377 protein-coding genes, 5 tRNA genes, 3 pseudogenes and 1 riboswitch are annotated in these 461,373 nt (G+C 57.5%); of the genes and pseudogenes, 185 read left to right on the top strand and 200 right to left on the bottom strand.

The annotated features are described in order from the left end of the window. Window positions 1-203: 203 nt before the first annotated feature. The 5 genes from E9954_RS33125 to E9954_RS22945 all read right to left on the bottom strand — a co-directional run bounded on the left by E9954_RS33125 (window position 204) and on the right by E9954_RS22945 (window position 6,449). Entirely contained in the window at window positions 204-770 is a 567-nt protein-coding gene (locus tag E9954_RS33125; protein ID WP_222847015.1) for an IS630 family transposase, read from the bottom strand. After that, window positions 751-1,140 carry an IS630 transposase-related protein gene (locus E9954_RS33120; RefSeq protein ID WP_222847016.1) on the bottom strand — a complete coding sequence of 130 codons (390 nt, stop codon included), beginning with the start codon at window positions 1,138-1,140 and terminating at the stop codon, window positions 751-753. Before E9954_RS33120 ends, E9954_RS33125 begins: the two co-directional genes overlap by 20 nt. 546 nt (window positions 1,141-1,686) lie before the next feature. Beyond that, window positions 1,687-2,862, bottom strand: coding sequence for a MalY/PatB family protein (locus E9954_RS22955; protein ID WP_136081622.1), 1,176 nt, complete (start codon window positions 2,860-2,862; stop codon window positions 1,687-1,689). Next, window positions 2,847-4,949, bottom strand: coding sequence for a 5-histidylcysteine sulfoxide synthase (gene ovoA / locus E9954_RS22950; protein ID WP_136081621.1), 2,103 nt, complete (start codon window positions 4,947-4,949; stop codon window positions 2,847-2,849). Before ovoA ends, E9954_RS22955 begins: the two co-directional genes overlap by 16 nt. Window positions 4,950-5,054: 105 nt before the next feature. After that, the gene (locus E9954_RS22945) at window positions 5,055-6,449 is read right to left on the bottom strand and encodes a nitronate monooxygenase (protein ID WP_136082145.1); all 1,395 of its coding nucleotides are present in this window, start codon (window positions 6,447-6,449) and stop codon (window positions 5,055-5,057) included. A 312-nt stretch (window positions 6,450-6,761) separates the two neighbouring features. Between E9954_RS22945 and E9954_RS22940 the strand changes: the two genes are divergently transcribed. Then, window positions 6,762-7,052 (top strand): hypothetical protein, encoded by a 291-nt coding sequence (locus E9954_RS22940; RefSeq protein ID WP_136081620.1) that lies wholly within the window; start codon window positions 6,762-6,764, stop codon window positions 7,050-7,052. A gap of 75 nt (window positions 7,053-7,127) precedes the next feature. Beyond that, on the top strand, window positions 7,128-8,216 hold the full coding sequence (locus E9954_RS22935; RefSeq protein WP_136081619.1) for an alpha/beta hydrolase fold domain-containing protein: 1,089 nt from the start codon (window positions 7,128-7,130) through the stop codon (window positions 8,214-8,216). 54 nt (window positions 8,217-8,270) lie between these two features. Here the strand turns inward: E9954_RS22935 and xth are convergent, their stop codons facing one another. Next, on the bottom strand, window positions 8,271-9,044 hold the full coding sequence (gene xth, locus E9954_RS22930) for an exodeoxyribonuclease III (RefSeq protein ID WP_136081618.1): 774 nt from the start codon (window positions 9,042-9,044) through the stop codon (window positions 8,271-8,273). 77 nt (window positions 9,045-9,121) lie between these two features. On the opposite strand from xth, the gene E9954_RS22925 reads away from it, so the two are divergent. The 5 genes from E9954_RS22925 (at window position 9,122) to E9954_RS22905 (ending at window position 13,375) form a co-directional block, all read left to right on the top strand. Then, window positions 9,122-9,619: a TlpA family protein disulfide reductase gene (locus E9954_RS22925; RefSeq protein ID WP_136081617.1), complete on the top strand. Its 498-nt coding sequence runs from the start codon at window positions 9,122-9,124 to the stop codon at window positions 9,617-9,619. 10 nt (window positions 9,620-9,629) lie between these two features. Next, window positions 9,630-10,214, top strand: coding sequence for a thioredoxin family protein (locus E9954_RS22920; RefSeq protein ID WP_136081616.1), 585 nt, complete (start codon window positions 9,630-9,632; stop codon window positions 10,212-10,214). A 237-nt stretch (window positions 10,215-10,451) separates the two neighbouring features. Further along, window positions 10,452-11,039 (top strand): nucleotidyltransferase family protein, encoded by a 588-nt coding sequence (locus E9954_RS22915; protein WP_136081615.1) that lies wholly within the window; start codon window positions 10,452-10,454, stop codon window positions 11,037-11,039. Between the two features lie 147 nt (window positions 11,040-11,186). Beyond that, window positions 11,187-12,842, top strand: coding sequence for a glutamine--tRNA ligase/YqeY domain fusion protein (locus E9954_RS22910; RefSeq protein WP_136081614.1), 1,656 nt, complete (start codon window positions 11,187-11,189; stop codon window positions 12,840-12,842). A 71-nt stretch (window positions 12,843-12,913) separates the two neighbouring features. Then, window positions 12,914-13,375: a phosphatase domain-containing protein gene (locus E9954_RS22905; RefSeq protein ID WP_136081613.1), complete on the top strand. Its 462-nt coding sequence runs from the start codon at window positions 12,914-12,916 to the stop codon at window positions 13,373-13,375. Between the two features lie 369 nt (window positions 13,376-13,744). On the opposite strand, the gene E9954_RS22900 is transcribed toward E9954_RS22905, so the two are convergent. Further along, a complete protein-coding gene (locus E9954_RS22900; protein WP_222847286.1) occupies window positions 13,745-14,161 on the bottom strand; it encodes a hypothetical protein in 417 nt (138 codons plus the stop codon). A 79-nt stretch (window positions 14,162-14,240) separates the two neighbouring features. Beyond that, on the bottom strand, window positions 14,241-15,452 hold the full coding sequence (locus E9954_RS22895; RefSeq protein WP_136081612.1) for a uracil-xanthine permease family protein: 1,212 nt from the start codon (window positions 15,450-15,452) through the stop codon (window positions 14,241-14,243). Window positions 15,453-15,634: 182 nt separating this feature from the next. On the opposite strand from E9954_RS22895, the gene E9954_RS22890 reads away from it, so the two are divergent. The 3 genes from E9954_RS22890 (at window position 15,635) to E9954_RS22880 (ending at window position 18,811) form a co-directional block, all read left to right on the top strand. Then, a complete protein-coding gene (locus E9954_RS22890; RefSeq protein WP_136081611.1) occupies window positions 15,635-15,871 on the top strand; it encodes a UPF0175 family protein in 237 nt (78 codons plus the stop codon). Next, a complete protein-coding gene (locus E9954_RS22885) occupies window positions 15,871-16,332 on the top strand; it encodes a DUF3368 domain-containing protein (RefSeq protein ID WP_136081610.1) in 462 nt (153 codons plus the stop codon). Before E9954_RS22890 ends, E9954_RS22885 begins: the two co-directional genes overlap by 1 nt. A 196-nt stretch (window positions 16,333-16,528) precedes the next feature. After that, entirely contained in the window at window positions 16,529-18,811 is a 2,283-nt protein-coding gene (locus tag E9954_RS22880; RefSeq protein ID WP_136081609.1) for a Tex family protein, read from the top strand. Between the two features lie 92 nt (window positions 18,812-18,903). On the opposite strand, the gene E9954_RS22875 is transcribed toward E9954_RS22880, so the two are convergent. Genes E9954_RS22875 through E9954_RS22850 form a run of 6 tightly spaced genes read right to left on the bottom strand, consistent with a single transcriptional unit; the run spans window position 18,904 to window position 48,411 of the window. Continuing rightward, the gene (locus E9954_RS22875; RefSeq protein ID WP_136081608.1) at window positions 18,904-21,081 is read right to left on the bottom strand and encodes a formylglycine-generating enzyme family protein; all 2,178 of its coding nucleotides are present in this window, start codon (window positions 21,079-21,081) and stop codon (window positions 18,904-18,906) included. An 11-nt stretch (window positions 21,082-21,092) separates the two neighbouring features. Next, window positions 21,093-22,499 carry a S8 family peptidase gene (locus tag E9954_RS22870; RefSeq protein WP_136081607.1) on the bottom strand — a complete coding sequence of 469 codons (1,407 nt, stop codon included), beginning with the start codon at window positions 22,497-22,499 and terminating at the stop codon, window positions 21,093-21,095. Further along, window positions 22,499-24,229: an InlB B-repeat-containing protein gene (locus E9954_RS22865; protein WP_136081606.1), complete on the bottom strand. Its 1,731-nt coding sequence runs from the start codon at window positions 24,227-24,229 to the stop codon at window positions 22,499-22,501. The genes E9954_RS22870 and E9954_RS22865 overlap by 1 nt, the downstream gene beginning before the upstream one ends. After that, window positions 24,222-25,058, bottom strand: a complete 837-nt coding sequence (locus tag E9954_RS22860; RefSeq protein WP_136081605.1) for a rhodanese-like domain-containing protein — start codon at window positions 25,056-25,058, stop codon at window positions 24,222-24,224. The genes E9954_RS22865 and E9954_RS22860 overlap by 8 nt, the downstream gene beginning before the upstream one ends. Then, the gene (locus E9954_RS22855; RefSeq protein ID WP_136081604.1) at window positions 25,055-29,044 is read right to left on the bottom strand and encodes a TolB-like translocation protein; all 3,990 of its coding nucleotides are present in this window, start codon (window positions 29,042-29,044) and stop codon (window positions 25,055-25,057) included. The genes E9954_RS22860 and E9954_RS22855 overlap by 4 nt, the downstream gene beginning before the upstream one ends. Then, window positions 29,041-48,411 carry an FG-GAP-like repeat-containing protein gene (locus tag E9954_RS22850; protein ID WP_136081603.1) on the bottom strand — a complete coding sequence of 6,457 codons (19,371 nt, stop codon included), beginning with the start codon at window positions 48,409-48,411 and terminating at the stop codon, window positions 29,041-29,043. The genes E9954_RS22855 and E9954_RS22850 overlap by 4 nt, the downstream gene beginning before the upstream one ends. Window positions 48,412-48,635: 224 nt before the next feature. Here E9954_RS22850 and E9954_RS22845 point away from each other — a divergent pair, with 224 nt between their 5' ends. Next, window positions 48,636-49,565 carry a DUF1573 domain-containing protein gene (locus tag E9954_RS22845; protein ID WP_168442514.1) on the top strand — a complete coding sequence of 310 codons (930 nt, stop codon included), beginning with the start codon at window positions 48,636-48,638 and terminating at the stop codon, window positions 49,563-49,565. Here E9954_RS22845 and E9954_RS22840 read toward each other — a convergent pair. Next, complete coding sequence (locus tag E9954_RS22840; RefSeq protein ID WP_136081601.1) at window positions 49,562-50,104, bottom strand: DJ-1 family glyoxalase III; 543 nt, start codon at window positions 50,102-50,104, stop codon at window positions 49,562-49,564. The genes E9954_RS22845 and E9954_RS22840 overlap by 4 nt on opposite strands. Window positions 50,105-50,171: 67 nt before the next feature. After that, a complete protein-coding gene (locus E9954_RS22835) occupies window positions 50,172-50,906 on the bottom strand; it encodes a nuclease-related domain-containing protein (protein ID WP_136081600.1) in 735 nt (244 codons plus the stop codon). Between the two features lie 198 nt (window positions 50,907-51,104). Between E9954_RS22835 and E9954_RS22830 the strand changes: the two genes are divergently transcribed. After that, window positions 51,105-52,082, top strand: coding sequence for a formylglycine-generating enzyme family protein (locus E9954_RS22830; protein ID WP_136081599.1), 978 nt, complete (start codon window positions 51,105-51,107; stop codon window positions 52,080-52,082). Between the two features lie 65 nt (window positions 52,083-52,147). On the opposite strand, the gene dapB is transcribed toward E9954_RS22830, so the two are convergent. The 9 genes from dapB to E9954_RS22785 all read right to left on the bottom strand — a co-directional run bounded on the left by dapB (window position 52,148) and on the right by E9954_RS22785 (window position 64,627). After that, window positions 52,148-52,972, bottom strand: coding sequence for a 4-hydroxy-tetrahydrodipicolinate reductase (gene dapB / locus E9954_RS22825; protein ID WP_136081598.1), 825 nt, complete (start codon window positions 52,970-52,972; stop codon window positions 52,148-52,150). Beyond that, complete coding sequence (dapA, locus tag E9954_RS22820) at window positions 52,972-53,841, bottom strand: 4-hydroxy-tetrahydrodipicolinate synthase (protein WP_136081597.1); 870 nt, start codon at window positions 53,839-53,841, stop codon at window positions 52,972-52,974. The genes dapB and dapA overlap by 1 nt, the downstream gene beginning before the upstream one ends. 97 nt (window positions 53,842-53,938) lie before the next feature. Continuing rightward, window positions 53,939-55,204: a diaminopimelate decarboxylase gene (locus tag E9954_RS22815; protein WP_136081596.1), complete on the bottom strand. Its 1,266-nt coding sequence runs from the start codon at window positions 55,202-55,204 to the stop codon at window positions 53,939-53,941. 436 nt (window positions 55,205-55,640) lie between these two features. Further along, window positions 55,641-58,151 carry a VWA domain-containing protein gene (locus E9954_RS22810; protein ID WP_136081595.1) on the bottom strand — a complete coding sequence of 837 codons (2,511 nt, stop codon included), beginning with the start codon at window positions 58,149-58,151 and terminating at the stop codon, window positions 55,641-55,643. Window positions 58,152-58,313: 162 nt separating this feature from the next. Next, window positions 58,314-60,119 (bottom strand): vWA domain-containing protein, encoded by a 1,806-nt coding sequence (locus tag E9954_RS22805; RefSeq protein WP_136081594.1) that lies wholly within the window; start codon window positions 60,117-60,119, stop codon window positions 58,314-58,316. Continuing rightward, window positions 60,116-60,979, bottom strand: coding sequence for a DUF58 domain-containing protein (locus tag E9954_RS22800; protein ID WP_136081593.1), 864 nt, complete (start codon window positions 60,977-60,979; stop codon window positions 60,116-60,118). The genes E9954_RS22805 and E9954_RS22800 overlap by 4 nt, the downstream gene beginning before the upstream one ends. After that, entirely contained in the window at window positions 60,973-62,136 is a 1,164-nt protein-coding gene (locus E9954_RS22795) for a hypothetical protein (RefSeq protein WP_136081592.1), read from the bottom strand. The genes E9954_RS22800 and E9954_RS22795 overlap by 7 nt, the downstream gene beginning before the upstream one ends. A gap of 11 nt (window positions 62,137-62,147) precedes the next feature. Next, a complete protein-coding gene (locus tag E9954_RS22790) occupies window positions 62,148-63,125 on the bottom strand; it encodes an AAA family ATPase (protein ID WP_222847285.1) in 978 nt (325 codons plus the stop codon). Next, complete coding sequence (locus E9954_RS22785) at window positions 63,125-64,627, bottom strand: hypothetical protein (protein WP_136081591.1); 1,503 nt, start codon at window positions 64,625-64,627, stop codon at window positions 63,125-63,127. The genes E9954_RS22790 and E9954_RS22785 overlap by 1 nt, the downstream gene beginning before the upstream one ends. Window positions 64,628-65,032: 405 nt before the next feature. Between E9954_RS22785 and nifE the strand changes: the two genes are divergently transcribed. The 10 genes from nifE to modC all read left to right on the top strand — a co-directional run bounded on the left by nifE (window position 65,033) and on the right by modC (window position 73,931). Next, the gene (nifE, locus tag E9954_RS22780) at window positions 65,033-66,382 is read left to right on the top strand and encodes a nitrogenase iron-molybdenum cofactor biosynthesis protein NifE (RefSeq protein WP_136081590.1); all 1,350 of its coding nucleotides are present in this window, start codon (window positions 65,033-65,035) and stop codon (window positions 66,380-66,382) included. 133 nt (window positions 66,383-66,515) lie between these two features. Then, window positions 66,516-67,979 carry a nitrogenase component 1 gene (locus E9954_RS22775; RefSeq protein ID WP_136081589.1) on the top strand — a complete coding sequence of 488 codons (1,464 nt, stop codon included), beginning with the start codon at window positions 66,516-66,518 and terminating at the stop codon, window positions 67,977-67,979. A 69-nt stretch (window positions 67,980-68,048) separates the two neighbouring features. Next, window positions 68,049-69,308, top strand: coding sequence for a radical SAM protein (locus tag E9954_RS22770; protein ID WP_136081588.1), 1,260 nt, complete (start codon window positions 68,049-68,051; stop codon window positions 69,306-69,308). Window positions 69,309-69,422: 114 nt separating this feature from the next. Continuing rightward, on the top strand, window positions 69,423-69,731 hold the full coding sequence (locus tag E9954_RS22765; RefSeq protein ID WP_222847284.1) for a (2Fe-2S) ferredoxin domain-containing protein: 309 nt from the start codon (window positions 69,423-69,425) through the stop codon (window positions 69,729-69,731). Beyond that, window positions 69,712-69,897, top strand: a complete 186-nt coding sequence (locus tag E9954_RS22760; RefSeq protein ID WP_222847283.1) for a YezD family protein — start codon at window positions 69,712-69,714, stop codon at window positions 69,895-69,897. The genes E9954_RS22765 and E9954_RS22760 overlap by 20 nt, the downstream gene beginning before the upstream one ends. 2 nt (window positions 69,898-69,899) lie before the next feature. Continuing rightward, window positions 69,900-70,394, top strand: a complete 495-nt coding sequence (gene tsaA, locus E9954_RS22755) for a tRNA (N6-threonylcarbamoyladenosine(37)-N6)-methyltransferase TrmO (protein WP_136081587.1) — start codon at window positions 69,900-69,902, stop codon at window positions 70,392-70,394. Between the two features lie 106 nt (window positions 70,395-70,500). Beyond that, on the top strand, window positions 70,501-71,163 hold the full coding sequence (locus E9954_RS22750) for a DUF2490 domain-containing protein (RefSeq protein ID WP_168442513.1): 663 nt from the start codon (window positions 70,501-70,503) through the stop codon (window positions 71,161-71,163). A 118-nt stretch (window positions 71,164-71,281) separates the two neighbouring features. After that, window positions 71,282-72,082, top strand: a complete 801-nt coding sequence (gene modA / locus E9954_RS22745; protein ID WP_136081585.1) for a molybdate ABC transporter substrate-binding protein — start codon at window positions 71,282-71,284, stop codon at window positions 72,080-72,082. Then, window positions 72,079-72,783, top strand: a complete 705-nt coding sequence (modB, locus tag E9954_RS22740; protein WP_136081584.1) for a molybdate ABC transporter permease subunit — start codon at window positions 72,079-72,081, stop codon at window positions 72,781-72,783. Before modA ends, modB begins: the two co-directional genes overlap by 4 nt. 59 nt (window positions 72,784-72,842) lie before the next feature. Further along, window positions 72,843-73,931 carry a molybdenum ABC transporter ATP-binding protein gene (modC, locus tag E9954_RS22735; RefSeq protein WP_136081583.1) on the top strand — a complete coding sequence of 363 codons (1,089 nt, stop codon included), beginning with the start codon at window positions 72,843-72,845 and terminating at the stop codon, window positions 73,929-73,931. 7 nt (window positions 73,932-73,938) lie between these two features. On the opposite strand, the gene purB is transcribed toward modC, so the two are convergent. Continuing rightward, window positions 73,939-75,297 carry an adenylosuccinate lyase gene (gene purB, locus E9954_RS22730; RefSeq protein ID WP_136081582.1) on the bottom strand — a complete coding sequence of 453 codons (1,359 nt, stop codon included), beginning with the start codon at window positions 75,295-75,297 and terminating at the stop codon, window positions 73,939-73,941. A 135-nt stretch (window positions 75,298-75,432) separates the two neighbouring features. Further along, window positions 75,433-75,576, bottom strand: a complete 144-nt coding sequence (locus tag E9954_RS32710) for a hypothetical protein (protein WP_168442512.1) — start codon at window positions 75,574-75,576, stop codon at window positions 75,433-75,435. A gap of 60 nt (window positions 75,577-75,636) precedes the next feature. Between E9954_RS32710 and E9954_RS22725 the strand changes: the two genes are divergently transcribed. Together E9954_RS22725 and E9954_RS22720 are read left to right on the top strand one after the other, a co-directional pair. Then, window positions 75,637-76,116, top strand: coding sequence for a SixA phosphatase family protein (locus E9954_RS22725; protein WP_136081581.1), 480 nt, complete (start codon window positions 75,637-75,639; stop codon window positions 76,114-76,116). 20 nt (window positions 76,117-76,136) lie between these two features. Continuing rightward, the gene (locus tag E9954_RS22720) at window positions 76,137-76,784 is read left to right on the top strand and encodes an START domain-containing protein (protein ID WP_168442511.1); all 648 of its coding nucleotides are present in this window, start codon (window positions 76,137-76,139) and stop codon (window positions 76,782-76,784) included. A 398-nt stretch (window positions 76,785-77,182) separates the two neighbouring features. On the opposite strand, the gene E9954_RS22715 is transcribed toward E9954_RS22720, so the two are convergent. The 3 genes from E9954_RS22715 to E9954_RS22705 all read right to left on the bottom strand — a co-directional run bounded on the left by E9954_RS22715 (window position 77,183) and on the right by E9954_RS22705 (window position 81,129). Then, window positions 77,183-79,156, bottom strand: a complete 1,974-nt coding sequence (locus E9954_RS22715; protein WP_136081579.1) for a hypothetical protein — start codon at window positions 79,154-79,156, stop codon at window positions 77,183-77,185. Between the two features lie 116 nt (window positions 79,157-79,272). Further along, entirely contained in the window at window positions 79,273-80,907 is a 1,635-nt protein-coding gene (locus E9954_RS22710; RefSeq protein ID WP_136081578.1) for a tetratricopeptide repeat protein, read from the bottom strand. Window positions 80,908-80,970: 63 nt separating this feature from the next. Then, window positions 80,971-81,129, bottom strand: a complete 159-nt coding sequence (locus E9954_RS22705) for a hypothetical protein (protein ID WP_168442510.1) — start codon at window positions 81,127-81,129, stop codon at window positions 80,971-80,973. A 409-nt stretch (window positions 81,130-81,538) separates the two neighbouring features. Here E9954_RS22705 and E9954_RS22700 point away from each other — a divergent pair, with 409 nt between their 5' ends. The 3 genes from E9954_RS22700 (at window position 81,539) to E9954_RS22690 (ending at window position 83,451) form a co-directional block, all read left to right on the top strand. Further along, on the top strand, window positions 81,539-81,721 hold the full coding sequence (locus tag E9954_RS22700; protein ID WP_136081576.1) for a hypothetical protein: 183 nt from the start codon (window positions 81,539-81,541) through the stop codon (window positions 81,719-81,721). 167 nt (window positions 81,722-81,888) lie between these two features. Beyond that, window positions 81,889-82,401 carry a shikimate kinase gene (locus tag E9954_RS22695; RefSeq protein ID WP_136081575.1) on the top strand — a complete coding sequence of 171 codons (513 nt, stop codon included), beginning with the start codon at window positions 81,889-81,891 and terminating at the stop codon, window positions 82,399-82,401. A gap of 60 nt (window positions 82,402-82,461) precedes the next feature. After that, the gene (locus E9954_RS22690; protein WP_136081574.1) at window positions 82,462-83,451 is read left to right on the top strand and encodes a tetratricopeptide repeat protein; all 990 of its coding nucleotides are present in this window, start codon (window positions 82,462-82,464) and stop codon (window positions 83,449-83,451) included. Window positions 83,452-83,511: 60 nt separating this feature from the next. On the opposite strand, the gene E9954_RS22685 is transcribed toward E9954_RS22690, so the two are convergent. The 4 genes from E9954_RS22685 to E9954_RS22670 form a co-directional block, all read right to left on the bottom strand. Next, window positions 83,512-84,198, bottom strand: coding sequence for a CpXC domain-containing protein (locus E9954_RS22685; RefSeq protein WP_168442509.1), 687 nt, complete (start codon window positions 84,196-84,198; stop codon window positions 83,512-83,514). 66 nt (window positions 84,199-84,264) lie between these two features. Continuing rightward, window positions 84,265-85,257 (bottom strand): serine/threonine protein kinase, encoded by a 993-nt coding sequence (locus E9954_RS22680; RefSeq protein ID WP_136081572.1) that lies wholly within the window; start codon window positions 85,255-85,257, stop codon window positions 84,265-84,267. After that, entirely contained in the window at window positions 85,254-85,919 is a 666-nt protein-coding gene (locus E9954_RS22675) for an HAD family hydrolase (RefSeq protein WP_246046746.1), read from the bottom strand. The genes E9954_RS22680 and E9954_RS22675 overlap by 4 nt, the downstream gene beginning before the upstream one ends. 73 nt (window positions 85,920-85,992) lie before the next feature. Further along, window positions 85,993-86,598: a hypothetical protein gene (locus E9954_RS22670; RefSeq protein WP_136081570.1), complete on the bottom strand. Its 606-nt coding sequence runs from the start codon at window positions 86,596-86,598 to the stop codon at window positions 85,993-85,995. A 258-nt stretch (window positions 86,599-86,856) separates the two neighbouring features. On the opposite strand from E9954_RS22670, the gene E9954_RS22665 reads away from it, so the two are divergent. Beyond that, a complete protein-coding gene (locus tag E9954_RS22665; protein WP_136081569.1) occupies window positions 86,857-87,663 on the top strand; it encodes a glycerophosphodiester phosphodiesterase in 807 nt (268 codons plus the stop codon). A 38-nt stretch (window positions 87,664-87,701) separates the two neighbouring features. Here E9954_RS22665 and E9954_RS22660 read toward each other — a convergent pair whose 3' ends face one another. The 3 genes from E9954_RS22660 to E9954_RS22650 all read right to left on the bottom strand — a co-directional run bounded on the left by E9954_RS22660 (window position 87,702) and on the right by E9954_RS22650 (window position 90,938). Continuing rightward, window positions 87,702-88,622: a formylglycine-generating enzyme family protein gene (locus E9954_RS22660; protein ID WP_168442508.1), complete on the bottom strand. Its 921-nt coding sequence runs from the start codon at window positions 88,620-88,622 to the stop codon at window positions 87,702-87,704. Between the two features lie 151 nt (window positions 88,623-88,773). Next, window positions 88,774-89,559, bottom strand: a complete 786-nt coding sequence (gene aat, locus E9954_RS22655; protein WP_136081567.1) for a leucyl/phenylalanyl-tRNA--protein transferase — start codon at window positions 89,557-89,559, stop codon at window positions 88,774-88,776. A gap of 140 nt (window positions 89,560-89,699) precedes the next feature. Next, window positions 89,700-90,938 carry a glucose-1-phosphate adenylyltransferase gene (locus tag E9954_RS22650; RefSeq protein WP_136081566.1) on the bottom strand — a complete coding sequence of 413 codons (1,239 nt, stop codon included), beginning with the start codon at window positions 90,936-90,938 and terminating at the stop codon, window positions 89,700-89,702. Between the two features lie 177 nt (window positions 90,939-91,115). Here E9954_RS22650 and E9954_RS22645 point away from each other — a divergent pair. Continuing rightward, window positions 91,116-91,191: transfer RNA gene (locus E9954_RS22645), tRNA-Lys, on the top strand. Window positions 91,192-91,380: 189 nt separating this feature from the next. Further along, window positions 91,381-92,100 carry a hypothetical protein gene (locus E9954_RS22640; protein ID WP_136081565.1) on the top strand — a complete coding sequence of 240 codons (720 nt, stop codon included), beginning with the start codon at window positions 91,381-91,383 and terminating at the stop codon, window positions 92,098-92,100. Between the two features lie 9 nt (window positions 92,101-92,109). Here E9954_RS22640 and E9954_RS33930 read toward each other — a convergent pair whose 3' ends face one another. From E9954_RS33930 to E9954_RS22625, 3 genes are all read right to left on the bottom strand, one after another. Further along, window positions 92,110-92,280 carry a DUF2905 family protein gene (locus tag E9954_RS33930; protein WP_407947776.1) on the bottom strand — a complete coding sequence of 57 codons (171 nt, stop codon included), beginning with the start codon at window positions 92,278-92,280 and terminating at the stop codon, window positions 92,110-92,112. A gap of 261 nt (window positions 92,281-92,541) precedes the next feature. Continuing rightward, the gene (locus tag E9954_RS22630; RefSeq protein ID WP_136081563.1) at window positions 92,542-93,267 is read right to left on the bottom strand and encodes a vWA domain-containing protein; all 726 of its coding nucleotides are present in this window, start codon (window positions 93,265-93,267) and stop codon (window positions 92,542-92,544) included. Between the two features lie 65 nt (window positions 93,268-93,332). After that, a complete protein-coding gene (locus tag E9954_RS22625; RefSeq protein ID WP_168442507.1) occupies window positions 93,333-93,770 on the bottom strand; it encodes an Hsp70 family protein in 438 nt (145 codons plus the stop codon). 17 nt (window positions 93,771-93,787) lie between these two features. On the opposite strand from E9954_RS22625, the gene E9954_RS22620 reads away from it, so the two are divergent. Together E9954_RS22620 and istB (E9954_RS22615) are read left to right on the top strand one after the other, a co-directional pair. Further along, a complete protein-coding gene (locus E9954_RS22620; protein WP_136081561.1) occupies window positions 93,788-94,318 on the top strand; it encodes a Mu transposase domain-containing protein in 531 nt (176 codons plus the stop codon). After that, entirely contained in the window at window positions 94,315-95,097 is a 783-nt protein-coding gene (gene istB / locus E9954_RS22615; RefSeq protein WP_136081560.1) for an IS21-like element helper ATPase IstB, read from the top strand. Before E9954_RS22620 ends, istB (E9954_RS22615) begins: the two co-directional genes overlap by 4 nt. Window positions 95,098-95,257: 160 nt before the next feature. Here istB (E9954_RS22615) and E9954_RS22610 read toward each other — a convergent pair whose 3' ends face one another. Further along, the gene (locus E9954_RS22610) at window positions 95,258-96,844 is read right to left on the bottom strand and encodes a site-specific integrase (RefSeq protein WP_136081559.1); all 1,587 of its coding nucleotides are present in this window, start codon (window positions 96,842-96,844) and stop codon (window positions 95,258-95,260) included. Between the two features lie 547 nt (window positions 96,845-97,391). On the opposite strand from E9954_RS22610, the gene E9954_RS22605 reads away from it, so the two are divergent. Then, window positions 97,392-98,771 (top strand): C39 family peptidase, encoded by a 1,380-nt coding sequence (locus tag E9954_RS22605; protein WP_136081558.1) that lies wholly within the window; start codon window positions 97,392-97,394, stop codon window positions 98,769-98,771. A gap of 2 nt (window positions 98,772-98,773) precedes the next feature. Here the strand turns inward: E9954_RS22605 and E9954_RS22600 are convergent, their stop codons facing one another. Genes E9954_RS22600 through E9954_RS22590 form a run of 3 tightly spaced genes read right to left on the bottom strand, consistent with a single transcriptional unit; the run spans window position 98,774 to window position 101,165 of the window. Next, window positions 98,774-99,403, bottom strand: coding sequence for a histidine phosphatase family protein (locus E9954_RS22600; RefSeq protein ID WP_136081557.1), 630 nt, complete (start codon window positions 99,401-99,403; stop codon window positions 98,774-98,776). 60 nt (window positions 99,404-99,463) lie between these two features. Beyond that, window positions 99,464-100,459, bottom strand: coding sequence for a GGGtGRT protein (locus E9954_RS22595; RefSeq protein ID WP_136081556.1), 996 nt, complete (start codon window positions 100,457-100,459; stop codon window positions 99,464-99,466). 13 nt (window positions 100,460-100,472) lie between these two features. Beyond that, on the bottom strand, window positions 100,473-101,165 hold the full coding sequence (locus E9954_RS22590; protein ID WP_136081555.1) for an iron-sulfur cluster assembly scaffold protein: 693 nt from the start codon (window positions 101,163-101,165) through the stop codon (window positions 100,473-100,475). A 223-nt stretch (window positions 101,166-101,388) separates the two neighbouring features. On the opposite strand from E9954_RS22590, the gene eno reads away from it, so the two are divergent. The 15 genes from eno (at window position 101,389) to E9954_RS22520 (ending at window position 112,053) form a co-directional block, all read left to right on the top strand. Next, on the top strand, window positions 101,389-102,666 hold the full coding sequence (gene eno / locus E9954_RS22585) for a phosphopyruvate hydratase (protein WP_136081554.1): 1,278 nt from the start codon (window positions 101,389-101,391) through the stop codon (window positions 102,664-102,666). A gap of 181 nt (window positions 102,667-102,847) precedes the next feature. After that, window positions 102,848-103,156 (top strand): FtsB family cell division protein, encoded by a 309-nt coding sequence (locus tag E9954_RS22580; RefSeq protein ID WP_136081553.1) that lies wholly within the window; start codon window positions 102,848-102,850, stop codon window positions 103,154-103,156. Between the two features lie 40 nt (window positions 103,157-103,196). After that, complete coding sequence (gene thiD / locus E9954_RS22575; RefSeq protein WP_168442506.1) at window positions 103,197-104,021, top strand: bifunctional hydroxymethylpyrimidine kinase/phosphomethylpyrimidine kinase; 825 nt, start codon at window positions 103,197-103,199, stop codon at window positions 104,019-104,021. A 42-nt stretch (window positions 104,022-104,063) separates the two neighbouring features. Next, window positions 104,064-104,534, top strand: coding sequence for an NfeD family protein (locus E9954_RS22570; RefSeq protein WP_136081551.1), 471 nt, complete (start codon window positions 104,064-104,066; stop codon window positions 104,532-104,534). A gap of 4 nt (window positions 104,535-104,538) precedes the next feature. Then, window positions 104,539-105,726: a bactofilin family protein gene (locus tag E9954_RS22565; protein ID WP_136081550.1), complete on the top strand. Its 1,188-nt coding sequence runs from the start codon at window positions 104,539-104,541 to the stop codon at window positions 105,724-105,726. Further along, entirely contained in the window at window positions 105,723-106,733 is a 1,011-nt protein-coding gene (floA, locus tag E9954_RS22560; RefSeq protein WP_136081549.1) for a flotillin-like protein FloA, read from the top strand. Before E9954_RS22565 ends, floA begins: the two co-directional genes overlap by 4 nt. Window positions 106,734-106,804: 71 nt before the next feature. Then, window positions 106,805-107,404: a hypothetical protein gene (locus tag E9954_RS22555; RefSeq protein ID WP_136081548.1), complete on the top strand. Its 600-nt coding sequence runs from the start codon at window positions 106,805-106,807 to the stop codon at window positions 107,402-107,404. A 56-nt stretch (window positions 107,405-107,460) separates the two neighbouring features. Then, window positions 107,461-108,249, top strand: coding sequence for an inositol monophosphatase family protein (locus E9954_RS22550; RefSeq protein ID WP_136081547.1), 789 nt, complete (start codon window positions 107,461-107,463; stop codon window positions 108,247-108,249). A gap of 2 nt (window positions 108,250-108,251) precedes the next feature. After that, window positions 108,252-109,085, top strand: coding sequence for a class I SAM-dependent methyltransferase (locus E9954_RS22545; RefSeq protein ID WP_136081546.1), 834 nt, complete (start codon window positions 108,252-108,254; stop codon window positions 109,083-109,085). Between the two features lies 1 nt (window position 109,086). Beyond that, window positions 109,087-109,602: a GNAT family N-acetyltransferase gene (locus E9954_RS22540; RefSeq protein WP_136081545.1), complete on the top strand. Its 516-nt coding sequence runs from the start codon at window positions 109,087-109,089 to the stop codon at window positions 109,600-109,602. Beyond that, entirely contained in the window at window positions 109,599-110,255 is a 657-nt protein-coding gene (nth, locus tag E9954_RS22535) for an endonuclease III (protein WP_136081544.1), read from the top strand. Before E9954_RS22540 ends, nth begins: the two co-directional genes overlap by 4 nt. A 91-nt stretch (window positions 110,256-110,346) precedes the next feature. After that, window positions 110,347-110,547 (top strand): type II toxin-antitoxin system VapB family antitoxin, encoded by a 201-nt coding sequence (locus tag E9954_RS22530; protein WP_136081543.1) that lies wholly within the window; start codon window positions 110,347-110,349, stop codon window positions 110,545-110,547. Then, window positions 110,544-110,672 (top strand): PIN domain-containing protein, encoded by a 129-nt coding sequence (locus E9954_RS33535; protein ID WP_281281262.1) that lies wholly within the window; start codon window positions 110,544-110,546, stop codon window positions 110,670-110,672. The genes E9954_RS22530 and E9954_RS33535 overlap by 4 nt, the downstream gene beginning before the upstream one ends. A gap of 131 nt (window positions 110,673-110,803) precedes the next feature. Next, window positions 110,804-111,610 (top strand): ATP-binding protein, encoded by an 807-nt coding sequence (locus E9954_RS22525; protein ID WP_136081542.1) that lies wholly within the window; start codon window positions 110,804-110,806, stop codon window positions 111,608-111,610. A gap of 113 nt (window positions 111,611-111,723) precedes the next feature. Further along, window positions 111,724-112,053 (top strand): cupin domain-containing protein, encoded by a 330-nt coding sequence (locus tag E9954_RS22520; RefSeq protein WP_136081541.1) that lies wholly within the window; start codon window positions 111,724-111,726, stop codon window positions 112,051-112,053. Between the two features lie 73 nt (window positions 112,054-112,126). Here the strand turns inward: E9954_RS22520 and E9954_RS22515 are convergent, their stop codons facing one another. Further along, window positions 112,127-112,777: a Crp/Fnr family transcriptional regulator gene (locus tag E9954_RS22515; RefSeq protein WP_136081540.1), complete on the bottom strand. Its 651-nt coding sequence runs from the start codon at window positions 112,775-112,777 to the stop codon at window positions 112,127-112,129. A 96-nt stretch (window positions 112,778-112,873) separates the two neighbouring features. On the opposite strand from E9954_RS22515, the gene E9954_RS22510 reads away from it, so the two are divergent. The 9 genes from E9954_RS22510 (at window position 112,874) to nfi (ending at window position 123,671) form a co-directional block, all read left to right on the top strand. After that, entirely contained in the window at window positions 112,874-113,257 is a 384-nt protein-coding gene (locus E9954_RS22510) for a DUF302 domain-containing protein (RefSeq protein ID WP_136081539.1), read from the top strand. A 65-nt stretch (window positions 113,258-113,322) separates the two neighbouring features. Further along, window positions 113,323-113,856: a protein-tyrosine phosphatase family protein gene (locus E9954_RS22505; RefSeq protein WP_136081538.1), complete on the top strand. Its 534-nt coding sequence runs from the start codon at window positions 113,323-113,325 to the stop codon at window positions 113,854-113,856. Then, window positions 113,853-114,743, top strand: a complete 891-nt coding sequence (gene zupT, locus E9954_RS22500) for a zinc transporter ZupT (protein WP_136081537.1) — start codon at window positions 113,853-113,855, stop codon at window positions 114,741-114,743. Before E9954_RS22505 ends, zupT begins: the two co-directional genes overlap by 4 nt. A gap of 172 nt (window positions 114,744-114,915) precedes the next feature. After that, window positions 114,916-115,896: a porphobilinogen synthase gene (gene hemB / locus E9954_RS22495; RefSeq protein ID WP_136081536.1), complete on the top strand. Its 981-nt coding sequence runs from the start codon at window positions 114,916-114,918 to the stop codon at window positions 115,894-115,896. Continuing rightward, window positions 115,896-117,125 (top strand): exonuclease SbcCD subunit D C-terminal domain-containing protein, encoded by a 1,230-nt coding sequence (locus E9954_RS22490; RefSeq protein WP_136081535.1) that lies wholly within the window; start codon window positions 115,896-115,898, stop codon window positions 117,123-117,125. Before hemB ends, E9954_RS22490 begins: the two co-directional genes overlap by 1 nt. A gap of 12 nt (window positions 117,126-117,137) precedes the next feature. Next, window positions 117,138-118,172, top strand: coding sequence for a virulence RhuM family protein (locus E9954_RS22485; RefSeq protein WP_136081534.1), 1,035 nt, complete (start codon window positions 117,138-117,140; stop codon window positions 118,170-118,172). Next, entirely contained in the window at window positions 118,169-121,678 is a 3,510-nt protein-coding gene (locus E9954_RS22480) for an AAA family ATPase (protein WP_136081533.1), read from the top strand. The genes E9954_RS22485 and E9954_RS22480 overlap by 4 nt, the downstream gene beginning before the upstream one ends. Window positions 121,679-121,695: 17 nt before the next feature. Then, the gene (gene hemL / locus E9954_RS22475; RefSeq protein WP_136081532.1) at window positions 121,696-122,958 is read left to right on the top strand and encodes a glutamate-1-semialdehyde 2,1-aminomutase; all 1,263 of its coding nucleotides are present in this window, start codon (window positions 121,696-121,698) and stop codon (window positions 122,956-122,958) included. 65 nt (window positions 122,959-123,023) lie between these two features. Next, the gene (nfi, locus tag E9954_RS22470; protein ID WP_136081531.1) at window positions 123,024-123,671 is read left to right on the top strand and encodes a deoxyribonuclease V; all 648 of its coding nucleotides are present in this window, start codon (window positions 123,024-123,026) and stop codon (window positions 123,669-123,671) included. 91 nt (window positions 123,672-123,762) lie between these two features. Here nfi and E9954_RS22465 read toward each other — a convergent pair whose 3' ends face one another. Then, window positions 123,763-125,226, bottom strand: coding sequence for a WecB/TagA/CpsF family glycosyltransferase (locus tag E9954_RS22465; protein ID WP_136081530.1), 1,464 nt, complete (start codon window positions 125,224-125,226; stop codon window positions 123,763-123,765). 166 nt (window positions 125,227-125,392) lie between these two features. Here E9954_RS22465 and secA point away from each other — a divergent pair, with 166 nt between their 5' ends. The 4 genes from secA (at window position 125,393) to bamE (ending at window position 132,157) form a co-directional block, all read left to right on the top strand. Beyond that, window positions 125,393-128,461 carry a preprotein translocase subunit SecA gene (gene secA, locus E9954_RS22460; protein WP_136081529.1) on the top strand — a complete coding sequence of 1,023 codons (3,069 nt, stop codon included), beginning with the start codon at window positions 125,393-125,395 and terminating at the stop codon, window positions 128,459-128,461. 3 nt (window positions 128,462-128,464) lie between these two features. Continuing rightward, window positions 128,465-129,736, top strand: coding sequence for a tRNA lysidine(34) synthetase TilS (tilS, locus tag E9954_RS22455; RefSeq protein WP_136081528.1), 1,272 nt, complete (start codon window positions 128,465-128,467; stop codon window positions 129,734-129,736). Window positions 129,737-129,818: 82 nt separating this feature from the next. Next, window positions 129,819-131,789 (top strand): ATP-dependent zinc metalloprotease FtsH, encoded by a 1,971-nt coding sequence (gene ftsH / locus E9954_RS22450; protein WP_136081527.1) that lies wholly within the window; start codon window positions 129,819-129,821, stop codon window positions 131,787-131,789. A gap of 32 nt (window positions 131,790-131,821) precedes the next feature. Beyond that, entirely contained in the window at window positions 131,822-132,157 is a 336-nt protein-coding gene (bamE, locus tag E9954_RS22445; protein ID WP_136081526.1) for an outer membrane protein assembly factor BamE domain-containing protein, read from the top strand. Window positions 132,158-132,778: 621 nt separating this feature from the next. Here the strand turns inward: bamE and E9954_RS22440 are convergent. Then, a complete protein-coding gene (locus tag E9954_RS22440; RefSeq protein ID WP_136081525.1) occupies window positions 132,779-133,735 on the bottom strand; it encodes a hypothetical protein in 957 nt (318 codons plus the stop codon). Window positions 133,736-133,825: 90 nt separating this feature from the next. On the opposite strand from E9954_RS22440, the gene E9954_RS22435 reads away from it, so the two are divergent. Continuing rightward, window positions 133,826-134,638 (top strand): PTS sugar transporter subunit IIA, encoded by an 813-nt coding sequence (locus tag E9954_RS22435; protein WP_136081524.1) that lies wholly within the window; start codon window positions 133,826-133,828, stop codon window positions 134,636-134,638. A gap of 9 nt (window positions 134,639-134,647) precedes the next feature. Next, entirely contained in the window at window positions 134,648-135,946 is a 1,299-nt protein-coding gene (locus E9954_RS22430) for a cation:proton antiporter (RefSeq protein WP_136081523.1), read from the top strand. A 71-nt stretch (window positions 135,947-136,017) separates the two neighbouring features. Here the strand turns inward: E9954_RS22430 and E9954_RS22425 are convergent, their stop codons facing one another. From E9954_RS22425 to E9954_RS22400, 6 genes are all read right to left on the bottom strand, one after another. After that, the gene (locus E9954_RS22425) at window positions 136,018-136,419 is read right to left on the bottom strand and encodes a hypothetical protein (RefSeq protein WP_136081522.1); all 402 of its coding nucleotides are present in this window, start codon (window positions 136,417-136,419) and stop codon (window positions 136,018-136,020) included. 130 nt (window positions 136,420-136,549) lie between these two features. Then, the gene (locus tag E9954_RS22420; RefSeq protein ID WP_136081521.1) at window positions 136,550-136,969 is read right to left on the bottom strand and encodes a hypothetical protein; all 420 of its coding nucleotides are present in this window, start codon (window positions 136,967-136,969) and stop codon (window positions 136,550-136,552) included. A 65-nt stretch (window positions 136,970-137,034) separates the two neighbouring features. Then, window positions 137,035-137,436: a hypothetical protein gene (locus tag E9954_RS22415; RefSeq protein ID WP_136081520.1), complete on the bottom strand. Its 402-nt coding sequence runs from the start codon at window positions 137,434-137,436 to the stop codon at window positions 137,035-137,037. 42 nt (window positions 137,437-137,478) lie between these two features. Beyond that, window positions 137,479-137,904 (bottom strand): hypothetical protein, encoded by a 426-nt coding sequence (locus tag E9954_RS22410; RefSeq protein WP_136081519.1) that lies wholly within the window; start codon window positions 137,902-137,904, stop codon window positions 137,479-137,481. A 58-nt stretch (window positions 137,905-137,962) separates the two neighbouring features. Then, window positions 137,963-138,343: a hypothetical protein gene (locus tag E9954_RS22405; protein WP_136081518.1), complete on the bottom strand. Its 381-nt coding sequence runs from the start codon at window positions 138,341-138,343 to the stop codon at window positions 137,963-137,965. Between the two features lie 272 nt (window positions 138,344-138,615). Further along, entirely contained in the window at window positions 138,616-139,449 is an 834-nt protein-coding gene (locus tag E9954_RS22400) for a tetratricopeptide repeat protein (RefSeq protein WP_136081517.1), read from the bottom strand. 285 nt (window positions 139,450-139,734) lie between these two features. Between E9954_RS22400 and E9954_RS22395 the strand changes: the two genes are divergently transcribed. The 8 genes and pseudogenes from E9954_RS22395 to E9954_RS22360 all read left to right on the top strand — a co-directional run bounded on the left by E9954_RS22395 (window position 139,735) and on the right by E9954_RS22360 (window position 149,298). Continuing rightward, window positions 139,735-141,444 carry a GspE/PulE family protein gene (locus E9954_RS22395; RefSeq protein WP_136081516.1) on the top strand — a complete coding sequence of 570 codons (1,710 nt, stop codon included), beginning with the start codon at window positions 139,735-139,737 and terminating at the stop codon, window positions 141,442-141,444. Between the two features lie 9 nt (window positions 141,445-141,453). After that, window positions 141,454-142,548 (top strand): type II secretion system F family protein, encoded by a 1,095-nt coding sequence (locus E9954_RS22390; protein ID WP_136081515.1) that lies wholly within the window; start codon window positions 141,454-141,456, stop codon window positions 142,546-142,548. A gap of 17 nt (window positions 142,549-142,565) precedes the next feature. Then, the gene (locus tag E9954_RS22385; RefSeq protein WP_136081514.1) at window positions 142,566-143,867 is read left to right on the top strand and encodes a histidine kinase dimerization/phospho-acceptor domain-containing protein; all 1,302 of its coding nucleotides are present in this window, start codon (window positions 142,566-142,568) and stop codon (window positions 143,865-143,867) included. Next, window positions 143,842-145,227, top strand: a complete 1,386-nt coding sequence (locus E9954_RS22380) for a sigma-54-dependent transcriptional regulator (protein WP_136081513.1) — start codon at window positions 143,842-143,844, stop codon at window positions 145,225-145,227. The genes E9954_RS22385 and E9954_RS22380 overlap by 26 nt, the downstream gene beginning before the upstream one ends. 572 nt (window positions 145,228-145,799) lie before the next feature. Next, window positions 145,800-145,899: pseudogene (locus E9954_RS33925) on the top strand (pilin); the annotation flags it as partial. Window positions 145,900-146,385: 486 nt separating this feature from the next. Further along, window positions 146,386-147,126, top strand: coding sequence for an ABC transporter ATP-binding protein (locus tag E9954_RS22370; protein WP_136081511.1), 741 nt, complete (start codon window positions 146,386-146,388; stop codon window positions 147,124-147,126). Window positions 147,127-147,610: 484 nt separating this feature from the next. Continuing rightward, window positions 147,611-148,399 (top strand): ABC transporter permease subunit, encoded by a 789-nt coding sequence (locus tag E9954_RS22365; protein WP_136081510.1) that lies wholly within the window; start codon window positions 147,611-147,613, stop codon window positions 148,397-148,399. Beyond that, on the top strand, window positions 148,396-149,298 hold the full coding sequence (locus E9954_RS22360) for a tetratricopeptide repeat protein (RefSeq protein ID WP_136081509.1): 903 nt from the start codon (window positions 148,396-148,398) through the stop codon (window positions 149,296-149,298). The genes E9954_RS22365 and E9954_RS22360 overlap by 4 nt, the downstream gene beginning before the upstream one ends. A 97-nt stretch (window positions 149,299-149,395) precedes the next feature. On the opposite strand, the gene E9954_RS22355 is transcribed toward E9954_RS22360, so the two are convergent. The 5 genes from E9954_RS22355 to aroB all read right to left on the bottom strand — a co-directional run bounded on the left by E9954_RS22355 (window position 149,396) and on the right by aroB (window position 155,748). Beyond that, a complete protein-coding gene (locus E9954_RS22355; protein WP_136081508.1) occupies window positions 149,396-150,352 on the bottom strand; it encodes a tyrosine recombinase in 957 nt (318 codons plus the stop codon). A 99-nt stretch (window positions 150,353-150,451) separates the two neighbouring features. Then, on the bottom strand, window positions 150,452-153,004 hold the full coding sequence (gene topA / locus E9954_RS22350) for a type I DNA topoisomerase (RefSeq protein ID WP_136081507.1): 2,553 nt from the start codon (window positions 153,002-153,004) through the stop codon (window positions 150,452-150,454). A gap of 47 nt (window positions 153,005-153,051) precedes the next feature. Beyond that, the gene (locus E9954_RS22345) at window positions 153,052-153,447 is read right to left on the bottom strand and encodes a GxxExxY protein (protein WP_136081506.1); all 396 of its coding nucleotides are present in this window, start codon (window positions 153,445-153,447) and stop codon (window positions 153,052-153,054) included. Window positions 153,448-153,474: 27 nt separating this feature from the next. Beyond that, on the bottom strand, window positions 153,475-154,599 hold the full coding sequence (gene dprA / locus E9954_RS22340) for a DNA-processing protein DprA (protein ID WP_136081505.1): 1,125 nt from the start codon (window positions 154,597-154,599) through the stop codon (window positions 153,475-153,477). A gap of 81 nt (window positions 154,600-154,680) precedes the next feature. Further along, entirely contained in the window at window positions 154,681-155,748 is a 1,068-nt protein-coding gene (gene aroB, locus E9954_RS22335; protein WP_222847282.1) for a 3-dehydroquinate synthase, read from the bottom strand. Between the two features lie 311 nt (window positions 155,749-156,059). On the opposite strand from aroB, the gene E9954_RS32705 reads away from it, so the two are divergent. From E9954_RS32705 to E9954_RS22305, 7 genes are all read left to right on the top strand, one after another. Continuing rightward, window positions 156,060-156,224 carry a hypothetical protein gene (locus E9954_RS32705; RefSeq protein ID WP_168442505.1) on the top strand — a complete coding sequence of 55 codons (165 nt, stop codon included), beginning with the start codon at window positions 156,060-156,062 and terminating at the stop codon, window positions 156,222-156,224. A 182-nt stretch (window positions 156,225-156,406) separates the two neighbouring features. After that, window positions 156,407-157,831, top strand: coding sequence for a right-handed parallel beta-helix repeat-containing protein (locus tag E9954_RS22330; RefSeq protein WP_136081503.1), 1,425 nt, complete (start codon window positions 156,407-156,409; stop codon window positions 157,829-157,831). Beyond that, window positions 157,828-158,547: a carbohydrate binding domain-containing protein gene (locus E9954_RS22325; protein ID WP_136081502.1), complete on the top strand. Its 720-nt coding sequence runs from the start codon at window positions 157,828-157,830 to the stop codon at window positions 158,545-158,547. Before E9954_RS22330 ends, E9954_RS22325 begins: the two co-directional genes overlap by 4 nt. 21 nt (window positions 158,548-158,568) lie before the next feature. Further along, a complete protein-coding gene (locus E9954_RS22320; RefSeq protein ID WP_136081501.1) occupies window positions 158,569-159,399 on the top strand; it encodes a M13 family metallopeptidase in 831 nt (276 codons plus the stop codon). Beyond that, on the top strand, window positions 159,396-160,082 hold the full coding sequence (locus tag E9954_RS22315) for a hypothetical protein (RefSeq protein ID WP_136081500.1): 687 nt from the start codon (window positions 159,396-159,398) through the stop codon (window positions 160,080-160,082). Before E9954_RS22320 ends, E9954_RS22315 begins: the two co-directional genes overlap by 4 nt. Window positions 160,083-160,088: 6 nt before the next feature. Further along, a complete protein-coding gene (locus tag E9954_RS22310) occupies window positions 160,089-161,717 on the top strand; it encodes a sensor histidine kinase (RefSeq protein ID WP_136081499.1) in 1,629 nt (542 codons plus the stop codon). 76 nt (window positions 161,718-161,793) lie between these two features. Beyond that, the gene (locus tag E9954_RS22305) at window positions 161,794-162,474 is read left to right on the top strand and encodes a response regulator transcription factor (RefSeq protein ID WP_136081498.1); all 681 of its coding nucleotides are present in this window, start codon (window positions 161,794-161,796) and stop codon (window positions 162,472-162,474) included. 45 nt (window positions 162,475-162,519) lie between these two features. Here the strand turns inward: E9954_RS22305 and E9954_RS22300 are convergent, their stop codons facing one another. The 5 genes from E9954_RS22300 to E9954_RS22280 all read right to left on the bottom strand — a co-directional run bounded on the left by E9954_RS22300 (window position 162,520) and on the right by E9954_RS22280 (window position 167,162). Then, window positions 162,520-163,773: a bifunctional folylpolyglutamate synthase/dihydrofolate synthase gene (locus E9954_RS22300; RefSeq protein WP_136081497.1), complete on the bottom strand. Its 1,254-nt coding sequence runs from the start codon at window positions 163,771-163,773 to the stop codon at window positions 162,520-162,522. A gap of 93 nt (window positions 163,774-163,866) precedes the next feature. Next, window positions 163,867-164,715 (bottom strand): acetyl-CoA carboxylase, carboxyltransferase subunit beta, encoded by an 849-nt coding sequence (accD, locus tag E9954_RS22295; RefSeq protein WP_136081496.1) that lies wholly within the window; start codon window positions 164,713-164,715, stop codon window positions 163,867-163,869. A 15-nt stretch (window positions 164,716-164,730) separates the two neighbouring features. Beyond that, window positions 164,731-165,435: a ComF family protein gene (locus E9954_RS22290; RefSeq protein ID WP_136081495.1), complete on the bottom strand. Its 705-nt coding sequence runs from the start codon at window positions 165,433-165,435 to the stop codon at window positions 164,731-164,733. Window positions 165,436-165,547: 112 nt separating this feature from the next. Beyond that, window positions 165,548-166,366 (bottom strand): SH3 domain-containing protein, encoded by an 819-nt coding sequence (locus tag E9954_RS22285; RefSeq protein WP_168442504.1) that lies wholly within the window; start codon window positions 166,364-166,366, stop codon window positions 165,548-165,550. A 19-nt stretch (window positions 166,367-166,385) separates the two neighbouring features. Further along, a complete protein-coding gene (locus tag E9954_RS22280) occupies window positions 166,386-167,162 on the bottom strand; it encodes a TatD family hydrolase (protein WP_168442503.1) in 777 nt (258 codons plus the stop codon). A gap of 220 nt (window positions 167,163-167,382) precedes the next feature. Between E9954_RS22280 and fusA (E9954_RS22275) the strand changes: the two genes are divergently transcribed. After that, entirely contained in the window at window positions 167,383-169,467 is a 2,085-nt protein-coding gene (fusA, locus tag E9954_RS22275) for an elongation factor G (RefSeq protein WP_136081492.1), read from the top strand. Between the two features lie 536 nt (window positions 169,468-170,003). Next, window positions 170,004-171,668, top strand: a complete 1,665-nt coding sequence (locus E9954_RS22270) for a hypothetical protein (protein WP_136081491.1) — start codon at window positions 170,004-170,006, stop codon at window positions 171,666-171,668. A 60-nt stretch (window positions 171,669-171,728) separates the two neighbouring features. On the opposite strand, the gene ilvN is transcribed toward E9954_RS22270, so the two are convergent. The 3 genes from ilvN to E9954_RS22255 form a co-directional block, all read right to left on the bottom strand. Then, a complete protein-coding gene (gene ilvN, locus E9954_RS22265) occupies window positions 171,729-172,232 on the bottom strand; it encodes an acetolactate synthase small subunit (protein WP_187357965.1) in 504 nt (167 codons plus the stop codon). Window positions 172,233-172,349: 117 nt separating this feature from the next. Beyond that, on the bottom strand, window positions 172,350-174,071 hold the full coding sequence (gene ilvB, locus E9954_RS22260; RefSeq protein WP_136081490.1) for a biosynthetic-type acetolactate synthase large subunit: 1,722 nt from the start codon (window positions 174,069-174,071) through the stop codon (window positions 172,350-172,352). 137 nt (window positions 174,072-174,208) lie between these two features. Then, window positions 174,209-175,105 (bottom strand): autotransporter outer membrane beta-barrel domain-containing protein, encoded by an 897-nt coding sequence (locus E9954_RS22255; protein WP_136081489.1) that lies wholly within the window; start codon window positions 175,103-175,105, stop codon window positions 174,209-174,211. A gap of 456 nt (window positions 175,106-175,561) precedes the next feature. Here E9954_RS22255 and E9954_RS22250 point away from each other — a divergent pair, with 456 nt between their 5' ends. Continuing rightward, window positions 175,562-175,825, top strand: coding sequence for a hypothetical protein (locus tag E9954_RS22250; protein ID WP_136081488.1), 264 nt, complete (start codon window positions 175,562-175,564; stop codon window positions 175,823-175,825). Window positions 175,826-176,939: 1,114 nt separating this feature from the next. Here E9954_RS22250 and E9954_RS22245 read toward each other — a convergent pair. Then, on the bottom strand, window positions 176,940-177,986 hold the full coding sequence (locus E9954_RS22245; protein ID WP_222847281.1) for an RHS repeat domain-containing protein: 1,047 nt from the start codon (window positions 177,984-177,986) through the stop codon (window positions 176,940-176,942). 313 nt (window positions 177,987-178,299) lie between these two features. Between E9954_RS22245 and E9954_RS22240 the strand changes: the two genes are divergently transcribed. The 5 genes from E9954_RS22240 (at window position 178,300) to E9954_RS22220 (ending at window position 182,106) form a co-directional block, all read left to right on the top strand. Then, on the top strand, window positions 178,300-178,536 hold the full coding sequence (locus tag E9954_RS22240) for a hypothetical protein (RefSeq protein WP_136081487.1): 237 nt from the start codon (window positions 178,300-178,302) through the stop codon (window positions 178,534-178,536). A 52-nt stretch (window positions 178,537-178,588) separates the two neighbouring features. After that, a complete protein-coding gene (locus E9954_RS22235) occupies window positions 178,589-179,368 on the top strand; it encodes a dihydroorotate dehydrogenase electron transfer subunit (RefSeq protein WP_136081486.1) in 780 nt (259 codons plus the stop codon). Between the two features lie 221 nt (window positions 179,369-179,589). Beyond that, entirely contained in the window at window positions 179,590-180,504 is a 915-nt protein-coding gene (locus E9954_RS22230) for a dihydroorotate dehydrogenase (protein WP_136081485.1), read from the top strand. 16 nt (window positions 180,505-180,520) lie between these two features. After that, window positions 180,521-181,105, top strand: a complete 585-nt coding sequence (locus E9954_RS22225) for a hypothetical protein (RefSeq protein WP_168442502.1) — start codon at window positions 180,521-180,523, stop codon at window positions 181,103-181,105. Next, entirely contained in the window at window positions 181,102-182,106 is a 1,005-nt protein-coding gene (locus E9954_RS22220; protein WP_136081483.1) for a hypothetical protein, read from the top strand. The genes E9954_RS22225 and E9954_RS22220 overlap by 4 nt, the downstream gene beginning before the upstream one ends. A gap of 65 nt (window positions 182,107-182,171) precedes the next feature. Here the strand turns inward: E9954_RS22220 and E9954_RS22215 are convergent, their stop codons facing one another. After that, window positions 182,172-182,486: a nitrous oxide-stimulated promoter family protein gene (locus E9954_RS22215; protein WP_136081482.1), complete on the bottom strand. Its 315-nt coding sequence runs from the start codon at window positions 182,484-182,486 to the stop codon at window positions 182,172-182,174. 528 nt (window positions 182,487-183,014) lie between these two features. Between E9954_RS22215 and E9954_RS22205 the strand changes: the two genes are divergently transcribed. The 4 genes from E9954_RS22205 (at window position 183,015) to E9954_RS22190 (ending at window position 190,471) form a co-directional block, all read left to right on the top strand. Beyond that, on the top strand, window positions 183,015-185,234 hold the full coding sequence (locus tag E9954_RS22205; protein ID WP_168442501.1) for a serine/threonine-protein kinase: 2,220 nt from the start codon (window positions 183,015-183,017) through the stop codon (window positions 185,232-185,234). Window positions 185,235-185,236: 2 nt separating this feature from the next. Further along, window positions 185,237-185,845, top strand: coding sequence for an RNA polymerase sigma factor (locus E9954_RS22200; protein WP_136081479.1), 609 nt, complete (start codon window positions 185,237-185,239; stop codon window positions 185,843-185,845). A gap of 390 nt (window positions 185,846-186,235) precedes the next feature. Then, on the top strand, window positions 186,236-189,406 hold the full coding sequence (locus E9954_RS22195) for a DEAD/DEAH box helicase (RefSeq protein WP_136081478.1): 3,171 nt from the start codon (window positions 186,236-186,238) through the stop codon (window positions 189,404-189,406). Between the two features lie 363 nt (window positions 189,407-189,769). Beyond that, window positions 189,770-190,471 (top strand): spermine/spermidine synthase domain-containing protein, encoded by a 702-nt coding sequence (locus tag E9954_RS22190; protein WP_136081477.1) that lies wholly within the window; start codon window positions 189,770-189,772, stop codon window positions 190,469-190,471. On the opposite strand, the gene E9954_RS22185 is transcribed toward E9954_RS22190, so the two are convergent. Continuing rightward, a complete protein-coding gene (locus tag E9954_RS22185; protein WP_136081476.1) occupies window positions 190,468-191,940 on the bottom strand; it encodes a fibronectin type III domain-containing protein in 1,473 nt (490 codons plus the stop codon). The genes E9954_RS22190 and E9954_RS22185 overlap by 4 nt on opposite strands. After that, on the bottom strand, window positions 191,919-193,004 hold the full coding sequence (locus E9954_RS22180) for a hypothetical protein (RefSeq protein WP_136081475.1): 1,086 nt from the start codon (window positions 193,002-193,004) through the stop codon (window positions 191,919-191,921). Before E9954_RS22180 ends, E9954_RS22185 begins: the two co-directional genes overlap by 22 nt. 249 nt (window positions 193,005-193,253) lie before the next feature. On the opposite strand from E9954_RS22180, the gene E9954_RS22175 reads away from it, so the two are divergent. The 5 genes from E9954_RS22175 (at window position 193,254) to E9954_RS22155 (ending at window position 196,358) form a co-directional block, all read left to right on the top strand. Then, window positions 193,254-193,330 (top strand) — tRNA-Pro (locus E9954_RS22175). Window positions 193,331-193,713: 383 nt separating this feature from the next. Further along, window positions 193,714-193,983, top strand: coding sequence for a hypothetical protein (locus E9954_RS22170; RefSeq protein ID WP_136081474.1), 270 nt, complete (start codon window positions 193,714-193,716; stop codon window positions 193,981-193,983). A 174-nt stretch (window positions 193,984-194,157) separates the two neighbouring features. Then, the gene (locus E9954_RS22165) at window positions 194,158-194,589 is read left to right on the top strand and encodes a hypothetical protein (RefSeq protein ID WP_136081473.1); all 432 of its coding nucleotides are present in this window, start codon (window positions 194,158-194,160) and stop codon (window positions 194,587-194,589) included. A 102-nt stretch (window positions 194,590-194,691) separates the two neighbouring features. Continuing rightward, window positions 194,692-195,054 carry a lipocalin family protein gene (locus E9954_RS22160; RefSeq protein ID WP_136081472.1) on the top strand — a complete coding sequence of 121 codons (363 nt, stop codon included), beginning with the start codon at window positions 194,692-194,694 and terminating at the stop codon, window positions 195,052-195,054. A gap of 374 nt (window positions 195,055-195,428) precedes the next feature. After that, a complete protein-coding gene (locus E9954_RS22155; RefSeq protein ID WP_168442500.1) occupies window positions 195,429-196,358 on the top strand; it encodes a uridine kinase family protein in 930 nt (309 codons plus the stop codon). On the opposite strand, the gene E9954_RS22150 is transcribed toward E9954_RS22155, so the two are convergent. The 6 genes from E9954_RS22150 to E9954_RS22125 all read right to left on the bottom strand — a co-directional run bounded on the left by E9954_RS22150 (window position 196,355) and on the right by E9954_RS22125 (window position 200,612). Continuing rightward, complete coding sequence (locus E9954_RS22150; protein WP_136081470.1) at window positions 196,355-197,776, bottom strand: DegQ family serine endoprotease; 1,422 nt, start codon at window positions 197,774-197,776, stop codon at window positions 196,355-196,357. The two genes, E9954_RS22155 and E9954_RS22150, sit on opposite strands and share 4 nt — an antisense overlap. 132 nt (window positions 197,777-197,908) lie before the next feature. After that, window positions 197,909-198,430, bottom strand: a complete 522-nt coding sequence (locus E9954_RS22145; RefSeq protein ID WP_136081469.1) for a type II secretion system protein — start codon at window positions 198,428-198,430, stop codon at window positions 197,909-197,911. A 33-nt stretch (window positions 198,431-198,463) separates the two neighbouring features. Then, on the bottom strand, window positions 198,464-198,976 hold the full coding sequence (locus E9954_RS22140; RefSeq protein WP_136081468.1) for a type II secretion system protein GspG: 513 nt from the start codon (window positions 198,974-198,976) through the stop codon (window positions 198,464-198,466). Between the two features lie 17 nt (window positions 198,977-198,993). Beyond that, on the bottom strand, window positions 198,994-199,767 hold the full coding sequence (lpxA, locus tag E9954_RS22135; protein WP_168442499.1) for an acyl-ACP--UDP-N-acetylglucosamine O-acyltransferase: 774 nt from the start codon (window positions 199,765-199,767) through the stop codon (window positions 198,994-198,996). Between the two features lie 4 nt (window positions 199,768-199,771). Further along, entirely contained in the window at window positions 199,772-200,206 is a 435-nt protein-coding gene (fabZ, locus tag E9954_RS22130; RefSeq protein ID WP_136081466.1) for a 3-hydroxyacyl-ACP dehydratase FabZ, read from the bottom strand. A gap of 40 nt (window positions 200,207-200,246) precedes the next feature. Beyond that, window positions 200,247-200,612, bottom strand: a complete 366-nt coding sequence (locus tag E9954_RS22125) for a YkgJ family cysteine cluster protein (protein ID WP_136081465.1) — start codon at window positions 200,610-200,612, stop codon at window positions 200,247-200,249. A 130-nt stretch (window positions 200,613-200,742) separates the two neighbouring features. Here E9954_RS22125 and E9954_RS22120 point away from each other — a divergent pair, with 130 nt between their 5' ends. Continuing rightward, window positions 200,743-201,819, top strand: coding sequence for a peptidylprolyl isomerase (locus E9954_RS22120; protein WP_136081464.1), 1,077 nt, complete (start codon window positions 200,743-200,745; stop codon window positions 201,817-201,819). 54 nt (window positions 201,820-201,873) lie between these two features. Here the strand turns inward: E9954_RS22120 and E9954_RS22115 are convergent, their stop codons facing one another. Then, window positions 201,874-202,725, bottom strand: coding sequence for an AraC family transcriptional regulator (locus E9954_RS22115; RefSeq protein WP_136081463.1), 852 nt, complete (start codon window positions 202,723-202,725; stop codon window positions 201,874-201,876). Between the two features lie 196 nt (window positions 202,726-202,921). Here E9954_RS22115 and E9954_RS22110 point away from each other — a divergent pair, with 196 nt between their 5' ends. From E9954_RS22110 to E9954_RS22095, 4 genes are all read left to right on the top strand, one after another. Next, on the top strand, window positions 202,922-203,377 hold the full coding sequence (locus E9954_RS22110) for a hypothetical protein (RefSeq protein ID WP_136081462.1): 456 nt from the start codon (window positions 202,922-202,924) through the stop codon (window positions 203,375-203,377). Beyond that, on the top strand, window positions 203,374-203,781 hold the full coding sequence (locus tag E9954_RS22105; protein WP_136081461.1) for a uroporphyrinogen decarboxylase family protein: 408 nt from the start codon (window positions 203,374-203,376) through the stop codon (window positions 203,779-203,781). Before E9954_RS22110 ends, E9954_RS22105 begins: the two co-directional genes overlap by 4 nt. 94 nt (window positions 203,782-203,875) lie before the next feature. Then, window positions 203,876-204,466 (top strand): hypothetical protein, encoded by a 591-nt coding sequence (locus tag E9954_RS22100; RefSeq protein WP_136081460.1) that lies wholly within the window; start codon window positions 203,876-203,878, stop codon window positions 204,464-204,466. Window positions 204,467-204,572: 106 nt separating this feature from the next. Beyond that, window positions 204,573-205,814, top strand: a complete 1,242-nt coding sequence (locus E9954_RS22095) for an IS4 family transposase (protein ID WP_136077916.1) — start codon at window positions 204,573-204,575, stop codon at window positions 205,812-205,814. Window positions 205,815-205,925: 111 nt separating this feature from the next. Here E9954_RS22095 and E9954_RS22090 read toward each other — a convergent pair whose 3' ends face one another. Continuing rightward, on the bottom strand, window positions 205,926-206,873 hold the full coding sequence (locus E9954_RS22090) for a transposase (protein ID WP_136081459.1): 948 nt from the start codon (window positions 206,871-206,873) through the stop codon (window positions 205,926-205,928). Window positions 206,874-206,911: 38 nt separating this feature from the next. Further along, the gene (locus E9954_RS22085; RefSeq protein ID WP_136081458.1) at window positions 206,912-207,733 is read right to left on the bottom strand and encodes a PocR ligand-binding domain-containing protein; all 822 of its coding nucleotides are present in this window, start codon (window positions 207,731-207,733) and stop codon (window positions 206,912-206,914) included. A gap of 226 nt (window positions 207,734-207,959) precedes the next feature. On the opposite strand from E9954_RS22085, the gene E9954_RS22080 reads away from it, so the two are divergent. Together E9954_RS22080 and E9954_RS22075 are read left to right on the top strand one after the other, a co-directional pair. Beyond that, on the top strand, window positions 207,960-209,015 hold the full coding sequence (locus E9954_RS22080; protein ID WP_222847280.1) for a uroporphyrinogen decarboxylase family protein: 1,056 nt from the start codon (window positions 207,960-207,962) through the stop codon (window positions 209,013-209,015). 119 nt (window positions 209,016-209,134) lie between these two features. Next, window positions 209,135-210,541, top strand: coding sequence for a fatty acid desaturase (locus E9954_RS22075; RefSeq protein WP_136081456.1), 1,407 nt, complete (start codon window positions 209,135-209,137; stop codon window positions 210,539-210,541). Window positions 210,542-210,890: 349 nt separating this feature from the next. Here the strand turns inward: E9954_RS22075 and hflC are convergent, their stop codons facing one another. Then, window positions 210,891-211,853 (bottom strand): protease modulator HflC, encoded by a 963-nt coding sequence (gene hflC / locus E9954_RS22070; protein WP_136081455.1) that lies wholly within the window; start codon window positions 211,851-211,853, stop codon window positions 210,891-210,893. Next, complete coding sequence (gene hflK, locus E9954_RS22065) at window positions 211,854-212,834, bottom strand: FtsH protease activity modulator HflK (protein ID WP_187357964.1); 981 nt, start codon at window positions 212,832-212,834, stop codon at window positions 211,854-211,856. It abuts the gene before it with no gap. Window positions 212,835-213,043: 209 nt separating this feature from the next. Here hflK and E9954_RS22060 point away from each other — a divergent pair, with 209 nt between their 5' ends. Next, complete coding sequence (locus E9954_RS22060; protein WP_136077388.1) at window positions 213,044-214,267, top strand: DDE-type integrase/transposase/recombinase; 1,224 nt, start codon at window positions 213,044-213,046, stop codon at window positions 214,265-214,267. Between the two features lie 295 nt (window positions 214,268-214,562). Here E9954_RS22060 and E9954_RS22055 read toward each other — a convergent pair whose 3' ends face one another. Next, window positions 214,563-214,838: a hypothetical protein gene (locus E9954_RS22055; protein WP_136081454.1), complete on the bottom strand. Its 276-nt coding sequence runs from the start codon at window positions 214,836-214,838 to the stop codon at window positions 214,563-214,565. A 454-nt stretch (window positions 214,839-215,292) separates the two neighbouring features. Then, on the bottom strand, window positions 215,293-218,178 hold the full coding sequence (locus tag E9954_RS22050; RefSeq protein WP_136081453.1) for an HzsA-related protein: 2,886 nt from the start codon (window positions 218,176-218,178) through the stop codon (window positions 215,293-215,295). A gap of 116 nt (window positions 218,179-218,294) precedes the next feature. Between E9954_RS22050 and E9954_RS22045 the strand changes: the two genes are divergently transcribed. Continuing rightward, complete coding sequence (locus E9954_RS22045; protein WP_136081452.1) at window positions 218,295-219,398, top strand: Gfo/Idh/MocA family protein; 1,104 nt, start codon at window positions 218,295-218,297, stop codon at window positions 219,396-219,398. Between the two features lie 110 nt (window positions 219,399-219,508). Continuing rightward, the gene (locus E9954_RS22040) at window positions 219,509-220,168 is read left to right on the top strand and encodes a ThuA domain-containing protein (protein ID WP_136081451.1); all 660 of its coding nucleotides are present in this window, start codon (window positions 219,509-219,511) and stop codon (window positions 220,166-220,168) included. A 22-nt stretch (window positions 220,169-220,190) separates the two neighbouring features. Here the strand turns inward: E9954_RS22040 and E9954_RS22035 are convergent, their stop codons facing one another. The 3 genes from E9954_RS22035 to E9954_RS22025 form a co-directional block, all read right to left on the bottom strand. Next, complete coding sequence (locus E9954_RS22035; protein ID WP_222847279.1) at window positions 220,191-221,360, bottom strand: ATP-binding protein; 1,170 nt, start codon at window positions 221,358-221,360, stop codon at window positions 220,191-220,193. Between the two features lie 137 nt (window positions 221,361-221,497). Beyond that, window positions 221,498-223,315 carry an SLC5 family protein gene (locus E9954_RS22030; RefSeq protein WP_136081450.1) on the bottom strand — a complete coding sequence of 606 codons (1,818 nt, stop codon included), beginning with the start codon at window positions 223,313-223,315 and terminating at the stop codon, window positions 221,498-221,500. Between the two features lie 153 nt (window positions 223,316-223,468). Further along, window positions 223,469-223,912, bottom strand: coding sequence for a hypothetical protein (locus E9954_RS22025; RefSeq protein WP_136081449.1), 444 nt, complete (start codon window positions 223,910-223,912; stop codon window positions 223,469-223,471). Between the two features lie 27 nt (window positions 223,913-223,939). Here E9954_RS22025 and nifH point away from each other — a divergent pair, with 27 nt between their 5' ends. The 7 genes from nifH (at window position 223,940) to E9954_RS21990 (ending at window position 229,887) form a co-directional block, all read left to right on the top strand. Beyond that, entirely contained in the window at window positions 223,940-224,764 is an 825-nt protein-coding gene (gene nifH, locus E9954_RS22020) for a nitrogenase iron protein (protein ID WP_136081448.1), read from the top strand. A gap of 109 nt (window positions 224,765-224,873) precedes the next feature. Beyond that, on the top strand, window positions 224,874-225,206 hold the full coding sequence (locus E9954_RS22015) for a P-II family nitrogen regulator (RefSeq protein WP_136081447.1): 333 nt from the start codon (window positions 224,874-224,876) through the stop codon (window positions 225,204-225,206). An 11-nt stretch (window positions 225,207-225,217) separates the two neighbouring features. Continuing rightward, a complete protein-coding gene (locus tag E9954_RS22010; RefSeq protein WP_136081446.1) occupies window positions 225,218-225,628 on the top strand; it encodes a P-II family nitrogen regulator in 411 nt (136 codons plus the stop codon). Then, complete coding sequence (gene nifD / locus E9954_RS22005) at window positions 225,625-227,265, top strand: nitrogenase molybdenum-iron protein alpha chain (protein ID WP_136081445.1); 1,641 nt, start codon at window positions 225,625-225,627, stop codon at window positions 227,263-227,265. Before E9954_RS22010 ends, nifD begins: the two co-directional genes overlap by 4 nt. A 113-nt stretch (window positions 227,266-227,378) precedes the next feature. Further along, entirely contained in the window at window positions 227,379-228,761 is a 1,383-nt protein-coding gene (gene nifK, locus E9954_RS22000; RefSeq protein WP_136081444.1) for a nitrogenase molybdenum-iron protein subunit beta, read from the top strand. A gap of 316 nt (window positions 228,762-229,077) precedes the next feature. Next, window positions 229,078-229,479, top strand: a complete 402-nt coding sequence (locus E9954_RS21995; protein ID WP_136081443.1) for a hypothetical protein — start codon at window positions 229,078-229,080, stop codon at window positions 229,477-229,479. A 96-nt stretch (window positions 229,480-229,575) separates the two neighbouring features. Next, on the top strand, window positions 229,576-229,887 hold the full coding sequence (locus tag E9954_RS21990; RefSeq protein ID WP_136081442.1) for a hypothetical protein: 312 nt from the start codon (window positions 229,576-229,578) through the stop codon (window positions 229,885-229,887). Between the two features lie 104 nt (window positions 229,888-229,991). On the opposite strand, the gene E9954_RS21985 is transcribed toward E9954_RS21990, so the two are convergent. Beyond that, a complete protein-coding gene (locus tag E9954_RS21985) occupies window positions 229,992-241,385 on the bottom strand; it encodes a tetratricopeptide repeat protein (RefSeq protein WP_136081441.1) in 11,394 nt (3,797 codons plus the stop codon). Between E9954_RS21985 and E9954_RS21980 the strand changes: the two genes are divergently transcribed. Both E9954_RS21980 and E9954_RS21975 read left to right on the top strand, forming a co-directional pair. Then, entirely contained in the window at window positions 241,384-241,710 is a 327-nt protein-coding gene (locus E9954_RS21980) for a hypothetical protein (protein ID WP_136081440.1), read from the top strand. The genes E9954_RS21985 and E9954_RS21980 overlap by 2 nt on opposite strands. A 631-nt stretch (window positions 241,711-242,341) precedes the next feature. Then, window positions 242,342-242,429 (top strand) — tRNA-Ser (locus E9954_RS21975). Between the two features lie 306 nt (window positions 242,430-242,735). Here the strand turns inward: E9954_RS21975 and E9954_RS21970 are convergent. The 5 genes from E9954_RS21970 to E9954_RS21950 form a co-directional block, all read right to left on the bottom strand. Then, window positions 242,736-243,353 carry a hypothetical protein gene (locus tag E9954_RS21970; protein WP_136081439.1) on the bottom strand — a complete coding sequence of 206 codons (618 nt, stop codon included), beginning with the start codon at window positions 243,351-243,353 and terminating at the stop codon, window positions 242,736-242,738. Window positions 243,354-243,368: 15 nt separating this feature from the next. After that, window positions 243,369-246,479 (bottom strand): efflux RND transporter permease subunit, encoded by a 3,111-nt coding sequence (locus E9954_RS21965; RefSeq protein ID WP_136081438.1) that lies wholly within the window; start codon window positions 246,477-246,479, stop codon window positions 243,369-243,371. Window positions 246,480-246,496: 17 nt separating this feature from the next. After that, the gene (locus E9954_RS21960; protein ID WP_136081437.1) at window positions 246,497-247,693 is read right to left on the bottom strand and encodes an efflux RND transporter periplasmic adaptor subunit; all 1,197 of its coding nucleotides are present in this window, start codon (window positions 247,691-247,693) and stop codon (window positions 246,497-246,499) included. After that, window positions 247,690-249,063, bottom strand: coding sequence for a TolC family protein (locus tag E9954_RS21955; RefSeq protein WP_136081436.1), 1,374 nt, complete (start codon window positions 249,061-249,063; stop codon window positions 247,690-247,692). Before E9954_RS21955 ends, E9954_RS21960 begins: the two co-directional genes overlap by 4 nt. 82 nt (window positions 249,064-249,145) lie before the next feature. Further along, window positions 249,146-249,577: a hypothetical protein gene (locus E9954_RS21950; protein WP_136081435.1), complete on the bottom strand. Its 432-nt coding sequence runs from the start codon at window positions 249,575-249,577 to the stop codon at window positions 249,146-249,148. 328 nt (window positions 249,578-249,905) lie between these two features. Here E9954_RS21950 and E9954_RS32700 point away from each other — a divergent pair, with 328 nt between their 5' ends. Both E9954_RS32700 and E9954_RS21945 read left to right on the top strand, forming a co-directional pair. Beyond that, entirely contained in the window at window positions 249,906-250,061 is a 156-nt protein-coding gene (locus E9954_RS32700) for a hypothetical protein (RefSeq protein ID WP_168442498.1), read from the top strand. A 288-nt stretch (window positions 250,062-250,349) separates the two neighbouring features. Further along, entirely contained in the window at window positions 250,350-250,871 is a 522-nt protein-coding gene (locus E9954_RS21945; RefSeq protein ID WP_136081434.1) for a hypothetical protein, read from the top strand. Between the two features lie 414 nt (window positions 250,872-251,285). Here E9954_RS21945 and E9954_RS21940 read toward each other — a convergent pair whose 3' ends face one another. The 5 genes from E9954_RS21940 to E9954_RS21920 all read right to left on the bottom strand — a co-directional run bounded on the left by E9954_RS21940 (window position 251,286) and on the right by E9954_RS21920 (window position 261,019). Then, entirely contained in the window at window positions 251,286-254,426 is a 3,141-nt protein-coding gene (locus E9954_RS21940) for a glycoside hydrolase family 2 TIM barrel-domain containing protein (protein ID WP_136081433.1), read from the bottom strand. Window position 254,427: 1 nt separating this feature from the next. Next, a complete protein-coding gene (locus E9954_RS21935) occupies window positions 254,428-255,843 on the bottom strand; it encodes an arylsulfatase (RefSeq protein WP_136081432.1) in 1,416 nt (471 codons plus the stop codon). Between the two features lie 24 nt (window positions 255,844-255,867). Beyond that, complete coding sequence (locus tag E9954_RS21930; RefSeq protein ID WP_136081431.1) at window positions 255,868-257,283, bottom strand: sulfatase; 1,416 nt, start codon at window positions 257,281-257,283, stop codon at window positions 255,868-255,870. Window positions 257,284-257,440: 157 nt separating this feature from the next. After that, window positions 257,441-259,168 (bottom strand): sodium:solute symporter, encoded by a 1,728-nt coding sequence (locus E9954_RS21925; RefSeq protein ID WP_136081430.1) that lies wholly within the window; start codon window positions 259,166-259,168, stop codon window positions 257,441-257,443. A gap of 129 nt (window positions 259,169-259,297) precedes the next feature. Continuing rightward, entirely contained in the window at window positions 259,298-261,019 is a 1,722-nt protein-coding gene (locus tag E9954_RS21920; protein ID WP_222847278.1) for an FAD-dependent oxidoreductase, read from the bottom strand. A gap of 230 nt (window positions 261,020-261,249) precedes the next feature. Between E9954_RS21920 and E9954_RS21915 the strand changes: the two genes are divergently transcribed. The 14 genes from E9954_RS21915 (at window position 261,250) to E9954_RS21845 (ending at window position 281,148) form a co-directional block, all read left to right on the top strand. Beyond that, the gene (locus E9954_RS21915; RefSeq protein WP_136081429.1) at window positions 261,250-262,365 is read left to right on the top strand and encodes a RidA family protein; all 1,116 of its coding nucleotides are present in this window, start codon (window positions 261,250-261,252) and stop codon (window positions 262,363-262,365) included. A gap of 400 nt (window positions 262,366-262,765) precedes the next feature. Further along, the gene (locus tag E9954_RS21910; protein WP_168442497.1) at window positions 262,766-268,579 is read left to right on the top strand and encodes a right-handed parallel beta-helix repeat-containing protein; all 5,814 of its coding nucleotides are present in this window, start codon (window positions 262,766-262,768) and stop codon (window positions 268,577-268,579) included. 256 nt (window positions 268,580-268,835) lie between these two features. After that, on the top strand, window positions 268,836-269,669 hold the full coding sequence (locus E9954_RS21905; protein ID WP_136081427.1) for a hypothetical protein: 834 nt from the start codon (window positions 268,836-268,838) through the stop codon (window positions 269,667-269,669). 44 nt (window positions 269,670-269,713) lie between these two features. Continuing rightward, window positions 269,714-270,079, top strand: coding sequence for a hypothetical protein (locus E9954_RS21900; RefSeq protein WP_136081426.1), 366 nt, complete (start codon window positions 269,714-269,716; stop codon window positions 270,077-270,079). Between the two features lie 739 nt (window positions 270,080-270,818). Further along, on the top strand, window positions 270,819-271,862 hold the full coding sequence (gene hemE / locus E9954_RS21895) for a uroporphyrinogen decarboxylase (protein WP_168442496.1): 1,044 nt from the start codon (window positions 270,819-270,821) through the stop codon (window positions 271,860-271,862). Then, a complete protein-coding gene (gene hemN, locus E9954_RS21890) occupies window positions 271,859-273,214 on the top strand; it encodes an oxygen-independent coproporphyrinogen III oxidase (protein ID WP_222847277.1) in 1,356 nt (451 codons plus the stop codon). Before hemE ends, hemN begins: the two co-directional genes overlap by 4 nt. Window positions 273,215-273,344: 130 nt before the next feature. After that, window positions 273,345-274,490, top strand: coding sequence for a PDDEXK nuclease domain-containing protein (locus E9954_RS21885; protein WP_136081424.1), 1,146 nt, complete (start codon window positions 273,345-273,347; stop codon window positions 274,488-274,490). Between the two features lie 31 nt (window positions 274,491-274,521). Next, window positions 274,522-275,385, top strand: a complete 864-nt coding sequence (locus E9954_RS21880) for a nuclease-related domain-containing protein (RefSeq protein WP_136081423.1) — start codon at window positions 274,522-274,524, stop codon at window positions 275,383-275,385. 14 nt (window positions 275,386-275,399) lie between these two features. After that, entirely contained in the window at window positions 275,400-276,035 is a 636-nt protein-coding gene (locus tag E9954_RS21875) for a hypothetical protein (RefSeq protein WP_136081422.1), read from the top strand. Between the two features lie 664 nt (window positions 276,036-276,699). Then, a complete protein-coding gene (locus E9954_RS21865; protein ID WP_136081420.1) occupies window positions 276,700-278,001 on the top strand; it encodes a right-handed parallel beta-helix repeat-containing protein in 1,302 nt (433 codons plus the stop codon). Window positions 278,002-278,064: 63 nt separating this feature from the next. Next, window positions 278,065-278,364: a nucleotidyltransferase family protein gene (locus tag E9954_RS21860; protein ID WP_136081419.1), complete on the top strand. Its 300-nt coding sequence runs from the start codon at window positions 278,065-278,067 to the stop codon at window positions 278,362-278,364. A gap of 63 nt (window positions 278,365-278,427) precedes the next feature. Further along, window positions 278,428-278,685, top strand: a complete 258-nt coding sequence (locus E9954_RS21855; RefSeq protein WP_136081418.1) for a HepT-like ribonuclease domain-containing protein — start codon at window positions 278,428-278,430, stop codon at window positions 278,683-278,685. An 82-nt stretch (window positions 278,686-278,767) separates the two neighbouring features. Continuing rightward, the gene (gene hemG / locus E9954_RS21850; protein WP_136081417.1) at window positions 278,768-280,132 is read left to right on the top strand and encodes a protoporphyrinogen oxidase; all 1,365 of its coding nucleotides are present in this window, start codon (window positions 278,768-278,770) and stop codon (window positions 280,130-280,132) included. A gap of 29 nt (window positions 280,133-280,161) precedes the next feature. Next, a complete protein-coding gene (locus tag E9954_RS21845; protein ID WP_136081416.1) occupies window positions 280,162-281,148 on the top strand; it encodes a ferrochelatase in 987 nt (328 codons plus the stop codon). Between the two features lie 17 nt (window positions 281,149-281,165). Here E9954_RS21845 and E9954_RS21840 read toward each other — a convergent pair whose 3' ends face one another. Next, entirely contained in the window at window positions 281,166-281,765 is a 600-nt protein-coding gene (locus tag E9954_RS21840; RefSeq protein ID WP_136081415.1) for an outer membrane protein, read from the bottom strand. A gap of 408 nt (window positions 281,766-282,173) precedes the next feature. Between E9954_RS21840 and E9954_RS21835 the strand changes: the two genes are divergently transcribed. The 12 genes from E9954_RS21835 to E9954_RS21780 all read left to right on the top strand — a co-directional run bounded on the left by E9954_RS21835 (window position 282,174) and on the right by E9954_RS21780 (window position 294,371). Further along, window positions 282,174-282,884 (top strand): EF-hand domain-containing protein, encoded by a 711-nt coding sequence (locus E9954_RS21835; RefSeq protein ID WP_168442495.1) that lies wholly within the window; start codon window positions 282,174-282,176, stop codon window positions 282,882-282,884. A 141-nt stretch (window positions 282,885-283,025) separates the two neighbouring features. Then, window positions 283,026-283,481, top strand: coding sequence for a ferritin family protein (locus E9954_RS21830; protein ID WP_136081413.1), 456 nt, complete (start codon window positions 283,026-283,028; stop codon window positions 283,479-283,481). 5 nt (window positions 283,482-283,486) lie between these two features. Then, window positions 283,487-284,167, top strand: coding sequence for a hypothetical protein (locus E9954_RS21825; RefSeq protein WP_136081412.1), 681 nt, complete (start codon window positions 283,487-283,489; stop codon window positions 284,165-284,167). Between the two features lie 2 nt (window positions 284,168-284,169). Beyond that, on the top strand, window positions 284,170-284,556 hold the full coding sequence (locus E9954_RS21820) for a hypothetical protein (RefSeq protein WP_136081411.1): 387 nt from the start codon (window positions 284,170-284,172) through the stop codon (window positions 284,554-284,556). A gap of 22 nt (window positions 284,557-284,578) precedes the next feature. Continuing rightward, window positions 284,579-285,091 (top strand): hypothetical protein, encoded by a 513-nt coding sequence (locus E9954_RS21815; protein WP_136081410.1) that lies wholly within the window; start codon window positions 284,579-284,581, stop codon window positions 285,089-285,091. 391 nt (window positions 285,092-285,482) lie between these two features. Further along, window positions 285,483-286,349, top strand: a complete 867-nt coding sequence (locus tag E9954_RS21810) for a thioredoxin family protein (RefSeq protein WP_168442494.1) — start codon at window positions 285,483-285,485, stop codon at window positions 286,347-286,349. 95 nt (window positions 286,350-286,444) lie between these two features. Continuing rightward, window positions 286,445-286,636 (top strand): hypothetical protein, encoded by a 192-nt coding sequence (locus E9954_RS21805; RefSeq protein WP_136081408.1) that lies wholly within the window; start codon window positions 286,445-286,447, stop codon window positions 286,634-286,636. 15 nt (window positions 286,637-286,651) lie between these two features. Further along, window positions 286,652-287,839 carry a lysophospholipid acyltransferase family protein gene (locus tag E9954_RS21800; RefSeq protein WP_136081407.1) on the top strand — a complete coding sequence of 396 codons (1,188 nt, stop codon included), beginning with the start codon at window positions 286,652-286,654 and terminating at the stop codon, window positions 287,837-287,839. Window positions 287,840-287,845: 6 nt separating this feature from the next. Further along, window positions 287,846-291,253, top strand: coding sequence for an acyl-[ACP]--phospholipid O-acyltransferase (locus E9954_RS21795; RefSeq protein WP_222847275.1), 3,408 nt, complete (start codon window positions 287,846-287,848; stop codon window positions 291,251-291,253). Continuing rightward, the gene (locus E9954_RS21790; RefSeq protein ID WP_136081406.1) at window positions 291,250-292,845 is read left to right on the top strand and encodes an AMP-binding protein; all 1,596 of its coding nucleotides are present in this window, start codon (window positions 291,250-291,252) and stop codon (window positions 292,843-292,845) included. Before E9954_RS21795 ends, E9954_RS21790 begins: the two co-directional genes overlap by 4 nt. A gap of 169 nt (window positions 292,846-293,014) precedes the next feature. Next, the gene (locus E9954_RS21785; protein WP_136081405.1) at window positions 293,015-293,458 is read left to right on the top strand and encodes a hypothetical protein; all 444 of its coding nucleotides are present in this window, start codon (window positions 293,015-293,017) and stop codon (window positions 293,456-293,458) included. A gap of 19 nt (window positions 293,459-293,477) precedes the next feature. After that, window positions 293,478-294,371, top strand: a complete 894-nt coding sequence (locus E9954_RS21780) for a diacylglycerol/lipid kinase family protein (RefSeq protein WP_136081404.1) — start codon at window positions 293,478-293,480, stop codon at window positions 294,369-294,371. Between the two features lie 6 nt (window positions 294,372-294,377). Here the strand turns inward: E9954_RS21780 and E9954_RS21775 are convergent, their stop codons facing one another. Next, window positions 294,378-299,960 carry an Ig-like domain-containing protein gene (locus E9954_RS21775; protein WP_136081403.1) on the bottom strand — a complete coding sequence of 1,861 codons (5,583 nt, stop codon included), beginning with the start codon at window positions 299,958-299,960 and terminating at the stop codon, window positions 294,378-294,380. 262 nt (window positions 299,961-300,222) lie between these two features. On the opposite strand from E9954_RS21775, the gene E9954_RS32695 reads away from it, so the two are divergent. The 4 genes from E9954_RS32695 to E9954_RS21760 all read left to right on the top strand — a co-directional run bounded on the left by E9954_RS32695 (window position 300,223) and on the right by E9954_RS21760 (window position 302,537). Then, entirely contained in the window at window positions 300,223-300,582 is a 360-nt protein-coding gene (locus tag E9954_RS32695; protein ID WP_168442493.1) for a hypothetical protein, read from the top strand. Next, window positions 300,579-301,406, top strand: coding sequence for an alpha/beta hydrolase (locus tag E9954_RS21770; protein WP_168442492.1), 828 nt, complete (start codon window positions 300,579-300,581; stop codon window positions 301,404-301,406). Before E9954_RS32695 ends, E9954_RS21770 begins: the two co-directional genes overlap by 4 nt. Window positions 301,407-301,433: 27 nt before the next feature. Further along, window positions 301,434-302,027 carry a hypothetical protein gene (locus tag E9954_RS21765; protein WP_136081401.1) on the top strand — a complete coding sequence of 198 codons (594 nt, stop codon included), beginning with the start codon at window positions 301,434-301,436 and terminating at the stop codon, window positions 302,025-302,027. Window positions 302,028-302,111: 84 nt separating this feature from the next. Further along, entirely contained in the window at window positions 302,112-302,537 is a 426-nt protein-coding gene (locus tag E9954_RS21760) for a hypothetical protein (protein ID WP_136081400.1), read from the top strand. A gap of 20 nt (window positions 302,538-302,557) precedes the next feature. Here E9954_RS21760 and E9954_RS21755 read toward each other — a convergent pair whose 3' ends face one another. The 4 genes from E9954_RS21755 to E9954_RS21740 form a co-directional block, all read right to left on the bottom strand. Then, complete coding sequence (locus E9954_RS21755; RefSeq protein WP_136081399.1) at window positions 302,558-304,516, bottom strand: ABC transporter permease; 1,959 nt, start codon at window positions 304,514-304,516, stop codon at window positions 302,558-302,560. Further along, window positions 304,516-305,751 (bottom strand): efflux RND transporter periplasmic adaptor subunit, encoded by a 1,236-nt coding sequence (locus E9954_RS21750; RefSeq protein WP_168442491.1) that lies wholly within the window; start codon window positions 305,749-305,751, stop codon window positions 304,516-304,518. The genes E9954_RS21755 and E9954_RS21750 overlap by 1 nt, the downstream gene beginning before the upstream one ends. A gap of 1 nt (window position 305,752) precedes the next feature. After that, complete coding sequence (locus E9954_RS21745; RefSeq protein ID WP_136081397.1) at window positions 305,753-307,021, bottom strand: TolC family protein; 1,269 nt, start codon at window positions 307,019-307,021, stop codon at window positions 305,753-305,755. A gap of 92 nt (window positions 307,022-307,113) precedes the next feature. Continuing rightward, window positions 307,114-308,241 carry a trypsin-like serine protease gene (locus E9954_RS21740; protein WP_168442490.1) on the bottom strand — a complete coding sequence of 376 codons (1,128 nt, stop codon included), beginning with the start codon at window positions 308,239-308,241 and terminating at the stop codon, window positions 307,114-307,116. A gap of 95 nt (window positions 308,242-308,336) precedes the next feature. Here E9954_RS21740 and cmoA point away from each other — a divergent pair, with 95 nt between their 5' ends. The 10 genes from cmoA (at window position 308,337) to E9954_RS21690 (ending at window position 321,808) form a co-directional block, all read left to right on the top strand. Next, a complete protein-coding gene (cmoA, locus tag E9954_RS21735) occupies window positions 308,337-309,062 on the top strand; it encodes a carboxy-S-adenosyl-L-methionine synthase CmoA (protein WP_136081395.1) in 726 nt (241 codons plus the stop codon). A 99-nt stretch (window positions 309,063-309,161) separates the two neighbouring features. Further along, window positions 309,162-310,163, top strand: coding sequence for a tRNA 5-methoxyuridine(34)/uridine 5-oxyacetic acid(34) synthase CmoB (gene cmoB / locus E9954_RS21730; protein WP_136081394.1), 1,002 nt, complete (start codon window positions 309,162-309,164; stop codon window positions 310,161-310,163). A gap of 95 nt (window positions 310,164-310,258) precedes the next feature. Next, window positions 310,259-311,509 (top strand): valine--pyruvate transaminase, encoded by a 1,251-nt coding sequence (locus tag E9954_RS21725; protein WP_136081393.1) that lies wholly within the window; start codon window positions 310,259-310,261, stop codon window positions 311,507-311,509. A gap of 102 nt (window positions 311,510-311,611) precedes the next feature. Then, entirely contained in the window at window positions 311,612-312,538 is a 927-nt protein-coding gene (locus E9954_RS21720) for a S1C family serine protease (protein ID WP_136081392.1), read from the top strand. A 127-nt stretch (window positions 312,539-312,665) separates the two neighbouring features. Then, on the top strand, window positions 312,666-314,291 hold the full coding sequence (locus E9954_RS21715) for a hypothetical protein (protein WP_136081391.1): 1,626 nt from the start codon (window positions 312,666-312,668) through the stop codon (window positions 314,289-314,291). After that, a complete protein-coding gene (locus E9954_RS21710; protein WP_136081390.1) occupies window positions 314,291-315,937 on the top strand; it encodes a hypothetical protein in 1,647 nt (548 codons plus the stop codon). The genes E9954_RS21715 and E9954_RS21710 overlap by 1 nt, the downstream gene beginning before the upstream one ends. 31 nt (window positions 315,938-315,968) lie before the next feature. Then, window positions 315,969-318,128: an FG-GAP repeat domain-containing protein gene (locus tag E9954_RS21705; protein ID WP_168442489.1), complete on the top strand. Its 2,160-nt coding sequence runs from the start codon at window positions 315,969-315,971 to the stop codon at window positions 318,126-318,128. Window positions 318,129-318,223: 95 nt separating this feature from the next. After that, window positions 318,224-318,841 carry a hypothetical protein gene (locus E9954_RS21700; protein WP_136081388.1) on the top strand — a complete coding sequence of 206 codons (618 nt, stop codon included), beginning with the start codon at window positions 318,224-318,226 and terminating at the stop codon, window positions 318,839-318,841. An 8-nt stretch (window positions 318,842-318,849) separates the two neighbouring features. Next, window positions 318,850-319,950: an exonuclease/endonuclease/phosphatase family protein gene (locus E9954_RS21695; protein WP_136081387.1), complete on the top strand. Its 1,101-nt coding sequence runs from the start codon at window positions 318,850-318,852 to the stop codon at window positions 319,948-319,950. 13 nt (window positions 319,951-319,963) lie between these two features. Then, complete coding sequence (locus E9954_RS21690; protein WP_136081386.1) at window positions 319,964-321,808, top strand: hypothetical protein; 1,845 nt, start codon at window positions 319,964-319,966, stop codon at window positions 321,806-321,808. A gap of 279 nt (window positions 321,809-322,087) precedes the next feature. On the opposite strand, the gene E9954_RS21685 is transcribed toward E9954_RS21690, so the two are convergent. Both E9954_RS21685 and E9954_RS21680 read right to left on the bottom strand, forming a co-directional pair. Further along, window positions 322,088-322,477 (bottom strand): nucleotidyltransferase domain-containing protein, encoded by a 390-nt coding sequence (locus E9954_RS21685; RefSeq protein ID WP_222847274.1) that lies wholly within the window; start codon window positions 322,475-322,477, stop codon window positions 322,088-322,090. Next, window positions 322,470-322,883, bottom strand: a complete 414-nt coding sequence (locus tag E9954_RS21680) for a nucleotidyltransferase substrate binding protein (protein WP_222847273.1) — start codon at window positions 322,881-322,883, stop codon at window positions 322,470-322,472. Before E9954_RS21680 ends, E9954_RS21685 begins: the two co-directional genes overlap by 8 nt. A gap of 190 nt (window positions 322,884-323,073) precedes the next feature. Here E9954_RS21680 and pheS point away from each other — a divergent pair, with 190 nt between their 5' ends. Then, window positions 323,074-324,087 carry a phenylalanine--tRNA ligase subunit alpha gene (pheS, locus tag E9954_RS21675; protein ID WP_136081385.1) on the top strand — a complete coding sequence of 338 codons (1,014 nt, stop codon included), beginning with the start codon at window positions 323,074-323,076 and terminating at the stop codon, window positions 324,085-324,087. Between the two features lie 10 nt (window positions 324,088-324,097). Beyond that, a complete protein-coding gene (locus tag E9954_RS21670) occupies window positions 324,098-325,396 on the top strand; it encodes an ATP-dependent 6-phosphofructokinase (protein WP_136081384.1) in 1,299 nt (432 codons plus the stop codon). Window positions 325,397-325,439: 43 nt separating this feature from the next. Here E9954_RS21670 and E9954_RS21665 read toward each other — a convergent pair whose 3' ends face one another. The 8 genes from E9954_RS21665 to E9954_RS21630 all read right to left on the bottom strand — a co-directional run bounded on the left by E9954_RS21665 (window position 325,440) and on the right by E9954_RS21630 (window position 332,815). After that, window positions 325,440-326,927 (bottom strand): NAD(P)H-hydrate dehydratase, encoded by a 1,488-nt coding sequence (locus tag E9954_RS21665; protein ID WP_136081383.1) that lies wholly within the window; start codon window positions 326,925-326,927, stop codon window positions 325,440-325,442. 63 nt (window positions 326,928-326,990) lie between these two features. Then, complete coding sequence (locus E9954_RS21660; RefSeq protein ID WP_136081382.1) at window positions 326,991-327,710, bottom strand: pyridoxine 5'-phosphate synthase; 720 nt, start codon at window positions 327,708-327,710, stop codon at window positions 326,991-326,993. A 139-nt stretch (window positions 327,711-327,849) separates the two neighbouring features. After that, on the bottom strand, window positions 327,850-329,202 hold the full coding sequence (locus E9954_RS21655; protein WP_168442488.1) for a sensor domain-containing diguanylate cyclase: 1,353 nt from the start codon (window positions 329,200-329,202) through the stop codon (window positions 327,850-327,852). Next, complete coding sequence (locus E9954_RS21650; protein WP_222847272.1) at window positions 329,159-329,671, bottom strand: OmpA family protein; 513 nt, start codon at window positions 329,669-329,671, stop codon at window positions 329,159-329,161. Before E9954_RS21650 ends, E9954_RS21655 begins: the two co-directional genes overlap by 44 nt. A gap of 21 nt (window positions 329,672-329,692) precedes the next feature. Beyond that, complete coding sequence (locus E9954_RS21645; protein WP_136081380.1) at window positions 329,693-330,877, bottom strand: PD40 domain-containing protein; 1,185 nt, start codon at window positions 330,875-330,877, stop codon at window positions 329,693-329,695. A 16-nt stretch (window positions 330,878-330,893) separates the two neighbouring features. Further along, window positions 330,894-331,652, bottom strand: coding sequence for a TonB family protein (locus E9954_RS21640; protein WP_136081379.1), 759 nt, complete (start codon window positions 331,650-331,652; stop codon window positions 330,894-330,896). A gap of 2 nt (window positions 331,653-331,654) precedes the next feature. Beyond that, a complete protein-coding gene (locus E9954_RS21635; RefSeq protein WP_136081378.1) occupies window positions 331,655-332,059 on the bottom strand; it encodes an ExbD/TolR family protein in 405 nt (134 codons plus the stop codon). 3 nt (window positions 332,060-332,062) lie between these two features. After that, a complete protein-coding gene (locus E9954_RS21630) occupies window positions 332,063-332,815 on the bottom strand; it encodes a MotA/TolQ/ExbB proton channel family protein (protein WP_136081377.1) in 753 nt (250 codons plus the stop codon). A gap of 299 nt (window positions 332,816-333,114) precedes the next feature. Between E9954_RS21630 and ilvC the strand changes: the two genes are divergently transcribed. Continuing rightward, on the top strand, window positions 333,115-334,215 hold the full coding sequence (gene ilvC / locus E9954_RS21625) for a ketol-acid reductoisomerase (RefSeq protein WP_136081376.1): 1,101 nt from the start codon (window positions 333,115-333,117) through the stop codon (window positions 334,213-334,215). A 275-nt stretch (window positions 334,216-334,490) separates the two neighbouring features. Here the strand turns inward: ilvC and E9954_RS21620 are convergent, their stop codons facing one another. Next, window positions 334,491-336,884, bottom strand: a complete 2,394-nt coding sequence (locus E9954_RS21620; RefSeq protein WP_136081375.1) for a tetratricopeptide repeat protein — start codon at window positions 336,882-336,884, stop codon at window positions 334,491-334,493. A gap of 10 nt (window positions 336,885-336,894) precedes the next feature. Here E9954_RS21620 and E9954_RS21615 point away from each other — a divergent pair. Further along, a pseudogene (locus tag E9954_RS21615) lies at window positions 336,895-337,635 on the top strand (ketol-acid reductoisomerase); the annotation flags it as partial. An 88-nt stretch (window positions 337,636-337,723) separates the two neighbouring features. Here the strand turns inward: E9954_RS21615 and E9954_RS21610 are convergent. After that, window positions 337,724-337,799: transfer RNA gene (locus E9954_RS21610), tRNA-Glu, on the bottom strand. 34 nt (window positions 337,800-337,833) lie between these two features. Then, window positions 337,834-337,909 (bottom strand) — tRNA-Glu (locus E9954_RS21605). 182 nt (window positions 337,910-338,091) lie between these two features. On the opposite strand from E9954_RS21605, the gene E9954_RS21600 reads away from it, so the two are divergent. The 5 genes from E9954_RS21600 (at window position 338,092) to E9954_RS21580 (ending at window position 344,236) form a co-directional block, all read left to right on the top strand. Further along, window positions 338,092-339,315 (top strand): DDE-type integrase/transposase/recombinase, encoded by a 1,224-nt coding sequence (locus E9954_RS21600; RefSeq protein WP_136077388.1) that lies wholly within the window; start codon window positions 338,092-338,094, stop codon window positions 339,313-339,315. Window positions 339,316-339,433: 118 nt separating this feature from the next. Continuing rightward, window positions 339,434-339,537: riboswitch (TPP riboswitch) on the top strand. Window positions 339,538-339,607: 70 nt separating this feature from the next. Then, window positions 339,608-339,808: a sulfur carrier protein ThiS gene (gene thiS, locus E9954_RS21595; RefSeq protein WP_136081373.1), complete on the top strand. Its 201-nt coding sequence runs from the start codon at window positions 339,608-339,610 to the stop codon at window positions 339,806-339,808. A gap of 78 nt (window positions 339,809-339,886) precedes the next feature. Continuing rightward, window positions 339,887-340,672, top strand: coding sequence for a thiazole synthase (locus E9954_RS21590; RefSeq protein ID WP_281281259.1), 786 nt, complete (start codon window positions 339,887-339,889; stop codon window positions 340,670-340,672). A 52-nt stretch (window positions 340,673-340,724) separates the two neighbouring features. Then, window positions 340,725-341,858 carry a 2-iminoacetate synthase ThiH gene (gene thiH, locus E9954_RS21585; RefSeq protein ID WP_136081372.1) on the top strand — a complete coding sequence of 378 codons (1,134 nt, stop codon included), beginning with the start codon at window positions 340,725-340,727 and terminating at the stop codon, window positions 341,856-341,858. Between the two features lie 104 nt (window positions 341,859-341,962). After that, complete coding sequence (locus E9954_RS21580) at window positions 341,963-344,236, top strand: U32 family peptidase (protein ID WP_136081371.1); 2,274 nt, start codon at window positions 341,963-341,965, stop codon at window positions 344,234-344,236. Here the strand turns inward: E9954_RS21580 and E9954_RS21575 are convergent. The 38 genes from E9954_RS21575 to rpsL all read right to left on the bottom strand — a co-directional run bounded on the left by E9954_RS21575 (window position 344,218) and on the right by rpsL (window position 368,327). Continuing rightward, the gene (locus E9954_RS21575; RefSeq protein ID WP_168442487.1) at window positions 344,218-344,436 is read right to left on the bottom strand and encodes a FeoC-like transcriptional regulator; all 219 of its coding nucleotides are present in this window, start codon (window positions 344,434-344,436) and stop codon (window positions 344,218-344,220) included. The two genes, E9954_RS21580 and E9954_RS21575, sit on opposite strands and share 19 nt — an antisense overlap. Then, the gene (feoB, locus tag E9954_RS21570; protein WP_136081369.1) at window positions 344,418-346,727 is read right to left on the bottom strand and encodes a Fe(2+) transporter permease subunit FeoB; all 2,310 of its coding nucleotides are present in this window, start codon (window positions 346,725-346,727) and stop codon (window positions 344,418-344,420) included. Before feoB ends, E9954_RS21575 begins: the two co-directional genes overlap by 19 nt. Continuing rightward, entirely contained in the window at window positions 346,724-346,951 is a 228-nt protein-coding gene (locus E9954_RS21565; protein ID WP_136081368.1) for a FeoA family protein, read from the bottom strand. Before E9954_RS21565 ends, feoB begins: the two co-directional genes overlap by 4 nt. Before the next feature lie 19 nt (window positions 346,952-346,970). Beyond that, window positions 346,971-348,047 carry an LbtU family siderophore porin gene (locus tag E9954_RS21560; RefSeq protein ID WP_136081367.1) on the bottom strand — a complete coding sequence of 359 codons (1,077 nt, stop codon included), beginning with the start codon at window positions 348,045-348,047 and terminating at the stop codon, window positions 346,971-346,973. Between the two features lie 95 nt (window positions 348,048-348,142). Continuing rightward, entirely contained in the window at window positions 348,143-348,328 is a 186-nt protein-coding gene (locus tag E9954_RS21555) for a hypothetical protein (RefSeq protein WP_136081366.1), read from the bottom strand. A 205-nt stretch (window positions 348,329-348,533) separates the two neighbouring features. Beyond that, window positions 348,534-349,730, bottom strand: a complete 1,197-nt coding sequence (locus tag E9954_RS21550) for an acetate/propionate family kinase (RefSeq protein WP_136081365.1) — start codon at window positions 349,728-349,730, stop codon at window positions 348,534-348,536. A gap of 18 nt (window positions 349,731-349,748) precedes the next feature. Next, on the bottom strand, window positions 349,749-350,753 hold the full coding sequence (gene pta, locus E9954_RS21545) for a phosphate acetyltransferase (protein ID WP_136081364.1): 1,005 nt from the start codon (window positions 350,751-350,753) through the stop codon (window positions 349,749-349,751). Window positions 350,754-351,086: 333 nt separating this feature from the next. After that, complete coding sequence (rplQ, locus tag E9954_RS21540; RefSeq protein WP_136081363.1) at window positions 351,087-351,506, bottom strand: 50S ribosomal protein L17; 420 nt, start codon at window positions 351,504-351,506, stop codon at window positions 351,087-351,089. Window positions 351,507-351,533: 27 nt separating this feature from the next. After that, window positions 351,534-352,538, bottom strand: a complete 1,005-nt coding sequence (locus E9954_RS21535) for a DNA-directed RNA polymerase subunit alpha (protein ID WP_136081362.1) — start codon at window positions 352,536-352,538, stop codon at window positions 351,534-351,536. A gap of 72 nt (window positions 352,539-352,610) precedes the next feature. Further along, entirely contained in the window at window positions 352,611-353,165 is a 555-nt protein-coding gene (rpsK, locus tag E9954_RS21530) for a 30S ribosomal protein S11 (RefSeq protein ID WP_136081361.1), read from the bottom strand. Window positions 353,166-353,176: 11 nt separating this feature from the next. Then, complete coding sequence (rpsM, locus tag E9954_RS21525) at window positions 353,177-353,578, bottom strand: 30S ribosomal protein S13 (protein WP_136081360.1); 402 nt, start codon at window positions 353,576-353,578, stop codon at window positions 353,177-353,179. A gap of 16 nt (window positions 353,579-353,594) precedes the next feature. Next, entirely contained in the window at window positions 353,595-353,708 is a 114-nt protein-coding gene (rpmJ, locus tag E9954_RS21520; RefSeq protein ID WP_136081359.1) for a 50S ribosomal protein L36, read from the bottom strand. Between the two features lies 1 nt (window position 353,709). After that, on the bottom strand, window positions 353,710-353,928 hold the full coding sequence (locus E9954_RS21515) for a S1 domain-containing protein (RefSeq protein WP_136081358.1): 219 nt from the start codon (window positions 353,926-353,928) through the stop codon (window positions 353,710-353,712). Further along, entirely contained in the window at window positions 353,928-354,686 is a 759-nt protein-coding gene (map, locus tag E9954_RS21510) for a type I methionyl aminopeptidase (RefSeq protein ID WP_136081357.1), read from the bottom strand. The genes E9954_RS21515 and map overlap by 1 nt, the downstream gene beginning before the upstream one ends. 9 nt (window positions 354,687-354,695) lie before the next feature. Continuing rightward, window positions 354,696-355,337 (bottom strand): adenylate kinase, encoded by a 642-nt coding sequence (locus E9954_RS21505; RefSeq protein WP_136081356.1) that lies wholly within the window; start codon window positions 355,335-355,337, stop codon window positions 354,696-354,698. Continuing rightward, window positions 355,337-356,677, bottom strand: coding sequence for a preprotein translocase subunit SecY (gene secY / locus E9954_RS21500; protein WP_136081355.1), 1,341 nt, complete (start codon window positions 356,675-356,677; stop codon window positions 355,337-355,339). Before secY ends, E9954_RS21505 begins: the two co-directional genes overlap by 1 nt. 21 nt (window positions 356,678-356,698) lie before the next feature. After that, window positions 356,699-357,139, bottom strand: a complete 441-nt coding sequence (gene rplO, locus E9954_RS21495) for a 50S ribosomal protein L15 (protein WP_136081354.1) — start codon at window positions 357,137-357,139, stop codon at window positions 356,699-356,701. Between the two features lie 19 nt (window positions 357,140-357,158). Beyond that, window positions 357,159-357,713, bottom strand: coding sequence for a 30S ribosomal protein S5 (gene rpsE, locus E9954_RS21490; protein ID WP_136081353.1), 555 nt, complete (start codon window positions 357,711-357,713; stop codon window positions 357,159-357,161). 10 nt (window positions 357,714-357,723) lie between these two features. Continuing rightward, window positions 357,724-358,062, bottom strand: a complete 339-nt coding sequence (gene rplR / locus E9954_RS21485; protein WP_342793860.1) for a 50S ribosomal protein L18 — start codon at window positions 358,060-358,062, stop codon at window positions 357,724-357,726. After that, complete coding sequence (gene rplF / locus E9954_RS21480; protein WP_136081351.1) at window positions 358,059-358,595, bottom strand: 50S ribosomal protein L6; 537 nt, start codon at window positions 358,593-358,595, stop codon at window positions 358,059-358,061. The genes rplR and rplF overlap by 4 nt, the downstream gene beginning before the upstream one ends. A gap of 18 nt (window positions 358,596-358,613) precedes the next feature. Further along, entirely contained in the window at window positions 358,614-359,012 is a 399-nt protein-coding gene (gene rpsH / locus E9954_RS21475) for a 30S ribosomal protein S8 (RefSeq protein WP_136081350.1), read from the bottom strand. A 10-nt stretch (window positions 359,013-359,022) separates the two neighbouring features. Continuing rightward, window positions 359,023-359,571 carry a 50S ribosomal protein L5 gene (gene rplE / locus E9954_RS21470; RefSeq protein ID WP_136081349.1) on the bottom strand — a complete coding sequence of 183 codons (549 nt, stop codon included), beginning with the start codon at window positions 359,569-359,571 and terminating at the stop codon, window positions 359,023-359,025. 42 nt (window positions 359,572-359,613) lie between these two features. Next, window positions 359,614-359,841 (bottom strand): 50S ribosomal protein L24, encoded by a 228-nt coding sequence (gene rplX / locus E9954_RS21465; protein WP_136081348.1) that lies wholly within the window; start codon window positions 359,839-359,841, stop codon window positions 359,614-359,616. Between the two features lie 21 nt (window positions 359,842-359,862). Then, window positions 359,863-360,228: a 50S ribosomal protein L14 gene (gene rplN / locus E9954_RS21460; protein ID WP_136081347.1), complete on the bottom strand. Its 366-nt coding sequence runs from the start codon at window positions 360,226-360,228 to the stop codon at window positions 359,863-359,865. A 14-nt stretch (window positions 360,229-360,242) separates the two neighbouring features. Next, window positions 360,243-360,506, bottom strand: coding sequence for a 30S ribosomal protein S17 (gene rpsQ / locus E9954_RS21455; RefSeq protein WP_136081346.1), 264 nt, complete (start codon window positions 360,504-360,506; stop codon window positions 360,243-360,245). A 5-nt stretch (window positions 360,507-360,511) separates the two neighbouring features. After that, window positions 360,512-360,706, bottom strand: a complete 195-nt coding sequence (gene rpmC, locus E9954_RS21450; RefSeq protein WP_136081345.1) for a 50S ribosomal protein L29 — start codon at window positions 360,704-360,706, stop codon at window positions 360,512-360,514. Between the two features lie 13 nt (window positions 360,707-360,719). Continuing rightward, entirely contained in the window at window positions 360,720-361,139 is a 420-nt protein-coding gene (rplP, locus tag E9954_RS21445) for a 50S ribosomal protein L16 (RefSeq protein WP_136081344.1), read from the bottom strand. 10 nt (window positions 361,140-361,149) lie between these two features. Then, window positions 361,150-361,782 carry a 30S ribosomal protein S3 gene (rpsC, locus tag E9954_RS21440; RefSeq protein WP_136081343.1) on the bottom strand — a complete coding sequence of 211 codons (633 nt, stop codon included), beginning with the start codon at window positions 361,780-361,782 and terminating at the stop codon, window positions 361,150-361,152. A gap of 10 nt (window positions 361,783-361,792) precedes the next feature. Beyond that, window positions 361,793-362,128, bottom strand: a complete 336-nt coding sequence (gene rplV, locus E9954_RS21435; RefSeq protein ID WP_136081342.1) for a 50S ribosomal protein L22 — start codon at window positions 362,126-362,128, stop codon at window positions 361,793-361,795. 97 nt (window positions 362,129-362,225) lie between these two features. Then, window positions 362,226-362,495, bottom strand: a complete 270-nt coding sequence (gene rpsS / locus E9954_RS21430) for a 30S ribosomal protein S19 (RefSeq protein WP_136081341.1) — start codon at window positions 362,493-362,495, stop codon at window positions 362,226-362,228. After that, on the bottom strand, window positions 362,495-363,322 hold the full coding sequence (gene rplB, locus E9954_RS21425; RefSeq protein ID WP_136081340.1) for a 50S ribosomal protein L2: 828 nt from the start codon (window positions 363,320-363,322) through the stop codon (window positions 362,495-362,497). Before rplB ends, rpsS begins: the two co-directional genes overlap by 1 nt. 13 nt (window positions 363,323-363,335) lie before the next feature. Beyond that, the gene (rplW, locus tag E9954_RS21420) at window positions 363,336-363,620 is read right to left on the bottom strand and encodes a 50S ribosomal protein L23 (RefSeq protein WP_136081339.1); all 285 of its coding nucleotides are present in this window, start codon (window positions 363,618-363,620) and stop codon (window positions 363,336-363,338) included. Window positions 363,621-363,632: 12 nt separating this feature from the next. Next, on the bottom strand, window positions 363,633-364,256 hold the full coding sequence (gene rplD / locus E9954_RS21415; RefSeq protein WP_136081338.1) for a 50S ribosomal protein L4: 624 nt from the start codon (window positions 364,254-364,256) through the stop codon (window positions 363,633-363,635). A 12-nt stretch (window positions 364,257-364,268) separates the two neighbouring features. Beyond that, a complete protein-coding gene (gene rplC / locus E9954_RS21410) occupies window positions 364,269-364,895 on the bottom strand; it encodes a 50S ribosomal protein L3 (RefSeq protein WP_136081337.1) in 627 nt (208 codons plus the stop codon). Between the two features lie 14 nt (window positions 364,896-364,909). Then, complete coding sequence (gene rpsJ / locus E9954_RS21405) at window positions 364,910-365,218, bottom strand: 30S ribosomal protein S10 (protein WP_136081336.1); 309 nt, start codon at window positions 365,216-365,218, stop codon at window positions 364,910-364,912. 12 nt (window positions 365,219-365,230) lie between these two features. Further along, window positions 365,231-367,366 carry an elongation factor G gene (gene fusA, locus E9954_RS21400; protein ID WP_136081335.1) on the bottom strand — a complete coding sequence of 712 codons (2,136 nt, stop codon included), beginning with the start codon at window positions 367,364-367,366 and terminating at the stop codon, window positions 365,231-365,233. 101 nt (window positions 367,367-367,467) lie between these two features. Next, window positions 367,468-367,941 (bottom strand): 30S ribosomal protein S7, encoded by a 474-nt coding sequence (rpsG, locus tag E9954_RS21395; protein WP_136081334.1) that lies wholly within the window; start codon window positions 367,939-367,941, stop codon window positions 367,468-367,470. Window positions 367,942-367,952: 11 nt separating this feature from the next. Then, window positions 367,953-368,327, bottom strand: a complete 375-nt coding sequence (rpsL, locus tag E9954_RS21390; RefSeq protein WP_136081333.1) for a 30S ribosomal protein S12 — start codon at window positions 368,325-368,327, stop codon at window positions 367,953-367,955. A gap of 642 nt (window positions 368,328-368,969) precedes the next feature. Between rpsL and E9954_RS21385 the strand changes: the two genes are divergently transcribed. From E9954_RS21385 to E9954_RS21365, 5 genes are all read left to right on the top strand, one after another. Continuing rightward, a complete protein-coding gene (locus E9954_RS21385; RefSeq protein ID WP_222847271.1) occupies window positions 368,970-370,463 on the top strand; it encodes a sulfatase family protein in 1,494 nt (497 codons plus the stop codon). A gap of 52 nt (window positions 370,464-370,515) precedes the next feature. Further along, entirely contained in the window at window positions 370,516-372,024 is a 1,509-nt protein-coding gene (locus E9954_RS21380) for a sulfatase family protein (RefSeq protein ID WP_136081331.1), read from the top strand. A 195-nt stretch (window positions 372,025-372,219) separates the two neighbouring features. Beyond that, on the top strand, window positions 372,220-373,602 hold the full coding sequence (locus E9954_RS21375) for a sulfatase (protein WP_136081330.1): 1,383 nt from the start codon (window positions 372,220-372,222) through the stop codon (window positions 373,600-373,602). Between the two features lie 12 nt (window positions 373,603-373,614). Beyond that, the gene (locus E9954_RS21370) at window positions 373,615-375,039 is read left to right on the top strand and encodes a sulfatase family protein (RefSeq protein WP_136081329.1); all 1,425 of its coding nucleotides are present in this window, start codon (window positions 373,615-373,617) and stop codon (window positions 375,037-375,039) included. 164 nt (window positions 375,040-375,203) lie between these two features. Further along, a complete protein-coding gene (locus tag E9954_RS21365) occupies window positions 375,204-377,330 on the top strand; it encodes a hypothetical protein (RefSeq protein WP_136081328.1) in 2,127 nt (708 codons plus the stop codon). A 110-nt stretch (window positions 377,331-377,440) separates the two neighbouring features. Here E9954_RS21365 and E9954_RS21360 read toward each other — a convergent pair whose 3' ends face one another. The 8 genes from E9954_RS21360 to E9954_RS21325 form a co-directional block, all read right to left on the bottom strand. Beyond that, window positions 377,441-378,559 (bottom strand): phosphotransferase enzyme family protein, encoded by a 1,119-nt coding sequence (locus E9954_RS21360; protein WP_136081327.1) that lies wholly within the window; start codon window positions 378,557-378,559, stop codon window positions 377,441-377,443. A gap of 9 nt (window positions 378,560-378,568) precedes the next feature. Continuing rightward, the gene (locus tag E9954_RS21355) at window positions 378,569-379,483 is read right to left on the bottom strand and encodes an SDR family oxidoreductase (protein ID WP_136081326.1); all 915 of its coding nucleotides are present in this window, start codon (window positions 379,481-379,483) and stop codon (window positions 378,569-378,571) included. Beyond that, window positions 379,480-380,580 (bottom strand): phosphotransferase enzyme family protein, encoded by a 1,101-nt coding sequence (locus E9954_RS21350; protein ID WP_222847270.1) that lies wholly within the window; start codon window positions 380,578-380,580, stop codon window positions 379,480-379,482. The genes E9954_RS21355 and E9954_RS21350 overlap by 4 nt, the downstream gene beginning before the upstream one ends. A gap of 95 nt (window positions 380,581-380,675) precedes the next feature. Beyond that, window positions 380,676-381,995 carry a Gfo/Idh/MocA family protein gene (locus tag E9954_RS21345; protein WP_222847269.1) on the bottom strand — a complete coding sequence of 440 codons (1,320 nt, stop codon included), beginning with the start codon at window positions 381,993-381,995 and terminating at the stop codon, window positions 380,676-380,678. A 95-nt stretch (window positions 381,996-382,090) separates the two neighbouring features. Next, window positions 382,091-383,884 (bottom strand): sodium:solute symporter family protein, encoded by a 1,794-nt coding sequence (locus E9954_RS21340; protein ID WP_136081325.1) that lies wholly within the window; start codon window positions 383,882-383,884, stop codon window positions 382,091-382,093. 13 nt (window positions 383,885-383,897) lie between these two features. Then, the gene (gene nagB, locus E9954_RS21335) at window positions 383,898-384,686 is read right to left on the bottom strand and encodes a glucosamine-6-phosphate deaminase (RefSeq protein WP_136081324.1); all 789 of its coding nucleotides are present in this window, start codon (window positions 384,684-384,686) and stop codon (window positions 383,898-383,900) included. Next, the gene (locus E9954_RS21330) at window positions 384,686-385,483 is read right to left on the bottom strand and encodes a PIG-L deacetylase family protein (protein WP_136081323.1); all 798 of its coding nucleotides are present in this window, start codon (window positions 385,481-385,483) and stop codon (window positions 384,686-384,688) included. The genes nagB and E9954_RS21330 overlap by 1 nt, the downstream gene beginning before the upstream one ends. Window positions 385,484-385,487: 4 nt before the next feature. Beyond that, window positions 385,488-386,876, bottom strand: a complete 1,389-nt coding sequence (locus E9954_RS21325; RefSeq protein ID WP_136081322.1) for an ROK family protein — start codon at window positions 386,874-386,876, stop codon at window positions 385,488-385,490. A 369-nt stretch (window positions 386,877-387,245) separates the two neighbouring features. On the opposite strand from E9954_RS21325, the gene E9954_RS21320 reads away from it, so the two are divergent. Both E9954_RS21320 and E9954_RS21315 read left to right on the top strand, forming a co-directional pair. Further along, window positions 387,246-387,515, top strand: coding sequence for a DUF6088 family protein (locus tag E9954_RS21320; RefSeq protein ID WP_136081321.1), 270 nt, complete (start codon window positions 387,246-387,248; stop codon window positions 387,513-387,515). 10 nt (window positions 387,516-387,525) lie between these two features. Then, window positions 387,526-387,738: a hypothetical protein gene (locus tag E9954_RS21315; RefSeq protein WP_136081320.1), complete on the top strand. Its 213-nt coding sequence runs from the start codon at window positions 387,526-387,528 to the stop codon at window positions 387,736-387,738. Window positions 387,739-388,149: 411 nt separating this feature from the next. On the opposite strand, the gene E9954_RS21310 is transcribed toward E9954_RS21315, so the two are convergent. Together E9954_RS21310 and E9954_RS32690 are read right to left on the bottom strand one after the other, a co-directional pair. Next, window positions 388,150-388,455 (bottom strand): helix-turn-helix domain-containing protein, encoded by a 306-nt coding sequence (locus tag E9954_RS21310; RefSeq protein ID WP_136081319.1) that lies wholly within the window; start codon window positions 388,453-388,455, stop codon window positions 388,150-388,152. Further along, window positions 388,452-388,730: a type II toxin-antitoxin system RelE/ParE family toxin gene (locus tag E9954_RS32690; RefSeq protein WP_168442486.1), complete on the bottom strand. Its 279-nt coding sequence runs from the start codon at window positions 388,728-388,730 to the stop codon at window positions 388,452-388,454. Before E9954_RS32690 ends, E9954_RS21310 begins: the two co-directional genes overlap by 4 nt. A gap of 429 nt (window positions 388,731-389,159) precedes the next feature. On the opposite strand from E9954_RS32690, the gene E9954_RS21300 reads away from it, so the two are divergent. Next, on the top strand, window positions 389,160-390,293 hold the full coding sequence (locus tag E9954_RS21300; RefSeq protein ID WP_136081317.1) for a Fic family protein: 1,134 nt from the start codon (window positions 389,160-389,162) through the stop codon (window positions 390,291-390,293). A 267-nt stretch (window positions 390,294-390,560) separates the two neighbouring features. On the opposite strand, the gene E9954_RS21295 is transcribed toward E9954_RS21300, so the two are convergent. The 17 genes and pseudogenes from E9954_RS21295 to E9954_RS21215 all read right to left on the bottom strand — a co-directional run bounded on the left by E9954_RS21295 (window position 390,561) and on the right by E9954_RS21215 (window position 419,164). Then, window positions 390,561-392,198 carry a sulfatase family protein gene (locus tag E9954_RS21295; RefSeq protein ID WP_222847268.1) on the bottom strand — a complete coding sequence of 546 codons (1,638 nt, stop codon included), beginning with the start codon at window positions 392,196-392,198 and terminating at the stop codon, window positions 390,561-390,563. 1 nt (window position 392,199) lies between these two features. Then, the gene (locus E9954_RS21290; RefSeq protein WP_136081316.1) at window positions 392,200-393,795 is read right to left on the bottom strand and encodes a sulfatase; all 1,596 of its coding nucleotides are present in this window, start codon (window positions 393,793-393,795) and stop codon (window positions 392,200-392,202) included. Window positions 393,796-393,984: 189 nt separating this feature from the next. Next, a complete protein-coding gene (locus E9954_RS21285; RefSeq protein ID WP_136081315.1) occupies window positions 393,985-395,457 on the bottom strand; it encodes a sulfatase family protein in 1,473 nt (490 codons plus the stop codon). A gap of 3 nt (window positions 395,458-395,460) precedes the next feature. Continuing rightward, entirely contained in the window at window positions 395,461-396,927 is a 1,467-nt protein-coding gene (locus E9954_RS21280) for a sulfatase family protein (RefSeq protein WP_136081314.1), read from the bottom strand. 534 nt (window positions 396,928-397,461) lie between these two features. Continuing rightward, window positions 397,462-398,352, bottom strand: coding sequence for a PEP-CTERM sorting domain-containing protein (locus E9954_RS21275; RefSeq protein WP_136081313.1), 891 nt, complete (start codon window positions 398,350-398,352; stop codon window positions 397,462-397,464). 243 nt (window positions 398,353-398,595) lie between these two features. After that, a pseudogene (locus tag E9954_RS21270) lies at window positions 398,596-398,937 on the bottom strand (family 43 glycosylhydrolase); the annotation flags it as partial. Between the two features lie 84 nt (window positions 398,938-399,021). Next, window positions 399,022-400,551 carry a sulfatase-like hydrolase/transferase gene (locus E9954_RS21265; protein WP_136081311.1) on the bottom strand — a complete coding sequence of 510 codons (1,530 nt, stop codon included), beginning with the start codon at window positions 400,549-400,551 and terminating at the stop codon, window positions 399,022-399,024. Window positions 400,552-400,581: 30 nt separating this feature from the next. Beyond that, on the bottom strand, window positions 400,582-402,222 hold the full coding sequence (locus tag E9954_RS21260) for a sulfatase family protein (RefSeq protein ID WP_136081310.1): 1,641 nt from the start codon (window positions 402,220-402,222) through the stop codon (window positions 400,582-400,584). Window positions 402,223-402,329: 107 nt separating this feature from the next. Further along, on the bottom strand, window positions 402,330-403,736 hold the full coding sequence (locus E9954_RS21255) for a sulfatase (RefSeq protein ID WP_136081309.1): 1,407 nt from the start codon (window positions 403,734-403,736) through the stop codon (window positions 402,330-402,332). 21 nt (window positions 403,737-403,757) lie between these two features. Beyond that, complete coding sequence (locus E9954_RS21250; protein ID WP_136081308.1) at window positions 403,758-403,994, bottom strand: hypothetical protein; 237 nt, start codon at window positions 403,992-403,994, stop codon at window positions 403,758-403,760. 196 nt (window positions 403,995-404,190) lie between these two features. Then, window positions 404,191-407,037 carry a sulfatase-like hydrolase/transferase gene (locus E9954_RS21245; RefSeq protein ID WP_136081307.1) on the bottom strand — a complete coding sequence of 949 codons (2,847 nt, stop codon included), beginning with the start codon at window positions 407,035-407,037 and terminating at the stop codon, window positions 404,191-404,193. A gap of 207 nt (window positions 407,038-407,244) precedes the next feature. Next, window positions 407,245-410,565, bottom strand: a complete 3,321-nt coding sequence (locus E9954_RS33115; protein WP_222847267.1) for a sulfatase-like hydrolase/transferase — start codon at window positions 410,563-410,565, stop codon at window positions 407,245-407,247. A gap of 98 nt (window positions 410,566-410,663) precedes the next feature. Further along, window positions 410,664-412,814, bottom strand: coding sequence for a fibronectin type III domain-containing protein (locus tag E9954_RS21235; RefSeq protein ID WP_136081306.1), 2,151 nt, complete (start codon window positions 412,812-412,814; stop codon window positions 410,664-410,666). A 207-nt stretch (window positions 412,815-413,021) separates the two neighbouring features. Further along, window positions 413,022-413,858 (bottom strand): response regulator transcription factor, encoded by an 837-nt coding sequence (locus tag E9954_RS21230; protein ID WP_136081305.1) that lies wholly within the window; start codon window positions 413,856-413,858, stop codon window positions 413,022-413,024. Window positions 413,859-414,080: 222 nt separating this feature from the next. Next, a complete protein-coding gene (locus E9954_RS21225; RefSeq protein WP_168442485.1) occupies window positions 414,081-414,914 on the bottom strand; it encodes a response regulator transcription factor in 834 nt (277 codons plus the stop codon). Continuing rightward, window positions 414,907-417,915, bottom strand: a complete 3,009-nt coding sequence (locus E9954_RS21220) for a sensor histidine kinase (RefSeq protein ID WP_168442484.1) — start codon at window positions 417,913-417,915, stop codon at window positions 414,907-414,909. Before E9954_RS21220 ends, E9954_RS21225 begins: the two co-directional genes overlap by 8 nt. Window positions 417,916-418,144: 229 nt before the next feature. Further along, entirely contained in the window at window positions 418,145-419,164 is a 1,020-nt protein-coding gene (locus E9954_RS21215) for an IS1595 family transposase (RefSeq protein ID WP_136081302.1), read from the bottom strand. Window positions 419,165-419,921: 757 nt separating this feature from the next. Between E9954_RS21215 and E9954_RS21210 the strand changes: the two genes are divergently transcribed. After that, window positions 419,922-421,229, top strand: a complete 1,308-nt coding sequence (locus E9954_RS21210) for a tyrosine-type recombinase/integrase (protein ID WP_136081301.1) — start codon at window positions 419,922-419,924, stop codon at window positions 421,227-421,229. A 3-nt stretch (window positions 421,230-421,232) separates the two neighbouring features. On the opposite strand, the gene E9954_RS21205 is transcribed toward E9954_RS21210, so the two are convergent. Further along, window positions 421,233-422,336, bottom strand: a complete 1,104-nt coding sequence (locus E9954_RS21205) for a Fic family protein (protein ID WP_136081300.1) — start codon at window positions 422,334-422,336, stop codon at window positions 421,233-421,235. 122 nt (window positions 422,337-422,458) lie between these two features. Beyond that, a complete protein-coding gene (locus E9954_RS21200) occupies window positions 422,459-422,830 on the bottom strand; it encodes a type IV toxin-antitoxin system AbiEi family antitoxin domain-containing protein (protein WP_136081299.1) in 372 nt (123 codons plus the stop codon). A gap of 222 nt (window positions 422,831-423,052) precedes the next feature. On the opposite strand from E9954_RS21200, the gene E9954_RS21195 reads away from it, so the two are divergent. Continuing rightward, window positions 423,053-424,173, top strand: a protein-coding gene (locus E9954_RS21195) for an IS3 family transposase (protein WP_407947718.1) whose coding sequence is annotated in 2 segments (ribosomal slippage) — window positions 423,053-423,316 and window positions 423,319-424,173 — 1,119 coding nt in all. Because the reading frame shifts where the segments join, the coding sequence is not laid out codon by codon here. A 288-nt stretch (window positions 424,174-424,461) separates the two neighbouring features. On the opposite strand, the gene E9954_RS21190 is transcribed toward E9954_RS21195, so the two are convergent. Continuing rightward, window positions 424,462-425,046, bottom strand: coding sequence for a helix-turn-helix domain-containing protein (locus E9954_RS21190; protein WP_136081298.1), 585 nt, complete (start codon window positions 425,044-425,046; stop codon window positions 424,462-424,464). Between the two features lie 255 nt (window positions 425,047-425,301). Between E9954_RS21190 and E9954_RS21185 the strand changes: the two genes are divergently transcribed. Continuing rightward, entirely contained in the window at window positions 425,302-425,619 is a 318-nt protein-coding gene (locus tag E9954_RS21185) for a hypothetical protein (protein ID WP_136081297.1), read from the top strand. Between the two features lie 302 nt (window positions 425,620-425,921). Here E9954_RS21185 and E9954_RS21180 read toward each other — a convergent pair whose 3' ends face one another. From E9954_RS21180 to E9954_RS21160, 5 genes are all read right to left on the bottom strand, one after another. Further along, window positions 425,922-427,517, bottom strand: coding sequence for a glycoside hydrolase family 71/99 protein (locus E9954_RS21180; protein ID WP_136081296.1), 1,596 nt, complete (start codon window positions 427,515-427,517; stop codon window positions 425,922-425,924). A gap of 18 nt (window positions 427,518-427,535) precedes the next feature. Beyond that, complete coding sequence (locus E9954_RS21175) at window positions 427,536-429,407, bottom strand: sulfatase (protein ID WP_136081295.1); 1,872 nt, start codon at window positions 429,405-429,407, stop codon at window positions 427,536-427,538. A gap of 100 nt (window positions 429,408-429,507) precedes the next feature. After that, entirely contained in the window at window positions 429,508-431,547 is a 2,040-nt protein-coding gene (locus tag E9954_RS21170) for a sialate O-acetylesterase (RefSeq protein WP_168442483.1), read from the bottom strand. Between the two features lie 112 nt (window positions 431,548-431,659). Beyond that, window positions 431,660-434,443 carry a beta-glucosidase gene (locus tag E9954_RS21165; RefSeq protein WP_168442482.1) on the bottom strand — a complete coding sequence of 928 codons (2,784 nt, stop codon included), beginning with the start codon at window positions 434,441-434,443 and terminating at the stop codon, window positions 431,660-431,662. 317 nt (window positions 434,444-434,760) lie between these two features. Beyond that, the gene (locus tag E9954_RS21160) at window positions 434,761-435,507 is read right to left on the bottom strand and encodes a PEP-CTERM sorting domain-containing protein (RefSeq protein ID WP_168442481.1); all 747 of its coding nucleotides are present in this window, start codon (window positions 435,505-435,507) and stop codon (window positions 434,761-434,763) included. Window positions 435,508-435,689: 182 nt separating this feature from the next. Between E9954_RS21160 and E9954_RS21155 the strand changes: the two genes are divergently transcribed. Together E9954_RS21155 and E9954_RS21150 are read left to right on the top strand one after the other, a co-directional pair. Beyond that, the gene (locus E9954_RS21155; protein ID WP_136081292.1) at window positions 435,690-436,688 is read left to right on the top strand and encodes a transposase; all 999 of its coding nucleotides are present in this window, start codon (window positions 435,690-435,692) and stop codon (window positions 436,686-436,688) included. 51 nt (window positions 436,689-436,739) lie between these two features. After that, window positions 436,740-437,162, top strand: a complete 423-nt coding sequence (locus E9954_RS21150; protein ID WP_222847266.1) for an integrase core domain-containing protein — start codon at window positions 436,740-436,742, stop codon at window positions 437,160-437,162. Window positions 437,163-437,911: 749 nt separating this feature from the next. On the opposite strand, the gene E9954_RS21140 is transcribed toward E9954_RS21150, so the two are convergent. The 3 genes from E9954_RS21140 to E9954_RS33920 form a co-directional block, all read right to left on the bottom strand. Continuing rightward, window positions 437,912-440,869, bottom strand: coding sequence for a sulfatase-like hydrolase/transferase (locus E9954_RS21140; protein WP_136081289.1), 2,958 nt, complete (start codon window positions 440,867-440,869; stop codon window positions 437,912-437,914). Between the two features lie 157 nt (window positions 440,870-441,026). Then, entirely contained in the window at window positions 441,027-443,726 is a 2,700-nt protein-coding gene (locus E9954_RS21135; protein ID WP_136081288.1) for a hypothetical protein, read from the bottom strand. Between the two features lie 144 nt (window positions 443,727-443,870). Next, window positions 443,871-444,035: a LacI family DNA-binding transcriptional regulator gene (locus tag E9954_RS33920; RefSeq protein ID WP_407947775.1), complete on the bottom strand. Its 165-nt coding sequence runs from the start codon at window positions 444,033-444,035 to the stop codon at window positions 443,871-443,873. Between the two features lie 175 nt (window positions 444,036-444,210). Between E9954_RS33920 and E9954_RS21125 the strand changes: the two genes are divergently transcribed. Then, window positions 444,211-445,299, top strand: a complete 1,089-nt coding sequence (locus tag E9954_RS21125; protein ID WP_136081286.1) for a LacI family DNA-binding transcriptional regulator — start codon at window positions 444,211-444,213, stop codon at window positions 445,297-445,299. 62 nt (window positions 445,300-445,361) lie between these two features. Here the strand turns inward: E9954_RS21125 and E9954_RS21120 are convergent, their stop codons facing one another. After that, entirely contained in the window at window positions 445,362-448,208 is a 2,847-nt protein-coding gene (locus tag E9954_RS21120; RefSeq protein WP_136081285.1) for an alpha-L-rhamnosidase, read from the bottom strand. 173 nt (window positions 448,209-448,381) lie between these two features. After that, window positions 448,382-449,866: a glycoside hydrolase family 55 protein gene (locus tag E9954_RS21115; RefSeq protein WP_222847265.1), complete on the bottom strand. Its 1,485-nt coding sequence runs from the start codon at window positions 449,864-449,866 to the stop codon at window positions 448,382-448,384. 504 nt (window positions 449,867-450,370) lie between these two features. Between E9954_RS21115 and E9954_RS21110 the strand changes: the two genes are divergently transcribed. The 4 genes from E9954_RS21110 to istB (E9954_RS21095) all read left to right on the top strand — a co-directional run bounded on the left by E9954_RS21110 (window position 450,371) and on the right by istB (E9954_RS21095) (window position 454,763). Next, window positions 450,371-451,687, top strand: coding sequence for a Gfo/Idh/MocA family protein (locus tag E9954_RS21110; protein WP_136081283.1), 1,317 nt, complete (start codon window positions 450,371-450,373; stop codon window positions 451,685-451,687). A 17-nt stretch (window positions 451,688-451,704) separates the two neighbouring features. Continuing rightward, complete coding sequence (locus E9954_RS32685) at window positions 451,705-452,352, top strand: HEAT repeat domain-containing protein (protein WP_168442480.1); 648 nt, start codon at window positions 451,705-451,707, stop codon at window positions 452,350-452,352. Between the two features lie 141 nt (window positions 452,353-452,493). Next, window positions 452,494-453,984 carry an IS21 family transposase gene (gene istA, locus E9954_RS21100; RefSeq protein WP_136078865.1) on the top strand — a complete coding sequence of 497 codons (1,491 nt, stop codon included), beginning with the start codon at window positions 452,494-452,496 and terminating at the stop codon, window positions 453,982-453,984. Continuing rightward, a complete protein-coding gene (gene istB, locus E9954_RS21095; RefSeq protein WP_136078866.1) occupies window positions 453,981-454,763 on the top strand; it encodes an IS21-like element helper ATPase IstB in 783 nt (260 codons plus the stop codon). Before istA ends, istB (E9954_RS21095) begins: the two co-directional genes overlap by 4 nt. A 78-nt stretch (window positions 454,764-454,841) precedes the next feature. Here the strand turns inward: istB (E9954_RS21095) and E9954_RS21090 are convergent, their stop codons facing one another. Beyond that, window positions 454,842-455,321, bottom strand: a complete 480-nt coding sequence (locus E9954_RS21090; protein WP_136081282.1) for a PD-(D/E)XK nuclease family protein — start codon at window positions 455,319-455,321, stop codon at window positions 454,842-454,844. An 87-nt stretch (window positions 455,322-455,408) separates the two neighbouring features. After that, window positions 455,409-455,846: a hypothetical protein gene (locus tag E9954_RS21085; protein WP_136079610.1), complete on the bottom strand. Its 438-nt coding sequence runs from the start codon at window positions 455,844-455,846 to the stop codon at window positions 455,409-455,411. Between the two features lie 210 nt (window positions 455,847-456,056). On the opposite strand from E9954_RS21085, the gene E9954_RS21080 reads away from it, so the two are divergent. Together E9954_RS21080 and E9954_RS21075 are read left to right on the top strand one after the other, a co-directional pair. Continuing rightward, a complete protein-coding gene (locus E9954_RS21080; RefSeq protein ID WP_136079611.1) occupies window positions 456,057-456,299 on the top strand; it encodes a hypothetical protein in 243 nt (80 codons plus the stop codon). Window positions 456,300-456,313: 14 nt separating this feature from the next. Beyond that, on the top strand, window positions 456,314-457,387 hold the full coding sequence (locus tag E9954_RS21075; RefSeq protein WP_136079612.1) for a hypothetical protein: 1,074 nt from the start codon (window positions 456,314-456,316) through the stop codon (window positions 457,385-457,387). Here the strand turns inward: E9954_RS21075 and E9954_RS21070 are convergent. From E9954_RS21070 to E9954_RS21055, 4 genes are all read right to left on the bottom strand, one after another. Further along, window positions 457,384-458,346: a hypothetical protein gene (locus E9954_RS21070; protein ID WP_136079613.1), complete on the bottom strand. Its 963-nt coding sequence runs from the start codon at window positions 458,344-458,346 to the stop codon at window positions 457,384-457,386. The genes E9954_RS21075 and E9954_RS21070 overlap by 4 nt on opposite strands. Continuing rightward, window positions 458,346-459,392, bottom strand: coding sequence for a hypothetical protein (locus E9954_RS21065; RefSeq protein WP_136081281.1), 1,047 nt, complete (start codon window positions 459,390-459,392; stop codon window positions 458,346-458,348). Before E9954_RS21065 ends, E9954_RS21070 begins: the two co-directional genes overlap by 1 nt. An 11-nt stretch (window positions 459,393-459,403) precedes the next feature. Continuing rightward, on the bottom strand, window positions 459,404-459,979 hold the full coding sequence (locus E9954_RS21060; RefSeq protein WP_136081280.1) for a hypothetical protein: 576 nt from the start codon (window positions 459,977-459,979) through the stop codon (window positions 459,404-459,406). Between the two features lie 195 nt (window positions 459,980-460,174). Beyond that, a protein-coding gene (locus tag E9954_RS21055; protein ID WP_407947718.1) for an IS3 family transposase occupies window positions 460,175-461,295 on the bottom strand; the annotation gives its coding sequence in 2 pieces (ribosomal slippage) (window positions 460,175-461,029 and window positions 461,032-461,295; 1,119 coding nt in all). Between the last annotated feature and the right edge of the window lie 78 nt (window positions 461,296-461,373).

Below are 461,373 nucleotides of genomic sequence, written 5' to 3'. Positions count from 1 at the left end.
CTGCTGAGAATTCACAATATTTAATCGCCCCAGCAATAGTTCGGGAATGGAACCACGGATGAACACGGATGGACGCTGATATTCAAGAAGATACGATATTGGCCCCACCTTCCCTGTGGGTTGGATATCGGTTATGCATATCCTGTTTCGATACCTGTGTTTATCCCCGTTCATCTGTGGTTCATTTACGTTTCTAGAGCAATTTAATTTAAACTGTAGCCGCATGAGGCAAACCAACCTTGAGCATCCGCCGCACTAACGCACCCTAAGGCAGCGCCGATCGCATCAAACAGAGATTCCAGGGAGCGCGCTTTTTCCCCGCGAAGCAATTGCTTTACTTTGCTCCACATCTTTTCGATGGGATTGAGATCAGGACTGTAGGGCGGAAGGAACCAAACCTCTGCCCCAGCTTCTTCGATCAACTGTAACGAAGCCTTGTCCTTATGAGCCGAGAGGTTATCAAGCACAACGATATCGCCCACTCGAAGAGTCGGAGCTAGAACCTGTTCGACATAGGCACGGAATACATCGCCGCTTGTGGCGGCATCAATCGCCATGCAGGCTGTTTCTCCGTTGAAACGAATGGAGGAGATCATGGTGGTGGTACACCAATGGCCATGCGGGGCGTGATCGTAAGCCCGCTCATTTTTCGGCGAGCGTCCGTACAGCCGAGTCATATTGGTCTTGGCTCCAGCCTCATCAATAAAGACCAACCGAGCAATGTCAAGTTGCCCTTGCATGGCCATCCACTCAGCCCGTGCGAGTTTCACGTCTTCGCGCCCTTGCTCGCTGGCGTGAAGCGTTTTTTTTAAAGCTCATCCCCATGTCCTTGAGTACATAGTGAATGGCAGGCAGCGTGCAATCGAGCTCCAGTTGCTCTCGGATCTCCCACAACGTGATATCAGGTTGCCGATCAATCAGCGTTTTCATCTGCTTCCGGTGCTCTTGGGTGAAGTAGGGTTTTCTTCCTGAATGGCTGTGAAGCGGGGCGATATCGCCGGTTCGCTTCCGTTGCGAGAGGAGCTTCTTTACCATACCAAGCGATACCTTGTATCGGTCAGCAATGTCCTGCCGGGTTCCTTCTCCGGCATCGTAGGTGGCCAGAATTCTCTGGCGTAGATCCAGTGATAGAGTGCTCATGCAAAGAACTCTACACAATGACTCATCTAATGGCTATAGAATTATTTAAAATGCTCTAGGTTTATACCTGGCGTCCTTGCGGCCCGTTTTGCTTGATCCCAGTCGCACGAACAAAACTTCCGTCCCTCCCAAAACATCATACTTGCATAAGTATGATATTTGTCCCGATCAGGGAAATCCCGCGCGTTCGTTTCCGAAAACAAGGCATCCCTCGTTCAAGCGGGGGATGCCAGCACCGAACACCACGCGTCACCGGGCTCATGCGCGACATCGATCACGCTACCGGTCTCCCGTTTTGGCATGTGCAGACCGATTCGCCTAAAAAAGCAGTTGCCAAGTTTACCGTAGATGAAAGATTTGAGTCCCGACGGCGTAGACGCCTACTCCGAGGGGCTCAAACCGAAGCAGGTGCGGTGAAATCGGCAACCCGAAGGGGAGAAATGAAGAAAACAAAAATAACCCGTTGGTTGAAGCGGGAATCAAACGATAGCAGTGTGTTTATTGGCTATATCTCCGTTTTCTTCATTTCTACTGCGTTTTATAGGATTAGCCGAAGGCATCGACGATGCGGTCAACGGCGGGCAACAGGAGCGAGCGCGGGTGCGCGCAATTGACACGGAACCAGCCCTCGCCCGCCGCACCGAAAAAGGTACCGCCAGAGAGCGCCACGTTGGCCTCGTTGACTAATCGTGCAAAGACCTCCTGCCATGCCCCGAATTTCCGGAAGTCGCACCAGACGAGAAAAGTGGCCTCCGGCTCCATCACCTCGGCACCCTCCAGCAACCGCAACCGGTCGCAGACCTGCCGCGTGTTTTCGTGGAGATAGGCCACCAGCTGGCGTTTGTATTCGGCCCCTTCCGGCGAAAGCGCGCGGGCCAAGGCCACCTTGCCGAGCAAATTGACGTCGCCGGCATGGGAGCGGTCGAGCCCGGCCCGGAACCGCGAACGCAGCCGGGCATCGGGAATGATGGTGAAAGAGGCCTGGAGTCCGCTGGCATTGAAGGTTTTCCCGATCGAATGGGCGACGATCAGGTTTTCCCGTGCGGCATCGATGCCGAGCATGGAAACATGATGCTGCGGGGGATAGACAATATCGCAATGAATTTCGTCGCTCAAGACCACGGTATCGTTGTCCGCGCAGAGGCGGGCCAGCCTTTCAAGCTCGTCCCTGCTCCAGATCCGCCCCCCGGGATTGTGGGGATTGCAGAGGATGAGCATTTTGGTTTCCGGCTGGCTCACGTGTTTCTCCAGCGCATCGAAATCGATTTCAAAGCGCCCCTGCCCCACGGTCAAACGGCAATCGGCAACCGAGCGCCCGTTGATGGTGGTGCAGGAAAAGAAGGGGCCATAGACGGGCGAAAGCACCACCACCGATTCGCCGGGTTCGGCCATGGTTTGCACGGCAACCGAGATGCTCGCGACCACCGAGGGCGAAAGCGAAATCCAATTGCGATCCACCTCAACACCATGCTGGTCGTTCATCCACCAGCCGATGGCGTCGAACACCTGGCCATATTGCTCGGTGTAGCCAAACATGGGATGCCCGAGCCGTTCGCGCAGGGCATCCACCAAAAAACCGGGCGAGGGCAAATCCATATCCGCCACCCAGAAGGGTTCGACGTCGGCCTTCCCGAAAAAGCGTTCGCGCGCTTCATATTTTTCGGCAAAGGTGCCGGCACGGGAAACAGGCGTGTCGAAATCGTAGACTACTTCCTTATCCATACCGTTACTTCCGAAAGGGTGTGCTGGTGCTTGTTTTTGGTTTCACGGATGACGAACGGAACCCTTAGCGGCGAGCCTTGCAGCGCGAAACCTGCATCGAGCTCGGCGTGCAGGCCGTCGAGCGTCGTCACGGGTTCGCCATCGCGCTTGAAGCCGCCCAGCCACTTTTCCTTTTTCGTGAACTCCTCCAGCCAGGTGTAGGGCGAGGCGATCAGCAAGACGCCGCCGGGATTCATGCGCGTCCGAATATCGCGAAGGAAGCGGGCGGGATCGTTAAGGCGGTCGATCAAGTTGGCCGCCACGACGAGGTCATAACCTGAAAACTCGGATTTCATGTTGGTGGCATCCTGCTGCATGAAGTTAATGTTGGAATATTCACCGTGCAGGCCGAGTTCCTTCAGGGAGTGTTCATGCAACGAAACCAAGTCCCCCTCCTCGATCCGCTCATAGCGGATTCTCCCGCTGCGTTGCAGCCGGGCGCCGACCTGCACAAAGCGCGCCGAGAAATCGAGTGCATCGACCGCATCAAACGCATCGGCCAGCTCGAAGGCGCACCGCCCCACGGAACAGCCGATATCCAGCGCCCGGCCCTTTTTCCGCCCATCCATGGCATCGAGGGCCAGCAGCGCCATGGTCTGCGGAAAGTTGGGCACGCCGAAACAGGGTTCGCCATAGTGGAACTCGCAATACTGCGAGATCAGCGCATCGGTTTCATAAACATCGAACTCCTTCTTCACCATCCGCTCGGAAGCGACATAGCGGAACCCGGCATGCTGATAGAAATGGCGACGGAATGCATAGCGGCTATGCAGGGCAATCTCGTTACCGGTGGAGATCCACGAGCCCCCTTTGATCAGGTTGTGCCGGTTGTCGAACGTCGGCACCGAAAAATCGTCGTAGAGCGGATGAACCTCGAAACCGTCGAAGCCATAGATCGGGGTTTCGTTCCATTGCCAAACATTGCCGACGAGATCGAAGAAGTCGCCGTGCGCAAAGGTATCGACCGGGACGGAGGAGGCATAGTGCTCCAGGTTCCAGTTGGCGGCAACCGGCGACTCGTGGTGCTCGGCCTCCAGCCCGGCCACCTGGAGCATCCGGCGGTATTCCGCCTCATCCGGCATGCGGATGGCCTGCCCCGTTTGTTCGCCCTTCCAATTGCAGAAGGCCTTGGCCTCCAGATAGCAAACCTCCGCCGGCCAGTTGGGCGGCAGCGGGATCTCTTCCGTCATCAGGCGCAGGCGGAAGGCGCCCGGCTCGCCACGCCAAAACTCGGGCATGGCCGCCTGGTGATAGTTCCGCCAGGCCCGCCCCTCCGCATCCCACCAGCGGTCGTCCGCATATCCGCCATCCTCCATGAAGGAAAGGAATTCCCGGTTGCTGACTAAATATTTCGATGCCTGGAAATCCGTTACACCAAACGATGCCTTTCCATATTCATTGTCCCAGCCATAGAGGTGGTGCCCCTTGCCCTTGCCAAGCTCCACCGCTCCGCCCGGCACATCGAGCAGGCGGTTTTCAGGTGCATCGCCAACGTCGGGGCAGACTGGAAAAAGCGGACTCGGCTTAACGGAGGCGAGGTCGAGCTGCCGGATCAACACGGAGCTGGTTTCCAGGTGGATGCGCTCGTGCTCGATCCCCATCACCACGGGCCACAACGGGCTCTCCCAGTCGATCGGCATGGAAAAATCCACGGTGTCAATCAACTCGTTCACCACGACCTGGACTTGATTGCGATACGCGCGGGTTTCGGCGACCGACGGCCAATCATAGTGGTCTTCGTTCAGGTCGTCCCAGCTCATTTCATCCACACCGATCGCAAAGACCGATTCCATACGCGCATCGACACGGCGGTCGATCAGCTTCGCGAGCATGAGCTTATTGACGAAAAAGACGGCCGTGTGGCCGAAATAGAAAATCAGCGGGTGCCGCAACGGCTGCGGGCGGTTGTAGAAGACTTCATCGGAAGCGAGGGTATCGAACAATCGTTCGTAGAGCTTCCAGGTTGCATTGAAGTACCCTTTGATCCCGGCGCGCTTGGCCTCGGCATCGCCGGAAGCAAGATCGATGTTCTGCGTGATGAACTCCATTAACCTCTCTCCGTAATCGCATTCGTGAAAACCATGGATCCTGAGTCCATCGATTTTTAGCCGAAGAGTAAAGGGAAAACAAGGCCCTGCTCGGATGCCTTGTCCTTATCCGAGCAGGGTATTGATCACATCGGCGGCGGAATAGTCCGGACTGCCGGAGGGGCAGAAGCGGCTGATGTCCACGAGATCGTCGCCCATGGTAATGAGGCATTTTTCAAGGGTTCCATCGGCCAGGCGCTGTGGATAGCCAATATTGGCGGCCAGTGCGTTGCAGAGGCATTTCCGGCCAACCGTATCCGCTTCGACCCCGCCTTTGGCGACATAGCTGGCAATCGGTTCGGCGGCGCAGCGGTAGCCGATTTTCCCGTCGGCCCGGCGAAAGGGCTGGCGCAGGAAACCAATATCGCAAATGCGCTTGCGGTGCCGGTAGACAGCTTCCTCGGAAAGGCTTCCTTCAAGATCGGCAACCTTGAACGGGAAACCGGTTGGCGAGGCCTGCGCATCGGTGTAGACACGCGCCTTGCCGGCGAGCGCCTCGCGAACGAGCTCCTGGCGAATTTCGGGAATGAGGCCGGATTCTTCGCACAGCGCGAAGGCGGTTCCGGCCTGTACGCCGGCGGCCCCCTCTTCAAGCGCCTTAGCCAATCCCTCGGGGGAGCCGAAGGATCCGGCGAGCCAGAACGGAAGCCCGAATTCGCGAAACTTTTCCAGCTTGGCGTCGTCGCGCGCGCCATAAACGGGTTCGCCCGCTTCGTTGAAGACGGCCGCGCCGCGCGGCGGTGCGTTATGGCCGCCGGCCACGTTGCCTTCGACAATGAAGCCTTCGATGCTGCCCGTTGCCCGCTTCAACAAAATGGATGCGAGCGCCTCGGTGGAAACGATCGGGAGGAAATCCGGGCGAAGCAAGGCTTCCGGCACGGCGGCATCCTCCATGAATGCGCGCGGGTCGAAGGGCATGTTGACGATTTCAATCTTTCCATCCTCCCCGGTAACGGAGATCGGATATTCAACGGCGTCGTGGTTGGCAAGCGCATCGAGGATGCCCGGAACCGTTAGCGGAATACCCGCCCCCATGATGACCACGGAGACGCCGGCCAGCATGGCGCCATAGATGGACGGAAGGTGGGGCAGCTGGATTTTTTCAAGATAGTTGATGCCGATAGGTTCGCTGAGCCCTTCCTTGGCCAGGAAAACCTCCACGAAGTTGCCGACGATGCAGAGTTCCTGCGGAGCTTGCAGGCCCTCGAGACTATGCATGGGAATATGCCGATAGGGCTTGTTCTCCGGCAATCCCTTGGGCACATAGAAGGCGTCCAGGACGCGCTTGGCCATCTTGGGAAACGGAAAATGGTCGAGCGCGCGCCGGACGTGCCCCTCGAGGTCGCCGTCTTGCAGCTTTCGCGCAACCACGGCATCGAGTGCGGTTCCGGAAACAACGCCCAGCTGGCCGTTTTTCGATACGGAATGGGCCAAACGCCAGTCTGAGACGCCGAAACCCATACCGCCCTGTATGATCTTAGGAGGTTTAATGTTCACAATGCGGGGAACTATGGGCACCTTCGGGAGGAATTGCGACGCGAAATCGTGATTAAGTACACGGCGTTACATGCTTTTGCCCCGGCCTCCGCCCCAGCATGCCCCTAGTATTAAATACTAGACAAACCAAGGACTGCTATTAGTATTCCACCAATAAAGTAAAATAATGCACACAGCAAGAACGGCAGGGAAACCGCTGGACTGAACGAGTCTTCAGGATGGCCCTATGGGTTGGGACATCCTAGGTTTCCGACAGCACGGGGAGTTATTGGGTTCATGAAAGATAAAACGTCGCCAGAGGGCAACCCTAAGGACGAGGATTCCGGAGGGTGTCGGGCTTTCCGCAAACTGACGGATTGGCAGATTGACCAATACCGCATGGCGGTCGATGAAAACAAGTGGTACATGGGGGAGCGACTCCAGCGCCATGTCGACTGGGAAGAAGCCGAAAAAGACTTCCTGGTCAACGGCTACTACGGATGTGCCCCCAAATGGCGCAAGCAGTTCTGCGCCGTCCGTTGCTCCCATTTCATCTCCTGCGACCTGGGAAAAGGCTTCTGCTCCTAGGTCAGGAACACCGCGTCCAACGGCGCAATAATATGCATTCATCTTTCCTTGATTGGATTGACCCAAGGAGTTCCGATGAAAACAAGATACCTGATTGCCGCATGGATGTTTTGCCTCAGCGCCTACCCGCAACAGCGTGGAAACTTCACCTACGACCGCATTGCGGAACGCCACGACAAAAACGGCGACGGGATCGTGGCCAAGGATGAGTTCGGTGGCAATCCCCTGATGTTCGACCGTATCGACGCCAACCAGGACAGGAAGATCGACCGGAAGGAATTCGATGCCGCGATCCGGGCACGGAGCAACCAGCAGCGGCCGGCCATCGCTGGAATCGACGGCAACACCGCCCCCCTGCCCCGGAAACAAGTCCGGAGCCGCCAGCCTCCGGAGGGCGTCACCCTCCACCGCGATCTGGAATATGCCGTGGAAGAGGGCCAATCCCTCAAGCTCGATCTCTATCTGCCGGAAAAAACGGATACCCCGCCCCCGCTCATGGTTTGGATCCATGGCGGTGGCTGGAAAAACGGCGACAAGGCCAACGTGAACGGGGCAATCCTCAAACTCAGCAGCGAAGGCTATGCCGTCGCCAGCATCAACTATCGCCTGAAAGACCTATCGATCCACCCCAAGAACATCCACGACTGCAAAGGCGCCGTCCGCTGGCTACGCGCGCATGCCAAGGAATTCGGCTTTGATCCCGAACAGGTTGCCGTTGGCGGCGGTTCCGCAGGCGGGCATCTTTCCTTGCTGCTTGGCCTCAGCCACGGTTTTGCCGAGTTGGAGGGCACGGTCGGCGGCAACCTCGACCACTGCTCGGCCGTCAAAGCCATCATCGACCTATACGGCCCCAGCGACTTTTCGTCGTTCTCCAAAAACAGCGAGCGCTTCAACAAAGCCCACGAATTCCGCATGGAGCAACTCAAACACGCCTCGCCCACCACCTACCTCACCAAGAACGATCCGCCGGTGCTGATCCTGCATGGCGACCAAGACAAGACCGTACCGGTCGAACAGAGCATCCTGCTCGACAAACGCTACAAGGAACTGGGGCTCGAATCCGAACTGCACATTCTCGAAGGCGCCGGCCATGGCGGCGTGGTTTTCAGCGATGACGAGCGTTTCAAACTCATCAAAGCGTTCCTTGATCGCCACCTAAAGTGACGAGTGAAACGTGAGACGTGAGGCGTGAAAAGATCACGTCTCAACCGTCACTCGTCACGCCCCAAATTCCGCCACCATGAAGGTGTGGTCGGAGGGCTTTTCCTTCTTGCGCGGCTCGAGATCGATTTCGCACGAGATGCTTTTCGCGGTTAGCGGGTCGGTGGTTAGCACATAGTCGATGCGCCAGCCCAGGTTTTTCGCAATGGCGTCCTTGGCGCGGTAGTCGAAAAAGGAATAGATCTCCTCGTCCGGGTGGTGCTTGCGGAACACATCGGTGAAACCGAACGAACAGACGTCCAGAAACGCGTTGTGCGCATCGATGTGGTAGCACGGATCGTCCTTGCGCGTCTCCGGTCGGTTCACATCGATAGGCTCGACCGCAATGTTGATGTCGCCGATCCACGCCAGCGGCTGATCCGGCGCATACTCGGCTTCGAACAGTTTCTTGAGCCGGGCATACCAGCCCAGCTTGTATTTATACATCACATGGTCGATCGCCCGGCCCTGCGGGACATAGGTATTGACCACGGCCACCCCGTCCACCATCGCCCGCACCAGGCGGGTTTCATCGGCCGGCCCGCCATCGTCGAAACCAAACTTCACATCCGTTGGCTCGCTCTTGCAAATCAGCGCCACGCCGTTGTACGACTTTTCCCCCCTGAAGACCACGTGGTAGCCCGCCGCCTCGATCGCCTCTTTGGGAAAATCCACGTCCTGCGCCTTCGTTTCCTGGATCCCGAGCACGTCCGGTTTGTGGTCTTCAAGCCACTGGAGAAGGATCGGCAGGCGCGAGCGGATGGAATTGGCATTGAACGTTGCAATTTTCATGATCATCTTTCGTTATTTAGATGTTGTCTAAAGAGTAAAGTCGAATAGAGTCCGGCATGTCAAGCGGGAGCCACTGAATGATGATGAAACACTGCATATTTAACACGATCGGAATCGCCGCGGCGCTGTTCCTGGGTTCCTGCAAACCGGCGCCCCCCACTGCGGCCCCGGCAACGCCGGTCGAAATCGGGCAACGCATTGCCAACGCGAAAGCGCCCCTCACCCTCGTCCATGTCTGGGCCACCTGGTGCGATCCCTGCCGGGAGGAATTCCCGGAATTGGTCAACATCCACCACACCTATGCCGGAAAGGGGCTGGAGCTGATCCTCGTTTCGGCAGACGACCCCGCCGCAACAGCGGAGGTGGAGGCCTTTGTTGCCGAACACGGAAGCCCGGTCGGAAGCTTGGTGGCAACCGAACTGAACCAGGCATTCATTGAAACCCTCTCGCCCGACTGGGGAGGGGCGCTTCCGGCATCCTTTTTCTTCAAGGGAGGAAAAATCGTAAGCGAATGGGAAGGCAAACGAACCTACGAGGAATACGCACAAACGATCGAAACACTGTTGAAACCATAAGGAGACAGAAATGAAGCTACACCGAATGATAGCAATCGTATTGGCGGCAAGCGCCGTCGCCGCATCTGCCGGACTCGGCATCGGGGACAAGATGGTTGATGCCGATGTGAAAATGAAAAGTACGGACGATTCCATGCTGACCTTGAAGGACGTGGCGGGCGAAAAAGGCACGCTGGTCATCTTCACCTGTAACAAGTGTCCTTTTGTGGATGCGTGGCAGGAAACCATGGTGAAGCTGGGCAACACCTACTCGGAAAAAGGAGTCGGGGTTGTATTCGTCAATTCCAACGACCCGTCGGTTAAAGGCGATACGCTCGAAAACATGAAGGAAATGGCCAAGAAGGAAGGCTATCAATTCCCCTATGTCCAGGATTCCACCTCCAATGTCGCACGCAACTTTGGCGCCGCGAAAACGCCGGATGTCTTCCTGTTCGATGCCGCCGACAAACTCGTCTACCAAGGCGCTGTCGGAGAGGGTGGTCGCACCGTGGGCGACGAGATCTGGCTCAAGGATGCCCTCGAGGCGCTCGTGGCCGGAAAGAAGATCGAAAAAAGCCAAACCAAGGCCGTCGGCTGCGGCATCAAATTCCGCTAGTTGATAAATCGTGGACGCGACGCCCTCGTCGCGTTCCTGCCGTGCGGACTGCGGAGCATGTGCAAAGCGACGAGGCGTGAGGCATGCTCACGAAGGCTTCCACGTTAAACAAAAAACCGGCTCGCAAGCGAACCGGATTCTCCTCTGTTGGAAGGGCAGACGCCGTCTGCCCGGGCGCACGGCGTGCGACCCTCCAGCATCGGTTTACACCGTTGGAAAACAGCGGCGGATCAACGCATGAAGAGCAGGCTCGGGTGGAACCGTGCCCTCCAACGACCAAATCCTTCATCCAAAGTATTGCACCGCTCCCGCGAATACGGGATAAATGCGCCTGTTTTTCCTTTGGTTGGAAAGTTCAACATGAATGTTTTTTTTGAATTCCACAAACTGGTTAAAGAACTGCAGCAGCAGAAGGTGCAATATGCCGTGATCGGCGGCGTTGCTATGGCCTTCCATGCCTATGCCCGCTTTACTAAAGATATTGATCTTCTCACTAAACCGGCGGAGTTGGATAAAATTAAAACCATTCTGGAGATTGAAGGCTACAAAAGCTCCGGAGAGCCTTGGACATTTAAAAATCAGATTGAGCTACATCGCTTTTGGAAAATTATCGACGCAGAAGAGATGGTCATTGACGTACTGGTTGCCCGAACAGAAAGACACAATCAAATCGTTGATGAGGCGCTGGAGGCCTACTCCAAACATACCGGCGTAGTTCGTGTTGCAAAAAAGGAGGATTTGATCTGGTTGAAGGGCCAGCGGAATTCCCCTATAGATCAGGCAGACATTGAGACACTTAGAAATGAAAGCGACAAAAAACTTTGATACCATCCTGAAAGAACTTGGAGATCTCTATGAATTCAACAGGGAGATTCAACGGTTTTCTTTCCGTTATCCAAAGCAACAGGACACCGAAAACGCAGGCATAATCTCAGAAAAAATTTCAGAATACGAAGTACGGAATACGCAACCATGAGCGAAGAAATCAAGACCACCAATTTCATACACGACATCATCGACGCCGACCTGGCCTCGGGCAAGCGCTCCGAAGTGGTGACCCGCTTCCCGCCGGAACCCAACGGCTACCTGCATATCGGCCACGCCAAGGCCATCACGCTCGATTTCGGTACGGCCGAAAAATACAACGGCCGCTGCCACCTGCGCTTCGACGACACCAACCCCGAGGCCGAGGACATCGAATATGTCAATGCCATCCAGGCCGACATCAAATGGCTCGGTTTCGACTGGGGCGAACACCTCTACTGGGCGTCCAACTATTTCGACACGATGTATGAATATGCCGTCCGCCTCATCAAGAAGGGCAAGGCCTACGTCTGCGAACTCTCCTCCGAAGCGTTCAAGGACTACCGCGGCGTTCCGACCCGACCGGGCAAGGAACCGCCCGGCCGCGAGCGCTCGGTCGAGGAAAACCTCGAGCTGTTCGAAAAGATGAAGAACGGTGAATTCAACGACGGGGCCTGCGTGTTGCGCGCCCGGATCGACATGACTTCCCCCAACCTGCACCTGCGCGACCCGGCCATCTATCGCATCAAACGCGCCCACCACCACAATACCGGCGACAAATGGTGCATCTATCCGATGTACGACTTCGCCCACTGCATCGAGGATTCCATCGAAGGCGTCACCCACTCCATGTGCACCATGGAATTCGAAGTGCACCGCCCGCTCTACGACTGGATCCTCGAGGAGCTCGAGGTCTTCCAGTCCCGCCAGTACGAGTTCTCCAAGCTCAACCTGACCTACATCGTGCTCAGCAAGCGCCGGCTGCTGCAGCTCGTCAACGAAGGCCGCGTTTCCGGATGGGACGACCCGCGCATGCCCACGCTCTGCGGCATGCGCCGCCGCGGCTTCACCGCCGAAGCCATCAAAAAACTCTGCGCCATCGTCGGCTGCACCAAGTTCGAGGGCATCACCGAAATCGAGCAGTTCGAAAGCATCATCCGCGACGACCTCAACGAAAACTCGCTGCGCGCCATGGGCGTCGTCGATCCGATCAAGGTCGTCATCGAAAACTATCCCGACGACCTCGAAGAAGAATTCGAAGTGCCCAACCATCCGCAGAAAGAAGAATGCGGCGTCCGCAAGGTGCCCTTCTCCAAAGAGCTGTGGGTCGAGCGCACCGACTATATGGACGACGCCCCCAACAAGTTCAAGGGATTCACCGTCGGCCGCGAAGTGCGCCTGCGCAGCGCCTACCTCGTCACCTGCAACGAAGTCGTCAAGGACGACGAAGGCAACGTTGTTGAACTGCGCTGCACCTACGATCCGGAAACCAAAGGCGGCTCCGCCCCCGACGGGCGCAAGGTGCGCTCCACCATCCACTGGCTTTCCGCCAAGCACGCCATCGACGCCGAGGTGCGCCTCTACGACCGCCTCTACACCGTCGAGAATCCGCTGGCCGACAAGGAAAAGGACTTCAAGGATTTCATCAATCCCAAGTCACTCGAAGTCATTACCGCCAAGCTCGAACCGATGCTCGCGAACGTCGAACCCGGCGTGCGCTACCAGTTCGAGCGCGTCGGCTACTTCTGCGCCGACCTCGACCACACGCCGGAGAAGCCCGTCTTCAACCGCACCCTCACCCTCCGCGCCCCGCGGAAAGTATAAAATTTCACCACAGAGCACACGGAGCAACAGAGCAATCAGGGCCAGCCTCTCTGTGGTAAAAAAGAATAGCTATGATCCCATTCCGCAAAGTCGAACTCGAAACCTCCGGCTCGCTCTACCTGCACAGCATGCCGGGAAAAGAAGAACCATTGGCCGAATGTTTCCAGGCCCTGGAAGAAACCTCGGTCGACCGCATCATCTGCCTCAACCGTCAGGATGAACTCGATGAAAAGTCGCCGGACTATGCCAAAGCCATCGCGGATGGCACCCTGCCCTGCGAACATATTCATTTTCCCATCGGCAACTTTGGCGTGCCGGAGGACCGGGAAGCCTTTCTGACCTTGGCCAAAGAATTCGCCGAACAGCTGAAAGCCGGCAAAAATATCCTCGTCCACTGCGCGGGCGGCGTTGGCCGAACCGGCACGCTCGCCAGCTGCATTACCACCGCGCTGAACAAACCGCTCTCGCTCGTCACCGCTGCCGGAGGAAAAGCCGAAACCGACCAACAGCGCGAACTGATCGCATCCCTCTAATACCAAATTAAACTGATTCGTTTTTTTACCACAGAGGGCAGTGAGGCACAGAGGAGCGGGATTGCTATATTTCTCTGTGCCTCCGTGTCCTCTGTGGTGAGACCATTCAAGCTAAGTTCCTCTAACCGTTGGCGCACCGCTCTCCCTCTGCGCGCGGAAAGCGGCATCGCCGATGCCGCACTCCAAGGCGTTTCGCTCCGCTCAACGCACAAATCAACCGGATACCTTGCGGCGCAGCCGCCCTGGACTGCGGAGACCGAGTCTCCGCTCTCCCATTACGAACGAAAAGAAAACAACGTAGAAGCGACGCCCTCGTCGCATCACCGTCGAACGGCGCCCTTTGCGCATGCAACGCGAAGACATCCATATTCAGTCGCTCAGCTCGATGCCCTCGTCGGCGCACCATTCGCGCAGCGCTTCCGCTTCGGCGGCATTGGAATAGTCGTACCACTTTTCAAGCAGGTTGTGGTTGATCAACCAATCCTTGTAGCGGGCATAGGCCCCGCGGCGACTGAAAATTCCGCGCACCTCGTCGTAGCCATCGGGAAACGTATCGCTCACGAAGCGAAAGACCAGCCGCGACCCCAGATCCAGCTCCTTTTTAGGGGGCATTCGAACCACATCATCGGAATCCCAGGCTTCTTCCGGAATTTCATCAATTCCGGCAAAGTCGGATTGATAATAGATCTCTCCCGAAGCCTTATCGAGCAACACGGTGGTACCACATCCCCCGTCCATGCTGGCATACTCAAGAGCCGCCTCGACATCCATGAATCTAAACTTCATACATTTCCTCCAACGCAAGCGCCCATATGCGACCGAATCTTTCAGGCCGCCTAAAGGCGGGACTACATACTTTTCTTCTTTAATCGTTATCCGGATCATCCGGCAGCAGGATGTGCAGGATGAGGTTGGCGACCATGCCAACCAGGGCCGAGAGGCCAATGCCTTCGATGGCGATGTTGCCGACCGCCACTTTTACGCCTCCCAGGCCGCAAACGAGGATCAGCGCCACGATGATCAGGTTGCGGCTACGGTTAAAGTTGAGCTGTGCGTTGGAGATGGTGCGAATGCCGACCGAGGCAATCATGCCGAACAAAATAAAACTGACCCCACCCATCACGGCCACGGGAATCGTGCGCAGGAAGGCGCCGATCGGACTGAAGATGCCGAGGATAATGGCAAAGCCCGCAGCAATGCGGATGACGGATGGATTATAATTCTTGGTCACCGCCAGCACGCCCGTGTTTTCTGAATAGGTCGTATTCGGCGGCCCGCCAAACAAGCCGGAGCACATGGTGGCCAGGCCATCGCCGAGCAACGTACGGTGCAGGCCGGGCTTCTCGAAGAAATCCTTGCCGACCACCGCGCCGTTGGTGGTGATGTCGCCAATGTGCTCCATCACCGAAACAATCGCGATCGGCATGATGGCCAGGATCGCGGCGAGTTCGAATTTCGGGAACGTAAAGTTGTCCGCGCCAATGAACAGGCCGCCGGTGTTCTGCATCGCCGAATAGTCCACGCGCCCCAACGCCGCCGCCACGGCATAGCCCACCACGATTCCGATCAGGATCGGCACCAGTTTAAAGAAGCCTTTCATGAAGCACGAAACCGCAATGATCGTCAGGATGGCCGTCATGGACAGCAGCCAGTCGGCCGACGCCATGCCCACGCCGATCGGTGCCAGCGATAGGCCGATCACCATAATCACCGGCCCCGTCACCACCGCCGGGAACAACCGTTTCATAATGTTCGTGCCGCCCAGCTTCACGATCAGCGACATCAGGAGATAGACCACCCCGGCGCAGATCACTCCGCCAAGCGCCTGCGGCAAACCACTGCCATCCTCGCCCGCGACCGCCTTGATCGCGCCGATAAAGGCAAAGCTCGACCCCAGAAACACGGGCACCGATCCCCCCGTCACACCGTGGAAGATGAACGTCCCGATCCCGGCGGCCAGCAACGCCACGCTTGGGTCCATCCCGGTCAGCGTCGGCATCAGCACCGTCGCGCCAAACATGGCAAACACATGCTGGATCCCCAACACCAGCTTTTTCGGCACACCTATCTCTTCCATCTCACTACCTCCGGCTAATTTCGAATAGTTTTTGCACATTACCCGGCATAAAAGAAGCTCTCTCAGCCTTAAACCGTTCCGCAGGTTTCCAGCTTGCGGCCCTGCCACCTGAAGGCAGATGACTCGCCACCAACCAACTTTCAGGACTTGCGCTTCCCCCTGGCTGAGGGTAGAAAAAGGATATGCAAATCGCCCTACCAGATGAAATGGTTGAAGGCTTGGATCTAACGCCGGAGCGTGCCTGCCTAGATCTTGCCATCGGTCTCTATGCCGAACAAAAGGTCACGCTTGGGCGTGCTGCAAAACTTGCAGGCATGGCCCAGTCCGCATTCCTGAAGAAACTCGGAGAACTTCGTATTCCCATGCACTACGATCTCCCGGAGTTAGAAGAAGATTTGTTGATGGTGAGGGACGCGTAGTGATTGTCGTTAGCGACACCTCTCCTATCACCGCTTTGATTTCCACAAACAAAATCGACCTTTTACAACGACTCTACGGGAAAGTCGTTATCCCTCTGGCAGTTGCGAATGAGCTTATGGATTATCACGAAACCATTCCGGAGTTCATTTGTCCCATATCTATCGAAGCATCGCCATTGCTTGAGCAACTCAAACATCAGCTCGATCCCGGTGAAGCGGAGGGCATTGTCCTTGCCAAACAGCTCAAGGCAAACCTACTCCTGATCGACGAGACCCTTGGCCGCGAGGCAGCCCGTCAGGAACATCTACCAGTCATCGGCCTGATGGGCGTTCTCCTTGTTGCAAAGAAGAAGGATTTTATCGCGTCTATCAGCGACCTAATCGAACAATTGGAATCCAAAGCGGGCTTCTATCTCTCCCTTCAAGTTAAAGCCAGAGTCCTCGAAGCCGCAGGGGAATAATAACGATCCCAACTCTTGACTCTCCCACCTCGTTTTAAGACCCTATATAACTAATTTAATCAAGAGGATACACCCGCAACATGCCAGTTGATTTATCACCGCGAAGAACGCCGATGCACAACAGAAAAGCTTTGTGCCTCCGTGCCCTCTAGCGCAGCGGGTGATAAGAAACCATTTCATCAGCAAGGAATCTCCCATGTCAGAAACCCCCTCGTTCGATCCCGTACCGTTTGCCTCGAAAGACCTCAACATTTCCGCGCGGCAGGTGGCCGCCGTGGCGAAGCTGTTCGCCGAAGGCAACACCGTCCCATTCATTGCCCGCTACCGCAAGGAGGCGCACGGCAACCTCGACGAAGTCCAGATTACCGACATCCAGGAAAAGCTGGCCTACTACAACACGCTCGAATCGCGCCGGGCAACCATCCTTAAATCCATCGAGGAACAGGGCAAACTGACCGACGACCTCCGGCTGAAGATCGAGGAGTGCCAGTCGAAAACCACCCTAGAAGACCTCTATCTGCCCTACAAGCCAAAGCGCCGCACCCGCGCCATGATCGCCAAGGAAAAGGGACTCGAACCGCTGGCCGAGCTGATTCTCACCCAAGCTGACTCCGGCGACATCGATGCCGAGGCCGCCAAGTTCATCAACGCCGAAAAGGAAGTCGCGTCCATTGAAGACGCACTGAACGGCGCGCGCGACATCATTGCCGAGCAGATTGCCGAAAAGGCCGAAGTGCGCGCCCTGATCCGCGATGCCTATTTCAAGACCGGCGCCATCACCTCCGCGCCGGTGCTTTCGTCCGAAACGGATGAAAACTCCAAATACAAAGACTACTTCGATTTCTCGCAACCGATCGACGCCATCCCGTCGCACCGCTACCTTGCGATCCGCCGCGGCGAAACCGAGGGCGTGTTGCGCCGCAAGCTGACGATCGATGCCGATCCACAGATCGAGCGCATGAAAGCCATCGTCGGGGCCAACCCCGCATCCCCGTTCTTCCCCGAACTCGAAAAAGCGATCCTCGATGCCTACAAGCGCCTGCTCACCACCAGTGTCGAAATCGACGTCTCGGTGGAAATGAAAATGAAGGCCGACCGCTCCGCCGTCGAGGTTTTCGCCAAGAACCTGCGTAGCCTGCTGCTCGCCGCACCCTATGGCGAAAAGGCCGTCATCGGCATCGACCCCGGCCTGCGCACCGGATGCAAATGCGTGGCGCTCGATGCCACCGGAAAATATCTCGACACCATCACGATCTATCTCGGTCAAAGCGCCGAGAAGGAAAAGCAGGCCAAGATCAAGCTTTCCGAATTCATCGAAAAGCACCAGCCCCAATCCATCGCCGTCGGCAACGGAACCGCCGGGCGCGAAACCGAGGCGTTCACCAAGGCTCTGCTCAAGGAGATGCAAAACAAGATCAGCGTGGTATCCGTCAGCGAAGCCGGCGCTTCCGTCTATAGCGCGTCGCCCATTGCCCGCGAGGAATTCCCCGACCTCGACCTAACCATACGCGGCGCCATCTCCATTGCCCGCCGCCTGCAGGATCCGCTGGCCGAACTGGTGAAGGTCGATCCCAAGTCCATCGGCGTCGGCCAATACCAGCACGATGTCTACCAGCAGCTGCTCAAGGACAAGCTCGACGAAGTGGTCGTCAGCTGCGTGAACCATGTCGGCGTGGAACTCAACACCGCCAGCGCCCCCCTGCTCTCCCGCGTGGCCGGCATCGGCGATAGCCTCGCCAAAAAGATCGTCGAATACCGCAACGAACACGGCGCGTTCAAATCGCGCAAAGAACTGATGGAGGTTTCCGGCCTCGGCCCGCGCGCGTTCGAGCAGGCCGCCGGCTTCCTGCGCATCCATGGCGGCGTCCAGCCCCTCGATGCCTCCGCCGTCCATCCAGAACGCTACAAGCTGGTCGAGCAAATCGCCGCCGATCTCGGCGAGCAGCTCGAAAAACTCGTTGGCAACGTCGAGGTCGTGAAAAAGATCAAACTGTCAACCTATGTCTCCGACGACGTCGGCGAGCTGACCCTCAAGGACATCGTCGACGAGCTGAACAAACCCGGCCGCGACCCGCGCGAACAGTTCGAGGAAGTCGGCTTCCGCGAGGATGTCATGACCATGAACGACCTCAAGGAAGGCATGGAGCTCAAAGGCGTCGTCACCAACGTCACCGCCTTCGGCGCCTTCGTCGATATCGGTGTGCACCAGGATGGCCTCGTCCACATTTCGCAGCTTTCCGATCAGTTTGTGAAGGATCCGGCCGACGTCGTCCAGGCCGGCGACCGCATCGATGTCCGCGTGCTGGAAGTCGACCTCATCCGTAAACGCATATCGCTTTCCGCAAAAAAGAAAGAGGCGAACAAACCGGCCAACAAAAAACCGCATGGCCAGCGCCGCCCGAACAACAACCGGCCGCAGAAGCAACAGCGCGACAACAAACCGCGCGGCTTCGTCAACAACCCCTTCACGGGTTTGTAGGTTCGTAGACGAAGCTTCCAGCTTCGTTCCGGGTGAATACGGAACATGCCTGTCCATTGGACACAAAGCAGGATGCTCCGTCTACGGGTTTGCTACAACTCGACGCCTTCCGGAATGACCACCCGCATGCGGTAGTAGCGATTGGGCATGGACGAGGTGTCCTCGAATTGCACCGGAACACCGGTGCCTGCATAGCCGCCGAGCAGGCGCCAGTCGGGCGCGACGAGCGAATCGGTGTATTCTATGACATAGATCCGCCCGTATGCCGTTGAACTGGAAATGAGGGCCGTGCCACTGCCGGAACCGGACACCGCAAGGTTGAGGTGCGAGGCGGCGTTGGTTGGATCGGAACCCAGCCGGAATTCATCGAGGTTCGTATAGCCATCACCGTCCGCATCGGCCGATGCCACCATACCGATTTCCGACCCAAAGAATTCCAGCTCCCAATCATTCGGCATCTCGTCGCCGTCCGCATCGGTTCTCAACCGCCACGCAAAGGTGGTGGTGCCAACGGCGGACTGCACCTGGATCCGATAGTAGCGGGTCGGGATTCCGGCCGTGTCTTCATAGGCCTCGATATCGCCCGTGCCGCCCAACACCGTGAGGGGTTTCCAGCTCGGAGTAATCAGGGAATCGCTATACTCGATGGTGTATGTGCGCCGCAGCTTCGTTGAACAGGAAACCACGACCGTTCCGGCCTCCGTCGGCTCGATGGTCAGGTTGAGATGCGAGAGGCCGTCGGACGGATCGGTTCCGAGCATGAATTCCTGGGCGGCGGTATAGCCATCGCCGTCCGTGTCGGCCGAGGCCACCACGCCGGTTTCGGAACCATAGTATTCCAGTTCCCAATCGTTCGGCAGGTCGTCCTGGTCGTTGTCGGCGACCCAGTTCCAGACGATGGTGGAGACGGGATCGGTCAAGGGGATCAAACCGGTGGTCGCGGCCGTACCCTCTGCCGGGATGGATCCGCTGCCCGTCCAGCCCTTCAGGACATAGACCGTGTTGGAAACCACCACGACCGGATCCACCGAGCAGGTGGCCGAAGAGCCCCACGCGTGGACATGGAAGCCGGCCGATGGCGTCGGTGCCCCGGCAAGCGAGACCACCGCCAGGGTGTAGTCGCGCGCATCCACCTGCGTGACCGCCGTGCCGGAAACGGAAACCCCTGCATCGCGCACCGTGCGGAAACCACTGTAGATGTCGCCTTGCGACGGGAATTGTGAAAATCCGCTACCGCAACGAGCGTACTCCGCACCATCGATCCAGCTGCCGCCGCGCTGGTGGCGGCTGCCGTCGGCAATCTCCTCATCCCAGCACCACTCGGCCACGTTGCCGGCAACCGCATATAGCCCAAAGGCGTTGGGGGCAAACTTGCCCGGGGCAAAAGTGAGCGGCCAGGCCGATCCATGGTCGGGGTGGAATCCGCGAGTGGAGCTCGTGTCGTAGGAATTTCCGGCAGCACTAACATAGTTGGCTTCATCGTGCGTAATCTGATTGCCCCAAGGGAACCGGTTTGCGGAACCGGCACGCGCGGCATATTCCCATTCCTCAATCGTCGGCAACCGATAACCGGTTGCCCCTTCATCCAGGCCGGGAACCTCGTTGCCGCTTTTGTAGATGCCGCCGCCATTGGTATAGCAAGGCTGCAACCCTTCCAGCTCGCTGCGGGCGTTGCACCACTTGACGCAGTCGTACCAGTTCACCGTGGTGACCGGATGACTGTTCGTGATGCCCGATCCCGGATTGTCGAATTCATAGTCGTTGGTTACGGCCCAGTCATAGACGAGATCCCAAACCGCCTTGGTGGTTTCGGTTTCATCCACATAAAGACTGATGGGCATCGTTAGGTTGATTGGCCCGAAATCCGGATCCGTACCGGTCGTTGTGCCGGCAGGAACAACCACCGTTCCGGCCACCGGTATGGGAGTGGTGTTTTGCCCATCGTCGGCCAGTACCAAAAACTTGAGCCCTGCGGAATGCCGGTCGTACCAATCGGCCCCGGCATCCCAAACGATGGTTTTGCCGGCCCCCGTGGCCACCCCGGCCCCGACATCCCCGGAAAGGGAGGCGAGTGCAACTTCGTCCTCGCCGTTGAACGCCTTAAGCGAAATGGTCACCGTGCTTGAAAAGTCGCTCGAAACATCATAGCCAATGGTTACCGCCTTTGTCCCGGGCGCCTGCGCGGCAACCGTGTTCCCCACGGTAACGACCGCATGCGCCGTTGTTCCGACAACCAACATTAAACCCGCCAGCATCCATTTTGTTTTCATCGCTCTTCCTCTCAGAAATCCAGTACTCCAACCATCCGATAAAACGACGAGCCCGCATCCGTTCCTACTGAAAATTCCACCATCGCCCCGTTGGTCTGCGGCGCAACCGGAACCACCGACCAAACCTCTTGATCCAGATTTGTTGCGCCCATCAATGAATAACCCATCCCCGGTTGATATGCTCCGGAAACCTTGAGCCCCGACAGGGTGCCTTCAACCTGCTGCATTCCTAAATCGGGGATGCTTCCCGCAGTCGCCGCCGCCAGCCACGCCGCCGCACCAAAATCCACGCGCCCCCAACCAAACGACTGATCCCACCCCGTCGGCCCAAGATCCTTTGCCGATGCCTTGAGGATGGCGAGCGCATCGTCGGCAGAGAGCGAAGGACTGATTGAAAAGAGTGTCGCCAGGATGCCGCTCACCAACGGAGCGGCATAGCTCGTACCACTGCCGGAGGCATAACCATGGGCGGTCGTTGCATAGACTTGGTAGCCCGGTGCGCAAAAATCAATGTGCGGGCCATAGTGCGATTGGAGTTCATCGTCGCTGTCGGTCATCGACACGGCAACGATGCAGGGCTGGTTCGTATAGTCGAGATAGCCGGATCCATTCACCCCCGCCATCACCACAACGCCGTCGGTGGTTGCGCGGTGGTATTCCGCCGCGAGGTTCAACACCGGGCTGTCGGCGCCCGTCCAGCTTAGGTTCACCACGCGGATGCCGTTGTCGGCCGCCCAACGGATCGCCGCATCCATGTATACGATGTCGGAATCCGAACCAATGGCGCAATTGACCGGCACCAGCGTACAGTTGCCCGCACCGGCAATGCCGGTTGCGTTGTCCAGCACGCCTGCCGCCAGACCAGCCGCCATCGATGCATGGTCGGCATTGCCGGAATAGACCGGAGCATCGTTCACCACATCCCATCCGTTCATGGTATTGGCCGCCAAATCCGGATGCGAAAGATTGAAGGGCACATCCACAATGGCCACCTTCACGCCGGCCGAACCCGTCCCCCAATTCCAGGCATCGGCGCTGCCGATCGTGTCGTGATGCCACTGGTTGCCCAGCAACGGATCGGAGGGAACAAATTGCCGGTGCAGTTTCCGGTTGGGCTCGGCAAATGCCACGTCGCCACGCGATGAAGCAAGGGCAACCACCTGCCCCACCTCCCCCGCATCAACGATGAAGGCCAGCACCTGCTCCCGCCCATGGAATTTCACCAGCACCTCGCCCGTGCGGCTTGGGCCGTCCAGCGAACGGACGTTCATGCGTTTCGCGCGGCGAAGCTCCGGCAAGCCCACACCAAGATCGGCCAGGTCGGAGCGACCGAGATCGGAGAGATGCAATGCCCCGGCATCGGCCCATGCCAACAGGCCAACCAGTGCAAACACACCACTGTAGATCCATCGTCTCATTATCGTTCCACGGATATCCTATAGAAGGTGGGCAGTCCCACCGGTGCGGTACGTTCCCGATAGGTATTGGCCGGCGGTGTTGCCGGTATGCTGCCGGAAACCTGCCAGAACCCTTCCTGCAGGTTGACCGAACGCCACACCTTGTACGTCCGGTTCGAGACACTCGGCCACACCAGGGTGGTCGAGGTGCCAATGTCGGTTTCGAAATCCACGGTCAGTACATCGGCAAGGTTGGTCGGTGATGTTCCGGCCACCCACTCCTCCCACGTCAGCATGCCGTCGCCGTCGTGATCGAGCAGCCCGGCGGTCTCCCATGCATTGGTGAAACCATGGTCGTAGAGCCAGCGCTGCGGCACACCGTTGCCCGTCGTGTTCTCGGCGAACAGCGCAAAGATCGAACGGGGTTGGGTCATCGGAACTTCGAGTTCGTCATCGGTCGCCGTGGTGCCCCCCACATCGCCCGTCCACGCGTCGATGTGGTAGAACAAATCCGGCAACGCCGTGAGCGTGATGACGGTTCCGGCATCCACCCACTGGTCGGGCTCGGCTACCTGGCCATAGTCGCCCGCACCGACCTCCAGCCAATACTTCGTGTTCCACTCCCAGGTCAGCACCATGCTGTTGGTCAGCTCAACCTCAACCATCGGCGTTGCTCCGGTCGAAGATTCAAGCCCGGCCAACGACCAACCGGCCAACGTCCATTGCGATCCGCCCTCGGTATGGAAGCCGTTGGTGACCGAACAGCTGACCACCGTTCCGAAGGCATTGGTGTAGAGTCCCGGAGGAGGAACCGACTGCCCGGCAATCGAACGGATGTCCAGGATGATCAGGCTACCCAGAAAGCCCGTATTGGCCATCGCCACCTCGGTCATGTTGGAAAAGGATATGTTGAACGAAGCCATCAACTCCGCCTGGTCTGCCGGGCCGTAGAGGGTGACATCAAAGCCCGTGATTCCGCTCTGCTCCATGTTCACATGCGTGTTCGAGGCAAACAGGCTGCTCAGGTCAAAATAGATCTCGTTGCCCGACGCGCCGTCGCCCACGAACGAAGCAATCGGCGCGCTGGCCCCCGTGGCCGTCAGCACGCCCACCGCCCCGTCGGCCGTCGGTGCAAACACCGTGGAATCGAGCTGCAGCAGCAACTGACGCGACTCCAGCACAAAACCGTTTTCCAGCTCCGTGGTCACCGCCAGCATACCGTTGGTTGGCCACACCGCAGATCCGTTTTCGTTGGTCGCGTGCACGCGGCAATAGTAGGTGGTCGTCGGATCGCAACCGGAGATGCGGTGCAACGCCAACCCCTTGTCCGCGGCTCCGCCCTGAATGGCGCGCATGTCCGCGCGGCGGTAATAGTTCGTGGACTGCGCCGGATCACCCGTGAACACCGGCGACTCCTCGGAGCCAACCACACCGGCCAGATCCATGGTTCCGCCGGCATCGGAGAACACCTCCACCCAACTGCCCGCCGGTTCCGTTGTCCGCACAAACAGGTCGAACTGCGAAGGTGTAACGTTCACCGCCGTGCACCGGTCGATCTCCGGCGCGGCAAATGCGTTGGCAACGAGCAGCAACACCACAAAATGAAGAATTAAGATTTCGGAATGTAGAATGGAGGAACTCAGGCGGCGTTGGCCTTTCCCTAGAAAAAGCTGCCGCAGACCCATCATTCTGAATTCTGAATTCTTCATTCTTAATTCAATGCGGCGAAGCCGCTTTAGCATCCTATTCATTGTTCATCTCCAGCTCTTGCGAACCCATGCCCAACCGTTGCAGGCCGGCTGCGCCATCCCGCTCAAGGATTTTTTCACCACCGGCCAGGATCACAACCCGGTGGACACCGTTGGCTTTCAGGATGCGCGCCATTTTCTGCGCCTCGCCATCGCCATTGTCGATCAGCACCATCAAGGGGGCTTCCCTCCCCACGGCATCCGCTTGGCGGCCCTGGTGACCGGAACCGGCAACGCCGGCCACCTCGAACGGGGACTTCACCACCGTCTTTCCCGGAAACTTTTCCGCAAGCGGGGTTAAGGTCGGCGCAGGAAGCGCATCGGCTTGCCGGGCCTGGATCCCCGAGGTCGCTTCCGGCTCCGGCTCTTTCCGCAGATCCACCAACACCACTTCGTCGGTCGTATCGAGATCCTGCAGGTTTTGGTAGGTAATGACGTTCAGCGCTTCCTTCTGAAACCCCGTGGCCTGCGTCGTTCTGCCCTTGCGCGTCTGCCAGGCCGCATAGCCTCCATCGAGCGCCTCGGCCTTGATGCCCGGCTTTTCGTTCAGAATGTCCACCGCCCCGGAAAGGTCTTCTCCAAACCCCTGCCCGTAGACCACAACAAAGCCCAGCGGCGGTAGCTTCTTGAGTGCCAGCACCCGCTCGGGAACATTGATGGCGTTCGGAATATGCCCATGCCGAAACATCGACTCGTCGCGCACATCGATCAGCGTCACCTTCGTGCTGCTTTGCAGCAACGCATCAAGCTCCGCCGGACTCACGGCTTCGGCGCCCAGGGCCAACAGACCGGCCAATCCCAACCATCGAACCATTTTCATTTTCGGTTTCATTCCGGCCTCCAATCATTGACGGCCTGCTGCATATCCACCAGCAATACGGCCGAAGCGGGAATTGCAAAATCATAACCCAGCAGCTTGCCCTGCCGCACCTCCGCGGCAAACCAGCGGCCGGATGCGGGATCGAGCATGCGCAGTGCCCGCACGTTGCCGAGCCCCAGCCCGCGCATCAACCGGTGCGCCGTGCAGGGTTGCGGGAAATCGGTTAAGCTAACCACGTTCACACCCACCTGAAGATCAACGGATGCCTGCGTCGCCGCGCCCATGTCCGCCACGTAGGCATCGCCGAACCGGATCCAGAGGAAATCGCCTTCCACCAAAGCAAAGTTGTCGCCGGTGGCACCGCTGCTCCACATTGCCGTTTCCTGCACCAGGGTCGGCACGATCGAGGTGAAGCGACTGATTTCCGTTACGCCGACCGCGCTGTTCCACCGTTCAAGCAAGGTGTACGCATCGGCGGCCTGATCGGCGACCGACTGCGTGACCGGCACGGCGTTCATGTTGCGGAAGACCGCCTGGATGGCCGGGAGTTCCGCGCTCTGCACCGCGCCGCCCTCCAACCACGTCAACTTGCGTCCGTTGACCGAGTGGAAACGCTTCGCCCCTTCCGAACGCGTCAGCGGAATCGCCGCCAGATTCGAAAGGTGGATCAGGCGGAGGTTGACTTGCCCCACCCCGAGCGAATCCTCCTGGCAGCAAACCCACCCGCCGTCAAGGAACGGGAAGGCTTCGTTTTCCGCCGTGTCGGTAAGGCGGATCTCGGCCTGCCGCAACAGGTCGTAGCCATAGAGTTCAACCTGCGAGTGGCGGTTGTCCTGCCAGACGATCCACTGGTTCATCAGCACGGGATTGTATTGGCCATAGATGTTGTCGGTCACGCGGAACCAGTCGCCCCGCTCCAGATCCATGTAATAGATCTCGCCCGGCCCGGAGTCGCGCCAGTCGGCCCAGACCACGCGCCCGTCGTCGATGTCCGGATAGAGCTGGTCTTCGATGCCCGGCAGCAACACCACATTCGTTCCGCCCTCGGCCAGGTTGATCGCATGCAGTTGCCAGGGATCGTCCGGACTGCTGGTCGATTTCGATTGGAAGACGATCCACGGCCATTCGATGTCGGGATTGATTTCATCCCTTCCGAGCGAGGAGGTCACCTGCACCACCGCGCCGGTGTTATCGAGGTCGGCCATGTAGAGATCCCAGCTGCTGTCGCTGCGGCGGCCCTGCCAGACGGCGTAGTGGCCATCCGTCTTCGGGTTCTTCTGCGTGAAGTCGCCGACCGTCAGCTGGCGCGGAACGCCGTTGGTGGCCAGCAGGTCGCGCGCAAAGATTTCCGGCGAGCCATCGCTCTGATCCTGCCAGACCATCCAGCGTCCGCGGGCATAGGGCGTGGCCGGCCCGCGGTCGGCGGCGGCGAGCACCTCGCCCTCGGCATAGAGGTCTTCCACCTGAACCAGCATGGTGGCAAAATTGGTCTGCGAGAGTTCGTTCACCAGCGTCAACCGAACCGTGTACCAGCCCGGCAGCACGTCCGAACCGCTTCCGTTCTTGCCGTCCCAGATCCAATCCGTGACGCTCGACCCCACATTGCTGAAGGTAACCGACCGCACCAGGTCGGCGGCATCGTAGCCATGGCCCAGCAACGGATCGACCAGCCAGCTTACCGAATGGAACACATTGGTCTCCTCCAGCACGCCGCCAATCTGGCCGCGCACATCCACGGCATGCAACCCGGGCACCAGTTTTTCCACCGAGAACGGAGTGGCGACCGGCTCGATGGCATGGAAATAGTCCTCGTCGATGCGCCAGCGATAGTCGGTCACGCCGGTGCCTCCGGCCATCAGGGTTGCATGGTCGAGCCGCGTCGGGGTGGCCGGCGCACCGAACACCTGCACCGGATTGGCCGAGGAGTCCACCTCCCACGACACACCGACGGCCTCGGATTCCGGAGGATAGCTTCCGTATCTTGGTCGGCCAAGCACATCGACCGTATGAACGCCATCGCCCAGCCCGGACAGACTAATCGGTTCCGCAACCATTCGCTGCGAAGACCAGCCACCGCCATCGAGCCGATACTTGTAGTAATCGACATATTCGCCGCCCACGTAAAGCGTGGCCGAATCCAGCGCATTGGGCGAACACGGCACATTGCTGACCGTGGTCCAGGCGATGATGCCGCGGAAAACATCGACCTGGGCATCGGTTACGAGTGGGCTGTCGGAGGCTGCGAAGGAGATGCGGGTGGAGCCCGGGCGGATCGAAAGCGCATCGCCGGTGAGCAGCACGCTCTCCTCATCCTTGTCGAACTGCTGCACGTCGGCCGGGGCGCCGTTCACGATCAGGCGCACTTCGTTGGTATCCTCCACATTGTTGGCCGAATCGGTCGCGAAGAAGCGCACGTTGTATTCGCCCGCCTCGCGGATCCAGAACGGATAGGCCGGTTGGAACGGCGCGTTGGTGATGGAGTATTCAATGCTCACCGGACTGTCGTCCGTCGAAAGGAAGAACATCTGGGTTTCGTCGGTAATGTAGTAGTTCGTCCCCGAGTTGACCATTTCGCCGGCAAACTCGATGGTCGTGACCGGCGGGTTGGTGTCGGCCGGAACCGCGCCATAGGTCACGGTATAGGTGTTCGACCCCAAGTTGCACAGGTCGAAAATATTGAGGTAGGCCAGCCGCGCGTTGTCGGTCTTGCGGTAGCGCACGTTCGTCCAATAGTTGTTTGTGTTGACCACCTTGCCGTCGCCGCGCACCACCGAGTCGATCGGCAGCTTGGCCTGCCGCGGATCGTCGAGGCGCATGTAGCACCAGTCGGTGCGGTCGGAATCGACCTCCACCAAGGCCTGCCCCGGCCCCGGGGGGGAGCCGAGCGCCGCGTTGACAATGTGGTTGACCGGCAGGATCTGCCCCTCGCTCTCATAGAGCGCGTCGGGAATCATATTGTCGTCGCGGTCGGTGTCGGCCAGGAAGTCGAGCACGTCGTCGCGACCGGCGGCATCGTTGAGCACCTCCTTGGCAATAAAGTGCGCCACCAGGTTGGTGATCAGCGAGGTCTCCTCGCCACCGAACTCCGGCGCGTGCGTGTAGGTGGCCTTGAACTCGACAAACTCGCCGGAGAGCGTCGTAATCATATCCCACGCCGCCTTGCGCGCGGTGCCCGGCGCGAGGTTGCCAATGTTCACCGTCAGGCTCGTGCGGTCGAGCGGCGAGTCCATCACGCGCACCCCCAGCAGGCGCGGCACCAGCAGCAGGCTCTGCTCGTTTTCCACGATCCGCGGCTGCTCCGAACGGATCATCACGTTTTTCGCCTGGCCGTAGCCGACGTTGCGCACCAGTACGCCAAGGATGAACGGAATGGGCGCCTCGACGGTTTCGGTGAAGGGATCGTCGCCCTGCACGTCGCGCGGCTGGAAATAGGCGATGTCCAGCAGCGGTTGCGGCTGCACCGTAATCATGTCCGGCACGGCGAAGAGCACGTCGTCCGGGAAATATTCCCCCTGGAACTTGGCCGAGAGCGAGCAACCCACGCGGTAGCGCTTGCCCGCCGGATCCTCGCCGCCCGCGCCGGGCTTCGGAACGATGAACCAGCGCACCACCGCCTTCTGCGTCGGGGCAATGATGCCCTGCCCCGTGATGTTGTTGATGTTTTCCATCTCCGGGGCGCGCACGAAGAACCAGTCCGAGGCGTTGTTTTCCACATCCCCGTCCGGATCGGACGGATCGGTGAAGGTGAGCTGCGCCGAAAAATCGGTGATCGAATCAACGCCGTCGTTGTTCGTCACCTCGAGCGTGGCCAAAAAGCCGATGCGCTCCAACGAAAGCTCCTGGAGAATCTCGATCTTCACCCGCGAGCACACGCCCTGGAACTGCTGTTGCGCCAGCGCCGTGTTCAACAAGGCAAGAACACCGAGCACGACCAGACTCCTGGTTGCATATGACCTCATTGAACCGGCCATCCTCTTGACTGTTGAATACCTTTTCATGGCGCCACCTCCTTACCCTGGGCCTCGTCTTTTGGCGGCGTCCACCACCCGCACTGGTCGTGCACCATAATTCCCTCGGCATACATCGCCACATCGCCGCGCAACCGCACGGAGACAAACGGCCGCTCTTCGGCGATCCGTTCAACGCCAACCACCTCGACCCGCGTTCCGGCGGAGGTGGAGACCCAGTCGCCCGGAACCACGTTGCGCGCCGCCGTCCAGCCCTTGGTCGCGGCGTCCACCCAAACGAGGTGCTCGTCGGTAACACTCAAGGTCTGCTCCGGATCATCGGCAAAGCTCAGGACGACCCAGTTGTGGGCAACGCCGCGCAGGACTTCGGCCACCTCGGCGACGGCTTCTTCGGCCACGCCGCTCTTCACGCGGTCGCCCTCGGCGAGTTTCGCTGCGGCGATTGTCTCGCCGTTCGCCAGCAGCACCGCAGCATCCGGGGCAAGACACGGCGGGCCGCCGCCGCTGAAGGCCGTACCACCGCTGTTTCCGCCGGGGAGACTGCCGCCACCAGGGCCGCTATCGCCTCCAGCAAAGGCGCAGCCAATCAGCGCGGCCGCCTTCATGACCCAGGTCGGCGTCATGTGTTCGGAGATCTCGTCCCAGATCCTTTCAGCGATCTCCCGCTCGAGCGAGTTCATGTTGTTGGCCCTGGAGATCAAGGGCGACAGCGAGTTAGGGCAGATGGAGTCGCCATTCAGCCGGTTGATCAGATTCATCAGGTTCTGGCCAAAGTTATCGATCGCACCGAACATGAATCCGACACAATCCCAATAGGCGTTCTGCTGCACCGGCCCGTCGGTACCGTCGCCATAGTAGTTGACCACAACCGGAATCTGCACTTCCTGGAACGGGGTGAGCCGCGGCAGGTATTCGATCAGCGGCGTAACCGCGCCCCAGTCGAACGACTGCCCTGTAATTTCAACATCGTTCAACTGGATCAGGCCATGGTTCTTGGCCGTCATCGTATAGCGCGCGGTGAAGCCCGGCTCGACATCCTTGAACCGCATGAGCGACGGCGTCAAAATCAGCACCGGCTGCGGCACGTGGGTCTCGAACGTCTGTTCGATCACAATCTCGTAGCGATCGGTGAACGGTACCGGAACCACCGAGAAGTTGACCGTCACGACATTCTTCGTGAGGCGGGTCGAAGCCTCCACCGTCTGGTCGGGAACCACCTCGACGGAACCGGCCTGCGTGGTGTGCCCGGGTGCGGAAACCTGCCAGAACCACAGGCCCTCCTGCAGATCCTCCACGATCACGATGCCGTTGGTGCCGGTCTTCACCGGATCCAGCTCCGTGCCGAGCAGGCTATTGCGCAGGCGCATCGTGGCGCCCGGCACCGGAATGCTCAGCGTGTTCTGCACGAACATCTGCACGTCGCCCTTGTCGGCCGAGCTGACCGTCGCATACAACGGTACGTTGAACTCGGCAGTGTGGTTGGTTCCGCTCACCACCATCACGTCGCTGTAGCGCTGCATGACGATGCCTTCCGGCGGCGCAAAGACCACATCGAACGTATTCGAGGCACCCACCGGCATATCCGGCAGATGGTATGTGCCGTCGTCATCGAGCACCAGCGAGGGATACATCCAATCAATCGTTGCGGGCGGCGCCATCTTCACGCCGGTGTAGTCGCGCACGCCGCGGTTGACCAGCGTCACGGTACGCGTAACCAGGTTGTTGCGGTCGACGGTCACATCCACATAGCCGGATGCCGGTTCAACCACATCCACGATCGGCACGGCTTCGAGCAACGTCAGATAACCCGTAAAGGTGTCCGCCGCGCCCTGCACCGCCGAGGCGAAGCGGATTTCCACCACGGCTTCGTCCGGTGCATCGAGGGCCGTCTGCAGTTCGACCGGCACCACCAGGCGCGAATTGGCGTCAACCGTTGTTTTAGTCATGTTCGGCGTGGCCGTCACGGTGGCGATCGGAATCTGGTTGGTGCCGTCCATGCGGTAGGCGTCCACCGTCGCGTCCATGCCTTCGAGCGGCACCGCGCCCGGATTGAGCAGGGTCAGGCTGAACTGGTAGGTATCGTTCTTCGACATGCGGATATCGCCGTAGCGCGGCAGCACATACATGCGGAAGATTCCGATGGTGGTCTGGTCGAGGCGGTCGACCACGTCCGGGTGGGCCGCCCAAATGGCCAGCTCGCCGCTAATGCCATCGGGCACGTCGTATGTGAAACCATAGTCCCCCGCCCCGTCGGTCGTCACATCCTCGAACCAACGGTAGTCGCCGATCGCGAAGCCAAGGTGCAGGTCGGTGTCCGGCAGCGGCGCGTCGTCGGAACGGCGCAGCGCCTGGCCGGTGATGAAGATCTGGTCGTCGTTGGCATAGTTGGCCTTGTCGGTCATCGACGTGCCGTAGTATTCGGAAAGGGTTAGGCTAAACGTATCCGTGCCGCTGATCGGCCCGGAGGTTTGCTCGTCCGCCGTCGCAATCCGGTGGAAGATGGTCTCCACGCCGCCCTCGACCGTCAGCGTGCCGCCATCCGCAAGCCCGACCGGAACCAGCACGTCCTCGATCCAGGCATCCACATGCGCACCCGGGGCAACGGTCACATAGCCGCGCCCGTCGGGGGCCAGCACCATGCCCGGGGCCGAACCGCGGTATTCGCCGCGCGAAACCTCCACGCCCAGATCGTTCTGGAGCGAGATATACACATCGCCCGGCTGAGCGCCGTTGGCCTTCATCAGCACCACATCCATGTCGGCGAAGCCGAGGTTGAATATGCGGACCTTGAAGTTTTGAAGCGCGCCGGCAATCGGCGTGTTGGTGACCGTGACGCTGACTTCGGGGCCATCGGCCAACGCATCGTCGAAGGAGAACAGCCGCTGATAAAGCACTTCCGCACCGGAAGCATCCGGCGTCTGCACCAGGCGCACGCGGACGCTCTGCGCCGCCGCGTCGTCCATCGCGGCCATTGTAACCTGTGCCGCCAGCGAGCTGCCCGCCGGCACGGAGCTGGTTACGGTGGCGGAAATCGTCGTGGCCGGCGCGGCGCCATAGGTGCGGCGCAGCTCGACGGTTTCGAGCGGGAAGGCCTCGGCCAGCGTTTGGTTGTCCACCGACACTTCGTAGGCATCGAAATAGTGCAGCAGCGGAAGGTCGGCGCCGGCCTCGTTCACGGCCAAGTCCATATCAAGGCGGTAGACATCCGCCAAGCGGCCCGGCCCCTCCTGCCCGACGCTATCGACGCTACGGACTTCGTAGCTCACCAGCGAACTGCCCGAATAGCTACTGTCCACATAGCTCGTTGCCGCCAGGACATTGGTGTTGAGCTTCACGCCGTTGCGGTAGAGGTTGACGCCCACGATGGAGGCATCGCCGGTCGTCCAGCCGAGCGCCGGCGGCTGGTCTTCGTACATCAGCACTTCGAAGCTGGCTACCGCGGGCACGAGCATCACGAACTCATGGCTATCGCCGAAAGCTTCATTGCCGAGCCAGTCGGCCGAGGCCACAACATAGTCGGAGGTGCCGCGCGGCGGATAGTCGTTGATCGGTGTCGGCACGTAGGGGCTTCCGATGAGCGTGCCGTTGCGGTAGGCGTTGTAGCGCACCGGCGACTCGCCCTCGGCCGGGGCATCCCAGGTCAGCTGCACGCCCGAGGCCTGCAATTGCACCACGGTGTTGCTCGGCGCGTTCGGCGGGGTGCGGTCGGAAACTTCCGTGTAGACCTGGCTAAAGGAGCTTTCCGCGCCGCGGCGGCTGGCCGTGACCGCATAGCGGTACTGCCCGTCGGCCGGCGGAAGATCCGCAATGCCGTTGCTGACGATGCCGGAGGCCACCTCGACCGTCGGAACACCGGTGTCGCCCGGAATGCGGTAGAGGCTGTAGGTTTCGGCGTTGGAGACCGGATACCAAACCAGGTTCACATAGCCACCCTTCACCGGAACCGGGTTGAGCAGGTTCGGCGCGGCCGGCGGGGTCGGGTATGCCGTGTCGTAGATTTCCAGTTTTTCGCCGGAGGTGATCGCCATGCCGACATTGTCGAGCGCGTCGGAAACGAGGAGATTGAAGTCGCAGAAGACCGTCCCGCTCACATTCCCAGGCGAGAGCGTTGCAATACCGCTCCAGTTGGTTCCGCTCCCGGTCATGGCCACGTTAATGGTTGCCCCGGCGGGCGGATCAAGCTCGACCTGCGGAACCGTACCGGGTTTCGGCGGTTCGGAGAGTTCCAGGTTCACCACCACAGTGGTGTTGCTTAGCAGCTGCACCGGCGCAACCGGTAGCGTTTCGATGGAACCCGAGGGCGGGGTGGTGTCGATCACCAGATCTACGCCGATGGGAGCCGCGCTGAATTCGTTGCCATGGATATCGGAGGCCGAAACGCGCACCTGCGCCAGGCCGGAGGGCGTCAGCGCGGTTATGTTGAAGTCGCCCTCGAACGTGTTCGCTGCGGTGTTCGAGACCACCAGCATCGTCGGGCCGCTGGCACCGTAGGGAAGGATCAGCAGGTCGGGCGCGCCCGAGAGCGGCTCGTCGGACGAGAGCACGATGCCCAACGCGCCAGGGCCGACCGGCGACGACTGGTCGTAGCCAATGGTGAACGACGGGGGCGTCGTATCGTACTCGACCGAAACCACGTTGGAGAGATCGCCGGCATTGCCCGCTCCGTCGTAGCCAACGACGCCGAAATAGTAGGTGCCATCCGCCAGGCCATCCACCGGATAGTTCATGCCATAGACGACCGTACCGGTGGCCGAGGCCTCCGCAACACTTGCGAACGGCGCGTCGTGCCAGAACACCTGGAAGCTCGTGGCCTTTTCGCCCGTTGCTGGATAGTTCCACTCCAGGCTAATGCCATCGGTCACGCTAAAGGAGGCCGGCTGCATTTCGAGTGTTGCCGGCGAGCCGGTATCGCGCACCACCCGACGCGCTGCCGAAATCGCAGAACCCAGGGCATCGAATGCATCGGCAACCAGGTTGTTGTTGCCCTCGAGCAGATCGACAGTCAGCGCAAAGTCGCCGTTGATGTCGGCGGTCGTTTCGCCGGCAAACGCGGCGTTGCGCATGAGGCGGACGCCGATGAAGGGCTCGGCCGTGCCGCTGACCGCCACGGTCGGGTCAGCCGTCACGAAGCCCGGTGCGGGCGAGGTGAGCGAAGGAACCGGCGGCGGTTCGTGCGCGATCGTCACATTGGCTTCGCTCACGGTGAACGCGCCGTGTGTGTCGCGCGCCAGGAACTTGACGCGATGGATGCCGACCGCGTCTTCGCGGATATCCCACAGCACGTTCATCGCGGCCGCGTTGCTGGAGGCCACGAGGATACCGTCGACATAGAACTCGACCGATGCAACGCCCAGCGCCGAGCTGGCCGCGCAATGGACGATCATCGGGCGCCCGACCACCTGGCCTTCGGCGAGGTTGAACTGCGCGATCGACGGGCCATCGGTCACATAGGTAAGCGGTAGTACGATCGGCGCATTGGTTTCGCCGTTGACGTTGCGGTATTGGACATAAAGCGTCTTGCTGCCGCCGCCTTCGGAGAGCATCACGGTGTTGCTCGAAACAAAGTCCTCGAAGAAGACGCCACTGAAGGTGGAATCCTCGCTGACGCGCATCGACTCGGCAACGCGGCAGGCATATTTCATCGACACCTCGCGCGAGCCGACATCGGGATTACCGTCGTAGGTATCGGCGGCGGGTGTCAGCAGCGGCTCGGTGGTCAGGAACGGGGCATAGTCCACACTGCCGGCAATCCCGGCAAGCACTTCGGCATTGTTGGTGGAGCCCCACCAGATGCCGGGTGCGGACATGGTGTTCACGCCGTTGGCAAATGCGTTGGTGTCGTTGTTGACCACGATGGAGTTGCCGAGCGCCAATTCGCTGTTGCCGGACATTTGCAGACCAACCGCATTGAACTGCGCCAACAGGTTCGAGGTGGCCAGAAGCGCAGCGCCATCGAGCGACAAACCGGTGGGTGCATTGAACAGCACGGAGAGGGCGTCGGCCGCCGGCTCGCAGCCATCGATCTGCAATCCTTCGCCATACATCGTCCAGACATGCGTCAGTTCGGAAGCGCCCGCATCCGGGCCCAGGTAGAGGCCCGACCAGTCGCCCGGAGCCGGCGATGCTTCCGCGGAAGTCAGGACTATCGGATCGAAGACGGTGCCAAGGGCGCTCAACGTCCCCTCTTCCACCCGCAGGCCGGTGCCGGCCTGGAAGCGCAGCGTTACGCCGGGCTCGATGGTGAGCGTGGCGTTGCTGACCACGACCATGTCGCGATAGATATCGTAGGCGGCGGCCTGTGCCCCGCCGGTGCCGATTACGAGCGGCGCCGCAATAAAGCCGCCGAACGGGTCTTTCCAGAGCACGGTCGAGACGGCGGGATTGTATTGGCCCAAACGGTTATAGCCGACGACCGCGAAATAGTGGTCGACACTGCGATCGAGACCTTCGATGCGGATCGACTTTTGGTCGGGCCCCAGCGAGGTGTGGGCCATCAGCGCCGAAACGTCGGAGAAGTCGGTCTGCTGCCAGAAGACATCGTAGCCTTCGAGGCCGAACAGGCCGGTGGTGTCGTAGCCCGTCCATGAAAGGTCAACACTGTCCGCACCCACCGGTGTGGCCACGACCGCCACCGGCGGCGGCAGCACGCTGTCCACCCGTGCATAGAGGCCGGTCACCGCCGGGTCGCGGTTACCTGCCACATCAACCGCCGCAACGCCGAGGTAGTAGTCGGTGTCGAGCTGGATGCCGCCGATGAGGCCGCTGCTGGCGCCGGCGCCGACATAGTTGACCGGCGGTAGGCCGACCACACTATTGAAGGTGCTCGTCGAGCGGTAGAGGCGGAAGCCAGCCAAATCGGATGGCGGTGCGTAGCCAGCCCACGAAAGGGTAAAGGAGGTGGCATTGGAAGATGCTACGATGAAGTCCGGGTTATCCGGCGGCGTGGCATTGACCTCGACCATCGCGGCATTGGTTTCAACAATCACCGCGCCGTAGAGGTCGGTCGCCAGCGAGACCAGCACGCCATAGTCGCCGTCGTCGCCGGCACTGAACGAGATCGGCTCCAGGCTGAAGGTATCGTTTTCGGTGTAGGTGGTTTGCCATACGCCATTGCTCGAAGCGATGAAGGTTAGGCCGGGCGCGGCTTCGTTGGTGAAGACCACCAGCGGATCAACACCGGGTTCCATCGAGCGGTCGAACACGACGTCTACCAGGAAGTTGGTGGTGGCCGGAACCGGATCGGCCTTGCTGCGGCTGACCGACTTCACCTGCGGATCCAGCGGCTGGCCGGTATATTCGGCCACCACGTGCATGTTCGAATGCTGCAAGGTGCTGAAGGTGTTTTCGTATTCGTTCGTCCACGCGAGGAACGAACCGTTGAGTTCGAATCGCTGGAAGATGTAGCGGTTCGGCCCGTTGGTCGTCATCTGCGGTGCGGCGAAGGTGGCGGTGGTGCCGTTGGTGTAGAAGCCCGCGCCGGAGACGGAAGCCACGCCGGCAGGATCGGAGGCGGTGGTGACCGTGTGGTACGGATTCAGTTCGTAGAAGTAGGCACTCATTTCGCGGTCGCCGTAGAGCACGTTGGTGACGGTGAGCGACGTGCCGCGGTGCACCGCCCCCTCCTGCCAGTGGTCGAACCCATAGCCCGGATTCGGGTAGGCCCGCAGGATGTTGGTGGTGGCATAATCATACGAACCCGCGCCCGTGACCGCCCCCCCGGCCTGGGGTATGCGCAGCGCAGTGATGGTAAACTGCGGCAAGCCGAAGTTGGCCACGAGGTTGAAGTTGCGCGAGAGCAGGAACGAATAGTTCGTTGAAACGCTACGGAACGCGCCGTATTCCGTCCAGTTGAAGAAGGCGTATGGCAGCACGTTGGTGTTGACGGCGGCGGTGACGGTGACAATGGTGCCGGAGCGGAAATGGCCGGCACCGGAAGCCGAACCGCCCGCCACCGGACTGGCCGCCACGGAAACGTCGTAGTAGTTGTAGACCGGCGCGAGAACCGATTCGCTGTTTTGTTCGGCCGAGGCGTGGCTGGTGGCATCGAACTCGTAGTAGACGTCGCCATGGTCGGTTTCAACCACCACGTTGTGGGCGACCGCAACCGATGTGGTGTACATGACCGAATGCGGCACGACGGCATCGATGGCCAGCGGCCCGGAAACCATGTAGGTCTGGCTGTAAAGTTCGGCGCTGTTGTCCGCCCGCAGGATGCGCAGGCGTTCGGAGACGGAACCGGGCACCGCGATGGAGCCGCGGTTGGCGGTGTTCCATTCAATGGTCAGTACCTGCCCCACTTCGTTGCTGCCGCTCACGGAGAGCCCTTCGACCGTCAGGTCGGGATAGTCGGCCAAGGCCACCGGGAAGGTGGAATCCGAGGCCACGATGTTGTCGCCCTCGAACAGGCGTTCGTCGACCAAGTCGCCGAAGTCGGTGTAGACCACAATGTAGAAGTTGCCGCTGATGCCGTCGGGCAGCGCGACCATCTGCTGGTTGGTGTAGGCCTCGCCCACGTCCAGGTTACCGATATGGCCGAAGGTGCCGAGCGGATAGTCGTCGGAGTCGCCCATCACCTTGTTGCCGGAGAGCACGACGCGGTCGAACCAGTTGCCTTCCACGGTCGATGCGGAACCGATGTTCTCGACGCTGTAGCCGATCAGGACGGAGTCGCCGCTCTCGATGCTGCCGGAAGGCGGGCTGACAGCCGTGATGCTGAGATTGGGGATCACCACGGATGCCGTTGGCAGGACTTCGACATCCAGGATGTAGTCCTTGCCCAGGCCGCCGGTGTTTTCGCCGGAGCGCACCACCACGAAGTAGGTATCGTTCGCCGTCACGCGTACTTCGGCCGAGCCGTCGCCGGTTGCGCCTTCCTCGGCCTGGTAGGCACCAGCCGAATTGTAGACGCTGACGACCGGTACGAGCCCCGAATCGTTCGGGACGCGGACGCCAACGAGGATGGTCTGGTCGTTGGTAACGGTGCCGATGCCGAAGTAGTCGTTGTCGGCCACGTTGCTGACATAGCCGCCGATGCTGCCAACGGTGTTGCTCGGACTGGTGTCCAACGGTATCGCATTCGCCGTTCCGACCGTTCCGTTGTTCTCGGTTTCGAGCAGCAGCGGGTCGCGGGCGGCCAGCACATGGATGCGGTATTCGCCGTAATAGTTGTCGTATGTGCTGACGCGCACATAGTAGGTGCCGTCCGCCGGAATGGTATACGGCGCGGTCTGGCCGCGGTTGTCGTAGTGCGGGCTGATGAATTCGGCCAGCACCGTGTTGTTGGTGTCAACCAAACGGAAGCGCAGGCGGGTATAGGTGCCGCCGAGCATCAGGTCGGCTCCGACGACGACGGTATCGTTGGAAGATGCAAAGAACCCAAAGAGATCTACATCGGAGGAACTCTGCAGGGCACCCCGTGCGCCGCCCCCGCGCAGGTTGACAAGCTCGTTCGTCATCGCGATGGGCGTCGCCGTTGCGGTGGTTCCGTTGTCGCGGTCTTCCAGGCCATAGCCATCGACGGGCTCGACAGTGAAGGAGCGCACATGCGCGGCCGCAAGATTGTTGGCCAGGATGTCCGAAAGCGCGGTGCTGATCGTGAGCCGGATGTCGCCGGGTTGCAGCGGCGCGCCGGAGATGCCCATGGCAATGCTTGAGCCGCCGGAATAGGAACCGGGCACAAGCGTGTAGAATTCATCGTCGCCGTTGCCAAGCACACCGTCGGTACCCGCACCGCGCAGCTCGTAGTGAGCCGGGTTGGTTACCGAGAAAACATCCATCGCCTCGGAGAATCCGATGGTGAACGACGAGATGATCTCGGTGGTTTCCGAGCCATCGTCCGGCAGCGAAACGCTGGTGATTTCCGGCGGGGTGGCATCCGACAGCGTGAGGTCGAGCAGGTATTGCGCATCGAGGCCACGCGTGGAGGCGGCATCGGAGACGCGGGCGTAGAAGTTGCCGTTGGTCGTCGTTGCATGCACCAGGTTGGTGGCGGGCGAAAGCTGCGCCACAAGCCCTTGCGGCCCGTAAATTTCGAGCGAAGCCGAAAGCGTGCTGCTCACGGGCCAATCCAGCCCCAGGTTGATGGTGGTGCCAACGCCGAGGTTGCCGAGCTGGAAGTAGTCGCCGGAAGTGTCGTCGGCGTGGACGAAGCCGGCCATATGCGCGGAGCGGCTGCCCAGCTGGAGCACATAGCTGGGCGCGTCGGCTTCGCCGGTGTTGTTGTTGCTTTCCGATTCAAGCAGGCGCGGCGGTGCCACGGTGGTGATGCGGAAACGGTATTCGCCGTAAAAGTTGTCGTAGGTTTCGACACGCACCAGGTAGCGCCCGCCCATCGGCAGCGTAACCGGCGCGGTCTGGCCGCGGCCATAGTGCGGGGAGACATAGGACAGCAGCTCTTCGTTGTCCGGACGATACACGCGCCAGCGCAGGCGCTGGTAGCTCCCGTACGGAGGAATGTCGGTTGCAATGCACAACTGGTGGCCGGCCTCTCCCTCGAACGTCCAGTAGTCGTAGTCGGAAGAATCGTGCATGTTGCCGCGCGCGCGCTGGGTGCGTACGGCACCGTCGGGCGTGTCGGCGGCCAGCCGATCGGTGAAGTCCGGCGAAAGGATCTGCAGCGAGTCGCCATCATAGTTGATGACCGCCAGCTCGAGGCCGGGTTGCGAATCGAACTGCCCGGCGAGCACCTTGACGGGGCGGTCGCCGCAGGCCGAGACCTGCGGGGCGGCGAATCCGCCGAAGCCGTCGCCGAAGAGGATGCCGACCGAGTCGGAGTTTTCGTAGGCCACCAGCAGGTCGAGCACGGTGTCGCCATCGACATCCTGGCCGCTGAGCCACGGGGCATCGCCCACCCAGCTGTTTTGCGCAGGTTCGAACACCCCGCCGCCTGCCCCCATCAGCACGCTGACGGTGTCGGCATTCCAGTTGCCGACCGCCAGATCGATCTTGCCGTCGAGGTTGAAATCCTCGGCCAGCACCCGGCGCGGCTCGTCGCCTGCGGGAAGGTTGGTGATTGCCCCCAGGACTCCCCCGCCCTGGCCCCAAAGGATCGCAACCACATCGGTGTAGCGGATCGCCGCGGCAACATCGTTGGTGCCGTCCTGGTTCAAGTCGGCAATGGCCACTCCATAGACTTGGTTTCCGGCATAGGTTGTCGTTACGGCGCCGAAGGTGCCGTCGCCGTTGTCGAGCATGACGCCCACGGTGTCGCCATCGTGGTTGGCCACCACGAGATCGTTGGTGAAGCCGTCGCCGTCGAGGTCGCCGAGCGCCAGGTGGGTCGCCCCGTTGCCGCAGTAGAAGGAGGCGGAATTGGAGAAGTTTCCGGAACCGTCGCCCAGCAGGACGGAAACGGTGTCGGCCAGCTGATTGCCCACGACGAGATCGGGATTACCGTCCGCATCCAGATCGGCGGACAGGATGGCGTGCGGGCCGTCGCCGACGGCGAGGGTGGTGGCGGTGGCGAAGGAGGCGTCGCCGTTGCCGAGGAAGACGGAAACGGAGTCGGATGCATAGTTGGCCACGGCGAGATCGAGATTTGCATCCGCATCGAAGAATCCGGAGACCATGTCGAGCGGCTCGGTGCCGGTGGCATAGGTCTGCGCAACGGAGAAGGTGCCGTCGAGCAGGTTGGTGGCGAAAAGGTTCAGGCTGTCGGCCTCGGCGCCAGAGTCGTTGCTGCGCGATTCGTAGAGATAGCCTTCGACCCCGACGATGCGGAAGATATTGGTGTAGGCCTGCAAGGCGGTTCCGCTGCGGTCGGTCACACTGGTGCCTGCCACGAAGCGGATCCAGCCGGGTTGCAGCGGGCCGTCGGCGACCGTGAACGAGGCGGTCAGCCCGGCGGTGTAGGCAATGGAGAGCGCATAGGGTTCATCGTCGCCGGTACCGAACAGTTCGTCCGCACCGGCCGAGAGCAGCTCAAAGTTGGCGGCTTCCGTAACGGTCGAGGCTTCCATCTCTTCGGAGAAGGTGACGGTGAAATCGTCGATGATCGTTTCGTTGGGGCTGCCGGCATCCGGCAGGGATTCATCGGTGACGACCGGCATGGTGGAATCGAACGTGGAGAGATGGACGATGTACTGGGTTTTGACATCCTTCGGCCCGTAGGCGGCGCGGACGCGGATATAGTAGGTTCCGCTGCCTTCGGTCACGTAGTAGAGGTTGGTCTGCACATCGTGCGGACTGGGGGCATCCGCCACTAGCGAGGCATCGCCGAAGAGTTCGCCGTGGTTGCCGCTCGAAGAGGCGTCGAGCACGTCGCCGTTGAAGTCCCAATAGCCGACCAGACCGGACTCGTTGCCGACGAGCGGATTGTCGCGTACGGATTCGATTTCGGCCTGCGGAAGCGCGCGGTTCCAAACGCTCATGTCTTCGAGCCAGCCATTGAGCCAGCGTCCGTGGCCGATGCCCATGCGGGCGAACGGATCCATGACGTCCTGCAACGTGGCATTGCTGCGGGAGACGCGCAGCGTGCCGTTGAGATAAAGCTTCATCGAGGTGCCTTCCCAAGTGGCCGCGATGTGCGTCCACTGGTAGGGCGGAATGTTGGCGGAAGAGCTGAAGGTGAGATCCTGGGCGGTTCCCGACGATCCATTGCCCATGCGGTAGTAGAAGGAATCGCTCGTCCATGAAAACAGGGCGATCCAGTCCACCCAGTTTTCGCTGGCGGAGTCGTGGGTTTGCCAGAAACCCCAGTCGTAGGATTCGCGCGGGTAGACCCATCCTTCAACCGTTCCGCTGCGCGGATTGAAGTTGGTGGTGGCATGGCGGACATAGTCGGACGCGCCGTCGAGGTTGAGCACCTGGGTGGTGCCGGTGGTCGTGAGCGGGATGAGGGTGCCGCCTGAATTGACGATCTCCAATTCGGGTTCCATGTTGTGGAACGAAGGGAACTCCAACACGGCCTGGACAACGGTGCCGGAGGCGAGGTTGCCGAGGTTGTAGTAGTCGTAGCCGGTGCTGCGCAAACCGAAGCCCGCAAGACTGGCCTCCTGCCGCCCGGCGCTGAGCGCGAACACGGGCACATTGGCGGAACCTGTGCCGTCGTTGGCTTCCGATTCCGCCTGCAGCGGCGGCTTGGCGATCTGCACGGCAATGTGGTATTCGCCGCGGTAGGAATGGTATTCCCACACCTTGACGGTGTAGCGCCCGGAAACCGGCAGCGTGAGCGGCAAGGACTGCCCCGTACCACCGTCTTCGAGTCCATACCAGGTTCCGAGCTCAATGCCGTCGGGGCGGTAAAGCGTGAACCGCAGGCGGCTGGAATCCGGGTGGTCGGGCAGGCTCAGGGCAACGGTGGCCATGTCGCCGGCCTCGGCGCTGAAGCTCCAGAAGTCCACGTCGGCATCGTCGCGGATGTTGCCTTGGCCAAAGCTGCCGTAGAGGCCGGAGCCCGGCGGGTTTTCGGGAATCGTTTCGCGTTCGTTGCCCAACAGGATGCTGACATTGTGGCTGCCGTAGTTTACGACCGCAAAGTCGGGCATGCCGTCTTCGTTGATATCGCCCATGGCAGCATCGATCGGATTGCTTCCAGCCCCGTATCGGGCAGAGACGAACGAGCCATCGTCCAGCTGCTCCATGACGGCCAGCTGGTTTCCATAATACAGGGCAATGGCAAAATCGAGGAGGCCGTCGCCGGTGAGGTCGGCCGCAGGCATATCGCCCCACGGGGCATCGCCGGTATACCAACCGCCCATGTTGGTGAAGGTTCCGCCGCCAAGTCCGCGGAAGAAGACGGTGTTGTCGCTGCTCAGGTTGGCCATCAGGATGTCCTTGACGGCATCGCCATCCACATCGGCAATCAACGGGCTGCGCGGGGCGTCGCCGGAATATTGGCTGACCGCCGCCTGCAAGGTGCCGTCGCCGTTGCCGAGGAGTATGGCCATCGTGTCGGAGTTGTTGTTGGCCACCACCACATCGTTGGTGCCGTCGCCATCGAGGTCGTCCACGGCCACACCGAACGGGGCGTCGCCGCAGGGTTGCAGGACGATGGGAGCAAAACTGCCGTCGCCGTTGCCGAGCAGGATGCCGACGTTGTCGGAATATTCGTTGCAGACGACCAGGTCGAGGGTGCCGTCGTTGTCCATGTCCGCAATCGAGAGATCGCGGGGATAGGTGCCGGTATTATGGTTGGTAAAGACGGCAAAACCACCTGCGCCATCACCCAGCAGGATGGAGGCATTGCCAGAATAGTAATTGAGCACGACCAAATCCATGTGGGCGTCGCCATTGAGCAGGCCGGCTTCGATGCCCACCGGGCCGCTTCCGGTTGCCATATTGGTGGAAAAGTTGAAGGTGCCGTCGCCGTTGCCCAGCAGCACGCTGATGCCGCCTGCGGAATGGTCGGCGGTGGCGATGTCGAGATGGGCGTCGGAGTTGAGGTTGGTCAACACAAGCGCATAGGGATAGGCGCCCACAGCCACCGTACCGGCGCCGACGAACGAGCCGTCGTGGTCGCCGGAAACCGTGGTTCCAAGCGAGGTTGCAGCGGCGATCGAACCGTTATCGCGGCTTTCCAGATGGAAGCCAACCGGCTCGGCTACAGAGAAGGTGCGTACGTGGTCGGCGGCCATCGGCGCGCCGGCGCGGTCGAGCAGCCCGGTGGTGGCAGTGAAGCGCACGGCGCCGGATTGCAACGGGCCGTCGGAAATAATGAAGAAGGCCTCCAGACCGGTGGAATAGGTGGGCACGAGCGTGTAGATTTCGTCGTCGCCCGTATCGAGCGTGCCATCGGGGCCGGCGGAGCGTAGTTCATAGTTGGCCGTGTTGTTGACGGAATCCGCATCCATCTCCTCGGAGAAGGTGAGGGTGAAGCGGTCGGTTACGGCGGGAGAGTCGGCGCCCTCGCCCGGGAGGGAGTTCATGGCAATGAACGGCGCAACGTCGTCCAGCAGGGAAATATCGAGGATGTACTGGTGGCTCAGGTCGCCCTGCGCAAGCGCATCGCGCACGCGGATGTGGTAGACGCCGCTGGTGGTGGTGGTGTATTGGAAGTTGGTGGGCCATGCCGTGGATTCGGTGCGGTCGGATTCGACGATATCGACGTTGCCGAAAAGCGCGAGGTCGTTTGCGTTGGCCGTCAGGTCGTCGGCGGTGTTCCCCTCGAAATTCCAATAGCTGACCAGGCCGGATTCGTTGCCGGCCAAGACCGAATCCATGGTGGCCTGGATTTCGGCCTGGCTGCGGACGATGTTCCACATCCTTAGCTCATCGAGTTCGCCGAGGAACGACTGGCTGGTCGCAAAACCGCCGCCCAAGTTATCTTGATCCTGCCCCACAACGAAGGCACCGTTCTGAATCATATTGTAGGCCAGACGATGGTTTCCGTTGGAGAAGACCATTTCGCCGTTTTTATAAAGCAGGCTGGTTCCTGTGACGCTATCCCACGTCCAGGCAATATGATTCCAACGGTCGTTGTTGGAGCCGATGCCGGAGGTGGTCTCCGTGCCACCAACCGCCAGGCGGAAGTTGCGGTAGTTGATCATCAGGATTTCGTTGTATTGCCCGCTGCGGGCGTAGGAAACGGGAGTTCCATCCTTTGAAGTATCGGAGGTCTTCATCCAGAATTCGGTGGTGAAGGCGGAGGTCGGGAAGTTGGTGGCGGGATTGACGATGCCATAGTCGGCCGCTGTTCCGCCAAGGTGCAGTACGAGGTTGGAGGTGAAGGCCACGAGATCGCTGTCGGCATCAAACATGCCGAGCTCCGGTTGCAACGGACTGTGGGACGGCTGGGAGAGCGATACGTTGACGACGGTGCCGGAGGTGAGGTTGCCGAGGCTGTAGTAGTCGCCGGCGGTATCCACGGTGTCGATGCAGCCGGCCACGGTCGCGTCGAGCTGGCCGCCGCCCACCGGATCGAAGGTCAGGAGGTCGGCCGCGCCGATGCTGTTGTTGCCTTCGCTTTCCATCTGCATCGATGCGGGCACCATGGCCACGCGGATGCGGTATTCGCTCCAATAGTTGTACCAATGCCGCACGAGCATGGTGTAGCGCCCGGACGACGGGAGCGTAATGGGAGGCGATTGCCCGTAGCCGCTGCTGGCGGTATAGTATCCAGCGAGCACCGTGCCTTCGGGCGACACCAGCTCGTAGTAGTGCCCGCTGCTGCCCGGGTTGCCGGGGACCTCGACCGCCATGCGCACCTTGTCGCCGGCCTCGCCGCTGAAGGCCCAATAGTCGTAGTCGGCGGAGTTGTAGCGGTTGCCGCGCCCGAAGCCGGTGCGCAGCCCGCCGCCGGCGGGATCCTCGGGCAGGAGGATGAGCGGGTTGGCAACATAGCTGTAGACCTGGTCATAGTAGGGGTTGAGCACGGCCAAATCGTCCAGCCCGTCGCCGTTGAGATCGTTGACCGCGATCGAGTGCGGATAGTAGTTGATGGTGTGCTGGTAGCTGGAGAACGCGAATGTGCCGTCGCCCTGGTTGATGAAGAAGTTGAGTCGATATCCGTCGTACGAGGCCGTGGCGATATCCTTGAAGCCATCGGAATCGAGATCGATCAGTTCGATGTCCACCGGGCCGTTGCAACCGGGATAGTTCGTGGCGGCGGCGAAGGTGCCGTCGCCGTTGCCCTTCAGTACGCTCACGTTGTCGGAATAATAGTTGCCCACAACCAGATCCAGCTTGCTATCGTTGTCGGTGTCGCCCACCACAAGGCAGCGCGGGCCGTCGCCGACCGGATAGGTGGCGGCGGCGGCGAGGGTGCCATCGCCGTTATTGAGGAAGACCGAAAGGTTGTCGACGGGGAAGTTGGCGACAACCACATCGAGGTCGGTGTCGCCATTGAGGTGGGCGAGCGAAAGCTCATGCGGATTGGTGCCGGTGGCAAGGTTGGTGGACGTTGCAAATGCGCCGGTTCCGTCGCCAAAATGAATGGTAAGCTGGTGGGTATCGTGGCTGACCACCGCCAAATCGACATGGGTGTCTCCATTGATGTCGCCGGCCTTGACGTCGAAGGGGCGGTTGGGCGTTGGAATGGTCACGGGCGCCGCAAAGGTGCCGCCGGGCTGGCCGAGGTATACCCCAATATTGTGGGAATATTCGTTGGCCACGGCGAGGTCCAAGAAGGCGTCGGCGTTGAAGTGGCCGAGCACGGCCTGGCGCGGATTGCTGCCGGAGGCCATGTTGGTGGCCGCGCCGAAGGTTCCGTCACCGTTGCCGCCGAGAATGGTGACGGTGTGGGAATTGTAGTTGCAGGTGATCAAATCGGGGTTCAGGTCGCCGTCGAGGTCGGCCGAGATGACGTCGACCGGGTTGTCGCCAACGGCTATGGTTTGCACGTGCGCAACCGAACCATCGGCCAGATTAGTGGCCGCCGCCAGCGGCGTGGCCGTGGCGATCGAGCCGTTGTTGCGGTTTTCGTGGATGTAGAGGTCGATGTTTTCAAGGCGGAACTCGTGGACATAGGGTGCTGCCATGGGATTGCCGACGCGGTCGGTCAGGTTGGTGGTGGCGGTGAGGCGGATGTTCCGGTCGGGCTGCAGCGGCCCGTCGGTGATGTAGAGGGAGGCGGAGAGGGTGCTGGCGGAATAGGTCGGCGAAACCGTGTAGACCTCGTCGTTGCCATTGCCGAAGATATCGTCGCCGCCGTCGGAGACTAAAATCCACGAAGCGGAATCGGTGACGGTGGAGACGTCCATGTATTCGGAAAAGTTAACGGTGAAGCGATCGACGATGACCGTGTTGGTGGAACCCTCCAGCGGGAGGGTGTCGGCAGTGATTTCGGGTTCGCCGGAGTCGAGCACTGTCAAGTCGAGCACGTATTGCGAAAGCAGGTCGGTGTCGGGCGTGTTGATCTTGAGGTAGTGCGTGGTGTTCGAGACAACATCGTAGACGAAAAGCGGTGTGTTGGTGGAATGGAGTACGCCGCCGCCGGAGGCCTGCACCTCGATGTTGACATTGCCGGAATTGAGCTGGCTACTTTCGGGGAAGCGCAGGTTGACCGACATCGCGTTGCCGCCGGAAAGGTGGCCAAGGTTGAGATAGTCGTCGTTCCCGAACAGCGCGCCCGCCGAGGCATCCTTGAGCGAGCTGCCATCCACCGTCCACACAAACGTGTCGGCCTCCCCTTGGCTGTTGTTGTTCTCGGTTTCGAGGCGCCGGCCGCGGCCGACATCGAGGCGCAGTTGGTAGCCCACCGGTGGTTGGACGTCATACTGGGGGAACACCTGCAGGTAGTAGGTGCCGGGCGTTGAAACGGTGTAGGTTTGGAAATAGGTGGTGGAGGTCGTCCTGGACTGTTCGTACAACACAACGGCTCCGGAGGCGTTGAGCAGCCGGAGGTAGGGAGAGGTGCCGGCGCGGTCCATCACGGTCCAGGCGGTGATTACATCGCCGGCCTCGGCATCGAATGTCCAATAGTCGTAGTCGCTCCCGCCCGAAAAACTGCCCAGCGCCACGGCGGAGTGGAAGCCACTTCCGGCAGGGGTTTCCAGGAGCGGGTTAAGGCTGTCGGCAGTACCCAGGCTACCGTTGTCGAGATCCTCGACCAGGCGGTTGGCGGTTTCGACGAGCTCGAAAAAGTTCGTATAGGCAACCACCGGGCCGGTGGCGCTGTCCTGCAGGTTGGTGGTGGTGACGAAGCGGTAGTTGCCAGGTTGTAGCGGCGCGTTGTTCCCAATCGAAAGCGTGACAGTCTTGCCTCCGCTGAAGGAAGGCGCAAGGGAGTAGAGCGCGTCGTCGGGCGTGTCGAAGGAGCCATCCAGCCCAGCCCCGCGCAAATCATAGTTGGCGGGGGTGGTGGCGGAGGCTTCGGAAAGGTTGCGAATGGCCGTAACCGAGAACCAGTCGATCGACTCGGTGACGGTTCCATCTGGCAGCGAGGTGGTGTCGATATACGAAGGCGACAAGGTTTCGATCGAAATGTTGTCGATGCCCCACGACTCGTCGCCTATCCCCGACAATCCGGTTCCATAGAACGAAATCGGCACTATGTTGGATGGTGCCAAAAACACGACTTCCACATTGCGGTAGACCGAATCGTTCCAACCGGAGAAGCCATAGCTGGCCGGCCCAAGATCCGGCGGATCGGGATAGGTTTGGCTACTGGCGTTGTAGTGGAAGGAATGGTTGAAATAGTTGGAGCTTGCCACGTCCACATTGAACCGGTCGGCGCCCCCGTCCCATGAGTCCATGATGTAGAGATCAAAAAAGGCACTGTATGCAGTGCCTTGAACAAGATTGCTAACCATGAGCGTTTGATTGTGGGTGCTGAACCGGCCACTGAAGGTGGTGAAGGGGTTCGGAACCGAACTTTCGAGCGTGGCCAAAGACCACCCGGGCCCGATGCCCGATTCAAAATCGTTGGTATAGAGGGTGTCTCCGGCAACCCTGCCTCCTGAAAAGAAAAGGCATATGCCCAAGTACGCCACGCACGACGGTTTACTGACACGCAAGTTCATAACCAACCTCCCAAAAATAAGGCCATGCCTACGGAAATCATGAGTCAACCGCCCACGCTTTCACCCTGCGGAGCCGGTCAACAGAGTTGGTTATAGAAGAAAAATTTCAATTCACAAGTTCTTAATTTGGGATATATTACATTTCTCGTCGAACGACCAAAAAACATAGAAAAAGCGAGATGTTGTTTTTAAAATATAGAGCAAAAATTACGGCATATTCGGCCATGGTTATGATATCGGCGCTGTGTTCAACCGCCGCAAACGGGCTACGTATCGAACCGAAAGAGGTTTGTGTTATGGGGGCATTTCCGGCGGAATCGAACCAGGTTGCAACCTTCACCCTCTTCAACGCGACGAGCAATGCGCTGCGCATTGGAAAGCTTGAATCCTGCTGCGCCTTTCTTGAGCCGGTTATCTATGAAAAAACTATCGTTCCGGGCGCCAGCACTCCGCTGGATGTCCTCATCGATGCCCACTCCTTGAACGGCCCGTTCAAAAAAAACATAAGCTTCGAGGCCAACGGCCAAAGCCATACGGTGTGGATTGAAGGGGAAGCCAAGCCAGCCATCGCCATCCCCTCTACCCACATCCATTGCGGGCACCTGCCGCTGGGGCAGCTGTGGACGACCAACCTGGCCGTCGCGGTTCGCAGCAACTTGCCAGGAAAATTGACCGCAACCACCCAGTCCAACATTGGCTTGAGCGCCAACACCGATGGGAAAGCAATGCTTCAACTTTCAATTCCTGCGCAACGGGAACCCATGCGTTGGCAGGGTCTGGTTCAGCTTCGGATCGAAGGCCAGCCGCAGTTGCCGCCTGTTGCGATCCACCTCGAAGGTTGCATGGGAGGCCGCCTGCATCCCCAGCCCCGAAAGCTGGCTCTTGCCGAAAACGCCCGGAAGGCAACCTTTGCCCTACATAGGAAACACCCAGAACCCTTGCCCCCTGCCCCCACCCCCTTGCAATGCAACCTACCCGACATTGGAATCAAGGAGGAGCTCGGGGCCACGGGAAACAGTACGGTTGAGCTGGATTTTACAGACGCCTTTATACAACGGCTCAAAGCCGAGCGTCGGATTCCCATCCAGCTCAGCACCGAAGGATATGTTCCGGCCTCGCTGATGATTGAATACTCCCCCGGAGGAGTTCGCTAAAGCAAGAGACCGGCGCGAACGTCTGCGGCGGTGTTGGGGCTACCACATTCGGCGATCACCTTGAGCGCAAACTCGAAGGCGGTTCCCGGACCTTTGCTGGTGATGAGATGGCCATCGACCACGACGATCTCATCGACCGGTTGGATGTCGGCCGGCAACTTCTCCTCCACGCCGGGATAGCAGGTGAACCTTTTGCCCGCCAGAACCCCGGCTTCGTTCAACGCCAGCGCCGCCGCACAGATGCAGCCCATCCACTTTTTCTTTTCGTTGAAATCCTTGATCGCCTGCTGGACACCTGCATGCCCGCAAAAGGCAACCGTTCCCCCGAAGCCTCCCGGCAGCAGCAGGATATCGAACTCGTCGGGGTTGATTTGATCCCATGTCGTGTCGCCCACCAGCTTGACGCCGCGCGAAGCCTCGATGGCTCCCGGTGTAAGGCTTGCGACGGTCACGTCGAATTCGGCGCGCCGCAACGTGTCGATAATGATGACGGCTTCCATTTCCTCGGAGCCGTTCGCAATCGGTACCAATGTTTTCATGACTCAACCTCCGTTTCGTGATGAATGACGATTGAAACGTGAATATTCACGGCTCACGCTTCACTTATCACTCGATGACTTTTCTCAACTCGCCAACCACTTTTTCACGCATTGATTCAGCAATGGGTTCATCAAACGTTTCCTGCAACACCTCGACCAGTTTTTTGCCCGTACAGACCACCACGCCGTTCACGTTCATGACCTCCTGCGGCAGCTTGGTACCCAGGAAACAGAGCACCGAATGGATCGGCAGGTCGCCGCATCCGGCATCGTCGATGAACGAGACCAGCTCGGCCGCGGCAGCCTTCACCTGCCTCAGCGGCGGACGCGAAGGTTCCCTGCCTCCCGCATACAGCTTGCCATCGTGGAACTCCACGGAGCCCTTCCAGTTCTTGGTTTCCACCACGAACACCCCGGCCGGCCCCACAATGATATGGTCGAAGTTTTGTTTCCCCCCGCCAAACCGAAGCCCATTGAACACGGTGTATTCAGCATTCAGGAATGCCAGCTCGTGCGCCACCCACTCCTCGCCCTTGGCCCCCTTCAAAAAATTTCCCAGCCGCTTGTCGCCCCACGCCAGCAAGATCGCCGCCGCCACCGCAACCAGGAAAAACAGGATGCCCACCTGCGATACGCCCAGATAGGGATGCGGAAACCACGCCCGTAGCAAATAGCCCGTCACAAAACAAATGACCAGCAACGGCCAGAACGCCCGCAACAGCCCCAAAACCCGCGGCGCCTCCCCCGGACTCCCATAGACTTTCGCAAAACGACTGCTCAACGATTCCTTCGAATTTTCCATGGGAGGAACCATAGGTAAAAGTTCCCCTATGCACAACAACCGCTTGCCGCAAACACCACCCAATCCCACCCAAGGCGTCTAATTAGAATTCACGGCCGTAAATTCTAATTAGACGCCTTGGCGAGAGATCCCCCGTTTTTACTGGAAGATTTCCCGAAGGCGACTTATACAGGCATCCGAATACCGATTTGAAAGGGCATGGAGATGGGACAAGGAAGCTGCTGCACACCAGGCGAAAAACGGTGCGGATGCGAAGACGGCCACCAGGGCCAACCGTTCGCACGCATCTCCACCGGATCGACCGACCATATGGTTCGCCTGGAAGGCGGCGCCTTCCTGATGGGTACCGAGGACGGCATCGGCTATCCGGACGATGGAGAAGGGCCGATCCGCGAGGTGACCCTAGACCCGTTCCTCATGGATCAATATGCCGTTTCCAACGCCGACTTCGCGACGTTCATTGAAGCCACGGGCCATCAAACCGACGCGCAAAAATTTGGTTATTCCTATGTGTTCCATCTCCTGCTCTCCCCCAGCCAGAAGCGGACGCTTGACATGCTCGGCCGCACCGTGATGGGGCTGGAATGGTGGTATCATGTCGAAGGTGCCGACTGGGCACATCCGTTCGGGCCGGAGTCGGATATCACTGGACTGGAAAACCATCCGGCCACCCATGTTTCCTACCGCGACGCCCTTGCCTATTGCGCCTGGGCAGGCAAGCGGCTTCCGACCGAGGCGGAGGTGGAATATGCGGCGCGTGGCGGTCTGGTGGGCAAGCGCCATGCGTGGGGCGATGAGCTGATGCCCGGCGGCAAGCACATGTGCAACATTTTCCAGGGCAAGTTTCCGGAATACAACTCCGGCGAAGACGGTTTCGTTGGCACCGCGCCCGTGGATGCGTACGAACCGAACAACTATGGCCTATACAACATGGCCGGAAACGTCTGGGAATGGGTGTTCGATTGGTGGAGCCCGGACTTCCACATCACCGGCCCTCGCAATAATCCGATCGGCCCCGACTCCGGCGAACGGCGCGTCAACCGCGGCGGCTCCTACCTTTGCCACGACTCCTACTGCAACCGCTACCGCGTCGCCGCCCGCACCTCCAACACGCCCGACTCATCGACGGGCAATTTGGGCTTTCGGTGTGTGAGGGACGTGAAAAGTGACGATTGAAGCGTGAATAAAAAAACGGCGACTGACCGAAGCCAACCACCGCATCACGACTCAATCGTCACTCGTCAAAGCCCTAAAACATGCTTCATCGCATCTTTCATGGTGTAGAGCCGGGCTTCCTTTCCGGCGACCCATACGGCAGCCTGCAAGGCCCCGATGGCAAAGACGTCGCGGCTGGTCGCGCGGTGCGACAACTCCAGCAGCTCGCCCACGCCGGCCATCATGACCGTGTGGTCGCCGACAATGTCGCCGCCGCGGACGGCATGGAACCCGATCTCCTTTTCCGGGCGCTCGCCCGGCAGGCCGGTGCGGCCATCCACCTGAACCTCTTTCAAATCCCAGTCGTATCCATCGGCCGCCGCCTGCCCGAGCATCAGCGCGGTGCCGCTGGGCGAATCCTTCTTCAGGCCATGATGGCGTTCGATGATTTCCACATCGTAGCCCTTGTCCTTCAGCGACCGGGCGCCGAGTTCGACCAGATGGCAGAGCAGGTTGATGCCCAAGCTCATATTGCCGGAAAGCACCACGGCGGTCTTTTCGGCCGCCGCTTCAACGGCCGCAATTTCTTCGTCGTTCAATCCCGTCGTACCAATCACCCAGGCGGTGCCCCACTCCGCAATGCGCGGCGCGTTGCCCGCAACGCCGAAGTGACCCGAAAAATCGACGATCACGTCGGCACTCGGCCCAACCTCTTCCAGGTTGCTGATCAGGTTGACTCCGGCCGCCTTGGTTCCGGCCAGTACCCCGGCGTCGGCATTCAGGCCCGGCGCATCCCACAGGTCGACCGCGCCGTGCAGTTCCAGCCCCGGCACCTTTTCCTCCATGATGCACCGGATCAGGGTTTTGCCCATGCGACCCGCCGCTCCGAGAACGACAACTTTAACCGCCATTACAGTATCCCCGCACGTTCGAGCGTCGCGCGCAGCGCGGCTTTGTTTTCATCGGTGGTCGAGCACATCGGAAGGCGGTAGACCTCTTGGATCATGCCCTTCATCGCCATGGCCGCCTTGATCGGAATCGGATTGGTGTCGATGAACAGGTCGTCGAACGTCTTCGCATACGTGTCGTGCAGCGCCTGCGCTTCGTCGTAGTTTCCAGCAAGCGCGGCGGCAACCAAGGCAACGACTTCCGACGGCATGATATTCGAGGCCACGGAAATCACGCCGAGGGCTCCTGCCTTGATCATCGGCAGCGCCAGCGAATCGTCGCCGGAGAGCACTTCGATGTCGCACAGGTTCTTGATATCGGTTACGCGCTGGACGGAGCCCGCCGCCTCCTTGACGGAAACAATGTGTTCATGTTGCGCCAGCTCGGCAACCACGTCCAGCGGGATCTCCTTCGCGGAGCGGCCCGGCACGTTGTAGAGCACCACCGGAACGCCGAGATCGGCCACGGCGCTGAAATGCTGGATCAGACCGGAATTGTTGGGCTTGTTGTAGTAGGGCGTCACCTGCAAGGTGCCGTCCACACCGAATGCCTTGACCGCTTCGGTCAGCTCGACCGCCTCGGCCGTCGAATTGGCCCCCGTACCCGCCACAATCTTGCAGCGGCCCGCTGCGGCATCGGTGACCGCCTTGATAACCTGCAGGTGCTCATCCGTACGCAACGTCGGCGACTCGCCCGTCGTCCCGACCGGAACAAGCCCGGCCACGCCACCGGCAATATTGAATTCAACCAGCTCGGCCAGCTTTTCGAAGTCCACCGATCCGTCCGCCGCGAACGGCGTCACAAGCGCTGTGTATACCCCTGTAAAAAACATTGTCTTTCTCCATATTCGTAGACGGAGCATCCTGCTCCGTTTGAATCACCTATGCGTGTTGCATACACTAACGGAGCTGGAAGCTCCGTCTACACCTTTATACATCAAAGGCGCCAAGCCCCTCCAAGTCAAGTGTAGCGAAATGATCCTCAACCGTTTCAGCACGCCGAATCTGAACCACCTCGCCATGCTCGCGGAGCAAAAGCTCCGCCGAACGCAGCTTGGCGTTGTAGTTGAAGCCCATCGAATGGCCATGCGCCCCGGCATCGTGGATGACCACCAGGTCGCCAATCTCCACCTGCGGGATGGCGCGGTCGATCGAAAACTTATCGTTGTTTTCGCAGAGCGAGCCGGTCACGTCGCAGACAAAGTCGCACGGCGCGTCTTCCTTGCCGACCACCGAAATGTGGTGGTAGGCGCCATACATGGCCGGACGCATCAGGTTCACCATGCAGGCATCAAGTCCGACAAACTGCTTGTAGGTGTTTTTCTTGTGCAGCACGCGGCTGACCAGATAGCCATACGGCCCCGTCACCATCCGTCCGCACTCCATGCGGATATCCAGCGGCTTCAGTCCCTTGCCGACAATCAGCTCGTCATAGAGCGCCTTCACTTCCTGCCCCAGCGCCGCGAGATCGATCGCCTCCTCTTCCGGCCGGTAGGGAATCCCAATACCGCCGCCCAGGTTGACAAACTCGAATGCAATGTCCAACTCCGCGGACAACTCGGCCACCAGCTCAAACAGCAAATGCGCGGTCTCGACAAAATAGTTGCGGTCGAGTTCGTTCGACGCCACCATCGTATGCAGGCCAAAACGCTTCACGCCCTTGTCGCGCAGCATGCGGTAGCCCTCGAACAGCTGCTCGCGGGTAAAGCCATATTTCGCCTCTTCCGGATGGCCGATAATCGCGTTGCCGCCCTTCAGTGGCCCCGGGTTGTAGCGGCAGCAGACCAGCTCCGGAAGCCCCACGTTCTCTTCCAGATAGTCAATGTGCGTAATGTCGTCGAGATTGATGATCGCGCCCAGCTCGGCCGCCTTTTGGTATTCGTAGGCCGGGGTGTCGTTCGACGTAAAAATAATCTCCTCGCCAACCACGCCGACGCGCTCCGATAGCAACAGCTCAGGATAGGACGAGCAGTCCGAGCCAAAGCCCTCCGCCTTCAGGATTTTCATCAGATACGGGTTCGGTGCGGCTTTCACCGCAAAATATTCCTTAAAACCCGGATTCCACGCAAACGCCGCCTTCAGCCGCCGCGCATTCTCGCGGATGCCCTGTTCGTCATAGATATGGAACGGCGTCGGAAAGCGCTCCGTCAGCGCCTCCAGCTGCTCCTTGCTCATCGGGATGTTTTTTTCTGCCATGGTCATTCTCCTGAAAATATTGCGCGGGACTATACACGAAAGCCCCCTGTTTCCAAGCCTTGGGAACAACCGTTTCCACCGCCGCAAGCAGTAAAGCCTGTGCTACGCGCTGGCTTCGCGTCCGCCGGGCCGATTCTCCGGTAGCCAGCGCATAGCGCAGGCTCTACTTCCCCTCTTCTTGGCGTCTTTGCGGTCAAAACACACCGCAACTCGGCCTGCCCCACTCCCTGAGCCTTCTAAAAATTATCACACCTTCTAAGGTGTGATAAAATCACCCTCTACAAACGCATCCTCGAGCACCTCGAACAGTAAAGCCTGCGCTATGCGCTGGCTTCGCGTCCCGCCAGGCCGATCCTCCGGGAGCCAGCGCGTAGCGCAGGCCCTACTTTCCCGCCTTCCCTTCGTGCCTTGGCGTCTTTGCGGTCATAAAATGAGACTACCCCACCCGGCGGAAGAGGATGCCGAGGATGGAGGCGCCCATGGCGAGGAAGATGAAGAGCGGGTAGGCCGGGCGGTAGGTGAAGGCCACGCCGTCGCGGTCGAGAATGGTTTCCGAATCAAAGGCCGGAATGTTGGCGAGGCTTTCGGGCACGTCGCTCGACAGGCGGTATTCATCGGGATAGTCGCGGCGCCAGCCGACGGTGCGGGCCGCGCCGGAATCCTTGTCGACCAGATGCAGCGAGCAGTTGCGCTTTTCGCTCATCGGCAGGAACGCCTCGTAGCGCCCGAAGCCCGTCTCGCGGATTTCGACCGAAGAGGTTCCGCCCATTTCGAACGCACCCGTGCCGTCCCAGCCAATTCCGCTGAGCGGTTTGAGCGCGGCATCGCGGCGGTCGATCAGCAGGCGGATGCCGCCGGGTTCCTCGACCGTCTGCACGGCGATGCCCTGCCCTCGATCTTTCCGAACACAGCGGCGCAGCACCTGCGCCCAGAACGGGCCGAAGCCGTCCCACTCGACCCACTCGCCCGCCCACAGCTCGGTGGCGTCGGACGTGAAGGCCATGCCCGTGCCGAGCCCGGCTTGGTTCGAGGCCAGCAGCGGCTCGCCGCTTTCGGTCACGAGGTGCAGCCGCGCGGCCGACTTCAGCCGCGTCATCACATAACCCAGCAGGAACGGCGCTTCGTCAAAATCGATGCCATCGAGGAAGCCCATCGTATCGACCGAAACGGGAACAAACGGCTCCTCCTTGATGGCGGAGCGCGACACCTCCATCGTCTCCTTCGTAAAAATCTGCGGCACGCTGGAGGCGTCCATCGTTTCGTAGTAGCGCCCGCGGCCGATGCGCGCAATGCGTTGGAGCAGCTCGCGCGCTGCGCCGCCGCCGAGCGCGACCGACGAAACGGTGATGCCCGACACCGCCATGTCTTCGGCAATGCCCTCGAAGTCGCCCCCGGTGCTTTGGCCGTCGGTCAGCAATATCATATGACGGATGCGCGTGCCCGCCGAGCGCAGCATGCGGTCGCCCTCGGCCATTGCCGGATACATGCTGGTGCCGCCGCTGGCATGGATCGAATCGATCGAATCCTGGATGCGGCCAATGTCGGCGGCCGACGTCATGTCGCAGGCAATGAACGGCTGCGAGTCGAAACCGATCACGGCAATCTTGTCGCGCGGGCTGAGCAGCTCGACGGTCGCCTTGGCGGCGCGGCGCGCCAGCTCGATCGGCGCGCCCTGCATGCTGCCCGACTTATCGATCACCAGCACCATCGCCATCGACGGCGTCTCCTTTTCCTTCTCGAAGCGCGAGGTGATCGGCAGCACCTCTTCGACGGGCGTTTTATAGTAGCCGCCCAAACCAAAACTGTTTTCCGAGCCGAGCATCAGCAGGCCGCCGCCAAAGTCGTTCACATAGCGCCGTAGGTTTTGCATCGAGCGGTCGGGAATGTCGGTGGCGGGAATATCGGCCAGCACGACGGCATCGAACTCCAGCAGGTTGTCGAGCGACGACGGCAGGCCGAGCGGCGTACGCACCTCGACGCTGAAGCCCTGGCTTTCGACCGCCCGCTTAAAGTGACGCATCTTGCGCGGCGTCTTATGCAGCACCAGCACGCGTACCTGCCCGGCCACTTCAATGCGGCACCCCGCAATATTGTTGGCCGGGAAACGATCCTCCTCCGGAATCAGTTCCACCTGCCAGAGCGGTTGATCCTCCGCCTTGATGACAATGTTATCGAACGCGAAGCGGTTTTCGCCCTCCTCCAGATCAACCGCCTGTTCGCCGCAAACGACGCCGCGGTTGATCAACCGCAGCCGCGCCTTCATCGGCTGGTTGGCCGAGACGCGCGTCTTGATACGCAGCGACTCCCCCGCATAGACCACGGGTGATGATGGCTCGACCTCGACCACCGATGCCTCCGGATGCTGCACGCGCTGGAGCCGTTCGAACGAAAGTTCGATACCTTCCTTTTCCATGCGGCGCAGTTCGTTGGCCACCGTGCCGGACGTCGGGATGCCGTCGGAATAGAGTACCAGACGGCGCAGCTTGCCTGACGGGAACCCGAGCCGGGCGGCGCGAAGCGCCTCGGCCATGCGCGTGTTGCGGCGGAAGACGTCGTCCGCCACCGTGTCGCGCCACTTTTCCAGCATGAGCTTGGCGGCCTCCGGTTCCATCGGGCGGACGGCGTCGCCAAAGAGCACCGTTTCCGACGAATCGGACGACTTTAGTTTTTCGTCGAGCTCCATCACGCGCTCGAGCGCGCCGATGCCCGCGTCGAGATCGACCGACTCCGAGACATCGACCAGATGCACCACATGCACGGCGCGCGATGGGCGGTGCAGATACGGACGGCAGAGCGCCAGCACCACCAGCACAATCGCCGCCGCGCGGAAGCCCACCGCTAAACGGCGGAACCGCGCCGGACGATCCGACAAACTAAAGCGATACGCGACGCCCAACACCACGAGCAGCAGCAACCACCAAAGAGGCTGGAGAGAGATTAGTTCCATTGGTTCCTCATAATCTCACTACTTGTCATTCCCCATCACTCCTCGAGCAAAAATATTGGAGCAAAATCATTTCATGCAAAATGTTGGCTTCGACCCAATGTGTTGATTGATCCTCATTTTGCATTAAATCATTTTGCCTACCTTCTCTGCCGCCAAGTTGCATCATCCGACCTTCCTCCGGTGATAGAGCACAAACTCGAGCGTCAACAATAGTAGCGCGGCAGCGAGGAACCATTCCGAAAGCGGGAATCCGGTCGAACGCACATGATCGCCGACTGTCAGGGCTGAATTATCCAAACCAATCTCCGTCTCGGGCGCGGTGCTGCACGCCACCGTCTGCGTGGCGGCGCCCGAAACGATTTCGTGGAAACCGAATTCGGTCAGCGGCCCGACGCGGCCATCGGTGTGCGTGAAAATGGCCCCGCCCGCGCGGTACGAAGCCGGGGGTTCACCTTCGAGTTCCATCAGCTCCGATGCCAGCGACCAGACCAACACCGGAAACTGCGGATGCAGGAAAAAGTGATTCAGCGCCGGATCGAAGTTCAACACATATGCCGTCCTGCTCGACGGGAGTTTTTCACCACCCGCTTCGCTAGAGGGCACAGAGTTCACAGAGGCCGTTCCTCCAGAATCATTCCTCTGTGCCTCTGTGTCCTCTGTGGTGAAAGTTTTTGTAGTTTTATAGATGAGCGGGATACCGGAATCGGTTTCGGCGAGGACGACGGCTTGCTCCGGCGGTTCGATCTGGCGAACGCCATTGACGACCAGTCCGTCGAGGTTGGCGAAGCGCATCAGCGGATGCGTTGGCAACACGACGCGGATGGCGGCCTCTTCCGTTTCGCCGGAGACGCCCTTCCAAAACGGCGACTCGCCCTCCGGCGCAAAGACCGCCAGGCGCTCCGCCGAGCCTGCGGCGACCTGGCCGCGATAGAGTTCGAGGTGCGGATCGTCGTTGCTCATCAGCAGGCCGTTCAAACCTTCGCCGAACGACTCGACGCAGAGTTGCCAAAAGATGTGGGTTTCGGGCGCGCGCACCGCGACGCGGACGGGGTCGGGTTCCGGCACGAATGCAAAGGCATGGTTGTCGGCCGACAGCGCATCGTCGATTTCCAGTTCGAGGAACCATTTGCCGGGCGCGCCGTCGATCAACGTGAGAGTTACCGGATCGTTGAGTCCCGGTTGGAGCGTCAGCGGAATGACCCGCTGAATGTTGTCGGCGTTACCGTGCGCCAGCACCGCATCGACCTCGACCGAATCGGCCGCACCGGAAAAGACGCGGAAGAAGACGCCGAGCGGATTGCTTTCGCCGGGAATACGGCGGACGTCAAAGGCCGAGAGGCCGACGTTGTCCTTCGGTTCGCCCACCTTGACCAGCTCGATGCTCTCCGGCAGCTCGCCCGCAAAACAGCCATCGGAAAAGAGTAAAATGCGTTGCTGCTCCGCCATCGCTCCGTCGCGGCCAAAGTGGCTGAGCGCGGAAGGATTGAAGGTAACATCGTTGGCAGCGACGCGGTCGAGTCCGTGCATCAGCTCGCGGCGGCTGGCGGTGAAGCCCGTTTCGGAAATGAGTTCGCCGGAGAGCGTAAAGATAGCGGCGCGTCCGCCAGCCGGGAGCGAGCGCACCCATTCGCGGGCGGCGCGTTGGGCGGCGTCGAGCCGCCCGTCGGCCTGCATGCTCAGGCTGTTGTCAACAATCAGCACCAAGCGGCTGGCCGATGCACCGTCGCGCAGGACGGGTTGCGCGAGCGACAGCACCATGAAGATGAACGCCAGCGCCATCAGCAACAGGCTCAGCCAGTCGCGCAGCTTTTGCAGGAATGAGGCAGCGCGGTGTTCCTGGAAGATGCCTTGCCACAGGAACCATGCGCTGGTCTTCTTACGGACGGGGTGCACCTTGATGAGGTAGACCACCGCCAGCGGAATCAGGCCGAGCAGGCCCCATAAAAATTGCGGCAACAGAAAACTCACGCGACCAACCCGCCTTTTCTAAGAATGACTTCGACAACGCGGTCGAACGGAACATCGGAAAAGGCCTGCACGAAGCCAACACCACGGCGGGCGCACTCCTGCTTGAGGTCGGCATTCCAGTCGCGGATCGCCTGTTCATAGCGCGCGGCCTCGGTGGCGGTGATCGTTACCTTACGGCGCTCGTGACTTTCGCAACATTCGAGGTCGACGTCGCCCTTCATGTCGCACTTCATTTCGGCGGGGTCGAGCGTCTGGATGCAGAAGACATCGTGCCGCCCCCACTGCAACAGCTTGATCGCCTCGGCATAACCATCCGGCACGAGGAAATCGGAAACGAGCACGCAGACGCCGGGACGTTTGACCCGTTGCTGAAAGGCACGCGCACAAATGGATAGATCGGTCGTGGTTCCAACCAACGGCGCATCTTCGAGCGCGCGCAGCATCGGGAACACCTTGCCGCGCCCATGCGCCGGACGCAGTAGCGTGCCGAGCTGATCCGACACCGAATGGATGCAGACCCGGTCGTGGCACGACAGCGCAATGTAGGCCAGCGCCGCCGTCACCTGCTTGGCAAAGATCGATTTCGAATCCATCGACGGACTGCAGTCGAGCAGGAAGTGGACGCAGACGTCCTCCTCGAGTTCGTAGAGCTTGACCACCAGCGCTTCGAGCCGACCATAGATATTCCAGTCCACATGGCGGTAGTCGTCGCCATAGTGGTATTCGGCATAGTCGGCAAAGTTGATCCCGCTGCCCTTGCGCGTAGAGCGGCGGTCGGCCCGCATCGAGCCGCCGAGCACCTTGCGGGTCAGCAGGAACAGGGTCTCAAGCCGTTTTAAAAATTCGGGATCGGTTAGCACGCACGGTCTCCTAAACGCAATGGTTTGAATGACCGCAAAGACGCGAAGGCGCCAAGGGAGGTTTGATGGAAAAATGTGCCAACGGCACTAGACAATTTAGCATGGGACGTAGTCCTATGATCTTGAGAGCAACCACCGGACTTGCCCTGACGCGAAGCGAGGCTTGAGGAACGAAAGCAACGACTGGAAGGAGTGGCAACGGGCAACACAACTTCCGCTGTATGTGTTGTCCCTTCAGGACAAATTTTCTTTTCCGCCGCGATCCCTTGGGCGTTGCCCAAGGCTAAATTGTGTTGCGCCTTCAGCGCACCGCCCGGCGGGGATCTTGTCGCAAAGCGCAATGCGATGGGTTGCACTCTCTTGGCTTCCATACCCGCTCCCATCGACTGCTCTTCAGACTTTTTTACTGTAGGCTCCGCTCCTCCAGAACGATTCTCCATTCTCTTACGATCATGAATTCCGTGGATATCAGGATTGTTCTTTATGAACTCGTCTCTCCGTGCTTCTGGCTCAAAAAGTTCAAGCTCATCCGGCAACCTAAAAGTTTCTTTAATTTCATTGATTGAATATCCGCCAGATACCGAACCATCAACTATATTTACTGCGAAATAGGTGATTCGATCATCAGCTGAATTCACCTCAAAAACAGTTCCGCCAATTAATTCCTCCCTGACTTCATTTTGGGCAACAATCAACATGCTTTTATCAGCGAGCATATGGTAAGCGCAGATATGCCTATCTACTAAAATATCCCCTGTATTACTCGCAACGTATCTATCCCGGCCTCGATCCTCGATGATGACGCGTTCTGACAGCGCAATGTTAGGATTCTGCCGCTCGTGCTGATATTTCATGATTAAACCAGACACCCAGAAAGCTACCACCAGATGAACCAGCGGGATCAGCCCCGACAGCGAATGCCGGAGTTTCAACTGTCCACGCCTCCATTTGGTGATAAACCAAGGGAGAGCTACCACATAACCAACAGGATAACTTAGCACCAACAGAACAGATAAATATCTGAGATGCCCATCGAGATCATCCGCCAGGGGAGCGTCAAAAAGGAAGATCGACAAATATCCCAAGATCGGCCAAGCCAACAATGAAAGCGAAGCTAACGAAAATGTAATGATGCCTATGGGCTTACAGATATTCACTACCAATCCACTCAGTCCGCAAGGCTCCGAATAATGTCGGCGGTGTCGATGCCTTCGGCCTCGCCTTCGAAATTGAGGAGGACGCGGTGGCAGAGGGCGGGAACGGCGACGGCGTTGATGTCGTCCTTGGCGACGTGGTAGCGACCCTGGACGAGGGCGCGGATGCGCGCGGCGGAGATGAGCGTCTGCGCGGCGCGCGGCGAGGCGCCGTAGCGTACGAAACGGGCGACATCGTGCGGCGCGTTTTCGTTGTCGGGATGGGTTGCGAGCACCATGCGGACGAGATAGTCGCGCACCTCCTGGGCGACGGGCACCTGCGCGGCGGTCCTGGCCATCTCAATCAGCTCTTCGCCGGAGATCACCTTGTTGATTTCGGGGCGGTCGATCCCGGTGGTGCGATCGAGGATGAGCCCCATCTCCTCGTGGTTGGGCAGTTCGACGGAGAGCTTGAAGAAGAAGCGGTCGAGCTGCGCCTCGGGCAACGGATAGGTACCGTCCATCTCGATCGGATTTTGGGTGGCGAGCACGAAGTAGGGCCTGGAGAGCTGATGGCAGATGCCGCCGACGGTGACGGTTTTTTCCTGCATGGTTTCGAGTAGGGCCGACTGCGTCTTGGGCGTGGCGCGGTTGATTTCGTCGGCCAGCAAAATGTTGGTAAAGATGGGGCCCTTCTGGAATTCGAAGACCTTGGAGCCGTCCTTGTCGACCATGATGTTGGTGCCGAGGATGTCGGCGGGCAGCAGATCGGGCGTAAACTGGATGCGCTTGAACTTGAGATCCATCACCTGCGAGAGCGTATGCACAAGCGCGGTCTTGCCGAGCCCGGGAACCCCTTCGAGCAGCACATGGCCACCCGCAATGACCGAGGTGAGCACCTGCTCGACAATCTGTTCCTGGCCGACGATAAAGCGGCCGACTTCCTCGCGCATCTTTTGAAACCGTTCGGCGAAGCGTTCCACCTCCGCCGCCATCGAATTCGTTTCGTCCATTATTTCGCTCCTTCGCGTTGCTCGTTTTCCAGCTTCTGGATGTTTTCAAAATAGGTTTTCACACCGTGCTTCATCTCTTCGGGAATATCTTCGCGGCGCACAAACGCCTCGACCTGGCGATCGTAGTCGACCTCGGCGGCATCGGCCCCGATGCCCGATGCCGTTCCGCTGCCGGAGGCGGCTTCTTCGATCTGCTTTTCGGATTCACCTTCGCCGAGCTGGCCGGAGAGATGCTCGGGGGTGCCGATGGCGGGGCTGACATAGCCCGGCGGACGGCTGGAGCGGTCGACGCCCTCGCCCGCGCCCTGGCCGCCCGGCTTTTTGCCCTGCCCCATGCAGCTCTGGCAGCCCTGCAGTTGCTTGCGCAATTTTTCGAGAGCGGCCTGCGCATCCTTGCGCGCGCCGAGTTTGTTCATCGAGTTGCAGTTTTTACAGATGGAATCGTTGGTGCAGCTTTTGCATTCGCTGGAGCACTGGCCGTTCTTCTTTTGCTCCTGCGACATCTTGTTAATCTGCTCGCTCATGCCTTTGGCATCGCGCCGCGCGCCGCTTTGGTTCGACGACATGCTCTTTTCGGTTTCGCCGATGCGGGCGGAGAGCTGTTCAAGCGTCTTGCGCTCCTGCGCAGAAGGATTATCGGAAAGCTGCATCTTTTCGAGTTCGCTGGCGGCCTTGCGATAGTTACGCTGCGAAAGCGCATTGCCGAGGGCGGCGGTCTCCTTGCTTTGGCGGAGGTTTTCGGCGAGGGCCATTAGATAGTTTTCGTCGGCGCGCGTATCGAGCTCGCCCTGCTTCTGCGCGAGGCGGCGGTCGATCTCGGAAAGCTTGCGCATGACGGCGCGGCGGTCGGTGTCGGCCTGGAACTGTTCGACCAGTTCCTTGAGCTCCTTATCCTTCAGCAGCTCGGCGACCTCTTCGTCGGCCTCGTCCATCATTTCTTCCAGCGCCTCGGCAACCTCCTCGGCCAGCTCTTCGGAGAGGGCCAGCACGGCCTCCTCCTCGGCGCGGGCCTGCCGGACCGCCAGCGAGTCGTCCACAAACAGCAGTCCGAGCGAAGCGATCACCAGCGCCACGGCAAGCGTCAGCAGGCGGCGGGGCAGCGCGGGGCGCAGCGAAACAGGGTCGTGCGGTTCGATGGCGCGCCCGGTGTGCTCCAGCTGCAGCGCATGGATTTCGTCGGCGCGCCCTTCGCGGATATGCTCGTCCGCCGTCACGAGACCTTCCTTCAAATCGAAAAACCGGTCGATGTGCCCGACGGCGCGGCGAGAGGAAAAACGGAAGCGCAGATAGGTGGAAAACGCCACCGCCATCGAAAGAAAGAGCGGAAGCAGCAGGATCAGGCGGGCAACCCGATAGCCGCGCAGCACAAAAACCAATTCGACCACCAGCGCGACCGCGCCGAAGGCGAGCAGCGCCCAGAGTCCGGCGCGCATGCGCTCGCCCGCGTTGAGCTGCTCGCGCCCCGCTTCGGCGAACGCCTTGATCCTATGCTTTATATCCATGTCCACTCCAATATTGTGGCAGGTTACTTCATCACACCTCCCATTCCAACCCAACCCATCAAATCTTTTGCCCGTGAAAGGTTGAGCGGCGCCCTCCGCACTATCAGGTTGGGTGGTGCCCGCAGATCGCGACAAATACCGTGCCTGATTTTAGGCGCTGGAAAAAAATGTCGAAACTCCTCTTAAACCATTGGTTCGCCACAGGTTGGAACATCGACGCCCCCGAGGGGCGGAACCACCGGAAATATTTTTCCGGAATGCGCCGTGCGCAATGGGCCCGGCCTCCCGGCCATCGCATTTTTCTATCAACTAGCAACCAACCACTTACAACTTCACCGCGACGGCATGGCGCCCCGCTGGCACACCTGATGCAATAGGAGCCTCAACAATTTGGAAACCACAAAAATGGCAAACGAATCAATCAACCTACTCGAGAAACGAAAAAGCCAGGTGCACGTCGGCGGCGAATTCGCGATGGAAGCCGAAAAGCAGAGTCTGGCGGGCTCGGTCAGCCAGCGCTCCTGCAGCTTCTGTGGTTCGCGGGTGGTGCTCTACCCGATCGCCGATGCCATCCACATCGTGCACGGCCCGATCGGCTGCGCCTCCTACACCTGGGATATCCGCGGCGCCCTCTCCTCCGGCCCCGAGCTGCACCGGCTGAGCTTTTCGACCGACATGCAGGAAAAGGATGTCATCTACGGCGGCGAGAATAAACTCTACAACGCCATCAGCGAACTGATCGACGAATACAAGCCCAGCGCCGCCTTCATCTATTCCACCTGCATCATCGGCGTGATCGGCGACGACGTGAACGCCATCTGCAAGAAGGTGCAGGCGAAAAAAGGCATCCCGGTCATCCCGGTCGATTCCGAAGGCTTCAAGGGCTCGAAGAAAGAAGGCTACAAGGCCGCCTGCGACGCCCTCTTCAAGCTTGTCGGCACCGACGACAACCCGACGAAGGTTCCGAACTCGATCAACATCCTGGGCGACTTCAACCTGGCCGGCGAAATCTGGATTATCAAGGACTACTACGAGCGCATGGGCGTGAACGTGGTCTGCTCGGTTTCGGGCGATGGCCGGATCGACGACATCCGCAAGGCCGGCCGCGCCCACCTCAACATCGTGCAGTGCTCCGGCTCGGTCAGCAACCTGGCCAAGATGCTGGAGACGGAATACGGAACGCCGATGAAGCGCGCCTCCTACTTCGGGATCGAAGACATGTCGAAGGCGCTCTACGACGTGGCCGATTTTTTTGATGACGACGAGATGCGGCAAGGTGCGCAACGCGTCATTCAGGAAGAAATTGCCAAGCTGTTGCCCCAGCTGGCGCCCTACCGGAAGGACCTCCAAGGGAAAAAGGCCGCGGTGTATACCGGCGGAGCCTTCAAGGTCTTTTCGCTGGTGCGCTCGCTGCGAACACTCGGCATGGACGTGGTGGTGGCCGGGTCCCAGACCGGATCGGTGGACGACTACAAGCTACTCACCGAACTCTGCGATCCGGGCACCATTATCCTCGACGACACCAACCCGCTCGAATTGGCCAAGTTCGTCAAGGAGAAGGATGTCGACCTCTTCATCGGCGGCGTCAAGGAGCGCCCGATCGCCTACAAGCTCGGCGTTGGCTTCTGCGACCACAACCATGAGCGCAAGGAAGCGCTGGCCGGCTTCGTCGGCATGCTGAACTTTGCCAAGGAAGTCCATTCGTCGGTGATGAGCCCCGTCTGGCAGTTCGCACCCCGGAGGGCAAACCGATGACCCATTCACGCATATATTCCTCGCCCGCTCCTTGCGTCGCTCGAGACGCAGAGCAGCAGAGGGGCAAAGTAAAATGTATTTCCTCAGCGAACTCAGCGCCTCTGCGAGGAATCAACAACGGAAGAGGCCGAAGATGAGTTGCGAATGCGGAAAAACCTGTGCACCGGTCGATAGCCCGGCCAACGCCTGCACAGCAGCGGATAAAGCCAAATGCGGCTGCGGCCCCGCCCCGGCGGACAAGCCGTTGACCGGCAAGAATTTCACCGCAACACGGAATGCCTGCAAGCTTTGCGCTCCGCTCGGCGCCAGCCTTGCGTTTCGTGGAATCGAAGGTTGCCTCCCCTTCCTCCACGGATCGCAAGGCTGCGCCACCTACATCCGCCGCTACATGATCAGCCATTTCCGCGAGCCGATGGACATTGCCTCTTCGAGCTTCGGCGAAGAGAGCGTCGTGTTCGGCGGCCGGCAGAATCTATTCGACGGCCTCAAGCACGTGATCGAGGGCTACCACCCGCAGGTGATCGGCATCGCCACCACCTGCCTGGCCGAAACCATCGGCGACGACGTGGACATGTATGTGAAGGAGTTCATTGCCAAGGAACGCAAGCAGATGAACCTGCCCTTCATCCTGCGCGCCTCGACCCCGAGCTATGCGGGCAGCCATGCCGACGGCTACCAGTGGGCGGTGCGGGCGATCGTCGACCAGCTCGCGATCGACGGGCCCAACGAAAAATTCATTGGCGTCTTCCCCGGCATGGTATCGCCGGCCGACCTGCGCCACCTGCGCGAAATCCTGACCGACTTCGGCATGAATTTTTCCATCGTTCCGGATTATTCCGACCCGCTCGATGGCCCGGTGTGGGGCGACTACCACAAGATTCCGGCCGGCGGCACCCCGGTGCGCGAAATCACCAAGCTCGGCCGGGCCTCGGCGGTGATCGAACTGGCCTCGACCATCTCCGACAAGCAGTCCGCCGCATCGCTGCTCGACAAAAAGTTTTCGACCGCCGTGTTCCGGGTTGGCCTGCCGATCGGCATCCGCCAGTCCGACAAGTTTTTCAAGGTGCTCGAACAGATCACCGGCTGCCCGACCCCCTCGCAGCACGAGGCGGAACGCGGGCGGCTGATCGACTGCTACGTCGATGGGCACAAATACACCTTCGGCAAGAAGGTCGTGATTTTCGGCGAGGAGGATTTCGTCGTCGGCATGGCCGCCTTCTGCGCCGAGATCGGGCTCAAGCCGGTGCTTTGCGCCTCCGGCGGCAAAAGCGGCAAGCTGCGCGAATGCGTTCTGGAGGTTGCCCCGGAAATCGATCCCGAAACCCCCATTCTCGAAGGCGTCGACTTCGCCGAAATCGAAGCCGCCACGCACACGCTCAAGCCCGACCTGCTGCTCGGCAACAGCAAGGGCTTCTCCCTCAGCCGCAAAGCCGGCGTCCCGCTGATCCGTACTGGGTTTCCTATCCACGACCGGATCAGCGGGCCTCGTTCCCTCCATCTGGGATACCGCGGCGCGCAGCGGCTCTTCGACACGATCGTCGACAAGCTTATGGAAATCAAACAAGACAGCAACGACATCGGATACACATATATTTGATGAGTGAAACGTGAGCCGTGATTTTCCTTCACGACTCAATCGTCGCTCTTCACGACAAGGAGAAAAACCATGGCCCTCGATTTTTCAAAACACCCCTGCTTCAACCCGGACGTAAAAGGCAAGTTCGGCCGCGTGCACCTGCCGGTGGCACCGAAGTGCAACATCCAGTGCGGCTACTGCAACCGCAAATACGACTGCGTGAACGAAAGCCGCCCGGGTGTTACCTCCAACGTGCTCTCGCCCGGCCAGGCGCTCTACTACGTCAACGACCTCGTCGAGTCCGGCAAGCCGATCTCCGTGGTTGGCATTGCCGGCCCCGGCGACCCGTTCGCCAATCCGGAGCAGACGATGGAAACCCTGCGCCTGATCCGCAAGCGCCATCCCGACATGCTGCTGTGCGTTTCCACCAACGGCCTGGGCGTCGGCCCCTACATCGCGGAGCTGGCCGCACTGGAAGTGAGCCACATCACCATCACCATGAACGCGATTGATCCGGAGATTGGCGCCAAGGTCTATAGCTGGGTGCGCGAGGATAAAAAACCGCTGCGGGGGCTGGAAGCCGCCGAGCTGCTGCTGCAGCGCCAGATCCAGGCGATGAAAGCGATCAAGGCGCACGGCATCACGCTCAAGATCAACACCATCCTGATCCCCGGCGTGAACGACGAGCATCTCGACGCCGTTGCCTCCTTCGCCAAATCCGAAGGGGCCGACCTGCACAACATCATCCCGCTCTGCCCGGTCGAGGGTACCAAGTTCGAGGATTTCGAGGAACCCACCCCGGCGCAGATCCACGCCGCGCGCGACATTGCCGGCCAATACATGCCACAGATGACGCACTGCCAGCGTTGCCGGGCCGATGCCTGCGGCCTGCTGGCCGAGGGCACCACGCAGGAAACCCTCAACTTGATCGAGAAAGCCGCCAATGCCCCGATCAACCCGGACGAGGAACGGCCCTATGTCGCCATCGCCACCCGCGAAGGCGTGCTGGTGAGCCAGCATCTGGGCGAAGCCGGCAACGTGCACGTCTACGAACAAATCAACGGCCAGACCCAGCCGGTGGAAATCCGCACCCTGCCCACCAAAGGCGGAGGCGATGAACGCTGGGCGGAGGTCGGCTCCATCCTGCAAGACTGCCGCGCCATCCTCGTCTCGGGCATCGGCCCCAAGCCCACCCGCATCCTGCGCGACTCCGGCATCAAGGTGGTTGTGATGGAAGGGTTGATCGAGGAAGCCCTCGAACGCATCTATGCCGGCGAAGAAATCCGCGCCCCCATCCGCCCCACCAAGTGCGGCGAGAAATGCGCCGGCGACGGCGGGGGATGCGGATAACGTGAAACGTGACGATTGAGTCGTGATTTTCTGTTCACGCATCACGGTTCAATCGTCACGAACCATTTGGAACCATCAAAGTTAACTAAACATAAACCACAGGGGGTAACAACCATGCCAATAGCAAAACCGGAAATGCACTTCTTCATCTGCAACTCATACCGCGTGGCGGGCGAAGCCAAGGGCGTCTGCAACACCAAGGGCGCCGGCGACCTGCTCGCCCAGCTTGACTCCGAAATCCTCGACCGCGGCCTCGATGCCCAGGTCTCCGGCTGCGGATGCCTGAAGGTCTGCACCGAAGGGCCGGTGATGGTGATGTATCCCGCCGGAAAATGGTTCGGCCAGCTGACGGAAGAAAAGCTCGAAGCCATTCTCGACGCGATCGAGGACGGCGAGGACACCAGTGAATTCGAACTTGAATAGCTGCCGGCACAACCAACCCCCCGGCGCATACTGCGGAACGCAGGATGGCCGGTGGGTTAAATCCGTCAAGGACTATGTCAAGAGCCTGGACTACGGCGAGGTCACGGTGGTCGTGCACAACGGCCACGTGGTCCAGGTTCAAAAAACCGAAAAGGTCCGGTTCTGAACATGCCCGCAAGAAACGTCACGCTCAACCTGATCGGCACCCTCCGGACACCGCACACCACGCTCGACAACATCCCGGTGCAGCCCGTAGGCGGAAAGCAGGTTGAAGGCGTTGCCGAACTCTACCCCGAGCTGGCGGCGGGTCTGACGGACCTCGACGGTTTTTCGCACGCGATCCTATTGTTCCACCTGCACGAAATGAAGCCGGGCTACGAGCTGACGCCCACCCCTTTCATGGATGACCGGCCGCACGGCGTGTTTGCCACCCGCTCGCCGCGCCGCCCGGCGGCCATCGGCCTTTCCACCGTTCGCATTAAACGCGTGGAGGGCCACTGCCTCCACTTCGAAGGGGCCGACATGCTCGACGGCTCCCCGCTGATCGACATCAAACCGTTTTTCAGGCACGTCGACAACCAGCCCGATGCCGTCAGCGGCTGGCTCGAAGACAAAGCACCGGACATCGCCGAGCACCACCGCTCCGACGCCCGTTTCATCTGACACATCCGCAACACCCCGTTCTGCCTACCGGACCACCGGCGGCGTCATGAAAAGCAAATTGGTTTATGCTTCCCGGCAACGGATGACGCAACCGGAGACTGGAACAATGAAAGTCATCATCCTGCGGTCCATCGCGATCGCTGCGGCATGCGGCATCACAATAGCCAACGCCTGGGACGGGCGAGAAAACGCCGTCTGGTTGGAGGGCGGCATCAAGGGAGCCCTCGGGGAAACCCTGGATGTGAAGGTGATCGAGCAGGTCCGCTACCAGGAGACCGATTTCGACTTTTACTACCGCCATTCCGAGGTCTGCCTGCCGTGGAAGTTTGCCCGGGGCTGGAGTCTGGCCCCGGCCTACCGCTACGTGACCATCACCAAAAACGGAAGCTCCACCTCCATGCCAAGCGGACACCTGAACCTGTGCAACACCTCCGCGTTGTCCGGGCTGGATCTGATAAGCCGGTTGCGGATCTTTTTTGCGGATCTCGACGGCGCGGACGACCGGACCGATTTCCGCCCGAAGCTCGCGCTGATCCCGGCCAAAGGCTGGACTGCCTTGAAGCTCAAGCCCTACGCCGAGAATGAAATGATGATCAACCTCGACGATGGACGTTTCTATCTCAACCGCCTGACCGCCGGGATCAAGTGCGCGCCGGCGAAGCACCTCGCCCTCTGCGCGTTCATCGGGCAGGATCTTGTCGAAAACAGCGCGCAGAGCGGTTGGAACGAGCGCTACAACTATGGCATGGTTGCCTGCATGGGCTTTTGACCGAAGAGGCGATGGCACGCTCCATGCAGTGATAGGTGCAACCGATTCCTCCCTACGGAACGGCGACACCTGGAATAAAGGAATGTTTGAGTAAAACCTCGATTTCAGGAGTACAAACATGAAAACACTACCGACAATTTTGTCCGCTTTATGCATCGCCCTGCAGGTCCGGGCGGACTTCACGGTGTTCGCCGCGGCGAGCACCACGGATGTTTTGAAAGAGCTGGCGGCCTCCCATAAGGAACAAGGGGGGGAACCCGTACGGTTCAACTTTGCCTCGTCCGGCGCGCTGGCCCGGCAGATCGATGCGGGGGCGCCGGCCGACCTGTTTGTTTCGGCCAACGCCAAATGGATGGACTGGCTCGAAACCCAGTCCGCCTGCCGGAAGGAAACCCGGTTCGACCTCGCGGCCAACAGCCTGGTGATGGTGGCCCCGCCCGGGTCATCGCTGGCGTTCGACGGCACGATAAGCGGCCGGGTTGCGGTCGGCGATTTCAAGAGCGTGCCCGCCGGCATGTATGCGAAGGAAGCGCTTGAGCACCTGGGCTGGCTGGAGACATGGCGCCCCAACCTGGTGCCGACCTCCTCGGTGCGGACGGCGTTGCTCTATGTCCAGCGCGGAGAGGTTGCCGCAGGTATCGTATACGCCACCGATGCGCAGGCCGCTGGCCACCTTGAGGTGGTTGGAACCTTCCCCGCCGAAGCGCACAGCCCCATTGTCTATCCCGTTGCGGCGATCTCGGGAAACAAGGCGGCCCTTCAATTCCTGGACTTCCTGAAAACCGCCAAGGCCAAGGCCATCCTGAAAAAGCACGGCTTCGCAGATCCTGAAAAAACAAACCACAAAGACTCCAAGTCCACCAAGAAAAGCGGCACAAAGCCTTCGTGTACTTCGTGCCTTAGTGGTGAAAGAAAATGATTGCCCTCAGCCCAACCGAAGTTAGCGCCATCTGGCTTTCGCTGAAAGTCGCGATGGGCGTGGCGCTGGCCACCACCGTCCCTGCGGTGCTGCTGGGCTGGCTGATGGCGCGGCGCGAGTTCCGCGGCAAGATCCTGGTTGAAAGCCTGATCCACGCGCCGCTGGTGATTCCGCCGGTGGTCACCGGCTACCTGCTGCTGATCGTGTTCGGCCGGCATGGCGCCATCGGGAAATGGCTGGCGGAGGTGTTTGATATCCGCCTGGTCTTCACTTGGCAGGGGGCGGTGCTGGCCTCCGCCATCGTGGCGCTCCCGCTGGCGGTGCGCTCGGTGCGGCTGGCCGTTTCGCTGGTTGACCGGCGGCTCGAAGAGGCCGCGCTGACGCTGGGCTATTCGCCGTTCCGTACCTTCATGAAGGTCACGCTCCCGCTCGCGTGGCCGGGCATTCTCGGCGGCATCCTGCTGGCCTTTTCCCGCAGCCTGGGCGAGTTCGGCGCCACCATCACCTTTGCCGGCAACGTGGAAGGCTCCACCCAAACGTTGCCGTTGGCCATCTATTCCGCCCTGCAGGTTCCCGGCGAGGAAAACGTGGCGATGCGCCTCGTGGTGGCATCGCTGGTGTTGTGCTTCGCCAGCTTGTTGCTTTCAGAAGTTTTAACGCGAAGGGCCAAATATAAACTAGGCGTGAGACGTGATTCGTGAAAACGTGATTATTCCCTTTCAACCGAATCACGCCTCACGGCTCAATCATCACTTTAACCATGAAACTCGACGTCGATATCTATTTGAAGCAGGGCCGGTTCCTGCTGGATGCGCAGTTCAAATGCTTTGAATCGGCGCTGGGCATCTTCGGACCGTCGGGCTGCGGCAAGAGCACCCTGTTCCGGGCGCTGGCCGGTTTGGTGCGGCCCGATGGCGGCCACATCATTCTCGGAGGCCAAACGCTGTTCGATGCCAGCCGCCGGGTTTTCGTTCCGCCGCACAGGCGCCATATCGGGCTGGTGTTCCAGGATGCCCGCCTCTTCCCCCATTGGTCGGTCGAGCAAAACCTGCGCGCGGGGGAATGCGTTAAGGGGCGAACGCTGGATCGGCCCTATTCCTTCGACGACATCGTCGAGCTTCTGAACATCGGCCATCTGATCCACCGGGCCGTGGACGATCTTTCGGGCGGGGAGAAGCAGCGCATCGCCATTGGGCGCACCCTGCTCTCGAATCCGCGCCTCATGCTCATGGACGAGCCGGTCAGCGGGCTCGATGTTTCCCTCAAGTCGCAAATCCTGCCCTTCCTGGCCCAGGTGCACCAATCGCTAAAAATCCCGACGGTGCTCATCAGCCACGATCTCGGGGAGATCCTGCAACTGACCGACCAGCTGTTGCTGATGCGCGAAGGTTCGGTGGTTGGAAACAATACGCTCGACCAGCTGGTTCGCAATCCGGCCACCCTCTCCGAACTCAAGGGCGCCGACCTGACCAACATGATTCGCGTGCGCGTCCGGAAACACGACGAGACCAAGGGCATCACCCTGCTCGAAGTTCCGCGCAATCCGGACTACACCATCGAGATGAAACGCGACTCCGGCCTGGAGCCCGGGCGGGAGATCAGCCTGGGCATCGCCGCCAACCAGATTGTGCTGGCGACGCAGCGGATGGGCTCCATCTCGATACGGAACCAGCTGCCGGGCAGTGTCCTGAAAATCATCCATACCGACGACCGCTCCATCTGCCATATCGAAACCCCGGCCGGCATCCTGTTCGCGGAGATCACTCCGGGTACGGAGCAGGAGCTCGGCCTTTGCGAGGGATCGGCCACCTGGGTGCTGTTCAAGGGCCTCTCCATCGAACGGATCTAGGGGGCATTCAACCGAGGAGTTCGGCGATTTGTTCGCCCATCCCCACGTAGGTGGCGGGCGACATATCGAGCAGGCGTTGCTTGTCGGCGGGATCGAGTTCCAGCGTTTCGACAAACTGCCGGATGGTTTCCTTGGTGATCTTGTCCTGCCCGCGGGTGAGGTCCTTGAGCTTTTCGTAGGGTTTTTCGATTCCGGCCTTGCGCATGATGGTCTGGATGGGCTCGGCCAGCACTTCCCAGGCGTTGTCGAGATCGGAGGCGAGGTTGTCCTCGCGGAGCTTGAGCTTGCCGAATCCCTTGAGCGTGGAGAGGTAGGCGATCATGCTGTAGCCAAAGCCGACGCCCATGTTGCGCAGGACGGTGGAGTCGGTGAGGTCGCGCTGGAGGCGCGAGACCGGCAGCTTGGCGGAGAGGTGGCCGAAGATGGCGTTGGCCAGGCCCAGGTTGCCCTCGGAGTTCTCGAAGTCGATCGGGTTGACCTTGTGCGGCATGGTGGAGGAACCCACTTCGCCCTTGATGGTTTTCTGGCCGAAATAGGCCATGGAAATGTAGGTCCAGATGTCGCGGTCGAGGTCGATCAGGATGGTGTTGAAGCGGCTGATGGCATCGAAGAGTTCGGCCATGTAGTCGTGGGGCTCGATCTGGGTGGTGAAGCGGTTTTGCCTGAGGCCGAGCTCCCCTTCGATGACGCCCTTGGCGAGCGCCGGCCAATCGACGTCCGGATAGGCGGAGAGATGCGCGTTGAAGTTGCCGACGGCCCCGTTGAGCTTGCCGAGGATTTCGACGGCTTCGGCTTTGGCCTTCTGCATGTCGAGGCGGTCGGCGAAGACGGCGAGCTCCTTGCCGATGGTGGTCGGGGAAGCGGTCTGCCCGTGGGTGCGGGCGAGCATGGGTACGGCTTTCCACGCTGCGGCGAAGCCCTTGAGCTGGTCGATCAGCTCCTGCTGGTGCGGCAGCAGCGCGGCGAGGCCGTCCTTGAGCATGAGCGCGTGGGAGAGGTTGTTGATATCCTCGGAGGTGCAGGCGAAGTGCAGGAACTCGGAGAGTTCTTCGAGCGAGGTGCCCTCGATCTTTTTCTTGAGGTAGTATTCGACCGCCTTGACATCGTGGTTGGTGGTGCGCTCGATCTCCTTGACCTTTTCGGCTTCCTGCGGAGTGAAGTCTTCGACAATGCCGATGAGCAGGGTTTGCTCCTCGGTGGTCAGCGCACGGCATTCGGGAATGCCGGCCTCGGCGCAGAGCGCCATGAGCCAAAGGACTTCGACCCGAACGCGGTTGCGCACGAGCGCGTATTCGGAAAAACATTCGGTCAATTCGGCAACCTTGGATGCATAGCGCCCGTCGATCGGGCTGATGGCTGTAATCATTTCTTTCTCCCTAAATTGTTTGCGAGCGGCGAATATAGACGGGCAGGCGGAGTTGGGCAAAATGATTCTACTACGTACTGCGTATTACGTATTGCCATGGGCACTCCTTGACCGGAAAATAAATACGCAATACGCCTACTCAAGCAACTTCATGTCGGTTCCGAAGAGGTCGCCGACCTTGAGCAACTTGACATCGGACTCGATCTTGATGACCAGCCCACTGGGCATGGTGACCCAAACAAGGTTGCCGACATACTCGAAGGGCGCAATGAACTGCAATAAATTGTTTCCTGACGGCTCCGGAAAACGCATGCTTCGACCTCTACCCAAAGGAGCCGTATGCCCAAAACCCTCTATCTAGTGCGCCACGCGAAATCCGACTGGAATACCGGCAAGGCCGACTTCGACCGCCCGCTCAACAAGCGTGGTCGGCGAGACGCCCCCGAAATGGGCCGGCGGCTGAAGGAACGCAACGCCCTGCCCGGCGCCATCGTCTGCAGCCCCGCCAAACGGGCGCGCGAGACCCTCGAGTTGCTGGATCTGGGGATCGACACCACCGACAACGAAAACATTTATGAAGCCTCAGCCGGAATGCTGATGGAGATCGTGCAGGACCTCGATGACCGGCTGGACTCGGCCATGCTGATTGGCCACAATCCGGCGATGACCTGGCTGGCCAGCCAACTTACAGGCGTCCGGATCGAGGGCATGCCCACCTGCGCCATCGCCACGATCCATCTGGATTCCACCCACTGGAACCAGGCCGGAACCTGCCCCGCGAAACTCCTCGACCTGGATTATCCGAACAAACCATCCTAAATTACGACATGCACCTTCAAATGATAAAACTGCCCATCATCATCCTACTTCTTTCAACCGTTACGGCACTCGCCGGCGACTGGAAACTTGCGAAAGACGAAGACGGTATAAAAGTCTATACGCGGGGAGTGGAAGGCACAGGATTCAAACAATTCAAAGGCGTTGCCCGGATTCCCGCGCGCCTCTCCACCCTAATCGCGGTTTTCAACGATTTGGATTCCGCTGCAAAATGGGTAAAGACCTGCGACCGCATCGAACTGATCGAACAGGTAAGCCCGGCGGAAACCTACACCTATGCGTACAATCCCGCCCCTTGGCCTGTTAAAGACCGCGACGCCGTGCTGCACAATGTGATTATGCAAAATCCGACCAACTACATCGTAACGATCACCCAAACCGCCGCACCCGACAAAATCCCCCGCCTCACAAAAGCGATCCGGGTCGAACGCATCGAGAGCCTGTGGACCCTCACCCCGCAGAATGACGGCTCCGTGGAAGTTGTATACCAATCGCTATCCGATCCGGGCGGTCGCGTGCCGGCCACGCTCGTCAATGCCGTGTCTGTCTCGCAACCCTACACCTCCCTCAAAGGCATCTGGATAACTGCCCAGGAGAAACGATTCAAGAACGTCAAACTCGGTTTCATAAGGGAACCCGGCGATTCATGACCAATCGGAATCCAGCGACTCACGCCCTCCGCCCCAAGGGGCAGGGTATCTTTTCAACACCCTCTGCGCTGAAAGCGCTACACAATTTAGCCTTGGGCAACGCCCAAGGTTCCTCGAAACCACAAGACTTGCCCTGAAGGGGCAACACAATCCGTCCGTGAATTTGTGTTGCCCCTTCAGGGCAAAATCCTATTCCAATAGATATTCCCATGGCGATGCCATGGGCTAAATTATTTAGTGCTTTCAGCACAGAAAACAGCAGGTAGGGTGTTTGCTTTTCATCATCCTTTCCTCATTATTGCAGCACCACCAGCCGTGTGCCGAACCACGGCATGCCTTTGACGGAGTGCGATCCTTTTTCGAGATGCTTTTGCATGAGGGTCATCGGGTTTTCCTTCTTATTCTTGCCTCTGCTCTTTGCCTAGTTTGTAGGTTTGTTCCAGACTCGCAGTGTATTCCTCGAACGAGTCGTAGATTTTGTTGACGGTTACCTTGGCTTCCTCAAATGGACAGGCTTCCAGCCTCGCCTCCCGCGCTTTTTCATTCCAGTGCCGTGCCTTGTCAAAGTCATGGACATTAAGGAAATAGTAATATAGCTGCCCAATTTTCTCTTCATCCCCAGCTTGGGCGAGTTCGATATCCGCCTGGAGTTCTTCCTTGCTCAGGTCAATGCGTACCATCATTTCTTCAAGACTAGATATATCCTTTTTGTGGTAGGCAAGGTTCTTGTCCCACTCCTCCTTGCTGGAAAATGACTCCCAATCATCGCCGGCCGAAATGGCCTCGGCTTGCTTCAGCGCCACCGATCCCCATTTAAGCGCCTCCTTGCAGTCGGCAAAACCATAATAAAGACACAACGTTAGACAGCAATCCAATGCACCGTCCTCCGCTTGCTCAATCATTTCCACGATAGTCTCTGCACTAACGTCGGAGAATTGCCTTAGGTCTGGCCAAGTTGTTTTGGGAGCAGTGGATTCTTTTTGGGCACTCATCTCCGTGTTCCCAATTTCACTGCGGTTTCTGGCCACAGAGGGCTTCTGTCGTTTCCGGGCAACCGGTTGCTCGTTGATCTCGATGGCCTTCAAGACATGTTGAAGTTCGGCCACACCGCAACCCGGCGTCGTGGCATAATCCAAATCGACCGGTGCATCGTCGCGTTTCAATGCAAAACACCGTCTGTTGAGCAATTCCCGGTCGGTCTTTCCAGGGATCATGAAGAACTCCAAGACACTCACCACTCCAGGCTTGCTTGGCGACCAATAAAACAGCGTGACGTGCCGGGTTCTGTTGTTCAGCACCATTTCCCGGCAGCCAACGTCATGCCCATCAATATCGATTTTGCTTGAATGGGCAAGACTGTCCTGAACAACTAACTTTCCTCCCTTGTAGTTGGTTTGTTTGGCATCCTTGGACTTCACCCTCCATCTCGGCAGCATGATGCGATCGTTTTCCCCGCCGCCATGGGCCTTAAGAGTGGCCTTGGGAAAGTCCGACTGTTTCGGGATGAGCAGGGAATAGGCATACATATCCGCAATATCTGGATTGTAGTAGAATTCGATGTCGCCCATCTCGGCCTCCTGTCCATTGACAAGACCGAAAGGCAGGTCGCCCAAGATGCGTCGGCACTTTTCATCCAATTGTGCTGGGGTTTTTGCGCTTCTCCATCCATGCGGAAGCGAAATGGTAAAGTGACCGATGCTCGTTTTGATTGGGAACAGCGTCGGATCGATTTCCGGCTCCTGCCGTTTGCCCTTGGCGCATCGTTCAAGGAACTCTCTCAGGCTAGCATATTCCGGCACTTCCAAACACTTGGCAGCATAGGCCCTGACCGGTTCGTGCTGGTCGCAGTTCGATGAGAACGACCACCTAGCCAAATCGACAATGCAGAGCTGTATGTAGTCGTCCTTTGATGTGGCATAGAGAGTGTGGAGATCCTCGATGGGGATGTTATCCTTTCCATCGCCCTTCGTTTGCCCTAGCAGGTTTTCCAGATATTTCATGTCCCCCGTGGCAAAATAACCAGTCCACCAAATGTCCAGCTTGCGAACGTCAACTTGTTTGTCGTCGTTGACATACCGGGCCAGAACCGATTTACCGTCCAGGATTTCCTTCGCCATTTTCCCGAGTTCCCCATCCGTCCGAAGGGGCCATCCATGTTTCCCGGCAATCCTTGCAAGTTGCACCGCGTATAAAAGGCCTTTGTAGTTACTGGTTTTGACTATTTCTGCTTCATCTTCGAAAGCAGTCTGCTGAAGCTCATCGAACCGTTCCCGGGAGGGTGATGTGAAAAACAATGTCTCATCCTCCTGATCGGAAGCAGTCAGAAGCACCGGCAGCGAAAGTGCGACAATCAATATCAATCGAAGTTTCATGATCATTCTCCTTGGTAATACTATACGAACCGACACCGAAAACCTTTCACGCCATCAAAAACTCAAAGCTCATTCTTTTTGTATTGATCAATGCCTGCTCCCACTTTCCACCCCGTTCATTTCTTCAGCTCCTTCGCCAACTCCCGGGCTCGCAACTCGCCTGCAGTGATCTGGTCGGTGGTTAGTTTTTCAGCCAATGCCTCTTTTAAGTCCGGGTAGCCATTCGGTGCCGCAAGGAGAGCCCATGCATACGCTTCAATGGAATTCTGGGGAACGCCTTTTCCAGCCATGAACATTGTGCCGAGTTGGCTCTGGGCATAGGCATGACCTTGCTCTGCAGCCTTGCCATACCATTTGGCCGCCTGCCCGTAGTCCTGGTGAACACCATTGCCTGTAAGGTGTAACCAGCCGAGGTTGCTGAAAGATGACGTGCACCCTTGTCCCGCTCCCAGGGTATACCACTTGACCGCCTGCTTGTAGTTCTGGCGGACACCATCGCCCTCGCGGTACATCCAGCCCAGCTTGCATGGCGCATGCGCATACCCTTGCTCCGCAGCTTTGGCATACCACTCGGCCGCCAACTTGTAGTCTTGTGGAATGTCTTTACCTTTTCTGTATAATTCACCCAGGTAATATTGCGCGTTGGCATCTCCTTGCTCCGCCGACGTTTCAAGCAACTTCATGCCCCGCCCGATATCCTTGGGAATTCCCCTACCATAGACAAACATCAGACCAAGGTTGCACTGAGCCAGGGAATGGCCTTGTTCCGCAGCCTTGGCATACCACTTCTGCGCCTTCGCATAGTCACGATCAATCCAGTCGTTACCTTCCCGAAACAAATCCCCCAACCCATATTGCGCCTCCGCATTCCCCTGACAGGCCGCTTTCTCAATCCACTCCAAACCCTTCTTGGGGTCTTTGGGCACGTCTTTTCCCTCGCAGCACATTGAACCGAACGCGTATTGAGCCAGGGCATCCCCATTCCCGGCGGCTTTTGCAAGCCATGCGACTGCTTGTTCAGTGTCCCGGTCGATACCAATGCCTTCGGAGTACATCAAGAAGAGATTGCGCTGGGCAACCGTATGCTCCTGTTCCGCCGCCAGTGTCCACAATCTGAGCGATTGTTCATAATCCCGGGGCACACCTTTGCCTTCGAAATATAATAAACCTAAAAAACACTGCGCGTCTGCAAGACCTTGCTCCGCCGCCATTTCTCCCCATTTGACCGCCTGCGCATAGTCTTGCGGGATGCCATTATCTTCAAAGTACATCCAACCCAGAGAGCGTTGGGCCGCGGCATGATCCTGCTCCGCCGCCTTTGTCCACCACTGCACCGTTTGCGTATAGTCCTGTGCAACCCCGTCTCCTATCCGGAACAAATGCCCCAACACATATTGCGCATTCGCGTCCCCTTGACGGGCGGCTTTTTCAATCCACTCAAATCCTTTCTTTTCATCTTTGGGCACCCCGTTGCCTTTCCAGTACATTTCCCCAAGTGCGCATTGAGCATCGGCATCCCCTTGCTCCGCAGACTTCATAAACCAATGGAACGCCTGCCCATCATCCTGCGGAACCTCCTCTCCATAGATGTATTTCTTGCCCAGTTCATACTGGGCTTCGGCATCACCATCCGCAGCCTTCGACTGCAACTCCTCCAATGAAGGCCCGGCATTCCCGGCCAAACATCCAGCCGTCAGCACCAAACCGACTCCCAAAATGCATATGCACAATTTCCAACCAAATGCCCTCATAACCTTCACTCCCTTTCCGTGGTTACGCCCGCCCCATTTCAAACTTTTCACCAAACCGTGATTTCAACCCAGGCCACTTGTCAGCGGAGCCACCTGAGCCCCAACCCCGATTCCCTTCGGGATGCTCAACGTCATCACATCCTTGGCATCCTCCCCCCTCGCAGTCCAGTATGGAGCCGTACACCCGGAAACCAGCAACAACACGACTGTCAGGATCAACATGTTCCACTCACCCCTCCAACACATACTACGCGCTCCTTGGCATAATCTTTCATGGCCGACGCATCATTTTGGGAAATCCAATTCTTTTTTGCGCCTGGTGCTCGCTGAACCATCGACCGCAGACGCGTGCGCAACATCCCCCTAGCTCCCGACTTGGGAGGAAGGTAACATGGATATTTAAATCCAACAAGAAGCAGGCATATTTTAGACAAAATATAGTTTCTTGCATTTTGCTAGCAACCCAACCCCTGCATTTTGCTACACAAGATTCGGTTATGTCTGATTTCCCGTGATTTCGAGACCGGATTTGGATCTCATTTTTTTCACCAGATAAGGGTTGCGCGGGTTGCGAGCTACGTGTAGGTTCCTCGCCTGATTTTTACACCAATGAAGTTGGAAGAGGTTTGTCATGAGAATTAGAAGAGCAATGCGCAAGAAGCCGCTGCGTCGTCCTGTTAAGAAGCCGCGCCTGAAGCGCCAGCGTATTATGCAGCAGAAGAAGCGCCTGGTTGGTGCCGGGATCAGCGAAGAACAGCTGAAGCACATGAACACCAGGGAAATCCGCGCCGCGATCCGCAAGACCGGTGCTTAGGATACGGTTTTCCGAATCGTGAAAAAACGCTCCAATGGGAGCGTTTTTTCTGTATCTGGACAAGGCGGCGCAGCCGCCCGCCGAAGGCCGGAACGTCCAACGTCGGAGGGGAACCCCGACATCCAAAGACCTTCGGCCGCTGAAGGCAAACCGCGGGCAGGGATTGTATGAAAAACATTGTTTTGGTTGGTTTCATGGGTAGCGGAAAGACGACGGTCGGCAAACTGATTGCCGAAAAGACCGGCATGCCGCTGCTGGACATGGACTCGATGATCGAGGAACGCGCCGGCAAGAGCATCAACGAAATCTTCGCCGACGACGGCGAAGCGCGTTTCCGCGAATATGAGCGGGAGCTGGCCAAGGAGCTCGCGGCGATGGAAGGGCAGATCATCTCCACGGGTGGCGGCATTGTGCTGAATCCTGAAAACATAGCCGATTTCGAGAAGACCGGCCTGGTGGTTTGCCTGCTGGCCGATGCCGAAACCGTGCTCGACCGTGTGAAGCACGATACCTCCCGCCCCTTGCTCGCCGGCGACAAGGAAGCGAAGATTCTACAGATCCTCGAAACCCGCAAGCCGCTCTACGAATCCATCAAGCACCGCATCGATACGAGCGGCCGGCCGTCGCCCGCGCCCACCGCGCAGGAAATAATCGATCTGTACGAAACAAACAAATCTTGAAATCAGCGCATAAACAGCCACAATGCGCCTTCTGTGTATCGAATATCCGGGGAGAGTAACATGAGCGAAGAAAAAAAAGAACAAAACGATTTCCTGAGCGGGCACGAAGAGCTGCTTAACTCCATTAAAAAGAAGCCCGAACCGGAAACGGTGGAAGCGCCTGCGGTAGAACCCGTGGCCGAAGAACCGGTCGTTGAAGAGCCTGCCCCGGTGGAAGAAGCCACGACTCCCGAACCGGAACCCGTTGTGGAAGAGGTTGAAGAAACCATCGAAGAGCCCGAGCCCGTTGAGGAAGAGCCCGAGCCCGTTGGGGAAGAGCCGGCCGTGGTCGTCCAGGACCCGATCGACGACATACCGGAAGTGGTTGAAGTTAAGCCGGCCAAACTCCCCCCGAAGAAAAAAGAGCCCGCCACCCCCGCCGAGGCCAAGAAGCAAAAGCACGAGAACCTTAAGAACGCCGAAGTCCAGGAAGTCCTGAAGGTGTTCCAGAAATATGCAAAGCCCGTCGCCACGGCCATCGTTGCCGTTTGCGCCGTTGTCCTGTTCAACAGCTTCATGAAGAACAGCCGCATGAAGAAGGAATATGCTGCGGATGCGGCACTGCTGGCCGCAAAAAGCGCCACCGACTACCAGGCCATTCTGGACGACTACGGCAAAACCCCCTCCGCCCCGTTGGCGATGATGGGCCTCGCCCAGGAAAAATTCAACGCCGGCCAGCTCGACGAAGCCGCCAGCCTGTATGGAAAATTCACGAAGAACTATCCCAAGCACGAAATGGCCGCCCAGGCCGAGTTCAACCAGATCACCTGCAAGGAAGCCAAGGGAGAGCTAGGCGAGGCCTCGATCCTCTACGGCGACTTCAAGACCAAGCACGAAGGTTCGCACCTCGCACCGGTTGCCCTGCTCGGCAAGGCACGTTGCTATGAGTTGCTCGACAACCATGCCGAGGCCAAGATTGTGTTCGAAGAAGTGATGGTCTTCTATCCGGACAGCGCGTGGGCGCAGATCGCCGAAGCGCAGTTGGGCGTGGTTGAAAGCAAGTTGAAATAGAGCCCGAACCCGGACTTCCTGGATGCGGGGCAGGCTTTCGGGCCTGCCCTTCTTCGTGCATCAATCCTCCAGCTCTTCCTCCAGCAAGAGGTTGCGGGCGCTGATGCAGGGGCCGGGGAACATATCCATGAACTCGTCCGGACACTCATCGTACAGCTCGCACATCGAGTCGTAGGCCGCGCGACCGTAGCGCAGGATTTCCCCGAGCACCTGGCTGTCCGCATCCTGCATCACAAAACAGAATTCTTCGTCGGTCGAATCCTGCACGTTGAGCAGCAACCGGTATTTATGCGGATCGATCTTTTCCAGGTTGCGGGTATAGATGCTGTATTTGACGTATTCCACCACGCGCTGGTTCAACCCCGCCTCGATCAGGAAAACCAGCTCCACCAATTCGACGCGCGACAATACGAGACGCACGCCGGGGATGTCCGCATCGGCAGGCATCATGCTGTTCATCCGCTCCATCGACCGGTCGAACTCCTCGAGAATCTGCTCACGGGAGGTTTCATCGCTTTCCGGGATCCAGTGGATCAGGATGTTGTTTTTCGGATCGCTGTAGAGCACCGGCAGGTCAACGCGGAAACCCAGGTCGCAATCGGGGCATTCCACCCGGTTGAGCTGGTTTTGCATCAAGGCCTCCTTCAGCTGGGGGTCGGTTTGCACATTAACCGCGTCGTATAGCACCACATCCTGGGGGGTTCCACAAGAGGGGCAAGTGATGTTAACCGTTCTGCTAATACTCATTTTCCTGATCCGTGAGTCGTGATTCGTGATTCGTGAAAGAATCATCCTGTCATTCAATGATCCTGTCTAACAAAAATTGCCGCCGCTCTTCAACCGTTCGTCGTTGAGGATGGCGTGGTATTGGTGCTCGAGGTCGGCGAGCTCCCGCTGCCAGAACATTTCGCTTCCCCAGTCCGGGAAGTTGGACTGGAACTTGAAATCGTCCACCTGCGTGCTGCACCAGGACAAGAAGTAGATAATACGCATCGCCCGCAGGAGCTCGATCAGCCTGAGTTGCCGGTCGTCGAACTCCATGAACTGCTCATAGCCTTCAAGAATCAGGTTGATTTCATGGCGGGTCGTGTTCGCATGGCCAGGCAGCAAGAGCCAGATATCCTGCACGGCGGGGCCCATGACCATGTCGTCGAAATCGATCACCATCAGCCCCTCGTCGGGCCGTTCCAGAATGTTGGCGCGGTGGCAGTCGCCATGGATCCGCTGGAGCTCGATGCCATCGAACTCGCGGATGGCGATTTCGACAATGCGGTTCGTGACATCCCGGAAGCGGCCAGCCTGGTGCGGCGACATGAAACCGCCGGAAAGCAACAGGTCGATTTCGGGCAACGTGGTGGTTTCGGGATGCATCCGGAGCCGGTTTCCCGCATCGCGTTGCGCCCCGGCGAGGTGGATGCGCCCGACGAGCCGCCCGAGCCGCAACCAGCCCTCGTCTTCGTGGAGTTCCATCTCTCGTCCGGACTTCTTGGGAAAGACGGAATAGAGAATGCCTTCGTACTCCCCGATGGTCGTGCCGGTCGCCAGCTCCAGCGGGGCAACCACGGGGATCTCATCCGCGGCGCAATCGAGCACAAAGTCGTGCTCATCCTGCAACGCGGCGCGCCCCCAGCGCCCGGGCCGGTAAAACTTTGCGACCAACCGCTCCCCTTCCACCGTCTGGAGTTCGTACACCCGGTTGATGTAGCTGGGCAAGGGGGCCGTCAGCCCGGTGAGCTGGCAGTCCATGCCCATCTCGATGGCATCGAGAATGCGGTCGGGGGTTAGGTTCTCGAATCCCGCATTCATACGTCCAATGCCCGGAACAAATGTTCGGCATCCTCGAACGAATCCACGATCATGTCGGGATGTTCCGCCTCCAGCGTGGCGCGGTCGAACTGGCCGTTGCAAACGGCAACGGATACCATACCATTGCTCCGGGCGGCTTCGATATCGGACGGGGTGTCGCCCAACAGGAAGGATCCTTCCGGATTGCCGGCCCGCTCCAGCGCCAGTGCCGCCATGCGGTTGCGGTCGCCGTCGTCGTCGCCGAAACCTCCGATATCGGTGAAGAAGCCTTCCAGTCCGCCATGCCTTAGCTTGAGGTAGGCGGTTTTCCGGATATTCCCGGACACCAGGGCAAGCTTCCAGTGCGCGGAAACCCGCTCGAGGAAGTGCACCACCCCCGGGAAAACCGTGGGCGGGAACTCCGCCATGTTGCGGTCGAGATGCCCGGGCAGCAGCTCGAAAAAGCGGGCCATCCGGGCCGGGTCGGGCTCAAGTCCGTTTTCGCGGATAAGCTGCTCGACCACGCGAATATCCGTGGCTCCGGCAAAATTGATGTGCGCCAGATCGACGGGTACGCCGTAGGCCTGCTCGAAGGCAGCACCGAACGCCAGGCGCCCGGCCCCTTTGGCATGCAGCAACGTACCGTCGATGTCGCAGAATATATAGCGGTCGGAAAGCGTCATCTTCACCACTGAGACACGGAGGGTCGGAGTGCTGCAACCGCTGTGTCTCTGTGCCTCCGTGGTAAAAGGTAGGTTAATCGACGAGGTCGATCAGCTCGTTGATGGCGTCGGCCTCGGACATTTCCTTCGGCTTACGCTCCTGCTTCGGCTCGTTGCCACCGCCATTGCCACCACCATTGCCACCACCGCCCGACTGCTTTTGCTGGCGACGGCGGGGGGGGCGATTGGTGCGCGGGCGGTTGCTTTCGCCACCATTGCGCTCCTGGCCTTCGCCTTCGCCTCCGGTATCGAACGCCTTGCGGAACGTGCTGACACGCATCGCCTTGACACCGCCTCCCGCAATCTTCTCCGCCGCGGCATTGCCCGAAACCATAATGGCTCCAGGGCCCTTGGATGCCGCGGTCTTGGCGATGAATTTCGCATGCTGCTCGGGCGCCGTGCTATAGAGCACCATCACACCTTCGAATTTTTTGCCGGCCGGCGCCTTGTTCAGGGGAGAACCGGTCAGGATGGCAATGACTTCGATTTTTTCACGTTGCGAAAAGCGCGACAGGCGGCGGAGCGTCTGCAACTGGTTGCGCGGGGGCACCTTGCCCTTCATTCCCATGGATTCGTTGAGGGAAACAGCATCGACCACCAGCACCGGACGGGCTGGCTTGAACAGGTTGAATAAACCCATATTTAGTTCCTTTGTGTTGTTTTTTCATGTTTTCCACGCACATACACCGTCGTTCCTGCCGCATGCATCGTCTGTGTTCGCTGCGGTTGGCGGTGTGTTTCCGTGCGGTTAAAGTCGGTCAACCTACCCCAACCCCCTCCATTGCGCAAGCCCGTATTTTCCGCCCGGATCATAAGATATCATAAGAACACCCAGCCTCACATTGACGTTTGAACCCAACGGATCTACCATGCATCATCTTCGAAACCAGGACTATTCATGATGCGGACTCTACCAGCCTTTGCCTTTTTCGCCCTGTCTGTCGCCATCTTTGCGGAGAAACCCATGATTGTTGCCCACCGCGGTGCGTCCAGGGAGGCACCTGAAAACACGATTCCGGCCTTTGAACTGGCCTGGAAGCAAGGCGCCGACGCCATCGAAGGCGACTTCCACCTCACCCAGGACGGCCATATTGTCTGCATCCACGACAAAGACACCAAACGAATTGCGGGCAAACAGCTCATCATCGCCGAAAGCCGGCTCGCGGATCTTCAGCAACTGGATGTGGGCATCCACAAGGGAAAGGCCTATGCCGGCACCACGATCCCCACCATCGAACAAGTGTTCGACACCGTTCCCCCCAATAAAACCATCTATATCGAGGTCAAATGCGGCACCGCCATTGTCCCGGCGCTGGTGGAGGCCATCAAGCACGCCAACATCAAACCAGAGCAAGTGGTTGTTATTTCCTTCGATAAAAACGTGATCAAGGCCATCAAAACCGCGGCACCCCGGCTCAAGGCATCGTGGCTATGCGGCTTCAAACAAAGTAAAAGCGGCTCCGTCTCCCCATCGTTCGACCACGTGCTGGCCACCCTGGAGCAGATCGGGGCGGACGGCCTCAGCGCAGGAAAAGACCATCTCGGGGAACCCCTCGTTTCGCGCATCCAGGCTGAAGGGTACGAATTCCACGTCTGGACGGTGGACAACCCCGAAGCCGCCCGGAACTTCCTGGACTGGGGCGCAAAATCCATCACCACCAACGTTCCGGGGAGAATGAAGCAAGCCCTTGCCGGGAATCCTTGAACATGCGGGAGGGCTGGAAGGAATGCCCACCCCATAAATCAGACCATGAAAATACGGCGGATGGCGAAGATGCCACCCCCCATGAGCGCAATCATGGCGATGCTGCTTGGTTCCGGAATGGCCACGATGCGAACACCGACAATCGAACCCTCGCTTTGGGCGAGATCTTGACTCGAATCGTAGGAGGAATCGGAGGCTAGATAGTCGGCCGTGGCCCAGGCGGAACCTCCACGGTATACCGCACCAACCGTCCCATTGGTAATCAAGGTATCCGTCCACTCCCATACGTTACCCATGATGTCGTAAGTCCCGTTCTGTTCCAATGCTCCGGAGCCAGTGGCCCACATGGGATTGGTCGTTCCGAGAGGAGGATTGTGCTCCGTCGGGGAATAATTCCACCCATCGGAGGTTATAACGGACGGAGTCGTGTCGAGTCCGCTGGAATAGAGGGAATAAGAACCGTCGTCAGCCGGCTTGTAGTAGGCAGCCTTGAACCATTCGTCCTCGGAAGGCATCATATAGGCTACGCCGCTTGAGTTGCGATAGGAACGATTGATCCCCTGCAAAGTATCTCCCGAAAGCTGATAGACCCCGACATTGATATCGCCGCTCGTAAGCCAGTTGGCGAATCGCGCAGCCTCCTGCCAACTCATGGCGCTGGCCGGGGCATCGCCACCAGCGGCAATATAGTAGTTTTCATTGCCATTGCCAATGGCCCCACTGGATGCGGCATCGGCCCTAGTGAATTGATCGATGGTAATCTCGTATGTACCGATGCGGAAATCATACCCCACCGCCCCGAGCCCCGTAGTGGCATCGGCAACGTTTCCGGCATAGCCAATATCGACGAAATCGATTGAGAATTGGTTGGCCCCGCTCCCGAACACATCGGCGTCGGATGTAACAACCATAAAGGCCGTTGCTAGCGCAACGACACCGAACATCAGAGGATATTTCATTTTCAGTCCAGATTCTTTATATCCACCGGTTCGGCGGAAGTGCCCAATTTGTTGGCCAGCTAAATTCCCATCTTCGTGCCGACCCCTTACGACACCCGACATTTCTATAAAACTGGGTGGATTTTTAGCGCATTTTTTGCAGAGACACAATCTAAATATCATCCCGACGAGCCACCTGGCTTCCCGGCTCCCCCGGTTTCCATGCAGCAACATCCACCCCGGGATCAACCCTCCATTTTCCGGTTTTTCTTCCATCGGTCGTGCCTTTTTTCAACCACGCGAGGTATTCCTTGCGCGGAATATTCTCAAAACCCATCGCTTCGCAGTAGGCCTGGTAGCCGCCGATATCGAAAGCGTGGTAGCCCCAGTGCTGGAGATGGCAGGCCAGCGTCACGATCGCGATTTTGCTGGCGCTGGGTTCGCGGTGGAAACTGGACTCGCCAATCAGGATTTTGCCCATGTCGGTGCCGAAAACCCCGCCAACCAGCAGCCCCTCCTGACTCCACACCTCCACGGAATGCGAATATCCCTTTTCATGCAGGGCGTTGCAAATGGCAATCCTTTCGGGATTCAGCCAGGTGGATTCCCGTTCGGCGCAGGCATTCACGACCTGCTCGAATGCGGTATCGAACGTGACCGAAAAGCGGTCGGACCGAAGTTGTTGGCGAAAGCGCCGGTTAAATTTCATTTTTTCCGGAAACAGCACCATGCGCGGATCGCACGACCACCAGTTGACCGACCCCCTGTCCGTAAAAGGAAAAACACCCTTGGAATAGGCCAGGAGCAACGATTCCTCCGTCAGCTCCCCTCCCCTCGCCAGCAGACCATAGGGCGGCTTGCGGGTCGTTAGCCAGATCGGCGGGAACGCGCCCTTCGGCGGCGGAGGGAAAAGTTTGCTCTGGCACCACACCTGGGCGTCGTAGAAACGGGACAACATCCCGTTCCCAACACGTCGGACTATACTTTTCGGGGACCCCACGGCGATTCTTCCCTTTCGGTTGAAGACCTCCTTCGGCACAAAGAAGTCACGAAAGATCACCAGAACAGGGAAGTCGTGTCAACAACGGATAGCGAGACCTACAGCACCGTCCCGGAAGGAATCACGGTGTTCTTGGGAATCACCATGATGCCGTCGCGTATCCAATAAAGCTCGGAGTGCTCGTCGGCCGGCTTGTTTTCCGGCGAAATAACCACGTTGTCGCCAATCCGCACATTCTTATCGATGATGGCATTCTTCACCACGCAGTTCTTCCCGATGCCCATCGGAATTCCGGATGGATGCTCAATCACTCCGTGCTCGTAGAAATCCGCCCCCATCAGGATCGAATCCTCCACCACCGATCCCTCGCCCACCAAGGCGCGCAGGCCAACCACCGCGTGATCGATCCGTTTCCCCGAAATGATGCAGCCATCCGAAAGCAAGCAGCGGCTCAGGTCGCACTGGTTGATTTTCGAGGGCGGCAGATAGCGCATGCGGGTATAGATAACGGCCCTCATGTCATAGAACGAAAACTGGGGCAATGGATCGGTCAAGGCCAAATTGGCCGCCCAGAACGAACGGATGGTACCAACATCTTCCCAATAACCATTAAAGATATAGCTATATACCTTATGGCTATCGATTGCCCCCGGAATGATGTGCTTGCCGAAATCGGTTTCATCGTTGTTACAAAGCAAATCTTCCAAGACATCCATGTTGAAGACATAAATGCCCATGCTCGCCAGGTACAGCTCATCGTCATAAAGTGGCGCTTTCAACTGATCCAGCAAGACCGTATCGCCGGGCTTTTCGGAAAAACGAACAATCCTTCCCTGCTTATTGACCTGCATAATTCCCAGACTCTCAGCCTCCCCTCGCGGAACCGGCTTGGTGCTGATCGTCAAATCGGCCTTGTTGTCCACATGCGACTGAATAACCGACTTCAAATCCATCCGGTAGAGCTGATCACCCGAAAGAATCACAACCACATCGGGCCGGTCGTCCTTGAAATACCGCATCGAACGCCGGACGGCATCCGCCGTGCCCTGGAACCAACCGGCCGAATCGGGCGTTTGCTCCGCCGCCAAAATCCGCACATGTCCTCCGCTGAACTGATCAAACCGATAAACCGCGCCGATATGCTGATGCAACGACACACTGTTGAACTGGGTTAGCAGGAAGACATTTCGAATCCCGCTATTGATGCAATTGCTGATGGGGATATCAACCAATCGGTATTTACCGGCAATCGGAACCGCCGGCTTCGAACGATCGCGCGTCAAGGGTTGCAACCGACTACCGGCCCCACCTCCCAAAATCAATCCAACTACCTTCATCTATTCCCCTTTTGTTTATATTGCCAAGGCATCGTCAAAGCATAGGGGAGATGCTCTTCCAAGTGAAACAAAAGAAAACACAAATTTATCGCTTGCGTCGCTGGGGGGTCTTCTGTAAAACATGCGCTCCTTTCACGGGAAGGGGTTCATGACCCACTCGCTGAGAAGGCAAATTTTGGTCCGGTAGCTCAGTCGGTAGAGCATTTGACTTTTAATCAAAGGGTCCTGGGTTCGAGCCCCAGCCGGATCACCATATTAAACCCCGTTATCAGCAATGATAGCGGGGTTTTTGTTTATTTAGCGCATCCTGTGCAGTTCATGATAGCATAGGATATTTCAGGACATTTTAAGCCTATTTGCCAAAGAAATGCCAAAGAAATGAACAGCTACCAATCCCCTTTGCCTATAATGGGACAATCTGTATTTATTTGGAGGTGGCATTATGTGGTTTGCGGACAATAGCCAGGATGGGTGGGATGATAAGCACGCTGATATGGAAGAGTTAAAAGAGGAAAGTTCTGAGGATATCATCAACAAAGCCCATGAGATTGTCGATGACTTCCATTCATCGGGCGCATTTGATGAGCACGAGGAAAATAAGCGGCTTGATGAACATTGCGAATACCGCACCTCCAGCGGTAATCGAATCGCCGAACAAATCCTGCAATTGGAGAAGGTTCTCGAGGAATATGATCAGGCCTATTCCGATCCGTACAGAGATTTTGTAGAACTGGATGTATATGTCAGTCGCATCAAGCTGATCGTTGAGTCCCTTGATGAATACCGCTCAAAGCTGGATTACTACGAAAAGAAAGAGCGAACAATCCACGACCTCTATGATAGCGGCAAGATTTCTGGCCAGGAAATGGGTGATCGTTTGACGGAAACCGGATTCAGGAAGCAGCGTGCCGGAACCAGAACCGAGATGGCCGGGCTTGGTATGACCTATGATGATCTTGGCGAGATCAGCGACCGCTTTAATCACTTAGCCATCGATTTCCAAATCGATGATAATGGCGATACCCGCCACAAGATATTCCTCTTATTGAGATCCATGGATCGCGACAAGGCCATCTATATTCTGGAGCAAGCCGTGATGGACGGAATGATCTCGCAGTCAACCGCTGACTACCTGATCGAGCATACCCTGCGCAGTCATTGAGGCAGATTCTCAAAACCGGCGGACAATTGAAGCAAGCACAGAGAGGACAATGCTCAGCAGCAGGCAGCTCACAATAGGTATTGCCACATAGAGGTTTTCTTTCCTGATCTCGATATCCCCCGGAAGGCTACCAAACCAAGGGATAAATCGTTTGCAGATGAGGAATGCAACGAAGAACACGACCCAAAATGTTATATGCCTACCATTCACGTCCTTCCTCCAATGTTAGAAGGTAAGATACCAAACCCCGATCAACACCAACACACTACCTAGCAGAGGAGACATGATCGTCGTGGAAACCAACAATACCACCGCAAGAATACCGACCCTTCGATATTCAGGTTCGTTTTTCGCCTTTTGAATAAGCGTAGTCATTTTTGCCATAACCTTTGATAGATATCTTTGAAAGTCCCTAATCGTCATGATTCACCTCTTGATCATTTATGCCTTGCGTAAATAGCCGGCCTTTGCCATTTCACGGAACTCCATCAGCAGTGCATCGCGGTCGTCTATAAAGCGATAACGCGGGCGGCCGGACTCATCTATCGATGCAATGTCCTTGAGCAAGCATTCGTTAACATCGGAAGAACTTCCTCCGATACCGATGCAATCGATAACAACACCGGAGTCCTTCAGGCGCCCCCCCCAGTCACGAGGAAATCCGGGGCAGTTGTGATCGCCATCCGTTAGCAAAATAATATGCCCCTGAATACCGGACTTTAGTTCAGATACGCCACCCGGTGCCGCGCCCTGGTCGGAGCCAAGAAAGAATTCCTTTATGGCTCCCCCCTTTCGGTCAGGCACCGGGCAATGCTGACTTAATGCATCTGCCGCACACTTCAATCCCGCAGCAATGTTGGTATACCCTCCGACTGTCAGTCCATTAAGAGCCGCACGCTTCAGAACCTCGTATTGAGAGCCGACAGGAAGCGGCGGCTGAACAATGCTTGCTGAACCACTGAATTTAACAATACCCACATAATCATCGGGGTGGCGTTCGAGCTTTATTCCCAACAGATCAATAATCGCTGCAATCGCAGCCATAAGCCTGCTTGGAGGATAATCCGAGGCTTCCATAGACGGCGAAACATCAACAACAAGTAAAGTACAAACCTGCCCCGTAGGTTTTTGAATTGTAGTTGCGAAATTATGAAATGATTTTTCCATTTGATTGCTCCATTTTCTTTAGATTGAAAAAAGCCCGGCGCAATGTACGCCGGGGTTAGCCTTGGCTAGGTTGCCTTATTGGTGTATTCAACCTGCAGGTCTGCTTCTAGGCCATCGATCGAATCTCGCGCCCTGGCAGTAAGGATTCCATCTTTGTTCAACTGCATCGTGATCAGGATTTCATGTTCGCGATTCGGATCGGTCACCTTGCTCAACCCATTGAGTTCGAACTTGCCAAGAACAAGGCAATCGTCGCGTCTTGCGCCAGGCGGACCCTGCAAAATTTCGATAACAACATCTGTCTGCCCTCGCTCTGCCAGCTTGAACCTGTCGGTATTGTCATGAGATGGAAACGGGATGCCCTTTTTCAGTATCACTGCGTTATACAGCTCTCCGTCAGATTCCTTGAGAACAGTGACCCCAATGGCGTGCGCCGTGACATCACGGGTGATAATAGAGAGAGGCGGAAGCACGCCACCTTCGATAATAACCGGCTCATTCACAGAGTCCTTATGCAACCTTGCGGCAATATTCGGTGCCCGTGCGCTACGCCCACTACGAAACGGTGGTCAAGGGCTATATCGACCGGATTGTGGTCTGCCGGGGCGATGAATGCATCGCCGAACATCCCCGGTTGTGGGGCAAGGCCGGCGTCCATCTCAACCCCGTGCACTATCTCGCACTGCTCGAACGCAAGCCCGGCGGGCTCGACCACGCCCGGCCATTGGAAGACTGGAAACTGCCATCCTGCTTTCGGGATCTGCGCAGCAGGCTGGAGGCCGATCTCGATGGCGAAGGAACCCGGGAGTACATCAAGGTGCTGCGTCTGCTCGAAAAGCATTCACCCAAGGAACTGGCCCGGGCCGTTGAGCAGGGGCTGCGTTGCGGGGCCTCCTCCCGAGACGCCATTGCCCAGTTCCTCATTCCCCGGCCGGAATGGCGATGCACCCGGTTCAGCCTCGACGGCCATGAGCATCTACGAGAGGTCCAGGTGGACTGCGTCGATGTGGCCGACTACAACCGTCTGCTCGGACAGGAGGTGGGCGCATGAGCACGAAGACCCCGTCGCATGTACTGCTCGAGCACTACCTTAAAACGCTGAAGCTGCCGAGTGTCCTGCGGGAGCACCGCAAGATGGCCTCGGTCTGCCAGGCCGAACGGGCCGATTACTCGACCTATTTGCTGCGGCTCATCGAACAGGAGATTCACGACCGGGAACAACGGGCCGCCGAACGCCGCCTCAAGTCCGCCCGTTTCCCCGTTGTGAAAACCCTCGACAGCTTCCGGTTCGAGGAGCAGCCCTCGATCAACCAGCCGCTGGTGAGGGAACTAGCCCATGGCGAGTTTATCAAGGAGCGGGAGAACGTGCTGCTGATCGGCAACAGCGGAACCGGAAAAACCCACCTCGCCACCGCCCTGGCCTTCGCCGCCTGCCAGATGGGCTTCAAGGTGCGGTTCTTCGGCGTCACCGCCCTGGTCACGCAGTTGCTCGAACGCCGGGAGGAAAGGCAGCTTGACCGGTTCTTCAAGCAACTCGAGCGCTCCGACCTGCTCGTGCTCGATGAACTCGGCTACGTTCCGTTCTCCAAGCTGGGGGCAGAACTGCTTTTCGAAGTCGTCAGCCGGGCCTACGAACGCACCAGCGTCGTGGTCACCACGAACCTGCCCTTCGAATCATGGACGGAGGTGCTGGGCTCGCAGCGGCTCACTGGCGCTTTACTCGATCGATTGACCCACCGGGTCCATATCCTCGAAGCCAATGGTGAAAGTTTCAGGCTGCAGGACTCATTGCGCCGCCGGGGACAACGGCAGAAAACAAAGAAACCGTAGGAGCAATTGACACCCGCAAGGAAGCGGGGTAATTAACGAAAAAGTGTTACACTTTTGGGCCGCCGCCCGGTGCACTTTTCAACCGGCGTTTACACGAAAAAGCTATGAAAATACACACCGATACCGCTAATAGGGGTTTGCGAGGCCACCCAGCATCTCGTCAAGAACACCCCAAAATATCTAATGCTTCATCACGAATCTCACACCAATTCGTTGAACTCATGCTCCGCAGAAGATCAGGTAGGCGATCAACTGGGTTGACGTTTCCCGCTGTTAAAAGACTAGGCATAGATTTTTCTAGAGCCGCTTTAAGCTGAGCTCGCTGCGGTTTGAAATAATGTTCCAGCACGATTTCAGCTGTAGCATGACCCGTGACCTGCTGAACTAGCTCAAATGGAATCCCGGAGCAAAGTGCAAGCGTAATCCACGTTGTCCTAAAAGAGTGGAAGTCCCGAACAGAAGCCCTTCTGAGACCATTTTTACGTTCCAAATGAACGTCACCCAACCGTGAAGTTTTCTGTTCGCTGACAGGAATTTTTTTTCCCCGAATGAAAGCCAGCCCCGTAGCGCGCTCTATTTCATTCAGGTATGCTGATCCGGTTGCCTTGCTTATGCCAACGGCCGTAGCTGCCTTGCACAGAGATAACCCACCGAGATAGGCAATCAACATCCTCCGAGCATTCTCTCGCTTATTCTCCGTAGGAACGGATGAAAAATAGACCTCGGCCATCCTAATAAGGTCAGAAGATTCTATATCATCAAGCTCCCGTAGCGGCACATAATCGTCGCTATAATACCCAATTTTAGCTAAAACTTTTCGTAAACGATCCGTAAGCACCTTTGCATTTCGGTCGTATTGAGCTGCCAACGCCGGAAAAACGAATTCAGACCCATTGTTCAGCTCGTGAGAAATCGCGTCACGGAACATATCTGCTATCGGAATATCCACCCTGCGTCCAGTCTTCGACGTACTCACTGTGATGAACCCCTCGTCCAAATCTACACTGGTCCATTTCAGCTTACAGCAGTCACCCCTGCGCATAGCCGTACAGGCTGCAGTCACAACGAGGGGGTATAAAAGCACATCGGATTTAGCCACATCAAAGATGGCTTTCAGCTCTTCTGGAGAATATGGAACACGATGCACGGTCTCGCTCTGCTTCTGCCTCAAATCGTTAAATGCAGTGCACTGCCCTCGCTTGCAAGCTGCTTTCAAAGCCCCCAGGATCGCATTCCAGGTTCTCGGGCTGATCCCACGCTCCTCCTGGTGCTGCATGTATTGACGCGCATGGTCGTTAGACAGGTGATCAAGTTTCGTAATATTCGGCCAATGCTCACTGCAGTATGAAATAAACCCTTCGATCCAGGCCAGGGTCGTTTGGCGGTGCAGATCCGATACCGGTTTATTTCTCGGCATATTAATCCACAAATCTGGCAACTCACTCAGTTTGTAAACCTTGACCCGTCTCCCGCCAGTACGAGCCTGATGAACCGCCTGAGCGATCTCCTCTGCACTCTTATCGCTATTGATTGATTTAAGCAGATTGCGGAGCTCAGACTCCGCCTCTGATTTTGATTTTTCGAAATGAACAGAGCCATGCTCCTCCGTTTCACTCGGAGGTGTTCCTCGGATCTCAACTCGCAGGTTTTTGGCATAACGCGTTTTATCGATTGAGTATACCCCGTACCACCATTTGGATTCTTTGCGACGCTCAAGGCGCCCCTTGACCACGATCTGCTCTTTCATTGTATCCTCAATATAATGCGGTTAGATATGTCCTGATATGTATAGAACATCCCGCTGAAGAAAAAAAGCTTTTTGCCAAAGATATGCCAAAGATACGAACCAACAACTCCAATAAATGGACATTACATTAACTATTATTAACATATTACTCTGCCTTTTAATCAAAGGGTCCTGTGTTCGAGCCCCAGCCGGATCACCACTTAAAGCCCCGTTATCTTCATAGATAGCGGGGCTTTTCTTTATTTGCGCACATTCTCCCCACACATGATATCACCTGATATTTCAGGATAAAACGGGACGAAAGCGGAAACAAAGTGGAAACATTTTCACACCTGCCAGCGATGCTGCGCGAGCCTATCTTTTGGCGATCAGCCCCTAGCAACCGTTTCAAAAGGATCAGTTTTCTTTAGACGGCTCTTTATCAACCACCTGATTCACATAAAAAAACACTCTCTAGCTAATTCATCAAACCCAGGGATAGCCGCCTGCACCCGAAACGCCTAACCGCCGGCTTTACAAGAAAAGCGCTTCGCCCTATTTTGGAAGCATGAGATTCATAGCTTCCATTTGCATCCTACTCTTGCCGGCCGCCCTGCCGGCCTATTCCAGAACCTGGACGAGCACGGACGGGAAAGAGGTCGAGGCGGAGGTGGTGACAGTGAATGCCAACCAAACCGTGGCCTTGCGAACCCACTCGGGAAGAACCATCACGGTGCCCTTCAACACCTTCGCCGCGGCGGACGTGGAGCATCTGGAATATTTGCTCTCCCGCAAGGGGCGCGGCCCGCTGCACGCCGTTCCGTGGAACGAACTCAACCAGCTCTTCGGCATCGAGATCTGGCAGGACGACAACCTCTGGGACGATGCCACCGCCGAGACCGCCAATCGCATGGGACTGGCCAAGGAATCGAAGACCGACTTCATGGAAAACCACCGCGCCTATCCGCTCGGCGAAGCGAAGGTGCTCAAGGAGCCCGTCTACACCACCGTCCTCTATGGCGGGACGGAACATGTTGCCAGCATCTCGTTCGTCTTCGCCAACCAGGGCGACATGCCGATCCCCAACGGCCAGATCAGCCCCGGCCTCATCGAGCAAATGGCCGTCAAGATCGAGGAAAGCGGCGAGCATGTGCACAACGTGCTCGAACCCGTGCTCGGCGAACCCAAGCGCGACACCCTCGGCAAGGGCGATATGCGCGAGAAGGTCTGGCGCTGGGACTGGAACGAACACGCCATCATGCTCACCGTCGCCGAAGGCAAATATGCCGCCCTGCGCATCATGCCCGCCGACCGCGCCGACCGCGCAGGCCGCGTTGAGAAGATCACGGAAGCCGAGTTGAAAAAGCGCATGGCCTCCTGCGTCGAGCGGCACGAAAACGGCGATGTGGTCATCAGGAACATTCCAATGATCGACCAAGGGCCCAAGGGCTACTGCTCGCCCGCCACCTGGGAGCGCTATTTGCGCTACATGGACATACCGGCGGATATGTACCTGCTGGCGCTGGCCGGCAACACCGGCGTCGGCGGCGGAACCTACGCCCACCAAATGATGGCCGCCACCAAATCGCTCATCTCCGCCAACGGCCGCGAGCTCGAACCCATCGGCAACTCGCTTGCGCCCCAAAACATTGCCGAATACATCGACCAGGGCCTGCCGATCATGTGGCGCTTCATGAGCACCTCCGACCTCCAGTTCGCCGCCAACCGGAACACGGCCGAACGCAAGGGCCAGAAGATCAAGGAAAAGAATGTGCCGTCCAGCGGCTACGGCGGGCATATCTGCCTCGTCATCGGCTACAACGAGCGGACCGGCGAAGCCGCCATCTCCGACAGCTGGGGCCCCAAATATGCCGAACGCTGGATCAAGGTCGGCGAGGTCGGCAGCCAAAACTACCAATACGGATCGATGAACGTCATCAAGTGGTAGGGCTAGTAGGCTCCCGAGGGCCGGCTGTCCGGGCCGTAGTGGGCAATGTCGCCGAAGCGGGCGATCTTGAATTGCCCATCCTCGACGTGCACCTCGCTGACGCTGGCCGGATAGACGGCGGGCGGGTTCCAGAAATCAGCCAGGGGGCGCTCTTCGATCGAAAAGAGCATGGAGCGAATGACGGTCGTGTGCGAAACGAGGGCAATGGATTCGCCATCATGCCTTGCCGCAAGATCGTGCAGGCAGGCCGCCGCCCTCCGGTGCACGCACTCAAAGGTTTCGCCGGTTTGCGGAGCGAACCGATGCGGCGACTTCCAAAAGTTGGAATGCTGTTCGGCATCGTCGATATCCAACTCGGCCTGCAAGCGCCCTTCCCACTCGCCGAGATCGATTTCCCGTAGCCGGTCGTCGGTTTGGATTTCCCGGTTTCCAAAAATGATTTCCGCCGTGCGCCGCGCGCGCCCTTGCGGCGAGGCATAGACCGCATCCACCGGGGGAAAACCATCCGCCAGCCGTTCCGCCATGCGGATGCCCTTTTCCGTTAGCGGCGAATCGGAGCGCCCCTGCATGCGCCGCTCGGCGTTCCATTGCGTCTGCCCGTGCCGAATGAGATAGAGAATTGTTTTCATCATGTTTCCAATAAAAAAGGCGCCCCAATGAGGAGCGCCTTTCGAATGAATCCGAAAATCGGATTACATTGCCTGGGAGATCGCAACCGCGACCGCCACGGAGGCGCCAACCATCGGGTTGTTGCCCATGCCGATGAGGCCCATCATTTCCACGTGCGCGGGAACGGAGGAGGATCCTGCGAACTGCGCCGAGGAGTGCATGCGGCCCATGGTGTCGGTCATGCCGTAGGAAGCCGGTCCCGCGCCCATGTTGTCGGGGTGCAGGGTGCGTCCTGTTCCGCCGCCGGAGGCCACGGAGAAGTAGGGCTTGCCGAGCTCGACGGTTTCCTTTTTATAGGTGCCTGCAACCGGATGCTGGAAGCGGGTCGGGTTGGTGGAGTTGCCGGTGATGGAAACATCGACGCCTTCCAGGTGCATGATGGCCACACCTTCGCGAACGTCGTCGGCCCCGTAGCAGCGGACTTCGGCGCGCTCGCCTTTGGAGTAGGCCTTTTCCTTCACCACTTCAACCTTGCCGCTCGCGTAGTCGAACCGGGTGGCCACGTGGGTGAATCCGTTGATGCGGGAGATGATGTGTGCAGCATCCTTGCCCAAACCGTTGAGGATGACGCGCAGCGGCTCCTTGCGGGCCTTGTTGGCGTAGCGGCAGATGCCGAGGGCGCCTTCCGCAGCCGCGAACGATTCGTGACCGGCGAGCAGGGCGAAACATTTGGTTTCTTCCTTCAGCAGCATGGCGGCGAGGTTGCCGTGGCCGATGCCGACCTTGCGGTCGTCCGCAACGGAACCGGGGATGCAGAAGGCCTGGAGGCCTTCGCCGATGGTTTCCGCGACGTCGGAAGCAACGGTCTGCCCCTTCTTGATGGCGATGGCGGCTCCCACGGTGTAGGCCCACATCGCATTCTCGAATGCCAGCGGCTGGATTTCCTTAACGATTTCGTAAACGTCTACGCCTTTTTCCTTGCAGATTTCGGCGCACTCTTCAATCGACCCAATTCCATACTGTTCGAGAACCGGAGTGATCTGGGCGATACGTCTTTCATATCCTTCAAATAATGCCATGGTTCAAATCTCCTTATTTATGGCGCGGGTCAATTTGTTTAACCGCATCAGCGAAACGACCGTAGGTGCCGGATGCTTTTTCGAGGGCCTCGTTGGCGCTGTCGCCCTTGGCGATGAATTCCATCATCTTGCCGAGGTGGCAGAACGCATATCCGATGACTTCGTCGTCTTCGTCGAGACCGAGCTTGGTCACATAGCCTTCGGCCACTTCGAGGTAGCGAACGCCCTTTTCGACGGTGCCGAAGATGGTTCCGGTTACGGAACGGAGGCCCTTGCCCAGGTCTTCGAGGCCGGCGCCGATCGGGAGACCGTCTTCGGAGAAGGCGGACTGCGAACGCCCGTATACGATCTGCAGGAACAGTTCGCGCATGGCCACGTTGATCGCGTCGCAGACGAGGTCGGTGTTGAGCGCCTCGAGAATGGTTTTCCCCGTGAGGATTTCACCGGCCATTGCGGCGGAGTGGGTCATGCCGGTGCAACCGACGGTTTCGATCAGCGCTTCCTGGATAACGCCTTGCTTGACGTTCAGCGAGAGCTTGCAGGCGCCCTGCTGCGGTGCGCACCAGCCCACGCCGTGCGTGAAGCCGTTGATGTCCCTGATTTCTGCTGCCTGCGTCCATTTCCCCTCCTGGGGGATCGGCGCCGGACCGTTCTGCGGCCCACGGGCAACAACACACATTTCCTTGATTTCAGATGTGTATTCCATTGTTAATAAGCTCCTTAGCTTTTCCTGAGTTGATGGTTCATCCCCAAATAAAGCCGCGCATGATTCCAGCAAAGGCGTACGGCATCAACCCTTTTGCCCAAAATCGGTATTTTTATACACAATCCGAATAAAGGAGCCCTTGCCTTCCCGCACCTGCGCGGCTATATTGCCGCCTCGTTTTCAGAAACAAGTGGTTCGAAATCAAATCATAAGGAGACTAGAAATGTCAGAAATCATTGATGTATTGGCACGCGAAATCCTCGACTCGCGCGGCAACCCGACCCTCGAAGTGGACATCGTCCTCGATTCCGGCGCCACCGGCCGCGCCGCAGTACCCTCCGGCGCTTCCACCGGCGTGAACGAAGCCCTCGAGCTTCGCGACGGCGACAAATCCCGCTACCTCGGCAAAGGCTGCGAAAAGGCCGTCGACAACGTCAACGACATCATCGCCCCGGCCATCATCGGCATGGACGCGATCGACCAGGTCGGCATCGACAACCTGATGATCGAGCTCGACGGCACGAAGACCAAGTCCAAGCTCGGCGCCAACGCCATGCTGGGGGTCTCCCTGGCCATTGCCCACGCCGCAGCCGACGAGCTCGGCATCCCGCTGTTCCGCTACATCGGCGGCACCAACGCCAAGGCCCTGCCGGTTCCGATGATGAACATCATCAACGGCGGCTCCCACTCCGACGCCCCGATCGCGTTCCAGGAATTCATGATCCGTCCGGTTGGCGCCCCGACCTTCAAGGAAGGCCTGCGCTGCGGCGCCGAGGTGTTCCACGCGTTGAAAGCCATCATTAAAGGCAAAGGCCTCTCCACCGCGGTGGGCGACGAAGGCGGTTTCGCGCCGAACTTCGCCGGCGGCACCGAAGAAGCCCTCGACTCCATCATGCAGGCGGTCAAGGATGCCGGATACGAGCCGGGCACGGATGTTACCATCGCCCTCGACTGCGCGTCCTCCGAGTTCTACGAAGACGGCGTATACAACTATGCCAAGTTCGAAGGCGAAAGCGGCGCCAAGCGTTCTTCCGAAGAACAGGCCTCCTACCTCGAAGAGCTCATCTCCAAATACCCGATCGACTCCATCGAAGACGGCATGAACGAAGAGGACTGGGCCGGCTGGAAGATCCTGACCGACAAGATCGGCGACCGCTGCCAGCTCGTGGGCGACGACCTGTTCGTGACCAACGTGGACTACCTCGCACGCGGCATCGAAGAAGGCAGCGCCAACTCGATCCTCATCAAGGTCAACCAGATCGGCACGCTGACCGAAACGCTCGACGCGATCGAAATGGCGCACAAGGCGGGCTTCACCGCGGTGGTCTCCCACCGTTCGGGCGAAACCTCCGACAACACCATCGCGGACATCGCGGTTGCCACCAACGCCGGCCAGATCAAGACCGGCTCGCTGAGCCGCTCCGACCGCATCTCCAAATACAACCAGCTGCTCCGTATCGAAGAAATGCTCGGTACCGACAGCCGCTACGGCGATGCATAATTAACGATTCTTCGTTAATGAGAAAAAGGCGGTCTTCGGGCCGCCTTTTTTTGTTGGGCAGGGATAGACCGTCCGGCCTGCGGCGCGCCCGGGGATCGCACCCTACCTGCAAAACAAACTTGTCGGCGTTGAGTTTCCCGCTATATTCCAACCATCGAACCACGCAAAACCCGCTACCCCCATGCAACAAACTGAAAAATACTGGAACCTGATCAACCGCATCGTGCTGGTCGCCATTGTCATCATGGCCGGCGTGGGGGTGGTGCTCGCGTTCACCCCGAAGGTGAAGCAGCTCCAGGAATACCAGAGCCGGCACGACGTGCTGCAGCAGCGCATTGACGAGACCGAGGCCTACGAGCTGGAGTTGAAGGAAAAGCAGCGGCGATTCTCGGTCGACCCGGAGTTCGTCGAAAAGGTTGCCCACGAGGTCGGCTATGCGCGGACCAACGAAACGATCTTCCACTTCCCGGAAGAATCAGGAAACTTCTGATGCCGCTCGGCGGCATCAGCAGTCGGAGGTCGAACGTCCAATGAAACCGAACCGATCCTCGACTTCCGGCCTTCCGACCTTAACCCCAAGCCCGATTGCCTGGACCATCGCCGGCTCCGATTCGGGCGGCGGGGCGGGCATCCAGGCCGACCTTAAGGTGATGAGCGCATTCGGCGTGCATGGCTGCTCGGTCATCACCGCCCTCACGGCCCAGAACACCTTGGGCGTCCAAGCCGTCGAACCCGTTTCCACGTCCATGCTCCGGGCGCAGCTGGACGCCCTGGCGGCCGATCTTCCCCCGGCGGTCATCAAGATCGGCATGCTCGGAGGCCTGGAAACCTGCACCCTGGTTGCCGAATTCCTGCAAACCGTCGAAGCTCCGGTTGTGCTCGATCCCGTTTTAAAGTCCACGTCAGGCACCGACCTGCTCAACCCCGCCGCAATCGATATCCTGATCCGCGAAATCTTTCCACGGGTAACGGTGCTGACGCCGAACCTCCCGGAAACCGAACTGCTCACCGGGCATGCGATTGAATCCGTGGAGGAGGCCGCGGATGAAATCCTCGCCATGGGCGTCGAATCCGTATTGATCAAGGGCGGCCACGCCGAAGGGGATGAGTGCTGCGACTTCTGGAGCGCGGGCGGCACATGCTGCTGGCTTACATCGCCGCGAATTGAAACGCGCCACACCCACGGCACGGGTTGCATCCTATCCGCCGCCATCGCGTCGGCCATTGCGCTCGGGCAGGACACCATGGAAGCCGTGCAAACCGCGAAATCTTTCATGAACGATTGCCTGCTCAATCCCGCCAACGTCGGCGCCGGGCACGGGGCGATGATGATCAAGCCGCCAACAATCCGCTAATCCATTCTTCCATTCCCCTTTTCTTCCCCTATTATTCCGCCCATGGAACCGATAACGATCTACTTTACGCTTCTGCTTGCGGGCTTTGTGCTGATCGGCATGGAGATTTTCATTCCCGGCGGCATTCTAGGCATCTTTGGCTCGGTGGCCTGGGTGGTTGCGGCCATCATAGGCTGGCGCAATTTTCCCGAACCCTGGAACATGGTGAGCGGACTGGCCCTACTGGTGGTCGGCATCCTGACCTTTGTGGTTTGGATCCGCTATTTCCCCAAAAGCCGCGTGGGCAAAAGCCTTACGCTCGGAGAGAACACCTCCACCTACAAGGCCCACAAGGGCGACGGGGTCGTGGTCGGGGATCTCGGCGTGGCGGATTCCACCCTGCGGCCGTCAGGCATTGCCCGGTTCAACGGCAAGCGTGTCGATGTCGTGGCCGATGGCGAATGGATCGAGGCCGGCCAAAGCGTGAAAGTCTCCTCAACCTCCGGCGGCCATGTTTCCGTCGTGAAAGCCTAGCTCGATGCGTTTTAGAATCTACTTTTCCGCCCTCCTTGCCTTCCTGACCCTTCAGGTTTCGGCCATCGATTTCATTGCCACCAATGTCTACGCCGTCGGCGCGGATACCGTGGTGGCCGACGAGCAGTGGGTTTTCTCGGGCATTGCCGAAACCGAAGGAACGTTCAAGAACGACCTGTTCATCCTTTCGGGCAATCCGCTCCAACTCAACGGCACGTTCGAGGGCAACCTCTGGGGCGCGGCCTCGATGGAGGCCAACCTGAACGGGGAATGCCTGCGCAATGTGCGGCTCTCCGGCAAGTCGGTCAGGATCAACGGGCCGGTCGGCGGCAACGTGATCGCCATGGGCGAAACCATCATCATTGGAACCAACGCCGTGATCGGCGGCAGCGTCCGCCTGCTTGGAACCAGCATCATTCTCGAGGGGTTGATCCGGGGCGATGCCGCCATCACCTCCGCGCGCGTCGCCACCCTGGGCGGGACCATCGAAGGCCACTCCAAGGTGTTTTCGCCCGACATCATCCTTAAGCGGGATGCCAAGCTCAAGGGCGACCTGGCCTATACCACCAACAAGGAGCTGATTCCCGCGGAGGGGATTGTCGGCGGCCGGCTCCTGCGGGTGGCCCCGGAAACGGAACCCCTGTTTTCGATGGAGCGGCTCACCTCGAAGGCCATGTGGTTCTTCGCGGCGTTCCTGGCCGGCCTCCCGTTCATCACCCTCTTTCCGATGACCACCGCCATGGCATCGCAGCTGGCCAGGCGCTCGCCGTGGAAATGCCTCTGGGTCGGCTTCCTGGCGTCGGGCGCCCTGCCGATTTTCGGCATCATGTCCGCATCGTCGATCATCGGCGTTCCGCTGGGTGCGCTGATCCTCGCGTCGTGGGGCATCCTGTTCTATCTCGGCCGCATCATCATGGCGCTGGTGCTCGGCACCATGCTTCTGCGCTCCATCGGAACCTCCATCGGCCGCGTCTTGCTGGCCATGGGGCTGGGGCTGGCCATCATCTATGCCACCACCATCATCCCGGGCATTGGCGTTCCCGTGCAACTTACAGTCTTGTGGCTCGGCATGGGATCGCTTATCCTCGCCCTGCTTGAGAAGAGACGGCTGATCCTGCAGGTGCCGGCCAACTTGAAGAAACTTGAAGAATTGAGAGACGAACAATACAAACCCGAGGAGAAACAACCATGATGTACATTGTCCTAGTTCCCGTTGCCCTGATTCTGCTGGTCATGTTCGGACTGGCGATCTCCGTGATCAACCTGTGGGTGCGTGCGCTCTTTGCCGAAGCCCCGGTTCGCATCCGCGACCTGATCGGCATGAAGCTGCGGCACGTGCCCCCTGCCCAGGTGGTGCTGACCTATATCTCCGCCATCAAGGCCGGGCTGGAAATCACCACCGGCATGCTCGAAGCCCACTACCTCGCCGGCGGCAGCATGCAAAACGTCGTCCGCGCCATGATCGCCGCCGACAAGGCCAACATCGAACTCAAGTTCCAGCAGGCGGCCGCCATCGACCTCGCCGGCCGCAACATTGTCGATGCCGTACAGACCTCGGTCAACCCGAAGGTCATCGACTGCCCCGATCCCGACAAGACCGCCGGCGGGATGCTCGACGCCGTGGCCAAGGACGGCATCCGTCTGCTGGTCAAGGCCCGCGTCACCGTCCGCACCAACCTCGAACGCCTCGTTGGCGGTGCCACCGAGCAGACGATCATCGCGCGCGTCGGCCAGGGAATCATCAGTGCCATAGGCTCGATGGTCTCCTATAAGGAAGTGCTCGAAAACCCCGATGCCATCAGCCGCAAGGTGCTCAACAGCGGTCTCGATGCGCAGACCGCCTTCGAGATCGTTTCGATCGATATCGCCGATGTCTCCGTGGCCGGCATCGGGCAAATCGCCAACGTCGGCGCCAAACTGGAAACCGACCGTGCCGATGCCGACAAGATCATGCGGCAGGCCGAAGCCGAAGGGCGCCGCGCGATGGCCATTGCGCAAGAGCAGGAAATGCGCGCCCGTGTTCAGGAAATGCAGGCGAAGGTGATCGAAGCGCAGGCCGAGGTGCCGCTGGCCATGGCCGATGCCTTCCGCAAAGGCAACCTCGGCGTGATGGACTTCTACCGCATGCAGAACATCATGGCCGACACCTCCATGAGAGAATCGCTCGCCGGTGGCGAAGAAGACGAAAACAAATCCTAAGCACTAAACACCCAAATCCGAATGACGTTCGGATTTGGGTTTTTCGAAGTTAGAACTTCCCCGGAGGGGCTATGGAAGACCTGGTTCCATTTTTAATCTTCATCGTCATTGCGCTGGTGAACCTGGTGAAATTCATCCTCGAAAAAGGGGTGAAAGGCAAACAACCACCCGCCGTTCCCGGCCAAAAACCGCCGAGGAAGGAACCTGGCACGATCGAGGAGTTTTTCGAAAACCTCGCCGGCAAGCTGGAACCACAACCGAGCCGGCTTCCCGATTGGCCGGAAGGCTATGAGCGCCCCGACTACATGAAGGAAATGGAGGAGTTCGAAACCGGGCCCCCTGCAACCTTCGAGGAGCCCGTTGCGGAACCTGTCCCGACGCCCCCGCCAGCCCCCATGCCCATTCCGGGTTCGCTGAAGGCCGCGGCCGCCACCCACCCGCTGGCCCAAGCCGAGCCCATGGAAATGGCCTTGAAATCGATGCCTTCGAGCATCGCCAGCCTAAAAGGCCTCCGCATTGCAACGCCGGCGATTCTCCGCAGCAACTCCGCCGGCCGCATCAACTTTCCACTGGGCAACAAGGCCGATCTCAGGAAGGCCATCATCGCCAACCTGATCTTCAGTCCGCCGCGCGCCTACGCGACCGACTTCGAAAACACGGTTGTGAAATAGCCGACTTGTCCTGATTGGAAGTTGCCAAGGCCGTTGGGGTTCAGCTTAATAGGCGAATGAAAAACATTCCATTATCCGACCTGCTTGATGTGGCGATCTGCGCGGCCGACGCGGCCGGCAAACACGCCCTTGAAAACAAGGCCCGGCGCACCGAGGCCACAGAAAGCTTCACGCACGATGTCAAGCTGGTGCTCGACCTGGAGTGCCAGAGGATTGCCGAGGGCATCATTGCCCAGGAATATCCCGACCACGGCATCCTGGGCGAGGAGGATATTCGCCAGAATTCCGCGGAAGGCTATGAGTGGATCATCGACCCGATCGACGGGACGATGAACTACACGCATGGATTCCCCTACTGGTGCTGCTCGGTCGCCGTGCGCTTCCACGACAAGGTGCTGGCCGGTTGCGTGTTCGCCCCCGATTTCAACGACTACTACACCGCGCACATCGAAGACCCGGCCAAGCTCAACGGCGAACCGATCCAGGTTTCGGAAACCCGCCATCTGCAGGATGCCATGGTCTTCACGGGACTGTCGAAGCACATGGAGTCGGCCAGCGAACCCCATTTCGAAATGTTCCGCATGCTGGCGCTCAACACCCAAAAGGTGCGCATCAACGGGGCGGCCGCACTCGACATATGCAACGTGGCCGCCGGCCATGGCGACGGCTTCTTCGAAACCAGCATCTACCTGTGGGACTATGCCGCCGCCGGGCTCATCGCGGAACAGGCCGGTGCCGCCATGACGCTCTACCCGCATAAGGAAATACCCCATGGGGCAACCGTGATGGTGGCCAACGGAAACCTTATCGAGGGCCTGCGCGCCATCCACACGAAATGCATCTGATTATGAGCAAAAAGAAAAAAAACCTTCCCGACATCCACTGGCTCTACGAGGCCTCCGTCCAGAACGTCGACACCGACCTGGATTTCGGCAAGCGGGTCTACCAAAAGCATTGGAAGCGCAAACCGCTGACCGTGCGCGAGGACTTCTGCGGCACCGCCAAGCTCGCCGCCCGCTGGGCGCAGCGCAACAAGCTACACGAGGCTTGGGGCATCGACTTCCACCAGCCGACACTGGACTGGGGCGTCAAACACAATGTATCCGGGCTCACGGATCAACAGAAGAAACGACTTCATTTGGTTTGCGGCGATGTGCTGGAGGCGGAAACCCCGAAGGTCGATATGACCTTCGCGCTGAACTTTTCCTTCTGCGTCTTCAAGCAGCGCGAGGTGCTGCGCGAATATTACAAACGCGTATATCAATCGCTGAACGAGGAGGGCCTCTTCGTGATGGACATCTATGGCGGAACCGAGTCCATCATGGCCAAATCCGATGATGTCCGCGAGATCCCCGGCCTCACCACGCCGGATGGCATGAAGATCCCCGACTTTGAATATCTATGGGAACAGGCCGACTACAACCCGATCAACCACGACACCACCTGCCATATCCACTTCAAGGTGCCCGGCTTCGGGCGCATCGAAAAGGCCTTCACCTACGAATGGCGCCTCTGGACGCTGATGGAGATCCAGGAAATCCTCCTCGAGGCCGGCTTTGCCAAGGCCGAGGTCTATCTGCACGACTTCGACGACGAGGGTGAGTCCGACGAAATCTTCCGCCTCCGCAAAACCTACGAAAACGTCCAGGGCTGGGTCGCCTACGTGGTGGGAGTGAAATGAGATGACCCAAATCATTTTGGCGGATTTGTCCGATCCCTCCCACGCCAGGGCCGTCCTGCATTTGCTCAATGAATACGCCACGGATTGCATGGGTGGCGGCGAGGAACTATCTGGGCACACGAGGAAGCATCTCATTGCTGAACTGGGAAAGCGCGTCGGATGCCGAGTTGTACTAGCCTTTATCGATGGTTTGCCCGCTGGGCTGGCTATCTGCTTTGAGAACTTCTCCACATTCTTGTGCGCACCAATTTTAAACATCCATGATTTCACGGTCGCTCCCGAATTTCGCGGTCGCGGTTTATCCAAACAACTGCTGGCGAAGGTGGAGGAGATCGCGAAGAAGACCGCCTGTTGCAAAATCACCCTCGAGGTTTTAGAGGGCAACACCATCGCCCGAGCGGTTTACAGCAAATTTGGGTTCGAAGGATACGAACTCGATCCAGAAATGGGCAAAGCGTTATTCTATGAGAAGAAGCTAGGAACGAATGTATCTCCTGAGAAATCGGTTCGATCATGAAAACCAAAAAAGAACGCGCCGAGTATGTCGGCAACAAGCTGGAAGAACTCTATCCGGAGATTCCGATCCCGCTCGACCATACTGATGCCTTCACGTTGCTGATCGCCGTGCTGCTCTCGGCGCAATGCACCGACAAGCGTGTCAACATGGTTACGCCGGCCCTCTTCGCCAAGGCCTCGACCCCGCAGGAAATGATGGAGCTTTCGGTGGAGGAAATCCTCGAATGCATCCAGACCTGCGGCTTGGCCAACAGCAAGGCGAAGAACATCAAGCGGCTCTCGGAAATGCTGGAGGAAAAGTACGACGGCGTCGTGCCGCGCACATTTGAACAACTGGAGGAACTTCCGGGCGTCGGCCACAAGACCGCCAGCGTGGTAATGATCCACGCCTTCAAGATTCCGGCTTTTCCGGTCGATACCCACATCCACCGCCTCGCCCAGCGCTGGGGGCTCACCAAAGGCAAGAACGTGGTGCAGACCGAGGAGGATCTTAAAAAACTCTATCCGCCGGAAAAGTGGGAAGACCTGCATCTGCAATTCATCACCTATGGCCGGGAATATTGCACCGCCCGTGGATGCGACGGCACCGTCTGCGAAATCTGCCGCACCACCCACCCCAACCGCAAAAAGCCGTTTGTGGCGAACAAGGCGTAGAAACGCGGGGGTGGATTCCGATCCGCCACCACGCCACCATTGACACACAAACAACTGTGCGGTAACCCACACATCAACAACGAGGTTCCTCATGGCTACTAATCTTCAAATTGACGACAAGCTTATCCAAAAAGCAGTAAAGCTAGGTGGGCATAAAACCAAAAAGAGCGCCGTGACTGAAGCGCTGGAGGAATATGTGAATCACCTCGAACAACGGAAAATCCTTTCCTTGTTTGGCACGGTTGAGATCGATTCCGGCTATGACTACAAGAAACAACGAGCCCGTGCATGAAAATCATTGTCGACACCAGCGTATGGTCACAGGCGTTGCAAAACAAGATGACCATCTATACGACCGATGGTGATTTTAAAAAATTTGCCGAGCATCTACCAATCGCTCTGCATGTACCCGAATAATACTATTGGACTCTATTGAATCTTCCATGTTGTGGTTTTTTCAGAAAAAAAGCGTTTCTTGACTCCCATCAAGGAACGCTTTCGTATTTGGGGGCAAGCTGTGCCCAACAATTTAAGACAAGGAGTCAGCCATGAAACGTAAAATTATCGAAATCAACGAAGACCTCTGCAACGGATGCGGGGATTGTATTGTGGGCTGCGCGGAAGGCGCGCTGCAGCTGGTGAACGGAAAAGCCAAAATGGTGAAAGAGGATTTTTGCGATGGGTTCGGCGATTGCATTGGAACCTGCCCGACCGGGGCCCTCCAGATTGTTGAGCGGGAGGCGGTGGCCTACGACATTGATGCCACCCGTGAACATGTTGCACAAATGGGAGAGGATGCCCTGAAGCGGTTCGATGAAGCCAACGCCGAACACGACGCGAAGGAACAGGCGGCCCAAAAGCCGGCCGGCGGCGGATGCCCCGGGCTCCAGATTCGTTTTGGAAACAAGGACAAGGCGGAAGCAAAACCGAAAGCGGCCAGCACGGAAGTCTCCGGGCAAGTCATCAAGTCCGACCTCGACCAGTGGCCGATCCAGCTGCACCTCGTTCCGCCGACCGCGCCGTTCTTCGAAGGCAAGGAACTCGTGGTGCTCAGCACCTGCTCTCCGGTTGCTTCACCGGATGTGCATTGGCGCTTTGTCCGCGGCCGCTCGCTCGTGGTCGCCTGCCCCAAGCTCGACAAGACCGAGGGCTATGTCGAAAAGCTCGCCGGCATCATGGCCGGGAACAACATTCCGAAGGTCATCATTGTCCGCATGTCGGTACCCTGCTGCGGCGGGTTGACGGCCATCACACAGCAGGCGCACGCCATGAGCTGCCGGTCGGATCTGGTGATCGAGGAAGTCACCATCGGCCTCGACGGCGAGCTGCTGGGCACCAAACAACTCGCAGGATAACTCGATCTCACCACGAAGTCTGGAAGGACACGAAGACCACATAACAGCCCCTTCGTGTTCTTCAAATCTTCAGCGAAGCGGGTGGTAAAATATTGATAGAGAGGACTAGAACAATGAACGAATATATCAACAGAGCATTAGATCTTAAAAAAGAAGTCAGCTATGCCGACGGAGCGGTCATCAGTAAAACCCTGCTGAAAAAAGAGGTTGGAAACATAACCCTCTTTTCTTTCGATAAAGGACAGGGCCTGAGCGAACACACCTCCCCGTTCGATGCGGTGGTTCAGGTCGTGGAAGGCCAGGGTTCTTTTATTGTAGACGGTGAGATGCAGACCGTAAAAGAAGGCGAGATGTTCATTATGCCGGCTAACATTCCGCATGATGTTCAGGCCGCCGAGCAGCCGTTTAAAATGCTGCTCACCATGATCCGGTCAGAAGCGTAGCCCTCAGCTTTAAGCCAACAGCTTGCAGCCATGTCACTCCGCTGTCGGCTGTTAGCTATAGGCTGTAAGCTCTTCAGTCCAGCCACTTCCAGGGATTGGAAAGGATTTTTATCTCCTTGCCTTTCCAATCGATGATCTCGTCATCGGTCAGGCGCAGGATCAGGCGCGAGAGGCTTTCGGGCGTGGTGCCGATCGCGGCGGCGATATCCTTCTTGGACAACGGCGTGTGGATGGTTTCCTTTTCGCCGTACTGGTTGCGAAGGAAGGTGAAGAAGCGGTGCTCGACATCCTTGGTGGTTAGCTCCTGGATGCGCTCGGCCAGATAACGCTGCTTGGCCATGAGTAGTGCAATGAAGTCGTTGCGGAAACCCTCCTCCGCCAGTAGGCGGTGGATGCCCGCCTTCGGAAACACCAGCACGTCGGCCGGGGTTACGGCACGGGCCGAAACGGGATAGCGCTCCCGCTCAAACAAGACCACCTCGGCGAACACGTCGCCGGGCTTGATGACCCGAATCACCACCTCGCGCCCATCCTCGGTATTCTTGTGCAACTGGATGTTGCCATCAACGAGCAAAAACATATCGCTGCCCTTTTCGCCTTCGTGGAACAGGTATTCGCGTTTCTTCACCTTTGCCAGGCGGCATATCCTCGCGAGTTCGCCGCGGTGCTCTTCGGACAATCCCTTGAAGAAGGGGGCTTCGTTGATAAACAGCTCAATATTCATGGCGAACGACTCTGGACACCATTGCCGGAAGTTTCAATTTCCAATGACTGGAAAAACGGCTAGTCTACGCAAACGTTAAAACACCGGAGACCCAGGATGAAATATATCGTTGAGACCAGCAAGTCGGTGGAGCAGGCCGTTGCGGATGTCGAGGCCGCGGCAAAGGACTACCAGTTCGGAGTGCTTCATATCCACAACCTCAAGCAAACCATGAAAAACAAGGGCGTCGACCTGGCCAACGAATGCCAGGTACTCGAAATCTGCAACCCGCACAAAGCCCATGCCGTGCTCACCGCCGACATGAGCCTGAACATGGCGCTACCCTGCCGCATCTCGGTCTACTCCGAAAACGGGCAAACCAAGATCGGCATGATCAAACCCAAGGCCATGCTCGCGGCCATCTCCGATTCGGCCGAGTTGATGGCGGTGGCCGAAGAGGTGGAGGAAGCCACCATCGCAATCATCGAACAGGCTAAATAAGCATCTATTTCCTTCCAGCCCTTGGGGAAACTGTACTAGGTTGATCTCGATTAGCGGAGAGTCCGATGTTCCTGTTTGGCCAAAAAGAAGAAACCTGCGTGCGCATACCCCTGGATGTGAAAGGCAAGCTGTATTGCAGCCCCATGCCCTTTGGCCCCTACGACCCCGGCAACGCCCTGCTGAAAATCTATAAGCAAAAGAAAATCGAGTTCGTGGTCATGCTCGTGACCGATGTCGAGCTGGCGAAGAAGGCCAAGCGCAACGTGATCGAGACCTACAAGAAGAACAACATCGAGCCGATCCGCTTCCCGATCGCCGACTACACCAGCCCCGAGCTGCACGACTTCTCCAAGGTCGTCGACCAGGTGGCCTGCTATCTAAGGGCAGGAGCCAACGTGGCCGTGCACTGCAACGCCGGGGTTGGGCGCACCGGCGTCATGACCAGCTGCATCGTACGCGACATCCTGAAAATGTCGGCCGAAGACGCCATCATCTATGTAAAGCAATACATGCAAACCCAAATGACCGACGAACAGGTGCGCCTGACCAACCGGTTCCTCCCCCTTGCCGAGCGGCTCCAGCAGGGGAATAACAAGTGAGCAACGTCTGGTTTGCCCTCGGGTTGACGGTTTTCGCCGGCATGGCCACCGGCATCGGCAGCGCCATCGCCTTCATGGCCAAGCGCACCAACTTCCGTTTCCTGTCCATCGCCACCGGCTTCTCCGCCGGGGTCATGCTTTATGTCTCCTTCGTCGAAATCTTCATCAAGGGGGTCGACTCGCTGGTCGAATCCTATGGCGACCCCATGGGACACTGGATCAACTGCGCCTCCTTCTTTGGCGGCATGGCGCTCATCGGCATCATTGACGCCCTCATCCCCCACGCCGAAAACCCGCACGAAATCCACGCCGAGTTCGAGACCGCCCCCCTGCACAATCCCGATGCGCCGATGCCCACATCGGATGAACTGAAAATGAAAACCATCGCTGATGAGGAACAGCATACCAAACATAACCATAAACTGATGCGCATGGGGCTCTTCACCGCCCTCGCCATCGCCATCCACAACTTTCCCGAAGGCCTGGCCACCTTCCTGGCCGCACTGGAAGATCCCAGCCTCGGCATTCCGATCGCCATCGCCATTGCCCTGCACAACATTCCGGAAGGCATCAGCGTTTCCGTTCCCATCTTCTATGCCACCGGCAACCGCAAGAAAGCCTTCATCTATTCCTTCCTCAGCGGCCTGGCCGAACCCGTCGGCGCCATCATCGCCTATTTCGCACTCACCCTTTTCGTCGGCGAGGGCGGCGTCATTCCGCCGCAGGTCATGGGCATCCTCTTCGGCGGCGTCGCCGGCATCATGGTCTACATCAGCCTCGACGAGCTCCTGCCCACCAGCCGCGCCTACGGCAAGGGCCACGACTCCCTCTTCGGCCTTGTTGGCGGCATGCTCGTCATGGCGCTGAGCCTCCTGCTGATGCGCTAACCTCCCCGGCAAGCAGTCCCAACTCCGCACCCCCGCAACCGGCAAGTATATCATCCAACTACCACGATCGTGGTGGTTGGATGATATACTTTTGCGGTTTCGGTTTTTCTTCCCGCCCTTGGCAAAAATCCGTACATTGCTTTTCCATTGATGGAAAACCAGGAGAAGGTAGATGTTTCCCGAAGTACGACTTAGACGCCTGCGCCAGAGCGCGGGCATCCGCAGAATGCTGGATGCCCCCCTGCCGCCCCCTGCAACATTCATGTGGCCAACGTTTGTGATCGAAGGCGAGGGCAAGCGCGAGGAAATCGAATCGATGCCCGGCCAATACCGCCTGAGCATCGACCAGTTGCTGATCGAGCTTGAGCCGATGGTTGAAACCGGAATCGGCAGCATCCTGCTGTTCGGGCTGGCCGAAGACGCGAAAAAGGATTCCAACGGCTCCGAAGCCTACAATGAAGATGGAACCGTCCAGCGCGCCATTCGCCTGGTTAAAAACAAGTTCCCCGATCTCGTGGTTGCCGCCGACGCTTGCGTCTGCGCCTATACCGACCATGGCCACTGCGGCCCGCTGACCCGCTCCGGCGAGGTCGACAACGATGCCGCCATTGCAAACCTCGCCAAGATCTGCGTTTCGCAGGCGGCGGCGGGCGCAGACATTGTTGCGCCCAGCGCCATGATGGATGGGCAGATCATGGCCATCCGCGAAGGACTCGACGATGCCGGACTGATTGAAACCATCCTGATGAGCTATTCCACCAAGTTTGCCTCCTCCATGTACGGCCCGTTCCGCGATGCGGAAAAATCGAAGCCCGGCAAGGGCGACCGCAAGGGGTATCAGGCATCGTATGGAGATCTTAGAACCGCGTTGAGGGAATCGGAATTCGACGAAGCCGAAGGGGCCGACATGCTGATGGTCAAACCCTCGCTCTTCTACCTCGACATCCTCGCCGAGCTGCGGGCCACCACCGACCTGCCGCTCGCGGCCTACAACGTCAGCGGCGAATATTCCATGCTCCACGCCACCGCCCAGCGCGGCTGGGGCGACCTCAAGGCCATGGTACAGGAATCGACCATGGCCCTCACCCGCGCCGGAGCCGACATTCTCATCTCCTACTGGGCGAACCAGTATAACGAACTATTCCGGGATTGATGAAAGTCCTGCACACCTCCGACTGGCACCTCGGGCGCTCGCTTTATGGCCGCCGGCGCCATGACGAGTTTGCGGAATTCCTCGACTGGCTGGCGGAACACATTGAGCACGAGCAGATTGATTTGTTGCTGATCGCGGGCGACGTGTTCGACACCACCTCCCCCGGCAACCATGCACAGGAACTCTACTATTCCTTCCTCTGCCGCATCGCCCATTCGGTCGCCTGCCGCCAGGTCGTCGTCATTGGCGGCAACCACGATTCGCCCTCGTTCCTGAACGCACCCAAGGCGTTGCTGGGCGCGCTGCGCGTCCATGTGGTTGGAGCCATCAATACCGGAAACCCGGACGACGAAATCGTTGTCTGCCGCAATGCCGCCGGCGATCCGGAAGCCATCGTCTGCGCCGTCCCCTACCTGCGCGACCGCGACATCCGCCAAGCCGAGGCGGGGGAATCGATCGACGACAAACGCGCCAAGCTCGCCGAGGGCTACCGCGCACACTATTCCAACATCGGCAACCGCGCCGAAGCCGCGCGCGGCGACCGCGACCTGCCCATCATCGGGATGGGGCACTGCTTCGCCGCCGGCGGAACCACCGTGGCCGACGACGGCGTGCGCGACCTCAACGTCGGCTCGCTCGACCAGGTGGAGGCTGCCGCCTTTCCCGCCTGCTTCGATTATCTCGCACTCGGCCACCTCCATGTTCCGCAGCGGGTAGCCCATAGCGACACCATGCGCTACTGCGGCTCCCCCATCCCCATGGGCTTCGGCGAAGCCAACCAGCAAAAGCTCGTCCTGGAAATCGACTTCGAAGGCCGCGCGCCAACCGTCACCGAAATCTCCGTTCCCTGCTTCCAGCCCCTCCGCCGCATCGCCGGAACGCTGGACGAAATCCTCGAAGCCCTCAAGCAGCTCACGCTGGAACGCAGCACCGCCTGGATCGAAATCGAATATACCGGCGACGAAATCGTCCCCGACCTGCGCGACCAGGTTGAAGCGGCCATCGACGGTACGAACCTCGAAATCCGCCGCATCAAAAACCGCCGCGTCATCGACCGCGTCCTCCAGCGGATCGACACCGCCGAAACCCTCGACGACCTTGAACCCACCGACGTCTTCGCCCGTTGCCTCGAAGCCCACGCAATCCCCTACGGCCAGCGCCCCGAGCTCACCGCCGCCTACGCCGAAATCCTCCAAACCCACGCAGAGGGTGATATTCACGCGGAATAGAAAGGTAAGACCATGAGTAAAAAAGAGAGAGAACTATCCATCCGCGACGAACTGACCGACTTCCTGCTCTATACCGCCCCCGACGGACAGGTAAAGGTTGAATGCGTCCTTCACGACGAAACGATCTGGCTTCCCCAGAAAAAGATGGCCGAGCTGTTTGGCGTCGGCGTTCCCTCCATTTCCAAGCACTTGAACAACATCTTCGAAAGTGGCGAATTAGAGGAAATTTCAGTTATTTCCATTTTGGAAACAACTGCCGCTGACGGTAAAAACTACCAAACAAAGTTCTACAATCTTGATGCCATTATTTCCGTCGGATACCGCGTCAACTCATCCCGGGCCACCCAATTCCGTATCTGGGCAACCAAGCTTCTGAAAGAATACATCATCAAAGGCTTCGCGATGGATGACGATCGGCTCAAAAACGGTCGTCACTTCGGGAAAGACTATTTCCGGGAACTTCTGGAGCGCATTCGCTCCATCCGCGCCAGCGAACGCCGGATCTACCAGCAAATCACCGACATCTTCTCCGAGTGCAGCATCGACTACGATCCAAAATCGGAAACCACCCGCCGGTTCTACGCCCACGTGCAGGACAAATTCCACTATGCCATCACCGGACACACCGCCGCCGAAATCATCTATCTGAAAGCCGATGCAGAAAAACCCTTAATGGGAATGATGACCCACAAAAACGCCCCCGATGGCCGGGTGCTCAAATCCGACACCACCGTCGGAAAGAACTACCTTTCCGAAAAAGAGATCAAACGGCTCGAACGGGCGGTCACCGCCTTCTTCGACTACATCGAAGGCATTATCGAACGCCGCAACACCTTCACCATGGATGGCTTTGCCGAAAGCGTGAACAAGTTTCTCGAATTCAACGAATACAAAATGCTCGAAGGACACGGCACCATCTCGCGCAAAAAGGCCGAAGAAAAAGCCTTCGGCGAATACGAAAAATTCGACAAAACCCAATCCATCGAATCCGACTTCGATAAAATGATCAAAGCCCTGCCGCGGAAAGACGAGAAGACCTCCGAATGAAAATTCTCGAACTACGTTTCAAGAACCTGAACTCGCTGTATGGCGAGTGGTGCGTCGACTTTTCGGATCCGGCGTTCGTGGCGGATGGGTTGTTCGCGATCACGGGCGCGACGGGTTCGGGAAAGTCGACCCTTCTGGATGCGCTTTGCCTGGCGCTTTATGGCCAGACACCGAGGATTAAGAATATTTCGAAAAGTGAAAACGAGGTGATGTCGCGCCAGACGGGCGAATGCTTTGCCGAGGTGCATTTCGAAACCGCGAAGGGAACGTACCGCACCCACTGGCACCAGCAGCGCGCGCGTAAAAAACCGGATGGGGCCTTGCAGGCGCCGAGACGCGAGATTGCCGACCATCGGGGAACGATCCTGGCAACTAAACTGCGGGAGGTGCAGGAGACGATCGACGATGTGGTGGGGATGGGCTTTGACCGTTTCACCCGTTCGATCCTGCTGGCGCAGGGCAGTTTCGACTCGTTCCTGAAAGCCGATGCCGATGATCGCTCGCCGATCCTGGAGCAGATAACCGGCACGGGCATCTATACCGAAATCTCCAAGCTGGTGCATCAGCGCAACAGCGCCGAAAACCAAACGCTGAACGAACTGAAGGCCGGGCTGGGCGGCATTCAGCTACTGGGTGCCGATGAACTGGAGCAGCTGGCCTTCGACCTGGAACAGGGGGAAGAAAAGCACCGGGCGGAAAGTGAAAAGCGCGACGCCGCCAAGGCCGCGCTGGATGGCCTGAAACGAATCGAAACACTGACGCATGAGTTGGAGACGAACCGGGCGGAGCAGGAAGCCTTGCGCGGGGAGCATGCCACCTTCAAGCCCGACGCCGAACGCCTGGCCACCGCCAAACGCGCCCAGCCGTTGGCGGTCGCCCACGCCAAACTGGTAAACGTTCGTAACGAGCTCAGAAAAACAGAAGCCGAACTGCAAACGGCCACCGCCGCGCTTCCCAATTTGGAAGAGCAGCAAAGCAACGCGATGGCCGCATACGAAACCGCAGGGAAACGGCTCGAAGAGAAAGAAGCCGCGCAACAGCAACAGGCACCGCTTTTGAAGCAGGCGCGTGCGTTCGACACCCAAATTTCCGAACGCTCCACCACGTTGAACAAGGAACAAGACGAACTCAAGAAACTACAAGGAGAACTAAACAGCCTGCAAAACAAGCAGGCCGGAAATCAGACCCAGCTGGAAAAACTTCAGGCCCAACAAGTCGACGCCGAGACCTATCAAAGCGAACAGGTCCAAGATGCGGAGCTAGTCGGGCAGTTGGCCGCGATTCTTCAATCATTGGAACAACTGAAAAAACTGACCACTGCCCAACGCGATGCACAACAAGCTGCGAAGCAGGCTGCCTCCGTGGCAGAAAAAGCCGCCAAAACCGCAACGGAAGAATCAGGAAAACTAGCGATCACGCAGAAAACCTTCACCGAAACCGAAGGCTTGCTGGAAACGATCCGCAACGAACTTGCCCCTCTGCTTGACGGCACCGACTGGCACGCCCGGCTTGAAGAACTTCGGCAACGGATCAAAATCGAGCAACGAATTCAGGATGCGCGCGAAGCCATCGCCATAAAGACCGCCGCAGCCGAAGAAGCAGGCAAGGAACTGATCCTGAAAAGGAGCGAGCAGGAAGGACTACAGCGAGAACAGGCGCTCGTTTCTGAAAACCTTCAGCTTCAGCAAAAAATCGAAAGTTTAGAAACCGAACGTGCGTCGCTGGCCGATGGCGAGCCCTGTCCGCTCTGCGGCGCGCTTGAGCATCCCTATGCCACGGGTCTGCCCGCTCGCGAATCGAGTTCGCTTGAAAAGATCAACGCCGCCCTTTCCTCGCTCGGCAATCGGATCAACGCCCTGACCGAGCAACAGTCCGGTGCCAATGCGGAACGCAAAGCCCTCCAAACCGCGCTCACGAAAGATGAAGCCGAGCTTGGCTCCCTCGCACCCGGAAACGCGGAAGAGGTCGAACAGGTCGCCGCCCGTATCGGGCAACTCGCGGAACTGGAACGCCGCGAAAAAGAAACCAAGGCTGCGCTGGACGATGCGCGCGACTCGCTGAGCCATCAAAGGATGGCCCAGCAAAGCGCAAGGCAATCAGCCACCGCCGCGATGGAAAAGGCCGAGACCGTGGAAATCCAACGGATCGAAACTGCAACCGCGCTAAAAGAAGCCCAAAACCAACTCCAACAAAAAGTCGAGCCGTTCGGCATTCCCCTATCCCCCGAAACCGCTTCCCAGCTCACCGCCCGCCACGACCAATGGATCGAGGCGGACAAACAAACCACTGAACTGAAGCAAACCATCTCGACCCTGCACGCCACCCTTGCCGGCCAGGTGGAACAAATCGAACAGCATGAAGCGCGCATCCAAAAACAGACGGAACAGCTGGAAGCCAGCCGGGCCGCCATCGAAAAACGGAAAACGGATCGGACAACCCTCTTTGGCGACCGCGACCCCGACGCCGTGGAACAGGAAGCCCAAACCGCACTCGATGCCGCGCGCAAGGAAACCGACGCCGCAAAAAACCAATTGAACGAAAGGAAGCAAGCCCTCTCTCTCGCCCGGCAAAACTTCCAGTCATTGGAAAAGAGAATCCAGGAAACACAGCAGCAATTGGACGAAGCCGAACCGTCCTTCGCCGCAGCAATGGCCGCGGCCGGTTTTGAAAGCGAGGCCGCGTGGCTTTCCTCCCGGCTAGAAGACGCGGAGCAATCCAAGCTCGAAGCGCGTGCCGCTGAACTCAAGCACCGCCACACGCGCCTCGCCGCACTGGAAGCCGAAAAGTCCCGGCAGCTCCAGGCCGAACGCGCACAGAAACATGCCGAAACCTCGCCGGAGGAATATGAGGCTCTGGTCGATTCCTGCAACGAACACCTGCAACGGATCGGAACCTTCAAGAGCCGCATTGAGCAAAACCGGCAGGCGGCGGAACTGCACCGAAACAAACTTGGAGAACTCGAAAAGCAACAGATCGAATGCAACCGCTGGAACCTGCTGCACGATCTGATCGGCTCGGCCGACGGGAAAAAATTCCGCAACTTTGCGCAGGGGCTCACCTTCGAGCTGATGGTCTCGCACGCCAATCAGCAGCTGTCCAAAATGAGCGACCGCTACCTCCTCGTCCGCGACAAACGGCAACCGCTCGACCTCAACGTGATCGACAACTATCAGGCCGGGGAAGAGCGGCCGGTGAAGAATCTGTCCGGCGGTGAAAGCTTTATCGTCAGCCTTTCGCTTGCGCTGGGCCTTTCGCGCATGGCCAGCAAAACGATCCGCGTCGATTCGCTCTTCCTCGACGAAGGCTTCGGCACGCTCGACGAAGACGCGCTGGAAACCGCGCTTGAAGCCCTGGCCGAACTCAAGCAAGACGGTAAGCTGATCGGGGTTATCTCGCACGTCGGCGCACTCAAAGAGCGCATCGGAACGCAAATCAATGTAGAAACCACCAGCGGCGGGCGCAGTCGGCTTGCAGGAACCGGGATTTCCACTACTATCGCGAAATAAACAAAAGGATCTGTTATATGAATTCAGCACAATGGTTTGAGCGGGCACAGAAAGTCATCCCCGGCGGCGTGAACAGCCCGGTGCGCGCCTTCAACGGCGTGGGCGGAACGCCCGTCTATTTCAAGTCCGGCAAGGGCGCGAAGGTGCAGACCGAGGATGGCACCGAGTTGATCGACTTCTGCGGCTCATGGGGGCCGCTCATTCTGGGCCATGCGCGCGGCGAGGTGGTGGAGGCGGTTTCAAAAGCCGCCGCCGATGGCCTCAGCTTCGGCGCCAACACCGCGGCGGAAGCCGAGTTCGCGGAGTTGCTTACCTCGCTGGTGCCCGAAATGGAAATGGTGAGGCTGGTCAGCTCCGGCACCGAGGCGGTCATGACCGCCGTCCGCCTGGCGCGCGGCTACACGGGCCGCCGCAAGATCATCAAGTTCGATGGCTGCTACCATGGCCACTCCGACTACCTGCTCGTGGCCTCCGGCAGCGGGCTGCTGACGGGCGGCATTTCGTCGTCCGCCGGGGTATCGCCCGCCGCGACGGAGGAGGTGTTCGTTGCCCCCTACAACGACCTGGGGGCGGTACAGGAAATCCTGAAGGCCAACGGCGACGAGATCGCCGCCGTGATCGTCGAACCGATTGCGGGCAACATGGGATTGGTTGAACCGGAACCGGGCTTCCTCGAAGGCCTGCGCGCCGCCACCGCCGAAGCCGGCTCCCTGCTCATCTTCGACGAAGTCATCAACGGCTTCCGCCTTGCCCCGACCACCTTCGGGCATACGGTTGGCATCGAGGCCGACATCACCACGCTTGGCAAAATCATTGGCGGGGGCATGCCCATCGGCGCCATTGGCGGCAGCACCAAGATCATGTCCACCCTCGCGCCGCTCGGCCCGGTCTACCAGGCCGGCACCCTCAGCGGCAACCCGGTCGCCGTGGCCGCCGGCATGAAAACGCTCGAGCTGCTGCGCGACGAATCGCCTTACCTAAAGATGGAAATTCTGGGCAAACGACTGGCCGACGGCGTCAACCGCATCGCCGCAGAAAAGGGACTCGATCTGCACTGCGCGCAGCGCGGCGGCATGTTCACGCCCTTCTTCCGCAAAGCAGCCGTTCGTAACCTCGACGACTCGAAGGCCTGCGATCAAAAGGCGCACGCCGCCTATTTCCACCACATGCTCGACCACGGGTTCTACACCCCGCCGTCCGGATTCGAGGTCGCCTTCGTCTCCGCCGCCCACACCGAGGAACACATCGATCGGTTTATTACCGAACTGGAAAAAATTTAACCACGAAGCACGAAGAGCACGAAGCACGGCAACTTAGAGTCCTTCGTGTCTTAGTGGTAAAAAAAATGCATGCATGGGATGTCAGTCCGAAGGAAGCCGTCAAGATCCAGCACGCGCTGCAGGATCGCGTTAAGCTCAAGGACGACTTCGGCGAAATCAACACCGTGGCCGGAGTGGATGTTGGCTTCGAGAAAAACAACACGGTAACACACGCGGCGATTGCGGTGCTGGATTTCGCAACACTCGACGTGGTGGAAACGGCGATCGCCCACCATCCGACGACCTTCCCCTACGTGCCCGGCCTGCTCTCCTTCCGCGAAGTCCCGGCCGTGCTGGAGGCCATGCTCAAGCTTAGCGCCCAACCCGACCTGCTGCTGTGCGATGGCCAAGGCATCGCCCATCCCCGCCGCTTCGGCATCGCGGCCCACCTCGGCCTGCTGCTCGACATTCCCGCCATCGGCGTCGCCAAGTCGCGCCTGACCGGAACGCACGCAGACGTTCCATTGGAAAAAGGGTGCCATGTTCCGCTGATGGATAAAGACGAACAGATCGGAGTCGTCCTGCGCACCCGCACCAACGTCAAACCCCTCTACATCTCCCCCGGCCACCGCGTCGGCCTCGACACCGCCCACCGGATCGTCCTGCAGTGCGTCACGAAATACCGCCTGCCGGAAACCACCCGCCACGCCCACAAACTCGCATCGGGCAACTAGGAAAGTATATCATCCAACACCCACGATCGTGGTGGTTGGATGATATACTTCGAGTGCGGGAAGAGCTTGATGGAAGGAAGTCCGGGAGGACTTATGCGTGTAGGAGCACCTTGTCGACGCGGGCGATTTCGAAGGTGCGGCGGGGTTTGGTGGGCAGGTTGGCGATGGACATGGATACGCCTTCGTCCTGCGTGGTTTTCTTCAGGGCAATGAGGAAGCCGAGGCCGGAGCTGTCGATGAAATCGAGCTGGGCGGCATCGACCTCGACGGTTTTGAGGATGCCCTGCTCCTTGAGTTCGCGACGGATGAACTCCGCCTCTTTTTCGTAGGAGGGCAAGGTGGCCGAGGTGAGTTCCATGGGAAGTTCGAGTTTGAGCGAGCCCTCTTCGTAGATGGTTCCACCGTCGAGGTGCTCCGTCAGGTTCCGGGCAATGGCTTCGACCTCGTCGAGACGGGTGGCGGTGTTGAAATAGTCGGTCAGGCGGCAGGTTTCGAGCAGGCGAAGCACCTTGGGACGCGGGGCGTAGAGAATGAGCCGTTTCCCCCACGAGCGACAAAGCTTGTTGATTTCGAGGAGGGCGCCGAGTTCCAGGCTGTCCAGCCAGGGAACGGCATGGAGGTCGAGCAACAGATTCATACCCTTGGCGGTATGGGCGATGTGTTCCACCAAACCGCGGGCGGCGGATTCGGACTCGAAGCCCTGGAAGCGCTCCACGGCAATTCCTTTGTCTTCCAATTCGAGGAAACCGCGCTCCTCCAGCGCCTCGAACGGGCGGGGTTTGTCGGCCATTCGATGGATCAAATACATTTGCCGCGATGCGGACAGCAGGAAGCGGACGTTTTCGAGGTAGCGAACCAATAGCCGCCGGGGATTGCAGCAGATGCGCCAGAACCATTCGAGATGGTGCTTGCGCATCCACAAGGGCGCCCGGCGCTGCTCGCCGGTGATGAAATCGAGCGAAGCGCCGACGCCCATGGCGACGGGAACATTCCATCCGCGCACATGCATGCTGATGAACTTGTCCTGCTTGGGGGCCCCGAGCGCAACGAAGAGGATGTCCGGCCCGGCCCGTTCGAGCTTTTGCAGGATTTTGCGGTGATCCATTTCGAGCAGGGGGGCAAAAGGCGGCGAGAAGGTTCCCGCAACCTTGAGATCGGGATGCCGTTTCTTCAGGATATCCATGGCCTTTTCGGCCACGCCCTGCGCGCTGCCGAGGCCGTAGATGCTCATGCCCTCCCTCGCGGCCCGTTCCGCCAGCATGGGCGTCAGGTCGGAGCCGGTGACCCGGTCCTTCAAGGCCGGGCCGAAAAACGGGGCGAGTTTCACGATGGGAAAGCCGTCGGCGAGCACCAGATCGGCATCGATGAGGATGCGCTGCAGCTCGGGATCGCTCCAGGCGCGGGTGACAAAATCGAGGTTTGCGGTGGCTATGTTGGCCGGGCGGCCGGAGCGCACCCGTTCAACAATCCAGTCGATGGCCTCTTCGAACGTGACGTTGTGGAACGGCACGCCGTAGATGACCAACGGAATTGGCGCTGACCCATCGCTTTGCATAGTCGGGAATGCTAGAAACTTTGCCTGCGCGGATCAAGTACTATTCAAGAGAAGAATTTCTTCAAAACCCCGCCGCCAAGGTGGCCGCCCTTTTCCTAATCACGGCTTGTGGGGGGGCGGCAAATGAGGTAGGTTTCTTCCTCTTTTTGCAAACACAGGAACGGACATGAATTGGATTTTAAAGAAGATCGTCGGCTCGAAGAACGAGCGCGACCTGAAAAAGATGCATCCGCTAGTCGAGAAGATCAATGCGTTCGACGAGGAATACAAGGCGCTCAGCGACGATCAGCTGAAGGCCAAGACCCAGGAATTCAAGGAGCGCCTGCAAAAGGGCGAGACCCTTGAAAGCATTGAATTGGAGGCCTTTGCGGTGGTAAAGAATGCGGCCCGCCGCCTGTGCGGGACGGTCGTGGAAGTCATCGGGCATCCTATTGCGTGGGAGATGGTGCACTTCGATGTCCAGCTCATCGGCGGCATGGCGATCCACAAGGGCATGATTGCGGAAATGGCAACGGGCGAAGGCAAGACCCTTGTGGCCACCCTCCCGGTCTACCTCAACGCACTCTCCGGAAAAGGTGCGCACGTCGTCACCACCTCCGACTACCACTCGCAACGCGACTCCGAATGGATGGGCCATCTCTACACGTGGCTCGGCCTGACCGTCGGCTGCCTGAAGAACATGATGCCGCCGCCGGAACGCCGCGAAATGTACCTGCGCGACATCACCTACGGCACCAATTCGGAATTCGGCTTCGACTACCTGCGCGACAACATGGCCTACAGCCCGGAAGACATGGTGCAGCAAAAGGGGCACAACTTCGCGATCGTCGACGAAATCGACTCGATCCTGATCGACGAAGCGCGTACGCCGCTGATTATTTCCGGCCCGGCCCCCTACTCCTCGACCCAATACGAAGAGCTGCAGCCCGCCGCATCGCGGCTGGTGCGCCGCCAGCGCGACCTCTGCACCAAGCTGCTGAAGGAAGCCAAGGACCTGCTCGAAGAGGGCGAAGAGGACGAAGCCGCCCTGCGCATGTACCAGGTGTTCGAAGGCATGCCGAAAAACAAGCAGCTGATGCACCTGATCGAAGATGTTTCGATCCGCAAACTGCTCGAAAAAACCCAGATGTCCATGCTTTCCGATATGCGCAAGGAACAGGCGCGCCAACTGCGGCAGGAACTCTTCTTCACGATCGATGAAAAGGGACACGACGCCAGCCTGACCGAAAAGGGCTGCGAGGAGATGAACCCGAACGATCCGGAAATGTATGTCCTTCCCGACATGGTTACCGCGATGGCCGAGCTGGACGGGGAGACCGGACTCTCCCCCGAGGAGCTCATGGAAAAGCGCCGCTCCATCCAGGAGGACTATGCGATGCGCAACGAGCGCGTCCACGCGGTCGACCAGCTGATCCGCGCCTACAGCGTCTATGAAAAGGACGTCGACTACGTGGTGCAGGACAACCAGGTGATCATCGTCGACGAGCATACCGGCCGCCTGATGGTCGGGCGCCGCTGGAGCGACGGCCTGCACCAGGCGGTCGAGGCCAAGGAAGGCGTAACGATCGAGCGCGAAACGCAAACGCTCGCCACCATCACCATCCAGAACTATTTCCGCATGTACGACAAACTCTCGGGCATGACCGGCACGGCCGAAACCGAGGCCGACGAATTCCACCAGATCTACGGACTCGACGTGATGGTGATTCCCACCAACCGCCCGGTTCGCCGCGTCGACCTCAACGACCAGGTCTACAAGACCCAGCGCGAAAAATTCCGCGCCGTCATCGACGACATCAAGAAGGCGCACGCCAACAAGCAGCCGGTGCTGGTGGGAACGGTGGCCGTTGAAACGTCCGAAGTCCTCAGCCGCATGCTGCGGCGCGAAAACATTGTGCACAACGTGCTCAACGCCAAGAACCATGCCCGTGAAGCCGAGATCGTGGCCAACGCCGGCCAGCCCGGCGCCGTGACCATTGCCACCAACATGGCCGGACGCGGCACCGACATCAAACTGCACGAAAGCGTGATCCACCTCAACCGGGAGGATCTCAACTCAAAAAGCTTCTCGCTGGATTCCAAGGTTGATGGAAAGCCGCTGCGCAAACTGCTTGAAGAGCGCCCGTGCGGCCTCTATGTGATTGCCTCCGAGCGCCACGAGTCGCGCCGCATCGACCGCCAGCTGCGCGGCCGCTCCGCCCGCCAGGGCGACCCGGGCGTGACGCGCTTCTACGTCTCGCTCGAAGACAACCTGATGCGCCTGTTCGGTTCCGACCGCATCTCGAACATCATGGAAAAACTCGGCATCGAGGAAGGCGAAGTGCTGGAGCACCCGTGGCTGAACAAATCGATCGAAACCGCCCAGCGGCGCGTCGAACAGCAAAACTTCATGATGCGCAAGCGCACGCTTGAATACGACGATGTGATGAATGCCCAACGTGGCGAGATCTACGGTTTCCGCTCCGAGGCGCTCACCAGCGACGACCCGCGCGCGCAGATCTACCATTCGGTCGAGCAGGCCATTGCCTCCCGTTCCGAGGATGCCGTTGCTTTGAAGAGCGTCGATGGGTTCCACGAATTCATCATTTGGGTGAACACCACGTTCCCGCTCGGCATGCAAGCCTCGGACCTTCCTGCGGAAAAGACCCAGGAAAGCCTGACCGCCTGCGTGATGGAACGCGTCAGGAAGGCCTACGACCTGAAAGCCCGCCACGAAGACACGGACGCCCTCAAGCGCCTTGAGCGCCACATGATCATCCAGTCGATCGACGAGCATTGGCAGGAATACCTGCGCAGCATGGACAGCCTGCGTGAAAGCGTCGGTCTCCAGGCCTATGGCCAGCGCGACCCGCTGGTGGAATACAAGCGCGAAGCCTACAACCTTTTCATGGATCTGATGGACCGCATCTACGAGGAGATCGCCAACACCATGTTCCGCTCGGCCACCTCCATCGAAGCGATCGAGGATTTTTTCCAGTCGCTTTCCGGCATGCAGGTGCAGCATCCGCAGGCCTCCGCCCTCGCCGCCGCAACGGCGCAGGCGCAAGCCGCCGCGGCCCATGCCCCGCAACGCGGCGCCCCGCCTCCGGGCATGGGTGCCCCGCCTCCGGGCATGGATTTGCCGCAGGCCCCCAAGCCCACGCCCATCCGGAAGAATGTCCCCAAGGCCGGCCGCAACGACCCCTGCCCCTGCGGCAGCGGACGCAAATACAAGAAGTGCTGCGGCGCTGAATAATGCGTGAACCTTGCCGTTGCCATCCGCGAGGCGATTGATCGCCACGAACTGATCCCCGATGGCGCGAACGTGGTGGTCGGGGTTTCGGGCGGGGCCGACTCGGTTGCCTTGGCGCATGCGCTCCACGAGCTTGGAATCCGTTTCACCGTTGCGCATGTGAACCACAACCTGCGCGGCGCGGAATCGGATGCCGATGAACGCTTTGTTCGCGCGCTTGGATTTCCCGTTGAGGTGAAGTCGGTCGATGTCCGGGCGCTGGCCCAGGAAAGCGGGCAGTCGCTCGAGATGGCGGCGCGGCAGGCGCGGCACGGTTTTTTTGCGGAATTCGAGAACGCCGTGATTGCCCTCGCCCACCATGCGGACGACCAGGCCGAAACCTTTCTCCTCCGGCTTGCCCGGGGGGCGGGTTGCGAGGGCCTGGGCGGAATGGCCTTCAAACAAGAGATCGGCCCGATCCGGCTGATCCGTCCGATGCTGGAGATTCCGCGGGAAACCATTTTGCAGTGGCTCGAAGAAAAAGAGCTGTCCTGGCGGGAAGATGCCAGCAACGCCGACGAAACCTTCCTGCGGAACAAGGTGCGGCACACGGTGCTGCCTCTGCTCGAAAAGGAACTGAACCCGGGCATCCGCAACACCATTCTGCGAACGATGGAAATCCTGCGCGCCGAGAACGAGTGGATGACCGCGATGCAGGATGGGTCGGAATCCCTGGCCGCCCGGCGGCGAACGCTCCGGATGTGGCTGTTCGACCAAGGGGCTGAAGAGGTCTCCTTCGATTGCATCGAAAAGATCCTTTCGCTCATGGATGCGGCAGCAGGCACAACGGTTTTTGAGCTGAACGAACGGCAGCGCGTGGTGGTGGAATATGGGGAACCCCGCTTCGAGACCGGGTTGTGCAGGCCGGAAAGCCTGCCCTGCGTTCGGTTGACGATGGAGACGGGGACGGGCTGGCGGAAAGACCATGGCAAGGGCGCGGGCGTGCTTCCGGCGGAGGCCTCGTTCGATGCGGAGAAGGTCGGCGGATCGCCCATCGAGGTCCGTGGCTGGCGGCCCGGCGATCGGATGGAACCGCTGGGCATGGCGGGCAGCCGCAAACTGCAGGATATCCTGACCGACCAAAAGGTGCCCAGGGAGCAACGCGCAGGCGTTCCGGTCGTGGTGTGCAGGAATGAAATCATCTGGTTGCCGGGCTACCGGACGGCGCGCGGATGGGACGTGCGGGGACGGGATGGGAAAGCCGTGCATCTCCGCATTGAACAAAACGGCACCGAATGACTCCAAGTTTGTGTGTGTACACGTTGCATTCGCCCCATGGCGGTGTTAGTTTTTGCGCAGTTTTTCACAGAAAGATTTAATTATGGCAGATGACAAGCAACAGAAGGAACCCAAGGGAAACAAACCAGGCAAGAAGGGGCCGCCGCCGATGCCGATGCGCGGATTGGCGATCTCGTTCCTGATGATGGCCGTATTCCTGACCGTCCTGCACCTTTTCTCGAACAACTCGCAGAAGTCGAACGAGATCGAATATACCGATTTCGTGAACATGGTTAAGAACGGCCGGGTATCGAAAGTGGACATTGCCCACGACGGGGCCGGCAACCACTATGTTTCCGGCGAGTCGATGGACATCAACGAATCCGGCACCACCCAGTTCCGCACGGAAATCATCCTGACGGAAAAGCTGATGGAGATGCTGGAGGACAATGGAGTCCAGGTGAAGGTGAAGCGCCCGAAGACCATGCTGGTCTCGATTCTCGCCAACATCGTTCCGTTCATCCTGATTTTCGGCATCATTTATTTCATCTTCATCCGCCAGATGAAGAATGCGGGGCGCGGGGCGATGAGCTTCGGCAAGAGCCGCGCCAAGCTGCTGACGCAGGACAAGAACAAGATTACGTTCAAGGATGTGGCCGGCGTTGACGAAGCCAAGGAGGAGCTGGCGGAAGTGGTCGAATTCCTGAAAGACCCGAAGCGGTTCCAGAAACTCGGCGGAAAAATGCCCAAAGGCGTGTTGCTCTCCGGTTCGCCGGGAACCGGAAAGACGTTGCTGGCCAAAGCCGTCGCCGGCGAGGCCGACGTGCCCTTCTTCACCATCAGCGGCTCCGACTTTGTTGAAATGTTTGTCGGGATCGGCGCCTCCCGCGTGCGCGACATGTTTGAACAGGGGAAGAAAAACGCCCCGTGCATCATCTTCATCGACGAAATCGATGCCGTTGGCCGCAGCCGTTTCAGCGGCATTGGCGGGGGGCACGACGAACGCGAGCAGACGCTCAACGCCCTGCTGGTCGAGATGGACGGCTTCGACACGCAGGAAGGCATCATTATCGTGGCGGCCACGAACCGTCCCGACGTGCTCGACCCCGCCCTGTTGCGCCCGGGCCGCTTCGACCGCCAGGTGGTGGTTGACCTGCCGACGCTCGAAGGCCGCGAACAGATCCTGAAAATCCATTCCCGCAACGTCCGCCTCTCGGACCAGGTCGATCTGAAGCGCTCGGCGCGCGGAACGCCGGGCTTCTCGGGGGCCGACCTGGCCAACCTGGTGAACGAAGCCGCCCTGCTGGCCTCGCGGCGCGGCGCCGACTTTGTTGAGCAAGAGGATATGGAAGAAGCACGCGACAAGGTGATGTGGGGCCGCGAGCGCCGCAGCCATGTGCTGGATCCGGAAGAGAAGAAGCTGACGGCCTACCACGAGGCCGGCCACGCCATTGCGATGTACAAGACCCCGGAATGCGAGCCGATCCACAAGGTTACGATCATCCCGCGCGGCCGGGCGCTGGGCGCCACGATGTCGCTGCCGGAAAAGGACCGCTACACGCAGAGCCAAAAGCGGCTTGAAGCCGACCTGGTTGCCCTGATGGGCGGCCGCGCGGCCGAAGAGATGATTTTCGAGGACGTGACCACGGGCGCCCACAACGATATTGAACGTTCCACCATGATTGCCCGCGCCATGGTTTGCGAATACGGCATGAGCAAACTGCTCGGCCCGCAAAACCTTGGCAGCCACAACCAGCCCGTTTTCCTGGGGCAGGGCATTAGCGGCGCGCACGAACACAGCGAAGAAACCTCGCAGAAGATCGACCAGGAAGTGCAACGCATCCTCGCGGAGGCCTATGACAAATGCATGAAAATCCTGACCGACAACCGGGAGCAACTGGTGGCACTCTCCGAATTGCTGATCGAGCGCGAAGTGCTTGATTTTGCGGAAGTCGATTCCATCATGAAGACCGGCAAGCTCCCCGAGGGTTCCGAAAAAACCGAACCGCCCCCGATCGAGGAGGCCGCAGCGGACTCCGAAGCGGAACCGAAATCGGAAGCGGAAACGGAATAGACATTTCGTTTCGTCCGGATTAACATGTGCACATGAAAACAATGAGCTTGATGCTGGCCACCGTGGTGCTGTTCCTTGCCGGATGCGCAACCACGTTCAGACCTTGGAAACTCAGCGATGTCCAGGAGGGCATGGCGAAGGACGAGGTCGTCAAAATCCTTGGACAACCGGACTACACGGAAGAGCGGGATGACGCAGAATATTTCTACTACACCTATAGGGAAGAGCCGGCTCCCGCCCCCGAAGCTTCGATGGAGACCAACGAAGAGATCGAGCGCCGCATCGGGCAGCTCAACCGCACCCTCAAGGAATCGAAATACGAGGTGATGCTGGTGGAGGGCAAGGTGGTGAACTACAAGGAACTCTAACCCGCAAACGTTCCGAATTTTAACAGGGCCGGTGCCAAAATTGGCATCCGGCCGAGGAACTTGCAAAACCTCTGGTTTTCCGTTCCAGTTATCAGGCACTGGTTATTTGTTATCAGGACAAGTCATACGAAACCAGCGGTTTACCCCAATAATACCCAATTAAACAGATTTGTTTTTTACCACAGAGGTCACCGAGACACAGAGCAATTGAACATTCCCGCTCCTCTGTGCCTCCGTACTACTATTCGTCAATTTCTTATTTTCCTGACAAGTTTTCACCACCCGCTGCGCTAGAGGACACTGAGGCTCAGAGGATTAGGATGCTCTGTGTCTCTGTACTACTATCCGTCAATTTCTTGTTTTCCTGACAAGTTTTCACCACCCGCTGCGCTAGAGGACACTGAGGCTCAGAGGATTAGGATGCTCTGTGTCTCTGAGTTCTCTGTGGTAAAAAAATCTGAGTCTTCGGTGTTCATCAGTGGTTCTAAACAATTTGGTTGCGGCTATGCCGCGCCAGGTTCTCTGTGGTGAGACCATTCAAGTTAAGTTCATATACCAACAACTTTTAACAAAAAACCGCCTCGCGAACTCGAAGGGTTTTGCAAGAGGCTCAGTCTTTTTTTATTTCCGGTTCTTCCGCATCAGTTCATCCACGTAGGCATCGTCCTTGGTGGGATCCCAGGCCTTGCTGCGGTCTTTCCATTGCTGATAGGTGTTGGGTTGCTGGTATTCCTTCTTTTGGTAGTCCTGCGCGCCCTGTTGCCGCTGTTGTTCGCGGCGGGTCTGGAGCGGACTCTGATAGGTAGGCGTATATCCCCGGGTTTCGCGGGAGCCGGAATCGTAGCGGCGATAGGCATCGCTTCCCGAGGACTGCGTCCGGGGGAACGAATCGAGCAAGAGGCCGGAATCCGGCGACGATCCATAGGATCTGCGCGAACCCAGCGTTCCATCCGACACGGAGGAATCCTGCCGTTGGCCATAGAGTCCGGATTGCGTCGATTGGCCATAGCGGCTGCCCTGCAACGGACGTCCGTATGAATCGAAGCCCTGGTTCACCCGGCCATCGGTTCCGGAGCCATAGCGGTCTAGCGAGCGGGATGCGTAGGGATCATAGCGAGAGTCTTCGCCCCGCCGGCTCGACGAACTGGAAGAGGAGGAGTCTTTCGAACGCCCACCGAACAACGCCCAATAGTCGCTGGTTGAGTCGTTTGGTTTGCCGATGGCAAATGGGTCGGCGTAGGGATCGGACAGTTCCTCGGCCGCATCATCCAGCAGCCAATTGCTCTCTTTTTCCTCCGGCATCGGCCTGCGCACTTGCGGAGGCGGCAGGGTGGAAGGTTGCTGTTGCTGCTGGAGCAGGTCGTCGGCCTGCTTGTATTTTTCCGAAGCCGCCACCCGTTCGTCTTCCTGCGGGAGGTCGGAAGGCACGATCATGTCGCTCTGGGATATGTTCACGCGTTTGCGCAGGTATTTGCGGGTGATGCGCGTCTTGCGCTCCTCGAGCGTTTCTTCGCGGGCGAGTCCGGCCATCGGCAGGAGCAGGGCAACGAGCAATAGAATCTGGACAGTCCTTTGCATAGCCCATAAGCTACGTCTCTTTAATCGACTGCGTCAACCCAGCATCCAGCAAACTTTGGCCTGGAGCACCCGAAGCGAGGAACCCCAAACATGAACCTGATCAATGCCCTGAGAAGCGAATGCGTTATGGCCCAGGCCGACTGCCGCACGCGCGAAGAAGTCCTGGCCGCCATCGCCAAGCTGGCCAAAAAATCGGCCGTGCTGGCCAACCTGGAGGAATCGGTCCTGCTGAAAGGGCTGGCCGACCGCGAGGAGCTGAGCACCACCGGCTTTGGCAACGGCATCGCGATCCCCCACTGCCGGCTCGATGGCGTGGAGGATTTCGTAGTGGGCATCCTGTCGGTTCCCGATGGCGTCGAATTCGCCGCCATGGATGGCGCGCCGGTCAAACTGTTCGTTTTCATCATTGCCCCGTCCAGCAGCTCGAACATCCATATCAAGGTGCTTTCGGCCATCTCGCAGGTGCTCAACGTCCCCGCGAACGTGGAGGAAATGCTGCAGGCGCCCACCGGTGAAGTACTGGCGGAAAACTTCCTGCGCCACGTGCGCGACGAAGCCGACCCGAAAGAGCACGACAACAAGAACCTGTTCCGCGTCCAGATCCAGGACGAGGAGCTGTTCCAGGACGTGATCAAGATCTTCGCCGGCTTCAACTCATCGACCGTCATGGTTACCGAAGCCGAGCCTGCCGCGAACTATATCCACAAAATGCCGCTCTTCGCCGGCTTCTGGAGCGACAAGCAGGCGGAATTCTGCAAGGTGATTCTCGCAACCGTCGACAAGAAGGACACCAACGAAACGATCCGCCGCATTGAGCAGAAGGTTGGTTCGCTGGACGAGCGCGACGACATCCTGTTGACCGTCCAGGAACTGTTCTACTGCGCCGGCAACCTCAACATCTAGGAATCAGGAATGTCAGCACCCGCTCTCGAACACGCCGCCGAAGCCTCCGCCGGAATGCCCCAACTTTTCACGCTGGTGGGCATCATGCTTATCGTCTGCTTCTACGCGGGCAAGCTCATCAAGAAAACCTCGTTGCCCTCGCTGATTGGCTACATGCTCGTCGGGGCGCTTTTCGGCCCCTCGTTCAAGAAATACGGGATGGAGCTGTTTACCGAACCGGTGCTGGAAAGCCTGGCCTTCGTCACCCAGGTGGCGCTCGGCTTCGTGGCCTTCAGCATTGGTTCCGAGCTCAGCATGAAATCGCTCAAGCGGCTCGGCCACGGGATTGTCTGGATCATCTTCGCCGAATCGTTCACCGCCTTCTTCGTTGTGACCGGGCTCATCTACGCCGTTACGCGCGACCTGCCCATGGCCCTGATCTTCGGCTCGATGGCCCCCGCCAGCGCACCGGCCGGCACGGTGGCCATCATCCAGGAATACAAGGCCAGCGGCAGCCTGACCCAAGCCCTCTACGCCGTGGTCGGGTTCGACGACGGCCTGGCCATCATCATTTTCGGTTTTGCGGCCGCCATTTCCAAAAGCCTGTTGCTGGCCGAAACCCCCGGGCATGTTTCCGAAGGCTTTTTCCAGATGCTCAAGGCCCCCACCATCGAAATCATCCTGAGTATCGGGGTGGGCACCGTCCTCGGCTTTGTGCTGGCCCAGCTGGTCCGCTTCGTAAAGAACTCGCGCGACATGCTGATTGTTGTTTTTGGCCTGATCACCCTTGGCACGGGGCTCTCCATGCTGTGGCACCTGTCGCTGATCCTCACCAACATGGTGATTGGTTTCGTGCTGATCAACACCCGCCGCGAATCGCTCGTTCACAAGGTTACGGCACCGTTGCTCGAAATCATGCCGCTCACCTTCGTGCTCTTTTTCTGCCTGGCCGGCGCCCACCTGCAGGTCTCCGCGCTGCCCAGCCTAGGCCTCATCGGCATCGTCTACATCCTTGGCCGCTCCGGCGGGCTGATCGGCGGCGCGCGCCTCGGCGCCATCTTCGGCCACGTCGAAGATAAGATTAAGAAATATGTCGGCCTCGGCATCCTCTCGCAGGCCGGGGTGGCCATTGGCCTCTCATTGATCGTCGGCGCCGAATTTGCCGGACTGGGTGCGATTGGCGAAAACGGCATTGCCCATGGCAACATGATCGGCACCAAGGTCATCACCACCATCACCGCCACCTGCATCGTCTTCGAAATCATCGGCCCCATCCTCGCCAAATATGCCCTCGGCAAAGCCGGCGAACTCGGCAAGGCCACGCGGTAGGCACAAGGCCTGGAAACAAAAATGGGGCTACCTCAGTGAAGTAGCCCCATCGGATAATTAGCGGTCAAAAATTAAAGCCTATATCCCTGCCAGTCCCCGGAGTCGCCGCTACTGTCAACGAATTGACCGGACATCGTATCGCCGTCGACCGTTCCGGTTCCCGTAACTGAAACCAAGTCATCTACCGGGTCAGGGCCATCCTGGAAGCTAAAGGTGAATACGATTCGGGATCCTGAAATCTCATACGTACCATCACGGTCACCCTCATCGGTAAACATGGTCAAGGTATTGTCTGCATAGAACGTAATCTTATCGTAAGCCTCCAGATCATCACCACCGGCAATGTTCCAGTCGCCAACGACACTAACATCTTCACCATCATCCTCGTCACACCCCGTCAAGCCCACCACGCAACACGCAATAATTGCCGCCATGGCTCCGCGCCGTGCCAATTTCCACCATTCGATTTTCATATGTATTCCTTTCTGGTTATCCCACCCCATGTGGCGGTGTTTTAGTTTTTGGGCAACCGTTCTTGCATCCCCTGGAAGAACAGCCTGCCCGTTTTCGGATTCGGCATCATAAGTGCCGGAAATAACCTGTCTACTGCTTGGTCGCACTCCACGGAACATTGGTATACGTTGCAATCCCGTTTTCAGTTTCGCTAAACGTTCCGCTGATTCTATTGCCGGTAATTGACCCTTCAAGAGTGATTACCTGTGTTATCTCCACCGATGATTGGTCTGTGTAGATACGGGTCGCACGAATGGTTATCGAACTTCCCTGAAGTTCGTAACTTCCTGTAATATCAGGATATTTTTCCTCGGGATCCAACCAACGACCGGCCAAACCGCCATTTCCATCAAGCGTGAACTCGAGGCCAGCTCCGTCCACAACCCAGGTTCCAGCAACATCGGCATCTTCGCCATCATCTTCGCCGCAGCCGGTCAAACCCACTACGCAACACGCAATAATTGCCGCCATGGCCCCTCGCCGTGCCAATTTCCACCATTCGTTTTTCATTTTTCACCCTTTCTTTCCTGGTTAACGCAGCCACATTGGCTGCAATACTTTCATCATTTAAATCATTAACGCAAGGTGACCGTCCCGGTCTCGCCTCCATCGGGATCATAGTAGGAGCCAGAAATCGAAGCCCCATCGATCACGACATTCCACGACCGGCCCCGCGCATCAACACCACTCAAACCGGTAGCGGTCAGATCTCCTGAAATCCCATAGGTATAGGTTCCGCCCTCGTTGGTAAACTTGGTCACCTCCAGCGTCCCGGAAAACGTTGTCCCCTCGACCGTGATCGTCATGCTTCCTTCACCTTCGTCGCCATCGGTTTCAGACCAATTGAAATAATACGTGACGGCGTCGGACTCGGTCGTCCCGTCGTCGTCCCCGCACCCGATCACCCCGATTGCGAAACATCCGATAATCGCCGCCATGGCTCCGCGCCGTGCCAATTTCCACCACTCGATTTTCATAAATACTCCATTCGTTACTGATCCATTCTATCCCAGTTCAATCTATTGGCGCTCTCCGTAGAACTCTCCCGTTGAAGAGCCTCCGGAGTCATATGAAATCACATACGTTCCGGAGCAAGAGCTCCCCGAAACCGTTCCTTCAAGTGTTGCCGACTGGGTATCATTTCCAAATTTTGCATCAAGGGAACCGTTGGAAACCCTCCAGTACTCAACAGATCCGCTACATCCCCAATTGCAGAATTCACCAATGGCTTCGAAATGCCTGTCAGCCAGATCCAGTCGAACCTGGTCTAGCGTTCCATGACCACGCTCTTTTGTGATTATCCAAACTTCGTTAGGCCAATCGCCTCCACTGCCGTCACCTGCCGACTCGTCGTCATCGCCACAGCCAACCAGACCGACAATACACCCTGCGGCGATCGCCGAAATGGCTCCGCGCCTTACTAATTTCCACCAATCGATTTTCATGTGTATATTCCTATCTAAAATTGAAAGGCGGCCGAAAGGCCGCCTTTAACTAAGTGGATTACATTCGGCTACCAGCCCAAGAACCGGCATCACCAACGGAGTCCGTCCAGGTTCCCGACATGCTTTGGCTGTCTCCGGCAATCGTTGCCTTTAGCCAGATTGTGGTGTCTTCAGCGCCGGGAGTTTCAATTACGAGAGAAAACCCGTCTACGTTATAGGTGCCATCCCTCCCAAAAGTCGTGTTAAGAGTGCCATCGCCATGGAATGTGAAAACAGAAATCACCTCATCCGACGCAGCGTCGCGTATTTCCCAGCTACCCTCGATACTTGCACTTTCGCCGGTATCCTCATCATCACACCCCATCAAACCCACCACGCAACAGGCGACGATCGCCGCCATCGCTCCGCGTCTTGCCAATTTCCACCATTCGATTTTCATTCGTATTCCCTTCTGGTTCCCCCACCCCATGTGGCGGTGTTTTAGTTTTTGGGCAACCGTTCTTGCATCCCCTGGAAGAACAGCTTGCCCGCTTCGGATCCGGCGCAAAAAACACCGGATAAAACTTCATCCCGTCCCACCCCGAGACGTTCATTAGATATTTTGTATAGTTAAAACACATATGTCATTCGCCGCGCAAGTCACAATCCACATAAACTGCTCAAGACTGAGATATGCACGGAATTATGCCCCCCAACGGCATACGCACGGCACTAATCCTTGGCCTGCATCTCCCGGAGCTTGCCGAGCGCAGTGTCGTAGTCTTCCGGCTCGACCAGATAGGTGTGGCAGCGGTGGCCGCTTTCGGTTTCCACCTTGTCCACCAGCATGTTGTTGAACGGGTTGAGCACGCCGACGAGGATGTCGTTCCCGAAAAACGCGAACGGGAGCGCGCCTTCGTGCACGGGGACGCCCAACGGCAAAACGTTTGCGGCCTTTTCATCGAGGTCAAAGTTTTTTAGGGAGAGCGGCGGCACACCGGAGCGGTTCGACATATAGTTCATGATCCGGGTCATCTGGGTGAACCCCCGGTCGTTGAGCACATGCAAAACGCTTGCCGGCACATCCAGTTCCTTGGAAGAGACCTCGGTAAGGTCGTGCAGGACACTGGAATATTCCTCCTGCGTGAGTTGGTTTTCCTCGTAGAGGCGCCAGGCCAGCGCCAACTCCTCGCCGATGTCGGTCTCCGCCCTGGACTTTGCGGGGGCCGCCTTGGCCGTTGTTGCATCCGATGTGGTTTCTTTCGGGAGATCCACCGGCGCGAGCGTACGCAACCGGGCAATCTGCGCGGCCACTTCGGAAGGATGGCTCTCTTCGAAATTAGGTAGTTCCTGGCCAATATAGGCAAACAGCTCCGGATGTCCTCCCCCGAGCGTCACCTCGACCAGCCGGCCCAGATAATCGAATGCCCGATCCGTGTGGCCACCCTTTAGATAGGCGTTATAGAGCGCCTTCAGCGCCTCCGGATCCTGAGGCATGACCTCCAGGATTTGTTCGAGCATCGCAATGCTGTCGGCTAGGTTGCCTTGGATTTGTCCGTCTGCCATTTCTTTCTCCTTAAATAATACCAAATTAAACTGATTTGAATTTTTTACCACAGAGTTCACAGAGACGCAGAGGGTGGCAGATATGTTGGTTGCTCTGTGCCTCCGTGCGCTCTGTGGTGAGACTCTTCAAGTTAATTGCCTATAAAACCGTGCTCCTACCTTAAGCAGGTTGCAGGCCAAATGCGGGGCAAGCCCAGGCCACCCCTCGGGACAACCGCTTTTTTCCGGGTAGGCACGGCTATTGCTTATCAGGAGGGAACTTATTGAAAAAACGGATGTTCAACGATGATGCATAGCTCCAATAGCCTAATGGATTGCCTGAAGCGAATCCGCCCGATCGAGGCGGAAATCTATGCCGAGGCGGAAAAAGAAGCGGAATTGAAGAATCTTCCGCTGGAGCGTCTCCTGATTGAGCAAGGCGTTGTTTCCGACACGGACATGGCGCTGGCGATGGCGGAATACCTCGAACTCAGCCCCATCACCCTTTCCTCTTTTTCGCCCGAACGAGAACTCATCGAGCTGATGCCGAAGGAAAAGTGGAAGGAATTGAAGGCCATCCCCATTTCCAAGCTGGGCGCACGCCTAACCATTGCCATGGCCGACCCGTTCGATATTGTCGGCCGCGAAACCATTGCATCCGGTACCCAGATGGAACTGGCCCCCGTGGTGGCCCTCGAAAAAGAAGTCGAGGAAGCCCTCAACGCCATTACCGATCAACCCACGCAGGCACTCGAAGACATCCTCAAGGACATGGCCGATGAAGGCGATGTCGAGGTGGGCAAGGAAAACCTCGATGACGCCAGCCTGGATGAAATGCTCGAAAACGCAGGCGAAGCCCCCGTAATCCGGATCGTCAACTCGATCCTGATCGAAGCCTTGCGCAAAGGCGCATCGGACATCCATATCGAACCGATGGAAAAGACCATCCGCCTGCGCAACCGCATCGACGGTGTACTCTACGAATCGCCCAGCCCGCCCAAAAACCTGCAGAACGCCATCATTTCGCGCCTGAAGATCATGTCGCAGCTCGATATTGCGGAACGGCGCGTCCCGCAGGACGGCCGCTTCAAGATCAAGGCCCTCGGCAAGGAAGTCGACGTCCGCATGAGCATGCTGCCAACGGTGCACGGGGAAAAGATCGTAATGCGTATCCTCGACAAAACCGCACTGGCCCCCAACCTCGGAGCACTGGGGCTCGACCAGCTTTCGCTCGACAACTTCACCTATGCGCTGGGCCAACCCTACGGCATGATCCTCGTTACCGGACCTACCGGTAGCGGCAAGACCACCACGCTCTATTCCGCCCTGCAGGAACTCAACGACACCGGAACCAACATCATCACCACCGAAAACCCGGTGGAATACCAGCTCGACGGCATCAACCAGGTGCAGATCAACCCCGTGGTCGGCCTCACCTTTGCGGCCGCCCTGCGCTCGATTCTCCGCCAGGACCCGGATGTGGTGATGGTCGGGGAGATTCGCGACGGCGAAACGGCGACCATTGCCGTGGAAGCCGCCTTGACCGGCCACATGGTGCTCAGCACGCTGCACACGAACGATGCCGCCGGCGCCATCGCCCGCCTGATCGACATGGGCATCGAGCCCTTCATGCTTTCATCCTCCCTTTTGCTAACGCAGGCGCAGCGCCTCTACCGCCGGCTCTGCCCCGTCTGCAAGAAGGAGATCGACATCCCCTACGAAACCCTCAAGAAAAACCGGATCGATCCCAGCCACATGGAAGGCACCCAGTTCTACGCCAAGGCCGGCTGCCCGAAATGCAACAACATCGGCTATAAGGGCCGCGGCGGCATCATGGAAATCCTCTTGATCAACGAGGCCATCCGTAAAACCGTACTCAACAATCCGGAAGCCGATGCCATCGCCAAAATGGCCGTGGAAAACGGCATGCGCACCTTGCGCGAGGCCGGACTCGACCGCGTCCGCGAGGGCATGACCTCCATCGAAGAAATCATGCGCGTAACCAGCGAACACTAAAGGAACACCATGGCTAATAAAAAATTCAAGGCAAAGGGCGCACTGCCCGTCGTGCGCGGGGCGCGGAAAATCCGGCTCAAGGAACTTTCGTTATTCACCCGGCAGGTATCGGCCATGCTCTCGGCCGGCATGCCCCTGGTGCAGACCCTCTCCGCCATGGAGGCGCAGACCTCCGACAAAAACTTCAAGCCGGTCATCGGCGGCATCCGCAGCCGGGTCGAGGGCGGCGCCATGTATTCGGAGGCGCTGGCCTTCTATCCCACGATTTTCGATGAACTCTACATCAGCATGGTTTGCGCCGGCGAGGTGGGCGGCATCCTGCCCGAAACCTGTGCCCGCGTCGCTTCGTTCCTGGAATCGAGCAACAAGATGCGGTCCAAGGTAAAGTCGGCCATGATGTATCCATCCGTCGTCATGATCGTGGCCATTGCGCTTTCCACCGCCCTGATCATGTTCATCGTGCCGGTCTTCGCGGAAATGTTTTCCGGGTTCGGCGCCGACCTACCCGGATTGACGCAGGCCTTGCTGGACTTCAGCAACCTGCTGACCGCCTATTGGTATATCGCCACCATCCTGATCGCCAGCGTGATTTTCGCCTTTAAGAAATATTACAAAACCGACAAGGGGCAATACAACATCGACCTCATGAAGCTCAAGTTCCCGATCCTCGGCGAACTGGCCACCAAGGTTTCCGTCAGCCGCTTCGCCTCCACCTTCGCCCAGCTGATGCACAGTGGCGTGCAGATCATGGAATCGCTGGAGATTGTGGGGTTGGCCACCGGCAACCGGGTCATTGGCGACTCGCTGCTCGAAGCCCGCAAGCACGTTGAGGAAGGCCAACCGCTCTCTTCCGCGCTGGAGCCGAACAAGTTTTACCCGCGCATGCTCGTCCACATGCTCTCCGCCGGCGAAAAGACCGGGCAGGTCGAGGAGATGATGGACAAGGTGGCCGAGTTCTATGAAAACGAGGTGGAAACCATGCTCAACGGCCTGACCTCGATGATCGAGCCGTTGCTGATGGTCTTCATCGGCGGCATCATCGGCACCATCGTGGTCGCGATGTTCCTGCCGATCTTCAAAATGGGGGAAGTCGTGGGCATGTAGCCCACGGTTAACGGTATATGACGGAACCAAGCAATACCACCTCGTGGCCGGAACTCACGGCGATCCTATTGGCTCGCCTTGGGTTCCTATGGTTGCTGGTGCTGGTGTCGTTGCTGCTGCCGAACGACGATGCGGCCTTCTATGCCCTGATGGGCGTGGCCTTCATTATCACCATCCCCTATTCCCTGTGGCTGCGCAACCGGTTGCAAACCGCAGAATTCGCTCCGCTTCAGTTCGTGGTCGATTTGCTGCTGGTCACGGGATTAGTCTATTTCACCGGGGGTATCCGTAGCGAGCTGACCCTGCTCTATCCGCTCGTCATCCTCTCGGCGGGCATCGTCGGAACCCCGAAGCAAGCGGCGGAAATAACGATACTGGCCATCGTCACCTACATCCTGATGGCTACGTTGCTCTCGAACCATATGATTGTGGAGTATGTTCCCACGGGGACGCCTTTGCTTGCGGAATCGACCAGCGCCACCCTGTTGCTGCGCAGCCTCACCTTTGCCTTCTTTGGCGTGGCGAGTGTCTATGTGGCCAAGCGGTGCAACTTTATCGACTCCGCGGAACAGGAGTTGACCGAAACCACCGCCACCTTGCTGGAACGCATTCCGGAAGCGGCGCTGGTTCTCGACCAGAAAGGCTGCATCCTTTTCTCCAACAAAGCGGCGACATCCCTGCTCGGATTCGGGGAGAACGAACTCGCCAACATGGCATTCACGGACTTGCTGGACGAAGAAGGCGATCCCATTCCGGAATCCTACGGCACGACCGCCCTGTTGCGCAGGAAAGACAGGGATGCGCTCCCCGTCCGCTACGCCTCGAGCGAACTCCAGGTTCCCGAGCTTGCCCTGCTTGGCCCCGAAGGCCGGAAAAACACAACGATCGCCATTAGCCTGATCATCCTGACCGACATCTCGCATGCCCTGGGAACGGAAAAGAAACTGCGGAAACTCGAGCGGATCAATGCGGCCACGCGCCTGGCCGGCGAACTGGCCCACGAAATACGAACCCCGCTCACCGCCATCTCCGCCTCGATCCAGCTGCTGAAACGCTACGAGGAAAAAGCCTCGGCGGCCGATTGGCTCCCCAGTAGCCCACGGCGGAAGGATCGGAACGAATTGTTCGACCACATCGAAGACGCCTCGCACAGAATGGACAGTGCCGTACGCAATTTTGTTGATTTCGCGGAGTTCTCCCCGAAGGACCTTATATCCATCATTAAGCTTGACTCAGATGTGAAAAATCAGGGTTATATAGGCCATCTGAATACCACAGGGAGAGGCTTACAGGATGGCGAAAATACTCATAGCGGATGATGATCCGACGATTCTCAGCTTGCTAAACAAAATACTGCTTTCTAAGGGCTACGAAGTCCAACTGGCCGAAAACGGCGTGGTCGGCGAAAAAAAACTTAAGTCCGAACAATTCGACCTGTTGATCTCCGACATCAAGATGGAGCCGGTCGATGGCATGCAGCTGCTTCGCAAAACCCGGCAAATGCGTCCGTACGTCGGAGTCATCATGCTTACGGCCTATGCGACTGTTGCCACGGCGGTTGAAGCCATGAAGGAAGGCGCCTTCGACTATATCCCGAAGCCGTTCAAGATCGACGAGCTGCTCGCAACCGTGAAACGCGCGCTCGACTACCAGAAATCCCTGTCCGAGCAAATCGGTGCCGATTCGCATATCGAAGCCAAGAAATATTTCGGCAACATTGTTGCCGAGAGCGAGCAGATGGTCAACGTCTGCGAAATGATCAAGCGCGTCGCCCCCACCAAAACCACCATCATGATCACCGGCGAAAGCGGAACCGGCAAGGAGCTCGTCGCCGAAGCCGTCCATGCCTATAGCGCCCGCTCCGAAGGGCCCTTCATTCCCGTCAACTGCGCCGCGTTGCCCGAAACCCTGATCGAATCGGAACTTTTTGGCCACACCAAGGGCGCCTTCACCGGGGCCAGCGCCAACAAGGAAGGCCTTTTCGAAGCTTCCAGGGGCGGCACCTTGTTTCTCGACGAAATCAACTCCATCCCCCACGCCTTGCAGTCCAAGTTGCTGCGCGCCATCCAGAACAAAAAGATCCGCAAGGTCGGCGGAACCGAGGAATTCGATGTCGATGTGCGCATCCTCGCGGCCTCCAACCGCAACCTGGAAAACATGGTGAAGGAAGGCTCCTTCCGCGAGGACTTGTTCTACCGCCTCAGCGTAATTTCCATCGATATTCCCCCGCTGAAGCAACGCCCGGAGGATGTCCTGCCCCTCGCCCAGCACTTTATTGGAACGGAGCTTGACCCCGGCGAGGAATTCCCGTCCATGGACAATGCCGTCCTCTCGATCCTGCAAAACTATACCTGGCCGGGCAACGTGCGCGAGCTGCAGAACGTCATCCAGCACTGCCTCACCTTCCTCAGCGATGGCAAGATCACCAAGGAAACCCTGCCTTCCAAACTCATTGTCTCCTACGAGGAAAACCCTGGCGCCCAGAGCGCCGCCCTCACCGGCGAGTTTGAAAAGGGCAAATCGCTCAAGGCCTTCCTCCGCGCAAAGGAGAAGGAATACCTCAAGACCGTCATCGACACCATGGGCGGCGACAAGGTTGCCGCGGCCAAGGAGCTCGACATCAGCCTGGCCACCCTCTACCGCAAGTTGCCGGAAGAGGAACAAAACGCCGAGGGCTGAGAATCAGGGATCAGGGATCAGGGGTCAGGGATCAGATCAGACCGCACACGCGCCACTCCATTCGGAGGGCGCGTTTTTTATTTGCAACGAATGAAGGCAAAACAACGAATCTTCAGTTCGTATTCGGCCTAAACTTCCCTGTCGGATTGATCCCTCGCAGAGTCGCTGAGATCGCAGAGCCGTACAGATTAAAAAGAATTCTCTGCGCTCTCTGCGCCTCTGCGAGGAATATACCGATAGCTAAATGAATGTGGTATAGCTCTGGCTCCACTCCAAACCTGAAAATTCCAGTTTTTGGAAGCCGGTTTCTTCTCAGAATCGGAAATTTCCGGCTTTCTTGAAATCCACCCCCACCCTCCCCAAAAGAATTTCCAACCCGCATCACCCTGTAAAAATGCTTATTTTAAAGGGTTTTTTCAACGATCCCCGTTTTTGCCCGAATCTCCCCGCTTACCGAAAATAAAAGTTGGCACGCTATCCGCTATATAGCTATCCGTCTGAACGACATGAGGTGAGCTCAACGCAGACAAGAAAAACTAAACGCAAGAACTAAACCAAATGGAGAAAACAAAATGAAAACGAATAAAAAAGGCTTCACCCTCGTAGAAATCATGATCGTAGTGGCCATCATCGGTCTGCTTGCTGCCATCGGCATCCCTTCCTTCGCGAAGGCTCGTGACAACTCCCGCACCAAAGCCTGCGTTAACAACCTCCGCATCATCGACGCGGCCAAGGAACAGTGCGCAATGGAAGAAGACAACTCCATCGACAACGCAGCCCAATACATCAAGGGTCTTGCATATCCGACCTGCCCGACTGACGGTGCTGCATACACCACGGGCCTTCTCGGTGTTGACCCTGCTTGTGCCGGCGCTGACGCAGCTACTCATAATGCCGCATTCTAATCGGGAAACCGCTTAGATCTGTAGAAAGGACGCCTTCGGGCGTCCTTTTTTTGTCATGCAACCCTGTAGCTCACATCTCCGCTGCGAGTTTCCCGCATGAAAGGAATACAGCCGAAAACGCGGATCGGACATCCGCGCCACGGCGCAGCAAGAAAAACCTGCCTCGAAAACCTGGATGCTAGGCTTGAAGCATCCAAACTGGCATCATACCTGCTAAATGCTGTAATTAATCAGCAACTTTAAAAAGGACATCATGAAAACGGTTATCGAAGCAAACGGCCTCTGCGCCACGTTCCAGCACAAAAAACAGGTCCATAAGGCTTTGGACGAGGTATCGTTCACGGTGGAAGCAGGAAAAACCGTGGGCTTCATCGGCCCCAACGGCGCCGGAAAAACCACTGCATTGCACGTCCTGCTTGGATTTCTTTCCCCCGACTCCGGCACCGCCCAGCTGCTGGGCAAGGATGCCTCGTCCGCCGAGTCGCGCTCGCAGATCGGTTATCTTTCCGAGCACCCCGAATGCTATAAATACATGACCGCCCGCGAATATCTGGAAATGACCGCCAAGCTATTCGATATTCCCAAGTCGGAGCGCAAGGAGCGGGTTGACCACTTGCTTAACGAAGTGGAACTGATCGCCCACGCCAACAAGCGCATTGCCACCTATTCGCGCGGCATGCTCCAGCGCATCGGCCTCGCCCAGGCGCTGATCAACGATCCCGACCTGCTGATCCTGGACGAACCCACCAACGGCCTCGATCCCCTCGGACGCATGAAGATCCGCAAGCTGATCGAGCAGCTCAAGGCGCGCGGCAAGACCATCTTCTTTTCCTCGCACGAGCTGTCCGAAATCGAAACCGTCTGCGACGAAATCATCATGATCGCCAACGGCAGGATTATTCGCCAGGGCCCGGTGGCCGAGCTGGTCGGCGACAAACCCAACCTCGAACACTATTTCCTCGAAGCCCTTCAGCAGGATGCTGGACAGGATTGATTTTCACCACCGAGAGCCTGGAGCAGCAGTGCCGCACACCAAATTATTTGACGCCACAGATGAACACCGAAGACACGGATTTTTCACCACAGAGAACTCAGAGACACAAAGCATCCTCACCCTCTGTGCCTCCGTGTCCTCTAGCGCAGCGGGTGGTAAAAACTTGCCAGCAAAACAAGAAATTGACGGATCGTAGTACGGAGGCACAGAGGAACCGAAACAGGACTTAAGTAAGCAAAATAATTTGGAGCAAAATGAGGAACAATCAACATTCCAGGTCGAAGCCAACATTTTGCATTTAATGATTTTTCCTAGATTATCCTGACCCATTTGCCACGTAATATGAACTTAACTTGAATGGTCTCACCACAGAGGACACGAAGGCACAGAGGAGCGGGAATGTTCAATTGCTCTGTGTCTCGGTGACCTCTGTGGTAAAAAAAATCTGTTTAATTGGGTATAAATAAACGAAGCAGGAAACAACATGAAAAACATGATCACTATCGCACAAACGGTTTGGCTGGAAATGCTCCGGCGCAAGGATGTCTACATTATCCTCACCCTGCAGGGCTTCTTCACCCTCCTGCTCACCACGGTGGATGCGTTCGGCTCCGATGTCCCCTCCTCCTACATCATGGACATTGGCCTGATGTTGGTTTTCCTCTTCTCGATTGCCCTGGCGGTCATCATGGGCGCCCGTCAATTCCCCAACGAAATCCGCTCGGGCACCATTTTCACGATCCTCACCAAACCCATCAACCGTTTTGAGTTCCTGCTGGGCAAGTGGCTGGGGCTCTGGCTCGGCCTCCTGGCCGCGAACGCGCTGTTCTACCTGATCGTGACCGGCGTAACGCTCTCGAAAGGCTATGCCTTCGAGCCCGCGGTGCTCCTGCAGGTCTTCTGCCTGCACTCGGCATTGCTCGGCCTGCTGGTCGCCATCAGCCTGTTTTTCAGCATGTTTGTGTCGCAGGGGGCCGCGGGAACCGGCGCCGGTATCTTTGTGGTGCTCTGCTACCTGTTCGTGCCGCGCATCCCCAACCTGCTCGCCTATGCCGAAGGCTGGCGCGCCGCCGCCCTGACCGGCATCTACTTCATTGCCCCCCACCTTGAGCTGTTCGACATGCGCGCCCGCGTGCTGCACAACTGGGGCACGCTCGGCAGCGGCATCTTTATCGGCACCCTTGCCTACGGCCTGTTGCTCACCACCGTCTTCATCGGGTTGGCTTGGCTGGCCTTCCGCAAAAAATATTTCAAACGCGGGGCGCAGCTGTGAGCCGCCTCAACGCCCAAATTCCCGTGCTGGCCATCGGAGTGGCTTGTATGGCGGCCGTCGCCACCGGCGCCGCGTTGCTTTCCCACAAGCCGTCGGAAGGCAATAACATGGCCAAAGGTTCCGTCTACCTGCTTGGCCCCGCCCGCGCGCTCCTGGCCGAAAGCCTGTACGAACGCGCCGACCTCTACTTCCACAAGGGCGTCGGCCACGAGAAGGAGGAAGCCTTCCACGGCTTTTTCCAAAAATGGAAAGAGGAAATCGTCCCGAACAAACATGCCCATACCGAAGGGCGCGAGATCGAGGAAATCCTGCCCTGGCTCCGGCTGGCCTCCAAAAGCGATCCGCACAACATAGAAATCTACCTGGTGGCCAGCTTCTGGCTCAACGGCGAATGCGACCGCCCGGAACTGGCCCGTGACGCCATCCGCGAAGCCATGGAAAAAAATCCCGACCGCTACGAGCTCCCGCTTGAAATGGGGCGACTCTTCCTCTCTTCAGCCGAGTATGCGCCCGCGCTGGAATCGCTGGAAACCGCCATGGAAATGCTCACCTCCATCGAAGAACAGGCCGACCCCGAACAAGCCGCACTCGACTTGGCCTTCATCCACATATCCCGCTCCTTTGTGAACGAAGCGATGGACAAACAAGAAGAAGCCATTGTCGCAGCCAAGGATCGTCTCCAACTCAGTCCCTCCCCCGTCTTCGCAGAACGATTGGCCAAGCTGGAAGCCGGCGAACTCGACCCCGAAGCCGCCAAGGCACGGCTCGAACTGCTCTTCCACAAAACGCACGAATGCGAGGACGACGACCACGATCATGATCATGAACACGGCGAAGAGTGCGACTGCGGCCATGATGACCACGAAGAACACGTGCATGGCCCGGACTGCAACCACTAATTTGAATGGTCTCAACTGAGGCACGAAGTAATATGGCAACCTCGCTCCTCTGTGCCTCAGTGCCCTCTGTGGTAAAAAACAAATCAGTTTATTGGTATTACGCCCTTGGATGGGCCAGCTGGTAGACTTCCTTGAGGCGCTCGACGGAGACGTGGGTGTAGATTTGGGTGGTGGAGAGCGAGGCGTGGCCGAGCAACTCCTGGACGCTGCGCAGATCGGCGCCGGCATCGAGCAGGTGGGTGGCAAAGCTATGGCGCAGGCTGTGCGGGGTCAGTTCGGCGTTCAAGTGGCAAAACAGCACATATTTTTTCATCATGCGTTCGATGGAGCGCGCGGTGATGGGGCCGCCGCTTTTATTCAGGAAGACCGGGCTTCGCACATCGCGCTTGCCTTCCAACAGCCAAACGTTTTCGCGAAGCTGAAGGTTGTTGGTCAGAGCCCGTTCCGCCGGCGACCCCAACGGGCAGAGCCGCTCCTTCTTGCCTTTGCCGCGGACGCGCGCCACGCCGGAGAGCAGGTCGATGCCCTCCTCCGGCAACTTGACCAACTCGTTGATGCGCATGCCGGTGGAATAGAGCAGTTCCAGGATGGCGGCATCGCGCGCGACCATGTATTCGCGCCAAATCTTGATCTTCGGATTGTTGGTGAGCACCTGCTGTTCGTTGTATTTCGCAGGAGCGTCGAGCAACCGCACCACCTCGGTGGTTGAAAGGATTTGCGGCAGATAGCTCCCCTTCTTCGGCAGGTTCAACCCGCTGAACGGATTGTGCTCCACATATTCCTCGCGCAGCAAAAACCGATAGAACGAGCGCAACGCCGAAAGCTTGCGCCCCGTGGTGGCCGGCGCCATTTCCAGCTTCTGGAAAAAGACGAGAAACTTGCGCGCGGTAAAGCGGTCGGCCTCCTTCCATTTGAAGGGCGCGGTGGCCTCCTCGCCCCACACGATCTCGCAATACTGCCGGATATCGATCAGGTAGTTGCTGATCGTATGCTCGGAGGCGTTTTTCTCGCCTTCGAGATACTGCACAAAATGTTCAACGCACGGATCGTTCATGGCGAATCGCTTTTAACCACAAAGGCACCAAGTTCACAAAGGAACACGAAAACGAGTATAGTCACCTCTTCGAGTCCTTTGTGCCTTTGTGGTTAATTCTTATTCAGAAGCAGGAGTTTCTTCCTTCTTCGGCTTGGGCTTGCGGGGGGCGGGCAGGCCGTATTGATCCATCGCGTCCTGATAGTTCGGGATCTGGTCGGCATAGCGCGCGGCCATCTTCTTGAGGGCGGCGAGCTGGCGATCGGAGAGCGCCCCCTTGCCCTTGAACTGGGTGGAGATGGAATCGAAGAACGTCTTATCGTTGAACTCGCGCTTGCCGCGCATGGTCGGCTCGGCCCATTCGGTAATGTGCTGCATCAGCGCAATCACCGGTGCGGTGGTGGGATCGGCCTCGACCTCCTTCTTTTCGTCGAGCTTGAACTCGGCCTTGATGGCCTCGAAGTTTTCGAGCTGGTCGGAATATTTGGTGAGCAGCGTATCGAGATAGGCCACCTGGCGCTCGCTGAGGCGTTTGCCCATGGTGATCTGGTCGGCCAGGGAACCGACAAACTTTTTGTCGTCGTAGGTGCGCTTGCCGACGCTGCGGGGTTCTTCGAACTTCACGTTGGCCAGGATCTGGAGCTTGCGGGGCGTGTCGCCGCGCACGGCTTCGGGCTCGACCAGCTCCAGCTCGGCCGCCAACGCGGCGGGAACCTGCTTGATGTAGCGGCAGCACATCTTGTGCAGCATTTCGCCCTGGCGCTTGGAGAGCAGCTCGCCCTCGCCCACCTTTTCCTGGAGGTCTTCGAAGGTTTTGTGGTCGTCGTAGGTGCGGCGGCCGGACTTGACGGCCGGCGCCCACTCGGAGACATTCGCCAAGGCCTCGAAACATTGGGCCACAAAGGCCGGCTCCGCGGTCTCCTTCGCATGCTCGATCCATTCGAGCAACGACGGATAAAACTCCCGCATCATGGCCGTCCACTCGATCTTGCCTTCCTCGACCTCGTCGAGCTTGGTTTCCATGTCGGCGGTAAAGTGGACTTCGAACAGATCGACCTTGTTGTCGGACTTAAGCTTTTGCTCCGTCCGCAGCACGAGCGTCACCAGCTCCTTGCCGAGGTCGGTCGGGATGAGCGAGCGCTTATCCTTGATCACATATTCGCGCTCGTCGAGCTTCGACATGATGGCGGCATAGGTGGAGGGGCGGCCCACGCCGTTTTCCTCCAGCGCGCGGATGAGCGATGCCTCGGTATAGCGCGCAACCGGCTTGGTTTCCTTCTGTTCGGAAAGCCAGTCGAGCACATCGAGGTTTTCATCCTTGGCGAGCGGCGGAATGGTTTCGGTTTCGTTGTCCTCGCCCTCCTTCGGCTTGTCGGCGGCGGCCTCGATGCCGCTGGCCTTCATGTAGCCGGGGAAGGCGATCTCGGAAGCGGTGGCGCGGAAGAGATAGGTGTTTTCGGAACCGGCCTCCACCTCGACCGTACGGCGGGCAATGCGCGCCGGCACCATCTGGCTGGCGACGAAGCGTTCCCAGATCAGCTTATAGAGCTTTTGCTCCGCACCATCGAGCTTCACGCCCTCGCGGCCGGGCTCAATGGTCACGTCGGTGGGGCGGATGGCTTCGTGGGCTTCCTGCGCGGCCCCTTTGCTTTTGTAGAAGTTGGGCTTTTCGGGCAGGTATTCGGAACCATAGTTTTCGGTTACGAACGCCCGGCACTCGTCCTGCGCGCTCTTGGCAATGTTGAACGAGTCGGTACGCATGTAGGTGATGAGTCCGCTTTCGTACAGCTTTTGCGCGATGCCCATCGTGCGCGCCGGGGCAAAGCCGCACGAACCGGAGGCCGACTGCTGCAGCGTGGACGTAATGAAAGGCGGACGCGCCCGACGGGTGACTTCCTTGGTGACCACATCGCTGACCTTGAGCGGGCTGTTTTCCAGCTCCTGCCGGATGCCATCGAGTTGCTCCATCGTCTTGACGGCGCCGGGCAGCAGCTTGCGATCCTTGATGCCGACCGGTTCGTTGTTGATGCGGGCGAGCTTGACGGTGAAGGGATCGAGCGGCGCCTCCTGCTTGCGGACCTGCGCACCGACCGTGAAATAGGTTTCGGGTTCGAAGCCGGTAATCTCGTTTTCGCGCTCCACCACCAACCGCAGCGCAACGGTCTGCACGCGGCCGACGCTCTGCGCCCCGCGGATCTGCTTGCGCACCACCGGGCTGCCCTGGAAGCCGACGAGGCGGTCGAGGATGCGCCGCGCCTGCTGCGCGTTGACCCGGTCCATATCGATCTTTTCGGGTTGTTCGAATGCGGCGAGGATGGCGGGCTTGGTGATTTCGTTGTAGGTGACGCGGAAAAAGTTTTCTTCCGGCACGGTTTTCTTGAGCGCTTCGTAGAGGTGCCACGCAATGGCTTCCCCTTCGCGGTCGGGGTCGGGCGCGAGATAGACGTTTTCGCATTTCTTGGCCTCGGCCTTGAGCTCCTTCAGCACCTTCTTGCCGCGCGTCGTTGCCACATAGTCCGGCTCAAAACCCTTTTCGACATCCACGCCCAGCTTCTTGGCCGGCAGATCGCGCACATGGCCCACGGAGGCCATCACGCAATAGTCCTTGCCGAGGAACTGGTTAATCTTCTTCGCCTTCGCCGGCGACTCCACAATCACTAGATTCTTGCTCATTTCACTTCCTACTGTTTACAACCACAAAGGCACCAAGGACTCAAAGACTAGATCACGAAGCGCTTAATGCCGTTCTTAATTAAAGTTACGTTATAGTTTATTAAATACCCCAACCGCATCTTCCCTTGTCTGATATAGGTCAGCGCCTGGGCTTCATAGAGCGGAATCATTTCGACCACGGCCTTGTTTTCAACAACAACCTTTCCCTCGACCACCATATCGATTCTTAGCTTATTCCCTTTCAGCACATGGCCGTCAAACTCAATGGGAAGATCGACTTGGGTCTCGGCCTTCAAACCTTTTCGCCTTAAGTCGTAGACCATGCACTCTTCATAAACCGACTCAAGCAACCCAGGCCCCAATTCCTTATGAACACGATGAGCCGAATCGACAATTTCCTTTCCGATTCGTTCAAGCTCATCTGTCAGCGGTTCATAATCCATTTCTTAGAGTCCTTAGTTCCTTTGTGGTTAATGCATCCGTCGAAGGTCTTCCGCCAGTTCGACCATGCGGCCGGGCAGGGTTTTGATGACCCGCTTCATTTCCAATCCCAATAACAAACCACTGAGTTCGTGGCTTTGCAGGCCGATGGCCCGGGCGAGGGAGTCGACATCCATCGGCTCCTGCCACAGGGCTTCCACAATCTGCGTTTCCTGCTCCGTCATCGGAACGTCGGGGCGGGCGGCAGGAGCCCCTGCCGGCGCCTCCAGCTCCCCGGGCGGAATCAGGAATTCATATTCTTCCAAAATATCGTCGAGCCGCTCGACCAGCTTGGCCCCGTTCTTGATCAAGAAGTGCGGCCCCTTGGCGCCGGGCGTATCGATCCGTCCCGGCAGAGCAAAGACGGTGCGCCCCTGCTCCATCGCCGCTTCGGTGGTGTGCATCGAGCCGCCCTTGAGGTCGGATTCGATCAACAACACGCCCATGCTCAAACCACTGATGATGCGGTTGCGGTAGGGGAACGTCATGCGGTCGGCCTGCCGTCCCATCGGATATTCACTGATCACCGCGCCCTGCTTGGCAATCCGGCCGGCCAGCTCGGCGTTTTCCGGAGGGTAGAGGCAATCGAGCGCACCGCCCAGCACCGCGATGGTTCGGCCGCTGCTCTTGAGCGCGCCCATGTGCGCCGCCGTGTCGGTTCCGCGCGCCAGGCCGCTAACCACCGTGAAGCCGGTCTGCCCCAGCTGATAGGCCAGCCGGTCGGCGGCGGTCAGGCCGTAGTGCGACGTCGAGCGCGACCCCACGATGCCCAATGCCTTTGAGTCGGTGGGCAGCAAGCGCCCTTTAACATACAGGGCCAGCGGCGGATCATGAATGGCCTTGAGCGCCTCCGGATATTCATCGTCCAACGGAACCACGATCCGTGCGCCGAGGTCGGCGGCCTTCTCCATCTCGGCCTCCACATCGATCGAGTCGCGTTGAACCAGAATCTTGAGAGCCAGCTTTTCGCCCACGCCGCGCGCCTCCATCAGCGCCTCGCGGTCGGCTTCGAGAATCGCCTTGGGCGAACCGAGGCAATCGACCAGGCGGCGGACGCTCACCGGCCCCAGCCCCTCGATCATGTTCAAGACAATATATGCTTCTCGATCCTGCATTATTTCCAACCACTAATTTTCACTAATCTTCACTAATTGCGGATGTAGGGAGATTAGTGTCCATTAGTGTTAATTAGTGGTTCACAAACCGTTCCAGAGGGTTTCCATGAGGGCTTCGGGGACTTCGTTGCCGAAGGTGACGGCGCCGATTTCGGAGGCGAGGACAAACTTGGGCATGCCGCCAATGGTCTTCTTGTCGACCGTAAGCGCCTCGCGCAGGGCCGGCCATTCCAGGCCCGGGGCGGTTACCGGAAGGCCCAAGGCCTTGAAAATCTGTTCGATCCGTTCGGTCTCTTCCTTGGAGAGCCCCGTTAGTTCGGCGGAAGCCCGGGCGGCATAGACGGAACCGATGGCCACGGCCTCGCCATGCACATAGGTGCCGTATCCGGCAACATTCTCGACCGCGTGGCCGACGGTGTGGCCAAAGTTCAGAATGGCGCGCAGCCCGCCCTCGCGCTCATCCTGCGCCACCACCTCGGCCTTCACCTCGCAGCTGCGCCCAACCATCTTGGCCAGCAGTTCCGAATTGTTTACATCGGCCAACGCGTGGATGTTTTCTTCAAGCGTCTTGAAGAACGGTGCGTCGTAGATAATGCCGTATTTGACCACTTCGGCCAGGCCGGCGGCATATTCGCGCGGCGGGAGGGTTTTGAGCGTGTCGAGGTCGGCCAGCACGAGCTGCGGCTGGTAGAAGGCCCCGACCAGGTTTTTACCCTCGGGAATGTTGATGCCGGTCTTGCCGCCGACGGAGCTATCGACCATCGAAAGCAGGGAGGTCGGCACCTGCACGAACGGGATGCCCCTTAAATAGGTGGCGGCCACGAAACCGGCCAGATCGCCGATCACCCCGCCGCCCAGCGCCACGACAAACGACTTTCGGTCGAGCCCGGCCTTGATGCATTCACTATATAGGGAAAACACCTGGTCGCCGCACTTGGTCTGCTCGCCGGGCGGCAGCGTGGCAAGGCGGGCCGAAAAACCGGCGCCCTCCAACGATTGCAGCACGGGTTCCGCATAATGCCCACCCACGTTTTCGTCGGTGATCACCAAACATTTCCCCTTCAGACCCACATCGGCGCAAAGCCCGCCGATCCGGTCCAAAACACCCGCCCCGATATGGATTTGGTAGGAGCGCTCGCCTAGATTCACTGGTACGTCGTATAACATAGCTCGGAGTGTGTAGGGGCTGGCATGGGGGCAAGTCAAACAATTTCGTATTGCGTATTTCGTATTGGAGGGCTTGCCATGGGACAGGCGCAGGGCAATACGCAACACCAAGGCGACGGGGAAGATCCTCGTCCTCGATGGCGACTGGGCCTCCGCCGTCGTCAGCGGTCGCCTATCGAAGGAGTTCTGGTCAAAAAATATCGAACTTCTGGGTTGATCCGGAAAACGGGGCATGTATATTAGACCGCATTGGTACTACTTGAGAGTGCCCCAACCTAACCAAGGAGAAAAACATGAACGTTGACCAGCATCTGAAAGTTGCAACCTGGCATATCGAACAGGCCCGCCTTCACGCCACCGTGGAAGAAGGCCACAAGTGCGGCTGCCCGCTGAACGATGACTATGCCAAGATCATCGAGCAGGTTGAAGCCGGCAACATTGTCGACGAAGGCCATTAATCGGCCTCGTCGATTGTAGACGAGTTCCATGAACTCGTTCCGCGATCAAGGATCGCGGCTACAGATTCAAGAACCGCCCGCCGGGCGGTTCTTTTTTTTTTGCGCTGCCATTTTACATTGTCGTGACAATTTGCCCGTTCGCTTGTTGTACGTTACCTTCATCGTTCAACTGGAGGTGTATCATGAGTTTACTTTGGAGTGCGCTGGCTCGACAGCGCTTTGAAACCGGACGCAAGGCATTTAAATGCGGAGCCAATCCTCCGCACCCAAAGGGGGTGCTCCCGCTGCTCGTGGCATTGAGCCTATCAACCACAGGCCTTGCAAACGATCTGCTGCAAAAGTACGAAAAGGCCTACTACCTTGAAACAGCCAAGGGGAAGGCCAAGGAAGCGGCGGCCATCTATAGCGCCATCGCGGATGAAGAGCCGACGGATGCCAACCAGGAGGCGATCAAGAAGAGCCTGCTTCGCCTGCTGGACATCGGCACGAAACGCAAACACGAAGCCACCATTCGCGACTGCCATGAAAAGCTGCTGTCGAAGACTGATACGTCGGTACAGGAACTGGTGGATGCCACGGCGGAGGGCGGAACCGTCTTCATTCCCGCCGGCACACACGAAGGCACGGTTGTTCTCGGAAAAAACCTGACACTGCAAGGAGCCGGGCGAGGTGCTTCGATTCTGGAAGCAACATCCGATAAACCGCTGATCCATGTGCCGAAGAAGCAGGAGGTGGTGATTGCATCGCTAACGCTGAAGAGCCAGCTCGAAACCAGCGAACGCACCGATCCGCCGGGTTGTGCGCTGCTGGTCCAGGATGCCAAGGCAACGTTGAAAGACTGCGCCGTCATGGCCTTGAAGGATGCGAACCGCTGCCCGCTCGGGGTCTATGTGCAGGGCTTTTCGGACGTGCAGCTGCTGGATAGTGTGTTCGAGGGCTACGCCTATCCGATCTTTTTCGCCGATGGAACCGAGGGGCTTGTTAAGGGTTGCCTGGTCAAGAATCCGGCGGACTGCGGGTTCATGTCGCATGCGGACAGCGAAGTGGCGATCGAGAATTCTATTTTCGCAGGCTCGGCGAAACACGGCGTTCGTTCCACCGGCGGAACGATCCATTTGAAAAACAACCTGATCGTCAAGAACCGCAACCGCGGCATCTATCTCGGCAACAAGACCACCCACGGAGAAATCACGAACACCGCCATCGTCGAAAACGGCTGCGGGATCAGTACCTTCGCCTCGTCCGACATCGAAATCGAAAACAACGTCATCCTCGGCAACGGGTTTTCCGGAATCGATACCCGCTACTACGGCCAAATCACCGTCAAGAACAACATCATCGCCAACAATGAAAAAACCGGCTTCGCCGTGTTCGAAGAGGGCAGCACCAAGTTCAAGGTGGGCAAAAACACCTTCCACGGCAACGGCCAACCGAGCACCGACTACGACCTCCCCTCCTCCACGATCATGGAGGACCCGAAGTTTGCCGATGCCAAGAACGGCGACTTTTCCGCGGGCAACAAGACCGTCAAATCCGAAGGGCACGGCCTGGTGAACCCCGACGTTATTTCAACGCTATGGAAAAAATACGAGGAGGCCTGCAAATGAAAACGACGATCATTGCAGCAACGCTACTACTGGCATCTATCGCATCGGCCAACGACCTCTCGCAGCTCTACGAAAAAGCCTATTTCCTCGAAACCGCCAAGGGCGAACGGGAGGCGTCGCTGAAGATCTATCGCGAGATTGCGGCAACACCTGCCACCGACAGGAACCAAGAGACGATCATTAAAACCTTGCGGCGCATGCTTGTCCTCTACGAAGCATCGACCGGCGAAGATATGCAGGCGGCGTTGGCTAAGCTGAACCTGGATTTCGAGCAAGGAGCCATGGCGCCCTCCAACCCCTACCCAGCCATGTGGGGCGGCGGAGGCAACGGCTATGAAATCGCCATCGATTCCAAGGAGAAGAAAAATGGGAACCACACCTGCCGCATCCGGCAGACGGGGCAAGGCGGCTTCGCTACCATCACCGGAACACTCGAACCCAAGCTGCTGGCGGGGCGCAAGGTGCGGATGAGTGGCTATCTGAAACTCGACGACGTCTCCAACATGGCCGGCCTTTGGCTGCGCGCCGACCAGGACAACAAACCCGCCGCGTTCTACAACATGGCCGATCAACAACTGAAAGGCTCCAAAGACTGGAAGCATTATTCATTCGAGCTCATCATCCCGGCCGGCGTGGACAACATTAACTTTGGTGCGCTGATGAGCGGTAGCGGAACGCTGTGGATCGACGACATCAACATTGAATTTGTCGACTAACCTCGTATGGAGATCGTGTAAATGAACCATCATACCGAACAATACCAATGGAGGGCCCGGTTCCACCCGGGCCACCCCATCGCCAAAACCTGCACCAACGTATTCAGTCGAGGTGGAACTCGACCCTCCACGTTATCTCCCGCCTGTATCCTCTTCATTGCTCTATCCCTCGTAATTACCTCTTTCGCCGACGACCTCTCGCAGCTCTACGAAAAGGCCTACTTCCTCGAAACCGCCAAGGGACAGACCCAGGAGGCGCTGGAGGTTTATAAAACCATCATTGCGACCAATGCCACGGATGGGAATCGGCAGATCCTGATCCAATCCTTGCAACGGATGTTAACCTTGCACAAGAAACAAAGGGACAAAACGCTGCAAGAGAAAGTCGACAATTTCACCATTCTACCCAGCACCCTCGACCGTATAGTCGATACCTTTGGCGAACCGGACTCCTATGTCGGTAGCGAGAAGGTCTTCACCCGCGAAAACCTGCCCGAAACCGGCTATACAATGACCTATGCAAATGGGTTTTCGATCCGGATTTCCATGGGGAAAATTACTGAGCTTGGGTTCCTGGAACCGAACTTCAGCATCCGTGGGATTTCCATAGGCTCGACGCTGGAAGAAGTCGTTGCAGCTTTCCCTCCGGACGAGATCCGCGACCAAGCGGAATCACCCCACGTTGAAAAAGGGATACTTTTCACGAATATTTATAAAAATGGAGCTCATTCGTATCCGACCAAATATGGCGTTCGCTTCTTTTTCACCCAAGGCAAGGTCTACGGCCTCTATCTAAACAAGGATTTCATGCCCGGCAACAACCCAACTCGATCGCAGGAGATCCAGCAATGAAAATCATCATGTATGCCCTACTTCCATTATTGATTAGTTCCTTTGCCCAAGCGGATGACCTTTCCCAGCTCTACGAAAAAGCCTATTTCCTCGAAACCGCCAAGGGACAGACGGAACAGGCGCTGGTACTCTACCGGCGGATCGCGGCGACCAAGGCCACCGATGAAAACCGGGCAACGATCCTCAACACGCTGGATCGGATGCGCTTCCTGTATTCCGTTGAAGACCACACCCCGTTGCAGGCCAAGGTGGATGGCTTCGACATGAAGCGCGGAACGCTCGACGACGTGACCCGCGTTTTCGGAGAACCCAACAGCTATGTCTATGGCCAGGACCGCTTCACGAAAGACAACCTGCCGACCGTGTATGTGATGTTGTATCCTGAAAAGTTCACGATCCTGATGAAAGACAACCGGGTGGAGGAGTTTAGGTTCGAGGGTTCCAAGGCCTACGATGCCGGGGGAATCCGCAACGGCATCTCGCTGGACGACGCCCTGAAAATTCTTGGCCAACCGAAAAAAACCATCCGGGCGGATCGCATCGACTGGGAGGAAGACACGCTCTATCTGGCAACCGGCGGAAAATGGGCGGGACAGGCCTACCTGGCCAAGAACGGACTGCGCCTTTTCTTCAAGCAGGACGTGCTCTTCGCCCTTTACGTGACCGACAACACGATCCACTAGAACAAAATGAACGCCCGGCTTCCAAAGCTACTGAATATTGGTTTGGCCATGCTCATGGCCGGGCTGTTCATTGCCGCATTTTTGCTGAACCGGAAGAATTACGAATCCTCTGCATCCGTTGTGGAATCGATAGCCATCAAAGGATTCAACGCCGAAGCCGATGCTTTGATAAGCCATATCGAATCTGCCGAAAAAAGCATGTTCGATACATTGGATACACCGCAAGCCTTGGCCCATGACCTGTTCATCATATCCAAAGAGCGTGTTGTGCCGGCGTGCGTCGTTGATCCGCCACCACCGGTCTCCCGGAAGGTGGCCGATGAGGCTTTTGCACAAGGCCTCTCGCTCATGCCGGACTGGCAAGCCATTCCCTATTTTGAAACAGCGGCCAGACTGGAGGCGAAAACACCTGACGATCTGTATCAAAAAATCGGTGCTCTGTTTAACCTGCACGAATACCGCAAGGACAATCTAACGGCCTGCCGGATCCTGTATCAGATCAACCGCTCCGACATTTCGTTGACCGAACCCCAAAAACAGTTTTTCAACAATCTGCTCTCCGAATCCGATGCCCATGGTGCTTATGTCCGCAAGCGGCTTTCCCAACTTCAACAAAAAGCCGCTTCGATAGACCACCAGCTGATTAACCGCAATGGAGCCCGGCGAGTCCTGATCGACGACGAAATTCTTTCAATCAGAAATGACGGCCTAGCCGTCCTCCATACCATTCGGTTCAGGGATAAATCCGAACCAACACTTGAGACCGAACCCAGCGGACTGATCCACCGGGAAATACTACCGGGACACTATTTCGTGCTTCCCGACTCCACGATTGACGAGGCAAAAACCGACATTCGCAGGCAATACCGGGCCGGCAACATCATCCTGCTTATCCTGGCGGGGATGGGCAGTGCGCTGGTTTCAGGAACCATGGCCATAGCGAGCCGACAACGGCGGCTCAATGCCATGCGAACCGAATTCATCGCCACCGTATCGCACGAGTTGCGCACCCCGCTTTCGCTGATCCGCCTGCATGCGGAAACGCTGAAACATGGGCGCGTGCCGGAAGCGAAGGTTGCGGAATACCACCAGACGCTTCTCACCGAAGCCGAACGGTTGACGGGCATTGTGAACAACGTGCTGGATTTTTCGCGCATGGAACGCGACCAACTCCAAATCCATCCCGAACACGTCAACCTGTCCGAACTCACGGAACAAACGATGGATGCCTTCAACGACCGGCTCATGCAGGAGGGATTCACGCTCGAAAGGAGCATCCCCCCAGGCATCATGGGCACCGTTGATCGCCTCGCCTATTCACAGATTGTTTTCAACCTGCTCGACAATGCCATCAAATATTCCGACGGCGCCAAAACCATTCGGATCGGGCTGGACGTTTGCGAGGGTTGGAATATCCTGACCGTTGCCGACCAAGGCATCGGCATACCGGACAAACTCAAGAAACACATTTTCGAGGAGTTTGTCCGTTCGGACGACAGCAAGGTGACGGCGCGGCGCGGCAGCGGGATCGGTTTGAGTATTGCGCAACGCCTGGCGGATAAAATGGGTGGAACCATCGAAGTGACCGACAACCAACCGCAAGGATCGATATTTACCGTTCGATTAGTTTCGTAGATGCGATGCCCTCATCGCATTCCCGAAGGCCTCCAAGCGGTGAGGGCACCGCTTCTACGACAGGGAAAGGACAGCAATGAAGCTACTGGTGGTTGACGATGAAAAGGCGATGGCCAATGCCATCCGCGACAACCTTGAGTTCGAGGGCTACAAGGCGGATTGCGCCTACGGCGGACAGGACGCCCTCGACCGGTTGCTCGGAGAAAAATACGCGCTCGTCATCCTCGATGTCATGATGCCGGACATCGACGGTTTCAACGTTCTCGAGCAGCTCCGTTCCAACGCCGACCGCACGCCGGTCATCTTCCTCACCGCCCGCTCGGCCGAAGCCGACAAGCTACGCGGCCTGGGCCTGGGCGCCGACGACTATGTGGTGAAGCCGTTCAGCATCCTTGAACTGGTTGCGCGCGTAAAGGCCGTGCTCAACCGCACCGCGCCCGGTTCGGGCATCGCGACCCTGCAGCTCGGAAATGCGCTGATCGATTTCAGGAAGCTAAGCGTTTCCTCGGGGGGCAACGAGGAGGAGCTTGGACGCTACGAGGCCGACATCCTGCAACTGCTCGCCTCCGATCCCGGGCACGTGTTTTCCCGTGCCGACATTCTCGATGCCGTCTGGGGCATGGAGGCCTTCCCCTCCAACCGCACCATCGACAACCACATCGTCAAACTCCGCCAAAAGATCGAACCCGAACCCAAACATCCCAAACACCTGATATCGGTCTACGGCAAGGGCTATAAACTGAAAATGGGTACGTAGAAAGGTTTGTAGTTCCGCCTTCAAGCGGCTCGCCTGAAGGCGGGACTACATACCTGACAGGGCCTGCTTCAGGTAGAGCGAACCGGTGATGACGATCAGGCGATCGGGATCGGCGGATGCCCACTCCCGCGCGGAATCCCATGCCGTGGAAGGCCCGGCTGGCGTTGCTTCGAGGCCGGCGACCCGGCATTGAACGGCGGCTTGTTCAGCCGTGATGCCGCGCGGCGCATCGATGGGAAGGGTCCACACCTTGGAGGCGAGCGGTTTGAGCTCGCGCAGGAATTCCACCGACTCCTTGTCTTCGAGAAATCCAAAAATGAAACCGATCTGTTTCCCGGAATGGAGTTCCCGGAGTGTTTTGGCCAGAGCCCGGGCCGCCGATGGATTGTGGGCGCCATCGAGGATCATCAGGGGTTCCGTTAGAAGCGTCTGGAACCGGGCGCCCCATTCCACCGACTCCAACCCTTTCTTGAAGGCCGGTTCGAAATCAACGATGTCCGCCAGCACTTCAAGCGCGGCAACGGCAACGGCGCAGTTTTCGCGCTGGCACCCACCGAGCAACGGCAGGTTGATGGGCGGCAGGTTGCGCGAATGGGTTTCTATTTTCAGCCGTTGCGGCTCACCGATCTTCAGCACCGACACCGCTTCCGCGCTGCAGATGACGGGCTCGCCCATCTGCCGCAGTTCCGCCAGGGCGTCGGCGCATTGCTGCGCGGAGACCACGGGCCTTCCGGGTTTGATGATGCCGGCTTTCTCGGCGGCGATCTTTCCGATGGTGTCGCCAAGGAAGTTGGTGTGGTCGATATCGATGTGCGTGACGACCGATACGAGCGGAATCACGACGTTGGTTGCATCCCACCGTCCGCCCATGCCGGTTTCGATGATTGCGACATCCACTTTTTCGTCGGCGAAATATTGGAAGGCCATGGCGGTGGACATTTCGAAGAAGGTGGCTCCGCGAAGCCCGGTTGATTGCTCCACCGCGTCGGCCTTTTCCTCCATGAGCCAGATATAGTCGTTGAGCCTATCTTCGGGAATCCGTTTCCCATCAACCACGAAGCGTTCCGAAAAGTCGATGAGGTGCGGCGAGGTGTAGAGGCCGGTCTTGAAGCCGGAAGCACGCAACACCGATTCGAGCATGGCGCAGACGGAGCCCTTGCCGTTGGTGCCGGCCACGTGGAGCACCGCGAGCCGATGGTGCGGATTACCGAGCGCTTCCAGCAATGCCGCGATGACATCCAGCCCGGGTTTGATCCCCGCGGTGGTTCGTTGAAACAGCTTCTTATACGAATCACTCATCCGGAAAATTTTACCTGCAACGAATGAATGTAAAGCAACGAATCCAATCACTCCTAATTCGTTGCTTTACATTCATTCGTTGCTAATTTTGCGCTACTCGTCGCAGAGGTATTCGAGCACGAGGGCCATGCGGTCGCGCAGTTCCTTGCGCGGAACCACCATATCGATGAGGCCGTGCTGCTGGAGGAATTCGGAACGCTGGAAACCTTCCGGCAGATCCTGCTGGGTGGTTTCCTTGATGACGCGCGGACCGGCAAAGCCAATGAGCGCCTCGGGCTCGGCGACGATGAGGTCGCCCAAGGTGGCGAAACTGGCCATGACGCCGGCCATGGTCGGGTGGGTCAGGATCGGGATGAACGCCAATCCGGCGGAGGCGTGCCGGGCCAACGCGGCGCTGGTCTTGGCCATTTGCATGAGGCTCAGCAGGCCTTCGTACATGCGGGCACCGCCCGATGCACACGAAAGCAATACCGGGCGGCCTTCGCGGGTGCTGCGCTCGATGAGATAGGTTACCCGTTCACCAACCACGCTGCCCATGGAGGCGCCCAGGAACGAAAAGTCCATCACCCCCAGGCCGATCTCGCGTCCATTGAGCTTGCAGCCGCCAACGGTGATGGCGTCGTCCCATCCCGATTTTTCCTGGTTGGCCTTGAGCTTGTCGATATAGGACTGCTGGCCGGTGAAGCCGAGGGTGTCGACCGATTTGATGCCACCGGCCCACTCCTCGAAGGTGCCTGCATCGGACAACAGATCGATGCGCGCCTGGCGGCCCAGCGTAAAATGGTGGCCGCACTTGGTGCAGACTTCAAGGTTGTCGGCAACCTCTTCCTTATAGACGATTTCGCCGCAGGACGGGCACTTCATCCACAGGCCGTCGGGCACATCGCGCTTTTTGACGGTGATGGTTGAATAGTTTTTTTTGCTGCTGCCAAACAAAGCCATGATCAAATCCTCTCGTTATCCGCGCGCCACCGTCAGCACATGTACCGACGACGCCCCACCCTGTTTAAGGGCTTTTGCGCATGCATCCACGGTTGCTCCCGTGGTCATCACATCATCGACCAGCAGGACGCGTCGTCCAGCCAGCCACTTCTGTCTCCTCGATTCAAAAGCGTTCTTGACGTTACTAAGCCGTTGCGGGGCTGTCAAATTCGTTTGCGTGGTGGTGGGCTGAATTCGGCGGAGCATTCCGGGCATGGATGGGCAGCCGATTCGCCGGCCCAGCTCCTTGGCGAGCACGGCCGACTGGTTGTAGCCGCGGCCCCGGCGGCGGACATGGTATAGCGGCACGGGGACCACCAGGTCGAACCGACGTCCCGGATATTCCGCCAAAAGGCAATTCCTGAGCACGGCGGCCAAATCCGGCGCAAGCCAGAGCGCCTTATCGTATTTAAGCTGCCGGAGCGCCTCGCCCACCACCCCGTCGTAGCGGGTTGCCGAGCGGGCGGCATCGAAGGAGGGTTTTGCGGCGGTGCAGGAATAGCAGGTGAAACCGTGGTCGACCGCGCCGGCGACCGGATCTCCGCACAGCTTGCAGAACGGGGGTTCAACCTTTGCCGCATCGGTCCAGCAGTCCCAGCAGATGAACCGGAAGGTCTCGGGCGAAGGAACCCCGCAGCCGATGCAGTTGCGGGGATAGACCATATCGAGAAACCATTTCATGGTGATGAAGAATTAAGATTTCAGAATTAAGAACGGAGCGTGCCCCATCAAAACAAAGGCCGTCGCAGACCAATCATTCTTCATTCTTAAATCTGCACTCCTAATTCCCCCCTTAGTCTACGATGATCGGATCGAGGTTGATTTTATCGGGCTGGATGACGGGAAGATCCACATCCTTGACCCAATAGATCTTGCCTTCGATCAAGAGGGAGCGGTTCAGCATTTTTTCCAGCTGGCTTTCGCGACCGCGCACCAGGCAGATCGGCTCCTCGATTTCGCCGGCAATCAGCACCAGTTTGTAGAGTCCGGGATTTGCGCGTCGCAGCACCCCGGGGATCCGGTCCACCTTGCCCTGCGGCTTGGAATCGTCGAGCACCAGCATCAGGGGCGGCAGCTCGTCTTCGTCTTCGTCCTCGGCCGCGGGTTCGGGCACGGTCGAAGGTTCCGGCGTGGCCACGGCCACGGGTTCGGGCCCGGGGGCCTCGACGATTTCAACATAGTCTTCGCTGATCCAGACCCGGCTTCCAATGGGGGGGGAAATCTTCAGCCAATCGTTGAATTCACCGCGCACGGAAACCGCATCATCGCCCTGAACGACGGCCACGACATTGTAGTTTTTGCTGGGGCCGGAGCGGACATTCAGCTTCTTGGGGGTAACGATGCCCTTGCCGGCATCTTCCGGCGAAAGCTTGATATATTCACCGGCCACCCAAAAATTAAGGCTCTCGGGCGCCTGCACCGCCACCCAGCCGTTCGTTTTTTCAAAACAGACCATTTCCTCGCCACGCATGGCCCGGTCGAGCAGCTCCCCATCGAGCGACGGCTTTGCGCGGAGGCTCACGCGGTCGCCGGTCACGCGAACCTTGGGCGCCTCGTTCGTTTGGGCGCCTGCCGTTGCAACGGCGGCCAACAGCACTAGTAAAAATCTCATACCCATCCCCCGGGTTGTGTTAGAGCGCAAAGAGGGTTCGCGCGTTTCCTGCAGTTAAATTCGCGAGGGATTCTACAGAACACCCCTTGAGTTCGGCAAGCCGATTAGCCGTATGAACCACGAAGGCCGGTTCGCAGCGGCTTCCGCGCATGGGAACCGGGGCGAGATAGGGGGAATCCGTTTCGATCAAAAGGCGGTCGTCCGGAACATAGCCCACCACGTCCCGCAACGGATCGGCGTTGGCGAACGTGACAATTCCGCTGAAGCTGATCATCAGGCCGAGATCGAGCACCTGCCGGGCAAATTTCGTATCGCGCGTGAAACAGTGGAGCACCCCCAGCCGGGCGGCATCCCCTTTCCAGGCCTTGGCATAATCCGTGAGCAGGGCAGCGGTATCCGCGTCGGCGTCGCGCGTATGCACCACCACGGGCTTTTCGAACTCGATGGCCAGCGCCAGGTTTTCGGCAAACAGCTTCTTTTGCTCCGCCGCGGTCTCCGCCGTGTAATAATAATCGAGGCCCGTTTCGCCGACGGCCTTCACGAGCGGATCGGCCACCTGCCCCTTCAATGCGGCGAAATCGTTGTTGTTCGTTGCCTCGTCGCGGTCGTAGCCCGCGCAGCCGAAGATCCGGCCGGGATGCTCCTCCGCCAGCTTGAGCGATAGCGCGTTGGCCTCGGCCGTCCCGCCGATGGCCACCATTTCATGGAGTTGCGCCTCTTTCGCCCGCTCCAGCACCTCCCCGAAGGTGCCGTCTTTCACGAACCGATCAAAATGTACATGCGTATCAATAAACATAAGGCACAGCAGTAAAGCGAAATCATTGGGTTGCCTGCGAGTTTTATTCCCCGAAAATGCGTATTCCCCAGAACCCCAACTTTTAACGAAATAACCCTTGAAGACGTGGGGGGCAATCGGCATATTTGCGCGCCTTTAGAGGGTTAAAGAAGATTTGTATCCACAAGCAAGGCGCCGGGAAGCGGTGCCGCAAAACGTTAATTATTAACGAGGAAAACTAATGGCCAGAACAGTCCCATTGAAGAATGTCCGCAACATCGGCATTATGGCGCATATTGACGCCGGCAAGACCACCGTGTCTGAACGCATCCTTTACTACACCGGTCGCTCGCACAAGATTGGCGAGGTTCATGACGGCGCAGCCACCATGGACTGGATGGAACAGGAACAGGAACGCGGCATCACGATCACCTCCGCGGCAACCACCTGCATGTGGAAAGACCACATGATCTCGATCATCGACACCCCCGGCCACGTGGATTTCACGATGGAAGTGGAACGCGCCCTGCGCGTACTCGATGGCGCCATTGCCCTCTACTGCGCGGTGGGCGGCGTCCAACCCCAGTCCGAAACCGTTTGGCACCAGTCCGAGCGCTACGAAGTACCGAAGATCGCCTTCGTCAACAAGATGGACCGCATCGGCGCCGACTTCTACTCGGTCGTTGAAGGCATCCAGGACATGCTGGGCGCGAACGCCGTGCCGGTCGTTATACCAATCGGCGCCTCCGACTCCTTCATCGGCGTGGTTGACCTGATTACCATGAAGGCCCTGATCTTCAAGGAAGACTCCAAGGGTGCCGAGTGGGACGAAGTTGATGTTCCGGACGATCTCGTTGAAACCGCCAAGGAATGGCGCAACAACCTCGTTGAAAAATGTGCCGAGATGGACGAAGCGCTGCTCGAAAAATATTTCGAGGAAGGCGACCTTTCCGAAAAAGAAATCTGGACGATTCTGCGCAAGGCCACCTGCGCCCGCCAGGTGGTGCCGGTATACTGCGGCTCCGCCTTCAAGAACAAAGGCGTTCAGCAGGTTCTCGACGGCGTCATCAAGATTCTGCCGGCCCCGAACGAAATCCCGCCGATCATCTGCACCAAGAACCCGGAAAACCAGCGCAAGGTCGATGACAACGAAGTCTTCTCCGCCCTGGCGTTCAAGATCATGTCCGATAAGCACATGGGCAAGTTGACCTACCTGCGCATCTACTCCGGAACCATGACTGCCGGCACCAACATCTGGAACTCCTCCCAGCAGAAGAAACAGCGCATTGGCCGCCTGCTCCGCATGCACTCCAACCGCCAGGAAGCCATCGACATTGCCGTGGCCGGCGACATTGTAGCCGTTGCGGGACTTACCGAAACCAAAACCGGCGACACCCTCTGCGAAAAGGAAAATGAAATCTTCCTCGAGTCCATGGACTTCCCGGCACCGGTAATCTCGATTTCCATCAAGCCGGAATCCAACGCCGACAACGAAAAACTGGGCGAAGCCCTGCACCGCCTGGCCGACGAAGACCCGACCTTCACCGTCTCCTTCGACCACGAAACCAGCGAAACCATCATTGCCGGCATGGGCGAGCTTCACCTCGAAATCATCGTGGACCGCCTCAAGCGCGAGTTCGGCGTTGTGGCAGAAGTTGGCCGCCCGGAAGTGGCCTACCGCGAAACCGCCACCTCCCCTGCGGAAGGTTCCTACAAGCACTCCAAGCAGTCCGGTGGTCGCGGTCAGTATGGCCACGTTGTTATGTCGGTTGCGCCGGGCAAGCCGGGCGACGGTTTCGAATTCGAAAACAAAGTCGTTGGTGGCCGTATTCCTTCCGAATACATTCCGTCGGTTGAGAAAGGCATCATCCAGGCGCTCGAAGCCGGCCCGTTTGCCGGCTATCCCGTCGTCGACATGAAAGCCACGTTGCTGGACGGCTCCTACCACGATGTCGACTCCTCGGACTTCGCCTTCCAGATTGCCGGTCGCCAGGGCTTCAAGGAGCTCTTCATGAAGGGCAACCCGCAACTGCTGGAACCGATCATGAGCATCGAAATCACCACCCCGGAAGAATTCATGGGCCCGTGCAACTCCACCATCGCTCAGCGCCGTGGACGCATCGAATCCATGGACGAGCGGGGCGGCATGAAGATCGTCAAGGGCATGGTTCCGCTGAGCGAAATGTTCGGCTACTCCAACACCATCCGCTCCCTCACCCAGGGACGTGCATCCTTCTCCATGACCTTCGAACACTACGAAGCCGTTCCGATCAACATCGCGAACGAAGTGGTCGAGAAGCGCCGCGCGGAAGGCAAAGTCAAATAGGCAACCGCCTATGCGATTCCGAAAAGGCCGTCCTCCGGGGCGGCCTTTTTTCGTATCCCGAACTTTTTTCAAAAAAAAGTCCAATTCGGGTAACGCTGCGGGAAATACCCTCGTATACATGAATGAACCCAACAATTTAATAAGCGGCGGTAACCCAAGTGAACCCAACTCATTCACCGCCCACTCCGAAGAGCACCCCGCCCTAACCCAGCGGGGTTTCTTTTTGCCCAGACACCGGCGCCCCCTTTCCCCTGCATGAAAAGGGCATCGACAAGGGCGGCCTTTTTGAAACACGAATTCCCAGCATCGAGAACAAGCGGGGACATCGGCCGAAGCCACAGAGACCGTTCAGGAAGCGATCTCCATCGATACCCAGGGCCATGCCCATACCCGGAGAACCCCACCCCCTTTTTCCATCTATTCACCTCGCCACGGAAACTCCTGCAACCCGTGCGTCTTTTCTTCTGCGGGCCCACCAGTAGGCATGCTTTGTGCTAACTTGCAATCATCAATTTAGACGCAAACGAGAGAGACACATGGCAGCCGAAGAACATAAAACCATACCGTCCCAAACCATCGAAGACGCGGCCTTGCAGCATGCACTAACTGAGCTTAGCCGCACCATCAACATCATTACGACCTACGGAAACCACCATCCGGCAGTACAGCAAGCCGCCACCACAACGATCGAGGCCATGACCGCCCTCTTCACGCAGCGCAGGAAGGTCATCATCGGTAGCTTCAGCGGCGCTCTTACCGTTGACGGGGTCCAGGTTACCGCCAGCGGCGCCCTGCTCAAATCGCTCGAACGACGGCTGTCGCGCCTGCGCATCACCGGACTGAAGATTGATTCAAAAATCAGCAACGACGAACTGCTGCAACTGGCCGAACTGCTCTCCTGCAAGGAAGCCAACGATTTCCAGGCCGGCATGGGCCAGGCCGGCCTCGCCCACATCTCAACGGAAGAAACCCGTTTCGAAGCCGTTCGCGAAGACCAAACCGTTGCCAACACGAGCGACCTGGCCGGGATGGGTGGCAGCGGCGTGCTCGTGCTGGAAGACGACTCCCTGGAAGATGAAGCCGGCTCTTCCTGCCAGGGCGGTTCAAGCGATGTCCATGTGGAGCAGATCGTTGCGTTTCTAAAAGGCGACATCGATTTGGACGACAAAGGGGAAATCGGGGAAGAACTTGCGGAGCTGGCCTCGGACCCCGCCCGGCTGGGCAAGATGATTATGGAATCGGTCGCCGTCCGGCAATCGGTTTCGGAACTTTCCGGCGAATCGCTTGGCGACATTGTACTGGGCTGCCTGCGCCGCACGTTCAATGGATTGCGCAAGCAGGCGGCCTTCCAATCCTCGGAAGGCGTTGCCGACATGCGCAAGGCGCTCCTGCTGCTTGAGGAAAGCGTGCTCGACCGCATGCGCGACCTAACCGGCGATTCCAACCCGGAGCTCGACCGTCAAATTGTTCAAACCATCCGCGAAATGGATGAAAGCCTCGGCTTCGAAATGGCCGCGATGCAATACATGGAACATCGCGATGCCATCGAACACAGCAAAGAGGAGCTGCAAGCCTATGTGAAGGCGCACGGGGCAACCGCGGCCGAAGGGTTGCTCTCCGAATCCGAATTCCCGGCCTCCGAATGGCGCCGGATTGTCGTGGACAGCCGCAAGGCTCCCGGAGGCGAATCCAACCCGCCCATCGCCGCCGGCATCAATACGCTGGCCACGGTCTTCGAGAAACTCGAAAACCTGATGAAGTCGGACTCGGCCGATGGCGCCCTGGTGAAGGATCTGCTCGGCGAAGCCAGCAACAACCTCGACGACACCATCTTTACCACCAAGGAAAAACTCGATGTCCTCTCGCAGCACCTCAAGGACGACGAGACCGGAACCATTGGCGGCCAGGGACGCAACATGAACCAGGCAGAGCTGCTGGCCGCTCTTTCGGAAGTGGCGCAGGAACTCATGCAACCGCTCACCGCCATCAACGCCTCGCTCGAAATGATGATGCACGGCTATGTGGGCGAAATCTCCGAGGAGCAGCGCGACCTGCTCAACCTGGCCTCCAACAGCGGCGAGCACCTCAAGTATCTGATGAGGGAGCTGATCGAGATCGTCGGCTGCCCCACCAACAAGGGGGTCGACAGCCGCTTCCACACGACCAGTGAAGAAGTCATCCTGATGCAGCAGGCCAGCTGACCCACACACACAAAAGGCGGGTTTCCCCGCCTCTTTCGCAATCCTTTCCGCAAAGCGGGGCTACGTCACGTCCTGCCCGCGGCTCATGACCACCTTGCCGGTGCGAACCAGCTCGATAATCGTGAACTTGGCAATCATTTCCTCGAGGGCGTCGATCTTGCTGGGGTTTCCGACCACCTGCAGAATCATCGAGTCCGGGGTCAGGTCGACGGTTTTGCATCCATAGTGCTCCGCAATCTGCAGCGCCTCGGAACGGCCCTCGCTATCGACGGCGATCTTGATCAGCCCCATCTCCTTCATGACAGACTCGTCGTAGGTGTGGTCGATGCAGTTCAGCACATCGATCAGCTTCAGGAGCTGCTTGATGATCTGCTCCAGCCCGGTCGGGTCGCCGCTGCACGTGATGGTCATCCGCGAGAAGTGGCCATCGACGGCAGGCGAAACCACCAACGACTCAATGTTGAAGCCGCGCCGCGAGAAGACCTGCGCGATACGCGCAAGCGCCCCCGGTTTGTTCGAAACGTAAACGCTCAAGGTGTGCATGTTTTTATCTGAATTCGGCATTTTAAAAACTCCGTTTTAGGGTCGAAGGTCTGTTGGTCAAAGGTCGAAGGTCGGCCATGGATCGAAAGACCTCCGACTTTCGACCTCCCGACCAGCGACCACCCGGCCGCAAGCGGCCTAGGTCGATCCCGTCGGTTTTTCCAGCTTGATGCTCGGCGGCTCGATCAACATATCCTCGATGGCCGCACCGGCGGGAATCATCGGGAACACGTTATCGGTCTTCTCAACTTCGCAGTTGATCAGGCACGGGCCTTCGTTGTATTCCAGCGCATTCTGGAGCACGCGCTTGACATCGCCGGGGCGCCGCAGGTTGAAGCCCTTGATGCCGAACGACTCGGCCAGCTTGACGAAGTCCGGGTTGCCCTCGAGGTCAACGCCGCTCTTGCGGTCGTCGTAGAACAGCTCCTGCCACTGGCGCACCATGCCGAGGTAGTGGTTGTTCAAAACAACCACCTTGATCGGCAGCTTGTGCAACGCGGCGGTCGCCAGCTCGAAGAAGGTCATCTGGAACCCGCCGTCGCCAACGAAACAGACGTTGATGTCGTTCGGGCGGCCGAACGCCGAGCCAATGCAGTATGGCAGGCCAACGCCCATCGTACCGGCGCCGCCGGAGCTCAGCCAGTTGTAGCGGGAGTCGTTCTTATAGAACTGAGCCGCCCACATCTGGTGCTGGCCAACATCGGTGGCAACAACGGCCTTGCCATCGGTCAGCTTGTAGAACTCGTCGATGATATGCTGCATCTTGAGGCTGCCCTGCCGCTTGAACTTGAGCGGATACTTGGCCTTGTAGCCCTCGAGATGCTTGCGCCACGCCAGCGTCTCCAGAACCGGAACATGCTTGACCAGCTCGTCGATCGCCGTCTTGGCGTCGGCAACGCAGGCAATCTGCGGCTGGATCATCTTTCCAATCTCCGCGGCATCGATATCGATGTGGATGATGGTGGCGTTCTTGCAGAACTCGGCCGGCTTGCCCAGGATGCGGTCGTCGAACCGCGATCCAATGTTCAGCAACAGGTCGCACTCGCAGATCGCCTTGTTGGCATAGGCCGTTCCGTGCATGCCCAGCATGCCCAGCGAAAGCTCATGGGTTTCCGGGAACACGCCCTTGCCCAGCAAGGTGGTTGTTACCGGAATCTGCGCCTTCTCGGCCAAGGCCCTCAGGCTGTCGTCCGCGCCGGAAATCATGGCGCCGTGCCCCGCGAGGATCAACGGGCGCTTCGACTTCGAAAGCGCCTCGGCAATTTCCAGAACCGTATCGTTGTCGACCGAGCCATCGACCGTGTAGCCCGGCAAATCCATCTCGGCATGGAGATCGGCCGTGCAGGGCCCGGCACTGATATCCTTGGGAATATCGATCAAAACCGGCCCCGGCCGCCCGGTGGTGGCAATGTGGAACGCCTCGCGAATGACCCGGGGAATCTCGTTGGTCTCCTTCAGAAGATAGGAATGCTTAACAACGGGCATGGTGATGCCGAAGATATCCGCCTCCTGGAAGGCATCCTTTCCGAGCATCCACGAAACCGACTGGCCCGAAAGAACAATCATCGGCACCGAATCCATGTGGGCGGTCAGCAGGCCCGTCAGCGTGTTGGTCGCACCGGGGCCGCTGGTAATCAGCACCACCGCCGGCTTGCCGGTGGCGCGCGCATAGCCATCGGCCATATGGGCGGCCCCCTGCTCGTGGCGCGTCAAAACAAAATTAATCTTGGTGTTGGTAGTCACCAACGCATCGAAGATCGGAATAACCGATCCTCCGGAGTAGCCGAAAATATATTCAACTCCCTCGTTTTCCAGGCACTTGATAATCGCCTGGCCACCTTCCATGGTTTTATTTGTCATCTTTTTACCTCCAAAAGTACATGCACACTAAAACATGCCTAAATTTTGTCAACATTTTTGGCCAACAAATAATCTACCGCAAAAACATGCTCCATTTAAGTCGGCTTTTTGAGCCAAACAGTTGAAAGGCACGAATATTACATCCTAAAACCTAAAACCAAACCACCAACAAGACCACTTCCATAGTCAAAAGATGCTATCTCATGATCATCCGCATCGCTGACCGACATTTCTCCACCCATTTTAGACCCAAAAATACCAGAGACGTAGGTTCCCGGGAAAAATTCATACATAACAGAACCCACAAGTGAAAAGGATTTATCCTCCCCCAGGCCATCGGGCTGGCTATTTCCCGGCGACAACCGGAACCGGAAGCTTTCATAGCGCCCCAGCAGCCCCAGCTTCCAATGCTTCGACAGTTCATAGGTAAACCCAAGCCCCGGCCCGGCCGTTGCCGCAAAACCGCCCCCCGTACTAAAATTAAGGCGCTCCGTGATATCCCAATTAACCAGAAGAATCGGAATCACCAGCGGATCATCCTCAATCCGGCCAAAGACACCGAACGCCGGCCCCAAAAACAACGACTCGCCAAACCGATACCCCACCCCGCCGAAAAACGAAGCCCCAAGCCCATCGGCCACATCCGCCCCGGTTTCGACATACGACCTCACCGACGGTGCCGCAAAAAGCATCCACTCCTCATTCAGTGCCCAGCGGGCGAACAGTCCAACGCTGTAGCTATCGATATTGTTCCACGGCTCCTCCGCCAGGTCGTTGAAATTATAATCCTCCTGGCCATACCCAACGGAAAAAGAGAGCATCCGGCTAAAATCCCACATCCGCGACAATCCCGCCTCGATATAATAGCGGTTGACCGAGAAAGGACCGTCGCCCTCGATATCGGCATCGAAATGATAGACCGACCCCGCCCGCACCGACGGCGCCCAACGCGGGAATGTAATGGCCGGCGGCCCATTGGTCGCCGCGAAGGCGGTGCCAGAAACCAACAAAAGACAAAAGAGTTTCAAATGCATGGAAACATGCAATACACCGAATCCGCCAAAATGAAAACCCCAACACGGTTAATATTCAGCGAATCCCCGACGCGCAACCTGCACAAAATAATCCTTAATTCGGGAAGGGAACCACGGATGAACACCGATGGACGCTGACATTCAGAAGATACGATATTGGCCCCACTGGATATCGGTTATGCATATCCTGTTTTTGGTTCTGTGTTTATCTGCGTTCATCTGTGGTTCATTTACGTTTCCAAGCTCATGAATCTTGAGCCTCTGTGTGGAGGGCGAGGTTCCACCCGAGCCGCCCGTGGAGGGGCGGAAAGATTTTTTGGAGGGCGGCGGGAACTGAAAGGCCACGCCGCTTTAAAAACCGGTGCGGGCGGTTTTGTTGGCCACACAATTGAGAAGCAATTGCGCGCATAGCACAAAGACCACAGCCAGGCTCTTCATCCCTACCATGAACTTTACTTGAATGGTCTCACCACAGAGGAGCGGGATTGTTCAATTGCTCTGTGTCTCGGTGACCTCTGTGGTAAAAAACAAATCTGTTTAATTGGTCATGATTCACACCAAAGCGGCTTTGCAGTAGAAAAAATGACAGAACAATTAGGACAGAATGATTTCCTTTATGCCGTAACCATGAATTATTTTGTCCTAATTATTCTGTCAGAAAAATTGCACAAGAAGAGGTTATGGGTGGTTCGTTTAGGAACGCAAAATGGTAAGAAGTGAGAATGCAAGGAACCAATGAACCCGAATTCCCCTCTGCGCCCGCACCGGAAATAGTCCTGTTATAAATCGTCTTGTGAAAAAACTGGTTGGAGGGCGAGGTTCCACCCGAGCCGCCCGCCGTCCCGTGGGGCAGGCTTTCCAGCCTGCCCATCCCGGCCCTGAAGCAGGCAAGAAAGCCCGCTCCACATTTGGAGGGAACGGTTCCACCCGGTCTGCCGCTCGGTCGGCATCGGTCGTTGAGGCCAACGACCCTCCATCAGAAGAGGAACACCCCGGGCAACTCGAACACTCCTCCGTTTTCTTTTGCGCTCCTTGCGCGATACTTGACCTCCGCAGCCTTGGCGAAGGAGGTTCGCGGTTAATCAAAACCACCGCACCAACCACGACCGCCAACCCTGCAACAATGTACACCACTCTTCTCATAGCATTCCTTCGAAGTTCCATGTTCTACATTCGGTGTTCAATATTCTGTTCATCAGCGTTGCTGATGAACAGAGGGCTCCTTACAAAAACAGCCGCAATCAGCGGCTGGTGCAGATGAAATAACAACGCCCTAAAACATCCCAAAATTAAAAATGACGAAATAGGCGGCCTGACCCTTTTTGGTTGACCCTTTTTCCCTCACTTCGTCCCCCTTCTTTCTCCGATACGAGACGGAATGTAGTCCCGAACAAGACTATAAAGATCGTCAGCATGGGACTGAAGTACCTCACCATCCACAATAATGCCTGTCCTATCAGCACCATAGCAGAAGGTGGTTTTTAACTCCCCATTCAATATCACCTCACACACCAGTCGTACATTAATTCGCTTATCGGATGCTTTGAGTCCGGATGCCTTCAGCTTATTCACCTCCGAATCGATCTCATACCAAATATCAGCCCCGATATGGCGAATCTCGACTTTGAAGTCGTATCTGTTTTTCACATCTTCGACCGACAGCGGCCTGCGAGTTTGCACAGTGAATGGAATACAATAAAATACGAGTTGCTCCCTACCCACTCCTACCTTTATCTCGGAAGACAGGCCTCTATGCTTGTGCTTAGAACCGCTAGATATAATACCCAGTGAACACAACAAAAGTGCGCAATAAATTTTCCCTGAGCTTTTCACACTAATCCCCCGTTTCGTCATCGTCAGGCACAGAAGGGCTCTCCTTTTCCGCTTCGCCATTGGATTCTGTCTCAGTATTGTTAATGAATGTTGTTGAATCAGGCATTGTATTATCGGGACTCTCCCAGTTTATATCAGAATAGTGTTCCCTGGTAGGTTCCCCCAATTCATTAGCTATCGGCGTTTCATATTCAGCTATAATCTCATTCTCCAAAACAACATCCGCAGCACTTTGATCAATGCCCGCTTTGTCTTTCGCTGCATGTCCAAGCTCATGCGCGAGTCCTAATGCAGCACTTTGCACATCACCATTTTCGCCAACTCCCAATCCTGAATTTGAATCCCACTTTATGGTATTATCTGCATCGATATATCTATTATCATCGCTGTCGTTGAAGCTAATACTTACAGTTTCACCCCACTCTGCAATATCACCCAGCAACTCCAAAGCAACACCCGACTGCTCTAAATACTCTATCGCTGCGAGCAATACGTCACAATTTGCAATATACTCATCCACTGTTTCAGCAGGTGACATTGCCACGGCAAGCTCAAGACCAAGGGGATCAAATTGCGTAATCGGGTTGCTATGCACATAACAATATACATTCGGTCCATCCGCATACCCAATAGGGTCCCTCGTCAGAAATACGCCAGTCTCCAAATCCCTGAAGCGCATTCTCTCATTCAACAGCCCCAAATCCTTCTCTTCTTCTTTGGTATTCGCTTTCTGGCGGTCTGGATCATCGCCCCATTCGTATGGACGGGTTCCGTACGCCTCGTACAGTGCGAAAGATGTCAAAGAACCACTTGCGTTACTGCGGGCGATTACATCACCGCGATGGTTGGCGTGCGAGCAGATAATTGCTGGATTCTCGATGCTGGATCCTTGGTGCTTGAGGCTGTAGACCATGCCGCCAACGCCGCCGCCCATGCCTTCGCCTCTTACGAACTCCGTTCGTAGGTTATCAGTTATCAGGTATTGGCTATCAGGGGCAGGCACTTCGTATTCCTGGATGCTCAGGCCGCCGTCGAAGACGCAGAACATGTGCCCGGTCGATCCATCCACTTTCGGGGCAGCTTGAGCACTTTTAAGAAATGGCGTATCCGCGTCGATTAAGCGCTGGAGGGGCATCGGCCCCGATGCCCGGTCGGCGAGGCTATCGACCTTCCACAAAAGGCCATGGTTTTGTTGCGAATGCTTGTTTGCCGACGATCCCGTTGCGTTTGTTGTGCCTTTCCGGGAGTTTCAGGAAGGGGCGCATCGTGGATGGCCATCCCCGGATCTAGGTTTATTGCCCATCCGCGGTTTTTTGCGGAAAAAACGGGGATGCACCGGATTTTCCGGCTATGGTCTGCGCATGAAGACCAACGAATGTATTCAGGCATTGGAGACCGAACGGGCGGGCGATTGGGATCGGGCGCACCGGATTGTGCAGGAGATCGATACGGCGGAGGCGGCGTGGGTGCATGCCTACCTCCACCGGGTGGAGGGCGACCTCGGCAATGCGGCCTATTGGTATCGCCGCGCCGGTAGGCCGGAGTGCCGCACCTCTTTAGAGGCTGAGTGGCAGGTCTTGTTCGATGCCCTGTCGTAACTCCATATTCGTTTGACCCGATTGGGGGAAATCCCCATTATCCCGCCCCTATATGAAACAGGAAAAAGCAACCGTAGTAGAACATCATAATTTCCAGGGCGAATACCGCATCCTGCGCCTGGCCGCGCCGGTCGTCGGCCCCCTGGTGAAACCCGGCCAATTCCTTGAGCTCCAGGTGCCCCGGCTGGACGAGCGGATCCTCCGCCGTCCGTTTTCAATCTACCAGGCCGATGCCGAGGGCGTGGCCGTCCTTTACAAGGCGGTCGGACGCGGCACCGAGGCGATGGCGGCCATCCAACCGGGCGACGAGGTCGATATTATCGGCTCGCTGGGCAACGGCTACCCGGAAGCGGACGCCAACAAGACACCGGTACTCGTGGCCGGAGGCTACGGCAACGCGGCGCTCTACATTCTGGCGCAGCGCATGGAAAAGACGGGGATCGCCTTTTTTGGCGGCCGCTCGGAAATCGACATCCTGCTGGTGAAGGAGTTCGAGGCGCTCGGCTGGGAGGTGCGCCCGACGACGGACGACGGCACGCTCGGAACCAAGGGCTTGGTTACGGCGGCGTTTGATCCGTGGATGAAGGAGCAGGAGATTGAAACGCTCGAGCTGTTCGTCTGCGGCCCCAACCCGATGCTGAAGGCCATGGGCGACCGCGCCATCGCAAACAAGTTCACGGCGTGGCTGTCGCTCGACCGCAACATGGCGTGCGGCGTTGGCGCCTGCCTGACGTGCGTCATCAAGCGCAAGACGGGCGAGGGCTGGGAATGGGCGCGCTGCTGCAAGGATGGCCCCATCTTCGAATCCCGCGAGATTCTCTGGAACGAGTAATAGGAACTTAGCTTGAATGGTCTCACCACAGAGGACACGGAGGCACAGAGAAATATAGCAATCCCGCTCCTCTGTGCCTCAGTGCCCTCTGTGGTAAAAAAAGGAATCAGTTTAATTTGGTATAATAGCCACAAAGAGTAACAAGAATCACAAAGACAAAAGCGGTTCGGGTCTTTGAGCCTTTTGTGCCTCTTCGTGGCGATCCTTAACAAAGGTTTGTAATGAGTGTTGATCTGAAAATTAAAATTGGCTCGATGGAGATGAAGAACCCGGTGACGGTTGCTTCGGGGACGTTTGGCTACGGGCCGGAATATGCGGAGCTCGTGGACCTGAACCGGCTGGGCGCGATTACCGTGAAGGGCATCTGCCCGGACGAGCACGTGGGCAATTCCACCCCGCGCACGTTCGAGACGCGCGGCGGCATGCTCAACGCGATTGGCCTGCCGGGCCCGGGCGCCAAGGGCTTCATTGAAAAATATGTACCGTTCCTGAAGCAGTACGACACCCCGGTGATCGTGAATATTTGGGGCAAGGGCATGGACGACTATGGAACGGTTGTGGAAATGCTCGATGGCGAAGAGACGGTTTCGGCCTACGAGATCAACCTCTCCTGCCCGAACGTGAAGGAGGGCGGATCGGCCTTCGGCACGGAGGTGGACACCTTTTCGCGCGTGATCGAGCTGGTGCGCGGCAAGACGCAGAAGCCGATCATCCCGAAGCTGGCGCCGAATGTGCCGAATATCGCGGCGTTCGCCAAGGCGGCCGAGAATAGCGGCGCGGACGCCATCTCGATCATGAACACGATGCCGGCCATGGCGATCAACATCGATACGCTGGAGCCGGAGCTCGCCAACAAGTTTGGCGGCCTGAGCGGCCCGCCGATCAAACCGATCGCGATCAAGCTGGTTTTCGATGCGGCCAGGGCGATCGATATCCCGATCATCGGCATGGGCGGCATCTTCGAGCCGGAGGACGCCATTGAATTCATGATTGCCGGGGCAACGGCGGTTGCCGTGGGCACGGCCAACTTTGTTGACCCCTCCACGATTGACCGCGTGATCGACGGGATTGAACATTATCTCATCAAAAAGGGTCACTCTTCAGTAGCCGACATCGTGGGAACCGTAAAGGCCTAATGATTTGAACAGGAAATTGCAATTTGCACTGACGATTGGACTGGGCGCTGTTTTTGCGGCGGCGATTTTCGGCTATTCGTTTTGCCAACCCTTCAAACCCAATGCGGTGCTGGAGGCGATCCCCGCCCGGGCCACCTTCGTCTTCAAGGCAAACGACCTGGGCGAGCTTTTGCAGAGCCCGGTCTGCGGGCAGCTCGACAAGGCGCTCGGCGCCGGCAACACCCTGAAGGAACTCACGGACGCCAACGGCTGGATTAAACTTGCGGCGGCATCGGAAATCGCCGTGGCCGACATCCCCTTTCGCAACGCCGGGCGCAGCAAGAGCTGGGCGGCGGCAAGCTGGGTGGGCTGGCGCAGCCCCTGGCTACGCTGGAAGCTGGAACACACGCGCAACGAAAACCTGGAGTTGCTCGGCAAGCATGCGGTGTGGCCGATCTGGCAATATAGCCCGCCCAACATTGCCCGCGGCAAGAGCCTGACCTTTGCGCTGACCGACAACCTGCTCCTGGCCTGCCTTTCGGAATCGCCGGCGGACATCCTCCATTTGCTCGACACCTACGACCAACGGGCCCCCGCCCATACCCAAGGACAACAACCATGAAGATGCCAGAACTCGCTATCCCCTGCCTGCTCTCGATTTTGTTGCTGGGTGGTTGCAAATCGGCCGATGAAAAAACGATGGCCGACGACGGCGACGAATTCGTTTTGCCGAAGATGCAGCAAAACACCTACCTCGCGCACTCCAAGATGCCGCAGTATTTCGGATTCGAAGCCTATGCCGTCAGAGGCGGCCTCGATTTTCGGGGCCATGCCAGGATGCACCCGAACCACATGGCCACGGTCGACTTTGAGAAAGGGAAAATTCCCGTCATCGAAGTGCGCGGCCGCTCCCCCCGCATGAAGCTTAAATTGCTGCTCGACACCAGCTCGCCTACGTCGTGGATGGAATTCAAGGCCTCCCAGGAATTCGAGGCCACGTTCCTGGGAGTCGACGATCAGTCGATTCCCTACCGCGGGGGATACAACACCGGCGGGGTGGAGGCCTATGCCGCCGTGGTCAGGCAGATTCGCATCGACCAACTCTTCATGGAAAACGTACCGCTCTATGTCCGCATGGCCATGAATTCGCTCGGTCCGCTGGAACGCGGCATCCAGAAACCCAAGGTGGAGGCCGTGTTCGGCTGGGACAACCTAGTCCATTTCGAATACATCCAGTTCGATTTCAGGGAAGAGGCCGTCCATTTTTCAGCGAGCATCCCCTATATCCCCCATCAGGACTTGCTGATGACGGAGGCAAAGATGGTCGGGCTCCGGGGCTATGGACTTGCGGTCGAAGGAGCCATCTTCGGCGAGCCCACCCCGATCATCCTCGACGTTGCGGGCGACTACCACTTTATCCGCAGCGATGTCAAGGTGAGCAAGACCAAGCAGGTGAGCATTGGCGACGTGGTCTATCGCAAGGTGCCGACCATGCTCTATCCCGTGGATCCAACCCGTACGGCAAACCCGCCTCCCCGCGCCGGGCGCCTGATGCTCGAAAACTACCTGATCACCATCTGCCCCAAGCAGGGCGTGGTCTATTTCGAGCGATTCCCCGAATAGAAAGCGGACTGCGAACACGGAACGTTGAACAGCAAGCCAGCCGACCGAAGTTGGAAGTTCGAAGTTCAACGTTCGATGTTCGAAGTTTTTCTCCTCGACCTTAGCAGGTGCCGAACCGCTAAAACGGGATGATAGGCCAGCATGCGCGGGCCGGCATAGCGCATAACCTCCCGGATACGCTCCCGCATGTCGGGTTTGTAGCAATGAACCGTGCATTGATTGCAAACGGGCTTGCCGGCGCCGAAGGGGCATTTTTCGATGCGCCGCCCCGCATAGCCCATCAGATCTGCGCAATCCGGGCATAGCCCTCCGCCCGGAGCATGGTGGGCCTTGCAATAGATGAGGATCATCGCCGCAACGGTTCGGGCTTCAAGGTTCATGCTGGCTTTCTATTTGATACCGCAGGCTTTTCCAAGGCCGAATGCCCACATCGACACAACCGCCACTGCCGCCTTCTACCTGAAAGGCGAAAACGGGGCCGGCAACTTCTCGAACGACGAAACCGTCATCTGGCTCCGCGGAACCTTCCGCTTCCAACCCCCACCCCCTCTCGCATGAGTAGCATTTGAGGTGACATCCATTTGCACGATCGCGCAAATGGATGTCACCTTTCTGTTTCCGACATTTTTTTCCGCCCTAAAAACAACCGCTTTTATTAGGGTTTCCCGCAGTTTCCGGAAAAAGTGAAAAAAAAGTCGTTTTTCGGGTAACGGTTGGATTTTTGCCTACGTATTAATAAGCGAACCCAACAACAACCCAACTGAAGCACGCGGCTCAAGTGAACCCAAACCTGTTGCAAGCTTCTTGAAAGTTACTCCGACAACCCCGCCCCCCCAGCGGGGTTTTCTTTTGCCCATATGCGGCGGCAATGCTACTCTCCCGCACTATTCATCAGCCTAGGAACCGCAATGGACGAATCCGCAGATATAAAACGCGAAACCGGGGACAAAACCGAGCCGCCCCGTCGCGAAATCGGCAATGCCAATCTTTTCGCGGATGACATCGTCTTCTCGGATACCGAAAAAATCCTGTTCGAGGAGGATTTGCATGAAAACGCGTCGAATCGCGACGGCTTGATGGATGGGAACCCGGCCGACCGCTACTCCGCCAACAAAAAACTGAACCAGGGCGGCATGAAGGCCATCTGGGAGGTCGACGACCACCGCACGGCCCGCAAAGTGGCCATGGCGCTGATCCAGGATTCCAAAATCGCCTCTGAAAACGACATCGATTCATTTCTCTATGAAGCCCGACTGACCGCCAACCTGCAGCACCCGAACATTATCCCGATCTACGACATTGCCCTCGATGAAAACGGGAATCCCTATTTCACCATGAAGGCGCTCAAGGGCGAAACCCTGGGCGAAATCATCCGGAAACTGCGAAACCAGAACTCGGAATACCAAAAACGCTACACCCTCACCCGCCTGCTGGCCATCTTTCTCAAGGTCTGCAACGCCATCGACTATGCCCACACCAAGGGCGTCATCCATCTCGACCTGAAACCCTCGAACGTGAATGTCGGCGACTTCGGCGACGTGCATGTGCTCGACTGGGGACTCTCGACGCTCATCACCCACCTGAACGAATACGACGGCGAGCCCGTTTCGTGGAAGAGCCTCGACGATGTCTCGCTGGAAAACGGGCAAACGCTCACGCGCTATCTAGAAAAAACCGCCAAGCGGCGCGAACACAAGAATGTGGTGGGCGGAACCCCGGGCTACATGTCGCCGGAGCAGGCGCAGGGCGTCCCGTCCGACATCGATTTCCAGACCGACGTCTACATGCTCGGCGCCGTACTCTACGAAATCCTGACGCACCACTGCCCCATCGAGGGCGGCACCGTCAAGGAGTCGTTGCAACGCACGGTTCGGGGCGACTTCCCGCCCCCGGGCAAGCGGGCCCCCGAGCTGCGCATCCCGGCCGCGCTGGCGGCCATCGCCATGAAGGCCATGGCAACGGATCCCGCCGACCGCTACCCCAACGTGGCCGCGCTCATCCGCGATGTCCACCAATACCAGGACGGCTTCGCCACCACCGCCGAAAACCCAACCTTCATCACGCACGTCGCCCTGCTGATCAAACGCCACAAGCTGGCGGTCAGCCTGATTGCGGCCATGGCGGCCATCATCGCCACGATTCTGGCGCAGAGCTTTTCATCCATCAAGGAAAGCGAACGGGTCGCGCTCGATGCACTGGATCGGCTCCAGGTTAAAAACGAATATATCGCCTCAACCGCCCAAAAAGTGGCGCCGGACTACCTCAACCTGATGGCGCAGCAGGAACAGGACTTCAAGTTCGCCGCCGCCAAGCAGTCGCTGGACACCAGCCTGGCCTTCGACCCGAACCTTGAATCCGCATGGATGCGCAAGGGCAAGATGCTGATTTCGCAACTGGACTTCACGAATGCATGGCAAATCCTCTCCGGGAACCACGGCCATCCGGTGGAGAAAAACCCGCCGGCCATCCGGCTGGCCAAGAAATACATGGAGACCGGCGCCATTACGGATGCCGACCTGCCGAGGCTGGTGAAGGATTTCAAGACCTACGGCATCGCCGATGGCCTGCCCCGCCTGTTCTACCACCTCAACCAGAGCGCCTTCGATCCCGAAACCCGCTTCCCGGCCCTTGCCGAAGCACTGCAGATCCTTAATCCGGAAGTGGAAACCCTCAACTTCAACTGGCAGCCGACCGGCTCATTGGGATGGATCATCGATATCGGCAACAATCCGGGGCTGAATGATATTTCGCCACTGTGCGGCCTCCATATCCTGATCCTCAACGCCAGCCGCATCGGCTCCCCCGACCTCAACCTGCTGACCGAGGATGGATTGGTGGAACTCCGTCTGGCCGAAACCCAGCTCAACCATCTGCCCGAATTGGATCAACTCGAGGGGTTGCAAGTGCTCGACATCAGCGGGACGCGCATCCGCAACCTGGCCAACATCATCCGCTATCCCAAGCTGCGGGCGCTCGATCTCAGCGGAATCGAAGAGCTGGCCATCTCGCCGCAGCTGATCTGGAACCAAAACCTCAAAATGCTCACGGTGGCCGAAGCATTCCGGAACGATCAGACCATCATCAACCTGACGCGCCGCGGCGTCATTATCATCTACTCCGACAACTGACCATGGGCGAAGAAAACCAATATCAAACGAGGGTCACCCTGCTGGCCAAACTCAAGAAGACCGAAAACCATGAGGCGTGGCTTGAATTCGAAACCATCTACCGCGGCTTCATCCTCAGCCTGATCCTGCGCATGGGCATCAACGCCGACGATGCGGAGGACATCAGCCAGGCCGTGCTCACCAAGGTTTGGCAAAAGATCGAGGATTTTGAATACAACGAAAACAAAGGCAAGTTCCACAACTGGCTCGCCGCCATGACCCGCAACACCGTGAAGGATTTTTTCCGCACCAAGAAAAACTTCATCACCGGGCGCGATTCGGTCGAATATCAGGAACAATATGTCTCCATCGAGGAGCAGGTGCTGCCGGACATCGAAAACCTCGCCCGCGAGGAATGGGTGCTGCACATCACCAACCTGGCCTGGGACAACATCAAGGACGACATCTACGAAACCAAGCGCGAGGTCTTCAAACTCGTCTCGGCCGAGACCCCCACCAAGGAAATCGCGCAGCAACTGGGCATCTCCGAAGCCAGCGTCCGGGTCTATAAGGCCGAGGTTTTCGAAAAAATGCGCGCGGAAATCACCCGGCTCAACCGCGAATTAGGATAGAAAACCCCAGCAAAAGCGCCATTTTTAGATCAATCCGAAAAAAAGATCTAAAAAAAGTGCGTTTCCGGGTAACGCTCCCGGTTCCGCCCTCGTATACATTAACGAACCCAACAATTTGATTCAGGGCACAAGCGGTAACCCAAGTGAACCCAAACTCACCGCCGCCCGTTACTCCGAGAGCAACCCCGACTAACCCCCGGGGTTCTTTTTTTGCCCCGACGCCGCGCACCCCGGCCTTGCAAAAAAAACACTTTCGCATCAAAAGCGGTGTTATCCGGGCAGTGCGCTATGGTAGAACGTGCGACTTTGATGATTGAGCCGTGAGGCGTGACGAGGGCTCAATTCACTGAATCGGAAAATCACGCATCACGAATTACGCATCACGAAACCATGCACGTACCGTTTACACACAAGATTTTGAAGGATTGGGCCGGCCAGCAGGCGTTCAAGGATGGAACCACGCTGTTCGAAAAGGGCAAAGTGGAAAAGGTGGAGTTCGATCCGCCGTTCGTGACCGGGCAGCTGTCGATCGGCATCCGGGGCATGCGCAGCAAGTTCGAGGTGCTGAAGGACGGCTTTGTCGAAAACCATTGCCCCTGCCGCGACAACCGGGAAGAGGGCAAGATCTGCGCCCACCTGGTGGCCCTTGGCCTCGAGGCCGTCCGGCTCTATTCCGACCCGCACCGCGTGGATAAGATGGAGGAGGAAAAGCGCCGCGCCGAACGGCTCGCCTCGTTCGACGATTCCGCCTACCACACCCGCGATCCCAACGGCACGCCCGCCTCCCTGCGGATCATCCTGAAGCAAAGTTGGCGCGAGCATTTGGCCGAACAAACGGTGCCGATGCGTTGCGCCGTCGAAATCGGCGGACAGGTCATCCCCCTGAACGAAGTCCCCAAGAACCACGCGATGGCTTTGAGCCCAACCGACGACAACCTGCTGTTCGTGATCGAGGATATTTGCGAAGGGCCGGCCAAGGCCAAGTTCAACGCCACCCTCTCCGACTTCATCAACATTCTCGAACTCTGCGGCGGCAAGCCGATCTACGAAGGCGGAGTTGACGGCTACCTGATGGTGGACGAAAGCACCACCTCCACAGCGGTCGACATGAAACTCGACGAAGACACCGGCGAACTGGTGCTGACACTCCAAACCAATGCCGGCAACGACTTCGACTGCATCGTCAGCGGCGGCAACGGCTGGATTTTGCAGGACGAAATGTTCACCAAACTGGAGAAGGTGTTGCCCGGTCCGCTGCGCGCGATCTACGACGCGGCCATCCGAATCCCGCGTAACGCCATCCCGGCCTTCATGAAGAACGAGCTGCCGATGCTCTCCAAGCTGGTCGAGGTGGAGACCAACGTTACGCCGGACATGCTCTCGCTTAGCCCGGCCAAGCCGCGTTTCCGCCTGAAGGTCGAGGGAACACAGCATACGCTCTCGGCCACGCTCTTCGCCGAATATGGCATGGCCCAGCTGGTGGCCGGGCGCGAGGAGGCGCTCGGCAGCTTTTCCATTCCCTCGGAGGACGACCTGCTCGATTTCCAGGTGCGCAATCCCGACGCCGAGCAACAGGCGCTTGAAATCATTACCGACATCGGCTTCCGCGGTCGGCGCGGCGACCTGCTGATGCAGATCCGCGGCACCCGCGAGGTGCTCAACTTTCTCGGCGGCGGCATGCCACGTCTGCAGCGCATGGGCTGGAGCATCGACCTCGAGGGCATGGTGGCGGCGTTCATGGATCAGGCCGAATCGACCATGCCGGTGGTACACATCAACACTTCCGCCAGCTCCGGCTTCTTCGAAGTCGGCTACGAATACGAAACGCTTGGCGGACAAAGCCTCGACGACGCCGACATCCAACGCGCCATCAACATGGGCGAGGCCTTCATCGAAAAGAAGGGCCGCACCATCCTGCTCGATATCAACGCCATCGAGACCGCGCGCGAGGTCTTCAGCGATTGCGCGGTGGGCGCCGGCGAAGCGCCCGGCTCGTTCCGGATGAACGATATCCATGCGGCCTATGTCCAGTCGTCGCTGTTGTCGCTCGACGGCATCGACGTGGAAACCGCGCCGGAATGGATGGACAAGGCCGAGGCGCAAAACCGCAAGGCCAAGGTTGAGCCGGTGCCGCTGGGCGACGAACTGGAAAAAACCCTGCGCGACTACCAGAAGGATGGCGTCTACTGGCTGAGCTTCCTCGAACGCTCCGGCTTCGCCGGCATCCTCGCCGACGAGATGGGCCTGGGTAAAACCCTGCAAACCCTCACCTGGCTCGCGCTCGAAAGGGAAAAGGAAGATGCACAGGAGTCCCCCGCCCTGATCATTTGCCCCACCAGCCTGGTCGACAACTGGGCCGAGGAGGCCGAAAAATTCGTACCCCACCTGCGGGTGCAAAAGATGCACGGCGCCGACCGCCATGAACATTGGGACAAATTGCCGGACACCGACCTGATCATTACCTCCTACGCCCTGATCCGCCGCGATCTCGACCAATACATGCAGCACAAGTTTTCGGTCGTCGCGCTCGACGAGGCGCAACACATCAAAAACCGCACCACGCAGAACGCGACCGCCGTCAAGAAGGTGCAGGCGCACCACAAGCTGGTACTGACCGGTACGCCGATTGAAAACAGCGTGACCGATCTTTGGTCGATCATGGATTTCCTGATGCCCGGCTACCTCGGCCACCACAAGGCGTTCCGCGAAAACTATGAGCTGCCTATCCAAAACGGCGGCCCCGATGCCGAGCTGGCGCAGATCAAGCTGCGCCGCAAGCTCCACCCCTTCCTCTTGCGCCGCCTCAAGAAGGATGTCGCCAAGGATTTGCCCGACAAGATCCAGCGCATCGCCCACTGCTCGCTTTCCGGCGACCAGGCCAAGGTCTACAAGCAACTGGCCGAAACCGCCAAGAAAGAGATCAACAACCTCGTCGACAGCCAGGGCTTCAACAAGTCGCGCATGCAGATTCTAAAAATCCTGCTCCAGCTGCGCCAGACCTGCTGCCACCTCGACCTGCTCAAACTGCCCAACCTCAAGAGCGAGTTCCCCTCCGCCAAGCTCGAACTCTTTTTCGAGCTGGTTGACGAAGCGCTCGACGCCGGCCACCGCATCCTCGTCTTTTCGCAGTTCACCTCGATGCTCGCCATCATCCGCGAGGAATTGGAGGCGCGGGAGCTGAAATATTGCTACCTCGACGGTTCGACCAAGGATCGGCAGGAGCGCGTCAAGACCTTCAACTCCGACCGCTCCATCCCGCTCTTCCTCATCAGCCTTAAGGCCGGCGGTAGCGGACTGAACCTGACTGGCGCCGACATGGTGATCCACTTCGACCCGTGGTGGAACCCCGCCGTCGAAGACCAGGCCACCGACCGCGCCCACCGCATCGGCCAGAAAAACACCGTCTACAGCGTCAAGCTCATCACCAAGGGCACCGTCGAGGAAAAGGTGCTCCAGATGCAGCAAAAGAAAAAGGGCATCATCGACGCCACCCTCGAAAAGGACGGCGACCTCGGCACCTCCCTCAGCTGGAACGACGTGCAGGAGCTGCTGTCGGTGTAGCTCGCATATCTGATGCGAGTTTGCAGTGCGCACGGAACGCGGATCGGATATCCGCGCCACGAACGACAACGCAACAGGTTCCCTCGAAAAGGACGGCGACCTTGCCCCCTCCTCAGCTGGAACGACGTGCAGGAGTTGCTGTCCACCAAACCGACATGCCGCCCAAGCACACTTGCGCAAGTGTGCTTGGATTAGGCCGGCTGGCTGGGTTCGATGTAGTAGATCATGCGCCAGATGCGGTCGACTTCATCGTCATACCGTAGGGGCACATGAGCTAAGAATTGCTCCCATAAAAATCCGCGAAAAACTGAACAAATTGGGGATAGGGCTTCCAATGGCATGCAAAGCCAAGCATGGTGCGGCATGAGTATTTTCTATGAAGAGTTGGACTTCCGCCCCACGCCGATCGGTGACCTGATGCTGCGAAGGCGTCGGATGCCGCAGTTTGGCGACACGGATATCTATGAAGTGAAGCTGGCGGAGGATTTCCTGATGACCAGCCTGTTCCATGAGGCGGAATCGCAACTGGCCATCAAGGGGCTGGCTGCTTTGGATCGGGGCGATCTCGACGTGGTGGTCGGCGGGCTTGGCCTGGGCTATACCGCCGTCGAGGCGCTGAAGGATGCACGGGTTGCCTCGTTGGTGGTCGTCGATTTTCTCGAAGCGGTAATCGGTTGGCACCAGTCCGAGCTGGTGCCGTTGGGCAAAACGCTGAACGATGATCTCCGTTGCTCACTAAGGCAGGCCGACTTTTTCGCCCTAATGCGCAACGCCCCGGAAAAGCAGCTCGATGCCATCCTGCTGGATATCGACCATACGCCGACCAACGTGCTGCACCAATCCAACACCCATTTCTATACGGAAGAGGGTTTGGCCGAAATGGCGCAACACCTGAAGCCGGACGGCGTGTTTGCCATGTGGGCGGATGGCGCTCCGGAAGATTTTTTTGCGGAACGCCTTGGCCTGGTTTTCGCCGAGACCAAAGCGCACACCATCGAATTCAACAATCCCATCACCGGCGGCACCTCGGTGGGTGCCGTCTATGTGGCCGCCGGCCGGCGCTAAGGCTCGGCGCGGACGCGGTAGAATTTCTTCTCCGCATCAACCGGCAGCTGCCACTCGACCTCGCCGCCGGCATTCGTCCAGATGTTGAGATCCTCCGACTGCCAGAGTTGCACGGAAAGCTCCGCGACGCCGTTGCTGACCTGGAGCCCGATATCCCCGACCCCGAGATCCAGCAAGGCTTCGGGGGTGTAGAGCCCATAGCTGCCGGGCGCGTTCGTCACGTTCGCCTCGCCCTGCGCGATGGCCGCATTGAGCTCGGCTGAGGTAAAGACCCCGAGCACATCCGCATAGTTCTGGATGAGCGCCAGTAGGTTTGTATCGGAGACCCCGTTCACAAAACCGAGATCCGCCAACGCGACCTCCATGCCGTCGAAGACCGTGTCGTTATCGGTATCCTCGTCGTTGGGGCTGGTTCCCTGGAAATATTCCTCCCAAGTGAGTAGCGTGTCCCCATCCTGATTGCCCAGTGCCGCTTGGTCGAAATCGTTGGTATAGCCAAACGAGGCCAGCCACCAATGCGGAACGTTGTTCGTGGCCAGATCCGGCGCGAAGGTTGCATGGATCGTTCCCGGCGCAACGATATTCGACCAGAGCACTCCGGATACCGCCCCCACGGAAACATCGTTGGTCTTCACCTCTTCAATATGGAAATAGGGTTCGGCCGTGATCACAAAGTTGGTTGAACCGCCATAGCTTACGACGACCGTGCCTGTGGGAGAAATTGATCCGTTGGGGCCTGCGCCCGCGATCAGCTCCAGCGCGCTGAATCCCGAATCGGGTTCGCTGAAATCGCTGGTTCCTCCGACGCCGACCGATTTAACCCAATAGTAGTAGGTCACTCCTGCGGCGGATAGTGAATCTTCGTATGACGGGATTGGCGAAGAGCCTATCGGGGCCCCGGCCGTTGCCGAGTCGTTGGTCGTGCTGCGATAGATTTGGTAGCTCGTGGCCTCGGCTACCGATGTCCATGAAACGGCGACCTTGTCGTTATAATCTCCATCGGTTGCAGCCACATTTACCGGAACCGGTGGCAGGTCGGGAAGCGAACCAAAGGTTTCGTCGCCGTTTACCGAACAACCGGCCATGGTTCCCAAAAAGGCCGGACTGGAACCACCCTGAAGACCAACCGCATATCGAACGCCATACGCGCCATTACCACCAGCACCACCGGCTCCACCATAACCTCCACGGCCTCCATAACCACCGTAGTAACCATCATCCGCCGCATTGCCCCGGGTGCCGCCGCTACCGTAGCCTCCCCCGTTTCCGCCAGACCCTCCGACACCATAGCTTCCTCGGCTACCGGGAATCACTGAGCAGTCCTCAATCAGGCCACCGGCTCCATTGTTCCACAGGAAAATTGCATATGCGCTGCCGCCGCCATGACCGCCTTCGCCCCCGGTACCCGCCCGCCCGCCGCCCACCGCCGCCACCGCCGCCACCGGATTCATCGGCCGCCAAAAGCCCATCGTTGTGCCAGCCGCCGCCACCACCGCCGGCCACCTTTTCCGGCGGCACCGCCCGAACCATGCGAGCCATTGCCGGGTACAAAGAATCCGCTGGAATAGGTTGCAACACCGGCAGAACCGGAAGAACCCGTCCCCCCGCTGGAGCCTACGCCGCCGTTACCGCCGTTTCCGCCATCTTCGCCCTTGCCGCCCAAACCATACGTCCCTCCACTACCGGAACCGGGGCCGGCCCGGTCGTTTGTTCGGTTTGCGCCACCACGGTTGCCATGCCAACTCGTTTGTCCAACGTCATCACGCGCCCCTTCCCCGCCGCAACCGCCGAACTGCCCATCCTCCCCCCATGCGGAAGCATCGGCAGCCCCCCCTCCCGACCAATATTTAGATCCGACACCGCCTAGGCCTCCATAGCCCCCGTTACCGCCATTCGCAGCCCCCGAAGCGTTGCTGCCGGCTCCCCCCGAGCTTCCGGTATTCCCCGTATTTCCGGAAAGGCCATAGCGCCCGACATTGCCGCTCGTCGCATTCCCCGTGGAGATGCCGACCCGACGAACCGCATAGTTGCTGCAACCATCGAGATAGATGCCATAGGCCGATTTGCCTTCACCACTGCCGCTTGTTCCCGTAGGCCCCGACAAGTTGATGGTTAAATCCTGGAGCAGGAGCCCTGTCCGGTTCGCCGCAACAATGCCCCGACGATGGGCGATCGAACTGCTGTAGGCCTCGTCGCTCGAAACAATATTCAAAACCGAAGGTTCGTAGCTCTTGCGCCACACACCGCCGACATCCTCGTACCCGCCGTCGAGCATCACATCGTTCGCTGTAATTTCCAGCCGAGGAAGGCCGTTGTAGGCTCCGCCCAGTAAAACAATGTGCCGTCGGGCCGGATCCGCATTGGCAATGGCAAGCGCCGTAGTCAACGTAACGGCATTCGTTGCCGTCGTGCCGTCGGAAATGTTGCCACTTCCTCCGGTATGGGTCGTGTAAACCTTGTCGGCATGCGACAGGGACGCCGCTGCCCCCAGGATCAATGCCACCGTAAAACCGAATGCCTTCATCATCTTCATGCCTTGCTCCTTTGTTGACTCAACGCGGTTGGGTTCCGCCTGAACACGGAACCTAAAAAGAACAAACCCCCCGAACAAGGCTTTTTAACAGGTATTAACGATCATGTTTTACGCATTTCGTCCGCTAGCTTTTCATGCCGTCGGAAATCGCCGATGTCCGCATTACCCGAAAAAAGGGGTTGCCTTTCCCCGTCGATTGCCCGATATTCCTGCGCTTTCCGGGATTTGGAAGATTCCAAACCGAGGAAACGGGGCGTAGCGCAGTCTGGTAGCGCGGTTGCTTTGGGAGCAATAGGTCGGGAGTTCGAATCTCTCCGCCCCGACCATCTTAAAAAGGTCAGTCATCACGACTGGCCTTTTTTTGTTGCCCAAACGCATTAGAACTAATATTTACAGGGATATCGTGAGAGTTTCCGAACCTCCGGCCATGGACAACGCAAGACAGCCGCAGACCGTTTTTTAGTGCACCAAACTGCACCTGCGGGATTTTACTGCACCATGGCAACACCACGACGGGGGCGGAATGGACTCTTGAAACGTGGGGAATAAACGATGCCGAAACGGGCCGAAATTAGAGCCTTAGAAGAGATCTCGGAATACTGCAACCAGGGAATCGAGCGCAAACGCCCAATCACGACCCGTACGGTCATCCAGGAAGACGACCTTCCCGATAAACACAAGCGCCTCCTGGACAACTTCAGGGTAATGGATGAGATGCCCTTTTAATGAAATCCCTTTTATTGCAAATCTACGTTTCGCTCGTTTCCGTATCGTTGTAACCCAGTCCAGGGCGCAACAATTGTTCGTAACGGCAAAGCAGCGTGTTGAGCAGCATGAAAGCGTGTTGCCTGAACAACTGGCCGTCATCATGGATAACCTCGGCTGCATGGATGGCCTGGAGCCCGATTTCGAAAAGCTCGAAGAGCTTCTTTCCGATGCCGGCCTTTTTGGTCAAGGGATAATTACAATAAAGGCGTAAAAAGCTGTCATTGTTTCAAGTAACACAGTGCAAATACGTCTTGGTCTGAAAAATGCGTATCACCAGCACAAGTGATGTTAAAAAAAAAATTGATGATCGCATAAGATTTATAAAATCAATCCGTATTAATTAGTATCTGCGTCCATGGTGGCTGCTCTAAACAATAGGTGAAATATGAAATCAGAAAAAAAATGGCGGAAACTCGCAAGACGAACGATCTTAATTACAGCTAGTGCAATCCTTCCATGTGCTATGGTCGGATGTATGGATGAAGATGATGGTCAAGGTGGAGTGTCAAATGGTAGCGCGCCTCCAATCGAAGACCCAATCTATGTCACAGTTGAGAACGCGGATTTCTGGGGGGCGATACATATAGCGCATTACCACACGCGTATTAACGAGAGGTGGGAAACGTGGATTGGAAAGGGCCAGACTCATAGGTTTGCCTGTGAGCCTGGTGACCGCTTTGAAGACATCGAGTTTTATCACGGAGATACTGGCCCTGACTTTGAGGTAGTTCGAAGCATGCAATTAATAAAGGTAGACAGCTCGGCTCGAGGAATATCCAATGATGGCAATGGCGTTTGGACTGTCGGAAAGTACTAGGTGAATGTGAGTTTCAAATGGACTGAGTCTAGTGGCATTTAGGCCCTAGGGAATCATAAAAAAGGAATGTGAGAAGAAATGAAAGAGCTAAGCAGAAGACTAATGACAATCATGATTTTAACTGTGTCGGTAGCGCTTTTCGGTTGCGGTGGAGATGATGATGAGGGGGGAGGAAGTGACGATCAAGACTGGGTTGTTGGGTCTTGGAAGTCAACAAATGAGGCTCAGCCAGGCGATAATACGGGGTGGTATGTTTTAAACACATTTAGATTTGGAGGGACTTTCACTTTCAACGAATTTGAACGGGGTTATATGGAAGAGAGCGGTTCTGGCACATACAAAACATCAGGCGACCAGTTGATCGTGACATTAGATGGTGGCCGCACCATGAGCTGGACGATTTTAAATGATGACACTATGACATGGGTTGATTATGGAGTCACCTATACCGCACGAAGATATTGATTGCGGAACCAGAGTGTGAAGCAGTCAAGGTGCGACGTACGGAGTTGAAGGCAATATTTATGCCTCGTGTTGACTGATTTAAGGTGTCAACGAATCCCATTCGCCATCCTGAACAGCTCGCCCCGAATCGTGGGTATGGTTATTAGAACGGTTCTATTCGATTGAATTACTCCTCCTGGAGTTGAAGGATACGATCCCCCTGTTTCAACCGGGGAATAGAACGCCACGAACAGCTGCATGGCCCGGCCTTCGCACATCTTTACGTTGCATAGGATACGCGAAGGCCACGGCCGACTTGAAACACCCCACTGCCCTCTTCAGTTTTGGCAATGCCCCATGGTTGCATCAGCACCCCGCTTGCGTATGATGGTTCCATGAATGTGCAGACGGTTGAAGAGTTGAACGAGGTGATCCGGACGGGGCGGATCGGGGAATACATCCACGCAGAGGAAGAGCGCAAGCTGGCGGAAATCCGGGCAATCGCGGATCGGGTTGCGCAGAAGAACCACCAGCTAAAGTGGATCTGGCTGGCGGGGCCTTCGTCGGCGGGCAAAACCACCTTCACCAGGCGGTTGGCGGCGGAGCTGAACCACCAGGGCGTGAAGACGCACGTGATCAGCCTGGACAACTATTTCGTCAACCGCGAGCTGACGCCCAAGAATCCCAAGGGCGAATACGACTATGAGCATATCGAGGCGATCGACCTCCCCCTGCTGGAGCGCCATCTGGACAAGCTGGGCAATGGCAACCCTATCGAGATGCCGCATTTCAAATTCCTGCATGGCAAAAGGGAGTTCCGAGGGGAAATCATCCGCCTCGAACCGGATGAGCTGGCGCTGATCGAGGGCATCCACGGGTTGAACCCGCGCATCACGTCGTTCGTGAACCCGGCCCAGGCTTTCAAGGTTTATATCGGCGCACGCACGACGTTGATGAAGGATGTCGACACACGGATCTCCAGCACGAACCACCGCATGATGCGCCGCATGATCCGCGACCACAACTACCGCGGCAACCCGGTGGAAAAAACTTTTACGCTGTGGCCCTCGGTACGGGCCGGCGAAGACCAGTGGATCTTTCCGTTCCAGCCCTTGGCCGACCAGGAATACAACTCGGCGCTGGGCTACGAAATCCCCGTGCTGAAGCCCCTGGTGGAACCCTTGCTCCACTCCCTTCCAACCTCGCACCCCGGGCAAAACAAAGCCCAGGAACTGCTGGAGTTCCTGGGTCATTTCGAAGCAATCGATGCGTCACTCGTCCCGGAGGATTCCATCCTCCAGGAATTTATCGAGACACCGCATTAGTCGTCTTCGATGGTGGCGACGACGAAGCGGGAGCTGCGGCCGTCGGTTACGAGGAAGAGGATTTTTCCTGATTCGGATTGGGCGAGCATTTCCTTGAATTCGCGGACGCTTTCAACGGGCTGGCGGTCGACGCTGGTGATGACCTGCCCGGGTTGCAGGCCGGCGCGCCACGCGGGGCTACCCTGTTCCACTTCCGTAACGAGCACCCCTTCGAGATCCTCATAGCCGAGCCTGCGGGCGGCTTCGCTTTCAAGGCTTTCAACGGTGGCCCCCAGCTTGTCGTAACGTTCCGACCCGCCCTCCGCAGCAACGGCCCCCTCTTCGCCTTCCATCTCCTTGGTGATGGCGGAAATATTCTTGTATTTCCCGTTGCGGAAAACCTTCAGGTCGAGCTTGGAGTTCGGCGGAGTGGAGGCCACGCGGCTGCGGAACACACTGAGTTTTTCCACCTTGCTGCCATTCATTTCGACGACGATGTCGCCCTCTTTGAGGCCGGCTTCGGCGGCGGCGGATTCCTCGAGCACCTGGTTGATCAGGATGCCGCCGGTCTCCTCGAGCCCGAAGCTCTTGGCGAGGTCTTCGTCCACTTCCTGGATGTAGACGCCGAGCACGCTGCGCGACACCTTGCCATGCTTGATGAGCTGGTCCTTGATCGTGATGGCCTGGTTGATCGGAATGGCGAAACCGATCCCCATGTAGCCGCCGGTGCGGGTATAGATCGCGGTATTGATGCCGATGGCCTTGCCATCGATGTCCAGCAAGGGGCCGCCGGAGTTGCCGGGGTTGATGGCGGCGTCGGTCTGGATGAAACTGCCGTATTCGGCAATGCCCACTTCATCGCGCCCCTTGGCGCTGACGATGCCGGCGGTGATGGTTTGCGAGAGGCCGAACGGATTGCCGGCGGCCAGCACCCACTCGCCCACGTCGAGCGCGTCGGAGTCGCCCAGCTCGATGACCGGAAGCTCGTCGCCATCCTCGATCTTGATGAGCGCCACCTCCGTCTTGGGATCGGCCCCGATCAGCTTGGCATCGAACTCGCGGCCGTCACCGAGGGTGACGGTGATGCGGTCGGCATCGTTGACCACATGGTTGTTGGTGAGGATGTAGCCATCCTTGGAAATGATGAAACCAGAGCCCTGCCCCTGCTGGTGGTATTTCTGAGTTTCGGGTTCTTCCTGCTGATAGCCCCGGTAGCCGCGGCCAAAGAATTGTTCCAAGGGATTCCGGGAATGGTAGCGGGGCACCTCGACCGTGGTCTCCACATCGATGAACACAACGGCGGGCAAGGCCTGCTTCGCAATCTCCGAAAATGCGCTGCCGGTCTCCCGCAGCACATCGCTCTTCCCGGCATCGACCGGGACGGTCGCAAACAGGGACACCGACAGCAAACCAACCAAAACATATCTACCACCACACATTTTTCCTACTCCTGGTTAATGTTCGTTAAACAATAAATACGGGAACTTAGAGTATCGGCAACGGATTATGTTCAAAGAATGGAAAAATAAATCACAACCGGCTCCGCGGGCAATCCGGAGGGCGATGCCCTCTCACCAACTCGTGATAATATCGCTCTCGGTTGGCTCTTTTTTCAAGTTGTATAGACCGACCGAAAGGATGGCCAGCTTACGGCGGACAACCAGATCCAGCTCCCCGAAACCCACGGGAAGCTCTCCATCGTAGTTGGTGTCCATGAAGATGAGATATTGCTCGCCCCACGGATCCTGGAAGACCCCGTTCGAGGAAACACCCTGGGGTTCAAGGAAGACGATCCCCGCAGGATTCATCGTGGTATCCCCGCCGAGCGCCAGGATGGTATCGGTGCTGAAAACGGCATCGAACTCCACATCCTCTTCATCCGCGCCTTGGTTTTCAACGGGAACCGGAAGCTTTCCGTATTTGCTTTGGTAGGCCATGATGGCGGTTTCGATGGCCTTCATCTCCACCATAGCCTGCGCCTTCTTGGCACTCAGGCGGGCATTGCGGATCCCTTTTGAACCGAGGGTGACGAGGATGCCGAGGATAACGATCACCACCAGCAACTCGATCAACGTGAATGCATGCTTTTTCATCGCCCCGAAAGTCGCAGGTCTGCGGGTTGAAAGTCAATAGCCGGATTGGGCGGGATTGATGTCGTCGGCCGCGGAATTGGTATCCTGCCCCATCGACCAGATGCTGTAACGGAAGCGGTTGGTTGGCTCGCTATCGCGGTAATACATGTAGGGATGCTGCCACGGGTCCACATAAGGCAACTCGCCGACGGCATCGGCCATCACCTTTTGCTGTTCGGCCCTGAGTGCGGCCACCATGTTGGAGAAGGTGTCGTCGGCCTCGGGATAGAAGCCAAACTCCACGCGGTATTCGTTGAGGGCGTTGCGCAGGGTTTCGATATCGGCCTTGGCGCGGCTCTCCTTGGCCTGGCGGCGCGCCAGGCGCATGCCCGTTGCGCCGATGCCGGCCAGGACGGCGATGATGGCCATCACCGCCAGCAGCTCGAGAATGGTGAAACCTTTGCGGGAAGCTCCAAGTCCGCGCTCTGCCCTTCCGGGGTGTTTGACCGCAAAGACGCCAAGAAACAAAGAAAACAAATCTTCGCGACGTGGTGTCCTAGCGGTCATTAATTCCCCACAGAGTACTAGCGGGCGATTCCGTTCTCGGAGGCGCGGCAGAATTCGAGCAGATGCTTGATCTCCGCCGTCTGTTCAACCTCGGCCTCGATCTTGTCGAGGGCGTCGGCAACGGGGCCTTCCTGGCGGTAGAGGATGCGGTAGGCTTCCTTGATGGCCTTGCGCCCGGCCTCGTCCACGCCGCGGCGCTCCATGCCGATGCGGTTGAAGCTGCGGATTTCGAGCGGATCGCCATGGCCAATCATGTAGGGCGGAACGTCCTTGGTGATCTTCGACATGGCCCCCACATAGGCCATGGAACCAACGCGGATGAACTGGACAATGCCGACCGATCCCTCGATCGTGGCCATATCCTCGATCACCACATGCCCGGCAATCTGGCAGGCGTTGACAATGACCACGCTGTTGCCAATGTGGCAGCAATGGGCGATATGCGAATAGGCCAGAATATGGCAATCATTGCCGACCGTGGTGTAGTCGCCATCGTTGGTTGCCGCGTTGATGGTGACATATTCACGGATGGTGTTGTTGTTGCCAATCCTAACGCCCGGGGTTCCGCCCTTGAACTTAAGGTCCTGCGTCTTTCCGCCAAGCACGGCGAACGGGGAAACGCGGTTTCCGCAACCGAGCGTCGTGTTGCCTTCGATCACCACGTGCGAGACCAGCTCGGTGCCCGAGCCAATCACCGCCTGGTCGCTTACCGTGCAGAACGGGCCGACGATCACGTCGTCCGCAAGTTGCGCGCCTTCTGCCACAATGGCCGTTGGGTGGATTTTCGCCATGGTTCTATGCAACGTATCCGAAGGTGAGCTCTGCTTCGCTGACAACGGCGCCATCCACATAGGCCTTGCCCTGCACCGTAGCGATTTTCGAACGCATGCGGATGACCTCGATCTCGATGCGCAGTTGGTCGCCGGGAATCACCATCTTGCGGAACTTCACCTTGTTCATCGACATGAAGTAGGCGGTCTTGCCTTCGTTGCCTTCACGGGAATTGAGCATGATGCCCGCCACCTGGGCCATGGCTTCCATCTGCAATACGCCGGGCATGACCGGGTTGCCGGGGAAATGGCCCTGGAAGAATTCCTCGTTCATGGTGAGATTCTTGATGCCCACCACCGTGCAGGCCTCCATATCCATCTCGACGATGCGGTCGACCATCAGGAACGGATAGCGGTGGGGAAGAATCTTCATAATTTCATTTACGTTCATTACAGACATGTCTCTACTCCTTAGTATTTGTGAAAAAGGCTGGAAAAAGCTAGGGGTTCCCGGCGTGTTGTTCAATGTTTTTCTGTTCGGCCAGGAGTTTGTCGAGCTCGGGGCATCCCTCGCGCACGCTCCAGGCGAAGGGGAAGGTTCGGCACTGTTCGGGTCGGGCCTCGTAGATCGAGCAACGATCCCCTTGCAGGAATGCACAGCTTCCATCGGATTGGTCCAGCAAGGCCAATTGCTTCCGGTTGGGTGCCAAACGGGTATGCGCATCGATGAACTCCTGTTCGGACGTCCCCAACAGGGACGCCATTCTGGGAATGTCGGCCTTGGTCAGCAGCACCGATCCGGTCCATCGACAGCATTCGCCGCAGCCGGAGCATTTGAAACGATCTAGGATTTCCTGGTTTACCATTGAACACACGTCCTTTAAAACCGTCTGAATGCGTTGACATTTGCCCCCGTTGGGCACACTATCTGCCCTTCATATGCATTCACACAGGTGCGGTGTAATTAGTTGAAACCTGAAGAAAGGATCAAGAACGATGTTCCACAAATTTTCGAACAAGAAGTCACTCATGGTGCTTCCCGTTGCGGTAATGATCATGCTGGTCGGCTGCAAGGAAGACGAAGCAACCGCCGCCCCCGCCCCGGAACCCGTAGACTTGGCGGCGACCGAGGATCTCTTCGCGGAGCCGGTTAAGGCCAACCCGCTGACCTCCGATCCAAGCGCAGTCGTTGTACGCGTTAATGGCGAAGACATCACCCGCGGCGAAATCCTGGAAATGATGAATATCGCCATGCAGCAGCTGGGCGGACGTGTCCCCCCGCAGCAGATGCAGCAGATCCAGGGTCAGATGTACGAACAGATCAAGAACGACCTCATCACCAAGAAGCTCATCGACGCGGCGGTTGCCAAGGCCGACGTTGTGGTTGAAGATGCCAAGGTTACCGAAACCATCGAGCAGATCAAAACCCGCATCCCCGAAGGGCAGACGCTCGACAGTGCCCTGGCCGCACAGGGAACCACGCTTGCGGAACTAACCGAAAACATCAAGAACGACCTGGCCACCCGCCAATTCCTCGACACCAAGACGACCGGCATCCCGGAAGCCACCGAAGCGGAGGCCAAGGAATACTACGATGCCAACCCCGACCGCTTCCAGAAGCCGGAGGCCGTTACGGCAAGCCACATTCTGCTGAACTTCGAAGAAGGCGAAACCGACGAAGCAAAAGCAAAGAAGAAGACCGAACTCGAAGCCATCCGTGCAAACATCATCGCCGGCACCATCACCTTCGAAGATGCGGCCACCCAGCACTCTGGCTGCCCGAGCAAGGAGCAGGGCGGCTCACTCGGCACCTTCGGCAAAGGCCGTATGGTTCCCGAGTTTGAAGTGGCCGCCTTCACCCAGGAAATCGGCGAAGTCGGCGACGTGGTGGAAACCCAGTTCGGCTTCCACATCATCAAGGTAACCGAGCGCACCGAAGAAGGCGTTGTTTCCTACGACGAAGCCAAGGAACAGATTGTTGCCTTCCTGAGCGGGCAGAAAAAGCAACAGGCCGTTGCCGACTTCATCAAGAGCCTGCGCGACAGTGCCACCATCGAAGAAATCGCAATGTAGCCCGTTGCAGCCCTCTTCGTTGCAAAACACCCCGTTCACTACGGGGTGTTTTTTTTATGGCGATTCCTCGCCAAGCAACAACTGGCGGTATCGCCGCGGAGGGATCCCCGCCACCCGGTGGAACAGGCGGGAAAAATAGGCCGAGCTATTGATGCCAACCGCATCGGCAACCTCCTGGACGGTCATCCGGGTGGAACCCAGCAGGAGCTGCGCTCGTTCGATGCGCCGCCGGTTAATGAACTCCACCGGGCGCACGCCGATGGTCTTGACAAAGAGGTCGGAAAAATAGGTGGGAGTCAGGCCGGCCAGCTCGGCCAGGGTTTCGAGCGCGATGTCGCGCTGGAGGTTTTCATCCACAAACTGGAGGATCGGGGCAAAGCGCCCCTCCCGCTCCAGCTCAACATCCGTTGGCTCGTGGGCCGTCCGCAGAAACGCCGCTGCCAGCTGGAGCACCAAACCGCGCACTTCCACACTGACGGCCAGGGGAATCTCCACGTGGGCAAGGCGCCCATACCCCCCCGCCAAGGGCTCCAGCAACCCGACCAACCGCTTGAAGATTTCCCAATGCGTCCCATCCGCCTTGAGCGTCGGATCGCATCGGCGCAGGGCAAACAGGTCGGCGCCAATCTCGAGCTTGGTCGTGAAGCCCACGAAATACTGGGTTTGGAAATCCGGGCATTGGTAATCCGCCGTCACATGGCACGGAACCAAATGCAGGTCGCCTTTTTTCAAATGATGCGTCAGCCCCGAATGGCGGATCACCGCCTCGCCTTCCTCGATCAGGTAAATCCGGGAAAAGGGACTCGCGAGCCGTGGATAGTTCCACTCGCGGGAGAGCCGGCAATGCCCTGCTTCATAAAGCCCCAGACGCAGGGTGTCGATTTTTAGATTCCTGTTCCAACCCATCGATCTGTGTTTTGTTCAAGTTTAAGAAACAATGCACCTTTCGCATATTGCCTTAGGAATGTCCATGGCAATAATGCGTAATGCGTAAATTGGTCATGCAATCCGAAAGCCCAATCAATTACGGATTACCCGTTACGAATTAAACCACCAAAGGGAAATCGGATATGAAAATGGATGGGCGGCAATCAACCTTGAGATGCCCCCGAAAGTGCCGCGGACGGAGTATTCACCGCAGTTCCTCTGGGAATTGCTCAATGCAGTGACCGGATCCCGCATCACCGCGGAGTCCTCGCAGACGGAACGCGAAACCGCCGGGAACCGGTTCGTCAAGGAGTGGGACTATGGCATGTTTTGGTCGATCCTCACCCATAGCCAGGTCCTGGAGGAATGCCGCACCAAGATGGGGCATGCGGAATATGCCTCTGAAGGGAGCGACCGGTGCGACGAGGTGGAATGCCCGTTCGAGGATCCCGACGACGTTCTCGCGCTTGATCCGTGGGCGGTCTATGGCGAGCGCAACCACGCCACGCTGGTGGAGGAATACAACGATCACTATGCCACGCTCCGCCAGCGCTATCCCGACACGGTCAACATGACTGGAATCTATGTTTCGCTCATGTCCGGCCTGATTGAAATCTTGGCCGGGACATGATGCTTATGGCCATGGCCGAGGCCTTCGGCGAAATGCCCCATCGCTATGCCTCCTGGATCCAGCAATATTTCGATGCGCTGACCGACTCCGATGCGCCATGCGTGATGATCCACGACGACATCGCCAAAGTCGGCGTCGATGGCTTAATCATGGAACCGACGACCGACATGGCCTACATCGCCGAAAACTACGGCAAGCCCCACGCCTTCGTCGGCAATGCCGACACCCGCATCCTGCTAGGCGGAACCAAGGAGGAAATCCGCGCCGAGGTGCAGCGATGCATGGATATCGGTAAAAAATACCCCGGCTTCATCATGGCCATCGGCAACCACATCCCCGCCAACACCCCGGTCGAAAACGCCCTATACCACAACGAGGCCCACGAGGAACTCGCCAAACGCTAACGAAAGGGGTCAAACGCAAAATCTAAATATCGATGTAGTATCTTAATATTTTGCGTTTGACCCCTTTTTTGAAACAGAAACGAAGGAGTTTGATATGAGCAGGGAAAAAGCCAAAGCCGCGTTCAACGGCGAAATGACCGACCGCATTCCGCAGTGGGATGTCCCCGGCTGCCCCGCCTTGGCGGAGCAGCTTTTCGACTACGACGTCCAGGCCGAAGAGGTGCTGGAATTCCAGCCAAAGGATTACTTTTACCAAAACAAGGAGGAACGCTCGGCGTTCTTCAAGAACCACTATGCACAAAAGCAGACCCTGCTCGGCGATTCGACGATGGTGATGGGCTGGTACAACCACACCCTGTTCATGTGGCCGGTCGAACTCTTCGGCTGGGAAAACTTCATGATGGCGGCCATGGACGATCCAGGGCGGTTCGAGGAAATCCTTCAGCAGTTCCTCGAAACCGTACTCGATGTCTGGAGGGGAAAAACCATCTTCGCCTGCATGAAGAATCCGAAAATCATCAACTTTGGCTCAAAGGAAGAGATCCGCGACATGGTGCGCGAAACCGTAAAACTCGCAATCAAGGAACCCGGCTACTTTTTCTCCACCGACACCATGACCGGCAAGACCCCGCCCGAGAACATCCTAGCCTATCAGGAAGCCGTCCGCGAATTCGGCAAGAGGTGAAAGGGGTCAAACGCAAAATATAAAGATTAGTCTCGGTTCATTGTCATCCCATAGATATTGAAAAAAAAGGCTGGCATGTGCCGTTGAAATCCTCCACTCGGAGGGTATGAAAAAACAACATAAACACAAGCCAGCCGGACATAGGTATACAACCTTGAAACAATTGTGCAATCTGATTCCCGGACACATGGTGTCGAGCCTTGCGCAGAAGCATGGCGTGGACATTCAAAGCCGGACGTACACGCCGTGGAGCCATGTGGTTTCTTTGCTGTACGCCCACTTCTCCCATGCACTCGGACTCAACGATGTGTGCGACGCGCTCCAGATGAACGCGGCGGCGCTCTCTACCATCCGCGGCGCGGTTCCTCCGTCGCGTAACAACCTGAGCCACGCGAACAAGATCCGCAACGCGGACATGGCCGAAGAGCTCTACTGGTGCATGATGAAGCATCTGATGGATACAGTCCCGGGCTTCGCGAAGGGCAAGGTTCGGCGCGGATACCTCCGGCGCTTCAGCAAGACGATCCATGCGCTGGACTCGACCACGATCCAGCTCGTCGCCAACTGCATGGACTGGGCGAAGCATCGCCGCCGCAAGGCTGCGGCCAAGTGCCACCTGCGCCTCGACCTGCAAAGCTTCCTGCCCCGGTGCGCCATCATCGACACGGCGAAGCACCATGACAGCACGATGACCCAAAGCCTGTGCGCCGAGCTCAAACCCGGTGAAATCGCCGTGTTCGACAAGGCCTACAACAAGTTCAAGCATCTTTTCGAGCTGACGGTGCGCGGTGTCTGGTGGGTTGGCCGGGCGAAGGACAACATGCAGTACAAGGTGGTGCGCACCCTCGAAACCACCGGGCACAAGCGCATCCTGCGCGACGAGGTCATCGAGATGGTGGTCGAAGCATCGAAGAAAGCCTATCCGTGCGAGTTGCGCCGGGTCGTGGCGCTGGTCGAGATTAACGGCAAGGATGTCGAAATCGCCTTCATCACCAATCACCTGGAGTGGAGCGCGTGGACGGTCGCCGAACTCTACCGTTGCCGCTGGGACATCGAGGTGTTCTTCAAGGAGATCAAGCAGACGCTCCAACTCTCCGACTTCCTGGGCTACAGCGCCAACGCCGTGCGCTGGCAGATCTGGATGGGGCTGCTGGTCCACCTGCTGATGCGCTGCCTCGCGTTCATGCACGGATGGGAGCACAGCTTCAAGCGGCAGTTCACTGTTGTGCGCGCGGTGCTTTGGCGCCGGTGGAACCTGCCCGCCTTGCTGGATTCCTATGGGACAGCCAAACCGCCCGGCCGCATACGGGGTGCGCCGGAACAGGCGTATCTGCCGGGGTTTGTCTAAGAGCTGTGGGACAGCCATATGCACAAAGCGCGGAACCATGGTTAACCTTCAACAAAAAATCGGAATTGACTAAATGAATCGGACATCAGAAACCTTAACAAAAACGGGGTTTTACTCTCCGTCAGCACCACCTATGGGATGAATGTGGTCTCGGTTCACTAAATTGCTGACATAGTTTGGATGCCCCATGCATAAACGATCCGCGATCCATTGATTCCGCGCCGTGGTTTCCCTGCGCAGACGCTTTGCGATCTCCACTTTCCATGCGGCACCTTTCGAATCAGCGATCACAAACGCTTCGCTCTTGCCAGCCCGCGTCAGTTCTTCTTGAACCAACCTTTCCCATCGCAATTCGTTAAGCTCGCGCATATCGGCACCATCCCAAACCGCAAAGGGATTGGCATCTTCGAGTTCACTTGCCAACTTTTGCTTTGCCTCATTGGTTCCGACGAACCACCCTTTGCAGTATTCCTTGCTCATGAGGTCGTGTTTTTCCGGGTCGCCCTCATCTACAAGCTTTAATCGCTGTTCATATAACTCCATACCGGCCGGCGTATCGGGCATACCGCAAAAAGAAAGCATCCTGGAACGCTGCAATCCAGAGCGAAGCGAACGCTCCCAATACTTCGGATAACTTGAAAATGCATGGTTTCGCAACTGGTCGATGGAACACAATCGGGCACGAACAGGATTCAGATGTATATAATCGATCAATCCAAGCAATGGTCGATCCTCGCTTACAATGATCGATTTGTAGCGTCCCTGGAAAACATGGCCGGATTCATTCATAAAGCGATTGAAACGGGTGGCGAAGGTACTCTGAAGCCAGCGCATCCCATCGACAAGATTCGCCTCCGGAGTTTCCACGGCCAAATGATAGTGGTTGCGCATGATCACATAGGCGAAAAGCTTCCACCCGCACCGGTCCGCCGTCTCGAAGATCGCACTTTCGAAGGACTCGCAGGTACCCCGATCCCCGAACAAATCCTTTCGGTAGTTCCCCCGGCTGATCACGTGATAGGTCGCTCCAGGATATTCGATTCGTAGCTTGCGAGGCATGGAAAACGTTTATCGGCATTCAGACTCACCGTCAATCTTTATATTTTGCGTTTGACCCCTTTTTCTCTCTTCGAAGGCGGAATGCCGCGGTGCTTTTTGTACGCGCGTGAAAAGTATAGGGGATCCTCGAAACCGCAGGCTTCGGCAATGCGTGCCATGCGCCAGTCGGGGTGCGACTGCATCAACCGGTCGGCCGTCTCCAGACGCAGTTGCATTTGAAAGCGTTTGAAATTTACGCCCATCATCGAAGTGAAGAGGTGCGATAGGCGGGAAGCGCTCAAACCAATGAACCGCGCCGCCTCGGAAAGGGAAAGCGCCACCTCGGGGCTGCTCCGCATGCGCTCGACCAGCGGATGGAGCAGGTCGAAATCGCGCCGGCCAACCAGGGCATGGTTTGCAATGTAGTGGATCAGCACCTCGAACATGCCTAGCAGATCATCCACCTTCTCGCGCTCAAAGACGGGCATGTTTCCCATGGCGGCCGCTTCGTGCCCGTTGCGGATGCTCTCCGCCGCCCCCGCCAGCCGAAACTGGCCGATCATGACATAGCCGATCGGCGTTTCCCCAACACGCACCGCCATAACCGCCTCGCACAGCCCGGCATGGCATTGGTAGAAATGCGCCCCCTCCCGATCCAGTGCGGCCTCCCGTCCCTGCCGGTCATTCGCTAGGCAGGCGTTATCGAACCCCCTTTCCCGCCGCCGCATGGCGCAATAGCCACAGATGCTCCGGTTCCGGCCGATGCACAGTTCTTCGCCGCTCATTGAAAAAAAGGCAATGCGCACCCCGGTCAAGGAGGTGAACTGCCCCAGCAACTTGAGCATTTCATCGCTGAAAATATAGTCCATCTGCGGGTTCATGGACTTCTTTTATGCAACAACAGCATGTTTGTCCATTTTATTAGCATCTGTGTCTATGGGCATTCTTGGGGGTGGTGATACATTCGTGATGCGTGATGCGTGATGCGTAATGCGTAATGCGTAATGCGTAATGCGTAATGCGTAAATTGGCCATACCATCCACAAGCCAAGTCAATTACGAATTACCCGTTACGCATTAAAACCAACGGTGTTAACGATGGAGAGAATGATGACTAAACGAGAAGTAGTTAGGGCCGTGCTCAACGGCGAAAAGCCGCCATATGTACCGTGGTCGTATAAATTCACGGAAGAACCCGAAAAGGCCCTGCAGGAATACCTGGGCTGCGACGACCTGGAGAAGACGCTCGGCAACCATATTGTCCGGGTCGGCAGCGACATTGGTTTTTTCGATGATATTGGCAACGACCGCCTGAGGGATGTCTTCGGCGTGATTTGGGACCGGAGCGTCGACAAGGATATCGGTGTGGTTGAAAACTGCCTGATCCCGGAACCGACCATGGAAGGCTTTGAATTCCCCGACCCGCTCGATCAACGCTTTTTTGAGAACATTGAGCCAAAGCTTTCAACCTATTCCGACTGCTTCCGCGTGTTTGAAATCGGCTTTTCGCTCTACGAACGCGCCTGGACGGTCCGCGGCATGGAAAACTTCATGATCGACATGATCGAGGAGCCGGAGTTCGTGCATGAACTGTTGACGGCCATTGCCGACTACAACCTCGCGCAGGTGGAAGAGGCGCTCAAGTATGACATCGACGCCGTCTACTTTGGCGACGACTGGGGGCAGCAACACGGTCTCATCATGGGCCCGAAGTTCTGGCGCGAATATATCCTCCCCCAGCTTAAGCGCATGTATGGCCACGTCCGCGAAGCGGGCAAGTTTGTCATGATCCACTCCTGCGGCGATGTGGATGAACTGTTCGACGATCTGGTTGATGCCGGTCTCAACTGCTTCAACCCCTTCCAGCCGGAAGTCATGGACATTCATTCCATCCTGCCGGCCTACCGCGGCCGCCTGGCCTTCCACGGCGGACTCAGCATGCAGAAGACCCTCCCCTTCGGCACGGCGGAGGATGTCCGCAACGAATCGCGCAGCCTGCTCAAGCTTGGCGCCGACGGCGGCTATATCTTTTCGCCGTCCCACTCGGTTGAAAGCGACACCTCCATTGAAAACATGGTCGCCTTCATCGAGGAAGCGTTCGCGCAGGAGAGCTACCAGGCGCTTTATCCGGGTGCGAAACTGAAACTGCCGGCGACGGCATAGCGTTAACAAATGGAGGGGCGAGTTCCACCTCGCCTGCGGCCCGGGTGAAACCGGGCCCTCCGCTTGGGTTGGGGTTTAACGGAACCGGGGGAAGAGGATGTTAAACAGGAGACATAACCATGACCAACCCGCACAACCTCATTATCGAGGAAGAATGGTATAAGGCGGATATCGACCGGCGCGAGTTCAAGACACTCATGCAAAAGGACGATATCCATGGAATCATCAACACCACGCTGTGGATTGCATCCCTGCTGCTTACCGGAGCCCTCGCCTGGCTGGCGATTCCACACGGCCTGCTTTTTGCCATTCCCGCATTCCTGATCTATGGAATGTTTTACTGCGCCTGCGATGCGCGGTGGCACGAAAGCTCGCACAACACCGTGTTCAAGACCCAGTGGATGAACACGGCGCTCAACTTTTTTGCCACGGCCATGCAGCAGCGCGATATTGTATTCACCACCTGGTCGCACGCCCGGCACCATTCCTACACGGTGATCACCGAGGTGGATCCGGAAATCACCGTTACGCGCCCACCGAAATTCTGGCCGCACTTCCTCGATTTTTTCAGCCTGAAGGAATGCACCTACTATTTCCCCATCCTCATCCAGCACACGCTGGGCATCCCCAGCAAAGCCGCGAAGGAATTCGTGCCCGAAGAAGAATATGGCCGGATGTTTTTCTGGGCCCGGCTCTCCTTCGCCCTCAACCTGGTTCCTGTTGCGCTCGCGGTGGTCTACCAGAGCTGGATTCCCCTGCTCTACTTCATTGGCCCAAAGTTCTATGCCAACGGCGTGCAACGCGCATTTGTGCTGGCGCAGCATGCGGGGCTGGATGAAAACGTGTGGGACCACCGCGCCAATTCGCGCACCATCAAGGTCAATCCCCTGCTCGGCTTTCTCTACATGAACATGCAGTACCACATCGAGCACCACATGCATCCGCTCATGCCGTTCCATGCGCTGCCCAAATTCCACGAACGCGTAAAAGAGCAGCTCCCTGCGCCCTACAAAGGCATGTGGGCCGTCTATAAGGAAATGCTGCCGGCGCTAAAACAGCAGGCGAAGGATACGACGTTCTTCATCAAGCGCGAAATCCAAGGTGCCTTACCCGAGCGCCGGATCGTAAAGCGCAAGGATGGCTCCGAAGAAGCCGGAACAGCCACCAACATCCCGCAGTGCGAAACGCCGGGCAAGGAACTGATTTGGCATCCGGCCTTGAAGGTTGGCGAGCTGGATGAAAACGATTCAATCGATGTCGTGATCGGCGAGGAGCACTATGCGGTCTATCAACTGGCGGCGGGCGACTACCGCGCCACCGAAGGCGTCTGCACCCACGAGTTCGCCCTGCTGGCCAACGGCGTACTGCAGGACGGCTGCATCTCCTGCCCGAAGCACAATGCAAAATATGATGTATGCTCAGGCAAGGTGCTCACCCGCCCCGGCAAGCGCGACCTCGCAACCTATCCCGTCCGCCTCAAGGAGGGCATGCTCGAACTCGGACTGCCGAAACCAGCGGAAGTTTAATATGAACTTAACTTGAATAATCTCACCACAGAGGACCTAGCGCGGCATAGCCGCAACCCAATTGTTTAGAACCACTGATGAACACCGAAGACACGGATTTTTTTACCACAGAGAACACAGAGACACAGAGCATCCTAATCCTCTGAGCCTCAGTGTCCTCTAGCGCAGCGGGTGGTGAAAACTTGTCAGGAAAATAAGAAATTGACGGATAGTAGTACGAAGGCACAGAGGAGCGGGAATGTTCAATTGCTCTGTGTCTCGGTGACCTCTGTGGTAAAAAAACAAAGCTGTTTAATTGGGTATAATACCCTAAAACCGCAGCCCCACAACCGTCGATCGACCGGGAAAATCAGTCGATGCTTTTGAGGTATTTGAACAGGTCGCTGTCGGTGGAGAGGATCAGGCGGGTTTTGCTATCCAGCCCGGTCTTGTAGGTCTCGAGGATTTGTACAAACTCGTACAGGTTCGCGGCCTGGGGAGACTGGTTGTAGGCGCTGGCATAGATTTCGGTGGAGCGGGCCTCCGCCTCTCCCTTCAGGATCTGAATCTTTTTGTAGGCTTCCGATTCGATCTCCTGCAGGTCTTTTTCCATATCCCCCAGAATCATCTCCGCTTCACCTTCGCCCTCGGAGCGGAAGCGACTGGCAATCTGCAGGCGCTCGGAAATCATCCGGTCATAGATTTTGGCCCGCACACTTTCATTATAGTTAATCCGTTTGAAGCGGATATCCATCAGCTCGATTCCGAAGTCCGTCAGCTTGTCGGCGGCCTTGGCGAAGATCTCCTGCTCAATCGTGTTGCGCCCTTTGCGAATCGGAAGCAGCTGCGTGGACGCCTGCACCCCTTCGGCCAAGGTATCGTCGACCATCGGCTGACGATTCTGCGTCGTGCGCACAATCTCGATCAGCTCATGCTTGGCCACGGCATTGCGCGTTTCGCTGCCAAGGATGTCGTCGAGGCGCGACTGGGCACTGCGCTCATCGCGCAGGCGCAGGAAATACTGCAGCGGATCCTTGATCCGCCAGCGCCCGAAGGTATCGACCGTGATATAGAGCTTGTCCTTCGTCGGCATGTCATTGGGTTGGCCATCCCAGGCGAGAATCCGTTTTTCGATCCGGTTCGCTTTCTGGATGAACGGCGTCCGCAGATGCAGCCCCGCCTCGACGACCGGATCGCCGACCGGTTTCCCAAAGGCGGTGATAATGACCTGTTCGGTCATGTCCAAAACATAGAGGCTTTTTGCCAGCAGAACAACTCCGCCCAAAATGACGACCGCCACGCCAACACTCGTTACTTTATTTAGCGCTTTCATTTATTGCCCCTTTCCCGAGTCGAGCTGCAGCAGCGGCAAAATTCCTTTTGCGCTTTCATCAATAATGATTTTGGACTCCAGCTGCGGAAGCACCTCGGCCATGGATTCCAGATAAAGCCGGCGGCGGGTAATTTCCGGCGCCTTGATGTATTCCGCCAGTAGCGCATTAAACCGGTCCGTATCCCCCTGGGCCTCGTTGATCCGCTTGGTTTTGTAGCCTTCCGCCTCCAAAACCAGACGGTTGGCCTTGCCCCGCGCCCGGGGAACGGCTTTGTTGTATTCGCCGTTCGCCATGTTGATCAGCTTTTCCCGCTCCTGCTGCGCTTTGTTCACCTCATCAAACGAGGATTGCACGGCACGCGGCGGGTTGACATTTTTCAGCTGCACTTGGTCGATCATCAGGCCCATGGCATACCGGTTCACCACTTCCTGCATTTTCACCAGCGCCTCCGCCTCGATCTCCTGGCGCCCGATGGTGATGACTTCATCGACCGTGCGGTCGCCGACGACCTCGCGCATGACCGACTCCGAAACATTGCGCAGCGTTTCCGCCGGGTCGCGAACATTGAAAAGATATTCGGTCGGTTTCACGATGCGGTACTGAATAATCCATTCAACCAGAGCCGCGTTGAGATCGCCCGTAACCATGGCGGTTTCCCGGATGGATTCGCGGGAGGTTTGTGCCGGGTTGGTCGCCCCCGGCGTACTGAACCCGAACTCCTGCTTCAGTTGCCGCTTCACCGGCACTTTCTGAATGCGGTCGATTCCGAAGGGCAGCTTGAAGCGCAACCCGGATTCCACCTCCGCCACGGCCTCCCCGAACCGCAGCACCACGGCGATCGACTCCGCCGGAACCGTATAGATGCTGGTTATCACGGTGCCGACCGCAAGCACCCCAACAGCGGCAAAGGCAATCATCCGCGGTGTAATCGCCAGATTCGGCGGCTTGGGAAATTCGACTCCTTGGAAGTTGGTGGGCATCGTTTGGTTCCTCCGTTCCTAACACGTTAATACGTTATGGGTGCAAATGTGCCCTATCTCGCGCGCAGAAGCAAGGGCCGGCCCCATAACATGCATAGCCGTCGAGTTGCCTCAAATTAAATGACACCGAAGCATCCGATAGGATGCGGGCGGAAAGGATTCGTTGACTCACAAAAAATCACACCCTGTATACAGGGAGGATGAAAGAGATGAGTTGCGAAACCAGAATGGAATACATCGCGGTACAAAAACGCCGCTATAGGCGCGCGGAAAAGGCCTACAAGACCCGGTTGCTCGATGAAGTATGCGCGGTATGCGGCTATGATCGCAAGCATGCCACCAAGCTGCTCAACGACTCGTTTACGCCCTCCAGGGGCAAACGCGGCCGCAAAGGCGAGTACGACTCTGCTGAATTGCGCAAGACCCTCAAAACTCTGTGGCTTCGTTCTGGACAACTGTGCGGGAAGCGCCTCAAGCCTGCTATGCCACATTGGCTGAAGCACTATGAAAAACATTACGAACCGCTATCGACCGAATGCCGTGAAAAGCTACTGAGAATCAGCCCGGCAAGCATCGACCGGGTGCTCAAACCCTTCAAAGCGCAGTACCAGCGAAGGCGCAATACCGGTACCAAGCCCGGCTCGCTGCTCAAGAATCAGATCCCAATCCGCACCTCCACCGAGGACATCGACCGGCCCGGCTATCTCGAAGCCGACACAGTAGCCCACTGTGGCGGATCGATGAGCGGGGACTTCATCTGGTCGATCACCTATACGGACATCATAAGCACCTGGACGGTAACCCGCGCGGTCTGGAACAAAGGCGCTGAAGGCGTGATGCACCAAACCCACGACGTGGAAAACAAGCTGCCCTTCGCCATCCTGGGCTTCGACTGCGACAACGGCAGCGAGTTCCTCAACCACCATCTCACGCGCTACTTCCTGCAACGCAAACAGCCCGTCTGTTTTACACGCAGCAGACCGTACCACAAGAACGACAACGCCCATGTCGAACAAAAGAACTGGACGCACGTGCGCGAGTTGCTCGGCTACGACCGGCTCGACAACCCGGCCATGATCAGAGAGCTCAACGCACTCTACCGCGACTGGGAACGGCTCAACAACTTCTTCAAACCCTCGTTCAAGCTAAAAAGCAAGGTTCGCGTCAAAAGCCGGTACAAAAAGAAATACGATGCCCCCGCCACGCCCTTTGACCGCCTGAAGGTCAGCGGCATCCTTGGCGAACAACAGGAGGCTGCTCTGCAACGCGAATACGAAACGCTCGACCCTTTCGAGCTGGGCAATCGCATCCAGCGCCGACGTCGCAAGATCGAAAAAATGAAGAAAACCGGCGAGTCCGCCGCAGTCGGGGAACCCGGGTTCCCCGACTGCCTCCCCACCTTGACAACCCCCGAATTAGAGGGTACCCATTAATGCAGTCAAACGACTCCTCATCCGCACCTCTACGGTGTCATTTATTTTTGAGGCAACGCGGCCGTTCCGCAGGCGCCCCGCCTGCCCCAAACGCTTCGGCTAGACTCTTTTTGACACGACAACCGAATGGACAGGATCGATGGCTGGCTCCAACGGAGCGGGGGCTTTCTTGCCCCCGTCGGGGACAGGAATGTCCCCGCTCCCGTAAAAGCCATTCCCGACGGGGAAATTCAAGATAACGAATTAGGCGGCCTGACCCTTCTTATCTCTTCCTCTATTGTTTGGGAAATTTTAGTTATCCGCCTTCAGTTGCATTTTCTAATTTTACTCGATTGATAATTACCGTTTCACTTTTGGGGGTTTGTGGTGAATGAATATATGGAAATTCAATTGTTTCAGATTCAGACCAAAATGAAATGGCATCTTTTTCTGCTTGTCTCCAATTGTGATCTGCAGGGATTCGCTTCCAAACAAAAACAATGGGCTTGAGGTTTTGTTCTAATAATTCCCTGATCCATTTATAAACGGGTCTTTGGTCGTTCTCTTCTGCATGTTCGATATGCTCTGCCAACCTCCACTCTCTCCGTTTGTGGGTCTTCCCGATGTACCGTAATGAATTGTCTCTGGGATCAAGCAAACCGTAAATTAAATAACGACCGACTCTTGGCATAATCTATTGCCCTATATTTTCTATCCCAGCCCTTGTATGGCTGAAGTGGATTGAGCCTCTGTCGGATTCCCTTGTTAGAATAGAGGCATCCATGAAGAAAGCATACCTAGGAATCGCCGCGCTTAAAGACGCAAATGCACTCGGATGCGCTTTCGTTGGACGCGCGGCTCGGATGGAACCTCGCCTCCAATGAAGCCGGGCGGCAGGATGCGCAGCGCGAAGCGGCGGGTGGAGGGGCGCACGCCGTGCGCCCGGGCGGACAGCGTCCGCCCCTCCACGAAAGAACGTTGCGGCGGGTGGCTCGGATGGAACCTCGCTCCGCACATGGATCGTGGACGCACCTGTATCCAAATCCCTACTGCGCGGTCGCCCTGGCCGCAAGCGGTGTGTTTTCGTATGAGGGATTGGCCGTGCGGCCCATCACCTCGACCTCGGCGAAGCCGCACCATTTGTTTTCGTGCGGGACCGGGTTGGTGAATTTGATCCAGCGGATCGGCTGCGGTGGCCAGTGCTTGGCCGGGAGCCGGACCACCTGCATGTCGGCGGTCTTATCGAGTTTGAACGTAATTTTCTTTCCGTTGGAAAGCTCGACGGTGCCGGACTTCCTTCGGCTGTCGTGCTCCTTCCCGAGATCGGCGGGGATGGAAATATTGATCCGGTCGGCATAGACGTCTTCCTCCCACTCCAACTTGAGCCAGAGTTCGGCGCTCTTCTCGTCGTTGGCGGAGGTCTTGGCTTCGGGCGCCAGGTTGCGGTAGCGGTTTTCGCCGGTCGGTGCTGAAAAGTCGCCGGCGAGCAATCGCTGCACATTGAGGTCGTCGAGTGCGGCGAAGCGTTCGCGCTTGGCCTGGAAGCGATCATAGAAGGCCTTCTCGGCATCCGACCAGGCACCGGCTTCGTAATAGTCGCCGCCGAACGGGACGCCGAGGTCGATCCAGGCGATGATCTTATCCAGCTCTTCCCGGTCGAGTTTGCCGTGCCCCTTGAGCAACCGGTCGATGAGCGGGCTGGCCACCGAGCCCACGGAACGAGGGGAAATCATGTCCGGCACCGACTGCGAGGAAACCCAGACGCAGAGCCCTTCGGCATCGGCGCCGCGGTAGGCCGCGTCGGCCCGGCCCGGCTTCGCCTGGGTCAGGTTGAGGTAGGAGCGCGTCCAGTTGCGCTTGGCCTCGGGATCCGGCACCGGCGTGCCGGAGAGATCCAGCTTGCCTTTCTTCTGGTGGCAGGCCACGCACTTGACATCGAGGATGGGCTGCACCTCCTTGAGGAAACTGAAACCGCGCGTTTCGCCGTGGAACGGGGCGAGCGGTTGCGCGCCGGCCTTGAGCGCCATGCTGGTGGGCCGCTGCAACGGCGCCGCGTTCTTGTCCTCATGGCACCCGATGCAGGAAAAGGTTTCGCCGGGCTGTAGCGTGCTCCAGCTGCGCATGGTTTGCACGGCGCGGTTGTTTTCGTCGAGGCACTGGAAATAGACCGGTTTGCGCGCGGGCACCTTGAAATAGGCCGAGCCGTCCGGATGGACCGTGGCATCGCCCAGCACCCGCTTCACGTCCCACGTTCCATTGGCAATGGAAACCGGCGTGCTGGCGCGCGCGCCCCCCGCCGGGCCCTGGCTATAGTTGCAGCCCACGCCCGCCGCGCGGAACTCGATTTCCACCACGCGCAGTTTCTTGACCGCTCCGCGTTCCACGCCTTCGAGGCCGGGGCCATAGTAGACATCCTGCACATAGTATTCGCCGGAATCCTGGGTGTAGTCGACCAGGCTGGGCCGGGCGGCCGGACGTTCGCGCGGCGCCAGCGGCGCGGGGTGCTGGCAGGAGATCGACGGATCGGAAACGAGCAGCTCGCGGTGGCCGTCGATGTCCATATGGTAGATCGAAAAGCGGCCGGGACGACCGCCCAGCGGGGAATAGGCCACGAGCACTTCGCGTTCGTTGAGGGGATAGGGATATTGGAACAGGTCGCCCTGCTGTCCATACCGGTCTTGCCGCACCGCCTCGGTTTCGCGCACCGGCGCAACCAATTGAACGCCGGCGTTTTCCTGCCGCCCCTTGGAGACATCGAGCAGCATCAGCTTGCCGGCCTGCCAGGTGTGGTGGCCCATGGCAACGGCCACCACCAGCGGCGAACCGGGAATGCCGCGCGCATGGGCGATGGTTGTCGGGAAGTAGGAATTGTTGCCATAGAACTCGGTCTGGGCGGTGCCGTCGGGATTCATCTGGAACAGGCCTTGCGGATAGATTTGGCCGCGGTCGTTGTAGTCCCAGCGCGTGTATATAACGCGCCCGTCGGGCAGCAGCGCGGGCTTGACGGTATGCACCTGGTCGAACCCGAGCCGGCGCAGATGTTCGCCGTTGGGGCCGCAGGTGTAGAGGTTGCTCGTTTCGGTCAGCCAGCAATCGATGGTCTGCACGCAGCGCGACGAGGAAAAAACAAGTTCGCCGTTGGGCAGGTAGCACGGCTCGAAGTCGGCCACACCCAGGCCGAAGGTGAGCTGGCGGATGGCCCCCGTCTTCGCATCAAGCTCGTAGAGATGGTAGTCGTCCAGCCGATCCGACTTTTTCCAGGCGAAAAGAATCTTGCTTCCATCGAACGAAACCTCGGGATCGCGGATGCGGCCGAGGGGATCGTCGACCAGCTCCGTCACCTTGGCAAAGTCGCCCTCCCATTCCATCAGGCAGAGCGACGTTCCCGGCGTGAAGTGGCGCTCGGCCTGCGCGTCCGACTGCCCTTCGGTGTAGGCGAAAAACGAAGGCATGATGGTGTGGTTTTTGGTGAACACGATTTGCGGATAGTCGGTTTTAAGCGTTGCAAGCCGTTGTGTCCGGCGCATCGCGGCGGCCTGGGCATAGAGCGCCAACCAAGCGGGATCGTCCGTGCCGCCCGCCGGTTTTCCCAGGCCCTTGAACCGGTCGCCGAATGGGCGGAACCCTTTGAGCAGCGCCTTCTCGATGACGGCATCGTCCGTCTGGCCAAGCCACGCCTCCAGGTCGTTGAGGTTGTCCTGCAGGAACCAGTCGGTGCGGTATGGGTATTCGTCCAGCATTTGGCCGAATACGCGGCCGGTCAGCGATGGCTCAACATGCCGCTTTGCCTTGGCCTCGAATTTAGCAGCGCCGTTCTCGCGGAATTCCGCGCGCACACGCAGCATCGCCTCCGCCCATTCGCGATCGAGGCCATCGGCGCAAACCATCGAAACCGCCCAGGCCGCACCACAAACCATCATCCATCTTTTCATCGTAAATCCTTTGGGATGCAACGTACCCGCACCGGGAAAACGGACATGCTTCAAAATTTACATCCGGCGCAATCCCGAGCATATTAGCCCACGATCCGTACATGGAGGACTACATTATGGCAGAAACAGTAAAGGCCGGCATCATCGGATGCGGCAACATTAGCCCGGCCTATTTCGCTGCGGCGAAAAAACTCGAGCTTCTCGAAATCGTTTCGTGCGCCGACCTCATCGGGCAAAAGGCCGAGGACAAGGCGGAGGAGAATGGAGTCAAGGCCGTCTCCGTGCAGGAGCTGCTGGCCGATCCGGAGATCGGCATCGTCATCAACCTCACGACCCCGCAGGCGCACGCCGAGGTCAATCTGCAGGCGCTCCATGCCGGCAAGCATGTGCATTGCGAAAAGCCCTTCGCCATCACCCGCGAGGATGGGCAGAAGGTTTTGGCACTCGCCCAGGAAAAGGGTCTGCTGACCGGCTGCGCACCGGACACCTTCCTCGGCGGCGGCCTGCAGACCTGCCGCAAGCTGGTCGATGACGGATGGATCGGCAAGCCCGTTGCCGGCACCGCGTTCATGTGCTGCCCCGGCCACGAAAGCTGGCACCCGAACCCCGGCTTCTACTACCTGCGCGGCGGCGGTCCGATGCTCGACATGGGGCCGTACTATCTCACCGCGCTCGTCAACCTGCTGGGCCCCGTCAAGCGCGTGGCCGCGATTGCCGGGCGCAAGGCCAACGAGCGACTGGCCACCAGCGAAGAGGCCAGCGGGCAGGTGCTGCCGGTCGAGGTCAACACGCATGCCGCGGGTACGCTCGAATTCCGGAACGGGGCGATCATTACACTGGTGATGAGCTTCGATGTCTGGAAACACGGCAACCACCCGATCGAACTCCACGGCACGTCCGGCAGCCTGCGCATACCCGACCCGAATTGCTTCGATGGCGAGGTGTCGGTTTTCCGCGCGGGCATGGACGATTGGGAAACGGTGCCCCTCTCCCACGGCTACACCGACAACATGCGCAGCATCGGCGCCGCCGACATGGCCTACGCCATCCAGTCCGGCCGCCCCAACCGCTGCTCCGGCGAGATGGCCTACCACATCCTCGACGTGATGCTGGCCTTCGACGAATCGTCCGAAACCGGCCAACACATCGACATTGCAAGCACCTGCGAACAACCCGCGCCCTTGCCGCTCGATCTGCCCGCCGGCAAACTGGATGAATGATTTTCAACAGAAGAACGCAAAGGCCGCGAAGATCTGGAATGACTGGACTTCGCGAACTTTGCGCTCTTGGTGTTTAAACGGTGCTGAATGGCACGACGGAGGAGTGAGTTATGAAAAAGGTGTTGATTGTATGGGGCGGATGGGAGGGCCATGTGCCGGAACAGATGGCGAAGCTGTTCGAGGAAATGCTGCTGGCCGAAAATTTCGACGTGGAAGTGACGAACGACTACACCGTCTTTGCCGACACCGACAATTTAAAACAGCTCGACTTGATCGTCCCGTGCATCACGATGGACAAGACCGAAGACGCCTATATTGAAAACGTTTCGCAGGCGGTGATGGCCGGCACCGGCCTGGCGGGCTGCCACGGCGGCATGGGCGACTCCTTCCGCGAAAACACCACCTGGCAGTTCATGGTGGGCGGCCAGTTCGTGGCGCACCCCGGCGATGCCGGAAACGAATACCGCGTAAACATCAAGAACAGCTCGAGTCCGTTGACGGAAGGGCTGGAGGATTTCACGGTCACGACCGAGCAATACTACATGCACGTCGATCCCGCCATCGAGGTGCTGGCCACCACCCGCTTCCCGACCGCCGACGGCCCGCATGTCCCCAACGGTGCTTTCGAGATGCCGGTGGCCTGGACGAAGCACTGGGGCGAAGGGCGCGTCTACTACAACGCCCTCGGCCACGTTCCGGCCAATCTTGAATCCGGAACAACCGCCCGCGAGATGGTGCGCCGCGGCCTGCTCTGGGCGGCCAACGCATAATAATTACCCTAAACAGCCAACACTAGAAGTCGAGCTCCAGAAAATCCTCCAGGCTGATTGCATCCACCTGCTCCGACAGGGGAAACCGATCGCCATGCGGCATCGTATAGAATCCTTTTGAAGCACCTATGGTTTTCATACTCTCACGAAATGCCGGCATCAGTTTGGGTGTGAGCGTCCGCTTGATCTCAACAGCCAGCACCTCACCGGATGGAGCCTCAAGAACCAGATCAATTTCAGCGCCAGCGTGTGTTCGATAGTGACTTGCCGAATAGCCCGGTGGTAGACGGTCAAGTATTTGCTCAATGCAGTACCCCTCCCAGGAATGTCCACAAAGAGGATGCCCCAGCACATGCTCAAGCGAGTGAAGTCCCGCCAGGGTATGGAGAACGCCCGTATCACGCAAATAGACCTTCGGAGCCTTAACTAGGCGCTTCCCGGCATTTCGACTCCAAGCAGGCAGACTGCGCAGGATGAATAATCCCTGAAGCAAATCAATGTAGTGGCGAACCGTTTTCCCATCGATCGCAAGCGAATTCCCGAGCCTGCTCAAATTCAGCGTTGCACCCTGCTGATGCGCCAACATGGAGCAAAACCGCCGTAGCTGAACCGGTGTTGCCATGACCCCCATTTGCGGAAGATAGCGCTCAACATAACTCGCAATGAAATCCTCGCACCACTGCACTGCGGTTGCGTCGTCGGAACTAAGAAAACCATCCGGATACCCTCCCCGGAACCAATGCCGTTCCAGGCCGCCCGCTTCCTGCGACACCTCCCGCAGGCTTAAAGGATTCAGTTCAATGAAGCTGACCCTTCCAGCGAGCGTTTCCGAACTTTGCTGCAGCAACTCCGGCGAGGCCGAACCCAGGATCAAGAACTGGGCACTCCGCTCACCGGCCCTGCGTCGTTCATCAACCAAACTCCTCAAAACGGGGAACAAACCGGGAATACGTTGAATTTCATCCAAAATGACCAGTTGGCCGGAATGCCTGCTCAAATAAAGTTCCGGATCCGCAAGCTTGGCAATATCGGATGGGCGTTCCAAATCCAGATAATGCGTTGGTTTGTCGATCGCCAAGGCATGGGCCAGCGTAGTTTTGCCAACCTGACGCGAACCGATCAAGGCCACGACCGGCACTTGGCTAAACCGCTTTTCCAGAACCTTAACTGCATCTCTAACGATCATTTGCATGGAAAATACGGAATCTATTCCGTATTTTCAAGTCAAAACACTGCCGTCAGCCACCCCCAATCCCGGATCGGATATCCATGCCGCGAAAAAAGGCGCCCCGCGAGGAGCGCCTTTTTGCGTTTCCGCTGAAACAGCGGCTACCAGAAGATGACGTAGAGCGCGACGGTCATTACGCACACGACAATCCCCGCATACATCGCGCCTTTGGAGGGCGTGAGATCCATGGTGGTATTGGATGCGAATACGACTTTCTCTTTGTTCTTGAAGATTAACCCGTAAACAACGAGGAGTGCCAGAACCACGCCCAGACAGACCGACATACTGTGGAGGAAGTGCATGTCCGAGTGCTTCTTGAGCATGTAGTGGTAGATGCCGGCGTTGGCCACGATGCCGATAACGCCCGCCCATTTGCCGCCTGTGCGGTTGAGCAGACCATAGATGAACACCGCGAGAATACCGGTGGAAACGTAGCCCTGAATCGACTGGATGTAATCGAAGATACTCTGGAAATTAACCAGCATCGGCGCCAGAACACAGCCAATCACCACGAATACACCGATGCAGACACGCCCAAAGGTGACGAATTCGAACTGCTTCGCTTCAGGCCGGATATAGCGTTGGTAGACGTCCATGGTAAACAACGTCGAAGCCGCGTTCAAAATCGCAGCGAGCGAAGAAACAATCGCGCCAATGAGCGCCGCGAAGACAAAACCAAGCAATCCTTTGTTTCTAGGAATGAGCTTGGAAATCAACAGCCCCATCGCATCGTCGTATTTGTAGGCGTTGATCGCCTTCTTCGTCACACCGGCCGCGCCAAGACGCTCGACGACGGATTCGTTGAACGCGGTGATCTCCGCGGCTTTCTCCGGATTGGCCACCGCGTATTTAACGTCGAGGTCGAAGACAAAGGTGTTGTCCGGGTTCGCTTGGGCCTCCTCGTACATAGCGAAGACGTTTCCGCCTGCGTCAATGTTCGCGCCCTCGGCCATCTCATTGGAGTATAGGTTGAACGCGATGATACCCGGAATGACGATAACGAACGGGATGAGCAGCTTCAGGAAGCCCGCGAACACGAGGCCTTTCTGGCCTTCCGCGAGCGACGCGGAGCCGAGAATGCGCTGCGTGATGTATTGGTTGAGGCCCCAGTAGTAGAAGTTCGGGATCCAGATACCTATAATGAGAACAGGCCACGGCATCGCCGGGGTGTCCATGTGCAGGGCGGTTTCATTCAAGGTGCCGAACTTTTCCATGGCACCCGCGCCCGCATCGACCGATGCCGCCGCGCCGGAGGCGTCGACCAATTCAGAGACATTCGTGATGCCCAGCTTCTGGAATGCGAAATAGGTGATCAGGCCGCCGCCGACGATCAGGGCGGTTCCCTGCAGCAAGTCGGCCCAGGCACAGGCCTTAAGTCCACCCACCGCAACGTATCCTGCGGCCATGCCACCAAGAATCCAGCAGGCCACCGGCAAGGGGATGTCCGTTCCGAACTCGGAAAACAGCTTCGTCATCGCGATGGCACCCGCGTAAATCACGCCGATCAAGCTCACGAAGATCAAGATGAGCGTCATCGACAAGGTCATGACCAGTCGCGCCCAGTGGTTATAACGGACTTCGAGGAATTCCGGAATCGTCGTGATACCGGTACGCAAGAAGTAGGGCAGCAACACAAAGGCGACGACCACCAAGGTGATTGCGGCGATCCATTCCCAGCTCGAAACGGAAAGGCCTTGCAGCCCCGCGCCCTGGCCGGACATGCCGACAAACTGCTCGGCGGAAATATTCGCGGCGATCAAGGAAATACCGATCAACCACCACGTCAGCCCACGGCCGGCCAAAAAGTAGTCTTCCGCACCTTGTTCTCCGTGCGTTTCCTCGCCCTTGGACTTATACAGCCCCACAAAAAGTACTGCCGCGATAAACGCGAAGAATACAATGATATCAATAATTCCCATCTCTTACCTCCTTGGAGTTTCCTCAACACAACTTTCATTGGCACCAACCCACCGGGAGCCGGTTCCCACTACCTTGCCAACTGTTCGAGTATAGATATCCAACTAAACAATGCCAGCAGAGACTGCATCCTCTGTCGATTAACTATGAACGAACTATCCCATAATAGATGCCCTGCGAGAAAGAACCATGGGAAAAAGGGGCAAACAGATGGATAAATCGGTCAGCGGATGCTCTTTTTGAACATGCGCCGCACCCCATTGCGGCGACTGGGTTGCTGGTTTTGCCATCGAAGCCGGAAGCTCGGCGATTCTGGAAATATGTTTCCACCGGCGTTTAGGGCTTGGAAAAAAATGTCGGAAATCCACACAACCCATTGATTGGGGCACGGTTGGCGAAGCACCGCCTCCATGGCTTAATGCAACCGGAAATTTTTTTCCGGTTATGCCGCAGCCCTCCCAACCATCCACCGCCCTTCCGCAAACTTTTCTAACCCCTTGTAACCAGAAGCTTACAACTTCGGCACCTTCCCGAAACAGGCCGATGGCACACCTGTTGCAATAGGGGCTGTCACCATTTGGGAAGTAGAAATCAAACATTCAGTTAACCAACCAAGGAGAAAGACCATGAGAAAAATCGCAATCTACGGTAAAGGCGGAATCGGAAAATCCACCACCACGCAAAACACCGTGGCCGGCCTGGCGGAAGCAGGCAACAAGGTGATGGTGGTAGGCTGCGACCCGAAGGCCGACTCGACCCGCCTGCTGCTCGGCGGCCTGGCACAGAAGACGGTTCTCGACACCCTTCGTGAAGAGGGCGAAGACGTGGAACTCGATGATGTCATCAAGGATGGCTTCGGCGCCACCCGCTGCGTTGAGTCCGGCGGACCGGAACCGGGTGTCGGCTGCGCCGGCCGCGGTATCATCACCTCGATCAACCTGCTCGAACAGCTGGGCGCCTACGAAGAAGACCAGAACCTCGACTACGTCTTCTACGACGTACTCGGCGACGTGGTTTGCGGCGGATTCGCCATGCCGATCCGCGAGGGCAAGGCTGAAGAGATCTACATTGTGGTTTCCGGCGAAATGATGGCCATGTATGCGGCCAACAACATCTGCAAAGGTATCGTGAAGTTCGCCGATGCCGGTGGCGTTCGCCTCGGCGGCCTCATCTGCAACAGCCGCAAGTGCGACAACGAGCTGGAACTGATCACCGAGCTGGCCAACCGCCTCGGAACGCAGATGATCCACTTCGTACCGCGCGACAACATTGTTCAGCACGCCGAGCTCAACCGTAAAACCGTGATCGACTTCGCTCCGGAATCCGGACAGGCCGACGAATACCGCGCCCTCTCCAAGAAGATCAACGACAACACCATGCGCGTCATCCCGACCCCGCTGGAAATCGAGGATCTCGAAGATCTGATGGTGAAATACGGATTCGATGCATAGGCGGCAAAGCCTCCGGTCGAAAGTCTCAAGGTCAAAGGTCGAAAGTCCGAGACCTTCAGACCTTCGACCATTAGACCTCTGACTAAAGAAAAACTACCAGGAGAAAATAATGTCCAAACTACTCGTACGCTCCATCGTCCGCCCGGAAAAGGCCGACGCCGTCATGAAATGCCTGCTCGAAGCCGGCTATCCCGCCGTCACCAAGGTGCCCGTCTTCGGACGCGGCAAGCAACGCGGCCTGAAGGTCGGCGAAGTGACCTACGACGAGCTGCCCAAGGAAATGCTGATGACCGTTGTTCCGGTAGCCGACAAGGAATTCGTCGTGAAGACGGTACTCGCCGCAGCCAAGACCAGCGAAACCGGCAACTTTGGCGATGGCAAGATCTTCATCTCCCCCGTGGATGAAATCTACACCATCAGCTCCGGCGTCAAGGAAGACTAAGGAGACCTCCCATGAAAGAAGTAATGGCAGTCATTCGAATGAACAAGATCAACGACACCAAGCGTGCGTTGAACGATGCGGGCATCAGCTCCTTCACCGCAACCGGGCGTGTCCAGGGCCGCGGCAAGGGATTGGTCGATTTCCGCATCCTGCACGGCGCCGAAGATGGTGCCGAGGAGGCCATCGCCCAGCTCGGCGAAGGCCCCCGCCTCGTCCCCAAGCGTTTGATCACCGTGGTGGTGTCCGACGACTGGGTGGAAAAAACCGTGAACACCATCATTGAAACCAACCAGACCGGCAGCTCGGGCGATGGAAAGATCTTTGTCCTGCCGATTCTGGAAGCAACCCGCGTTAGAACCGGAGAAACCGTCGAAGGCCCCTGTGGCGGCGACGTACTCGACTCCTCAGGAGGTTTAGCATGAGCGAAGAAATGAAACTGCCGGATCCTTCTACCCTGAAGGACGAAATCCTTGCCAAGTACCCACCGAAGATTGCGCGCAAGCGCGCGAAATCGATGGTGATCAACGACACCAAGCTGGACCAGGAAGTCCAGTCCAACGTCCGCACCATCCCGGGCATCATCACCCAGCGCGGCTGCACCTATGCCGGCTGCAAAGGGGTGGTACTCGGCCCGACGCGCGACATCATCAACCTGGTGCACGGCCCGATCGGCTGTAGCTTCTATGCCTGGCTGACGCGCCGCAACCAGACCGATCCCGGCCCGGAGGGTCCCGACGGCGAAAACTTCATCAACTACTGCTTCTCCACCGACATGCAGGATGAAAACATCGTCTTCGGGGGCGAAAAGAAGCTGAAGCAGGCGATCCAGGAAGCCTACGACATCTTCAAGCCCAAGGCGATCGGCGTGTTCTCCACCTGCCCGGTCGGCCTGATTGGCGACGATGTGCACGCCGTCTCCCGCGAGATGAAGGAAAAGCTTGGCGACTGCAACGTGTTCGGCTTCAGCTGCGAGGGCTACAAGGGCGTGTCCCAGTCCGCAGGCCACCACATTGCCAACAACCAGCTCTTCCGCCACGTGGTCGGCAACGACGACACCAAACCGGAAGGCAAGTTCAACATCAACCTGCTCGGTGAGTATAACATTGGTGGCGACGGCTTCGAGATCGACCGCATCTTCAAGGCGTGCGGCATCGATGTGATCTGCACCTTCTCAGGCAACTCCACCATGGGCGCGTTCGAGAAATCGCACACGGCCGACCTCAACCTGGTGATGTGCCATCGTTCGATCAACTACATGGCCGAAATGATGGAAACCAAGTTCGGCATTCCGTGGATGAAGGTCAACTTCATCGGAGGCGACTCCACCGCGAAGGCCCTGCGCAAGATCGGCGAATATTTCGAGGACGAAGCCCTCCAGGCCAAGATCGAGGAAGTGATTGCCGAAGAGCTGCCGAAGGTTGAAGCCCGCGCCGCGGAAGCCCGCAAGCGCACCGAAGGCAAGATGGCCATGCTGTTCGTCGGCGGCTCCCGCGCCCACCACTACCAGGAGCTCTTCAAGGAGCTGGGCATGGAAACCGTTTCCGCCGGATACGAGTTCGGACATCGCGACGACTACGAAGGCCGCAAGGTGCTGCCGACCATCAAGGTCGATGCCGACAGCCGCAACATCGAGGAACTCAAGATCGAGGCCGATCCAGAGCGCTTCAATCCGCGGGCCTCCGAGATCAAGCTCGAAACCCTCCAGGAAAAAGGGCTGGAAGTCAGCGACTACAAGGGTATGAAATCCGACATGTCGGACAACTCCCTGATCGTCGACGACATCACCCACTGGGAGACCGAAAAGCTGATCGAGTTCTACAAACCCGACATCTTCTGCGCCGGCATCAAGGAAAAATATGTCGTCCAGAAATCGGGGATTCCGCTGAAGCAGCTGCACTCCTACGACTACGGCGGCCCGTACGCCGGCTTCGAAGGAGCCGTCAACTTCTACACGGATATCGAAACCATGCTGAGCACGACCATCTGGAAGAAGCTGAAAGCCCCGTGGCTCGCCACGTCAGCAACGGATCCCTGCATCTGCGCGGAATATGTAGCCTAAAAGGAATGGATTTCTGGATGGATGGATTATTGGATGAAAGTCTGAAACGCATCCCCAGGGCCCGATTCCAATAATCCAGAAATCCTATCGTCCAATCATCCAGGAGAAAAACAATGTTACTAAGACACACACCCAAAGAAATTACGGAACGCAAGGCGTTAACCATTAACCCGGCAAAAACGTGCCAGCCCGTTGGTGCCATGTATGCGGCGCTGGGCGTCCACGGCTGCCTGCCGCACTCGCACGGTTCGCAGGGCTGCTGCTCCTACCACCGCAGCGTGCTGACCCGCCACTACAAGGATCCGGTCATGGCCGGAACCAGCTCCTTCACGGAAGGTTCCTCGGTGTTCGGCGGACAGGCCAACCTGATGCAGGCCATCACCAACATGTTCACCATCTACGATCCCGATATCATCGCGATCCACTCCACCTGCCTCTCGGAAACGATCGGCGACGACCTCAACCAGATCGTCGACAAGGCCACGACCGATGGCAAGGTGCCCGAAGGCAAGAACGTGATCTTCTGCAACACGCCCTCCTATGTCGGCTCGCACGTCACCGGTTTCGCCAACATGTGCACCGGCATCGTGAAAGGGCTGGCCAAGCACACCGGCGTCGCCAAGGACCAGGTCAACATCCTGCCCGGCTGGGTTGAACCCTCCGACATGCGCGAAATCAAGCGCATCGCCGCCGAGATGGCCGCCCAGATCGTGATGTATCCCGACACCTCCGACGTGGTCGACTCGCCGCAGACCGGCAAGTTCGAAATGTATCCGGCCGGCGGTGCAACCGTGGAAGACATCGCCTCCTCCGGCGACAGCATCAAGACGCTGGCGCTCGGCGCCTGGGCTTCGACCGACGCCGCCAAGCTGCTCGACAGCAAGTTCAAGGTGCCGTTCGAAGTGCTCGACATTCCAGTTGGCCTCTCCGCCACCGACCGCTTCGTTGAAGCGCTCAGCAATGCGGCCAAGGTTCCGGTGCCAGCCTCCTTCGTGGCCGAACGCGGCCGCCTGGTGGACGTGGTTTCCGACATGTCGCAGTATCTCTACGGCAAGAAGGTTGCGCTCTTCGGCGACCCCGACCAGCTCATCCCGCTCACCGAGTTCCTGCTCGACCTCGACATGGTTCCCACGCACATCGTATCCGGAACGCCCGGCAAAAAGTTCACCGAAAAGATCAAGGAACTTTGCGCCGAGAAGGCCCCGAACGTGAACGTGATGAACGGGGCGCAGGCCGACATCTTCCAGCTGCATCAGTGGATCAAGAACGAGCCGGTCGACCTGCTCATGGGCAACACCTATGGCAAATACATCGCCCGCGATGAGGGAATCCCGTTCGTTCGCTACGGCTTCCCGATCATCGATCGCATCGGCCACAGCTACTTCCCGACCGTGGGCTATACCGGAGGTATCCGCCTGCTCGAGAAAATGCTCGGGGCCATCATGGACAAGATGGATGCCACCGCCGACGAAACCAAGGTTGAGTTGGTGATGTAATGGAGTGAAACATGATGATTGAGGCGTGATACATGCGAAACGGTGTTCACGTCTCAATCGTCACTCATCACTTGTTTTGGAATCAAAACAATGCTTTGGAACCGGGGCGCGGGTTATGACATTGCCTCATAACAGAAAACTCTCTCCTCCTCTGTTTGCACCCCGCGCCCCGGTTCCATCTTTCAAATTCCCACCGCAATATTAATGAACAGAAGAACGCAAAGAACGCGAAGCATATAAATAAACAACCAACTACCCACCCTTTGCGAACTTAGCGATCTTGGTGTTAATAAATCTGTAGAATCAGGAGAAAACTATGAGTGGACATTTGGAAATTGACTACAAAGCCTTCATGACCGAAGGCGATAAATATCTTAAGACCGCGAGGGGCGGGGTTAAGCGCCCGGCCATCTTTACGGCCGAGATCCTCTACAACATTATCGGCCTCGCCATCGAAAAGCACGTCATGGGCGCACTCATGGCCAAGGGCAAGCTGGCCGACAACCATACCTTCACCGACCTCATCGACGCCGCCAACCAGGTGGGGGGCATCGATGAATCCATCGCCGACCAGCTGCGCAAGTTCGAGTCGTACCAAAACATTTGCCCCGTCTTCGCCGGCTACCACCGCACCGAGCCGCCCGCCGAAGCCATCCCCGAAATGATCGCCACGGCCGAGGCCGTCCAAGCCTGGGCCGAAAACCTCATCGCCGCCTAAAAAGCCAACCACAAAGGCACGAAGTACACAAAGAAGAGCACGAAGGAAAACTTCGAGTCCTTAGTGCCTTAGTGGTTAAAAAATGTAGGAAAAGAAATGACTGCATCAATTGAAAAACCTCTCGGGAAAATCACCGCCGTGCTGGCCGACCTCGGTCTGGAAGTCACCTATGCCTACGACGACCTCGTCTTCGTGCAGCACTCCGCCTTCCTGCTGCAGTTCACCAACGACCCCACCGTGCTCAAGCTGTTCACCAACACCGAATGCATCCCCGAAGAAGCAAATTCGGTCGCATCCAGCATGGTCCTCGAGTTCGACAAGTCGGGCTTCATCCTCGAGCCCACCGGAAAATACACCCTCTCCCAAAACGACGACGAAACCCTGAACCTCGAATTCGCCAACCTCTAAACGCCGTGGTTTAGCGGGCGTTGCCCGATCGTTCTGGAAAAGCCCGGGCGTTCGCAACCCGGATGCCGTGCACACGACCTCTTGCGCGGAACCTGGATTCATTATCAGCGGGGTTTAAGCAACGCTTCCCGGTCGAGCGGTTCGGGTACAATCCCCGCCAGCACCTCGAACCATTTTTCCCTATCCTCGCTGTAGGGATAGGTTGCCAGCACCGCGCTAGTCACCGAACTCCATTTCATATGATTGAGCGTGTTGATCTCTCCGCTTGCCTTGTACCGGGTGAGGGCCGCACAGAATTGTTCCAGCACGTCCTTCATCTTCTCCGGATCGGCATCGCCGTCCTGAAGCCCCGCGAACAGGGTGAACACCGGAAACGTCGTGCTTGCCCGCCCCACTCCCCGTCGGTGGAATTTCCTGAATTCGCCAGGCCGCCCGGAAAGGATACTCGCAACGAGATAGGGCGCGCCGACCACATTGGAATCCCATTTGTCGGGAGTGCTCGTTGCGTGCAACCGATCGGTTAACTTGAGCAGTTCGAACCACCGTTCGATATCGACCGGGTTGAACCTTCCCGGGGCGGTCACCGGCTGTCCTTTGGACAACTGAAAACGCAACGCCTCGGTGCGGAGGGAAGGTAGTTCAACCAATCGGTTCGCCAAGTTTGCCCAGTAGGTTTGCTTGCATAGCTTTTCGTAGATGGCGCACACCTCGCCGATGCGACCGCTATCGAGCAGGGCATTGATGTAGGTCTCGAACGCCACGAACTCCAGCGAGGATAAATCCTTAATGCGCCCGAGCACCGCATCGAGTCCGGTGTCGTCCACCCATGCACAGGCATACCGCTCCAACTCGGCGGCGCCAACCAAGCCCCGGTTCTCCAGCACGTGGTACACCTGCACCGCGCAAAGCGGATCCGCAAACTCCATTTCGCCAAGCGCCTCGATATCAACATCCAATCGATCCTTGCTACTGCTTCTACGAGCCATTTCCCAGAACATCAGACGGGCCGCAAGCCGCAGGGCGGGATCGGAAACGGACTCGGCCAGCTCCAGCAGGGCGGGGCTTTCCTCCACAGCCGGCCGGCGCCCACTTAACGGGGAGAAAGAAACAACGAACCCCTCCACATACTCCTTGCACCACTCCAGCTCCCCCTCCCGAAGCGCCTTCAGGAACACACCGTCGGAAACCTTCTTCCCGGCAGTCCCCCCCTGCACGAGCGAGGGGAACAGGTCGGGAAAGGTTTCCACGAGGAAGCGCGACCAATGGGTCTTGTTCTTGCTGTAGGGAAAATAGTTCAAAACATCAGCCGCCACTTCCGGCCAGGGTTGCCGCCCCGGTTCATTAGTCCCGCCCCTCGCCTTGGCCGCCTGGAGCGCGGAAACATATCCCGAAAGCGCCCGTTCCATTTTCGCATAGTTGGCGTAATCCCAATGCGCGCCCGAATAAAGCGTGAAGGCGGGGAACAGCAGGGCCGGGCGCGATACGCGGTTGATCTTTAAGCTTTCCAGAAACTTCGGATCCTCAAGCAGGGCACTAATGCAGAATGCCGCCCGGGCCACATCGTTGGACAGCCAACGTCTGGACTCGCTGTTCCGGTGTATCCGATCCATGGCCTCCAGCAACACCTTCCACGATTCAACATCCACATCCTTGAACCGGGCGGGAGCCTTGATTGCGCGTCCCCGGTACATGCTGTAGCAATAGGTGCCGTTGCGCGTCACGGGGAGATCGACAAGCCAGTCGGCCGTGGGAACATCAAACGTTTCCGCCGCCAGCCTTTCGTACATCGCGCAAACCCGCGCCATCTGGCCACCCTCGAACAACCCATAGACAAAACGTTCGAACGCCTCCCGTTCAAGGAGGGTGAACTTCTCCACCAGCTGCGGCAGCTCATCCAGGTTGACCGATGCAATCCACGCGGCGGTGCACGGGTCGGGATCGGTCGGATCGGCCATTCCGCGGGACTCCAGGAGGCGGCGCACCTGGATGCCGCAAAGCGGGTTCGAGAAAACGTGGCCGACCGGATCAACCCCGTCGAAAACCATTTTGTCGCGGCTACTGGTCTTTCGCGCCAATTCCCAGAAAAGAACGCGTGCCGCCAGTTGGATGTCGGGATCGTCCACCGAATCGATCAAGCGTTGCACCGCCGGACTGTCGGGCACAAGTTCCCGGTGGCCTCCGGGCGGCGCATAGGAAAGCACCAACTCCTCCACCCGCTGTTCGCACCATTCCACCTGCCCGTTTTCGAGCGCCAAGGCGAAGGCCTTCGGCTCCAGGTATAGTTGAAAGCCTTCGTCGTTCATCAAGCCAAGGGCATCGTCCGTCCGCCCCAAAGCAAACAGCGTTTCCAGCAAAAGCAGGGCCGATTCCCGCGTATCCTTGTCTCGTTTTTCTTCGTCTTCCAACAGGGCCAGCCTTCTGAACCGACCGTTGGCAATGCGTTGGTAGAGCGGGTAGTCCTCCAGGCCAGGCGGAACCGGGGCAGACGGCAAAACGGTATACCCGTGGCTCATGGCAAGCGCATCCGACTCCGCCAACGCGCCAAGCACAACCGGCACCAACGCCTTGCGCTGCTTCGACGAGAGATCGCTGGTGATCTTCACGCAAACGCGAACTTTTTCGGCTACGTCCAGATCCGGACGGCCAAGATAGCGGGACACATCAGACAGCAGGGCTTGCTCTTCCCCCCCGCCCTTTTGCAACCGCACCATGGCCAGAATGGCCTTGACCTGATCCTGCATAAGCGATTCCCCGCCCTGCCCATCAAGCCAAGCGGAATGTGCGGCAAGCTCCTCTTGGGTTGTCCCGTAGTTCCAGAGGAACATGTATAGGGTTTTTCTAAGCGGGGCAAAACCAGTCCGCCCGGCGCGCTCGATCCAATCCGCCAAGATCGCCCGCTGCCCCCGGCTCCGATCCGGGGCTTTGTCTGGATCCAGGCCGAGCAGGGTGAACCGGTGCTGGATCGTCTTCATGATTTCGACATCGAACCGATCGAATGCATCAAGGCGTTCCGAATCATCCACCAAGTCCAGTCCGTAGACCGAGGGATCGAACTCAACCCATCCGTGCTTCCGCAAGACATCGCCGCGTTTCGGTTCCTGATCAGGATTCGCCAGCCCCTCCACCTGCATGCCGAGTCCAATACCTTTGGGCACCAGCGAATCGTTGCCGGAATAGAGGGCATAGCGAACCAGCCGGTCGCAAAACCGGCGACTCCCCGGACTCTCCAGGTCGGCTGCAGAGATTCCGCCGTTGAGCCGATCCACGATTTCACTCAACCGCGCATAATCGCGGGAAGCGGCGAGCTCATCGACATAGCGCCCATAGGCATCCAGCAAATGGCCGGTGGAAACGTGTAAAACAACGTCGGCAGGCATTTTCCGGGTGAAGAATTGGTCGAACTCCGGCACGGCCTCTTTTGTGGCCCCGTAGATGAAGGTATTCACCACCCAGCGAATCTGCTCCGGATCGGTCAACTCGCACGCCGCACGCGCCAGCAACGGTTCAAGGGTCTCGGCATCCACCAGGAAGCGGTCCCCCTCCGTCCGGGTGGGTAGGATGGCAACAAACAACTCCACCAGCAAACGCATCGCCGCATCGTCCACCGGCAGCGCAATGGCCTCGCGACGTTCCGCCGCCTCCTGCGGAATCCAAACACGCTGCGGCGCATAGTTGTTTTCCAGCGCCAACAAATGGTCTGGCAACCGATCCGCCACAAAGGCATCGAGCCCCGCCCGCAAGGCAACGGCATAGGTTTCCGGACAGGCCAACAACTCCGGCACCGCCAGCAATGCGGCCGCCGGATCCTTCATGCCCATGGAGGCCGCCTTCCCAACGAACCAATAGCAGGATTGCCGATCCCCGACCCAGCCAGCCGCCCGTTCCTGAGCCCACAACCCAAAGCCGATGGCCATGCCCGTTTCCATCAACGCTTGGTCGCCCGACTCAACCGTGTATTTCACAAGGGCGTTGCAAACGCTTTTGCGGTGGGCGTGGCGAACGTCGTCCGCGCCCACATTCCCGACCAATTGATCCGCAAGTTCCCCTAGGCGGACGAGGTTGGTTTCTGCGGCGAGCTCGCCGAGGTAGCGCAGGTAGATATTGCTCATGGCGCGATCATTCTTGCGCAGAACGGTCGACACGCTCATTGTTTCGGCATAGAGCCGGTTGATGGGCTCCAGGCCTTGCTTGATCCGGTTGTGCTCCATGGTGGTGGCCACCCACTCAACATGTTCCGGTTTTGTTAATTCCTCGGCGGCGCGCTTGAGCAGCGGAACGAGGGTTTTATGGTCTACCAGATATTTATTCTGGCCCGCCTTCACCGGCAGCACGGCGATGAACAGCTCCACCAGCAGACGCAGTTCCGGATCGGCAACCTGCGCGGCGATGGCTTCGCGCCGCCCGGCGGCCTCCTTGTTGATCCACACTTCCGCGGCCCGATAGGCGTTCTCCAGGCCGAGCAACTTGCGCGGCAGCTGTTCCGCCACGAAGGCATCCAGCCCATGGCGCAGGGCCACGGCATAGGTCTGCGGGCTCTCCGCCAGCTCCGGCGTTGAAAGGAATGCAACCGCCTCTTCAACGAGCCCCACCTCGGCGGCCAATCCCGCCAGCAGGCGCAGGCTGTTGGCATCGGCGCCCGACAGGTTGACCTTTCCCCCCTTCCACAACACGAACAACCGCTGCGCCAGGGCCAGGCGGTCCTTCACCGGTTCCATGCCCCGCACATGATGGACTAGGGTCAGGTAGGCGTTGCCCGGAATAGGGTCGGTTGGCCCATCGCCGCCCAGCTCGAGCAGTCCCAGCACCAGCTCCGGCTCATCCAGCACCGCCAGCTTGTCCGCGCCCGTTCCAACAAGCCAGGAATAGGCCTGCAACCGCTCCCCGGGTGGTTTGGATTCATCGGAAAGATAGGCCTTCACCCATGCGGCATCGCCCTCCCGGCCGGCCAGGTAGGTTTCCAGCAGGCGCTTCATGTCGGACTCGGGCAGTTGCGCCTCCGCCAGCCATGCCGCCAGCTTCGGGAAATCGTTGCGGTCGATGCGGGCCACGCAGCTCTGCACCCCCTCCAGCGCGGTACCGTGGCCATCGAGCAGCACGGCCAGGATTTCGCAGCACGCCCCGAACCGGGCCGTGCGCTGGTCGGCGCCTTCCGCACGCAACCGCCGCTCCACCCGCTCGAACATGCGGTAGCTGAGCATGCGCCGGTATTCCCGCAACCAGGCGCGCGCCGGATCGTCGGCCAACGCATCGACCATGCGCTCGGCCAACCGGGCTTCCGCCTCCGTATACGACGCCTGGCCAAACATGCTCCGCAACACCTGCGCACCATCCATCGCGCGCCCCCCCGCCAGCGCTTCGAGCCGTTGCACGTGCGCCAGGTGCACCGACATCGCCAGCAGCTCCTCCGGATGGGTGGCGGAGAGCGCCTTCACCACCTCGCCCCACTCCTGCTTCCAATGGTTCCAGTTGGCCAGCGCATCCGCCGCATCCAAGGCCAGCAACCGTTCGCAGCGCCGCAGGCCATGCTCCACCTTCCAGCGGTTGTAGAGCGCAAGCACGTCCCCGCCGCCGGCCGGATCAACCGAGGAGCGCGAGGCCCGCACGAGCGCATCGAACCAGCGGAACAGGTCGTTGTGCCGGGCCGGATCCGCCACAATGGTTTCCGCCTGCCCCTCGAGATAGTCCAGCATCCTGGAGGGGCGCTCCGAAGTACTGCGCGTATCCAGCAGCACCCGCAGCACCCCTTCGCCAAAGGTGGGGGTTTCGAGAGCCATCAACCGTTCGCGGCTGGCCGTGCCTGCGGCCCCGCGCAGGCGGATCAGCACCAGGTCCAGCATCGGTTGGCGCGCGTTTGGCAGGGTGCGGAAGGGATAGTCCGCCCAATCGGCGAACAGCCCGAACTGCTCCAGCCAGGCATCGCGCACCGCCTCCGACGAATGGCTACGGAACAGGTCGGCCGCCGCGCGCCCTTCCTGGATGGAATGGTCATACCCGGCCAGCAGATCCACCAGCCCCGGCACCGTATCCGGGCGATACCCAACCTGGTTCAGCACCTGAACCACCTGCTGGTATTTCGCGTAGGCCGAGGGATGGGTCTGCCGCCCGATTCCCCCCTCGGCCACCGACCCCAACAGTTCCCGCTCGGACTGCGAGAACGAAACCTCCAGCAGGCGTTGCACGAAACCGACCGTCGCCTGCGGATCGGCCTCCTCCTGCTTCGCATCGATCCACGCCGCAATGGCGCTGCTTCTGGCACTCGCGCCATAGTTGCCGTTCCAGCCGCGCACGCGCTCCCAGAAGACGGCGTCGAGATCGGTCGTGCGCCCGTCCATATCGTGCAGCTTCAGCAACGCCTCATGGAAACCGTAGCCCCAATTCCGCGAGGCCAACGTTTCGCCCACCGCCGCGGCATAGTCCGGCCCGTCCTCCATGGCCTGGATGCGCAGCAGGGCGGCCAGGGCATCGCGGTAGATGTTCGATTCCGCCAACTCGCCGAGCAACGCCTCCACCGCGTCCAGCCGGCCGGCCCGCCGCTGCTCCAGCAGATAGAACGTCATGGGCGAAACCGTGCGGCCGCGGCCGGACCCGCGCGAATAGCTCCAGGCGGTTCCCTTGCCCTCGCGCAGGATATGCTCGGCCAGCGGAAGGAGCTCGCCGGGATCGGGCGCCAGGCCCACATGGTCGAGGTAGCGCATCAGCTGCGTGAACCCCTCCAGCCTCAACGCATCGATGCGCGCCATGGTCTTGCACATGTCCAGATAGAGCTCGCGCCGCCGCTGCTGGATCGCGGCCAACGCGGCATCTTGCGCAAAGTCGTCCGGAGGTTGCCAGCCTTCGGCGAAGGCCCCCTTTTCCTGAACGGAAAAAAGCCCGGGCAGCGAGCCGCGCCGGTGCTCGTGCCAATCGTTCGCGGCCACGGCCTGCTGCAGCTGCATGGAGGCATTGGAAAATTCGTTCCGCGCCGGGGCCGGGGTGTCGACCAACCCCTTCGCCACCAGCCCGCACAAGGCCAGCCGCTGCTCGTGGGTTACGCTCCGGTCCTGCAGCGTGGCTTGCAACATGCCAACCAACGCCGCCAGCATCCGCGGCGAGAACCCGGCGACCACCTTGGCGGCCGCCTCCGGATCGGCCAAGGCCAGCAAATGGACATAGCGCACGGTGGCGCCGCGCCATTCGGGACGCAGGGCATACAACCGTTGGTAGCTCGCCAGCGCACGGTCGCGCTCCCCCAGCATTTCGCACGAGAAGGCATGCTCGAAGACGCGCCGCGGATGCGGGGCGTCATCCTTCGGCGCCAACCCGCCCAGCAGCTCCGGCCCCAGCTTGTTGCGCTGGATTTCGCGAACGCTGTTCACCAGGTGGTGGCTGGATGGCGCGGCGGCCTGCGGCGAAAAGAGGTGCGACTGCGCCTCCTTCCGGAGCATGCCGGCCACGAGCTCGAGCGCGGCGGCGGTCTGCTTTTTCTGGATCAGCTCGCGGACCTGCTGGTAGGGATCGGGCACCCGGTGCACCGTGCGCGCGGGCCGGGCCGCCACGGCCGCCCCCGGGGCAGGGAAGAAGGATTCGACCGGCAGTCCCAGCCGTTCAGCCAAGGCCAGCAATTGAAACCGCTCCTTCTGCCCCAGGTGCGTCGCCGGTTTCATCCGCTCCAACTGCCCGCACAATTCCGGCTTCAGGTTTTCGGGAACCGGATCCATCGGCGCGGCCAAGGCCAACAACATCGCCTCGACCCATGCGCGATGGCCGGACGCGGCATCGGCTTCGGCCAGCTCCAGCATCAACCGCAGCGCCTGCTCCGGCTTCCGTTCCGCATGCCAACAGACGAGCGCAAAACGCTCGTCGTCCGTCGGCGCCGCCTGCGCCCCGATGGCCTCCATGCGCGCGGCAACCTCTTCCTCGGGCGCATTCAAATGGGCGAGGGCCAAGGCGCAATACAAGCGGGCATCGTCCCGCCCGCGCAACGCCTCCATCAGCCCGTCGCGAAAGAACACCTCCCCGGCCAGCCCTTGCAGAATCAGCGCATCGGCATCGAACAGCCCGTCGGGAGGGAAGCGGGTGCTTGCGGTCGTCCGTGGCGGTACCGGCTTCGGATCCACCTCGCGGTCGAACCGTTGCCGGAGCAGCTCCGCCACGGCGGCATAATCCCCGTCCAGCAGCGCCTGCTGCATGCGCAGCTGATGCAGCGCCCCCGGGGGAAAGCCTTCGGTCGCCTCGGCCTTTTCCAGGATCGGCGCCACCAGCGCGGCCAGCCCGGGCGGAACCTCCCGCAACGGGTCGCGGGGCATGGCGCGCCGCCCGACCGCCTTCGCCAGTTTTTCGAGGTCGGCGGTTCGTTGCATCATCCGCCCGGCCACCCCGGGCAACTGGTCGATCAGGGCCGGATACTTTTCGAGGAACCGCATCAGCACATCCAAGGCCACGCCCGGCTCCCCTTCCGGAACGTGCGCCAACGCGGCGCGAACCGCCGCCTCGGATTCCAGCGTTTGCGGGGCGATGGACAGGCGCTTCAGGGCCAGCTCGTCCGAATCGGGATAAAGGCGAAGCGCCTCGTTCCACCACTCCGGACTCGACAGGGGCCAGCGAGCGTCGATGAGCAACAACCGTCCATACGGAACCGGAGGCGCCTTGCGCTGCCCCTGCGGCAATGCGGCAAGCAGCTGGCCGAGGTGGGCCAGCGCATAGCGCTTTGCCGTTGGAACATCGCGCGGCTTCCAGCCCCCCGAAGGACCCAAACGGCCGTTTTGGCGATAGGCATAGGCCGCGTCGCCGGCCCGCATGGAATCGAGCACCCGCTCCAACTCGTTGCCGGAATCGGCATCGGCCAAGGCCAGCACCCGCCCAAAGGCTTCCACCGCGCGGGCGGGTTGGCCGCCCTCTTCCAGCGAGAGGGCATACAGGTAGAGGAGGTCGAAATCCGCATCCGCCGTGGCCTGCTCCCGCAGGAAACCGGTCAGCAGCGGAAGGCAGCCTTTTTCCAGGAGCGTTTCCGCCAGCGCCACCACGTCGGCCGTCTCCAGCCGCGGATCGTCCAGCAGCCGGGCCGCCTGCTGCTCATCGCCGAACAGCAGTTCATATTCCGCCACCTTGCGCAAGGCGTCGCCGGGGGCATCGGATTGGGCAATGCGCAGCATCAGGTCGCGCGCGGCGGCATGGTTGCCGAGCTCCTCCTCGAGCCGCGCCTTTTCGCGCAGGACGCGGAGATCGTTCGGGCGCAGTTCGAGCACGCGCTCCAGCGCCTCGCTACGGGCGGCGACATTGCGGTCGGCCCGGTGGCACTCGACCAAGCCCAGCAAGGGGAACAACGCCTCGCCCGACTTTTCGGAACGACGCTCCAGCTCCTCGACCAACAGATCCAGGCGGTCGCCCGCCTGCGCCACGCGGATCAGGTCGGCGAGCAGCGACAACCGTTCGCGCAGCTCTTCCTCGGCATTGAGCATCCGCCAGTAGAGTTGCTCCGCCTCCCGGGCGCGGCCGGTCTTTTCATAGAGCAAACCCAACCCGCGCCTCAGCTCCTTCGAATCGTCGAAGCGCGCCACCGCGCGGCGCAGGGCGGCCACCGCTTCATCGGGACGGTTGGCCTCCAGCAGCACGTCGCGCTCCAGTTCGTAGGGCCGCGTTGAATTGGGCGACACCCCCTTCCATACCGCAATCCACTCCAGGGCCTCACCGGTCTTGCCGGCGCGGTGGAGCACGTCCACCAGCTCCCGCAGCCACTTGGACTTCGACGCCGGATCGTCCTCGACCAGTTCGAGCAACAGCTGCTCCAGCAATTCCAGGTTCCGCGTATGCCGGGCGAGCATCAGGCGGCACGGCCTGAGTGCCGGATTGCCGATGAGCAGCGCGTCGGCCTGGCCGGGCTCGCCCGCGTCGAGATAGAGCGAAGCGAGCAGCCATGTGCGCCCGATGCCACGCCCCTGCTCGTTTTCCAGGCGCTCGCTCCAGGCCTTGGTTTTCTTTTCCATCTTAAGCAGATAGAGCAGCTCCGCCACCGAGCGTTCGAGTTCGGCCGGCGCCTGGGCCAGGTCTACGCGAACCCACCCAAGCTCCAGCGCCTGGTCCAGCTCGCCAGCGGCGAAGGCCGCCTCGTAGCGCGCCGCCGCAAAACGATACTCGTTCGCGAAATCGTCCGTGCGCAGGGCCAGCAGGTGCGCGGCGGCGGGGGCATCGTTCACCGCCAGCAGGGTCTTCGAAAGCCGGACCAGCGTCTCGAGGTCGCAGCGAACCGCGAGCCACTCATAGTGCTTCATGGCCAGCTTCAACTGCACGCCGCCCTGCCGCGCCAGGTGCAGCGCAACGGCCTCGCGGCCGTCGAACGACTCCGGCCAACGGGCCAGCATTTCCATGTAGACCGAGGTGGCTTCGTTATCCAACCCGAAGCGCTTGAGTTCCCGCGCCGCCCGCAGATAGTCCGATTCGCGGGCGGCCGAATGTTCAAGGTATTGCCAAATCCAGTGCGTGCGTTTTGCTTCGTCGAGCGCGGCCATGCGCAGGCGCAGGTCGTTGTCGTCCGGGAAGCGGTCAAGGAACTCCACCATGAGGCGGATGGCCTCCTGCGTCTCGCCGAGGTTGAGCAGGAACCCGGCATACCATTCGCGCACCTCGCGCTCGCCGGGCATCGCCGCCACCAGCGCGCGCGCGGTTTCGAGCGCCTCGGCATCCTTCCCGGTCGCCGCCAGCGTTTCGGCATATCGCTGTTGCAGCTGCTGCGACCGGGGCCACACCTTCCGCATCTCGGCGAGGCACATGCGCAGGCCGTCCAGATTGTCGGCGCCGCGATAGAGCCGATCGATACGCGCGAGCAGGTCGCGCCGCAACCACGAGCCCTGCCCCGCCTTCCCGAAGGCTTCGCGCAGGCAGGCCACCGCATCGTCGCGCCGGTCGAGCCGGACGAGGATGATCGCCTTGCGCATACGCAGCTCAACACCGCGAAACGCATCGGTGGTTCCGGCCAGCATCCGGTTGCAAAGCTCCAGCGCCTTTTCGTGGAGCCCTTCGGCAAGCAGCAGGTCGAGCAGATCGTCGGCGACGCCGGAATCCAACCCTTCGTCGGCGAGCATGCGCTCCCAGGTTTGCACGCCCTCTTCCGTCCGCCCCGCACGCACCTGGCAACGCCCCAGCAATGCCAGCGCCTTGCGCCGCAGCTCGGCATCGGGCTCCTGCGCCAACAGCTTTTCCACCTGCTTCCCGGCGATCGGATAGTGGCCGAGCCGCGCGTGGGCGGATGCGCTGTAGAACAGCACCTGCGGCCAGTCGGGACGGGCTTCGAGCAGGCGGCCGTAGACCTCGACCGCGCGCTGGGGTTCGCCGCCGGCCTCATAGTGGAACGCAAGCAGGAGATCCATCTCCTCCTCGGCCAGGAACGTCTCAAGCTCCGCCAGGTCGTGCTGCTCCAGCCAGGCATCGCGGAAGCGTTCGAAGAGATAGCCCGGTCGTGGATTCCGTTCCAGTATCCGGTAATAGTCCGCCGCCTTCCCCTCCGGTTGCGACAGGATCGGCATGGATTGGCCACAAAAAAGCACAAGAAGCACGAAGACCTTCCCTACCGGCGCCCTTGTGCTTCTTGTGCCTCTTCGTGGCAATCCTATGTTAGCCATGGTCGATTCCGAGGTATTGCTCGGCCTTTTCTCCGTACCGTTGTATTCCAGCGAATGGGCATCCGTTGAAGTTAATGCAAAAACAACGATGCGCAACCTCAAACAACGAAGACGGGCGCATTTCGAGGGTCATTCGCGTTTCCGCATCAGCGGGGGGATGCATAAACCTGGAAACGTAAATGAACCACAGATGAACCTAGCGCGGCATTGCCGCAACCCAATTGTTTAGAACCACTGATGAACACCGAAGACACGGATTTTTTTACCACAGAGAACCTGGCGCGGCATAGCCGCAACCAAATTGTTTAGAACCACTGATTAACACCGAAGACTCAGATTTTTTTACCACAGAGAACTCAGAGACACAGAGCATCCTAATCCTCTGAGCCTCAGTGTCCTCTAGCGCAGCGGGTGGTGAAAACTTGTCATGAAAATAAGAAATTGACGGATAGTAGTACGGATAAGCACAGATGCCCAAACAGGATATGCTTAACCGACATCTATCCCTCGGGGAGGGTGGGACAAATTTCGTATCTTCTTGAATATCAGCGTCCATCTGTGTTCATCCGTGGTTCCATTCCCGGGTTAAGGATAAAAAACGTAGGTTTGACTCACGCGATTGCCCACCTTGGAGGGCGAGGCTCTTGAATGGTCCCACCACAGAGGACACCGAGACACAGAGAACCATGGCAACCCCGCTCCTCTGTGCCTCAGTGCCCTCCGTGGTAAAAAACGAATCAGTTTAATTTGAGACAATCCGGCCTTGGGACAATCCGGCCTTAAACATTCAAAACAAAAGGACTTGCCCGACGGGGATGAAGCTACTACCTTCTTGCTCTTCGTAGATTTTCCTACGTTTCGGAGGGGTGGCTGAGTGGTTGAAGGCGCGCGATTCGAAATCGTGTGGGCCGAAAGGTCTCGGGGGTTCGAATCCCCCCTCCTCCGCCAGCCTTTGCTTGCCACAACCCCGAATTTCCATCTTCTTGAACCACTAATGAACACGAATCAAGAGCATCTGGAACTTAGCTGGATGAATTAGTGACGATTAGTGCGAATTAGTTCCTTACATCCTCAACCTCTTATCGTGCATTTTGTTTAACAAATAATTAGGACAAAATAATTCATGGCTACGGCATAAAAGAAACCTCATTTTGTCCTAATTATCCTTCCTCAATTCATTCATTTTTTCAGGATTTCTAGATGCCAATATATTTCTACATCCAGCAGGACATTTCATAAACTACTGTTCACCTGTTAGTGCGAATGTGGACTGAGTTTGAAGGGGGCTGTTGTATGAGTAATGCCCTCCGAAGCAAAGGAGATAACTACTTCAGCCACGAAATCCTTGCCGACGAGAAATGACGCATCGGCTTTGGTGTCGCCAGGGAATATGAAGTAGTTTGTCTTTTTGTTGCGGATATTGCCCTTGCCGTCTTCATCCTCATTCTGCTGGTCGTTGCGGACCTGAAGCTCAACGGTTTTCCCGCCTAGCTGCGGAAACAATACCGCGACCATAGAGTCGAGAGGTAGGTCAAAGGGAGTGGCCCCCGCTTTGTCCTTGGTAAGCCAGAGTTCAAGGTCGCCCTTGTCGTCATGGAGCTTGAGTTCGAGGAAACCAGCCTGTGATTGTCCGGTGCGGAAGGGTACGATGATGCCATCGTGAGGGGTGTGGTCATGGCCATGACCTTGATCGTCGTCAAAATCTGCAAACTCAGGTTGCCAATCCGTGTCGTGAGCATGCGACTCAGCGTCTTCAGCATGCGCATGCCCGTCCGGGTGATCATGACCATGGTCATCGTCATGTTCTGCACATCCGATAAATAGGCTGGATATAAGGGCCAGTGCCGCGAAGTAATATTTTTGTTTATTCATGTTCTTCTCCTTGGTTTAGGTTGCGTCTTGTTTAACAGAAGTCATGCCTTTTTTCGCCATCCAGATATAGGCCGCAGGCAGGATAAACAGGGTGACAATAGTGGATGTGAAGAGGCCGAAAACCACCACAATGGCCAATGGGCGCTGAACTTCCGAGCCCGTGCCTGATGCGATGATCAACGGCAAAAGGCCGAGTGCTGTGGTCACGGTGGTCATAAGCACCGGCCTGAATTTGGTCCGACAGGCCGATATGATGGCATCCAGCATTTCTGCGCCCTCTTTTCTCAGGGTTTCTATGCGCGAAACAAGAACCACTCCATCGGTGAGGGCGATCCCGAACAGGGCGATAAAACCGATGGATGACGGGATGCTGATATTTTCCCTGAATGCAGCCAGGGAAAGTATGCCTCCGACGAGGGCCAACGGAACGTTAAGCATGATCAATAACGCGAGGGGGATCGAATTGAACAGGGCATACAGCATGCACAAGACCAGCACGAGTGTAATGGGAACGACAATGGCGAGTCGCCGATTGGCGGCCTGCTGCAGCTCGAACTGTCCTCCCCATGCGATTCGGTATCCAGATGGAAGAATGGCTGCATTATCCACTGCGCGCTGTGCTTCCTGCACAAATGACCCCACATCACGTCCGCGTACGTTGCACTGTACTGAAATATAGCGCTGCGTATTCTCGCGGCTGATCTGGCGTAAGCCGGTTAAGGTTTTGACGCTCGCAAGATTTCCGAGCGGCACGTATGAACCAGCAGGTGTCAGGATCGGCAGGTTGACGATTTTGTCCCGATTTTCCTGATAGCGTTTGTCCAGTCGGACAAGGATGCGAGACGAACGCTCGCCCTCAAAAATTTCTCCGGCAATCTCGCCGGTGAGAGCCTGGTGGACAACGGACTGAACTTCATGTTTGTTCAATCCGTAGCGGGCCAGCTTGATGGCGTCTAACTGCAACTGCATCTGTGTTTGGCCATCGGTTTGTTCAACCTGGAGATCCGCAACTCCATCGACTCCGGAAACGACCTGTTCAACTTTTGCACCCAATGCGCCCAGTTTTGCCATGTCGTCGCCGAATATTTTCATCACCACCTGAGCACCCGCTCCGGATATTAAACCGTCCACTTCGTGGGCGATGGGTTGAGAGAATCCAACGGTCACGCCCAGAATGTTGTTCAGCTTTTCGTCGAGTGCCGCGACCACTTCCTGTTGGCTGCGCTGTTTCTGCCCAAACCGGCGGGGCTTGAGTGTGATCGTGATGCAGCCATAGTTGGTGTGGTGCATGTGCGGCCCCACTTCACCATAGCCAATATCGGCGATAATGTTCTCGATCTCCGGTATTTCTTTTGCGGTTCGCGATATCTGTGTACACACCTTTTGAATCTCATCGAGCGAAACATTCGGATTCATGTATGCGTAGCAGTTGATCGTCCCTTCCTGAAGCACAGGAACAAATTCCCTTCCCAGCTGCATGAACCCGAAAACACCACTGCCCAGCAGAGCAATCAGGATGATAACCAGCCGATACGGATGGCCGAGCGTTTTCCGAATCAGGATCTCATATCGATCCAGCAAGGGCTCAAGCATACGTCCCGGCCCATGACCGGAACGTTTATGGTCAAAGCGGTGCATGATCCGGAAAAAGATGGGGGCAACCAACAGAGCGTATAAAAGAGAGCCGATCATCGTTGCCACAACGGCAAAGGCCAATGGACGAAACATTTTTCCTTCCACTTCTCCCAGCGTGAAGATCGGGAGGAATACAACGCAGATCACCGCAACGGCAAACACAATGGGGCGACCCACTTCCTGAGCCGCTTTGAGGATAGCATTTTCACTCTCCTCCCGGGTTGCGGGTTTACCGGCTGCCGTCTGAAGCTTCTCGACCATAATGATCGTTGCATCGATAATCATGCCGAGCGCGATAGCCATACCCCCCAGAGAAATCAGATCGCCGGGGATACCGTTCCATTCCATGAGCGTGATGCCGAAAAGAAGGGCAAAGGGCAACGAACAAACCATGATTAAGGCATTACGCACATTCCCGAGGAAAAGGAATGCAATGAGAGAGACCAGTACCAGTCCAAGAATTAAGGCGTTGCGAACCGTTTTTATGCTGCTCGATACCAGGTCTGACTGATCATAATAAGGAACAACCCGAATTCCTGTAGGCAATGATTCGTTAATCTCATCAATTCGTTCCTGCAAGGCCTGGATCACCTCAAAGGAATTGGCTCGGTGGATCTTGTAGATCCCGCCCAAAACAACTTCCTGCTGGCCATTCATCACAGCCACCCCGCGCCGGAAAGCGCCGCCCAGCTGCACACGGCCAAGATCCTTCACCAGAACCGGCTTGCCATCAACCGTTTTGACGACGGTGTTGGATATCTCATCCACCGTGCTCACCCGCCCAAGTGTGCGGACAATTAATTCCTCGCTTCCACTCGTAATCAGTCCCGCACCGGAATTCGCATTGTTCAGACGAATGGCATCGCCGACTTCGCTGGCTGTTAGACGGTGGGACAGGAGCTTTTCAGGTGAGAGTTCAACCTCATACTGGCGCATGAAGCCGCCCTGGCTGACGACCTTGGCCACCCCGGGAACCGTTTCTACCCCGCGTTTGACCACCCACTCATGAAGCGTGCGCACTTCGGTAATGTCGTGGCCGTCGGCCTGAAGGTAGTAGGCAAGAATTTTGCCCATGCCACTGGCGACCGGCCCCATTTCGAGCCCGTGTGGCATATCGATTCCTTTGGGAATTCCTTCCTCTGCCAACTTGAGACGTTCCGAAACAAGCTGGCGGGCGAGAAAGATGTCTACATCGTCTTCAAAGTAGATGTTGACCGTGGAAAGTCCCAACGAGGAGAGCGATCGGATTTTCTGTACGCCGGGAATATTGCGCATGGCGGTTTCCGTGGGCCGGGTCACCAATTGCTCCACTTCTTCCGGAGCCATTCCATCGACTTCAGCAAATACCTGAACCAGATTCGGACTGATGTCCGGAAAGGCGTCAATGGAGAGCCGCGACAGCGAATACACTCCAAGGGCGCAGACGGATACTGCGATAATAAACGCCAGCAGTTTGTGCCGGAGTCCAATGTGGATAATGTTATCAATCATGTATCGAGCTCCGGGGTTTAGTGGGCGTGTCCATGGCCGCTGACAATATCACCGGCGGCAGCCTTGATGACCTCAGCCTTTAAATGGAATGCATTTACTGATGCGACGAGCTCCTCTTCAGAAACTCCGTAGAGGATTTCGATATTTTTTCCATCGGAAATTCCGGTTGAAACTTCACGTTGCTCAAAAGACCCGTTATTCCACACAAAAACAGTGGGATGGTCGAAGACCAGCTGCACCGCATCTTTAGGCACAACAATAGCCTGCCGGTCGGATGGAATCTGGATGATGGCCTCCACAAAAGTTCCGGGGCGCAGGTGGCCGTTCGCATTATCCAGCGTAAGTCTCACTGCTGCTGTTCGGGTTTGCGGATCGACCACCGGAGAAATAAAGCCGACCGCTGCGGATACGTCCAATGCTCCAGGCAACTGAATCGTAACAGGATAGCCTTTTTTGATTAACGGGATGTCGTTCTGCCCAATCGCCAGATCCACCCATACCGATGATAGGTCGGCAACAACAAACAGATTTTCACCCTCCTGGATCACCTCACCCTGAATCAGGTCTTTTTGAATGATAGTGCCCTGAATCGGAGCAGCAACCCGGTATGAAGAAAAGTCCTCCTCCGTTTCCTGATCCAGTTTTTTCAACTCATCCTGTGTTAAACCGAAAGACAGCAGGTTTTGACGACAGTTCCGTTCGGTGATGCGGGCCTCGCTTAAAGCCAGTTCAGCTTCATGATAAGCATGTTCCGCCGAGATTTTTTTGCTAAACAGTTTTTCTTCGCGCTTAAAGCTCTCCTCCCTCAAAGCGGTCACCTCAACCGCTGCAAGGTATTCTGATTTTGCAGTGGCCAGCTCTCGGCTGTTAATGACGGCAAGAACGGCGCCTTTTTCAACCCACTCACCCGGTTTCCCATTGACCTGTTTGGCCACACCGGTGATTTGAGGGGCCACATGGGCGACCCAGTTTTCATCCATTCGGATTTCTCCTGGCGTCCGGATTTCGTTCGGTACATTGCCGGTCTTTGCCTTCGAGATTTTTATGCCCAGCTGTTTTACCTGTTCCTGCGTTACGACCAGCCGTTTTACTTGATCATCATGCGTGACATTATCTGCATGTTCTCCGGCGGCATGTGTCTCCAGGGTTGAAAACCCTGCAAATAACAGGGCGATGCTCATGATAGTTATCTTGTGGTTCGTTACGGTTTTCATTCTACGTTCTCCAAATCTTTTTCGGTCAAATCTTCAAGGTTGATGCCAATGATTCTCTGAATGGCTGCGACAGAGGTGTGGTAATCTGCCAACGCATCGATCAGATCGCCTTTGCTTTTCATCAGGCTTCGCTGCGCATCGAGCATGTCCAGCACATCAAATTTACCTTCCTGGTATCCTTCATGGGCCATGGTATAAGCTTCTTCCATTGCGGGAATCATTTTGGAACGAAGAATCAACACCCGCCGATGAGCCCGGCTGAGTTCTCCGTATTGCCGATCAAGTTCTACAATCAGCTTGTTTTTTGCGGAAATCTGTCCGGCTTCCGCTTTGGCCAATTCATAATTACTGGCTGCAATATTACCCTGATTCCGGTTAAACAAAGGAAGCGGAACCCCGATGCCAAACGAGAGAGCGTCCGTCCCATCCGATTCGAAACGTTTCACACCAATAGCAGCCTCTATATCCGGAACTTTTCTTGAATTTTCCAGAGAGAGAGAGGCGTTTTTCAGGCGCAGTTCAGCGTTGTATCGCTCGAGCTCGGGATTGCTTGCAAGCTGTTGTTCCAGTTGCTCCCGCTCGGGAATGGATTTCAACACACGATCAAGGTTTCCGGACAAACTCTGAAACCGGGCCGTATCAGCTCCCCACTTAGATGCCAGTCCTTTTCGGGCGGTCTCCAGCTCACTCTCGGCTTCCATCTTTTTTAAGCGGGCAAATTCAACTTCGGCTGTGGTTTTTGTCGCCTGCAACGGCACTTCTTTTCCAACATTTACCCGTTCGACAACGGCTTCATTGCTCTTCACCGCCAACGCAACCAGCGTCTCTGCAATCTCCAGGCGGCGTGTGGCCGCCAAAACATCAATAAAAGCCAGAGTGGTTTCGGTGAAGACATCCAACCGCTTTCGCTCATAGTCCCATCCGGCGATTTCACCCTGTATAGCCGCCACCCGGGATCGCTTGCGGCGCTGGCCACCGAGCTCAAACTGCTGGCTCAACAGGATAGACGTCTCCGCAGAGTCGAACCCGGCCCCGTCGCGGTTGTACTCATCCACAAGAACCGTGATTTCCGGATTAGACCACAACCCAGCCTGCAATGCCTGTGCTTCCGCCACTCGAATATCGTATGAGAAAGCACGAAGCTCGGGATTATGCAGAAGGGCAGAAGCCAGCGACTCCTGAAGCGTTAAAACACCTGTCGGGTCGGCAAGAGGTTTGGATTGACCACCCGGCTCTTCAGCCTCTTGTTCTGTAAACTCGTATTTTGCTGCGAGAGGGCGTGGCGGAGGCGTTTTGACCTGCTCCGTACTGACGCACCCCCCTAAGAATAAAGGTATGACTAAGCTTAAAAGAATAACTCTCCGGTCCATAAAGGGCTCCTTGGATAGTTAGATGGTGATGGAAGATGCCACATGGTCTGCAAACCACAGGGCGATAGCGAAAGTAACTTCGTCAAGTCGCATCAAAACCATTCGGCTTATGAACGGAAATCGATGCAGCATGATGTTTGACTTCCACGGTCAACTCGCTACCCGGCTCAACCGGCACTAACGCCGAAAAACGGGGTTTCACGACGGAGCGTCGGAAAAACATCCCGGGGGTAGGTTTAACGTGGACGATTTGCAGAGTCTTTCCTGAGCCATCAAGAATGTGAACATCCACGTGTCCAGTACTTTGACTTTTTGGAAAAGATTTCCGATGAAGTTTGCCGGTGATACGGAGGCCGTCTGGCTCCCGGCTGGCCGTAACATTGTAGAATCCTGCCGTTCGACTGGATTCTGTTTGGATTGCCACTGTTGGTTTTATCGCTGTGCTTGTTGAACAGGAACAAATGACCTGTGAAATTATAAGAGATGAAACTAAAGAGATGTACTTACCACACATATGAAGTGCTCCTGTGGTAGAAATTTTAAGATATGCCGAATGGGGTTATAAACTCCATGGCACTAGGAAAAGATACGATATCAGATCCGTATCAAATCAGGAGCACAACTGTCCTGTCCGGACGCACTAAGGTGCCCAGCAGGCGGCATGAATTTGCATAAGCTGAGATTACATCAAGTTTAGGAGGAGGTACCCCCGAGATGCAATTTGCTGCCAGACCATAAGCGGCTAAGGTTTTTGAGCTGTTAGGGCTGTGGACAGAACAAAAAGAAGCGGGTTTTGACGACGGAGGAAACTGATTCCCGCTCAAACAGCAGGGTTTTATAGGATGAGGGACATCTGCGCCATGTACTTCGCCAGAGTGGTGTTCGTGATCACTGTGATCCAGGGCTATGCCTTCAAAGTGGTCATCGTGGTGATGATGGTGATGTCCCGCATGCGGCAAAAACTCCGCCATGCCCGAAATTGCAAATATCAAACATAACCACAGTGTTAATATTGTGGCCGGAGCTTTATTTGAAGTTTGCCTCGGAATAGTCATCTCAGTTCAAAAAAAAAATCGGGTCGAAGTATTTCATGAGTAAAACAATATGACAAGTTCTCTATTTCGAAAATGAGTGGTTGCGAGTTGCCGAGTTGCCTCATATTAAATGACCCGCCTCAATCAGATATTCTGCTTCTATTAGTCGGAAAAATAAATTGTCAAACGGTGCTCCAGCATGGATGGTTCGCCGCCATTGAGGTTTTGCAATAGATAATCAAGGGAGTTCTGATGTTGAAGATAAAGGTTTTTCCGGTCGCGGTTTGTTTAATAATTTGCGGGTTTTGGGCGAGTCCGTCCTGTTTTTCACAGCAAGTCCATGACCATGACGATCACGGCCATGATACAAGCGGGCTGGAAATTGGCCTTTCGGTCGGCTTTGTGCACCTCAAGGAAGAAGGCGAAGACGCTGCCGGATTTCACGGCCATGTGATGAAGCGGCTGGGAAGCGAGGGTGTGTGGAATAAATTGGCGATCGGTCTGGGCGCAGAATATATCGCCGCCGAAGAACAACACTATGCCGCCATGGTGCCGATTGCGGTTTATCCCTGGCGTGGTCTGATGCTGTCTGTTGCTCCAGGTGTGCTGTGGGCTGAACATGAGGGCAGTATGGAAACCGAGTATACAACGCATCTTGAAGCGGCCTACCTATTCGAGGTGGGGAAGTATGACCTCGGCCCGGTCGTCGGCTATTCAAAAACCAGCGAGGAATCGCATCACATGATAGGTCTGCATTTCGGCATTCACCTATAGTGCTTTGAGTTTGCGAATGAATACCCAATGCAAAACCATTGAAACGAACAGAGCATCCCGACGAAACCTATTTCAAAAACTATCCAGCTAAAATAAGCGCATAGGATTAATCAAAGACCTTTAGGACAATTTTCCCAATAAATCCTACCGCTCAAGCAAAGCGCCCGTCATCATTGGCCATTCGCGTCTATTGGCGTTGATTTGCGGTTGGTTCATTTCCGTTTCAGGAAGAGACGCAAAAGGCCAGACCCGTGGGTGGGTCTGGCCCTACTGATAGGAACTTAGTTTGAATGGTCTCACCACAGAGGGCACCGAGACACAGAGAACCATAGCAATCCCGCTCCTCTGTGCCTCAGTGCCCTCTGTGGTAAAAGTTTAATTTGGTATGACAACGCGTGCGTTATCGATGATGCTTTATTCGGAAGGCGACAACGTGAATGCCCAGACGTAATGCCCTGCCGGAACCTGGTAGTGCTCCATCGGGAGGGCCTTGATGGTCCACGAGTCGGTTCCGCCGACGCCCATGTGCCGGTGGTCGATGTTGAGGGTGAAGAACCCTTGGTCGACGAGGTCGTAGGTATGCTTCGCGGCAGACAGGTTTTCGAACGACCAGGGCCAGATGGAGAAGCCGAAGGGCTCGGCGCCATCGACCCGCATTTTGCCGGCGTTGCCCGCCAGCTCGATCCAGCGCGTTTGGGTGCGGTGGCCGTTTTCCTGCGGCTTGGCATATTCATAATACAGGTTGGCGGTCGGGCTTTCGTACAGGCCCACCTCCGCTGCGGCATTGCGGTCGCAATAGTTTTCCCACGGCCCCTTGCCGAAATAGCGGGTCTGCCCGAATCCACCGGAAATCCCCATGGAGAACCCGAGGCGCGGCATCGGCGGCAACGAAGGATCGGCGTCGAGTTCCGCTGCCACTTCCACGACCCCGTTGTCCCCGAAGGTGTAGGTGATGGTTAGGTCGGTTTTCTCCGCCGTCTTTTTCACAACCACCCGGTTCGGCTTTTCCAGCTTAACCGACTCCGTGGCCAGCTTGCCGTCGATATCCTTCCAATGCGTCATGCGCTTATGGGTGCTTCCGCCCCGCGCGTCGTTGTCGGTCTGCGGGCGCCAGAAGGCGGGGCGCAGCGGACTCTTGATCCACTCTTCGCCCTTGACCGCATAGCTGACGAGTTCACCGCTGGCCTTGTCCACCGAGGCCGAGAAGCCCTTGCCGTTGAAGACGACCGCCTTCGCACCGTCCTTGGCCACCAGTTTTGCACCGGACGACGGACGGCTCGGTGAGCCATCGCCACCCTTCACCAGGAACTGCTCCTTGGCGATTTCGAAGCCGGCCTTGCACCAGGGCTTGGCCGTGGTTTCGTGCACGCCCAGGCGCAACCAGACCTCCTTGCCGGACTGAGTTGGTTTGAACGGAACCTTGATTTCGCGGCTTTGACCGGCGGGCAGATCGATGGCATCCAGCTTGCCATCCTGAACAACCGTTCCTTCCTCGGAGAGGCTCCAGCGGATGGAATAGTTTTTCAGGTTGGCGAAATTGAAGCGGTTGGCGATCTTGACCTTGCCGGCCTTCAGGTCAACGGCCTCGAAAACGACCGGCTGGAAGATATATTTGCATTCCCACGTTTTCGGCCCCGGCGTACGGTCGGAGTTGATGACGCCGTTCATGCAGAAGTTCGCGCTGTTGGGTTTGTCGCCGAAGTCGCCGCCGTAGGCATAGTATTCGACCCCGTCCTTGTTTTTGGCCAGGACGCCCTGGTCGATCCAGTCCCAGATATAGCCGCCCATCAGGTTGGGCTTGGAGCGGATCAGGTCCCAATAGTCGGTCATGTTGCCGAGCGAGTTGCCCATGGCGTGGGCATATTCGCACATGACGACCGGGCGCTTGATATGCTCCGCTTCGGCGAGAGCCTTCAACTGGGCGACGGAGGGATACATGCGGCTGACGCAATCGACACAGGGAGGATCGTCGGGATTGGCCAGCAGCGGATGCGTCTGCCCCGCCATCATCGCCATCTTCGGATCGTAGCCGGGCAAATTCGGATCGCCCTGCGCACCTTCGTAGTGGATGAAGCGGGTCGGGTCGTAATCCTTGATCCAGCCTGCGGCGGCGGCGTGGATGGGGCCATAGCCCGACTCGTTGCCGAGCGACCACGAGACGATGCTCGGGTGGTTCTTGTCGCGCTCGACCATGCGCAGGACGCGGTCGTTGACGGCATAGTGCCAGGAGGCGCGGTTGACCAGCTGCCCGCGGACATCGTGCGATTCAATGTTGGCCTCGTCCATGACGTAGATTCCGTATTCATCGCACAGGTCGTAGAAATAGGGATCGTTCGGGTAGTGCGAGGTGCGCACGGCATTGAAGTTGAACTGCTTCATCAGCTCGACGTCCTTGCGGATGTCCTCGCGGGTCAGCGCCTTGCCCTCGATATGGTCGTGGTCGTGGCGGTTGACGCCCATCATCTTGACCGGCACGCCGTTCACCAGCACTTCGGCCTTGTTGCTGATTGTGATGGTGCGGAAACCGACCCTGCAGCTACGCACCTCCATCAGTTCGCCCCCATTGCCCGTTACGTTGAAGACGAGGGTGTAGAGATAGGGGTCCTCCGCCGACCAGAGGCGCGGATTGGAAACCTGGGCCTCCAGCAGGCCGAACGGCACGTTGTCGCGCTGCGGATAGGATTCGTTCAGGATCTTATGCAGGCCGTGCTGCATCGGTTTTCCGAGCACGGCGTTGCCGTCGGCATCGTACAACTGCGCGGAAAGGTTCCAGCCCTTGGAATTGTTCAACGCATCCGAGAGGATGCGCGGGCGCACCTGCAGCCGCCCGTCGGCGGAGGCCTTGACGAAGAAATCGTTCAACGCGATTTTCGGTTGCGCCAGCAGCAGCACTTCGCGGTGGATACCGCTCAGGCGCCACATGTCCTGGTCTTCGAGGTAGGAGCCGTCCGACCAGCGGAACACCTGCACCGCCAGGCGGTTCTTGCCGGCCTTGAGCTGCTGGGTGACATCGAACTCCGCCGGGAGGCGGCTGCCCTGGCTGTAGCCAACCAGTTCGCCGTTCAGCCAAACGTAGAAGGCCGAAGAGACGCCACCGAAATGGAGGATGATCCGCTGGTCTTTCCAGTCGGCGGGAACTTCGAAGTCGCGGAGGTAGGAGCCAACGGGATTCGTGCGGTCGATGAACGGCTCGTTCGCCGTGAACGGGTATTTGGAGTTGGTGTAGATGGGTTGGCCGTGGCCTTTCATCTCCCAGCTCGAAGGAACCGGGATGGTTCCCCAGCCCGCGGCATTGAAGCCGGCCTGGAAGAAATCCAACGGCCGGTCCTTGGAATCGGGGGTGAAGTTGAATTTCCACTCGCCGTCGAGCGACTTCAACCGGGCGAGCGAACGGTCGCCACCGAGCGCATCCGCCACCGATTGGTAGGAATACGAAGTTGCGCGCGTGGGCATCTTGCCCTTTTCAATCATCCGTTCGTTTTCCCAATCGTTCTGGAAGCCGAGGGACGTTGCGGCGATGGCCGCCCATAGAAACAAGGTGGTGGTTTTCAGCATGCTATTCTCCTTTGAATTGCTTTTGCCCGAAGGTGAAGATGTCGGAATGGGTGCGGGCGTTTTTCATGATGGCCATGATTTGCTCAACGGTTTCCGGGTGCCCGTCGGCCACATTCGTCTGTTCGCCGGGGTCGGCCGACAGGTCGAACAGCTTCATCGGCTCGTTCGGATTCTTGAGCACGTTGTAGCGCACCCCTTTCCACTTGCCCATGCGCACGGCGATGCGTCCGCCCTTTTCATGGAACTCCCAATAGAGATATTTATGCTCCGGCTGGTCGCCCTTGCCGAACAGGGAAGGCACCATGGAAATGCCGTCGGTGTTTTCCGGCGTTGGCACGCCGGCGAGCTCGGTGAAGGTGGGCACCATGTCCCAGAAGGCGGAGATGTGCCCCGAGGTGCTTCCGGCGGGGATTTTTCCCGGCCAGTAGGCCATCATGGGCACATGCACGCCGCCATCGAACAGGTCGCGCTTATGGCCGCGGAACGGCCCGTTGCTGTTGAAGAACGCGGGGTCCGCCCCGCCCTCCTGGTGTGCGCCGTTGTCGGAGGTGAAAATAATCAGGGTGTTGTCGGCGATGCCCAGCTTTTCGGTCAGGGCCACAATCTCGCCCACCTGGTCGTCGAGCAGCGTGATCATCGCCGCGAAGGCCGCGCGCGGCTCGGCCTGCGACTGGTAGCGGCCGAGGCGCAGCTCCGGCCCTTCGTCGCACCCTTCGAACGGCTTGGGTTCCTCGAACCTGCCGCGGAACTGCTGCATGTATGCCGACGGCGCCACCAGTTCGGCGTGGGGGATGATGGAGGCCACATAGGCGAAGAACGGTTTATCCTTGTTGTCCTCGATAAACTGCAGCGTTCGCGCGTGGATCAGCTCCGGGCCGTATTCGCCCTTGGCGGTTCCGGCGTTCCCCTCGAGGATCACCTTTTGATCCTGGTCCCAGAGGTGGTACGGATAGTAGTGGTGGCCGAGGCGCTGGCAGTTGTAGCCGTAGAAGACATCGAAGCCCTGCTTGAGGGGATCGCCTTCGGAACCGGGATAGCCCAGCCCCCACTTGCCGAACGCGCCGCTCACATAGCCGGCGTCCTTGAGCATTTCCGGCAGCAGCACGACCTCCGCGGGAATCGGGTGCTGCCCTTCCGGCATGATTTCCTTGTTGCCGCGAACGAAGGTGTGCCCGGTGTGCTGGCCGGTCAGCAGCGCCGAGCGCGACGGTGCGCAGACCGTGCTGCCCGAATAGTGGTTCTCGAAAAACATGCCCTTCGCCTTGAGCGCATCGATGTGCGGCGTCTTGAAATGCTCCTGCCCGAGGCAGCTCAAGTCGCCGTAGCCGAGATCGTCGGCCAGAATATAGATCAGGTTGGGCTTTTCCGCCCTTGCCGCCGCGCCAAGAAGCAGCGCGGCGAGTATATGTTTAAACATGGCATCTCCTATTGCTTGTTTTCATCATGCCTTCTTCCGTTCCTTCTGGATCGCGGCGGCCTCGGCCTTCGCGTCGTAGCCCGGGTTCGGGCCGGTCGGTTCCGGCGCGTTCGTTTCGTTGCGCCACTCCTTCAGCAAACGGTGCAGCTCCGCCACCTTTTCCGGATGGCTCGCCGCGATATTTTTCCGTTCCCCGACATCGGCTTCAAGATCGTAGAGTTCAATGCGGCCGTCCTCGAAATATTCATGCAGCTTCCATTTGCCCTGCCGAAGCGAGGAGCCCGGCCGCGTGCGGAACAGGGGATCGTGCGACTCATCGTCAACGCCGCTGTATTTCTGGAGGTAGACCGGGAAATGCCAAAACAGGGTGCGCTCCGGAATCGGAGCGGCGCCGGTCAGGAGCGGTACAAGGCTCACGCCGTCGAGCTGCTTGCCCTCCGGCGCCGGCAGCCCGGCGGCGTCGAGGAAGGTGGGATAGAAATCAATTCCAATGACGGGAACCTGGCAGGTCGAATTCGGCTTCACCTTTCCCGGCCAGCGCACCACCAGCGGCTCGCGGGTGCCGCCTTCGAAATAGGACCCTTTGCCCGCGCGGAAGGGCTGCTGGCTGGAGGTCTTGCAGATGCCGCCGTTATCGGAACAGAACAGCACCAGCGTGTTTTCCTTCAGCCCCAGCGCCTCCAGCTCATCCAGGATTCGGCCGATGCCCTGATCCATCTTCTCGATCATCGAGGCATAGACGGCATCCACCTCCTTGCCCCGATACTTTTCGATGAACTCCGGCACCGCCTCCAGTTTCGAGTGGACGGAATAATAGGCCATGTGCAGGAAGAAGGGGCCCTCCTTGTTTTCGCGCATGAACCGGATCGCCTGGTCCGCGAAAATGTCCACCCGGTGCGTGCCCTTGGGGTAGAGGTCGCTGAACGGTTGCATCGGCCCGCTTTGGAAGGGCGAAAAATATCCGCCGCCCGATGGCCCGCCTTCCTTGCCCCCGCCAATGTTCACATCGAACCCCTGCTCCAAGGGGTCCTTGCTCACATGCCACTTCCCGAGATGGATCGACCTATAGCCCGCCGCCTTCAGCGCCTGCGGGATGGCCAGGTTATGCGGGGGAAGGAATAGGCGGTTTTCCACCGGAACGATTTTGCGGTGCTTTGCGCTGCCGCGGTCGGAATTGCCCACCGTGTAGACGCCGTGGCGCGGGCCATACTGGCCGCTGAACACACAGACCCGGCTGGGGGCGCAGTTGGCCGCCGGCGCATAGGCCTCGGTGAACAGCATGCCTTCCGCCCGGAGGCGGTCAATGTTGGGCGTGTGGTAACGCTCCGAGTTGAACCCCACATCCATCACGCCGAGATCGTCGGCATTGAAGTAGACGATGTTGGGTTGGCCCACGCAGGTTATCGCGGCCAGCAAAAAAACGGAAAACATTCGTTTCATCTTGGTAGTCCCTTCCGCTGAAAAATATTGATGGCGGGCGGAACAATCCCCCCACCGAAACAAATCAGCAATTTTTTCATTAGAATTCATACCACCCCCCTAAACGCCCGATCGGCGCGGGGGGTGACAAAAAAAACAAACTCCCCGATGCTGCCCCCTAATTCAGCCAGAAGCTGAAGTAGAGATACATGCCGACGATCAGGACAACGGCAACCGCCGTCAGGACGATATCGAACCGTTCGACCGAGGCGCGGACCTCCTTCTTGTCGAGCGAGGCGTAGGTGAGCCCGGCAATGGATGCTTCGTCCTGGGCGGGATGGGCGAACGAGACGCCGATCACGACCGCGATGCTGATGAGGAACAGCACACCGGAGGCATAGAGGAAATTGAAGTCGCCGATGGCGGCGAGGAAGGCGGGATCGGCCACCTTGGTTGGATCGAGCGTTCCGAACTTGGCCTGGATGGTGAGCTTGGCCATGCCGAGCAGGAAGCCGACCAGCAAGCCCCACATGGCGCCCTGCGCGTTGATGCGCTTCCAGAAGAGGCCGAGCAGGAAGACGGCAGTGATCGGCGGGGCGAGATAGCCCTGCACGCTTTGCAAATATTGATAGAGCCCGCCGCCGGCCACCTTGTACATGACCGGAATCCAGGCCATGCCCAACAGCACGATGATCGAGGTCGCGAAGCGGCCAACCGTCACGAGGTGTTTTTCGGACTGGTTCGGCCGCAGCTTTTCATAGATGTCGACCGTGAAGAGCGAGGCGCAGGAGTTGAACAGCGAGGAGAGCGAGCTCATCAGGGCCGCCAGCAGGCCGCCGACCACCAGGCCGCGCAGGCCGGTCGGCAGCATGTTCATCACCATGGTTGCAAAGACCTGGTCGCCGTCGATCGGGGCCACCTCCACCCCGTTCACCAACTTGGCGGGGATGGCGATGATGCCCTTCTGGTGCAGCGCCCAGCCAATCATGCCGGGGACGAGGAAAATCATGACCGGCCACACCTTGAGGAACGCGCCCCAGATGGCGCCGCGCCGCGCCATGGTGAGGTTCTTGGCGGCGAGCGTGCGCTGGACGATGTATTGGTCGGTACACCAATACCAGATGCCGATGATCGGCGATGCCAGCATGATGCCGAGCCACGGGAAGTCGCCGTTTTTCCACCAGGGCAGCTCCGACCCGGCCTGGACCATCGGGCGCCACAAGGCGAGCTCGGTGGCGCGTTCGCCGCAAACCGCGCGCAGCTCGCCCCAGCCGCCCAGGGCCTTGAGGCCGAAGAAGGTGATGAAGAAGGAACCGATCAGCAGGATGATGGCCTGGGCGGTGTCGGTGTAGAGCACGGCGCGCAAGCCGCCGAAGATGGTGTAGATGCCGGTCAGCACCACGGTCGCGAAGGCACCGATCCAGAACGGGCCCCACACCTGGCCGAAGAGCGTCAGCTGCATTTCGGGCAGCAGGGTCTGGAACACCAGCGCCCCGGCATAGACCGTGACGGACACCTTGGTGAACACGTAGGCAACGAGCGACACGACCGAGAGAATCCAACGCACCTTCGCATTGAAGCGCTTTTCAAGGAACTCCGGCATCGTGAAGACGTTGGCGCGGTAGTAGAACGGAACAAAGACCCAACCGAGCAGCAGCATGACCCACGCATGCATTTCCCAGTGCGCCATCGCCATGCCGGTCGAAGCGCCGGAACCGGCGAGGCCGACAATGTGCTCCGAACCGATGTTCGAGGCGAACAGCGAGCTGCCGATGGCAAACCAGCCAATGTTGCGCCCCGCCAGGAAATAGTCCGCCGACGTATCCTGCTTGCGTGAAGACCACCACACCACGCCAATCAGCGCGGCAAAATAGATTCCGATTACTCCCCAGTCCAATCCCGTCATCCCACTCGCTCCCATTCGTTGCCCGTTGCAGGTTCTTTCTCCATATTGCGGAGATAATGCTGATCCAACAGGAATAGATCAACACTTCCGATGCACGGAATTTCCAAGGTCCGGCCGTCGAAGCACCGGCTAGTATCCGCAGAGACGCCGCAGCTCGGCGAGGTGGTTTTCGTAGACGCCGCGCGGGGTGGTGTTGTGCTCGATGCAGAGCGCGGCGGCGTTGCCGGTGGCAATGCCCATTTGCCCGGTGGTGTTCATGACGCGCGGGCCGCCCAGCCCGACATGCGAACAGCTGAAGCAGCGCCCGGCCATCATCAGGTTTTCGATGTTGCGGGAATAGAGGCAGCGGAACGGAATACGGTATTCGCCTTTGCGCAGGAAGAGCGCCTCGGAGAGGAAATCCACCGGCTTGCCCTTGAGCTTTTCCTGGTAGTGGACGTCGATGGCGCGCTTTTCCGTAACGACCGTATCGGGGAACGTCCGCTTTTCGGTCACATCCTTCATCGTGTAGACATAGTCGCCCACCAGGCGGCGCGATTCGCGCTTGCCGGCAATGTGCGCCACCCATTTGAGTTCCACGGTGGCGTTTTCGGGATTTTTCTTGGCGTTGCTGAACGAGCCGTAGATGGCGCGGAACAGGTGGTCGCGGATCTCCTCGGCATCGTTGATCTGGTGCAGGTCGTTATGCGAAAACTCCCACTGCCATTCGCCGTTGATGGCGGCATGGTCCTTCGCCACATCCATCGCCCACGGCACCTCGGGAAACGACGACGGCTTTTCGAGCCGGTGCGAATTCCAGAGCACCGAGGCCCCCATCACCCGGTTGTCGGGCGTTTCGGGCGACCACAAGTCGCCATGCTTCTCCCAGCCCTCGTCAAATTCGTTCCGGCTTTCCCGGCCGTAGCGGAAATCGGCGCCGGCCCAGAAACCAATCCAGCCGTCGCCCGTGCAATCGATGAAGACGGGGGCTTCGAACCGCAGTGCCGCTCCGCTTTCAATATGCCGCGCATCGACGCTTTTGATGCGGTGCCCATTCATTTGCACACCGTAGGCCCGCCAACAGAGGAATTGCCTAACGTCGCTGGCATCGAGCGTACGGTGCCTTTTTTCCGTGTCCTGAATGGCTTCGGCAGACCCGTTTTTCCAATGCTCGGAATCAATCCCGGAAAGAATCGCTTCGCCCTTCCCATGAATCCCGAGGGTATGCACCCGCACTTCGTCGCTGGCATTCCCGCCCAAACGGGGACGGTCGTGGATCAGCGCCACCTTGAGCCCTTGGCGCTCGGCGGCCAGGGCGGCGCCGCAACCGGCAATGCCGCCGCCGACCACCACCACGTCAAACCTACCGGCCGGGGCGGGTTCCGGCCCGGGTCTTTCCAGCGTATCGGAAGGCGCCGTTTCAAGATCGGTCGAAAACAGGATGGCATCGCAGCGCCCCTCGAAGCCGGTTAGATCCACCAGACGAAGCTCCACGTCCCCGCCGGGGAGTTCGACCGTTCCGCCGTCCTGCCATCCCCAGCCCGTGCGGGTGCCGAATTCGGCGGGAAGCAGGCGGTCGCCGACCTTCACCTTGAAGCGCCCCGGGGCCGGCCAATCGCCGGGCACCCAGTTCCGGGTGCGCACCCAGACCCGGTAGGTTCCGGCAGCAGGGAACGTCGCTCTTCCCCGGGCATCGGCAACCGGTTTGCCCATGCCATGCGCCAGCAAATAGGGGGAGCCCATGGTATGGGTGAACTGCTGATCCACCACCCACCCCCCCTTTTCGGCAAAGGTTTCCACCTCAACCAACACATCCGCAGCCATCGCCGCACCGCCCAATAAAACCACAGCCAAACCCATCAAAATCTTCATCTTCCTCCTAAGCAAATCCACCTGATCCATAATAGGGGACGGATGGCCCCCTCCTCTTCTGACACGGTCGGCCCGGAAATGCAGACATTGGGTTTTCTTTCTGTCCAACGGCACATATGCGAAGCGTCTCATGGTTGAAGTCCGTTGCGGGAGGCGGCATAAAACGAAAGGAGTCTGGTATGTTAACTGCTACTAGAACATCAAAAGTGCCCTTCCAAAAGACCGGGCAAATGAAAGACACACTGAATATGGAAGAATCAATCATCAATCCGACCGACACCATGCAGATCGTGGAATTCCCCCACGATGGCGTAAAGGCCTACTTCACCACGGCGAACACCACCGAAGAAAACATGCACGATGTGTTTGACCGGGTTTCGGCCGAGATGGCCGAACGCGGTGCAAAAATCGCGTTCCAATACCTGTTTGGCGGGCGGCAGTTCTATCCGCAGGCCGTCTCCGCCATCAAGCAGCTCGACTGGCCCCTCACCCTTCTGCATGGCGATGCCTGCTCGGGTTCGACCATCACCGGAACCCAGTTCATCGCCCTTTCCGGCACCGATCTCCATCCCGTCATGGACGGCGACCGCAAGGTCGGCAACTGGTACGACACCGAAGACGCGCGCTATTGCCTGCTCGGCGACATCCGTGCCGACGACCTCACCCTGGGCCGCGAAGAACAGGCGCGGGCCGTCTTCGAAAAAATGGAAAACCTGCTCAAGCAGGCCGATATGGTCTTCACCGATATCGCCCGCACCTGGATCTACCTGAACAACCTGCTCGAGTGGTACGACGAATTCAATGTCGTCCGGACCCAGTTCTTCAAGGAACGCGGCACGTTCGAGAAAATGGTACCGGCCAGCACCGGCATCGGCGCAGGCTCCGCCGCTGGCGAAGAGATGGTTTGCGCGCTTTGGGCCGTTAAGCCCAAGCACGACGGCGTGAAGGTGTTTGCCGTCCCCTCCCCTTTGCAGTGCCCCGCACTGGACTACAAGAGCTCGTTTGCACGTGCGGTTGAAATTGACCAACCCGGCTCGCGGCTCTTAACCATTTCCGGCACCGCCAGCATCGAGCCCGGCGGAAAAACCGTCCACCTCGACGACTGCGAAAAGCAGATCGGGCTGACCATGGAAGTCGTTCACGAAATCCTCAAATCCCGCGGCATGGATTGGGGCGACACCTCCCGCGCCATCGCCTACTTCAAAAACTTCGACGAAGCGCACCTGCTCGCCGAATATTGCACCAAGAACAACCTGCCCGAACTTCCGGTGGCGATTTCGCATGCCGACGTCTGTCGGCACGACCTCCTCTTTGAGATCGAGCTCGACGCCGTCAAGGCCAACTGATCCCATCTCCTCCTAAAGCCCCGACAGCCGTTCGACTGTCGGGGCTTTTTTTTGCTCAGCGGATCGAGCGCCAAAACAGGGCGTTCGCGGATCGCCGTTCATGCGTGCCAACTTGGCGACGCGGACTTCCCAGATCGCGGCCACTTTCGACACCGGCATCTAAACAAGCATGCATATGCATAATTACCGATGCGCATATACGCGTATATCTTGGTACATATTTTACTGGGTTCCGGGCACTAAACTCATATACAATCTTTTAAATATTTCGCCTATCAAACCCAAGAGATTAAACCGGACAGGAATTATGATGACGTTTCAAAACATTAAACGAAGTCTCTTTACATTGGCATTGGGTGCAGTTTGCTCGACTCAAGCTAGCGAAACCTACTGGGTGAACATGAATAGTCCAGTCCAGAACCCACCCTATACCAACGGCTGGAACGAGGCGGCCCACACGCTTCAACAGGTATTGCCCTACGCCCAGGATGGGGATGTCATCTTTGTGATGCCCGGAACCTATTCGCTGGCCTCCTCCATCGTGATCACCAACAACCTGGAAATCCGCAGCTTTCTCCAACCGGAACCCGAACATGTGGTTTTCGATGGGCAGGGTCTGCACACCTGCTTCAATCTGGGCAATACCGACACCCGGCTGCATGCCTTCACGATCCGCAACGCAAAAACGGCGGGCATTCGATGCAGCGGCTCCCAGCCTGCAGTGTATAGTTGCATCGTTGAAGACACGGACGGCACCGGCATGGTTAACGGGCGCGCCTCGGACTGCATTTTTCGAAACAACACCGGCGCCTACTATGGCGGCGGCGCCAATAAAACGGTTGCAACCGGCTGCTCCTTTGTAGACAACGAGGCCTACCAGGGGGGGGGCGGCTACCAGGTTGCGGCCACGGATTGCACCTTCCAAAACAACACCTCTTCCGGAGAGGGCGGCGGGCTTTATTATGGCACGGCCACCAACTGTCTGTTTGTGGGCAACGTTGCGGCCGGAAGCGGCGGCGGATTGTGTTCGTCAACGGCGATCGGCTGCGCAATTAGTGGAAACCGTGCAGGCGGCTATGGCGGCGGGCTTTACTTGTCGACCGCCACCCACTGCACCATCACCGAAAACACGGCCAGCGTCGGCGGTGGAATGGCCTATGGCCAGGCCTACAACTCCATCCTCTGGAACAACACCGCCACCGACAACAGCGCAACGACATACAACACGACAATCCAATCCTGCTGCCTGCCGGACTACACCGCCAACGGCAGCATCACGAACAATCCCCAGCTGCTTTCCATCTCACACCTTGCCGCCACCTCGCCCTGTCTCGGTGCGGGCAACGCCGCCTACGCCGTGGGAACGGATATCGACGGTGAAGAGTGGCTGGCGGCTCCAGCCATCGGTTGCGACGAGATCATCCCCGGGGCTGTAGAGGGCGCGATCATTTGCCGCAACGATCTGCCGGAGAGAATTGCCGAAGGGCAGCCGATTTTCTTTACGGCCTATGTTGAAGGGGCCGTCACCCGAACCGTGCTTGATTTCGGCGACGGCAGTGCCGCCGTCACCAATGCAACCACACTCACTCATTCGCATGCCTGGACCTACGGAAACTATCATGTCGTTCTGACCGGCTATAACGATTCCTACCCCGGCGGCATCTCCACGACCAACACGGTTTTTGTGCGCAGGGATCTGACCACCACCATCTATGTTTCCGATGCGGACGGCAACGACAGCAATGACGGCGAAAGCTGGGCAACCGCCAAGAAAACCATCCAGGCCGGTGTCGATGTGCAGGATTATGCGGGAGGGCTCGTGCTCGTCTCGAACGGCACCTATTCGGTCACGGCCGAAATCATCGTGGAAAAAGACATACGCATCCAAAGCGTCAACGGCGCAACCCTCACCACCATTCAAGGCGACACCCAACATCAATGCCTCTACCTGAATAATCGGAATTGCCTCGTGGAAGGTTTCACCATTAAAAAAGCGGGCGGTTATTCCGTTCATGGAACGTCGGGCGGCGGGGCCATCTATTGCTCCGGCATCAATCCGGTCGTCTCCAACTGCATCATCACCGAAAACAACAGCGGCGGATACGGAGGCGGGGTGATGTGGCGCGGAACGGCCAATAACTGCACCTTTTCCAAGAACACCGCCTCCAATGGCCCGGGGGGCATGCAAAGCGGCAGCGCCAACGACTGCCTGTTTCTGGATAACACGACGGTTAATAATGGCGCGGGCGGGATGCAAGGCGGCATAGCCAACCGCTGCATCTTTAAGGAAAACGAAGGTCCCATTGGCGGCGGCGCACGAGATACCATCGCCAATGACTGCCAGTTTATTCAGAACCTTTCCACCACCCTCGGCGGCGGCATGTATAACGGAACGGCGAATAATTGCGTGTTCAACCAAAACAAAGCGTATCAGGGCGGCGGCGGCACCTATGGTACCAAAGCCACGCACTGCACCATCACCGCCAATCAGGCCGGCACTTCGGGTGGCGGCATGTATGGCGGCACGGCAGACCATTGCATCATCTGGCACAACACCGCGCTGGAGTCGGCGAATGATCTGTTTTCAACCACCGCCAACACCTCCTGTTCCGCCGAGCTGACCCACGGATCAAACGGCAACATCACCAACAACCCGCAGCTCGTTTCGGCCTCCCATATTGCATTGACCTCGCCCTGCGCCGGTTCGGGGACCATTCCCCGCGATACGCTGGATATCGACGGCGAACACTGGCGCAGCATCCCCGCCATGGGCTGCGACGAACCGGCCGATGCGCCGATCGGCGACCTGACCATCACCATCGACGGCCCCTCCGACCTGCCGGCGGGGTTCAAGACCTTCTTCACGGTGGATATACAAGGCGCGCTCTCCGGCGACACCATCGATTTCGGCGACGGAGAAACCGCAATACGAACCGGCATCATCCCCATTTGGCATACCTGGAACGCTCCGGGAACCTACGACATGGTCATCACGGCCTACAACGCCGACCATCCTGCCGGCTACTCCGTCACAAAAACCATCACCGTGTTCGCGGCGGATTTCAGCACCATCTATGTTTCGCCGAACGGCTCCGATGAAAACAACGGACACTCATGGGGCACGGCCAAGAAAACCATCCAGGCCGCCATCGACGAACAGGAATTTCCGGGCGGACGCGTTCTGCTGGCCGACGGAACCTATACGCTCGCCGCCACCATCAAGATCGACAAGGACATTCAGCTACTCAGCCAGAACGGAGCCGCGACCACCATTATTGATGCGGGGAGCCTTCCCGACTACCAGCACTCCCGCGCCATGGAGATCGGCGACAACCACAGCATCATCACCGGCTTAACCATCCGCAACGCCGATTTCACCTGGACCGGCGGCGCCGTCTTTTGCGACTACACCCGCTCCCCCATACTTTCCAACTGCATCCTTTCTGACAATCACGCGGGCACAGCCGGCGGCATGTGCTACGGCACGGCCATCGACTGCGTCTTTTCCAATAACACCGCCTCAACGGGTGCAGGACTCTATTTAAGCCACGCCACCCGATGCGAGTTCATTGCAAACACCGCCAGCGGCAGCGGCGGCGGCATGTATGGCGGAACGGCCGACGACTGCACCTTCATCAAAAACAGAATCTACACGACTGGTTCCAATTATGGCAATGGGGCCGGCATGAGCAAAGGCATCGCGAATAACTGCACCTTCACCCGAAACGATTCCAACGGCTACGGAGGCGGCATAAATGAAGGCACGGCCAACGATTGTCTGTTCATCGAAAATACAGCCGTACACGGAGGCGGCGGCATACGCGATAGCGTGGCCAATCGGTGTTCTTTCATCGAAAATTCAGCAGCAAGCTCTGGCGGCGCCATTCATAACGGAACCGCGACCCGTTGTGTCATCAGCGGAAACCGCGCTACTCTCGGGGGCGGCATGTATGCCGGCTTCGCTTACAACTGCGCCATCAGCGGCAACATTGCCGACGACATCGGCGGCGGCACCCACTCCACCAAACTTTTCAACTGCACCGTCACCGGCAACTCGGCCAGCGATGCGGGCGGGGTATACGGGCAGACCAAAAACTGCATCGTCTGGGGCAATACGGCCACCACCGGGAACAACGATATCAACGACGGAAACATTAACCTCAACTATATCGTCAACACCTGCTCGCCCGACGCGCCGCACGGCACCGATGGGTCCATCACCAACAATCCTTTGCTGGTTTCCGGCTCGCACATTGCAGTAAATTCACCCTGCATCGGCGCGGGTAATGCGGCCTATGCCACCGGAACCGACCTCGACGGGGAAACGTGGAATACGCCGCCCGCCATGGGCTGCGATGAAATCGGCGCCAGCCTTTCCGGCCCCATCGAAATGGCGTTTTACGGTCCATCGCCGATCGCAATCTATATCGAAGGCAACTATGTGGCTCAGTTCAACGGACAGGTCTCCAAAACCATCGTCGATTTTGGCGACGGCACCCGCATCACAAACACAACCGGCGTGCTCTCTCATTCATGGTCCGGACCAAATTCGGCCAACTATGACGTGGTGCTCACCGCCTTTAACGATACCTACCCGTCGGGCCTCTCCCGCACCCAAACGGTGCAAGTGGTCAGTAACGATGATTCGGATATCCATGTGAAACATTTCGGCAACGACAGCAACGACGGGACCAGCTGGGCCACCGCCAAGCAAACCATTCAGGCCGGAGTCGATGCCCAGAATATTCACGGAGGCCGCGTGCTGATCGATGCCGGCACCTACCATATCACCGAACCCATTGTCGTGAACAAAGCCGTTCATCTGAAGGGCGACAACGATGAGATCGTCGGAACTCTGCCGATCCCCGTGATTGATGCCGGCGGCAGCAACCGCTGCTTCCAGCTCGGCTACAGCGCTTGCGTGCTCGAAAACCTCGCCATCCAAAACGGAGCAACGGCTACCGGCGGATCGGGCGACAACATCGGCGGCGGGATTTATTGCCAAAACGGTGCGCCGCGCATCACCTACTCCACCATCTCCAACTGTGCGGCCTATTACGGCGGCGGAGCCTACAAAGGGACGCTCGAAAACTGCACGCTGGCCAACAACACCGCAACCTCCCAGGGCGGTGCGGCGTATCAAAGCATGCTGACCGGTTCAACCCTCAGCGGCAACACGGCTGGTTATGGCGGAGCGCTCTCCGGCGGCACGCTGAACGGATGCATCCTTTCCAACAACACCGCCACCACCCAGGGCGGCGCGGCCTATGACAGCACGGTCCTCTTTTCCACCATCACCAGCAACGCCGCCCCCTCCGGCGGCGGACTCGCCAGCTGCATGGCCGACCGGTGCGATATCAGCACCAATCGAGCCTCGGTCTCCGGCGGCGGGATATTTAACGGAACCGCTCACAACTGCACCTTCCATTTTAACTTCGCCACCCAATATGGGGGCGGAACATACAACACCACCCTCCGCAACTGCACCCTTGTGGAAAACGGCGCCGACACCGGCGGCGGGAGCTATTCCGGCTATGCCTACAACTCCATTATCTATAGCAACTTTGCCTGGACTGCCGGAATCGATCTAAAATATGTCACAGCTAAAAACTCGTGCAGCCCCGATCTAACGCATGGGCCATACGGCAACATCACCAATGCCCCGCTGTTTGTGGCCCATGCCCCGGACTTCCTCATCCGCGGCAGCGGCTACTACCTCAGCATCCTTTCCCCCTGCATCAATGCGGGCAGCAACAGCTATGTCGAATCCGACCGCGACTTCAACGGCTGGGCCCGGATCCTCAATGGAACCGTCGACATGGGCGCCAATGAAAGCTGGATCAGCGGCGGGGATTATGATTCCGATGGAATGGACGATGACTGGGAGCTTGAAAACTTCGGCGGCGTCACCAATGCCGTGGCCGATGAAAACTCCGACAGCGACATCTTCAACAACCGCGATGAATTCATTGCCGGAACCGATCCGCTCGACCCCGACTCCTACTTCCGCATCATCCAACAGGAAATGACCAGCAACACCATCGTGCTGCACTGGGATTCGGTCAACGACCGCTCCTATCAGGTTCTGTGGTCGGACAGCCTGACTAATGAATTCCAAGCCATAGACCCGGTCGTCAACTACCCCGGAAGCTCCTGCGCCGTCGAGAAAACCAACGGCGCCGCCTTCTACAAAATCAACGTTTGGACCGATTAGGGCATTTAACGATTACGAGGCCTTGCCGGAGGGGCGCACGCCGTGCGCCCGGGCGGCGCAAGGGGCCCATCCGCCCCGGAAAGAAGGCCGACTAACTATTTATGGTTTCAAAAAAAATATTAATCCTTGTGCCAAAGCCACCCGCCCCTTACAATTCTGTTCATTCAGGAGGGCGGTTTAAGCCGGCATAGTCCCCATGGGCGCGTGCCCACGCTTCCCGGAGAACTCCCGCCTGAGTTGAAGTAAGGAGTTCACCATGAGTAACGACAAGTTCACTCACATGAAGTTCACAACCGTCGCGTTGTCCCTTGCGACGGCCATGGTATTTCTATCCGGATGCCAAACGGCCAAAACCACCCCTGCGCCGGAAGACGCAGCTGAAGAAGGCGCAGTAACGCAAACGGAAGAAGCCGGCCCCGTCGGACGCTCGGAAATGACCGTGAAGGTGGAAGGCGCAACGTCATCGCAGTCCGGTGACACACTGACCATCAACTACCCGGTCATGAAGGACAAGAATGCCCTCATTCCCGACTGGGTCATCAACCCGGCCATCGGCGGCGTTGTTGGAGCCGTTGGGGTCTCCTCCCCGAAAGGGCTCGGCGTGCGTGAACAGCTGGACGAAGCGCGGCTTTCGGGCCGAATTGAACTGGCCAGCATGCTCGAAACCCGGCTGCAGACGGTCGGGCGCTCCGAACTCGAAGACAACGCCCTCGCAACCGGCGAAGGCCGCAGCGAAAACTCGCGCAGGAGTTCGCTCGCGGTGGATCGGGACATTATGGATATTGTCCTGGCGGGGAGCCGGCAGCGAGCCCTGTGGTTCGATCCGGTGAGCGATGAATGCTTTGTCTGGATGGTGCTGGATGGCGGAGTGCTAACGAAGTCCAAGCACTATGTGGTCGATGGACTCTCCGTCTTCATCTCCAACCAACCCATAAAATCGGAGTACAAGCCGGAGCGCAAGAAACCGGTTGTTCCCCAGGTTACCGTAGAGGCTCCGGAACCGCTTCCGCCTGAGGAAAAGGAACCGGTTGAAAAGCTTGAAGAAAGCCTGAAACCGATCCAGAACATTCCGATCAACCCCGAGGAATAACACAAGGCTGAAGACCATCAATTCAAAGAGGCATAGGTGATCATATGACAACACAACGAAGACCCTGGACTGGACGATGGATTCCCGGCCTCCTGTGCTGCACGGTGCTGCTGGCGGCCGCCGGCTGCCAGACGGCAACCGAAAACACGGAAAAACCCGTTGCAGCAGAAGAAGAACCCGAAGGGGCAACTTCAACGAAGGTAGCGGCGGTGGCCCCAGAAACACGGTCTGAAGCGGCGGTGGCCCCACCGGTCGAGTCGGCCGGGGAAACGCAGGCTCCGGCCACGCTCGCGGAGGAAAAGGGCCCAGGCGATGGGCCTCCGCCCCGTGAATATGTCAAGAGCAAGGTGGAGGCCATCGAAAGCAGCCTGGCACCGTTGAACGCGGTCCCGGCGGCTGCGGCTGAATAACGGATCGAAACCGTCCGACGCTTCCCGGCCTCGTGCCGCAGATAGGACAAAGGCAGTTACCCGCCGGTGCAATCCGGCGGGTTTTTCTCGTCTGCGTACCGCATTCTGGATGCAACCGAGCCTAGATGCGTGACTGGGGTTAAGACTGTTGGTCAAACCAGTTGTCCTTAACTCGGGAATGGAACCACGGATGAACACATAGGGACGCTGATATTCAAGAAGACACGAAATTTATCCCACCCTCCCTGTGGGTTGGATATCGGTTAAGCATATTCTGTTTGGGGTTCTGTACTACTATCCGTCAATTTCTTATTTTCCTGACAAGTTTTCACCACCCGCTGCGCTAGAGGACACTGAGGCTCAGAGGATTAGGATGCTCTGTGTCTCTGAGATCTCTGTGGTAAATAATCCGTGTCTTCGGTGTTCATCTGTAGCTTCAAATAATTTGGTTGCGGCACCGCTGCTCCAGGTTCTCTGTGGTAAAAAAATCCGTGTCTTCGGTGTTCATCAGTGGTTCTAAACAATTGGGTTGCGGCTATGCCGCGCTAGGTTCATCTGTGGTTCATTTACGTTTCCAGGGTTGCGGGAGGCACCCCGACCTGTTGTTCGATATCGAACTCGACACCGCTATTCCCCCGCTAGATTCATCAACCTCCCCATCAGACGAATGCCCGGTTTTCCAGGGCATTCGTTTTTTTTGTGGCAAACGGTACTGAAATCGTGCCATAAAGCCCCGCCTATGAATGATTCAACGCCCATGACCCACCGCGAACGCTTCCTGCGCGCCTGCCGTTGCGAAGCCACCGACCGCCCGCCCATTTGGATGATGCGCCAGGCCGGCCGCAGCCTGCCCGAATACCGCGAGCTCAAGCAAACACGCAAATTCACCGAGCTGGTGCAGGATCCGGCCCTGGCCGCCGAGGTCACCCTCCAGCCCATCCGCCGCTTCGGCTACGATGCCGCCGTCATTTTTTCCGACATCCTCGTGATTGCGGAGGCCATGGGCCAGAAATACGAGCTACTCGAACAGGGCGGCGTCAAGATGGACTTCCAGCTCAACTCGCGGGCCGATATCGACAGGCTCAACCCCTCGAATGTGCTCGACCACATTGGCTACACGCCCGAGGCCATCCGCGTCACCCGCAAGGAACTCGGCGACGAGCGCGCCATCATCGGCTTCGCCGGTTCCCCCTGGACGCTCGCCTCCTTCATGGTCGAGGGCGGCAGCTCGCGCGAAAACCTTCGCGCGCGCGCCATGGTCTACAACGAACCCAGGCTATTCTATACCCTGCTCGAAAAAATTACCGAAGCCACCATCACCTACCTCAAGGCGCAGATCGAAGCCGGGGCCGATGTCATCCAGATTTTCGATAGCCAGGGCGGCACCCTGGCCCCCGGCCTGTTCTGGAAAATCTCGGGACTCTGGATGCAGCAGATCATCGATGCCATCGGCGGAGAGGTGCCCACCATTGTCTTCGCGCGCAATGTGCACCACAACTGGAAAAAGGCCGTCCAGACCGGCGCGAACGTGCTGGGCATCGACTGGAGCATCGGCCTCCGCCAAACCGCCCGAACCATACCCGCCGATGTCGCCGTGCAGGGCAACATGGATCCGGCACTGTTGCTCGCCAAGCCCGAAGTGGCCGCGGCGGAAGCGGCCCGGATTTGCGAAGAAATGCGCCGACGCAATGGCTTCATCTTCAACCTCGGCCATGGCGTCCCGCCGGATGCCGACATCGCAGCCATCCTGGCCGTTGCCCAAACCGTACAGAATTTCGAATGAACCCAATCACGATCAACCTAGACCTGCTTCGGAAATACAACCAACCGGGGCCGCGCTACACCTCGTACCCGCCGGCCACCCACTTCACGGAGGGGTTTTCCGCCAAGCACACTTGCGCAAGTGTGCTTGCACCGCTCTCGCTCTACTTCCACCTCCCGTTCTGCTCCTCGCAATGCCTCTACTGCGGCTGTACCAACATTGTTACCGGCAACCTGGCCAGGAGCGCCGAATACCTGGGCTACCTGGAAGCTGAACTGGCCTTGCGGACGCCCTTCGTGGCCGAAGGGTCGAAGGTGGTGCAAATCCAACTCGGCGGGGGAACGCCCACCTTTTTCCAACCCAATGAACTCGAACGCCTCGGCCAACTGATCCGGGATCGCTTCCCAATGGCCGAAACCATCGAGGCCGGCGTCGAAACCGACCCCCGCTCGCTAACGCTCGAAAAGATCGAGGCACTGCGCGCCGCCGGTTTCAACCGGGCCTCGCTCGGCGTGCAGGACACCTGCCCCGAAGTGCAGCAAACCATTGGCCGCATCCAGCCGCTGGAACTGATCGGCGAGAGCACCCAGTGGCTGCGGGAGAGCGGGATGGAGTCGATCAACTTCGACCTGATCTATGGACTTCCCAACCAAACCGTGGAATCGTTCAACCGCACGCTGGATGAAGCCCTAACGTTTTCGCCCGATCGCTTCGCGGTCTACAGCTATGCGCACATCCCATGGATCAAGACGTTCCAGAAAAGCTTTGAAGACCGCCTGCCCGATGCGGAGATGAAGCTGAAACTGCTCCAGCTGACCATCGAAAAACTCACCGGGGCCGGCTATGTCTACATTGGCATGGACCACTTTGCGAAACCGGACGACGCCATGGCGCTGGCGCTGGCCAACGGAACCTTGCAACGCAACTTCCAAGGCTACAGCACCCATAAAGGCGTCGACATCCATGGCTTCGGCATGTCGTCGATTTCGCACGTCAACGGAAGCTATTTCCAAAACCACAAGGAAATCGAGCCCTACTACGCCGCACTCGATGCCGGCGAATTGCCGATCGTGCGCGGCTATGCCATGACCGAAGAGGACAAGATCCGCCATACCGCCATCATGCACATCATGTGCAACCTCTACATCGACTATGCCCAGCTCTCCGAAGAAATAGGCATCGACTTTGCCAAACACTTCAAGGCCGAGATTTCCTCGCTCGACGACCTCGAAGCCGACGGCCTTGTTAAGCGCGAACCCGGCGGCCTGCACGTCACCCCGCTCGGCCGCCTCTTCGTCCGCATCGTCGCCATGCGGTTCGATGCCTACCTCCAGGCCGAACAACGCAAAGGCCGCTATTCGCAGACCGTGTAGATACGTTCGTGGTCCTGCCTTTAAAAAATTCGTTGTCCCGCCTTTAGGCGGTTTCGGGGAATCGGTCTTGACCACAAGGAATCGGAAACACGACACATCGATTACGAATACGGAAGGATGGGAATGAACCATGGATGAGGTTTTTGATTTTAGTTCATTGGTTGCGCTGTGCCGCGAAACCCATACGACGATGCAGCAACGCGCGGCTCGCTCGGTCAACATCGAGCTGGTGGTGCGCAACTGGCTGTTTGGCTGGTATATTGTGGAGTATCAGCAGAACGGTGCGGATCGGGCGGAGTATGGCGAGGCTGTGCTGAAAAAGCTGTCGAGGGAACTAACGACTGGCTTGGGGCGTGGTTTTTCGGTGGATTCCTTGGAGCTAATGCGCCGTTTTTTCACGGTATATCAGGGGTTTGTCGCCGACGAACGAATTTCCGAGACACTGTCTCGGATTTCTCTTTTGCCAAATTCCGAGGCGGTGTCTCGGAAATCAGATATTCGGCAGACACTGTCTGCGGAATCTGCTGGTGGAATCTTGGAGCTGTTGGCCAACCAGTTTCAACTGAGCTGGTCGCACTATGTCAGCCTCCTGACGATCGAGCGTCCGGAGGAGCGCCGATTCTATGAGATCGAGGCGGCGGCCAACGGCTGGAGCGTGCGTGAACTGGAGCGGCAGATCGGGAGTTCCCTTTTTGAACGGTTGGCGCTAAGCCGCAATAAGGAGGAGATCCGCACGCTTTCCAAGGAGGGCTTGGTGTTGGAAAAAGCCGCCGACCTGATCAAGGATCCGCTGGTGCTGGAATTCCTGGAACTGGAGCAACGGGCATCCTATTCCGAGGATGAGTTGGAAGAAGCCATCATCGACAAGCTGGAGCAGTTCCTTCTGGAGCTGGGCAAGGGCTTCCTCTTCGAGGCGCGTCAGAAGCGCTTCACCTTCGACAACGACCATTTCTATGTTGACCTGGTTTTCTACAACCGCCTGCTGCGCTGCTATGTCCTGCTGGATCTCAAACGGGACAAACTCACCCACAAGGATCTCGGCCAGATGCAAATGTATGTCAACCATTTCGACCGCCATGTGAAAACCGAGGACGAGCAACCCACCATTGGCATCGTCCTTTGCCACCGAAAGAACGATGCGTTGGTCGAGCTGACCCTGCCGAAAGATGCCAATATTTTCGCCTCCAAGTATCAGCTATACCTGCCCTCCAAAGAAGAACTCAAAAAACAGATGCAACTTATTACCGAAGAGTTGGAGCGGGATACCAAACGATGAATACGTCCGAACAACCTGAGACAAAACCGGCATGAATCTACTACGAAAACTTCTGTTGGAACGAAAAGGCCGACGACCGCCGTTTTTGAAGGCGCCGTTGAATGCTCCGGGCGCTTCGCTACGGGAGCAACTGGACGAGAAGGTTGATTCGTTCGCAATGGGTCTTGTTTCGGGACCCGCCGCCTTGTTGGCTGCTACTGGATTGATTCCTTTACTGAAATCCATAACCAGCCTCTTCATTCTCTATACAGTTGTTCTGGCCGTATGGCTGGGCTGGCTCCTGTTCAAGGGACGGAAGCTGTTGGAGGAAATCCGAACAACACGTTTGGGTTATCTGGGCGAAGTCCTTGTAGGCCAGGAGCTGGAACGCACCCGCCTTAGGGGCTGCTCGGTCTACCACGACATCATCGATGACAAACCAAAATTCAACATCGACCATGTCCTAATCGGCGAGGTCGGGGTGATGGTGTTTGAAACGAAAGCGCGCTCCAAGCCTCTTAAAGGTGATGTGTCGATAAAATACCAGGATGGGCACCTTCTGTTTCCGAACGGGTATAAATCAACAAATGAACTGAACCAAGCCAAACGGAATGGGAAGCATATCCAGAAGCTGTTACTGCAACTCATCAACGACAGCAACAAAGCCTCGCTGAGGAAATTCACGGCCAAGAATCCAGTGCCGCTGGAAACCTGCCTTGTGTTTCCCGGATGGCATGCCGACTACCAATCCGCTTTCGGGTCGGGCGTCAACCTGAGCAACGACAAGATGCTGTTCAACTTTGTTTCGTCGCAATGCGCCCAACACCAGCGCCTGTCGCAAAAGGAAGCCGCCGATCTCAATGAAGTTTTTGATAAATACCTTCGGTCAAAAAAAGAGCACCTGATCGAGGTTTAAAGAGTTCACCAGCTATGAAACTGAGCGCGTCAAAGGCAGAACGGGATTTCTCTGAAGGTAGGTATTGCCTCTACTGCGAAGGGAAAGCTTCTGCCGGGATTCTTCCGTTCGTCCATTATCTGCGCGACCGCTACGGCATTGCTTTCTGCCTGCTGGCGGCCAGCACTCCGGCTTATGACGAATACACGACGCGTATGTTTGAACTGCTGCGGGACTGGTTCGGCAAGGATGTTTTCCATGAAGCCCAGGAGACGGTCGGCATCGACCCCGGCTGTTTTCCAAGATGGCCAGCGGCATTGGAGCATACCAGGATCCGAATGTTTGCCGACCATGGCTGTTGTCTTTGGGATCGAAACGGCTGCGGCACCTGGCTCGAATCCATTACCGGGACGGAGCAGGAACTGGACAACCGGCTGGAGGCCTGGGCAGATCGCTACAGTACGGTGGCCGACACGGATGACCACGGGAAATGGTTTGTCCCTTGTTCACCGGAGGAGTTGCGCTCCTATAACGAAGAAGGCCGGGCGCTGGCGCATGAAGTCTGTCAGTTGCTGCCGGACACAACCATCTTGACCTATGCGCGTGTGATGGAGAATGCCTTTTGGGGCGAATGCATGCGCATTGACCCGGCCACCATGGACAACGGGTAGCGCACCAGACCCCCACATCAGGGCGCGAAAGACCATCCACGAACAGGGTCTCGTTTCCGTCCTGATGCAAATCCACGACGATATCCTCGAGCGCCTCGTCGCCCTCAACGCCGCCCACGCCGCCGCCGAGGCGCAAGGCACCATCCGCTGGCTCCGCCCCGAATTCCAATGCCTGGAAGCCGTCCCGCAAAGGGCGAGCTGGACGTACGTGGGGCAGGCTTTCCAGCCTGCCCATCCGCGCAAGGGTAGGCAGGAAAGCCTGCCCCACATAAACAACCCTGGCAGAAAGCCCTGCGCGACCAGGTGCAGGCCTTGCGCATGGACGGCGGGCGGTATGCTTCAGTGTAGAGCAAGCGTCCCGCTTGCTTCAGACTGTTGACAAAGTAACACCGTCACGAACAGGCGATGATCCCACGAGTTTGGGAGACAGGATAATTTAGTGACAGAATAATTTAAAATCCTTCAGTAGGAAGGTGTAATGAAAATCATTCTGTCCACTCTCCCACGCAAAGCAGGTCGCTATACAGCACAGGGTTTCTCAACAAGCTGGAGCAAGCGTCCCGCTTGCTTATTCCCCAGCAATCCCCGCCATGCGGGAAACGAGCGGGATGCCCATTGTACATTGTTCGTGCGAACCAATGCCCATCCATGGTTTAATGGCTCCATGAAAACCATACTATCCCTATTGATCGCAGTTGCCGTGTGCGGCACGGCCTTGTCCAAAACGGACAGCGCGTTTGTTGAAACCGGTTCATTGAAGGAATTCCGCGAATACCTTGCCAAGGACAACGTCAAGGTGCGGATGAAGCCGGGGGTTTACCAGGTCGAGGATGCGCCGGATCACCATTTTTTCCGCTTCACGGGCAACGATTCCCATTTCGACATGAGCGGCGTCACGTTCGAGATCGACAACCGGCTGTTCTCAAAGTTTGGCGTCGTGCCGGGCAAGAACGGCTTCTATTGCGTGGTCGACCTGATTGGCGACCGCATCGTGTTCGAGGGGCTGACGACCAGGAACATTGGCGGGGAACACAGCGCACAGAGCCGCAACAAGATTTTCAATGTGGTGGGATCGAACGTGACGCTAAAGGATGTGGACATCACCACCTCCGGATCATCGCCGTGGGGCTACGGCAGCCTGTACGGCCTGGGCGGCGGCGTGGTGCGCAAAATGAACGGTATCCGGGTGGGCTGGCCGGCGAAACATTCCAAGCTGATCAACTGCAAGGTGCATATGCGCGCAATGGGGCACGCGATCTTTGTGCAGGGGGCGGAAAACACCCTGATTGAAAACTGCCATGTGGATGGCCTGCTGCGCCCTACGAACGAAATTCTTGCGGAGGAGTCGGGCTTTGCTTTTGAACAGGATTTCAAAGCCCGCTCGGGGGGCTATGTTGAAGGCGTCGTTGTGGCCGACGACGGGAGCATCCTTCCCGATGAGATGCTTTCCCTGAGCGAAGACGGCATCCGCATGTATCCCCACGGCGGCGAAAACAATATCCCCACGCAAAACACGACCATTCGCGACTGCACGGTGCGCCAAATGCGCCGCGGCATCTGCATTGGCCTCAGCTCCGGCGGGGACGTGGCCATCAACTGCGAAGTGACGGACTGCATTGCCGCCGGCTTTAATATCGGCCACAACGATCTGCTGGAAAACTGCCGGGCGAATGCCCGCTACGCGGAAGCGCTGAGCTGCCCCTATTATTCCTCCAAGAATGCCAAGGTCGAGCTCGACATTCTGGACAGCCGCAATGGCCTGGCCAACACGGTCCTCGCGACCGTCAACGGAACGGGCCACACCATTAAGCTGACCACACGCAACCGCGCCTATGTTCCGGCAGGATTCTCCATCGAGCAGGCGACGAACAAAGGCTATGCGTTCTATCAACGCAAAAGCGGAGCGCCGATCGCGGAGAACATCACCCTCGTCAACGAAACGCCGGCACGGGTATCCAAACCGTAGCCGCCCCCTGTAATCCTATCAAAATAAATTGCCATGGGAGGTTCATCCTACTAGCCTGCCACCATGAACTTGCCGGAAATAAAGAAATCAGTGGCCCCCATCTGCAAGCGCTATGATGTGCGGCGGCTCGATGTGTTTGGCTCGTACGCCCGTGGCGAGCAACACATGGGTAGCGACATTGATTTTTGCGTTTCGTTCCGCGATCTTCCGCCCGCCGAATACGCAAAGAAATTCTTCGGACTGCTCCACGAACTCGAAGACACCCTGCACACTTCCATCGACTTGCTAACCGCATCTTCAATCAAGAAGCCCTCCCTCCGGCAAGACATCAAGCAAAATGGGGTTTGCGTCTATGGACAATAAGCTCCTTGATTGCATTAACGATGTGCTCTTGAACGCCCACGAAGTGCGTAGTTCGTTGCAGGCATGTCGTTCGAAGAGTATCAGATCGACCGCAAAACCCAATCCGCCGTCGAGCGCAAGTTTGAGATCATAGGCGAAGCCCTAAACCGGATCAGCCGCATCGATGGCAATGTCCTGGAAAAGATTCGCGACTACAGGAGCATCATCTCCTTCCGCAACATACTAGCACATGGCTATGATAGCATTGATGAGCGCGTGGTATGGGGCATCATTGAAGCCGACCTCGAAAACCTTATCTCGGATGCGGAAAAGCTCAGCTGACTTTTCAGCCAGACCACGCAAGGCCGCCTAAAGGTGGAACTACAAACTTTCCTTCCGATGCATTCACGGTTAATAATGCGGCATGCAAAAGGTAGCGATTATTGGTGCGGGCATCACGGGGCTGACGGCCGCGTTCGAACTGAAGGAAAAGGGCATCGACTGCACGGTGTTCGAGGCTTCCGACCGCGTGGGCGGCTGCATCCAGACCGTGCGGGAAGACGGCTTCCTGGTGGAATGCGGCCCCAACTCCATTCTTGATACGCACCCCCATCTCGGCAAACTGATTGCACGGCTGGGGCTTGAAGGCAACAAGTTGCCATCCAAGCCGGAAGCCAACAACCGTTTCATCGTTCGCGACGGCAAGCCCATTGCCCTCCCAACCTCGCCGCAAGCCTTCATTCTCTCGGATGCCTTTTCCACCCGGGCAAAACTGCGGCTGCTGCGCGAGCCGTTCATCAAATCGAAATCGAACGAACAGGAAAGCCTGGCCGACTTTGTGGTGCGGCGCCTTGGGCAGGAGTTTCTCGACTACGCCATCAACCCGTTCGTTAGCGGCGTCTATGCCGGCGATCCCGCCAAGCTTTCCACCTGCCACGCCTTTCCCAAGCTCTATGCGCTGGAACAAAAGTATGGGTCGCTCATCAAGGGGGCGATCAATGGGGCAAAGGAGCGCAAGCAGCGGGAGGAGGTGGCCACGAAGGATGCGCGCATGTTCACCTTCGACGACGGCATGGAGGTGCTGCCCAGGCAGCTCGCCGCCAAGCTGGGCGAAGCCATCCGGTTGAACACACCCGTGGCCGGGATTCAACCGCTGGATGAGGGCAAGTGGCTGGTCAACTGCGAGGAATTCACGGATGTGGTGCTTGCCATCCCCACCCATGCGCAAACCGAACTGAACGTTCCATTCGACCTGGCACCGCTTTCCGCGGTTTATTATCCGCCGGTCGCCAGCCTGTCGCTCGGATTCGGCATCAACCAGTTCATGCACGCGCTCAACGGATTCGGCATGCTGATCCCGAAGATTGAAAACCGCTTCTCGCTGGGCGCCCTGTTCCCATCGTCGATCTTCGCCGAGCGCGCACCGGGCGGCATGGCCTTGCTGACGGTCTTCATCGGCGGATCGCAGTCGCCCGACCGTGCGTTGATGGATGAGGAGATGCTACTCGCCAACGCCCTGAAGGATCTGAAGGATCTGCTCGGCCTTGACGGCGAACCGGACTACAAGCACCTGAGCGTCTGGCCGAAGGCGATCCCGCAATATGTTGTTGGCTATGAAAAATATCTCAACCACATGAAGCAGATCGAAGGCGCATATCCGGGCATCCATTTCGCCGGCCACTACCGCGACGGCATTTCCGTTGCCAACTCCATCCTCTCCGGCATCAACGTTGCAGACAAAATAATTAACCACGAAGACGCAAAGGACACAAAGCGACACGAACCTTAGTGCTCTTCGTGCCTTAGTGTTTAAAAAATATGAAACGCGGTATTTTATTGATGAACACGGGGTCGCCGGATGCGCCGACGGAAGAGGCGCTGCGGATCTACCTGGAGGAGTTCCTGATGGATCCGTTTGTGATCGATCTGCCCCTCCCCCTTCGCTATGCCCTGGTGCATTGGGCCATCCTGCCCAAGCGCCCGGCGCAGTCGGCCGAGGCCTACCAAGCCATCTGGACCGAAAACGGTTCGCCGCTGGTCCACTACTGCACCCGCCTTGCCGACGGGCTTGGCGCTGAAGTGGGCATGGCCTACGGCACCCCCTCGTTCAAGCAGGCGACCGAGAACCTGCTGGCGCAAGGGGTGGATGAGATCTGCCTGTTGCCGCTGTTCCCGCAGTATGCCATGGCCACCGTCGGCTCTTGCGTGGCGGGGGTTAAGAAGGTGCTGGGAAACCGGGTGACCCTGCGCGTGGCCCCTCCGTTCTATCGGGAACCCACCTACATCCAACCGCTGGCCGACGCCCTGAAGGAGGTGGACGAGCATATTTTGTTCAGCTACCACGGCCTGCCGGAACGGCACCTGAAGAAGACCGACCCAACCGGCGGCCATTGCCTGGCTTCGGCGAATTGCTGCACAACGGAGTCGCCGGCCCATGCCACCTGCTACCGCCACCAATGTTTCGAGACCACCAGGGCCGTCGTCGAGGCGGCGGGCATTCCCCCGGAGCGTTATTCCGTCTCGTTCCAGTCGCGGCTGGGCCGGGCCAAGTGGATGGAACCCTACACCGACGCGGTGCTGCAGGAGCTGCCGACGCGCGGAATCAAGCAATTGGCCGTCATTTGCCCGGCCTTCTTTTGCGACTGCCTTGAAACGCTTGAGGAGATCGAGCTGCGCGGCCAGGAAACCTTCCTGGAAGCCGGTGGCGAATCGTTCCGCATGATCCCCTGCCTCAACGACACCCCTGCCGCGTTCCAGTGCCTGGAGCAGCTCATAAAAAATGCCGGCCAATGGCCGGCATTATGAACGAACACTGATTCGCCTTAGAACATGTAGCGAAGACCCGCCAGAATCTGGTGGGAGGTCAGGTCGACCTCGTACTGGTTTTCGATCTCCATATCGCGGCTGAAGAAATATTTATATTTCACATCCATCATCAAGTGGCTGGTGATGTACCAACCGCATCCCGCGCCGAGGTTGCCGGCAACCTTCGTGTCCTCTGCGGTTTCGCCGTCCCATTCCGCATGGGAATAGGCCGCGCCGATACCGGCAAAAACGTAGGGTACAAACGGCGTAAAATGGGAGCCCTCGCGAACATAGCCGGAATCGAAGTCCATGATGTCCAGATAGAGGTTCGCCATAACATTGCCGATCCCCATCTTTCCACCGGAAACCCCGTTCCCGTTTTGCGCTAAATTACTTTTCTGGTATCCAGAGGCCAACTCGACGCGAATGGGGGGAAACGCTCCATCGATACCCATTCCGACCGCGCCTTCAAAAATCCAACCGGTATCCGTCCTGACTTCGTATGTATCGCTTAACCAAACCGCACCACCGTCGAGGCTTGCATAGGGAGTGACCCCTGCGTGAGCCAAACCAGCACAACCAACCATCAACAACCCAACCACCAATCTTACTCTCATCTACACATCTCCTTTTCCGTGATATTTGAAATCCTAGACAGGCGAAGATTATAATCAAGCACAATCCCAGTTCGACCACAATCTACGTAATCTTACGGTTCTGGATGATTGGTTGGGAGGAATAGTGGATTTATTGCAAGGAACCGGGATTCGAAGGTAAATATGTGCCCGCATTTCGGGTGACATGGCGGTTGATCGAACCAGCCACAGAAGCCAGCGCCCCCCCTGCATTCTTGGGCAATGCCCCATACACGGAAGGCAGGTCTCGCATGCACAAAACGTTCATCCACCGGAAATACCACGCACACCTCCAATGCCATAACCCTTTGCGGCCAAAGCCCTCCGCACACCCCGCAACGACATGGCACACCCGATGCGGTTGGGCAAGATGCAACCGGGAGGTGCGCAATGAAAAGAAACATCACGAGATCGGCTGGAATTATTACGATGCTTTGCCTGCCTGGCATATTGCTGAACGCAACCGGGAAAGACATGGCAGAACCCGTGCGGACAATGGGTGAAAAGCTGTTTCGCGCCATGGACACCAACTCCGACGGAAAGGTTACGAAGGATGAATATTTTTCGTTCGGCGAAGCCTACATGCAGGAGCAAGGGAAGCGGTTCAATCCTTCCACGGCGGAACGCAACTTTGCCGCGTTCGATGTGGACGGGAACGGAGTCATTGAACCGGACGATGCCAAACCGCCGGAATTGGCGCTAGACGATCCCAGGAAAATCATCGGCGTGTGGCGGCATTTCGATTCCGAAAACTATGGCTTCATTACCTTTGTTTTCGACGAGAACGGACAGGCCGACATGATTACCGGCTATACGGAGTCCACCCGCAGAATGGCCCTGGAGCGCGGCGGGAGCATGACGTATACGTATGACCCCTCCACCACCCCCGCCTCGCTGGACATCGTGGCCGTTGGCGGCTCCGGCCCCGCAACCATAATGAAGTGCATCGTTAAGTTCCAGAAGGGCGGCAGGCTCAAGATGCGGATCGCCCACGGGAAAGACGACGTCCAACGGCCGGAAGGATTCCCCGCGGAAAACCCCGGCGACATGCTTTACCTGAAGCGGTCGGAAACACAGCCCTGCGAAATGCGCCATTTTTAACGACCGTCATGATTTCCCTGGCTCAAGAACAGCCCGCAATTCGGCATGGAAATGCCTGTTAGCGCACTCATGTTTTCTCTTGCAAACAACAAAGATCGGCGTATACCCCTCTTTAGGGGTTGAAGGGAATGGAGGTATGAAATGAGCCAGGAAAGAATCATGGATGTGATCGACCAAGCGCGGGATTTCCACACCCGGCTGGCTGAATACTACGGCACGCTGAGCGCCGAAACCGACAAGGTGCGGGTGAAGATCCTGCTCGACTATCTCGGCGAAGCCGAACAGCGACACGAAGAGGCGCTGGAAGTCTATGAGAAACAGGTGTCGCACGATGTTACCGACACCTGGCTGCAGTTCCCGCCCAACATCGGGGTGGAGGATTATCTCGCCCCGGCCGAGCTGACGCACGAGATGGACGCGGAGGCCGTGCTGCGCGAGGTGCTGCGGCTCGACGAACGCCTGTCGGAGCTCTACCGCGAGGTCGTCAAGCGCGCCCATTCCAAGCGCATCAAGGAGGTTTTCACCAACCTGCTCGAAACGAACGAGAAGGAAATGCGCAACCTCGCGCGGGATTTCGGACATATGCACGATTGGTGATGGCAATGAAAACAACGGCGATCCTGGCATTTCGATGGAGCGACGGGTTCCTCCGGCTCCGGCAGTGGCTAGGGCAAATGCGGGCGGGGAAGAACCCGCCCCTCCAAACAACCTGCCTACTGGCCCTGGTCATCGCGGTGGCCGGATGCAGCTCGCTAAAGTCCGCATACTACCCCGGCGAAAAGGTGGTTCTCACCAATGGCTTTCTTGCCGTTGAAAGCGATTGGATGCTTTGCGACAAAGGTGTCTACCACGTGCACTGCACCGAATCCAACACGCTCGTTGTTGCGGCCATGGAATGGGACAATAAGAAAGGCGACTACGCGACGGAATCGTTCGAGGTGGTGCTCTCCGAACTCGACGACCAACTCTTCCTGAGCATCCAATGCAACGAAGATGGAAAAGACCAACTTTACACCATCCTCCGCGTGGTTGTTCCGGCAACGGACAAAGAGAGTCCCGACACTGCGATCCTGTTCAATGTCGATTCCGACAAGCTCAAGGCCGATGCAAAGGCCAACAAGATAAATGCGCGAAAGACCAACTGCGGCTATGGCTCCTGCGACTATGCCCTGGAAGGCACCAAGCAAGAGCAGGACACCTATTTCCGCAGCAATCCCAATGGATTATGGGATCTGGATAATGCCGTTATCCTGAAGCGGGTGGCGCAGCGCAACGGAGACTGACGATGAAAATTGCGTTTTCAAGGATTGCCATGACGGCCCTCCTTTCCGCGGTGCTCCTTTGCACCGGATGCAATGAAGATCGCGAAGGGAATGATGACGACGCCCCGTGGGTAACCATCAAGAACCCGACCGAGGAAGAGGTCTACCAGACGGACTTCACCGCCGTCCGGCTGGGAGGCAGATGCGACAACACCACGTGGGAGGTCTTCGCCTACAACGCCCTGACCGACCGCACGGTTCCAGGCTATGTCCTCTATAACGACGGTCATGGAACCTGGTTCGCGGACGTCAACCTGGAGCCCGGCGAAAACCCCATCACCGTAACGGTGGCCTCGGACGAAGGAAAGGGAACCGCCAGCGATACCATCACGGTCATATATTCACCATGAAGTTCAAGAATGGAGGAAGAGGATGAAAGCGCTAGTCATGACAACAATGGCCGCGGCAGTCGTTTTAATCGCGGGCTGCGAATACGAGGAGCCGCTGGTGAAGGAGCACACGATCGCGATCGATCAGGCACTCATCGGGCTTTGGGAGCCCGTGCCGAGGAAAGGCGTCCACGAGGATGAGGACGACCGGATGATGGTGCTGAGGTACTCGGGCACCGAATATTTGATCCACCACCCCATGGGCCAAAACAGCATCTATTACCGCGGCTACCCGATCAAATTGGGCGGCGTGGCCTGCGTGCAGCTCGAAGCCATCGGAACCGGCGAAGGCGATGTGGAGGAGGCCGATAAAAACCATCTGTTCCATGTTGCCCGCTATGCCATCACGAACGGCGTATTGGATGTTCGGTTGCTCAATGAAGACGTGGTTTCCAACAACCTCAAAACCACGGAGGAACTGCGCAAAGTGTTTATTGAAAACAGTGGCAACATCGAGCTGTTCGATGATGATCCAGGCCTGTTCCGAAAACGCTAGGCTTCGCATTTATCCAGAGATGGAGGTGGAGAATGAAAACACAACGCACAGTTGCTGTATCGGATGTGCTGGAGGGGCAGAGACCTCTCAGCCCGGTCGGCGCCAACGCCGACCTCCCCGCACCACTCCACGGCAGGCAACGAAACGTTGCCCGGCCGGCGAGGCCGGCGACCCTCCACATCGCTGGCTTGCTGGCCGCCCTCCTCCTGTCGTCCTGCCGGACGGTGCCCTATGCCGACTTGGACAGCGAATGGCTACCGGATAGGCATTCCATGTCCAACAGGGAAACAGAAGGGACAAGAATTGTTGGAATCCATAAGGTTTTTGAAGCGACATGCCGATGGCACACCCTGTGCATTACGGGAATCATAAACCTAACAGGAGATATTGCATGAAGAACACAACATGGATGATCGGGGCAGCCTTGCTGCTGTCGGGTGCAGTGAACGGAACCATGGCGGGCGTCGAGTTCGATGCCGATGGCGCGGTGCCGGGCAAATGGACGATGGACTACGAGGCCGCAAAAAAGGTGGCGCAGGAAAAGCAGTTGCCAATCCTGCTGGATTTTTCCGGCTCGGACTGGTGCGGCTGGTGCAAGGTCATGGAGGAAAATGTTTTCACCAAGCCGGAATGGGCAACCTATGCCAAAGACAACCTCATGATGGTGCTGATTGATTTTCCGAAGGATAAAAGCCTGGTGCCCGAAAAGTATGTCGAACGCAACAATGCATTGAAGGACGAATATGGCATCCGCGGCTACCCCACCTTCGTGGTGCTCGACCAGGACGGAAAAACGGAGCTCGGACGCCTGAAGTCCGGGCGGGACAAAACGCCGGAGAGCTTTCAGGCGGAACTGAAGAACCTCCTCCGTTTCAGACAGGCGGAGGTCGAAAAATATTGCGCCGCGCTCAGCGGGGAAGACCGCAAGACCTACCGCGGATTCCTCGACGAGCTGGCAACCAAACAGGCCGAGCAGAAGCTGGCGGAAAAAGAAGAGGCCGAGGCACGCGCCAAGGCAAGGCAGCTGAAACGCGATGTCGGCGAACTGGAGGAAAAGATGCTCGAATTCCGCGTTGCACAACTGGACGAGGAAGAACGAAAGAAGTTCGAGGAACTCGAAACCAAACTCGAAGAAACCGGGAAAAAGCTCTCCGACTGGATGCGTTCCAAGCCGGAACGGAACGACGAAAACATGAAGTTATACGAGGCCATGCAGGCCGAGATCCAAGAGATCGAACAGCAAATCTCCCAATACTAACGAATCTTTAATGACCGCAAAGACGCGAAGAACAGAACCCTTTGCTTCTTAGCGTCTTCGCGGTCGATACTCCAAGCCAGGATAGGAGGAGCCAGATGCGGGTTTTGTTCATGGCGCTGCTCTTGATTGTTGTGCAGGGGTGCGTCACGACGGAGGAGTCGTATGAAGCCTCACGGGATCTGGGATATACGCAGGAGGTGGAGCGCGAGCTGAAAACGGAGGAGGATTGGGAGCGTTGGCGCAAACAGCAAAGGCGCAACAAGAACGCAATCATCGTTATCGAATGAAACACAGGAATTGAAATGGATGCCCAACCCTATCAAACACCGCCACGCTGGTGGTCGCCGCAACTGACCCGGGGGCGCTTCCGGTTCTGGCGGTTTATGCGCCGCCGCCTCCGCGTGAAATACCACCACCTGATGGAGATCGAAACCCGGGGCTTGGAGCACCTTCAGAAATGCATGGATAAAGGGCATGGGATCATGATTACCCCGAACCATTCCTGCCATGCCGATCCCTCCGTACTCTACTGGGTGGCCGACCAATTGAAGGTACCGTTCTACTTCATGGCCGCCTCCCAGATTTTCATGCGGGCGAGTTGGATCAGCACCCTCGTCCTGCGGCACCACGGCTGCTTCAGCGTCAACCGCGAGGGCAACGATATCCGGGCGTTCAAAGAAGCGGTCAACATCCTCCGCAACAAACCCTATCCGCTGGTGATTTTTCCCGAAGGTGAAATCTACCATATCAACAAACGCGTTACCCCGTTCCTGGACGGCCCGTCGGCAATCGCGCTCAATGCCTGCAAACAAGCCGACCGCCCAATCTGCTTTGTGCCCTGCGGCATTCGCTACGAGTATATCGAGAATCCCATGGAAGAGCTGCTGGCGCTGATGGATCGGCTGGAGGAACAGCTGTTGTGGCGCCCCAAACGGAACCTGATCCTGCGCAAGCGCATCTACCAATTCGCCGAAGCCATCCTGGGGCTCAAGGAAAAGGAATATCTCGGCGAAACCCAGACGGGCACCCTGCCGGAGCGCATCCAGGCGCTGGCCGAATACATTCTCCAGGGACTCGAAAAAAAACAGGGCATCACGAACCCCGCGGCCACCCTGCCCGAACGCGTGAAGGCCTGCCGACGCCAAGCCATCCAGTGCACGGAAGACGACACCCTGTCCGGCGCCGCTCACCTCGCGGCGGAGGTGGATCTCGACGACCTGTTCATTGTGACCCAACTCTTCAGCTATCCCGGAACCTATGTTTCGAAACGGCCCACCATCGAAGACATGGCGGAGATGATCGATAAATTCGAAGAGGATGTTTTGAAAAAACCAACGGCCGGCATCCGGGCCACCCGGCGGGCGGTCATCGCCTTTGGCGAACCGATCCCGGTCGAGCGTGGCAACGGAGGCAAAAACCAGGTTCACGCACTAACCGAAAAACTCGAACATGAAGTGCAAACCCTGCTCGACAACATTGAAATGAATTGAGGCTCCATGATGAAAGCGCGAGATTCCCAACATTCATTCGCATGGCTGAACGCCACGCAGTTTTTCGGTGCCCTCAACGACAACGTCTTCAAACTGCTGGTGATCTTCTATCTGGTCGACCACCTTGGTCTCGACCAAAAATCCACGATTGGATTGGCGGCCATGGTGTTCGTGGTTCCATTCCTGCTGTTTTCGCATGCCGCCGGCATTCTGGCCGACCGCTACAGCAAGCAGCGCATCGTCTTCTACTCCAAGTGCGCGGAGACCGGACTGATGGTGCTTGGGCTGGTGGCCATCCTGCTGGCGAGCCCCGTCATGCTCTATGCCCTGCTCTTCCTCATGTGCACCCAAAGCGCCTTCTTCGGCCCCTCCAAGTTCGGCATCATCCCGGAGCTGGTGAAGCTGGAGGAATTATCGAAGGCCAACAGCTTCCTCGTTGGGCTGACCTACCTGGCCATCATCGCCGGAACGTTCGTGCCCTCGCTCTTCCTGGCGCTGGTTTTCCGCGGTTCATACCTTGGTCTGGCCGGCGTCTGCATCGTTATTTCCGCGCTGGGCCTCGCTTCGAGCACACGCATTGAACGCACGGCGGCTGTCGGCTCAACCAAGCAAAAATTCACCCCCTTCTTCGTGGTTGATATGTTCAAGACCCTGTTCAGCCTGCGTAAGGACCGCTACCTGTTCGCCACATTGCTGAGCGTGGCCTACTTCCTGTTCCTCGGAGCCTTCATCCAGCAAAACCTGCTGTTGATCGGCACCGAGGAATTCGGGTGGGACACCACCACCAGCGGCTACCTCTTCCCCATGGCCGCCGTCGGCATTGCCCTTGGCGCACTGGCCTGCGGAAAGCTGTCGGGGCGCTGCATTGAATTTGGCCTGGTTCCCATCGGCGCCGTTGGCCTCACCACCGCCTGCCTGCTGCTCGGACTGCAACAGACCTCGTTGCCGTCGGTTATCGGCGCCGTCTTCCTGATCGGGCTCAGCGCCGGCATCTTCATTGTCCCGCTCCAGTCGTTCGTCCAGCAAAGAAGCCCGCGCGAACGGCTCGGCGAAATCCTCGCCTGCATGAATTTCCTGAATTTTCTCGGCGTGGCGCTGGCGGCGGTCATGTTCCTGGTGCTGACCAAGAACCTCGGCTTCACCGCCAAAGGCTGCTTCACCATCAACGGAGTGATGACCGCCCTGCTGGCCTTGGGAACTTTCATAATATTGCCGGACTTCATCGTGCGCTTCACGGTTCTGGTCTTCACCCGGATCATCTACCGCGTCCGCTCGTCCGGCCTTGAAAACATACCGGTCACCGGCGGCGCGCTGCTGGCGAGCAACCACGTCACCTGGTCGGATGCCCTGCTGCTTTCGGCCACGCAGCAACGGCGCATCCGGTTCGTCATGGAACGAAGCATGTACCGTAACCGCTGGCTCAACCCGCTCTTCCGCCTGATGCAGGCCATTCCCATCTCGGCCAACGATCCACCGCATGTGCTCGAAGAGGCGCTGCAAACCGCCAGGCAGGCGCTGGACGACGGCTACCTCGTCTGCACCTTCCCCGAACAATGGCTAACGCGAAACGGGAACCTGCAGCCCTTCAAGCCGGGCATCGAACACATCATGAAAGACTCCGACTACCCCATCATCCCCATCTATATCGGCGGGGCCTGGGGCAGCGTACTGAGCCACTACTACGGCCGCATCCTGGCCCGGCTCCCCTCGCGCCGCTGCCATGTGCATGTCGCATACGGGGCGCCTTTGCCCGCCGCAACATCGAGCCATGCCGCCCGGCAAGCGGTCTCGGAATTGGCCATGGACTATTTCGACGCCAAGAAAGACCGTACCCGCGCCCTGCCCTACCAGTTCATCAAGACCGCGCGGCGGCGCTTCACCAAGCCCGCCCTTGCCGATACGACCGGCAAGAACCTGACCTTCGGGAAAACCCTCGTCGCCGCGATCGCGCTCAGCCACGAAATCAAGCGCATCACCGAGGGGCAGGAAATGGTCGGCGTACTCCTACCCGCCACCGTCGGCGGAGCACTCGCAAACGTCGCCATCACCCTGATCGGGAAAGTGCCGGTCAACCTCAACTTCACCGCCTCGCCCGATGCCTTCAATTCCTCGATCCAGCAGTGCGGAATCAAGACCGTCATCACCGCCCGCCCCTTCGTGGAAAAGATTGGCGGCAAATGCCCCGTCCCCGACGATGCCGTCTTCCTTGAGGATATGGCCAAGGGCATCGCGCACGGCACCAAGATACGGGCGCTGCTCAAGGCCTTGTTCCTTCCCGCCACCATGCTCTACCCTTCCCGCAATTTTTCGCCCGATGCCCCCGCCACGATCATCTTTTCCTCCGGCAGCACTGGCGACCCCAAGGGCGTCATGCTCTCGCACCACAACATTCTTTCCAATACCGAAGCCCTCGGCATGATCATCCGCTTCGAGAAAACCGACCGGCTCTGCTCCATCCTGCCGCTCTTCCACTCGTTCGGGTTCACCGCCACCCTGTGGGGGCCATTGACCGTCGGCTTCTTTTCCTGCTTCCACCCCAACCCGGTCGAAGGCGCGGCGATTGCCGAGATGGTGCGCAAGAACCGGCTCACGCTGCTTTTCGCCACCCCCACCTTCCTGCTGACCTATCTGGCGAAAGCCAAGCAGGATGATTTCATCTCGCTGCGCCTCATCATGACCGGGGCGGAAAAGCTCAAGAAAAAACTGGCCGACCGCTTCGAGGAGCGCTTTGGCATCCGGCCAATGGAAGGGTACGGCGCAACCGAGCTCTCGCCGGTCACCTCCCTCAACCTGCCCGATGCCGACGTTGCCGGGTTCAGGCAAACCGGACTCAGGGAAGGCAGCGTCGGGCACCCGATCCCCGGCGTTACCGCGAAGCTGGTGCATCCCGATTCGGGCGAAGAACTGGGCGAAAACGAGGCAGGCCTGCTGCTCATCAAGGGGCCGAACGTCATGCAAGGCTATCTCGGCCTTCCCGAAAAAACAGCCGAAGTGCTCAACGATGGATGGTATGCCACCGGCGACATCGCCCGCATCGATTCGGATGGGTTCATCCATCTCGTCGATCGGCTCATGCGCTACAGCAAGATCGGCGGCGAGATGGTGCCGCACCTTGCTTCGGAGGAGGTGCTGATGCAAGGGCTGGAGGCCGTCAACCAGATTGTCTTTGTGACCGCCGCCCCCGACGAGCGCAAGGGCGAGCAGCTCGTGGTGCTCTACACCGCCGAGGCCGGCGACGCCGCCATGCTCCAGGCCTTCATGAAACATAGTACGCTGCCCAACCTCTGGCACCCGCGCAAGGACAACTATTTCCAGATCGAGGAAATGCCCGCCCTCGGTTCCGGCAAGCTCGACATGAAACAGCTCAAAACCATGGCCGCCGAATTGGTCGCAACGAAAGGAAGTGCCAAATGAACACCAACGAACAGACCGACCGCTACCTCCCCCTGCAATTCATCAAAACCGCGCGGAACAACTTCAAGAAACCCGCCATTGCCGACACCACCGGAAAAGACCTGACGTTCGGGAAAGCCCTGATTGCGTCGATCCTGCTGGGCAACGAACTCAAGCGCATGACCGAAGGAGAGGAGATGATCGGAGTCCTCCTGCCCTCCACGGTGGGCGGGGCACTCACCAACATCGCCATTCCACTGATTGGAAAAGTTGCCGTGAACCTCAACTTCACCGCATCCGCCGATGCCTTCAACTCCTCCATTGAACAATGCAACCTCAAGACCGTCATCACGGCGCGTCCGTTCGCCGAAAAGATTGCCGCCAAATGCCCCGTTCCGGAGAACGCGGTATTCATTGAGGACATCCTGGAAGGCATCTCGTCCGGCGCAAAAATCAAGGCGTTGCTCAAGGCGCTGCTCTTGCCGGCCTCCATGCTCTATTCGGCCAAGGGCACCACGCCGGACGATCTGGCCACGATCATCTTTTCATCCGGCAGCACCGGAGACCCCAAAGGGATCATGCTGTCGCACCAGAACATTCTCTCGAACATCGAGAGCTTCCAGAAGGTGCTCAACTTTGACGGCAACGACCGGCTCTGCGCCGTCTTGCCTTTCTTCCACTCCTTTGGTTTCACCGCAACCCTATGGGCGCCGCTGGTTACGGGCTTCCAGGCCTGCTACCACCCCAACCCGATCGAAGGGGCGGCCGTTGCGCAGCTGGTGCGCGAACGGAAACTGACCATGCTGTTTGCCACCCCCACCTTCCTGCTCACCTACATGGCCAAGGCAAAGGAGGACGACTTCAGATCGCTGCGCCTGATTGTTACCGGCGCCGAAAAGCTTAAGAAAAAACTGGCCGACAAATTCGAGGCGCGCTTCGGCATCCGGCCCATGGAAGGCTACGGCGCAACCGAATGCTCCCCCGTGATTGCCACCAACGTGGCCGACTCCGTGGTCGGCGGCGTCGTGAAGGTGGGTTGCAAGGATGGCAGCGTTGGCCGTCCGGTTCCGGGCGTTGCCGTGAAGGTGGTGCATCCCGAAACACGGGAACAACTCGGAGAAAATGAAGAGGGCCTGCTGCTGGTCAAAGGGCCCAATGTGATGCGCGGGTATCTTGGGCAACCGGAAAAAACCGCGAAAGTCATCCAGGACGGATGGTATACCACCGGCGACATTGCACGGGTCGATCCAGACGGCTTCATCTTCCTTCTTGACCGGCTGATGCGCTACAGCAAGATCGGCGGCGAAATGGTTCCCCATCTTGCCCTCGAAGAAGAGTTGCTCCAGGGACTCGGGGCGGTCAACCAGATCCTGTTCGTTACGGCCGCGCCGGATGAGCGCAAGGGCGAACAGCTCGTTGTCCTCTTCACGCCCGAGGTTGGCGATCCCGAAAAACTCCATGCGATTGTCAAGGAGAGCTCGCTCCCCAACCTATGGCATCCGCGCAAGGACAACTTTTTCCAGATCGAGGAAATGCCCGCCCTCGGCTCCGGCAAACTGGATCTGAAACAGCTCAAGGTCATGGCCACCGAGTTGGTGGAGGCCAAGGCATAAACACGGAGTTTTCGTCTCACCGTCAACCCATGCACAACCGATGATCCGCCAATGAAGAAACCTCCGAACTCCAGGAGATAGCCACGTCCATATGCCCGGTCTTATTCGGTGAAATTGACATGGGACGCCCGATGCACTAAACACAAGCAACGCGAAAGGGAGGTGCGATGTGAAAAAAATCTCGATCAGTCTGTTTTCCTTCATGCTGGTGGGCTGCTGTTCCTTCCTGGGACTCATGCTCCTTTTCTTCGCCATGTTGCTCTGGGGTTTTGATTCCCCCTTGACCGGGAGCGCTCTTTTGGCCGGGATGGTGTTCCTGCTCATAGGCGGCTTCGTCTGGGCGCGGAAACTACCGTGGCAGGTTGCGTTGGCGATCGGCGGAACAACCTTCGCGGCGGCCTGTTTCGCCGAAGCGTACGTTCCCCTAATCGTCAGCTACCAGGGCGAGGATATGCCCGGCTTCCTGATCCACCTGCTCAACTTCACATTGGGTGTGCCCGGCATCGCCATCATGCTGGCAGCGGTTGTGAATATTTTCCGAAGTCTCCGGTCGTTGTTGGATAAGAAAGAAGCGAAGCGGCATAGGAGCATCGCGGCCGAACCGTCCCGCTGAATCCATAGGGATAATCTGCATGAAAAAAACACTTTATATCATTAACCCGGCAAGCAACGGCTGTGCAGGACTGAAGGTGTGGGAAACCTTCAAATCACATTGGACAGATCCCATCGATCCGGCGCAGGTGGTGTTCACCGAACGCCCCCGCCATGCCCGGGAGATTGCAGCGGAGTGCAATGGCTACGACATTATCGCGGCCGTGGGCGGCGACGGCACAGTGGGCGAAGTCATCTGCGGCATCATGGATAGGCCCGGGGAAAAGCCCAGGCTGGCGGTTATCCCGTGCGGCACCGGAAACGATGTTGCCCAGAACGCAGGCATCTTTTCCGTGGCCGATGCGGCGACCGCATTGCGCACAGCCCAGTCCCGCGCATTCGACCTAATACGGATCGACCGACAAGGCGAACATCGACACTCCTTCCTGTTTGCCAACGCCGGATTTACTTCCATCCCAAAAATGAAACCCTGGATGAAGCGGGTGCTTGGGGCAACGGGAGCCTACTATCTTGCAACGTTGCTCCAGGTTCTCGTCTACCGCCCACCACACATGACCCTGCGGATCGACGGCCGCGAACAGACCGGCCCAACCTATATGTTGATTGCCGGAAACGCCGAATTCGCCGGCGGCGGCAGCATGCGGATCGCCCCGGGGGCACGCACCGACGACGGGTTATTGAATATCTCCATCATAGAATCCTTATCGATCTTCAAAGTCATCACCAAATTGTTTTCCAGCATCGCGGATGGCACGCATATCGATGAACCCGAAGTTAGCTATTTCACCGGCAGGAAAATCGAGGTGCACAGTGAGCCGCCGGCACCGCTGGATCTCGACGGCGAGTTGTTCGGCACCACGCCCGCCACCTTTGCCGTCTGCCCCCGGGCCGTGGAGATCATCTGCTCCGCATAGTTCCAATCACGGCAAGCGAACCTTAACCCTGTAAAAGAGCGGCTCATCGCTCGCCGGCGGCGCATTGGTGAACGCATTCTCTTCGGGCGTTGCCGGAAGGTCAATCCCTCCGGCCACATCGGCATAACCGGCCGACAACAGGTTGGTCGTCGTTTGCACGGAGTAGCGGCGACCGGATACGCTCGACCAACTGATGATGGTTCCGTCTTCGCTGAGCGAGAGGATGCAGAAGCAGGAGGCACCGTTGGTTGGATCGGTTCCGGCAATGTATTCCTCCCAGTTGGTCTGCCCGTCACCATCGCCGTGGTCATCGGCATCGTCCGCAAACGGATCGAGACCATATTGCGTCTCGAACTCGTCCGTCATCCCGTCGTTATCGTCGTCCGGATCGGCAAGATCACCCGCGCCATCGCCATCGTTGTCCGATTCATCGAGCGTTGCCCAGCCCGGCACGTCATCGACCAGGAAATTCATTCGGCGCGTGGACTTGAAGAGACCGTCGTCCGCCACAAAGTCCACATACATGGATTCGTAGTGGCCGCCCCCTTCCGTAATCTGCAACGCATCGGGACGGAAGGTAAAGAGGCCCCGGGCCGGATCAAACGTCGTGTTTTCCATCGGCGTGCACGACAGGACAACCGGATCGCCATCCGCATCCGTTGCCGAAATAACGGCGCTGAAGAATTCACCCTCCACCAGCTCGACCGTGTCCGGTGCACCGTTGAAGTCGATTGCTGGAAGGTTGTTGCCTTCGCGCGAGGCATAGGTGGTCAGCTCCATCGTCCAGTGCTCCGTCTCACCGGCGGCAAACGCAAGGTTGGCGGCATCCACTTCGACGAAGTGATACTCCACCCGCCCGTCAAACTGCAGCTCGACCACCAGCAGGCGGTTTTGCCCAACGGGTGCCGGCCCCTGGAATGTCCAGCCGTTGTTCATCGACGACCACGGATTATGCACGGCCATGCCGCCCTCCCAGCCCGGCAGCGTCTGGTGCGGGAAAGCCCACTCGCCGAACGCGTCGGTGGTGCCACTGAACTTCGGGTTGTCCGGCACAATCTCGTCCCACCCTCGCTGGAATACGCGGACGGCCGCGCCGGGGACCGGCGATCCGTCGAGGTGCCGCACGCGCAAGGTGATGTTCGACTGGATCGCGGCCATGTAGTCGCCATAGAACCCGCGGCGCATACCGAGGTTGCGGCTCATGCCTGCCACGGTGCTGGAACAGAAGTAGCGTTTGCTGTGATTGGCCATCATGCCCCGCCCGGGCTCGACATAATACGCGGAGCCGCTGTCGTGCATGATCTCCATGTTTCCATGGAACAGGGTTTCGCCCCAAAGGTTAGGGCAGGCGGGCGTTCCCGCAACTGCCACGCCGCCGGTGGTGATGAGGAACTTGCTGTTGACCGTATCATCCCGATAGAGATCGACGATGCCGATCTGATGGCCCCATTCGTGCATCAGGCCGCCCTCCACGGATTTGGCATATCGTTCCACCCGCTCTTCGTACCACCCGCCAATATCCATGCCCCAGTTCCCGTCGCACGGCCACGTGTCGAGGTCGCCGGGAGAATGGGTTCCGCCACTCAGCGAGCTATCCGGGTGAATCGATACGCGGTCGAGCCGCACCGGCTGCGGGCAGCCGCAGGCGTTGAGGCGCCGTTCGAAAGCCCGGACCATCATACGCCCCCAGTCATCGGGCGAATAGCTTTCCAGCAAATTGGGCATGCTGGAAAACAGCCGGTAGGGCGTTTCTTCGAAATACAGCCAGAAGACGATGGCGGCAATGTCGTCGTCAACCACGTTGTTCAGCTCGCACTGCTCGGCAATGGCATCGAACGGATCGAGTTCGAAACGAACACGGTACCCCGGCACGCCGCGCTCTAGTTTTTGCGCGCCGTCGCTGTAGGCGCCTCCGGGCTCGGGGATCGTTTCGACGGCATCGGCCGGCCATGGTGCGCTCCAGCTGTTGGACCATGCCGCACCCGATTCGCAAACCGCGAGGATACCCTGGGTTTGCACCGAGCCATCAAAGATCCAACGCCAAACCACGTTGCTGACCGCAAAGTCGCCGCGGTTCCAGCAGTGCGCGGTGTAGGTGACGGTCTCGCCCGGCGCCGGCCACTTTTGTTCGCCGGCGTAGGCCGGATCCACCTGCGGGTCGCCGGCGTAGGAGACATGGAAGCGGTTGTAGGCGGGGGTCCGCTGGACATAGCCCACATCCAGATCCGCCGCGCGCGCTTCGCGTACGGTCAGCGCGGCAACCCCGGCAACATCATCGGAGGAGGCCCGCACCGTGGTTGATCCGAGCGACAGGCTTTCGATCGTGCCGCCGCCGAGCGAACGTGCAACATGGGTGTCGGCAACCGACCAATCCACATAGTCCGTCACATCCCAGTTCGCCCCATTGCTGTAGCTCAGCGAGCCGTAGGCGCGGAACCCCTCCTGCCGCCCCGGAATCGACTCGGCCGGATCGGGCTCGATCACAATGCGGTTCACCCGCACCGTTTCAACCCCCATCACGATATCGGTTTCCGGCAGCAGCGGCAGCAACGCCAGCCGACGAATATGAACGATGTCCGCCGGGTTCCCGGCGCGCAGCACGGTGAACCGGTAGACCCTTCCGGTTGCCGGGGCATCCGTCCACCAGCGGTCGTGCAGCAAATCATCATTCAGACGCTCCGGTCCGAACACCTTGCGATAGGTATTGGTCTGATCGTCGAGGTCGGCGCTCGATCCCGCCACCTCCAACGTCCAATCGTGGTAGGCCGCATGTGAGAAGCGCCCCTCGGCCCCGACCACCACCTGAGGCGCGTCGAACGTCACGGTCACAACGGCCGGATTGATCAGGATGGTCTTGTAGTAGTTCTCGGTGTTGTCATCGAAAATATTATGCCAGTCCTCGTACCCGACCGTGGCCTCCAACACCGCGAATCCGTCATCGACCCAGTCGTTGACCGGAATAAGGTCAACACCGGTGACTTGCACGTCCGCAGCGGCTGAAAGCCCCTCCAGTACGGCTCCGATGCGAACCAGTCCGCCGTGCGTCGCCTGTATCCAGCCGTTGGAAACGGTTGCGGCGGCAGGTGCATCCGAAAACCAATCCACCAGACCGGTCACGTTGTAGTTGGAGGCAGGTGTTGCCGCGTTCCATGCCCAGGCCTCCAGCTGCATGCGGTCGCCCACCGGCAGATAGGCCGAGGCAGGAAGCACTTCCAGCACATTGACCTCCACCTCTTCGCCCCCCACCTCGATGACCACATTCGACGAGAGCGCACTTATAAGCCAGCCGCGCTCGACGCCGTCGCCCACGGCCAGCGACAGCGCATAGGGCAGGCCGTTGTTCGTCTTGAACAGCGGCTCGAAATGAACATCGTTTTCTTCGCCTTCAATGCGGTCGGCTGGGCGGTAATAGTTTTCGTGCGGCGCGTTGGGGCCGATGTGCCAGATGAGGTTGTTGTCGGAAACCATGTGGTTCCCGTACGAATCATTGTCGTAGAGCGCATAGTAGTTCAGGCTGTTCGGGTCGGAGATGCCATAGGCGATGACGCAGTCGCTGACGTTCATCCAACGGTTGCTGCCGGAGCCCCGGAGCCGCAGCAGATCGGCGTCGATCGCGCCCGGACCGGCGCAGTTGACGATCGTGCATCGGTCGACGTTCACGGTATGCGATAGGCTGCTGCCTTTATAGTCGCCGTAGGCGACGGCGCGGCCAAAGCCTTCGATCAGGCAATGCGACAGATCGATTTCGCCTTCGATGACCGCATTTGTTCCCCAGCCGTAGAAGAGCAGTCCCGTACCGTTGGCATGGTCATCCGTCCCTGCGATGCCGTTGATCTGGTCGCCGTCGTATTCCCCCTTGAGCCAAAGGTTCGAAAGCACCACATTGCTGACATGCAGGCTCGGGTCGGCATCATGCGTCAGCAAATCGAATGCGGAGCGGTTCAAGTCGGATCCGTTGCCAGCGATTTCGACTTTGAAACCGGTGAAATATGTTTGGATGTCGCAGCCGTTCAATCGGCGAATAAAGCTTTGGTTGTCGGTTGCCCGGAAGACTGTCGCCGCAGGTCCGGCGCCAACCACAGAAACGCCGCCATAGAGTTTCCACGATACGTTGTGATTGCCGGTTCCCTCGAAGAGCCCGGGGCCGACAAAGATGGTTGCCGGGGCCTGCGAGACGCCCAGGGCCGACTGCAACGTCAGCTTTGCCGTGCCCCACGTTAGGCCATCGTTGGCGTCGCTGCCATTCGTGCTAACGAAATAGTGCCAATGCAAGCGAACCACCCGAACAGAACCCGTGACCGTGCCACCGCCCGCTTCGTTCGCCGTCACCGTGATCGTGTTGGTGCCCACAGCCAGCGGAATATCGGCAATCGTCCAATGGGTTGCAACCGGAATCGATCCCGTGCCGCCGAGGTCGTTGGTCCAGGCAATGGCACCCGCTATATCAGGCGATGCAGAACCATGGATCGTTACATTCGAGGCAGCGAACCAAGCCTCGGAAAGATCGGCCGGCAAGGTAATCAGAAGCGGCGGATCCGGTTCTGTCCAGCGCCAACCGCGTTCGTCGGGGTCGGCCAGAACATAGGGTTCGCCACTAACCGTCTTGAACACCGGCGCGTAATGGGCGTCGGCCTCCTCGCCTTCGATGCGGTCCGTTGGCTGGTAATAGTTTTCGTGCGGTGAATCGGGACCGATGTGCCAGATCAAGTTGCTGGTGCAGCTCACATGATTACTGGTCGAATCGTTGTTATAGATGGCATAGGTGTTCGCGCTGTTGGAATCCGAGTTGCCGTAGGCGATGACGCACTCCACGATGTTTACATTGCGGTTGCCTCCCGATCCGCGGAGCCGGATCAGATGCCCGGAAGACTGGTCGGGACTGGCGCAATTTACAATGGTGCAGCGTTCAACCTGCACGGTATGCGACAGGCTTCCACCACGGTAGTCGTCGTAGGCCACGGCACGGCCGAAGCCCTCGATCAGGCAGTGCGAAACGATCGCCTCGCCTTCGAGATCGGTTTCCGTTCCCCAGCCACCGAAGAATACGGCGTTCCCATTAATCCGGCTGCGCGTCCCAGGAATCCCGCTGAATTGGTCGCCGTCGTATTCGCCCTTGAGCCACAGGTTCGACAACGTGACGTTGCAGTATTGAAGCTCCGGCTCCGATGCCGTCGTCCAGAAGGTAAACGGGGCCCGCCAGTGGTCGGTTCCATCGCCGGTAATGACAACCTTGAAGTCCGCAAACCGGGTACGGTTCGAGCAACTGTTCAGGTTACGGATGAAGCCGGTGTTGCTCGTCTGGAAAACGGTCGCCGTCGGGCCAGCACCAACCACACCGATGCCATCGGAATATTTCCAGTCGAGGTTTTCGTTCCCGCTCCCGGAAAAAGCACCGGGGCCGACGTTGATGGTTGCGGGCGAAACGGCAATGTTCCTGGCCGCATTAAGCGTCTGCTTGGCGGTTTCCCACGTTAGGCCGTCGTTGCCGTCGTTGCCGGTGGCGGAGACGTAAAGATCGGGGCCGGCCATGGCGTCCAGCGGTGCGCAGAGCACGAGAAACGCGAAATACAGAGCCGTTCGGGCATTCATTTGATCCTCCTGGAATTTAGTTAGTATTTCTACCTCGCGTCCGTCGGATTATGCTTTTTCCCACAGCTTGTCAACCCCCTCTACACCGAATATACAGGGTATTATATAGGCATTATTAGAAACCTAATAAAACGGGGTTAATTCCTTCGAAATGTGTTCCGCGAGATGGTTGATCATCGCGGCAAAACCCACAATAGCTCTTGCAGATACAGCGATTCGCGCTAAGCTTTTCCAGACGTTGCCGACAAGCGAGGACGGAACCATGTATCTACTTGAAATCGACCAAACGCACAACCGCACGCATCTGACCCTATCGGATCATTTCGACGAGTCCGAAGCCAAGTCCCTGTTAGACGAATTCCAACAGCGTATCGGGGAACTGAAGCCGGACTTCCATGTCCTGTGCGATCTAACCACGCTGGATGAATTCGAAAGCGAAGCCAGAACCCACTTTCGGGAACTGATGGATTATTTCAACGGAAACGGGGTGCGGAAAATCATCCGGATCACTTCGAAACCCCTCCACGACTTTGGCCTCACGGTTATGTCGCACTTCCATTATGGAAACGATGTCCACGTGATCACCTGCGAAACCTTCAAGGAGGCACAGAAGCACCTGTGAATTCCGACTTCTCCATAGACACGCCCGATCATCCGAAGCTGTGCGGCCGGCACTGGTTGCCGAATGATGGTGTCAAAGCCGTGGTTTGCCTGGTTCACGGACTCGGCGAACATTGCGGACGCTACGGCCATGTGGCCGATGCGCTAAACCAGGCAGGCTATGCCGTTGTGGCCATCGACCTGCGCGGACACGGGCGCTCCGGAGGCCGGCGCGGGCATGCCCGGAACTATGACGAGCTCATGGCCGACATCTCCAAGCTACTGGAAAAGGCCGGGGAGCTTCATCCCGGCCTTCCCGTTTTCCTCTATGGCCACAGCCTCGGCGGAAACCTCGTCCTCCACCATGTCCTCAGCCAGCAACCCAGGCTGGCTGGAGTTATTGCCACCGCCTCGCTGCTCCGGCTGACCCACGAACCGCCCGCATGGAAAACCGGACTGCTGCATATCCTGAATGCATTGCACATCCAATGCCCCATCCCCAGCGGGCTCGACGACACCGCCCTTTCGCGCGACATCAACGTTGTCCGCAGCTACCGCAACGATCCGCTCACCCACGACCGTATCTCGCCGAGCCTCGCCACCGCCATGGTTCGGTTCGGCCAATGGAACATCGAACATGCTTCCGACTTCCCCTGCCCCCTGCTGCTGATGCACGGCGACGCCGACCGCATCACCTCCGCCGAGGCCTCGCGCGAATTCGCCAATATAGCGGGCGACCGCTGCACCCTGAAAATCTGGGACGGCTTCTACCACGAGATCCATAACGAACCAGGGAACGCCGAGGTTTTAGGCGAATTGACCAACTGGCTCGATCATTGCTTATAGGTTGTTTTGATTTGAACGGAGAACCCAATGAAACAGTGGATGATTAAACTTTCGGCAATATTCGCCCTGGCCCTTGTGTCGGGATGCGCAACCTCGTTCCAAGCCAACCGGCTCGAACCCGTTTCGGGCTATCCCAGCGTCCGGAACAAAAAAACGGTGTATATCAACCTGGCCTTCAGCGGCAAGGTCAATGGCGAGCCGTGGACTAAGCTCGACCAGGAAAACCAGGCCTACCTCCGGGACCGCTGCATCGACCATCTGGAAGACAGCGGCATGTTTTCGCTCGTCTCCGACGACCTGAAAACAACCGATCTCCAACTCTACGTCGCCATCATCGACGATAAAACGACCAGCACGGCAAAACAAACCCTGTCCGCCCTGACGCTCTTCCTCATCCCCTACACCGAGACCGACCAGTTCCGCATGATGGCGGTGGTCAAGGACACCTTCACCGGCAAGGAAACCAAGATCTCGCTCAAGGATGGCGTCAACCACCGGCAGGCGTTGCTGCTCGCCCCCCTCGCCCCCTTCAAACCGTCCAAGGACGCCCTCGAGGAATGCACCGATCGCATGCTCCAAAACCTCTGCCTCGAAATCCACCGCTCCGGCTTCGTGAAATAGCCCGCCGGAACACCCTGTTTGCTCTTGAAAACCTGAAGGAAAGGCGTATATCCCCGCTATGGTCTTTTAAGGAAGGGAGCAGCCTTGAATTCGACACTGGAGAGCCCGGATCCAAAGACCGTCGAGCACATCACGCGCTTACTCGGTTCGCAAAAGCATCGGAAAGACGATACGGCGGAAGACGACGGCGACGGCGGAGGGTCTGAAGTTTCCATGCAGGAATTGGCCGGCTATTTCCAGGTCGATGCCGACGGGGATTATATTGGGTCCATGTACATCAATGAAGACGGGACGACCCGATATCTTTATGATAATGGCTACAGCCACTACACGGGCACATATACGCTCAGCGGAAGTTCCTTTAGCAGCACGATTTTTGCCGGAACATCCGAGGAGATCCGCATTAGCGGAACGGTGCATGATGGTGGAGGAACGATTAAAGGAAACTATAGCGGCCCCGACGGATCAGGAAGCTTTGTTGCCACACGGATTAGCAAAGGAGGCTATTAACAACCTCCCGGAACTCTTTACTACTCGTACCTCAAGGCGTCGATGGGGTTTAGGACGGCGGCCTTGCGGGCGGGCCAGATGCCGAAGAGGACGCCGATGAGCGCGGAGAAGCCGAAGGCCATGTAGATGGATTCGTGCGTGAAGAGCACCGTCATGGGGGTGAAGCGCTGCGTGAGGTAGCCCGCGCACCAACCCAGCGCAATGCCCAGGCAGCCCCCGAAGAAGCTGATGACCAGCGCCTCGATGAGGAATTGCGACATGATATCGCTCCCGCGTGCGCCGAGCGCCTTGCGCAGGCCGATCTCGCGCGTGCGCTCCGTCACCGACACCAGCATGATGTTCATGATGCCGATGCCGCCGACGATCAGCGCGATCGAGGCGATGCTGGAGAGCAGCATCGACAAGATGGTGCTGGTTTCGGTCATGGTGTCCTGGATTTCGGCGAGGTTGCGGATTTCGAAGGGGTTCGCGGCCGTGCCGGTGCGGTGCCGCTGGGCAACCAACGCCAGGATATCGGTCTGGGCGCGTTCCATGTTTTGGGCTTCGTCGATCTGGATTTCCACCCGGTCGAGATATTGTTTGCCGAACAGCCTGCGCATGGCTGTGGATAGAGGCACGAAGGCGGTGTCGTCGTAGTCGCGGAACCCGCTGCTGCCTTTTTCCGGCAGGACGCCGATCACGGTGAAGGTTTGGCGGTTGATCTTGACCTGCTTGCCGATTGGGTTGTCCGTTCCGAAGAGTTCCCGCACCGGGGTCACACCGAGCACGGCAACGCGGGCGCGGCTGTGGACTTCCTCGTCGGTGAAGAAGCGGCCGAGCTGCGGTTCGTAGGAACGCATGGCTTCGTAGTCGGGATCGACGCCCTGCACCCGGCAGCTCCAGTTTTGGTTGCCGGCCTTCAGCTGGGCGTTGCCATCGCACGTGGGGCTAATCCGGATGACATGCTCGACCTCTTTGCGGATGGCACTGACATCGGCCGTGGTGAGCCGCGAGTCGCTCCCGCCCTGGCCCTGGCTCACCCCGCCGCGCGAGCGGCGCTGCGGATAGAGCATCAGCAGGTTGGAGCCGAGGCGGCTCATCGATTCCTCCACGGCGGCCTTGGCGCCGTTGCCGACCGCCACGGTGGCGATGACGGCGGCGACGCCGATCATGATGCCAAGCGCGGAGAGCGCCGTGCGCACCTTGTTGGCGGCGAGCGAGCGGATCGATTGTTTCACCAGGGTGATGCCTTCAAGCAACGTATGCCCGAAACCGGCGTGCGCTTCCTTGGTTTGCTCGACCTTGCCAACGCGCGGCACTTCGGGCGAATCGGGGTTCTGGAAGTCGGCGAGGATCTTGCCATCCTTGATTTCGATGATGCGCTGGGCATGGTTGGCCACGTTGGCATCGTGCGTGACGAGGATGATGGTGAGGCCCTGCGCGTGCAGCTCGCTCATGACCTCCATGATTTCCTTGGCGCTCTTGGAGTCGAGGTTGCCGGTGGGTTCGTCGGCGAAGATGATGGAGGGGTTGTTGACCAGCGCACGGGCAATGGCGACGCGCTGCTGCTGGCCGCCGGAGAGTTCGTTGGGATGGTGGCTGATGCGGTCGCCGAGCCCGACGAGATCGAGCATCTTGTTGGCGGCATCGGATTTTTTGCCGTTGCGGGCATAGATCAGGGGCAGGCCGACGTTTTCGAGGGCACTGGTGCGCTTGAGCAGGTTGAACTGCTGGAAGACGAAGCCCATGATCCGGTTGCGGAAGGCCGCCAGCTCGTTCTCGGAAAATTTGGTGACATCGGTTCCATCGATCTCAAAGGTGCCGGCGTCGGGCACATCCAACAGGCCGAGAATATGCATCAGGGTCGATTTTCCGGAACCGGACGCGCCGATGATGGCGACATATTCGCCCTGCTCGACCGTGAGTGAGACCCCGTCGAGCGCACGCACCTCGACCGAGCCCATCTGGTAGGTCTTCCGCAGATTTTCGATCTTGATCATTAGCGGCGACCTCCGCCACCACCACCACCGCTACGCCCGCCCATGGAGGGCAGGAAGGGGTTGGAGGATCCGCCGGACTTGGCAGACCCCAGGCTGATCTTGCGGATGAGCACTTCATCGCCCTCTTCAAGGCCTTCGAGGATTTCGGTGTAGATGCCGTCGGTCATGCCGGTCTTCACAACGAGTTCATTCGGCTGGTCGGGGTTGCCGGAATCGACCAGCACATACGAAACCATGTTGCTACCGCCCTTGCTGCTTTTACCTCCCCGGCCGCCGGGACGCCCGCCGCCCGCAGCCATCTGGGCGAGACGCTCCTTGATCTCGGCATCGGACATGCCGCGCTCCTTCATGCGCTGGGTGAAAAACTGCTTCTTTTGTTCTTCGGACATGTTCGACATGTCGGGGCGGCCTCCGCCACCTCCACCGTTGCCCCCGGATGCGGCTGCGGGAGCACTTCCTCCATCTTCGGTCTTCTTGCCGCCACTGCGCTGCTGAACGGCGGAGGCGGGAACGACGAGAGCGCCTTCCTTTTCCTCGATGACGAATTCGAGGTTGGCCGTCATGCCGCTGCGCATGTAGGGCGGCACACGGGAGGGCCGCACATCCACTTCGTACATGGTGACGTTGCTGATGGTCTTGGCGTCGTAGGCGATCTTTTCAACTTCGCCTTCGAACTCGCGCTCGGGATAGGCTTCGAGCGTAACGCCCACGCCCTGCTCGTTCTTCACCTGCCCGATGTCGGTTTCATCGAGGTTGGCCACCACGATCAGGTCGTCGGCGATCACAACGACGGCATCGTTGGCGCTGATGGACTGCCCCGGCTCGAAGTTGCGCGCAATGATGGTTCCCTTCAGCGGGGAGACGAGCGGCGAGGGTTTATAGAGGTCCTGCCAATATTCGAGTTCCTCCTTGCTGGTGGCGAGTGCGGCGTCGAGCAAGGTGGCGCGCTCGGTCGAGCTGACCCAGCCGAGGATCTGGCCCTTGGTCACCTTGTCGCCTTCATCGACGAGCAATTCCTCCAGGCGCCCGGCGATGGGCGGCTTGACGTCCAACCGGTTGCGCGGCTCCACCTCGCCGGTCGATTCCACCGTTGTGCGCAGGTCGCGCAGCTCCACCTTGGCGCGGTCGTAGGTGGGTTTCGACGCTTCCGCCTTTTTTGTTTTGGACTTGAACCAATAGAAGCCGACTGCGGCCAGCACCAAAATCACCACTATCCATTTAATCGATTTTTTCATATCATTCGCCTTGTTCTGTATACCACTCGCTCCACCCCAGTGCATTCTTCCACTGCGCCTGCTGGATCTCGGATGACCGGCGGCGCTGGAGGTGCGTTTTGCCCTGGCTAATCAAATTGCTTTCGATGAGATCCCAGTCCTCGTAGGAGAGCAAACCCTGCTTGTATTTGGCCGTCGAGATTTCGGCGCGCAGCTGCTCGGCATCGAACAGCTCCTGCTGGACGGCCTCGCTTTCGATGGCGTCGGCATAGCCGTTCCACCGCTGTTGCAGGGTGGCCATGAGCGTGTTGGCCGTATCCATCAGATCCATTTCCGATTGGATGATGTTTTCCTTGGCGGCGGCCACCTGGCTGTTGAGGCGGTTGCCGGTATAGAGCGGCATGGAGGCGCTGAGCCCGACGTTCCAAGAGCCCTTGTAGACATCGTAGGTTCCGCTGCTGAGTCCGGCGGAGGCATCGAAGCTGACCGATGGGAACCGGCCGCTGCGGGTCACCTTCATCCCCTGTTTGGCGGCTTCGATCTGGGTTGTGGCAATGCTGTAGTTCGGGGTCTGCTTCATCAGCGGCTCCAGATCGGCCAGCGCCTCGGGGGCATCCGCCCGGAGGTCGCCTTCGGCGCCGGGGGCAGGTTCCATGATCCCCATGGCGGCGGCGAGGTTGCGCAGGGCATAGGTGAGCGAACGCTCGGCCTCGCGCACTTCGTAGCCCGCCTGGGAAAGCTGCGCCTTGCTGCGCGCCAATGAGCCGGCGTTTTCGCGGCCCCCGTCGAACCGCAGCTGGATCAGGCGAACGTTGTTGTGGCGGCGCTCCTCGATCTTTTTCGTCAGCTCGACCAAGTCCTGCGCATAGAGCACATCGATGTAGGCCAGCCGGGTCCGCAACTCCACGTCCGAAAGGGTTTTGCGGTATTGCTGGTTGCCGATCTCCAGTTGGGCGAGCGCGCGCCGGCGGCCGGCGATGTTCCCGCCGCCGCTGAACAAATCCTGGCTCAGGGTCAAGCGCCCGCTGGCGCTCTTGTTTTCTTTCACCCCGGAGTCCGTCTCGGCCTCGCCATAGTCGATGCCGGCGCGGGCGCTGATTTGCGGAAGGAAGCCCGAGCTGGCCGAGGACACGCCAAACTCCAACTCGCGCACGGCGGCGCGCGCCGAAACCAGGTCGGGGTTGTAGGCCTTGGTTTTTTCGAGGCATTGTTCCCAGCTGAGGAACGCGTTCGTCTGCGCGGATGCAAAGCCGGCCGACACAAGGATCAGTGCAATCAATCTCTTCTTCATTGAATCTCCGTGGAAAACAACAAAACCGCTAGCTGGCCAGTATATTGTAAAGAAATATTTAAAATGTCTGTTTTAATTTACGGGAAATCAAATCAGCGCAGCGTGGCGCGGACGCGGAAAAACCGGTTGCTTTCCGTAGTCGAAACCGTCTGAACGGTTTGCGTCGACGTTGCCCCGAACCAACCGCCGCTGGCCGTCCAGGCTCCATGGCTTAGGCTGGAGCTATGCTCAAGCAGGTAGGAACGGTTCGTGGAACTGGAAAACACCAGGCTCGTCCCATTGGTGTATTCCATGATTCCGAGGAACGAGGTGCCGAGGTTTGGGTCGGTATCGGCCAGCCACTCCTCATAGTTCGAGAAGCCGTCCCCGTCCGGATCGTCCTCCGCATCCATCTCGCCATGCGTCGTTTCCCAATGGTCCGGCAGGCCGTCCATGTCGGTATCGTAGTCGGTGATGACCGATTTGATCCAATCCACGTAGTCATGCACCATGGCGAACCGGTTGTCGCTATCGGACGGGCGGTAGAGCGTGATCCCTGTCACCTTCCAGACACCATCGGCTTCTATAAACACAGGGCTTCCCGAATCGCCGGTATTGCAACCCGCTTCGTACAAGGTGTCATTGGTATTGAAGGTCGCCCGGAAACAGGTGGTCGTCGCATACGCATAGGGAACACCGATCGCGACGACAACCCCGGCTTCATCCACCCCCCGGTTGGTTCCCCAGCGCCTGGTTCCCTTTCCTCCACCTGAGTTTGTGAAGGAGGTTTGCTCAACAATGCCTGTCGTTCCATAGCCCACCATCAACAGCTCATCGTAGACCTTCGTCTTGTTCCGCCCCGATCCCGTTTCCTGGTAGATTTCGCCCTCATGAAGGGGATAGTAGAAGGGGAAAGGCTTGTCGTAGCGAACCAACGCCAGATCGGCCTGGTCCGGGGGGTATATCCGCTCCTGTTCCGTGTAGAGTTCGCCGCCAATGGTCAGGTTGACGGGACTCCCCGGATGCGCCGCAACGTGGGCGGCCGTGAGCAGCCAATAGTGGTCGATGGCAACGGACGAGGAGGAGCGGTAGTTGTGGACGCCATCCCAATCCAGGGAATACCCAACGTTTGTCGGGGCGCTTTCCGCAACGGTATAATTCGCCACGGCGATGGCCGAAGCCAGCCTTGCCAAGGCCAACGCAGCAACAACCACAACCCAAGCCTTCTTGTTCTTTTCCATAAAGCGGGAGCCTTCCATAAAATAGTATATTTTACTAGCATGATTCCTTCCAAGTGCTGGAAGTTTGCGGAGCAGGTGTGCTAGTTTCCCCCGCTATGAGCAAAGACCAAATCTATAATGAATCGATGGCGAAGATTGCCGATTTCAGCTTCGACGCGCAGGTAGCGGACGTTTTCACCGATATGATCGAGCGCTCGGTGCCGGGCTACCGCTCCATCATCACCATGATCGAAACGCTGACGCAGCACTATGCCCAGCCCGGCAGCACCCTCTACGACCTCGGCTGTTCGCTCGGCGCGGCGACCCTCTCGATGGCACGCGGGTTGAAGGCCGAAAACTGCCGTATTATTGCGGTCGACAACTCGGCGGCGATGGTTGAGCGTTGCCGGACGGCGGTGGGGCGCAAGCACACTTGCGCAAGTGTGCGTGTCGTTGAAGGGGATATACTTACAACGGAAATCAGCAATGCCTCCGTCGTGGTGCTCAACTTTACACTCCAGTTTATCCCCCCTAAGGAACGGGCTCCTTTGCTGCAACGGATCTGCGACGGCATGCGGCCGGGTGGCGTATTGATCCTCTCTGAAAAGGTGGTTTTCGAGGATGATCATCTCAATGGCCTGCTGTTCGATATCCACCACGATTTCAAGCGCGCGCACGGCTATTCCGACCTCGAGATCAGCCAAAAGCGCTCCGCGCTCGAAAACGTGCTCGTTCCCGAAACCATCCCGAGCCACCGCGACCGCCTGCTCTCCGCCGGCTTCACCTCGGTCGATGTCTGGTTCCAGTGCTTCAACTTCATGTCCATGCTCGCCGTCAAATAAGAATAGAACCACCAAGACACGAAGAACTCAAAGAAGCATCATCCGTTTGTGCCTAACCTTTGTGCCCTTCGTGTCTTTGTGGTTAAAATCCGTCTCCATATGAAAATCGACTACACCCCATTCTATAAAATGCTGAAAGGCACCGACCTCGAACCGTGGATCGGGTTGCTGCCCGAGCGTATTGCCCATGGCCTGCGCTACGAGCGCCACGGCAAGCTGCCCGAATGGGAGGAGGCCCTGGCCAAGCTTCCCGATGTAGAAGCGACGACCTCGTCGCTTTCCCCGCACACGCAACGCGACGAGGGCGTTGCGCCTACGATCGAACTCCGCAACGAAGTGCGCGTGGACGGGAAACCGATCGATGGCCTGGAAGACCTGCTCAAGCAGTTTCACCCGTGGCGCAAAGGGCCGTACCACGTTCACGGTGTCCATATCGACACCGAATGGCGCTCGGACTGGAAGTGGGACCGCGTCCGGCCGCACCTTCAGCCTCTCGAAGGCCGGACGATCCTGGATGTCGGCTGCGGCAACGGCTACCACTGCTGGCGCATGGCCGGCGAAGGTGCCAAGCTCGTCGTTGGAGTCGATCCCTCCCCCCTGTTCATTTGCCAGTTTTTTGCGATGAAGCATTTCCTCGGCGATCCGCGGGCCTGGGTGCTGCCGCTCGGTATCGAGGATGTGCCCGAAACGCCCGGCGCGTTCGACACCGTCTTTTCGATGGGCGTGCTCTATCACCGCAAATCGCCGGTTGAGCATATCGAGCAGCTGAAATCCTTTTTAAAGCCCGGTGGCGAGCTCGTGATCGAGACGCTGGTGGCGGACGGCCCGGAGGGCTATTCGCTGATCCCGCATGGCCGCTACGCCAAGATGCGTAACGTCTGGTTCATTCCTTCCGTCCCAACGCTCGAACTCTGGATGAAGCGCTGCGGGCTCAAAGACATTTGCACGGTCGATGTCAACACCACCTCGCTCGAAGAGCAACGAGCCACCGACTGGATGACCTTCGAATCGCTCCCCGACTATCTCGACCCATCCGATCCCGCCCAGACCGTTGAAGGCTACCCCGCCCCCAAGCGCGCGGTGGTGGTTGCAAAGGTTTAGCAATCCACCAGCGCAGCTGGAGGGTTCTTAAAGGAGGGAGTACATACATTTTCTTTTTCCGTGTATTCCGTGTATTCCGTGGTTATTTATTAGCCATGAATCTCTCGAAGTTTGGTGAAAAGTTTACGCGCAAGGCGGGCATTACGGAGCTGATGGACGACCTTGGCTCGGCCATGGCAAAGGGCGACATGCTGATGCTCGGCGGCGGGAACCCGGCGCATATTCCGGAAGTGCAGCTCCACTTCCGCAACCGCATGGAGCAAATCCTCGCCGAGCCGCGCGGCTTTGAAGCGATGATCGGCAACTACGACGGCACCCGCGGGAACGAGGCGTTCATCGAGGCGCTGGCCGCGCTGCTGCGCGAGACCTTCGGTTGGGACATCACGGCAAAAAACATTGCCCTGACCAATGGGGCCCAGAGCGGCCTGTTCTATCTTTTCAATATGTTTGCCGGCGAGATGCCGGACGGGTCGAAAAAGAAAATCATGTTCCCGCTGACGCCGGAATACATCGGCTATGCCGACGCGGGATTGACCGATGGTTTTTTCATTGCGCGCCACCCGAGCATCGAGCTGCTGGATGATGGGCTGTTCAAATACCATATCGATTTCGACTCGCTCGACGTTGGCGACGATGTGGGTGCCATCTGCGTGTCGCGCCCCACCAACCCGACGGGCAACGTGCTGACGAATGCGGAGATTCTGGAACTGGATGCGATTGCCGGGGAAAAAGGTATTCCGCTGATCATCGACGGCGCCTACGGCACGCCGTTTCCCAACATTATCTACACGGAAGCCAAACCCATTTGGAGCCCCAATACCGTTTTAACCATGAGCCTCTCGAAACTCGGCCTGCCCAACCTGCGCACGGGCATCGTGATTGCCCGCGAAGAGATTGCCACAGCCATTGGCGAGATCAACGGCGTGATGCACCTCGCCCCCGGAGGACTCGGCTCCAAGCTGGCCTTCGAAATGGTGCGTAGTGGCGAGATCATGCAGATCAGCAAAGAGATCGTTCAACCGTTCTACAGGCGTAAGGCGCTCCAGACGCTGGAGTGGTTCCGCGAGGAGCTGGGGGATCTGCCGTGCCGCATCCACAAACCGGAGGGCGCCCTCTTCCTATGGCTGTGGTTCCCGGAACTGCCCTGCACCAGCAAGGAACTCTACGAACGGCTCAAACGGCGCAAGACGCTGATCGTCCCCGGAAACTATTTCTTCCCGGGGCTGGAGCACGAATATTGGCAGCACAAGCACGAGTGCATCCGGGTCACCTACGCCCAGGACGACGCCGTTGTCCACGAGGGGGTGAAAATCATCGCCGACGAAGTGCGGAAGCTTTATTCGTGATGCGTATTGCGTACGGCGTATTGCGTATTGCACACTATCCTCAAAGAAAAATGCCCTCCAAGTACGTAGTAGGGAATACGCAGTACGCAATAAGGACTATTTATGAGAACCATACTTTTCACGGCCGTGGCCATTACCGTGGGTTTAGCTTTTGCGGACGATGTCGTGTTGCGCGGCGGCGCGAAGATCCAGGCCCCCGTGCTGAAAGAGGCCGACGACTCCACCGTGCTGGATCTGGGCTTCGATGTCCTGCGCGTGCCGAAATCCGAAATCCTGGCAACCTACGCAGATTCGGCGGTCGAAGGCACCGTTCCTGCCGATACCAACTCGCTCTATTCGGTGCAGGTGCCCGAACGGATTTCAACCGCCGAGGCCGCGGAGCTCTACGCGCCCGCCGTGGTGCTGGTGAAGACCGCCGGGGGCCTCGGCTCCGGTTTTTTCATCAACAAGGCGGGATATCTCATCACCAACTTCCACGTGATCGCCGGGGAAAAAAAGATTTCCGTGACCCAGTTCCTACAGGAAAGCAAAATCCTGCGCCGCGTGGTGCACAAGGACGTGGAGATTGTTGCCACCGCCCCCTTCCACGACCTCGCCATCCTCAAGCTAACCGATTTCGACACCGAAATCACCCCGGTCATTTTTTCGCCGGAAGAGAACCTGAGCGTGGGCGAGACCGTGTTCGCCATCGGCAACCCGCTCGGGCTTGAGCGCACCGTGACCGAAGGCGTGCTCAGCCAGACCCACCGCAACTTTGGCGGCATCCTCTATTTGCAGATCGATGCCCCCGTCAACCCCGGCAACTCCGGCGGCCCGCTCTTCAATGCGCGCGGACAGGTGATCGGCGTCATCAACATGGGCGTGCCCACGATGGAGGGGCTCAACTTCGCCATCCCGGCGCGGCACCCGAAATATATCCTCGACCAGATCGACGCGTTCGCCTACGACGCCACCAACCCCGAGTCCGGCTTTGTCTATCCCGACCCGCCGCGCCGACCCGGAAAATTTTCCTCGGAACAAACCGACTAGGGCCACTGTGCTGCAGAGATTCAACATGACTATTGATAACAGGACTATTTCTCGTGGATCGGGAAATCGTCCTGTTATCAATAGTCCTGTAAAATCGATCGGTCGAGTGGTTGCGGTCTTTGCACTTATGCTCGGATTGAAGGTGGAGGCGCTGGAGCGGACTGATTTGCTTCCGCCGGCCAAAAAGCATGTGCGGATCACCCAGGCGGAAACACTCTGGAAAGAATTCTCGGCGGCTTATGGCGACCGCCTGCGCGCCGATGAAAAGGTGCAGGATTTCGTGGAGGCCTTCGAAGGGAAGGTGAAGAAAAAAATTGCCGAGGGGAAACTCAAGCTGGAAATCCGGCAGCTGTTCGAAATACTGAAGTTGCTCAAGGGCGAGATTGCGCTGGTCTACGACGACGAACAAGGTTCCGCGCTCACGATCAACCGCATGTTCCTGGCGGCCACCGCGACGGACGAGGAGTTTGGGCGGATCGTCGAACGTACCGATTGGCTGCAGGGTCAAACCGACGAAGCCTTCCGCAAACGCGAAATGTTCCAAGGCACGGAGATCATCCACGACATCATGCGGGGCGGCTCGACAAACGAGATGAACTGCTGGTTGGCCTGCACCCATGGCACCCTGTTGCTCGGCAGTGAACGCGAGTGGGTCGAACAAAGCATGGTCCGGCTCAAGAACGAAACGATAACCGAACCGGAAGGCAGCAAGATCAGTTGCCGCTTCCCCCTTGGTCAATGGACGCGGAACGATTTGGCGCAAAAAGCGCCCGACGAACGCGCCAAAAGCGAATCGATCTGGGATGCCCTTGGCATCATGGGCATCGAGCACTACCTGCTCGACATCGAAATGAAGGAGGGCGATCTGGTTCTCGATGGCACCCTTGCCCTTTCGGAACAAGGCAAGGGGCTGTTCGCGCTGCTCGACACCACTCCGGAGGATTTTTCGGACGACCGGATCGTGCCGGAGCACGCCACTTCGTTTTCGTATGGGAAGATCGACCTGCCGGCACTCTGGGAAAAAATTCCTGAAATCCTCGGCGGCATGCCACGGAAGGATAGCGTTGCATTGACGGGCTTGTTTGCTTTCTTCGAGCAGCAGAGCGGACTGAGCATCGAGCACGACCTGATGGCGCAACTCGGAGAACGCTTCACGCTCCATTCCGAATCAATCAGCACCAACCAGCCCATGCTGGTTTCGCTCGAACTGAAGGATGGAAAGGTCCTGGAAGCGTCCCTGAACAAGCTGCTGGCCTCGCCTTTCGCGAAGGCATGGGCGCACCATATCGAAACAACGGACTTCCGCGACCGCACGATCTATTTCAAAAAGAACAAGAAGAACCCCGCCACCGAGGCCTTCGCCCTGTGCGTCTGCGAGGACTACCTCTTTTTCGGCAACACCTCGGAAATCCTCCGCAACGCCATTTTGCGGCATGGGAGAACGGCCACCCCATCGGCCTTGCGTGAGACCGCCCGTGCCCTTGCCCCGGAAAACTCCTTCGGCTATGGCGGAATGAACCACCGCAAGGCCCCCGCCCTGATCTATATCAAAATGAGCGATTCAAGCTTCAGCGCCGGCGTTGGATTCACATCGAATCCGGAAGGAAAGAAAGAGGAGCTCGGCGAAAACGAAATCTCGCTCCGGCATCTGGCAACCTTCCTCCAAAACACCTACCACTATGCGGAGGCCGTTCCCGGCGGCATCCATCACCGCCTCGTAATCGAACATACCGAAAAGCAAGGAGCACCGTAATGCCGTCCAAAACCCTCTCCATTTTCCTACTGGCCGCCCTCCCGTTGGCGGCGCTACCGATGGAACGCACCGAGTTGCTTCCGCCCGAGGCGCAGACCTATGTCCGCGTTTCCAACACGACCAACTTCTGGTCCATGCTCAAGAAATCGTCGATCGGCAAACTGTGGCAGGACCAGCAGTTCCAAGACTTCATGGGCAACCCCGATGCCGACACCTGGCAGGAGTTTATCTTCGACGGCGAAAAGGATGCCGAGGACGAAGTGTTCCTCGAACAACTCAAGATGCTCAACGGCGAAATCATCCTCGCCTTCGACCTCAATAGTGAAGACCCCTACATCATTGCCATGATGGGCAAGGAGGAGTTCGAGAAAAGCCTGGTGCTCGACGACCAGGTGCGCGATGTGATGAAGGAACCGTTCGACATCGTCAGAAGCAGCTTCCAGGACGTGGAGATCGTCCAGCACGTCGAAAAGCCGGGGACGGGGAACGAATCGTTCTCCTGGCAGGCGCACGTGGGCAGCACGTTTGTGATGGGCCATACCCGCGAGTGGGTCGAGCAATGCATCGTCCGGCTCCGCAAGGACGAGGTGGTGGAACCCTCCGGAAACCCCGTCCTGAACATCAACCTGCCGCTGGCCAGGATGATCGAGGATTCCATTACAGAAGGGCAGCCCGGCGTTAGCGAACGCGCCATGTTCGAGGCGCTCGGGCTTTTGGACATCGAAAATTTTTCCTCGACGATCGAATTGCGGAACGACCGGCTCGTGGCCGACAACATCCTGCGCATCGGCGCCATGGGCAAAGGATTGTTCACCATCCTCGACGTGCAACCCTCCGAGCTGCCGACCGTCACCTTCATTCCGGAAGACATTGCGTCCATCGAGGTTGGCCGCTTCAATCTGCTGGGCCTCTGGCAGGAAATCCCCAACGTACTGGCCTCGGCGGATCCCGCCATGAAACCGCAGTTCGATATGCTGCTGGCCATGATCCAGCAACAGGCCGGCATCAACCTCGAGCAGGATCTGCTCGCGCACCTCGGCAAGAAATTTGTCTCCTTCGCCACGGTGGAAGGCGAAAAAAGCGACTCTGTTGTCGCCGTCGACCTGGTGGACGGCGCGGCCTTCAAGAAGGGGCTCGAAACCGCACTGGCCGCCCCGGCCATGCAACCCTATGTTTCCGTTGGGCTTGAAATCGACGACTTCCTCGACCACACCATCTACACGCTGAAGGAGAGCGACCCCGCCGAGGCCATGGGCATCTCGATTGCCGGCGACTACCTGCTCTACGGAACCCCCGGCGGCCTGCGCCAGGTGATCCGCAGCGTCACCAGCGATGCCGCCGCCAACCAGGCCTTCGAGCGCACCGAACTGGTTAAGGGCCTGCGCGAACATGTTCCCCCGCGGGCCTTCGCCTACAGCGCCATCGACTGGAAAAAGAGCATGGATGTGATCCTCGAGGAAATCGCGCAACCCGGATACGTCTCCATGATCCGGCAACGCTGGGCCATGAGCGGCTCCGCCCTGCCCCCGCCGGACTTCGACAAGCTTCCGCCCGCCGACCATATCGCCTCGTACTTCAACGTCTCCTACCAATACGTCGAGGCCAGCGTCCATGGCCTGCACCAAAAGATCATTCTCAAATACTAGTGAACCACGAATCCCGAACAAGGAATATGGAATGTTGAAGTTCGCCACCCTTCTATCCCTCGCAGCCATCGCCTCCGGAGCATTGGCCGAAGCCCCCCAACGCGACTTTGGTTTCCAGCCGCTGGAGATCTACAAGTTCAAGAACGGCACCTCGCGGCTGGTCGTGACCGACATCAACAACGACGGCCTCGACGACATCCTGTTCGCCAACAACCATGTCTCCCGGCTCGAAATCCTGATGCGCAAGCCGAACGGCGAAGCCCTCGAAGACCTGCCGGAGCTGGAGGACCGCTTCGAGGACAAGGGGATGATTGTCGACCAAGGGCTCAAGGCCGTCCGCGTGAACGACCTCAACGGCGACGGGCTGAAGGATATCATCACCTTCGGCACCGCCATCGGCCTCCAGCTTCGCTACCAACAGGCCGACGGCTCGTTCGCGGAGCCCGAACGCATCTTCATCAAGGACTTGGCCGAGGTCAGCACCATCCAGATTGGCGACCTCAACGGGGACGGAAAACGCGATATCCTGGTCTGCCGCCGCGACAAGGCCGACCTCCATTGGAATACCGACGCCACCCCCTTCGTGGAAAAGAAGACCCTTACCTTCGCGGCCGATAAAAGCTTCTTCGGCGACATTGCCGACATCAACAACGACGGCATCCCCGACCTCGCCTTCCATTTCAACAGCACGCGCAATCCGCTGAAAATCCGCTATGGAAAAGGCGGAGGCCTTTACGGCATCGAGCAACCGCTCGACCTGCCGCCCCGGCACTACATGGATATCCTTCAGGCCGAGGGCGTTGCCCCGCAAATCGGCATGGTGCTGCGCAACCGGCTCGCGGTCCGCACCTATGGCTTCACCGTGAAAGAGCAGCCCGCCCTGCTCGACGCCCAGGAATACTCCCCGGGGCGCATCGGCCTGGAGGGCACCAGTAAAAAAGCATCCCCCGCCTGGCTGGCCGACGACTTCAACAACGACGGCTATGGCGACCTGCTCGTCGCCGCCCCCGAGCTCAGCCGCCTGCACCTCTATGCCGGCACCGACGACGGACTCGATCCCGAGCCGAAGCGCATCGACACCCTTTCCGAAGTGGTACGCCTTTCCCGCCTCGAAAACGGCGACATCGTGGTCGTCAGCAAAAAGGAAAAGATCGCCGCCGTCCACTCCGGCAGCAATCTGGAGCGCTTCCCCTCCATCCTGAAGACCCCCGGCCATGTCCTGGCCGGATGCAACAACTGGTTCGTCTGCAAGAACGACGACAGGGAACTACAGCTCGTGAAAATGGAGGGCGACCTCGTCTCCATCTATCCGCTCGACATGAAGAACGACCCCGCCGACCTGCTGGCCTTCCAGCTGCCGGAAGGCAAAACCGGGCTCATTTTCTTCATGGCCTACGACACCCCCAAAATGAAGCTCTTCGCCAAGGAAACGCTGGAGGACATCACCAGCGAATCGTTCCGCGCCCTGACCCAGAAGCTCGAACTCTCCAACATCCGGCTCGGCGCCCCCGGCGATGGTTCGTCCCTCGTCGTTTCGCAGGGCGCCATTGCCCGCCGCTTCGAATGGAAAGGCGACCGCTACGAAGCCACGCGCCAGTTCAACCCCGAAAACCCGCGCGGCGAACTGATTGCCTCCTGCAACTACGACTTGCGCGACGGCTCCTCCGGCACCCTGCTCTACGACCGCAACTCCGGCGACCTCGTCCGGTTCGCCGCCGATGGCGATGCCTGGGGCAAGATCCACATCCCCGATGCCGACCAAACCATCTTCGACCTCATCCAGCTCCCCAACCGGGAACGCGACATGGTTGTGCTGCTCGACCGAACCGGACTGAACACCGTCACCGGAAACGGCATGCAACTGGACGTGGTCTCGACCGGCGAGCATGTTTCACCCTCCGAGAATGCCTTGCTCGCCTATGCCAAGCTCGTCAAGCTGGCCAGTCCGCCCCGGCCGATGGTCGCCCTCGTCGACCCCTCCAACCGCGCCATCGAAATCCTGAGCCAGAAAGACAACGAACTGAAACAGGAACTCGCCTTCGAAATCTTCCTCACCTCCGACTTCGCCACCATGGGCAACGCCCGGGGCACCGAGCCCCACGACATCGAATCCGGCGATCTCAACGGCGACAACATCGGCGACCTCGTCGTCCTCGCCCACGACAAGCTCCTGATCTATCTGGGGGAATAACCCTAAATATAATAAAGAATTGCGTTTTATAGATACTGGGGTTTGTTAACATGGGGCAAATGTGCATACGTTCTTTAATTAGAGGATAAGCTATTATGAAAAAGGAGTTCTTTATTATTCACCCCAAGCGATATGTAAGCTTGGCAGAAAGGATTTCTGATTACCTCGGAGAGAATTCTTTTTCTAAAACAATCCTGTGCAAAGAATTTGAGAAGCACCCTATTCCTGAAACGGAAGGACGGTGCTTTATCTGCATTGGGGATGGAAAAGAAAACCCACTTTCGCATACGTATATTCGCGAGAAGATCCAGGAGGGTGAGTGCGCTGAAACAGAAGATGGAGTCTTTGTACTTTCCCAATACCCGTATGCCGTCATTTTTGGGGAATCGGATTGGGGCAAAGTGGCAGAACAATTTAAAGACAACCTCGCCAACTGTGCAAAAGCTCTCGGTGAAACTAAATCCAAACTCCTGAAGAAAAATGAAAGTGAAGGTATCAATACGGTCGGAGAAGGTGTTGATAAAGCAATTGATATGGCAAAAAATGTTTCGAAGGCGACTTTTAAAGCTGGCGGCAAACTCTACATGCATGCACTTAAGGTCAACACTGGCGCAGTGCTTATGACAGAGAAGGCAAAAATAAAGAAAGAACTTACTGGAAAAGGTGTGGATGCGTTCCTTTCCGACGTTGCCCCTTCTTGGCTCCAGAAGTAGCCTGAATTATGTACAAAATCGGCTCCTATAACCTACAGAATTTTTCGCCACCCAATGAACAGGATGAAAACTGCAAGAATATGCGCAAAGCAAAGCATTTTATCCGGATCATGGAAGAGGAGAAATTCGACATTTTAGCCCTTCAGGAAGTGTTTAAAAAAGACAGCGTTGAGTATTTGGTTAAGGAGCTGAACAAAAAGATGGGCAATACCTATTCGGGAGTTCATTCCAAGGATTTTTTGGATTTCAAACCCAAGTGCATGAGAGGTGATAAAGAATACGAAGAATATGCGTTTATCTGGAATTCCAGAAGGATCTATCTGATTCCACCCCAAACAGAAATGGATGTTGTTCAAAACAAAAAAACGCAAGAATTGCCCCAAAAGTACTATCGGGAAATTTATCAAAAATTGAATTCTCCGTGGGAAGGGTTCCTCCAAAAACTCGCTGAACTTATTGACGAGGCCATCCGAAAGATAACCAAAAAAGACGTAGCAAACGAGGCGCTGATAAAGACTCTGAAAACATGGGTTAGTCTAAAGCGACCACCTCTTATATGCGGATTCAGGCCTACTGCAAACCTCTGGTGGGAACTCCGCATTATCAATACTCACATCAGGTTTGGGGGTAGAAATGAAAAAACGAAAACGCGAGTCCCAAAAAAAATCGCCATAAAACTACGCATTGAGGAATACAAATTCTTAACGGGTTCCATTCATACCCTTGTCAACACCCTTCGTTTTGGCGACTATCGCTCTGTCCGAACACTCATCGCTGGCGATTATAACCTAACCGAAGAAGACCTTGCCGGAGTTACCCCTGACTCTGATCGAGAATACATGAAAAACTGTGAAAACCACCGGGTTGAAACGGTTCAGAACATGAAATCGACGCTGAAAAAAATAACGTATTTTGATGAACGTCCTCGGCCTACCTCTGATGATGAGTTTTACAGCGAAAACTACGACCATTTTTCATTTAACCAAAATTGGGCCTCATCACTGAAAAACCCTGGACGCATCGAATGCTTTTCAGGACTGGAAAAGTTTAAGGAATATCATGAAGAGTGCTCGGACCACGTTCCAATCATTGCTGAGCTGTCGCTCTAAAGGGAAATAGAAAATGAGTATCGAGATAGCAAAAGAAGAAAAACAGAAAGCCGCATTTGCCCTGAACCTCTGTACGGTGTCTGTTTCACAGATAGTGGATTATCAAGACATCAATATTCTCAAGCAGGAATACGATGCAATCTTAAATAATTTGAATCTTCGGGAAATCGTCAAGGATGAGGCCCTTCTTTCTGCCATTACGTCCATCATGGATGTCATCACCTTCTACCTGATGCAGGAGGGCGATAAGGCCATGGCGGAGAAGGAGTATCAGCACCGGATGAAAAATGCCATTTGGGATTCGATGTCCGGGATGGGGATGATGGTTGCAGGAAGCCCTGCAACTATGGCAATCGGATTGGCGACACAGGCGGGAATCGGCTATATCAACTACCGTCGTTCCAAAGCCAAAACCAACTTGGATTATGAAAAACAGCAATGGCAGCTGCAGCGCTCCGCCATCGAACAGCTCAATGGTCTGCGCAGAAGCCTTTTCGAAACTGCTTGGCGACTTTCAGACACCTATGATTTTCCGGATGAGTGGCGTTTAACGGAAAAACAAATTTCTCAATACAATAAAATCCTGATGGATCCCGATCCGCATCGCCAATTTGAACGGTTGGATGTCTTAAACGATACGTTTAAGGCATTTCCAACTTTCTGGTATTACAAGGCTCGTTGTGCTCTGGAATCCGCAGAAAAGTATAAGAACATAAACCGTGAAGAATTATGTGGTGCATTTAAACAAAAGGCTCTGGATGCACTCAATGAATATGACAATGCCTATTTCCCATTAATGAGGGAGGATGTAATTGCAGCTTCTGCCGCCCTTGATAAATTCTCGCTTCTTGACCCGGAAAACGATGTTGATGAAATGGTGACTCTTTTGGAACGTGCACAGAAAGCTGGACAGTCTGAGTTGGATGTTCTTCAGATGTGCGCAGTGAATTACATCGCGATATGCAAGCCGAAGCCTGCTGTTAAGATTCTACGCAACTTGGTCAATGAGCAATACAACATCCCTCTCAATGCAAAATTGCTGAGTCGTCTCTATACAGAGTTGGATGATCGCATTGAGTACGATCTCTTATCCGACCGGGTAAATCCTGAATACATTCTGCCTTGGGCAAAAACCCTCGAAGATTCAGAAAAGGAACTATTAGCATTTTCAAAAGACCAGGTTGCGAAACTGGCGGATCCCGTTTTGAAAAAATGTGTAGCCTCTGTTACCCAGGCTCTGGGAGCCGATTTCCTGCGAGAGCTTGGTGATTGGGAGCGAACATTCCCTGATGAAAAACTTTCATGGAAAGAAAAAGTAGTCAATGCGGAAGAATTCAACCAATGGTCATTTAGAGTGCAGGAGTCCTTCAATGCATTTTTCAACGACTTAACAGCAAACCCTGAGTATCGTGCCATATTCCCGAACGTAAAAATTCTGGCAGAAAAGCTTCAGGATTTAGCTCATAATTTAGATTCTGTTCTTGAGGGTTTTGAAGCAGCATTGTCTGCCTTTCAGAACAAAGGTGATGCAGTAAAAAAAGAGTCATCCCTTTTGAAATCACCTAAAACATCATTGATCAGCAAATATAAAAAAGCTGGTCGTGAACTCTCCCAACAAATCCGATTTGCCCTTGAGCAACTCTTTGACCTTTCTTCAGAAGCTCTTCTTTCTGCCGTAAAAGAAACTCTAGCTGGGGAAATAAATGAGGAGACCTTGGCGACACTAAAGGAAGCGCTTGATGAGAAGAATGTATCTGTTTCCGTTTCCTCAGTTGTGGCCGTAAAAACGGATGACGAACTTGCGGAGAACTCGGAGGTCGCCCGTGACTACTTCGGCTATAGGATTTTCAAGGAATAATAAGGAGTATTGATTGTGAGGAACCACACCGAGCTCCTGCCTCGAACGGTTGACGAAGGTGTCGCCGTGACGATGCTAAGGTCATCGGCCAAACAGAGAATTAAAACCGACGTCTTCGCCTACGACAAGCTTCTGCTTTGTCTTGGCGAATGACACCGTGGCGGCGGATTCCGATCCGCCGCAACCGTACGCGCTGGAACAGAGGAACGGAATCCACCGCCACGGCTTCTCTATTCCGGACGGAACTGCTAAAGGAGCACTTCAAATGACGATACAGGATTATAGTTCCCGCCCTTTACGAAGGTCACGCACATGCGTTTCTACATCCTCTATATCTGCGCGGGAACCGATAAAGGGATTGTCGGCTTTGTAGACCGTTATTCCAACACGGTCGATATGGTCAATGAGCTCTGTGCTTTTAATCGTCTCGTATTGGAGAACATCGAACTTGTAAGGCATGAAAGTCTCTTCGTTGAGAAGGTAGGAAATACGGGTGACCCCTTCAAACGTCAGCTCTGTCCCCTTTAGCGCCAAATCGACATCGCTCCCATTTTGGTGCGTCCCTTTTGCCCGACTACCGAAGACAACGGCTTGCTTGACCTCCGGGCACCGACCCAGCATTTCCCGGATGGCTTTCAAATCGTTTTCGCTGAGTCCGAGGTCATGCATCGTTAAGCTTCTTGAAGGTTTCATGAAGGTCGCGGATGATGGGGATGTATTTCCCTTCGATCAGTTTTTCGACTTTCTCCGCCGTTTCTTCATCATAGGTGTGTGCCGTCAGGTTACGGTCTTTGAGCAATTCCATCCATGCGTGCCCTTCCTGAAGCAAGCCGCTCTCAAAACCCTGCTTAATCGCTGCCCGGGGCGATTTGACGTCTGAAAAACCCTCCGCCTCGAAATAGTCCTTCATCATTTTCCAAGATAGCTCGAAGGTGGTTTCGAAAAACTGAATCATCCCCGCTCTTTGGTAGATGTCGGGAGACCGAACAGCCAATGCCCCTTCAAGTAGCTTCAGCGATTTTTCAAAGTTTTGAAACCGCTGCTTCCAACGAATATCCAAGTCGTCATCCATCATAGGCCCCTCCGATCAATCGGCCTATATGCATCCAAGCTTTTTTGCGCGGAGAATACAATCTCAAGCCGCCCCGAATTGCTCCAAATATGTTTAATCAACCGAAAGAAACCGCAAAAAAGCAATTGCCAAAATCCCCCCGGCAAGGATGATAGGACGCTGTTTTTCCAATTCATGGAACCGGGGAAAAAATATGACGCTACAAGACTTGATCGATATGAAGGCAGCGGCGCTGGAAAAAGCGCGAAATGCCGAAAACGCGGAGGCGCTCGAGGGCGTTCGCATTGAATACCTCGCCCGCAAGGGGCTGCTTCCAAAGGTGATGCAGGAACTCAAAAATGTTTCGCCGGAAGAAAAACCGATGTTCGGCAAGACCGTCAATGATTTCAAGAACGAGCTGGCGGAGCGGATCAAGACCAAGCAGGCGGAATTCGCCGCCAGCGGCACGTCCGCAGGGGCGGGCTTCGACCTGACCCAGCCCGGCCAGTGGCAGGGACTCGGCACCCGCCACCCGATCACGCAGATCACCGACCGCATCACCCGGATTTTCCAGACCCTCGGCTTCACCGTGGCCGACGGCCCGGACATTGAAACCGTCTGGAACAACTTCGATGCGCTCAACACCCCCGCCGACCATCCCTCGCGCGACGAGCAGGACACCTTCTATTTGAACAACGGCGACCTGATGCGCTGCCACACCTCGCCGGTGCAGGTGCGCTATATGATGGAGCACAAGCCGCCGGTACGGATCATTTCCCCCGGCCGCTGCTACCGCCGCGATACGCCGGACGCCACCCACAGCGCAAACTTCCACCAGGTGGAGGGCCTTTATGTGGACGAGAATGTTTCGCTGGCCGATCTCAAGGGCACGCTTTCCTACTTCGCCCGCGAGCTCATGGGGCCGAACGTGAAGATCCGCTTCCGCCCGCACTTCTTTCCGTTCACGGAACCGAGCGTCGAAGTCGACTTCACCTGCCACGTCTGCAACGGCAAGGGCTGCCGCGTCTGCAAGAACAGCGGATGGATCGAGATCCTCGGCGCGGGCATGGTCGACCCCAACGTCTTCCAGTCGGTGGGCTACGACAGCTCGAAAGTCACCGGCTTCGCATTCGGCATGGGCATCGAACGCATCACCATGATTTTGTATGGCATTCACGACATCCGGAACCTGTACGAAAACGATGTCCGGTTCCTTTCACAATTCTAGGAGAAGATCGATGGAAAACCTAAAGATCCACCGCGCGGAAACCCTGGGCGAAACCACGTTCGATTCGCCCCTTATCGATAAGCTGGTTCGCTTCTACGACGGAGAGGCCGTGGCATGCCACGACCGCACCAAGGAGCTTTCCAAACTCGAAAAAATCGAGGACATCGAATATTTCGAATTGGCCGGTCCGCGCAAGAAGGTTTTCTTCAACCCGAAGGATGTCACCGTCGGCATCGTCACCTGCGGCGGCCTCTGCCCGGGACTCAACGACGTGATCCGCGCCCTGACCTTCTGCAGCCTGGAAAGCTATGGCGTGAAACGCGTGCTGGGGTTCAAGTATGGCTACGAAGGTCTCGTGGCGAAGTACTACCACTATCCCGTCGAGCTAACCACCGACAACACCGACGAGATCCACGAAAAGGGCGGCACCATGCTCAAGTCGTCGCGTGGCCGGCAGGACGACGACGAAATCATCAACACGCTGATCCATTACGGTGTCGACATCCTCTTCACCATCGGCGGCGACGGAACCCAGCGCGGCTCGCGCGACATCGTCAACAAGCTCAAGGAACGCAACATTCCAATTTCCGTCGTCGGCATTCCCAAAACGATCGACAACGACATCAGCCTGATCCAGCGCTCGTTCGGCTTCGAAACCGCCGTTGAAGCCACCTGGGACATCATCACCAACGCCCACAACGAAGCGCGCGCCTACCGCAACGGCGTCGGTCTCGTTAAACTGATGGGCCGCGAATCGGGCTGGATCGCCGCATCGGCCGCACTGGCCAACAGCGCCGTCAACTTTTGCCTCGTCCCGGAAGTGGAGTTCGACCTCCACGGCCCCAAGGGCTTCCTGGAAGTCCTGGAAAAACGCCTGCGGCGCAAGGAGCATGCCGTGGTCGTCGTGGCAGAAGGCGCCGGCCAACACCTGTTCGACAAAGCCAAGGACGCCACCGACAAGTCCGGCAACAAACGCCTTCAGGACATCGGCGATTTGATGAATGAGGAAATCCATGCCCACTTCAAAAAGAAGGGCCTGGAGGTCAACGTCAAATATTTCGATCCGAGCTACAACATCCGCAGCCGCCGCGCCAACGCGAACGACTCCATGTATTGCCTGCGCCTCGGCAACAACGCCGTGCACGCGGCCATGGCCGGCTGCACCAACATGATTGTTGGCCTGCACCACGATCGCCTCGTGCACCTGCCCATCGAAATGATCGGCGCCCGAAAAACCATCGACCCGCAAAGCTGGTTCTGGCAAACCGTCATCCAGGCCACCCACCAACCGCACAGCATGGTGAATTGAGGCGTGAGATAACTTCCTCTCACGGCTCAATCGTCACGAATCACTATCTGCAACTAATATCCCGGAAAGCATCGGGGATTTTTTCGATGAGGTCGGTGGCGATGAGGGAGGCCTGCGCCTTTTCGGCGGCGGCGAGGTCGCCCGCACGGCCATGGAGCCACACCCCGGCGCATGCGGCTTCGAACGGTGCGATCCCCTGGGCAACGAGTCCTGCAATGATTCCGGCGAGAACATCGCCGGAACCACCGGCAGCCATGCCGGGATTGCCGGTTAGGTTGATTGCAATTGGCTGGCCGGGGGTTGCAACGAGCGTCCCCGCCCCTTTGAGCACAATGGTTGCGCCGAGCTTGTCGGCGGCCATCCGGGCCATGCCGAAACGGTCTTCCTGAACATCGTCCACCTTCAGGCCAAACAGCGCGGCGAACTCGCCGGGGTGCGGCGTGAGGACGACGGGACACTTGGCACTCTTGATGGAATCGACATGATCGGCGAGCACGGTGATGGCATCGGCATCGAGTACGACCGGAACCGCGGAATCCTCCAGCAGGTGCAACACTTGTTCCCGCGTGGTTGCGGAGCGCCCCATGCCGCAACCGGCCATGATGGCCGTCCATTTGCCTTCGGGCATGCTCGAATGCACCATCACCTCGGGAATGGCGGGAGCGACCAGCGCATGGATGGCTTCGGGCACAAAGGCCGAGACGAGTCCGGCGCCGGAGCGGGTGGCGGCCCGGCTGGCCATGGCAATGGCTCCGCTGTAGCCTTTTGATCCCCCGATGCAAAGCACGTGGCCGAATGCCCCCTTGTGCGCATCGCGCGGGCGGCGCGGAAACAGCGGGGAGAGGTCGGAGGGATGGATGAATTCCAGATCGGCATCGCCAACCGCCTCATCGATGAAGGCGGGTGGAATGCCGATATCGACCACTTCAACCTGGCCGACCATGTCGATGTTTTCGGGTTCGGCCAGCCCGATCTTGGGGAGTCCCATCGTGACGGTCAGGTCGGCCCGTATGGCCATGGCGGACGGAATGTCGATGGCAACGACCAAGGCGCGGTCGGCCTGGGCATCGATGAATTGAACGGCATCGGCAATGACGCCGCGCGGATCCCCGGCGGCGCCGGTTCCCAGCAGTCCATCCACGATGATTTCGGCGTCGATGCCGCTTTCGGCCACATAGGTCCAATGCTCGGACGTATCGAGCACCTCGAACGGGACGCCCGCCTTTTTCATCTTCTTGAAATGGATCAGTGCATCGCCCTTGATTTTGCTTTCGGGCGCGGCCAGCCAGCATTCGACCGGCCATCCGTCCTCGTGCAAGCAACAGGCGGCAACAAAGGCATCGCCGCCGTTGTTGCCGGCGCCGGCAACAAACAGGACGGGCGAATCGGTAAGCTGATGGTTGGATGCCAGCGTACGGATGGCATCGGCCAATCCTTCACCGGCCGTGAACATCAGCTCTTCGCCGGGAATACCGGATTCGATGGTTCGGCGGTCGAGCTCCCGCATTTCTTCTGGCGTGATGAGTTTCATGAGAAAACGTGAAAAGTGAAACGTGAGGCGTGGTTAAATGGATCACGCCTCAATCGTCACTTGTCATCCATTGTATTCGAGCATGCCGATGAGCATTTCCTTGATGGAGGTCTCCAGGCCGTGGAAAACGGAGCGGCAAATGATGCTGTGCCCGATATTGAGCGTGTCGAGGTGCGGAACACACAGGATGCCGCCCAGGTTTTCGATGTTGATTCCGTGTCCGGCATTCACCTTCAGCCCGAGTTCATGGGCATAGTCCGCGCCGCGGATCAACTGCTCGAGTAGAACGGGGCGGTCGTTGGGCTCGGCATCGCAATAGGCGCCGGTGTGCAGCTCGACCGTGGGGGCGCCGAGATCCTTGCAGGCGGCCAGGGTAATTTCATCGGCATCGACAAACATGCTGACTTCGATCCCGGCTTCGGTCAGGCACTGCACGGTTTCCTTGAGATGGTTGAAATGGCCGATGACATCCAGACCGCCCTCGGTGGTCAGCTCCTGGCGCTTTTCGGGGACGAGGCAGACTTCGGCCGGCCGGACGCTTAGGGCAATTTCGACAATGGATTCAACATTGGCCATTTCGAGGTTGAGCGGAAGGGGCTGAAGCTCTTTCAGGCGATAGATGTCGTCGTCCTGGATATGGCGGCGGTCTTCCCGGAGATGGGCGGTGATGCCGTGGGCACCGGCCCGGGCACACAGGATGGCCGCATCCAGCGGATCGGGATATACGGTGCCACGCGCCTGGCGCAATGTGGCCACATGGTCGATGTTCACACCTAGTTTCATATCTTCTCTCCTCTGGATTGAAATTAAGAATTAAGATTTCAGAATGAAGAATGGTTTCCCGTCGAATTCTCCGCGCCCTTCACCGGGAAGCGTCGCAGACCCAAAATTCTACATTCTTAAATCTACATTCCTAATTCCACTACGCCTGCACCGATTTGATGTTCTTCATCGGTTTGGGTGGCATCCTATCATGTATTTCGGGATCGTAAACCGCATAAGCGCGGATATCGTTGATTCGGCTATGGTCGAGCACCTTCTGCCCGGCCGTGTACAGATGGTGCAGGTTGCGGCCATGCTCCGGATAGGTTGCCACGCCGAGCGTGATGGTGGTTTTGAGCTTTTTCCTGCCGGAAACGAATTCGCCCTGCTGCACCAGCGTGCTGATGCGCTTGCCGATGATCTCGGCCTCCGCCATGGAACACTGCGCAAGGACAAGGAAGGCGTATTTTTCGTGCCGTCCGATCAGGTCGTCGGCACGAAGGTATTGCTGCAGCAACCTACTGACCCCCGCCATGACATCGTCGGCAGCCTCCGCGCCATGGATACGTGCAACATGGTCCATGTTGTTGACACCCATGCAGAAGAGGGCCGCAGGCTGCTTCTTGCGGCGCAGCTCGCTCATCATGCGCTGCATGTAGGCCGAAATGGCGGAGGGTTTCAGTACGCCGGTCAACTCGTCGAGCATCAGGTTCTTGCGCCGCTCCTTCCACCCCTTGGAATCCTTTTTGTCGTCCTCTTCGCCCTCTCCCCCGGATTCGGCAGGCTCTTCAACCTCTTCGACAGCGGGTTCTTCGAGCTCCTCATCGGCATCCTCGATTTCGGGCATGACGATCGGGGCTTCGGCGGAGGACATCCGCAACCCTTCGAGGGCGGCATCAATCAAGTCCTTGCCGGCCAGGCCATGGCCGGGATAGGAGGCGATGCCTGAGCGAAGGCCGGCGAGTTCGAGTTCGGGGCAATCCGCGGCCACGTAGGCGGTGATGCGGGTCAGGATGGCCATGGCATCCTCGGGTTCGGATTCGGCGAGCAGCACGGCGGTTTGGTCGTCGTAGACACAGGTGATGTCGCCGCGACGGGCGGCATGGCGGATGCTACCGACGATCGGCGCATCCATGCGAACGGGCACCTCGGGATTGGACGTCCGGATGAGCGCGAGGGAAAACGATGTGCCGCGGCGCGCACACCCGGCGAGGTAGCGTGCAAGCTGTACGCGCAGGATGTCCTCGGGCTGGGCGCCCATGTCCTCGGGCTGGGTGTTCTCCGCCATCTGCACGATGTTCTGAAAGCGGTAGTAGCTGGCAACCAGTGTGATGACCGCAAAGGATACGACAACGGCGGCAACCACACCCAGGGCACCGCCCATGAAGTCGAACTGTGCCGCGATCGTGGGGAAGAGGAACTGCATACGAAAAAAGAAAGTGCGGCCCGGGGCCGCACCTGGCAAGAGATTAGTAGATAGCGAAAACAGCGCGGCGGTTCTTGCGCCAGGCATTTTCATCGTGCCCCATGTCGTCGGGCATTTCCTCGCCATAGGTCTTGGTCTGGATCGTCGCGGAATTCACACCGAGGCTGATGAGATAGTCGCGGACGGCCAGCGCGCGGCGTTCGCCGAGCGCGAGGTTGTATTCGCGGCTGCCGCGCTCGTCGCCGTGGCCTTCGACAATCACGCCCTGGCCCTTGCCCTTCTTCAGGTAGTCGGCGACTTGCTCGCACTTGCCGGATTCCTCCGGATTAACCTGGGAGCTGTCGTAGGCGAAGAAGACCGGCGGGAACAGACTGCGGTCGCCATCGGCCACCGTGGGATCCACCAGCGGGGTGTCGCCCAGCAGCGGATCGCCATACATGTTGGACTCGGAGTCGTAGAAATCGGCCCCCGCCTTGTTTTTCTGGCAGCCCGAAAGCACGGCCACGGAACCGGCGACAACGCCGAACACGAACATTTTCAAAATCATTTTTTTCATTACAACCACCCTACATCTGGATTACGGAGAACAGGCAGGCGAATACCAGTCGCCTGAGCCTGAAATCAAAGCTACAGGAGAATCTTTTAACGTGTCAAGGAGGTAGATGGAGGATCGGTAGCCCGAAGTGCGCGAGCAGACAATATGGCGCCCGTCCGGAGCCCAGCATGGATCCTCATAATCCGCCCAATCGGTCTCCAGCACGCGCGTTGATCGCGTTTTCGGATCGATGATCGCCACGCGGTAGCGCCCGCCCGAGCGGGTGCAGAAGGTGATGTAGTTGTTCTTGCCCCAATCCGGTGCCACGTTTTCCGTGCCCGAGCTCGTTAGGCGCTGCGGCGTTCCGCCGTCCTTCGACACAATGTAGATCTGGGGCCGCCCCGAGCTGTCGGACACAAAGGCAATGTGGTTGCCGTCCGGCGACCAGCACGGGCTGGCCTCGTTGCCGCGGCGGGTTTTCGTCAGCTTGGTCACCCCCCCGCCGAACCGCAGGCTTTTGACATATAGCTCGGGATTGCCGTCCTTGGAGAGGATCACCGCCATGCTCTTGCCGTCCGGCGAGACCGCACCGCTGGCGTTCATGCCGCCGTAGGCGGCGAGCGGCTTGCTTTCCCCGGTCATGAAAACATTGGGATAACCGCGTTTATAGGAGGTATAGACCAGGTTCTTGCCGTCCGGCGTCCAGCGGGCATCCACCACGATGCTGCGATCATTGGTCACCTGGCGCATGCCCTGGCCGTCCATGTCGAAGATATGCAGCTCCTTGCGGCCGGTCCGGGTGCCGACCACGGCAATCTTGCCGGAGGCCATGCCCCGCTTGCCGGTGACGGCATAGACGATGTCGTCGGCCACCTTATGGGCCATGGCCCTCACCTGGCTGAGTTCCGCCGGGTAGGATTTTCCGAGCATCCGCTGGCGGGTCGAGGCATTATAGACGGCAACATCCGCCTTGATCCGGCTGCCCGCCGAAACCTGCCCGGTCACATTGACCGCGCCGCCGCTCGACGACACCGAAAAATAGCCCGACCGGTTGAGGTCGGCCTTCAGAACCGAAAGGAACGTGCGCGATGCCGCATCGCTGCCCGACCGGTATCCGCCCAGGTTGATGGCAATCTTTCCACTGCCCTCCCGCTCAACGACCGCACGCTGCGCCATGGCCGCAGTGGCCGCCAGCATGGATGACCCAACAAAAAAACGTCTATTCATACCCTGCACTCCAAAACTAATTACGAATCCGGAACTCTACCTCAACATATTCATAAGGGAAGCCCGAAGGCGGCTCGGGAACCGAGTTTACGGCATTCACCGCCGCCATCACCGAATCGTCGAACGCGGAATCGCCCGATCGCTGGATGGGCGTCCGCTTCGTGATCGCGCCGCTTTTGAGGAAATGGATCCGCACCACCATCGATTCCGCCGGCGTGGCGGACGGCGGATGGTTCCAGTAACGGTCGAAATAGCTCCCCACCTGCGAAATGTAGGCCGCGTTCGCATTCGGATTGCCCACCGGCAGTTGCGACGGGGTTGGCGACGCCTTGGAGATGCCTTCCAGGGCCTTCTTGATCTCCTGCTCCGAAACCGCCGGCTTCGTCTCCTTGGGCGTGATTTTCTTGCTCTTGGAAATATCGATATCCTTTGGATCGACCGGCTTCCACTTGGGTTTCGGCGGATCCTTTTTGGGCGTAACCTTTTTCGGCGTCAGCTTTTTCTTTTCCTTGGGCGGTTCCGGAATGTGCCTGGGCTCCGGCGGAGGCGGGGCCTCCTCGACCACCGGCTCCGATGGAGGCGGATCCGGCTCGTCGGGCACCTCCTCCACCTGCACGGCCGGCGGCGGGGCGCCAAACTCGATAAAGGTCACGATCTCCGGCTTCGGCTTCGGCCGGAAGCACCCCTTCAACCCGGCAACCATCATGAAAAACAGAATGACCGCCGCATGGGCTCCCAGCACCCGCAATGCAATTTTGCGCTGGTAAACGTTCATCCCTACTCGCCTTCGGTAACCAGCGCCATTTTCGTGATGTTGGCATCGTGCAAAATCTTCATGATATCAACCACCTCGCCATAGTTGAGCTTGCGGTCGGCCCGCACATAGATCGTCGTGTCGGGCTCGGCCGCACCAATCGTCGCCATCTCCGCCTTCAGCTCCTCCGCCGACACAGGGACGTCGTCGAGGTAGAGTTGCTTTGCGAGATTCAAGCTAATGGATCGCGTCTGGGCATCCTTGATGTCCGCCGCCTTGCCCTTCGGCAGGTTGATGGCAATCCCCTGCTCCACCAGCGGGAAGGTGATGATGAACGTGATGAGCAGAATGAACGTCAAGTCCATCAGCGGCGTCATGTTGATGTCGCTGATCGTGTTGAGAGATACCAAGCTGGTTCTTCTTGCCACGGCCTATCCTTCCCTGACGTAGGTGTTCTGGATTTCGGAGATGAATTCCTGGGCAAAGTTGTCCATCTGCACGCCGAGGCGGCGGATGTGGGCCGAGAGCATGTTGTAGCCGATCATCGACGGCAGGGCGACGAGCAGGCCGACGATGGTGGTGAGCAGCGCGCCCGCAATGCCCGGCGCAACCGCCGAGAGCGCAACCGAGCCGGACTGCGCCATGCCGGTGAAGGCATCCATCACGCCCCACACCGTCCCAAGCAACCCGAGGAATGGCGCGGCACTCACCGCCGTGGCGAGCAGGCCCATCTGGTCTTCGAGGTTGAGCGCCTCGTCGGCGACGTTGCGGTCGATCACCGTGCGGAGCGCCTCGAGCTGGTTGAGCGTCAGCACGCGGTAGGAGGCGGAAACCGAGTCGCCCAGCTCCTCGGGATAGATCCCGTGCGCATGCAGCTCCGTCTCCAGCGCCTGGCATCCTTCCTGATAGATCGTATTCAGCGGCGACCCCGGAAACATCTCTTCCTGCGTGTAAAGCGTCGAGGGGTTGCTGCCCGCACGGAAGGCCGCAAGGAAACGCTTCGAGGTGCGGCTGGCATAGTTTAGCTGCATCCGCTTGGTCAGCATGATCGTCCAGGCCGCCGCCGACCCCAGGAAGAGCACGATCACAATCAGCTTGCCCGGCAGCGTACTATCCGAAAAGTTGCTCGCCATGTCCGCGAGCGGCATCGAAACCAGCAATGAGTCCAGAAGTTCCATAGTCATAAATTTCCATTTATCGGTTCGTCATCATTCGTTATCGGTCGCCCTGGCAGTATGGCCGGACCGGGCGTCGCGGCACCCCATAAAACCCATAACGGATAACCGCCAGCGGCCGGAGCGGAAGCAAGCGCATTCGCGAACAACCGCTCCAAACATATTTCCAACCCTTGGAAAAGCAATGAAAAACCATTCCCGCCCCGGAAATTTCCGGCAGGATGGGTTGACCCCCATGGGCAAAGCGTTTAACAATCTTGCATTTCATGCAAGGGGCGTGAACAAAACAAACGAACAGGAGAAGAGATATGGCAATCATCGACTTTGGCGGAACAAAGGAAACCGTCGTCACCCGCAAGGAATTCAGCCTGGCGAAAGCCCGCAAGGTGCTGAAGAACGAAACCATCGCCATCATCGGCTATGGCGTGCAAGGCCCGGCCCAGGCGCTCAACCTGCGCGACAACGGCTTCAACGTGATCGTTGGCCAGTCCAAGAAATTCATGAAGGACTGGAACCGCGCCAAAAAGGACGGCTTCAAGCCCGGCGAAACCCTCTTCGAAATCGAGGAAGCCGTTTCCAAGGCCACCGTCGTGCAATACCTGCTTTCCGACGCCGCGCAGAAGATCTGCTGGCCGCAGATCAAGCGCAACCTGCAGGAAGGCGCCGCGCTCTATTTCTCGCACGGCTTCTCCATCGTCTACAGCGACCTCACCAAAATTATCGCTCCCGAAAATGTGGACGTCATCCTCGTGGCCCCGAAGGGTTCCGGCCTCAACGTCCGCCGCAACTTCCTCAGCGGCGCCGGCATCAACTCCAGCTTCGCCGTGCACCAGGACTACACCGGCAACGCCGAAGAGCGCTGCATGGCGCTCGGCATCGGTATCGGCTCCGGCTATCTCTTCCCGACCACCTTCGAGAAGGAAGTCACCTCCGACCTCGTCGGCGAACGCGGCATCCTCATGGGCGCCCTGGCCGGCGTGATGGAAGCGCAGTACGACGTGCTCCGTAAAAACGGCCACAGCCCGTCCGAAGCCTTCAACGAAACCGTCGAAGAGCTGACCCAAAGCCTCATCCGCCTCGTCGACGAAAACGGCATGGACTGGATGTTCGGCAACTGCTCCGCCACCGCGCAGCGCGGCGCGCTCGACTGGGCGCCCAAGTTCAAGAAGGCCACCATGCCCGTGTTCAAGGATCTCTACAAAGCCGTCAAGAACAAGGATGAAGCCAAGCGCGTACTCAAGGTCTGCGGCGCCAAGAACTACAAGGAGCGCCTCGACAAGGAACTCCAGGCCATCCACGACTCCGAAATGTGGCAGGCCGGCGCCGCGTCCCGCTCGCTCCGCCCGAAAGGCAAAGCCAAGGAAATCGCCAAAGGCACCAAAGGCATCGGCGGCCGCGCCGGGAACTAGGCAGACCTACGCCGGATGAGGGCATCCGGCCTACAAGGTGTAGGCCCGGTCCCCGACCGGGCGGTTTTAAGAAAGCCCTCCGCAATGCGGAGGGCTTTTTTGGTTCATGTTCCGATTGCCGGCGAGCGGAAATGTAGCTCGCATATCCGATGCGAGTTTCCCGGTGGCAGGGAAGGCCAATCAAACGGAAACGCGGATCGGATATCCGCGCTACGACATGGCTACGGCAATATTCTCAGGAAACGGGACATGAAACTCTTTCGTCCCACTCCGCACTACCCGCCCTTTTCCAGCGTTTCGAGCAGGATCGTGATTTCGGCGGCATGAGCGTATTCCAGCTCCGGATGGTCGGCGAGGGTGCGGTCGCGGCTCCCGCCGACAATGGCCTGCAGCGCATCGTGGAAAACGCCGAGTCCGGCCTCCTGAAACTGGGATGCAACATCCTGCAGGAGCGTGGTGGCCTGCGCGGTCTCACCTCCCAGCAGCAGTTGGGTAAGGTCATGCGCCAAGCGCCCCGTTCCCTCGTGGTTTTCGCCGCCGTCGCGGCGGTAGGCGACATAGCATGCAAAGGCCTTTTGCCGGGCTTCCGCAGCGGCGGAGGCATTCCCCTCGTCCGTTTCAATAATGCACAGGATGGCCCAGCTCTTCCACGGTTCGGACGCATGGCCAAAACGGGCCTTGCAGTCGATCGCCCGACGGATGGCCTGCCGCGCCTCATCCAGGCGGTTCAATTTGCGCAACCGGATGGCCAGATTGTTCTGCTGGCGCCCCTCCCCCGCCACATCGCCAATCTCGGCATACTTGTCCGCCGCCTGGCGCAGCAAGGCGACCGCCTCCTCCGTGCGCCCAAGCTGGTCGTCGTACAGAATTGACAACTGCCCCAACGTGGAAGCCTGCCCGGCGATGTTGCCCTGCTGCACCTTGATTGCGAGCGATTTGCGGTAGGCCTGCTCCGCCGCTTCCGGCTGCTCCATTTCCTCATAGACCATGCCCGTCTGGTGCCAGACCACAGCGACGGAACCGGGTTCGCCTAGTTGCTCAAACCGTTCGCGGGCCTCTGCATAGGCTTCCAGCGCCTCTTGATAACTTTTTTGCATCAGGCGGACGCTACCGAGCTGGGCTTTGACGGCCGCAACCTGCCGCTCATCTTTCAGATTTTCAGATCGCAAGATGCCCCCTTCATAGGCTTCCGCCGCCTCGTCGAGCCTCCCCGCAGCGCGAAGGCAATCCCCGCACTCCGCCAAGCAGACGGAAGCCATGCCTTCCGCCGCCTTGCTTTCGCGGCTCCTCGCAATAGCCTCGAACCGCCGCTGCGCCTCGGCCAACAGCGGCAGGGCCTGCTCCGCACCGCCACCAGTTCGCAACACCCTTGCCAATAGAACACAAGCCATCGCCAAATCATAGTCGGCACCGGAATAGGCTGTCTCTCCGGCTGAGCGGGCGCGTTCCAGCAACCGTTGCGCACCCTCGTAAGCTTCGCGCAGCTGCCCACCTTCGAGCTGTTGTTCAATGCGAATGCGTTGCGCCTCGAAACGGGCATGGTTCCACGTTTCGCCCAATGCCTCCTCGGCGGCATCGCGCACCTGCGCCACGCGCGCCAGAAGGCGCGGCTTGCCGAGCATTTGCAGCAGGCTGTAAAGATCGGTGCAGCAATCGATGGTGGCCTCGGCATCGCCCGCCTGCGCCACCTGCTCCAGCAAGGCAAACAGATTGGGCAGCTCCAGCAGCGTCAACGTCGCCGCCAGCTGGGCATCCTGAGATTTTTGACGCTGAAGAAAACCGGCATAGGCCCGCATGGCCTCGATCCACCGTACGTTCAGGGCATCGCGCTCCGCCTCGTCCAGTTGCCCGTGCAGATAGGGGCATAGCGCGGCATTGAGCGAAAGGTGGTTGTAGGGATTGAGTGTGGCCAGTCCCGTCCCCATCAGCTCGACGGCCAAGGAGTCCACCTCCTCGTCTGTCCACTCCATCATGGTTTTTAAAGCATCCAAATCGACTCCGCCCTGAAAGAGGCCCAGCACTTTGATCCGCGCCCGGTTTTTTTCCGACAGGCGTTGCAGGGAAAGCTCGACGCTGGCAAAGACCGACTGCTCGCGGCTGCCTTTCATCGACGCCATCAGCTCCACCAGCTTGTTGGTGGTAGCCGCTACGCCCAAATCGCGGAGCGACGGCGCCAGCAAAGTCAGGGTGCGGGCGTGGCTGTTCACGGCATCGACCAGCTCCTCGATCTCCTCGCGCGCCGTTCCCTCCGTTCCGCCGGAGTCCCCCTCGGCATTGAGCGTCCGCTCCACCAGCTTGACGGCGTCGCTGCGATCCAACTGGCGCAGCTCGATCCGGTGTTGAATGTCGTCGAATGGTGCGGGCAGCGCCTCGCGGCTGGTAAAAACAATGCGCGTTTCACCCTGCCCGTTCAGCCGTTCGCACAGCGCTAAAACCAACTCCAACGCTGCGCGGGCCTCGTCGGTGAGCGCCTCCGGAATATAGAGCGGTTGCAGGATGCTTTCCATGTTGTCGACCACCAGCAGCGTCGCTTGTTCCTTCAGAGCCCGCTCGATGGGTTGAAGGGCTTGGTTCAAATCTTTAAATTCGGCGACCGAATAGCCGTTCAAAAGTTGCTGGCCAATCACATCGAGCACCGCGCCGGCATGCTGGCTCAGCTCGACCGACACAAAGGCCGCGCTCTATTTCTCGCACGGCTTCTCCATCGTCTACAGCGACCTCACCAAAATTATCGCTCCCGAAAATGTGGACGTCATCCTCGTGGCCCCGAAGGGTTCCGGCCTCAACGTCCGCCGCAACTTCCTCAGCGGCGCCGGCATCAACTCCAGCTTCGCCGTGCACCAGGACTACACCGGCAACGCCGAAGAACGCTGCATGGCGCTCGGCATCGGCATCGGCTCCGGCTACCTCTTCCCGACCACCTTCGAGAAGGAAGTCACCTCCGACCTCGTCGGCGAACGCGGCATCCTCATGGGCGCCCTGGCCGGCGTGATGGAAGCGCAGTACGACGTGCTCCGCAAAAACGGACACAGCCCGTCCGAAGCCTTCAACGAAACCGTCGAAGAGCTGACCCAAAGCCTCATCCGCCTCGTCGATGAAAACGGCATGGACTGGATGTTCGGCAACTGCTCCGCCACCGCGCAGCGCGGCGCACTCGACTGGGCACCAAAGTTCAAAAAGGCCACCATGCCCGTCTTCAAGGATCTCTACAAGGCCGTGAAGAACAAGGACGAAGCCAAGCGCGTACTCAAGGTCTGCGGCGCCAAGAACTACAAAGAGCGCCTCGACAAGGAGCTCCAGGCCATCCATGACTCCGAAATGTGGCAGGCCGGTGCTGCTTCCCGTTCGCTCCGCCCGAAAGGCAAAGCCAAGGAAATCGCCAAAGGCACCAAAGGCATCGGCGGCCGCGCCGGCAACTAAAAACCGAAAGTGCCGGACGGCTGGCACTAGCAGCCAAAACAAAAAGCCTTCCGCGAAAGTGGAAGGCTTTTTGTTTGAGAAAGATAAGTGGCGACCCCTACGGGACTCGAACCCGTGTTGCCAGGATGAAAACCTGGAGTCCTAGGCCACTAGACGAAGGGGTCGCTAGAAGGTTTTTTCCGAAGCACCATTAGAAAATGGCGACCCCTACGGGACTCGAACCCGTGTTGCCAGGATGAAAACCTGGAGTCCTAGGCCACTAGACGAAGGGGTCTTCGGTAAAAACGAGCGCGTAATCTAGCAGAATCGCCGGACTCGGCAACAACAAAAAAAGTTTTTTTCACCAACGCGAGTTGCCTCAAATTAAATGACACCGAAGCATCCGATAGGATGCGGGCGGAAAGGATTCGTTGACTCACAAAAAATCACACCCTGTATACAGGGAGGATGAAAGAGATGAGTTGCGAAACCAGAATGGAATACATCGCGGTACAAAAACGCCGCTATAGGCGCGCGGAAAAGGCCTACAAGACCCGGTTGCTCGATGAAGTATGCGCGGTATGCGGCTATGATCGCAAGCATGCCACCAAGCTGCTCAACGACTCGTTTACGCCCTCCAGGGGCAAACGCGGCCGCAAAGGCGAGTACGACTCTGCTGAATTGCGCAAGACCCTCAAAACTCTGTGGCTTCGTTCTGGACAACTGTGCGGGAAGCGCCTCAAGCCTGCTATGCCACATTGGCTGAAGCACTATGAAAAACATTACGAACCGCTATCGACCGAATGCCGTGAAAAGCTACTGAGAATCAGCCCGGCAAGCATCGACCGGGTGCTCAAACCCTTCAAAGCGCAGTACCAGCGAAGGCGCAATACCGGTACCAAGCCCGGCTCGCTGCTCAAGAATCAGATCCCAATCCGCACCTCCACCGAGGACATCGACCGGCCCGGCTATCTCGAAGCCGACACAGTAGCCCACTGTGGCGGATCGATGAGCGGGGACTTCATCTGGTCGATCACCTATACGGACATCATAAGCACCTGGACGGTAACCCGCGCGGTCTGGAACAAAGGCGCTGAAGGCGTGATGCACCAAACCCACGACGTGGAAAACAAGCTGCCCTTCGCCATCCTGGGCTTCGACTGCGACAACGGCAGCGAGTTCCTCAACCACCATCTCACGCGCTACTTCCTGCAACGCAAACAGCCCGTCTGTTTTACACGCAGCAGACCGTACCACAAGAACGACAACGCCCATGTCGAACAAAAGAACTGGACGCACGTGCGCGAGTTGCTCGGCTACGACCGGCTCGACAACCCGGCCATGATCAGAGAGCTCAACGCACTCTACCGCGACTGGGAACGGCTCAACAACTTCTTCAAACCCTCGTTCAAGCTAAAAAGCAAGGTTCGCGTCAAAAGCCGGTACAAAAAGAAATACGATGCCCCCGCCACGCCCTTTGACCGCCTGAAGGTCAGCGGCATCCTTGGCGAACAACAGGAGGCTGCTCTGCAACGCGAATACGAAACGCTCGACCCTTTCGAGCTGGGCAATCGCATCCAGCGCCGACGTCGCAAGATCGAAAAAATGAAGAAAACCGGCGAGTCCGCCGCAGTCGGGGAACCCGGGTTCCCCGACTGCCTCCCCACCTTGACAACCCCCGAATTAGAGGGTACCCATTAATGCAGTCAAACGACTCCTCATCCGCACCTCTACGGTGTCATTTATTTTTGAGGCAACGCGCAACGCCTTTTTGTTCCTTCCCGCTTTACTTCGAACCCCTTCTACGGCAACGTCCCCAACCAGTCACCCGGGGTGCCGATCCGCTGTTTGGAACGCGCTGAGATTATACCCGTTGAACCTGATCCGGATCATGCCGGCGAAAGGAAGTGTTGATCTCGTCTTCAGCGTTTCCGGGTTCCCGGGAACGCTTTTTTTGTAGCCGAGGCCCATGGCCTCGGAAGGAGTTCAATAAATGAAACTGACCGTGAATGGAGAAAGCCATGAGCACAGCGGCGCTGGAACCGCCGATGCGCTGCTTGAAGAACTCGGCGCAACCAAGGCGCATACCGCGCTGATGATCAATGGCGAGGTGGTTCCCTCGGAACAATGGGAATCCACAACGCTCAAGGAAAACGACGAGGTCGAAATGCTCGTCTTTGTCGGTGGCGGATAATTTAAACACTAAGACACCAGGAACACCAAGCTTAGTGCTCTTTGTGCCTTGGTGGTAAAAAAAACGGAAGATCGGACTATGAGAGAAGATATTTTAAAAATTGGCGACCAGGAGCTGGGCTCGCGGTTGTTTCTGGGCACGGGAAAGTTTTCCAGCACGCAGGCGATGATCGAAGCGGTCAAAGCCTCCGGCACGGAATTGGTGACCGTTGCCCTGCGCCGCTTCAACCGCGACCAGGCCGAAGACGACCTGTATGGCCCGCTCTCCCAGCTGGAAAATGTGCGGTTGATGCCCAACACCTCCGGCGCAATGAATGCCAAGGAAGCCGTCCGGGCCGCCATGCTGGGCCGCGAACTGAGCAAAAGCCCCTTCGTGAAGCTGGAGATCCACCCCAATCCACACCACCTGCTCCCCGACGCCATCGAAACCTACGAAGCGGCCATTGAACTCGTGAAGCAGGACTTCCTGGTCCTGCCCTACATTCCGGCCGATCCGGTGCTGGCCAAGCGCCTCGAGGACATTGGCTGCGCGGCGGTCATGCCCCTCGGCGCCGCCATCGGAACCGGCAAAGGCCTCTCCACCGCCGAGATGATCAAGATCATCATCCGCGATGCCAACATACCGGTCGTGGTCGATGCCGGCCTGCGCTCCCCCTCCGAGGCCGCCTGCGCCCTGGAAATGGGGTGCGATGCCGTGCTGGTCAACTCCGCCATTGCCGCCGCCGAAGATCCCGCCGCCATGGGCGCCGCCTTCAAAACCGGCGTCGAAGCCGGTCGCATGGCCTACAACGCCGGCCTCATGCCCACCTCCGAAATCGCCCACGCCAGCAGCCCGCTCACCTCGTTCCTCTCCTCAACCGACTAAGGAAAGCGTCTAATTAGAATTCACGGCCGTGAATTTTAATTAGACACCTCACATGAAAACGAAACTTCCAGAATGGCTCGATCCGGCCCGTTGGCTACCTTTGGCTGCGAGCGACAATAAAGCCACCATCCGCTCCGCGATTCTTTCCGGGAACCCAACGGAGCGGGAGCTGGCGCTGATGCTCTCCCCTGCCGCAAGCGAATTCCTGGAGCTGATGGCTCAACGGGCGCAGGCGATTACGAAACGTCATTTTGGGCGGACGATCAAACTCTATACCCCGCTCTATCTCTCCAACTTCTGCAACGGCGGATGCCTCTACTGCGGTATCGCGGCCGACCGGCGCGCCAAGCGCGCGGTGCTTGATGAAGCACAGCTACGCCACGAGATGGAGGCCATCAAGGCGATGCACCTGGAAGAACTGGTGCTGCTGACCGGCGAGCGCATGCCGGAGGCGGACGTGCCCTATCTCAAGGAATGCGTGTCGGTTGCGGCGGAATATATCCATAACGTGAACATCGAGGTTTTTCCGATGGCGGAAACGGAGTATCGCGAACTGGCTACCGCCGGTTGCTCGGGCGTGACGCTCTATCAGGAAACCTACGACCAGGAGGTTTACGAAAAGATGCACCGCTGGGGCGACAAGCGCGACTTTTTCGCGCGGATCGATGCGCCCGACCGGGCGCTGCGCGGCGGCATGCGCACCATCGGCATCGGCGCCCTGCTCGGCCTGGCCGACCCGCGCCACGATATGCTCTGCGTCTATCGCCACGCGAAGTATCTGCTGAAAAACTATTGGCAGTCGGGCGTCTCGATATCGTTCCCGCGGATCCAACCGCAGCTCGGTGGTTTTAAACCGCAATACCCGGTCGATGAACGGATGCTGGCGCAATACATCTTTGCCCTGCGCATCTGCCTGCCGGAAATCCCGCTGGTGCTCTCCACCCGCGAGCCGCGCCACGTGCGCGACGGCATGGCCGGACTCGGCATATCCAAGATGAGCGTGGCCAGCAAGACGACAGTGGGCGGCTATAGCAACGATTCGGAGGAATCGACCGAGCAGTTCGAGATTTCCGACGAACGCGACATTCCCGAGTTCTGCACCATGCTGCGCGCCCAGGGCCTCGAACCCGTCTTCAAGAACTGGGACGCCACCTACCGCGAACCCGCGGCCTACGCAAAAGTTTAGAGGCTATTTGCAACGAATGAATGGAAAGCAACGAATCCATTCATGAGTAAATAACCTGCACCATTCGTTGCCTTCCATTCATTCGTTGCGCATAAGATTCGTTTATGACTAAAAAGAAACCAACTGAACTGCTGGCCCCCGCAGGCAGCGCCGATGCGGCGTGGGCGGCGCTGGCGTATGGCGCCGACGCGGTCTATGCCGGGTTGCCGCGCTTTTCTGCGCGTGCCGAAGCCGCCAATTTTTCGACGGAACAGCTCGACGAGCTGATCGGCTATGCCCACGCGCACGGCAAGAAGGTATACATCGCGCTCAACACGCTGGTTCAGCAGCACGAGTTGCCGGATGCGCTTGAGGCGCTCGCACAGATCAACGACCTGAACGCGGACGGCGTGATTGTGCAGGACATGGGCGTGGCGCGGATGGCGCGGCGGTTCTTTCCCAAACTCGAGCTCCACGCGAGCACACAGCTCGCCGTGCACAACACGGCAGGTGCGCAGTTGCTGGCCGATATCGGCTTCAGCCGCGTGGTGCTGGCGCGCGAATTGAGCCTGAAAGAGATCGATTGCATCACGCGCGGCTGCGGCATCGAGACCGAGGCCTTCATCCATGGCGCGCTCTGCTATTCCTACAGCGGCCTCTGCCTCTTCTCCTCCCACGTTTCGGGGCGGAGCGGCAACCGCGGGCGCTGTGCCTACTGCTGCCGCCAAACCTTCGACTCCGATGGCAGCAAGGGCCTTCCATTTTCGATGAAGGACTTTGCGGTGGGCGCGCATTTCGACGAGTTGCTGGCCACGGGAGTGGCCTCGCTGAAAATCGAGGGACGTATGAAGGGCGATGCGTATGTTGGAGCCGTCACCGACTTCTATCGCCGGCGAATGGACCGCGGTCTTGACGAAAAAGAGCAGCGCGAACTGCTCTCCGATATCCAGACGATTTTCGGACGACCGGCCACCGACCTCTATCTCAAAAAGAGCAACACCAACCCAATCGACCCAACCACCAACGGGCACCGCGGCGCGGCGATCGGCACCATCGAATCGATCCGCACCGAGCGCAACGATCATTGGCTTTGCCTCAACACCAACCGCGCGCTGCAAAAATACGACGGCCTGAAGATCGAGCTGGCGGGAAAGGAACCCTATGGATTTTCCGCCACCGAAATCCGATTGCAGAACGACCGCAAGAAACACCTGAAGTTCGAGGTTCCGGCCAACGCGGGCATCGAAGTCAAACTGCCCGAAAGCCATCCCTACCTTGAATCCGGCCTGACCGTCTATTGCTCGATCTCCCAGGAAGTCCGCCAACGCTATGGTTTCGAAGCGCCCCGCCCCGGAACCTATCGGCAACAGAAGCCGTTCGACGCTTCGGTGAAACTGACGTCCAACGGCGTGACGGTTCGCTCGGGACAAACGGAAATCACAATCGATGAAGCGCTGAGCGAAGCGCGGCAACCGGAGCGCACGGAGTCGGCCATCCGGAAAAGTTTCGAAAAAACAGGCGGCACCGAGTGGCGACTTGGCCAGCTTACCGTCGAAGACAATGGCTTGTTTGCCCCGGCCTCGGTGATGAACGACGTCCGGCGGAACCTGCTCGAACAACTGAGTGCGGAATTTGAAACGCACAAGCAACTGGAACATTTTGCGCGGCTCGAAGACCTCGTGCAACCGCCCGCCGATCCCAGCGACCAAGAACGCTGGTCGATCAGGCTGCGCGATCTTTCGCTGCTGGATGATTTGAATGAAGAGGAGCTGGAGCGGATTAACGAGATCGTGCTGGAGGGCGAAGCTCCACCCGAACCCCACCCTCCAATCCGAATGGCCATCCCCGTCATCCAACGCGAATCACGCCTCACGGATCACGGATCACGTTGCGAAGTCGCAAACGTTGGCGCGCTTCACGCACGACGGGATTGTTCCGATCTTGTTGCCGACTGGCCGCTCTACACGCTCAACACGGAAGCCGCCGAACAGTGGCGCGAACTCGGCATTAAACAAAATGTCCTGTCGCCGGAAGATACGGGCGACAACCTGAAGGCGTTGCTTGGATTGCTCGGCGGCCGCGCGATTGTTCCGGTCTACCAGCATACGCCGCTCATGATTTCCGCAACGCCCCCGGACGCCGGCGAAATCCTTTCCGACCGGAAAAAGAAACCGATGAAGGTTGAGAAAAACGGCGATGAGCATGTGCTGATCTACGAAGAGCCGTTCTCGCTGATTGAACACCTCGATGAACTACGCGAGGCAGGCGCGCGCAACTTCCGGATCGACCTCACCTATGGCATCCGCGATGCCGCGCATGCAGCAGAGGTTGTCCGCGATGCGCTCGAAGGCCTGCCGCCCGCCGAATGCCACGACGGAAACTATGGGCGAACCTTATAGAACGTCATCGAGTCGGATTCGGTGCAGCCGCCCGTACAGGCTTTCTTGCAGGGAATCTCAACCTTGAGCACCTTGCCCTTCTGTTCGAGCATCCCGAGCATGGGGCGCAGGGCGGAGGAGTTGATGCCGAGCGCGAGGGCGATCTCCTGGACGGAGAGCGCGCCGCGCTCGCTGAGCAGTTTTACGATGCCACTAAACATTTTTTGCCCACGTCCTGGTTTCCGGCAATCTTCAAGCCAATGACCGAAACCACCACCATGGCCAGGCAAATGCCCAGCCATCCGGCGGAGGCGCCGGGATTCACCGCGAAGGTTGCGAGCTGGTAGTAGACCGTCGAGACGATCCAGGCCAGCATGGTGAGGTAGGTGACGGCGAAGAACATCCAGCGCATCCCGATCTCGCGGGCGATGGCCGCGAGCGCGGCAACGCAGGGCGCGTAGATCAGGATGAAGAGCAGGTAGGCGAACGCGGCCTGTTTTCCATGTTCGCCGAAATGGGCAACCATGCTCGCATGGCGCTTGGCATCGGTGGAGTCGAGCTCCTTCACGGCGCCGGAAAGGCCCAACGGATCCTTCAGGCCTTCGCCGAGCTCCGAAAAGCCGGCCGGGATGGTGGCGAACGCCTCGATGATGCCGGGCCAGAATTCAAAGCCTCCGCCACTGGCTTCTTCGCTGGCGATTTCGGGTTCGTCGAGCTGGGCATAGATCGAGTCGAGCGTGCCAACCACGGCTTCCTTGGCAAAGATGCCCGTGAAGAGACCGACGACGGCGGGCCAGTTTTCGTCCTCGATGCCCATGGGCCGGAAGACGGGCGTGACGGAGCGGCTCATGGCGCTGAGGACCGAGTTTTGAGAATCGTTGTTGCCGAACGAACCGTCGGTGCCCATGGAATTAAGGAAGCCGAGCACGGCGACGATCAGCAGGATCACCTTGCCCGCCTTGATGATGAACGACTTGAGGCGGTGCCAGGTGTGGTACATCACGCCGCTGAAGGTCGGCATGTGGTAGGGCGGCAGCTCCATCACAAAGCTGGTCACCTCGCCCTGCAGCAGGGTTTTCTTGAACAGCAGCCCCGTGACGACCGCGAGGGCGATGCCGGTGATGTAGATCGTGAAAATCACGGCTCCACCCTTGTCCGGGAAGAAGGCCGCGGCAAAGAGCGTGTAGACCGGGAGGCGCGCGCCGCACGACATGAACGGATTCATGAGGATGGAAAGGATGCGGTCGCGGCGGCACTCGAGCGTACGCGTTGCCATGATGCCCGGCACGTTGCAGCCGAAGCCGACGAGCATCGGAATGAAGGCTTTCCCCGGCAGGCCGATTCGGCGCAGGAAATGGTCCATCACGAACGCCGCGCGCGACATGTAGCCGGAGTCTTCCAAAAACGACAGGCAGAGGAAGATGAAGAAGATCGGCGGGATGAAGGTCGAAACCGTCTGGATGCCGCCGCCGAGCCCCTCGGCCAGGATCGCAACCAGCCACGCAGGCGTGCCGAACGATTCGAGCAGATGCCCGAAGCCATCCACGAAGATGGTGCCGAAGAACCCATCGAAAAAGTCGATGAACGGCGCGCCGACATTCATGGTGATGGCGAAGACGAGATACATCACGCCGAAGAAGACCGGGAAACCGAGCACCTTGTTGAGCACCACCCGGTCGACGGCGTCGGAGAAGGTTTTGCGAGCCTTGTCGCTGCCGGCGGTGACATCCCGGGCGAGGCCGTGGATGAAACCATAGCGGCCGTCGGCGATGATCATGTCGGAATCCTCGCCCACGAGGCGTTCCACCTTTTTGAGTTCGTGCTGGATATCGGGCAGCAGCGCCTGGTCGGCCCCGATGAGCTCCATGGCAAGTTCATCCTTTTCCAGCAGCTTGATCGCCAGCCACCGCGCGGAAACCTTCCTGGTGAGCGCCACGTCGCCCAAGCTGAGTTCCAGCGATTTGAGCACCTTTTCGATGTCCTTTTCGTAGGCGACGCGAACGCCGGGGCGATGGTGGGTTTTGCTGATTTTACAGATGGAATCCTTTAGTTCGTCGATCCCCTTTTTCTTGGAGGCGATGATCGGGATCACGGGACAGCCCAGATGTTTTTCGAGGTGCTCGACCTCGATGCGGATGCCGCGCTGCTTGGCCATGTCCATCATGTTCAGCGCCACGACCACGGGAACGTCCATCTCGAGCAGCTGGGTGGTGAGATATAGGTTTCGCTCCAGGTTGGAGGCGTCGAGCACATTGACGACCACGTCGGGCGTGTCGAACAGGATGTGCTTGCGAGCCACCTCTTCGTCGGGCGAGAGCGCGGAGAAGGAATAGATGCCCGGAAGGTCGGTGACATCGATGATGGCGTCGCAGTGGGTATATTCGCCCATGACGCGCTCGACGGTTACGCCAGGCCAGTTGCCGACCTGCTGCCGCGCGCCCGTCAGGGCATTGAATACGGTGGTTTTGCCGCAGTTCGGATTGCCTGCGATCGCGATTTTGAGATTGCTCATTTTTTATCTACCTCGAGCACGTTGGCCTCGTCGGAGCGAAGCACGACGCGGGAGCCGCGGACTTCGATTTCGATCGGCCCGCCCAAGGGCGCCTTGCGGACGACGGTGAAATCGACGTTCCGGGTCAGCCCCATGCGGAAGAGCTTTTGCCGATAGGCCGGATCGGCCGCAGCAAATCCTATTACAATACCGTTTTCGCCAACCTTGAGTTCCTTGAGCTTCATGCCAGTCCTTCGTTCAAAATTAAATTTCCAATGCGAGTTGGACGGCAACAACATGCCCGTTGGCATTGTCATCCAATTCTTCAACACGGAGATACTCCGCAGCGATGGCGGCATTGTCGTGGAAACCATAGGAAACCACGGCACCGTATGCCTGACCTGGATATTTATCGCCAAACTGCAGCGCCACACGGTCATAACCTGCATAAAGGTCATCGCTGGCTTCATACTTCAGACCGACCACAACTCGGTCGTGTATCTGGGCGGAACCTTCGATATTGAAGGCTGCAGGAGTGTATTGGCCACCATCGAGATTGTAGGAATCGAGTGCCGCAGCATACTCAAAATTGAAAGTGAGCAAGCCTAGGTAGACATTGATGAACGCCCCTGCACCGCCCACTTTATCATAACCAGGTTGATCCGCGACCAGCTGCCCGACACCACCGTAGTTATAGGTTTCCATCATGTCGGAGAGCCAATACGCTCCACACTGAACCTGCTCGGCCGGGCTCAAAGAAACAGTCGCGTAGACGTCGGAAATCATGGCATCACCGCCTTCGTCTTCTGCAACGCCTTTCTTCGTGTCGCCGTTAAATGCACCCACGTTGGCGTCGATCCACTGGTTGCCGTAGCCAACCATGCCTGCGGTACGGTTCATTTCCATCAGCTCCAGAGTCATCGGATCCGATATGAAAGCGGACTCAAAGTTACCCACCGGCTGGTAAAAGCGGCCAGCAACCAAATAATATGGAATGGATTCGGTTGCACCCAGCGTAACAAACGCTTCGTCTATGTTGTTATCCTCACGGGATTCCTGCTCCCACAAAAGGCCAACATTGCCCCGGAGCCACTCCGCGACGGCTGCCTCCATTTTGAATTCGACCGTCGCCTGAATGATTCCACTTTCCGAAGCACCGCCGATTTTCGTGTAATATCCTTCCGTCTCCAGCAACAGACCCCATTCCAAACTCTGGAGGCCTTTTTTTGCCAAGACACCGATTTCTTTCGCGGTTATATCAACGGTTGCATTTTCGTCGGCAAAACCCACACCAACCACGGCGACCAAGGCCGCAACCATCATTCCTTTTGTCATGTTCATTTCTTTTTTCCTTAAGCAATTCCATTCATCCACTGAACGGAAACCGCTCAACTCTTTTTATCAGTCACCCGGGGCCTCTCCGGCGGTATTTATTCCTATAAACGACCCATGGTGCTGTCCACCACATAGCGATATTGCTTGCCGCAATGGATAATGATTTCCTTCTGCCCCTTTTTCAGAATCCTGAAATCGATCTTCATCTCACCGTAGCCGTCATGCTCGATCAGCATGTTGTACAGCGCCTCGATCCGCTTTTTCACATTTTCGTGGCTATCGGCCATGTCCTAGTTCCTGCTAAATTGCGGGCAAATTTAGATATTATCTCAACAGGGTCAATTCTATTCGGGAAGTTTTTGGCGCAACTAACATTCCCCGATGTGCCCGGGAGGCTGATCGGCCCCGGCCGACCACCCAAAACAAAAGGGATGGCGCAAGCCATCCCTTTCAAGCACCCGATTTCCAGGCGGGTTCCCGTTTTCCCGATGCCTACTTAATCAAGTTGTAGGTATCGAGCGCAATAACCAGCTCTTCGTTGGTGTGGATCTTGAGCGCCACAACCTTGGAGGCTTCCGTGGTCAGCACGGTTTCGTTGGCATCGTTCTTCGCCTTGTCCACTTCGAGACCGAGGAAGGTGAAGTTTTCGAGAATCTTATCGCGAAGCATCGGGTTGTTTTCCCCCACACCGGCGGTGAAGACAATGCAATCCACCCCGTTCATGGCGGCGGCATAGGAGCCGATGTATTTCTGGATGCTGTAGCAGAACATTTCGATCGCCATCTGGCAGTCGGCATCGCCGGCCGCGGCGCTCTCGACGTTGTCGCGCATGTCGCTCTTGCCGGAGATGGCGAGCAGGCCGCCCTGCTTGTTCATCATGGTGCTGACTTGCGACGGCTTGAGCTCCTGCGATTCCATGATATGCAGCGGAACGTAGGGATCGAGCGTGCCCGAACGAGTTCCCATGATGATGCCGTCGAGCGGGGTGAAGCCCATCGAGGTATCGACCGAAACCCCACCCATGAAGGCCGCCAGCGAACCGCCGTTGCCCAGATGGCAGGTAATGATTTTCAGATCCTTCAACTCCTTGCCCAGCTCCTCGGCGGCCTTGTTGGCCACATAGCCATGGGAGGTGCCGTGGAAGCCATATTTACGGATCTTATAGGTCTTGTACTGCGCAAGGGGCAGTGCATACATGTAGGCCTTTTTCGGCATGCTCTGGTGGATGGCCGTATCGAACACGGCCACCTGCGGCATGAAAGGCAACAGCGATGCCATCGCCTTGATCCCCATCAGGTTCGGCGGGTTGTGAAGCGGCGCCAGCATGGAGTTGCGCTCGATGGCCTTGATGACCTCCCGGTCGATGACCACCGAACCGGTGAAGTCCTCGCCGCCATGCACGACACGATGGCCAACCCCGCCCAAATCCTCGAGGCTTTCGAGAACACCGGTCTCCGGATCGATGAGCTGCTTGAGGATTTCATCGATCGCATGCTTGTGGTCGGGCAGTGCGATGAATTGCTTTTCCTTACCCTCATCACCCCTTTCATAGGCCAACGTGGAACCATCGATTCCGATGCGGTCGGCCTGCCCCTCGCAAAGCGCGTGGAACTGGTCGTCGGACTCATTGGCATGGTAAAGCTTGAACTTGATCGAAGACGATCCCGAGTTGAGTACTAGAATTTTCATTGAATGGTATTCCTCGAATTAGTTTGCAGCCTGCAGGGCGGTAAGGGCAACGGTGCCGACGATATCTTCAACGTAGCAACCGCGGGAGAGATCGTTGACCGGCTTGTTCAAGCCCTGGAGCACGGGGCCATAGGCACCGGCATTTGCAAGGCGCTGCACCAGCTTGTAGCCAATGTTCGCGGCATTCAGATCCGGGAAGATCAACACGCGCGCTTCGCCGCCCAACGGGCTTTCCGGCGCCTTCTTGCTCGCAACCTCCGGAACAATGGCCGAGTCGAGCTGAAGCTCGCCGTCGATCACGATGCCCTTGTCGGCATGCTCCGCTTCAACCTTGGCCTTGGCCAGCTTGACGGCCTCCTGCACTTTTTCGACCATCGGGCATTTTCCGCCGGATCCATAGGAGGAAAACGAAAGAAGTGCAACCCTCGGCGGTATATCGTAGGCCATGGCGGAGATGGCGCTATCGACGGCCATATCGGCCAGCTGCTCGGCGGTCGGATCAACCACCAACGCGCAATCGGAAAAGATATAGGTCTTGTCGTTAACGTCCATGATGAAGAAGCTCGAAACCGTTGCCCCCTTCTTGGCGGACTTGATCACCTGGAGCGCCGGGCGAACCGTATCGGCCGTCGAGTGGGCCGCGCCGGAAACCATGCCATCGGCATCGCCGGCATTCATGATCATGGTGCCGAAGTAGCTGACCTGCTTCACCGTCTCAAGCGCCTGCTCGGGGGTGATGCCCTTTGCCTTGCGCATTTCGTAGAAGGTGTCGGCATATTCCTGCAGCTTATCGGAGGTTTCCGGATTGATGACCTTGATGCCATCGAGGCTCCAGCCCTTCGACGAAAAAGCCTCGGTGATTTTCTGCTCATCTCCGAGCAAGGTTACCGAGGCGATTCCTTCTGCGTTGATTATGTTGGCGGCTTCGAGCACTCGCTCATCGCTACCTTCGGGTAGTACGATGTTGCGCTGCTTAACCTTCGCAGCATCAATGATTTGCTGAATAAAGATACTTCTGCCCATTGGACTTTTCCCTGTTCTATGTTGTTTATGCATCCCCAATTTTGCAAAAAACTCCGCAAAAACTACCACCTCGGGATTTTTCCGCAACCCAAAACGACGGGTTTATTGAACGTTTTGAATTTTCAGTGCGCTTCATGTTTCCGCAGACACACACTTCGCTCCGAGCGCGGGAAAATTAGTGGATTACAGAACCGGCAAACTCATGTTTTTATACCAAATTAAACTGATTTCCGATTTAGGACACCCGTCCGGTGCCCTGATCGGAATTGAATAACAAAAAACCCCGCAGCCTGCGAAGGCGACGGGGTTTTTGCAAAGCGCTGTCGGCGAGATTTACTCGGCGGCAGCCACTTCTTCTTCAGCAACCACTTCGGCAACCGCCGCCGGAGCAGCCACCACGGTGTCGACCCATTCGAGCAGCACCATCTCGGAGCTGTCGGAAATTCGACGGCCGAGCTTGATGATGCGGGTGTAGCCGCCGTTGCGATCGGCGAACGTCGGGGCAACCGCGTCGAAGAGTTCCTTGACGGACTTTTCGTTCTTCAGCGTGGAGATGGCCTGGCGACGTGCCGCGAGGGTGCCTTTCTTTCCGAGCGTGATCATCTTTTCGGCCAGGCTACGGGTTGCCTTGGCTTTCTGGATGGTCGTCTTGATGCGCTTGTTGTCGATGAGCGCGCAAACCTGGTTTGCAAGCAGCTCGTTGCGATGCGCACTGGTGCGACCGAGTTTAACTGTTTTTTTACGATGTCTCATTGTTCCAACCTCTGGATAGTTTTCAAACTAGTCTTCGATGGACGAACCCTTGAGCAGGTCGATGTCGAAGGTCATGCCCAGCGACAGACCCATTTCCTGGATCTTCGCCTTGATTTCGTTCAGCGACTTCTTACCGAAGTTGCGGTATTTCAGCATTTCGGCCTCGGTCTTCTGCGCCAGCTCGCCGACGGTGGTGATGTTGGCGTTGTTCAGGCAGTTTGCGGCACGAACGCTGAGTTCGATTTCGTTGACGCTGATGTTCAGCTTCTTGCGCAGCTCTTCCTTCTCGAGGTCGATCTGCTTTTCGCTTTCCTCGAATTCGATCAAATCCTTGTCGTAGGAGACAAAGACGTCGAGGTGGTGGCGTAGGATGGCGGCCGACATCGTCAGCGCGTCGTCCGGGCTAACGCGTCCGTCCGTCCAGATTTCGATTACGAGCTTGTCGTAGTCGGTACGCCGGCCAACACGGGTGTTCTCGGTGGCATACTTGACACGGCGAACCGGGGAAAACAGGCAGTCGATCGGTATGATGCCGATTTCCTGGTTTTCCTTTTTGTTCAGATCGGCCGGGCAATAGCCGCGCCCGATGCGAACTTCCATCTCGGCTTCGAACACGCCGCCTTCGGCCAACGTGCAGATGACGAAATCGGGGTTCAGGACTTCGATGGATTCGGGGGTCACGATGTCGCCGGCGGTAACTTCGCCCGGACCTTCAACCTTGATCTTCACCATCTGCGAGTCGCGGGCATAGCTCTTGAAGAGCAGCTGCTTGATGTTGAGGATGATGTCGGTGACATCTTCCGTAACACCTTCGAGACTGCAGAATTCGTGCGGGGCTCCCTTGATCTTGACGGAAGAAACCGCAGCGCCTTCCAGCGAGGAGAGCAGCACGCGGCGAAGCGAGTTGCCCATGGTGCGTCCATAGCCGCCCTCGAAAGGTTCAGCGTAGAACTTACCGTAGTTTTCAGTGGAAACAGCATCGTCCTTGACGACCTGTTTCGGCATTTCAAAACGACCGAGTCGTGTAGCCATAGTATTATCCTCCCAGAACCGGGCGTTAACCGGTCCGTATGGTGTTAAGTACTGATTTGTTAGAAATTCAAACTAGACGCGGCGGCGCTTGGGCGGGCGGCATCCATTGTGCGGGATCGCGGTGGTATCCTTGATCGACGTGATCGACAACCCAGCCGACTGGATGGCGCGAACACCGGACTCGCGTCCTGCACCCGGGCCCTGCACACGGACTTCAACCTCGGACATGCCGTGGCTGATGGCGTTACGGGCGGCATCCTGCGCAACAGTCGTTGCGGCGAACGCCGTGCTCTTGCGGGAGCCCTTGAAGCCGCACTTGCCTGCGCTGCTCCAGGAAACCACATTGCCGCGCGTGTCGGTGATGGAAACAATCGTGTTGTTGAACGTGGTCTTCACGAAGGCAATGCCGAACGGAACGTTCTTGGAACCCTTCTTGCGCTTGATCGGCTCGATGACATCGTCAGCAAGCAGATCGGCGGCGGTGGGCAGGCGCGACTTCTTTTCTTCAACCACTTCTTCAGCCTTGGCTACCGCAGGAGCTGCTTCTACCGCAGGCGTTTCTTCAGCGGCAACCGGAGCTGCTGCTTCGACCGCTTTTTCTTCTATTTCAACTTTTTCTTCTGCCATGGGAATAATCCTTATTTAGCGGCCTTGGCGGCGGAGCGGGCTTCCTTGCCGCGAACAACACCAACGGTGCGCTTCGCGCCCTTGCGGGTACGTGCATTGGTCTTGGTGCGCTGACCGCGAACCGGCAAACCGGCGCGGTGGCGGCGACCACGGTAGGAACCGATCGAAATCAGGCGACGGATGTTGGCCGAAACCTCGCGACGCAAGTCGCCTTCGATGCGGTAGTCGTTCTGCAGAACGGAAACGAGGTGCTGAATGTCCTCGTCGGTCATGTCGTCTGCTTTCTTGTTCGGATCCAGCTTGGCCTTTTCGCAAACTTCCTTCGCGAGGGCCGGGCCGATTCCGTAGATGTAGCGAAGCGAATATTCCAGCTTCTTTCTACCGGGGATGTCTATACCGAGTACACGTGGCATTGATTAAACTCCTAATTTATCCTTGGCGCTGCTTGTGGCGCGGGTTGGTGCAAATAATACGTACCACACCCTGGCGGCGGATAACCTTGCACTGTTCACACATTCTTTTTACTGAAGCTCGTACTTTCATCTTATTGCTCCTGGTTAATCACCAGACGCCCCTTGCTCATATCGAAGGGCGACATCTCAACTATAACTTGCGCACCGGGTTGCGGCAGCTGACAGCCGAAATCCTTGCGCCCTAAAAACACAACGAATCGGTGTCCGTTACTTAGTTCTGCGTCAAAAGCGTGTTTGTCTATCACGCCCAACAAGCGCGCGTCTAGTAAAATTGTCTCTTTTTTATTCATTACGAGTCCAAATCTGGAATCGTCAAAATCTCGGCCTTGTGCTTGCCCACGGCCACGGTGTGCTCGAAGTGGGCGGAAGGAAGCCTATCCTTGGTCACCACCGTCCAGCCATCGTGGAGGGTTTCGGTCTTGTGAACCCCGAGGTTGATCATGGGTTCGATGGCGAAGGTCATGCCGGCCTTGAGGACGGGGCCGCGCCCGGGAGGGCCATAGTTGGGGATCTGCGGATCCTCGTGCATTTCGCGCCCGATGCCGTGGCCGACAAAATCGCGCACCACGGAAAAGCCCGCGCCTTCGGCCACCACCTGGCAGGCATTGGAGATATCCGAAAGCCGGTTGCCCTCGACCGCTTTTTCGATGGAGGCCCGCAGGCACTCCTGCGTGGTGTCGAGCAGGCGCTGCCATTCGGGATTGATCTCCCCAGCCGCCACCGTGATGGCCGTGTCGCCCACAAAGCCGCCATAGACGAGTCCGAAGTCGATGCTGACCACATCGCCGTCCTGGATGACGCGCCGTCCGGGAACGCCGTGGACCACCTCTTCGTTCACCGAAGAGCAGATGTGGCCGGAAAACCCGTGGTAGCCATAGAAGGCGCAACGGCCTTCCTCCTTTTTCGCCAACTCGGCGGCATAGTCGTCGAGTTCCTTGGTGGTGACGCCCGGCGCAACCTTGGCGGCCACCTTGTGGAGAATGGTGGCCGTCTTTCGTGCGGCGATGCGCATGGCCTCCAGCTCGGCCGGCTTTTTAACAATGATCATGGCAAAGGGTTATCCCAGCTTTTCAAGCACGGCGGCGCGGACTTGGTCGATACGCTGCGTGGCATCGATCGGATGGACGAGACCCTTCGCCTCGTAATAGGTGATGAGCGGCGCCGTCTGCTCGGCGTAGACGACCAGGCGCTTGCGAATGGTTTCGGCGTTGTCGTCGGGACGCTGCGTCAGTTCGCAGCCCTCGATGTCGCACAGGTCTTCGTTCGAGGCCGGGTTGAACTTCACATGATACACCGAGCCGCATTTCGAGCAGGTTCGCCGCCCGGAAAGCCGTTCGACGATCACGTCATCCGGACACTCAAGCAGCACAACCTCTTCAAGCGTTCCATTGAGAGAGCCGAGGAGTTCATCAAGCTTTTCCGCCTGCACCAGCGTGCGCGGGAAACCATCAAACAAATAGTTGGATTCGGCCGCCCGGGAGGAAAGGAGATCACGGATCATTCCGACGACCACGTCGTCGGGCACAAACTTGCCCTGGTCCATCAGCTGCTTGGCTTCAAGACCGAGGGGCGTTTCGAGGCGGATCTGCTCGCGGAGCAGATCCCCTGTGGAGACGTGACGGTATCCTTTGTCCACCAGGACTTCAGCGACGGTGCCTTTGCCTGCACCGGGGGGGCCCAAGAGAACAACCGCGTTCATTACCTACCGCTCTTGATCTTCCCTTTTTTCAGGAAGCCGTCGTAGTGGCGCATCAGCAGATGCGATTCGATCTGGCGCATGGTGTCGAGCATGACACCCACGATGATCAGCAGGCTGGTGCCGCCGAAGAACGAGGCCACGATCCACGGAATCTGGAACTGCGACGTCATGATGGAAGGCATGACGGCGATGGCGGTCAGGAAGACGGCGCCGGCCAGGGTTAGGCGGGTCATGGTGCGGTCGAGGAATTCGGCCGTCGGCGTACCCGGACGGATGCCCGGAACATAGCCGCCGCGGCGCTTGAGATCGTCCGCGATCTGGATCGGGTTGAACTGCGTTGCAACCCAGAAATAGGAGAAGAACAGAATCATCACGCCGAAGAAGAACATGTACCAGAACGACATCGGGAACGTGTTCGCCCACTCCTTGGCGGCTTGCCAAGGGAGCTTGCTGCCGATCATCGGGAAGATGCCCAGGATGGCGGAGGCGAAAATGATGGGCATGACGCCGGAATAGTTGACGCGCAACGGCAGGTGCGAGGTTCCGCCCTGCATCATCTTGCGGCCAACCATACGCTTGGCGAACTGCACCGGGATCTTTTGCTGCGCCTGCGTCATTGCAACAACGCCCAGGGTCACGAAGAAGATCAGCGCGAGCAGCAACGCCAGGTGGAAAATGCCGATCTCGGCAACGCCGTCCACCGGCGTTAGCTTGTCGACCAGCGTCTTGACGGCCATCGGCATGCTGCTAACAATGTTGACGGTGATGATGATCGAGATACCGTTGCCGATACCCCGGTCGGTCATCTGTTCGCCGATCCACATCAGCAACAGCGAACCGGTCACCAGCGCCATCATCGTGAGCAGCACGAAGCCAACGCCGGGAATACGCACCACCTCGGACGGCAGGCCGAAATAGCCCCCGCTCTGCAGGGCGATGGCCATGGCCGCTCCCTGCACCGCGCAGATGATAACCGTGAGGTAGCGCGTGTATTGCGTAATCTTTTGACGGCCGACATCGCCTTCGCGAGCCAACTTTTCAAGATGCGGGATCACCGCGGTCATCAGCTGGAGGATGATCGATGCACTAATGTAGGGCATGATGCCCAGCGTACCGATGGAGCACTGCAGCAGCGCACCCCCGCTGAAGAGGTTCATGATGCCGAACAGGCCACCTTCCGCCCCGCCCTGCGCTTCGATGAACGCACGGATGGAGACCGCGTCCACGCCCGGAAGCGGAACAGCGGCAATGAGACGGCAGATGAAGATCAGGCCAAACGTAAACAGGATACGCTGGCGCAGTTCGGTAATCTTGAAGGTGTTGACAAATGCGGAAAGCATGGCGATGGGGCCTTTCGATTACTAGACGATTTCGCAGGTGCCGCCGACGGCTTCGATTTTTTCCTTGGCCGAGGCGGAGAAGGCGTTGACCTTGACGGTCAGTTTCTTTTCCACACTGCCGCTACCGAGAATTTTCACGCCATCGAAGCGACCGTTAACCAGTCCCTTTTCCTGGAGCAACCCGATAGTGACCTCGGTACCATCCTCGAACACGTTGAGCGCGTCGAGGTTGACCGGAAGAATCTCTTTGCGGTTGAAGTTGTTGAAACCCCGCTTCGGAAGTTTCCGGACGAAGGGCATCTGGCCCCCTTCGAACAGCGGCTTGTGGCTTGCGCCCGCACGGGACATCTGGCCCTTGTGGCCACGTCCGCCGGTCTTGCCCTTGCCGGATGCGCGGCCACGGCCGACGCGGATTTTCCGATGCTTGGAACCTTCTGCAGGTTTAAGTGAATGTAAATCCATGACTTTATCCCCTTCCAGACTAGCCCTTGCGAATGGCAATCGCTTCCTCTTTCGAGCGGAGCGAGCCAAGCGCCTTGAGGGTCGCCTTGGTTACGTTGAGGTGATTGTTGGAGCCGAGCGACTTCGCGAGGACGTCGCGGACGCCAGCGAGTTCGAGTACGGCACGGCACGGGCCACCGGCGATAATGCCGGTACCTTCGGAGGCCGGGCGGATCAAAACCTGCGCACCCGAAAACTTGCCGAGGGCGTCATGCGGCAGCGTGGTGCCGCGCATGGTTACGGTTTGGAGGTCGCGCTTGGCAACATCGCCGGCCTTGCGGATGGCTTCGGCCACCTCGGCGGCCTTGCCGAGCCCGTAGCCAACACGGCCCTTGCGATCGCCGACCACCACGAGTGCGCCGAAGCTGAAGCGACGGCCACCCTTGACAACCTTGGAGTTGCGGCTGATGTGGACCACGCGCTCCTCGAATTCCGGCTTTTCGCGAACTTCGTTCTTGTCGTCGCGTTTACGGCCACGGCCACGGCCGCCGCCATCCCGGCGTCCTCTGTTACGTTCTGTACGTTCTTCTGCCATTGGGAAACTCCTAGAATTTAAGTCCGGCTTCGCGAGCACTATCGGCCAGCGCCTTGAGGTTGGAACCGAAGGCGAAACCGCCCCGGTCGAAAACAACAGTCTCGATGCCCTTGCCCTTGGCGGCTTCGGCGGCCTTGGCGCCAAGTTCCTTGGCAGCCTCGGCGTTCTTGCCCTTGGAGGACACGCCGCACAGCGTCAGCCGTGCGTCGTCATCGATAAACTGCACCTCGAGCCGCGTGTTCGAGCGGAAGACCGCCATGCGCGGACGCTCGGCGGTTCCTGCAATCTTGTTGCGCACACGGAGGTGGCGACGGGTTCTCAGATCTTTTTTGCTTTTAGTAGCCATTATGCAACCGCCTTACCTTCCTTGCGGCGAATCTGCTCATCGGAGTAGCGTACGCCCTTGCCCTTGTACGGCTCGGCCGGCGAGTAGTCGCGGATGCGTGCCGCCACTTGGCCAACCAGCTGCTTGTCGATGCCTTCGACGGAAACCTTGGTGTTGTCTTTCACATCCACCGTGATGCCGTCCGGAATCGAATAGTTGATGTCGTGCGAGAATCCCAGCGACAGGACGATTTCCTGGCCCTTCATCACGGCCTTGTAGCCGACGCCTTCGATGATCAGATCTTTCTTGTAGCCTTGGCTCACGCCGACGACCATGTTGCTGACCAGGCTGCGGACGGTGCCGAACATCGCCTTGCCGAACTTGGAATCGTCGTTGCGGGTTACAACTACGCTGCTGCCCTCAACAGCCACCGCGATGCACGCGGGGGCCGTGTAGGTGCATTCGCCCTTCGCGCCCTTGACCGTCACGGTCTGGCCGCTGACTTCGGCGGTCACACCGCCGGGGATCAAAATGGGTTGTTTACCTATTCTTGACATATCTAAAACCAGTCCTTTCTACCAAACGTAGCAGAGGACTTCGCCCCCGATCTTCTTTTCGCGAGCTTCGACGTCGGTCATGACGCCCGAAGACGTGCTCAGGATCGCCATTCCGATGCCGCCCAAAACGCGCGGCACTTCTTCGGAGTTGGCATACTTGCGGCAGCTTGGCTTGCTGATGCGGCGAAGCCCCTGGATGACCGGCTCGCGGTCCGTCGTATATTTAAGGAAAACGTTGAGGACGGATTTCCCGCCGTCGTTTTCCATCGTGTAGTCCTTGATGAACCCTTCGGCCTTGAGGATGCGTGCAATCTCGCTCTTCATTTTGGAGTGCGGCATTCCAACAACGTGCTTCTCGGCCATATTCGCATTGCGGATACGGGTCAACATGTCAGCGATTGGATCTGTTAAAACCATTTCTAAACTCCTATTCGTTGCCCGTTTTGAACGGCATGCCCATCAGGGAAAGCAGTTCTCTTGCTTCGTCGTCCCTGGTGGCGGAAGTCACGAAGGTAATATCCATGCCGTGGGTCTTCTTCACCTTGTCCGGGTCGATTTCAGGGAACACGGTCTGTTCTTGAAGACCCATCGAGTAGTTGCCCTGCCCGTCGAACGAGTTGCCGGGGATGCCGCGGAAGTCGCGGATACGCGGAAGCGTAACGTTGACCAGGCGATCCATGAATTCATACATCCGATCGCCGCGGAGCGTAACCCGTGCGCCGATGGACATTCCTTCTCGCAACTTAAAGTTCGATACTGATTTCTTGGCCTTGGTAATAACGGCCTTCTGACCCGTGATCTTGCCGAGGTCTTCGGCGAGTGCGGTCAGCGTGTCGCGGTCGTGGTCAACCGAGACACAGAGGTTCAGTACGATCTTCTTGATTGCGGGAACCTGCATTTTGCTGCTGTAGCCCTGGCTCTCCATGAGCTTGGGGGCGACTGCGTCTTTATATTTGGTTTTCAGTGTTGGGGCCATTGCACCCTTCCTCCAAAATTACGGTTCCAATGCTTGGAACGATTAAGCGGATACCTTCACATTGGAAATCGCGATCGGAGCTTCACGCTCCACGACTCCACCCTGCGGGTTGTCCTCGCTCTTCTGCATATGTTTCTTCACAAAGTTGATTCCCTCGATAAGGATGCGTCCGTTTTCCGGAAGCACCTGAAGGACTTTGCCCGACTTGCCTTTTTCATCACCGGCGATAACCGTAACGGTGTCGCCCTTCTTGATTTTGGCTTTGCTCATCTTAAACTCCTCGCCTGCGCTTTACAGTACTTCCGGAGCCAGCGACACGACCTTCATGAAGTCGTTGTCGCGAAGCTCGCGGGCGACCGGCCCGAAAATACGGGTGCCGCGCGGGTTTTTGTTGTCGTCGATGATGACCGCTGCGTTTCCATCGAAACGGAGGCAACTGCCATCCTGACGGCGAATGGTGCTCTTGGTGCGAACCACGACCGCCTTGCAGAGGTCGCCCTTCTTCACCACACCGTTCGGTTGCGCTTCCTTGACCGAGACGCGGATAACATCGCCCACACGGGCAATCTTACTCTTCGTGCCGAGTACGCGGATGCACATCACCGAACGCGCACCGGAATTATCCGCAACCTTCAAACGTGTATTCTCTTGAATCATTGTTCAGCCCTACCTTATTTCGCAGCTTCCGAAACAATATCCACCAGGCGCCAGTGCTTCAGCTTGCTCAGCGGACGGGTTTCCATTACGCGAACAACATCGCCGACACCGGCCTTGTTTTCCTCGTCGTGCACATGCACCTTCTTGGAAACGCGGATTTCCTTGCCGTACAGCGGGTGGCGCATGCGACGCTCGATCAGAATGACAATCGACTTGTCGCCGCTCTTGCTGACAACGCGGCCCTCGCGGGTCTTGCGGTTATGTCTTGTATTTTCCATGACCGTTACCCTTCAACTTTCTTTTGGTTCTGGATGGTCTTGATGCGGGCCACCGTGCGGCGCAGCTGTTTCATGCGCGCCGGGTTCTCCAGCTGACCGGACACCTGCTGGAGCTTCAGGTTGAACTGCTCCTTCTTGATGTCCGCGAGCTGAACTTCCAGCTCTTCCATCGTCATTTCATTAATTTCTTTAACCTTCATGGCTCACCATCCTTTAGTCATGAGCGTGGCGCTGTACGAACCGGACGCGCAGCGGCAACTTGGTGGCTGCAAGGCGCAGACACTCCTTTGCCAGCGTTTCCGGAACGCCATCCAGTTCGAAAAGCATGGTGCCGGGCTTGACGACGGCGACCCACTGGTCGACCCCACCCTTACCTTTACCCATTCGAACTTCCAACGGCTTCTTGGTGATTGGCTTGTCGGGGAAAATGCGGATCCACAATTTACCCTTACGTTTCATGGCACGGTTTGCAGCCACACGGCACGCTTCGATCTGGATCGCGGTGATCCATCCACGCTCGAGGGACTGGAGACCATACTCTCCGTAGGCCAGCTGGTTGCCCTTCTGGGCGAGACCGCCGCGGGAACCGCGCTGGACCTTCCTGTATTTAACTCGTTTCGGCATTAAAGGCATGATTCAACTCCTAGGCTTTCGTTTCGGATTCCTTGCAGATCCACACCTTGATGCCGATGATGCCGGCAACGGTATTCGCTTCCGCGGTTCCGTAGTCGATATTGGCGCGCAGCGTGTGCAGCGGAATCTTGCCTTCCTTATAGCTCTCGGAACGGGCGATTTCCGCACCGTTCAAACGGCCGCCGGCGAGGATCTTGATGCCGAGGGCACCATTTTCCATGGCCATCTGCAGCGCGCGCTTCATGGCACGGCGATGCGAAACACGGCGCTCGAGCTGCATGGCAACGTTTGCCGCCACCAGGGTGGCGTCCAGATCCGGCTTCTTCACTTCGGCGATCTCGATGTAGACTTCCTTGCCGGTCTTCTTCGAGAGCACTTCGCGCAGCTTGTCGATGTCTTCGCCCTTGCGGCCGATGACCAAGCCCGGACGAGCCGATTTGATGGTTACGCGGATGCGGTTTGCATAGCGCTCAATGTAGATGTCCGACACAGCAGCGTCCTTCAGTCGTTCGGAAACGAGTTTGCGGATGTCGACGTCTTCCTTGAGCATGGTACCGAAGTCGCGCTTGTCCGCATACCAGCGCGAACGCCAGTCTTTGGTGAGTGCGAGCCTCATTCCAATAGGATTTACTTTTTGACCCACTAGAGTCTCCTTACGCTTTGTCGGTTAGAATAACGGTTACGTGGCTGGTCTTCTTCTGGATCGGACTAGCCATGCCCCGGGCACGCGGACGGAATCTTTTCATCATCGGTCCGCCATCCACGATGGCGTTTTTCACAAACAGGCTGTCGACCGACAACCCCTCGTTGTTTTCGGCATTGGCAATCGCCGACTTGAGGGTCTTGCCGATCTGTACGGCAGCCTTGCGAGCATTGAACTCGGTGATGCGCAGTGCGTCGGCGACCGGCAGTCCTTTGATCTCGTTCGCGAGATCGCGGGCCTTGGTGGGCGACATGCGCACATATTTAGTTGTTGCTGACACTTCCATGTGTTTTCACTCTTAGTTTTCCACGGGGAATAAAGGGCGGACAGTCTATGGATTTGCCGGTCGAAATCCAGCGATTTCGACCAGAAAATCACCCAGACTATTTCTCCGTCGCCATACCGTGGGTTCTGAAGGCGCGGGTAGGCGAGAATTCACCCAGTTTGTGCCCGACCATATTCTCCGTAACAAACACCGGAACGAAAACTTTACCGTTATGAACGTTGAAGGTTTGGCCAACGAATTCCGGAACAATCATGGAATTGCGGGCCCAGGTTTTAATGGGCTGCTTGCGACCGCCCTCTTCCATCTTGCGAACCTTCTTGACCAGCTTGAGGTCAACGTATGGACCTTTTTTCAGTGAACGAGCCATTATTTCTTCCTCCGTTCAACAATATACTTGTTGGTCTGTTTATGCTTATCGCGAGTACGCTTGCCCTTCGCGAGCAGACCCCACGGGGACTTCGGATGCCCGCCACCGGAGGTACGGCCTTCACCACCGCCCATCGGGTGGTCAACCGGGTTCATCGCAACACCGCGCACGGTCGGGCGGATGCCCAGCCAGCGCTTGCGGCCGGCCTTGCCCATCACAATGTTGTTGTGCTCAACGTTGCCGACGCGGCCGATGGTGGCCAGGCAGCCAGTGCGGATCATCCGGATTTCGCCGGAAGGCATCTTCACGTTGGCCCATTCGTCGTGGCAGGACATCAGTTGCGCCGAGGTGCCCGCGGAACGAACCAGCTGCCCGCCGCGACCGGCGATCAGCTCGATGTTGTGCACGGCCATGCCGACCGGGATCTTACCCAGCGGTAACGCGTTGCCCAGCGCCGGCTCGGCGTCCGGACCGGACATCAGCGTGGCGCCGACGGCGAGTTTCGCCGGTGCAATGATGTAGCGCTTCTCGCCATCTGCATAGTGCAGCAGGGCGATGCGGGCGGAACGGTTGGGATCGTACTCGATCGCGGCAACTTTGGCGGGAATGCCGAACTTGTCGCGCTTGAAGTCGATCACGCGGTAGCGGCGCTTGTGCCCGCCCCCGCGGTGGCGCACGGAAATACGTCCCGCGCTGTTGCGGCCGGCCTTGCTTTTCTTCGCCTTGACCAACGAACGCTCGGGAGTGCTCTTGGTGATATCGGCGAAGTCCGACAACACCATGTGCCGGCGGCTCGGTGTATACGGCTTGTGTGATTTCAAAGGCATTGCAAAGATCTCCTTAGATCAGGTTAATGCTATCATCTGCATGCAATGTAACAACTGCACGCTTGGAGGCGGCGGTTGTTCCGAAATGAGCCGTTCTCTGGCGCTTCTTCTTGCCTTTTCGGCGCATCGTATTGACGGCCATAACACGGACATTGAAGAGCTCTTCGACGGCTCGTTTGATTTCCACCTTGTTGGCATCCATGGCAACCGTGAACAAATACTTGTTCTGCAGCTCGGAGAGCATGGTTCCCTTTTCGGTCAACAAAATACGTTTAATTACATCGGCTGAACTTTTCATTTCGTAGGCTCCTTATCCGAGGCGCTTCTCGAGCGCTTCCATGCCTGCCTTCGTGATGATCACGTTCTTGTAGCGCAGGATTTGGTAGGTGTTGACCAACTGTGCGGTGGCCACTTCGACGCGCTGGATGTTGCGTGTGGCCAGCAGCAGGTTGTCGGTGGTTACATCAACGATGAACAGCGCGCCGCGGTCGAGGCCGAGGTTCTTCAGCACAACGGCGAAGTCCTTGGTCTTCGGGGAAGCCATGCTCAGCTCGTCGATCACGGTGATGTCGCCCTGGTCCACCTTCGCGCTGAATGCGCGGGCGAACGCCAGCTTGGTCACCTTCTTCGAAAGCTTCTTCTTATACTTGCGCGGCAACGGGCCGTGCGCGGCATGTCCGCCACGCCAAACGTTGGACTGCTTGTAACCGGCACGTGCGCGGCCGAGGCCCTTCTGCTTCCAGGGCTTCTTGCCGCTACCGTTGACTTCGCCCTTGTTCAGGGTGGAGGCGGTGCCGGCGCGCTGGTGCGCGTTGTAGGCAACAACCGCTTCGTGAACGGCCTGGTCGCCCTTGTCGAGAACGAGGAGGTTGTCCGCAACTTCGTAGTCGCCGACGCTTTCTCCCTTAACATTTTTCAAAGCTACTTTGCTCATGGTAATCCCTGCCTATTTCTTTTTGAGGGCTTCTTTGATCGTCACGATACCGCCGGTGGCGCCCGGAACCGATCCCTTGACCAGAATCAGGTTTTCCTCGGAACGAACCTGGATAATCTTGAGATTCTGGGTGGTGACACGCTTGTCGCCCATCTGGCCGGGCATCTTCTTGCCCTTGAAGACGCGTGCCGGAAATTCGCACATGCCGATCGAGCCGGTACGACGAACCCAGCCGCCGCCGTGCGATGCACGACCGCCGCCGAAACCGTAGCGCTTGACCACGCCCTGGTAGCCGCGACCCTTGCCGGTGGCAACGATGTCGACATAGTTGACCCCTTCGAATGCGGCGGCGGTAACTTCGTCGCCAACGTTCACGTCGGCATCTTCGATCCGGAATTCGCGCAGTACGCTCTTCACGGCTTCGCCGGCTTTCTTGAGGTGGCCGAGGGCAGGCTTGGTCATGCGCTGCTCCTTCTGGTCGCCATAGCCGAGCTGCACGGCCTTGTAGCCGTCTTTCTCGCTGTCCTTGAGCTGGGTCACCACGCAGGGGCCCGCTTCGATAACGGTTACGGGAACGGCAACGCCATTTTCATCGTAGACGGAGGTCATTCCCAGTTTCTTTCCAATCAAACCTTTCATGATTGCAATCCTCCTTAGATTTTAATGGTGATGTCCACACCGGCCGGCAGGTTGAGCTTCTTGAGCTCGTCAACCGTCTTGATGGTGGGATCGATGATGTCGAGCAAACGCTTGTGGGTGCGGATCTCGAACTGTTCCATGGCTTTCTTGTTCACGTGCGGACTCTTGTTCACCGTGAACCGCTCGATACGGGTCGGCAGCGGAATCGGGCCTGCAACGCGGGCGCCGGTGCGGCGAGCCGTCTCGACGATCTCCGTGGCCGATACGTCGAGGATGCGATGATCGAACGACTTCAGCCGGATTCTGATTCTTTGATTAGTCATTATACTCTCTCTCTAACGGTTAAGGATAGCGTCTGTCATATTCGGGGGAACCGGTTCAAACGCTTGCGGTTCCATCGAGTAGCTCGCCCTACCCTTTGTTAAGGAACGCAAACTGGTTGCGTATCCGAAAACTTCGGCAAGCGGAACATCCGCCTGCACGACCTGCAGATTGTTGGTCGCCTTGATTTCGCGGACACGGCCACGACGGCTGTTGAGATCGCCCATCACATCGCCAAGATGTTCCTCGGGCGTTTCGATTTCGAGCAGCATGATGGGCTCAAGCAGCTCGGGACTGGCATTGCCAACCGCGGCGCGCAGTGCCATGACGGCGGCGGAGCGGAAGGCCATTTCCGAAGATTCCGTGGCATGGGCATCGCCACCGATCACCGTCACCTTAGTGTCGATGATGGCAAAGTTACCGAGTACACCGGTCAGGAGCGCGTCCTGGATTCCCTCCCGGATGCCTTTGCGGAATTCCTCGGGGACGATCTTGTTGGAAACATCGAATTCGATGGTGTTGCCGACGCCAGCGGATGCGGGGGCAACCTGTAGCGTGAGGCCTGCGAAGTGGTGTTCGCCGCCGATCTCGCGGTCGAACGTGAAGTTGCCATCGGCCTTGGCGGAGACGCTTTCGCGGTAGGCCACCATCGGCTTGCCGGCGTTCGCCTGCACCTTGTATTCGCGCAGCAGGCGGTCTTTGAGGATTTCGAGATGAAGCTCGCCCATGCCTTGGATGATGGTCTGGCCGGTTTCTTCGTGGATCGAGGTGTGGAACGTGGGGTCCTCTTCGGCCAGATCCTGGAGCGCGGCAACGAGCGCATCCTTGTCGGCGGTGCTGCGCGGCTCGATGGCCATGGAAATGACGGGTTCCGGGAACTCGATGTTTTCCAGGACGATCGGATCGTTCTCGGAACAGACGGTGTCGCCGGTGGTAAAGAATTTTTGCCCCACCATGCCGCCGATTTCGCCGGCATGCAGCACATCCACGTCTTCGCGGTGGTTGGCGTGCAGGCGCAGGAGGCGGCCGATGCGCTCGCGTTTCTTGGTACGCGGGTTGTAGATGTTCATCCCCTTCTTCAGCTGGCCGGCATAGATGCGGACAAAGGCAAGCTTGCCGACGAACTTGTCGGTGGCCATCTTGAAGACCAGGCCCGTCAGCGCTTCGAAGTCGGAGGCTTCGCGCTCGAGCTCCGCTTCGTTTTTCGGGGAGATTCCCTTTACGGCGGGGACATCGAGCGGGGAAGGCAGATATTCGACGACGGCGTCGAGCAGGGGCTGCACGCCCTTGTTTTTCAGGGAAGAACCCACCAGCACCGGAACGATGTGGTTGCCGATGGTTGCACGGCGGAGACCGTCGACAAGCGCCTGTTCGGAGACATCGGCGTCTTCCATGTAGGCTTCGAGCAACTCCTCATCGACTTCGGCCACCTTTTCAATCAGCTCGGCGCGATAGGCTTCGGCGTCGGCCGCCAGCTCGGAAGGAATATCGATGTATTCGACCTTCGATCCCATGTCGCCTTCGGAGAAGATGATGCCGCGCATCTTGATGAGGTCGACCACGCCGGAAAAGGTTTCGGCGGCGCCGATCGGCAATTGGATCGCAACGGCGGGTGCCTTGAGCTTGTGCTGCATGTCGTCCAGCACCCGGAGGAAATCGGCACCCATCCGATCCATCTTGTTAACGAAGGCCAGGCGCGGAACGTTGTATTTCGTGGCCTGGCGCCAGACGGTCTCGGATTGCGGTTGGACACCGCCCACGGCACAGAAAACGCCCACGGCGCCATCAAGGACGCGAAGCGAGCGCTCAACCTCTACGGTGAAATCGACGTGGCCGGGGGTGTCGATGATGTTGATCTGGTGGTTTTTCCAGAAACAGGTGGTGGCCGCGGACGTAATCGTGATGCCGCGCTCCTGCTCTTGGATCATCCAGTCCATGGTGGCGGTGCCATCGTGCACTTCGCCAATTTTATGGACCTTGCCCGAGTAGAAGAGAATGCGCTCCGAAGTGGTTGTCTTGCCCGCATCGATGTGGGCGATGATGCCGATGTTGCGAACCGACGGCAAGGCATGCGCGCGGCCTTCGGCTTCCCGTGGGGAATCCGAGCCCTTTCCTGCCTTGTCCTTCTTATGGTTCACGATTTTAGTCATTTCTTTTTACAACAACCGGAAGGTTCCACCGCGTGGAACCTTCCTTTCAATGGGCGACCCCCATCCGTTGGGGATTTCCTATATTCCCTACACAAATCCGCTTACCAGCGGTAGTGGGCGAAAGCCTTGTTGGCCTGGGCCATCTTGTGCGTGTCGTCACGCTTCTTGATGGCGGCGCCCTGGCCCTTGAACGCGTCGATGACTTCGTTCGCCAGTGCCTTGCGCATCGGTACGCCTTTGCGGTTGCCGGCATAGGCGATCAGCCAGCGGGTAGCGAGGGCGATCTGGCGCTTGGGCTTCACTTCCAGCGGAACCTGGTAGGTGGCACCACCAACACGGCGGGACTTCACTTCCAGACGCGGAGAGACGTTTTCGATGGCGGTAGTGAACACGTGCACCGGATCTTCGTCTTTCAGCTGGGCCTGGATATCTTCCAGGGCTCCATATACAATCTTTGCAGCAACCGATTTCTTGCCGCGTTCCATTACGCAGTTGATCATGTAGGCAACAACGGGACTGTTGTAGCGCGGATCCGGAATCAGCTCGCGTTTTTCTGCTCTATGTCTTCTGGCCATAGTCTAAATCCTTATGCTTTTGGGCGCTTCGCACCATATTTCGAACGACCACGCTTACGATTGGCTACTCCGAGACAGTCCAGCGCACCGCGAACGATGTGATAACGAACACCCGGCAAGTCCTTTACACGACCGCCGCGTACGAGAACCATGCTGTGCTCCTGCAGGTTGTGGCCTTCACCGCCGATGTAGGCGTTGACTTCACGACCGTTGGTCAGGCGAACACGGGCAACTTTACGAAGGGCCGAGTTCGGCTTCTTCGGGGTCTGGGTTTTCACCAGCAAGCAAACGCCACGACGCTGCGGGCAGGTTGCCAGCGCGGGCGACTTGCTCTTTTTCTTCTGAGCCGCACGCGGTTTTCTTACTAACTGATTGATTGTAGGCATAAATATCCCTTCCTATAAAAAGACAGGCGGAGGAATGTAGACATCTACCTCCACCACCGCAAGCGAAACATTCAATAAATTTCGCCCTGTTCCATAGGCCTTCCAACCATTGGAAAACCCTGTCATCCACGAACTGCCTCTCACTTAACCGCAGACGGTTGCGGGAAAAACCTCGCCCCTGCGTTTCAGATCGAAACCTAATCCGGTTCGGTCGCCCGATTGCCGGTGCATTCGTGATTACTTGATCAACCCCGGAAACCCAATACATCCTGGGCATCCCGTGGTTCCTTCCCATCAGCGCAAACCGCCAGCCACTTCAGAAACGAGGAAGATGCAAAAGCAACTGTAGATTAGTCAGTTACCAAAAAGCATCCTCCCGCAATCCACATTCCGACGCGAAAGGATGGGCAAGATAGCGAAACCAGCGCGAGATACCAGAGAAAAGTTCGATTTTATCGAACCGCATCATCCGCAACGCGCCATGCACCAGCCCCGGCATCGCGCCACTCCCTTGGACGGGCGAAGGTTCCAGTGGCAAGATCGAGCATGGTTTTTACGTAATCGCACATTTCGGGCCGCCCTAGTTCTGGTATGTTCCATGTTTTTGAAATAGACCATGGAACCAAACCGAGGATCAACAACATGAAACGCATAACCGCATTGGTGGCAACCCTCATCATGGCTGGCGCGGCCCACGCCACCGAAGCCCCCAAGCCCAACATGATATGGATCATGGCCGAGGATATGGGAACCGACTTGGAATGCTATGGCATGGCGGGCGTAAAAACACCGAACCTCAACAGAATGGCCGAGGAAGGCATGCTCTTCACCCGCGCCTACTGCGCCAACCCGATCTGCTCGCCCAGCCGCTCGTCGATGATGGTCGGGGCGCACCAGACCTCATTTAACGCGCACCACCACCGCAGCAATCGCGACACGCCGTTGGCGGCTCCGTACAAACCCATCACCAGCTACCTGCGCGACGCGGGCTATACCTGCATTCTGGGCAGCGACCTCGTCATGAAGAATGGCCGCAAGATCGACTGCAACTTTAAATATGAAGAAACAGGACCGTACGACGGCGTCGAGCATTTCGGCATCTTCGACAAGCTCGACCGCTTCGGGCCGGAGGACCAACCCTTCTTCAACCAGATCCAGTGCGTGGTGACCCACCGCGGCGATTGGTGGAATCCCGTCCGCAAGGCATCGAAGCATCCGGTTTCGGTGGATGCCGTCGAGCTGCCGCCCTGGATCGCGGACACCCCGGAAACCCGCTACGACTGGGCGGCCTACCTCGACACCGTCGAATACATGGACGACGAAGTGGGCCAGATTATGCAGCGCCTCAAGGACACGGGGCTGGAAAAGAACACCTTTGTCATCTTCATTGCCGACAACGGTCGCTGCAACCTGCGCGGCAAGGGCTATCTGCAGGAGACCGGCATCCATGTTCCAATGATCGTCTGGGGCCCGGGCATCGAACCCGGCACCGTGATCGACGAACTCGTCTGCACAACCGACATTTCCGCCACCGTCCTGAAGCTGGCGGGCGCCGAAATGCCCAGCTACCTCGACGGCAGGCCGGTCTTTGGCGTTGCCGACCCGCAATACCGCGACTATGTCCGCTCCGCGCGCGATATCTGGGACGAGGTCGACGAATGCTCGCGCTCCGTCACCACCAAAAAGTTTTCCTACATCAAGAACCACATGCCCGAGGTGCCATGGGATGCCCACCAGGCCTACCTCGACCTCAACCGCCCCGCCGTCTGGGTGATGCGCTCCTTGAAGAAGGAAGGCGAACTGACCGGCCTGCCCGCCCTGTATATGGCCGACTCCAAGCCTGCGGAAGAACTCTATGATCTGCAGAAGGATCCCGATCAGCTCAACAATCTCGCCACCAACCCGGAATATGCCGAGGTGCTGAAAAAATTGCGCGCATTGGAAAAAGACTGGCAGTCGGGGAACCGCGACATGGGGCTCGAAGACCTCGGCAAACGCGTACCGGAACAGAATATGAGATCCGTCGCCATCAGCAATGCCGTGAAGGAGAATGCGCCGGATGAGTGGGCGCGCCTGGAAGCCGGCGAGTTGATGGAAACGCAGTCGTGGAAAAAATACCTTCCGAAAAAGAAGTAATAGTCCCATCACAGATCGTCCTGTAAGAAAAATCAATTGGGGGAATGAACAGATGCAGAGGTTAGTTGTTGCGGCAGCAGTCGCCCTTTCAAGTTTCACGGTTCAGGTTTCAAGCTTCGCGGAACAGCCGCCCAACATCCTGTTCATTATTGCGGACGACGCGTCGATGAACACCTTCGGAGCCTATGGCGGCACCATGATTGAAACACCGGGCTTCGACCGCCTGGCCGAAGGTGGTGCCCTCTTCCGCCAAGCCTACAACTGCAACCCGAAGTGCGCCCCGGCCCGCGCCTGCCTCGTGACGGGCCGCTATAGCTGGCAGCTGGAGGAGGCCACCAACCACTGGCCGAAGTTCCCGGCCAAGTTCAAGTTCTACCCCCACCTGCTGATGGATGCCGGCTTCCATACCGGCCACACCGGCAAGGGCTGGGGCCCGGGCTCCTGTGCCACCGAGCACAATCCCGCCGGCCCGGCCTACAACAAGATCAAAACCAAGCCACCCTACAAAGGCATCCGCAACACCGACTATGCCGCCAACTTCGCGGCCTTCCTCGATGAAAAGCCGGCCGACAAACCCTTCTGCTTCTGGCTCGGCACCACCGAACCCCATCGTTTCTACGAAAAGGATTCCTGGAAGAAGGAGGGCCTGAAACTGGAAAACGCGGTCGTCCCGCCCTTCTATCCCGACAACGAAACCATCCGCGGCGACATCCTCGACTATGCCGTGGAAGTGAAATGGTTCGACCGGCACATCGGCTTGGCGACCCAGGCGCTGGAGGAGCGCGGCCTGCTCGACAACACGCTGATCCTCGTTACCTCCGACCACGGCATGCCGTTCCCTCGCATCAAGGGCCAGCTCTATGAAGAAGGCTTCCACGTACCCCTGGTGGCCTACTGGAAAGGCGTCATCCAGCCCGGCCGCGTGATCGAGGACTTTGTCAACTTCCCCGACTTCGCCCCCACCATCATGGAAGCCGTCGGCATGGAGCCGCACGAGCAGATGACCGGCAAGAGTTTCCTCGATCTGCTCAAGTCGCCCAAGTCCGGGCAGATCGATCCGGCGCGCGACCATGTCCTCCTCGGCAAGGAGCGGCACGACACCGGCCGCGCCGACGAAACCGGAACCGACCTCGCCTATCCCGTCCGCGCCATCCGCACCAGGGAGTTCCTCTACGTCCACAACATCAAGCCCGAGCTTTGGCCGGCCGGAAACCCGGAGTTCGGACTGCGCAACTGCGACGGTTCGCCAACGAAGGCATACCTGACCAACCTCAAACCCGGCGATCCGGAATACACGTTCTATGAAATGAGCTTCGGCAAACGCCCCGAGGAAGAACTCTACCAGATCCAGAAGGATCCCGACTGCATGGTCAACCTGGCCGGAAATCCGGAATATGCCGCGCTGAAAAAACAGCTCCGCGACCGCATGGAAAAGAAACTCACCGCCCAGGGCGATCCGCGCACCCTCGGCAACGGCGCCATCTTCGACGCCTATCCCTACGGCGGAAAACCGTTCGGCTACAAAACCGGCAACCCCGCAGCCAACAAGAAAAAGAAATAGGCGAAAGCTCCCGCACGGGCAAGCCGGTCATTTGTGTAATCCAGATTGACGTTCGACAATCTGAATTACACAACCCAATCGATTCGGGGGCTGGCAAAATCGCGCATGGTTTTTGCGCGATAGCCCATTTCCGCATTCCGGGAATGTGATATTTTGGAACATCGCATTTTTATCAACAAATACATTGGGAGAGGCATGAAAACGAAAACCACCATCCTGCTTTCGCTGTTGCTTGTTGCCGCAGGCTACGCCGGCTCGCGCCCGGTCGAACCGCAGCCCAACATTGTCCTGCTGTTCGTGGACGACTGGGGCTGGGCCGACATGGGATGCCGCCAGCCCGATGTATTCGAGACACCCAACATCGATAAGCTGGTCGGCGAAGGGGTCGACTTCCGCCAGGCCTACATCGCCTGCCCGACCTGCAGCCCGAGCCGCAGCACGCTGGTGACCGGCAAACATCCGGCGCGCTTGGAGATCGTGCGCCACATCCCGACCGGGTCGCGCCAGCATCCGGAGTTCGACCAATTTGGACGCACCGAACAGGAATACAGTCTATGGGAAAAAGACCCGGCCCAGTTCCCGGTCAAAAACTGGCTTCCGCTGGAGCACACCACGTATGCCGAGGCGCTGAAGGAGCTGGGCTACTACAACCTCTTCGTCGGGAAATGGCACCTCGGCCACGAGCCCTACCATCCCGACAAGCAGGGTTGGGACAAGCAGATCGGCACCGGCAACTTTGGCCATCCGCACGGCTACAATCCGCCCTACTTCAAAAACTCGGATGTGTATAAAGATGAAAAAGAACAGTACCTCACCGACAAGCTGACCGACGAAACCGTCGAATTCATCGAAGGCTACGACAAGGAACAGCCGTTCATGGTTTCCTTGTGGTATTACACCGTCCACGGCCCGTTCGATGGCCGCGCCGACTATGTGGAACACTTCAAGGCCAAGGGACTCGAAGGCCCCTATGCCCATTATGCGGCCATGGTGAAATCGCTCGACGAATCCGTTGGCCGCGTCCGACAGGCTTTGGAGAAAAAAGGCATTGCCGACGAGACGATCATCATCCTGCTCTCCGACCAGGGCGGCGCGTTCGACAATCCGCCCTTCCACGGCGGAAAAAAGTCCGACACCCTTTATGAAGGCGGCGCGCGCGTCCCGTTTGTTTTCAACTGGCCGGGCGTCGCCCAACCGGGTGCGGTCAACCACAGCATCGTGCAGTCGACCGACCTCTTCCCCACCCTCGTGGAAATCGCGGGCGGGGATCCTTCGAAGTTCAACGACCTCGACGGCATCTCGCTGGTGGGAACCATCCGCAACAACAGCGAGCTCAAGCGCCCTGAGCCGATCGTGGGCTACCGCGCCTACGAAGACCTCTACGCCTCGGTGCGCGAAGGCGATTGGAAGCTGCTGGCCTACCGAAGCGGCGCGCTTAAGCTCTATAACATTGCGCAGGACAAAGGCGAAACGAACGACGTCGCCCAAGCCAACCCCGAAAAGGTCGCGGAGCTGAAAGCTTTCCTCGTTGGCTGGGAAAAGGAAATGGGCGTCGAAAAGTATTCCGGAGTTCAGTAGGGGGAAAATCTAATGAAACGTATTCTATTCACACTCATCTGCCTGTTGTCGGCATCCATTGCCCATGCAAACAAACCCAACATCATCCTGTTCGTCACCGACGACCATGGGCTGGATGCGCTCGGGTGCTACGGCAACTCCGTCATCCAAACGCCGAACATGGACAAACTCGCCGCCGAAGGGGTGCGCTTCACACAGGCCTATTGCACCAGCGCCAGCTGCGCGGCGAGCCGTTCCGTGATCCTGACCGGCAAGTTTGGCCACGCCACCGGTTCCTACGGCCACGTGCACGACTACCACCACTTCAGCACGTTCGACACCGTCAAGTCGCTGCCGGTCATGCTGGAGGACGCCGGCTACCACACCGCGCAGATCGGCAAATACCACGTGGCGCCGGAATCGGTCTATCGCTTCAACGTCCGTTACAAATGCGATCCGCGTTCAACGATCGAGATGGCCGCAACCTGCGAACCGACCCTCAACCAGGCCAAACCCTTCTTCCTCTACTTCTGCCCCGACGACCCGCACCGCGGCCACCCCTTCACGCCCGATCCGTGGGACGCGCCAAACTCCTTCGGCAACAAGACGGAGCCCTATCCAGGCGAGACCATTGTGAAGTACGACCCGAACGACGTGCTGGTTCCTTCGTTCCTGCCCGACACCAGGGAATGCCGCGAAGAGATGGCGCAATACTACCAGTCCGTCTCGCGCATCGACCAGGGGCTCGGCAAACTGCTGGAGCTTCTCGCCAAGGCAGGCAAGGTCGAAAACACCATCATCATCTACATCTCCGACAACGGCATCGCCTTCCCGGGCGCAAAGACCACCGTCTACGAACCGGGCATCAAGCTGCCCTGCATCGTCAAGGATCCGCGCACCGACTTCAAGGGAACCGTCAACAACTCCATGGTTTCGTGGGTCGACCTCGCGCCGACCATTCTCGACTTCGCCGGTATCGGTTACAACAAGAGCGACTTCCACGGTCGGTCGTTCCTTCCAATCCTTGGAAAGGAAAATTCCAGGGATTGGAACACGGTGTATGCCGCACATAACTTCCATGAACTGACCATGTACTACCCGATGCGCGTTGTCCGCGAAGGTGACCTGAAGCTGATCTGGAACATGGCCTTCGGGTTGAAATATCCGTTTGCCTCAGACCTGTGGGCCGCCTCCACCTGGCAGAGCGTCTACCGCAACAAGGGCGAATATTTTGGCCATCGCAAGGTGCAGGACTATCTCTACCGCGCCGAGTTCGAACTCTACGACCTCAAGGCCGATCCCGAAGAGAGCAACAACCTCGCCACCGACCCGGCCCACGCCAAACAGCTTCAGGCCATGAAAAAAAAGATGCAGGCCTTCCAGACCGGCACCAACGATCCCTGGCAGATCATCTGGGGCAACAAAAGCCAGATGCAGGGCTCCGGCGTCAACCTCTAGCCCAACCGGCTTGGCTTCCGAACCCTGCAGGTCTGTTTTCGCAAATTACGTGCTGTGTTTGCGCATAACTCCTTTTGCGCCCAGACCCCATTGTTCGTATATTCTCCACCATCAACTTCCGAGCCGCGTCATCGGGCGAGCCATCTAAGACAGGGGAATAAAACATGAGTCAGAATGATCGCTTTAAAATTATCCTGCGCTATGGCCTCGACCCGTTCAACGGGCTGGAGGAAAACCTAAAGCAGCTCGAAACCTTCATTCAGGAATCCGGCATCAACGAAGTGATGTTCCTGCTGATGCCCGAGGAACGCAGCTCCGGCCATCCCACCGAAGCGCTCTCGCAGCCGTGGTGCGATGCCATCAAGGAAGCCCAGAAAATGTTCGCCAAATACGGCGTCGAAACCAGCCTCAATCCGTGGACCACCACCTACCACGCCGGGCGCGGCCGCAACCTGCATCCCGGACAGAACTTCCGACTCATGGTTGGCGAGACCGGCGCGGACAACGGCATGTCGCCCTGTCCGCTCTGCGAAAACTGGCAGCAATACCTGATCGACTACTTTGTCTACCTCACTAAGGAAATCCAACCCGTGGCGCTATGGGTGGAAGACGACTGGCGCCTGCACAACCACGGCGGCGAGATGGGCTACGGCGGTTGCTTCTGCGACCACTGCCTCGAGCGCTTCGCCAAGATGGTCGATACCTACCGCGTCACCCGCGAGGAAGTCGTCGCGGCCGTCGCCGCGCCCGGCCAACCGCACCCGTGGCGCGCCCAATGGCTGGAACTCGCCTGGCAGGCACTCAGCGAACCGGCGCAAAAACTGACCGACGCGCTCAAGGCCGCCAAACCCGAGATGCGCATTGGCCTCATGTCGTCCATCCCCGATGTGCAGAGCATCGAAAAGCGCGACTGGAACGGCCTGATGGATATCTTTACCGAGGACGACGAAAACTATCTCATCCGCCCCCACATGCCGCCCTACACCGAAGAGCCGCCGATTACCACCGTGCCTAGCTACTCGCGCCAAACCATCGCCCTGCTTGACCGCGATGCCGACATCTATCCCGAGCTCGAAAACTCCCCGCGCTGCGGCCCCTACAGCGGCACGCACAACTACTCCATTTGGGAAATGACCAACGGCATCCTCTACGGCTCCCGCGGCATCACTATCAACCATTTCGACAACATGGGCATGAACACCTACTACGACCGCGGCTTCGGCAAGGCGCTCTGCAAAGAGCGCGAACTGTTCGACGCGCTCATGGGGCTCAAGCTCGACGACCGCAAGGCGCGCGGCGTGAAGATCCTCTTCAGCCCCGACATCGCCCAGCATAAGTGGACGGGCGCGGGCGCCTCCGGCGGCGGCGTGAAGATGTACACCGGCGAAGACCTCTCCAAATTCAATACCGGCGGCGGCTCGCTCAACGACCTGCAGGCCAACTCCACCGAATGGAGCAAGGTTTTCTATATTCTCGGAATCAGCCACAGCTTCACCCGCGACATCAACGGGGACGAAGGCGACATATTCGCCGTCTCCGACCAAACCCTGCGCTGCTACTCCGACGACGAAATCAAAAAGCTGCTTTCGCAAAACATCATCCTCGATCTGCCGAGCATCGAAGTGCTCGTCCAACGCGGCTTCGGCGACCAGATCGGCGTGAAAGATGTTTCGCGGATCAAGCTTGAAGACGCGGCCTACTCGATCGAAGAGGTCGAAGAATCCTTCTTCGGGAAACTGGAAGGCGACGTCAAGCCACGAATGTGCGCCCAGCGCGTAGCCAGCCCGATCGGCGTGATCGAGTTTGCGGAAAATGTCGAACCCCTCTCCACCATCAAAGGTGCGGAATTCGATCCCAAGTTCCCAGGCTCCGGCCTCTTCACCAACGAGCTCGGCGGCACGGTCTACACCACCTGCTACCCGCTCGGCACCGCCCAGTTCTATATGGCCTACTTCAACCGCGTGCGCCAGGAAACCTGGAGCAAGCTGCTCTTCAAAATGTCCGGAGGAAAAGGCACGCAGACCATCGCGGCCGGACACCCCTTCCACGTGCATGCGCACAACATCGAAGGCGGCATCTCCATCGCCTGCACCAACGTCATCTACGACACCGCCGAGCAGGTCGTCATCCAGCTGCCCGCCGCCGATGTGGAAGGCAAAACGTTCCAGGCCCTGGAACGCGCGCAGTGGATCGACGTCCAGCCGGAGATCAAGATGGCCGGCGACGTTGCCACCCTGACCTTCGACCGGCAGGTGCCCACGCTAAAAACCGCCTTCATCACCATTCGGTAACCAGCCGGTGCAGGACGGGCCTCTTTGCCTGCAAAGGGCGCGTGGCGCGGCGGACAGGAACACGCGGGTTCATTCCACCCACGGTGCTGGACGGCATGGCAGGTGCGGCATCAGCAGTCCCCGAACGCCTGTTCGAGCACTTCCTTGATTTGGCGACGGCGCGTTTCAATGCTTTCGCAAAGGCGGAACTGCACCTTGGCTCGCTGTAGGTTTTGCTCGGGTGTCTTCACCTTGAAATAGCGGTTGTCGGCGAGGTAGTCCTGGAAAAAGCGCAGGCCAAGCTCGAACGTGATCAGACGAATGGAGTCGTAGAGATATTTCTTATCGTTATCCGTCAGGAAATCGCGGGCATAGGCAATGTATCCGCGCACGAACGCCTCGCACAGGTCGAGGTCGAACACCACCTTGCCCAGCTCACCGGTTTCCTCACCGGACCGGTTGCAAAGCGAGCGAAGCGCATCGCCAAAGTCATAATGGATCAGGCCGGGCTTGGCGGTGTCGAGATCGATGATGGCCGTACCTTTCCCGGTATCGTCGTCGATCATGACATTGCTGATCTTGGGGTCGCCATGGATCAGCCGCAGTTCCAGCTCGCCATGATCCAACGCATCCTGCAACACCGATGCAAACTCGCGGCGTTCCTCGACGAAGCGCTGGAGGTTGCGCACCTCCATGGAGCTTTCAGCCAGCTCCTTCGCGGCGGGTGTTTGGATTACCGCATCGTACAGCTCGAGATATTTCGGCGTTTCATGGAACCCCGGCAAGGTATCGCGCAGGCTCAGCGGATTCATGCCGGAAACCAGCCGGTGGAACTGCCCAAGCACCGTACCGATCTCGAAGGCGTGTTCCGCACTCTGGGCAACGTCGTAGGATTTCGCCGAGGCAATCAGCGTGAGCGCCCGCCAAAAGTCGCCCTGGCCATCGCGGAAGAAGTCCTGGCCATCGCGGCACGGCACAATGCGCGGCAGTTGCCAGATGCGGTCGGCCGTTGCACTTTCCGACTGCAGTTGCTTGTGGCAGTGGTTGGTCAGGATGCTCATGTTTTCCATGATCCATTCCGGCTGGGCGAAAACATGGCTGTTCACCCGCTGGACAATGATGCGCTCCTCGGAAAAGTGGGTGCGGAAAACGGCCAGGTAGGTGTCGTTCACATTGCCGCTTCCGGTCGGGCGTATGCTGGCCAGTTGTCCCGACACTTCAAACTGTTCTGCAATCTTTGCCGGATTCATACCCACTCCTTATTTTTCCAGGAAGTATTCGATCGTTGCCTGCAGCCCCGCATCAAAATTCGAGGTCGGCTTAAAACCGGCGTCCGTAATTTTTTCAACCGACGCCATCGAGTGCTTCACATCCCCGGCCCGTTCCGGCGCATACGCAATGTTCGAAGACGATCCCGTCAACCCGATGATTTTTTTCGCGAGGTCGTTGATGGTCAGGCGGCCGCCATAGGCGACATTGAAGAAGCCCGGAGGAGTGTCGTTCATGGCCAGGAAAACGTTGGCGGCAACAATGTCCTTCACATAGATGAAGTCGCGCGTCTGCTCGCCGTCGCCGAAGATCGTAATGGTTTCGCCCTTGGCGGCCTTATCGATGAAGATCGGCACGGCGGCGGCATAGGCGCTGCCGGGATCCTGGCGGGGGCCGAAGACGTTGAAGTAGCGCATGACTCCGGTGGAGAGCTTGCCTTCGCGGCTGAAGAGGTCGCAGTAGTATTCGCCATCGAGCTTCGTGATGGCGTATGGGCTCTTCGGTTCCGGCAGCATGGTCTCGACCTTCGGCACCACCGGGTTGTCGCCATAGTTGGCGGCCGAGCTGGAAAAACACAGTTTCTTCACGCCGGCCTTGGCGGCCTCTTCGAGCACGATGAGCGTTCCGGTGGTGTTGATCTCGACGCACTCGACCGGCTTGCCCATCGACTCCGGCACGCTGATCATCGCCGCCATGTGGAAAATGTAGTCCACGCCCTCGACGGCCCTTTTCACCGCCTCGCGGTCGGTAATCGAGCCCTCGATGAATTCATGGGCGAGCCCGGCCAGGTTTTCGCGGTAGCCGCTGCGCAGGTTGTCGAGCACCCGCACCTCCGCCTTGCCCTGGAAATGTTCTACGATGTGGCTACCGATAAACCCGGCTCCGCCGGTCACTAAAACTCTCATTGAAACCCCTCTACGATTCGTTGCATCTGATCCATTTGACGCTCCATGGATTGAACCATCTTGAACTGCTTGCGGCAACGGTCAATGTTCTGCCCTTCGCGGCGCGTCTTGAAGTAGGTGTCGCCCTGGAGATAGTCGATCAGGAACCGCAGCCCAATCTCAAAGGTGATCAGCTTACCGGAAAACGCCAGCAGCTCGCGCTCCTTCGGCACCAGGAAACCGGAGGCGGTTTCGAGATAGCCCTTCACCAGCGCCTCGAAATAATCGATGTTCATCTCCACTTTGGAAAGATCGCGTTCGTCCTCCGCCGCCTGGTTGGTGGTGGTGCGGATCATGTCGCCGAAGTCGTAGAGCACGGAACCGGGCATGACGGTATCGAGGTCGATCACGCACATGCCTTCATCCGTTTCGCAATCCATCAGCACATTGTTGAGCTTGGTGTCGTTATGCGTCACCCGTTCCGGAATGCCGCCGGCCGCCATCAGGTCGATCACCACATCCACGATGGCTTCGCGTTCCTTGGCAAACGCAATCTCGGCCTGCACGTTCGCAACGCGGCCATGGGCATCCTCTTCAATCGCCTGCATCAGCGTATCGTAGCGGGAACGCGTATGGTGGAAGTTTGGAATCGTGTCGTTCAACCGATCGTCCATATCGGCCAGTTGGCACTGGAACCCGCCGAAGGCCTTGGCCGATTTGTAGGCCTGACCCGTGTGTTCAATCACGTCGATCCCCACCGCGCCTTCGATGAACACATAGGTGCGCCAGAAGTTGCCTTTGGCATCCTGATAAAAATCCTTACCGTCCACGCTTGGAATCAGGGTCAGCACCCGGCGGTCAACCTGATCAGCACCGGCTTCCTCGAATTTTTTGCGCTGGTGGCGGGTCACCCTTCCAATGTTTTCCATCAGTCCCGGCACATCCTTGAAAATCTTGTGGTTGATCCGTTGGCGGATATAGTGGACCTCTTCGCCATCCACGTCGTAGTAGACTTTATAGGTGTCGTTGATGTGCCCCGAACCGTACGGCTCCTCGCCCAGATAGGTTCCCGGGCACTCAAAGGCCGAGGCAATTTCGTTGAATTGTTCCATGCTCATTCCTGCTTTCCATATTTTCCAAATTGGAATTATTTGTTTTCGGACCGGGTGCGCTGGTTGTCCTTGATCATCAAACACCGAAGCGATTCCATAACCTACATCCCCACGACCGGAAGCTTGGAGGGATCGACATCCACGATAGGCAGCGGCTCATTGGTTTTCCATTTCCCGCGCGTGAAGTCGGGCACCATCATTCGTTCGCTCCCCTTTGCCACCGAGTCGATGCTTAATGGCATGATGCAGCTCCAGGCCGCGGCATCGTAGACATCCTGATCGAGCGGAAGGCCGTTTTTCAGGCAGTAGGCCAGGCGGTAGTCCATTATGAAATCCATCCCACCATGACCGCCGACCTTTTTCGCGATGGCCCCCATGGTGCGGCTGAGGGGGTGTTCGTATTTCGCCGCGAGTTCCTTCATCTGTTCATCGCTCTGCCACTTGTGCCCCAGCGCGATGCGCGGCTCGGGATATTTGCGCGCCATGCCCTTGGTGCCCTGCAGCAGATGGATGCGGCTGTAGGGACGCGGCGTGCTGACATCGTGCTGCAGCATCAACGTCTGCCCTTTCGCGCATTGAATGAGCGTGGTGTTCATGTCGCCGCGATAGTTCTCGAGCGCGGCCATTTCCGGCCGATTGTTTTCGGTCGCCCATGCCGTGAAGGCCGCCTGCCGGCTCGACATGGAAACCAGGTGGTTGAACTTGTTTCCACGGTTAATGTCCAGGCATTGCGCAACCGGCCCCAGCCCGTGCGTCGGGTAGAGGTTGCCTTTCTTGGTGTTGTTTTGATGGAAGCGCCATTGCCCCTGATAGCCGCCCTCCTCTTTTGCAATCAAACCGCAGAGTGCATGGATGTAGGCCCCCTCCACATGGGTCAGCTCGCCGAACACCCCCTGCCGCACCATGTTGAGCGTTTGCAGTTCGAAAAAATCGTAGCAGCAGTTTTCAAGCATCATGCAGTGCCGGCCGGTTTGCTCCGCCGTATCCACCAGTTGCCAGCACTCCTCAACCGTTACGGCGGCAGGAACCTCCGTGGCCGCATGCTTGCCGTTCTGCATGGCATGGATGCACATCGGCGTATGCCAGCGCCACGGCGTTGCGATGTAGACCAGATCAAGATCCAACGCCACGAGATCCTTCCAAACTTCCTCGGTTCCAGAAAAGCATTTCGCGGACGGGAGCCCGGCATCCGTCAACATGTTCTGCGAACGCACCACCATCTCTTCGCGCAGGTCGCACAGGGCAACAATTTCCACATCCCGGATCTTGGAAAGCCGCTTGACCGCGCCCTTGCCCCGCATGCCGAGTCCAATGATGCCGACACGGATTCTACCCATGGGTGCAACAGCGCTTCCCATCCTCGGGAAGGCCGCCGCCAGCGCGGACGCGGCAATGAAGTTCTTTCGGTTCATGTTCATCATTCAGTCTCCCTATCGTTGATTCCCGCGGCATCGAAACGCCCCATACCCCTCCAAACAGCCAGCCAGCAGCGCCATTCTGCGGATTCTTGCTTCCATCATTCCCTTTCCCATAGCCTGAACAACGCCACGGCGGATACAACAGCAACAACGGTCAGAACCGTGGCGGGCAGGAGCTGGCGATAGAGCCAGAAACCGGTGGCGAAGAGCGCGGTGTAGACCAGCGCGCAGCCCAGCACCATGCAGAGGATGCCGCGCGGCACATTGACGGCGTCGCCCTCGACCGCACCGCCTTCGGCCTCGATCGCCGAATAAATCCGTTTCCATCCTGCGCCGCCGGGATGGGTCTTTTTGCAGAACGCCTTGAGTGTTTTTTCCTCGGCCGGCTTGGTAACCAGTGCCGCAACGAGCCACGAAACGGTGGTGATGCCCACGCCGGCGATCAGCTGCTGCCAGCTTTCCAACCCGGTGTCCACCAGTTGGAAAACAACCGCCACCGCAAACGAGACGACCATGGCGACCAGCTCGCTGATGGCGTTGATGCGCCACCAGAACCAGCGCAGGATAAAGAGCAACCCGGTGCCCGCGCCGATCTGCATCAGGATCTGGAACGCCTGCAGCGCGTTGGTCAATTGGAGGGCAATGACCCCGGCAACGACCATCATTAATACGGTGGAGATGCGGCCCACCAGCACCAGCTCCTTTTCGGGCGCGGCGGGCTTTACGAAGCGTTTGTAGAAATCGTTCACGACATACGACGAGCCCCAGTTGAGGTGGGTCGAGATGGTCGACATATAGGCCGCGGTCAGCGAAGCCAGCACCAGCCCGAGCCAGCCGGCGGGCAGCACCTTCTGCAGCATGGCCGGATAGGCGAGGTCGTCGTTCACGATGGCCGGATCAACATTCGGAAAGGCTTCCTTCAAACTTCCAAGGTCTGGAAAAACCACCAGCGAGCAGAGGGCCACGATGATCCACGGCCACGGGCGCAGGCCATAGTGGGCGATATTGAAAAGGAGCACCGCGCCCGTGGCATTCCTTTCATCCTTGGCCGCGAGCATGCGCTGGGCAAGGTAGCCCCCACCGCCCGGTTCGGCGCCCGGATACCAGACGCTCCACCACTGCACCGCGACCGGGATGACCAGCACGGAAACCAGCAGGTTCATGCTCTCCGGCGTATAGCCGCCACCCTCGGCGGGTACGAGCTGCGGCAGAAGCGACAGCTTCCCGGCAACCGCCGGATTTTCAAACAGGGTGGAGAGGCTTCCAACCTCCGGGGACCTGAGCGCAAACACCGCTGCGGCCGTCGCCCCGACCATCGCGATGATGAACAAAACAAAGTCCGTAACCAGCACCCCCTTCAATCCGCCCATCGAAGAAAACAACACCGTCACGATCGACGCCCACACAATGCAGTTGACCGGCGACAACCCAAGCATCACGCCGCCAATCTTGATGGCGGCGAGCGAAACCGCCGCCATGATCATGATATTGAAAAAAACGCCCAGGTAGACGGCGCGAAAGCCGCGCAGGAAAGCGGCGGTCTTGCCGCTGTAGCGGATTTCATAGAACTCGACATCGGTCAACACCTCGGAGCGCCGCCAAAGCTTGGAATAGATGAACACCGTCAGCATGCCGGTGAGCAGGAACGCCCACCAAACCCAGTTGCCCGCCACCCCGTTCTTGCGGACAATGTCGGTGACGAGGTTGGGCGTGTCGGTCGAAAAGGTGGTCGCCACCATCGACACCCCCAGCAGCCACCACGGCATGTTGCGCCCCGACAGGAAAAAGTCGGACGAACTCTTCCCCGCCTGCCGCGCGCACAGGATCCCAATGCCCAGCGCCAAAGCGAAAAAGCCGAACACAAAACCCCAATCCAATCCCGTTAGCCGCATGTCGTCCCTTTCGCTACGCGTCCTGCTGCCACCCGGGTTTACCTTCGTAGACCCAGCGATAGTAACCGGCCAGTTGTAGCTTGGATGCCGCCGCTTCGTCGATGAAGAACTTGGCGCATGGATGGTGCTGGAGGATCGACGCCGGCATGATGGCCGCCACCCCACCCTCGACCGTTGCGGCAATCGCCCCGGCCTTGCCCTCGCCAAAGGCAAGCAGCAGGTTCATGCGCGCATCCATGATCGTGCCGATGCCCATCGTGATGCAATGCTTGGGCACCCGGCATTCGTCGCCGCAAAAAAAACGCGCGTTGTCGGCCACCGTCTGCCGCGTGAGCGTCTTGATGCGGGTGCGCGAGGCGAACGACGAAGTCGGCTCGTTGAAGCCCACGTGGCCGTCGGAGCCGATGCCGAGCACCTGCAGGTCGATCCCTCCAGCTTCAACAATGGCTTGCTCATAGGCCGCACAGGCCGCGGGAACATCCGCCGCCATGCCATCGGGCACATGCGTGTTTTCCATCTTGATGTTGATGCGCTTGAAGAGGCTTTCGTTCATGAACCGGCGGTAGGACTGTTCATGGTCGGCCGGAAGGCCGATGTATTCATCGAGATTGAAAGTCGTGACCTGGCTGAAGTCCAGCCCCTCCTCCCGGTGCAGGCGAATGAGTTCCTTATAGAGCATCAGCGGCGTGCTGCCCGTGGCAAGCCCCAGCACGGCATGTGGCTTCTCGCGCACCAGCCTTGCAACCACCCGCGCCGCCGCCTCCGAGGCAACCTGTCCATTTTCCTTGATGATGATTTCCATCAGAATATCTCCTTCAAATGATCGGCGCCCACCGGCACCGGGATTCCATTTTCCAAACTTGGGAAAAACCTGCCGTTCTTCCACACCCGCAGCCGGTAAAGCGTTGCAAACGAAAAACCCGGCGTGGTGCCGCCCTGCCCGCCGACCAGCTCGCTGCCGCGGCGCACGTTGTCCTGCATCCAGGCCGGCAGTAGCAGGTGATAGGGAACGCGCGCCACTTCCTCCACGTGTAGCGAGGTCGCTGCAACGAGCTCGGCAACCTGTTCCGCATTGGCCTCGACCATCAGGTTCGGATCATCCATCGCGCCCCAATATTCCGTTTCAACCACGGTGCAGCGAAAATCGGCCGGCATTTTCTTGAGCGCATCCACCACCAGATGGTGCGTCGAGATATGCCGCGAATTCCAATCCCCCGCATGCGGCATGAAAAGGATATCCGGGTTCAGCGCCGTCAGAATTTCCACGACGCCATCCACGGTCAGGCTTTCAAAGCCATCCGATGCACGGTGCATGTGCCAGCCCAAGTAGGCACACGCATCCTCCAGCTCCCTGGCACGCCCGGCCTTCCGCTCCATATTGCTACCGAAGGTGACGGGCACATTGATGATCTGCCTCCCGCCCTCGCGTTGCAGGCGCAGCGCTAGCAGGCCGGTGATGCATTCATCGTCCGGGTGCGGCGAAAACAGCAGCACCTTGGAGTTCGACTCAACCAGCTCCCCCTTGCCGGAAACTTCGATCCCCTTGGCCGATGCCACACCGGCCTCGATACGTTCAACAAACTCTAAATATGGATTCATCTCATTATCCAATCATGGGAAGGCTGGCGGCGGCGACGGCCTGGCCGTGGCGCTTGTCCTTCTCGTTCGGGGTTACGATTTCAATCTGTTTTCCAAGCTCCGGGAACTCGGCGGCGAGCACTTCGCGCGCCTTTTCTATAATGACCGAACCACCCTCCCCGCTCATCACGCGACCGAGCAGCAGGATTTTCCGGATTTCGTAGAAGTCGGCATAGTGCGCAATCGTGTAGCCGAGGTAGGTGCCGATGGTGGAATAGATTTTCGCGGCGCGCCCGTCGCCGGCGGCCATGGCCTCCTGCACCTTGACGAGCTGTTCGGGGAACGGCATGTCGGCGGGGAAGTCGAATCCGGCGGCGGGCGCGAGGCGGGCAACGGCCTGCTGCGAGAAATACTGCACGCCGCAGCCGAGATCGCCCGACCATTCGTCGGCGGGCGCGCCCTCGCGATAGTCGACCGGCGCGAAGGCCAGTTCGTTGAGCATCGAAGTAATGCTGCCTCCGGGCGTCACATAGCCGACCGCCTCGCTGGTGCCCATGGCCAAACCAAGCACCGCGTTTTCTTTCATCGACATCGAACCGGCCAGCGCGGTCACTTCGCCATCGTTCACCACCTCGAACGGAATGTTACCCCAGCGCTCCTTGAGATCGAAAAAGATGCGGCGCACCTTCGACTCGAAACCGGCCTCGGACACGCCGCGAAAGAGCGATGCCACACGCACCTCGTTGTTCACGTAGATCCCGGCGGAGCTTCCGCCGATGGCATCGACGCGCGGCAGGTGCGAGGCTGCACGCTGAAGCGTGTCGTTGATGCCTTCAATATGATAGGTCGGATCTTTTTCAAAATAGGGATTCCACTCGACCTCTTCGGAAAAGACCACCTCGCCATCCTTCATCGCAGCGCATTTACGGTCGGAGCCGCCGAGGTCGAAGCCGATCCGGCAACCATCGAGATGGCGACCGAGCGGCATGGCGGCTTCGTTCGCCGCCGGGATTTCTCCGAACGGACAGGCGCGGATTTCAAGCGCTTGCAGATAGGTCTTTTCGCCGAAGAAGGCGTGGTCGAATTCGCGTCCGCCCCCCGGCGCATAGATTGCGGCCAGCTTTTCCGCCATCCAATCACAACCGGCCATGAGCACGGTGCACCCCCCACGCTGCCACAGCAGGAACTTTAGAATACGCTCCAAATAGCACAAGGTCCGCGCTTCGTTTTCTGCGATCGGTGGCAGCACCTTGGTTTTGAATACCGAGCAGGTTTCATCGGGGCGCACCAGGGCAATGGAGACCTCCACCGGGGCACCGCTAATCTCGACCAGGGATCGGTAGGCGCGGTTCCACAGGGCAGCCGGAACAAAGTCCGGGTCAAGTTCGGGACTCATCTTCAAATCAACATCCATGGTTTTTGCTCACTCCATTCATGACCAAAGAATGGCAAAAGTACCCAAACCATAAAGATTAACTATTTATCCATATCAACTATTATTTAACTATATTGACTGAATGGAGGATTAGTTGGAAGAGGCCGATTCGTGGTCACATCTTTTCATTGGATTTCTGCGAATGTTTCGCGGAGCGAATCGCAAAGGCCATTGCCTGCGCAATAGGCATTTCGCAGGTGGCGTGGGATTATAGGGAATTTCTCACCTTTTTCGCAACTTCGGGCTTTTTCGGTGCGGGCAAAAAGAAAGGCTCTTCGCTACTTTGAATGGATAGGCTTACCCGCAGCAGGTAGCTTCAGCTTACTGCCGACGAAGTAAATCATCATAATGAAGTTCTCGTCGTTCCGATATCCGCGCGTCCTGCGTGGAATTTACGGTTATCCCCGTTTCAGCGAACTGCTGCAGGATACCATGGGGCCCGATTTCGACCAGTTTGCCCATGCCCTCGCCCGTAAATCCGGCTGGCGCGTTCAGGCCTCCGGCAATACGGCGCTGAACCTTCTGGGCATCTCGACTCAGATCCCGGCACAGGCACTGTATCTTTCCGACGGCCCGTTAAAAAACATACGAGATTGGCAAGCGGATACTGCACTTTAAAAAAACCGCATTGAAAGAATCGGGATTCAAACACGCTGAAAGCGAGCTGCTGGTTCAGGCCCTCAAGGAACTGGGGCGCGAAAGAGCAGATGCCGCCTTGCGCGAAAAACTGAAGCAGACCATTCCAGCAGGCGATTGGGCCAAGCTGGTTCGGGACACCAAACCAGCCTCAGCCTGGATTCATGAGATCATCCGGGAAATCGCCGAGGAGGCCACAGCATGAAAAAGGTAGCCGCATGATCCGCAAGGACTACACTTCAATGCAGGAAATGATCTTCGGCCGGCGTCCATCCTTCGACGAAATCATTGAAGGTCTTTACCTTCTGGAACAGGAGATCAACGCCGGTTAATCCTATCGTGTTTCAAACCGTACCATCTCCCTGTTAATAGCAGGGAAAAACAGAGGCATGGGGTACTCCAGACTGTTTCAACCTATTGTTAAGACAACAAAAAACGGGGCGCGGAGCGCACGCGACGCGGCGGAAGGGGGGTCCCTCTGGGGGGAAACCATCTGGTGGCGGGTCGGCGAACGCTGAATGCCGAACATCAAGTTTCCAATGATTGGAAAACAAGAGCGTTCCAATGGTTGGATTTTTTGGAAGGGGGTTCGGGGGAAACCTTTTTAAGAACCGGGTCAGTGTTGCAGAAGGTGTTCCGGGTGGGACTCCGCAATGCGTAGGAGGCGCAAGGCTGCGCCGGAGGGGGTGCGCCGCCCCTGCTCCCAGCTGATTTCTGTATCACGGGCAACATTCAGCATTTTGGCAAAAACGGCCTGGCTTGCGCCCACTTTCCTGCGGATGCGTACCACCTCTTTCGCGGTAACCGGCCTGGGCGGATCCGGCATCACCACATCTTTCGATTTCAGGGTGATTTTGCCCTGCGCATGATCCAGTACTTCGCCCAGACTCTCTTTCAATTCATCAAAAAGTTTATCCTTCATTTCCTGAACTCCTTCTTAATGGCTTCCACCAGTTTCTTCAGCTCAGCCTTTTGTGAAGCTGTAAGGTTATCGCTTTCATCCTTGGCAAAAACGAAGACAAGATAAATGCGTCCTCTCAGCTTCAGATGCAGATAAATGATGCGAATACCGCCGCTTTTACCTTTACCCGGCAACTTCCATCGGACTTTGCGCAGGCCGCCGGTTCCTTCAAGAACCGGCCCCTTTTCTGGATTGCGCGCCAGTTCCGCCTGAAAAGTCCGCAAAGCAATCGTCATCGAGAATGCCTGCGATTCTACGGGTAAATACGCTGGTCTCCACAAATGTAACCACTGGCATCCTCTTCCCTTCTGTATGACTATGTACAATACATCGAACAATAGGGTTGGCAAGTCCAAACATACACCACCTGCCCCGCAGGGTAGCCGCCGAGTGGCCGTTCCGGAGCGCGACACTTCAAAACCCGAGCGCGAGGAGCCCCGGTTCCCGGGCGGGGGCCAGGGGCGTGGACAGCGAGCTTGCGAGATGGACGCGCCATGGCCGGGCGGGAGGGGGAAGCGGTGGGTGAAGGCGATACCGTCATAATCCACCACGATCCAGTGGAGCATATCGGAGAACAGCCGCACAATCACCGCAGATAATGCGGTGAATAAATCTTGATCTTGCGGTGAATAAGCCCCCTAATCACCGCAATTGGAGCGGTGATTATGAAGTATATACATCAATTAAACAATTGGCCCGAGTTCCAGTGGGATTCGGAAAGGCTTATTCCCCTGCTTGCTGACTTACGCTATAGGCAGGGACGTTTGCTTGGCCAAATGGAGCTGCAGGGCTTCAAACTTCATCATCTCCAGGAAGAAGCAAACCTGATCACATTGACCTCAGACATTGTCCAGTCCAGCGCGATCGAAGGGGAGAGGCTGGATCCGGAACAGGTCCGCTCATCCATTGCCCGTCATCTGGGTATGGATATTGGAGGATCGCCCCAGGTTGCACGCCATATCGACGGCATTGTCGAAATGATGATTGATGCCACTACAAACTATTCAAAACCTCTGACCGAAGATCGGTTGTTCGGCTGGCATGCCGCCCTCTTCCCAACGGGCCGCAGCGGAATGCGGGACATAACCGTTGGAGCGTGGCGTCCACCTGAAGGTGGACCGATGCAGGTTGTTTCCGGTCCGATGGGACGGGAAAAAGTCCATTTCGAAGCTCCCGAAGCCGAAAAGCTTAAGGGCGAGATGGCCACCTTTCTAGAGTGGTTCAACAAGCCTTTGGAAATTGACCCGGTTATAAAAGCGGCCATTGCCCACTTCTGGTTTGTCACCATCCATCCATTTTCTGATGGCAACGGCCGGATCGCACGCGCTGTCGCTGAACTGGCATTGGCAAGAGCCGACGAATCATCGAAGCGTTATTACAGCATGTCCGCGCAGATCGAATCAGAACGTCATGCATACTACGACAGCCTGAAAAACAGCCAACGAGGAACGCTCGACATCACCCGCTGGCTGGTTTGGTTCCTCGAGTGCCTGGGGCGTACTATCGATAGAGCGCAAGGGACGCTAGCCGGAGTCCTGCGCAAAGCCCGTATATGGGAAAAAGCCAACTCCGTAAAAGTAAATGACCGGCAACACCAAGTCCTTACCCGACTGCTGAACGGTTTTGAGGGCCACCTAAACACCTCCAAATATGCAAAGCTCGCCAAGTGCTCCACCGACACTGCCCTGCGGGATATTCGCGCCCTACTCGACATGGGGCTCATTATCCAGAATCCCGGTGGCGGACGTAGCACTAGCTACCGTCTTGCCGAACCGGATAAGCCATCCCTAGAACACTGATCCTAAATCTGTCACTAAACACCACCACCATACTTGATCTATAAGGCTGTTTTGGAACGGTGCTCCAAAGACGCTGACACTGAAATGGTTCGATGGGGATGCCCGGCAGTTTTGTAAAGATCGCAGCAAACGTGATGGCGAGATGAAAAAGTGGGTGCCCCGCCGAAGCGGAGCACCCACAGGCTCTAATCATAGAGCCGGGTGATGAAAAGTATTTCGAATAAAAACGTCTTCCATGGTTTTTCGCTACCGGGTTCGTCGGGAGGGTTATTCTTTATTCCTTCTTCCCTTCTTACCCGCCTTTTTACTCTCCTTCTTCTTCTCCCTCTTTGAGACAGGATTTTCCTGGTGTTTTTTTATTTTCGCCAGGATATCGTCATAGGCTCCAGCGGCCAGAGCATTACCACCGGGCACGAACTCACCGTAGGGGCGGCCTTCAAACGTCAGCAGCTCTTTGGCGAGCATCGCGCGGAGTTCTTTTACTGTCCCGGCATGCTCCGGGTTATCGGCCAGATTGTTCGTTTCGGCACGGTCTCTTTTCAGGTTGTAGAGCTGGTTGTAACTCACCGCGTTCGGATTGCTCGCACCGCGTGAAATCCCCCCCGACAAGCCAGTGAGCGTTTTTCCAATCATTTTTTCATTATTGCGCATGGCCTCCACCTGATCGGTCGTATAACGCAGGGTCATGTAACTCCACTCTTTGGTCTTGACCGCCCGCGAAGCACCCATTTCGTTGAAGACATAATCGCGGATCGGGGTCTTCTGATCCCTGAACAGCGGAGCCATGCTCACGCCGTCCATTTTATAGCCCTCGGGCAGCTTTGCCCCTGCAAGCTCAAACCAGGTCGGCACAAAATCGGTATTCTGGATCAGCTCCTCTGTAACGACGTCTTTTTTAAGGCCCGCGGGCCAGCTGATAATACACGGCACTTCCGTTCCATCGATCGTGTAGAGAGAACCCTTACGCTTCGAGCCGTGGTCGGCCACAAAACAGACCAATGTATTGTCCGCAATACCGAGCGCTTCGAGCTTATCAAGCAGCAGGCCCAGCGTATCGTCCATCCACAGGTAACCGGCATTTTCCTCCGGATCAATCCCGGCGGCTTCCAATCGGGTGATCACCGACTCGCGATCCATCAGCCCAAGCGGTTTTTCCAGCATTCCTTCATCGCTAACCAGTGGCTCCTTCAACGACTGATACCACGATTTGTTGGGTCCATGCAGCAGTGTGGTGCCGTAGTACAGGAAGAAGGGTTCATCCTTGAACTCTTCGACAAATTCCAGCGCAGCGCTGATGGTCCACTCCGGGTTGTGTCCTTTAAACGGGGCTTTCGTGTTGCCCATATAAATATTCTTCGCCCAGGTATAGCCAAACGACTTGATCGTTTCGCGGTGCTGTTTTTCGAGCCGATATTGCTTCTCATTCAACTCATCGGTATACGGCGTATTTTGGGGAATATCCGCTTCGCCCCCCTCAACATGATGTCCGCCCGCGTGGAACTTACCGATCATCCCGGTAACGTACCCGTTGTCGGCCAAAACCCGGGCCACATTCATATTATCCGGCTCAAGCGCGACATTAAAGGCCGGCAAGGTCTGGGTTCCTTCCGGGCATTCCGCGTAAAGCGCATCCGAATAGGATGAACTGGCGTACCGTCCGGTCATACAGGTATAGCGGGACGGTGTGCAGACCGTACTGGTCATATGCGCATTGTTAAAGGTCAGGCCGTTTTTTGCCATGCGCTCCAGGTTCGGGGTCAGTACATTCCCACCGTACACACTGGTCTCGGCCTTATCGTAATCATCCACAATGAAAAAGATGATATTCGGTTTCTCCGCCGCTAGCGCATTCGCCACCAGCAATGCTCCGGCAACCATTCCAATTGTTATGGGTTTTTTGATCATGTTAAACACCCGCCTTCTTGTTCTTCCTTCTTTCCTCTCTCGCCTTTTTCTTCTCCTCTTTGCTCATTTTTTCTTGGCTCTGATTCTCCTCCGGCGCCTGCCCTTTGCTCTTATCCAGCTTTGGCAATTTTCCGTCGACCAGATCACAGACAGGCGGAACTTTTACAGCCGGATCAAAGCGGACATAATTTTCAGACGCGTTCGGATTGGGTTTAGGCAAAAGCGCGTCGATACGCTTGTGATAGGCGTCCATTTCACTCTTCATCTGCTGTACCTTTTCCGGCATCTGTCCTGCGATGTTGGATACTTCGCCGATATCCTTCTTCAGGTCATACAGATACGGCTCCGGCAGTTCATAAAAGTTAAAAAGCTTATAGTGGTCCTTAATAATCACAGAGTGCTGTGTGGTGTTACGATGGTGCGGATAGTGGAAGAACAGGGCCCGGTCTTTAAAACCTTTGACATTTCCACCCTTGGCAATCGGCATGATGCTTACTCCATCGACATTCTCAAGACGGGCCACATCGCCGCCGGCTATATCATAAAACGTTGGAAGGAAGTCATAACCGACCACATTCAGACAGCTGCGCGACCCAGCAGAAATCCCTGGACCTTTCATCGACATCGGCACCCGGATGCCTCCTTCCCAAAGCCACCATTTTTCACCGCGCAGGATCCGGTCTTTGCCGTTATACAGCCCTTTACCATTGTCGGAGGTAAATACGACATACGTGTTATCACTGATGCCGAGTTCATCGAGTTTCTTCATGACCATACCGATGGACGTATCCATATCCTCGACCGCGGCGGCATGCGTCGCCACCTCCCTGGCCACACTTTTCTCCATGGCTTTGATTTCCGGGTTGCCGGTGTATTTTTTCAAGGTCTCCGGCAAACTCATCTGCTGGTTGTGTTCCGCGTAGTGTGAGATCTGGACAAAGAAGGGCTTATCCGATGCGACCTGGCGCTCGATAAAGTTAATACTGCTGCGGGTCATACTGAAAATCCGCTTCGGATCTTTCGGATCCGTACACAGTTGAGGGCCACCTTCGGCATTCGAGGTTTCGCCATCGCTCTCGTCATAACCACGCGCCTCGGGTCCACCGCCATAGGCATGCCATTTACCAAAATGCGCAGTCGCATACCCCTGCTCTCTCAGCACATCCCCCATGGTTTTAAAATCCGGATGTATCGATCCCATGGGCTCCGGTTCAAGGAAAGGCGCCCCTTTTACCTTTTCGATGTAACTCACTTCAAATGTGCAGTCGTCACCAAAGTTTCCATTTCCGCTATAGCGGGTTCTGGCGGCCGTCATTCCCACTTGAATACTGCACCGCGACGGCCCGCACATACCGGCGGCCGAATACGCGTTCGCGAACACCATGCCTTCTTTACCGATGGTATCGATATTCGGTGTATTCCGCCACTTCATCGCCGATCCACCAAAGCCTTCCTCCTGCATGGTCGCGGTTCCATACCACGGCATGTCATCCACCAGAATAAAAACAATATTGGGCTTCGAATTTGCGGCGGCCACACTCCCAAGAAGAAGTGAAGCTGCAGCAACCAAAAGAGTAGATTTCTTATGTGTTTTCATAGTTGTTTCCTTGTAACTGTACTATCGGACCATGCGCATTTTTTTTGGTAGGGCGGGAACGGTTGACGAAGGAGACCTTCCCTGCCGCTCGGCTGGAAGGCATCGTGCCTCAGCCATTCCAGCCCTACAAATTACTCGCTGCCAGCAGCAGGGAATTGGACCCCATGCCTAACAACAAAATGAAGCTGTTTACTTCTTCTTACCCTTTTTCTTTTTGTTCTTATCCTTCGTGCTCACAGCCTTTCCATCGTCGACGCGTTTGTTCGGATTGGACTCCAGCACCTTGGCGAGACGTGCGGCAATTTCCGGATGTTCATCGATCACGTTATTTGATTCCCCAATATCGTCCTTCAGATTGTAGAGCGTCGGACCTTTATGCTCACGGGCGGTTTCCTTCACCTTGAAGTGTTCCCTGGCATGATATTTCCAATCCCCTTGGCGAACCGCAGCCTGGCCGTAGAAGAAAAATTCATGCGGAGATTTCGCGCCGGGTTGACTCGTCAGCAGGTCGAGAATATTTTTTCCATCCAGGGGCTGAACCGTCGGCAGTGCCGCTCCGGTGATCGCCGCGAATGTAGGCATCAAATCGATAGTTGAGGCCAGCTCATCGCACACGGTTCCGGCGGGAATATGCCCCGGCCATTTCATGATGCAGGGAACGCGTTGCCCGCCCTCGAACGTGGTCATTTTTCCTTCAAAAAGCGGTCCGGCACTTCCGCCGTTTTCCTTCATGATCAACCACGGTCCATTGTCCGAGGTAAAGACCACAAGCGTATTATCCTCGATGCCCAGGGTCTTGAGGTGATCCAGAATACGACCGGTGTTAAAATCGATTTCCTCAATCACATCGCCATAAAGACCCCGTTCACTTTTGCCTTCAAATTCAGGAGCAACAAACAACGGGATATGGGGCATCGAATGGGCCAGATAGAGGAAGAAGGGCTTCTCCTCCTTCACGCTCTCGGAAATAAATACGATGCCCTCGTCCGTAAAACGGCGCGTGATCGTCGTCTGATCCGCCGGAAATTCAATGCACTCTTCGCCGCGCATCAGCGGCACCTTGTTTTTCAGTGAAATCGGATTCCCGTTGCGCAGCTTGCCGGCGTACGCTTCTTTCAGTGTCTCGTGGCTCTGGCCTTCGAGGAACAGGCAGTCGTCCGCGTATTTCATGGTGGATGCCGGATACATGTCGTTACTGTAGGGAATACCATAATAGGAATCGAAGCCCTGGTTGGTCGGCAGATATTTCAGCTCGTCGCCGAGGTGCCATTTGCCTACGGCCGCCGTATTGTACCCCACCGTCTTCAGCATTTCCGCGATCGTTACATGCTCGGGCTCCAGCCCGCCTTTTCCACGATCTGGAAAATAGACACTCGGCACACCCACGCGGTTCGGATAACACCCCGTCAGCAGCGCGGCACGCGAGGGCGAGCAAACTGAAGACGCCACCAGGAAATCCGTAAACTTCATCCCTTCTGCGGCCATTTGGTCGACCCGCGGTGTTTTAATATCAGGCGAGCCGTAGCACCCCAGATCCTGATAGCCCTGATCGTCGTTAAAAATGATCACGATGTTGGGACGCTCCGCTTTCGCGACAACTGCCGTGCATATCGAGGCCGCGGCGATCGCGATTGCAACGTGTGATTTAATTCCGTGTTTCATAGTCTACTTCTGCTCTCTCTTCTTTTTCCGTTCGGCCTTTTTTTCAGCACGACTCTTTTTATCCGCATTCCCCTTTTTCCCGGCATTGGCGTTTTCCTCAGCACTTGCATTTTGAGCCTTTTTAGCGGCTTTAGGATCCACGAATGAGAATGAATCATTCAACCGTTCCATATCGGCCTTCAGCCGGGCATGCATCTCGGCTACTTTCCCCGCGTATTCAGGATTCTCAGCGAGGTTATCCACCTCCCATGGATCCTTTTGAATGTTAAACAGTTGAAATTCCGGTTGTTTCACGATGCGATCGATTTTCGCCTGGGCATCAGGATCGGTTTTCGCGATTTCCAGCCACTCGCGCCAGGCCTTCGCGAAAAACTTGCCGCTCTTGGGGTCCATCAAAACGCTGAGGTAGTAATCATTCTCCTGCTCGGGGGTCCAAATGAACTTATACTCCTTGTCCCGAATGGCCCGTTGCGTAAAGCCGCCGAATTGATTAACGATATAAGCGTGCTCGCGATGGTCCGAGGTTTCCCCTTTGAGAGCGGAAACTAAACTCTTGCCGTCCACCACCGGCACCTCTCCGCCCGCCATTTCCACCATCGTAGGAACAATGTCGCAATACATCGCGACCGCGTCCGTGACCGCCGGTTTGAGTTTTCCCGGCCAGCGCACCAGGCACAACGCCTTCGTACCGTAATCATAGACCGACCATTTTCCGTTCGGCATGGCCGTTCCCTGCTCGCTCAGAAAGATCAAGACGGTATTGTCGCTGAGGTTCATCTCATCAAGCAGCTTCATCGTCGCGCCGACCTGATTATCCAGGTCTTCCACCTCCGCCGCGTGGATGGCCAGCGCCTCGCGGGTAACCGGGCCGTCAACCATGTGAGGCGGCACGACCATCTTATCCAACGGAAAATTAGAAACATCCCCAATCGTCCACGGATGGTGCGCGTGCACCGAAGCAATAACCATGCAGAAGGGTTTTTCCCCGGCCTGAGCGGTTTCGATAAACTGTTTCACCCCACTCAACTCCCAGGTCGGTGCGTTCTCATTCGCACCGACTGTAAACCCGGAAACCGTTTCAAACTCAGATGTGTCGAAATGGGTCTTCCCCGTCAAGCCAACGTTGTATCCTAAAATTTTCAGATAATGGGCCATGTTTTTATAGTTTCCGGCAGGCTTGTTCCCATTGGAATAAACACCACTGGTCGGTGGCAGCAATCCGGTATAAAGCTCATGCCGCGTCGGACTGCACTGGGCCCCGGAGCAGGAGAAATTCGCGAAACGAACCCCCTGCGTCGCAAGCTTGTCGATGTGAGGGGTTCGGGTATACAAGCCCCCGTCAACACAACCGAAACTCGACCAGCTGACATCGTCCCCCAGCACAATCACAAAATTCGGTTTCTCTTCCGCCAAAACCGGTGCGATACAAAGTGCGGCCAGTGCAACACCGGCCATGAGTCCTTTAAACATCAATCCATTCTCCTGTTCGTTATCCGAGTACTCTTAACGTTTTCCCATATCCTATAATAAAACAGCTTGGGATTTTCCGCCAAAACCGTGGCATATTCCGCCAAACACCCAATTCGTTCGAAACAGCCGCTTGCCTGAGTTGGCTCTGCGAGCCGAGGTTTAACTGTATAAATGAGAAGTTCTCATGACCTGAAATATGAAAAGAAAAACAAGCCTGTGAGTCATGAACGTTCTGACCGCAGATAGGCAGTACCGCCTGAACTTAGATCGCCTAAGCGAGCGTAGATCCGGCGCACTCTGACGCACGGCCAGCCAGGCCCACGCTCATATTTCGCTGAGTCCAGGCGCTACCTTCTCCTCCTCAAACCTGCACACAGTGCCCAAAATTATTTTGTTAAATATCTGCAATCGGGGTTAGTGAATCACCCTAGGCAGCACCAAATAAAACGCAACCTGATTAACAAAAATCAGGTTGCGCTCGAAGAGTTCTAAAACAGGAAAATATTCCATTTCCTGTTCGTTTCTCCCGTCCCGTTAGAGCATAAATCTGCGGCGAATCACCAACAAACCGGTAGCCGTCATCATAACCAGCCCCAGCGTCGCCGGTTCCGGAATGGTTTCGTTTGTCCAGACCGTGGTGTTCGTTCCATCGAATTCAGCGTGGAGATAGGATCCACTGCCATTATCCCAGGTGCTGTCACCAATGCCGGCCATCCCCGAGCCGTCAGCCCACAAAATTTTAGTGAGCGCAAAGCCGTCTATAGCGGCCAACGCATCCCCAGCGAGGATTAACTGCGCATCGTTTTGGATGTTCAACACACTACCACCATTTTTGATGCCCAACCCAGCAGCATTATTCACAGTAAAAGTCCCCCCGAACAGGTTCACTGTGCTCGGTGCGTTTCTATCAGTACCTATGGCCAAGGTATTGGCATCAATAGAGCCAGTATTCAATGTTAAGGTTCCAACTTCTGTGTCAGCGCCAAGGGTCAAACCACCATTAATAACGCTCATTTGACCGCCATTCAAAATAAGCGTTCCGTCAGCGGTGTCGGCAATAGTAACACCGTTGCTGGCAATGAGGTTTCCACCGCTGGATATCGTCAGAACGCCAACAGTTCCACGCCCAACTGTCAATTTATCTACAATCACAGAATCGGTATTGAGCGTTACGTCGTGACCAACCCGCGCCGTATCGGCTGCTCCCGGGACACCACCCGACCAGACCACCGGCGTATTCGTCCAGCTCCCGTCACCGGTCGTATCAATTCTGGCCCCTAAAGCCATCGTTGCGGCCATCGCCATTGCCAAACCAATGCAAACCTTCTTCATTTTTTTCTCCTTTTCATATGGTTTTTTTTTCAACCAAACGGGTGCCCCTTCAAAGACGAAGCTCCCCAATGGAATAAACGTTTTCTCATACACTGAAAGATCCGGCTTGGTTTATTCCGCCAAAATAGTGGTTTTTTCCGCCAAACAGCGGATTTTCTCGAAACAGGTGTTTTATTTGAGGCTCTTCACGGAATTGCGTCTGAGTCAGGGTAAAGGCGTTCCTGATTCTCGAAAACAGACCATCTCCGCTCGTACCTCGCTACGATGGAACTACGAAGGAGCCCTTTTCCATGATGTCTTACGGTCTGTTGCACTGGGATGTGGGAAATAATACTATTTTCCGTTTCGATACATACAATCGGGGGCCCACATAAAGCCACCCTCTTCCCGTCCCCATTCCACATCCCGCGAGTGCAGGATTTCGCCATGATCGGTCCAGGTCACCATATCATCGGTGGATAATACATGGTAGCCGTCCATTAAAGAGCAGCCAATGGCCGGGTATGCATCGGTTGAAGGATAGACGTACAACCGACCGTCGTCCCATACACGGGCCGTAGGGTCGGCGGTAAACATGTGTGTTACGATCGGATTCTGCGCGCGCTCCTGAGCCGCAAAACCATTGATTCCGGAAATGAGTAATGTTGTGATGAGTAAGGTCTTTTTAAATGATTTCATAGGTTCCTTTTATTTTCTGTGTTTTCTTCGCAGCCTCGGCATTGAAACAAACCATCGCTGCGAGCATGATAACGATCAACGCTCTCATTCCGCGGATTCCTGCTGCTTCGCATTTTGTTCAGCGCGCATTTTTTCGCGCTTGGCTTTCTTTTCTTCCGGTGTTCCGGTTACCGGCGGAAGCTTGCGGGGCGTGCCGTCTTTCTTGAACCCGTAGCCCAGATCACCATCCTTCTTCGGCTTGGCAGCGGGCTTGGGCTCGGCGGCATCCTTGGCGGATTTCTTTGCCTTTTTATTCGAAGCCTTTTTCTCGTAATGCTTGGTGCCTTTGGCGGGCTCGCCCATCTGCTCAAACCAGTCATTGTACAACTTTTCCAATGCCTGGAATTTTTCAGGATGAGCGTCTTTGAGGTTATTTTCTTCGGAGATATCATCGTCCAGGTTGTAGAGCCCGGTCTCGCCTTTATCGAACAGGTATTTCCAGTCGCCCTGGCGCACGGCCCATTTGCCTTCGCTGCCGGAGCACCAGTAGAGCGCGTCGTGAATCTGATCCACATTCCCCTTCAATGCGGGCATGATGTCTTTGCCGTCCAGCGGCTTGGTTCCCGGCAGCGGGTCAATACCGGCAAGGGCCAGTGAGGTCGGAAGGATATCTGTTGACCAGACCGGCACATTGCACCAGGAGTCGGCTTTCAGTTTTCCGGGCCATGACACAATAAACGGCACGCGGATTCCGCCTTCCGTTATGTGCTGCTTCATACCGCGCAGCGGTGCATTGTTTGCTTCCACCGCACTGGCTCCACCATTGTCGCTGAGATAGAAAATAATCGTATTCTCATAGACGCCCGCATCCTTGAGCGCCTGGACGATTTCGCCGACGCCAAGGTCAAGGTGATGCAACATGGCCATGAGAATATCGCGGGTTTCGCTGCCGGTGTCATAACGCTTGATATCTTCTTCCGGAGCCTGCGGTGGAGCGTGCACCGCGTTGTAGGCCACATAGGCAAAAAACGGATTGTCCTTTTCTCGCTTGATGAAATCGACGGCTTCTTTCGTGATGAGCGACGTCATATAGCCCTCTTCATTCTGAAGAATTTCCTGATTGCGGAAGATCGGGCCGCCGAATTTCATATCCGCATCCGGACTGTGCTCCCAATAGTCATGTGCGCCGCGCCCCATGAACCCATAGAAATAGTCAAACCCCCGGTTGTTCGGGTGATAGTCCATGGTAATACCGAGGTGCCACTTGCCGAATGCGCCGGAGGTATAGCCGGCCGGCTTCAGATGCATTGGCATCCAGGTTTCATCCAACGGCATACCGGTGCCGCCCTGCCCGGCGGTATAGATGCCGAAGCGCTGCTGATAGCGCCCGGTCATCACGCCGGCACGGGTCGGCGAGCAGACATAGCCGGAGGCATAGCCGTCTGTACAGACCACACCCGACGCCGCCAGCTTATCAATATTCGGCGTGCTGACTTCCTTCGGGCTGAACGGGCTGTAACTGACATCAGCATAGCCCTGGTCGTCAGATAGAATCACCACAATGTTGGGCGGTGTTTTCGCAACAGCCAACCCCGAAAACATCACACAAAATAAACCAATACAAATTTTTCTCATATGCTTAATCCTTACGTATTCTCTAAACGTCTATTTGCTCCCCGACACATCTTCGGGGAAAATGATTTTCTTACCTACAAACCTACATTGCCGGGCCAGCTCCAATTGTTCATCCACCTGACCGGGCGGCACGGCATTGCCGCCGGGCACCAGCTCTCCATAAGGGCGACCGATCGATTCCAGTTCAGCCGTCAACAGTTTCTGCATCGCAGCCAGTTTCGAAGCATACTCCGGATCAACCGCGAGATTATTGAGTTCCTTCGGATCCTTATCCATCCGGTACAGGCCATCCTCATACCAGAAATTCGGATTCGCCGCGCCGCGCACACCGATACCCAACCGTCCGAGCGGACTGAGCTGCGCAAGCGCACGCTCTTTGGGCATCTGCTGAATCCGCTCCACTTTTTCCTCGGGATAGCGGATCGAGATATATTTGAAATCTTGCGTCCGAATTGCCCGGGCATTTCCAAGCTCGATATAGAGGTGGTCGCGCCACCCTGCGGGCGATTTTCCGCCGAACAGCGGCGCCAGGCTGTGTCCATCCAGCGGATACGCCGCCGGCAGTTTGGCTTCCGCCAGGTCGTAGGCCGTAGCCACGATATCGATGCTCTGGATCAGATCCCGGTTATTCGAACCGGCTTTGATTCCCTTCGGCCAGCGGGCGATAAACGGAACACAGGTACCGTCCAGATCCCACAGCGAACCCTTCATGTTCGAGCCGTGATCCGCCGTGAAAAAGATGAGCGTATTGTCATCCAGCCCGAGTTTTTTAAGTTTAGTCAGAATCGCACCGACGCCGGCATCGACCCACGAATAGCCGGCGTGCCCCTCTTCAGGATTCAGCCCGCGTTTTTCCAGCTCGGCCAGAATTTTGCTGCGGCTCAGCATGCCCTCCGGTTCAATAGGCGCATCGAGCTCTCCTTCACCGGAAAACAACGGGTTCTGCATGGACCGATACCACTCAGCATCCGGACCGTGGACGAGCGTGGTGCAGAAGTGGAGATAGAACGGCTCGTCTTTGCTCTCTTCAATAAATTCCAGCGCGGCATCAATCGTCCATTCCAGGTTGTGATCGGTATAGGGCTTTACCATATTGCCCAGATAAATATTTTTGGCCCAATCGAAGCCGCGGTCGGTCAGCAGTTTGCGGGCGGCCAGCTCGTTCTTGCGGAAGATTTCAGTCGTCTCCGGCGATTCCTCAGCCTTTTTCGACAAAAACTCCATGCCGAAAGCCGCATAGTCTTCCGGCTTATTGAGCCCTTCAATGCCGCTGGCATGAAACTTACCGACATAGCCCGTCCGGTAGCCCGCAGCCTTCATCATGGCGCCGACGTTCAGATTATCCGGCTCAAGTCCTACATTAAAAACCGGATCGGCCTGTGCTCCTTCCGGACAGGCATGCAGAAACGTCTCATGGGTGGAGCGGCTGGCATAGCGCCCGGTCAGATAGCTGTAACGTGACGGCGTGCAGACCGTGCTCGTTACATACGCGTTGTGAAACAGCATCCCCTCTTCCGCCATGCGGTCGAGATTCGGCGTCCAGGCCTCGGCACCGTATGCACCAATGGATTCCTTGTCCTGATCGTCGGTCAGGAAGACGATGATGTTGGGCTTCTGCGCCGCTTGCACGTTCAGGGCCAAAACAAATAGGAGGATCAGGTTCTTTTTCATTTTCTATGGCTTCGCATTTATTTTTTCAACGCCAAGTTGCAGAGGACTCAAAGGTGCGCAGAGCTCTGCGGAACTCTGCGCTCTTGGCGCCTTTGCGTTTACATTTTTTATTTACCTAGGTTGGGGTAGCCGGCTTTCAACAATCTAGCCATCTTCTTCTGAACCTGTTTATATTCCGGGTTATCAGCCAGGTTGTAGTATTCACCATCATCCTTTTCGTGGTCGTAAAGCTCGGTTCCACTCTCGCCGTCAACGCCCCACTGGATGTAGCGGTAGCGCCCGTCGCGCACGCTGTAGCCCATCATTTTACTGCCGCGGGTGACCTGGGTATACGCCGCTTTTTTCCAATCTTTGGAAGGATTCTGCAGCACCGGGCGCATGGTTTTACCGGAAAGTTCGTGTCGAGCTTCCAGCCCGCACAGATCCACCAGGGTCGGATAAATATCGACAAACTCAACCACCGAGTCCGTCTCCGCACCCATAGACGACATTCCGGGCACCCACATCATCAACGGACCGCGCGCACCCCGCTCAAAAACCGTAACCTTGTTCCACCAGCCGCGCTCTCCGAGGTGATACCCGTGATCGCCCATCAACAGGACAATGGTGTTGTCCCACAGCTGATGCCGGTCCATGACTTCAAAAATCTTACCGACCTGTGCATCAACAAAGGTAGTACAGGCATGATAGGCACGCTTGAACTCTTTCTGGTCCTGCTCCGTGAAATGGGAAAAGAAATCTTTGTTGGACAGCGAATGCTTCTCCAATGGCGTACGGTCTTCCGGCTCATTCACCAGCTTCACTTCGTCCAGCGGGTAATCTTCAAAGTATTCCTTCGGTGCAATGAACGGATCGTGGGGCTTATGCAGGCCGACACCGATAAAGAAGGGTTTGTCGTGATTTTCCTCTAAAACACGTACCGCTTCGGCCGCGATCATACCATCGGCCTGAGCTTCATCACCGCCCTCAGCAGCCACCCAGCGCGCCCAGACAATGGAGCCGTCGCCCAGCTTGCGGCCTTCGCCTTTTTTTCCAATCTTTGGAGTGGTCCCGATCGCCCTGAACTGATGCTCGAAGGAAACGTCGTCGCGGAAGAAGGTTGGCTTATCGTTTTCATCGAGCCCTTTGTGTAACAGCTTTCCCATACCCGAAGTGAAATAACCATTCTCGCGGAACAGCTGCGGAAGCTGCACCAGATCCGGCCACTTTTCACGCAGCGGAATCGTGTTGGAAACAATGTCCAGTTCATCCGGACGCTTACCGCTCAGAAAGGAAGCCCGGCTCGGATTGCAGACCGGATATTGACAGTAGGCTTTATTGAATTTCACGCCCATGTTCGCGAGCCGGTCCATGTTCGGCGTTTTGACCTCGTCGTTGCCGTAACAGCCGATTTCCGGCCGCAAATCGTCGATCGTGATAAACAGCACATTCAGGGGTTTTGCCGATGCGGCGCCAGCCATTAGCAACCCGCCCAGCATGAGCGAGGTTGTCTTCATTATGTATTTCTTCATCATTCTTCTCTTAAAAGGATTGAATCATCCACCCTGTGCACATAGAGAGCGGAACTCGTGCGCGGCGCACGAACTTTTTCGTTTAACAGCAAACCCACCGAGTGTGCAGCGCCTGAGTTTTTCTTCGTATCCGCCCCATTCCGTTTCAACAAACGTACTGCGGTAGTGTTCGCAGTTTTCGCAGATTTTAAGCCGAGGCGTCTCTTCATACTTCTGCCGTTGGCGGGCCACTTGCTGTCTACTCGGGGGTAGCTTTTTCATCTCAATCCTTCCCCGGATTCGTTTTCCAATGCTCGGAGTGCAGACAGCGATTATCCGCAAACCATCTACTCGTCATCATTCCCTACATAAGAAATAAGTTTCCCAAAGCCCCCCAATCATGGCTTGGGATTTTTCGCCAAAACTGTGGTGATTTCCGCCAACCCCCGACCTTACGAATTTATTCTGATGCTTCAGCTCATTCCATTTCAGCCTGGACGCGGTAGTAGGCGCCGGCTTGCTGCACCGCGCCGGTGTAGGCGTTTTCCGGCGGGGTTGCAACGCGGGTTTCCAAAGGTTGGAAACCGCTCAACAAATTGGTTGATTGCTCTACGGTGTAGATGCGTCCTGCGACGCTGGGCCAGCGGACAATAAAACCGGCTCCCAAAGGCTGGACGTCCGCTTCGACGGTCAATCCTGATCCGGCTTGCGTCGGGATGGTTCCGGCAATGTATTCCTCCCACGCGACGAGTCCGTCGCCATCGGTGTCGAGCAGATCTTCGGCTTCGTAGGCATCGTTGGTCAGTCCCTGTTCATAGAGCCACCAATAGGGCGTTCCGTTAATGGAGTAAACATATTCAAAATCATTGTCGTCGGTCGGACTGACCAGCTCCAGCTGGTCAACATAGGGCTGAACCTGATCGATCGGCACCGAGTCCTCGCCGGGAACAAATTCCCCGAACGGACGCCCCTGCGCTTCGAGGTAGGGGGTCAGGATGGCCTTCATCATATTCAGCTGCCCCTCATAGGCCACGTTATAGGCGAGGTTGGTCAGTTCGAGCGGATCGTTTTCCAGGTCGTAGAGCTGGTCCAGGTCGTAACAGTCAGGACGGAGTTCCAGATGGCTCGAAACTCTCTTCGTGTTGCCTATATAGGCCAGCTTTTGCGGCATGTTCAGCAGATTGGCCAACTCGACATCTGCAAAACTGTTGGTGCTGTGCCGGATGGCAATATATTTCCATTTGTCCGTGCGGACGGCCCGGCCGTAGCCCAATTCGAAAAAGAGATGTTCGTGTACGTTGGTCGACGGATCGGAAAGGATGGGTGCAATGCTGGTTCCATCGATCCGGTACCCTTCGGGCACCGTGGCTCCGGCCACATCGAAAAAGGTCGGCACCATATCGGTGTTCTGAACCAGATTGGAGCAAACAGACCCCGCCGGAACCACATCCGGCCAGCGAATGATGCAGGGAACGCTGGTGCCGTTGTGGTCGAGCAGCGAAAATTTGCCATCCGTGCCGTGATCGGTGATGAAGACAAACAGTGTATTGCTGGCAATGCCCAATGCGTCGAGCTTATCGAGCATGGCGCCGACGGTGGCGTCCATCCAGGTGAAGCCATAGGTGTCTGGATCCAATCCCGCCGCATCGACCTGCGCCGTGATATTGCTGCGCACGATCGGCACGTTGGGTGGCTCGGCCAGCAGGCCGGCACCGGAATACAGCGGATAATCCAATGCGTCGGTCCAGTTGTTCGGCCCGCCATGCATCATGGTGGTGCAATAGTGCAGATAGAACGGCCGGTCCTGGTTCAGGTCGATGAATTCGAGCGCTGCCTCCAAGGTCCAATCGGGATTATGCTTATTGTAGGGATCCTCGATATTTCCCGAGTAAACATGCTTCGCCCAGGAAAAGCCGCGCTCCATGACCCACTGCCGGGTCGAAAGCTCGTGGGCTTGCCATTGAGCAATCACGGCTGGATCCTCGGGATCATCGTCCGGACTGAGACCGGTGCCATGATCGGCACCGACGTGCAGCTTGCCGACATGCCCTGTCACATAGCCTGCCAACCGAAGCGCGTTGCCGACATTCATGTTGTCGTCCTCCAGCCCCACGTTGAATTCGGGAGAGCCGTGCCGGTTCGTCGGGTAGGCTTCCAGATAGGCAGGCCAGGTTGAATTTCCCGGATAACGCCCGGTGAACATGGCGTAGCGCGAGGGGGTACACACGCAGGACACGGCATGCGCAGCATCCATCCGCATCCCTTCCGCCGCGAGTCGGTCAAGATGCGGGGTCAGCACCTCGCCGCCATAGCAGGCGACCTCGTCTTTGACCTGGTCGTCGACAATGAAGAAAATGATATTGGGGCTGTTCGCGGGAGCGGCCTGGATGGGCTGGGCGGACACTTCCGCTGCCGCCACATTGGTTTCCGCATAGACCGCAGAAACCAGATAGTAGTAGGTTTGGCCGTTGGTCACCCCAAGATCGGTGAATGCCGGCGTTGCAACATTCGTCAGGGTGGAGAACCCGCTGCCTGAAGTCGTTGAGCGGTCAATCTCGTAGCCCAGGACCGCCCCCGCCGCCGCTGTCCATGACAGGTCGATACGCGCATCGCCCCCGATGGCGATCACATCCGTTGGCGGCGAAACAGGCGGCGCGGGCACATCGACCATAAAACCATCCACCCTGAAACTATCGGCTTCGTGGCCGATCACCAACGAGTCGCCATCATGAAGGACGATATCCAGAAAAAGGTTTTCACTGGTCCGGCCGGAGGCCGATGCGGTAACCACATTCCCGGACGCATCGATGACCATGTAATTATAAGCGTCCGTATCGCCGATCCTGCCCAAAACAATCCCCTTCAACCGAAAATCCGACGAAGGTGCCGTGGTCAACCCGCTGAGGTTGAAGGTCACAACCAACGCCTCGCCCGCACCGGCGAGAAATCCCTCATTTGCGCCCCCGGCGAGCCCCCAGCCTTTATCGTTGGGCCCGACAATGTTTGCGGGGGTCAGTCCACTCAAATAGGTGTTCACGCTGCCAGCGCCAGTCGCAGCGGCATAGCTCCAGTCGCTTACGCCCGAAATCGTAACACCAAAGGTTTCGCCGGCAACCAGACTTCCGGAAGCGGAAAGGGTGCCTGAAGGAACCAACTGGGAGTCGCTGCTGGCCACGGAACCGCCCAGATTCGAAAAGGTCGCGGAGCGACTGTTGACCGGGCTGATCGTCTGCAGATCGATCAAAACTTCCGCGCAAAGCGGGGTCGCGACCGCCGCCAGAAGCCATGCCAACATGGCGCTTATAGTGTGTATTCTTTTCACCATATATTCCTCAGCCCTTTACATTTCCATTCGTGTGTTCGGACGTGCTGGCGGGACATTCCACCCACTTCCCTAAGCATCTCAATCCACATACGTTGAGCCATTAACTGAAATAGATTCTCATATTCGAAAAAATGCCGCTTGGTATTTTCCGCCAAAACAGTGGAGATTTCCGCCATCCTTCGTGCTTCTACTTCTATATGGATCTGCTTATTGCTGATCGATCCTCAACCGGATGAATGTATCGTCATCGGAAACCGGAATGGCGTTGGTGATGGAGTCGAACGTGCCGGCAGTCGCATGAATTCCATCCACGGTATAACCGGCATTCGTCCAGACCCCGGAAACCAGGTTGGTGGTGGACTCGATGGTGTAAAGCAGTCCCGAGTCGTCGTTGCGGCGCATGTGGGTGTAGTTAAAGCCACCTTCAGACCGGGTGAAGGTCGGAATAGCGCCCGGATCCAGCGCATTGGTCGGATTTCCGCCTAAGGCATATTCCGCCAGGTTGAGCGTTCCGTCGCCATCAAAATCGTTGGTCGATGAGCCAATGTCCACGCCCCAGGAATCCATCCAATATTCCGAGAACGTGGTTGGGCCCGACTCATCGCTTTCCGCCGTACGGGTACCGATAAACGGCCCCCCGGCAACCCGCTTGTCATATTCGCTGACGTTCATGTAGACCGATTCGACATAGTTTGTATTGGGAACCAGCGGTATGCGGGCACCCACCGAAGCGAAGTAGTTGGTCATATCGGCATAGAGCGCGCCGGCGCGCGCCGGATTTTCCGGATAGATGTTGTGGTACTGCCCCGGGTCGTTTCCGATATCGAAATACATGATCGGCTCCCACGCGGGAAACCGCACCGGGGTTTCATAGAAATAAACCACGGCCTCCTGCCCCTTCACCATCACCGAATGCGGCATGGTGTTGCGATAGTGCGGAAAGTGGAAATAGAGCGAACGGTCGAGAAAATCCCCGCCGGGCGCTTCTCCCTCCATCAGTCCGGCGAGGCTGATGCCGTCGAGATCCGGCACACGGGCCGGATCGCCGCCCGCCCAATCAACGAAGGTCGGCAGGAAATCATAGTTCGCAACGTTGGCCGCCGTGAACGAACCCGCCGGGATTCCGGGACCCTCCGCCACCATGGGCACGCGGATGCCCCCCTGCCACAACCACCACTTTTGCATGTGAAGCGGCTGGGAAAGGCCGGAGAGCTCATCGAAGAAGTCGTGGCGGTAGCCGTTGTCACCCATCATGATGACATAGGTATTGTCGGCGATTCCCAGATCCACGAGTTTCTGCCGCACTTCACCGATCTTCAGATCCAGTTCGTAGGCCATGCCCAGGAAGACCGCAGGATCTTTAGTGTGGTTAATCTTCTCCGGATTCTTTTCTCCGCCGTTATAAGCCACGATATCCGGATGGTTCTGGTAGCGCGCCCGTGACTCGGGGCTACATTCCCATCCTCCATGCATGGCATAGTGGGAAAGCTGCAGGTAGAAAGGTTGCCCGGCAGCCACCTGCTCCTCCATGAAGGCGATGCCGTCGTCGGTGATCTGCGTCATCAGCTTTGGATCTTCCAACCCGGCCAGACCGGTCGTGTCATCATAGTTGTTCCCCTCGTCATTCGAAGTCGGCCCGTCATGTCTGGCATATCCCTCATCGCCGGGACTACCATCCCGTATATGCCACTTACCGATATGGGCGCAAGCATAGCCCAACGGTGCAAGCGCTTCGGGAATCGTCACGGCTGCCGGGCTGAAGGTACGGCTCGAACCATTCGCGATCACCGGAAAATTGTAGTATTTCTCCCCTTCCGTAGTGGAATCGTCGTCATAATATCCGGAATTGCCCATGTATACGGTTATACCATTACGCGGGTTCGACTGGCCGGTCTGGATCGAGGCGCGCGCCGGGGTGCATTGCGGCGAACCGTAGGCGTTGCGGAACACCATGCCGTTTTGCGCCATCGATTCCAGGTTCGGCATTTCCATGATGGAAGGCATGCCCGAGTTCCGCATGCGGTCATCCATCCGTATGGGCGTACCATTCCACGCCCAATCGTCCACATAAATCAGCACGATGTTCGGCCGGTTGAACCATTTTCCCATCAGGCGATTCCGTTGCCGCTTGAAGTGGGTCGGGTTCAGGCGTGAGCCGAACACCTTCACCTCGCCCACCATGCCGTCGAGGTAGCGGGCGGCTGATGCGGCGCTGCCGAGCGACACCGGCTCCGCCGTTGAAAAATCGGCAGCCGCCAAGGTGCCCGTGGTGGATGTGCCGCTTTTCGATTCCCAGAAATCGTACGCCCCCGTTGCGTCATCGTAGTTGAATGCCAGCACCAGCGTATCGCCGCCTTCGACGTTCCAAGGACTCGAAGACGTGACCGCCTGCCCGCCGAGCCAGGCCTGCGGATCCCCTGCTCCGCTGAAGCCCAGGCCGAATCCCGAGTTGCCGAGCACATCATTTCCGCCTGCCAAAACCGAATCGCACTTGAGGGCGACCAAAACGCAGAATCCGTTGGAGCCGCCCGACTGGTCGAGCCATACGTCCGATGCGCCCGCTGAAAAGAGTTCGAGGCTGTTGCGTCCCGACTGCATGTCCACCCCCGGAAGACCGGATTCGGAAAGGCTTACGCTCGGATAAAGCGTGTTTCCAATCCCTGGAACCGCATGGTTGCCGCCGATGGTCTGGTCGATCCATTGGGTCACCACGCCGCTTGAAGTCAGCACACTTGCCGCGTTGACGGCGTCCAGATGCTGCAACCGTACCACCTCGTTCGGCACCGCCGCGATTTCGTTGCTGAATCCCGACTCCACACCGCTGAAATCGACTCTCGTCACGACATAGTAGTAGGTGATGCCGCCGGGCATGCCGACATCCGCATACGTGCTTTCGGCCACGTTGGTGGCGATCGCCACAAAATTGGTTCCGCTTTCGGAGGAACGGTAGACCCGGTAGAAATCGAGAGTCCCCGAGGTATCGTCATCCCAATCCAAGGTCACCGATTCGTCATTGACGGAATAGACCAGACTGTCGATGGGCAACAAGCCATCTACGATCCCCCAGGAAAACTCGGTCTCGGAGCCGGTTTCCGCGGTGTTCGACCGCAGAATTTCAGAAGCTCCGCCAGGGCTGACATTCGCATTTTCGTCCGTATCGCCAACGCACGTCAAGCGCACCTTGCCACTAGGCAGGTCAGACCAAAGGAAGTGGGTCAATGAATTGGTGGTGTAGGTTGCTTCGGCATAGAGTTTGTCTTTGTCGGCGGTTCGGGGCTGAACATATTTGCCGTTGATAAACGCCTTGAGCGCAATGTTGGTGCCATCGACATCTTCAATGACAAACTGCTGGGCATCGCCGATGGCAGAAGTCCCCAGCGCGGTAACCGCATAGTCGTTTTCCGCGTCGGCGGTTATGTAGGAAGCATTATCAATATGGTATAGCCAAACCGTTTCCCCGACGGGAGCAGACGCCCAGGCCCAAACGGCTCCAAGAACGTTCAGTGACAAGAGTACTGTTTTTTTCATTCTGCTGTTCTCCATTTGAGGGTGGCCTTTGGTTGTAAAAAAATGCCGGGGAAAGACATTTCAAGTCAATCCCCGGCAATATGGTCAGTCCGGATTGGTTAATATTCCGCGCTGGCGCGGATCATCTTCACCGGAGCCGTGGTTGGAACGGAGTTGGAAACATAGTTGTAGTCCCCTTCCGCCGGCACGTAGGTACCGCTCACCGAGGTGTAGCCTTCATTCGTCCAGGAGCCGTACTGCAGGGCATCCCGGGTCTGAACTTCATAGTTCAGCTCGGTGTCGTCCTTGGGCTGCGGGTGGATGTATACCAATCCACCGTCAGTGATCAGATCGGTATAGGTGTCGTCGGAACCGTTGGTCGGATTACCCGCAAAGGCATATTCGGCCAGATTATTGATGCCGTCGTTGTCCCAGTCGTCGGTTGCCGATCCAAGGTCGACCCCCCAGTTGCCGGCCCACACATCGAAGCCGGAGGAATCCGCTACGGCCCATTTCTGTACCAGTGCATTGCGTTCCGCCAGGAATTCATCAATGGGAAGCTTGGTACTGAAGATTTTCACCTCACCGATGAGTCCGTCAAAAATCCGGCTGTCGTTTAAGGTTCCAGCCAACCGCATCGGACCGGAGCCTGCAAAATTGCCATAGACATCCGCTGTGGTCGAACTTTCAAGATCATTCTTGGAATCCCAGAAGGTCGTTTCTCCGGTCAATGCATTATAGTTCAACGCATAGACGATGGTGTCTCCCGCCTCCACGAACAGCCCGGGTTGCGTAATTTCGGCCGAACCCAGCAAGACCTTCATTTCGCCCGTATTGAAGTACTGCATCGTGAGAGGCCCACCACTGATCACCGGATTGATTTTTAGACCCAAATCACGCGTCTTGAATGCCACCAGGATGGCGAACCCATCGCTGCCCGAGGCCGCGCTCGTGAAATCAAGAAAGTTTGTCTGCCCGCTGGCGTCGAACAGGTCGAGTGTTCGATAGTCATCGCCCATGTCGAATCCGGCAAGCCCGGAAGCGAACAGGTTGGTGCTGGGCCACAGAACGGATCTGCCATCGCCATCCACGGCATCGTTGCCGAACGTCGATTGGTCGACCACAGTTGCTACCACACCCCCGCTATTGGTCTGTACGCTGTCGGCCACGGAGGCATCGATATGCTGGTACAGTACTGTGCTGGTTATGGCCGCCAAGGGGGTTGCGGAAACTTCGGTGCTCAAGGCGCTCTCCTGCGGCACGCTGGTGGTCCCAAAAGCCGTCACTGCATAATAATAGGGGGTTCCGACAACTACATCTGTATCGACGAAGACACTTGTGGCCACATTGGTGAGTACCGGACTGCCGGTCGTCACACCGGGACTGGTCGAACGATAGACGGTATAGGTGTCCAGATGGCCGGTCTGGTCGTCAGCCCAGTCCAGCAAAACGCCCGCAGGAACACCCAACGCACTGGGGTTTTGCGGCACTGCGGTTCCGGTCGGCGGCGTGGCCGACACCTCGTCGCTCAAATCTGTTTCAACCGAACTGGTATCGGTTGCCGAAACGGCATAGTAGTAGGTGGTGCCATTGACCACGGTCAGGTCCGTAAGCGTATTGGTGGTCGGACTGCCGACCACCGTATCGCTGGGGGTCACCGGCGTGCTGGTCGAGCGGTATACAGTGTAGAAGTCGAGCTCTCCCGAGAGATCCTCGTTCCAATCCAGTCTAACCTGCGAAGCGGTGGCTACAGCGCCCAGCCCCAGAGGAGGCTGAAGTCCGTCAGCCACAACACCGTATGTAAACGCAGACGTTTCATCGGCCGCAGCTAAATTGGCCGCTAATTTTTCAGCAGCGCCGGTCAGACCCACGATCGGCTTCCCGTCTGCATCCCCAACGCTGATCAAGGAAATAGTTCCGGCATCTTCCACCCATGTAAAATGCGTCATTGTATTGTTGGTATCGGTTCCGCTAGGCACCAGCGTGGTTTTTCTATCGTCAGACGCCAGCACGTAATTGCCGGTGCTCTCCACCTTGAGAAGGACGTTGCCTGACCCGGCATCCTCCACCACGAAGCTCAGTGCACTGACAATATTAGAGGAATCCTTGGCGACCAGTATAGCCGTACCCTCGTCGTCGCCTATCACCACGTATGAACTTGTGTTGATGTTTTTCAGCCAGATGGTCTCGCCGATCGGTGGGGCTGCCTGCGTCCCGAGCGCCATGCCCAATAGGACTGCGAATAATGCTATGCCTCTCATTTTCATCATCTTCCTCCTGTTCATTTTTTCAGCCGAATGAACTCCCCGAGAATCCATTTCCGGCACCCAATCAGAAACCTGCGCGAACGCACATCCCTTTCCAAAAGGATGAAACGTTTTCCCATATCAAGGAAGATCTGGCTTGGTTTTTTCCGCCAAAATAGTGGCGATTTCCGCCAAACAGCAGATACTCCTGAAATAAGCGTTTTTTTGCATCTACACCTTTTCCCCGCGATACCCGGAGGGATTCATGCCGTGCTTTTTCTTGAAGATTCGATAGAAATGGCTGAGATCGCCAAACCCCACTTCGAAAGCAACATCGGTCACATGCACCTCGGGATCTTTCAAAAAGGTCTCCGCCTTTTTCAGGCGGTATTCCGCAATCAACTGAACGGGCGTCAGATCCACCAAGGCCTTGATTTTGCGCTGCAGCGACCGCGGGCTCATGTTGAGTTCGGAAGCCAACGAATCCGGATTAAACCCGGGATCGGCGTAATTGGCCTTGAGTTTGCGGGTCAGGTTTTCCCAAAACGCACGATCCAAGTCGCTGTGCAGTTCCGGCATATCCAGCGTATTGGAGCCGGGATCGTCCTCTGTAGACCATGCGAACTCGCGGGCGACATGCCTACGCAAAAGCCGGCGCGTCTCCAGCAGGTTGCTGATGCGCGTCCGGAGCAGCAGCATATTGAACGGCTTGGTCACATAGTCGTCGGCTCCCGTCTGCAAGCCCTCCACCTGGCTCTCCACCGCCGTCTTGGCCGTCAGCATCACCACCGGGATATGGGCGGTTTCCACCCCGGCCTTCAAGCGACGGCAGAGCTCAATCCCGTCCATGACCGGCATCATGAGATCGGTCACGACCAAGTCGGGTATGGTCTCCAGGGCTTTTTCCAGCCCCTCCTTCCCATTCGCGGCCTCCACTAACTGGTAGTCCTCTTCGAGGTCGGAAGCGATCAGCAGGCGGTAGTCGGCTTCATCCTCAACCAACAGGATGACCGGAACATCTTCCGAATGATCGGGGCGCATGTTCGATTCATCCTTTCGTTTATTCATGGTTATTTCCACGCATTCATCCACGTCCAGCAGCAGGTCTTCTTGTTTTTCATAACGCTTTTTCAGGAATATGGGAGTCCCCGGCTACGAAGCCCTGTCGACAAATGTTTTCCCATACCATGGGAAATCCTGGCTTGGGTTTTTCCGCCAAAACAGTGGTGATTTCCGCCAAACAGAATTGGCGGATCGCAACAGGGTTCAAGGAATGAACGGGACGCCAGCCTATTTAGCGTCGCGGTACTGGGAGGGGGTCATGCCGTGCTTTTTCTTGAAGATTCGATAGAAATTGCTGAGGTCGCTGAACCCCACATCGAAAGCGATATCGGTCACATGCATCTGGGGATCCTTCAACAAGGTCTCCGCCTTTTTTAGGCGGTATTCCGCAATCATCTGAACGGGCGTCAGATCCACCAAAGCCTTGATTTTGCGCTGCATCGACCGCTGGCTCATGTTGAGTTCGGAAGCCAACGAATCCGTATTAAAACCGGGATCGGCACAACTGGCCTTAAGGATACGGCACAGGTTTTCCCAAAACGCGCGGTCCAAGCCGCTGCGAAGTTCCGGAATCTCCAGCATTTCCGAGATTGGATCTTCCCCTGTGGAATGCGCAAACTCGTGGGCGAAATGCCTGCGCAAAAGGCGGCGCGTCTCCAGCAGGTTGTTTATGCGCGCCCGGAGCAGCAGCATATTGAACGGTTTGGTCACATAGTCGTCGGCGCCCGTCTGCAAGCCCTCTACCTGACTCTCCACCGCCGTCTTGGCCGTCAGCATCACCACCGGGATATGGGCGGTTTCCACCCCGGACTTCAAGCGACGGCAGAGTTCAATCCCATCCATGACCGGCATCATGAGATCGGTCACGACCAGGTCGGGTATGGCCTCCAGGGCTTTTTCCAGCCCCTCCTTACCATTCGACGCCTCCACCACCTGATAGTCTTCCTCTAGATCGGAAGCGACCAGAAGACGGTAGTCCGCTTCATCCTCAACCAACAGGATGACCGGAAGTTCTTCCGAATGATCGAACCCGCTGTTCGATTCATCATTTCGTTCACTCATGTTGCTCTCCGAGATTGGAAATATGAGGCAGTTCCATGGGCAGCAGCACCGTAAAGCGGGTTCCGGGACCATCCGGTGACGAATGGATGGGGCTCTCGGCATGAATCTCCCCGCCCCACAGATCGACCAGCTCCTTGGTGAGGTTCAGGCCGATTCCAGAACCGTCCACGATCGACTTTTCAGGAATGCGGTAAAAGCGGTCAAAGATGCGTGACAAGTGCTCGGGATCGACACCGGGGCCCGTGTCCTCGACGATCAGGGAAAGCATACGTCCACGGTCGGCATCCTCAATCGTTTTCAGTTCCACCACAACGTTTCCGCCCGCCGGAGTATACTTGAGGGCGTTGCCCACCAGATTGGAGGCCATCTTCCTGAGCTTATCCGGATCGAACCATCCTTGGCTGGCGTTCTCGCAAACAATCCTGCAGGAAATCTGGTTCCTTTTTGCGAGTGGCTGCAGGAGTTCGATGCTCTCCCGCACATGCCCGGCCGCGTCCCCTTCCACAACCTCAATATGGATTATTCCCCGTTCGAGCTTGCGGAAATCCAGGATCTGCGAAACCAGGTTTTCAATGCGGTCGGCGTTGCGCATCGCCATATCGAGCAGCGTTTCCTTGCGCGGATCGGTCTCTTTTTTCAGCAGCCGCCCCAGCGGTTCCTTGATCAATCCGAGAGGCGTGTTCAGCTCGTGCGAAATATTGGTGAAGAACCCGGTTTTCATCTGATCGATTTCCTCCAGATGCAACGCACGATCCTTCAACCGTTTCTCGTGGAAATAAATCAGCATCCAGATGAACGCCACCGTCCCGCCACCTATCAGCAGCACCATGGCAATGAACCAAGGGCGTTGCCACACCGCCGGAACCACCGTGAACCGACTCAGCGCCGGGGTCGGGTCTATATTGAAATCACGATCCCGGGCGCGGACTTCCAAGGTATGCCTTCCGCGCCCCAACCCGACAAACGAATGGTCGGCTTCACCGGAGAACGACGACCATTCTCCCCCGTTCAGCCGCCATGAAAACTGCAACTTCTCCGAAGGCGTATTCAGCCACGCATCTTTCCCTGACCAGGAAACATGGAGGTTCCCGGCGGAGTCGATTCGATCTAGATGGTCGACAATGAAAGTGTCCGGTGCGAGTTGGTCAGGCCTGTAACGAACCGTACGGAATGGATCCTTCCCTGCCAGATTGACGTTCATCCGCAGCGACCGTATATCCTTTTTGTTGAAATTAAACCACATGGCGCCATCGTTCGATTCGCGCATGCTTCCTCCCCGGTTCGACATACCGAAGTCGGCCGAAAACACCGCCCCCGCCCAGCTCCTTCCGTCGAACCGGCTGATACCGCCATCGGACGCGGCGAGCAACGTTCCATCGTGCATCGGCAGCAGATCCACAACCAGCCTTCCCGCCAACCCCTCCTCTGCGGAAAAATTCCGCCATCCATCCCTTTCCTTGCGGTAGACACCGGACAATCCGTTGGCCGCCCATAGGCTTCGTGCTCCATCCACCACAAGGTCATGGGTGAACATGCCGGGAAGCTCTGAGACGATCCGTCTTTCCCCAGTCGCGATGTCAAACGTATAGATGGTTGGCGATCCGATCCATAGAAGGCCGTCATCCGTTTGGGCGAACCGGTGGATGGCGTAAGGGAATTGAGGGGGGGCATACCGTTCCAAAAGCTGGACGGCTCCGCCGTCGAGCACCTCGTATTGAAGTGCGCCGCCTGCCCCCGGTGCATTAATTTTGTCGCCCATGCATCCGAGCCAAACCGTACCGTCTTTGGCCTCGAATGCGCCACCCGCCCAGATCAGCTTTGCGAAATCACGCAATTCGTGCCGAGTCCAGCCCGATCCATTATAGACGCTAAAGGCCGCGCGCTGATTGTGGTTGCCGACCGCCCAGACCAAACCGTGGCTGGATGCGTGCAATGAACGCGGGAAATCGATCAGTCCATCCTGTATATTATATTCGAGCCAACGATCGGAGGCCGGATCATACGACACCACATGATGATTCTTCGTTAAATACCATTGCCGACCGTCGTCCGTTTCGCACTCGAAATGCAATCCCTCGTAGGTCAGCCACTGGTCCCTCCCCATATCCAGCGTATGCACGTTCCCCCCACGTTCAAGTACCCACGCCTTTCCATTCGCGGTCTCGAATAGCGACAGGAAAATATTGGGAAGCCCAAGTTGAGTTGCGGAATACATCGGATCTCCAGGACGATGCAGCGCCTTGAGCGTCCCCGCGCCCGCCGCCCAGATACCCCCGCTCCGATCCCTCATTACAAAATTATACCCGAAGTCGGACAGGTTCGTCATTTCCCCCGATCCCGTGGAGGGGTCAAACAGAAAGACCCCATCCAGCCGGCTATCGACACACCAGATCTTCCCGGACATATCGGCGCAGATACGTGGTTCACTTGAGATTTTCTTCATATCCAACCGATAGGTTCGCCAATCCTGCTCTTCCCTCACCCGTCCATTCCGAAGCGGAATATGGATCAGCTCCGGGCGTTCCGAAGACTTCGTTCGTAGCACCCACACATCGCCGCTCAAGTCATGGCAAAAAGAAGCCAGGGTTTGCGATCCCTCAGCACGAAGTACGACCTGCCGCTTCGTTAAATCTTCGCTGAACCGCCAAAGCGCGCCGGGCATCAGCAGCCATACCGCGCCATCCTCGGACTGCACCAACCGGCTGCCGAAAATGGAATGACCCGCATCCCGCTGAATCACCTTCCACGCACCGTCCGTCCTTAGCACCAGCCCGTTCTCGACCACAGCAACCAGTCCGCCGTCCCGCATGCATAGCACGCTTTTTCCCCAAGGCGCTCGGTTCGGATCATGCGCGATGCCCGACAACAGCCCATCATCAAAAGGAATGCGCTCGATCTGCCGGCCGTCATACCGCGCCAACCCGCCAATGCAACCGAACCAAATCGAGCCATCCGCCGCCTCGTCTATGGAAAGGATGTCCAGATCGGCCAGTTCCTCCATCTCCCGCCACCGCCAAGGCTCCAGTAGCGGATCGGCAATGGACGGCGTGTAAGGCTCAACCGCTAAACAGCACAACGGAAACCATAGGCCTAAAACTAGAATCTTCCACGTCATACAAAACGCATAGCATAGCAACGCAAACCATTGCACGAACGTTTTACCTAGCCCTCGCTGCAAACAACATTTGGGTTACCATACCTTTGAACCCTGCCTATCCGATTAACACAGGCTAGGTCGAATCTTTCGATTCCCTTGCGGCTTTATAAAAGTTTTGCACAGTCGGAGACTCCACCTGGACCGCAATTTTCAGCACACTCTCGAAGCCTACCATGGGCCAGAATCGGCGATTGAACCGGAATACGAATTCGTTGAGATAGCCCTGCAAGTGCGCCGAACTCACGCCGTGGTGTGTTCCCAGAAGCCAGGCATCAAGATTTCCGAATACAATGTGAATCATCGGAAGATGCTGGTCCGTTTTGGCCTGATCCCCTCTGATGGGCACGGCGATGTGTTTGTACCCCAATCCATGCAAGTTGTCATAGCCCGTCCATCCGTCGGTTCGTACTTCGGCTTTCTTCTGGACGTTGGTCACAAGGATCGGCTCCAGCGTTTCCTGCTTTCGGTTGGGAACAACCTGAAGCCGCAACCTTCCCGCAATAAAACTCCGTCCATGTCCTCCCTGATGCTGTGGACGCTGCCCTGATGGCAGGTTCGGATCAGGCCCCAGAGCCTTCTTGCGAGGCATAACTTCCACCATACCAACAACAAGTGTTTTGTGATGCCGTCCCCGGCCCTCCCCTTGGGTTGTGCCACCGACGAACGTCTCATCCACCTCAACGGGCCACTTGGAACCAATTCGGTCTCGCTCTGGCCGAACCATAGCCATGCGCAACTTGTGCAGAATCAGAAACGCAGTTTCGTAACGTTTGATACCGAGCTGCCGCTGGAATTGCAGAGCACTCATACCCGGGGTCTGCGTCGTCACCAGGTAGGCAGCCCAAAACCAAATCGTCAGGGGGAGTTGTGTTCGGTGCATAATTGTTCCTGCTGTGAGGCTGGCCTGATTCCCGCATTGCCTACATTCCAGCACGCGGGGTCTGGCTCGAAGTCGCCAAGGGTCACCGACGTTTCCACAGGACGGGCATTCGAAACCCGCTGGCCACCTGACATGCTCCAGATGGTGCAAGCAGGATGACTCATCAGGAAAGCGATGTTGAAACTCCAACAGGGTTCGAGGGTAATTCGACATGCGTTAGGGTGTGCCAAAAACACCAACCTGTGTCAATCGGATAGGCATGCTTTGAACTATGTGTGTGAAAAATTCAATTTCACCAACCCTTCGTGGGGGTCGTGGGGGAAACGCCTCTTGCTCTAGATAACCAATTGAATACGGACAACTTACACATGCCCCACGACAGACAGACTCTTCATAGAGTTACACGGGGCTTCCGGGTTGACGGAGGGGAATCGGCCGGGATATAGAAAATGGAAATGGTGGTGGGCAGATTTAGGGGGTGCTCCTAAACTGTCACTAAACCTAAGCAGCAAGATCAGCAGAATTCCAGAGCATGGGAAAAGTGGTATTGATGGATTCGTGGAATCCACCACAAGGGCTGCCTGCAGGCAACAGTCTCGCTTCACAAGCTCGCTTCAGATCCATCCCCCACCGTCATTAGAAGCCACTGCCAGAAAAATGTTTGTCAAATGTTTGGCAAATTGGCTTTCTTTATCCCCATTTATCATGCGCTATCACGCCTTTGGGAAATGTGCCAAAAAACAATAAAAGGCCGTATTCACTAGGAAATACGGCCAAAAAAGTGGCGCAGCCATCAGGAGTCGAACCTGAAACCTCCTGATTCGTAGTCAGCATTCGTACTTTTGGAACACTGTTCTAAATACGTTACTTACAGATTTACCAATAGCCAATAATGCAACCATTATGCAACCAACCTTGATTACCACCTGATACCCCTGTACGGTAGTCGGACTTTTCAGGAGTCCTTATCATGAACAACAACAACAACAACAAGCCCAACATTAAAGACGACGGTTTTGAACTCCATGCCGGCTATCGCATTAGACAACTGACCTCCAAAGCCGGAAAAAGATACCAAGTCGACCTTGGCCGCTCCACCGGCAAACACATCCGCCTGTCTTTTGAAACGCTCAAGGCAGCCCGAAAATGTGCTTTTGAAAAGAGCAACGAAAAAAAGAACCACGGCGTTAAGATTCTTGGATTTACCGACAAACAACGAAACGATGCTGTCACCGCCCTAGAGATCCTGGGACCCTATGGGATCAACCTGAAACAGGCGGCCAACTTCTATGCAAAGCACAATCAGGTCGTCGATCACACCAATGGAACTGGAGAGCTTTTACGGCAGTACCTCGAAGCCCAAGAGCAGCGTAAGAATATCGGTGAACTCCGAGAGAGATCCTATAAAGAGTGTGTCCAGCACCTTAGCAAATATGGAGGTTCAGAGGGACATCTAGCCATTGACACCATTAGCGCAACTGATATCGACACATGGCTTGATAATCAAAATTTCGGAGCTACCAGCCGAGATAATCACCGTCGCTATATCAGCGGCTTCTTTAACTGGTGCCTGGATCAAGGCAAGATCACCGCAAACCCGGTTCTGCGCACTAGAAAGATTAAGAAAGTAACTCACACCCCCGAAATTTACAGCACGAAGGACGTAAAGACTATTTTTGGGGCCTGCACTGCATTCATTACCGAGCCTGGCACAGACGGAAACGGCAAGAAGGTGCGCATTAGAAAAGTGAAGCTCGAAGGGAAAATGGTCGTGCCCGATAAGACAACCCTGATTCCATATATGGCTCTAGCCTTCTTTGCGGGTATACGCCCCAACGAAATCACTCGACTGAGATGGAAGGATATCGATCTACAGTTGGATGAGATCCATGTAAATGCGGACACCTCAAAAACCTCGACGGCCCGCATTGTTCATATCTCAGCCAATCTAAAGAAATGGTTAATTCCATACCGAGGTGATGACGACGCACTGGTCTTCCCCTATTCCGATACTGTGCTTCGCAGTTGGAGACGCGCCATATTCAAGGATCTCGATGTTAAATACATCCAGGATGGAGCTAGGCACTCTTTCGCGACTTACTATCTTGCACTGAACTCCATGGACGACACGATTCAGGAGTTGGGACACACTGATACCAAGATGCTGTTTAAGCATTACCGCGGCTTAGCGAAAAACCGAAAGAATCAAGCCAGGGAGTATTTCAAGATCGCACCCGCAAAAGAGGCCAAGATCATTCCTATGACGAAAGCGGTATAGTCTTCAGATATTTACCTGGTAATGCGTACTGCGCCCGCTTCCCTCAGGAATTAACACTGTTTTGGCAACAAGATCCTGCAGATCGCGGGTAGCTGTGGGCTTGGTTGCTTTCGTAATCGCCATGTATTTTTTTGCCGTCATACCGCCCTCGAACCCAGCAGCCCCCTGAGCGAGCATACGGCGAACAGCCTTCAACTGCCGAGCGTTGAGCTCACCTTCAACTCGGTCAAACAACCTGGTTTTCTTCAGGGTGAATTCAATTTCGGTCTCCGCCTGCGTTTGAGCATTCATCAGCATGTTCACAAACCACTCGATCCACTCCGTTATCCTACCGGCCTGTTGAGCCTGTTTTAAGGTATCATAATAACCCTGCCGGTCCTCATCGATGGAACGCGACAGGCTCATAACCACGGGTCTGCCTAATCCCTGGGATAACACCTTTTCGGAAAGGGCCCGGCCGATGCGCCCATTACCGTCCTCAAACGGATGAATGGACTCGAAGTAGAGATGGGCCAGGGCAGAACGAACGGGTGCATAACAAATTTCATCCTGCGCCCTCGGTGCCGTAGCATTAAACCATTCTACAAAGCGTTTCATTTCCCCAGGAACCTGCGGCGATGGCGGGGCTTCGTAGTGAACCTGCTCGCTGCCGACTGTACCCGATACAATCAACATGGGCTCTGAATGCGAGCGCCATGCTCCCGACTTTACATAAGCGTTGCCTTTCATGAGCATCGAGTGCCATGTGAACAGCATATTTCGGCTAAGAGCACGGGCGAAATCATCCCTGACACAAACCATCAACTCCGCAATTCCCCTTGCTCGGGAGTCACTCACATGCCTGGGCCTCGAAGGTATACCGAGATTATTCTTAATCGAGGACATCACGTCAGGACGACTAAGCATTTCGCCCTCGATCTCAGAACTTTTTACAGCCTCGGCAACCATCAACTCAATGACGGCATCCATCCGGAGTGATTCAGGAAGGGCGGACAACAAACCGTCAACCCGGCCCGTTTTTTCGGTAAAACGGATCATTTTCTCCTGAATTCCTGTCAAATCGTATTGGAATTCAGGCCAATTATCCTGTTGCCAGATATATTTCATGAGCCGTTTATGGCACTTTATCGGCTCACAAAGAAAGAATATAATGAGCCGATTAATACTGTTATTCGGCTCACTTCCTCGGTTCCCAGCTTGCTCTGAAACCTGAAACAATCGGCCAGCGTCTATTCCGGGGAGTAGACTTGAACCCGGACGCCATCGACAACATGCGTTTCGATTCCGGAATCATAAGCAGCTCCGGCAAACCAGCGGGCATCAAGCGGCGGATAATCGAGCCTGAGCAGGCTCGTGTTGCGCGGTACCGCCACAGAAACCTCGTATGGAATCTGCCCGGTGATTTCATGAAATGAGAGCGCAGAAACCAGGCAGACCACCGCCTCGGGGCAGCGCAGGGACACAGTTACCAAATCGGGGTTGCCCAGTGCCGGGAGATCAGATAACCGGTAGACACCACGTGATACCAGCTCAATATCCCCGCGGTCCCGCAGGGAATAGAGCTGCGGCCGGCTTATGCCCGCCGCAAGCGCTGCATGCATGCGCAACTGCCGCCATGCGCCTCAAATATCTGCCTGATGCCTGCCTTCATTTAAAGACATAATTTCCACACTAATTAATTTAATGCTGACTATATGTCCTTTTAGAATTTTCATTGCAAACACTATCAGTTTCAGTTGGTCCCCTGCGCTTAACCCCGATTTTCGGACCACCGGCTTAAGTGGAACCTGCGTCCTCAACATGGTACAAAAGGACGCATGGAAATGGGAAGAAAACGAAGAACATTCACGGACAAGTTCAAGGCCAAGGTGGCGATTGAGGCCATCAAGGGCGTGAAGACATTGGCGGAGCTGGCATCGGAATATCAGGTCCATCCGAACCAGATTTCGGATTGGAAGAAGCAGTTGCTTTCGAATGCGCCGGATCTTTTTGCATCGGGGAAAAAGAAGCAGGCTCAAACGGAAGAAGAGCTTACGGCTCCACTTTACGAAGAGATCGGGCGTCTGAAGATGGACGTGAAGTGGCTCGAAAAAAAGCTATGAGCCTGCCGCTTTCAACGCGCCGCAGCTGGGTGGAGCCCGGCACCGATTATTCGGTTCGGCGGCAGTGTAGGCTCGCAGGCGTCCCCAGATCGGGCTTCTACTACGACCCCGCCCCGGAAACGCCGGAGAACCTGCTTCTGATGCGTTTGATCGACGAGCAGTATCTCCGGCATCCGGAGTTCGGCTATCCACGCATGACGGACTGGTTGCGTGATCAAGACTATGATGTCAATCACAAGCGGGTCGCCCGCCTCATGCAGCTGATGGGGATTCAGGCCATCACGCCCGGTCCGCACACGAGCAAGCCCGCCCCGAGGCACAAGATCTACCCTTATTTGCTGCGCAATGTGGACATCGAACGGGTGAACCAGGTTTGGAGTACGGACATCACCTACATCCCGATGCGGCATGGATACATGTACCTGACCGCCGTAATCGACTGGTACAGCCGCTATGTGCTCGCCTGGGAGCTCTCAAGCACCATGGAGAGCACGTTCTGCGTTGATGCGCTGGAGCGTGCGCTGACGCAGGGGAATCCGGAGATATTCAACACCGACCAAGGAAGCCAGTTCACCTCGAACGCCTTCACCGGTGTCCTGTTAAACGAGAACATCACCATCAGCATGGACGGGCGAGGCCGGGCGTTGGACAACGTATTCATCGAACGACTGTGGTGGTCGGTGAAGTATGAGAAAATCTATCCCGCATGCTATGCCGACGGGCATGCGTTGCATCGGGGCCTTGACAGCTATTTTAAATATTACAACCACGAGAGGAAGCACAGCGCTCTGGACAAACGCACCCCCGCCGAGGTATTCATGGAAGGAGCAGTCAGAACATGATCGCAAGTGATGCCGTCGCTGCGCTCCGCCCTCGGCCCTCCGGGCCGCCCCTTCGGGGACGGGCTCCGCTCCGCGACGGCATCATGGAAGGGCGGCTCGTTGGCCGCCAGAACACGGAACAGGGAACCGCAGGTTCCACCTTAAGTTCACCGATCCGTGGTTTAAGATTGGGGGTAGGCGCACCCACTGAATATACAAGCCGGATACCCTAAACCTATTGTCAGACCGAACATCTTGGTCCGTCATCAAAACACAGGGATGTCATTTGTGACCACAAAGGAAGAAAACTTAAGCACAAGCTACTAGACCTAGCTGCCTACGCCTTCTATCCCGCTCTGTTCTCTTCTTTTCCCGATCCTCCAACCTCTGCCGATTCCCGAGGTCGACCTCGAGGGGATTTTTTGGAGAAGCATCGCAGTCTTGCAACTCCCCCTTACAGAACCGATCCCAGATTTTTGAATACCAGTAGTCCACCGCCGTAATCGCCAGGTCCAGGTCATACCTTTCCTTCAGCCAGACCTGTATGCTTTCATGTCCTTTACCCCCGCTTATCAGACCGGCTGTCAGATGCTCGACTAAATCGACTACCATTTCCTCGGTAAGTGCTGGAGCGCGAGTAGGCTTGTACCGATTGCTACCCAGCGCAAAGGGACCACCTTCGCGCCAACGCTTCACCCAGTTCGTCACACTGGCCCGGCTACACCCGACAAGCTCTGCGATTTCATCGGTTGTGTACTTTCCTGATAAGGCAAAAAGGATGACCTGATACCGGCGCTTAACTTTCCAGTTTTTCTGGAAATGAGCATCGTCGATATGATCAAGAAGGTCTTCACGGGAGTAGGTACTGGAGGTGATTTTAAGTTTCGGTCTCATAATGATGAATTATAACAAACCGCAGCTTAAAAAACACTGTTTATCCCAGTTAATATAAAGTTATTATCACTTGACTACAAACAGGTTATCGCACATTCAGCAGACCACCAACAACCTCGTAGTTATCGACGGTGATACGCCCGGTGAAGTTGGAATTAACGGAACAAGTTCAAGCTTGCCTTGAAAAGTTAACCCGCACACATAGCCTGTGCCCGTCTTGCCGGGTATTCCCATGACTCAGCAGGTGTGCGTGCATTGGAAATCGAACGAAGGCCACATGTAAGACTGATGCTCACTCGATGTGAATGGAAGCCGCGTGACATTGATGAAGAAGCGCTCAAGAAAGATATGTCCCGCGATGATGTCACCCTTTGGCTTTCACGTATGATTCAGGATCCGGCTATTCCGATCCGGCAGCGGCTCTCAGCAGCACGACAGCTTACGAATCTTAATGGATGGGATGATCCTACGAAACGGAAGCCGGATGAGAAGTCTATATTCGCAGACATCATGAAATCGATTGATGGCGCCAGCACTGGCTTGCCGAGTGAACAGCAGCCTCCGATTAACTAGATGCATACAAATGGTCAACATGAAATGGTTCGAGCACCAAACGGATATCTATTCAACCCAACCCTCTACTCAATGTATGCAGGCATCTTTGCTGTGGATTAGTTCTCGGGGGACCTGGTTCGATTGAAATACACACCTACACCAAACGGAGATCTTTTCAGCCCAACCCTCCGATTTAGGTCAATGTTTTCAGGCACTATCGCTGCGGATTAGTTTTCGGGGGGTGCACCAAGGTTTTTCATCATTCTATTTTTTGCTTATTTATTATTTAACAACTCTTAAATTTCAGTAGCGAGTTGCCATCATTCCGCATAGCGAAAGTTGAAACGCCCGCCGGGGGCGGCATCGCCGCAGGTGTAGAAATCCATGATGTCGCCGGGGCGGTTGAGGTTGTCGACCCATTTGAATTCAAAGTCGAGGGAATCGCCAATTTTTTCCCGCTCAATGGCGAGTTCGAGTCTGTTGCCGTCGACTTTCCAATGGTTGGAATTTTGGGGATCGACCGTCAGGTCGTAGCCTTCCCAACCGGTGGCTTTATCGCGGTCGGCATCAATCAGCAGTAGCATCCAGGAGTCGCCTTCCGGTTTTGTTAAAGGCGCGACGGTTTCAACGCTGAAGCGAACAAATTCTGAATCATGCGTAACCGTTGCCTTGATGATGTCGTTGCGGCCCTGCTTATTCACATAATGCAACTCATCGCCCCACCCCGGATGATCGCGGTGCATGGTGTCGCCACGATAGTCGGTGTAGGTGCCCGAAGTATTCGGGGCATCCATGCCTTTGAATTTCCGGACATTGGAAATCAGCTGATAATAATAGAGATCGCCGTAGCCACCCTTCATCGGCTCAATGTCGCGGCTGCCCTCCAAGTCAAACAGATCGACGAATACCACCGGCGCTTCATAGTTGTGGAATTTTTCAAGCCGCATGGCAATCCACTCGTTCCAACCGGTGATAAAGATCAGCTCCGGGTCCTTTTCCAGCGCAAGATCCCACTGTTCCTGAAAGTTCAAACCGTATTTCCAGGCATCCGGTCGTTCATCCTGTTTCCCTCCGTGATAACTGCGCCCCATGGAATGCGGGTCGCTCAGCGCCGTGATTTCATTCGTCAGCGCATTCTGCGCCACACCGACAGCCATCTGCTCGGGCTGTCGCTTTGTTCCTCCAAACGTGTGCAGAGGATATTTTTCCAGCCAGGCCCAATGGTTTGGGTGCGACGGGGCATCGAAATAACTCGCCTTTGGAGCGCGGAAAGTAAAGAAGTCCTGCAGCTCGCCGGTTTCTTCCGGATAGGCCATAATCAGCGGCTTGCCCTTCCAGTAGAACCAGAGGTTTTCATAGCGCCCCGGCTTATAGATGTCTTCATACAGCGCTCTCACCTGTTCCGGCTCCGGCATAAAGCGGCAGAGAAACGCAATCTTCGGCACCTTCACACCATCCTTTTGCGCAGCATCGAACGCACGGAACAGGGCTTCGTAACTCTCCTTGTAGGTTGGGCCGTTGCTGGTATCAAAGATAATGGCGTCCACCCCGGCATCGGCCAGCATTTCAGCATGCTTGCGGAAGACCCATTCATCGGTCGAGCGATAATAGCCGAACAGCGGCTCGGCAAAATGGTGGTAGTGATGCAGCGGCCCCCAGGCCGGATGGTTTGCGTTGTTTATCGCCTCCGGATGCTCCGCCAGGATGTTGGAAATGTCATACACATCGCCTTGTTCATTCAAATGCTGGTAATGCCACATAAAATAAAACATCGCCACAAAGCGGTCTTCCCTCGGCGCACCGACCTCCTCAGAAGTCGGCAGCTTGCGGCCCAGCGAATCCGTCGCCGGAAAGGATGACGCCAAGGTGCCAACTGACGCCAACAGCGCCGCCAATAATAAAATTTTAAGCTTCATTTATTTCAGGTCCTTCCGTTATTCAAAATTCCATTTCTGTACCACCTGCCCGGCCTGCTCCAGCCGGATCCAGTCAATCTCCATCGTTCCCGGACCGCGCGACGGATCAATCCGCAGGCCACTCAGGGTTGCGGCAGGAATCTTCACCTCATATTCGTGCCACTTCCCATCGTGCTGTACCGGGAAATTCACCGTCCGCCCCGGGGCCGGTGTATTGTAATACAGACAGGCCGTTCCTGCAGCGTTTGACTTCATCCGCAGCCGAACCACCCATGAGCCGCCGGTGACCTTATCCATTTTCTCCAGCTCGAAGTATGGATCTTCTCCCGTACTCTCAACAACCAGGGCTCCGTTTTCCTGATGGATCATGCACGTTCCCGATGCCTTCCAGCCATCAATCACCCCAATCACTTTCTGGTGCTGTATCGGCACGCCGATATTTTCGGGAATATAATAGTTTGGATTGAAGGCCGGATTCGCCACAGGAACAACAACATCGGCACGCTGTATGTAGTCCTCAATCATCCCATCCAGCTGCTGCACCTTTTCAGGGAAAGCCGCCGCCAGATTGTTTTTCTCTCCGATGTCGTCCTTCAAATTATACAGCAGATAATCATGCGTCCCGTTTTCTCCATGATGGAACAGACGCAGCAGTTTCCAGTCGCCGGAATGGATGGCCATAGAGGGCGGCAGCCAGTCCGGCACCGCCTGTGGCGAGTGCGGGAAATAGGTGTAGATAGCATCGCGTTTCAATGCTCCGCCCCGCAGTGCCGGGGTAATGTCAATTCCATCAACGGCATGGTTTTCCGGCATGGAAATACCCAGCCCGTTCAACAGCGTCGGATAAAAATCCGTGGTCTGGATGATCTCATCGCTGCGGCTTCCGGGGGGCGTCACACCGGGCCAAACCACCACACAGGGAACGCGGATGCCGCCCTCGAACGGACTGCCCTTACCACCGCGCAGCGGCGCATTGCTCGTCGGAGTCGTCCCGTCGATCCCGTCGTACATGTTGCCGCCGTTGTCTGAGATGAAAATAATGATCGTCTCGTCGGCCATGCCCGCCTGGTCCACCGCGTCGAGCAGTGAACCGACGGCATCGTCGCAGGAATGCACCATCGCCGCATAGGTCGGCGAACGCTGCGGATCGTCGGGATCGATCTTCTTGCGGTATTCTTCGATCAGCTCCTGTTTTGCATCAAACGGAGCATGCACCGAAAACTGCCAGTAGTTCATGAAGAACGGTTTGTTTTTCGGCAAGGCGTTCATCCAGGCCACCGCCTCCTCCGCCATGCGGTCTTCGATGTGCTCTTTGGGATAATTCGCTTTGAAATCCGGATAGGCCCACGGAGCAACAAAACTGCCGGCCGGACCGGGACCGTGCCAATGCGGAACATCCACATCAAAGCCATGCTCCAGCGGGCTGTAGGGCTCCAATCCCACATGCCATTTCCCAAAATGTCCCGTTTTGTATCCGTCAGCCTGAATCAGCTTTCCAAGGGTTGGAAGCGCCGTGTCCAGCCGGGTCACCGAAGACGGCTCCACGGCTTTATTTCCCGGCGCATCTGATTTTTTTACCGAAGCATGCAGTTCAACCGCCGGCACATGTCCCGCCGGAGCGGTAAAGCCGATTCGGGCAGGCGTCTGCCCGGTCAGGATACCGGCGCGCGTCGGCGAACAGAGCGGGCTGGCCGAATAGGCGCGGGTAAAGGTCATCCCCCGCTTTGCCAGCCGCTCCAGGTTCGGCGTCTCATACAAACTGGTATGCCCGTACAACGTCGTATCGGCCCAGCCGAGGTCATCCGCCAGAATAAACACCACATTCATTGGCTTGGCCCAACAAAGCCCGGATACAGCCATCAAACCGCAAATAATCAATATTCTTTTCATTCAATCACCTGTTTCAATTCGAAAAACAACGCCCCTGGTGGGAGCACTGCTGCGGCGCGCTCCAGCAAATATTGGAATCATTCCGACCGGCACTCCTTAACTATCTCCATTCCGCCGTATAGAAGCTCTGCGGTTCCACGGCAGAACCGACCCAGTTCGTGCTCGGGGCCGTTGCAATGAATGTGGCGGCAGTGCTCCAGTTTACAGGGGAGAGGCGAGGTGACTGCAGTATATCTACCATAGCACCAGGTATAAGGTTGGTCAGGCCCCAGGTAATAGAGTCGGAGCCATGCTCTATGGACCCCGAGAATGCGGGCGGACTGTTCAGTTGGGTCTGAATCCGTTGCATCTCAGCGGCATATCGCCGGCCCAGCAGCTTCTGGCTTGCATTATCAAAGTGAAAATCATCAATGAGGGAAAGTCCCGCAGAGCCGGCAACGCCCGAGAAAGGAACCAGCCCGGGCAGCTGATTGATCTGACTATTGATTTGGAGGCTTACACTTTCATGTATTTCTCCTGCAACAAAAGGAAGATTCGGTTTGCCCAGATCGTTTCTCAGGTTGAAAACCAGGTTGGTCAGCTTGTTGATATATCCCGTGGGGATATCCCGATCGGCCTCACCCTGATGCCAGAGAATTCCTTTGAGTGTTGCATTGGTCTGCGCGATCTGCGCGCGCCGAATGGCTTCGTTATAATAGGTGCCGCCTTTAGCCCATAGATCGATCGATGTTCCTCCTCTGGCATTAACGACCAGCCCGATCGAGACGGCGCTGTTGCTGGCAGCCATCGTCTGGGCAAACGTGTATCCGGGATTCAGTTTCTGCAGGCTAAGTTCTTTCCGGATGGTTGAATACTGATTGAGCGGAATTTCGGCGGGTTCCCAGATGTCCGATCCGTTTAACAGGAACGTTCCGTCGATTATCCCCTCCTCTTCACTGGTGTAGGGAGCACGCCCGGCCATATTCGACTGACCGATCAGAAGATAGACATGAAGTTTTTTCGGATCGGTCGGGATTTGGGGCAGCGGAGGTGTGGTAATCAGAGTGACCTTTGCCGGCGTGCTGGTACTCGTCGCATTGACCGCGCTGTACCAGAACGAATTAGTTGCCACTCCGGGAGCCGTGTAATCAAAGGTGCCGTCAGCGTTAAATGAAAGCGTGCCGTCGGTCACATTGGTGACCAGAACGGCAGAGTCTGCCAGGAGATCGTTGCTCAGGACAGACGGTGCATTCGTAATGGTAATTTCACCAGCCGGAAGTTCATACAGGTCATCATGGGCCACCACGTCGGTGCCGGTCGCCACCACATCGCTGAGCGCGGTACCGAAGCGGAACTCATCAATCGCCTCCTCCGGACTGTAGTAGGGGCAGATCGCGAGATGAAGATAGGACATGTTCAGGGTCAGGTTGTTGAAGGTTCGGGTGGCCTGTTGAACCGATGCGCTGTCATAGAGGGTCACGGTTACCGAATCGGCACCCGCCGAGCTGTAGTCGAACTGCAGCAGCGCCAGATAGGTTTCCTCCGCATTCACATTGCCCGAAGCAAGGAGCTCTGTGATGGTGCCGTTGGAATAAAATGAAATAGCGCCCGCATTGAGGCCGATAAAGGTGGAGGTGGAACCGGTGATGAACACATCGTACCTTTCCGACGGCCCCAGCCCGGCCCATAACGTCCCCGTTGTTGACGACGCCGTTTTCCGTAACAGTATGCTCATGTAATATGTGCCGTCGGACGTCGGGGCAGAAGTCAATGCGCGACTGACGCGGCGGCTGAGATCGGCCCTCCCTCCCTGAACCGAGTATCCCCGGATTGATCCATTCATTGCGCTGCCGGCAGACATGGCGTGCGTCAGGCTGACGCCGTTTTGCGCCTGAACGGCGCCCGTCTTGTAGCCAATCGCATCCCATGCACCTGTAAAGCCGCTAACCCCGACGGAGGGGTTCTGTGCGCTTCCGTTATCGATAGACCCGCCATTAATGGCCGTGTCGTAGTAAGACGGGGCTCCCCCGGCCTGCGTTGCAAACGAATCCGTGGCGATGAGCGCGGCCTGCACACTCGACGTCCACAGCATGCCTGAGTAGATAAGCAGGCTTTTCAGCGCTGCCAGGTCAAATCCTGTTCTTTCCTGTATCTTCATCATATCTCTTCTCATCTCCATCAAGCCCTGACTAAATAATCTTTAAAAAGGCATGTTGTTGCACAACCGCCTAAAGCCGGAACAACATGCCGTTTCCTCAGCCGGCGTCGCTGGCTCAAAGCTGCATTTTATTTGTAAATATCACTTTATGCATACTGGTGAATTCATTTTCGCTGTTCCCATGGAACTGAACACGAATATATTTGTTTGTGATTAGCGGCAGATCATGCAGGTCGGCAAACCGGGTTTTTCCACCGATTCCGCGATAGATTTCCGTCCAGGTTTTCTGATCATCGCTGACCAGCACCTCGAATGGATAGGTTCTTCCTGCACCGTTATACCAGATGAAGCCGATCTGATTGAATTCTTCGCGGCACAGGAACGTCAATGCGGGATCTTTTTCGTTCGTGGCCCAGCGAGATTTATGATCGCTGTCCAACACATTTTCCGGCGGATGCCCCGGTTGGAAACGGGGTTGGCCGACCAGCTCGACAATGTCCAGCGATTGAACGGATGAGGAGTCCCAGTTGCCGTTATCATTCAGGACAATCACCTCGCCCAGCCGGATGTCGTCCTCGTTATAGGAGTCTGCAATAATGAACTCGAAGAGGCCGGGTTCAACCACCCACTGGTTATCCAGATTCATCATTTTCAAATCGCGGCCCGCATCCAGCACCAGGGTGACCTGTTTCGCTTCACCAGCTTTCAGATGAACACGCTCGAACCCTCTCAACTGTTTTTTAAAGGGCGAAACCGACGCGACCACATCCCTGACATAAAGCTGGGGAACGACGTCGCCCGCACGATCTCCGCTGTTTTTGACGCTGAATGAAACAGAAATTTTGGCAGCATCGCCCTGTCCTTCGACAAAAATCTCCAGATCATCGTATTCAAAGGTCGTGTAGCTCAGACCATATCCAAAATGAAACAGCGGGTTATCGACATAGGCATTTCCACCACCAATCCAGGAGAACTGACGGTAGGGAATCGCCAGCGGAAGCTGCCCGACGGTTCTTGGCGTAGTATAAGGGAGGCGACCGCCAGGGTTGTATTTCCCCGATAAACAATCTGCTAAAGCAGTGCCCGCCGCCTCGCCAGCAAAGAAGGTACTTAAAATCGCGGGGATCCCATCCTGCGCATTATTCAAGACAACAGGTCGCCCATTCAACAAAACCAGTACGACTGGCCTGCCCGTTTCCACCAGCTTCTGAAGGAAGACCTCCTGAAGGCGCGGGAGAGTCAGAGCCGAGCGGCTGACACTCTCCCCGACGGTTTTCCGGGAATCCCCCATACAGACAATAATCAGATCACTCTTGCGCGCTTTCGCGACGGCTTTATCGATCTCAGCAAGCTCTTTTGCGGAGGGCTTATAATTTCTCAAGATATCCGAATCGGGGAACTGCTCTCCGAAAAAATCGCAACCGCGAATGTAATCGACCTGAGAACTGCCGGCAAAGGCGTCCCGAATGCCCTGAAGAGGCGTCACGATTTCTGAACGGTGAGGTCCATAATGCTCCTGCATCAAACTGGCATCATCCGCGGAGGGGCCACAGACCAGAATTCGTTTATATTTACTGGACTCCAGCGGCAAAAGGGAATCCGTGTTACGCATAAGCACCACAGACTCGCGTGCAGCCTGTAAGGCAAGGAGGCGAGCCTTATCTGTGCGAATCCGCTCAGGCGCATCATCGAGCCCGATATAGGGATTGTCAAAAAGTCCCATCCAGAACTTCACATAGAGCACATCACGAACCATCTCATCAATCGTTTCCACGCTGATCAACCCCTCTTCAATCGCCTCTCTCAATGGATTTAAAAACTTTTCAGGCTGTTGAAAATTGGTTCGCACATTGTTGCCTGCATTCACAGAACGGACAATCGATTGTTTGGCATTCTCTGTAGTCGCATGGTGGACGTGCTGAAACCAAATGGCACCACTGTCACTCACGACATAGCCCTTAAATCCATAGGTATCGCGTAGCAAATCGGTAAGAAAATAGTCACTACCCGCGACTGCTTCACCATCATAACTGGCATACGTGCTCATCACCCCGAGAGCGTTCCCCTCCATAAAGGCTTTGCGGAAGGGTTCCAAATGAATCTCATGCATGGAGCGGAACGGAATCAGGCAATCGCCGCGTACGTTATCCTTACCACCATAAGGTGCCGAATAAACGGCGAAATGTTTCGGTGTAGACACTATTTTTTGGTCCTGCAGCCCTTTCACATGCTGCAAACCAAGCTCACCCACCAGATACGGACTTTCTCCATAGACCTCACGACATCGCCCCCAGCGCGGGTCCTGCAGCACATCCAGAATGGGTGAGTACACATTGCTGTAGCCCAGCGCCTTCGCCTCCAGCGCCGTCACTTTACCAATCTCGTACTCTAGCTGGCGGTTAAAAGTCGCACCGCGTCCAAGCTGATTTGGAAAACTGGTGCAGTAGTTATGGCACAGTCCCCGGATGCCCTCATTCGAAAAATCCACGGGAATACCCAGCCGCGTTTCCTCAACAAACCAGCGCTGATGCCTCCGGATAAATTCAACATGACCCGCGGGATCGGTATGTTTGCCGCCGTGCGGAAAATTACCCTGCTCATCAATGTTCGCAACGCCGTCCTTCCAGGATGCCTGCTTCCATGCCTCGGAGGGGTATTCATCTTTCAATACACGGCCCCAACCGTACAAGGTCACCATCTGCCCCGTCTTTTCATCCATCGTCATCTGCGAGAGCAGGTCGTCAATGCGGGCATCGATGTCCGCTTTTGAATCCTCATAGACATCCTTGCGGCCGTTCTTATTAAAATCAATCCAGTCCGCATGATACAGTTCAGCGGCCATAGAGGCAGATGCCGACAGGAAAATTGTTGCAATGTGTGTAGTCAGTTTAGTTGTCATAATATCCCATTCAAATCGTTCTCAAAATCCCTATTGCTCTGTTACCCCTGGAAATAGAACTGACAGAACCGCCAATAAACGCCAAAGGACAAGAATGATCAACACAACACAAGCGTCCTCTTGCACTACTATCCGGCATTTTCATGCATGGATGTTAAAAAATCGTTTTGTTATCCATCGGCCTGTCAACTTTCTTTTGGTTGCGGCTTTGCCGAGCTACATATTTCGTGGTTCATAAATCTACTGCGGCGTGGATTGCGATGCAAAAGGCTCCGGAGCATCGCCCCGGAGCCCTAAGTCGTTCAAACTCCGACTGCCTACATCATTATCCTGCGGATAAGTATCAAGCCGGCGGCGGACATCCCTAAGAGACCGATGGTAGCCGGCTCAGGAATAACGGATCCGTTGAGCTGGATGCCCTGCACGTAAGTACCTTTCTTGTCCGAGCTGGAATTGTCGGCAACATCAATATGAACCCGGAAATCTTCGACACCGGTGTAGCTGCTGATATCGTAGCTAAAGGTCTCCGGCGCAAGGGCTGTAGCGAGGGGATCAGTGCCAACGATGTGCGACATGCTCTCGGAACTATCGAGCAGGGTGTAGTTGGCTCCACCATCGGTCGAAATATAGATGCCGAACGTGGTCGTGATGTCGCCGGCCGCATTCCGTACAATCGTGGCGTCGAAAGAGAGGGTGTCCATGTCGAGCTGCTTGCCAGCGTCGGCCGTGAGGTCGAAGGCTAGGTATTCGTCATTGTTGTGTGTATTATCGATACCGGTGGCGCGTATTAAAAACCACCAGGAAGAGCTGCCGGGGTCGTATGTCGGGCCCGACGGCAGAACAGCATTACCAAAGCCGACGTCTCGAACATCCCAAGCTCCTAATCCGCTCTGGGTCATGCTTGAGGCGGTAACGCCCGAAACGGCAGGAGCCACGGATGGCGCCTGCGGCCCAGCGTAATCCACAGACCCGTCAATCCAGGCGCCGAGCAGATCGGCACTTGCTGCACCGACCAGCATCACGCTGGCTGTCATTAACACATACTTCATTTTTTTCATTTTCATTCTCCTTTTTCCTGTTTTGTTTCTGGTCAGTTTTCTCTTCGTTTTCATCTCTAAACTACTTCTCTTGATTGGGGGTTGATGCCTTCGGCGTCTTCTCCCCTGTTTTATCCCGAGTTTTGATTGGATAAGATGGGGTCGTTCCAAGCCCTTTTGCCGCACGCAAAAAAAACAGGGAAGACCCCATGAAAAATGATCTAAGGAAACTGCTTCGCTGGGTATGTCGCAAGCTTACCTACAACGATCTGGCTTCGGTGGTGCCGGTGCTGCTCGAAGTACTCAACGGTTCAAGGCAGGATATCGAACTCAAGCCGCAGGAAGTGCGGCCTCCGCACTATCGCCAGTTCCGGGTCGATCCTCAACCGCCGCTATGCGAACCATTGCTGCCGCACGCACCGCAAAAGGACTGGGAGGAGCTTCAGGCCGACCATTTGCGCGCCACGGGAAAAACAATCGCCAAGGTAGCGCGTCGGACGGGTTCGCCCATGCCGCCTGAAAAATGCCGATGCCGGCACTGCCATGCCCCCGTGCGCTATCTCTACCTCAACAACGGAAAGCTTGGGTCGCAGGTTCAGTGCAAGATCTGCAAAAGGACTTCGCCAACCGACAAGCCCCGGCGCGAAAGCAAGGCGCGCTACTGGTGCCCGCATTGCGGCTATGCACTCTTTCGATGGAAGGAGGATGGCCTGTGCACCGCCTTCAAGTGCCCGAACGACCACTGCCCCGTCTACGTACGGAACCTCGCCCAGCTCACGCCCGAAGAGCACGCCATGCGCAAAGCCGGAAACACCAGCCAGTTCAAGCTGCGCTACCTCTTCCGCGAATACCACTTCGCCTCGCAAGACCTTCCGCTCAAACGCCCCGAAGACGCCCCGGTCGATCTCAACCGCATCCACCACAGCCTGCATACCCTCGGACTCTGCCTCACCTTCTCCATCAGCCTCGGACTCAGCGCAAGGCTCACCGCCCAGGCGCTCGAACGCGTCTTCGGGATCCGCATCTCGCACCAGACCGTCGTCAACTACATCAAGGCCGCAGCCTGCCAGCTCGCCGACTTCACCGATGAAAACAGTCCCGTTCCCGAAGGAACCTGCGCGGCGGACGAAACCTACATCAAGAGCGGCGGGCAAACCCGCTACACCTGGCTCGTCATCACCGAAACGCGGCGGGCCATCTGCGGCTAAAACCTCTCCCAAACCCGTGGGGCCGAACCGGCGCTCGGACTCATCCAAAGCATGTGCGGCCCGCCGGACGCGCCCCGGGCCGAAGCCTTCGAACTCGTCACCGACGGCCTGCCGTCCTACGACAGCGCCACCGTCGCCTACAACACCGCCGCCGTGGTGGCCGGAGGCGAAGCAGTCCTGAATAAACGTACCGTCATCGGACTCAAGAACCTCGATCCCGAAAGCGAGACCTACCGCGTCTACAAGCAGCTCATCGAGCGGCTCAACCGCACCTATAAATACCACACGCGACCCCGCGCCGGCTTCAAGAGCTTCGACGGAGCCACGGCACTCACCACGCTCTTCGTCGCCTACTACAACTTCATGCGCCCGCACGGCAGCCTCGGCGGGCATCCGCCCGTCGCGATCGCCTGCCTCAAAGGCAAGAGGCTCTACCCCGACATGTGGGTCGAGCTCCTCCGGCAAGCCGCATGAACAATCAAAACTCGGATGTCAAAGAACACGAGGCTTTCGCCTCAGCTACCCACAGCCCCGCTGTGCGTCGCCGCCCTCATCAGGGCTAAAAAACAACAATCAAATCATCGCCGACACAGAAACCATCCCCATCAAAAGCCTTCTTTCGGCCCAGTAAGGGGACCCATCTCACCTTGCTTCTCTGCCATCGGCTCTTTCATCGAAAATTTTACAGAACCCCTGTTTTTGTTACAACTGATGACGCCGGGCTCCATATTCCCCGATGCCATCGCGAATTCTAAATCAACCCTCGACAGCCCAGCTCTTCCGCAACACGCCGGACTCGAAACTCTTTTTCCGCGGAGACGACAATCGCCTTCTCCAGCCTGCCTGACAGGATTCGGGATACAAGCGACGCAGAACCCCCGGAATGCTCTGCAATAACCTTCTGAGTCACCGGCCGGTTTAAACCGTTCTCATTCCGCATCTTCACTCAAAACCTCTAAAGCTCAACCAGTGCATTCATATCAATGGAATATCTATGATTTTATTTTTTTAAGATTCGCACAACCGGTGTCATTGTCAACTTTTAATTTCCCTCACCTGAAAAATCCATGTTTAAATCATGCGGGTCAATTTCGGCGGAACCCGTTTCAAAGGTTTCGCCGACATAATCCCACTCGCCCATCAGATTGGTACTTTGGTTCAGGCCATAGGGTAGGCCAAGGATGCCTGCGCCAATCCGGCAACGGCTGATCCACTACACCCGCTCATGGAATCCCGCCCACGCGGAAAAAAAGAGCACGAGCTTCGCTGATTTCTCCCGCGGCGGGTGCGACGGTATAGGAGTACATGGAGACATCGCCCCACACGGCATCGGTCACGATATTGAGGGTTCCTTTCGCGGCGGATACGATGGCAGGCGGCGGATTGGAGACGCCCGACAAATCCTGCCCGGGCGCGAACCAGCGGTCGAGGTCGTCGCTGTATTGCAGCCCAACCCTCGATGCAGCTGAATCGCGGATGGGGAATGCCACATCGACTATCGGGCCGACCGGATTCTGCACGATCAGTGTTGCTACCAAAGGAGCGTTCGCCACAGTCGGATCGCCGCCGTAGTAATATTCGCAGATGTTGTTTTGGCCATCCATATCCCAGTCGCCGTTCGGGTCGCGGATCAAGGGATTTGATGGCTCAGCCTGAAGCGCATTGGCCCACACATAATAGTCGTTCCAATGGGTTATTGTGCCGACCACCGGAACCGTGCCTTCGTTGACGGCATTGGTGTGCAGATCAACGCGCACAACCCCGTACGACGCGGGGGTGATCTCCAGTTCATACGACCTATTGGTGCCTGACAAGACGGCGAGACTGGAGTTGGAAACTGAAAAATCACCGAGCGTCAGCCCCGTTACGTCTTCGCTAAACTCTATGCCGACCGTGAAGGACTCGGCAGAGGTCGCCCATGGCGCAAAGAGACAGGCCGATGGATCCGAAGGCATCTCACCGATCACAGCGCCGCCATGGAGCACGATGTAGCTGCCGCCCAAATCATACTCGCCGGAATTGGGACCGCCGTTCCACATTCCGGGGATGACAATCAGGTCGCCTGACTGATAGCCGTAAGCAATGCCATTGACAACGTTGCTGACACCGGAGAGCATCGTCACCGTGTCGGCACTGAAATCCACCGCAGCCACAAGCAGGTCGGATGTGACAGGGGTGAAAGCCACATAGGAACTGTTATTGTCATATTCCCACGTTCCGCCATTGTTGCGGACCGCCACGAAGTGGTCAGCCTGGTAACGATTAGGCGGACTGGCCGAGAAGCGCGTGTGGATCGATTCTTTACTATACATGATGAAGCCGTCACCGGCAGCGGTTTCAATGCCGCCGACGCCACGCCCCAGAGGGCCGAAAGCGCCGGGCATGGACGAATCGAATTTCACCACTGCGACATGGCTGGGTACATTGGTCAGCCCCGATAAAGCCGTCGCACCGCCAGCCGGCAGGTAGACCGAAACAACACCATTGCTGGAGAGCGTCGGGGTGACCGTGAACGAATAGAGCGTACCACTGCCCGACAATCCCGAAACCGTGCCGTTGGAAACAACGAGATCCCCAAGATCCAGCCCGGTAACGCTCTCCGAAAAATCGAGGGTGGCGCCGAACGGGCCGCTGGCGGTTTCCGGAACGACAAGTCGGGGACTGATCATGCGGTTCGGAATGTCGTAAGCCCGCTCGATCAGGAACAGGGCATGCAGCTCGGCGACCTTGGCGCTATTGCTCGATGCCACATCAGTGGTCTCCTGCGGATCGGTCGCCAGATTATAGAGCGCCCAGTCACTTGCATGGGTAGGCTCGTTGCCATAGCGGACGATTTTCCAATCGCCCTGGCGCATTGCCCAGCGGCAGTCGTTTGTTGGCAACGCATTTCTCCAGAGCCAGTAGAGAGGGCGTGAACCGAGCGAATCGGCTTGGTGGATCAACGGGGAAATATCCATGCCGTCCCATTTTGGATCCTCCGCAGGGGTGTAGTCAACCATGGCCGCCAATGTCGGCATCCAGTCCACGATGTGCACCGGCTCGTCCACCACACATGGAACGATCTGCGAGGGCCAATTGATCAGACCGGGCACCAATATCCCTCCCTCATAGGTATCCCCCTTGTAGCCGCGCAGGGTGTCGGGTTGGTTGAAGTCGGTCAGTTTTAAATCATCCGGATAGGCGTTGCCGGCCCAGTTGACCTGCGGGCCGTTGTCAGACGAGAAGAAGATAATGGTGTTCTCACGCTGTCCTGTCTCTTCGAGCGCCTGCACAACCTGGCCGATGGCATGGTCCAAATGGTGGACCGCCGCAAGGAGGAGCCTTTTTTCCGGATCGGGCTCGGACTGGATTTTTCCCTGGGGATCGTTGAACCACGGAATGTTGTCCTCGTTCAGCCAGCGCGTGCTGTCGGCGGGATCCAGCTGCGTCGGGGTGTCGACAAACGGACCGCGTTCGTCGAGCGGGGTATGTGGAGCGTGGAACGGCAGATAAAGGAAAAAGGGCTTGTCGTGCTTTTGCTGGATCACACGAACCGCTTCGCGGGCAACCAAATCGGTGGCGTGCGTCCCGTTCTCGTAGCCAGGGATGATTTCGTGGTCTCGATGCCAGGTGATGGCCCATTCATCGTCGGCGACGTGGTAGCGATGGTTGTACATGCCTACCGCCCCCGCGAACGAGCCGTAGGCATGGTCGAAGCCGTGATGTAACGGCCCCCATTCCGGATGGGAACCAAGGTGCCACTTTCCGGCCATGTAGGTCTCATACCCGATCTCCTTGAGCAGGCTGGAGATGGTAAGAGCTCCGTGGGCAAAGCATTGCTCGTTGTTTGCCTGCTGTGCCTGAATTCCGTGGCGCGAGGGATACTGCCCGGTCATCAGCGCAACCCGCGTCGGGGAACACTGCGACATAACATAGTGGTTGCTGAACCGGGCGCCGCCTGCCGCCAGCGAATCAAGATTCGGCGTATAGACACTGAGCGGATTATTATAGCCAATGTCCGCCCAGCCCTGGTCATCGGAAATAATCACGATGACGTTGGGGCGGTTGCCTGCCGACCAACCCGTTGTCGAAGAGGCAGCCGGCGAAAGCGGATTGGTTCCGGCATCCTCAGCCCCAAAGGCCGGTATCGCCAACGCCACACCCAGCGCCATGACTATCATTGTTTTCCATCTTATTTTCATTGCTTACCTTCTCTGCGGTTCGCTGTATTAACAGGGTATATAGAGTGCACTCAATCCATATGGGACGCAGTAAAAACGGGCTGGAAGCCCAGCCCGTTCAGCGCAGCATGGGCTTCAAGCCCATGCTCTGTCCCACTCTGTATATCCATTCGTTCGGCTAGGGGTTGGATATCACCCGGTAGAAGTTTCTGGGCGCTTCGGCGGGAATGACCACATTGGTTTGCGCCACGCCGGTGACGGTGCCCAGCGTGCTCCATGTTCCGTACACCAGGTCGTCATTTTCCTGCAAGGTGCTGGTGGCCCAGGTCGTCAGGTTGGAAGCGCCGAAGACCACGTTACCTACGCCGTCGATGTTGATCGTGAGTACTGCCGGAGGGATTTCCTCGTTGGGCGTTACATCGGCATAGGTGTCGCCGATTCGAACCTCGTCGATCGCACCTTGCATTCCACTGGTGGAACGGAAACTGAAGTAGTCGCCGCTGGCGTTGTAGTCGCCCGTTTTGGACAGCAAGGGCGTGCCGGGATCCTCAACCCAGGGTTCCGGATTGAGCCAAACATTGAAGACATCGCTGCCGGGGGTGTCCGAAAACGTTACACGACCCACCAGGAGATAGGTCTGGTTGGTTTCAACCACACCGGCGGCAACTTCGTCCGTCCCCATTCCCTGAATCTTAACCTGTCCGTCATTCATGACAGTCAGAAGGGTGGCGTCAACTGCACCCAGATCCCCGGTATTCGGCGTATCGACAAAGGTGGCTACGCGCAGTTCGTCGCCCAGTCCGCCGTCACCATCGGGGCCCATGTTAACCAGGAAGGAGAACCATACCGCTTTCCCGTCGGTGGTGAAGTTGCTACCGCCCCACGATCGCGCGGCGGCATGAGATTCAGGATAGACGACGGATCCACCTGCGGTATCCAGTCCGGGATAATCGAAGCCATTTTGCGAAAAGAGGGCCGACGCATTACCCCCCCACACCCATGGCCCCTCCCAATTGGTTCCGCCATTTTTACCTACCAAACTCGACCCGTCGCCATCATATTCAAACCGATCCTCGGCCAACAGCCCTACCTTGGACTGTGCCAGGGCCGATGCCGTGGAGGCGGGTGACTCCTGCCCGTAGATGTCATGGGCTGCCACGGCATAGTAATAAGTGACCCCGGGTACTACCGCATAGTCCTGGTAGTTGTTGGTGACCACTCCTACCAGCAGATCAGTGATCGTGCCTGGCGACTCGCCCCGATAAATCAAATACCCGGTAACGTTCGACTCCGAACTCGTGTTCCACGTGAGGTCGATATAGCTGGGTTTGCTGACGGCCGACAGTCCGGCGGGGGCCACCGCAGGGGGATCCGGCAATACCACAAGCGATAATGTTTTTCCTCCAGCAGACACTACAAAATTTGCGTCAAAGAGGGCACCATCGATGGGTGTGCCATCCAGGGTCCATGTCCCCGCAAGGGCAGCATCTCTCCATGTCGTAGCGGTGAAGCTATATGCAGTCAGGTAACCGCTCCAGTCGCTCAGAACATTCACCGTTCCATCAACATCTGTAGAAGTTGTCGCGCCCGCATCGGTTGCCACAGCCGTACCGCCGATGGTGACTTGTCCGACATCGAAAATGAAGCTCCCGGCCACGACGTTGCCACCCAGAAAATCGAGCGTCGACGAGAAAGCTGTAGAGCCGAACTGACCACCGGCGGTGTGCGTTCCTCCGTTGATCGTAATGTTTCCGCCATCACTTTGGGCCTTAAAATCATCCCCTGCATTAACCGAACTGCCCGCGTTGAGGGTAAAAGAGCTGTCCTTCGAAAAGAAATCGTCGGAGAGATTCACCGTCGCGTCGTTGAAAATCCAGGTATTACCACCCGCAGCAGGAAAATCAATCCCACCGCTGAGGGTTGCATTGCTGCCGACGGTAACCGTTGCCCCACTGAAGAGCTGTTGATTCTGGCTCGCATTACCCAACGTTCCATCGACATCAACGGTGCCTGAATTTCCAGGTCCCGGCAGGCCACTGGACCAACTATCCGTTGAGCCCAAATATCCTGCAGTGTTCGTAAAAATGGTGGTATCCGGCTCCGGCAACGCCTCAATCGATAATGTTTTCCCATCAACAGACACAATAAACTCTGCGTCAAAGAGGGTGCCATCGATGGGTGTACCATCCAGGGTCCAAGTCCCTGCAAGCACAGCATCTCTCCATGTCGAACCGCTAAAGCTGTTTGCAGTCAACCAACCGCTCCAGTCGCTTAGAACATTCACCGTTCCATCAACATCTGTAGCGAGTGTCGTGCCCGTAGCGGTTGCCACAGCCGTACCGCCGATGGTGATGGCTCCGGCATTGAACTGGAAGCGACCGGCAACCACGCTGCCACCCAGAAAATCGAGTGTCGACGTAAAAGGTGTAGAGCCGAATTCATCACCGGCGGTGTGCGTTCCTCCGTTGATCGTAATGTTACCGCCATCGCTCTGGGCCTTAAAATCATCCCCTGCATTAACCGAACTGCCCGCATTGAGGGTAAAAGAGCTGTTCTTCGAAAAGAAATCGTCGGTGAGATTCACCGTCGCGTCGTTGATAATCCATTGATTACCACCTGCAGCAGGAAAATCAACCCCACCGCTGAGAGTTGCACCGCTGCCGACGGTAACCGTTGCCCCACTGAAGAGCTGGTTATCCTGGCTCGCATTACCCAACGCTCCATTGACATCAACGGTGCCTGGATTGCCGGATCCCGGCAGGCCATTGGACCAGTCACCTGCTGTGCCCAATGCTCCTCCATTAAAATCGGTATCCGCCTGTGCAACACCAACCACCCCTAACAAGAGGCCTAATCCAATTATGAACTTTGCTTTCATATCCATGCTCCTTTTTCTGATTTTGTCCATTAGTTTTAACTAGACCACTTCCGCAACAGCCTGAAACCTAGACCTCAGCACATACTGCAAACATGTTCTTCCTTGATCAAAAAAATCGGTTTATCTGGGCCGAAGAACCATTCGCTAGCTCTGACACGACCCTCGGTAGCCCAGCTCTTCCGCAACGCGCCTGACTCGAAACTCTTTTTCCTCCGAAATGACAACCGCCTGCTCCAGCCGGCCCGACAGAATGCGCGATACCATCGACGCAGATACCCCGGATTGTTTTGCTATGACCTTCTGAGTCACCGGCCTGTTCAACTATTGATCCGTTTTCATTTCACTCAAAGCTCTTACCTCGAACAGCTCAATCGGTACACTAAAACACGCAAGCCATCTCATATTTCGCAATCAAGATGTGCGCAATCGGTGTCATTGTCAACTTTTATTTTGCATTTATCTTAAAAAACTCTATGTTCAGATCATGATTAACACCACAGAACCATCCCACCGGACCACGCTTCAGGACATTGCCGATCACTGCGAACTGAGCCGCTCTACGGTCGCACGGGTACTCAACGGCAATGCCGGGAAATTCCGGATTGCGACCGCCACCATCGAAAAAGTGCAGCAGGCAGCCCGGCAACTGAACTACCGCCCCAACCGTCTGGCCCGAGCCGTCAACGACCGCCGCACGCACCTGGTCGGCATTTCCGTTCCAATGTACGCGAGTGATGACATCACTCAGGAAAAGAAAAACGCAAACAACCACCGCATCACCGGCATACTCTTTTCCGCCATTTCCCAGCACCCCCTGTTTAAGAAGTATGATCTAGTGCTCCACAACCGCGACGAACATACCGACCACCCCTTGGACGAAAATGAAATCCAGCGGGACCTGCTCGACGGCATGATCTACAGCACCCCCTCCCTTAAGCATCAGGAGTTTTTCAAAACCATCACCAAGGATATTCCTCTGGTACTGATGGGCGACATCGAGGAACTCCACGACTCCCTCATCTGCATCGACATCAACAACCGGAAAATGGCCCGGCAGGCCGCCGAACATCTGCTCTCCATCGGCCGCAAAAAAATCATGCTCCTGGTGCCGGAGGCCTCCCTCTCCGCCATCTGTATCCAGGACCGCATCAACGGGGTTCGCGATGCCCTTCATGCATCCGGAATCGAAGACAACCCGGACTTCACCCGCATCATCCGCGCCGATGAAAAGGTGATCGCCGACTTCATACGCAGCAGCGCCTCCATTGATCAAGTCGATGCTATCCTCTGCCTGACCGACGAACTGGCCATGCTGTGCATGGATCCGCTGGAACAGCGCGGCCTCCGGATTCCGGAGGACGTCGCGCTGATGGGATTCAACGGCATCGACCTGTTCAGCGAAAAGGCCGCGCGGCTCTCCACCGTAAAAATCCCGTTCCACCAAATGGCCTACAAAGCCACCGAAAAACTGCTCGAAGTACTGGAAGGCAAGCAACCCTACACCCCCGGCTTCTGCGAAATCCCGGCCGAGCTGATCATCCGCGAATCAACGGTTAAGAATTCATTAAATTGATACAGCGGCTAGACTGCACACGGACGACGACGGCCAGTCGACATCCTATTTCACTCTCGCTTCTAGAGCCCCAGCTCGAACCGGTAGTTGCCCGAAAATACGGTTTCTGGCGTGCGCCCATCCGGGAACTCGATGGTAGCCGTCGTATTGGGAGGAACCTCGACTTCCATGATTATTTTACCGTTTTCTTTTTTCCATCCGCTGGAAGCCTTGCCGTAAGCGGTTTCGAGTTCTGCCCCGGCATAGGTGAGCTGGGGGGCTATGAGCGGCCGAATAAAGAAATGCTTGTAGCCGGGATGGGCCGGATCGGGAGCCAGACCGGCGACCCGTTCATACAACCACTGACCGATGGCTCCATAGGCATAGTGATTAAAAGAATTCATACCTTCCGGATGAAAGCCGTCTTCCAGCGTATAGCTGTTCCAACGTTCCCACATGGTGGTTGCCCCCTGATTGATCGGATAGAACCAGGAAGGATAGGTTTCCTTGAACAGGAGATCAAACGCCAGCTCAGCGTGCCCTTTGCGGTCGAGAACTCCCGCAAGATATGGTGTTCCCAAAAAGCCTGTTCGTAAATGGTTTTCGGCCTCGCCAATCAATCGCACCAGGTGCTCCATCGCCTTGCCCTGCAAGTCGGAAGGAATCAGATCAAACTCAATCGCCAGCAGATAGGCTGTCTGCGTTTCGGGCGCATTTTGCAGCTTACCGTCGGCATCGAAATAGTGTTTGGCAAAAGCCGATTTAACAGTCCCCGCCTCAGCATCGTATTTCTCGGCATCGGCCGTCCGATTAAGAACGCGCGCGCTATCGGCCAGAATCTGAACACTTTTCGCATAGAACGCCGCGCCAAGCAGCGCATGGGGTGTGTCGCCTTTGGTCTTTTCAGAATACGGCTGGAGCCAGTCGCCAAAGCCTTTGATATTCGGCGACAGCCCATCGACCGACTGGCCGCGATACCAGCCGACCAACCTTTCCATCATCTCGAAATTAGCAGCCAGCAGCTCAATGTCACCGGTGCGGACGTAGACCTCCCATGGAATAATAGTGGCCGCGTCCATCCAGCCGGGGCTATCCCCTTGAATCAGCACGTCGGGAATTACGTGCGGAATCCGGCCATCGGCGAATTGATCGTGGCGCATCGAACCGAGCCAGCTTTTCCAGAAGGCGTGGCAATCATAATTAAACAGGGCGGTTGGCGCAAAGGCTTGAGCATCACCCGTCCAGCCGAGACGCTCATCGCGTTGCGGGCAGTCGGTCGGAATATCGAGAAAATTACCGCGCTGTCCCCACGTAATATTGCGCTGCAGCTGGTTCAGCTTTTCGTGCGACGATTCGAATGTTCCAATCCTTGGAAGATCAGAGTGCAGCACCACCCCCGTCACCCAGTCAGCTGAAGGTTTTGCGCCTTTCGGCAACCCGGAAAGTTCGACATAACGGAATCCGTGGAAGGTAAACACCGGTTCCCATTCGATGGTTCCGGTCTCGGCAGCCGTATAGTAGTCGGTCGATTTGGCATCGCGATAATTCGCCGTATACATCGTGCCGTCCTGATTAAGCATTTCCGCAAAGCGGAGCGTGGTGGTCTGATCCTTCACAACAGGAATATGAACCTTCGCCCAACCGACCATGTTTTGACCGAGGTCGAAAACAAAACGTCCCGGTTCCGGCTCGGTTATTTCCTGAACAGCCAGCATTTCCGTCGCCCGGACGGGGGCAAACGGCTTGGGCACCAGGCGGGCGGAACCGAGGTCGGGATTGACAGCAACCGCGCGCCAGTTCGCAGGCACCTTGCGGGCATCATACTCCTCGCCGTTGTAGATACTGGAAGACCGGATCGCGCCATCGAACGTACCCTGCCAGGTTTCATCCGAAAGAACCATCTCGGTACGCCCGCTCGTATAGGTTATTTCCAGCTGGAGCAGCAATTCAGGCAGGATCCCGTAACTCCATTTCTGGCCGCGGAACCCGATATTGCCCGCATACCAGCCTGTACCCAGCAGCGCATTGAGCTCGTTGCCTCCCGATTGAAGGGTGTCGGTCACATCATAGGTCATCGTATCGAGCCGGTTGTTGTATGACGTCCAACCATTGGAAAAATGGTCGTTGCCCACCTTTTTGCCGTTTAGCTCGATTTCAAAAACGCCGCGTGCCGTGACATATAACCGCGCCCGCTCGACTTTTTCGGATACTGAAAACTCGCGTTTAAAATAGGCGACCGGCTCTTCCGTCGTTGTTGACGAAGGAAACCGCCCCCTCATATTTTCATTTAGCGTGTCCTTCTTTTTTTTCCTGCCCACTTTATAGGTAACCACCAACTCCTTGGCTTCCCCATATGCCGGATCGCCCCCAAGCGTATGGTTATTCACGTTGAAGGATAGTGTGTTGCTCCTGATTTCTTTCTGAAGCAACTCGGTCACATCCTGGTTGCGACGCGAATTTTGTTTCGAGCGGTATACCGCCTTGATCAATTCAAACGCTGCATCAGGCTCCGCCTCAACCACCGGCCGTATCCATTGTGCGTTCCAATCCTTGGAAGTCAGCAACCCCAGCTCAAACGATGCGTCTCTGCTCCAGCCCGAATCCGTTCCTTTTTCATCGCGGAACTTCACGCGCCATTCGAGCCGCTGGCGCGAGCGCAGTGGCTCACCGCCGTAGGGCACGAATACCGATTGATCGGATTCCACCCAGCCGCTGTCCCACAGGACCGCGTCATCTTGCACTTCGATCCGATAGGCCGTTTGCTTTTTCACCCCGTCCGGCAATTTCCAGGAAAAAATCGGCGTGGAATCATAAAACCCCAGCGGGTTAACAAATCCTTCACCAACCGTCAGAGAATGTGCGCCAGTTCCGGCCATTGCCGGAACTGCAGCCAGCATGGCCATCAGAGTAATCCATTTCATTTTAATCATGTGTTTCCTTTTTCCCCGGCACTTTCGGGCAGGTAAGTTAGATACGTTTCAAGTCGTTGGGCCAACTGCTTGCGCACAGCGACATATTCAGGATTCGAAGAATAACGCTTATATATTCCAGTCGCCAAAATCATTCTGCGGTCCATCATTCTGCGCCCCGCTTCAATACGCCATCAAAGGTTGCTTGAAACCAAAGCAAACAGTTCAGCGACACTCAACCCGGCACCTTCCGCAATGGCTCCGAACGTGAGAGCCGGGGACGCCTCGACTCCGTGCTGTTTCAGCAGAGCCACCACGTCTTTAACGCTCACTTCATATTCGGTGCACAGTTCCCTGAGCGTGCGCCTGCCCAGATCAACGGTTCGATCAACCTGCTCGAACACGTTGGCAAATTCCTCCAGCTTTCCCGCCGAGGTGTTGGTGATGGAGTCGTTGTGGAACAGGCAACCGGTAACCGTGCCCGCAATAAAATCCTCTTCCAGTAAAACCGCATTTTTACGCGGCACGATCAATCCGGTCCGCGGCCGCGAAAACTCGCACTGACTGAGGATCATTCGACCATTGGTTGCGCGGATGCAAGGCACCCCCTTACCGGGTATATCCCAATCGCTGAAATGGCATGCGTTCAGGATCACGGTTCCGGAACCTTCGTTAACCACCTGCTCGAGGGTTTCCTTGACCACCCAGAAACCGCTGTTGGAGATTTTCACCGGTCCGCTGTTTTCCGGGCCGATTTTAACGGTCGACATAAACTGGCAATTGGAAAACTGAACACCGGCGTGCCGCTGCACCTTATTGACCTGAACCGCCACCGGCCCGACATCTGATCCGGATTGCGTAACGAGCGCGTTGCCGCCGCCATGCCCGAAATCATCGAACAAAAAGCCCTGCTTGGCAAAAATTACAAAACAGTTGCTGATATATTCCCAGTCGCTCCGGCCAATCTTAAAGCCCACCAGGTTTTCCATCAGATACGGCTGAAGAATGCTGTTCCAGTAGCCGTCCTCCCCGCCGGGAAAGTCAGCCGGCGGCTTCGGCAGCTTCGGCTCCAACCCGATGCGCTTCCAGAGATTGGGATTAAAATGGACATTTTCCAGACGCCCGACATCGTAGCACTGATCAATGTAGATCCCGATATTCAGCGGACATGCGTACACATTGCGAATGAAGTGCAGTTCGTTAACGTAGGTGCCGGCATCAATGGCGCGGTAGGGATTGGTCATTGCCACATCGACCACCTGGCACATCTCGCCCCGAATCTGAATGGTCCACGGATAGGGAACCACCGCGGGCGGGGCCTGCTGTTCGGGATAGTGAATCATCACATTCCTGACCGATGCATTAAACTCCAGCACAATCGCCGGGGTTGCATCAACATTTCCTTTGCCTCCATACATATGCAACACCGTCCCAACAGGGTGCATCGGATGCGGAATACCGTCATAGGATCCTTTCAACGTCACGCCGGCGGGCACCGTCAACGAGCCGTCAAGGCGATAGGCCCCCGCCGGCAGAAAACAAATCCCCCCTTTATTCACGGCATCATCCAATGCTTTTTGCACCGCAGGCGTATCATCGGCCCTGCCATCGCCACGTGCACCATAATCCACCACATTGGCGCAATCCAGGGAAGCCGAACAGACTCCTGCTACCGCCATAATCGACACCATAATCATCCAATGTATTTTCATAAAATCACTTTCATATTCGTTTTTGAACCGTTTCCTGATTATATCACCCAGGTTCCTTCTAAGCTGATTCCAAAGCCATTACGGCCGGCTGCCTCCATCCAAACGTTATTGTATGATGTTGTAAAAGGAGGACGGGTTGGCGTCATAGTACTTATCAAGGATGATGCCCGCCCTAACCAGCTCCTCCAGTTTTTTTCAAAAGCGCGACCGTTTCGGGGTCGGGTTCGTAGTCTGAGGTCGGGAGCAGTTAAGAAGCCATCTTTCAAATATTGATCCGTTTTCATTTCACTCAAAGTCCTCACCTCGAACTGCTCAATCGGTGTACCGTAATAACATTTTAATCCCGTTTAAATTTATATACATTCTTCCACAACCGGTGTCATTTTCAACTTATTATTTTGTATTTATCTAAAATCCATTTATCTTCAGTGCACGATTAACACGACCGAACCATTTCAACAAGGAACTAGTATGTCACCCCCGAAAACCACCCTCTCGCGCCGCACGATGCTGCGGATTTCAATGCTCGGAACTTCCGCAATCGGCACTCCCATGGTGATCCCCTCCAGTGCGTTAGGGCTCTCCGGCCATATTCCCCCGAGCGAACGGGTCACGCTGGGCATGATTGGCCACGGGCTTATGATGAACACACATATGGCAGGCGTGCTCAGCCACCCGGGCGTTCAGGTGCTCGCGGTGTGCGATGTCGACCGAAAAAAACGCGAAAAGGCCAAAGCCTGGGTCGAAGAAACCTATGCCGCCCATGCCGCCTCCAGTTCCTACAAGGGGTGTGCTGCCTACAACGAACACGAAAGAATTACGGACCGTTCTGATATCGACGCCGTCTTTGTCGTTACCCCCGACCACTGGCATGTCCCGATTTCGCTCGACGCCGTCCGCTCCGGCAAGGATGTCTATGTTGAAAAACCAATGAGCCTGACCATCAAAGAAGGCCGCATTCTTTCCGATGCCGTCCGTCGCTATGGTGCCGTGCTGCAGGTGGGTTCGCAGCAGCGTTCGGAATATTCATTCGGCAAGGCCGCCGAAATGGTCCGCAATGGCTGGATTGGAAAGGTGCATACGGTCTACACCAGCCTGGGACGCTTCCCCGACGGAAACGAACTGCCCGGGGAAGCCATTCCGGAAGGGTTCGATTATGACCGATGGCTGGGGCCGACCCCATGGAAACCGTACAACCGGAACCGCGTGCTGGGAAGCTTTGGCGGCGGCTGGCGCTCCTACTGGGAATACGGCGCCCGCAAGAACGGCGACTGGGGCGCGCATCACTACGACATTATCCAGTGGGCGCTCGGCATGGATCATTCCGGACCCGAATTTTTCTTCCCGCAGGGCTGCGACGACTCCGGCTGTCAGGGCTACACATACAAGAACGGACCGACCATCTATCGCGACTACCACGGTCCCGACCGGAAATTCAACTCCCAGATCGAGTTTCATGGCGAAAAAGGAAAAATCGGCGTAGGCCGCGAAGGCGTTCTGGTATCCGAACCCGGCGATCTGAAAAACCGCCCGCCGTCCCCGACCGACCTGCGCCTGGCGGCAACCACCGGGCACCACCTCAACTTCCTGAACGCAATCCGCACCCGAGAGCGCACCATAGCCGATGTGGAAATCGGGCACCGCACCGCAACCATCTGCCATCTCAGCGCCATCTCGGAACGGCTCAACCGAACCCTCCAATGGGATCCGGTCCGCGAACGGATTATCGGCGACCCCCAGGCATCCAAATGGCTCGACCGTCCGCGCCGCGCCCCCTACTCCCTCTAAACAGGATCCCCTCTATTATGCTCAAGAAATTATTACTGACCACCCTCCTGTTCGCATCCGCTTCTCAGGCCGCGATTCAGGAGATTCTCCCCCGACTCACCGCAGCCGACCTAAACATCCAGACGCAGGCGCGCCTGGACCTGCTGGCCGCCTGCTCCACCGCCGGACGCCCGGGCGCCGAAGCCGAACGCAAAGCCCTATGCGAAGACATTTGCGCCGAACTCAACACAGGCATAGCGGCTCCTGCCGCAATCGCCCTGGCGCACGCGCTTCAGCGCATCGGCGGCGAGGAATCCATCGCAACACTGGTTCCAATGCTTCGAAGTTCCGACCCGCATCTGCGCGATGCAGTCCGCAAGGCACTGGCCGTGAATCCCGCACCGGACGCCGGGAAGGCTTTACTGGCTGAACTGAAAACCGCGAACGATCCTCGCTGGACCGCCGGTCTGATTATGGCCCTCGGTGAACGCGGCGATGCAAAAGCGGAAAAGTCGATCACGCCCCACCTGAAAAGCAACGATCCGGACATCTTCGCCGCAGCGGCAAAGGCGCTCTCTATAATCGGAACGAAAGGAAGCATCAAAGCGCTGGCCAAACAACGCAGCCAGGAAACCGGCAAGCGCGAGGCGACACTCACCGCCGCGCTGTTTGAAACCAACCTGTAAACGCCGGTTGAAAAGTGCACCGGGCGGCGGGGCGGTCTAAAAGTGTAACACTCCAACTAAAACTTCCGGATTTCCGGACGGATCGGGCAACGTGGTTGCCTAACCGTTTCGGAACCGGGAGGTAAAGGAGTGTACATAGACATGCAATGGTGGACCGATATCAGACGAAAGGTGCTTGTTGAAGGCGTCAGCAAGCGACAGGTTAAGGCCGAGTACAGGATTCACACCAAGACGCTGGAGAAGATTCTGGCGCACCCCAAGCCTCCGGGATACCGGATGGCCCAGCCGAGGCCGAAGCCCATGATCGGGCCGTTTCTCGGTCGGATCGACGAGATTCTCCGGCAGGACCGGGAGTTGCCAAAAAAGCAACGGCATACGGCCAAGCGGATTTTTGATCGCCTGAAAGAGGAAGGATACACCGGCGGGTATACGCAGGTGAAAGATGCCGTGCGCAACGCCCGGGTGCGTCTGAAGGATGTCTACATTCCGCTGGCCCATCGGCCCGGAGAGGCGCAGATGGATTTCGGCTATGCCCTCGCTAAAATAAACGGCCAGCTTCGGAAGGTCGCATTTTTTGTGATGAGCCTGCCGTATTCGGATGCGGTTTATGTGCAGGCCTACGAAAAGATCTGCACGGAGGTTTTCTGGGATGGGCATGTGAGGGCCTTCACCTTTTTCGATGGCGTACCCTGCCGTATCAGCTACGACAACGAGCGGGTGATGGTGGCCAAGGTGATGAAGCGCCACCAACGCAAGCTCACCGACGGGTTCCTCCAGCTCCAGAGCCACTATCTGTTCAAGGAACACTTCTGCAACGTGGCCCGAGGTAACGAAAAGGGCGTGGTCGAATCGATGGTGCGCTATACTCGTTCCAACTTCATGGTTCCGGTGCCGGAGGTTCGTAGCTTTGATGAGCTCAACCGCATGCTTGAAGAGCGTTGCCGGGAGGAGCTTGGGCGTAAACTGCGGGGCAAGGACGGAACGAAGGGGCAGTTGCTGGCCGATGAGCGTGGCCGTTTTATTGATCTGCCGGTCGTGCCGTTCGAGTCCTGCCGGGTGCGAACCTGCACCGCCAGCTCCTTGTCGCTCGTGCGTTTCGACGGCAACGATTATTCGGTGCCCGTGCGCTACGCCCACTACGAAACGGTGGTCAAGGGCTATATCGACCGGATTGTGGTCTGCCGGGGCGATGAATGCATCGCCGAACATCCCCGGTTGTGGGGCAAGGCCGGCGTCCATTTCAACCCCGTGCACTATCTCGCACTGCTCGAACGCAAGCCCGGCGGGCTCGACCACGCCCGGCCATTGGAAGACTGGAAACTGCCATCCTGCTTTCGGGATCTGCGCAGCAGGCTGGAGGCCGATCTCGATGGCGAAGGAACCCGGGAGTACATCAAGGTGCTGCGTCTGCTCGAAAAGCATTCACCCAAGGAACTGGCCCGGGCCGTTGAGCAGGGGCTGCGTTGCGGGGCCTCCTCCCGAGACGCCATTGCCCAGTTCCTCATTCCCCGGCCGGAATGGCGATGCACCCGGTTCAACCTGGATGGACACGAGCATCTACGCCACGTGCAGGTCGCCAGCGCAGATGTGGCCGATTACAATCGCCTGCTCGGACAGGAGGTGGGCGCATGAGTGCACAGACCTCGTCACACGTACTGCTGGAGCACTACCTCAAAACGCTCAAGCTGCCGAGTATCCTGCGGGAGCACCGCAAGATGGCCTCGGTCTGCCAGGCCGAAGGGGCCGACTACTCGACCTACCTGCTGCGGCTCATCGAACAGGAGATTCATGACCGGGAACAACGGGCCGCCGAACGCCGGCTCAAGTCCGCCCGTTTCCCCGTCGTGAAAACCCTCGATAGCTTCCGGTTCGAGGAGCAGCCATCGATCAACCAGCCGCTAGTGCGGGAGCTTGCCCACGGCGAGTTTATCAAGGAGCGGGAGAACGTATTGCTGATCGGCAACAGCGGAACCGGAAAAACCCACCTCGCCACCGCCTTGGCGTTCGCCGCCTGCCAGATGGGCTTCAAGGTGCGGTTCTTCGGCGTCACCGCCCTGGTCACGCAGTTGCTCGAACGCCGGGAGGAAAGGCAGCTTGACCGGTTCTTCAAGCAACTCGAGCGCTCCGACCTGCTCGTTCTCGATGAACTCGGCTACGTTCCGTTCTCCAAGCTGGGGGCTGAACTGCTTTTCGAAGTCGTCAGCCGGGCCTACGAACGCACCAGCCTCGTGGTGACCACGAACCTGCCCTTCGAATCATGGACGGAGGTGCTGGGCTCCCAGCGGCTTACCGGAGCCTTGCTCGACCGCCTGACCCACCGGGTCCATATCCTCGAGGCCAATGGTGAAAGCTTCAGGTTGCAGGACTCATTGCGCCGCCGGGGACAGCGGCAGAAAACAAAGAAACCGTAGGAGCAATTGACACCCGCAAGGAAGCGGGGTAATTAACGAAAAAGTGTTACACTTTTGGGCCGCCGCCCGGTGCACTTTTCAACCGGCGTTTACAACAACCAAGTCGAATTCACCCACGAGCGGGAGCTCTACCACGGATCCATCCGGGGCATGCACCGGCACACAGAACGCCTGCGATACCGACAACACCTTTTCCTTGGGATCGGCATTATCGATAAAGCACTTCACCACATTCCGGCCGGTATCCGCCAGTGACTCGAAACTAGTCTTCGCACCGAACTTGATATTTTGTTCGTTGTTAGCTTTTTTCCAGAGTTCTGAGAACATTTCGATATGAGAATCGACATCAGGCTGTTCACCGCGCTGGATCCACTGATAGTAGTGCTCCAACACCTTGTGCACACAGGTACCGAACACTAGCGAGTTAGATACGAATGGCTTTGGTAGCTTAGCAACCCGCTCATAATAGAATTGCAAGCTACATAAATTCAGAATTTGATTTATCTGACTGTTCGAAAGGTGCGGACGCTGCCGCAGTTGGCTTAATGACTGTGTCATGGTTCATTTTCTCCTTGGGTTACACATAAAAACCCCGCCATCCACAGTGGACGACGGGGCTTGATTCGGGGTTGGTAGTGACCTGGGCTAAGCGGCGGCCTTCAACACATCAACGAAGGCGCTTGCATCGCGCTTACTGAGGTCATACACGTTACCGGCCTCGTAGAGTTCGGCAACCTTGCGGTTTAATTCAGGAAGGCCGAGGTTCTGTTCCTGTCCTAAGCGAAGGATGAATTGAACCTGGCGATTAGTACAGCGTTGATCGGTACCGCGGCCGTTATCATGGTCACGACGATCATGCGGGCGTTCCTCCCGGCGACGTGGTCGCTGGGCACCCCGGCCAATGGTTAGTTCTGACTCGACGCTATCACGAACCAATTCAAATGTTTCGGCAATAGCCCGCTGGATCTCAGATGCCGTAGCATCAGATCCGATCTCTTTTTCGATGCTGCAGAATACAGATTCAGAACTGAACCGTGCCTCTGTCGGGAGCTTCTTAGAATAGCTTCCTGTAATCTTAGTCATGGTGATCTCCATATTTAGTGTTAACACGAAAAAGGCCCGACAGCATCAGCTGAAGGGCCTGTCAGAGGGGTTACGGAACCAATCCTTCTCCTCTCTACTATATTATTACATCTTTTATGATCATTTTAACCATTTTTCATGATTTTCAGGGTTTTCAGGGTTATATCACGGTCTATACGGCGAAATACCGGCCATTTATGAGCCCCACCCATGATGACGGAGGAAATACAAATCCTTCCAGCGCTTCAAAATTTTGGTACAGTGTTCCAAAATAAAATGGATTTCACTTTTGCCGATAACTCGCATATACCATTATACAATGTGGTTACTTTTTTCTTTTTTTACCCTCCTGGAGGTTTTGCGCTTCCGGCTCGCGCCGACCAGAGGGTAAAAAAAGAAAAAGGAATCCGCTTATCTTTAGATAAGGTATATGCGAGTTATCGTCATTTTTGATTGGGGGGAGTTTTTTGCACAGCGTTCCAAAATATATTGTTAAAGCCTGGGGACCGAGTAACCCGCTGAAGATTACCGGCGTAATCTATGATAACCGAAAGGGAAAGGACGGAACCGAGTACCTCCACAACCGGTATATCCATGACGCTGTTTACGGTCATGTGAGCAAGCTGGATGCTTTCAAGAGCGAGTTGAAGGACACAAACAGCTGGGTTCACCAGATGGTTGATATAAAAACAAATGACCCCAAATCCAACATCTACAAAGCAGCGCGTCGGGTGGCCTATATTTCCCGACGATACCGGGCCAATGCCTCCAGCTTATATAATCTTCTCAAAGACAGAAGTCATACCCCCTTGATACCCTACCCTTTCGAAGACGATGAGGTTGCCATGGAGCTTCCTGCAAGCCGTATTCCTGATGACACACTCATCCAAAGCCTCCGACTTCTTAAACGTATGTTTTTCTGCACACCGAACCAGGGCGTGGGCAACAACCTTAGCCAGCAGTATTCCTGTGGGCAGTACCGATTATGCCCGTGGTGCCGCTACGAAAAAATCCACTACATGTTCACTGAGATCGTCGCTGAACTGAAGAAAGATATGCAGGTCTGTGTGACGCACTTCTCCACGCCGTGCGACCGACGCACCTTCGATGTAAACAGTGATCCGGCTATGTATGAGAAGGCGGTTAAGAGCGCCTGCAAGGGCAGGAACAAGGGCTGGCTGAAAGATTATGTAATAACGCTGCCGTACAGGGTTCGGACAGCCAACTATGATAAAGACAGCGACGATAAATATAACTTGGTATGGCGCACCACTGTTATCGCCCTTGCTGAGGGAGGGGAAAAGCTGCAGTCACCAGAGGAAGCATTCCCCAAAACCTCCGACTTCCCCACAACCTTCATGTCGGAAGGCCCATGGCTAAAATTTCCTCCGACCAAGGCGGGGCTGTGTGATGCCTTCAGAACGTTTGCGGAGTTCCCGTTCTGGATGCTGTCGCTCTACCACGACCCCCACTTTGTGGCGGATGCCCTGACCACCCTGGCGGCAGGAAGCCGCGATAGAGCGGTCGGGCACGGTTTTTAAACTAGGACTTCGGCTTCGGGAATGGACATACTCATCCTGGCATCAAACGATCTGAGATCGCTTATGAGCCCCGTAGTTCGCCTATACCGGTCGAGTAAGGACCAGGCCAGCTCACCCCATAGGCAACGCGGAATATACAATCCCTGCACACTCAGCGCCGATGCGTTGAGTGCCAACCTCGCGGTGTCTGCCGATCTGAGTTCCCCCTCCAACAGTTCGATCAGGATCCGGTCAACTGACCGGTGCCGAACCGGCTCCCGGCCCCTGGGCGACTCGTAACCTTCAAACAAGTTCCGGCACGACTCCGGCCACGGCACGCTTTGATAAAGCCGCCCCCATTCTTTGAGAAAGGCCGGCGGATAAATCCCATTCAGGGCAAAGTCTTCGACAACAGACTGCCAATGCCTGGGTTTGTAACGCGTATCATCGTATTGCGGCGCAGAGACCATACACCGGTTATCGGCACGTATGGCCGCGGCATCACCGACACGGGTGCGATGAACAACAAACAGCTCTTTTAACCGGATGGCGAGATCGGCCTTGAAGTGAGTAATTAATTTCATGCACGGATCGCCTTCCAAGAGGCAGTCCAACATCTTTGTCTCGGCTTTCAGCTCTTCGGCATCAGGCTCGATGCCCGTCAGCTTATTATACAGATCCAGCATCTCATGCTCACTGACAAGCGATACGACTTCACCTGCTTTAGCTATCGGATCGGATGAAAGTAAATCGAGTATATCCCTGCGACCATAAGCCCTGAAAAACAGACACAACCTAATCAATGTTGACTTAATATCTGCCGACGAACCACGACAGAATAACGCGACAAGAACAAGACCCTGCCGAGGTGTCATTGAACTCACCAGTTGGCCGGCGGCACGCAACAGCTGCTCCTGATCCCCGGCTTTGCTGACAACCGGGAGGCAGTTTGCTCCCGAGAAAAAAAGTACACCACTCATCACACCACCTCCACGTCCGGAAGTTCAGGCTGAACAGCAGGCTCCTGTCCGAGCGCAAATCCAGCCTGAAGATACCCCGCGACATCGGGGGCGCTCCGCAACCCCAACGACTCAGCCTCTGCGCTCAGCACAAATTTCCCAAGGTCCATATCTACGTCAAAAAACTCTCCCGGCCTTCCCAAACTCCGGAACCTGCCGTTGGCCCCATCAAGCCACGCCAACTCTCGATGATTGGATTTTGGATTCGCGATCCAGCAGACTTTTTCATCCCCGCCCCCGTCCCCGCCGATCATCAGGCATTCATCCACTAATTTGGTGACAAAATCACGGGACTGCATAACGTCACCGGCTGTCGGGCATACAGTAGCGTCTCCGGTATCCCGCTTATCCCCGTTTCCGATGAACAGGGCATGATCTACCGTATGGGTAACGTGTTTCATACCCTTCGCGTGATTTATTTCCGGCCGAAACGTAGGAGGCTTCTCCAATAGGGATTCCCGGGTATGGTTCAGCAGAATGATGGCAACGTCAGAAGCCCGAGCTGCTAGGCCGAGTTTCTTTCGAACCCAGCTAAGAGACTCCTTACGTACATGGATATCCCCGACCATTCTCGGCAGGGCATTGATAATAATTACATCAGCACCCTTACTATTCTCACGGATATGTGACGCCGTATCTGTTAGACCATAAAAGGGAAGATACTCAACCACATGCAGTTCACCTAAAGGCTGGCAACCGAAGCTTAGGGGATGTTTCGTCCCCTGCTCTGAAAGCAACGCCTTGGCACTTTCCTCCGCCCGGAAAATATCCTGACGAACTTTTGGTGCGTCATAGTTGAGAAACTCAACCTTCAACCCAAGTGATGAAAGATCCACGGCTAACTGCGCCCCAATCACCCGAACGGAAACAGGGACATACTCCGACGCGACGATCATTAATATTTCGCCACGTTTAAGCAGATCTATGATCCACTTAATAAGGCTCTCCACCGGCGGGTTGAAATAGGGCGGCAAAGCCGCCCCCATTAATTGAATTACCTTTTTCAAATCAACCCCGACTATGCAGCCTGCTCGCAGGTGAGTTCCGGATACATCTCGGTGAAACGGGTCCTAGCTTGCTCCGCGGCTCGCTCAAAATACCGACCTTCCTCAAGTTTCTCTAAGGTGAGATCCTGCGGGTCATTGATAAATGAGGCGATGACAGCGTCATACAAAAAATCCAAATGCGAGCCGCCCGTTCGGCACACTTCCTCTTTCGACTGTGCCATTATTTCTTGGCACATAGAGCTAGTGTCCATGCTCATATAATCAAGTATGATTTGGCTCACAACTTCAAAGGTATAGGTATGAAAATTTCCGATGCTAGAAATATTACTCCAGGCCCGTGCCAAAACACTTGCATGATGCATCTCATAATCATCAAACCTAGATCCCCATCGCTTAGACACTGTGAGCCCAAGTAACATTCCGTCGCGAATTACATCTGAAAAATCAAATCCCCGATGACAGGATTCCTGATATCTGGACTTAAGCTCCATGAATTCGTCTGTTTCTTGAATTTCACCGATACGACCGAGGATTTTATCAGCCGTAATAAATAGATCCTGAAAAGAAACCTGATTTTCACGACTCATGAGAAACTCGATGTGCGCCTACCCCCAATCTTAAACCACGGATCGGTGAACTTAAGGTGGAACCTGCGGTTCCCTGTTCCGTGTTCTGGCGGCCAACGAGCCGCCCTTCCATGATGCCGTCGCGGAGCGGAGCCCGTCCCCGAAGGGGCGGCCCGGAGGGCCGAGGGCGGAGCGCAGCGACGGCATCACTTGCGATCATGTTCTGACTGCTCCTTCCATGAATACCTCGGCGGGGGTGCGTTTGTCCAGAGCGCTGTGCTTCCTCTCGTGGTTGTAATATTTAAAATAGCTGTCAAGGCCCCGATGCAACGCATGCCCGTCGGCATAGCATGCGGGATAGATTTTCTCATACTTCACCGACCACCACAGTCGTTCGATGAATACGTTGTCCAACGCCCGGCCTCGCCCGTCCATGCTGATGGTGATGTTCTCGTTTAACAGGACACCGGTGAAGGCGTTCGAGGTGAACTGGCTTCCTTGGTCGGTGTTGAATATCTCCGGATTCCCCTGCGTCAGCGCACGCTCCAGCGCATCAACGCAGAACGTGCTCTCCATGGTGCTTGAGAGCTCCCAGGCGAGCACATAGCGGCTGTACCAGTCGATTACGGCGGTCAGGTACATGTATCCATGCCGCATCGGGATGTAGGTGATGTCCGTACTCCAAACCTGGTTCACCCGTTCGATGTCCACATTGCGCAGCAAATAAGGGTAGATCTTGTGCCTCGGGGCGGGCTTGCTCGTGTGCGGACCGGGCGTGATGGCCTGAATCCCCATCAGCTGCATGAGGCGGGCGACCCGCTTGTGATTGACATCATAGTCTTGATCACGCAACCAGTCCGTCATGCGTGGATAGCCGAACTCCGGATGCCGGAGATACTGCTCGTCGATCAAACGCATCAGAAGCAGGTTCTCCGGCGTTTCCGGGGCGGGGTCGTAGTAGAAGCCCGATCTGGGGACGCCTGCGAGCCTACACTGCCGCCGAACCGAATAATCGGTGCCGGGCTCCACCCAGCTGCGGCGCGTTGAAAGCGGCAGGCTCATAGCTTTTTTTCGAGCCACTTCACGTCCATCTTCAGACGCCCGATCTCTTCGTAAAGTGGAGCCGTAAGCTCTTCTTCCGTTTGAGCCTGCTTCTTTTTCCCCGATGCAAAAAGATCCGGCGCATTCGAAAGCAACTGCTTCTTCCAATCCGAAATCTGGTTCGGATGGACCTGATATTCCGATGCCAGCTCCGCCAATGTCTTCACGCCCTTGATGGCCTCAATCGCCACCTTGGCCTTGAACTTGTCCGTGAATGTTCTTCGTTTTCTTCCCATTTCCATGCGTCCTTTTGTACCATGTTGAGGACGCAGGTTCCACTTAAGCCGGTGGTCCGAAAATCGGGGTTAAGCGCA

The sequence above is a fragment of the Pontiella desulfatans genome, from assembly GCF_900890425.1.
In the GTDB taxonomy this organism is placed as follows: domain Bacteria; phylum Verrucomicrobiota; class Kiritimatiellia; order Kiritimatiellales; family Pontiellaceae; genus Pontiella; species Pontiella desulfatans.
Note: the sequence above shows the minus strand (reverse complement) of the source record. Positions and strands in the feature narration are given on the sequence as shown.

What these genes read in the sequence shown, in the direction of transcription:
- E9954_RS33120 (WP_222847016.1), bottom strand. Translation starts at nt 1,140, where the DNA reads ATGAGCACTCTATCACTGGATCTACGCCAGAGAATTCTGGCCACCTAC.
- E9954_RS22955 (WP_136081622.1), bottom strand. Translation starts at nt 2,862, where the DNA reads ATGGATAAGGAAGTAGTCTACGATTTCGACACGCCTGTTTCCCGTGCC.
- ovoA (WP_136081621.1), bottom strand. Translation starts at nt 4,949, where the DNA reads ATGGAGTTCATCACGCAGAACATCGATCTTGCTTCCGGCGATGCCGAG.
- E9954_RS22945 (WP_136082145.1), bottom strand. Translation starts at nt 6,449, where the DNA reads ATGGGTTTCGGCGTCTCAGACTGGCGTTTGGCCCATTCCGTATCGAAA.
- E9954_RS22940 (WP_136081620.1), top strand. Translation starts at nt 6,762, where the DNA reads ATGAAAGATAAAACGTCGCCAGAGGGCAACCCTAAGGACGAGGATTCC.
- E9954_RS22935 (WP_136081619.1), top strand. Translation starts at nt 7,128, where the DNA reads ATGAAAACAAGATACCTGATTGCCGCATGGATGTTTTGCCTCAGCGCC.
- xth (WP_136081618.1), bottom strand. Translation starts at nt 9,044, where the DNA reads ATGAAAATTGCAACGTTCAATGCCAATTCCATCCGCTCGCGCCTGCCG.
- E9954_RS22925 (WP_136081617.1), top strand. Translation starts at nt 9,122, where the DNA reads ATGATGATGAAACACTGCATATTTAACACGATCGGAATCGCCGCGGCG.
- E9954_RS22920 (WP_136081616.1), top strand. Translation starts at nt 9,630, where the DNA reads ATGAAGCTACACCGAATGATAGCAATCGTATTGGCGGCAAGCGCCGTC.
- E9954_RS22915 (WP_136081615.1), top strand. Translation starts at nt 10,452, where the DNA reads ATGAAGAGCAGGCTCGGGTGGAACCGTGCCCTCCAACGACCAAATCCT.
- E9954_RS22910 (WP_136081614.1), top strand. Translation starts at nt 11,187, where the DNA reads ATGAGCGAAGAAATCAAGACCACCAATTTCATACACGACATCATCGAC.
- E9954_RS22905 (WP_136081613.1), top strand. Translation starts at nt 12,914, where the DNA reads ATGATCCCATTCCGCAAAGTCGAACTCGAAACCTCCGGCTCGCTCTAC.
- E9954_RS22900 (WP_222847286.1), bottom strand. Translation starts at nt 14,161, where the DNA reads ATGAAGTTTAGATTCATGGATGTCGAGGCGGCTCTTGAGTATGCCAGC.
- E9954_RS22895 (WP_136081612.1), bottom strand. Translation starts at nt 15,452, where the DNA reads ATGGAAGAGATAGGTGTGCCGAAAAAGCTGGTGTTGGGGATCCAGCAT.
- E9954_RS22890 (WP_136081611.1), top strand. Translation starts at nt 15,635, where the DNA reads ATGCAAATCGCCCTACCAGATGAAATGGTTGAAGGCTTGGATCTAACG.
- E9954_RS22880 (WP_136081609.1), top strand. Translation starts at nt 16,529, where the DNA reads ATGTCAGAAACCCCCTCGTTCGATCCCGTACCGTTTGCCTCGAAAGAC.
- E9954_RS22875 (WP_136081608.1), bottom strand. Translation starts at nt 21,081, where the DNA reads ATGAAAACAAAATGGATGCTGGCGGGTTTAATGTTGGTTGTCGGAACA.
- E9954_RS22870 (WP_136081607.1), bottom strand. Translation starts at nt 22,499, where the DNA reads ATGAGACGATGGATCTACAGTGGTGTGTTTGCACTGGTTGGCCTGTTG.
- E9954_RS22865 (WP_136081606.1), bottom strand. Translation starts at nt 24,229, where the DNA reads ATGAATAGGATGCTAAAGCGGCTTCGCCGCATTGAATTAAGAATGAAG.
- E9954_RS22860 (WP_136081605.1), bottom strand. Translation starts at nt 25,058, where the DNA reads ATGAAACCGAAAATGAAAATGGTTCGATGGTTGGGATTGGCCGGTCTG.
- E9954_RS22855 (WP_136081604.1), bottom strand. Translation starts at nt 29,044, where the DNA reads ATGAAAAGGTATTCAACAGTCAAGAGGATGGCCGGTTCAATGAGGTCA.
- E9954_RS22850 (WP_136081603.1), bottom strand. Translation starts at nt 48,411, where the DNA reads ATGAACTTGCGTGTCAGTAAACCGTCGTGCGTGGCGTACTTGGGCATA.
- E9954_RS22845 (WP_168442514.1), top strand. Translation starts at nt 48,636, where the DNA reads ATGGTTATGATATCGGCGCTGTGTTCAACCGCCGCAAACGGGCTACGT.
- E9954_RS22840 (WP_136081601.1), bottom strand. Translation starts at nt 50,104, where the DNA reads ATGAAAACATTGGTACCGATTGCGAACGGCTCCGAGGAAATGGAAGCC.
- E9954_RS22835 (WP_136081600.1), bottom strand. Translation starts at nt 50,906, where the DNA reads ATGGAAAATTCGAAGGAATCGTTGAGCAGTCGTTTTGCGAAAGTCTAT.
- E9954_RS22830 (WP_136081599.1), top strand. Translation starts at nt 51,105, where the DNA reads ATGGAGATGGGACAAGGAAGCTGCTGCACACCAGGCGAAAAACGGTGC.
- dapB (WP_136081598.1), bottom strand. Translation starts at nt 52,972, where the DNA reads ATGGCGGTTAAAGTTGTCGTTCTCGGAGCGGCGGGTCGCATGGGCAAA.
- dapA (WP_136081597.1), bottom strand. Translation starts at nt 53,841, where the DNA reads ATGTTTTTTACAGGGGTATACACAGCGCTTGTGACGCCGTTCGCGGCG.
- E9954_RS22815 (WP_136081596.1), bottom strand. Translation starts at nt 55,204, where the DNA reads ATGGCAGAAAAAAACATCCCGATGAGCAAGGAGCAGCTGGAGGCGCTG.
- E9954_RS22810 (WP_136081595.1), bottom strand. Translation starts at nt 58,151, where the DNA reads ATGGAACTAATCTCTCTCCAGCCTCTTTGGTGGTTGCTGCTGCTCGTG.
- E9954_RS22790 (WP_222847285.1), bottom strand. Translation starts at nt 63,125, where the DNA reads ATGGACGAAACGAATTCGATGGCGGCGGAGGTGGAACGCTTCGCCGAA.
- E9954_RS22785 (WP_136081591.1), bottom strand. Translation starts at nt 64,627, where the DNA reads ATGGATATAAAGCATAGGATCAAGGCGTTCGCCGAAGCGGGGCGCGAG.
- nifE (WP_136081590.1), top strand. Translation starts at nt 65,033, where the DNA reads ATGGCAAACGAATCAATCAACCTACTCGAGAAACGAAAAAGCCAGGTG.
- E9954_RS22775 (WP_136081589.1), top strand. Translation starts at nt 66,516, where the DNA reads ATGAGTTGCGAATGCGGAAAAACCTGTGCACCGGTCGATAGCCCGGCC.
- E9954_RS22770 (WP_136081588.1), top strand. Translation starts at nt 68,049, where the DNA reads ATGGCCCTCGATTTTTCAAAACACCCCTGCTTCAACCCGGACGTAAAA.
- E9954_RS22765 (WP_222847284.1), top strand. Translation starts at nt 69,423, where the DNA reads ATGCCAATAGCAAAACCGGAAATGCACTTCTTCATCTGCAACTCATAC.
- tsaA (WP_136081587.1), top strand. Translation starts at nt 69,900, where the DNA reads ATGCCCGCAAGAAACGTCACGCTCAACCTGATCGGCACCCTCCGGACA.
- E9954_RS22750 (WP_168442513.1), top strand. Translation starts at nt 70,501, where the DNA reads ATGAAAGTCATCATCCTGCGGTCCATCGCGATCGCTGCGGCATGCGGC.
- modA (WP_136081585.1), top strand. Translation starts at nt 71,282, where the DNA reads ATGAAAACACTACCGACAATTTTGTCCGCTTTATGCATCGCCCTGCAG.
- modB (WP_136081584.1), top strand. Translation starts at nt 72,079, where the DNA reads ATGATTGCCCTCAGCCCAACCGAAGTTAGCGCCATCTGGCTTTCGCTG.
- modC (WP_136081583.1), top strand. Translation starts at nt 72,843, where the DNA reads ATGAAACTCGACGTCGATATCTATTTGAAGCAGGGCCGGTTCCTGCTG.
- purB (WP_136081582.1), bottom strand. Translation starts at nt 75,297, where the DNA reads ATGATTACAGCCATCAGCCCGATCGACGGGCGCTATGCATCCAAGGTT.
- E9954_RS22725 (WP_136081581.1), top strand. Translation starts at nt 75,637, where the DNA reads ATGCCCAAAACCCTCTATCTAGTGCGCCACGCGAAATCCGACTGGAAT.
- E9954_RS22720 (WP_168442511.1), top strand. Translation starts at nt 76,137, where the DNA reads ATGATAAAACTGCCCATCATCATCCTACTTCTTTCAACCGTTACGGCA.
- E9954_RS22715 (WP_136081579.1), bottom strand. Translation starts at nt 79,156, where the DNA reads ATGAAACTTCGATTGATATTGATTGTCGCACTTTCGCTGCCGGTGCTT.
- E9954_RS22710 (WP_136081578.1), bottom strand. Translation starts at nt 80,907, where the DNA reads ATGAGGGCATTTGGTTGGAAATTGTGCATATGCATTTTGGGAGTCGGT.
- E9954_RS22705 (WP_168442510.1), bottom strand. Translation starts at nt 81,129, where the DNA reads ATGTTGATCCTGACAGTCGTGTTGTTGCTGGTTTCCGGGTGTACGGCT.
- E9954_RS22700 (WP_136081576.1), top strand. Translation starts at nt 81,539, where the DNA reads ATGAGAATTAGAAGAGCAATGCGCAAGAAGCCGCTGCGTCGTCCTGTT.
- E9954_RS22695 (WP_136081575.1), top strand. Translation starts at nt 81,889, where the DNA reads ATGAAAAACATTGTTTTGGTTGGTTTCATGGGTAGCGGAAAGACGACG.
- E9954_RS22690 (WP_136081574.1), top strand. Translation starts at nt 82,462, where the DNA reads ATGAGCGAAGAAAAAAAAGAACAAAACGATTTCCTGAGCGGGCACGAA.
- E9954_RS22685 (WP_168442509.1), bottom strand. Translation starts at nt 84,198, where the DNA reads ATGAGTATTAGCAGAACGGTTAACATCACTTGCCCCTCTTGTGGAACC.
- E9954_RS22680 (WP_136081572.1), bottom strand. Translation starts at nt 85,257, where the DNA reads ATGAATGCGGGATTCGAGAACCTAACCCCCGACCGCATTCTCGATGCC.
- E9954_RS22675 (WP_246046746.1), bottom strand. Translation starts at nt 85,919, where the DNA reads ATGACGCTTTCCGACCGCTATATATTCTGCGACATCGACGGTACGTTG.
- E9954_RS22670 (WP_136081570.1), bottom strand. Translation starts at nt 86,598, where the DNA reads ATGGGTTTATTCAACCTGTTCAAGCCAGCCCGTCCGGTGCTGGTGGTC.
- E9954_RS22665 (WP_136081569.1), top strand. Translation starts at nt 86,857, where the DNA reads ATGATGCGGACTCTACCAGCCTTTGCCTTTTTCGCCCTGTCTGTCGCC.
- E9954_RS22660 (WP_168442508.1), bottom strand. Translation starts at nt 88,622, where the DNA reads ATGAAATATCCTCTGATGTTCGGTGTCGTTGCGCTAGCAACGGCCTTT.
- aat (WP_136081567.1), bottom strand. Translation starts at nt 89,559, where the DNA reads ATGTTGTCCCGTTTCTACGACGCCCAGGTGTGGTGCCAGAGCAAACTT.
- E9954_RS22650 (WP_136081566.1), bottom strand. Translation starts at nt 90,938, where the DNA reads ATGAAGGTAGTTGGATTGATTTTGGGAGGTGGGGCCGGTAGTCGGTTG.
- E9954_RS22640 (WP_136081565.1), top strand. Translation starts at nt 91,381, where the DNA reads ATGTGGTTTGCGGACAATAGCCAGGATGGGTGGGATGATAAGCACGCT.
- E9954_RS22630 (WP_136081563.1), bottom strand. Translation starts at nt 93,267, where the DNA reads ATGGAAAAATCATTTCATAATTTCGCAACTACAATTCAAAAACCTACG.
- istB (WP_136081560.1), top strand. Translation starts at nt 94,315, where the DNA reads ATGAGCACGAAGACCCCGTCGCATGTACTGCTCGAGCACTACCTTAAA.
- E9954_RS22610 (WP_136081559.1), bottom strand. Translation starts at nt 96,844, where the DNA reads ATGAAAGAGCAGATCGTGGTCAAGGGGCGCCTTGAGCGTCGCAAAGAA.
- E9954_RS22605 (WP_136081558.1), top strand. Translation starts at nt 97,392, where the DNA reads ATGAGATTCATAGCTTCCATTTGCATCCTACTCTTGCCGGCCGCCCTG.
- E9954_RS22600 (WP_136081557.1), bottom strand. Translation starts at nt 99,403, where the DNA reads ATGATGAAAACAATTCTCTATCTCATTCGGCACGGGCAGACGCAATGG.
- E9954_RS22595 (WP_136081556.1), bottom strand. Translation starts at nt 100,459, where the DNA reads ATGGCATTATTTGAAGGATATGAAAGACGTATCGCCCAGATCACTCCG.
- E9954_RS22590 (WP_136081555.1), bottom strand. Translation starts at nt 101,165, where the DNA reads ATGGAATACACATCTGAAATCAAGGAAATGTGTGTTGTTGCCCGTGGG.
- eno (WP_136081554.1), top strand. Translation starts at nt 101,389, where the DNA reads ATGTCAGAAATCATTGATGTATTGGCACGCGAAATCCTCGACTCGCGC.
- E9954_RS22580 (WP_136081553.1), top strand. Translation starts at nt 102,848, where the DNA reads ATGCAACAAACTGAAAAATACTGGAACCTGATCAACCGCATCGTGCTG.
- thiD (WP_168442506.1), top strand. Translation starts at nt 103,197, where the DNA reads ATGAAACCGAACCGATCCTCGACTTCCGGCCTTCCGACCTTAACCCCA.
- E9954_RS22570 (WP_136081551.1), top strand. Translation starts at nt 104,064, where the DNA reads ATGGAACCGATAACGATCTACTTTACGCTTCTGCTTGCGGGCTTTGTG.
- E9954_RS22565 (WP_136081550.1), top strand. Translation starts at nt 104,539, where the DNA reads ATGCGTTTTAGAATCTACTTTTCCGCCCTCCTTGCCTTCCTGACCCTT.
- floA (WP_136081549.1), top strand. Translation starts at nt 105,723, where the DNA reads ATGATGTACATTGTCCTAGTTCCCGTTGCCCTGATTCTGCTGGTCATG.
- E9954_RS22555 (WP_136081548.1), top strand. Translation starts at nt 106,805, where the DNA reads ATGGAAGACCTGGTTCCATTTTTAATCTTCATCGTCATTGCGCTGGTG.
- E9954_RS22550 (WP_136081547.1), top strand. Translation starts at nt 107,461, where the DNA reads ATGAAAAACATTCCATTATCCGACCTGCTTGATGTGGCGATCTGCGCG.
- E9954_RS22545 (WP_136081546.1), top strand. Translation starts at nt 108,252, where the DNA reads ATGAGCAAAAAGAAAAAAAACCTTCCCGACATCCACTGGCTCTACGAG.
- E9954_RS22540 (WP_136081545.1), top strand. Translation starts at nt 109,087, where the DNA reads ATGACCCAAATCATTTTGGCGGATTTGTCCGATCCCTCCCACGCCAGG.
- nth (WP_136081544.1), top strand. Translation starts at nt 109,599, where the DNA reads ATGAAAACCAAAAAAGAACGCGCCGAGTATGTCGGCAACAAGCTGGAA.
- E9954_RS22530 (WP_136081543.1), top strand. Translation starts at nt 110,347, where the DNA reads ATGGCTACTAATCTTCAAATTGACGACAAGCTTATCCAAAAAGCAGTA.
- E9954_RS33535 (WP_281281262.1), top strand. Translation starts at nt 110,544, where the DNA reads ATGAAAATCATTGTCGACACCAGCGTATGGTCACAGGCGTTGCAAAAC.
- E9954_RS22525 (WP_136081542.1), top strand. Translation starts at nt 110,804, where the DNA reads ATGAAACGTAAAATTATCGAAATCAACGAAGACCTCTGCAACGGATGC.
- E9954_RS22520 (WP_136081541.1), top strand. Translation starts at nt 111,724, where the DNA reads ATGAACGAATATATCAACAGAGCATTAGATCTTAAAAAAGAAGTCAGC.
- E9954_RS22515 (WP_136081540.1), bottom strand. Translation starts at nt 112,777, where the DNA reads ATGAATATTGAGCTGTTTATCAACGAAGCCCCCTTCTTCAAGGGATTG.
- E9954_RS22510 (WP_136081539.1), top strand. Translation starts at nt 112,874, where the DNA reads ATGAAATATATCGTTGAGACCAGCAAGTCGGTGGAGCAGGCCGTTGCG.
- E9954_RS22505 (WP_136081538.1), top strand. Translation starts at nt 113,323, where the DNA reads ATGTTCCTGTTTGGCCAAAAAGAAGAAACCTGCGTGCGCATACCCCTG.
- hemB (WP_136081536.1), top strand. Translation starts at nt 114,916, where the DNA reads ATGTTTCCCGAAGTACGACTTAGACGCCTGCGCCAGAGCGCGGGCATC.
- E9954_RS22490 (WP_136081535.1), top strand. Translation starts at nt 115,896, where the DNA reads ATGAAAGTCCTGCACACCTCCGACTGGCACCTCGGGCGCTCGCTTTAT.
- E9954_RS22485 (WP_136081534.1), top strand. Translation starts at nt 117,138, where the DNA reads ATGAGTAAAAAAGAGAGAGAACTATCCATCCGCGACGAACTGACCGAC.
- E9954_RS22480 (WP_136081533.1), top strand. Translation starts at nt 118,169, where the DNA reads ATGAAAATTCTCGAACTACGTTTCAAGAACCTGAACTCGCTGTATGGC.
- hemL (WP_136081532.1), top strand. Translation starts at nt 121,696, where the DNA reads ATGAATTCAGCACAATGGTTTGAGCGGGCACAGAAAGTCATCCCCGGC.
- nfi (WP_136081531.1), top strand. Translation starts at nt 123,024, where the DNA reads ATGCATGCATGGGATGTCAGTCCGAAGGAAGCCGTCAAGATCCAGCAC.
- E9954_RS22465 (WP_136081530.1), bottom strand. Translation starts at nt 125,226, where the DNA reads ATGCAAAGCGATGGGTCAGCGCCAATTCCGTTGGTCATCTACGGCGTG.
- secA (WP_136081529.1), top strand. Translation starts at nt 125,393, where the DNA reads ATGAATTGGATTTTAAAGAAGATCGTCGGCTCGAAGAACGAGCGCGAC.
- ftsH (WP_136081527.1), top strand. Translation starts at nt 129,819, where the DNA reads ATGGCAGATGACAAGCAACAGAAGGAACCCAAGGGAAACAAACCAGGC.
- bamE (WP_136081526.1), top strand. Translation starts at nt 131,822, where the DNA reads ATGAAAACAATGAGCTTGATGCTGGCCACCGTGGTGCTGTTCCTTGCC.
- E9954_RS22440 (WP_136081525.1), bottom strand. Translation starts at nt 133,735, where the DNA reads ATGCAAAGGACTGTCCAGATTCTATTGCTCGTTGCCCTGCTCCTGCCG.
- E9954_RS22435 (WP_136081524.1), top strand. Translation starts at nt 133,826, where the DNA reads ATGAACCTGATCAATGCCCTGAGAAGCGAATGCGTTATGGCCCAGGCC.
- E9954_RS22430 (WP_136081523.1), top strand. Translation starts at nt 134,648, where the DNA reads ATGTCAGCACCCGCTCTCGAACACGCCGCCGAAGCCTCCGCCGGAATG.
- E9954_RS22425 (WP_136081522.1), bottom strand. Translation starts at nt 136,419, where the DNA reads ATGAAAATCGAATGGTGGAAATTGGCACGGCGCGGAGCCATGGCGGCA.
- E9954_RS22420 (WP_136081521.1), bottom strand. Translation starts at nt 136,969, where the DNA reads ATGAAAAACGAATGGTGGAAATTGGCACGGCGAGGGGCCATGGCGGCA.
- E9954_RS22415 (WP_136081520.1), bottom strand. Translation starts at nt 137,436, where the DNA reads ATGAAAATCGAGTGGTGGAAATTGGCACGGCGCGGAGCCATGGCGGCG.
- E9954_RS22410 (WP_136081519.1), bottom strand. Translation starts at nt 137,904, where the DNA reads ATGAAAATCGATTGGTGGAAATTAGTAAGGCGCGGAGCCATTTCGGCG.
- E9954_RS22405 (WP_136081518.1), bottom strand. Translation starts at nt 138,343, where the DNA reads ATGAAAATCGAATGGTGGAAATTGGCAAGACGCGGAGCGATGGCGGCG.
- E9954_RS22400 (WP_136081517.1), bottom strand. Translation starts at nt 139,449, where the DNA reads ATGGCAGACGGACAAATCCAAGGCAACCTAGCCGACAGCATTGCGATG.
- E9954_RS22395 (WP_136081516.1), top strand. Translation starts at nt 139,735, where the DNA reads ATGATGCATAGCTCCAATAGCCTAATGGATTGCCTGAAGCGAATCCGC.
- E9954_RS22390 (WP_136081515.1), top strand. Translation starts at nt 141,454, where the DNA reads ATGGCTAATAAAAAATTCAAGGCAAAGGGCGCACTGCCCGTCGTGCGC.
- E9954_RS22385 (WP_136081514.1), top strand. Translation starts at nt 142,566, where the DNA reads ATGACGGAACCAAGCAATACCACCTCGTGGCCGGAACTCACGGCGATC.
- E9954_RS22380 (WP_136081513.1), top strand. Translation starts at nt 143,842, where the DNA reads ATGGCGAAAATACTCATAGCGGATGATGATCCGACGATTCTCAGCTTG.
- E9954_RS22370 (WP_136081511.1), top strand. Translation starts at nt 146,386, where the DNA reads ATGAAAACGGTTATCGAAGCAAACGGCCTCTGCGCCACGTTCCAGCAC.
- E9954_RS22365 (WP_136081510.1), top strand. Translation starts at nt 147,611, where the DNA reads ATGAAAAACATGATCACTATCGCACAAACGGTTTGGCTGGAAATGCTC.
- E9954_RS22355 (WP_136081508.1), bottom strand. Translation starts at nt 150,352, where the DNA reads ATGAACGATCCGTGCGTTGAACATTTTGTGCAGTATCTCGAAGGCGAG.
- topA (WP_136081507.1), bottom strand. Translation starts at nt 153,004, where the DNA reads ATGAGCAAGAATCTAGTGATTGTGGAGTCGCCGGCGAAGGCGAAGAAG.
- E9954_RS22345 (WP_136081506.1), bottom strand. Translation starts at nt 153,447, where the DNA reads ATGGATTATGAACCGCTGACAGATGAGCTTGAACGAATCGGAAAGGAA.
- dprA (WP_136081505.1), bottom strand. Translation starts at nt 154,599, where the DNA reads ATGCAGGATCGAGAAGCATATATTGTCTTGAACATGATCGAGGGGCTG.
- E9954_RS32705 (WP_168442505.1), top strand. Translation starts at nt 156,060, where the DNA reads ATGAACGTTGACCAGCATCTGAAAGTTGCAACCTGGCATATCGAACAG.
- E9954_RS22330 (WP_136081503.1), top strand. Translation starts at nt 156,407, where the DNA reads ATGAGTTTACTTTGGAGTGCGCTGGCTCGACAGCGCTTTGAAACCGGA.
- E9954_RS22325 (WP_136081502.1), top strand. Translation starts at nt 157,828, where the DNA reads ATGAAAACGACGATCATTGCAGCAACGCTACTACTGGCATCTATCGCA.
- E9954_RS22320 (WP_136081501.1), top strand. Translation starts at nt 158,569, where the DNA reads ATGAACCATCATACCGAACAATACCAATGGAGGGCCCGGTTCCACCCG.
- E9954_RS22315 (WP_136081500.1), top strand. Translation starts at nt 159,396, where the DNA reads ATGAAAATCATCATGTATGCCCTACTTCCATTATTGATTAGTTCCTTT.
- E9954_RS22310 (WP_136081499.1), top strand. Translation starts at nt 160,089, where the DNA reads ATGAACGCCCGGCTTCCAAAGCTACTGAATATTGGTTTGGCCATGCTC.
- E9954_RS22305 (WP_136081498.1), top strand. Translation starts at nt 161,794, where the DNA reads ATGAAGCTACTGGTGGTTGACGATGAAAAGGCGATGGCCAATGCCATC.
- E9954_RS22300 (WP_136081497.1), bottom strand. Translation starts at nt 163,773, where the DNA reads ATGAGTGATTCGTATAAGAAGCTGTTTCAACGAACCACCGCGGGGATC.
- accD (WP_136081496.1), bottom strand. Translation starts at nt 164,715, where the DNA reads ATGGCTTTGTTTGGCAGCAGCAAAAAAAACTATTCAACCATCACCGTC.
- E9954_RS22290 (WP_136081495.1), bottom strand. Translation starts at nt 165,435, where the DNA reads ATGAAATGGTTTCTCGATATGGTCTATCCCCGCAACTGCATCGGCTGC.
- E9954_RS22285 (WP_168442504.1), bottom strand. Translation starts at nt 166,366, where the DNA reads ATGAGATTTTTACTAGTGCTGTTGGCCGCCGTTGCAACGGCAGGCGCC.
- E9954_RS22280 (WP_168442503.1), bottom strand. Translation starts at nt 167,162, where the DNA reads ATGTTTATTGATACGCATGTACATTTTGATCGGTTCGTGAAAGACGGC.
- fusA (WP_136081492.1), top strand. Translation starts at nt 167,383, where the DNA reads ATGGCCAGAACAGTCCCATTGAAGAATGTCCGCAACATCGGCATTATG.
- E9954_RS22270 (WP_136081491.1), top strand. Translation starts at nt 170,004, where the DNA reads ATGGCAGCCGAAGAACATAAAACCATACCGTCCCAAACCATCGAAGAC.
- ilvN (WP_187357965.1), bottom strand. Translation starts at nt 172,232, where the DNA reads ATGCCGAATTCAGATAAAAACATGCACACCTTGAGCGTTTACGTTTCG.
- ilvB (WP_136081490.1), bottom strand. Translation starts at nt 174,071, where the DNA reads ATGACAAATAAAACCATGGAAGGTGGCCAGGCGATTATCAAGTGCCTG.
- E9954_RS22255 (WP_136081489.1), bottom strand. Translation starts at nt 175,105, where the DNA reads ATGCATTTGAAACTCTTTTGTCTTTTGTTGGTTTCTGGCACCGCCTTC.
- E9954_RS22245 (WP_222847281.1), bottom strand. Translation starts at nt 177,986, where the DNA reads ATGTTCTGCGTCTTCGACGGCGGCCTGAGCATCCAGGAATACGAAGTG.
- E9954_RS22240 (WP_136081487.1), top strand. Translation starts at nt 178,300, where the DNA reads ATGAAGACCAACGAATGTATTCAGGCATTGGAGACCGAACGGGCGGGC.
- E9954_RS22235 (WP_136081486.1), top strand. Translation starts at nt 178,589, where the DNA reads ATGAAACAGGAAAAAGCAACCGTAGTAGAACATCATAATTTCCAGGGC.
- E9954_RS22230 (WP_136081485.1), top strand. Translation starts at nt 179,590, where the DNA reads ATGAGTGTTGATCTGAAAATTAAAATTGGCTCGATGGAGATGAAGAAC.
- E9954_RS22220 (WP_136081483.1), top strand. Translation starts at nt 181,102, where the DNA reads ATGAAGATGCCAGAACTCGCTATCCCCTGCCTGCTCTCGATTTTGTTG.
- E9954_RS22215 (WP_136081482.1), bottom strand. Translation starts at nt 182,486, where the DNA reads ATGAACCTTGAAGCCCGAACCGTTGCGGCGATGATCCTCATCTATTGC.
- E9954_RS22205 (WP_168442501.1), top strand. Translation starts at nt 183,015, where the DNA reads ATGGACGAATCCGCAGATATAAAACGCGAAACCGGGGACAAAACCGAG.
- E9954_RS22200 (WP_136081479.1), top strand. Translation starts at nt 185,237, where the DNA reads ATGGGCGAAGAAAACCAATATCAAACGAGGGTCACCCTGCTGGCCAAA.
- E9954_RS22195 (WP_136081478.1), top strand. Translation starts at nt 186,236, where the DNA reads ATGCACGTACCGTTTACACACAAGATTTTGAAGGATTGGGCCGGCCAG.
- E9954_RS22190 (WP_136081477.1), top strand. Translation starts at nt 189,770, where the DNA reads ATGAGTATTTTCTATGAAGAGTTGGACTTCCGCCCCACGCCGATCGGT.
- E9954_RS22185 (WP_136081476.1), bottom strand. Translation starts at nt 191,940, where the DNA reads ATGGGCTTTTGGCGGCCGATGAATCCGGTGGCGGCGGTGGCGGCGGTG.
- E9954_RS22180 (WP_136081475.1), bottom strand. Translation starts at nt 193,004, where the DNA reads ATGAAGATGATGAAGGCATTCGGTTTTACGGTGGCATTGATCCTGGGG.
- E9954_RS22170 (WP_136081474.1), top strand. Translation starts at nt 193,714, where the DNA reads ATGAGATGCCCTTTTAATGAAATCCCTTTTATTGCAAATCTACGTTTC.
- E9954_RS22165 (WP_136081473.1), top strand. Translation starts at nt 194,158, where the DNA reads ATGAAATCAGAAAAAAAATGGCGGAAACTCGCAAGACGAACGATCTTA.
- E9954_RS22160 (WP_136081472.1), top strand. Translation starts at nt 194,692, where the DNA reads ATGACAATCATGATTTTAACTGTGTCGGTAGCGCTTTTCGGTTGCGGT.
- E9954_RS22155 (WP_168442500.1), top strand. Translation starts at nt 195,429, where the DNA reads ATGAATGTGCAGACGGTTGAAGAGTTGAACGAGGTGATCCGGACGGGG.
- E9954_RS22150 (WP_136081470.1), bottom strand. Translation starts at nt 197,776, where the DNA reads ATGTGTGGTGGTAGATATGTTTTGGTTGGTTTGCTGTCGGTGTCCCTG.
- E9954_RS22145 (WP_136081469.1), bottom strand. Translation starts at nt 198,430, where the DNA reads ATGAAAAAGCATGCATTCACGTTGATCGAGTTGCTGGTGGTGATCGTT.
- E9954_RS22140 (WP_136081468.1), bottom strand. Translation starts at nt 198,976, where the DNA reads ATGACCGCTAGGACACCACGTCGCGAAGATTTGTTTTCTTTGTTTCTT.
- lpxA (WP_168442499.1), bottom strand. Translation starts at nt 199,767, where the DNA reads ATGGCGAAAATCCACCCAACGGCCATTGTGGCAGAAGGCGCGCAACTT.
- fabZ (WP_136081466.1), bottom strand. Translation starts at nt 200,206, where the DNA reads ATGTCTGTAATGAACGTAAATGAAATTATGAAGATTCTTCCCCACCGC.
- E9954_RS22125 (WP_136081465.1), bottom strand. Translation starts at nt 200,612, where the DNA reads ATGGTAAACCAGGAAATCCTAGATCGTTTCAAATGCTCCGGCTGCGGC.
- E9954_RS22120 (WP_136081464.1), top strand. Translation starts at nt 200,743, where the DNA reads ATGTTCCACAAATTTTCGAACAAGAAGTCACTCATGGTGCTTCCCGTT.
- E9954_RS22115 (WP_136081463.1), bottom strand. Translation starts at nt 202,725, where the DNA reads ATGGGTTGGAACAGGAATCTAAAAATCGACACCCTGCGTCTGGGGCTT.
- E9954_RS22110 (WP_136081462.1), top strand. Translation starts at nt 202,922, where the DNA reads ATGCCCCCGAAAGTGCCGCGGACGGAGTATTCACCGCAGTTCCTCTGG.
- E9954_RS22105 (WP_136081461.1), top strand. Translation starts at nt 203,374, where the DNA reads ATGATGCTTATGGCCATGGCCGAGGCCTTCGGCGAAATGCCCCATCGC.
- E9954_RS22100 (WP_136081460.1), top strand. Translation starts at nt 203,876, where the DNA reads ATGAGCAGGGAAAAAGCCAAAGCCGCGTTCAACGGCGAAATGACCGAC.
- E9954_RS22095 (WP_136077916.1), top strand. Translation starts at nt 204,573, where the DNA reads ATGAAAAAACAACATAAACACAAGCCAGCCGGACATAGGTATACAACC.
- E9954_RS22090 (WP_136081459.1), bottom strand. Translation starts at nt 206,873, where the DNA reads ATGCCTCGCAAGCTACGAATCGAATATCCTGGAGCGACCTATCACGTG.
- E9954_RS22085 (WP_136081458.1), bottom strand. Translation starts at nt 207,733, where the DNA reads ATGAACCCGCAGATGGACTATATTTTCAGCGATGAAATGCTCAAGTTG.
- E9954_RS22080 (WP_222847280.1), top strand. Translation starts at nt 207,960, where the DNA reads ATGATGACTAAACGAGAAGTAGTTAGGGCCGTGCTCAACGGCGAAAAG.
- E9954_RS22075 (WP_136081456.1), top strand. Translation starts at nt 209,135, where the DNA reads ATGACCAACCCGCACAACCTCATTATCGAGGAAGAATGGTATAAGGCG.
- hflC (WP_136081455.1), bottom strand. Translation starts at nt 211,853, where the DNA reads ATGAAAGCGCTAAATAAAGTAACGAGTGTTGGCGTGGCGGTCGTCATT.
- hflK (WP_187357964.1), bottom strand. Translation starts at nt 212,834, where the DNA reads ATGCCCACCAACTTCCAAGGAGTCGAATTTCCCAAGCCGCCGAATCTG.
- E9954_RS22060 (WP_136077388.1), top strand. Translation starts at nt 213,044, where the DNA reads ATGAGTTGCGAAACCAGAATGGAATACATCGCGGTACAAAAACGCCGC.
- E9954_RS22050 (WP_136081453.1), bottom strand. Translation starts at nt 218,178, where the DNA reads ATGAAAAGATGGATGATGGTTTGTGGTGCGGCCTGGGCGGTTTCGATG.
- E9954_RS22045 (WP_136081452.1), top strand. Translation starts at nt 218,295, where the DNA reads ATGGCAGAAACAGTAAAGGCCGGCATCATCGGATGCGGCAACATTAGC.
- E9954_RS22040 (WP_136081451.1), top strand. Translation starts at nt 219,509, where the DNA reads ATGAAAAAGGTGTTGATTGTATGGGGCGGATGGGAGGGCCATGTGCCG.
- E9954_RS22035 (WP_222847279.1), bottom strand. Translation starts at nt 221,360, where the DNA reads ATGCAAATGATCGTTAGAGATGCAGTTAAGGTTCTGGAAAAGCGGTTT.
- E9954_RS22030 (WP_136081450.1), bottom strand. Translation starts at nt 223,315, where the DNA reads ATGGGAATTATTGATATCATTGTATTCTTCGCGTTTATCGCGGCAGTA.
- E9954_RS22025 (WP_136081449.1), bottom strand. Translation starts at nt 223,912, where the DNA reads ATGTTTGATTTCTACTTCCCAAATGGTGACAGCCCCTATTGCAACAGG.
- nifH (WP_136081448.1), top strand. Translation starts at nt 223,940, where the DNA reads ATGAGAAAAATCGCAATCTACGGTAAAGGCGGAATCGGAAAATCCACC.
- E9954_RS22015 (WP_136081447.1), top strand. Translation starts at nt 224,874, where the DNA reads ATGTCCAAACTACTCGTACGCTCCATCGTCCGCCCGGAAAAGGCCGAC.
- E9954_RS22010 (WP_136081446.1), top strand. Translation starts at nt 225,218, where the DNA reads ATGAAAGAAGTAATGGCAGTCATTCGAATGAACAAGATCAACGACACC.
- nifD (WP_136081445.1), top strand. Translation starts at nt 225,625, where the DNA reads ATGAGCGAAGAAATGAAACTGCCGGATCCTTCTACCCTGAAGGACGAA.
- nifK (WP_136081444.1), top strand. Translation starts at nt 227,379, where the DNA reads ATGTTACTAAGACACACACCCAAAGAAATTACGGAACGCAAGGCGTTA.
- E9954_RS21995 (WP_136081443.1), top strand. Translation starts at nt 229,078, where the DNA reads ATGAGTGGACATTTGGAAATTGACTACAAAGCCTTCATGACCGAAGGC.
- E9954_RS21990 (WP_136081442.1), top strand. Translation starts at nt 229,576, where the DNA reads ATGACTGCATCAATTGAAAAACCTCTCGGGAAAATCACCGCCGTGCTG.
- E9954_RS21980 (WP_136081440.1), top strand. Translation starts at nt 241,384, where the DNA reads ATGGATTGGCCACAAAAAAGCACAAGAAGCACGAAGACCTTCCCTACC.
- E9954_RS21985 (WP_136081441.1), bottom strand. Translation starts at nt 241,385, where the DNA reads ATGCCGATCCTGTCGCAACCGGAGGGGAAGGCGGCGGACTATTACCGG.
- E9954_RS21970 (WP_136081439.1), bottom strand. Translation starts at nt 243,353, where the DNA reads ATGAATAAACAAAAATATTACTTCGCGGCACTGGCCCTTATATCCAGC.
- E9954_RS21965 (WP_136081438.1), bottom strand. Translation starts at nt 246,479, where the DNA reads ATGATTGATAACATTATCCACATTGGACTCCGGCACAAACTGCTGGCG.
- E9954_RS21960 (WP_136081437.1), bottom strand. Translation starts at nt 247,693, where the DNA reads ATGAAAACCGTAACGAACCACAAGATAACTATCATGAGCATCGCCCTG.
- E9954_RS21955 (WP_136081436.1), bottom strand. Translation starts at nt 249,063, where the DNA reads ATGGACCGGAGAGTTATTCTTTTAAGCTTAGTCATACCTTTATTCTTA.
- E9954_RS21950 (WP_136081435.1), bottom strand. Translation starts at nt 249,577, where the DNA reads ATGTGTGGTAAGTACATCTCTTTAGTTTCATCTCTTATAATTTCACAG.
- E9954_RS32700 (WP_168442498.1), top strand. Translation starts at nt 249,906, where the DNA reads ATGAGGGACATCTGCGCCATGTACTTCGCCAGAGTGGTGTTCGTGATC.
- E9954_RS21945 (WP_136081434.1), top strand. Translation starts at nt 250,350, where the DNA reads ATGTTGAAGATAAAGGTTTTTCCGGTCGCGGTTTGTTTAATAATTTGC.
- E9954_RS21940 (WP_136081433.1), bottom strand. Translation starts at nt 254,426, where the DNA reads ATGCTGAAAACCACCACCTTGTTTCTATGGGCGGCCATCGCCGCAACG.
- E9954_RS21935 (WP_136081432.1), bottom strand. Translation starts at nt 255,843, where the DNA reads ATGTTTAAACATATACTCGCCGCGCTGCTTCTTGGCGCGGCGGCAAGG.
- E9954_RS21930 (WP_136081431.1), bottom strand. Translation starts at nt 257,283, where the DNA reads ATGAAACGAATGTTTTCCGTTTTTTTGCTGGCCGCGATAACCTGCGTG.
- E9954_RS21925 (WP_136081430.1), bottom strand. Translation starts at nt 259,168, where the DNA reads ATGACGGGATTGGACTGGGGAGTAATCGGAATCTATTTTGCCGCGCTG.
- E9954_RS21920 (WP_222847278.1), bottom strand. Translation starts at nt 261,019, where the DNA reads ATGAAGATTTTGATGGGTTTGGCTGTGGTTTTATTGGGCGGTGCGGCG.
- E9954_RS21915 (WP_136081429.1), top strand. Translation starts at nt 261,250, where the DNA reads ATGAAAGACACACTGAATATGGAAGAATCAATCATCAATCCGACCGAC.
- E9954_RS21910 (WP_168442497.1), top strand. Translation starts at nt 262,766, where the DNA reads ATGAATAGTCCAGTCCAGAACCCACCCTATACCAACGGCTGGAACGAG.
- E9954_RS21905 (WP_136081427.1), top strand. Translation starts at nt 268,836, where the DNA reads ATGAGTAACGACAAGTTCACTCACATGAAGTTCACAACCGTCGCGTTG.
- E9954_RS21900 (WP_136081426.1), top strand. Translation starts at nt 269,714, where the DNA reads ATGACAACACAACGAAGACCCTGGACTGGACGATGGATTCCCGGCCTC.
- hemE (WP_168442496.1), top strand. Translation starts at nt 270,819, where the DNA reads ATGAATGATTCAACGCCCATGACCCACCGCGAACGCTTCCTGCGCGCC.
- hemN (WP_222847277.1), top strand. Translation starts at nt 271,859, where the DNA reads ATGAACCCAATCACGATCAACCTAGACCTGCTTCGGAAATACAACCAA.
- E9954_RS21885 (WP_136081424.1), top strand. Translation starts at nt 273,345, where the DNA reads ATGGATGAGGTTTTTGATTTTAGTTCATTGGTTGCGCTGTGCCGCGAA.
- E9954_RS21880 (WP_136081423.1), top strand. Translation starts at nt 274,522, where the DNA reads ATGAATCTACTACGAAAACTTCTGTTGGAACGAAAAGGCCGACGACCG.
- E9954_RS21875 (WP_136081422.1), top strand. Translation starts at nt 275,400, where the DNA reads ATGAAACTGAGCGCGTCAAAGGCAGAACGGGATTTCTCTGAAGGTAGG.
- E9954_RS21865 (WP_136081420.1), top strand. Translation starts at nt 276,700, where the DNA reads ATGAAAACCATACTATCCCTATTGATCGCAGTTGCCGTGTGCGGCACG.
- E9954_RS21860 (WP_136081419.1), top strand. Translation starts at nt 278,065, where the DNA reads ATGAACTTGCCGGAAATAAAGAAATCAGTGGCCCCCATCTGCAAGCGC.
- E9954_RS21855 (WP_136081418.1), top strand. Translation starts at nt 278,428, where the DNA reads ATGTCGTTCGAAGAGTATCAGATCGACCGCAAAACCCAATCCGCCGTC.
- hemG (WP_136081417.1), top strand. Translation starts at nt 278,768, where the DNA reads ATGCAAAAGGTAGCGATTATTGGTGCGGGCATCACGGGGCTGACGGCC.
- E9954_RS21845 (WP_136081416.1), top strand. Translation starts at nt 280,162, where the DNA reads ATGAAACGCGGTATTTTATTGATGAACACGGGGTCGCCGGATGCGCCG.
- E9954_RS21840 (WP_136081415.1), bottom strand. Translation starts at nt 281,765, where the DNA reads ATGAGAGTAAGATTGGTGGTTGGGTTGTTGATGGTTGGTTGTGCTGGT.
- E9954_RS21835 (WP_168442495.1), top strand. Translation starts at nt 282,174, where the DNA reads ATGAAAAGAAACATCACGAGATCGGCTGGAATTATTACGATGCTTTGC.
- E9954_RS21830 (WP_136081413.1), top strand. Translation starts at nt 283,026, where the DNA reads ATGAGCCAGGAAAGAATCATGGATGTGATCGACCAAGCGCGGGATTTC.
- E9954_RS21825 (WP_136081412.1), top strand. Translation starts at nt 283,487, where the DNA reads ATGAAAACAACGGCGATCCTGGCATTTCGATGGAGCGACGGGTTCCTC.
- E9954_RS21820 (WP_136081411.1), top strand. Translation starts at nt 284,170, where the DNA reads ATGAAAATTGCGTTTTCAAGGATTGCCATGACGGCCCTCCTTTCCGCG.
- E9954_RS21815 (WP_136081410.1), top strand. Translation starts at nt 284,579, where the DNA reads ATGAAAGCGCTAGTCATGACAACAATGGCCGCGGCAGTCGTTTTAATC.
- E9954_RS21810 (WP_168442494.1), top strand. Translation starts at nt 285,483, where the DNA reads ATGAAGAACACAACATGGATGATCGGGGCAGCCTTGCTGCTGTCGGGT.
- E9954_RS21805 (WP_136081408.1), top strand. Translation starts at nt 286,445, where the DNA reads ATGCGGGTTTTGTTCATGGCGCTGCTCTTGATTGTTGTGCAGGGGTGC.
- E9954_RS21800 (WP_136081407.1), top strand. Translation starts at nt 286,652, where the DNA reads ATGGATGCCCAACCCTATCAAACACCGCCACGCTGGTGGTCGCCGCAA.
- E9954_RS21795 (WP_222847275.1), top strand. Translation starts at nt 287,846, where the DNA reads ATGATGAAAGCGCGAGATTCCCAACATTCATTCGCATGGCTGAACGCC.
- E9954_RS21790 (WP_136081406.1), top strand. Translation starts at nt 291,250, where the DNA reads ATGAACACCAACGAACAGACCGACCGCTACCTCCCCCTGCAATTCATC.
- E9954_RS21780 (WP_136081404.1), top strand. Translation starts at nt 293,478, where the DNA reads ATGAAAAAAACACTTTATATCATTAACCCGGCAAGCAACGGCTGTGCA.
- E9954_RS21775 (WP_136081403.1), bottom strand. Translation starts at nt 299,960, where the DNA reads ATGAATGCCCGAACGGCTCTGTATTTCGCGTTTCTCGTGCTCTGCGCA.
- E9954_RS32695 (WP_168442493.1), top strand. Translation starts at nt 300,223, where the DNA reads ATGTATCTACTTGAAATCGACCAAACGCACAACCGCACGCATCTGACC.
- E9954_RS21765 (WP_136081401.1), top strand. Translation starts at nt 301,434, where the DNA reads ATGAAACAGTGGATGATTAAACTTTCGGCAATATTCGCCCTGGCCCTT.
- E9954_RS21755 (WP_136081399.1), bottom strand. Translation starts at nt 304,516, where the DNA reads ATGATCAAGATCGAAAATCTGCGGAAGACCTACCAGATGGGCTCGGTC.
- E9954_RS21750 (WP_168442491.1), bottom strand. Translation starts at nt 305,751, where the DNA reads ATGAAAAAATCGATTAAATGGATAGTGGTGATTTTGGTGCTGGCCGCA.
- E9954_RS21745 (WP_136081397.1), bottom strand. Translation starts at nt 307,021, where the DNA reads ATGAAGAAGAGATTGATTGCACTGATCCTTGTGTCGGCCGGCTTTGCA.
- E9954_RS21740 (WP_168442490.1), bottom strand. Translation starts at nt 308,241, where the DNA reads ATGGAAAAGAACAAGAAGGCTTGGGTTGTGGTTGTTGCTGCGTTGGCC.
- cmoA (WP_136081395.1), top strand. Translation starts at nt 308,337, where the DNA reads ATGAGCAAAGACCAAATCTATAATGAATCGATGGCGAAGATTGCCGAT.
- cmoB (WP_136081394.1), top strand. Translation starts at nt 309,162, where the DNA reads ATGAAAATCGACTACACCCCATTCTATAAAATGCTGAAAGGCACCGAC.
- E9954_RS21725 (WP_136081393.1), top strand. Translation starts at nt 310,259, where the DNA reads ATGAATCTCTCGAAGTTTGGTGAAAAGTTTACGCGCAAGGCGGGCATT.
- E9954_RS21720 (WP_136081392.1), top strand. Translation starts at nt 311,612, where the DNA reads ATGAGAACCATACTTTTCACGGCCGTGGCCATTACCGTGGGTTTAGCT.
- E9954_RS21715 (WP_136081391.1), top strand. Translation starts at nt 312,666, where the DNA reads ATGCTCGGATTGAAGGTGGAGGCGCTGGAGCGGACTGATTTGCTTCCG.
- E9954_RS21710 (WP_136081390.1), top strand. Translation starts at nt 314,291, where the DNA reads ATGCCGTCCAAAACCCTCTCCATTTTCCTACTGGCCGCCCTCCCGTTG.
- E9954_RS21705 (WP_168442489.1), top strand. Translation starts at nt 315,969, where the DNA reads ATGTTGAAGTTCGCCACCCTTCTATCCCTCGCAGCCATCGCCTCCGGA.
- E9954_RS21700 (WP_136081388.1), top strand. Translation starts at nt 318,224, where the DNA reads ATGAAAAAGGAGTTCTTTATTATTCACCCCAAGCGATATGTAAGCTTG.
- E9954_RS21695 (WP_136081387.1), top strand. Translation starts at nt 318,850, where the DNA reads ATGTACAAAATCGGCTCCTATAACCTACAGAATTTTTCGCCACCCAAT.
- E9954_RS21690 (WP_136081386.1), top strand. Translation starts at nt 319,964, where the DNA reads ATGAGTATCGAGATAGCAAAAGAAGAAAAACAGAAAGCCGCATTTGCC.
- E9954_RS21685 (WP_222847274.1), bottom strand. Translation starts at nt 322,477, where the DNA reads ATGCATGACCTCGGACTCAGCGAAAACGATTTGAAAGCCATCCGGGAA.
- E9954_RS21680 (WP_222847273.1), bottom strand. Translation starts at nt 322,883, where the DNA reads ATGATGGATGACGACTTGGATATTCGTTGGAAGCAGCGGTTTCAAAAC.
- pheS (WP_136081385.1), top strand. Translation starts at nt 323,074, where the DNA reads ATGACGCTACAAGACTTGATCGATATGAAGGCAGCGGCGCTGGAAAAA.
- E9954_RS21670 (WP_136081384.1), top strand. Translation starts at nt 324,098, where the DNA reads ATGGAAAACCTAAAGATCCACCGCGCGGAAACCCTGGGCGAAACCACG.
- E9954_RS21665 (WP_136081383.1), bottom strand. Translation starts at nt 326,927, where the DNA reads ATGAAACTCATCACGCCAGAAGAAATGCGGGAGCTCGACCGCCGAACC.
- E9954_RS21660 (WP_136081382.1), bottom strand. Translation starts at nt 327,710, where the DNA reads ATGAAACTAGGTGTGAACATCGACCATGTGGCCACATTGCGCCAGGCG.
- E9954_RS21655 (WP_168442488.1), bottom strand. Translation starts at nt 329,202, where the DNA reads ATGCCTGGCGCAAGAACCGCCGCGCTGTTTTCGCTATCTACTAATCTC.
- E9954_RS21650 (WP_222847272.1), bottom strand. Translation starts at nt 329,671, where the DNA reads ATGAAAAAAATGATTTTGAAAATGTTCGTGTTCGGCGTTGTCGCCGGT.
- E9954_RS21645 (WP_136081380.1), bottom strand. Translation starts at nt 330,877, where the DNA reads ATGAATAGACGTTTTTTTGTTGGGTCATCCATGCTGGCGGCCACTGCG.
- E9954_RS21640 (WP_136081379.1), bottom strand. Translation starts at nt 331,652, where the DNA reads ATGAACGTTTACCAGCGCAAAATTGCATTGCGGGTGCTGGGAGCCCAT.
- E9954_RS21630 (WP_136081377.1), bottom strand. Translation starts at nt 332,815, where the DNA reads ATGACTATGGAACTTCTGGACTCATTGCTGGTTTCGATGCCGCTCGCG.
- ilvC (WP_136081376.1), top strand. Translation starts at nt 333,115, where the DNA reads ATGGCAATCATCGACTTTGGCGGAACAAAGGAAACCGTCGTCACCCGC.
- E9954_RS21600 (WP_136077388.1), top strand. Translation starts at nt 338,092, where the DNA reads ATGAGTTGCGAAACCAGAATGGAATACATCGCGGTACAAAAACGCCGC.
- thiS (WP_136081373.1), top strand. Translation starts at nt 339,608, where the DNA reads ATGAAACTGACCGTGAATGGAGAAAGCCATGAGCACAGCGGCGCTGGA.
- E9954_RS21590 (WP_281281259.1), top strand. Translation starts at nt 339,887, where the DNA reads ATGAGAGAAGATATTTTAAAAATTGGCGACCAGGAGCTGGGCTCGCGG.
- thiH (WP_136081372.1), top strand. Translation starts at nt 340,725, where the DNA reads ATGAAAACGAAACTTCCAGAATGGCTCGATCCGGCCCGTTGGCTACCT.
- E9954_RS21580 (WP_136081371.1), top strand. Translation starts at nt 341,963, where the DNA reads ATGACTAAAAAGAAACCAACTGAACTGCTGGCCCCCGCAGGCAGCGCC.
- E9954_RS21575 (WP_168442487.1), bottom strand. Translation starts at nt 344,436, where the DNA reads ATGTTTAGTGGCATCGTAAAACTGCTCAGCGAGCGCGGCGCGCTCTCC.
- feoB (WP_136081369.1), bottom strand. Translation starts at nt 346,727, where the DNA reads ATGAGCAATCTCAAAATCGCGATCGCAGGCAATCCGAACTGCGGCAAA.
- E9954_RS21565 (WP_136081368.1), bottom strand. Translation starts at nt 346,951, where the DNA reads ATGAAGCTCAAGGAACTCAAGGTTGGCGAAAACGGTATTGTAATAGGA.
- E9954_RS21560 (WP_136081367.1), bottom strand. Translation starts at nt 348,047, where the DNA reads ATGAACATGACAAAAGGAATGATGGTTGCGGCCTTGGTCGCCGTGGTT.
- E9954_RS21555 (WP_136081366.1), bottom strand. Translation starts at nt 348,328, where the DNA reads ATGGCCGATAGCCACGAAAATGTGAAAAAGCGGATCGAGGCGCTGTAC.
- E9954_RS21550 (WP_136081365.1), bottom strand. Translation starts at nt 349,730, where the DNA reads ATGAAAATTCTAGTACTCAACTCGGGATCGTCTTCGATCAAGTTCAAG.
- pta (WP_136081364.1), bottom strand. Translation starts at nt 350,753, where the DNA reads ATGGGCAGAAGTATCTTTATTCAGCAAATCATTGATGCTGCGAAGGTT.
- rplQ (WP_136081363.1), bottom strand. Translation starts at nt 351,506, where the DNA reads ATGAGACATCGTAAAAAAACAGTTAAACTCGGTCGCACCAGTGCGCAT.
- E9954_RS21535 (WP_136081362.1), bottom strand. Translation starts at nt 352,538, where the DNA reads ATGGCTACACGACTCGGTCGTTTTGAAATGCCGAAACAGGTCGTCAAG.
- rpsK (WP_136081361.1), bottom strand. Translation starts at nt 353,165, where the DNA reads ATGGCAGAAGAAAAAGTTGAAATAGAAGAAAAAGCGGTCGAAGCAGCA.
- rpsM (WP_136081360.1), bottom strand. Translation starts at nt 353,578, where the DNA reads ATGCCACGTGTACTCGGTATAGACATCCCCGGTAGAAAGAAGCTGGAA.
- rpmJ (WP_136081359.1), bottom strand. Translation starts at nt 353,708, where the DNA reads ATGAAAGTACGAGCTTCAGTAAAAAGAATGTGTGAACAGTGCAAGGTT.
- E9954_RS21515 (WP_136081358.1), bottom strand. Translation starts at nt 353,928, where the DNA reads ATGAATAAAAAAGAGACAATTTTACTAGACGCGCGCTTGTTGGGCGTG.
- map (WP_136081357.1), bottom strand. Translation starts at nt 354,686, where the DNA reads ATGATCATTGTTAAAAAGCCGGCCGAGCTGGAGGCCATGCGCATCGCC.
- E9954_RS21505 (WP_136081356.1), bottom strand. Translation starts at nt 355,337, where the DNA reads ATGAACGCGGTTGTTCTCTTGGGCCCCCCCGGTGCAGGCAAAGGCACC.
- secY (WP_136081355.1), bottom strand. Translation starts at nt 356,677, where the DNA reads ATGCTTTCCGCATTTGTCAACACCTTCAAGATTACCGAACTGCGCCAG.
- rplO (WP_136081354.1), bottom strand. Translation starts at nt 357,139, where the DNA reads ATGGATTTACATTCACTTAAACCTGCAGAAGGTTCCAAGCATCGGAAA.
- rpsE (WP_136081353.1), bottom strand. Translation starts at nt 357,713, where the DNA reads ATGGCAGAAGAACGTACAGAACGTAACAGAGGACGCCGGGATGGCGGC.
- rplF (WP_136081351.1), bottom strand. Translation starts at nt 358,595, where the DNA reads ATGTCAAGAATAGGTAAACAACCCATTTTGATCCCCGGCGGTGTGACC.
- rpsH (WP_136081350.1), bottom strand. Translation starts at nt 359,012, where the DNA reads ATGGTTTTAACAGATCCAATCGCTGACATGTTGACCCGTATCCGCAAT.
- rplE (WP_136081349.1), bottom strand. Translation starts at nt 359,571, where the DNA reads ATGGCCCCAACACTGAAAACCAAATATAAAGACGCAGTCGCCCCCAAG.
- rplX (WP_136081348.1), bottom strand. Translation starts at nt 359,841, where the DNA reads ATGAGCAAAGCCAAAATCAAGAAGGGCGACACCGTTACGGTTATCGCC.
- rplN (WP_136081347.1), bottom strand. Translation starts at nt 360,228, where the DNA reads ATGATTCAAGAGAATACACGTTTGAAGGTTGCGGATAATTCCGGTGCG.
- rpsQ (WP_136081346.1), bottom strand. Translation starts at nt 360,506, where the DNA reads ATGGAAAATACAAGACATAACCGCAAGACCCGCGAGGGCCGCGTTGTC.
- rpmC (WP_136081345.1), bottom strand. Translation starts at nt 360,706, where the DNA reads ATGAAGGTTAAAGAAATTAATGAAATGACGATGGAAGAGCTGGAAGTT.
- rplP (WP_136081344.1), bottom strand. Translation starts at nt 361,139, where the DNA reads ATGCCTTTAATGCCGAAACGAGTTAAATACAGGAAGGTCCAGCGCGGT.
- rplV (WP_136081342.1), bottom strand. Translation starts at nt 362,128, where the DNA reads ATGGAAGTGTCAGCAACAACTAAATATGTGCGCATGTCGCCCACCAAG.
- rpsS (WP_136081341.1), bottom strand. Translation starts at nt 362,495, where the DNA reads ATGGCTCGTTCACTGAAAAAAGGTCCATACGTTGACCTCAAGCTGGTC.
- rplB (WP_136081340.1), bottom strand. Translation starts at nt 363,322, where the DNA reads ATGCCTTTGAAATCACACAAGCCGTATACACCGAGCCGCCGGCACATG.
- rplW (WP_136081339.1), bottom strand. Translation starts at nt 363,620, where the DNA reads ATGAAAAGTTCAGCCGATGTAATTAAACGTATTTTGTTGACCGAAAAG.
- rplD (WP_136081338.1), bottom strand. Translation starts at nt 364,256, where the DNA reads ATGAGCAAAGTAGCTTTGAAAAATGTTAAGGGAGAAAGCGTCGGCGAC.
- rplC (WP_136081337.1), bottom strand. Translation starts at nt 364,895, where the DNA reads ATGAAAGGTTTGATTGGAAAGAAACTGGGAATGACCTCCGTCTACGAT.
- rpsJ (WP_136081336.1), bottom strand. Translation starts at nt 365,218, where the DNA reads ATGACTAATCAAAGAATCAGAATCCGGCTGAAGTCGTTCGATCATCGC.
- fusA (WP_136081335.1), bottom strand. Translation starts at nt 367,366, where the DNA reads ATGACTAAAATCGTGAACCATAAGAAGGACAAGGCAGGAAAGGGCTCG.
- rpsG (WP_136081334.1), bottom strand. Translation starts at nt 367,941, where the DNA reads ATGGCCAGAAGACATAGAGCAGAAAAACGCGAGCTGATTCCGGATCCG.
- rpsL (WP_136081333.1), bottom strand. Translation starts at nt 368,327, where the DNA reads ATGCCTACAATCAATCAGTTAGTAAGAAAACCGCGTGCGGCTCAGAAG.
- E9954_RS21385 (WP_222847271.1), top strand. Translation starts at nt 368,970, where the DNA reads ATGAAACGCATAACCGCATTGGTGGCAACCCTCATCATGGCTGGCGCG.
- E9954_RS21380 (WP_136081331.1), top strand. Translation starts at nt 370,516, where the DNA reads ATGCAGAGGTTAGTTGTTGCGGCAGCAGTCGCCCTTTCAAGTTTCACG.
- E9954_RS21375 (WP_136081330.1), top strand. Translation starts at nt 372,220, where the DNA reads ATGAAAACGAAAACCACCATCCTGCTTTCGCTGTTGCTTGTTGCCGCA.
- E9954_RS21370 (WP_136081329.1), top strand. Translation starts at nt 373,615, where the DNA reads ATGAAACGTATTCTATTCACACTCATCTGCCTGTTGTCGGCATCCATT.
- E9954_RS21365 (WP_136081328.1), top strand. Translation starts at nt 375,204, where the DNA reads ATGAGTCAGAATGATCGCTTTAAAATTATCCTGCGCTATGGCCTCGAC.
- E9954_RS21360 (WP_136081327.1), bottom strand. Translation starts at nt 378,559, where the DNA reads ATGAATCCGGCAAAGATTGCAGAACAGTTTGAAGTGTCGGGACAACTG.
- E9954_RS21355 (WP_136081326.1), bottom strand. Translation starts at nt 379,483, where the DNA reads ATGAGAGTTTTAGTGACCGGCGGAGCCGGGTTTATCGGTAGCCACATC.
- E9954_RS21350 (WP_222847270.1), bottom strand. Translation starts at nt 380,580, where the DNA reads ATGAGCATGGAACAATTCAACGAAATTGCCTCGGCCTTTGAGTGCCCG.
- E9954_RS21345 (WP_222847269.1), bottom strand. Translation starts at nt 381,995, where the DNA reads ATGATGAACATGAACCGAAAGAACTTCATTGCCGCGTCCGCGCTGGCG.
- E9954_RS21340 (WP_136081325.1), bottom strand. Translation starts at nt 383,884, where the DNA reads ATGCGGCTAACGGGATTGGATTGGGGTTTTGTGTTCGGCTTTTTCGCT.
- nagB (WP_136081324.1), bottom strand. Translation starts at nt 384,686, where the DNA reads ATGGAAATCATCATCAAGGAAAATGGACAGGTTGCCTCGGAGGCGGCG.
- E9954_RS21330 (WP_136081323.1), bottom strand. Translation starts at nt 385,483, where the DNA reads ATGAATCCATATTTAGAGTTTGTTGAACGTATCGAGGCCGGTGTGGCA.
- E9954_RS21325 (WP_136081322.1), bottom strand. Translation starts at nt 386,876, where the DNA reads ATGGATGTTGATTTGAAGATGAGTCCCGAACTTGACCCGGACTTTGTT.
- E9954_RS21320 (WP_136081321.1), top strand. Translation starts at nt 387,246, where the DNA reads ATGAAGTTCTCGTCGTTCCGATATCCGCGCGTCCTGCGTGGAATTTAC.
- E9954_RS21310 (WP_136081319.1), bottom strand. Translation starts at nt 388,455, where the DNA reads ATGAAGGATAAACTTTTTGATGAATTGAAAGAGAGTCTGGGCGAAGTA.
- E9954_RS32690 (WP_168442486.1), bottom strand. Translation starts at nt 388,730, where the DNA reads ATGACGATTGCTTTGCGGACTTTTCAGGCGGAACTGGCGCGCAATCCA.
- E9954_RS21300 (WP_136081317.1), top strand. Translation starts at nt 389,160, where the DNA reads ATGAAGTATATACATCAATTAAACAATTGGCCCGAGTTCCAGTGGGAT.
- E9954_RS21295 (WP_222847268.1), bottom strand. Translation starts at nt 392,198, where the DNA reads ATGATCAAAAAACCCATAACAATTGGAATGGTTGCCGGAGCATTGCTG.
- E9954_RS21290 (WP_136081316.1), bottom strand. Translation starts at nt 393,795, where the DNA reads ATGAAAACACATAAGAAATCTACTCTTTTGGTTGCTGCAGCTTCACTT.
- E9954_RS21285 (WP_136081315.1), bottom strand. Translation starts at nt 395,457, where the DNA reads ATGAAACACGGAATTAAATCACACGTTGCAATCGCGATCGCCGCGGCC.
- E9954_RS21280 (WP_136081314.1), bottom strand. Translation starts at nt 396,927, where the DNA reads ATGTTTAAAGGACTCATGGCCGGTGTTGCACTGGCCGCACTTTGTATC.
- E9954_RS21265 (WP_136081311.1), bottom strand. Translation starts at nt 400,551, where the DNA reads ATGAGAAAAATTTGTATTGGTTTATTTTGTGTGATGTTTTCGGGGTTG.
- E9954_RS21260 (WP_136081310.1), bottom strand. Translation starts at nt 402,222, where the DNA reads ATGAAAAAGAACCTGATCCTCCTATTTGTTTTGGCCCTGAACGTGCAA.
- E9954_RS21255 (WP_136081309.1), bottom strand. Translation starts at nt 403,736, where the DNA reads ATGATGAAGAAATACATAATGAAGACAACCTCGCTCATGCTGGGCGGG.
- E9954_RS21250 (WP_136081308.1), bottom strand. Translation starts at nt 403,994, where the DNA reads ATGAAAAAGCTACCCCCGAGTAGACAGCAAGTGGCCCGCCAACGGCAG.
- E9954_RS21245 (WP_136081307.1), bottom strand. Translation starts at nt 407,037, where the DNA reads ATGGTGAAAAGAATACACACTATAAGCGCCATGTTGGCATGGCTTCTG.
- E9954_RS33115 (WP_222847267.1), bottom strand. Translation starts at nt 410,565, where the DNA reads ATGAAAAAAACAGTACTCTTGTCACTGAACGTTCTTGGAGCCGTTTGG.
- E9954_RS21235 (WP_136081306.1), bottom strand. Translation starts at nt 412,814, where the DNA reads ATGATGAAAATGAGAGGCATAGCATTATTCGCAGTCCTATTGGGCATG.
- E9954_RS21230 (WP_136081305.1), bottom strand. Translation starts at nt 413,858, where the DNA reads ATGAATAAACGAAAGGATGAATCGAACATGCGCCCCGATCATTCGGAA.
- E9954_RS21225 (WP_168442485.1), bottom strand. Translation starts at nt 414,914, where the DNA reads ATGAGTGAACGAAATGATGAATCGAACAGCGGGTTCGATCATTCGGAA.
- E9954_RS21220 (WP_168442484.1), bottom strand. Translation starts at nt 417,915, where the DNA reads ATGGAGGAACTGGCCGATCTGGACATCCTTTCCATAGACGAGGCGGCG.
- E9954_RS21215 (WP_136081302.1), bottom strand. Translation starts at nt 419,164, where the DNA reads ATGTCGAATTACCCTCGAACCCTGTTGGAGTTTCAACATCGCTTTCCT.
- E9954_RS21210 (WP_136081301.1), top strand. Translation starts at nt 419,922, where the DNA reads ATGAACAACAACAACAACAACAAGCCCAACATTAAAGACGACGGTTTT.
- E9954_RS21205 (WP_136081300.1), bottom strand. Translation starts at nt 422,336, where the DNA reads ATGAAATATATCTGGCAACAGGATAATTGGCCTGAATTCCAATACGAT.
- E9954_RS21200 (WP_136081299.1), bottom strand. Translation starts at nt 422,830, where the DNA reads ATGCATGCAGCGCTTGCGGCGGGCATAAGCCGGCCGCAGCTCTATTCC.
- E9954_RS21190 (WP_136081298.1), bottom strand. Translation starts at nt 425,046, where the DNA reads ATGAGACCGAAACTTAAAATCACCTCCAGTACCTACTCCCGTGAAGAC.
- E9954_RS21180 (WP_136081296.1), bottom strand. Translation starts at nt 427,517, where the DNA reads ATGAAGCTTAAAATTTTATTATTGGCGGCGCTGTTGGCGTCAGTTGGC.
- E9954_RS21175 (WP_136081295.1), bottom strand. Translation starts at nt 429,407, where the DNA reads ATGAAAAGAATATTGATTATTTGCGGTTTGATGGCTGTATCCGGGCTT.
- E9954_RS21170 (WP_168442483.1), bottom strand. Translation starts at nt 431,547, where the DNA reads ATGATGAAGATACAGGAAAGAACAGGATTTGACCTGGCAGCGCTGAAA.
- E9954_RS21165 (WP_168442482.1), bottom strand. Translation starts at nt 434,443, where the DNA reads ATGACAACTAAACTGACTACACACATTGCAACAATTTTCCTGTCGGCA.
- E9954_RS21160 (WP_168442481.1), bottom strand. Translation starts at nt 435,507, where the DNA reads ATGAAAATGAAAAAAATGAAGTATGTGTTAATGACAGCCAGCGTGATG.
- E9954_RS21155 (WP_136081292.1), top strand. Translation starts at nt 435,690, where the DNA reads ATGAAAAATGATCTAAGGAAACTGCTTCGCTGGGTATGTCGCAAGCTT.
- E9954_RS21150 (WP_222847266.1), top strand. Translation starts at nt 436,740, where the DNA reads ATGTGCGGCCCGCCGGACGCGCCCCGGGCCGAAGCCTTCGAACTCGTC.
- E9954_RS21140 (WP_136081289.1), bottom strand. Translation starts at nt 440,869, where the DNA reads ATGAAAATAAGATGGAAAACAATGATAGTCATGGCGCTGGGTGTGGCG.
- E9954_RS21135 (WP_136081288.1), bottom strand. Translation starts at nt 443,726, where the DNA reads ATGAAAGCAAAGTTCATAATTGGATTAGGCCTCTTGTTAGGGGTGGTT.
- E9954_RS21125 (WP_136081286.1), top strand. Translation starts at nt 444,211, where the DNA reads ATGATTAACACCACAGAACCATCCCACCGGACCACGCTTCAGGACATT.
- E9954_RS21120 (WP_136081285.1), bottom strand. Translation starts at nt 448,208, where the DNA reads ATGATTAAAATGAAATGGATTACTCTGATGGCCATGCTGGCTGCAGTT.
- E9954_RS21115 (WP_222847265.1), bottom strand. Translation starts at nt 449,866, where the DNA reads ATGGCGGTAGCAGGAGTCTGTTCGGCTTCCCTGGATTGCGCCAATGTG.
- E9954_RS21110 (WP_136081283.1), top strand. Translation starts at nt 450,371, where the DNA reads ATGTCACCCCCGAAAACCACCCTCTCGCGCCGCACGATGCTGCGGATT.
- E9954_RS32685 (WP_168442480.1), top strand. Translation starts at nt 451,705, where the DNA reads ATGCTCAAGAAATTATTACTGACCACCCTCCTGTTCGCATCCGCTTCT.
- istA (WP_136078865.1), top strand. Translation starts at nt 452,494, where the DNA reads ATGCAATGGTGGACCGATATCAGACGAAAGGTGCTTGTTGAAGGCGTC.
- istB (WP_136078866.1), top strand. Translation starts at nt 453,981, where the DNA reads ATGAGTGCACAGACCTCGTCACACGTACTGCTGGAGCACTACCTCAAA.
- E9954_RS21090 (WP_136081282.1), bottom strand. Translation starts at nt 455,321, where the DNA reads ATGACACAGTCATTAAGCCAACTGCGGCAGCGTCCGCACCTTTCGAAC.
- E9954_RS21085 (WP_136079610.1), bottom strand. Translation starts at nt 455,846, where the DNA reads ATGACTAAGATTACAGGAAGCTATTCTAAGAAGCTCCCGACAGAGGCA.
- E9954_RS21080 (WP_136079611.1), top strand. Translation starts at nt 456,057, where the DNA reads ATGATGACGGAGGAAATACAAATCCTTCCAGCGCTTCAAAATTTTGGT.
- E9954_RS21070 (WP_136079613.1), bottom strand. Translation starts at nt 458,346, where the DNA reads ATGAGTGGTGTACTTTTTTTCTCGGGAGCAAACTGCCTCCCGGTTGTC.
- E9954_RS21060 (WP_136081280.1), bottom strand. Translation starts at nt 459,979, where the DNA reads ATGAGTCGTGAAAATCAGGTTTCTTTTCAGGATCTATTTATTACGGCT.